This window comes from Agromyces sp. Soil535 (genome assembly GCF_001428255.1).
Classification (GTDB): Bacteria; Actinomycetota; Actinomycetes; order Actinomycetales; family Microbacteriaceae; genus Agromyces.
The window spans coordinates 281,672-709,912 of the sequence record NZ_LMRW01000001.1 but is presented as its reverse complement, the minus strand read 5'-3'; the positions used below and the strand labels follow the sequence as shown (position 1 = coordinate 709,912).

Here is a 428,241-nt window from a genome sequence, read left to right as displayed (position 1 = left end):
CCGAGGCKTCCCGTCCCAGCCGTCCGTGATGTCGAAGACGTGGCGGCCGGCGATGGTCACCCCGATCTGGTCCCAGTACGGCCGGATGTGGTCGTAGGACGCTTGCGACACGTTCAGTACGCCGCTGTCGTCCAACGGCACGTCACCGCTGACCAACCATTCGAACAGTGGACCGGGATCGTCGTTCTCAGCCGCAATGAAGCCATCCACCGACACCGACGCATTCATGACCACTTTCCCCATGGSTTCCTCCTCTGTTTRGAGTCCCAAGTCTTRTGTGTCGTGAGTGGTCGCTCTTGTAAGAAATCAATCGGCTGGCAGCGGCCAGCCMTCCAGCGCGTGGCCGGGATGTTCGCGTAGGAAGCGTTGCCGGACTTCGACATACCGGGTCGGCGTGAGCCCGGTGAACTCCCGGAACTCGTGGACGAAGTGGGCCTGGTCGAAGTAGCCTGCGCCAGCGGCAACRTCGCCCCAGTCGATWGGTGCGGCCACGTTGAKCGCCAACACGGTGGCGGTGAATCGGTAGCTGCGCGCCAGCCGCTTCGGCGTGACSCCGATGACCTCCTTGAACCGCTTCGCCARGTACGTGCTGCTGGCGCGGGCTGCCACGCCGAGGTCGCTGATCGGCACCGCTCCGCCGGTCTCCGCGATGGCGCTGCTCAKGTGGCGGACGATGTCCAGGCCGTCGATCGCGCGCAGCCGTCGCACCAGTTCCTCCTCGAGCAACATCAGCATTTCCTGCGGTGCGTCCGCCAACGTCAGTCGGTGTCGCAACTCAGCGATAGCGGGCTGGCCCCAGATCTGCTCCACCGTCGCCGGTCGGTCGCACAACTCCGCYGCGGGCATCGGAAGGAACGGTGCCAGCCCCCACGGCCTGAAGTGGACGCCCACGGACCGGGTCGGGGTTGGGTAGCCGAACTCCCACGCACGGGTGGGCGTGGTGACCGCGCAGCCGTCGGTGTATTCSACGGCTTCTACGTCGGTGCCTGCGCGGATGAGAAACGGCGCCCCRAGGTTGACGATGAGCAACGGCGCGGGCGCCGCCGGCAGCATCAACCGGGAGTACGGCGGGGCGCCCTCCAAGTAGTAGAGGTCGTCGATCAGCCCGTCGAGCGGCGGACCGGGCGCCCTGGACACGTACTCCACGCTGACATCATCGCCGACGGCCCATCTGGCATCACGCGCCGCCGCAAGCATCGAGCCGGCGCCGATCCCTGACGGGCGCCCCGGCGCATTTCGGGCCCGAACTACACCCCACTTTGGGTTGGGTAGCCGAACTCCCACGCACGGGTGGGCGTGGTGACCGCGCAGCCGTCGGTGTATTCSACGGCTTCTACGTCGGTGCCTGCGCGGATGAGAAACGGCGCCCCRAGGTTGACGATGAGCAACGGCGCGGGCGCCGCCGGCAGCATCAACCGGGAGTACGGCGGGGCGCCCTCCAAGTAGTAGAGGTCGTCGATCAGCCCGTCGAGCGGCGGACCGGGCGCCCTGGACACGTACTCCACGCTGACATCATCGCCGACGGCCCATCTGGCATCACGCGCCGCCGCAAGCATCGAGCCGGCGCCGATCCCTGACGGGCGCCCCGGCGCATTTCGGGCCCGAACTACACCCCACTTTGTGAAGAGCCCATTTACCGTGGATTCGTGGCCACAGAAGCCAAATCGACGCGGAACCTACACCGGACGCCCCGCGGGTTGAGGAGCGCGCTACTCGAGCAGGTCGGCCGTCAGGGCGGCGAGCTCGGCCTGCCGGTCGGCCTTCTCGCGCGGAGCGCCGGGCACGCCCGGGCGCTGCTGCCACGGGTGCGGGCCGGTGAGTGGGCGGTACGCGACGCCGATCGCGTCGTAGATCGCCAGTTGCGCGGGCAGCCTCGCGGCGAAGTCATCCCACTCCTTGCCCGGCACGCTCCACGCGACCTCGGCGAACGCCGCGAGCCGGGGGAACACGGCGTAGTCGAGGCGGGCGGCCGTGTCGAGGTGCTCGGTCCACGCGTTCGCCTGCACTCCGAGCACGTGCCGTCGCGGCGCCTCGTCGGCGTCGCCGGGAAGGGGCTCGAAGTCGTAGACGTCGCGGAGGGAGAGCACCGTGCCCACCGGGATCGGCTCCTCCGCGGCATCCGACTGCCGGTAGTCGAGGTAGGCGAAGTCGTCGGGGCAGAGCACCACGTCGTGGCCTCGCGCGACCGCCACCCGCGCGCCGCGCAGTCCCCGCCACGAAGCGATCGTCGCGCCCGGCGCGAGCGGGCCCTCGAGCACCTCGTCCCACCCGTAGAGGCGGCGGCCGGCGGCGGTGAGGTGGTCGTCGAGCTGACGGATGAACCAGGCCTGGAGCTCGTTCGGCGTCTCGATGCCGCGCTCCCGCATGAGCTCCTGGGTGCGGGCGTCCGCGGCCCACTGCGTCTTCCGCGCCTCGTCGCCGCCGACACCGATGTACGTCGAGGGGAAGACCTCCATGACCTCGTCGAAGACGTGGCGGAAGAACGCGATCGTGGATGCCTCAGCGTTCAGCACGTCGTCGGTGATGCCGTATCGCGTCCACACCTCGTACGGGCCGCCGGTCACCCCGAGCTCGGGGTACGCGGCGAGCGCGGCGCGCACATGTCCCGGCGTCTCGATCTCGGGCACGACCGTGATCATGCGCTCGGCGGCATACGCGACGATCTCGCGCAGGTCGTCCTGCGTGTAGAAGCCGCCGTGCGGGCGTCCGTCGACCGTCGACTGCGGGCCGTGCCCGAGCTGGGACTCGGGCCGCCACGCGCCGACCTCCGTGAGCCGTGGGGAGCGGCTGATCTCCATACGCCAACCCTGGTCGTCCGTGAGATGGAGGTGCAGCACGTTCAGGCGGTGCAGTGCGAGCAGGTCGATGAGGCGCAGCACCTCATGCTTCGGGCGGAAGCTGCGGGCCACGTCGAGCATGAACCCCCGCCAGCCGAAACGTGGTTCGTCCTCGATGACGGATGCCGCGGCTGCCCACTCGCGGCGGGGCAGCGGCGCCCGGCGGAACGCGCCCGGCCCGAGCAGCTGCCGGAACGCCTGTCCGCCGTAGAACAGGCCGGCGTCGCCCCCGCCGGTGATCCGCACGCCGCCCGGGGCCACCTCGAGACGGAAGCCCTCGCGCGGCATCCGCTCGTCGATGCCGAGCGCGATGCCTGCGGGTTGAGGTGGGCGCACAGTGGGAAGCGTGAACCCCGTCGCCGCGCGGAGGTCGGACTGCAGCCGCCGGGCGGCGTGCGCCGCGGCATCCGTCGCCGTCATCGTGGTGCCCCCGTCGAGCGCGAATACGCCCTCGCCGGACGCGAACGCGTGCGGCTTCGGGATCACTCGGTCACGCCCCGGCCGCCATCTCACGGGCGCGGGCGAGCGCGGCATCCGTGGCCCGGTCGAAGAGCTCCTTCAGGTGGGCCTCCTCGAACACGGCGATCGCGCGCTCGGTGGTGCCCTTGGGGCTCGTCACGCGTCGGCGCAGCTCGGCCGGGTCGTCGTCGGATGCCGAGAGCAGCTCACTGGCGCCCCGGAACGTGCCCTGCACCATCAGCGCGGCCTGCTCGGGCGTGAAGCCCTTGTCGATCGCCGTCGCCGTCAGCTGCTCGATGAGGTAGAAGACGTACGCCGGACCGGAGCCCGAGATGGTCGAGAGCGCGTCGATCTGCTCCTCGGGCACGACGATCACGTCGCCCACGGTCTCGAAGAGCGCCACGGCGAGTGCGAGGTCGTCGTCGCTCGACCGGGTGCCCGCGGCGATGCCCGTGACCGCGCGGCCGACGACGGCGGGCGTGTTCGGCATCGACCGGATCACGGCGACCGACTCGGGCAGCAGCGACTCGAACGTAGCGACCGTGACTCCGGCCGCGACCGACACCACGACCGTGCCCGGTTCGAGGTCGCCGGCGATCTCCCGCAGGAGCTCCGGCACCATCGCCGGCTTCACGGCGACGACCACGAGCTTCGCCCCGGCGACGGCCGCGAGGTTCGCCGCGGCATCCGTCTCGGTCGCGTACGCGGAGACCCCTTCGAGCCCGGCGAGCTCGGCCGCCTTCGCCGCGGTCCGGTTCGTGGTGCGGATGCCGCCGTCGATCTCGACGCCCGGCTGGAGGAGCCCGGCGATGATGGCGCGGGCCATCGATCCGGCTCCGAGGAAGGCGATCGCGGGCAGCCTCACGGGCGCATCGGCACTCATGCGACCATCCTAGGATTGGCGTATGAGCGCATCCGGCGGAACCAGGGCCATCATCGCCGCACTACTGGCCAACCTGGGCATCGCGATCACGAAGTTCATCGCGTGGGCAATCTCCGGGTCGTCTTCGATGCTCGCGGAGGGCGTGCACTCGCTCGCGGACTCCGGCAACCAGTTGCTGCTCATCTTCGGCGGACGCCAGGCGAGGAAGGAGGCCGACAAGGAGCATCCGTTCGGCTACGGCCGCGAGCGGTACGTATACGCCTTCGTCGTCTCGATCATCCTGTTCTCGGTCGGCGGCGTCTTCTCGATCTACGAGGGGATCGAGAAGCTCAACAACCCGCACGAACTCACGATGGCGTGGGTGCCACTCCTCGTGCTCGTCATCGCCATCGTGCTCGAGTCGTTCTCCCTGCGTACCGCGGTGAAGGAGTCGAACCACACCCGCGGGCGCCAGAGCTGGGTGCAGTTCGTGCGTCATGCCAAGGCGCCCGAGCTGCCCGTCGTGCTCCTCGAAGACCTCGCGGCCCTCATCGGCCTCGTGTTCGCGTTGTTCGGCGTCGGCCTGACCGTGATCACCGGCAACAGCCTGTTCGACGCAATCGGTACTCTGCTCATCGGCACGCTGCTCATCATTGTGGCGATCGTGCTCGGCATCGAGACGAAGAGCCTCCTCGTGGGCGAGGGGGCGACCGATGCCGACCACGCCAAGATCGAGAAGGCGATCCTCGCCGGCCCCGAGGTCCAGCGCATCATCCACATGAAGACCCTCTACCTCGGCCCCGACGAGCTGCTCGTCGCCGCGAAGGTCGGCTTCCATGCGGACGAACGGCTGCTCGAGGTCGCGACCGCGACGAACGTCATCGAGCAGCGCATCCGTCACACGGTCCCCGTCGCTCGAGTGATCTACATCGAGCCCGACGTCTACGTCGACCCGAACGAACCCGCGCCGCCCACCGACACCATCGTGATCAAGGGGCTCGAGTGACGGGGCGTACCGCCCTCGTCCTCCGGCACGACTCCGCGATCGGGCTCGGCAACCTCGGGCCGACCCTCGAGGCCCACGGCTACGACATCGTGACGGTCGACGCACCGCACGCGGATGTCTCGGCGCTCGACGCGCTCGCGCCCGACCTCGTGGTCGTGCTCGGCGGCGACGAGGCGGCGTACGAGACAGCCCGCTACCCGTACCTCGGCGACGAGATCGAGCTGCTGCGCGCACGCATCGACGCCGAGGCGCCGATCTTCGGCGTGTGCCTCGGCGCCCAGCTGCTCGCGAAGACGCTCGGCGCCGACGTGCGCAAGGGCCCGCGCAAGGAGGTCGGCTGGCTCACGGTCGAGCCGACCGAGGCTGGCTCGGAGTCGCCCGTACGGCACTTCGCGGGCGTGCCCGCCGTGCAATGGCACGGCGACACGTTCGACCTGCCCGAGGGCGTCGAGCGGCTCGCAACATCAGGACAGTACGAGAACCAGGCGTTTGCGAGGGGCGACTGGCTGCTCGCCGTGCAGTTCCACCCCGAGATCACCGACGAGATCCACGAGGACTGGCTGGCTGCGTGGGGCGACGAGCTGCCCGAGTACGGCCTCAGCCGCGAGCAGCTGCGCGAGGAGCGCGCATCGTACGGGCCGCACGCGCAGGCGGCATCCGCGGCCCTGCTGGGCGAGTACCTCGAGGGGCTCGACGCCCGCCGCCGCACGTCTGTCGCGTAGCGTCGGCGCGCTCCGCGAGGTCACCCGCGGAGTGCAGCTGCACCCGGCGGTCACGGACGCCTGAGGGGATCCTCGAAGAACTCGAGCAGCAGGCGAGCGGATGCCTCGGCCTCGACACCCGGGAACACCTCGACGCGGTGGTTGAGCCGTCGGTCGCGCACGACGTCGTAGATGGACCCCGCCGCACCGGCCTTCTCGTCCCAGGCGCCGAACACGAGCGTGCCCACCCGCGCGCTCACGATCGCGCCCGCGCACATCACGCACGGCTCGAGCGTCACCACCAGCGTGCAGTCGGTGAGACGCCAGTCGCCCGTCGCCGCCGCGGCGTCGCGCAGGGCGAGCACTTCCGCGTGCGCGGTCGGGTCGCCGGTGAGCTCCCGCTCGTTCCGGCGTGAGGCGATCACGACGCCGTCGCCGTTCACGACGACCGCCCCGACTGGCACGTCGCGCGTCGCGGGCGCCTGCTCGGCCTCGGCGAGCGCGAGGTGCATCCACGTGCGGTGCTGTTCGGGGTCACGCATGCGCGGCGCCCTCCAGGTACGGCAGCACCGTGGCGGCACCGCGCTCGGCCGAACCCGCGGGAACTGCGTCGCCGCCGTCAAACACGGTGAGGAACGCCTGGTGGAACGCGAAGCCGACGAGCACCGCGGCCGCCGCCTCGACGTCCGCCTCGGCGGCGATGCGTCCGTTCGCCTGTTCGCGGGCCAGCTGCGCCGCCACCAGCCGGATGGCGCCCTCGGGTCCGTATCCCTTCTCGCGCACCGACGTGCGGTGGTCGGCGAGCAGCTCGGGGCTCCCGAAGATCGACACCGCCATCGGGAACGAGGTGATGAAGAACGCCGTCATGCGCTCGAGGAGGGTGACGACGGCGGCCCGCAGCGTGGGGGCCGCGGCGCCGTCGGGGTTCCCGATCGACGGCATGCGCTCGGCGAGCACGGCGAGGAAGATGCCCTGCTTGTCGGCGAAGTACTTGTAGAGGAGCGCCTCGGAGCAGCCGGCGGCCCGTGCGATCGCGCGCGTGGTGGTCGCGGCGATACCGCGCTCGGTCATGACCTCGGCCGCGGCGTCGAGGATGCGATCGCGCGTCGACATGGGCCTCCTGTACACCGGACTGCCGGTATCGTACCATCGGGTGAGTAAACACTTACTCACCCCCTCGACCAGTACCGGAGGCATCCGTGGAACCCCTCGAGATCGTTCGTCTCGTCCTGCTCATCACCCACTTCGTCGGGCTCGCCGCGATCATCGGCGCCTGGATCCTCCAGATGCCCCGGCGAAGCGGTTTCGACTTCTCACCCGTGCTCGTCGGCTCGATCGTGCAGCTGGTTACGGGCATCGCGCTCATCGCGGTCAACGAGCTCGGCGGCAACGACATCGACACCGGGAAGGCCATCACCAAGCTCACCATCACCCTTGCGGTGCTCGGGCTCGGCATCGCAGGGATCGTGCGCGGCCGGCGCCTGCGTCGCCGCGGTGCATCGGATGCCGCGCTGCGGCCCCTGCTCTGGGCGGCCGGCATCGCCGCGGTCGCGAACGTGGTCGTGGCCGTGGTCTGGCGATGACCCCGGCCCGCGGGGGGCCACGCCCTAGACTCTGATCCATGCGAGTCCACGTTGCCGACCACCCGCTCATCACCCACAAGCTGACGGTACTCCGCGACGTGAACACGCCCTCCCCGATCTTCCGCGCGCTCGTCGAGGAGATCATGACCCTCCTCGCCTACGAGGGCACGCGAGGGGTGCGGGTCGAGCCGGTCGACATCGTCACGCCGGTGGCGCCCACGACGGGCGTTCGCATCGCCGACCCGAAGCCGCTGATCGTGCCCATCCTGCGGGCGGGTCTCGGCATGCTCGACGGCATGGTGAAGCTGCTGCCGAGCGCGGAAGTCGGCTTCCTCGGCATGGCCCGCAACGAGGAGACGCTCGAGCCGACGACCTACGCAGAGCGCCTGCCCGAGGACCTCAGCGATCGCCAGTGCTTCGTGCTCGACCCCATGCTCGCGACGGGCGGCTCGCTCACCGCGGCGATCGAGTTCCTGCTCGCGCGTGGGGCGACGGATGTCACGGCGATCTGCATCCTCGCCGCGCCCGAGGGCCTCAAGGCCGTCGAGGAGGCCCTGCACGGCCGTGAGGTCACGGTCGTGCTCGGCGCCGTCGACGAGCGGCTGAACGAGCGCGGCTACATCGTGCCCGGCCTCGGCGACGCGGGCGACCGCCTGTACGGAACCGTCTAGACTCCACGGACGACTCGACGCTCGCCGAAGGATCTTCGGTGGGTGCCGCGCCGACGTGGAGACCGACTGCGGAAGATTTTTCTGAGCGGCCTTCTTTCGCAGATTCTTGCGATGGCGACATCCGACCACCCGATCCTCCCGGATGCCGCGGCGCGGCGCGCACCGTCTGCGCCGTCACACCGCGTCATCCGGTCGTCATGAATTGACACACGCTCGGGTATCGGTTTGACTCTCCCCCATGACTGACACCGCACGCACCCTGATCGCCCCCGAGGCTCTCAGGACGACCGGCATGATGATGCCGGCGCGTGCGCCCATGTGTTGTCGAATGTGCCGCTGACCGCGACCCGACCGCCGAGTCCCGCAGCCGATCCGCATCCCGATCGGCTCCGACTCCACTGAACCCGCTCGTGGGTTCGCCCGGCCGAACGGCCTTTCGCATCGACCCCGCCACCTCGCAGGGGTCCGTCGCCGCACCTTCCTCACACAAGGATTCCCGTCATGTCTCTCGCTCCCGTCCGCACCGCCGCCGTCCGCACCGCCCCGTCGCTGCCCGACGTGCCGGCCCGCCCCGTCTCGATCGCGCCACGGCCGGCCGAGACGTCCGCCGCTCCGGCCACGCAGGCCGCCCCCGCCGCCCGCCAGGGCGCTCCCCGCGTTCGCGCCGTGCCCGAGGGCACCGAGGCGCGCGGCTTCGTGCTCTACGTCGGCATCGACGAGACGAAGGCCGCGGCCGACGGCACGACGCTGCACCGCATCGTCGAGGCGCTCCGCGCGCTGACCGCGGAGGTCGCCCCGTCCGCCGAGACCTACGCCGCCGTGGCGCTGGCACCCGAGGGCGCCGGCGGTCGCGACGTCGACGTGGTGCGCCTCGCCCTGCAGGACCCGGCCGCGCTCGCCAAGCAGCGCGAGGGCCAGGGTATCCGTGACGACGCCGACCGCCACCCCAACGGCGTGATCATCGACATCTCGCGCAAGCGCGTGCTCCTCGACGGCGAGGCCGCCGGCCTCACCTACAAGGAGTTCGAGCTGCTGCAGTTCCTCGTGCTCCGCGAGGGCCGCACGATCGACCGCCACGAGCTCATCGACAACCTGTGGGACGCCGACGACGAGGCCCCGAGCGAGCGCACGATCGACGTGCACGTGCGGCGCCTGCGCTCGAAGCTCGCCCACTACCAGGACATCGTGCGCACCGTTCGCGGCGTTGGCTACCGGTTCGACCGGCACGCCGACGTCTCGATCCGCCAGGCCTCGACGCCGTCGCCCGACCTCTACTGATCGCGCGACGGCGGGGCATCCCGCGAGCGGTGCGAGGGCCATCAGCGCGGTCATGAGCCCCATCGCGGTGCTTTGACGACGGCGCCGACTATCCTGCACTCGTGCAGAGAGTCTCGATGCTCATCTCAGGCGGCGGCATCGCGGGCTCTGCGCTGGCCGTGCTGGCGTCGAGTGCCGGTTTCGACGTCACCGTCGTCGAACGGGCCGCGGGCGAACGCTCGAGCGGCAGCCCGGTCGACGTGCACGGTCGTGCGTATGCGGTCGCCGAGTCGCTCGGCGTCATCGACCGCCTTCGGTCGGCGGCGACCGACGCCCGGGAGTTGACGATCGTCGATACCGGCGGCGATCCCGTCGCGCGCATGCGGATCAACGCCGCACGAGACCCGCGCCACATCGAACTCCCGCGCGCCGATCTCGCCGCGATCCTCGCGGGCGCGGGTGCCGGCGACTGCGAGCTGCTCCATTCCGACGAACTCACGGCGGTGGTGGACGGCGGCCACGGCGTCGACGTCGAGTTCGCCCATGCGACTCCCCGCCGCTTCGACCTCGTCGTCGGCGCCGACGGGCTCCACTCGGGGGTGCGGCGGCTCGCATTCGGTCCCGAGGGGGACTACGTCCGGTTCCTCGGCATGTACCTGGCGGGGATGCGGACCGACGAGGCGCCCGCGGATCCGACTCGGGTCCTGCTCTACAACGAGCCCGGCAGATCGACAACGGTGCATCCCGCCACGGGGCATCCGATGGCCGGATTCATCTTCCGCAGCACCGAGAGGGTGCACCACCGTGACCGGGACGCGCAGCTCGCCCTCCTGCGCGCCCGGTACGACGGGGCCGGCTGGCGCTCGCACGAACTCCTCGAGCGGTACGCCGAGAGCGACGACACCTACTTCGACGCTGTGAGCCAGGTACGGATGCCGACGTGGTCGACCGGTCGCATCGGCCTCGTCGGCGACGCCGCGTCGAGCCTCTCGCTGTTCGGCGACGGCTCGAGCTCCGCGATCGTCGGCGCCGCCACCCTCGCACAGGAGCTCGCCGCGGCGCGTGGAACCGGCGACTGGGCTGCGGCCTTCGCGCGGTACGAGCGACGCCATCGGCGCGTCGTCGCGCCCAACGTGCGCGGATTCGGGGTGGCATCGCGTTTCATCGTCCCCGCGACCGCCGGCGGCATCGCAGCGCGCAACCTGCTGATCCGCGTCGGAGCCGTGTTCAGCCGGCCGGGCGGGAGTGCGCCGGCCTGACCGCTGAGGATGACGCCGCCGCGCGAGCGCGGCGGCGCGACTCTGCCATCGAGCGCACGGATCAGGATCGACGCTGGGACCACGCCGGGAGTACCCTCCAAAGCGGGGGGCCGCACGTGTGCGGATTCGTGGCGTGCGGGACGACGATCCCCCGAGGGGGTGCGTCAGATGCGATTCAAGTCTCCGGCTGCCGGCGGCATCCGAGTCTTCGCGGTCACAGGCACGAACACGGTCTCGTTCGGCATCGACGCGAACGACGCTGCGAGGGTCGGACTGCTCGGCTTCGCCGTGGAGCGGATCGATCCCGTCGCAGACGAGCGCTATTTCATGCGCGGATTCAAGGTGTTCCCGAGCCCCGATGCGATGCCGGATGCGTCGACGATCGTGTCGACGTTCGAACATCCGATCCAGAGCCTCGTCTGGGACGACTTCACCGCCAATCCGGGGCAGCCGTACACCTATCGGTTCCATCCGCTCGCGGGCACTCCGAGGAACCTCGATCGCTCCCGGCCGGTGGTCGAGATCGATGTCGAGACCGAGCCGCTCTACGGCGGCACCCACGACGTCTTCTTCAACCGGGGCGTCGCGTCCAGCCAGGCCTACGCCCGCCGGTTCGGCAATCTCCCGCCCGACGAACAGCCGACCCCACAGCGACAGAGAGAAGCGTTGTCGTGGCTCAGCCGGGACCTCGACGATGCGATGCTCCGCTTCATCCGATCGGCCCGGCCGGGCAATGCGATCCGCGGATGCTTCTACGAGTTCACCTACGCGCCCGTGCTCGCCGAACTGAAGAAGGCCATCGATCAGGGCGTCGACGTGCAGCTCATCGTCGACCTCAAGGTGAACCAGCACACCTCCAACGAGCGGCAACCGGACGGCACCACGAAGCAGGTGTTCCACGCGAGCGACCCACGGCTTCGCAACCTCGACGCGATCGAGGACGCCGGAATCCCCGAGTCGGCGCTGGTCCGACGCGAGGCGAGGCGGTCGGACATCGCCCACAACAAGTTCATGGTGCTGCTGACCGGCGCCGGCAAGCAGCCCGCACAGGTGTGGACGGGGTCGACGAACATCACCGATGGCGGGGTGCACGGCCAGGCGAACGCCGGGCACTGGATCCGCGATCGCGCCGTCGCCCGGTCGTACCTCGACTACTGGAACCTGCTGGAACGCGATCCGGGCGGGAGGGCCGGTGACTCCAGGGCGACCGTCCGCGCCCGCAACGCCGAGTTCTTCGACGACGTCGCGGCGCTCACCCCCGTGCCGGCGCTCGTTGCGATCCCGGCCGGAACGACACCGGTGTTCAGCCCTCGCAAGGGGCGCGCGCCGCTCGACCTGTACGTCGAGCTTGCGGCGACGGCGTCATCGCTGGCATGCATGACGTTCGCCTTCACCGTGCCCCCGCCATTCAAGGCCGCACTGGCGCAGAACACCAGCGCCGGCCCGTTGTGCTTCCTGCTGCTCGAGAAGGAGGACCGCCCGAACTCGACGTCGACGAAACCGTTCGTCCGGCTGAACTCCCGGAACAACGTGTACCAGGCCTCGGGATCGGAGATCTCGACGCCGCTCGGCCGGTGGGTCGTCGAGACCGACAACCGCAAGCTCGGCCTCAACTCGCATGTCGTATTCATGCACTGCAAGTTCCTGCTCCACGATCCGCTCGGCGCCGACCCGATCGTCGTCACGGGCTCGGCGAACTTCAGTGAGGCGTCGACCAACGACAACGACGAGAACATGGTGATCGTGCGCGGCGACCGGCGCGTGGCCGACATCTACTTCACCGAGTTCAACCGGCTCTTCAACCACTACTACTTCCGGGCGGTCGTCGACCGGACGGGCCGAGGCGCTCCTGGCGCGGCATCCCCCACGACGGCCGGATCGCTTGTGCTGGAGACGGACGAAAAGTGGCTGGAGAAGTACGTGCCTGGCACTCTGCGAACCAAGCGCGTCGAACAGTTCGTGAAGATGGCCGTCGATTGACCCGCCTTCCCGTACGATCCGCCGCCGTCAGCCCGTGAGCGGCGCGAGCGCCATCAGGGCGGTCATGAGCCCCATGGCGGATGACTCGACGACCCCGACGATCGGAGCCCTCCGCCGGAGCGACCTGGCGACCAGCCAGGCGGTGAACGCGAGGTAGCCCACCGCGCCGGCGAGGGTGGCCGTGAGCAGCACCCCTCCGCCGTGCTCAGGATGCCCCGAAGGGGCGCCGACCGAGTGGCCCCCCGCCAACAGCAGCGCGGCCCCGAGCACGAGCCCGAGTGCACGGTGCAGTTGCATCCGGCGCGCGTGGACCGGCGTGGCGGCATCCGACCCACGACGCAGGCCTGCCGCCGCGAGGATACCGAGCGCCACGAGCAGCACCGCCCACACGAGCGGCGGCACCGCGGTGAAGCCGACCGCCATCGCGAGCATCGCGGCGAGCATCGCCGCGGCGGGCACGACCGAGCGGGCCCTGCCGGGGCGGTCGCCGACCGCGCAGCAGAGCCCGACCGTGGCGGGCAGCACCGCGGCGAGGTGGAGCACCTCGACCATCGGTGTCGCCCCTAGTGTCCGTGGTGCTCGTGCCCGGCGTGCGACGCGTGCTCGTGACCCGCGTGCCCGGCGTGGTCGTGACCCGCATGGCCCGCGTGGTCGTGACCGGAGTGCCCGCCGGGAGCGCAGTGCGCCGCGGCATCCGGTGCCGGTACGTTGAGCGCCGGGTTCTTGCCGAAGAACCCGTGCGGCTTGAGCGTGAACTTCGCGTAGTCCACGGGCATCACGGGCCAGTCCTCGGGCCGCGGGAAGTGCGTCGGCCCGAAGGTGTGCCACACCACGATGTCCTCGCCGTCGACCGGCCGGTCGCCCGCGGTGTACGCGGTGATGCCGTCGCCGCCCGGGTTCTGGTGCACGAAGTCGCCCGCCGCGTAGCGCTCGGCCGGGTCGTACTGCGTGACGAACAGGTGCTTCGTCGCGAACTCCGCCCGCTTGGCGATCGACGACGCGTCGGCGGCGAGCAGCACGGGCGCCTCCTGCGGGTACAGAACGTACGAGGTCGGGCGGCCCATGCGGTTCGTCTTCTCGGTGCTGGAGATGGACCACACGCGTGAGACCGAGGCATCCGCCACCCGGCCCGCGACCGACTCGCTCGCGAGGCGCGTGACCTGCTTCGTGAAGGCGTTGCCGTGCTCGTTGCCGGGGCCGATGGGCACCCGAGCGACGTCGATCTCGTCGACCGCATTCGCCACGCCGTCGACCATCATGTCGAGGCGCGCGCTGAAGAGGTGCTGGTGGTACGGTCCGCCGAGGCCCGGCGCGACCTCGCTCGCGTAGGGGTAGTCGTTCCCGTCGGCGTCGAGACCCGGATAGGCCGAGGTGAACAGGATGCCGGTGAGCTTCGCCTCGCACTCGATGGTGCCGTCGAGGTAGAGGTACCAGTAGAAGCCGTAGTCGTAGTTGCCGACCGTGGTGAAGAAGCTGATCACGAGGCGGCGCGACCGGCGCACCTCGTTCGAGCCGGTGAACATGTCGGAGTGCTTCCAGAGGGTGCCGAAGTCCTCCTCGTGCATGCAGATGCCGTTCTCGATCGTGAACGGGTTGCCGAGCTCGTCGGCCAGGACGGCGTCGAAGTAGCGGATCTCGCCGACGCAGTCGCAGCCCAGCGCGAGCGAGTTCGTGAACCGTCCGAAGAGGTACTCCCCCGTGTCGAAGTAGTTCTGCCAGAACCGCACGGGCGACGGGTCGCCGTAGGGCACGAGCATCTCGTTGATCGACGCGCGGTAGATGATCGGGCGTTCCTCGCCGGCATCCGTGAACGAGAGCTGGCGCAGCACGAGGCCCTCGCGCGTGTCGAAGCCGACCTGGAATCGCCAGTTCGCCCACGACACCCACTCGCCGTCGACCGTGAAGCTCGGGCCCTCGGGCTGGGTGATCACGATCGGCTTCAGGGTCGTGAGCGGCTCGCCCTGCACGGCCGGGTCGTCGAAGTTGCCGCTCTCCGCGGGGATGTCCATGACGCCCGCGTCGATGATGCGGGTGACCTCGCGGTTCGCCGCGTCGACGTAGGCGGAGAGCCCGTCCACGGGGTGCGCCCACGGGTGGTCGGCGGGGTGGTCCTGCCGGAAGGCGAGCACGCGCAGGATGCGGCGTCCCTCCTCCTCGGGATACCCGTAGTAGCCCGCCGACAGCGGCACGCACACCACGTTCTCGGGCGTGCACCCGCGCTGCGCGAGCGCCTCGACCCAGCGCGGGTCGGCGGCGACGATCTCGCCGATCGCCTCGAACTCCTCGAGCAGCACCGGGAGCTGCCCGCGGGAGCCGTCGAGCACCGCGGTGGAGAGGATCTCACCCGCCGTGAGCGACACGAGGTTGTCGGTCGACCGCCCGGTGGCCATGTCGAGAAGCAGCACACGCGCGCGCCGCTCGGGCAGCGGGCCCTCCCCGTCTTGCCAGGCGAGCACCTCGCGCTTGTGCGGTTCGTCGAGGCCGACGTAGGCGAAGCGCGTCGTCGGGGTGAAAGCGGGCGCTGCGGTGGCGATGTCGCGGATGCGGGTGAACTCCTCCGCCGTGAGGCTCGTGAGCGGGTGCGCGACGCTCGGGGCGGCGTCGGCCGGCGTGGTGACGGGATCGAGGATGGTCATCTGTGGTTCCTTCGTTCGAGGTGTCGGAAGTGGTCGTCGGCAGGGTGGGACGGGTGCGGCCGGGGCATCCGCCCTGCATCGGATGCCCCAGGCCGTGTCATCCGCCGATCGCCTCGGTGATGCGCTCGTACGCCTTCTGGTCGCGTGCCTTCAGCACCATCGCCTGCACGTAGCCGGCGACGGGCGTGAGCAGGATGACGGCGATCAGCGAAAGGCTCAGCGCGCCGAAGACCGGCACGCCCTCGGCGTCGACGTCGCCGACGAGCATCGGGAAGTAGGCCGTGATGATGACCGCCGAGCCTACGAGCCCGATGAGCCCGAGCGTCGGAGCGATCACCGTGTGCCAGAGGCTTGCCACGCCCCGCCGCTTGCGCGTGAAGTAGACGATGACCGCGACGCTCGTGATCGCCATGAGGATCGCGATCGCGAGGGTCGCGACGCCGGAGAACCACGTGAAGACGGCGAGCACCGGGTCGAGGCCGAGCACCGCGAAGGCAACGATGAACACGGCCGCGGTCGCCGTCTGCACGAGCGAGGAGGTGTGCGGCGAGAGGTGGCGGTGGTGCACGTCGCCGAGGCGGCGGGGCAGCACTCCCGCGGTCGACATCGAGTGCTGGTAGCGGGTGATGACGTTGTGGAACGACAGCACGCACGCGAACATGCTCGTGATGAGGAGCACGTTGATGATCACCTCGCCGATCGGGCCGAGGTAGTTGAGGGTCGTGATGATGACCATGGCACCGGGGTCGGCCGCAGCCGCCTCGACGACGCCGCTCGGGCCCCACGCCATCACGAGCGCCCACGAGGCGAGCGTGTAGAAGACGCCGATGCCGATGACGGCGACGTAGGTCGCGATCGGGATGGTGCGGCTCGGGTTCTTGGCCTCGTCGCGGAAGATCGCCGTCGCCTCGAAGCCGATGAACGCGGCGATCGCGAACATGAGGCCGACGCCGGGCGCGCCCGACACGATGTTCGCGGGCTCGAACGGCGCGAGCGAGAGGCCCTCGGCACCGCCGGATGCCACGACCGCTGCGACGAGCGCGAGCACGATGAGGATCTCGCCGACGAGCATCACTCCGAGCACCTTCGAGCTCAGCTCGATGTGCCGGTAGCCGAGGATGCCGACCAGGCCGATGACGGCGAGCGCGTAGAGGTACCACGGCAGGTCCGGCCCGCCGAGGCCGGTGACCGTGACCTCGAGGACGTAGCCCATGTAGCCGTACACCGCGACCTGGATGGTCGTGTACGTGAGGAGCGCGAGGTATGCCGTGGCGAGCCCCATCGGCCGGCCGAGGCCGTAGCCGACGAAGGTGAAGAAGGCGCCGGGCTTCGGCACGTGCTTCGCCATGGTCGCGAGGCCGACGGAGAAGAGCAGCAGCACGATGGCGGAGATGGCGAACATCGCCGGGTATCCGACGCCGTTGCCGAGGAGGATGCCGAGCGGCGCGGCACCGCCGACGACGGTGAGCGGTGCGGCAGCGGCGACGACCATGAAGACGATCGCGGTGACGCCGAGGGAGCCGGTGAGGGTGCGTCCGTGCTGCGGGCGCTCGGTGTCGGTCGAGGTTCCGGCCGACTGGTTGGTTGCGGTCATGGTGGACTCCAGCGGGGACGAGGGATGGGATGCCCAGCCTCGTTGCGGCGTGTTGCCTCGGTGTGCCCCGGTCGTGAAGTGTGCGGCATCCGGAGTGGGACGGATGCCGCTGCGCCGTCTCGTTTCGCGGTCACAAGCCCGAAACACGAACGCGAGACGGCCGAAACGCGCGGCGCTTAGCATCGGCTGCTCACCGCCCGTACGGGCGAAGAGGGAGAGCAACATGGACGCACTCGCCCGCGCGATCGCCCGGCCCGAGCCGGTCGAGGGACTCGCCGCCCGGTCCCCCCTCGCTGGGCTCGCCCGACGCAGCGTCGGGTTCGCCGACGTGCTGGCGCAGTCGGTGTCGGCCGTGGCGCCGGCCGGCGCCGCGTTCACGACCCCCTTTCTCGTGTCGGCGGTTGCAGGAGGCGTGAGCCTCCCGGCCATCGCCGCCGCTCTCGTGATCGCCCTGCTCACCGCGAGCACCATCAACGAGTTCACCCGGAGGATGGCGGCCACCGGCTCGCTCTACACGTTCGTGGCCCGCGGCCTCGGCACGGCGCCGGCGTTCGTCGCCGGCATCGGCCTGCTCATCGGCTACGCCTTCATCGCGATGTTCGCGCTGGCGGGCGCGGGTTACTACATGGTGTTCCTCGTGACGCGGCTCATGCCCGAGGCGAGCCTCGATCCCATGCTCCTCGGCGCTGCCGCCGTGGTCGTGCTCGGCGTCGTGTGCTTCCTGGTGCTCGCCCGCGGCATCCGGCTGTCCACCCGCGTCACGCTGCTCGTGGAGGCGACCTCGGTGGCCCTCATCGTCGGCCTGATCGTGGCCGTGCTCGCGTCCAACGCCGGTCGCGTTCCGGCGCTCGTGCTCGAGCCGCCGCCGTTCGACGTGCAGGCCTTCGCCGTCGCCGCGACCCTCGCCATCACCGCGTTCGTGGGCTTCGAGAGCTCCGCCGCACTCGGGGTGGAGGCGAAGCGGCCATTCGCGAACGTGCCGCGCGCCATCACCTGGACGGTGCTGCTCTCGGGCCTGCTCTACCTGGGCGCCACGTCGGCGCAGATCGTCGGATTCGACGTGACCGGGCTCGATCCGGCCACGAGCGCGTCGCCCGCGAACGACCTCGCAGCCGCGTTCGGCGTGCCGTGGGCGGGGTTCGTGCTCGACGTGAGCATCGCCACGTCGCTGTTCGCGTGCGCGGTGGCCTCGTCGACGGCGCTTGTGCGCGTGCTGTTCTCGATGGGCCGCGAGGGGCTGCTGCCGGCCTCCCTCGGCACGACGCATCCGCGGCACCGCACGCCGTTCGTCGCGAGCGTCGTCGCGCTGCCGGTGGTGACCGTGGTGCCGGTGCTCATGATCGTCGCGATCGGCGGCGTGTGGGCGGCCATGACCGTGCTCATCATCCTCGCGGCGGCGGGGTACATCCTCGCGTACGTGCTCGCCTGCGTGGCCGCCCCGGTCTTCCTCTACCGCATCGGGGAGCTCACGGCATGGCCGCTCGTGAAGGCGGCCGTGGCGGCCGTGGCGCTGACCGGGATGGCCGTGCTCTACCTCGTGGAGGAGAGCGGCGGCGACCGGGCCTTCGGCGTGTCGGGCTTCGTCGTGCTGCTCGCGGTGGGCATCGCATTCACCCGCGAGCGGATGCTGCGCCGGCCGTGGCTCCGCCACGCGATCGGGGTCTACGACCACGCGGTCGCGGGCGACGTGCTCGGCGGCATCCCGGCCGCGGAGTGGGTGGGCGAGGAGCCGGACCGGAGCCGCCGTGGCGATTGAGCGCGCGGCCGCCGAACCGGGGCTGCACGCACGGCAGCCCAGGGCGATCCACAGCGCGTTCACGGTGCTCGAGGAGGTCGCACTGTGCGGCCCCGGCGTCACCGCGCGGGAGATCTCGGCCAACCTCCGGATGCCGCGAGCCACCGCCTACCGGCTCCTCAACCTGCTCGTGCAGGAGGAGTACCTCGTGCGCCTCGGCGACCTGTCGGGGTTCGCGCTCGGGCGCAAGGTCGCGGAGCTCGCGCACCTCGTGACGCCGGCCAGGCCTTCGCAGGCCGTGCGCACCATCGTGTCGGCGGTGCGCGCACACGTGCGGGGCGGCGTGCATCTCGCGGGCTACGCCGGCTCGGTGCTGCGCATCCTCGACGAGGATCCCGACTTCGGGCTGTCGGATGCCGCACGGCTGACACGCGACCTCGAGGCCTCGGCGATGGGACGCCTGCTGCTCGCCGAGTCGCGGCGGGATGCGCTCGCGGCCAGCGAGGGCTTCGTCGCCGAGACGCTCGCCCGCGGGTTCGCCGTGCAGACGGGCGCCTTCGACCCGGCGCGCGGATGCCTCGCCTATCCGATCCGCGACGGCGACGGCAGGCTCGTCGCCGCGCTCAGCCTCTGCGCCCCCACCGAGTTGGTGGAGCATCCGGGGCGCCTGCTCGACGAGCTCCGCGACGGGGCGACGCGGCTCGGGCCGCTGCTCAGCTGATCCACGATGGCGCTCGCAGCATCCTGAGCTGCCGTGGATGGGGCTCGACCTGTCAGACTCGGCCAATGGATGCGGGAAGGGTCGTCAGCACGTCTGCAGGCCCGGTGGAGGTCGTCCACGTGCCGGGAGAGAGGCCCCCGGTGCTGTTCTTTCCCGGTGGCCACTGCTCGGCGCGCAGCGATTGCGGATGGGATCTCTACACGGACCTCGGCTACGCGTTGATCTCGTTCTCACGTCCCGGGTACGGCGCGACGCGGGTCGGCGCGCTCACCCCCGCGCAGTTCGTGCCGCTGGTTCGCGAAGTCTGTCGCGAACTCGACGTGGCTGAAGTCGCCGCGGTGGTCGGAGTCTCCGGCGGGGGCCTGCAAGCCCTCGAGGTCGCGGCCGATCCGCAGCTCGCGTCGCCAGGACTCGCCTTGCACAGCTGCGCTCCATCGACGCTTCCCTACCCCGATTCACGCGCAGAAGCGCTCGGCCGCCCGATCGTGTTCTCCCCGCTTCTCCAGGGTCTGACGTGGTCGATGATCCGAAGGATGGTGCGATCCGACACCGGGCTGCGTCGGATGATGGCCCCGTTGTCGAAGCTTCCCCTCGATCAGTGGTGGGGCGATCTGACCGTCTCGGACTTGGCGGACGCGCGGGCGCTGTTCCAGAGCATGGGATCCGGCAGCGGCTTTGCACACGACCTCCGGCAGGGGCGACGGAACGCTGCGCCGTCACGCCTCGCCGCGATCTCCCGGGTGGCCTGTCCAACCCTGGTCACCGCGTCCCGGAATGATGCGGCCGTATCGTTCGCGCACGCCGAGGACTTCGCCGCACGCATCCCGGGTGCGACCCTCAAGGAGCTCGACGCTCCCAGCCACCTGTTCTGGATCGGCCCGGGCAGAACGCAAGCCGCCTCCGCCGTCGCGGAGTTCCTCTCCGCGTGAGCCCTGTCACACCAGCATCGGCAAGGTCCCGCCCGAGGTCGGCGTCGACGTCGACCCCGGCTCGGCCTCGGCGCTCCTTGCCACCTCGTTCACCCGGCGGTAGAACTGGCTGGGGAGGGCTGCCCACCCATAGTGGGAACAGAAGATCTGATGGCTGCCGGAACGTATCACTACGTCATCGTGGGCGCCGGGTCGGCGGGCTGCGTACTGGCCAACCGGCTCTCGGCCGACCCCGCGTGCCAGGTTGCACTGCTTGAGGCCGGCGGGCCGGACCGCAAGCGGGAGATCCGCATACCGGCGGCGTTCACCAGACTCTTCCTGACCGAGTACGACTGGAACTACCGCACGACCAAGCAGCCGCAGCTGTCGGATCGAGCGCTGTACTGGCCGCGTGGCAAGACCCTCGGCGGTTCGTCATCGATCAACGGGCAGGCGTGGACACGTGGGCACCGCGCCGATTACGACGGCTGGGCGCAGAGCTGTCCCGGCTGGTCCTATGACGAGGTGGTGCCGTACTTCCAGCGGGCCGAGCGCCGTGTGGGGAGCAATATCGGCGGGGTGTATGGCACCTCGGGCCCCCAATTCATCTCCGAGCTGCGCGACCCCAACCCGACCACATCGGCGTTCCTGGCTGCATGCGCCGAGCTGGACCTGCGCCGTCTCGGCGAACTCAACGAACCGGACAACACCGGATATGCCCCGACGGCGGTGACCCAGCGCCGGGGGTTGCGGCACAGCGCCGCGGACGCCTACTTGCGCCCCGCGAGGAGGCGGCATAACCTCACCGTCCTCACCGGGGCTCACGCCCTGCGGATTCTGCTCGACGGGACCCGTGCCACCGGCGTGGAGTACCGGGATGCGGCCGGGGTGACCCAGCGAATGAGCGCCTCCCGCGAGGTGATCCTCAGCGCCGGCACCATCAACTCACCGCAGCTGCTCATGCTCTCCGGTATCGGCGATGCCGACCAGCTGCGGGCTGCCGGCGTGGAGCCGCGCCACGACCTGGTGGGGGTCGGTGCGAACCTCCAGGACCACCTGGCCGCCGGCGTCGTCGTTCACTGCCCGAAGCCGATCACGCTCGTCGCGGCCGACTCCCCGGTCCAACTGGTCCGGTTCCTGCTCACGCGCCGCGGGATGCTCACCTCCAGCGTGAACGAGGCAGTCGCCTTCGTCCGCAGCGACCCGGCTTTGGCCGCCCCCGATCTCGAGCTTGTCTGGCTTCCGGTACCGCTGTTGGGCGGGGGTCTGACACCGCCACCGGCCCACGGGCTGACCTTGGGGGTGGAGCTCCTGCAACCGGACAGCCACGGCGACATACGCCTTTCCAGTGGCGACCCGGCGGAGCCGCCGGTCATCGACCCGGGCTACCTCACTGCCGAGTCGGACCTGCGCGGTCTTGTTGCCGGCGCGCGCATCGCCGAGCGGCTGTGCGACACCGCGGCCCTGCGTCCCTACATCGGTGCCCCCATGGCGCCATACCCGGGCAAGGTCGATGACGCGACGGTGGCGACGCTCATTCGGGAACACGCCCAGACGGCATACCACCCTGTCGGCACCTGCCGCATGGGCAGCGACGATGCCGCGGTGGTGGACTGTGAGCTGCGTGTCCGCGGCCTGGACGGGCTGCGGGTGGTGGACGCGTCGGTGATGCCGCGGATCATCCGCGGACACACCCACGCGCCGACCGTCATGATCGCCGAACGCGCTGCCGACCTCATCCGAGCGAGCAAATCCCCACCTCGAGAAAAATCACGGAACGATAACTAGCGCCCGTTACCGATCCGTTATATATTCATTACGCACCGACTGTTTGCTGTGGCGGTCGGTGCGGAATGTGATTGCAGGACACTCTTGGTGCAAGGGAGAGGGCCGGTCGTCAGCCTCTACGACCGGCCCTCACCCGTTCCCGCCGCAGGTTCCCTATCCTTGGATCAGTCCGGTCGTCAGGTCGGGCGTCGAGTACGTCGAGGGGAGCCGAGGGTGGCGGAACGCGCGATCACGGTCGCTGCATGGGAATCGCTGTTCCGTGCCCAGGTCACGATCATGCGGGCGCTCGCGGCGGAGTTCCCCAGCGAGATCATCTCGCTCAACGAGTACGACGTGCTCTTCAACATCACCAGGGCCTCCGGGCGCCATCTGCGCCTGAAGGACCTCAACCGCTCGGTGCTCATCACGCAGCCGAGCGTGAGCCGGCTCGTCGACCGCCTCGCCGCCCGCGGGCTCGTCGCCAAGACGCACGACCCCGAGGACGGCCGAGGCACGATCGTCGCCATCACCGAGGAGGGCTTCGCGCTCTTCCGCCGGGTGGCCTTCGCGCATATGGACGCGATCGACCGCCACGTCGGTCACGCGCTCGACGAATCCGAGCTGCGCGATCTCACCGAACTCTGCGACCGGCTGCGACTCGGCGTCGACGAGCCCGCAACCGACCCGAATACGCCGGGGCATGACGCCGCGGCATGCGACGACTGACAATCAGGACTTCATTGTCGCCTCTTGCTCTCGGGTCTATGCTCGCGATTGCAGGGCCGTCGTCGGTGGTGGAATCGCGCTCGATCGCATCGGAGCGCATGTGATTCGGGGGGAACGATGTCGCAGGTGAGCCCCAAAGTTCGAGGCATGTTCGAGCGATGGTTCGAGATCGAAGTCGTCGAGCCGCTCGCGGACTTCCAGAATCCGAGGCAGGAGTGGCGACGCCTCGTCTCCGAGCTGGTCGGGACCTTCTTCCTGGTGCTCGTCGCCGCGGGCGGCGGCATGATGAGTCAGGCCTTCCCAGAGACGATCAGCCGCACCGCCGCCGTGGTCGCGCCGGGGTTGATGGTGTTGGCCATCATCCTGTTCATGGGCAAGGTCTCAGGCGCACACCTCAATCCCGCGGTGACGCTCGCGTTCTCGCTTCGTGGCGACTTCCCATGGCGCCGCGTGCCGGGTTACATCGTGGCGCAGCTCGCCGGGGCAGCGCTCGCGGCGTGGTTCCTCCAGTCCGTCGTCCACGTGTCCGCCACGTTCGGCTCCAATTACCCCGCCGAGGGATACTCCTCTTTCGACGCCTTCCTGATGGAGGCGGTGCTCACCCTGGGCCTCGTGAGCGTCATCCTCGGCACGGCATCGGGCGCTCAGAACGTCGGGGTGATCGGCGCTCTCGGGGTGGGCGCGTACATCGCCCTTGCGGGACTGTGGGGAAGCCCGATCTCGGGTGCATCCATGAATCCCGCACGCACGTTCGGCCCCGACCTGGTCGGGCTGGACTTCACGGACTACTGGGTCTACGTCGCGGGGCCGTTGACCGGCGCCGTGATCGCGGTCGGCTTGGCGTTCGTACTCCGCGGTTACGGTGGGGGCCAGAGGGGGGCGGAGGCGGCGCAGGGCGTCCTCGACACCGAGGTGCCCCGCCCCGAGCAGTCCTGAGTCGGCGAATGGATGCCGGTGCCCGAGTTCGATGTCAGATCAGTTCGCCCCGCCGGATGCTTGGGTTCGATTCGCATCCTGATTCCCATGATTGGCGGAACCCCCCACCTGCCGCATCGCCTCTGCAACCGGCTGCGCATCCGACTCTGCGGCGTGTGATGCCGCCCATGAGGCCAGAAGGCGAAGCCGCTCCTCCGACGGCGATCCGGGTTCTGCGGTGTAGATGGTCAAGGTGAGACCCGGTTCTGCGGCCATCTCGAGACCTTCGAATGCGAGGCTGAGGTCGCCCGCAACGGGGTGGTGGTAGTGCTTCACTCCGGTTCCGTGGTGGCGCACGTTGTGCGCGCCCCAGCGTCGGCGGAATTCTTCGCTGCGCGTGGAGAGCTCGCCGACCAAGTCATGAAGCCCTTTGTCGTGCGGGTCACGTCCGGCCTCGGTGCGGAGGATCGCCACGGTGATATCGGCTACCGAATCCCAGTCCACGTAGAACCGCAGTGAACGCTCGTCCAGAAAGGCGAATCGAGCGAGATTCGCGGGACGTTGCGGGTCGATGAGCGCCTCCGAATAGAACGCTTGGGCCAGGGGGTTCATCGCCAGCAGGTCCATGCGGCCGTTGCGAACGAACGCGGGTCCTGCGACCACGGCGTCCAGCGCCCATTGCAGGGTGGGGCGGACCACCCATGATTTCCCGGTTCGCCGGCGCGGTCGTGCGATGGCCGCCGAGCCGTCCGCCGCCCGGGCGAGATCGAAGAGGTGGGTTCGCTCTGCATCATCCAGCCGTAGTGCACGAGCGATTCCGTCCAGCACACCGGGCGACGCTCCCGCGAGGCTCCCGCGTTCCAGACGCGAGTAGTACTCGATGCTGACTCCGGCGAGTGCTGCGACCTCGGTGCGGCGCAGGCCCGGGACGCGGCGGTTGCCGCCAGGAGGCAGGCCGACCTCCACCGGGGTCACCTTGGCCCGCCGCGAGACGAGGAACTCGCGGACCTCGTTGCGATTGTCCATGAAGATGACGGTACGCGCCCACAGCGGCCGAAAGGACGCCCTGACAGTACGTCTCACAGCAGGGACTCCCCAGGCGGATTCGGATGCCGTTTCCTAGACATCGATGCGAACGACGAACCGCGACTCGGCAACCGACGCAACCACCGTCGGACGGTGTGCGGCGATCCATCATCGGCGTGAGCGTCGGCCTGACGGCCGTGACCGGATGCGCCGCTGACGCCACCACCGACCCCGCGGATCGTGGTGGTTCCTCGAACGCTCCGCCACCGATCGCGTCTTCAACGCGGCCGACTGCTCAGAACGCGGGAGATCCCATGCCGACAGAGACCAACGAAACCGTCCGCATCCGACTGCGCATCGGTGATGCTGAGGCCACCGCGACGCTCGATGATTCCTACGCGGCACGTGACTTCGCGTCCCTGCTGCCGGTCACGCTGCAGATGCACGACCTCTTCGGACGTGAGAAGCCGGGCGCGCTGCCGCGTGAACTGGAAATCCGCGGTGCCCCTCACGAGTACGACTACGAGATCGGCGAGGTGGCGTACTGGCCACCGAGTCACGACCTCGTCCTCTTCTATGCCCACGACGGTCAATCGATCCCCGCCCCCGGCCTGGTGCGGCTCGGAACGATCGACTCGGGACTCGAGGTCATCGCCTCAGCCGGTGACAGCTTCCCGCTCACCGTCGAAATCGTGCAGTAGATGCACACGAACACAAGGAGAAAACGCATGCGTGGTGTAGTCATCCACGGTCCCGGCGATATCCGGGTCGAAGAACGCGAGGCCCCGAGCCTCCTCGCCCCGACCGATGCCGTCATCCGGCTGTCCGCTGCATGCGTGTGCGGGTCGGACCTCTGGCCCTACCGCGGCATCGATGCGACGAACGAGCCCACCCCGATCGGGCACGAGTACGCCGGCATCGTCGAGGAGATCGGCAGCGAGGTGACGACGATCAAGCCCGGGCAGTTCGTCGTCGGATCGTTCTTCGCCTCGGACAACACCTGCGAGATCTGCCGAGCCGGCTATCAGACGTCGTGCGTACACCGCGAACTGGTCCACGGCGCCCAAGCCGAGCTGGTACGTGTCCCACTCGCCGATGGAACCCTCGTTGCCACTCCGGAACTACCGGATCCCGACCTGGTTCCGAGCCTGCTCGCCGCCTCGGACGTGCTCGGCACGGGCTGGTTCGGAGCCGTCGCGGCGCAGGCGGGGCCAGGCAAGACCGTCGTAGTGGTCGGCGACGGGGCCGTGGGACTGCTCGCCGTCCTCGCCGCCAAGCAACTCGGCGCCGACCGGATCATCGCGATGAGCCGTCATGAGTCCCGGCAGAGACTGGCGCGAGAGTTCGGCGCGACCGACATCGTCACCGAACGCGGGGACGAAGGGGCCGCGAAGATCAAGGAACTCACCAACGGGTTCGGTGCGCACTCGGTCGTCGAGGCCGTCGGCACCCAGGAGTCGATGATGCAGGCGATCCGGTCCACCCGTCCGGGCGGGCACGTCGGCTACGTCGGCGTGGCTCACGACGTCGAACTGCCCGGCGAGGAACTGTTCTTCTCGCACGTGCACCTGCACGGCGGACCCGCGCCCGTCCGGCAGTTCCTGCCGGAGCTCATCGATCTGATCATCAACCGGAAGATCGAGCCGGGCAAGGTCTTCGACCTCGAACTCCCACTCGACCAAGCCGCAGAGGGCTACAAGGCCATGGACGAACGTCGCGCCATCAAGGCACTGCTTCGCCCATGACGCCTGCGTCGCTCCGGTCGCCGCGAGGCGGCGACCGGCTGGACACCACCCTTCCCCTGACTCACCCGCCCCGTGAAAGGCACGCTGATGACCACTTGGTCGCACGAGGACCTCACCATGCTCGCCTCGAGCACTACGACAGTGCGGATCTCGCCGCTCGGAGGCGACGCATGACCGGCACGGACTCGTTGCCCAGGGTCGCCAACGACGAGCCACGCCCCGCGGGTCGAGGAGCCGGCCCGGCATTGTCGATCGTGCTCGGGCTGTTGACGGCCTTCGGGCCGATCTCCATGGACCTGTACCTGCCGGTGCTCCCGGCGCTCGCCGCCGAACTCGACGCTGCCACATGGGCCGCGCAGTTGACCGTCACCGCGTGCTTGTTCGGATTGGCGGTGGGACAACTGGTCGCCGGCCCGGTTTCGGACCGCTTCGGTCGGCGGCGACCACTCCTCATCGGCGTCATCCTGTACATCCTCACGTCCGTGCTCTGCGCCGTGAGTCCCTCGATCGAGGTCCTCGTCATCGTCCGGTTCCTGCAGGGCTTCGCCGGAGCCGTCGGCATCGTCATCGCGCAGGCCGCCGGGCGCGACCTCTATTCAGGCGGCAAGCTCGTGCGCTATTACGGACGACTGACCGTGCTCGCCGGGCTCGCGGCGATCATCGGACCCGTGATAGGCGGGCAACTCGCGACGGTCACCGACTGGCGCGGCCTCTTCCTCTTCCTCGCCGCCGTGGGCGGAGTCATCCTCGTTGCGACCGTCGGCGTCTTCCGTGAAACCCTGCCGCTCGAGCGGCGCTCCGGCGGTGGTCTGGCGCACACCCTGCGGGACTTCGTACGGCTGCTCTCCGACCGGGTGTTCCTCGGCGCCGTGCTCGTGACCGGCTTCGTCAATGCTGCATTGTTCGCGTACCTCAGCGGAGCGACGTTCGTGCTGCAGGGCATCTATGGTCTCTCACCGCAGGACTACGCCCTCGCCTTCGCGCTCAACTCGCTCGGTTTCATGCTGTTCGGTTTCATCGCCGGGCGGCTCGCCGAGCGATGGTCGGAGCGCGGCGTCCTCCTCATCGGACTCGCGATGTGCCTGATCGGCTCGGGCGGCCTGTTCGTAGCCGGCCTGCTTCATCTGCCCCTCGGTGTCGTCCTCGCCTCGCTCGTCACGATGGTCAGCGGCGTAGCCGTCACCACGCCGCCCTCGACGTCGCTTGCGCTCGCGGACTACCCGCGCATGGCCGGCACCGCATCGTCGCTGCTCGGTCTCGCCCGCTTCGCGTTCGGCGGAATCGCCGCCCCGCTCGTCGGAATCGGCGGCGCAGACACCGCCCTGCCACTCGGCATCGTGACACTCGTCGCAGTCGCGGCTGCCGCGGTTGTGTTCGCAGCAACGCTCTGGCGGCAACGTCTTCGACAAGCGGACGCTCCGCGAGCGGTGCACCATGCACGTGCGCGATCTGATCATCAGCGGAGCGATGAAGCCGGGCGACCATCTCATCGAGACCAAACTCGCCGATGAGCTCGACGTACGTCGTGGCACGCTCAGGGAAGCACTCCGCCCGCTCCAGAATGAGGGCCTGCTTGTGAACGATGGGCGGGGACACCTCCTCGTCCGAAAGCTCTCCGCCGACGAAATCCGAGAGGTCTTCCAGGTGCGCGCGGCGCTCGAGATCCTCGCTGCAACGATCCTCACCGAACGGGAAGATCGCGACGCCATCGCGGAGCTGCGGGTGGCAATCGAGCCCTTGCTGAAAGACGACCTCGAGTTCGGCAGGCAGATCCAAGTGGACCTCGGATTCCATGAGTTGCTGTGCCGTCTGACGGGCAACGGAACGCTCGTGAACATGTGGCGCCAACTGATCGGTCGGATCGAGATGATGATCATCGCTGCGGGGCCGGCCATGGGCTCGAGCCGGATGCGCAATCAGGATCACGTGGGGATCGCGAGTGCGATCGCGAGCGGCGATGCTGGTAGCGTGCGCGCCGAACTTTCTCGCCACATGAACGAGTTGGCGACGAAGTACCTGCGCGACTATGACGCCGCCAACGCCTCCGTGAGCTGACATCCGCTGGGCACAGACATTGCCTCCTGACTTGAGATTGAGTCTCGGAGACGGAGATGTCTGGGTCCGGGTGTCCTGCGTCGCACCGATTGGACGGTGGGGTGGGAACCCTACCTCCCACCCCACCGCGGCCTCCCAGGGAGGCCCGTCCCGCCGAGCGACCCGAACTGAGCTCGGCGAGCAGGACCCGAGGGATCGACCGAAGTCGGGCCCAAGGTCGTCAAGGCACGACGAGCCAGTCGGGTTCGGGCCGACTCGGGTTTGGTCGAATCGTAACCGCGGGATCGGATGCGCGCATCGCCCCGAATGAGGGTCAATTCGTGGTCGGCGCAGCTCGTCGGCCGCGCATCGCGACCCCTACGACGGCCAGTCGACGGATGCCTCGTAGCCGCCATGGTCGCGAAGGTACGCGGCGATGAACGGACACCTGGGCACGATCCGCTGGCCGCGCGCGACGGCGTCGTCGAGCACGAACTTCGCGAGCCGGCTGCCGAGGCCCTGCCCCTCGTGCTCGGGCAGCACGATCGTATGCGTGAAGATGATGCGGCCCGGGGTCGTGCGGAACTCCGCGTACCCCGCGATCGCGCCGTCGAGCGTGAGCTCGTACCGTCGCGTGGCCTCGTTGCGTTCGATCGTGATCGTGTCGGTCATGCATCCTCCAGCATCGTGGGGTGGAGCCAGGAGCTCTCGCCCTGATGAGGACAACGCATGTGGTGGTGGCCGGCATTCCAGACGCCGTTCCGGCCGGCACGACGATGATCCGGCCGATCGCCGTCAGCCGATGGGAACCGCGTCGGGCGGCTCGTCGGCGCCCTCGCCACCGCGTCGGAGCGCGCGGTGGACGTCGTGGAGCGTGGCGGTCCGCGCCGGCCCGCGCGGCGTGCGGCGCGGGATCCGCCCTCCGGGCGGGTGTCGTCGCGCTGCGGTGCGGGCGCGTGGACCCTCGGCCGCGACGGCGGCATGCGGCCCGGTCACGCGCGCGGGAACGATGTGGCGGCGGCTCGCGGCATCCGTCGGTTGCGGGCTCGCGTGCGTGATCGCCACGAGGGCGATGAGCCAGGCGAAGACGAGCGTGAAAGCGACGATCTCGAACACGGTGAGGTTGAACACGCCGATGCCGTCGTAGGCGACCATCGCGATCACCTCGATCACGATCGACGCGTACGACGCGACGACCAGCGAACGCGGGAGGCGCTTCGCCCACAGCTGAACGCCGAGGCAGAGCACCGCGAATGAAGCGGCCGCGCCGGACGCGGCGACGTTGTGCAGCCCGGTAGCGCCGTCGATGGGCACGAGGCCGACGCCCATGAGGCACACTCCGATCAGCACGATGAGCACGCGCATCGCGGTGATGGCGCCGCGGCGGGCGCCGAACCTCGGCTCGGCGACGGCGCGGGTGAGCGACACCGCCATCGCGGCCATGCCCGCGCCCGACACGACGATCGCGACGTTGAAACACGCGGCGGCGATGTCGTCGGATGTGCCGAGGGTGCTGAAGTTGTGCGTCCACCACGCTCCGGTCGGGGTGATGCTCATGCTCGCGAGGCTCCCTACGGCGAGGAGCATCGCGACGAGGTTGAACGTGCGGTAGGCCTCGTGTTCGATCGCGTGCCGGTGCAGCCGGAACGTGCCGATGCCGAGCACGCTGCCGAGGGTCACCGCGACGGCGTTGTGGCCCCCGGGGAACACGACGAACGCCTTCCCCGTGAAGTGCACGGCGAGTACGGCGACGGCGCCCCACGTCATCCCGTTCGCCCTGGCGCGCGCGTCGCGGCCGAGGCCGGGCAGGCCGAACCGTCTCAGCGCCGCGATGCCTCCGCGCGAGGCCGAGGCCACCATGAGGGCTGCGCCCACGGCCACACCGGCGGCGAGCGCGGGCAGCGTCCACACCAGGTCCTGCGCGTGCAGCTCGACCAAGGGGACGGCGCTGTGGCCGTCGTACATGTGAACCTGGGCGTGACCGCCGGCGAACTGCGAGGTGAGCTCCTGGAACGCTACGATCGCGGCGGCCAGGGCGATGAGCAGGGCGAACCCGCGACGCATCAGGCCGGCGCCGGGGAGCACGTCGAGGCGCCCGGTGCCACGCTGGCGCGGCGCGCCCGTGGGTGCACCGATCGGCCGACCGTGCAGCCCACGGTCGGCCCTGCCCGAGCGGACCACGCGTCGTTGCTGGCGATCCATCCGGTTCGACGGCACGGGGAGATCCCCGGCCCGCGCACCCCACATATCCGAACTCTCGATCACGGGAATCAGACGTGTGCCGAGCATAGCCGGACCGGATGACGCGGGTCACCGGCCACTTAAGGGGGACGCGCGGATCCTCGGCGGATTCCCAGCCGAGGATCTCGCTTGGATGAGATCCATACATTCAGGAAACCTCAACGAGCGCATCGGCTTCCTGTTCCTGCGATCGCAGCAGGCTCAGATCGCCTGACGGACGGCGTCAGGGAAAGGTGATGACCGGCTTGACGGTCACACCATGGTGCATGTCCTCGGCCGCGGCCTGGATGTCGTCCAACGTGTAGTGCCTCTCGAGCCGGTCGAGCGGGAGCTTGCCTTCGGCGTGGAGCTGCACAAGCCGGGGAATCTGCTCACGCGGATCGGTGTCGCCCATGGTGACTCCACGAAGCACCTTGCCAATCCGTTCCGATCAGTGCGGGTCGCCGCCTCCCAGCGCCTGGCGGCACGCGCGCAGCAGCGCTCGCAGCTGGAGCGCCTCGCGCTCCGTCAACCCCGAGAGCATCTTCTGCTCGATGCCGGCGACGGACTCGCGCAGGCTCGCCACCACCTCTTCACCCTTCGCCGTCAGGTACAGGAGGAACTGCCGACGGCTGCTCGGATCCCGATCGCGACGGATCAACCCCTCGCCTTCGAGGTACGTCGTCATCTGCGCCATGGTCTGCGCGCGGACGAACGAGTTCCGCGCGAGCTGCGCCGACGTCAGGCCGGGCCGTCGCTCCAGCACCGTGAGGGCCGTGTACTGCAGCGACGTGAGCCCGGCGGGACTGACCGCATCCTCGAGGTGGGACCGCGCGGCCAATTCGACCTGCTTGATGAGGTAGAGGAGGGTGACATCGGCGGAGTAAGGCATGCTGGGTGTTCCCATCATTGAAGGGCAGGTTCCCTGAGATTATGCCCGAACGCCGCCACCCGATCCCCTCGGGGTGCGTGTCTCTCGTGCCGGAGAACAAGAACGGCCCGCCGAAGCGAGCCGTTCTCTTACTGTCTCAACCAGTGTGCGCCCGAAGGGATTCGAACCCCCAACCTTCTGATCCGTAGTCAGATGCTCTATCCGTTGAGCTACGGGCGCATGGGATGTCGCCCTCACATCCGTGCGATCAGGCAACCACGTCACTCTATCCCACGCGCTTCGATCTCGCCAATCGAACGGCCACGCCTCAGGCGTCGGCGTGGTCGGGTCGCAGCGCGTCGAGCGCGGCGAGCTGGCGGCGGTTCGCGACCTGCCGGTACGAGGTCTCGATGAGCTCGGCGAGGAGGTCCCAGTCGGTGTCGGGTGCGTCGAGGTCGACCCCGACCCAGCGGTTCCGGTCGTAGTACGGCGCACCGTAGAAGCGACCGTCCTGCAGCAGCGCGAGGTGCTCCTCGGGGTCGGTCTTGACGATGATCGAGAGCGGGTTCTCCATGGTCACGGCGACGTGCACGAAGATCGGCTTCGCCGCGCGGAACGTGGGCCGGCCCCACGCCTCGACCTCGACGACCTCGGGCATCGCGAAGCAGATCCGGCGCACCCGTTCGACGAGCGGATGCCCCGGGTCGACCACGCGCGGATGCTCCACGGGCGCCAGCCTACGCCGACGCCCGCGGCATCCGTGATGATCGAGGCATCCGTGATCCTCGCGACATCCGGGACGCCCGCGGCATCCGTGGTCCTCGCGGCATCCGTGACGCCCGCGGCATCCGTCACCGGAACAGGAGGCCGCACCCGTCGACCCGGCGTGTCCTCCTGTTCTCGACGCCGGCGCGGCGTGTCCACCTGTTCTCGTGACAGGCGCATGTAACCGGCTTGAGCGGTGTGTCGAGACTCGCCGTCGGGCGACGACCGGCGTACCGTTCGAAGTACCGGATGCCCCGGTGCATCCGCATGCACCTGGAAGGAGCATCACCATGGAACGGTCGATCGGTCGGGCCACCGAACCGACGACGGAGGCGGGCGGCCCCGATGCCCGCGAGATCGGCGCACTCGAGTTCGACGCCCCCGAACTCCACACCCCGGAAGTCGACGCCGACGTACGCCGTCGCGTCCGAGACCTACCCCCGTCGATGATGCGGGAGGACACCGGGATCGAGGACACCGGGATCATCGACCTCGACGAGTTGCAACGCTCGATCGATCCGCTCGATGCTCGACGTCCGGGCAGGCCGACCGGCGACCCGCTGGACCCCGACGGCGGCATGAACTGAATCGCGGCGGCCCACCTGAGGCATCCGTGCGCAGGCCCCGGATCGTACGGCGTTACCGCGTCGAACGCCGACTAGAGTCGGGCCATGGGCAAGCTCATCTACAACTCCTCGGCTCGCGAGCTCGAGATCGACGACCGCACCCTCGCCCACCTTCGCGTCGCGATCCTGAACAAGCTCCGCCGCTCCGAGAGCTTCGCGATGACGTGGGAGCACGGCGTGGCGAACGGCAGCGGCCGCACCACGATCTGGCTGCACGAGTCCATCCCGCTGCAGTTCGTGTTCAGCGGCAACCGCCCCCCGAAGCTCAACCGGCTGTGGATCGAGCAGATGCTGCTCTCGGCCAACAGCACGGCCGGCCTGCAGTTCGTGCCCGAGCCCGCCGAGAACGCGCCCTTCGAGAGCGAATAGCTCACGCCCGACCGCAGGCCGGCAGGCCATCGGCGACCGAACGCCGATGCGCCGTGACCTGTCAGTCGACGGGCTCGATCTGCGTGACCACGTACCGCTGGTCGCCAGGCGTCAGCCGGTCGGGTGCGGTGCCGCCCGTGAGCGACTCGATCTCGGCCGCCGTCTCGGCGTCGATCGGGCCGTCGAGTTCGGCGAGCAGTCGGTGCTTCGCCTCGATCGACAGGTGCGGCCACCAGCGTTCGATCTCGACGCTGCCCGCCGCCGTGTTCTCCGTCGCGCCCATCGCTCCTCCTTCGGCCGCCCGCCGTCGTCGAGCACGCGCTCGCGGCTAGACGGGCTGGGTCTCGCTGTCGATCTCGATCTCCTGGACGTCGGCTCCCACGTGCACGGGCTGGTCGGGCTGCGTCGCGATGGCTTCGGTGTCGAGATGCTCTGGAACGAGCTGGATGCCGCCGGTGCTGTTCGCCGACCGCATCAGGTCCTCGATCCAATTCCGGCTGAGCTCGGGCGCCATGGGGTCGTCGAACACGAACCTGAGCGGGATCGACGGATGCAGCCACAGCGTGCTGCGGCCCCGGGGCTGGTCGTCGGTGTGCTGCCACGAGAGCGTGAAGCTCTCGCCGCGGCGCAGCTTCGTCGTGATCGCGACCTTGAGGTGCGCGAGTGCCCGGTCTTCGATCCCGATCGGCGTTCCGGAGTCCCCGTAGTACAGCGTTCCCACGCGATCAGCATACGGCTCCGGGTACGTCGCCGACGGGATTCCTCGGACGAACGGAGCGCAGGGTTCCGACGCTGACACAGCTGACACGGAAGGAGCGGGCGACCCGATGGCCGCCCGCTCCCGAACTTTGCGTCGCGCGAGGTCAGACCGTGCGGCTCCCGCTGAGGTAGCGCACGAGGAACACGATGGCCGCGATGACCAGCAACGCGATTCCGACCCAGAGCAGGAAGTTCAGCGTGGGTACGACGCCGCCCGTGATGAGCAGGACGATGGCGACGACGGCGATGATGGCGACGAGGATATTCATGATCTCGACGGTATTGACGAGCCACGCCGGGCGGCAGGGGTTGACCCCGGTTCGCGGGTCGTGCTACCCGCGAACCGGGCGGTGATCCGCGAGAGCGTGGGGCACGCGGCATCCGCCCGCCCTGTCAGCGGATGCCGCTGCGCGCCCGCGAGCGCCACTTGTCAACCCCGCGCGACCCCCGACGGGCCCGCGTAGCGTGGCGATCGAAGGGGGACCGATGCTCAACGAACAACTCATCGACCCGACGACGAAGCACACGACGGATCCGTTCCCGCGCCAGGAGCAGAGTCCGCCAGGGCTGACCGACCCCATGATTCCGCAACCCGATCACGGCGAGCAGAGCTACCGCGGCAACCACCGGCTCGAGGGTCGGCGCGCGCTCATCACGGGCGGGGACTCGGGCATCGGCCGCGCCGTGGCCATCGCCTTCGCCCGCGAGGGCGCACGGGTCGCCATCGCCTACCTGCCGAGCGAGCAGGCCGATGCCGAGGAGACGGGGAAGTGGATCACCGACGCCGGCAGCGACCCGCTGCTCCTACCGGGCGACCTGCGCAGCGAGCAGCACTGCAAGGACCTCGTGGCGCACACCGAGCAGGCGTTCGGCGGCCTCGACCTGCTCGTGCTCAACGCCGCCCGCCAGCGCAACCGCGGCGGGATCGACGAGATCCCGACGGACGACTTCGAGGCGGTCGTACGCGTGAACCTCTTCGCGCCCGTGTTCCTCGCGCGCGCAGCTGTGCCGCTCATGGACGCCGGATCGAGCATCATCACGACGACGTCGATCCAGGGCTTCGACCCGTCGACGGAACTCGTCGACGACGCGATGACGAAGGCGGCGCTCGTGGCGTTCACCAAGGCGCTCGCCGAGGAGCTCGGACCACGCGGCATCCGCGTGAACGCCGTCGCGCCCGGCCCGATCTGGACGCCGCTGATCCCGTCGACGGGATGGCCCGACCACGTTCCCGAGTTCGGGCGGAACACGCCGGTGGGCCGGGCGGGACAGCCTGCGGAGCTCGCGGGGGCGTACGTGTACCTCGCGTCGGACGACGCCTCGTACGTGTCGGGCGCCGTGCTGCCGGTGACGGGCGGCCGCGGGCTCTGACCCCGGATCACGACTCCCGCACGACCTCGTCGGGCCCCTTGTCGGGCCGCAGGCCCCGCCACCTCGGATGCCGCGCCACGCCCGTGCGGGTCCACTCGCCGAACTCGATCTCGCCCACGAGCTCGGGCCTCACCCACACCGCGTCCTTCGCGTCGGCGGCGGGCACGCTCACGAACGGCGGATCGGGCTGCTCGAGTCCGTCGAGCCGGACGATCAGGCGATCGAGCTCGACCTCGCGGAACCCGCTGCCGACCCGGCCCGCGTACTCGAGGCCGTGATCGCCCGGGATCCCCACGAGAAGCGAGCGGATGTGCCCCGTGCGCGTGCCGATGCCCTTGCGGTACCCGCCGATCACCACCTCCTGCGTGCGCGTGAGCTTGAGCTTCACCCAGTCCTCCGACCGCACTCCGGGGCGATACGGCGAGTCCGGCCGCTTCGCGACGATCCCCTCGAGCCCGAGCCGTCGGCTCTCCTCGAACGCCTCGGCGGGGACGCCCGTCGCCTGGGCAGGCAGCTCCACGGGCACGCCGGCGCGCTGGCGCACGAGCCGTTCGAGCCGTTCCCGCCGCTGCCGGTAGGGCTCCGACATCACCGATGAGCCGGCGATCTCGAGCACGTCGAAGAGCAGCAGCCGCACGGGCACGGATGCCGCGAGCCGCTCGATCTCGCGCACGCGGGTGAGGTTCATCCGCTGCTGCAGCACCTCGAAGCTCGGTCGGCCGCGCTCGTCGAGGGCCACGATCTCGCCGTCGACGAGGGCGTCGCCGCGCAGCACCCGCGGCAGCCCCGCGAGCTCGGGATACGTGGCCGTCACGTCATTGCCCCTGCGTGTCATCAGCCGGATGCCGCCGCCATCGGCGCGGGCGAGCACGCGGATGCCGTCCCACTTCCACTCGAGCGCCCACTCCCCGCCTGCCAGCATGCCGAGGGTGCCCGACGTGGCGAGCATCGGGCGCACGAGGATCGGCTCGACCCCGTGCTCGCCCTCTGCCGGTCGAGGAGCGTCCGCAAGAGGCGTCTCGAGAACGTCCGGGACAGGGGGCCTCGAGACGCGTCGCGCTTCGCGCGTCGCTCCTCGATCCGCATCGTCTGCGCGCGTCGCTCCTCGATCCGCATCGTCGTCGTCCGCGGCATCCGTGCCCGCGGCATCCGTCGCCTCGTCCGTCGCGTGCCGCGCCTTCGACGACGGGCTCCAGTGCCCAGGCCGCTGGTCCTTCATGCGGTGCAGCAGCCAGCTGCTCTTCTCGCCCGTCCCGTCGGTGCGGATGAGCGCAAGCCGCACCCGACCGCCGAGTGGGCCGCCGGAGCGCCCGTCGACGTCGATGATGATCTCGTCGTCGCGCCACTTCTCGGTCTCGTAGGTGCCGGCGTCCCAGATCGTCATCGACCCGGCACCGTACTCCCCCGCCGGGATCGTGCCCTCGAAGGTCGCGTACTCCATCGGGTGGTCCTCGGTCTGCACCGCCAGGTGGTTCACGCCCGAGGTCTCGGGCACGCCCTTCGGCACCGCCCAGCTCTTCAGCACGCCATCGCGTTCGAGCCGCAGGTCGTAGTGGAGGCGGCGCGCATGGTGCTCCTGGATCACGAAGCGGAGGTCCCCGGTGCTCGGCGCACCCCAGCTCGACGACGGCATGGGCTCGGGGGTCACGCCGCCCTTGCGCATCGAGAGGTACTCGGCGAGCGGTCCGTCGTGCGAGGCCGCCGTGATCACCGCGAGCGGGTCGTCGCCGGATGCCACACGCTCGAGCACCTCGGCCGCCTCGAGGTGGCGCAGGTCGGGGTCGTCGAGCTCCGCCCAGGTGCGAGGCGCCGCAACCGTGGGGCGGAAGCGACCGCGCAGCGAGTACGGCGCGATCGTGGTCTTCTTGCAGTTGTTCTGGCTCCAGTCGATGAGCACACGCCCCCCGCGGAGCGTCTTGCGCATGCTCGAGACGACCAGCTGGGGGTGGTCGGCCTCGAGGGCGCGGGCGAGCTCGTGCGCGACCTGCGACACCTGGTCGGACGTCTGGCGCCCGTCCAGCGCCGTGTAGAGGTGGATGCCCTTGCTCCCGCTCGTGACCGGCATCGCCCGGAGCCCCATGCCCGAGACGAGGTCGCGCACGAGCCGCGCGACCTCCGCGCAGTCGGCCAGCCCCATCCCCTCGCCCGGGTCGAGGTCGAAGACCATGCGGTCGGGATTCCCAGGTTCGTCGCGAGCATCGAATCGCCACTGCGGCACGTGGAGCTCGAGCGCGGCGAGCTGCGCGAGCCACACGAGAGTGGCGCGGTCCCCGGCGATCGGGTACGTCTTCGGCCCGTCGGAATGACGGATGACGGCGGTGCGCACCCAGTCGGGCGCATGCTCGAAGTTCTTCTCGAAGAAGGCCGACTGCGGGGCATCCGGGGTGCCCACGCCGTGCACCCAGCGCTTGCGCGTCACCGGGCGGCCGGCGACGAGCGGCACCATCACTGGAGCGACCTCCGCGTAGTAGGAGATCACCTCGCCCTTCGTCATGCCCGTCTCGGGATACATGACCTTGTCGAGATTCGTCAGCCGCATCCGTCGACCGTCGACCTCGACGAGCTGACGCGCGCCCTCGGCCATGCCCCCATCCTGTCGGGTGCGGATGCCGCAAGCCAGCGTTCGCGGCATCCGCACCTCTGCGTCACGCCCGGGTCCAGGCGGCCCGGAGGGTCAGGCCTGGTCGGTGGGCATGATCCACAACTCGCCGATCGAGGTGTGCCGGGGGCGGGTGACCATGTAGGCGACCCCGTCGGCGATGTCCTCAGGGGCGAGGACCTCGGTCTGCTCGTAGAACGGAGTGGTCATCTCGCTCTGGATCTCGGGCCGGTTGTGCGAGGCGAGTTCGGTCGCGACGCCGCTCGAGGACGCCCACGCGCACGTGCCGCTGGGTGACTTCCTGGCGCAGCGATTCGGTGAACCCGTTCACGCCGAACTTGGTGAGGTTGTAGACGCCGTAGCCGCCCCAGGCGAATCGGCCGGCGATCGAGCTGATGTTGACGATGTCGGCGACCCGGCGCGGCCCCTCCTCCGCGGCCTCGAGCAGGTGCGGCAGGGCGGCGCGAGTCGTGGAGAGCAGGCCGCGCACGTTGACGGCGATCATGCGCTCCCACTCCTCGACGTCGGCGCCGACGACCGGGCCGAGGAGCATCAGGCCGGCGTTGTTGACGAGGATGTCCAGCCGTCCGAATCGCTCGACCACCTTCTGCACCGCCGCCTCGGCCTGGGTGCGGTCGGTGATGTCCACTTCCACGACCAGCGCGGTGCCGCCGGCCTCCTCGATCTCGGTAGCAAGGTCCTCGAGACGGTCGCGGCGGCGGGCCACGAGGGCGACGGATGCGCCGTGCTCGGCGAGCCGGCGGGCGGTGGCCGCACCGATTCCGCTGCTCGCCCCGGTGACGAGGGCGACGGTGTTGCTCAGTGATGAATCCACGGAATGGGTCCTGTTCGTTCGAAGCGGGGCGTCGGTCAGACGGTGATGTCGTCATGAAGGAGCGAGCTGGAGAGCTCGCGGTGGGCGTCGGCCTGCTCGAGCAGGGTCCTGGCCTTCTGCTCGGCGGTCGCGATGGCGTCGGCGCCTGCGAGGAAGCGCAGCGGCGGCTGCCCGGAGTCGGAGAGGGTGACGAGGGCGGCCGCGAGCTTCGCCGGGTCGCCCGTCTGCTGGCCGTTCATGCCCGTCCATGCCTCGATGGTCGCCTTCGTGCGGTCGGCGTAATCCTCGATCGACAGTTCGGGCCAGATCGTCGACGAACCCTCGACGAGGAGCTCGGTGCGGAAGAATCCGGGCTCGACGATGGTCGTCGTGATTCCGAACGGCTCGATGTCGGAACGGAGCGACTCCATCCATCCTTCGAGGGCGAACTTCGACGCGGAGTAGGCGGAGCAGAAGTCCACGCCGACGAGACCGGCGGTGGAGCTGATGGTGATGACGTGGCCGCTGCGCTGCTTCCGCATCACGGGCAGGATCGCCCGGGTCACGTTGAGCGGGCCGAAGAAGTTCGTCTTCATCTGCCTGCGGTACTGCTCGGGGCTGATCTCCTCGAAGAAGCCGGCGTAGAAGTTGCCCGCGTTGTTGACGAGCACGTCGATGCGACCGAATCGCTCCACGGCCGCCTCGGCGGCGGCGTGGGCGGCATCCTGGTCGGTGATGTCGAGCGCGACGGTGAGGAGGTTGTCGTGCTCGCCGATGGCGTTACGGACGCGGTCTGCGTCGCGGCCGGTCGCGACGACCGCGTGTCCGGCGGCGAGTGCCGCCTTCGCGATGTCGATGCCCATGCCACGGCCGGCGCCGGTGACGAACCACACCTTGTTGTCAGTCATGTTCCTGTGTGCCTTTCGTTGAGGTGGTCCCAGTTGAACTCAGTGCCCGGGGGCGAGGCAGACCCGCTCTATACGGTTAATGGCAGGGACCCCCTCACCCTGCTCGCGCGGTCGTAGGGTCGAGGCATGGACACTCAGCGCGACATCCGTGAGTTCCTGACCACTCGGCGGGCCAGGCTCACGCCCGATCAGGCGGGGCTGCCGAACTTCGGCGGTCGTCGCCGCGTGCCCGGCCTGCGCCGCGAGGAGGTCGCGTTGCTCGCCGGCATGAGCGTCGAGTACTACGTCCGCTTCGAACGCGGCAATGCCATCGGGGTCTCCGAGGCGGTGCTCGAGGGCATCAGCCGCGCGCTCCAGCTCGACGACGCCGAGCGCACGCACCTCCACGACCTCGTCCGGGCGGCCAACGAGGGCATCCGGCCCCAGCAGCGTCGGAGGTCATCGCCGAAGAAGCAGCTTCGGCCCGGCGTGCAGCAATTGCTCGACGCGATGACCCATGTGCCCGCGATCGTGCAGAACGGGCGCCTCGACATCATCGCCTCGAACCGGCTCGGCATGGCGCTCTTCTCGGAGATGTACATCCAGCCGCAGCGGCCCGCGAACTTCGGCCGCTTCCTGTTCCTCGACCCCCGCGCGAAGGACTTCTACCTCGACTGGGAGGACGCAGCGCAGCAGACCGTGGCGCTGCTGCGCACCGAGGCGGGACGCGCTCCGTACGACCGCTCCCTCAGCGACCTCGTCGGCGAACTCTCCACCCGCAGCGACGCGTTCCGCAGGTTGTGGGCGTCGCACGACGTCCGCGAGCACCGCACCGGACTCAAGCGCATCCACCATCCCGTCGTCGGCGACCTCCAGTTGAACTACGAGGCCATGGAGCTGTCGTCGGAGCGCGGACTGCTCTTCCTCGCGTACACCGCCGAACCCGGGTCGGCCTCGCACGACGGGCTGCAACTGCTCGCCAACTGGGCCGCGACCGACGATCACGTCGCCCGCACGTCACCCGTTGCCACGGAGGCGACGGACGGGGTTTGAGCCGCACTGGTGGGGATGATCTAGAGCTGGCGACTGCGGAGTACTTCGATTGGTTCAACAGCCGGCGCCTGCACGGCGAGATCGGCATGATCCCACCCGCCGAGCACGAAGCCGCCTACCACGACTGCAACACCCAACCGGCCACCGCCCAGTCGGCAATCCGGAGCCTCTAAGAAGCCCAGGACGAACCACATTCCCGTCCCACTCGTTCAACGGTGCAACGGTGCAACAGCGTATTCTGAGGGTATGTGGGCGGTGATCGTCATCTTGCTGGTGATCTGGGCGGTGTTGTCGATCGTTGGGTTCGTCTTTGAAGGCCTTCTCTGGCTTGGTGTGATCGGGATCGTTCTCTTCATCGGCACTCTCGTTTTCGGAGTCGTTCGGCAGCGTGCCGTGGACGCCCGGCACTGAGGCGGCCGCCCCGTCCGGCCGCGTTGTGGAGAGAAGGTCATCATGACCGCAGGAGAGAGCATCAAGAAGGCCGCTCAGGGCACGAAGAACGTGACCGACCGAGTCGTCGATGCAGTAGAGGACAAGGTCGATGACGTCACCGATGCCGAGTGGGACTCCGAGGGTGGGGCGCTCGAGCGCGACGGGGACGACGCTGCAGCCGCCGAACGCGGTCAGCGGTGGAAAGATGCGAAGGCCTTGCACTGGCACAGGCCCAGCTATACCGATGAGACACGGGACCGCTCAGACGAGCACTGAACTCTGAGTGCAGAAGACCCGGAAGCTTGACGGTGGCGTGAACGGGACGGATGCCGCAAGGGGTACCGCTCGCGGCATCCGCGGGTGTGTACTGGTGTGATGCGAGCCGTCTGGAAGGGGGCGGTCACATTCGGCTTGGTCAATGTGCCCGTCAAGTTGTACAGCGCCACCGAGGATCACGACGTGTCCCTGCATCAGGTGCACGACGAGGACGGCGGGCGCATCCGATACCAACGCGTCTGCGAGATCGACGGCAAGGTCGTCGACTACAAGAACATCGACAAGGCCTACGACGACGGCGAGCGCACGGTGATCATCACCGACGAGGACCTGAAGTCGTTGCCCGCCGAGCGCAGCCGCGAGATCGAGGTGATCGAGTTCGTGCCGAACGAGCAGATCGACCCGATCATGTTCGACCGGAGCTACTACCTCGAGCCCGACTCCGCGTCGAACAAGGCGTACGTGCTGCTGCGGCGCACGCTGGAGTCGACCGACCGCACGGCGATCGTGCAGATGGCGCTGCGGCAGAAGACACGGCTGGCCGCGCTCCGCGTGCACGGCGACGTGCTCGTGGTCCAGACGCTGCTCTGGAGCGACGAGGTGCGCGCCGCCGAGTTCCCCTCGCTCGACGAGCCCGTGAAGATCTCCTCCAAGGAGCTCGACCTCTCGAAGCAGCTCGTCGAGAGCCTCGTGTCGGACTTCGAGCCCGAGCAGTTCGTCGACGAGTACCAGCAGGAGCTGCGCACCCTCATCAAGGCCAAGCTCGAGCAGGGCGACGCAATCGACACGGCCGCGACCTTCGGCGAGCAGCCCGAGGAGGAGGAGGGCGGTGAGGTCATCGACCTCATGGAGGCGCTGCGCCAGTCGATCGCGTCGAAGCGCGGCGGGGCGGATGCCGCGAAGGCGGGCACGAAGTCGGGCTCGGGCGCCGCGAAGGCCGGCCCGGGCTCGAGCGAGGGCGCGAAGACGAAGGCCCCCGCGAAGAAGACCGCCGCCTCATGACGACGGCGCGCGACATCCGCTGATCGGATGCCGCGCGCCGCTCAGGTGCTGTGGAGCCGGGGCTACTCTGCGGTGCAGGCCTCGCTGGCCGAGGTTGCGGCGTCCTGGATCGCCGTCTGGTGCTCGGCGACCGCGTCGGCGTCGACCTCGGCCTCGGGGTCGGTGGGCAGCGTCGCTGCGAACTCCGCCGCGTCGTCGAGCGCCCCTGCGAGCGCCTCGAGCTCGGTGCTCACCGCATCGTCGGTCGTCTCGCCGAGCTCGGAGACACGGGTGCTGTAGTCCTCGAGCGTCGACTGCACCTCAGCCGGGTCGCCTCCCGCTGCGAGCGCGTTCTGCGCGCCGTTCGAGATGTCGCGCACCTCGCTCTGCACCGCCTCGCACGGGTCGGCGCTCGGCGTGGCGGTTGCGCCTCCCGCCGCGCAGCCCGCGAGCAGCAGCGCGCCGGCGAAAACGAGGGCAGTGGACGTCATGATTCGTTGCATGGTCGGTTTCCCCTTGGTTTTGGTCGTGGATGCCCCCAGCCTAGCGACGACCCTCCGACACGCGCTCGCCGCGGCCCGGGCTACGAGTCGAACCCGAGCCCGAGGCCGTCGAGTGTCTTCAGCAGCAGGTTGCGCCGCCCCTGCCGGTGGTCGGCACGGTCGAGCGACCAGCGGGTCAGGTTGATGCCGATCGACGCCGCCGGCTCGGGCGGGAACGGCCAGGGCCGGTCCTCGACCATGGCGAGCAACGTGCGCTCGGTCTCCTGGCCGTCGAGCAGGTCGAGCATGACGTCGCCCGCGAAGCGCGCCGCGCCGACGCCGAGACCGGTGAAGCCCGACGCGTACGCCACCTTGCCGTCGCGAGCTCGGCCGTAGAAGGCGCAGAACCGCGTGCTCGCGTCGATCGCTCCCGCCCAGCGGTGCGTGAACCGCACCCCCTCGAGCTGCGGGAAGGTCGTGAGGAAGTGGCTCGCGAGCCGCTCGAACGTGGCCGGGCGCTCCTCGTACTCGGCGCGCACCCGGCGGCCGGCGTGGTACACGGCCTCGTAGCCGCCGAAGAGGATGCGGCCGTCGGCGCTCAGCCGGTAGTAGTGGAACTGGTTCGCCAGGTCGCTCACGCCCTGGCGGTTCCGCCACCCGAGCTCCGCCAGGCGCTCGTCGCCGAGCGGCTCGGTCATGAGCACGTAATCGTATACCGGCACGGTCATGAACCTGTTCCGCCGGAGCAGCGACCGGAACACGTTCGTCGCGAGCACGGCGCGGTCGGCGCGGACCACGCCGCGGTCGGTGACGACCTCGACACGCGACCCGGCGTCGTCGACGCGGCGCACCGCCGTGTGCTCGTGCACGACCACGCCGGCCTCCACGATGACGCGGGCGAGCTCGAGGGCCAGCTTCGCGGGATGCAGGATCGCGTTCGTGCGACGGTCCCACCGGCCCGCGAGGTAGGTGGGCGAGGCGATCTCGGAGCGCACGGCCGACTCGTCAAGGAAGACATCATGTCCGTCCTCGTCGTCGGGGCCTGCGATCCACGGGACTTGGTGCGGTTCGACCGCCACCGACAGGATGCCTGTTCGCTCGAAGTCGACGTCCATGCGGTACCGACGCACGGTCGCCTCGATGTCGTCGAGGTTCTGAAGCCCGAGCCGCGTGAGCGTGTCCATCTCGTCGGGCCAGCGCGAGCGGCCGTTCTCGTCGCCGTGCGTGAGGCTCGCCTCGCAGAACCCGCCGTTCCGACCTGATGCCGCCCAGCCCACGGTCTCCGCCTCGAGGAGTACCACCCGGATGCCCGGCTGGCGCTCGATGGCGCGAAGCGCAGTCCAGAGGCCGGTGTACCCGCCGCCCACGATCACGAGGTCGGCGTCGACATCACCTTGGAGCGGCGCGTGGTCGACGCGCCGGTCGCGCACGTCGTCGAGCCAGAACGGCGCCGCAGAGGTGCCGCCCAACGAATGGGCGATCGCGGCGGGGCTCGGCTGCGAACGCTCGAACACGGTGGTGCGCGCGGCTCGGCGCTCCGACGCGTCGATGGTGGTGGCGGTCATGCGGGGATTCCTTCGGTGCGATCGATGGCGGCGAGTGCGTCGAGGTCCCAGTCGGGCCTCGGCACGGAGTCGAGGAGCAGTCGGGTGTACGGATGCTGCGGCTGCTCGAGCAGCGCAGCGGTCGCGCCGCGCTCCACGATCTCGCCGTTGCGCATCACGACGGTCTGCTCGCACACCCGGCGCACCACGGCGAGGTCGTGGCTGATGAACAGCACGGTGAGTCCCCGCTCCCGGCGGATGCGCGCGACGAGGTCGAGCACCTGCGCCTGGACCGAGACGTCGAGCGCGCTCGTGGCCTCGTCCATCACGAGCACGTCGGGCTCGATGGCGAGCGCGCGGGCGATCGCCACGCGCTGCCGCTGCCCGCCCGAGAGGGTGCGCGGGCGGGCGGGCGCGTGCCGTTCGCCCAGCCCCACCTGCTCGAGCAGGTCGAGCACCCGCGTCCGTGCGTCGCGGGTGCTGAGGGTCGAGTGCAGCCGCAACGCGTCCTCGATGGCACGTCCCGCCGGGATGCGCGGGTCGAGCGAGAGGTACGGGTCCTGGAAGACCATCTGCACCGAGCGCGAGTGGGCGAGGCGCTCCGCCCGGCTGCGCGGCACGCCGGTGCGGGCGGCGCCGTCCACGAGGATGTCCCCCGCGTCGGCGGCCTCGAGCCCCACGATCATGCGCGCGAGCGTGGACTTGCCCGACCCCGACTCGCCGACCACGGCGAGCGCGCCGCCACGGGCGATCTCGATCGTCGCGTCCACCACCGCGTGCACCGGTGGCTTGCCGTGCATGCGGTAGGTCTTCGAGAGAGAGCGCACGTCGAGCATGAGGTCGACGGGCGGGGACAGGTCGACGTGCGGCGCCGTGTCGACGGGCGGATGCGGCGCCGGCGCGGCATCCGCGGCGACATCCGTCGTGGCATCCGCCGCCGTGCCCGCCGCCGCCGGCTGCGCGACCGCGATCGTCGGCGTGGCCGCCACGAGCCGCCTCGTGTACGGAGCCTGCGGGTCGCGGAACACCTGGCGCGCGTCGCCCTCCTCCTCGATGCGGCCGGCGTTCATCACGTAGACGCGGCCGCAGATCGACGCGGCGAGGTTGAGGTCGTGGGTGATGAAGAGCATGCCCATGCCCCGGGTCGCGCGCTGCTCTCCGAGCACCGCGATGATCTCGGCCTGGGTCGTGACGTCGAGCGCCGTGGTCGGCTCGTCGCAGATGAGGAGCCGTGGCGAGCTCGTGAGTGCGCCGGCGATCATCACCCGCTGCAGCATGCCGCCCGACAGCTCGTGCGGGTACTGCCGCAGGTGGTCCTCGGGGCGTGGCAGCCGCACGGCGCGCAACAGCTCGATCGCGCGTGCTTCGGCATCGGCCGCCGACCTGCGCTCGACGAGCCGCAGCGTCTCGGTGAGGTGGTCGCCGATGGTGCGCACGGGGTTGATGCCCGCCCTCGGGTCCTGGAAGACCATGCCGGCGCTCGAGCGCCGGAGCGTGAGCAGGTCGCCGACCGGGGCGCCGAGCACCTCGCGCCCGTCGAGCCGCACGGAGCCGGTGGTCGTGGCGCCACGGGGCTGGAGCCCGATCACCGACCGGGCGGTGAGCGACTTGCCGGAGCCCGACTCGCCGACCAGGCCGACGGTCTCGCCCGCGGCAACCGAGAGCGACACCCCGTCGAGGAGGCGCGTGCCGTCGGGCAGGTCGAGCGTGTAGCGGGAGATGTCGAGGAGCGTCATGCGGGGATCCCTCCTCCGATGCGGTCTGAGAGTTCTTCGCCGATCACGTTCACGGCGACGACGACGATCACGACCGCCATGGCGGGAACGATCGCGGGAAGGAAGTAGCCGCCCATGAGCCCCGCTTGGGCCTCGTTGATCATCGCGCCCCAGTCGGCGGTCGGCGCCTGCACGCCGAGGCCGAGGAACGAGAGAGCCGCGAGCTCGGCGAGGACGTAGCCGAAGTTCAGCGTCGACTGCGCGCCGACGATGGGCGTCACGTTCGGCAGGACCCGACGGAGCGCGATCCACCCGCCCGAGAATCCCTGCACCCGGTAGGCCGCGACGTAGGGCCGGCTCCGCTCGGAGGCGACGAGCGTGCGGGTGAGGCGTGCCACGAACGGCGCGTACGCGATGCTCATGGCGATGACCGGTGCCACGAGGCCCTTGCCGAAGAGCGCGACCGCCATGATCGCGATGAGGAGGGCCGGGAACGCGAAGATCACGTCGAAGATCCGGCCGAGCACCGAGTCGATCCACCCGCCCCGCCATCCGGCGAGGAGGCCGAGCAGGATGCCGACGATCGTCGATGAGACGACCACGAGCAACGGCCCGAGCAGCGCGGTACGAGCGCCGAAGATCATGCGGCTCAGGGTGTCGCGCCCCAGCGCGTCGGTGCCGAGCCAGTGCGCCGGAGTCGGCCCCGAGTAGATCGCCGCAAAATCCACCGCATCAGGATCGTACGGCGCGATGAGGGGGGCGAAGACCGCGGCGAGCGTCATCACGGCCAATACGGCGAGGCTGAGGTTGAACGAGATGTTCCCGCGGCGGACGCGGGGTGCGCGCAGGACCTTGACGGCCATCGTCGGGGTGGTCATCGGGCACCAGCTCCTGCAGCGGATCGCGGGTCGATCCAGGGTTCGAGGATGTCGATGATCGCGTTCACGACGACGAACGCGCTCACGATGAGCAGCACGATCGCCTGTACGACCGGGAAGTCGAGACGGTCGACCGACTGCACGAGGAGCGAGCCGATGCCGGCGAGCCCGAATGCGGCCTCGACGATCGAGCTCGCCACGAGGAGGCCGGCGACGAGCAGGCCGCTCACGGTGAGGATCGGCCCGATCGCATTGCGGAAGACGTGGCGGCGGATGATCGTGCCGCGGGTGAGCCCACGGCTGGTCGCCACTTCGACGTGCTCGCGGCCGAGCTGGTCGACCATGGACGACCTCGTCACCTTGCCGATGAGCACGACGAACACGATCGCGAGCGCGATCGAGGGAAGCACCAGGTGGTACACGGTGTCCCAGAACCCCTCACCCGAGCCGAACGACGGGAACCAGCCGAGCTGCACCGCGAACACCGCGATGAGCACGATCGAGCCGACGAACGAGGGGATCGCGCCGAGCACCGTGAGCCCGACGAGCACGGCCCGGTCGAGCACGCGTCCACGGTTCAGGGCGGCGATCGCACCGGCGATCAGGCCGACGACCGCGATCATCGTGCCCGCCATGATGACGAGCCCGAGCGTCACGGGCAGGCGCTCGCCGATGACGACCGAGACGTCCTGCCGGAACTGGAGCGAACGGCCGAAGTCCCCGTGCAGGATCCCCGCGAGCCAGTTGAGGTACTGCTGCCACGGCGGGAGGTCGAGCCCGTACTGGGCGGTGACCTGGGCGACCGCCTCGGGGCTGGGCTTGCGCCCGCGCAGCAGGAAGCTGATCGGGTCCCCCGGCACCAGGAAGCGCGAGAAGAAGACGAGGACTGATGCGAGGAACAGCGTGAGCAGGAGGGCGCCGAGCTTGCCCGCCACCCGGCGGAACGTGGTCACGATGCGACCGCCGTTCCGCCGAGGTGGTTCGAACGCCGCCTGTTGCCGCTAGCGTGCACCAATTGTGGCCGCCCAGGGGTAGTACAGGAAGGCGATCGACGGTGCGACGCCCGAGATGCGCTCACCGAGGAACACGGACATGGGTCCGGTCGAGAGCGGCAGCCACGGCAGTTCCTCGTTCGCGATGCGCTGGGCCTCGGCGGTCTTCTCGGAACGGGCTGCGGCGTCGTCGATCGCGATCGCCTCGTTCACGACCTGGTCGAACTCCGGGTTGCTCCAGCCGCCGTAGTTGCTGAACTCGCCAGTGCGCAGCACGCTGTACATCTCGAGCGGGTCGGGGCTCGACAGGTACCAGACCGTGTAGAACAGGTCGACGCCCTCGCGTGCGGTCGGGTCGGAGAACAGGGCCGTGTATGCGTTCGGCGTGACGGTCTGGATCGTCGCCTTCAGGCCGATCGCCTCGGCCGCCGCTGCGGTCGCCTGGGAGATGACCGCGAAGTCGCTGCTGATCGGCGCGGTCGCGAGCACGATCTCCTCGCCGGTCGCCCCGGCGTCCTCGATCAGCTTCTTGGCCGCTTCGATGTCGTACGGGTACTCCTCGAGGCCGTCGAACGCCTCGGAGAGTCCCTTCTCGCTGGCGCCGACCCAGACCGACTCGGTCGTGAGCGCGTTCGTGACCTCGCCGTAGCCCTTCGATGCCGCTTCGACGATGCCGTCGCGGTCGAGCGCCATGAGCAGGGCCTTCCGTACGCGCTCGTCACCGAGGGGGCCCTCGAGGTTCGACACGATGAGGCTCGAGACCGCGGTGTCCAGGCCGAAGTACACGTCGCCGGTGCCGGCCGACTTGAGCTGCGCGATTCCCTCGGACGGGAGCATCCACCCGCCGTCGACGTCGCCCGACTTCAGCGCGTTGACCCGCGCGTTCGGGTCGTTCATGAAGACGAACTCCACTTCGCCGGATTTGGCCTTCAGCTCGGGGTCCCAATAGTCGTCGTAGCGCTCGAGCGTGATGCTCTCGCCCGACTTCCACTCGCCGAAGCTGAACGGGCCGGTGCAGTTCACGCCGCCCGTGGAGTTGCCGTAGTCGGCACCCTTCTCGGCGAGCGTGGCCGCCGACTCGATGACGCCGGCCGAGCCGCCCATCGCGAGGTTGAACTGCGAGTCGGCGGACTTCTCGGTGACGGTGACCTCACGGTCGCCGGTCTGCTCGATCGACTCCACGTTCTGGTAGACGGAGTACCACGACGAGCCCACCTCGGGGTCGAGGTGACGGTTCATCGACGCGACGACATCGGCCGCCGTCAGCGCGGTGCCGTCGTGGAAGGTCACACCGTCGCGGATCGTGTAGACCCAGGCCTCGGGTGTCGGGTGGTCGAACGACTCCGCCAGGCCCGGCGAGAGGGTGTAGTCGGGGTTGAGCCGCAGCAGCGACTCGCAGACGTTCGCGAGCACCTGGTTGTCGGAGTAGTCGAACGCGTAGGCGTAGTCGAGCGAGTACGGCTCGGCGTAGCTCACCCACGAGAACGAGTCGATATCACCCGAGGGTGCATCGGTCTGCGCCGTGAGCTCGTAGTCGACCTGGGCCGCCTCGGGTGCGGGCGGGGTGCATCCGGACAGGGCGAGCGCGGCGCCGAGGCTTCCGGCGACGACGGCCGCGAAACGTCGCGCCGCACGAGGACGGTCGGTCCGGGTTCGGGGGTTGGACATGGTGGCTCCTCTGGTCAGTCGTTACGGGGGTGGACGAGCTCGCCCTCGACCCACGTGGAGACCACCGTCGAGCGGTGGATCTCCTCGGCGGGCACCGAGAACGGGTCGGGGTCGAGCACGACGAGGTTCGCGAGGTACCCCTCGCGCACGTGCCCGGTGTCGTGGTCGCGGTGGTTCACGTAGGCGGTGCCCGACGTGTAGGCCGCCATGGCGGTGACGAGGTCGATGCGCTGGTGCGCACCGCCCAGGGGATCCGCGTCGACGCCGGGCGCGACGCGGTTCACGGCGATGTGGATCGCATCCATGGGGTCGGCGCTCGAGACGGGCCAGTCGCTGCCGGCGGCGAGCCGGGCGCCGTGCCGCACGAGGTCGCCGAACGGGTATTGCCGTGCCTCCGCGCCGTCCTGCAGGAACGGCAGGGTCAGCTCGTCGATCTGGTCCTCGTGGCATGCCCAGAGAGCCTGGATGTTGGCGACGGCGCCGAGCCCGGCGAAGCGCGCCGTCTCGGCCTCCTCGACGACCTGCAGGTGGGCCAGGTGATGCCGACCGTCGGTCGCGCCGTTCGCTGCCCGGGCGACGTCGAGGGCGTCGAGTGCCTCGCGCACGGCCCGGTCGCCCAGGGCGTGGAAGTGCACCTGGAAGCCGGCGGCGTCGAGGGCGGTCACGTAGTCCCGCAGGAGCGTCGGGTCGACGAACGAGAGCCCGTGGTTGTGCGTGTCGTGGCCGTGGACGTCGCGGTACGGGGTGAGCATGGCGGCGGTCTGGTTCTCGGCGACGCCGTCGACCATGATCTTCGTCGTGCCGAGCGACAGCCGATCCTCGCGACCGAGCTCCGCGATCGTGTCGCGTCGTGCGGTCATCTCGTCGACCTGCTCGATGCCGCGGCCGCGTTCCCACCACTGGGCGCCGACCACGTGCACCACGAGCTCGCCCTCGTCGAGTGCCCGGCGGTACGCCTGCAGTGGGTCGGGGATCCCGGCGACCGCGCTGCCGACCATCGCGTCCTGCCAGCCCGTGATCCCGAGCGCGAGCAGCTCGCGCTGTGCGCGCAGCAGGCCCGCGTAGGCGAGGTCGGCGTCGACGGCCGGCCGCACGGCGCTGAACAGGTCGCTCGCACCCTCGTGGAACGTTCCGGCGGGGGTGCCGTCGGCCTCGCGCTCGATGCGCCCGTCGACGGGGTCGGGCGTCGACGCGTCGATCCCGGCGAGCCGGATCGCGGCGGTGTTCGCCCAGGCGCTGTGGTGGTCGCGGCTGAGCAGGAGCACCGGGCGATCCGGCACCGCCGCGTCGAGCAGTCCGCGCAGCGGCGCGCCGCCCGGGTAGTGGTCCATCGACCAGCCGCCGCCGAGGATCCAGGGCTCGTCGGGGTTCGCCTCGGCGTATGCGCGGACCCTGGCGACCGTGTCGGAGGCATCCGTGGCCTCCGTGAGGTTGCACTGGAGGAGCTCGACGCCGGCACCCACCGGGTGCACGTGCGCGTCCTGGAAGCCGGGGCTGAGCAGTGCGCCATAGAGCTGCACGACGCGGGTGCGCTCGTCGATATGCGCTGCCGCCTCGGCCTCGGGCACGACCGCCGTGATGCGTCCGCCGGTGACGGCGACGGCATGGCCGGAGAGCGGATGGCCGGAGCCGGTGAACACGGCGCCACCGGTGAAGAGCAGGTCTGCGGGCACGTCGCCCTCGCTTCCTCTTTGAACGGGTCGGACGAGGCGACTGTAGTTCGACTCAACAGCGATGTCAACAGTGTTGACAACACCGTTTCCCAATTCGTTATGCTGGGAGAGCGCCACGCCCGCGACAGGCGCATGCCAGAGGGGGTTGCGGGCGTGGCAGCATGGGCCCTGACACGATCGGAAGCGACACCGATGACGACTGCAACGCGATCCGCATCCGCCCGCCGCGGCGGCGCCAAGACGAGGCTCGACCACGACACGATCGTGGCCGCCGGGCTGAAGCTCGCCGCACAGCCGGGCGTCGCGTCCGTCTCGGTACGGGACCTCGGCGCCGAGCTCGGCGCCGACCCGACGGCGATCTACCGTCACTTCCGCGGCAAGGACGAGCTCATGCGCTCCCTGCTCGACGAGGTGATCGGCATGAGCCTGGACCGGGTCGACGCGTCGCCCGACGACTGGAAGGCCGGGCTCACCCAGCTGGCGGTCGCCACGCTCGACCTGTTCGAGACGTACCCCGCGATCGGCGTCGAGGCGGTCGTGCTCACCACGGGCGGGCCGCGTGAGCTCGACGTCATCGAGTTCATGCTCGACGCGTTCTCGCGCGCCGGACTCGAGGGCGACGACCTCGCGCACCACTACGCGCTCATGGCGTCCCACGTACTGGCGAACGCGGCGGCCATCGCGCACAGTCGCAACGAGCGCGGCACGGAGGCGTCGGGCGCCAGTCCGTGGATCGAGAGCCCGCTGCTGGTGGACCCGGCGCAGCATCCGCTCATCGCCGCACTCCGCCTCAGGCTGCGCGCCCTCGACGACCGGTACCTGTTCATGCTCGGCGTCGAATCGGTCATCGAGTCGGCGGAGCGCACCGCCTCGGCATCCCGCTGACGCCTGGGTGAGAGCGCGTCCACGAATTGCGGGACGTCTGGCACAGCCGACTTGACCGCGCCGAGAACCTGTCGTAAAAGTATCTATGACAACGTTGTCAGATCATCGGTAGGGGGACCGAGCAACACCGAGGAGAACCCCGCCCATGCACCACCGGCCACCGCGCCGCGCCTTTGGAAGGCACCGACGCGACGTCACTCCCAGCAGCGCCCAGATCAGAGAAGGGCGCTCCGCGTCATGATCTCGGACCATGACATCGCTGTCATCGCCAACGCCCAGAGGCACCTGCCCATACCTGAACGCACGATCGAGCATTTCCGCCGGCTCGGCCTTCAGCCGGCTGATGTGTACGGCGCGATCCAGCACCTTGCCACCGTGCTGGCCTGCCATCCACATCTCCGCGCACAGAAGGAGCTCTCCGCCGCCGACCGCGCACGAGTGCAGCAATCGCTGCTGAGGCGCCTGAACGCCACAGCTCCGATGATCGTGTCCGAGCTGCTCGTCAACCCTGGGCTGCTCGAACCCGACATACCGCACCAGTAAGCCGCGGAACTCGTACGGTGACTCAGGTCTTCAGCGCGCGACCGGAAAGAGGGAGCGGATGAGGGCCAGCCCGATCGCCGCACCCAGCACCTGGGCGGCGATGTATCCGAGGGAGGAACTCGGTGCGATCCCGGCGAACGTGTCGGTGAACATCCTGCCGATCGTGATGGCGGGGTTCGCGAAGCTCGTCGAGCTGGTGAAGAAGCAGGCGGCCCCGATGTACGCGCCGACGGCAGGCGCAGCGAGAGCCGATCGGTTCGTTCGGGCGAGGCTGAAGACGACGAGGATGAGGCCTGCCGTGGCGATGACCTCGGCGAGGAAGTGCGGTCCGCTCATCCGATCGGTGGTGCTCCACTCGACGGCCGGCGCGTCGAACATGACGTTGGCGAGCATCGCTCCGGCGATGCATCCGATCACCTGCGCTGGGAGGTAACGAGCGACCTCCGACCACGGCCGGTGGCCGAATGCCGCATCCACGACGGAGACGACCGGGTTGAAGTGAGCCCCGGAGACGGGAGCGAGGACCAGGATGAGCACGGTCAGCCCGAGTGCCGTGGCGAGCGCGTTCGCGAGGAGCTGCAGGCCGGTGTCGGTCGGTGAGAGCCGCTGTGCGGCAATGCCGGAGCCGACGACGACCGCCGAGGAGGGCGCTGCCGAGCAGCTCGCCGATCACGCGGTGTGCTGCGCTCGTGTGAAGCGTCGGGGCGGAATGGTTGGCGCGTGAGCAGCGACGATCAGGAGAAGGAGGCTCCGATCAGCGCGAGCACCGCGACACCCGCCATCACCAGCGCCATCGCGCCGTACCCGCCTGCAACGCCGGCGAGCACCGGGCCGAGTGCAGGACCGAGCGCGCCGACCACCGTGATGGGTGCGGCGAAGACGCCGTTGATCGAGCCGTAGTTCCGGGTGCCCCACCGGTCGGCCACGGCGGAGCCCTGCACCAGGGTCTGGGCTCCGCGCACGGCGCCGGCCCCCACGCCGACGAGGATCAGCAGCCATGGCGGGCCGGGCACGACGGCCATGAGGCCGAGCAGCAGCACTGCCAGGCTCGACGTGACGGCCAGCGGCTTCCACGGCGCTCCCCCGTGCGGGACGACGACGTACAGCAATCGGCCGATGACCTGTCCGGCGCCGAGGAGCCCGAGCGCCCAGGCGGCGAGTTCGTAGGTGAAGCCCTTCTCCATGTACAGGGGGATGACCGAGAGGGTGACGCTGAGCAGTGCCGCCGTCAGCGCGATCATCGAGCCCTCGAGCATCCAGAATCGGCGTGTGCGGATGACGGAGCTCACCGTGTGGACCTGCTCGTCGTGCGCCGGCGGCGGGCGCGGTGCCCAGCTGCGCTCGAGGAAGCACCAGTGCAGGGGCAGCGTCGCGGTGAGGAAGATGGCGGCGAGGGTGACGAACGCGGCCCGCCAGTCCATGACCTGGAGCAGGCCCGCGACGATCGGCGCGAACACCGTCGAAGCGAGCCCTCCGGCGAGGGTGAGGACGGTCATCGCGCTGCGGCGGCGTTCCCCGTGCCGCCGTGCGATGACGGTGAAGGCCGCCTGGTAGAGGACGGCGGACTGGGCCGCGCCGCAGATCACCCAGCCGAGGGCGAAGACGAGGAGGTTCGGCGCCACGCTGACGACGAGGAGTCCGAGCGTGCCGGTGAGCGCGCCGAGGGTCATGACGAGGCGTGGGCCGCGGTGGTCGAGCCAGCGGCCCACGAGGATGCCGCATGCGGCCGAGACGATCAGGCCGAGCGAGAAGGCGAGCGTGACCTCTGCGATCGACCACCCGGTCTCTGCGGAGATGGCCGGCGCGGCCACGATCAACGCGTAGTAGAGGATGCCCCAGCTGACGACTTGGCCGAGCGAGAGTGCGGCCAGACGGATGCCGAGACGGCCCTCGGCGCGCGTCAGCGGCGCAGTCACCGTGCCGCGGTGACGTCGAGCAGTTGCGACAGCTGGCCGAGCGCGCCCGGCACGAGCTTGTAGTACGCCCACGTGCCGCGCTTGCTGCGGCTGAGGAAGCCCGCCTCCATCAGGATGCGCAAGTGGTGCGACACCGTGGGCTGGCTGAGCCCGACGGGTTCGATCAGGTCGCACACGCACGCTTCCTCCCCCTCGGAGGCGGCGACGATCGATACGAGTCGAAGTCGCGTGGGATCCGCGAGCGCCTTGAGCTTTCGAGCCAGATCCACGGCGCGATCGGCGTCGATCGTCTCGCGGGTCAGCGGTGTGCAGCAGACGGCGTCGGTGGTGTCGGTGACGTCCGTGATCTGCAGCAGCGTCCTGCTCATGTGGCCATGCTAACCCAATATTGACAAACTTCGATATAGTCGCCACACTCAATATCGAAGTTCATCGATGCCTTGGAGGCGCACCCGTGACGCTGATCGATCTCACCGTGCCGAGCCTGCAGCGGCGCAGCCTCGACACCCTGCCCGTCGCGATCATCGGCGCCGGTCCGGTGGGACTTGCCGCGGCGGCGAACCTCGTCGAACGCGGAATCGACTTCGTGGTGTACGAGTCGGGTGACGAGGTCGCGAGCAGCATCCGCCAGTGGGGCCACACGCGGCTGTTCTCGCCGTGGAGGCACGTCGTCGACCCCGCCTCGCGGCGACTGCTCGAAGCGACCGGATGGCAGCTGCCGTCCCCTGAGCGACTCCCGACCGGAGCCGAGCTCGTCGAGCGGTACCTCGAGCCGCTGGCGCGGCTCGAGCAGATCGCATCACGGATCCGCACGGGCGTCGTGATCGACGCGGTCACCCGACAGGGCATGGACCGCACCCGCACGGCCCGCCGCTCGTCGACGCCGTTCCTGCTGCGCGCTCGCACCGACGATGGCGTCGAGGAGCTCACCGCCCGCGCGGTCATCGATGCCTCCGGAACCTACGATCGACCGAACAGCCTCGCGTCGAGCGGCCTGGAACCGCTCGGGCTCCCCGACGTCGCAGATCGCGTCAGCCACGCCCTCCCCGACGTCCTCGGCCGGGATCGCGCGACCTTCGCCGGAACGCACACGACGGTCGTCGGGGCCGGGCACTCCGCCGCGAACACGCTCCTCGCCCTCGCCGAGCTGGCCGAGCAGGAACCGGGTACCCGGATCACCTGGCTCATCCGGAACGCGAGCGCGGTCCGCGTCACCACGTCCGAGGACGATGAACTGGTCGCGCGCGCGACCATCGGCCGTAGGGTCGATGCGCTCGTCGCGTCGGGCCGCGTCGCCGTGGTCGACCGATTCGAGATCGTCCGCCTGGGCCGCACCGACAGCGGCGTGCGACTCTTCGGAGCTCGCAACGGCGAGCTCGTCGAACACGACACCGACCTCGTCGTCAACGCCACCGGCTTCCGCCCGAACCTCGACATGCTCCGCGAGATCCGCCTCGAACTCGACGAGATCGTCGAGGCCCCGAGACGTCTCGCGCCGCTGATCGATCCGAACGTGCACACCTGCGGCACCGTGGAACCGCACGGGTTCGCCGAGCTCCGGCACCCCGAGCCCGGATTCTTCCTCGCCGGCATGAAGAGCTACGGTCGCGCCCCCACGTTCCTGCTCGCGACCGGCTATGAGCAGGTGCGGTCGATCACGGCCTGGCTGGCCGGCGACCTCGCGGCCGCGACCCAGGTCGAACTCGTCCTCCCGGCCACCGGGGTGTGCTCGACGAGCCTTGCCGCCGATGGCTCCTGCGGCACGAGCGACACCGGCGCATCCGGTTGCTGCTGAACGGCGCTGGGCGACTCCAGGCCGCATAGACTTCGGTCTATGGATGTCGCAGGAGAGACTGCCCGGCTCCGGGTGCTCGCCGATCCGACTCGCGCCAGAATCCTGCAGCGGATGCTCGAGAGCCCCGACGGACGGATCCGGGTCGGGTGGATGGCCGCCGAGCTCGGACTGCGTCAGCCGACGGTGAGCCACCACATGAGGGCCCTGCTCGATGAGGGACTGGTGGAACGGACCCCCGAAGGACGCAAGGCCTGGTACTCGCTCGCACCCGAGTACGCGGACCGCGTCGGCGAGATGCTCGGCCGACAGGACCGCCCCGAATCGGACGACGCGGTCATCGAGCGGGTGGCTCGCGACCTGAGCGACCGCTATCGCGGCATCTTCAGCAAGGAGACGGTCGAGCGCTACGTCCACGAGAGCCACGACCTCCTCGCGGCACGACCCGGCGCCGAGCGCTACCTGCCATCCATGGCCGCGCGTTTCGCAGCCGACCGGCTCGACGCACTCGCCCACGACGCCGCCCACGCGGCATCCGCGGTTCCCGAGGTGTTGTTCGTCTGCGTGCAGAACGCCGGCCGATCGCAGATGGCGTCGGCGATCCTCCGGCACCTCGCCGGCAGTCGCGTCCACGTCCGCACCGCGGGGTCGGAGCCCGCCGGTCAGCTGCGCAGCTCGATCGTCACCGCCCTCGACGAGATCGGCGTCCCGGTCGCGGGCGAGTACCCGAAGCCCTTGACCGACGAGGTCGTGCGCGCCGCTGACGTGGTCATCACCATGGGTTGTGGCGACGCCTGCCCGGTCTACCCCGGTCGCAGGTACCTCGATTGGGAACTCGACGACCCGGTGGGCAAGCCCCTCAGCGAGGTCCGCCGCATCCGCGACGACATCGAGGCTCGCGTCCGCGACCTCCTCGAAGAGCTGCAATCCGACCGAACGCTCCGCGCGTAGCGCGCCTCGGCTCGCACGATCGGCCTCGACGATTGATAGATCATGGTCTATCATTTGAGTCATGGAGCAACTCATGACCGACAAGCCCACCGTGCTCTTCGTGTGCGTGCACAACGCCGGCCGGTCCCAGATGGCCGCCGGATACCTCAAGGCGCTCGGCGGTGACCGCGTGGAGGTGTTGTCTGCGGGCTCGGAGCCGAAGGACCAGATCAACCCGGTCGCGGTGCAGGCGATGGCCGAGGAGGGCATCGACATCGCCGGCAACACGCCGAAGCTGCTCACCGTGGACGCGGTCAAGGAGTCCGACGTCGTGATCACCATGGGCTGCGGTGACGCCTGCCCCATCTTCCCCGGCAAGCGGTACGAGGATTGGGAGCTCGCCGACCCGGCCGGTCAGGGTATCGAGGCCGTCCGACCCATCCGCGACGAGATCAAGCTGCGCATCGAGCAGTTGCTCGCAGAGATCCTTCATGAGGAGGTCGAGGCCACATCATGACCGACGTGTTCGATGGTCGACGGGCGCTGCCCGGCCTGGCCTTTCCCGAGGAGCACCTTCGCAGGCTCGCCGACGACCTCGCCGTTCGATTCGACGGGATATTCGCGGTCGAGACCGTCGAACGCTACGTCCTCGAGTCGTACACCGACCTGCTGCGCACCGCTCGCGTCCGGGCGCACCTCGAGCAGGCGACCATCCGGTTCGCGACGGATCGGCTGACCGCACTTGCGCAGGCGAAGGGCGAGCTGCCGCACGACGTGCCCGAAGTGCTCTTCGTCTGCGAACAGAACTCGGGGCGCTCCCAGATGGCCGCGGCCCTGACCGCCGTGATGGGCGGCTCACTCGTGCACGTCCGGTCCGCCGGGTCGTCGCCGGCATCCGAATTGAACTCGGCCGTCGTCCTCGCACTCCTGGAGATGGACGTCGACGTCACGCACGAGTTCCCCAAGCCACTGACGGACGACGTCGTGCAAGCGGCTGACGTCGTGATCACGATGGGCTGCGGTGACGCATGCCCGGTCTACCCGGGAAAGCGATACCTGGACTGGGCATTGGCGGATCCCGCGGATCAGTCCATTCACGAGGTCCGAGACATCCGCGACGAGATCATCGAGCACGTGCGCGACCTGCTCGCCGACCTCGGAATCGAGAGCAGGGAGCCGTGAGCGAGAACGGGCCGCCGCACACCGCGGCGCCCCGTCTTCGGTTCGGTGGCTCAGGCCACGGAGTCGACGGTCACGCTCCGGCCGGTGCGACTCGATTCGAGCGCTGCTCCGACCACGTTCATCATCTCGGTCGCCGTGGCGAAGTTCGTGTCCATCGTCGTGCCGGTGCCGACCGAGCGCAGGAACTCCTGGATCTCCGCGGTGAACGCCTCTGCGTAGCCGGTGCCGACGCCGGCGCCCGGCATGGCCGCCACGTCGGTGAAGTACGGGTGGGCGGGGCCCGTGAAGATCCTGCGGGGACCGTTGTACGCGGCATCCGCTGAAGCCGTCTGGAACAGGTGGAACTCGCCCGCGGAGATCGAGTCGAACGACGCGCTGCCCTCCGACCCGTAGACCTCGACGCCCAGCGAGTTCGGCGTGCCCGCGGCGATCCGGCTCAGCGAGATCTGTCCGACGGCGCCGGACTCGAGCACCACGGAGAGCAGGGCGACGTCGTCGTTCGTGACCGGGCCATGCTCCTCGGGCGCCGAAGCGCCGTGACCGATGGCGCCCCTGCCGGGCAGCGGTCGCTCGGTGATGAACGTCCGAAGTGTGGCGTTGGTGACTTCGGTGATGCGGCCGGCCACGAAGTGCACGGCGTCGATGGCGTGCGCGCCGATGTCCAGGAGCGCGCCGCCACCGGCCTGCTCCTGCGAGTAGCGCCATGACAGCGCGCCGGAGGGATCGACCGCGTAGTCCGCGTGGTACCAACCCCGGACCGTGTGGACCGTGCCGATCGCGCCGTCCGCCACGGCTGCCGCAAGCGCGGCGAGGCCGGGAAGCCTTCGGAACGAGAACCCCACGCCGGTGACGGCGGAGGAGCGCTCGGCGAGCGCCTGGAGTTGCCCGGCCTCAGCCGGAGTGCGCCCGATCGGCTTCTCCGCGAAGACGTGCTTGCCCGACGCGATGACCTTCGGGAGGACCTCGGCGTGCAGGAAGTTCGGGAGCGTCACGCTGATGACGTCGACGTCGCTCGCGATGAGCGCGTCGACATCGGCGATGGCCGAACTGAACCCGTAGCGGGCGGCGACGGATTCGGCGAGCAGGAGGTTCGGATCGGCGATCGTGTCGAGCTCGACCTCGAGTCTCGAACTCACGGCCATCATCGCGTTGCGGTACCCGAACGCGTGCGCCTGGCCGGCCATGCCGGCACCGATGATGCCGACCTTGATGGGCTTGGTCATGACTGCTCCTCGATGAGTTGGATGGCTTCAGTGGAAACGGGCTGGAGCGCCGCAGCCCTCGATGTACTCGCGGGTGCGCCGAGCGATCGGAAGCGGCCGGCTGAAATCCCCGACCGGGTACATGTCCTGCTCGATGATCGCGAAGATGCCGGGATTCGCTGCGGCGGCCTCGGTCAGCACCGGCCCGTACTCGGGAACGCCGAGCGGCGGCTCGACCATGACGCCCTGCTTGACTGCGTCGGCGAACGAGATCTCGTTCTTGAGCACGTCCGCGAGCAGGTCGGGCTCCACCTGCTTGAGGTGCAGGTATCCGATCCTGCTCGGGAACTCGCGGATGAGACGCACGCTGTCGCCCCAGTAGTACGCGAGGTGCCCCGTGTCGAGGCAGAGGTTGGTGTATCGGGCGTCGGTGCCCTCGAGGAGGCGAACCACCTCACGGTACGACCCGATCGGGCTCTCGGCATGCGAGTGGAACTGCTGGCGGAGCCCGAACTCCTCGACCAGTCGACGTCCGATCTCATCGTGTCCGGCGAGGAACGGCGTCCATTCCTCGGCGCTGAACGTGCGCTCGCCCTGGACGGCGCCGTCGTCACCCCGCTCCCACATGCCCGGGATGACGATGACGTGCTCCCCGCCGAGTTCGCGGACGACGTGCGCGACCTCCCGGACGTCGGCCCACGCGGTCTCCACTTCGGCGGGGCCACGGTGCAGATTCGTGAACACGGTGCCGCCGGACAGCGCGAGGTCGTGTCGGGCGAGGTCGTCTCGCAGCCGCATGGGGTCCGTGCCGAGGTAGCCGAATGGACCGAGCTCGGTCCAGTGGTAGCCCGCCTCCTGAACCTCGCGGAGGTACTGCGCCGGTGCGGGCTGCGCCTCATCGCTCGCGTTCCAGACACCCCAGGAATCCGGGGCGATCCCCACTCGAGGTGCGCTGTCGTTCTCGGTCTCGAGCACCGTTGCTCCTTCCGCCTTGAAAGATTGATAGAACAAACGGTAATCTAGAGCGCTCCAGTTTGTAAAGTCAAACACAAGGTCATCGGCTGGCGGGGAGCGACCGCAGGGGTACTGTCAGAGCGGGACGGGGAGGTCGGCCGGGTGGAGCGAGTGACGATGGAGGACGTGGCCCGGGAGGCGGGCGTGTCCCGCTCCCTGGTCTCCCTGGCGTATCGGGGTGCGCCTGGGGTCAGTGCCGCGACGCGACACCGGATCCTCGACGCCGGCCGGCGGCTGAACTACACACCGAACCAGATCGCCGCCCGGCTCGCAGGCAGGGGCGGCAACACGTTCGGCGTGTTCCTGCAGGACCTGCACAACGACCTCTTCGCCGATGTCTACGACGGCGTCCGCGAGATCGCCGAGGCGGACGGCAAGCACCTCGTGCTCGCAGTCGGAACCATCGACGGGCGCCGCGACGCGGTGTCGTTGCAGACCCTGGAGCAGAGTCGTGTGGACGTGATCATCGCCACGGGCGTCCAACTCAGCAACGCCGACGTGCGCGAGACGGCCGGGCGCGTGCCCCTGGTGAGCGTCGCGCGCCTCGTTCCGGGAGTCGACAGCGTCTGGTCGGACAATCACTTCGGCGCCCGTCTCGCGATCGAGCACCTGATCGGACTGGGGCATCGCCGGATCGTCTTCCTCGCGAACCCTCCGTCGGACGGCTACCTCGACCGCCGACGGGGCTACATCGATGCGATGCGCGATGCGGGACTGCTCGAGCGCGTCGTCACCACCACGTACGCCCGCGCGACGGCGGCACTGGACGCGGGCGTGGTGCTCGACAGCGCCGACGCCCCGACGGCCGTGTTCGCGCACAACGACCAGGCCGCGCTCGGAGTGCTCGACGCGCTCGCAGTCCGGGGCCTCAGTGCAGGGCGGGATGTCTCGGTCATCGGCTACGACAACAGCTCGGTCAGCCGGGCTCCTGGAACTGCACTCACGACGGTCGACATCCACAGCCAGAGCCTCGGCCGGAACGCGGCGATCACCGCCATGCGACGACTTGCCGAGCCCGCTGCCCAGCCGATCACGCACTCGTCGATGCCGTCGCTGGTGATTCGAGGGAGCACCGGCCCGGTCGGTCCGGCGCGGTGAAGACGACGGGCGAGCCGCCGACGCCCCTGGGGGACGACGCCGGCGGCTCGCTCGACGTCACCGGATGGAGGAGATCTCGTGAGCGAGCGTCTCCAGCTCCGCACCACCCGCCATCGCCTGGATGAGGTCCTCGAGCTCGACCTTGCCGCGCACGAACTCGGCGATCATGCGGCCGCGGTTGAGGATGTAGAACCGGTCACCGACGAGGAACGCATGGTGCGGGTTGTGCGTGATGAACACGACCGCGACACCGCGCTCCCGCGCCGCCAGGATGTACTTCAGCACGATCCCGGACTGGCGCACGCCGAGCGCGCTCGTCGGCTCGTCGAGGATGAGCACCTTCGCGCCGAAGTGCACGGCCCGGGCGATCGCAACGGCCTGGCGCTCACCGCCCGAGAGCGTGCCGATGGGCTGGTTCGTGTCCCGGAGGTCGATGCCCATCTCGAGCAGCGCCGCCTTGGTCGTGTGCTGTGCGCGCTTCGTCGCCATGAATCCGAATGCCTTCACCCCCTGCGTCGGCTCGTTGCCGAGGAAGAAGTTCCGCCAGATCGACATGAGCGGCACCGTGGCGAGATCCTGGTACACCGTCGCGATGCCTCGCGCCAGTGCGTCGCGCGGCGACGAGAAGTCGACCTCGTCGCCCTGGACCCGGAACTTGCCTGAGTTCGGCTTGTGCACGCCACTCAGGATCTTGATGAGCGTCGACTTGCCCGCACCGTTGTCGCCGAGTACGCAGGTCACCGTTCCCGGATCCACGTGCAGGTTGATGTTCCGGAGCGCGATGACGCTCCCGAACGTCTTGCCGACGTCATCGAGGCGCAACGCGGGGGTATCGGCGGCCGGCGGCGCGGGGTCGTGTCCGGCCGCCTCCTCGATGATCGGCGTGAGGTCGGGCGTGTTCTCCGTCATTTCGTTCGTCCTCCCTGTGCGCGGCGCGAGATCGTGATGTTGATGAGCACGGCAGAGAACAGGATGATGCCGAGGAAGGTCGACACCCAGTCCTGGTCCCACAGCGCGTACGGGATGCCGACGGCCGCGAAGCCCATGATCAGCGCACCGATCGACGCGCCGATCGCCGACCCGGCTCCGCCCGTCAGCAGGCAGCCGCCCACCGCGGCGGCGATGATGTAGTAGAACTCCTGCCCGACACCCTGACCCGCCTGCATTCCGCGCAGGCGGAGCAGGAACATGATGCCGACCAATGCGGCGGAGAGCGACGTGAGGACGAAGAGCGTGATCTTCGTCCGGTTCACGGGCACACCGGCGTTCCGGGCCGCATTCGAGTCGCCGCCGGACGCGAAGATCCAGTTGCCGAAGACCGTGCGGGTCAGCAGCACCGTCGCGATCGCCGTCAGCGCGATCCACCAGATGACCGAGATCTGGAACTCGACGCCCGCGATCTCGAAGGTGGTCGCGAAGAACGCACGTGCCGAATCGAAGCCGTCGGCCTGGTCGACCCCGGATACCCGGACCGTGCCGGTCAGTCCCTTCGTGATGGCGAGGTTCGCCCCCTTGAGCACGAAGAACGTGCCGAGCGTCACGATGAACGACGGCAGTGCAGTACGGATGACGAGCAAGCCGTTGATGTACCCGACGACCGCCGCCATGATGAGCGTCACGAAGATCGCCGGCCAGACGCCCCACCCGAGCTGCGTGATCAGGAGCCCGGCGAACAGGCCCGACGTGCCCACCATGACACCGGCGGAGAGGTCGAACTCGCCGCCGATCATGAGGAGCGCCACGAACACCGAGACGATGCCGACCGGGGCTGCGAAGTCCGTCCAGCCCGCTGCGCCTGCCAGCGTCGCGAACTGACCGGTGGTGTCCGCGATCGTGAACACGATGAAGATGACGATCGCACCGAGCAGAGCACCCAGCTCGGGCCTGCGAAGGACCTTTTGATACCAAGGGGTCCGGGCAACCCGCTCATCGACGGCGACGTTGCTCGTTTCAGTCAGGAAGGACATGCGCTGCTGCTTTCATGTTGGACGGGGGCGGCACGGCCCGAGACCGCGCCGCCCCGAGCGGATGTCAGCGGGTGCCCGCCTCGACGGACGCCTGCACCGCATCGACGTTGTCGGCGGTCACGAAGGCCGGCCCGGTGTACATCGGGAGACCACCGCCGAGCTTGAGGGCGTCCTTCACCGCGAGGTAGAGCAGCTCAACGGCGAGGTAGCCCTGCGCGTATTGCTGCTGGTCGATGGCGAAGGCGAGCGACCCGTCGGTGATCGCGGCGAGCGCGTCGCTCGACAGGTCCACCGTGCCGACGGTGATGTCGGCCCCGACCGCCTCCACCGCCGGGATGACGGCGCCGGTCGCGACGTCGGAGTTCAAGGCGAACACCCCATCGATCGACGGATCCGCCTGGAGCGCCGCGCGGATCTTCGACTCCGCCCCGGTGAGATCTGCGAGCGCCCCGTCGATGTTGAACTGCTCCACTTCGCCGTTGAACGTCTCAGCGGCGCCGTCGCATCGATCGGTGAGACCCGAGTTCGCCGCCTCCTGGATGGGGCACAGCAGCTTCGTGGCACCGAGCTCGTTGAACCGCAGTCCCGCTTCGCGGCCGGCCACGATCTCGTCCTGACCGACGTGAGTGAAGGCACCGAGGTCCTTGAAGACCGCGGACCCCGAGTTGATGGTGACGGTCGGGATCCCCGCGTCCGCCGCGGAGAGCATGGCGTCCTCGATGGCGCCGGGGTCGGGCGCCGATGCGGCGATGCCGTTGCAGCCGCCCGAGACGCCGGCCTCGATCGTCGACGCCTGCTTGGCGGAGTCGTTCGTCGAGCCCTGGTAGTCGAGTGTGACTCCGAGCGACTCTGCCGCGTCCTCGGCGCCCTTCTGCGCAACGGACCAGAAGGTTCCACCGTCGCCATGGGTGTAGACGCAGATCTTGATCGAAGCGTTGTCGCCGTCGGCGTTGCTGTCCGACGCGTCATCCGTGTTCGATGCAGTACAGCCGGTGATGCCGAGCACCAGGGCGGCCGCGACCGCAAACGGAGCGATCATCCTCTTGGACATTCTCAGTGCCTCTTCTCTTCGTTGAGTCGGGTTGAGGTCGCCTGTCGGCCCTGACCTCGCAAATGAAAGTATGTCCGATCATATTGATCAAGTCCAGCATGTTGAACAAATTGTCTACACATACTGTCAAATCAGCCTAGGCTGGTCGGAGCCCGCTTCCACTCCGGCCGAAGGAGCCCCTCGGATGACCACTCATCACGCCCGCATCGGAGTCGGCCTGGTCTCGGTCGGCTGGATGGGCCGGCTGCACTCCCGCGCCTACCTCGCCGCCGCCCACCACTACCCGGAGCTACCCGCCCGTGCCGAGCTCGTCATCGCCGCCGACCCCGACGAGCAGGGCCGCGCACACGCGTCGGACGTACTCGGCTACCGCGAGACGACGCCAGACTACGCGGCGGTGATGTCGCACGCCGAGATCGACGTCGTCTCCATCTGCGCCCCCAACTTCCTCCACCGCGAGGTCGCCCTCGCGGCGGTCGCGGCCGGCAAGCCGTTCTGGATCGAGAAGCCCATGGGCCGCGGCGCGGACGAGTCCCGTGAGATAGCCCAGGCGGCGGCCGCTCGCGGACTGGTCACCTCCGTCGGTTTCAACTACCGCCACGCCCCCGCCGTCGCACACGCGCGCCACCTCGTGCGCAGCGGCGCCATCGGCACCGTGACGAACGTGCGCGTCGCCATGCTCGCCGACTACTCGGCCGACCCGATGGGCGCTCTGACCTGGCGCTTCAACCGCGAGCGCTCGGGCTCGGGCGTGCTCGGCGATCTGCTCTCGCACGGCGCGGACCTCGCTCAGTACGTGACCGGGCGCATCGCATCGGTCAGCGCCCTCACCGAGACGTTCATCCGCGAGCGCCCCCTCCCCCGGACAGGAGCCGCGAGCCACTTCAGCCGCGGCGAATCGGGCGACCCGACCGGCCCCGTCGAGAACGAGGACTACGCCGCACTGCTCGTTCGGTTCGACTCCGGCGCCGTGGGCGTCCTCGACGCGAGCCGGGTGGCCGTCGGGCCACGTGCCGAGTACGTGATCGAGGTCTACGGCACCGGCGGATCGCTGCGGTGGGACTTCCAGCGCATGAACGAGCTGCAGGTCGCCGAGGGCGCGTCTGGGTACCGCACCGTGATGGTCGAGCCCGGATTCGGCGAGTTCTCGCGGTTCCAGCCAGGCGCAGGCACCGGCATGGGATTCGACGACCTCAAGACGATCGAAGCGGCCCTGTTCCTGCGTTCCGTGCAGGAGGGTCGCCAGCTCGCTCCGTCAGCGGCTGATGCGTGGTCTGCCGCGGAGATCGTCGAGGCGGCACTCCGAAGCGCGGCATCCGGCCAGTGGAGCGAGGTCCCCGTCGTCGCCGGCGAGACGACGTTCGGGCGGTGACGGGTCACTCGGCGAACGTCGCCTGGAACGCGTCGAGCGCGTCGTCGGAGTCGCCGCTCGCCCACCCCTCCAGCCCGACGACGCCGTCGTAGCCGAGGGCGCGCAACTCGTCGGCGACGGCCCGGTAGCGGACCTCGCCGGTTCCGGGCTCGCACCGGCCCGGGACGTCGGCGACCTGGATCTCCCCGACCCACGGCAGTGCACGGCGCACGAGGTCGATGAGGTTCCCCTCGCCGATCTGCGCATGATAGAGATCGAGGTTCATTCGCAACGCGGGGCTGTTCACGGCCTCGACCAGCGTGAGCACGTCGGCCGCGCGCGCGAACGGGGTGCCCGGATGATCGACGGCGGTGTTGAGGTTCTCGAGCGTGAAGACCCGACCTGCCGTTGCGCCGAGCTCGGCGAGACGGGCGAGGGTATCGGCCGCCACGATCCAATCGGCTTCCGTGACCCACTCCCGCGGCCGCACCGGCAGTCCTCGAGGATCGAGCCCGGTGCCATGCAGGTTGAGCCGCGGCACGTCGATGATCTCCGCCGCGGCGAGCGATTCGCGCGCGGTCGAGAGGAGTTCTGCGATGCCGTCCTCGGTGGTGAGGTCGCCGCGGAGGTAGCCGGTCATCGATGAGATCGTCGCGCCGGTGGCCGTGATCGCGTCGAGGTCCTTCCTGCTCCAGTCCCAGATCTCGACCTCGAAGCCGCGGTCGTGGATGCGGCGGACCCGCTCGACGAAGGGGAGGTCGCGGAACAGCATCTCGGCGGATGCCGCCAGTCGGAAGCCCATGCGCGCATCCCCCGTTAGGCAGCCGGCACGATGAGGTCGCGCACGAGTGCGTCCAGCTGCGCGTCCGCGTCGAGGAACTGACGAAGGGTGTTCCTCGCGGCGCCGAAGTGCTCGAACTCGTCCGGCGTCATGCCGTCGGGCTCGTACGCGCGTCGGAACTCAGCCAAGCTCATCAGCTCCCGGAGCATCTCGCCGGGGACCGGGACGTCGATCCGGTCGGCCTCCACCGCGATCGCGTTGTCGTTGATCCGCTTCTGCCACTCGAACGGCGGCGAGATCACGAGATCACCGCCCACGAGCTCCGAGAAGTGGAGGTGGCTCCGGAACGCCGCGGAGAGGATCCGGCTGCGGTACTCGCGCTCGACGAAGGTCGCGTGTGCTCGCTTGAGCGCCGCGACGCCAGCCCAGTCGAGCACGCCCGGCGTCGTCAGGATGCCTCGGTCGGCCGTCCACTTCTTCAGCCAGTCGTCGAGGCGGCCGCCCATGATCGTCACCACGTGGCCGAACTCCCGCTCTGGCAACCCCTCTGACGCGCGCCGGTCCAGCGCGCGTTCGAGTGCGGCGCCCACGGCGAGCGCCTGCGGCACGGTGAAGCTCAGCGTGGCGTTGATGCTCACGCCCCGGTATGCGGCCTCCTCCATCGCGGCGATGCCCGCCTCGGTCGCGGGGAGCTTCACGATGATGTTCTCGGCGAGGCGCGAGAACTCCACGGCCTGGTCGACGAGGGCCGCCGTGTCACGGTGGAGTCGTGGGTCGGTCTGGATGGAGAGGCGGCCGTCGCGCCCGCCGCTCTCTGCGAACGCCGGTTCGAGCAACCGGGCGGCCTCGATCGAGAGCTCCTTCACCGCGGCCCATCCGAGCTGGGATTCACCCCAGGTCGGATGCTCGACCGCCAACTCGCGCAACCGCGGTCCCCACACCTCGGGGTGCCGTTTGATGACGGTGTAGGCGATGACGGGATTGCACGTCGCTCCGACGGCGCCGAACTCGATCGAGCGGCGCAGTTCGCCCGGGTCGGCGGAGTCGTTCCAGATCGAGGTCGACGTCGCGGCGGCGCGGGCCAGCGAAGCGGCCTTCGGGTCGGTGAGGAGGGACATCGGCGTCCTTTCGTCGGATCGGGCGAGGTGACGGTTCGGGTCGGGTCGGGTGGAGACGGTCGGTCAGGCGAGATCGACCTGGACGACGATGTGCTCGGTCGCCGCCCGCTGCGCGGCATCCGCCAGGATGAGCGCCGCCCGGCCGTCGTCGAAGGTCGGGCTCGTCGAAGGCTCGCCGCGCACGAGCCTGATGAACTCGTGCAGCTCGGCCGCGTAGGCGCTGGCGTACCGCTCGAGGAAGAACTCCTCGTACGGCGGCTTCGCCTCCACGGCCCGCGCCGTCGAGAGGCTCACGAGGCTCGTTCCCGCGTTCGCGACCTGGAGCATGCCGTCGACGCCGAACGCCTCGATGCGCTGGTCGTACCCGACGGCACTGTGCCTCGAGTTGGTGATCGTCACGATGACCCCGGATGCCGCGCGCAGCACGGTCACCGCCGTGTCGAAGTCGCCGTGCTCGCGGGCGCCGGCGTCGAAGGTCGTGGTGCCGATCGCCGACACCTCCACGATGTCGGGGACGAAGAATCGCGCCATGTCGAAGTCGTGGATGGTCATGTCGCGGAAGATGCCGCCCGAGACGGCGATATAGGCCGCCGGCGGTGGCGCAGGATCGCGGCTGATGATCGCGAGCTGCTCGAGATCGCCGATCTCGCCGGCCGCGACGCGGGCCCTGGCGCTCGCGAAGGCGGGGTCGAACCGCCGGTTGAAGCCGAACGCGACGGGCACGCCCGACGCCGCGATCTTCGGACGGAGCGCCTCGACGCGTGCGATGTCGAGGTCGATCGGCTTCTCGCAGAGCACGGGGATGCCGCCGTCAACGGCCCGCTCGATGAGCTCCACGTGTGTGGGGGTCGGGGAGGCCACGAGCACGGCGTCCACCTCGCCCGACGCGAACAGCTCGTCCGCCCTGTCGGTCACGGTGCCGCCGTACCGCTCGGCCACGGCATGCGCTCCTTCGACGATCGGGTCGCAGACCCAGGCGAGCGTGGAGTCGGGGTCGGCTGCGATGCTCGCGGCGTGCACCCGGCCGATGCGTCCGGTGCCGATGAGCCCGAACCGCAGGGGGCGTTCCGTCATGTCTCGTTCGTTCCTTTCTGTTCCACTCAGATCTGACGACCCTGTTTCGCTCAGACCCAGCGACGGAGCGCGTCGCGGTTCCTGCGCTGGTCGGCCGCGCGTTCCGCCTCGAAGGCCGTGAGCGAGATGTCACTTCCGTTGAGCACGTCCTGCTCGACCACGACCCAACCGTCGAAGTCCAGGTCGTCGACGGCGGTCATGACCGCGTCGAGGTCGATGTCGCCGCGACCGAAGGCCACGAACGCGCCCGACGACCAGACCTCCGGCATCCCGCCGCCCGCCGCGAGCACCCGCCGCAGCTCGGCGAGGTCGACATCCTTCAGGTGGAGGTGGTTGATGCGTCGTCCCCATCGACGTACCGCGTCGAGGGGGTCGCCGCCGGCGATGAAGAGGTGTCCGGTATCGAGCGTCAGACCCATGTCGACCTCCGCGAGGAAGTGGTCGATCTCCTCCGGTGACTCGACGAACGTCCCCGCGTGGTGGTGGAAGGTGGGCTCGAACCCGGCGCCGCGGACGACCGCCACGGCGCGTTGCACGTTGGCGACCAACCGGTCCCAGCGGGCGGCGTCCAGCGGGTCCTCGACGGCGCCGCGCCCGGGCGCAGCACGCCGCGCGGCCGAGCCGTCGTCAGCGAGCGTGGGCAGGGGAAGCCGCGCAGGGCCCGACTCGGCGGCGGTCGAGAAGACGACCAGCGCGTCGTGGAGCGCGGGCAGCGACGCCTCGAACGCCTCATCGTCGGAGAAGGGAAGCTGCACCCAGCCGCCGGCGAGCTCGAGGTCGAATCGCTCGAGGCGACGACGGAGCTCTGCGTCACGACCGAGATAGCCGACGGGGCCCAGATCGACGCCGCCGTACCCCGCCTCGGCGAGGATCGCGAGCAGGTCGTCGGGCGCGACGGTCTCCGCTCCCTCGGGTGTCAGTTCGAAGACCCCGAAGCTCACGGGCGCTCCCGCCACCGACGCCCTCACCGGGCGTCCTCCGCGCCGAGAAGCGGCCGCTGCGCCTGACGGAGGCGCTCGTATTCGGCGCGGGCACGCTGCGTGGACTCGAGCGTCGACACCTCGGACACCGGCACATCCCACCATCCCTCTCCGTCGGGTCCGTAGACGAGCGGGTCGCTGTGGACGTGGATGAACGTGGCACGGTCGGAGGCCTTCGCGGCGGCGACCGCGGCCGCGAGGTCCGCGATCGCGTCCGAGCCCGGCGTAATCTCGATGACGTCGATGCCATAGCTCCGCGCGTTCATGGCGAGGTCGACCGGGAGCACCCGGTCGCCCTGGAAGTTGCGGGCCTCGGCGTCGTACACCCGGTACTTGGTGCCGAACCGCTCCGATCCGACCGTCTCGGAGAGGTGCCCGATCGAGGCGAAGCCATGGTTCTGGATGAGGATCACGATCAGCTTGATCCCCTCTGCGACGACCGTCGCGAGCTCCGAGCTCAGCATGAGGTACGAGCCGTCACCGACCATCACGATCACGTCGCGCTCGTCACCCGCCGCCGTCAGACCGCGCTTGACCCCGAGGCCGCCGGCGATCTCGTAGCCCATGCAGGAATAGGCGTACTCGACGTGGTACCCGAGCGGATCCCGCACCCGCCACAGCTGGTGCAGGTCGCCGGGCAGCGACCCCGCCGCCTGCACGATCACGTCCTCGGGGGCCGTTGCGGACTGGACGGCGCCGATGATCTCGGGCTGACCCGGCAGGGCGCGACCCGACGGCGCGAAGGCGACGTCGACCGCGGCATCCCATTCGGACTTCTCGTGCGCGATGCGCTCGGAGTACCCGGCCGCGACGCGGTGGCCGGCGAGCTCGGCGGCGAGTGCGACGAGCGTCTCCCGCGCGTCGGCGACCACCGGCAACTGCGTCCCGTGCTTGTACGCGTCGAACGCCGCGACGTTGATGTTGACGAAACGGACACTCGGGTCACGGAACGCCGTGCGAGAGGCGGTCGTGAAGTCGCTGTACCGAGTCCCGATGCCGATGACCACATCGGCCTCGGCGGCGAGTCGGTTGGCCGCAGTCGTGCCGGTCGCGCCGACCGCGCCGAGGTACTGCGGGTGGTCCCATGGCAGCGAGCCGCCGCCGGCCTGCGTCGTGCCGACCGGGATGCCGGTCGCCCCCACGAGTGCGCGCAGCTGGTCTTCGGCGCCCGAGTAGAGCACCCCGCCGCCGGCCACGATGAAGGGCCGTTCGGCGCCGCGGATCGTTGCAACGGCCCTCGCGAGCGCACCGTGTTCGGGGAGCGGGCGGCGCAGGTGCCACTCGCGGTCCTGCAGGAACTCGATGGGCACGTCGAGCGTCTCGGCCTGCACGTCCTCGGGCAGCGCGATCGTGACCGCGCCGGTCTCGACCGGGTCGGTGAGCACGCGCATCGCGCCGAGCGCGATCGAGTAGAGCTGCTCGGGCCGCTGCACTCGGTCGAAGAACTTCGACAGCGGCCGGAACGCGTCGTTCACCGTCAGGCCGATGTCCCATGGCTGCTCGAGCTGCTGCAGCACCGGATCTGCGACCCGTGTGGCGAACGTGTCGCTCGGCAGCAACAGGGCGGGGAGCCGGTTGGTGGTCGCCAGCGCGGCGCCGGTCAGCATGTTGGTCGCGCCCGGTCCGACGGATGCCGCGGACGCGAACGTGGCGCGACGGCGGTGCATGCGCGCGTATCCGACCGACTGGTGCACCATCGCCTGCTCGTTGCGGGCCTGGAAGTAGGGCATGAGCTCCGGCTGGTCCACGTTGAGCTGCTTGAGCGCCTGGCCGACGCCCGCGACGTTCCCGTGGCCGAATATGCCGAACACCCCGGGGATCGTGCGCTCCCGGATGTCGCCGTCCACGGTCCACTGGCGCGCCAGGAACTCGATGAGCGCCTGGCTGACCGTCATCCTTCTCGTCGCCGCCATCAGTGCCGCCCTTCCTTCCCGTTGTCGTAGGGCAGTCGCGGATCGACGTCCTGCCCGTTCCATGTGTCGCGCACCCACGCGTGGGCAGGGTCATCGCTGATGAGCCATTCCCGTTCGGCGTCGGGTCCGGCCATCACGTTGAGGTAGTAGAGGTCGTAGCCGGGCGCCGCGACCGCGGGCCCGTGGTAGCCGTAGGGCACGAGCGCGATGTCGCCGGTGCGCACCATGGCGTTGATGTCGATGTCGCCCGCGGGCGAGGAGTAGGTGCTGAAGAGCCCGAACGCCGCGTCGGCCGACGCGTCGGATCCCGCCACCGGCGCGGCCTCGAAGTAGTAGATCTCCTCGAGCCGCGACTCGGCGCCGGGATGGTGCTCGTCGTGCTTGTGCGGCGGGTACGACGACCAGTTGGCGGCGGGCGTGATGACCTCGCACACGATGAGGCGGGCGGCATCCAGTGCCTGCGGCGTGCCGAAGTTGTGCACCTGCCGACTCGACGCCCCGGCGCCGCGGAGTTCGACGGGCGTCTCGGAGGCGGCGATGTACCGGGTCGGCCGGACGTCGTCGGTGGGCGAGGACGCCACGGCGATGCGGCCCTCCCCCGTCAGGACCGCCGTCGACGCCGACGAGAGGTAGAGCACGTCGGTCGGACCGCTGAACACCGACGTCCGACCGTGCAGGCGGGTCGTCGTGACGCGTTCGTCGTCGCGGTGCGCGACGGTGAACGAGCCGGACAGCGGGACGACGATCCGTTCGACACCGGTCTCCGCGAGCTGCAGCTCCTCCCCTTTCGTGAGGTGCGTCACGCGGAGTCCGGTGTGCCGCCACCCGGGCGTCCCAGCGTCGACGACGCTCTCCCAGCCGTCGCGTGCGAGCAGGCCCCGGCGGTGGAACCAGCGCTGGTCGGTCGTCATGCTCTCGCCTTCGTGAGATCGGTGCGAACGGATGCCGCGAGCGCGGCGGGCACGGCGCCACGCGACATCCGTTCGGGGTCAGTGGTTCTGCGGGAAGCCGAGGTTGATGCCGCCGTGGGTCGCGGGGTCGAGCCACCGGCTCGTGATCGCCTTCTCGCGCGTGAAGAAGTCGAACCCGTGCACACCGTACGCCTTGGCGTCGCCGAACAGCGACGCCTTCCAGCCGCCGAACGAGTGATACGCCACCGGGACAGGAATCGGCACGTTGATGCCGATCATGCCCACCTGGACCTCGTTCTGGAAGCGGCGCGCCGCCCCGCCGTCGTTCGTGAAGATCGCGGTGCCGTTGCCGAATGCCCCCGAGTTGATGAGGTCGAGGCCCTCCTGGAACGTCTGCACCCGCACGACCTCGAGCACGGGTCCGAAGATCTCCTCGCGGTAGGCGCGCGACGTCGTGGGGATGTCGTCGATGAGCGTCGGGCCGAACCAGAAGCCGTCCTCGTGGCCGTGGACCGTGAAGCCGCGACCGTCGACGACGATCCTCCCGCCGTCCGCCTCGGCGATGTCGACGTACGACGAGACCTTGTCGCGGTGCACGTCGGTGATGAGCGGTCCCATGTCGGGCTCGCCATCCGAACCGCCGGCGCCGTTGCCGATCCGCAACCGCGTGATGCGCTCGGAGATCTTGTCGATGAGCTCGTCGGCGACGGGCTCGACGGCGAGCACGACCGAGATCGCCATGCAGCGCTCACCCGCCGCGCCGTATCCGGCGTTCACCGCCTGGTCGGCCACGAGGTCGAGGTCGGCATCGGGCAGCACGAGCATGTGATTCTTCGCGCCGCCGAGCGCCTGCACGCGCTTGCCGTGCCTGGCCGCCGTCTCGTAGATGTACTGGGCGATCGGCGTGGATCCCACGAACGAGATCGACTGCACGACCGGGCTCGTGAGCAGGCCGTCGACGGCGACCTTGTCGCCCTGGAGGACGGTGAACACGCCGTCGGGCAGGCCCGCCTCCTTCCAGAGCCGCGCGATCCACAGCGACGCCGAGGGGTCCTTCTCGCTCGGCTTCACGATGACCGCGTTGCCGGCCGCGATCGCGACCGGGAAGAACCACATGGGCACCATCGCCGGGAAGTTGAAGGGACTGATGACCCCGACGACGCCGAGCGGCTGGCGCAGGGAGTACACGTCGATCCCGGTCGACGCGTTCTCCGAGTAGGCCCCCTTGATCAGCTGCGGGAATCCGGTGGCGAGCTCCACCACTTCTTGACCACGGAGGATCTCGCCCATCGCGTCGGAACGCACCTTGCCGTGCTCCGACGTGATGATGTCGGCGAGCTCGCCCTTGCGCGCGTTCAGGAGTTCGCGGAAGGCGAAGAGCACCGTCTGGCGCTTCGCGATCGAATAGTCCTTCCACATCTCGTAGCCGCGCTGGGCCGAGGCGATGGCCTCGGCGATCTCGGTCTCATCGGCCAGGCCGACGTTCGCCGAGGGCGTGCCGGTGGCCGGGTTGTACACGGGCGAGGTTCGCCCGCTGGTCGAGGGGCGCTCGGCGCCGTCGATCCAGTGCGCGAGGACGGGAAGGTCAGCGGTCGCTGCTGCGGTTCCGGTCGCGGCGGTCTCAGTCGTCGTCATCGGGGTGTTCCTCCGGTCGGTGAAGTGGTCAGGGGAGTTCGGTGTGCACGAGCCGCGCGGCGGTGTCGACCGCTGCCGCGACGTCGCCGTCTGGTGGGTAGAGGAGGGTGCGGCCGACGGTGAGTCCGCGGACGCCGGGCAACGACAGCGCGTCGTCCCAGGCGGCGAAGGTCTCGTCGGGATCGACACCCGAGTCGCCGCCGAGCAGCAGCGTGGGCATCGTCGTCGCCGCCATGACGCGCTCCATGTCGGCGACGACGGGCAGCTTCATCCAGGTGTAGGCGCTGCTCGCGCCGAGTCCGGAGGCGATCGCGATCGAGTGGATGACGGCATCCGTCGAGAGGTCATTGACCACGCGGCCGTCGACTCGGCGGCTCATGAACGGTTCGAGCATGATGGGCAGCCGGGCGCCTGCCGCCTCGGTGACGGCACGCGCCGTGGCCTCGAGGGTTGCGACGGTCGACGCATCCTCCAGGTCGATTCGCACGAGTGCCTTGGCGAAATCGACCCCGGAGGCCGCCATCGTCGCGATGTCGTACCCGGTGTAGCGGTCGTCCATCTCGAAGGCAGCCCCGCGAAGTCCGCCACGGTTCATGGAGCCGACGACGATCTTGTCGTCCAGCATTCCGAGGGCGGCGAGATCGTCGATGATGTCGGGAGTGCCGAGTACACCGTCGACTCCTGGCCTGCTCAGCGCGACCGCGAGGCGATCGAGGAGGTCGGAGCGATCGGCCATGGCCATCGCGTCGGCGCCCACGGCGAGTGCCCCGCGGGCGGGGTGATCGGCGGCGACGATGAAGATCCGGCCGTCGCCGCGCAGCACCTCGCGCCGCACGCGTGACGCGAGCGCCGCCCCGATTCCGTGCGGGCGCTCGGCGCGGATCTCGCGCAGCTGCGCGAGATTCTCAGCGCGCAGGATTCGTGTGCCACCCATGTCGGGCCCCCTCTCCGAGCAGGCGCTCGACCTCGGACGACGTGGGCATCGCCGTCGAGCACTCGAGACGGGATGCCACGATGGCGCCGGCGACGTTGGCGAAGCGGAGCATGTGCTCGAGGCTCCAGCCTTCGAGGAGACCGTGGCACAACGCGCCGCCGAACGCGTCGCCGGCGCCGAGCCCGTTGACGACGTCGACGGGGAATGGCGGCACCACCACGGTCTCGTCTCGCGTCTTCGCGAGCACGCCCTTCGGACCCTGTTTGACGATCGCGAGTTCGACGCCGCGCTCGAGCAGGGCGTCGGCGGCACGGACGGGGTCGGTCTCGCCGACGGCGATTTCGCACTCCTCGCGGTTGCCCACGGCCACGGTCGCATGCTCGAGCGCCGCCGAGACCTGCATGGTCGCCTCGGCCGGACTGCTCCAGAACACGGGTCGGTAGTCGAGGTCGATCACGGTGTGCGGCGCGCGGCGGCGCAGCTCGAGTGCGCCGAGGTGCGCCGATCGGCTCGGCTCCTGGCTGAGGCCGGTCACGGTGAACCAGAGCACGCGCGACCCGCCCACGGCTTCGGGGTCGAACTGCTCGGCCGTGATGTTGAGATCGGGCGCCTTCGGCTCGCGATAGAAGTAGAGGGGGAAGTCGTCGGGCGGGAAGATCTCGCAGAAGGTGACGGGCGTCTTCAAGGCCGGGTCCACCGCGACTGCGGCGGCGTCGACGCCGAGGCGATCGAGTTCCGCCAGGAGGAACCGGCCGAAGGGGTCGTCGCCGACGCGGGAAACGAGCGCGGAATGACGGCCGTACCGGGCTGCGGCGACCGAGACGTTCGCCGCGCTTCCGCCGAGGTACTTCCCGAAGGTCTCCACGTGCTCCAAGCCGACACCGCTCTGCAGGGGGTAGACGTCGACGCCGAGGCGGCCGATCACCAGGACCTCGACGGGAGTTGGGATGCCGATCATGTGCGGATGAACACCCTTCTCGAGTCGACGGCGACGGGGAGCAACGGCCCACGCCGTCATGTCCTAACAATAGCACAAGTGCGCGCCGATGCCTGGTTGTCTCATTGCTGAGACGTAAGATTGACGGAACATAGTCGATGAAAGCGGGTGCTCCCATGGCGGGTCAGGAGACGGTGTGGCCCGACGAGCTGTTCGCGGACCTCGATCGCACCGGGCCCGTGCCGCTCTACTACCAGGTGTCGAGTCGCCTCGAGTCCGCCATCCGCTCGGGTGCCATCCCACCCGGGGCCCGGCTCGAGAACGAGATCGCGATCGGGCACCGTCTCGGGCTCTCGCGGCCCACAGTGCGGCGCGCGATTCAGGAGCTCGTCGACAAGGGTCTCCTCGTGCGGCGACGAGGCATCGGCACCCAGGTGGTGCAGGGCCAGGTCACGCGCCAGGTCGAATTGACGAGCCTCTACGAGGACCTCAAGCACTCGCACCACGAGCCGGGCACCGACGTCCTCCACCACGAGGTGATCCCCGCGAGCGACGTGGTTGCCGAGAACCTCGGTGTCGCGGTCGGCGACCAAGTGGTCTATATGCGCCGACGCCGCAGCACTGACGGAGTCCCCGTGGCGGTGCTCGAGAACTACCTGCCGCACGACTTCGCCGACATCACGACCGAGCAGCTGACGGACCGCGGCCTCTACGAGATCCTTCGCGGGCGCGGCGTGACGATCCGGATCGCCAAGCAGAAGATCGGCGCCCGTCGGGCGCACGGCGACGAGCACGAACTGCTCGAGATCGACCGGGGAGGCCCCGTGCTGACGATGGAGCGGGTGGCCTTCGACGCATCCGGGCGCGCGATCGAGTACGGCCATCACTGCTACCGACCGGACATGTACAGCTTCGAGACCACGCTGGTCGCGAAGTGAGCTCGCGAAACTTTCGCTCTACGCGTTGATCGCAACGATAGGGGAGTTGGTGTGCCCCAAGCCCCGTGTCACAACGGGTCGATCGGTCGCCGGAGACGTTCTGTCATCCCACTTGCATACAACGGGCGGGTCCGTACGTCGCCGTGCACGGAGCGCGCACGTGGTGAGGAGGCTGGGCCACAGAGCGTGGGAACGCTGAGGTTTTTGCGGCGCTGACTATTCCTGCTTGCCGTGTCCGACGAGTTGGCCGATCCAGTTCTGCCAGGTGATGAGGACGCGTGGCGGGTTCTGGTGGTGCCGACTTGGGTTCTGCAAGTGAGGGCTCTTGTTGTGCCGAGGGTTCACGTCGGTTCGATGGGGCCGGTGGGTGGCGGGCGTATCGCTGTGGGTGGGCGCTCCTGGCACGAGGTGGGTGGCGTCGTGCAGAGCGGATACGAGCTTGTTCATGGGATCTCCAGTGGGTGTTAGTCGGGGATGATGACGAGGCGGGTGCCTCGGAGGTCGGCGCGGATCCACGCCGTCGCGATCTGGCTGAGGGGCATGGTGGTGACGTCGATGGTGAGTTCGCCGCTGCGCACCCAGTCGACCACTTGCTGGTAGGCGTCGGCCATGCCGGTGGCCATATTTCGGGCGGCGCCGTAAATTTCCAGACCGGACGTGCGAAGGGCGTCGCCGGTGAGCTGGATCGTGGGGCCGGCGGATTCGCCGATCTGGACGAGGCGGGTGGGCTTGGGCATGGCGAAGCTGTCGGGGATCAGCGCGCGAGTCAGCAGTTCGGTGGGGCGACCCCAGAGATAGTCGACCACCACGTCGTACCCGTCACCGACGTGGTCTCGGAACGCCTGCACCAGGTCGGCGTCATCAACGGCGGTGTTAATCACAGTGTCTGCACCTAGGTTCTTCAGTTCCTGAAGGGCGTCGTCGTTGCGTCCCGTGGCCACGATGCGTCCGGCACCGAGGAGTCGTGCGATCTTGACGGCCAGGCGGCCGGCGACGCCGGTGGCGCCTTGGACCAGCACCGTCTCGCCGGCGCTGAGACCGGCCGCGGTGCGCATGCACATGCCGCTGATCGCTGAGGAGAGCACCGCTGCGATCGGCGGGTCGATGCCTTCGGGGATCGGTGCCGTGTGCGTGGCGGGCACGACCGCGTACTGCGCGAGCGTGCCGTACGGTGGGGTGATACCGCCGAATCCAACGAGGGTTCCGTCGGCCAGGCGGCCGATGCCGTCAAAGCACGGGATCGCCGGGAGCGCTGCCTGGAATTGTGTAGCCGTGTAGTGGGTGCCGGCGACGATCGCCCGGTCCACGTTCTCGACCGCGACCGCCTCGACGGTCACCAGCACTTGCCCTTCTCCGACCTCTGGGTCCGGGAAGTCCTGATAGCGCGGAATGCCTCCTGCACGGTCTACGACTGCTGCCTTCATGCCGGCCACCTCTCTCTTACGCTGTTAGAGCGATACACTACATCTAACACCGTAAGAGTGATTGTGCAAGGAGGACTTGTGGCGCTGGATCGGCAGCAGGTGATCGACGAGGCTCTGCAACTGCTCGATGACGAGGGCCTCGAGGCTCTCAGTCTCCGTACCCTCGCCGGACGCCTCGGCGTGCAGGCTCCCACCCTCTACTGGCACATCGGAAGCAAGGCCGAACTCCTCGACGCGCTCGCGGACACCATCATGGACGACGCCATCCGGGCGGTTCCCGCGCCCAGTCCCGACGACAATTGGGCAGAGTGGCTGCTGACCGCGCTGATTGAGCTGCGGAGGGCGATGCTCCATCGCCGCGACGGATCCCGGATCGTCTCCGGCGCCAGACTGTCGTTGCGACGCGGCGACTTCTCCGAGTCCGCCATGTCAACCTTGGTCGACCACGGAATCGAGCCGCAGCGGGCCCGACTCCTTGTCCTCGCGGGAGAACGCTTCACCGTCGGATACGTCCTCGAAGAGCAAGCGCCCGTGGATGCGACGCAGCAGCCCCCCGACGTCGAGGAGCTCCGACGTCGCTTCCCCGTCATGACCCAAGCCATCGGCCATTACTTCTCAGGCGGCCGCACGTCAGACGACCTCTACCGGGACACCGCGCGGCTCATCCTCGGCCTGCCACCGCAAACCTAGAACGCCACCCTCCGAACCAACGATCGACGCAGCCCATCGGGTCAGGGTCGCCCTGCTCAGTGAAAGCTCTCGTGGAAAGCCGAAACTAGCTGGGCGCATCTTGTCGCCGACTACTCCACCGTTTCGCGGTGCAAACAGGGTGGAGAACGGGGACGCACTCAGGACACTGTATGCACGCCACACACAGTCGAGAGAAGATCAGATAGCCGCCAAAACAAGCTTCTGATCAGGGATTTTCTTGCGGAGACGAGGGGATTTGAACCCCTGGTCCCCTTACGGGGACTCCACCTTAGCAGGGTGGTGCACTCGGCCGGACTATGCGACGTCTCCTCGCGGATGCTTGCGCACACGCGAGAGTCATCATAACCCGCGGATGCCGCGGATGACGATTCGGCCCTACCGGCCTACTGGTCGTCGAGCGTGCGACCCGCCGAGCAGCGGGTCTCGGCGGCGGTCTGGCCGCTGACGTCCGACGGGAGGGCCTCAGCAGTGGCCGCTGGCGCCTCGGTCGCCGGCGCCTCCTCGGCCGGGACCTCCTCTGCCGGAACCTCCGCGGGCGGGGCCGCCGCGTTCGGGTCACCGGCCGACGCGAAGGCCGACTCCTGCGCCGTGGGGTCGAACGTCACGGGCAGGTCGTTCTGCAGCGCGGTGCGCACGTACTCGGCGGAGTCGGTCGGCGCCACCGCTCCGCCGCCTTCGGCGTAGGCGGTCGGGTACTGGATGAACGCGATCTTGTTCAAGTCGGTGTCCTTGAGCGCCTTCGCGATCGAGATCATGCGCGTCGGGTCCATGAGGCTGTCGGACAGCTGCATGTTGGCCAGCGCCGCCTTGGCGATCGAGTAGAGCTTCACGGGGTCGCTCAGCGTGCCGTTGGACTGGAGCGTGCGCGCGAGCGAGGAGAGGAACACCTGCTGGTTCGAGATGCGCGCGAGGTCGCTGCCGTCGCCGACGCCGTGACGCGTCCGGAGGAACTGCAGCGCAGCGACGCCCGAGAGGGTGTGGGTGCCGGCCTCGAGGAACGTGCCGGTGTACTCGTCCTCGATGGGCTCTGCGACGCAGACCTCGACGCCGCCGACGGCCTCGGAGAGTCCCGCGACGCCCATGAACTGCACGATGCCCGCGAACGGGATGGTGATGCCGAGCTCGGTCTCGACGGTCTTCACGACGCATCCGAGCCCGCCGTAGGAGAGGACGGTGTTGATCTTCACGCCCGACTGCTCGTAGAGGGTGCTGCTCGGATCCTCGGGATCGGTGCACTCGGGCACGTCGACGAGCATGTCACGCGGGAAGCTCACGACGGAGGCGTTGGAGTGGTCCTCCGAGATGTGCATCAGCATCGTCACGTCGTTGAGGACGGCGGTCTCCTCATCGGGGTCGCCGAAGCCCTCGCCCTGGCCCTGGCGGCTGTCGCTGCCGACGATCAGCAGGTTCACGCCGCCCTCCATGGCGCCTACGTCTGGCACGCCCTCGAGCACCGCCTCGTTGCCGAGGGTGACCGTGGGCTTCACGGTGCTCGCGAGGTCCCAAGCCGCGTAGGCGGCCACCGCGGAACCCGACACGAGGGTCACCGCCACGATGGATGCCGCGATCCTGGCCACCGTCCTCCAGGTGCCGTGGGTCTTCAGGCGGCCGTGGCGCGCGCCGGAGGGGGTCTTCGCAGCGCGACGCGAGCTGTGACGCAGGTCGTGGTTCACCCGATGCCTCTCCTGTCGTGTTCCGTGGTCGTATGCGCGGAGGGCGTGGGATTCGAACCCACGAGGCATTGCTGCCCACTGGTTTTCAAGACCAGCTCCATCGGCCGCTCGGACAGCCCTCCTCACCGGCACGCCGACGCCCCGTGAGGGGCGACGTCGCACGGGTAGGCCCCGATTCTAGCCGAAGCACATTCCAACGAGCCTCGCAGCACACCCTGAGAGGGTCCTGAAGCGGCCCGCCATCAGCCTTCGTTGGCGCTCGAGCAGCGCACGTCGGCCGCGGTCTGGCCGGTGACGTCGCCGGGCAGCGCGGTTGCGGCGGTCTCAGGCGGGGCGGATGCCTCGGTCGCGGGCGTCTCACCGGCGGGTGGCGCCGCCGGGTCGGGCACCGTGCCGAATGAGGCATCCGTCGTCGCCGCCGGGTCGAGCACTACCGGCAGGTCGGCCTGCAGCGCCGCGTTCACCGCCTGCGCCGACTCGGTGGGGACGACCGCGGCGTAGCCCTCCGTGTAGCCGGTGGGGTACTGCACGAACGCGATCCTCGACAGGTCGATGGCGGCCAGGGCCCGCGCGATCGAGACGAGCTTGATCGGGTCCTGCAGCGCGGAGGTGAGCTGCATGTTCGAGGTGACCGCCTTCGCGATCGAGTAGAGCTTCACCGGGTCGCCGAGCACGCCGCCGGTCTGCATCGTGCGCATGAGGGAGGCGAGGAACGTCTGCTGGTTCGAGATGCGGCCGAGGTCGCTTCCGTCGCCGACGCCGTGGCGCGACCGCAGGAACGCGAGCGCCTCGTACCCCGAGATGCTGTGCGTGCCGGGGTCGAGGTGGAGGCCCGAGTAATCGTCGTCGACCCGCTCGGCAAGGCACACCTCGACCCCGCCGACCGCGGTCGAGAGCGCCGCGACGCCGTCGAACTGCACGATGCCGCCGACGAGGATCGTCACCCCGGTGAGCTGCTCGACGGTCGCCGCGACGCACCCGAAGCCGCCGTACGAGAGCACGGTGTTGATCTTCACCTCGGACATCGCGGAGAGCGGCCCACTTTCGGGGTCTTCCGGGTCGGGGCACTCCGGGACCTCGACGAGCATGTCGCGCGGGAAGCTCACCACCTCGACGTGCGAGTGATCCTGCGAGATGTGCAGGAGCATCGTGACGTCGTTGAGCTCCGCCGATTCCTCCTCGGGGTCGCCGAACGCCCCGCTCTCGGGCCGCTTGTCGCTGCCGACGAGGAGGAAGTTGAGTCCGCCCTCCATGGCTCCGATGTCGGGCACGCCCTCGAGGATCTCCTCGTTCCCCACCGTCAGCGACGGCTTCACCGAGGCGACGAGATCGACTGCGGCGTACGCGACGATCGCCGCGGCGCTCACGGCGAGCACGGCGATGACGGATGCCGCGATCTTCGCGTAGGTGACCCAGGCGCCGTGCCGCGGCATCCGGCCGTGGCGTGGCACCGCAGCGACGTCGGCCGCCGCCCGGTCGCGCCCCGTGTCACCCGTCACCGCACCCCTTCCGACCCGCTGATCCTATCCGGCGGGCCTCGGAACGGGCCGGATGCCGCGTCAGGGAAGCGAGTCGAGCACCGCGGCGAGCCCGGCGTGGCCGACGTCGGCGGCGGTCTCGGCCGCGGCGGCGCGCACCTCGGCGGGAGCCTGGCCCATCGCCACCGAACGCCCGGCGGCGCCGGCCCATGTGAACATCTCGATGTCGTTGCGCCCGTCGCCGACCGCGATCACGCGATGGAGCGGCACGTCGAGCCAGCCGCGCACGCGCTCGAGCGCGGTCGCCTTGCTCACGCCGTCGGGTGCGATGTCGAGCCACGCGGTCCAGCCGATCGCGTAGCTGACCTGGTGCAGGCCCATCCCCTCGACGATGTGCAGGAACTCCTCGAGCTCGTGATCGGGCGAGACCACGACCACGCGGGTGGCGCGCTGGTCGAGCAGCTGCTCGAATCGGACCTCGCGGGCGTTCTCGAGGTTCCAGTCGGTCATGCCCTCGGTGTACAGCCGGAAGCCGTCGGGCATCTCCACCATGAACCGGCCGCTCGGCAGGAACATGCGGATGCGCTCGAGCACGGCGGTGGGGTCGAAGGTCTCGACGTGCACTCGGGTGTAGCCGCCGGATGCCGTGTCGTCGCGCTGCATCGTGATCGCCCCGTTCGCGCATACCACGTACTCGGGGTTCAGGCCGAGGCGCTCCAGCACGGGCGCGGTCGTGGACCACGATCGCCCGGTCGCGAGCGTGACCTCGTGCCCACGCTCGCGGGCGGCGAGGATCGCGTCGGCGACGAGCTGGTCGATCGACTCGTCCTCGTGCAGGATCGTGCCGTCGACGTCGAGCGCGACGAACCACGGTGCGACCGCGGCCTCGGCTCGCGGCATCCGCTCGCTCATCGGCTGACGGGCTCGAGCACGTCGAGCCCGCCGAGGTAGCCGCGGAGCGCTTCGGGCACCACCACCGAGCCGTCGGGCTGCTGGTGCGTCTCGAGGATGGCGACGATCCAACGCGTGGTGGCGAGCGTGCCGTTGAGGGTCGCGACCGGCGCCGTCCTGCCGCTCTCGGTCCGTTGGCGGATGTCGAGGCGGCGCGCCTGGAACGTCGTGCAGTTCGAGGTCGACGTGAGCTCGCGGTAGGCCTGCTGGGTGGGCACCCAGGCCTCGATGTCGTACTTGCGCGCCGCGCTGGAGCCGAGGTCGCCGGCCGCGGTGTCGATGACCCGGTACGTGAGGCCGAGGGCCTGCAGCATCTCCTCCTGCCAGCCGAGCAGCCGCTCGTGCTCCGCCTCGGCGTCGGCCGGGTCGATGTAGCTGAACATCTCGAGCTTGTTGAACTGGTGCACCCGGATGATGCCGCGGGTGTCCTTGCCGTGGCTGCCCGCTTCGCGCCGGTAGCACGTCGACCAGCCCGCGTACCGGAGCGGCCCGTTCGACAGGTCGAGGATCTCGTCGGCGTGGTACCCGGCGAGCGCGACCTCGCTCGTGCCGGTGAGGTAGAGGTCGTCGTCGGGGAGGTGATAGACCTCCTCGGAGTGGGCACCGAGGAATCCGGTGCCCTGCATCACCTCGGGACGCACGAGCGTCGGCGTGATGAGCGGCGTGAATCCCGCCGCGAGCGCACGGTCGAGCCCCATCGTCATGATGGCGAGCTCGAGGCGAGCGCCGACGCCCCTCAGGTAATGGAAGCGGGCCCCCGAGACCTTCGCCCCGCGCGCCATGTCGATGGCACCGAGCAGCTCCCCGAGCTCGAGGTGATCGCGCGGCTCGAACTCGAAGGCCGGGATCTCGCCGATCTCGCGGAGCACGACGTAGTCGTCCTCGCCGCCGGCCGGCACGCCGTCGATGACGACGTTGCCGATGCGCAGCGTCGCAGCGGTGAACGCGGCCTCCGCGTCGTTGGCGCGCTGGCTCGCGTCCTTGACCCGCGCGGCGAGCTCCTGCGCCTGCGCCACCAGCGCGGCCTTCTCGTCCTTCGGGGCCCTGGCGACCTGCTTGCCGAACGCGTTCTGCTCGGCGCGCAGCGACTCGAACTCGGCGATGGCGGTGCGGCGCGCGGCATCCGCTGCGACCGCCTCGTCGACGAAGGCGGATGACTCTCCGCGCAGCTCCTGCGAACGCTTGATCAGCTCGGGGTTCTCGCGAAGCAGCACGGGGTCGATCACGCGAGCCAGTCTAGCCCGCGGCATCCGGGCGCCCGGTGGGTTGGAGCCTGCGCAGCGGGCGTCTCGAAACCCCGACGCGGGCAACGGGTTTCGAGACGCGCCTCTGGCGCTCCTCAACCCGCGCTACCGTTGGCAGCGTGAGGGAGGCGGCGGACCACGGGTCGGCGAATGCCGCGTCGACGCGCTCACGGGCGGCGGTGATCTTCAACCCGACGAAGAGCGTCGACGGGCTCCGCGCCGCGGTGGGCCGCGCAGAGGCACGGCAGGGGTTCGCACCCTCGATCTGGATCCCAACCGCCGAGGACGACCCGGGCAAGGGCATGGCGAGGCAGGCGCTCGACGCAGGCGCCGACCTCGTGATCGCTGCGGGCGGCGACGGTACGGTGCGCTCGGTCGCGGCGACCCTCCGCGGCAGCGGCGTGCCGCTCGGGCTCGTGCCGCTCGGCACGGGCAACATCTTCGCGCGCAACCTGGGCATCCCCGTGAACGACCAGGACGACGCCGTGGTGCTCGCCTTCGCCGGGCTCGACCGCGCCGTCGACGTGCTCGTCGCCGACGTCACGCGGGCCGACGGGTCCGCCGAGACGCACGCCTCGCTCGTGATGTCGGGCATCGGCATCGACGCGACGATGATCGCGAAGACGAACCCCGGCCTCAAGAAGCGGGTGGGCTGGCTGGCCTACGTCGACGCGGGCCTGCGGGCCATCCCCGTCTCCAAGCCGTTCCGCGTCGTGTACCGCATTGAAGCGGGTCGGCTGCAGCGCTCCCGGGTGTCGAGCATCCTGGTCGCCAACCTCGGCTACCTGCCCGGCAACATCGAGCTGATCCCCGATGCCGAGCTCGACGACGGCCTGCTCGACGTGATGGTGCTGCAGCCGCGAAACCTCATGGGCTGGGTCCTCGCGTGGCGCAAGGTCACCTGGGAGAACCGCGTGTTGCGCAAGAGCGCGCTCGGGCGCCAGTTCGTCGACCTCACGGGCGGCAGCCGTCGTCGCGAGATCGTCTACTCACGCGGACGCTCGGTCGACATCGAGATCGAGGCCGCACCCGAGGAGTTCGAGATCGACGGCGACGCGTTCGGCACCGTCGTGGCGGCACGGTTCCGCGTCGACCCTGCGGCGCTCATCGTGCGCGTGGCGCGCTGACGCGATCATCGGTGCGGATGCCTCGTGCCGACTTCAGCGCATGCCCCGAGACCGCGGCGATCACGAGGACGCTGATCAGCGAGAGCACCGCGACCGATGTTGCGGGCGCCGCGATCGCGTTCGCGAAGGTGAACACGCGGAATTCCACGAGTTGCTCCTCGGTCGGCGTTCCGATCCAACCCATGCCCTGATCCTCCGCCTGTATCCGGATGGCCCAGATCGTGACCACCATCGCGATCACCCCGAACAGGGCGAGCGCGACCGCGGAGGGGTTCCGAAACAGCCGGAGGGTCACGGCGACTCCTCTGTGACGACGAGCGTGGCGCACGCCTGTCCAAGCGAGCAACCCGACCACGGCGATCAGCCCGGCCTCGGCGAGCGCCGGCGCGATGCCCCACGCGATCGCCTCGAGCCACACGTCGGACTGCTGCGGCGGCCCGAGGTAGTCGCGGTTGAAGATCGCCATCCACCAGAGGCCGGAACCCACCACGACGGCGGCGACGGCGACGCCCCAGGCCGCAAGGAACCACGGATCGCGTGGTGACGGCCCGTCGTCCCGCTCAGGGACTGTGTCGGGGCCCGCCGCCAGGGCGTGCGGCGAAGCGTCTGCCGCGGGCCCCTCCGGGTCCGCCACCGGGGGAACGACCGTCGGAGCCGGCGACTCAGCTCGGGCGACGGGCTTTCCCTGGGACGATTGGACGCGTACGACGACGGGCGGCTCGTGCGAGATGTCGGGCTTCGCCGGCATATCTGACGACACCGGGGCCTCGGACTCAGCGGATGCATTCGGAACCGACCCCCAGCGGGCACCGTCGCCCGAGTGCACGTAGCCTCGCTGGAACCGCGGATCGAACCGTGGGTCGATGGTCGGTGCCGGATCCTCGTTCACGCCCACACCTCCGTTCGATGTGGCAGCGGCGGGCATCACCCGTCCTTCCAGAAGAGGACGCTGCGACGTGTGCGGCCCAGATCGCTCGACGTCGCGCCGACCAGCAGGATGCCGAGCACTGCGAACACGGCGGTGAGGGTCGCGGGAGCCGGGATCGCGTTCGCGATCGCGACGAGGCGCAGTTCCGCCAACTGCTCCTCCGTCGCGTCGGCTCCCGGCAGGAACTGCAGGCGTACCTCGATGCTCGCCCCGATCGCCCAGACCGTGGCGACGGACGCGACCACGGCAAGCGCGGCGAGCGTGAGCACGGCGGGGTTTCGCAGCAGCCGACCGATCCCTGCAACGCCCCGACGGCGGGCGTGACGAGCGCCGGTCCAGACGAGCAGCCCGACGATGCCGATCAGGCCGCCTCCGATGAGTACCGGCGCGACGTTCCATGCGGAGAACTGGAGCCACTCCTCTGGCTCGTTCTCCGGGCCGAAGACGTTGTCGCCCGATACCGAGCCCCACAGGATGAGCAAACCGCCCACGACTGCGAGCCCGGCGAATGCCCACGCGGCGATGAACCACGGATCGGTCGGGGACGGCTCCGCGGCGTCAGGCGTTTCCGCGGGCGAGGGAGCCGGCGGCGTCTCGTCGTGCGGCGCCGTCGCATCGCGTGAGGCTGCCGGCACGTCGTCGATCGGCGTCGGGACGGCGGCCGGCCGGCCCGCGGCATCCGGGATGTAGCCTCGCTGATACCGGGGATCGAACATCGGGTCGATCCCCCGCGAGGCTCGCTCGTCGCTCACGATCACCCCCTCGAGATCGCTCGGCGATTAACGGTACCGCGGACCTCCTCACCACGGTCTCACGCGTGAGCATCCCGGCGACGGCTCGCCTACTCCCGCTCGGTCGACATCGAGATCGGGGCGGAGGCCAAGGCGTCCGCGATCGACGACGATGAGTTCGGCACGGTCGTGGCGGCGCCGTTCCGGGCGGACCCCGCGGCGCTCATCGTGCGCGTGGAGCGCTGACGCGACCGCTCGGTGGCCGAGCCGACGACGAGGATCCCGAGCGCCGCGACGACGGCGAGCAGGGCCGCCGGGCCCGGAACCATGTTCGCGATCCTCGTGAGCCGCACCTCCCAGAGTTGAGCCTCGGTCGGAGCGCCGGACCACGAGAAGCCCTGGTCTTCGACCGACACACCGATCGCCCAGTTCGCCGCGACCACCCCCAGCAGCGCGAGCACGGCGAGGGCGACCACCGCGGGGTTGCGGATGAGGCGCGGGATCACGACGGCACCTCGGCGTCGGTCTCAGTGCGTCGCGCGTGGCGAAGGCCGGTCCAGACGATCATCACGACGATGCCGAGGAGGCCGCCCTGCATGAGCGACGGCGCGACGGTCCACCCGACGATCTGCAGCCACCGTTCGCTCTCGCCGGATGCGCCGTAGTAACTCTCGCTCATGATGCCTGCCACGACGAGGGTCGCTCCGAGCGCGAACGCCAGGGCCGAGACCGTCCAGGCACCGAGGAACCAGGGATCCGCCGATGGCGGATCGGACTCGGGCTCGTCGAGCCACGACGCGACCTCCGCGTCGGACTCCCCCCGCGGGTCGGCAGGGGCGGCGCGCTCGGCATCCGCGCCATCCGCCTCAGCGGGCGACGTCGCCGGCGTGGGCGCGCCCGGGTCGGGCGATGCATCCGATGCGTGCGGCCCCCCGGCCTCGGCGGCCACATACCCGCGCTGGAACTGTGGATCGAACCTCGGGTCGATCCTGGCTGCCGAACCCTCGCTCACTCGCACTCCCCCTTGTCCGCTGCGGCCCGCGGTCGCCTCAGTCGGGTTCGCCGCTGAGGAGGCCGCGCAGCCAGTCTCGCGCCTCGATGAAGATCTCGTCCTCGAACTTCGAGTGGTACTCGATCTCGCGCTTGTCGGCGCGCGGGTACGACCCGAGGAAGATCACGTTCGGGCTCGTGCGGCGCAGGCCGAGCAGGGCGTCGGCGACTCGCTCATCGGCGATGTGCCCGTCGAGATCGACGACGAAGCGGTAGCGGCCGAGTTCGTCACCGATGGGCCGCGACTCGAGCAGCGACAGGTTCACGCCGCGCGTCGAGAACTGCTCGAGCATGGCGAGCAACGATCCGGGCTCGTCGTCGGCCAGTTCCACGATGAGGCTCGTCTTGTCGGCGCCCGTCGGTTCGGCGAGCACGCGCGAGCGCGATACGAGCACGAACCGGGTCACCGCGTTGGGGTTGTCGCCGATGTCGCGGGCGAGCACCTCGAGGTCGAGGTGCTCGGTGATGCCTGGGGGCGCGACCGCGGCATCCGCCTGGCTGTCCTCGAAGAGGGATGCCGCGGCCTGCACGTTGCTGGTGGCCGGGATGTGCCCGTGGTCGGGGAGCTCGCGCTCGAGCCACCCCCGCGACTGCGCATAGGCCACCGGATGCGCGTTCACGATGTGCACGTCGCCGAGCCTCGTGCCCGGGCGCGCGACGAGCACGAAGTTGACGGGCACGAGGTACTCGCCGACGATGCGGAGGCCGGGCACCGTCGCGAGTGCGTCCTGCGTCGCGGAGACACCGCCCTCGACTGAGTTCTCGATCGCGATCATGGCGGCGATGGAGCGCCCGCTCGTGACATCCGCGAGCGCCTCGCCGACGTTGTTGACCGAACGCCAGTGCTTGCCTGCGGCCTCGGGCACCTGCTTCAGCGCCGCCTCGGTGAACGTGCCGGCCGGACCCAGGTAGGAGTAGGTCTCCTCGGGGGGCGTGGCGGCCGCATGCATCATGCAGGCCAGCCTAGTTCGCGGCCTGGTGGCCCGGCTGCGCGAACACCCGCACCGAGTTGCCCGGATGTGTGCAGAAATGGGCGACTCGGTGAACCGGCATGGCCTAGCGTCGAGGGCGACGGACTCAGGTGAGGGGGCCGCGCGATGACCACGGTCGATCAATTGCGCACCGTACGAACAACCCTGCCGACCGACGCGGAGCGGCTCGCAGCGCTGCGGCGCATGAAGCGGGTCGCTGCGGGCCTGCTCGTCGCGGCGGCCGTCGTGTTCGCCGTGTCGTTCGCGCTGCAGGACACCGTGCCGTGGCTCCGGTTCGTGCGGGCCGCCGCCGAGGGGGCGATGGTGGGTGCGATCGCGGACTGGTTCGCGGTGACCGCGCTGTTCAGGCATCCGCTCGGGCTGAGGATCCCGCACACCGCGATCATCCCGAAACGGAAGGACGAGATCGGCGCGACCCTCGGCGCCTTCGTGGAGAACGAGTTCCTCTCCGACGAGGTCGTGCTCGGCAAGCTCCGGTCGATGGGCATCGCGAAGCGGCTCGGCGGCTGGCTCGCGACTCCCGTCAACGCCGAGCGGCTGACGGCCGAGGCTGCGGTCGCGGCCCGCGGGATCCTGACCCTGCTCGGCGACGACGACGTGGAGGACGTCATCGAGAAGCTCGCCCGCCGCCACCTCTTCGAGCCCGAGTGGGGGCCCGCGATCGGCCGCGTCGGCGCGCGCCTCGTCGCCGCCGACCAGCAGCGCGCGGCCATCGACATGGTGCTCGAGAAGGCCGAGGGGTGGCTCGCCGCGCACCCCGAGGCGTTCGGCAGCATGGTCTCCGACCGGTTGCCGAAGTGGATGCCGGGTTTCGTCGACCGGTTCGTCGACGACCGCGCGTACCGTGAGGTGCTCGCCTTCGTGCGGGCGGTGCGCGAGGACCTGCGGCATCCGCTCCGCGAAGCGATCGACGGCTACCTCGCCGAGCTCACCGACGACCTGCAGCACGACCCGGCGGTGATCGCCCGCGTCGAGCGACTGAAGGCCGACCTGCTCGACAGCCCGCGGGTGCGCGAGTTCGCCGGCGAGGTGTGGGCGAGCGTGAAGGAGACGGTCGACGCGTCACTCGCCGACCCCGAGAGCGAACTCCGCGCCGGCCTCCGCTCGGCGGTGGTCGAGGTGGGGGCGCGGCTCGAAGCCGACGACGACCTCGCCGCGAAGGTCGACGCGTGGATGACGGATGCCGCGGCCTACGTGGTGCGCAATTACCGGCACGAGATCGCGGGCGTCATCACCGAGACCGTCGAGCGGTGGGACCCTCGCGAGACCACCGAGAAGCTCGAGCTCCAGGTGGGCCGCGACCTGCAGTTCATCCGCATCAACGGCACGGTCGTGGGGGCGCTCGCCGGGCTCGCGATCTTCACGATCGCGACGACGGTGCAGTCCGCGTTCTGAGCGGGCAGGGGTGTCGGATGCCACGCCGGCGCGGCAGACTGAGGGGATGCACGAGCGAGCAGGAACCCCGGCGACCGAATCCGACCTGATCGACGTGGAGGCCCTCGTCAGGGCGTACTACGAGAAGAAACCGGATGTCTCGATCCCCGGGCAACGCGTCGCGTTCGGCACCTCGGGCCACCGCGGTTCGGCGTTCACCACGAGCTTCAACGAGCACCACATCCTCGCGACCACCCAGGCGATCGTCGACTACCGGACGTCGCAGGGCATCACAGGCCCGCTCTTCATCGGCGCCGACACGCACGCCCTCAGCGCGCCGGCGCAGACCACGGCGCTCGACGTGCTCGTCGGCAACCGGGTGCGCGTGCTCGCCGACCAGTTCGACGACTACGTGCCGACGCCGGCGCTGTCGCACGCGATCCTGAAGTGGAACAACGACCCGGTCACGCGCGCCGAGGGCGAGGCCGACGGCATCGTCATCACGCCCTCGCACAACCCGCCGCAGGACGGCGGCTTCAAGTACAACCCGCCGCACGGCGGCCCGGCCGACTCGGATGCCACGAGCTGGATCGCGAATCGCGCGAACGAACTCATCGCCGGCGGCCTCACCGAGGTGAACCAGGCGGAGCCGAGCGGGGTGGAGACCTACGACTTCCGCGGCGGCTACGTCGACGACCTCGAGAACATCATCGACTTCGACGCGATCCGCCGTGCGAAGATCCGCATCGGCGCCGACCCGCTCGGCGGTGCATCCGTGCACTACTGGGCCGCGATCCGCGACCGCTACGGCCTCGACCTCACCGTCGTGAACGGACTCGTCGACCCGACCTGGTCGTTCATGACGCTCGACTGGGACGGGAAGATCCGCATGGACCCGTCGAGCCCGTCGGCCATGGCATCGGTGCTCGGGCACGGCGACTCGTTCGACATCCTCACCGGCAACGACGCCGACGCCGATCGGCACGGAATCGTCACTCCCGACGGCGGCCTCATGAACCCGAATCACTACCTCGCCGTCGCCATCGAATACCTCTTCTCGCACCGACCGAACTGGCGGTCGGATGCCGCGATCGGCAAGACCCTCGTGTCGAGCTCGATGATCGACCGCGTCGCCTCCTCGCTCGGACGGCGCCTCTGGGAGGTGCCGGTGGGCTTCAAGTGGTTCGTGCCGGGACTCGTCGACGGATCGGTCGGCTTCGGCGGCGAGGAGAGCGCAGGCGCGTCGTTCCTGCGCTTCGACGGCACGGTGTGGACCACCGACAAGGACGGCATCCTGCTGTGCCTGCTCGCCTCCGAGATCCGCGCGGTCACCGGCAAGTCGCCCTCTGAGCTCTACGCCGAGCTCGTCGATCGCTTCGGGGACCCGGCCTACGAGCGCACGGACGCCGCGGCCACTCCCGCGCAGAAGGCCGCCCTCGGCAGGCTCGACGGCGACGCCATCGCGGCGACCGAGCTCGCGGGCGAGCCCATCACGGCGAAGCTGTCGCACGCGCCGGGCAACGACGCGGCGATCGGCGGCGTCAAGGTGGAGACGGCGGACGCCTGGTTCGCCGCGCGGCCGAGCGGCACGGAGGACGTCTACAAGATCTACGCGGAGTCGTTCAAGGGACCCGACCACCTCGCGCGCGTGCAGGAGGAGGCGAAGCGCGTCGTGAGCGACGCGCTCGCCACTGGCTGACCGCGGGTTGAGGAGCCGACGAAGTCGGCGACTCGAAGCGCGTAACCAGACGAGGGGGTTTCGAGACGCGCCCTTCGGGCACTCCTCAACCCGCGCCTACCTGACTGAGCAGTCGCTGCGGGTTGCGGAGCCGACGAAGTCGGCGTCTCGAAACTCTCGCCGCGATGCCTCCGGCACTGATGCCAACTCGGCATCAGTGCCGGAGTCTGTACAGGGTTCGCATCAGTGCCTGTGTCTGTACAGGGTTGCGGCATCAGCGCCTGTGTCATCGCGATGCGGGATTCGAGACGCGCCCTTCGGGCGCTCCTCAACCCGCGCCTACCGGATCGAGAAGTAGCTCACCGAGCCGCCGCCGGTGGCGAGCGCCGCGTCGACGTCCCAGTAGTCGGCATCCTTGGTGTGCCCGCCGACCCAGACCCTGGTGCCCGCGGCGGTGTGCTCCACGCGGGTGACGACAGCGGTGTGGTCGCGGTCGCCCGAGTCGTCCCAGTCGAACTGGGCGATGTCGCCGACCTTCACGCTCGAGCGCTGCGAGTCGTCGAGGTACGCCGCCCGGTCGGTGCGGGTGAGCAGGTAGTCGCGCAGCGCGGTCGAGCTCGCCCAGCTCGGCGACATCGCGCCGGTGCCGCGGTCGAGGTACCAGCCGCCGTCCATGGCCCAGCCGCGGGCGATCAGCGCCTGACTCGCGAAGTTCGCGCAGTCGTAACCGTCGAGGACGGGGTACTCGGCTGAGTTGTAACTGCTCCAGTAGGTGAGCACGTATCCGAGCTGGGCGTCGATGCCCGGGTCACTCGTGTAGGTGAGCGTGAGGGTGCGCGGCGCCATGGGCACCTCGACCTCGGGTGCGCCGGTGAGCTCCCCCTCGAGGGGCTGCACCACTGACGTGCCGGCGGCGACCACGGCGGTCGGCGTCTCTACGTCGACGGGCTGGCCCGCGGCATCCGCGAAGGCCACCTCGGCTGCCGTTCCGAGCGCGGTGTCGGCGACCGCCGGCACCGCGAACGTGACCTGCGCCTCGTCGGCCGCGACGATGGTCGCCGGCGCCCCACCCACGGTCACGGATGCCACCTGATCGAGCTCCTCGCCCCTGACGGTGACCTGCGTGCCGCCGGTGAACGGCGCCGCCGCCACCGACAGGGCGCTCGTGACGGTCGGGCCGTCGTCGGCCTGCGCGGCGGGCGCGTCGATCGTGTCCGAGTCGCCGGTTGCCCCGCTCGCGGCATCCGCTGTCCCCGCGGCGACCGTGGTCGCGGTCGAGGGGTCGGCGATTGATGCCGCGACGGCGCCGAGCGCGGTCGCGCCCATGATCGCCGAGGCGCAGCCGAGGGCGACGGTACGACGGAACGCAGCGCCCGGCGCGCGGCGATTCCGCACCGGTTCGGCGCGGTGGCGCGGGCCGGTCGCCTTCTTGCGGACCGGGGCTTCGGGCTCGCTCGCCTCCGGCTTCACCGTGCGCTCGGGCTCGCTCGGCTTCGCCTCCGAGGTGCGCTCGGCCTCGCTCGACTCCGGCTCCCCGGTGCGCCTGGGCACTTCGAGGGAGGCGGTCACCGGGAGGGCATCGGGCCTGGGTTCGGGCTGGGGTTCGGGCTGGGGGTCGGGTGCGCGGAAGGTCGAGCGGAAGGAGAGGGGCAGTTCGGTGTCTGGCACAGTGGGGGGATTCCGTGTCGGCATTTGGGGGGACACGGAAGCCCATCACGGTAGTTTGTGAGGTTCCCTCTCGAACACTGGGAAAGCCGTGAGAGCGATATCACGGACGACGCCCGGTTTCCGGTGCCCGTGTTCCCCGCGGCCTCGGACTCAGGGGTCTCAGGCCGGCGCGCCGCGGCCGATGAACCGCAGGCGGAGCCCGGCGATCGCGAGCGGCACGAGCACGAAGATCGCCACGACGTTGACGCCGGCGAACCCTCCGAGCCCGAGCACCACGCCCGAGAGCGCAGCGGCCATCGCGGCGGCCACGTTCATCGCGGCATCCGTCGCGCCCTGCAGCGGCACGCGCAGGGGTTCGTCGACCGACGTGGTGAGCAGCGTCGAGCCGCCGATCAGTCCGGCCGACCAACCCAGGCCGAGCAGGCCGAGCGCGAGCGGCACGAGCAGCACGTTGTCGGCGGGCGCGAGGATGCCGATGATCGTCGCCGTCACGAGGATCCCGGCGCCCATCGCGATGACGCGCTCGGAGCCGATACGGTCGGCCAGCCAGCCCATGAGCGGGCTCGCGCCGTACATGCCGAGGATGTGGATCGAGATCACCACGCCCACGAGCGAGATCGAGAGGCCGTGCTCGACCAAGTGCACGGGCGTCATGACCATCACCGCGATCATGACGGTCTGCGAGCAGACGATCGCGAGGACGGCGACCAGCGCGCGCGGATTCCGGACCGCGGTGCGCAGCGCCTGCCATGAGCCGACGCGTTGCGGCGCGGCGCCCGTCACGACCGGCACGGCACCCGTCACGGCCGGCGTCGGGTCGGGCACGGCCGTCGTGCCATCGGTCACCACCGGCGTGGGATCGGCGGCGGACCGGGCGCCATCGGCCGCGGCCGGTGAGGGCGCGGCGTCGGGGGAGCCCACGGCAACGGAGGGGTGTTCGGCTTCGACCGCCAGGTAGCCGGCCTTCGGCGTGCGCAGCAGCGTGGCGACGAGGAGCGTGGACACCGCGAACGCCACGGCCGAGAACACGAACGGGCCGACGAGCGGCGGCAGGCCCAGGGAGCGGCCGAAGGCATCGCCCGTCTGGGAGAGCAACGGCCCGGCCACCGAGCCGATGGTCGTCGCCCAGAGCACGAGCGACATCGCTCGGGCCTCGAATCCTGGTGCGGCCACCTCGGTGGCGGCGAACCTCGCCTGGAGTCCCGCCGCGGCGCCTGCCCCGAACGCCGCGAGACCGAGGAACACGAACACCGGCCATCCGCTCGCCGCCGCGGCCACGACGAGCACGGCGCCGAGGCACGCGAGTGCGTAGCCCGTGGCGAGCGCGACGTGGCGACCCGACCGCACGGCGAGTCGCGCGAGCGGCACGGCGACGAGCGCCGCACCCAGCACGCTCGACGACTGGGCGAGGCCGCCCATCGCGACGACGCCCGTGAGGTCGGCGGTGAGGATCGCGGCGAGCACCATGCCGGTGGCCACGCCCACGCCGGCGAGCAGCTGGTTGACGATGAGCACGGCGAGCGAGAGTCCGCGCCGCGGCACCCGGTCGGCTCGTCGTGACATCCGCTCAGCCGTACTCTGGCGCGGGCGGGAGGCCGAAGAACTCCTCGAGCGTCGTCACGCCCGTGTCGTGCATCTCGGTGGCGAGCTCGGTGCCCACGTAGCGGAAGTGCCAGGGCTCGAACGAGTATCCGGTGATCGGGGTCTTGTCGGCCGGGTACCGCAGGATGAAGCCGAACCGCCAGGCGTTGTCGCGCAGCCAGATGCCCTCGGGCATGTCGGCCAGGCAGGGGTCGAGCGAGCACTCCCCCGACAGCGGCCCGATGTCGATGGCGAGCCCCGTCTGGTGCTCGCTGAAGCCGGGGCGGGCGGTGGTGGCGTCGTCGCCGTCGTACACGTTCTCCTGCGCGGAGTACGAGCGGTAGGCGCTGTTCGACGCGAGCTCGAGACCGGCCTCGGCGAACGCCGCGTCGAACATCGCGACCACGGCGGCGGATGCCTCCTGCCGGAGCTCCGGCTCGTTCGTGTACTCCACCGGCACCTCGACGAGGTCGGCGGGCTCGAACTCCTGGGGGTTCACGGGGCGCAGCTTGTTCACGACCACCCAGATGCTCATCGGGTCGTCGATGGAACGGGCGCCGCGGTCGAACGTGTCGACGCTCGCGGGCGCCGGAAGCGAGTTCGGCGCGGGACGCGGCGTCGGGGTGACCTCGTCGTCCGCCGCGGACGAGCTGCCGTCGGCCGGCTCGATGCCCGTGACGTATCCGACCACGAGCACCGCGACCGCAATGAGCACGAGGCTCAGCGACCCCGCGATGACCAGCCGACGGCGCTGGCGCACCCGGTCGGAGGGCAGTCGAGGGTCGCGGGGAGACACCGTTCGAGTCTACCGATGGCCGGCCGCCGGTCACGGCTCGGTAACGAAACCGGCGCGTGAGAGCGCTCTCTTGACATTCATGATCGCGCTCTCATAGCATCAGGCCTTGCATCGTGAGAGCGCTCTCACCAAGGAATGGAGCGCATTCTCACGTGACCATTCCGCAACCCCACCACGCACACAAGGGAGTGACCGTGAAGCTTTCACGACGCACCAGGGCGACGGCCGCCGTCGCAGGCGCCGCATCCATCGCCATCATCGCCGCAGGTTGTTCGCCGGCGGCCTCGGGCTCCGAGGACGGCGAGGTCGAACTGACCGTCGCGACGTTCAACGACTTCGGGTACACCGACGAGCTCCTTCAGGAGTACATGGACGAGAACCCGAACGTCACGGTCGTGCAGAACACGGCGGCGACGTCGAACGACGCTCGCGCGAACTACTTCCAGAAGCTCGGCAAGAAGGGCCTCGCCGACGTCGAGGCGATCGAGGTCGACTGGCTGCCCGAGGTCATGCAGTACTCCGACCTGCTCGCCGAGGTGCCCTCAGACGTCAGCGACCGCTGGCTCGACTGGAAGGTCGACGCCGCCACCGACGCCGACGGCCGCCTCATCGGCTACGGCACCGACGTCGGCCCCGAGGGCGTCTGCTACCGCTCCGACCTGCTCGCCGCCGCCGGCCTGCCGACGGATCGCGAGGAGGTCGCGGCGCTGCTCGAGGGCGACTGGGCCAAGTACTTCGAGGTGGGCACGCAGTACACCGCCGCCACGGGCAAGGCCTGGTTCGACTCCGCCGGCAGCACATACCAGGGCATGATCAACCAGGTCGAGGCCGCCTATGAGGACCCCGACTCGGGTGAACTCATCGCGACCGACAACGCCGAGGTCGAGGACGTCTACAACACGGTGCTCGACGCCAGCGCGACGCAGTCCGCCCACCTCGGCCAGTGGAGCGACGACTGGTTCGCCGGCGTCGCGAATGGCGCCTACGCGACCATGCTCTGCCCGGGCTGGATGCTCGGCGTCATCTCGGGCAACGCCGAGGGCGTCACCGGTTGGGATGTCGCGAACGTCTTCCCCAACGGCGGCGGCAATTGGGGCGGCTCGTACCTGACCGTGCCCGCCAACGGCGCCAACGTCGAGGAGGCCCAGAAGCTCGCCGACTGGCTCACCGCCCCCGAGCAGCAGATCAAGGCATTCGTCAACGCGGGAACCTTCCCGAGCCAGAACGAGGCCTACACCGACGAGGCCCTCACCGGCTTCGTGAACGAGTACTTCAACGACGCACCCGTCGGCGAGATCTTCACGGATCGCGCGAAGGCGGTCACAGTGGCGCCGTTCAAGGGCGAGTTCTACTTCCAGGTCAACGACGCGATGCAGAAGGCCCTGACGCGCGTCGAGGACGGCACGCAGGACAAGCAGGCGTCGTGGGACCAGTGGGTCTCCGAGGTCGACGCGATCGGCTAGTCATGTGAGTCCCCGCGGTGGCCGGTCCACCCGGCCACCGCGGGATCACGCCTCATTCGAACCCGGAAGCAGAGGAACGACGACCCGTGACATCCACCGCCACCGCGCCCCCGTCATCCGTCGAACGGTCGAAGGACCCGGCCGGCGCGCCGGTCCGACGCCCACCCCGCCGCATCGCCTTCGGGCACCGGCTCAGCCGGTGGGACCTGAAGCTCTCGCCGTACCTCTACATCTCGCCGTTCTTCATCCTCTTCCTCGTCGTCGGGCTGTTCCCGATCGCGTACACCGCGGTCATCTCGTTCATGGACTGGGACCTGGTGCGCAATTCGGGCACCTTCATCGGCTTCGACCAGTACGTGTACGTGCTGACGCAGCCGAAGTTCTGGATCGCCCTGCGCAACACCTTCAGCATCTTCCTGCTGTCGAGCATCCCCCAGCTCATCCTCGCGATCTTCATCGCAGCCATGCTCGACCAGAACATCCGCGCCAAGACCTTCTGGCGCATGGGCGTGCTCCTGCCCTACGTGATGGCACCCGTGGCGGTCGCCCTGATCTTCAGCAACATGTTCGGCGACAAGTACGGGCTCGTGAACACGACCCTGGCCGACCTCGGCATCCCCCCCATCCCGTGGCACAGCGACGCCTTCGCGAGCCACATCGCCATCGCGACCATGGTGAACTTCCGCTGGACCGGCTACAACACCCTCATCCTCCTCGCGGCGATGCAGGCGATCCCCCGCGACTACTACGAGGCCGCCGCGATCGACGGCGCCTCGAAGTTCCGCCAGTTCCGCGCCATCACGGTGCCGAGCCTGCGTCCGACGCTCATCTTCGTCATCATCACCTCGACGATCGGCGGCCTGCAGATCTTCGACGAGCCGCGCATGTACGACCAGTTCGGCACAGGCGGCGCCGACTCGCAGTGGCTCACGATCACGCTCTACCTCTACGACATCGGCTGGGGCCAGTGGAACTTCGGCCGCGCGGCGGCGCTCGCGTGGATCCTCTTCCTCATCATCCTCGCGATCGGCATCGTCAACCTGCTCGTCACGCAGAAGGTCGTGCGCGACGAGGGGCGTCGCGACGCCGGATCGCGCCGCGAGCGGCGCGCTGCCGCGGCATCCGCTCGCCGTCGGCGGCACGACCACGGCGAGCCCACCCTCGACACCCAGGAGGCGGCGCGATGACCGTCATGAACCCCGTTCCGCTCGCCATCCCCGAGGAGAACATCCCGAACGCCGGCAAACGCTCGAAGGCGCGCGTCGTGCGCGGCTCGCGACCGGGATGGTTCGTCTACACGAGCCTCGCGATCGTGCTCGGTTCGGCGATCTTCCCGTTCTACTGGTCGTTCCTGATCGGATCCGGGGATGCCTCGACGATCCGCGACCCCGACATGTCGTGGTGGCCGGGCGGCAACTTCCTCGACAACGCGGCATCCGTCATCAACGACCCGGCCGTGAACTTCTGGCGGGCCCTCTGGAACTCCATATACAGCTCGGCGCTCATCGCGCTCTCGGTGGTGTTCTTCTCGACGCTCGCCGGCTGGGCGTTCGCGAAGCTCCGGTTCCGGGGCGGCAGGTGGCTGCTCGTGTTCGTGGTCGCGACGATGGCCGTGCCGACGCAGCTCGGCGTGGTGCCGCTCTACATCCTGTTCTCCGACCTGGGCTGGACGGGCAACATCGGCGCCATCATCATCCCGGCCCTCACGAGCGCGTTCGGGGTGTTCTGGATGACCCAGTACCTGCAGCAGGCCGTGCCCGACGAGCTCATCGAGGCGGCGCGCGTCGACGGGGCGAGCTCGTTCCGCACGTTCCTCACGGTCGGCCTCCCGGCCGCCCGGCCCGCCGCCGCCATGCTCGGCCTGTTCACGTTCGTCTCCGCCTGGAACAACTTCTTCTGGCCGTTCATCGTGCTCGACCGAAGCGACCCGACCCTGCCCGTGGCGCTCTCGCTCCTGCAGTCGAACTACTTCGTCGACTACTCGATCGTGCTCGCCGGCGTGCTGCTGTCGACCATCCCCCTCCTCATCCTCTTCGTCTTCGCGGGCAAGCAGCTCGTGAGCGGCATCATGGCGGGAGCCGTGAAGGGATGACCATCGAACTCAGAGAGGACGCCATCGTCATGCCCGTCGGCCCTACCCGACCCTTCCCCTCCGACTTCCTGTTCGGCGCCGCGACAGCGGCGTTCCAGATCGAGGGCGCCGCCTTCGAGGACGGCCGCACCGCCTCGATCTGGGACGCCTTCTGCCGCGTGCACGGTGCGGTCGTCAACGCCGACCATGGCGACGTCGCCTGCGACCACTACCACCGGATGCCGCAGGACGTCGCCCTCATGCAGCGCCTCGGCCTGCAGACCTACCGGTTCTCCACGTCGTGGTCGCGCATCCGGCCTGATGGCGGGCCGGTCAACCCGAAGGGGATCGACTTCTACTCGCGGCTCGTGGACGAACTGCTCGCGGCGGGCATCAAGCCGTGGCTCACGCTCTACCACTGGGACCTCCCCCAGGCGCTCGAGGAGCGCGGCGGCTGGGCGAATCGCGACACCGCGCACCTGTTCCGCGATTACGCGCTCGACGTGCACGACGCCCTCGGCGACCGCGTCGACGTGTGGACGACCCTCAACGAGCCGTGGTGCTCGTCGTTCCTGAGCTACACGGGCGGCGCGCACGCTCCTGGGCGTCAGGATGTCGCGGCCGGGCTCGCGGCGGGCCACCACCTGCTGCTCGCCCACGGGCTCGCCGTGCAGGCCCTGCGCGAGCGCGACCCCGAGCTGGATCTCGGCATCACGCTCAACCTCACGGTCGCCAAGCCCGTCGACCCGACGCACCCGGGTGACGTCGACGCCGCTCGGCGCATCGACGGTCAGTTCAACCGGTTCTTCCTCGACCCGATCTTCCGCGGGCACTACGCCGGAGACCTGCTCGCGGATGTCGGGCACCTCGGTCTCCGCGACGTCGTGCAGTCGGGCGACCTCGAAGTCATCTCGACTCCGATCGACACGCTCGGCGTGAACTACTACCACGGCGAGTACGTGAGCGACCGGCCCGCCGAGCACCCCCTGCTCGCGCAGGCACCGACCGACCGCCCGACGCGGTCGCCGTTCCCGGCCGCAGACGGGGTGTTCAACCATCCGCAGGGCCTGCCGCTCACCGCGATGGAGTGGGAGGTGCAGCCCGACGGCCTCCGCGAACTGCTGGTGCGCGTGCACGAGGACTACGCGGCATCCGCCGGCGTGCGCCTCTGCGTCACCGAGAACGGCGCGGCCTACGACGACGTGATGGCCGCCGACGGCGCCGTGCACGACGTCGAGCGCACGGAGTTCCTCTCGTCGCACCTCGGCGCGATCCTCGACGCGATCGACGCGGGTGTGCCGGTGCTCGGCTACTTCTACTGGTCGCTGATGGACAACTTCGAATGGGCGTGGGGCTACGACAAGCGGTTCGGCCTCGTGCGCGTCGACTACGACACGCAGGAGCGCATGGTGAAGGACAGCGGGCTCGGGTACGCGTCGATCATCCGCGACCGCGCGCTGCCCGCGAGCTGAGCGACCTTCGACCCACCGATCTCGACGGCGCGGAAATAGACTGATCTCATGGAACGGGGTGGTGGTATCCGGACACGGCCCACCGCGCCGACGCTGGAGGAGGTCGCGCGCGAAGCGAACGTCTCGCGTGCCACGGTCAGTCGCGTCGTGAACGGCTCCCCCAAGGTGAGCCCCGACGTCGTGACGGCCGTGAACGCGGCGATCGTGAAGCTCAACTACGTGCCCAACCGGGCGGCGCGCTCCCTGGCCAGCCGCACGTCGGGCGCGATCGCGCTGATCGTGCCCGAGGACACGACCCGGTTCTTCGGCGACCCGTACTTCGCGGCGATCGTGCAGGGCATCACGCGGCGGCTCGACGAGAGCGAGTACCTGCTCAACCTGCTCGTGGCGTCGACCGACCCCAGCCACAAGACGGTGCGCTACCTGCGCTCGGGCGTCGTCGACGGCGCGCTCGTGGTCTCGCACCACGAGGGCGACGACCTGCAGCGCGAGGCCGACATGGTGCTCCCGCTCGTGTTCGGCGGTCGCCCGTCGTTCGAGTCCGGCAACCACATCTTCGTCGACGTCGACAACGTCGAGGGCGGGGCCATCGGCACCGAGCACCTCATCGGCGTCGGGCGCAAGCGCATCGGCACCATCGCCGGCCCGCTCGACATGCCCGCCGGCGTCGACCGGCTCGAGGGATTCCGCCGCGCGATGGAGGCGGCCGGCCTGCCCGCCGACGCCGTCGAGACCGCCGACTTCACGGTCGCCGGCGCCGTCGCGGCGACCCGGCGCCTGCTCGACCGGGTGCCCGACCTCGACGGGCTCTTCGTCGCGAGCGACCTGATGGCCACGGGCGCCCTCGCCGTGCTCCGCGAGCGCGGGCGCGCGGTGCCGGGCGAGATCGCGGTGGTCGGGTTCGACGACAGCCCCGCCGCGACCTCGTCGGCGATCCCGCTGACCACCGTGCACCAGCCGTCGGAGCAGATGGGCTTCGAGATGGCCGACCTGCTGCTGCGCCACCTCGCCGGCGACCCCGACGTGCCGCGCCGCAACATCATGCCCACGCACCTCGTGCGGCGGGCGTCGGCGTAGCCGGGCGGCTCCTCACCCCGCAGGCGCTGCGCGCCGCACGCCCTCCTGGAACTCGACGCCCGCGATGCCCGTGAACCGCGCGCGCATGACCTCGATCGCCTCGGCGTTCTCGTCGACGAGCACGAAGCGCCGACCGAGCGTCGCCGCCACCGCGCCCGTCGTGCCCGACCCGGCGAAGAAGTCGAGCACCCAGTCGCCCTCGCGCGTGGACGCCTGCACGATGCGTCGAAGGATGCCCTCGGGCTTCTGCGTCGGATAGCCCGTCTTCTCGCGGCCCGTCGGCGAGACGATGGTGTGCCACCACACGTCGGTGGGCAGCTTGCCGAGCTCCGCCTTCTCGGGGGTCACGAGGCCGGGCGCCATGTACGGCTCGCGATCGACGGCCGCCGAGTCGAACCAGTAGCGGTCGGGGTGCTTCACGTATACGAGGATCGTGTCGTGCTTGGTGGGCCACTTGCGCTTCGCTTTCGCGCCGTAGTCGTAGGCCCATACGATCTCGTTGAGGAAGCACTCGCGCCCGAACAGCGCGTCGAGCAGCACCTTCGCGTAGTGCGCCTCGCGGTAGTCGAGATGCAGGTAGAGGGTGCCGTCATCGGCGAGCACGCGCCACGCCTCGACGAGGCGCGGCTCGAGGAAGCCCCAGTAGTCCTCGAACCGGTCGTCGTAGCGGAGCAGGTCGCCGCGCACGCGCAGGTACTGCTTGCCCGCGAACCCGGTGATGGTGCCGGATGCCGCGGGCGCAGCGGCATCCGTCGCGGTCACCCGCACATGGCGGGTCGACTGCCGCGCCTGGGCGCGACCGGTGTTGAACGGCGGGTCGAGGTAGACGAGGGTGAACCGACCAGCGGGCAGCGTTGGCAGCACGGAGAGGTTGTCCGCGTGGATGATGCGGTCGGGCTCGTCGGCTGGCACGGGAACAGTCTGCCGCAGGGCGCGCGTCGGCCGCTGGGGAATGTCGCCTGGGCGCGCGTGCGCGTCCGCGCTCTGCCAGCGGTCGAAGGTCCCGGGCACTGGGATGCGCTCGGCGTAGCCTGACGGCCGAACGGAACGGACGACGAAGGAGCTGACCATGCGAGCACTGGTGGTGTACGAGACGATGTGGGGGAACACCGGCGAGATCGCCAAGTCGATCGCCGAAGGGATCCGCACGCAACAGGGGGTCGACGACGTCCAGTTGGTCGCAGCGGCGACCGCGGCGGAGGAGCTCCCCGCCAAGGTCGACCTCCTCGTGGTCGGGGGTCCGACGCACGCGTTCTCCATGTCGAAGGCCTCGACTCGGGATTCGGCACGGCAACAGGGCGCGCCGACGGTCCCCGAGCGCGGCATCCGCGAGTGGATCGACGGGCTGACGACGCCGCCGTCGCCCATCATGGTCGCGACGTTCGACACGCGCACGGTGAACCCGCGGCTGCCGGGCTCCGCGGCGAAGAAGGCGATGAAGAGGCTCGTGGGGCTCGGATTCCGCCCCGCGATGAAGCCCGAGTCGTTCGGCGTGCACGGATATTCGGGGCCGATCGCGCGCGGCGAGGTCGAGCGTGCACGGGAATGGGGTGCCGCGCTCACCGCGACCTGATCGGCGCAGGATGCCCCCGGGTGGGCGTCAGCGGTCGATGTCGAGGCGGATGCGCCCGCGGAACCGGTCGGGGTGGTCGTCGTCGGCGTGCTCCGCAGCGAACGCGATGCCCTTGTCGCCGTCACCCGGCAGGGGCGCCGGCGCCGGCAGGCGGCTCTGGCGGTCGAGCTCGACCTGCGCCTCGTGCTTGCGCGGGGCGAACACCTCGTCGCCGATCATCATGACGCCGCCACCGCCGCCGCGCCGGGTCTTGTCGGAGAGGTCGATCCAGCCGCGCCGCACGGCGAGCCACCCGAAGGCCACGACGAACACGGCGACGCCGACCCAGATCCACCAATCCACCCCGAGAGTCTAACCGGGATCGATGAGCCTCCCTCGCGGGCTGTGGATGGGGCATCCGAGCGCCTCCTCCGCTCCTGCAAGCGGATATACGATCCGCCGCGCCGCGGACTGGGGCTCCGGAGCGGCGCGCCCGATCGTATATCCGCCGATTGGAACGCGCGGCGAGGCGAGGGCGTCGCGGCGTCGCGGCATCCGCCGATCAGGGCACCCGGTAGAGCCACTCCCGCGTCGCGAACTTCGACTCCACGAGCTCCTCGGCCTCGGCGAGCTCGTCCGGGGTCACCGCGCCGGGCGTCGCGCCGTAGAGGTCCGTGAACGTCTGCTTCAGGCTCTCGATGACCGCCGAGCGGCTCAGCCCGGTCTGCGACCGCAGCGGGTTGACCCGCTTGGCGGCCGACGCGATGCCCTTGTCGCTGAGCTTCTCGCGGCCGATGCGCAGCACCTCGAGCATCTTCTCGTTGTCGAGGTCGTACGCCATGGTCACATGGTGCAGCACACCGCCCGAGCCGAGGCGCTTCTGCGCGGCACCGCCGATCTTGCCGAGCGGGCTCGCGATGTCGTTGAGCGGCTGGTAGGTGGCCTCGATGCCGATGCCGCGCAGTCCCTGCAGCACCCAGTCGTCGAGGAACGCGTAGGAGTCGGCGAAGCTCATGCCCTGCACGAGCTCCGACGGCACGTACAGCGAGTAGGTCACGACGTTGCCGCGCTCCATCATCATCGCGCCACCGCCCGAGATGCGACGCACGACGTCGAAGCCGTACCGCTCGGCGCCATCGGGATCCACCTCGTTCTTCACCGACTGGAAGCTGCCGATGACGACGGCCGACTCGTCCCACTCCCAGAACCGCAGGGTGGGCTTGCGGCGCCGCTCGCCGACCCGGGTGGCGAGCACCTCGTCGAGCGCGAGGTGCAGGCGCGGCGGCACGGCGGGGTCGTGCACGACCTCCCACTCGTAGTTCGACCACGTCGTGGCATCCGTCAGCGCCCGCCGCACCGCCACGGCGACGGCCTCGGCCGAGAACCCCAGCATCACCGCGCCCGGGCGGAGGTTCGCCGTGACGGCCGCCGCGATCTGCTTGGCGTCGGATGCCGCGGACAGCCCCTCGAGGGCCGAGTCGATGTCGGCGAGCGCCTCGTCGGGCTCGAGGAAGAAGTCGCCCGCGACGCGGGGGTTTCGGATGACGCCGTCGACCACGTCGAAGTCGACGACCACGAGCTTGCCGCCGGGAACCTTGTACTCACCGTGCATGGGGTCCAGCCTACGGTCGCGGCGCGTGGCACCGGCTGGTTTCGAGACGGTCGCTGCGCGACCTCCTCAACCCGCAGAAGCCGCTCCTCAACCTGCGTGGTCAGTCGACGGCGAACCGCTCGTCGAGCCAGCGGATGAGGTCGGCACGCACCTCCTCGCGGTTCGTCTCGTTGAACACCTCGTGGCGGGCGCCCTCGTAGACGATGAGCTCGACATCGAGGAGCCCCGACCGCCGGGCGTACGCGTTCGCGAGCTTCACGGCGCTGAGCTCCCCGCCGAGGGAGTCATCGGAGCCGACCATGATGAGCACAGGCAGCTCGGGCGGGAGGTCGGGCATGGGCCGGCCGAGCAGGCGCACCGAGTCCCGGAGGCCGAAGAGCTTCCGCAGTGGAACCTCGGTCGTGTATGGGTCGGCCATGAACGCGGGCGGCACGTCGGGGTCGCGGCTCAGCCACTCGACCGGTGTCGGCCCCAGGTGGCGATGGCGGCGGTTGAGGTCGCCGCCGTTCATATCGAAGAGGGTGCGGTACGCAGTGCCGGTGAGCACGACGCCGTCGTAGTCGGCCGCGTGGCTGTTGACGATCATCTGCGCCATCAGCGAGCCCCACGCGTGCCCGAGCAGGATCAGCGGCAGCCCGCCCTCTGCCTCGCGGATGACGCGCGTGAACTGCCGCACGGCCTCGATCGTGGCAGGCAGGCCGCCCGGGCCGAGCCGTCCGATGCGGGTGAGGTCGCCGCCGTGCTGCTCGAAGCCCGTCTGCCCGTGGCCGCGATGATCGTCGGCCCAGACCGAGTAGGCCGCCGCGTTCAGGGCGTCTACGAGCTCGCCGTAGCGTCCGATGTGCTCGCCCACGCCGTGCACGAGCTGCACCACCGCCGTCGCATCGGGCACGCGCCACGCCTGGTAGTGGATGTGGACCCCGTGTGCGTCGGTGAACGTGGGCATGCCTCATTGTGGCAGTCGGGGCATCCGCTCGCCCGCCCCACTCCGGCGGATGCCGCGGAGCGGGTCGGGCGCCTTCCTCATCCTGCGACGACGCGATCAGTCGACGGCGAACCGCTCGTCGAGCCAGCGGATGAGGTCGGCGCGCACCTCCTCCTGGTTGATCTCGTTGAAGACCTCGTGGCGCGCACCCTCGTAGACGATCAACTGCGCGTCGACGAGGCCGCAGCGGCGCACGTAGTCGCGGAGCAACGCGAGGGCGCCGCGCTCGCCGGCCACCGCATCGTCGGAGCCCACCAGGAGCAGCAGCGGCAGCTCGCTCGGGATGCGCTTCGACGGCCGGTTGATGAGCGACAACGACTGCGGCCAGCCGTAGAGCTGCTGCAGCGAGCGGCTCGTGGTGTAGGGGTCGGCCTCGAACGCCGCGGGGACCGCCGGGTCCCGGCTGATCCACTCCATGGCCGTGCCCCCGGGCCGGGCGAAGCGCTTGTTGAGGTCGCCGGTGTTGGTCCATCCCAGCTGCGCCCACGCGGTGGCGCTCAGCACGACGGCGTCGTAGCGATCGGGATGCCGGTTCACGAGGTGCTGCGTGATGAACGAGCCCCAAGAGTGCCCGAGGATCACGAGCGGCATGTCGGCGCCCTCGGCTTCGCGAATCACCTCGCTGAACTGCCCGACCGCCGCGATCGACGCGCCCATGCCGCCTGGGCCCGGCTTGCCCATGCGGTCGAGGTCGCCGCCGTGCTGCTCGAAGCCGGTCTGCCCGTGGCCGCGATGGTCGTCGGCCCACACGGAGTAGCCGGCGGCGTTCAGCGCCGCGATCAGCGCACCGTAGCGCCCGCGGTGCTCGCCGATGCCGTGCACGAGCTGCACCACCGCGAGCGCGTCGGGCACGCGCCACGACTCGTAGTGGATGCGGACCCCGTATGCGTCGGTGAACGTGGGCATGCCTCATTGTGGCAGTCGCGGCATCCGCCGACATGTGCAGAATTCAGGAGCCGCGGCGGAGCGCCACTGGTCGCTGGCTGCTTCCGCGGCATCCGTGCCGGAAACAGCACATCAGTTCCTGAATTCTGACGGCTGGTGGTCACCCGGCGTAGTTCAGCTGGCGTCGACCTTCGTTCGCCGGCGGCGCGAGCGGAGCATGGCGACGACCTTGGGCAACACGACCGCGGCGACCGCGAGCGCGAACACCGTGAGGGCGATGGGGCTGCGGAAGACCACCGTCAGGTCGCCCTGTCCGATGGCGCTGGTCTGCACGAGCGACTTCTCGAACAACGGCCCGAGCACGAGACCGAGCACGAACGGCGCCGACGGCAGGTCGAACTCCTTGAGGAGGTAGCCGAGCAGGCCGAACACGAACACGAGCCAGACGCTGAACATGTTGTTGCTCACCGAGTACGCGCCGACGAGCGACGTCAGCATGATGATCGGGTACAGGTATCCGTAGGGGATGCGGAGCATCTGCGCGAAGACGGGCGCCAGCGGCAGGTTCAGTACGAGCAGCAGCACGTTGCCGATGAAGAACGACACGAGCAGGCCCCAGACGAGATCGGGCTGGGTCTCGAACAGCAGGGGCCCGGGCTGCAGTCCGAAGATCGTGAACGCGCCGAGCAGCACCGCAGTCGTCGCGCCGCCTGGGATGCCGAGCGCGAGGGTGGGCACGAAGTTGGCGTTGGCGGCGGCGTTGTTCGCGCTCTCGGGACTCGCAACGCCCTCGATCGCGCCCTTGCCGAACTGGGCCCGATTTCGGCTCACGCGACGCTCGATGCCGTACGCCATGAAGGAGGCGAGCGTCGAACCGGCACCCGGCAGGATGCCGAGTCCGAAGCCGATCCCGGAACCGCGGAGGATCGCCGGCATCGACGAGGTGACGTCCTTCCGGGTGATGACCATGTCCTTGAAGCGCGCCCGGATGGGCTTCGCCGCGCCCATCCGGATCTGGTAGAGCACCTCTCCGAGGGCGAACAGGCCGATCATGACCTCGACGAACGGGATGCCCGAGAGGAGGTTGATGTTGCCGAACGTGAAGCGCTCCTCGCTCGTGCCGGGCGAGATTCCGACGGTCGCGACGAGCAGTCCTGCGACCGCCATCATGGCGCCGCGCACGAACGCGCCTCCCTGGAACGTGACCACGATGACCAGGCCGAGGATCATGATGGCGAACATCTCGACCGGGCCGAACTGGAGCGCGACGTCGGCAAGCGGCGGTGCGAGAGCGATGAGCAGCGCGAGGGAGATGATCGCAGCGATGAACGAGCCGATCGCGCTGATGGCGAGGGCCGCACCCGCGCGACCGCGCGTCGCCATCTGGTAGCCGTCGAGCGTCGTGACGACGCTCGCGGCCTCACCGGGCGTCGAGATGAGCACCGACGTGATCGTGCCGCCGTACTGGGCGCCGTAGTAGATGCCGGCGAGCATGATGAGCGCCGTGACGGGCTCGAGGGTGAACGTGATGGGCAGCAGTACCGCGACGCCGGTGGTCGAGCCGAGACCGGGCAGCAAGCCGATCACCGTGCCGAGCAGCACGCCGACGAAGCACCACAGCACGTTCTCGAGCGTGAGGGCGGTCTGGAAGCCGAGGATGAGGTTGTCGATCATCAGATGAATCCGATCAGTCCGGTCGGCATCGGCACTCCGAGCAGTACCGCGAAGACGAGGTGGATGATGCCGACCGCGATCACGCTGACGAGGAGCGAGGGCAGGATGCGCCGGCGCTCGACGATCGTGGAGATCGCAACGATGAGCGCGCCGAGCGAGAGCAGGAGGCCGAGGACCGGCACAAGCAGGAGGGCGACGAACAGCATGCCGATCACCATCACGAACATGCGATTGCGCTGCCGCTGCGTCCGGCCGAGCGCATCGGTGTCGGGCGCCTCCGCGACGGTGTCGATCGCCGCGGCTTCCGCCTCGGCCTCGACGCCCGTCAGCTCCTCGGCCGGGTCGACCGGCTCGCGCCCGGTCAACGTCTGGACGACGTCGACGATGGCGAGAGCGGCCAGCGCGACACCGAGCACCATCGGCAGGAACCCCGCGCCGATCTGGCCGTTCTCCTGCAGGGCCCCGTATGCCCAGCCGCCGATCGCCGCGGCGACGCCCACGACCGCCAAGGCCGCGCTGAACGCGGCCTTGGCAGCCACAGGCGAGAGCTTCACTTGCCGACGACCGCTTCGAGGTCGGCCGAGTTCTGCTCGAGGTAGTCGACGAACTCGTCGGCGTAGACGGCGTTCGCCTGCATGAGGTTCTCCTCGATGTAGGTCGTGTACGCGTCCGACTCCGCGAACTCCTTCGCGGCGGCGATCCAGTACTCTCGGGCCTCATCGGTGATGCCGCCCGGGGCGATGAAGCCTCGGAACTGGGCGAACGACACGTCGATCCCCTGCTCGATCGCCGTCGGGATGTCGGCGAGCTCCTCGTACTGGTAACGCTCGTCGGACAGCGCGCACAGCGCCCGCAGATCTCCTGACTCGAGCTGGCCGAGCACCTCGCTGGGGTTCAGCGAGCCGACCTCGACCTGTCCGCCGAGCAGGCCCGCGATGACCTCGCTGCCGCCCTCGAACGGAACCCGGTCGAACTCGACGTCCTGGTCCTGCTCGATGAGCGTGAACACCACCTCGTCGAGGCTCACCGCGCCCGAGACGGCGGCCACGACGCCGTCGGAGCGGGCGGCGTCGACGACGTCGGTGCACGTCTCGAACTCGCTGTCCGCGGGCACGACCATGAGCGTGTAGTCGTCGCCGAGCTTCATGATCGGCGTGAAGGTGGTGTAGTCGAAGTCGACCTCGGTGGTGAGGGGCAGGGCCAGTAGCGCCGTCTCAGACGCGAGCAGGTAGTTGCCGTTGCCCTCCTGGGAGAGGAAGTACGAGTAGCCGACCGCGCCGGAGCCGCCCTCGCGGTTCTCGACGGTGATGGTGGCGCCCGTCGTGTCCTCGAGCGCGCTCGCGATGGCGCGACCCGAGGTGTCTGAGCCGCCGCCGGCAGCGAACGGCACGACTATGCGCACGTCGCTCGGCTGGAAGCCGCCGTCGGGCGACGTGGGTTGTCCTGCTGCGCTCGAACACGAGGCGAGTGCCGCGACGGAGACCACGGCGATGGCCGCGGCGGTGATGCGTGACTTCATTGTCTCTCCTTGGTGGGGGTGGGGTTCTTGGAGGTCTGGTCGATTGGATGCGGGTCAGCCGGGTTGCCGGGTGGCGCGCGCCTGGGCGCCGACGCCGACAGCGACGCGGAATGCGTGCTCGTAGGCGCCCGTGTTCGCAATGCGCTTGCCCACGACGTCGAACGCCGTGCCGTGCGCCGGAGTGCAGACGGGCACGCTGAGCCCGCCGGCCATGGTCACCCCGCGGTCGAATCCGAGCAGCTTCACCGCGATCTGGCCCTGGTCGTGGTACATGGTGAGCACGCCGTGGAAGTGCCCGTCGCGGGCCTTGATGAAGATCGTGTCACTCGGGAAGGGGCCCGTCGCGTCGACGCCGCGACGCTGGAGCTCCTCGACCGCCGGCGCGATGACGTCGATCTCGTGGCGTCCGAACTTCCCGGATTCGCCCGCGTGCGGGTTGAGCGCGCAGACGCCGATCCGCGGCCGCTCGATGCCGCGCGACCGCAGCACCCGCTCGAGCAGCTCGCCGCGCTCGATGATGAGGTCGAACGTGATGAGGTCGGCCACCTCGGCGATCGAGCAGTGCGAGGTGACCCGGCCGGTCACGAGCTCCGGCAGGATGTTCAGCTCCGTGGCGGTCGTCCCGTCGTCGAGGACGGTCTCGAACCACGCCATCTCGTCGTTCTCCTCCATCCCGGCGAGGTGCAGGGAGGACTTGTTGAGCGGCGCGAAGACGATGGCGTCGACGTCTCCGTCCTTCGACAGCTCGAGCGCGGTGCGCAGGCTCGCCATCGCCCAGAGGCCGCCCGATCGGGACGGCTCGCCTCGGACGAAGCCGCCTTCCGGCCGCGTGCCGCCGTTGTCGACGAGCGTGGGCACGCCGGTACCGCGTTCGCGGGTCCAGTCGAACTCGACTCCGGCGTCGTCCATGGCGTCGCGCAGCTCCTGCTCGTCGCCGATGAGGAGGATGTCGGCGGCCGCCGCTGCGGCCGGGTCGGCCAGCAGTCGCGCGACGAGCTCGGGCCCGACGCCCGCCGGATCACCGAACGTGAGGGCGATCCGCGGCCGCGATGTCTCCAACGTGCTCATCTCAGTTCCTCTCCGCGCCGGTCGGCGCGAGTCGTGTGTCGACGTGGGCGGCGCGGGGCAGGATTCGGCGCAGGTACTCCTGCGCCCGGCCGCACACGGCGAGGCTGTCGCCGCCGTAGTGCTCGCAGGTGAGCACACCCCGGTAACCGAGCGCAACCGCCTCCCGGACGGCCCAGCGGTAGTCGATGACGCCGGCGTCGAGCGTCGTCGGCAACGCGGTCTGCCATGATCCGTCCGCGGCTTCGTCGCGCGCATAGTTCTTCAGGTGCCAGTAGTTCGCGTATGGAAGGGTCATCGCGTACACCTCACGCCAGTCCTCGACCGGACGGTGCAGTCGCACCAGGTTGCCGACATCGGGGTTGAGACCCACGTTCTCCATGCCGACCTCCTCGACGAAGCGCACCGCACTCGCTGCCGTGCCGAGGTAGGTGTCCTCGTACAGTTCCAGGGAGACGATGAGGCCGACGCTCGCGGCGTGCGCACCGAGCTCGCGGATGGATCGGACCGCGCGATCCCGCAGCTCGGCATCGTCGGGGTCCACCGGTCCCTGTGCGGTCCAGAACCAGAGCGCGCGTCGCTGCGCCTCGGTGAACGGCCGGTGCAGGCCCGTGGAGTAGACGGTCGCCCCCATCTCGGCAGCAGCATCGATGCTGCGGTGCGCGTAGGCGAGGTTCTCCTCCTCGCGGCCGGGCATGACGACGCTCGACCGCTGGACGTGGACCGCGGGGATGCCGACGCCGTGGTCCCCCGCGACCTCGACGAGCTCCTGCAGTCGCGACGGCTCGAGGTCGGCCGGGCGGATGAGTCCGTCGGTGAGCTCGGCGAGCCGGAATCCCTCCGCGGCGACGTCCTCGAAGATCGCATCCCACGTCTCCGCCGGCGCGTCCTGGACGGCGATGCCGTCGCGCCCGATCGGCGGTACGCCGAGGAGGCACGTGGCGATCGGCCACTCCTCGGCAACGTATGCCTGCATGCTCACTCCGTCGTGTCGTGGTTGCCGGACTCGCAACCTGTTCAAAGATCCTATAGGAAATATCCACTACCGCAAGCCCGGAACATCCGGATGCCGCGGAGGGGCGTCACGGCGGGTCCGCACGCCGCTCGAATCCGACTCGGGGCGTCGGCATCGGAGCGCTCCAGGGCGACCCGCGACGGCGCCTGGGCTCACTCGGCGTCGACGTCCTCCACGGCACGATCGCGGACGTTCTCGATGTGACTGCGCATCGCCCGCTCAGGCGCGCTGGGATCGCCGGAGGCGAACGCCTCGACGATGGCGCGGTGCTCGGCGGCGGCCTCATGGACGTCGCGCGGGCCGCGGATGACCGCCTGGCGCATCCGATGCGTGAGGGCGCCGAGCGAGTCGTACATCTCCTGGACGTAGCGGTTGCCGCTCGCTCGGAAGATCGTACGGTGGAACTCGAGATCGCTGTCGAAGTAGGCCCGAGTGAGCGACAGCGGCACGGCGCCCCGCCCAAGTCTCTCGACCACGCGCTCACTCTCCCGCGCGTGATGGGCCAACGCCTCCCGCAACGGAGGGAGCAGCTCGTCGGCACGTCGCGTCGCAAGCCTGGTGGCCTCGACCTCGAGCATCAGCCTCGCCTCGAACAGCTCGGCAAGTTGCTCCTCCCCCAGCGGCGGTGCGACCCGGTATCCGCGCAGCGCCTCCCGTGTGACGAGCCCCGTGCGCTCGAGCTGCACCATCGCCTCGCGCACCGGGGTCGGCGAGACGTCGAGGTCCTTGGCGAGCGTGTCGATCGACAGTCGTGTCCCCGGCTCAACGTCGCCTTCCAGCAGCATCTCGAGGATCAGGTCGTACACGCGGTCGCGCAGGCCGCGGCGCTCGAACTCACCGACACCGCGGATCGGCAGGCTGGTCATCTCGTTGCCTCCAGGTCGACTACTTCATCCAGGATCCGTCCGAACGCCGCCGGGTCGTGCGCGAATCGACCGAGGAACATCCCGTCGACCGAATCGGCGATGCGCGGCAGCAGGCCCGGACCGGCGCTTCCACCGTAGATCACGCGCGCGCCCGTGAACGCGAGGTCGTCCGCGAGGTGTGTCCGGAGCGCGCGGCCGACCGCGCGGATGTGGTCGTCATCGGCCGGTTCGGGCGCGCCGATCGCCCAGACCGGCTCGTACGCGACGACGAGTCGACCTCCCAGGTTCTCTTCGCGTGCGAGCGCCAGCGACGACTCCAACTGCTCGATGCAAGTCTCGGCGGCCGCATCCCCGTCGCTCCGCTCCGACTCGCCGATGCACAGCAGCGGCGAGATGCCGTGCCGGAGGGTCGCGACCACCTTTCGCGCCACCGTCTCGTCGGTCTCGCCGAACAGCGCACGCCGCTCCGCATGGCCGATCTCCGCGAGCGCCACACCGTGCTCGGCGAGCTCCGCAGCGGAGACTTCGCCCGTGAACGCGCCGGCGTCCTCCCAGTGCACGTCCTGCGCACCCACGAGCATCCCGGCATCACGCGCGATGGGCACGACGTCGGGAATCGAGGGGAACGTCGGGATCACGAACGGCTCGACGAGTCCGTCGCGCACCGCGGGGTGATCGCGGCACGACGCGGCGACGCGGCGGGTCCACTCGAGCGTGCGGACACGCCCGAAGTACATCTTCAGGCTCGAGCCGATGAGCAGCCGCGTCACTCGCTCAGCCCTCGTAGGCGCAGATATCGTCGACCTTCGCCCTCGATGCGCTCGTCGGGTCGAATTCGTAGGTCAACCACTCCGTTGCGAGCCGGCGCGCGAGCTCGACGCCCACGACGCGCTGCCCCATGCAGAGGACCTGGGCGTCGTTCGACAGGATCGAGCGCTCGACGGAGAAGGAGTCATGGGCCGTCACGGCGCGGATGCCGCGCACCTTGTTCGCGGCGATCGCGACGCCGAGTCCGGTGCCGCAGATGAGGATGGCGCGGTCTGCCTCCCCGTTGGCGATCCGCTCGGCAGCCTCGATGGCGACTTTCGGATACGGCGCCCGGGCATCCCTCACCACCCCGACATCGACGACCGAGTCGACTCGGCCGCTCGCCTCGAGATCCGCCTTGATGATCTCCTTGTAGTCGTAACCGGCCTCGTCGCTGCCGACGATCAATCGGTATCCCATGTTCACTGCTCCCTGTCGGTATCGAGGACGTCGTACACGGTGGCGCACACCAGCGCGAACGACACGGCGCCCGGGTCGGGCGTGCCGATCGACCGGTCGCCGTGCGAACGGGCGCGGCCGAGCGTCGCCGCGAGCGTGGCCGTCGCCTGCGCGGCATCCTCGGCCGCGGTCGCTGCGCGGCGCCAGGCGTCGGCGAGGCGCAGGCCGTCGTCGACTCGCGCCACGAGCTCGTCGGCGAAGGGGACGATCGCGTCGACCATCGTCTTGTCGCCGACCTTCGCCTTGCCGAAGACCATCACCGCGTCCTTCGCGGAGGCGACGGCCCGCGCGACGATCTCGGGAGTCACTGCGTGGTCGTCGCCGACGTCGGCACCGAGCGTGCGCAGGAACTCCCCCCAGATCGCGCCCGAGGTTCCGCCTGCACGGTCGCTCCACGCGTCGGCGGCCCACTCGAGCGTCGTGCGCGCGCCGGCTCCGGCCTCGACCGCAGTGCGCGCTGCGTCGCGAGCGGCGCGTGCGCCTCGCTGCATGCCGATCCCGTGGTCTCCATCACCCGCGATCCGGTCGATGCGGCCGAGTTCGTCAGCGGCACCGTCGATCGCGACGGACACCGCGTCCAGCGCGGCGGCGATCGTCGCGGCCGCGTCGCGCGAATCCGACGTCGACGCGGGCACGTCATCGGTGCCGTCGGCGGGGTCGCCGACCCCGGCGGCATCCGTCGATCCGATGCTCAGGTGCGCTGCGGCCGAGCCCTTGCGGTACGCGGGCGTGTCGGCCGGCGCACGCCAGAGCTCCTCGAGCTCGTCGTCGAGCCACAGCAGCGTGAGCGAGCAGCCCGCCATGTCGAAGCTCGTGCAGAGCTCGCCCACCTCGGGCTCGACGACGGTGACGCCGCGTTCCTCGAGCAGCCGGTGGATGCGCCGGTACACGACGAACAGCTCCTCGTACTTCACGCTGCCGAGGCCGTTCAGCAGCGGCACGACGCGGGCGCCGTCGATCGCGATGCCGTCGGGCACCTCCTCGAGCAGCTTCGACACGAAGAGCAGGGCGAGCTCGTCGGCAGTGGGGATGTCGACCTCGTCGATGCCCGGCTCCCCGTGGATGCCGAGCCCGACGGCCATCCGGCCCCCCGGCACCTCGAACAGCGGCGCATCGGCGCCCGGAAGCGTGCAGCCCGAGAAAGCGACGCCGAACGAGCGGGTACGGCGGTTCGCGAGCCGCGCCACGCGCTCGACCCCCTCGAGGTCGTAGCCCGCCTCCGCGGCGGCTCCGGCGGCCTTGAAGACGGCGAGGTCGCCGGCGATCCCCCGGCGTTGCCCGATGCGATCGCGCGGGGCGCTCCAGATGTCGTCGGTCACCACGACGGTGCGCACGTCGTGCCCCTCGGCACGCAGGCGGGCCTGCGCCTCGTCGAAGTGCAGACGTCTCCCGCGTAGTTGCCGTAGCTGAGCAGCACGCCCTTGCCCTGGTCGACCGCCTTGGCGATCGAGTGCACCTGCCGCGCCGACGGAGAGGCGAACAGGTTCCCCATGGCCGCCCCGTGCGCGATGCCCGGTCCCACGAGTCCGCCGAACGCGGGGTAGTGCCCGCTCCCGCCGCCGATGACCACGGTCACCGTCGGCTCGGCAGCCCTCGTCGAGCGGATGACGCCACCCGGCGCCGCCCGCACCCAGCGCGACGACGCGGCGGCGAACCCCTCGATCATCTCCTCCGCGAACTGGGACGGATCGTTGAACAGTCGCGTCATCGCGCCCTCCTCGGCTCGGCGCCCGCGAAGGGCTCAGATATCGAAGATCCTATAGGAAATAAGAGCGCTTGTCACTCGGCCGGCTCCGCAGCACCGGTCAGGCGACGCGGGTGACCTCGACCGTGACGAACAGCTCCGACGAGCCTGGCCCCGCGTAGACGCCCCGCAGCGGCGTCACGTCGCTGTAGTCGCGCCCGCGCCCCACGAGCACGTGCAGGTCGCCCACCTCGGCGAGGTTCGTGGGGTCGTACCCGCGCCAGTCGCCCGCGAACCACTCGACCCACGCGTGCGACTCGCCGATGACCGTCTCGCCGATCGCGGCGCCCGGGTCGGGATGCAGGTAGCCCGAGACGTAGCGCGCCGGGATGCCGACCGAGCGCAGGGCGCCGAGGGCGACGTGCGCGATGTCCTGGCACACGCCCTTGCGCTCGCCCCACGCCTCTGCAGCCGTGGAGTGCACGCCGGTCACGCCCCGCACGTACTCCATTGACGACCCGACGGCGCGGCAGATCTCGAGCGCCGTCTCGCCGACGGGCGCACCCTCGGCGACGATCTCGGCTGCGAGCTCCGCCACCTCGGGCGGCGGCTCCGTGGCGTCCGACAGTGTGGAGGCCTCGACGAGCTGCACGGTCGTCTCCGCGGCCGCGGCGAGCTCGTCCCAGCCGAGCTCCCACCTCGGCACCGGTGCGGGCCGCACCTCCACGAGACTCGTGGCCGTCACCGAAAGCTCGAGGTGCGGCGTCAGCACCTCGAACGTCGATACGCGGGTGCCCCAGTAGTCGAGGTACGAGTGCTGGGTCGCGCCCGGGCGGATGTCGAGCCCCGCCTGCAGCACGAATTGCTCGCCGCCCGAGTGCGGCAGCATTCGCGCCTCGTTGTACGACGCGGTGGCCGGCTGCTCGTAGTTGAAGCCCGTGCGGTGCACGATGCGGATGCGGCTCACGAGACCTCCCCGATCCAGACCGGCGCGACACTCGCCGGGAAGTAACGCTGCCGGATGGCCTCGCTCGCCGACGACGTGACCGCCTGCACGTGCTCCATGTGCCCCGACAGGTCGGTGAGGATCTCGGTGATCGGGCGATACTCGAGCTCCGAGCGGATCTGGCCGAGCAGCCGCCTGGCCTGGTCGGTGACGCCGACGCGGCCGGCGCGCGGGTCGATCTCGCGTAGGGATTCCTCGGCCCGGATGACGCTCGAGATGATCGACCGCGGGAACAGCCTGTCGAGCAGCAGGAACTCCGCCGCCGACTGCGCCGACGGCACGCCGCGGTAGCTGCGCAGGTACGCCTCGTAGCCGCCGCAGCTGCGGAGGATGGTCGTCCAGCTCGGTCCGCTCGCCTCGGTGAGCGATCGGGTCGCGAGCAGGCGCGCGGTCATGTCGGCTCGCTCGATGGCTCGGCCGAGCGAGAAGAAGTGCCACGCCTCGTCGCGGCTCGTGGCCGAGTCCACGACGCCGATCGCGAGCGCTGCGCGATCGCGCACCCAGCGGAAGAACTCGTGGGTCTTGTCGGAGGCGACGCGTCGCGGCATCCGCGCGTTCGTCTGGTTCAGCGCCTCCCACAGCTCGGTCGAGACGATCTCGCGCGCACGGCGGGCGTTCTCGCGGGCGGCGGCGATCGAGTGCGCGATCGAGGCGGGGTTCGTGCGATCCACGGCGAGGAGCGCGATGACGTCGTCGCGGCCGAGCGCGACGTCGTCGTTCGCCTCGCTGCCCATCAGCGAGAGGAGGGACCGGCAGGCGGTGTCCTCGTCGATCCAGGGATCCTCGAGCAGCAGCTGCAGGTGCACGTCGAGGATGCGCGCGGTGCCGTCGCTGCGCTCGATGTAGCGGCCGATCCAGAAGAGCGACTCGGCGATGCGGCTCAGCATGGGAGAGCCTCCTCTCCGCGGGTTGAGGAGGAGCGTGACGACGTCTCGAAACCCGCTCGGGATCGGGTTTCGAGACGGTCGCTTCGCGACCTCCTCAACCCGCGAGACTGCTGTTGTTGCTGTTGTTGCTGTTGTTGCTGTTGTTGCTGTTGTTGCTGTTGCTGCTGCTGGCGCATCGGGGCGTCCTCGTCCTGCGGCGAGGCCGTGGGCGGATGCAGCGAGTGCCCGTTCGCCGGCATGGGCGCCACGACCGGCACCGAGGCCGTCGCCGGCGCGGCCTGGTCGGCCACGAGCGCGCCGACCCCGCGCGCCGTCGGCGCGGGACGCGGTGCGCCGAGCGGCTCCGTCTGCGGGGCGCCGTCGAGCACCCACGTGTCCTTCGATCCGCCGCCCTGGCTCGAGTTCACGACGAGCTGGCCCTCGGGGAGGGCGACGCGGGTGAGGCCGCCGGGCAGCACCCACACGTCGTTCCCGTCGTTCACCGCGAACGGGCGCAGGTCGGCGTGCCGCGGGCGCATGCCGTCCTCCACGAGCGTGGGGATCGTGGAGAGCTGCACGACGGGCTGCGCGATCCACCCGCGCGGGTCGGCGAGCAGGCGGGTGCGGAGCTCGGCGAGCTCGGCGCGCGAGGCATCCGGACCGACCACGAGCCCCTTGCCGCCCGAGCCGTCGACGGGCTTCACGACGAGCTGGTCGAGGCGGTCGAGCACCTCGGCGAGCGCGTCGGGCTCCTCGAGCCGCCAGGTGTCGACGTTGGGGAGGATGGGCTCCTCTCCGAGGAAGTAGCGGATGAGCTCGGGCACGTAGGTGTAGACGAGCTTGTCGTCGGCCACGCCGTTCCCCACGGCGTTCGAGATGGTGACGTGCCCGAGCCGGGCGGCGAGCATGAGCCCGGGTGCGCCGAGCACCGAGTCGGGACGGAACTGCTGCGGGTCGAGGAACTCGTCGTCGACCCGGCGGTAGATCACGTCGACGCGGGTGGGCCCTGCGGTGGTGCGCATCCAGACGCGTCCGCCCGAGCAGAACAGGTCGCGGCCCTCCACGAGCTCGACGCCCATGAGCCGGGCGAGCAGGGTGTGCTCGTAGTACGCGGAGTTGTAGACGCCGGGGGTCAGCACGACCACCGTCGGGTCGTCGACGCCCTCGGGAGCGCTCGCGCGCAACGCCTGCAGCAGCCGGTTCGGGTAGTCGCCCACGGGCCGCACGCGCATCGACGTGAACAGTTCGGGGAGGGTCTGCGCCATGACCCGGCGGTTCGAGATGACATAGCTCACGCCGCTCGGCACGCGCACGTTGTCCTCGAGCACGCGCCAGGCGCCACGCTCGTCGCGGATGACGTCGATGCCGGCCACGTGGATGCGCACGCCGTTCGCACTGACGATTCCGGCCGCCTGCCGGTGGTAGTGGGTCGACGAGCTGATGAGCGCCGCGGGGATCACCCCGTCGCGCACCGCGTCCTGCGGGCCGTACACGTCGGCGAGGAACCGCTCGAGCGCTCGCACCCGTTGTGCGACGCCGGCCTCGACCATGCTCCAGTCGGATGCCGCGATGACGCGCGGCACGGCGTCGAGCGGGAACGGTCGCTCCTCCCCCGCGAAGTCGAACGTGACGCCCTGTGCGAGGTAGGAGCTCGCGAGCGCGTCGGTGCGGCCTCGGAGCTCGTCCTGCGACATCCGGGCGAGGGCCGGGTAGAGCTCGCGGTACGGCTCGCGCACGGTGCCGGCGTCGGCGGGGAACATCTCGTCCCACGGGCGGGCGGCGCGCTTGCGCTTGCGCCCCGACCGCGTCGTGGCGTACCCGTCGAAGAGCGTTCCCATGCCGGAAGGCTCCCAGTAGTCGGTTACCGGGATGTTTCCGACACGCGACGGACGCGGCATCCGTCGCAGGTCGCCATTTTACTTAGCAAGACTAATGAGCTATGCTAAGGATCTGTGGCCACGATCGCGGAGCAGAGCGCAGACCTGCGCATGGCGACCTTCCGCCTCGCCCGGCGCCTTCGCGCGCAGAAGGCCGACCACGCCCTGTCCGACGCCCAGTTCGCCGTGCTCGGCGTGCTCTACCGCGGCGGCCCGCGCACGCTCACCGAGCTCGCGGAAGCCGAGCGCGTGTCGGCGCCCTCGATGAACCGCACCGTCAACTGCCTCGAGGAGTTGGGCTACCTCGTGCGCGTGGCCGACGACGCCGACCGCCGCAAGGCCAACATCGGCCTCACCGACGCCGGCCGCGACGTCGTGAAGCAGACCATCTCCAAGCGCGACGCGTGGCTCACCACCCGCCTGCGGGAGCTCTCGAAGGAGGACCGCGTCGTGCTCGCCCGGGCCGCCGAACTGATGGGAGGGCTCGCCACCCAGTGAGTGCCATGTTCCGCTCCCTCGCCAGCCGCGACTACCGCATCTGGTTCGTCGGCGCCCTCGTCTCCAACATCGGAGCCTGGATGCAGGCCACCGCCCAGAACTGGGTGGTGCTCACCGAACTCACCGACACCGACGCCCTCGCCGTCGGCATCACCATGGCACTCCAGTTCGCTCCCCAACTGCTGCTCGTGCCCGTCACGGGACTCATCGCCGACCGGTTCGACCGCCGCAAGATCCTCATGGTGACGCAGAGCTCCCTCATGGTGCTCGGACTTGCACTCGGCCTCCTGCTCGTGTTCGGCCAGGCCGAGCTCTGGCACCTCTACGGCTTCGCACTGCTGCTCGGCCTCGTCAACGCCGTCGACATGCCCGCTCGGCAGACGTTCGTCGCCGACCTCGTCTCCAGCTCGCACATGTCGAACGCCGTGGCCCTCAACTCCGCCTCGTTCAACGCGGCGCGCCTGATCGGCCCCGCCATGGCGGGCCTCCTCATCGTGCTCGTCGGGTCGGGCTGGGTGTTCGTCATCAACGCCGCGACGTTCCTCGGGGTGCTCGTCGCGCTCGTGATGCTGCGCAACATGAAGGTGCAGCGGATGCCGCGGCCCGCACGCTCGGGCGGCCAGTTCGTCGCGGGCTTCCGCTACGTCGCGGGCCGCCCAGACCTCGTGATCGTGTTCGTGATCGTGTTCCTCATCGGCGCGTTCGGCATGAACTTCCCGATCTTCTCCTCGACCATGGCGGTCGAGTTCGGACGCGGCGCGGGCGAGTACGGCGTGCTCAGCTCCATCCTCGCGATCGGGTCGCTGACGGGTGCCCTCCTCGCCGCGCGACGGGAGCGGGCGCGCATGCGCATCATCATCCTCGCTTCCGCCTTCTTCGGCGCATCCGTGCTCGTCGCCGCGCTCATGCCGACGTACTGGACCTTCGCGGCGTCCACGATCCTCATCGGCTTCGGCGCGGTCTCGATCCTCACCACCGCCAACGGCTATGTGCAGACCACCACGGATCCCGAGCTCCGCGGCCGCGTGATGGCGCTGTACATGGCGATCCTCGTGGGCGGCACCCCCATCGGCGCGCCCATCGTCGGCGCGGTCGCCGACACGTGGGGTCCGCGCTGGGCGCTCGGCCTGGCGGCGGTCGCCGCCGGCGCGGCCGCGCTCATCGGCGTGGGCTGGCTCGTCTTCGCCCGCGGCATGCACCTGGCACGGCATCCGCGCGCCGCCTGGCGGCCGGTCGTGCGATTCGCGGATGCCCCGACGGCTGCGATCGCCGTCGTGCCCACGCGACCCCTGCGAGTCGTACGTGACCGGGCGGCGGAGCTCGCCGACCGCGACCGCGACCGCGAGGGTGAGCTCGTGCCGCCGGTGCCGAACGACCGGCTCGTGCCGGCGGACTTCTCGGAGCAGGTCGCGCTCACCTCGCCGATCCCGCTGCCGAAGGCCCATCACGAGCCGCCGCCCGACACGGGGTCCCACTACATCGGCGTGCGGAAGTCCCGCTCGCGGCCGGGCATCAACACGGACGCCTCGACCACCCGCGCCCGGTAGAGCCGGAACTCGGATGGGGCCGAGATCATCTCCGCGGTCCACGGCTCGAGCCCGTCGGCGACGGAGGCGTCGGAGTACGCCGCGACGGCTCCCTCCACGACGTCGGGCGGCACCTCCTCGGCGAGACAGCTGGCGAAGAACGCCGCCGTCTGCCCTGGCGGGACGCTCGAATCGAACACGACGACGGCGACCTCGGGGCGTGCGGCGATGTTGCGCGAGTGCGCAGATCCCGGGCGCGACAGCCAGAGGAACCGGTCGGCCCCCTCGACCGCGAACCAGACCGGGGTCGCCCACGGTCGGCCATCGCGGTCAGACGTGGACAGCACCAGGTACCGATTCCCCGCGAGGATGGCTCCGGCCGCTCCCGCAACATCCGATGCGGGGTGCGTTGCGGAGTCGTTTTCGGGCATGTCGGCAGCCTACGCCCGGGGTCAGCGCTCGATCACCGGGATCGAGCCGGGCTCCTTCGCCCACGCGATCCTGATCGGGTCGGAGATGGCGCCGATGAACTCCCCGTCCCGGGTGCCGTTCTCGAACGCGAGCATCACCCACGTGCCGCTCCGGTCTTGGACGAGGCGGCCGCTGTAGAGCGCTTCGGACGCGAGCAGCCTGGCATTCGCCACGTCGTAGGGTCCCGCCGGCGCGGGAACCTCGACAGCCCAGATGCCGCCTGACTCGCCTGTCGCTCGGCGGCCCGCCAAGGCGGCGCTGTCGCAGGAGAACAGCAGCAGGTGGCGTCCGTCGATGGTCGCCACCTGTGGAACCTCGAGGTGTGCGAACCCCGCGCCGGGCTCAGTCAACGGGGGGTGGACCTGCCAGTCCTGGAGCTCGTCGGAGGTTGCGTGGCCGATAACGCCTCGGTCGGCCTCGTCGCCGCGGTTGCTTCGAGCGGTGATGAGCATGTGCCAACCGTGTCCGGACGCGTCGGGGAAGACCCACGGGTCGCGCCATGCCTCTTCCGGCCAGCTCGAGGATCCGAGGGTCTCGTACCAGCGCGGGTCGGCTGCAGCGATCGGGCCCGGTGCCTTGGTCCAGTGGTGGAGGTCGGCGGATGTCGCCGAGCCGATCGTCTCGACGTTGGCGTTCGAGTCGGCGGAGAGGAAACGCGAACCGGTGTAGAACATGCGCCAGACTCCGTCATCGCCCTTGACGACGCAGCCCGTCCAGGTCGCCGTCTCGTCGAAGTCGCCTGGCGACCCGGGCCCCAGCACCACGCCGAGGTCGACCCAATCGTGGAGATCGAGCGACGTGGCATGGCCGACACGAGCGTTGCGGTGACGAAGCTGCGGGTCGCCGAGTTCCTTGGGGGCGTGCAGGTAGAAGAGGTGGAACATCACGCCGTCGTCCGCGATCCAGAAGTCCCACACCCATTGGTTGTCGAGCGTGAAGGTCACAGCGCACCTACCCCTTCATCGCCGACGACGCGACGCTCTGGATGAACCAGCGCTGGAAGAGCAGGAATACGATCACCACCGGGATGACGAGGAGCACGCCGAACGCGAAGATCTGGCCCCAGTCGGTGGGAGGCTGCGCCTTGAACACGGCGATCTCGAGTGGCAGCGGGCGGTACTGCGGCTGATCGATCATCATGACGGGGAACAGGAACGATGACCACGCGGCCAGGAAGCTCAGGATGGTCACCGATGCGAACACCGGCTTCGACATCGGAACGACGATCTGCCAGAAGACACGCCACGGCCCGGCACCGTCGAGCCGCGCAGACTCCTGGATCTCGGCCGGGAGGCCGATGAAGAACGTGTAGAAGAGGAAGATCGAGAACGCGCTCGCGACGAAGGGGATGAACTGCACGAAGTAGGTGTTCCGGTAGTCGTTCATGAGGTAGTAGAGCGGAACGGCGATCGCCTCGAACGGCAGAATGACGAGGATGATGACCAGCATCAGCACCGAGTTCCGACCTCTCCAGCGGAGCCGCGCCAACGCATAGGCGGCCATCGAGTTGACGACGAGGCCGCCTCCGACGACGACGACTGCGACGATCGCGGAGGTGAGGTAGAAATTCGCGAAGTACCCGGTGGCAGGACTGTCGAACCTCGTGATGACGCCGAGGTAGTTGTCGAACGACAGGTCGACCGGAAGGAACCCGCCGAGCCCGTCGAGCACTTCGTCGGAGGGCTTGAAGGATCCGATGAGCATGTAGGCGATCGGAGCGAAGAACAGTGCCGTGACGGTCACGAGAACGGCGTACTTCGCGCCGGTCGTCAGTGCCCGCCTGGGCTTCCTGCGGGAGTGACCGTCGGCACTGGCTGTCGATGCGGGCAGGCTTCCGGTGAGGGTGGGTTCGCGAAGTGAGGTGCTCATGAGATCTGTGTGTCCTGTCGGAGGATCCGGCGCTGGATCAACGTGATGGCGATGATGATCAGGACGAAGATGACGGTCATGGCAGAGCCGCGACCGACGTTGTTCTCGACGAACGCCGACGTCACCGCCTGGTACATCACGGTCGTCGTCGAGTCGTCGGGACCGCCGCTCGTCATGATGTAGACCTGATCGAAGAGTCGGAGCGAGAAGATCGTGGTGATCATGATCACGAAGACGAGCGTGTTGCGGAGACCTGGAAGCGTCACGTGCAGGAACTGCTGCCATTTGGACGCCTTGTCGATGGATGCGGCTTCATAGAGCTCGGGCGGGATCTCCTGCAGGCCCGCCAGGACGATGACCATCTGGAAGCCGACGCCCGCCCAGATGGACATGATCGCGATGGAGATGAGTGCGAGCGCCGGATTGCCGAGCCAGTCCTGCGGCGGGATCGCCCCGAATGAGATCCAGCTGAGGAATCCGTTGAGCAGGCCGAGGCTGTCGCGGGAGAAGATGAGCGTCCACACGACCGCGACGAGGGCCATGGGGAACACCACGGGGAGGAAGAAGAAGGTCCGGAAGAACGCGATGCCGCGGAGCTTCTGGTTGAGCAGCACGGCGAGGGCCACCGCCAGCGCCGTCTGCACTGGCACCACGATGAGCGCGAAGGTCAGGTTGTTCAGCAGGCTTCGCCAGAAGATCGGGCTGAAGTCGGGATCGAACAGGATCCTTCGGTATTGCTCGAGGCCGACCCAGATGGGAGGGCGAGCAGCATCGAGTCGCACGATCTGCATCGACAACACGAACGCCATGATGAACGGCACGACGACGAAGCCGATCAGGAGCAGGACCGCCGGGAGGCTGAAGAGCACCCCGGCCGCGTTGTCATAGCCGAAGCGAACGGCCGGGCGGCGCCGCTGATTCGTCGGAGCGGATAACACCATTGTCTTCTCCATTAGGGACGTGTGTGGGTCGATGGGGCGGGAGGAGCCAGCGCATGGCCGGCTCGGTCTCCCGCCCCGACTGACGGGTGGACGCTCGAGGACTACTCGTATCCGGCGTTGTCCTCGTAGTCCTGGTCGATGGTCTTCACCGCCTTGTCGAGCTCCTCCTGGGCATCGGCGCCTCCGTAGATCGCCCAGAACGCCTCGCTGAACGCGCTGTTGATGACCGGCCAGGCGGGGCTGATCGTGCGCGGAACGGTGACGCAATCCGGCGTCGGGTCGTCGGCACCGCAGGTCAGCGCAAGCTGATCCGTGTACAGGGCGAGAGGACCGCCGGGCGCGTAGAGCTCACTGGCTGCGATCGCGGTCTGCGTGGCGGGAACCGCGCCGTTCGCCGCCGTGATGTCGCCGATCGAATCATCGGACATGATGAACTCGAGGAACTTCGCGGCCGATGCCGAACGCTCCGACTTGGAGCCGATGCCCCAGCTGTGGGATCCCTGACCACTCTTCGTGCCGTTCCCGAAGTCAGGCAGGGGGATGACCACGAGGTCGTCACCGAGGGCCGCGGCATAGTCGTTGTACGTCCAGTGACCCACCCAGGACAGACCGACCCTGCCACCGGTGAACGCCTTGTCGTCGGCGTTCGGGTCGACGTACTCCCGCCAGGTGGCGAAGCGGGAGAGTGCATCGACGACCGCCGGGTCGTTCAGTGCGCCGTCGGCGCTGCCGTCCTTCACGAGTGGCTGGCCCGCCGACGCGACCACTGGAGTGAACGCGTAGCCGGGCCACGTGCCCTGGTACTGCTCCTTGATGTCGAGCCCCTTGCCCTCCGGGCTCTTGGCGCCGAGTGCGACGACCGCATCCTCGAACTCGTCGACCGTCCACGCGTCGTCGACGGTGGTCGGGGTGTCGGTGATCCCAGCCGCTTCGAGCATGCTCCGGTTGCCGTAGAGCGCGAGCCCGGAGTCGTACTGGGAGACGGAGTACAGGCTTCCATCGACGTACGTTCCCTCCGCCACGATCGACGGCAGCTGGTTGTCGACGACGGCCTCGTCCACGAGCCCATCGAGTGGCATGAGCTTGTTCGCGTACACGAGCGAGCCGAGCGTCTCTCCGTCGAACTCGAACACGTCGGGAAGAGCGTCCGCCTTGGTGGAGGCGAGGGTCTGCCCGTAGCTGGCCTGCGGGATCAAGGTCAGCTCGGCGACGACATCGCTCTGCGAGTCGTTGAAGGCCGCCACCTCGTCCTTGGCGGCCTGGACCTCGCCGGCTTGACCCTCCTGCGCCCACACCGTGATGGTTCCGGTTCCGTCACCGGAAGCGCCGCCTGAAGAACCGGCCGCGCAGCCAGACAGCGTCACGGCGACGGCCGTGACCGCTGCTGCGGCTCCCCAGAAGTTCATGCGACGACCCTCGCGATAGGGCCCTGTTGCTCCGTTGCTCACGCTCATTCTCCTAGCGACTATGGCTTCGCGCCAAGCGAAGCCAGCTTCCTCACCATCACCTGCGATGGGAGGTGGCGAATCGGGTTCCCGTTGCGCCGTTCATCTTCGTGCCCAACACGGCTTCGCGTTGACGCGCGTCAATGAGTTCCTGTAATGATAGCCTGATGGCATTGACGCGCGTCAACTCGGAATGGTCACGGAACGATAACGGACGCCACTCGACCTCATCCCGAGCATGCGCGCGTCCCGGATACGCGGAAGGACAACCATGGCCACACGAGCAGACGTCGCCCGCCTCGCAGGGGTGTCGGAGGCGGCGGTCTCGTACGCCATCAGCGGCAAGCGTCCGATCTCGGCTGAGACGAGGGAACGGGTGTTCGCCGCGATGCGCGAGCTGGACTATCGGCCGAATGCGATGGCGCGCGGGCTGGCGGGAGGAAAGAGCACCATCATCGCGCTGCTCTTCCCCACGCATGAGCGTGGCGTCTCGAACGCCGATCTCGAGTACGTCCTGGGTGCGGCGAGCGCAGCGCGGCCGCTCGGCTACCACGTGCTGATGTTCCCCACGGAGGACCACGACCTCAACGAGGTACGCACCATGCACCAGTCCGGCCTCATCGACGGCGTGCTCCTCATGGAGGTGCGTCTCGAGGATGAGCGCATCGGATTCCTGGATGCAGCCGGCATCCCGGTCGGTCTCATCGGAAGAGCCGCTCAGGACACGCCGCCGCTGGCCTACTCCGACCGGAACTTCGACGAGGCCGTCGACATCGCGGTCGAGCACCTCACCGAGCTCGGGCACCGACACCTCGGCTTGCTCAACGGGTCGCCGCATGTCCATGAGAGCAGGTTCGGCGCGACGATCAGGGCCGAACGGGCATTCGTGACGGCGACGAACGCCCGTGGTCTCGATGCCCGGGTCTTCTACTGCGAATCGACGGTGGAGGCTGGGCGCAGACTCATGATGGAGGAGCTCGTGCGTGAGCCGACCATCTCCGGACTCGTGACGATGAACATCGAGGCCACCCTCGGGGTCCTGGCGGCGGCGGGGGAAGGCGGTCGTCGGATCCCCGACGAACTGTCCGTCGTGTCGATCGACACGTCGAACAGCTTCGCCGCTGCAACCTCGCCCGCCCTCACCACCGTCAGCCCGCCTGCCGAGCAGATCGGCGCGACGGCCGCGCGCCAACTGATCAACAGGATCGGCGAACTCGGCCTCCCGGAGGAAGACCCGCTGTGGGCCGGGACGCTCGTGCTCCGGGGAAGCACGGCCCGACTCCCATCACGCTCGGAAGAGGTCGCCGAAGGATGAGGCCCGATCGGATCGGCGGGGATTCATGGTGGCGACAGGCCGTCGTCTACCAGGTCTATCCACGATCGTTCGCCGACGCGAACGGCGACGGAATCGGCGATCTCGCCGGAATCACCTCCCGCACGCCCTACCTGGCGTCACTCGGCGTCGACGCGGTCTGGCTCAGTCCGTTCTACCCGTCGCAGCTCGCCGATGGCGGATACGACGTCGACGACCACCGCGATGTCGACCCGCTGCTCGGTTCGCTCGACGACTTCGACGAGCTCGTCACTGCGCTCCACCGCGAGGACATCAAGCTCTTCGTCGACATCGTGCCCAACCACTCCTCAACCAGAAGCGCATGGTTCCGAGAAGCGATGGAGGCCGAACCCGGCTCCCCCGCTCGAGACCGTTTCATCTTCCGGGACGGCCGCGGCCAGTCCGGAGCGCTCCCTCCATCGGACTGGCCATCGCACTTCGGTCCGTCGGCATGGACACGCACTCGAAACGCCGATGGCACACCCGGCCAGTGGTACCTCCACCTCTTCGCACCGGAGCAGCCCGACTACAACTGGGACAACGAAGACGTGCGTGAGTACTTCAGGGGCACGCTCCGATTCTGGGCGGACCGCGGCGTAGACGGCTTCCGGATCGATGTGGCGCACGCGCTCGTCAAAGATCTGAGCGAGCCGCTTCGGAGCAAGCCCGTCTTCGTGGACTTCGACAATCCGCCCACCGGCGACGACGTGCTGTTCGACCGGAACGAGGTCCACGACGTCTACCGCGATTGGCGTCGCATCTTCGATGAGTACGATCCGCCGCGCGTGGCTGTCGCGGAGGCGGTCGTCTCCGCACCTCGCCGCGTGCTCTACACCCGATCGGACGAACTCCACCAGGCGTTCAACTTCGACCTGCTGAATAGTTACTGGAGCCGTGACGAGTACCACGCAGCAATCGAGAGCAGTCTGACCCATGCCCGTGAAGCGGGTACCTCGTCGACGTGGGTGCTGTCGAATCACGACAACGTCCGCCATGCCACTCGGTACGGACTTGCCGAGGGCGTCGAACCGACCACCTGGTTGGCCCGCGGCGCGGATCCCACACTGCTCGATCCTGACCTGGGGAGCCGTCGGGCACGGGCGGCCACGCTGCTCATGCTCGCCCTTCCGGGTTCCGCATATCTGTATCAGGGGGAAGAGCTCGGGCTTCCCGAGGTGGCCGACATCCCGATCGATCGCCTCCAGGACCCCATCTGGGTGCGAAGCAGCGGCGAACTGAAGGGGCGAGACGGATGCCGCGTCCCACTGCCCTGGACCGCTGACGGCGCAGCCTTCGGATTCGGGCCGGGTGCGTCTCACCTTCCACAGCCCCGGTGGTTCGCCGACTACGCCGTGGACGTCGAAGACGATGATCCGCACTCCACGCTCTCGATGTACCGGGCGGCGATCAGTCTGCGCGGACGCCTTGCGGTCAACGAGGACCTCACCTTCCTGCCTTCTGAGCACGGCGTGCTGCACTTCGCACGAACCGCGTCGTGGGAGTCCGTGACCAACTTCAACCTCACGGCCGTGACGCTGCCCCCGGGCACCGTCATGCTTTCGAGCGAACCCTTGAACGGCGATCTGCTCCCAGCGGGAGCGACAGCCTGGATCGCACCGGACGAGTCTCCCGCCCCGATATGACGGTCAGCGCTCGATCCTGTCGAGGTGCAGCATGCGGGCGAGGTTCTTGTCGAGCTCGTCGTCGCGGAAGACCTTCTTCCAGTCGTCCTTGATGATCGACTCCTTGCCGTAGTCCATCGCGATGAGGCACGCGTCGCTGAACGGGTTGTCGCCTCGCAGGCCGTTCGCCAGGGCGACCTGGGTGTGGCCGAGCAGGATCGACCGGGCGGCGGCCTCGGGCACGCCCATGGTGTTCACGGCCTCGTCGAGCGCCTCCTTCAGGAGCGCGCCGACCATGCACGCGATCGTCTCGACGAGAGTGGGCTCGAGCTGGGCGAGCTGCTTGATCGTGACCCAGTGCACGTCGATGACGGGGGCGTAGATCGCCCGTACGGTCGCCTCGACGATGGCCTGCTTGGCCGGGTCGTCGGACTCGATCGCGGCGATCGCGTCCTGCGGGGCGGCGATGCCGCCGAACGTGTCCGCGTACTCCTCGGGGGTGGTGCGCTGCAGGAAGATCGACGGATGGCACGGGTGCGCGACCGCCTGGATCACGTCGTCGCGCGTCGTGAGCAGGCCGGCGTACGCGGCCGCCGGGTCGAGCGTGAGCACGATCGCGCCGGGCTTCAGCTGCGGCACGATGTCGGCCGTCACCGGTCCGAGCGCGAGGTCGGGCACCGCGAGCACGACGATGTCGGCGTCGCGCACGGCATCCGGCGTCTCGGTGAGCTCGCGGCCGGCGGCGCGCACGCGCTCCTGGCCCGCTGGCGAGTTCTCGCTGTAGAAGACCGCGTGGTCGGTCTTCACGAGGTTGTCGGAGACGCGCATGCCCATCTTGCCGCTCGCGCCGATGACGGCGATGCCATAGGTCTCCAGGCGTGCAACGGTATCGGTCGGGGTGGTGGTGTCGGTGGTGCTCATCGGATGCTCCTCAGGTACTCCAGTGCGGTCGATGTCCAGGCGATCTCCGCCCGGACGGTGGTCTCGGGGTCGCCCTGCCAGGGCAACCAGTGTTCGACGATCTCGTTGACGCTGCGCGCCTCGGGCTGCACGGTGGCGAGCAGGTGGGGGTAGTCGTGCAGGCCCGCCCCCATGGGGGCGCCGCCGTAGGTGAAGCCGACCCAGCCGTCCTGTCGCGCGAATGCGAAGTCCTTGGCGTGGATGTTGCGGGTGAGCGCGGCGCACCGCTCGACGGCGTCCTTGGGCAGCTCGAGGCCGGCCACGACGTTCGCCGGGTCGAGGCAGATGCCGAGCCGGTCGCTGCCCACCCGCTCGATGAGCCCGACGAGCTCGCCGGTGGGCACCTGCTCGTAGGTCTCGAGCGCGAGGGTGACGCCCTCGGTCTCGTAGGCGGGCATCGCCGCGCGAAGCATCGACTCCGCCTCGGCGAGGGTCGGGTGGAATCCCGGCGCATACACCATGCTGCGCACCAGGCGGGCGTCGAAGACCTCGGCGAGCCGGAGGAATGTCGCGAGGTGCTCGGGCGCGACGCCCTTGGTGCCGAGCTCGATCGAGATGCCGAGCTCACGGGCCGCGCCGGCGGCCTCGGCGAGTTCGGCGGCCGACATCGTCGGCAATGGCGCATAATCGCAGACCTGGAAGAGGTCGACGTCGAGCTCGCGGGTCCGTTCGAGCGCACCGATCAGGCTGAGCGGCTCTTCGACGCGATCGGAGTGCTGCCAGAAGAAGGCGTAGGTGCCGAGCCCGATCACGCTCGCACCTCCTGGCGTAGGGCCGCGAGTGCGCCGGCCTCGTCGAGCACCGTGGCGAGGGCGGCGGGGTCGTGGGCGAAGCGGCCGAGGAACAACCCGTCGACCGCGCCGTCGAGCGCCGCGAGCAGGCCCGGTCCGGCCGAGCCGCCGTAGATCACGGTGCTGCCGTCGCCGCCAGGGAGCGCGTCGACGGCCGCGCGGAGTGCGCGGGCGACCGCGGCGATGTGCTCGACCGGCGCGGGCTCTTGTGCCCCGATGGCCCACACCGGCTCGTAGGCCACCATGACGCGTCCCCCGGGGGCGCCGTCGAGCGCGGTGTGCAGCTGGCGCACGACCTCGGCCGCGGCATCCGTCGCCTCGACCCGCTCGATCTCGCCCAGGCAGAGCACCGGCGTGAGGCCGTTGCGCAGGGCTGCGGCGGTCTTCTTCGCCACGACCGCCTCGGTCTCGCCGAAGAGCCGGCGCCGCTCGGCGTGGCCGACCTCGGCGAGGCGGACTCCGACCTCGGCGAGCTCCCTCGCCGACACCTCGCCCGTGAACGGGCCGGAGTCCTCGGTCGCGACATCCTGCGCCCCGACCACGACCGGGGTGTCCACGAACGCCTCGACGGCGGGGAGCACCTGCAGGTAGGTGGGGATGACGAAGCACTCGACCGCGCCACTCGCGACGGCGGGATGCCCCGCCGCGAGCTCGGCGACGCGAGCGAACCAGCGGCGCGCCTCGGCGTGCCCGAAGTACATCTTCAGGCTCACGCCGACGGACACGCGCGCGGACATCAGCAGGATCCGGTCGATTCGTACTGGCCGATGTCCGCGACCTTCTCGGCCGACGCGGAGGTCGGGTCGAAGCGGTAGGTGAGCCACTCGCGCACGAGGCGGCGGGCGAGCTCGATGCCGACGACGCGCTGGCCCATCGTGAGCACCTGCGCGTCGTTCGACAGCACGCTGCGCTCCACCGAGAAGCTGTCGTGCGCGGTCGCGGCGCGGATGCCGGGCACCTTGTTCGCCGCGATCGCGACGCCGAGCCCGGTGCCGCAGATGAGCAGGGCGCGGTCGGCCTCACCGGCCGCGACGAGCTCGGCGGCGGCGACCGCGACCTTGGGGTACGGCGTGTGGCCCTCGGCGTCGACCCCGACGTCGACGACGGATGCCACGCCGTCGGCGAGCTCGAGGTCGCGCTTCAGGATCTCCTTGTAGTCGAATCCGGCGTCGTCACTGCCGACGACGATGCGGAGCGGTTCAGGCATGCTGGTCTTCCTTTCGGGTGCCGGCGTCGCCGGCGAGCACCGACCCCACCGCCTGCACGATGAGGGCGAACGAGTGGGCGCCCGGGTCGGGCGTGCCGAGGCTCTTCTCGGCGTGGGGGCGGGCCCGGCCCATGCGGGGCAGGAGGTCGGCAGTGGCCGCCGCGGCCTCGGATGCCACATCTGCTGCGGCCGCCCACGCGTCGGCGAGGCGAGCCCCACCGTCGACCCCCCGGCGAAGGGCGGCGGAGAACGGCAGCAGCGCGTCGACCATGGTCTTGTCGCCCGGCTGCGCCTTGCCGTAGGCCATGATGCCGTCGGCGGCCGAGGCGACGCCCGCGACGACGGCCTGGCGGGTCGGCGCCGCGTGGTCGCCGAGCGCCGAGCCCACCGAACGCAGCGCCACGCCCCACAGCGCGCCCGAGGTGCCGCCGGCCCGATCCGACCAGGCGTGGGCGGCGCGGTCGAGCAGCGTGGCGGCGCCCGCGCCGGCCTGCGCGGCCTCGCGGGCCGCGGCGAGCGCGGCGTGCGCGCCGCGCTGCATGCCGATGCCGTGGTCGCCGTCGCCCGCGATCGCGTCGAGTCGTCCGAGTTCGTCGACGTGCGCGTCGATGACCTCCACGGTCGCCTCGATCGCGCCGAGGGCGGTCGCCGCCGCCTGCTGCGAGGCCGGGGAGCCGACGGGGATCGCGGTGCTCGCGGCATCCGTCACCTCGTCGGCGTGGCGTCGCTCGGCGGCGGTCACCGCGCCGTGGCGGTACGCGGGCGTGTCGACCGGGGCGTTCCACAGTCGCTCGAGCTCGTCGTCGAGCCAGAAGAGGGTCAGCGAGCCGCCCGCCATGTCGAAGCTCGTGCAGTACTCCCCGACGTGCGGGTCGACGATCTCGACGCCCGCCTGCTCGAGGAGCTCGGCGACCCTGCGGTAGACGACGAAGAGCTCCTCGTACTTCAGGGCGCCCAGGCCGTTGAGGATCGGCACGATGCGCGCCCCGCGCGCGCCGTCGACGCCGTCGGGCACCTCCGCGAGCAGGCTCGACACGAGCAGCTCGGCGAGCCCGTCGGCGGTGGGCACGTCGGTCTCGTCGATGCCCGGCTCGCCGTGGATGCCGAGGCCCACGGCCATGCGCCCCTCGGGCACCGTGAAGAGCGGGGCATCCGATCCCGGCAGCGTGCAGCCGGTGAACGCGACGCCGAAGGAGCGCGTGCGCTCGTTCGCGAGCCGCGCGACCCGCACGACCTCGGCGAGCCCGTACCCGGCCTCGGCGGCCGCCGCAGCGGACTTGAAGACCGTGAGGTCGCCGGCGATGCCGCGGCGCTTGTGCTTCTCGGCGGCCGGGGCGCTCGAGATGTCGTCGGTGACGGTCACCGTCTCGCTCGGGATGCCGGCGGCGCGCAGTTGCTCCTGCGCTGCGTCGAAGTTCAGCACGTCGCCGGCGTAGTTGCCGTAGCTGAACAACACCCCGCCGCCGTGTTCGGCCGCCGTGGCGACCGACCGCACCTGTTGCGTCGAGGGCGATGCGAAGAGGTTGCCCATGGCCGCACCGTGCGCGAGGCCCTGGCCGACCAGGCCGCCGAACGCCGGGTAGTGGCCCGAGCCGCCGCCGATGACGACCGCCACCTGGCCGGCCGGCGACGTCGTCGAGCGGACCACGCCGCCGGGAACCGCCCGCACGTGGCGCCCGTTCGCCGCGACGAACCCCGCGATCATCTCGTCGGCGAAGTCCGCGGGCGCGTTGTAGAGCCTGGTCATCGCGGCACCTCGACCGAGTCGCGGTCGCCCGGCTCGACCAGCTCGGTGGATGCGTCGGACTCGACGGATGCCACGTCGACGCCGTGCGCGTCACCGTGGGCGACCTGTACACGGCCCCGGCGGGCGAGCACGATCATGAGCACCGCCGAGAGGAGCATGAACCCGCCGACGAGGAACATCGGCACCTCGTAGCCGCCGGTCCAGTCGTGCACGGCACCGGTCAGGAACGGGGCGCTGAAGCCCGCGATGTTGCCGATCGTGTTGATGAGGGCGACGCCTGCGGCCGCCGCGGCGCCGGTGAGGAACTGCGTCGGCAGGGTCCAGAAGTTCGGCAGCGCCGCGAAGATCGCCATGGCCGTGATCGAGATGATCGCGATCGTGAGCACCGGCGAGCCGGCGAAGAGGGCGACAGGGATGCTGACGGCGCCGGCGATCGCCGGACCCGCGATGTGCCAGGTGCGCAGACCCCGTCGGCTGGCGTCGCGCGACCACAGCCACAGGGCGATCGCGGCGGGGATGTACGGGATGGCCGTGATGAGTCCCTTCTGGAACACGTCGAACTCGACACCGGACTGCGTCTGGAAGCCGTCGATGATCGTCGGGAGGAAGAAGGCGAGGGCGTAGAGGCCGTAGATGAAGCCGAAGTAGATGAACGACAGCGCCCAGACCCGGCCACTCCCGAACGCCTGGCGGACGGAGGCGGTGTGCTGCTTCGCCTCGGTGGCGGCCTTCTCGGTCGCGAGCGCATCGGTCAGCCAGACCTGCTCGGTGGGGGTGAGCCACTTCGCGTCGCTTGGGCGGTCCTTCAGGGTGAACCACGCGATGATGCCGACCACGATGGCCGGGATCGCCACGCCGAGGAACATGAACCGCCAGCCCTCGAGGCCGAGGAACGCGCCGTCCTGCTGGATCAGGAGGCCCGCGAGCGGTGCGCCGATGACGGTCGTCAGGGGCTGCGCCAGGTAGAAGAGGGCGAGGATCTTGCCGCGGTACGCCGCCGGCACCCAGAGGCTGAGGAAGAGGATCGCGCCGGGGAAGAAGCCGGCCTCGGCGACGCCGAGCATGAAGCGGAGGAACGCGAGCTGCTCGAAGTTCTGCACCCACGTGAACAGCGCCGCGACGATGCCCCAGCTCACCATGATGCGCGCGAGCCACTTACGCGCGCCGAACCGGTGCAGCGCGAGGTTCGACGGCACCTCCAACAGGATATAGCCGATGAAGAAGACGCCCGAGGCGAAGCCGAACTGCGCGGCCGAGAGCCCGAGGTCCTCGTTCATGCCGTTGGGTGCGGCGAAGCCGATCGCGGTGCGGTCGAGGTAGTTGATGAAGAACATCAGCGCCACGAAGGGCACGAGGCGCACGGCGACCTTCTTGATGGCGGATGTCGCGACGGCCGCGTCGGCGGCGGTTCGGGTGGTGGTGTCCACGCTGACTCCTGGTTCTCTCCTGCTCGGCGGGCCCGCGTCGGCCCGATGACAACGGATGCGTTCGGACCATATTGTCAAACCGGTTGACCAATTGCAAGCCCAGGCCCCGCCCTGATCGCCTCACCGGTTGATAGGTTGTGTCCATGCCCGTGTTCCGCAACGACAGCTCGGCCGAGATCACCGCGGCCCTCGGCGCGCTGCCGTCGGGCTCGGCCGTCTCGGTCGTCGCGACGCGCCTGCTCGATCTCTTCACGAGCGGCTCGATCGCGCCCGGCACGCGGCTTCCGCCCGAGCGCCAGCTCGCGGCCACCCTCGAGGTGGGCCGGTCCGCCGTGCGCGAGGCCCTCGCCGCGCTCGAGATCCTCGGGATCGTCGACGTGCGCCCGGGCTCAGGCACCTACCTGCGCGGCACGGTGAGCGAGCTGCTCCCCCAGAGCCTCAGCTGGGGCGTGCTGATCGGCGAGCGCAGCACGGCCGAGCTCCTCGAACTGCGAAGCGGGCTCGAGATCTACGTCGCACGCCTCGCGGCCGACCGGCTCACTGACGAGCAGCTCGCCTCCCTGTGGCGCCACCTCGACCGCATGCGCACCTCGGTCGGCGACCTGAAGACGTTCGTCAAGGCCGACCTGGCCTTCCACCACGAGCTCGCGTCGAGCGCCGACAACTCGGTGCTGCTCGACCTGCTGCAGATCGTGCGGTCGCTCCTGCGCATCTGGGTGGACCGCGCCGTGCAAGACGAAGGGCACGCACGCACCGCTCTCGAAGAGCACGAGGCGGTGTTCCGCGCCCTCTCGTCGCATGACGCCGACGGGGCCGCCTCGGCGATGGCCACGCACATGGCGACAGCGTCGGCGCGCCTGGCGTCGGTCCAGGCCGGCGACGCGACCGGCGCGGCCTGAGCGACGGGGCCCCGCCTGCCGCGCTGACGTCACGCCGGCCGCGACGGAGACCTTCTTGAGGACGCCCGCTACGTCAGCAACGCGGCGCACCCGACCACAGCGGTGGTCCATGTCAGCACCCACATGATCAGCGGGGCGGCAGGTGACTCTCCACGTCTGACGTGCACCACGGCCGCACCGCCCATGACCACGGAGAGTCCCACCGCTGCGGTGGGACTGAGCCATGGTGCGATTCCGGTGAGCAACGGAAGCACCAGGCCGAGAGCACCGAGCACCTCCACTGCGCCGATCGACTTGAACGTCGCATCGCTGACGTGCGCGGCCCAACCCATGTAGGACCGTGCCATGACCTCACGAGGACGGACGAGCTTGGACCCGCCGAAACCCAGGAAGGCGACCGCCAGCAGCCCCGCGACGATGCCGTACACGACAACCCACATCTTCACTCCTTCGTCTGGCGAACCAGAGCCGCGCAAAAGTTACTTGCAATTCGTAGTCAAGTCTGATGAGATTATCACTATTCAAGGGCTTCGCCGCAAATGCCGAGGCCTGCCCGACAAAGGAGTCGCGCGTGACACATTCATACGACCGAGGAGCACGGGCGGAGACCGGCGCTACGCGCCTCGCTGCCGACGTGGCGATCATCGGCGGAGGTCCTGTGGGTGTCTGCTCGGCGATCCTTCTTGCTCAGCACGGCTTGACGTCGATCGTCGTGGAGCGTCACCCCAGCCCCTACCCGCTTCCGCGCGCAGTGCACATCGATGACGAGGTGCTGCGAATACTGCACACTGCCGGCGTTGCGGAACCGTTCCGAATCGTAAGCCGACCCGGTCGGGGGCTCCGGCTGGTGGATCGCCGACTGCGGGAGATCGTTCGCTTCGATCGAGCGGAAAGTGAGATCAGCGGATTCCCTCAGGCGAACATGTTCCAACAGCCAGACCTCGAGGCCATCCTGCGTCGACACGTGGACGGCGTGCCCGAGGTGGATCTCGCGTGCGGTGTGGAGTTCATCGGTCTGCGCCATGAGACCGACGGCGTTTCGGTGACAGCCCGGGACTTCAGTACGGGGAGGGACGTGCACATCAGCTCGCGATACCTCCTCGGCTGCGATGGAGCACGAAGCGATGTGCGTGCGGCCATCGGGTCTCGGATGGTCGATATGGGCTTCGAGCAGCGCTGGCTGGTTCTCGATGTCGACCTGGGCGAAGAGGTCACGTCGTGGGGCGGCGTAGACCAGGTCTTCGATCGCGACCGCCCGGGCACGTACATGCAGATCACTGATACCCGGCATCGTTGGGAGTTCCGGCTCGCAGATGGGGAACAAGCCACCGACTTTGCGACCAGCGAATCCGTTGAGCCGCTCATTCGTCCGTGGGTGGGTGCGACGTCGGTCGAGGACATCGAAATCGTCCGTGCAGCCGAGTACACCTTCCGTGCGCAGGTATGCGATCGGTGGCGCTCCGGGAACGTCTTCCTACTGGGCGATGCCGCGCACCTGACCCCGCCGTTCATCGGACAAGGACTTGGAGCGGGTCTGCGGGACGCGGCGAACCTCGCCTGGAAGATCGCGGCGCATCGCCGAAGTGGCGACGACGGCCTCCTCGAGAGCTACGAGCAGGAACGTAAGCCGCATGCCAAGGCCTTGATCAATAAGGCCGTGTTCATCGGTGCCCTGATGAGCAGTCCGAGCATCCTCGCGAACGCTGCGCGAAGCGTCGTCTTGCCGTACGCGAACGTCGTGCCCAGCATCGGTGCACTCATCATGAGCAGCGTCACACCTCGACTCCGCACGAGCGAGATCACCACCAGCCGCGACGTGACCAATGGGCGCCTCTGCCCGATCCCGCTCGGCGCCACGCGCGCGCATGGGATTCTCCTGGCGTATGCCGCACCGACGGCGACGCTCTCCGACGCGTGCCATGCCAAGGGGCTCGCGGTGCATTCGCAGCGAGATGCCGGCACCCCCGACCGTTGGCGCCGCGGCCGGAAGTTCGTCTTGATCCGCCCCGATGGCGTCGTCGTCGCGTCGTCGAACAGTGCAGCGCGGATGCTCCGTTCGGTGCAGGACTACGCGAAGATGTTCGCGCTGGATGCCGAGCTCACTCCAACGGCACGGCGTGGATCTTCAACGCGGGCTCGGCGGGCAACGGCAGCGATGCCACACGATGCGCCTCCGCACCTTCCATCCCCAGTGCCCGTAGCAGGTGCTCGGTGAGGATCGCTCCCGCCCGATCGTGATCGGCAGCCGGATCCGCCAGCCCCCGTCGCAGCACGGACAGCACCCCACCAACCACCAGCCCCATCGCGATCTCGGTGTCCGGAAAGTCGAACCTTCCGCTCGACCGGCTCTCCTCCAGGTCCGTGCGGGAGCGAATGCCGATGCCCGTCTGGATTTCGAGCGCTCGGAAACCGCTCTCGACGATCACCCGCGCCATCTCGGCGTCCGATTCGACCAACATGCTCGTAAAGCGGAGCCCGAAAGCGAAGCGAACCGCAGGGTCGTCGATTCCGCGCGTATAACGCTCGAAGAGTTCCGACCACCGATCCAGCACTTCCTTCGCGGCCACGGCGAAGAGCTCGGCCTTCGTGTCGAAGTGGTTGTAGAACGAGCCGAAGCCGACGTCCGCGCGATCGGTGATCTCTTGGATGCTGGCGTCCGACGCCCGTCCTTCGGCGATGAGCGCACGAGCCGCCCCCAGAAGTGCGTCACGCGTCTGCTGACGTCGACGCGTATACCGCGAGGTGCGCTCGGACTCCATGCGCTCCACGCTACCCACCGGAGCGTGACTCAGAGTGCGCACACGCGCAATGTAGACGCGCTGACGCAAGTTTGATACAATCATCAAATTCGATCCCATATGACAAGGGAGTCATGATGCCCACCTCACTGGAGCTCGCAGCCACCGATCATGAGACGCCTATCGCCGACGTGCACAGCGGGTTGCACAGCGCGGCGGGCGGGCTTCGAGCCGAACACCGCGGCCGCTCCACCGATCCCGTGATCAAGGTCCAGGACCTTGCTTGGCTCGAGTTCGTCAAGCCGGACCTCGTACGCGCCGAAGCCTTCGCACGCGATTTCGGGTTCGCGGTGGCTGACCGCACGCCTGACGCGCTGTACCTGCGCGGAACATGGTCACGGACACCTTGCCTTGTGATCAGACGCGGCGCGCAGAGCAGATTCAACGGAATCACCTTCCAGGCGTCTGAGGGAACGGACCTGGACCGGCTTGCGCGTGCCCTTGGCACTGAGGTGCGCCCGTTCCTGGATGGGCGCATTGTCCAGACCACGGACCCGAGCGGGGTTCCGGTTCGCGTCGTACACGGGCTCACAGTCCTGCCGGCCCTTCCCGAACAGGCACCTCTGCCGCTGAACTTCGGCGAGGAATACACCCGTTTCAATCGGGGTCAGCGCCCGGCGAAGGAGCCCGCGCGTGTGCAACGACTCGGACACGTCGTACTCGAGACCCCGATTTTCCAGAAGGCGCTGAACTGGTACGTCGAAGTCCTCGGAATGATCGTCAGCGACTTCCTGTTCCTTGACGACCTCCGCGACCGCGGGCCGACGATGGCCTTCATCCGATGCGACCGGGGAAGCGTGCCGGCCGATCACCACACACTCGCGATGCACCTTGGTCCGGGAGTCGGATACGTTCATTCCGCGTATCAGGTCTCCGACCTCGATTCCGTCGCGATGGGCGGAGAGTACCTCAAGGCGCAAGGCTACAATCGGGTCTGGGGAATCGGCAGGCACATCCAGGGCAGTCAGATCTTCGACTACTGGCGTGACCCCGACAAGCTCATGTTCGAGCACTTCGCGGACGGAGACATGTTCGACTGCGACGTCGAACCCGGGTGGGCGCCGATGAGCGCCAGCGGCCTCGCCCAATGGGGTCCGCCGGCCACGAAGGACTTCCTCGGCAGCAACCTGTCCCCACATCTCGTACGAAAGGTGATCGGCGGGCTCCGCGGCGAGAACGAGATCGACCCGGCAGTCCTTCGAAGCCTGATGAAGGCGATGAGCTCGTGAGCATCAGCATCCTTCGCACCGTGGACGGCTGGTGGATCGAGACCCCCGCGGGAGCGTCTCAGATCCCGACGGACGCGACCACAACGAGAGAACTGCTCGCTGAGGCCGATGCGATCCGCCTGCTCGCCCGCCAGCGCCCTGTCGATCTCGTCCCATTGCATGACCTCGACCTCCTTTCGCCGGTCACGACTCCGTGCCGTGTCGTCGCGCAGATGGTGAACTACGCCTCTCATGCCCGCGACTCCGGTTTCGACCCGCGTAGCGTGCCGACCACCTTCTTCCGGAAGGCTTCAGGATCGATCTCCGGGGCGTTCGACGATGTGGTCACGCCTGCGCACGTTCGGTTCCTCGACTATGAAGTCGAACTGGGTCTGGTCTTCGGCGACACGATGCGGGTCGGCGACACCATCACCGAAGCCGATCTGCCGAGGCTGATCGCGGGAGTGGTAGTCGCGAACGATGTCAGCGCCCGCGAAGTGCAACTGACGAAGTCCCAGTTCTACGAGAGCAAGTCCTACCCCACGTTCACCCCGATCGGCCCACGCCTCGTCCTGCTGGATGCGAGCGACTTCGCGTACCTGCGTCAGGATCTTCGCCTCACGCTCTCCGTCAACGGGGTGGTGCGACAAGACGGCACGGTAGCCGACATGATCTCCCAGCCGCTCGAGTCGTTGCGGGTGCTCTCTCGATTCCAGCAGATGGATCCAGGCGACATCCTGCTCACTGGAACACCGGGCGGCACTGCACTGAAAGCTCCTCCCAAGGCGATCGAGAAGGTTGCGGCGCTGCTTTCCCCTTCGGCCAAGTGGAGCGCATTCTTCCGGTCACAGGCGAAGAACCCGAAGTACCTGACGGCGGGAGACGTGATCGAGGCGACCATCCGCAGCTCGGACGGAGCTGTGGACCTCGGATCCCAGCGCACCACCGTCGTCGACGAGGAGGTCAACACGTGACGACGGCACGCATCCCGCTCCGTCTCCCCGTCGGCGAGACGCTCAGCGAGATCGAAGCAGTTCCTCTCGTCGAGCGAGGCCTTGCCAGCTCCACATACGCACTGCTACGAGAGCAGTCGCACTCCCGGCCGCTCGAGCCGGCACTGCGTCTCCTCCCCGGCGGGGACGGATGGGCACAGTCGACCGACATCACCTACAGCCAGCTCACCGAGAGGGTGACCCGAGTCGCCAACGCCCTTCGGAGCCTGGGAGTCGACCGCGACAAGGCCGTCACCCTCGTCAGCCCGAACTGCGGTTGGATGGTCGCCGCGCTGTTGGGCGCCGAGACTGCCGGGATCGCTGCGCCCGTCAATCCCGCCCTCGCCCCTGAACAGATCGTCGCCCTCGTGCAGGCAAGCGGGTCCGACGTGATCATCGCGGCGGGTCCCGAGTTCGGCGCCGGCATCTGGGATCGTGCAGTCGACCTCGGCCGCGCTGTGGGAGCACGCCATGTGCTCGCCCTCCGTCCGGACGGCGTGACCGGCCCGGCACCGCGTCTGGGCACGAGCTCAGGCGGCCTGACGCTCGAGTATCTCTCGGTGCTCGCCGACCGAGCCGATTCCGAGCTCTCGTTCGCAGAGCCGCGCAGCGAGGACATCGCGGCGTACTTCCATACGGGCGGCACCACTGCAAGCCCCAAGCTCGCAGCCCACAGCCACGCGAATGAGGTGACCACCTCGTGGTCGATCGCCACGGCGGCTGGGATCACCGAAGGCGCGACGATGCTCGCGGGACTTCCCCTCTTCCATGTGAACGCACTTCTCGTCACGGTCCTCGCGCCGCTTCACCTCGGCGCCTCGACCCTCTGGATCGGACCCCTCGGGTACCGCGACCCGCTGTTCTTCGCGAACGCCTGGCGGATGATCGAGAAGTACCGCGTCGAGGCCATGTCGGCCGTTCCCACCGTGTACGCACGACTCGCGCTGGTACCCGTGAACGCCGATGTGTCGTCGCTCGAGGTGGCCGCAGTCGGAGCGTCACCGTTGCCGGACCCGGTCCGCGTCGCCTTCCGCAAGGCAACCGGCGTCGAACTGACCGAGGGCTACGGGCTCACCGAAGCGACGTGCGCCAGCACGGTCACGCGTCCGAGCAGACGTCGTCCTGGCACGGTCGGGGAACGTCTCCCCTATCAGCGGATCGCGGCCTTCCGCCGCGATGACCACGCAAACTGGATACGGCTCCCCGACGGTGAGCAGGGGATCATCCGGATCAAGGGCCCGGCCGTCTTTCCCGGGTACGTCATCGCAGACGGCATCGGCCGCCATCTTGAACGCTCTCCTTGGGTCGAGAACGGCTGGCTCGACACCGGCGACCTCGGATCCGTGGAGGACGGCTTTCTCAGCCTGAGTGGACGAGCCAAGGACGTCATCATCAGGGGCGGTCACAATATCGATCCGGCCGTCATCGAGCAGGCCTTGCTGCAGCACCCGGCGGTGACGGGCGCAGCGACGGTGGGACGCCCCGACGCGGCATCCGGAGAAGTCCCGGTCGCCTACATCACCGGCACCGCGGATCCAGCAGAGGTGAGAACGTGGCTGGCAACGCAACCCCTCGAGCCCGCCGCTCAGCCCAAGGCGATCTATGCGATCGAAGCCATACCGGTCACCCAGGTCGGCAAGCCGTTCAAACCCCCGTTGCGCGAGGATGCCGCAGCGCGCGCGGTCTCGGATGCACTCCAGGGCCGCGACGTGGAGCGCGGCCTACCGCCGCACAAGGACGTGCGCGTCCGTCACGTCGCCGGAGTCCTCACCGTCGACACGAGCGTCGCACGTGAGGCATACGCCGCGAAGATCGCCGCGATCGGACGTCATCTGGGGCTCGCGGTCTCATAGACGGCGACCCCCTGGGTGTACTGATCCAGAGAGAACTGTTCGAAGGAGAGCAGGAATGAGCAATGCACACGACATCGACGTACCGGTGCTGATCGTGGGAGCCGGCGGAGCAGGACTGACCGCCTCGATGCTCCTCTCCGACCTGGGCGTGGAGACCCTCACGATCTCCTCAGCCCTCACCACGTCTGCGCTTCCAAAGGCCCACGTGATCCAGCAGCGCGCGATGGAGGTCTTCCGCCACGCGGGCGTGGCCGACGACATCTACGCACGCAGCGCGCCGCCCCAGAACCTCGCGGCGACCGCCTGGTACGCCGGGCTCGCCGGCGACGACCCCGACGCCGGCAGGCGCATCGCGAAGCAGGAGTCCTGGGGTGCCGGCGGTGCAGACCCGGAGTGGCTCATCGCGAGCCCGTGCCTGCAGGCCAATCTGCCGCAGATCCGGCTCGAGCCGGTGCTGCGCGCCCACGCCGAGAGCAAGTCGCCCGGATCGATCCGCTTCGGGCAGGAGCTCGTCGAACTGACGCAAGACGACTCCGGCGTGACCGCTCGGATCCAGGACAAGTCGTCCGGCGAGACCTACACAGTGCGGGCACAGTACCTCCTCGGCTGCGACGGCGGGCGCACGGTCGGCCGACAGGTGGGAGTCGAGCTCGAAGGGATGCGCGACATCCTCTACACCGCCTCCGTGCACTTCACCGCCGACCTCTCGCGGTGGGCGACCGACCCGGACGTCCTGATCCGCTGGATGTGGCCGCCCCACGTCGGTCTCATGTCGGTGCTCGTCCCGATGGGACCCGAGCGGTGGGGGCCGGACTCCGAGGAGTGGGTGTACCACCACAGCTATCCGGGTGAGGACACCCGCCTCTGGGACGACGAGAAGATCATCGCAGGAATGCGGGACGCGCTCGGCATCCCCGACTTCGCCCCCGAGATCCATATGATCACGCGCTGGAGCTTCGAGGCGCTCGTCGCGCCGCAGATGCGGGTGGGGCGCGTCTTCCTGGTCGGGGACGCCGCGCACCGGCACGGTCCGACCGGCGGGCTCGGGCTGACGACGGCGATCCAGGATTCGCGCAACATCGCGTGGAAGCTCGCGGCCGTCCTGGCGGGCCGCGCGGGAGACGAGCTCTTGGACACCTATGAGCAGGAGCGACTCCCCGTCGCGCGGCGCAATGTCGCGCGCTCGACCGAGAACGCGATGCACCACCTCGCGATCGGCGGCGCCATGGGGCTGGATCCTGCTGCGACTCCGGAGGCGAACTGGGCGAACCTGCGTCGCGTGTGGAGCGCCGCTCCCGGGGATGCGGAGTTCCGGCGGCGCATCCGCGACATGATCGCGGTGCAGTCACAGGAGTTCGACGAGCACAACGTGGAGTACGGCTATCGCTACGAGTCGGATGCCGTCGTCGGGGACGGCACTCCCGCACCGCGCAACGTCGACGAGGTGCGTGTATACGTGCCCGACACGCGTCCGGGCTCGCCCGTGCCCCACGCGTGGCTCACGGCGGACGACGACAGCCGGCTCGCGATCGTGGACCTGATCCGCCCGGGAGAATTCATTCTCATCGCCGACGGCGCCGACGACCGATGGAACGCCGCGGCGGCCGACGTGCAGGCGGCGTTGGGCGTCGTCATACGCGCCGTCCGGATCGGACACGCGAACGGGGACTACCTAGACCACCGGCTGTCCTGGTTGCGGCGGCGCGGAGTGTCGGCGGACGGCGCCGTGCTTGTGCGGCCCGACGGCGTCGTCGCGTGGCGGACGGATGGCGCGGACGACCCTGAGCAGTCGCTGCGCGATGCCGTCTCCGCCGTGCTGTCGCTCCGGGTGCCCGTCGCCTCGTAGTACTTGGCCAGGGGTCGGTCCAGCGAGGGTGTTGCGCGTCACCCGGCCGAGTCGAGCGCAGCGAGCTCGTAGGGCGCCACCGTACGTTCGAGCTCGCGCTCGCCGTGGCGGACGACGAGGGACACGGGGTGATCGGCGAGGCTCGCGACGAGCACGCGCCACGAACCGTCGGGTCGCACGCCGCCGACGAGCCACACGCCCTCGGGCGGCTCCCCGGCCGGCGTGATCAGGCGAAGGCGGGCGAGCGAGGCGATCGCCTCGATGGCGTGGGCGACAGGGTACGGGCCGGAGCGGTCACGGATGCCGCGGGGACCCGTGGTCTCGAAGTAGGCGACGTCGGCGACCTGGCTCCCGCCGGCGACCGCCCCGGCGCAGATCGCCGCGAAGCTCGCCACCGTCCACGCCTCCATCGCCACGGACGACTGCCGCGCATCCGTCGCGCCGTCGACGAGCTCGGCGCCGTACCCGGCGGCGAGAGACGCATCGGTCTCGACGCGTGGCCCGCTCGTCGCCACCGCGTTGAACCGCGACCGCAGCGTGATCGGGCCGACGCGCAGCGGGCGCCCGTCGGCGATGCGCGCGGCGTCGCGCACGACGGCCCCTTGCACCGCGATCGACTCCACGAGCTGAGCGCGTTCGTTGGCGTGCATCTGCGGCGTCATCGCGAACGTGATGCCCGGCAGGTCGGCGGGCAGGCGGTGGTGCTCGCGGTTCAGCTCCGTGAAATGCGATCGGGCGCCGCCGACGAGTTCCGCGGCGGGAAGGCGGCGGGCCGCGGCATCCGTCAGTGCGGCCCACAGGTCGGGTTCAGTGACGTGACCTCGCCCGGCGAAGACGCCGAGCCGGGCGACCGGTCCGACATGGGCAGCGGCCTCGACGGCCTCGCGCACGGCTGCGACGTCGTCGGCGATGATGCGCACGTCGAGGGGCAGCCCGCCGGCCTCCTGCACGGCACGGCCGAGTGCCGAGCGCCACGACGGGGTGCGGGTGTCGAGCTCCACGAGGAGGCCGGCGACACCCTCGGGCAACGCGCCGAGCACGAATTCGGCGTCGGGCACCGTCGACGCGCCGAGCGTGAGCGTGGGCACCGGGAGGCCGGTGTCGCTGAGGTCAAGGACGCTGGGAGGCGCGGCATCCATTCCGGCCGGCAGGTGCGACGACGGGCCGACCCGCGACGCCTCGAAGGTGATCGACTGCTCGATCACCGCGCCCGCAGCGACCGTGACGGGGAACGGCAGGGCGAGCGGCCTGCTGTACGTCTTGTACGAGGCGTCGGTCCAGTTGCGCTGGTCCTCCATCTCGAACACGTCGCCCTCGAAGGTCGCGGTCGTCGCGACCCCGTCGTGCGTCCATGCCAGCGAGCGGATGTCCATCGCCGGCTGGTGCGGCGAGACCGTCACGGGGAACGTCGTGCGGCGGATGCCGCCGTCGGGCGTGCCGACGACCAGGTCGGCACCGGCGACCGACGGCGGGTGGAGCACCACGAGCCCCACCCGATTGCTCCGGAACTCGGTGCGCGACGTGGCGACGAGCCGCACCGAGAGCCTGCCTGCGTCGGCGCGCACGACCAGGGTGGCATCGAGGTCGGCGCCGAGGCCGCGCATCGAGAGCCCGAGGTCGCATCCGTCGGGTCGGACCTCGACCGTCTCGACGGTCGTGGGCACCGTGTTCCAGTCGCCGTCGCGAGCCACCGCCCGAACGCTGCGCACGACGGGCGAGCCGTCGAAGGAGAGGTCGGCCAGCTCGTCGCCGCGCAGCTGGAACCGCCACGGGCCGACCGACACGTCGACGGGTGCGGGTTCGTGGTCGCCCCAGGCCGCTTCGCCCAGGGCCCAGCGCTCACGGGTCACAGTGTCGACATCCCCCCGTCGACCGCGAAGGCGGCGCCGGTGGCGAACGAGCTCTCGTCGCTCGCAAGGTACACCATGATCCCCTCGACGTCGGCGGCCGTGCCGGAACGTCCCATCGGGATACGGCCCACGATCGACGAACGCGCCTCCGCATCGTCGGTGAGCGTCGACACGAGCGGGGTCTCGGTGTAGGCGGGAATGACGGTGTTCACGCGGATGCCGTCGCGGGCATATGCCGAGGCGACGGTGCGTCCGAGGCCGTGCACACCGGCCTTCGACGCGCTGTAGGCCGTGAACACGTCACCCTCGCCGCGCACGCCGGTGGGGCTGCCGGTGAGGATGATCGAGCCGCCGCCGCGCGGGAGCATCGCCCGCACCGCGTGCTTCAGCGTGAGGAAGGTGCCGGTGAGGTTGATGTCGATCGTGCGGCGCCACGCCTCGAGGTCGAGGTCGCCCGCCTTGGCGTCCTGGCCGAACAGCTGGACGCCGGCATTTGCCACTACGACGTCGGGACTCCAGCCTTCGGCGACGAGGGCCGACATCGCGGCCTCGACGGATGCCTCGTCGGAGATGTCCATCACCACGGCACGCGCCGCGGGCCCGAGCCCCTCGACGGCGGCGGCCGCCCCGGTCGCGTCGCGATCGGCGAACGCCACGCGCGCCCCCTCGCGCAGGAACCGCAGCGCGACCTGCCTCCCGATTCCGGACGCGGCACCGGTCACGAGCGCGGTCTTCCCGGTGAGCCGTTCGGTCATGTGCAACCCTTCCTCCGGCGGATCTTCGTCGATAACCGGTTCACCGGTTTACCGGTAGGGTACCCGCTCGGTGATCATCCCGCACGCCGTCAGGCTCGTGTGGAGTTCCGCACGACGAGCTCGGGCTGGAACACGACCTGCTCCCGCTCGAACCCCTCGCCGGGCGAGGCCTCCTTCATGAGCAGGTCGACGGCGGTGTAGCCGATGAGCGACGCCGGCTGCCGGATCGACGACAGCGGCACGACGGCGGCCGAGGCGAAGTCGATGTCGTCGTAGCCGATGAGCGCGATCTCATCCGGCACTCGAACGCTCCCCTGCATCACCAGTGCCTGCAGGACACCCATCGCGAGCAGGTCGTTCGCGGCGAAGACCGCGTCTGGACGCTCCTCGCCAGGGCGCTCCCGGATGGCCTCGCCCGCCGCACGGCCCTGCAGCACCGTGAGCGAATCGGTCTCGACGACCTCCAGCGACATCCCAGGCGTCGCCGCGACGGCACGACGAGCTCCCGCGAGCCGGTCGGCGACCTGGCGGATGCTCGTGGGTCCGCCGACGAACGCCACGCGGCGCCGCCCGATCTCCGCGAGGTGGCGCACGGCCAGCTCACCGCCGACGACGTCGTCGACGGCGACCGACGAGAAGCTCCGGTCGGCCGCCTCCCGATCGACGAGGACGACCGGCGTGCCTCGCTCGCGAAGTCGCGCGAGCCGAGGCAGGTCGTCGGTGAGCGGTGAGATGAGCACCCCGTGCACGCGCTGCTCCTCGAACAGGTCGAGGTACGCCCCCTCGCGGTCGGTGTTCTCGTCGCTGTTGCCGAGCAGGATCGTCATGCCGTCTTCTGCGGCCCGATCCTCCGCGCCGCGGGCGACATCCGTGAAGAAGGGGTTGCGCACGTCGAGCACGATCAGGCCGATCGAGCGACTGCGACCGGCGCGCAGCTGACGCGCCGCATCGTTGCGCACGAAGCCGAGCTCGGCGATGGCCGCGAGCACGCGCTCGACGGTGGCCGGCGAGACCTTCTCGGGCCGGTTCAGTACGTTCGAGACTGTGCCCACCGACACGGATGCCGCGGCCGCGACATCGCGCACGCTCACTGCCATCTGCTGCCTCCCCTGGCGACCCCGCCCGAACGGGTCCCGCCCAAGCCATGATCGCAGGCCGCGCGCCGGTTGTGGGTGGTCCGGAATGAATCGTTCGAATCATGCACCGGATGCCGCGACGCCGGCCGCTCCCCCGCCGAACACGGCGGAAGGCGGCCGCCCCCACTCGACGGTCGAGGGCCCGGGGACGACGTGCCCGTCGCGCACCAGCACGGCGCCGCTCGGCACGTGCACCGTGACGGTCGACGAGTCGGCGACCACGACGATGTCGCCGCCCGGAGCCGGCACCACCGCCGCCGCCCATTCGAGGTCGCCGAGCTCGGGCTGCACCTCGAACCGCGCCCATCCGTCGTCGAGGGGTCGCAGGCCCAGCACGGCCTCGGGGATGATCGCTGCGGGACCGGATGACCAGGAGTGGCACAGGCTGCGGCCGAACGGCCGGCCGTACATCGCGAGCGGATCGTCGTCGAGCGACGCCTCCTCCCAGAAGGTGCCGGGTCCGCGGGCGAGCATGGGACCCCACGTGGCCCGCACCTGATCGAGCACGGCGGGCGCGTCCCCGGCTGCGAGCAGCGCCCGGAGCCGGAAGGCGGTCATGAAGGGGGTGCCTGCCGCACCGACGCGCACCGCCTCGACCACATCAGGCGGAACCTCGCCGGTGTCGTGCATGCCGGAGAGCACCGCGAGGAAGTTCGCGTACCGCGCGGGCCGCCTCGACTCGCGCGCGTCGAGGTAGTCGGCCCATCGCCCGTGCAGGTCGAGCCACGCCCGCTCCCGGAGCGTCGCCTCCAGTGTGCCGGCGAGGTCGCCCCAACGTTCGGCGCCCGCGTGGCCGGCGCGGCCGAGCACCCGCTCGGCGCTGCGCAGGGCCCAGTACCAGAGCATCTGCAGCGCCACCGGGTCGCGCCCGTTCTCGAGCGCGAGACCCCAATCGAGGAACACGGACCCCGGCCCGGAATCGACGAATCCGCCGCGCTGCGCGACCGGGCGGAAGACGCCATCGTGCCCGGCGTGCTGCGCGAGGCCGGCGACGAAACGGTCGAGCCGGTCCGCCTCGGCTTGCGCGAACGCCTCGTCGCCGAAGCAGCGCAGGCGCAGGTCTGCATTCACCACCCACCAGAGCGAGTAGTCGGCGATGCCGTTCACGTACCCGTGGCCGGGGCGGCCGAGCGCCACGAGTCCGTCGGCCACGATGCCGCCCTGCCCGAGCGCGTAGGCGTTGGCGAGCGTGCTGAGCGCCTGGTCGCCGGCCCACGGCATGCGGTCGCGCTTGATCCCGTCGATCATGAGTCCCTGCATGCAGAGCCGCAGCGTGTACTGAGCCGCCGCCCAGATGCGGGTGAGCTCCTCGTCCGAGCAGGCGAAGGCCCCCGGCCGATCGACCACGGGCACCGGGGCGCGCACGTCCACCGACTCGAGCGGGGCATCCGACCGCACGACGAGGTAGCGGAAGCCCAGCGGATGCCGCGTGGTCCAGCCCCCGTCGGGCAACTCGACCAGATCATGGCGCGTCTCGTGCCCCTCGGGGTCGGCCAGCGCCTCCTCGATGCTCTCGCCGCTGGACACGACGGGACGCGGGCCGGGCGGCAGGATCGGGCGACCGAGCACCGGCGCACCGACATCGAACAGCGAGTCGCGGACGCGGCGTGCGACGACATCGACCGTGCCCACCGGGTCGATGTGCGGTGGCACGTCTCCGCCCGGCCTCGTGCGCACGCCCTCCCACCGGCCGCCGTCGACCCTCGCCCGCCAGTCGTGGAGCGGAGCATCCGCGTCGACGGCGATCGCGGGCACCTGCCCGTTCGCCGCTGCGACCTCGAGTCGCACCTCGGCTCCGGCATGCGGCAGTGTGAGCAGCACCCGGCCTTCACCGGGCCGATCGTCGACCGGGGCCCCGTCGACCGTCGCCGCGACGAGCGATCCCGATGCCCTGATGCGCAGCACCGCGGCATCCGTCGCCACCGCCGCGAACCCCGCCGCCTCGGCGATGCGCCCGTGGTTGCGCGGGTAGTGCACGTGCCGGTTCGCGGCGAAACCGTCGTCGACGAGCCGTGCGAGCAGGGCGAGCTCGTACTGGCCCGGCCCGTAGACCCATGCCGATCCGTCCGGCGGCGGCACGACCTGGTCGTCATCGAACGGCTGCGGCGAGCGCCTCCGCACCCACCGCCGCACGGCCTCGGCCGTGCGCGGAGGCTCCGCCTCGGAGTTCACCCCTTCACGGCGCCCGAGGTCATGCCGGCGACGATCTGCCGCTGGAAGACGATGTACATGATGAGCGGCGGAATCGTGATGAGCAGCACGTCCGCGAACAGCAGGTTGAAGGCGCTCACCGACTGCGCTCGGTAGTTGAACGTCGTCAGCTGCACCGTGGCGTTCTCGTCGCCCGGCAGGAAGTAGAGCGCGAAGGCGAAGTCGTTGAAAACCGTCACGGCCTGCACCACGATCACCGTGACGATCACCGACTTCAGCAGCGGGAAGATCACGCGGAAGAACAGCTTGACCGGGCCGGCGCCGTCGATGATCGCCGCCTCGTCGAGTTCGCGCGGGATGGTCGCCACGAACGCGCGGAACAGCAGGATGCAGAACGAGAGCCCGAACGCCACGTGCACCGCGATGAGACCGACGAGGGTCTTGAAGAGCCCGAGGCCCTGCAGCACCCAGATGGTGGGGACGACGGCGGGCGGGATGATGAGCCCCGCGAGCACGAGCCCGTTGACGAGCGGGTTCCACCGCGACTTGCGGCGTTGCAGGACGTAGCCCACCATCGCTCCGAGGACGACCATGATCGAGACCGCAGCAACCGTGAGGATCGTGCTGTTGACGAACGCGCGGATCAACAGGAAGTCGCGGTTCTCGAGCACGGTGACGATGTTGTCGAAGAACACCCATTCGGTCGGCCAGGTGAACTCCAGGAACGACGCCTCCGCCTGAGTCTTGCCGGCCGTGAACACGATGAACGCGAACGGCACGATGAACACGATGATCGCGACGAGGATGGCGACACTGCCGCCGCCCCACCGCCAGGCGACGTTTCTCATTGCTCGTCCCCCTTCCGGTTGAGCCACCACGAGAGCGGGAAGATGATCGCGGCGACGACGACGAACAGCACGACGTTGCCAGCGGTGGAGAGGCCGAAGAAGCCCGCCTGGTACTGCTTGTAGACCACGGAGGCCAGCACGTCGCTCGTGAAGCCGGGGCCGCCGCCCGTCATCGTCCAGATGAGGTCGAAGGAGCGGAGGCCGCCGATGAGCGAGAGCAGCACGACGGTCACCGTCGCGGGCCGGAGCAGCGGGAGGGTGATGTGCCGGAAGTTGTTCCAGGCGCCGGCGCCGTCGACCTTGGCCGCCTCGAAGTACTCGTGCGGGATCGCCACCATGCCGGCGATGTAGATGAGGGTCGCGAGGCCGACGCCCTTCCACACGTCGACCAGCGCGACCGAGACGAGCGCCAGCGATGGGTCCGTGAGCCAGCCGGGTCCTGGGATCCCGACCGTGGCGAGCACCTCGTTGATCGGCCCGCCGAACGGATCCATCAACACCTGGAACAGGATGCCGACGCCGATCGTGCTCACGAGCACCGGGAAGAACACCGTGGCCCGTAGGAACCCGCGGCCGATGATCTGCGAGCTGAGGAACACGCCGAGCAGCAGCCCGAGCACGACCTTGAGGCCCGACGTCAGGAAGGCGTAGATGAACGTGTTGACGAAGCCCTGCACCAGCTGCGGCTCCTGGAAGAACCGCACGAAGTTGTCGAAGCCGATGAACTCGACGTCGAACAGCGTCCAGCGGGTGAGCGAGAAGTAGAACGACGCGATGGTCGGGATGAGGAAGAGGACGACGTAGAACACGCCGGCCGGGATGAAGAACCACGTCGGGTACGAGCTCTTCATTCGCCGGCGCTTGACCGGCTCGGATGGGACGATCGTCCCCGGCGAGGTCGAGGTGCGGCCTGTGGCCGTCGCGGTGGTCATGGTGTGTCTCCAGGATGTGACTGCGGGGCCGAACCGTGGCCGGCTCGGCCCCGCAGATCAGTGGGTCGGTCTACCAGCCCTCGAGACCGAGCTGCTGGGCCTGCTTCTTGACATCCTCGTCGTACTGCGCGGCACCGTCGGCGGCCCGGGTGATGCCCGACCCCACGGCGACCGTGATCTGCTCCAGCGCCGGGCCCTTGATGGGCGAGAGGAACTCGAGCGCGAGGTTGGTCTTGCCCTCGTCGAAGTACGGCTGCAGGTCGGAGACGATGGCCGGCACGTCGTCGGGCAGTTCGCAGCCGTCGATGACGAACGGACCCTGGGGAGCGGTCGTCTCCGACTGGATGTCGCAGCTTTCGGGCGTGGCGAGGAAGGCGACGAACGTCTTGGCCGCCTCGAGCTTGTCGCCCTCGGTCGACTTAGGGATGTATACGCCGTTGGGCATCCACACCGTGAGGCCGTTCGCCGAGGCGTCGGGGCCGGGGAGCGGGAAGGTGCCGACCGTGTCGGCCGCCTCGGGGTTGGTGGTCATGAGCTGCGACGCGGCGAAGGTGAGGATCGGATACTGCGCACCCTCACCGGTGGCGACCATCGCAACGCCGTCGGCGTACTTCGCCGACGCGAAGTCCTCGTTGAACAGCCCGGCGTCGAACGCCTCCTGCTGGTGCTCGAATCCGGCGAGCGCCGGCTCGTCGACGTACTTCGCCTCGTTGCTCGTGTACTTCTCGGCCCAATCGGGGTCCTCGGCGAGGACGTTGTTGAAGTCGCCGAGCACGAAGAGCTGCGAGGTCCAGGTGTCGCCGTAGGTCTGCACGATCGGGGCGGCCGTTCCGGCCGCCTTGATCGCCTCGCTGTTGGCGATGAACTCTTCCCACGTGGTGGGGATCTCGAGGCCGAGGTCCGCGTAGATGTCCTTGTTGTAGATCACGGCGCCGGCCATCGACTGCCCCATGGGCACGCCGTAGATCGCCTTCTCAGTGGAGACGGTCCTGACGAAGTTCTCGTCGAGCGTGTCGACCCATTCCTGGTCGGAGAGGTCGACAAGGGTCGAGTCGGGGCTGAGCGCCTGGAAGAGCGACCCCGAGTTGTAGGCGAACACGTCGCTCATCTCACCGGTTGCGAGGCGTGTCTTGATCAGGTTGTCGCCGTCGGCGCCCTGCGGTCGCGATTCGACCTCGACTTTGATGTCGGGGTTCTCCGCCATGAACGCGTCGGCGAGCGCCTCGGCGGTCTCGACGGTCGCCTCCTGGTTGTCGACGAGATAACTGAGGGTGACGGCGCCGCCGTCGGAGTCGGACCCTCCGGCGGTGCAGCCGGCGAGGGCGAGCGACAGGACGAGACCGCCTGCGCCGATGGCGACGATCGAACGTCGCGGGGAACGGGGGACCATGCTCTTTACCTCCATGTAAAGCAACTGCGCTGTTGAGTGCTCCGAATGGTCTCGGTGCTGTGGCCTGGCCCACGTTACGAGCATCGGAGAAAGTTTGTCAACCGATCTACACAATTTGTTTGAAACGATTTATGATCGATGCGACGCCGTCATGTAGATCGGTCTATGCCATGTGGCACGGCGGTGTATGGTGACAGCGAGTCGACGCATCCGACCATCGAAGGCGAAAGGGGGAGATCGTGGCCCAAGCCCGAGCAGCGACCATCGAGGACGTGGCGCGCGAGGCCGGCGTCTCGCGTGCGGCGGTCTCCAAGGTGATCCGCAACGCCTACGGCGTGAGCCCCGCGATGCGCGAGCGCGTCAACGCCGCGATCGAGGTCCTCGACTATCGTCCCCGGATCGCCGCCCGCACCATGCGCGGCTCGAGCTTCACGCTCGGCATCGAGCTGCCGCACATCGGCAACCCGTTCTTCGCGAAGATCATCGCGGGAGCGACGGCCGCACTGCAGGGCACGGACTACCAGCTCATCATCGCCCCCGCCGACACCGACGGGGAGGAGGGCGTGCGGGCAATCGGCGCGCTCGCCGACCGCCAGGTCGACGGCATCGTCGCGATCTCTCCCCTCGTCTCGCCCGAGTGGCTCGAGCGGCTCGCGACGCGGGTGCCGGTGGTGATGCTCGGCCGCCACGACCACGCGCACTCGTACGACACGGTGACCGGCGACGACGTCGAGGGCACGCGCCTCGTGATGGAGCACCTCTTCGAGCTCGGCCACCGTCGCATCGTGCACCTGACTCGCAGCGAGGAGGTCACGAGAGCGAGCTCCGGCAACCCGCACGCGATCCGACTTGCGCGATACCGCGCCCACATGCAGGAGGCCGGGTTCGCCCGGCACATCCGGGTCGTCCGCACCGGGATGACCGAGGAGTCGGCGAGGCTCGACACGCTCGCCCTGCTCGACCAGGAGCTGCCGACCGCGATCTTCGTCGGCAACGACGAGCTCGCGCTCGGCACGCTTCGCGCTGTCGCCGAACACGGGCTGTCCCCTGCTGAAGTCTCGGTGGTCGGCTACGACGACATCGACATCGCGAGCCACCCGGCCATCTCGCTCACCAGCGTGAACCAGGCCGGCGAGGCCATGGGCGAACGGGCGATCCGCCTGCTCCTCGAGCGCATCCAGGGCCGCACCGAGCCCACGAACTTCTCCGTCGAACCCTCGCTCAAGGTACGCGGGTCGACCCGGCCCGCTCCGACGGAACCGACTCCCTGACCCGTTCGCCCACGACCCCAGCCGGCCGGGCACCGACCGGCCAACGACCCCACCCCGGCCACGCCGGACACCATACGGAAGGACGCGGATGTCCACGCATCTCCCTGCTCCCACTATCGCCGACCCCGCCGCGCGCGTCGTCGCGCTGCGCTCGCAGTACCCCGACGGCCTGCTCGGGGTACCGGGCACCGGCCTGCGCCTGACCTGGCGCGCCGCCGCGGCATCCGCACAGCTCGGCTACCAGGTGCGCTGGAGCGGCGCCGACTCCGGTGTCGCCGAGCCGGTCGCCTCCGACGACACGATCGGCATCGAGGCGCCCGGCTCGGCGCCCCAACCTGGTGAGGAGCGTCGCTACGCCGTGCGGATCGCGACCGCCGCCGGCTGGTCGCTGTGGAGTGAGGAGCTCGTGGTCGAGGCATCCGTCGACCCGGCCGAGCTCGAGGCCCGCCCGATCGGCGGATCCGAGCCCGTCGAGGGCCCGGCGATGCTGCTCCGCACGGGCTTCACGCTCCCCGCCGCCCCTGTGCGCGCCCGCCTCCGCGCCACGTTCTGGGGCGTCGGCGAGCTGCGGATCAACGGCCGGCGCGCGACCGACGAGCACCTCGCCCCTGGCTGGACGGCCTACCAGGAGCGGATCCTGCTCGGCACGTGGGACGTCACCGACCTCCTCCAGGCCGGCGAGAACGCGCTCGGCGCCCTGCTCGGCGACGGCTGGTATCGCGGCCGGCTCGGCTGGAAGGACGGCACCGAGCAGTTCGGCACCGAGCTCGCCGCGCTCGTGCAGCTCGACGTCGAGTGCGCCGACGGCTCCTCCGCACGGGTCGCGACGTCGCCCGAGTGGACGACCTCGACCGGCGGCATCCGCTCAGCGAGCCTCTACGACGGCGTGGAGATCGATCTCCGCGCCGAGCCCGACGGATGGGATGCCCCGGGCTTCGACGACTCAGCGTGGACGCCCGCCCGCGAGATCACGGTCGACACGTCCGTCGTCGAGCCGCGCATCACCGGCGGCGTCCGCACCATCGGTGAGTGGAACGCGACCGTCGAGCCGCGCGATGGGCACACCTTCATCGACGCCGGCCAGAACATCGCGGGGTGGCTCCGTCTCGTCGTGCGCGGCTCGGCCGGCGACCGCGTGGAGGTGCGCCACGCGGAGGTGCTCGAGCCCGACGGATCCATCCACACGAAGTCGCTCCGCACCGCGCGGGCGACCGACGGCTACGTGCTCGCGCACGACGGCGAGACGACGCTCGAGCCCACGTTCACCTTCCACGGGTTCCAGTACGCCGAGGTGACGGGCGCGGAGGTCGTGTCGGCGACGGCCGTCGCCGTGTCGAGCGCCGACCGCCCGCGCTCTGAGTTCGGGTGCGCCGACCCGCGTCTCGAGCGCCTGCACTCGAACGTCGCCTGGTCGCAGCGCGACAACTTCGTCTCGCTCCCGACCGACTGCCCGCAGCGCGACGAGCGACTCGGGTGGACGGGCGATGCGCAGGCGTTCGCGCCGACCGCGAGCACCCTCTTCGACGTCGAGTCGTTCTGGATGTCGTGGCTGCGCGACGTCGAGCTCGACCAGGACGCCGACGGTGCGGTCGCGGCGGTGGTGCCGAACATCCTGAAGGATCCCGACGTCGCGGCCGAGGGCCAATGGCAGACCATGGGCAGGGCCGGCTGGGCTGACGCCGCGACCATCGTGCCGTGGGCCGTCTACGAGTCCTACGGCAGCGACGAGGTGCTCGTGCGCCAGCTCGACAGCATGCGCCGCTGGGTCGCGAGCCTCGAGCGACGCGCGGGCGACGGCCTGCTGCCGACGGAGTTCCAGTTCGGCGACTGGCTGGACCCGGATGCCCCGGGCGACCAGCCGTGGAAGGCGAAGGTGTCGTCCGACTACGTCGCGAACGCGTTCTTCGCGCACAGCGCGCGCCTCCTCGCCGACGCCGAGCGGCTGGTGGGCGACCCCGAACGGGCCGACCGGGCACAGCGCCTCGCCGAGCGGGTGGCGCGCGACACGTGGGAGCGCTGGGGCGCCGACGCGGTCGAGACGCAGACCGGCGCTGCGATCGCCCTCGAGTTCGCCATCGCGCCTGAGCCGGAACGCGAGCGCATCGGCGACGGCCTCGCACGCAACGTGCGCGACGAGCGCGGACGCATCGCGACCGGCTTCCTCGGCACGCCGCTCGTGCTGCACGCGCTCGTGCACGCGGGACACGTCGACGAGGCGTACCTCATGCTCCTCCGCCTCGAGCCGCCGTCGTGGCTGTACCAGGTGGAGATGGGCGCGACGACGGTCTGGGAGCGCTGGGATGCGCTCGCTCCCGACGGCAGCATCCACTCCGGCGAGATGGCCACGGGCGACAGCGCTGGCATGCTCTCGTTCAACCACTACGCGTACGGTGCCGTCGTCGACTGGATCTACCGCTACGTGGCGGGCATCGCCCCCACGGTCGAGCGGCCCGGATACCGCCGGATCGTCGTCGCCCCCCGGCCGTCGATCGCGATCCCCTGGGCGCGGGCGACGATCGAAACGCACCTCGGCGCGGCATCCGTCGACTGGCGACTGGACGGCACCGACTTGGAGCTCGACCTGCTCGTGCCCTACGGCGCCGAGGCGGTGCTCGACCTCCCGATCACCGAGGGATCGACGGTCGAGCTCGACGGGCGGCCGTTCGCCGGCGACCCGGTCGGTCCCGGCGAGCACCGGGTCGTCGTCTCGGCGGCGCGCGTCGCCGATCCCGCCGCCCTGGTCGCTCCGGCGCACTGAGGGGCGGCGGGCTCGGCCGCTCATGTGGCGTCCAGCGGGTGCCTCGACGGACTCGCCGAGACCGGGCAGCCGTGCTTCGACGTGTGGCCCGAGACATCCGCTGGATGCGACGCGTTTGTCGCGGCAGCGACGTTGGAAAACGCATTCCCACTTGCACTCCGCGCGAGGAACACTTACGCTTGAAACGATTCACCACGCGAGCGTCGTCAGACGACTCGCGCCGACGATGAGGACGAGACGGAGAGCTCGACGATGAGCACGACACCCCGACCGGGGGAGCGGGTCTGCTTCCAGTTGCAGGTCGACCCCGCTCGGCTGGACGAGTACCGCGAACGCCACGCGGCCGTCTGGCCCGACATGCTCCGCGCGATCGAGGCGTCGGGCCGCCGCAACTACTCGCTCTTTCTCCGCGAGGACGGCCAGCTCATCGGCTACTACGAGACCGACGACGATGCGGCATCCCAGGCTGCGCTCGAGCAGGACCCGCGCACCGCCGCCTGGGAGGCCGAGATGGCCGACTTCTTCATCGCGCTCGACGGCCGCCCCGACCAGCGCGCGCCCCGCCTCGCCGAGGTGTTCCACCTCGAAGACCAGCTCGCCGCGCTCGACGCCGACGCGGCATCCGACCCCGCCCTTACCGGCACCAGCACACGCACCGGCACCAGCACACGCACCGGCACCGGCACCGGCACCAGCACAGAAAGCAGCGACTCGTGAGCACCATTCCCAGCACCGTCCTCGACCAGCTCGAGCTGCAGTCGATCGAGCTGCCCTCATGGGCGTTCGGCAACTCGGGCACCCGCTTCAAGGTCTTCGCCACGCCGGGCACGCCCCGCGACCCCTACGAGAAGATCGCGGATGCCGCACAGGTGCACGCGTACACCGCGCTCGCGCCGACGGTGGCGCTGCACATCCCGTGGGACAAGGTCGACTCCTACGACGACCTGCGCCGACACGCCGAAGACCACGGCGTCGCGCTCGGCACGATCAACTCCAACACGTTCCAGGACGACGACTACAAGTTCGGCGCCCTCACGCACGAAGACGCCGCCGTGCGCCAGAAGGCCATCGACCACCACTTCGAGTGCATCGACGTCATGCACGCGACCGGGAGCCGCGACCTGAAGATCTGGCTCGCCGAGGGCTCGAACTACCCTGGCCAGGCCGACATGCGGGGCCGGCAAGACCGCCTGCACGAGTCGCTCGCCACGATCTACGAGCGCCTCGGCGACGAGCAGCGCCTCGTGCTCGAGTACAAGTTCTTCGAGCCGGCGTTCTACCACACGGACGTCCCCGACTGGGGCACGAGCTACGCGCAGGTCGCGTCGCTCGGCGACAAGGCGAAGGTCTGCCTCGACACGGGCCACCACGCCCCCGGCACGAACATCGAGTTCATCGTCATGCAGCTGCTGCGCCTCGGCAAGCTCGGCTCGTTCGACTTCAACTCGCGCTTCTACGCGGACGACGACCTCATCGTCGGCGCCGCGGACCCGTTCCAGTTGTTCCGCATCATCTTCGAGGTGATCCGCGGCGGCGGCTTCAACCACCCCGACGTCGCGTTCATGCTCGACCAGTGCCACAACATCGAGGACAAGATCCCCGGCCAGATCCGCAGCGTGCTCAATGTGCAGGAGATGACCGCCCGGGCGCTCCTCGTCGACACCGACGCGCTGCGTGAGGCGCAGGTATCGGGTGACGTGCTCGAGGCCAACCGCATCTTCATGGACGCGTTCTACACCGACGTGCGTCCGGCGCTCGCCGAATGGCGCGAGTCGCGGGGCCTCCCCGCCGACCCGATGCAGGCGTTCGCGGCATCCGGGTACCTCGCGAAGATCGCGGCCCACCGCGTCGGCGGCGTGCAGGCCGGCTGGGGGGCCTGAGCACCACGTCGAGAGGTCGCGGATACCGGGTGCGACCCGTCATCTGCGACTTCTCGATAACACGACACCACCCCCAAGACCGCGACGAGAGGACAGGGTATGAGCGAACGGTACGGCGCGGCCGACGGGCTCGTGCGGGTGTACCCGGCGAGCACGGCGACGGATGCCGCGGCGAGCGGCCCGACGCCCGCGCTCGTGTGGGCGCACGGCGGCGGGTTCGTCGCGGGCGACCTCGACATGCCCGAGGCCGACTGGGTCGCCCGCTCTCTCGCCGAACGCGGCCTGACCGTCGTGTCGGTCGACTACCGGCTCGCGGGTGACGGATGCCGCTATCCCGCGCCGTCCGATGACGTGCTCGCCGCCTGGCGCTGGACCCTCGCGCACGCGGATGAGCTCGGCGTGGACCCTGCGCGCACCGCGGTGGGCGGCGCGAGCGCGGGCGCCAACCTCGTGGCGGGCGCTGTGCTGCGCCTCCTCGAGGTTGAGGAGCGACCGACGCAGGAGGACGCGTCTCGAAACCAGAAGGCGCCCAGGTGGCGGTTTCGAGACGGCGCTGGCGCGCCTCCTCAACCCGCAGACACGCTCCCGGCGGGCGTGTTCCTCGCCTACCCGACGCTGCTCGCCGTGCAGCCGGCACCGGATGCGGCGCTGCGGGCGCTCCTCGACGCGAACCCCGCGGCCGACCGCTTCGACCCCGCGAGCGTGCGGGCGATGTACGAGGGGTACCTCGGCGGGCCTGTCGACGACGCGCCGCTTCCGGTCGTGCCAGGCCGCGCCGCGGCATCCGACCTCGCCGGCTTCCCGCCCGTGCTCATGATCAACGGCGAGGCCGACGAGCTGCGCGTCTCGGGCGAGCTGTTCGCCGCGACGCTGGCCGAGGCCGGCGTGGCGCTCGAACTCCACGTCGAGCCCGGCACCGAGCACGGGCACCTGAACCGACCCGGCGAGCCGGCGGCATCCGACTCGATCGAGCGCGTCGTGCGCTGGATCGGGGGTCTCGAGACGCCGACTGCGTCGGCTCCTCGACCCGCAGACGGCCGCCAGACCACCCAGACCACCCTCCGCATCACCGAAGGAATCACCCCATGACGAACCAGGCAGCTGCCGACCTCATCGCGCGGTCGAACCGCCTCGGCGCCGACCCGAAGAACACGAACTACGCCGGCGGCAACACGTCGGCGAAGGGCACGGAGACCGACCCGGTCACCGGCGAGCCCGTCGAGCTGCTCTGGGTGAAGGGCTCGGGCGGCGACCTCGGCACCCTCACCGAGACCGGGCTCGCCGTGCTGCGCCTCGACCGGCTCCGCGCGCTCGTCGACGTCTACCCGGGCGTCGACCGCGAGGATGAGATGGTCGCCGCGTTCGACTACGCGCTGCACGGCAAGGGCGGCGCGGCGCCGTCGATCGACACCGCCATGCACGGGCTCGTCGACGCCGCGCACGTCGACCACTTGCACCCCGACTCGGGCATCGCCATCGCGACCGCCGCCGACGGCGAGGAGCTCACCCGCAAGATCTTCGGCGACAAGGTCGTGTGGGTGCCGTGGCGCCGACCCGGCTTCCAGCTCGGTCTCGACATCGCGAAGATCAAGGCGCACAACCCGCAGGCCGTCGGCTGCATCCTCGGCGGACACGGCATCACCGCGTGGGGCGACACCTCGGAGGAGTCCGAACGCAACTCGCTCTGGATCATCGACACCGCCGCGGCCTACATCGCGGAGCATGGCAAGGCCGACCCGTTCGGTTCTGTCTCAGCCGGTTACGAGGCACTGCCCGAGGCCGAGCGACGCGCCAAGGCCGCCGCACTCGCGCCGACGATCCGTGGCCTCGCCTCTCACGACCGCCCGATGGTCGGCCACTTCACGGATGCCCCCGAGGTGCTCGACTTCCTCGCCCGCACTGAGCATCCGCGTCTCGCGGCGCTCGGCACGAGCTGCCCCGACCACTTCCTGCGTACCAAGGTCAAGCCGATGGTGCTCGACCTTCCGGCCGACGCCGGAATCGAGGAGAGCATCGCGCGCCTGAAGGAGCTGCATGAGGCCTACCGGGCCGACTACCAGGCGTACTACGACGCGCACGCGGTTTCGACGGGCTCAACCAGCAGCTGGCCCGCGATCCGCGGCGCCGACCCGCTCATCGTGCTCGTGCCCGGCGTCGGGATGTTCTCGTTCGGCGCCAACAAGCAGACGGCTCGCGTGGCCGGCGAGTTCTACGTCAACGCGATCAACGTGATGCGCGGCGCCGAGGCGCTCTCGACCTACTCCCCCATCTCCGACGCCGAGAAGTTCCGCATCGAGTACTGGGCGCTCGAAGAGGCGAAGCTCCAGCGCATGCCGGAGCCCAAGCAGCACGCCACGCGCATCGCGCTCGTGACCGGCGCGGCATCCGGCATCGGCAAGGCCATCGCCACCCGGCTCGCGGCCGAGGGCGCGTGCGTCGTGGTCGCCGACCTCGACCTCGAGAAGGCGCAGGCCGCGGCGGCCGAGATCGGCAATGCCGACGTCGCGATCGGCGTGCAGGCGAACGTGACGGATGCCGCGGCGGTGCAGCGCGCGATCGACGACGCGGTGCTCGCCTTCGGCGGCCTCGACCTCGTGGTGAACAACGCCGGCCTGTCGCTGTCGAAGCCGCTGCTCGAGACCACCGAGGCGGACTGGGACCTGCAGCACGACGTCATGGCCAAGGGCTCGTTCCTGGTGTCGAAGGCCGCCGCGAAGGTGCTCATCGATCAGGGCCTCGGCGGCGACATCGTGTACATCGCCTCGAAGAACTCGCTCTTCGCCGGCCCGAACAACATCGCCTACTCGGCGACGAAGGCCGACCAGGCCCACCAGGTGCGCCTGCTCGCGGTCGAGCTCGGCGAGTACGGCATCAAGGTCAACGGCATCAACCCCGACGGCGTCGTGCGCGGCTCGGGCATCTTCGCGAGCGGGTGGGGCGCGAACCGCGCGAAGACGTACGGGATCCCGGAAGAGGACCTCGGCAAGTTCTACGCCCAGCGCACGCTCCTGAAGCGAGAGGTGCTCCCCGAGAACGTCGCCAACGCGGTGATCGTGCTGACCGGGCCTGAGCTCAGCCACACGACGGGCCTGCACATCCCGGTCGACGCGGGCGTCGCGGCGGCGTTCCTCCGATGAGCGAAGGTTCGTGGGTTGAGGAGCGCCGTGCGCAGCACGACGCGTCTCGAAACCCGGATGCCGCACAGGGTTTCGAGACGCCGCTGCGCGGCTCCTCAACCCACGGGGTGGTGGCGGCCGTCGACCTCGGAGCGACGAGCGGGCGGGTCATCCTGGGCCGCGTCGACGCTCGGGGCGCGGGCGCCCTCGAGATCCGCCAGGTCGCCCGGTTCGCGAACGACCCCGTGCGCCTCGCGTCGGGCCTGCACTGGGACCTCACGGGCCTGTACCGCAGCATCACCACCGGACTCGCGCAGGCGCTCCGCGAGGAGCCCGGCACGGCGTCGATCGGCGTCGACTCCTGGGCGGTCGACTACGCGCTCCTGCGCGGCGACCGCATGCTCGGCGAGCCGTTCCACTACCGCGACGAGCGCACCGCCGCAGGCGTCGAGGCGGTCCACGCGGTCGCCCCGTTCGAGGAGCTCTACCGCCGCAACGGCCTCCAGTTCCTGCCCTTCAACACGCTCTACCAGCTCGCCGCCGAGCAGGACGGGCAGAGCGGATGCCTCGACATCGCAGACTCCCTCCTGCTCGTGCCCGACCTCATCGGGTTCCAGCTCACCGGCGAGCGCGTCGCCGAGCGCACGAACGCGTCGACCACTGGACTGCTCCGCGTCGACACGCGTGAATGGGACGACGAGCTGATCGAACGCCTCGGCTTCCCCGCGGCGGTGTTCCCGCGCATCGTCGACCCCGGCGAGGTCGTCGGCGCACTGCGGCCCGAGGTCGCCGCCGAGCTCGGCGTCGCGGCGCGGCATCCGCTCGACGTGGTCGCGGTGGGCTCGCACGACACGGCGTCCGCGGTCGTGGCGGTGCCCATGCACCCCGAGTCGGCGGCCTACATCTCGTGCGGCACGTGGGGGCTCGTCGGCGTCGAGCTCGAGCATCCGGTGACCACGGATGCCGCGCGCGCCGCGAACTTCACCAACGAGGGCGGCGTCGATGGGCGCGTGCGGTTCCTGCACAACGTCATGGGCCTGTGGCTGCTCAGCGAGTCGGTGCGGCAATGGGAACGCGACGGCGAGGCCGTCGACCTGCCCGAGCTGCTCGCTGCCGCGGCATCCGTCACCGCACCGGTCGCGGTGTTCGACGCCAACGACCCGCGGTTCCTGGCCCCCGGCGACCTGCCCGCGCGCATCACCGAGTGGTGCCGCGAGCACGATGCGCCGGTGCCGGCGTCGCAGGCCGAGTTCGCCCGGTCGATCGTCGAGTCGCTCGCGCAGACGTTCGCCGACGCGGTGACGGATGCCGCGGCCCTCTCGGGCACGCACGTCGAGACGATCCACATGGTGGGCGGCGGCGCGCTCAACGAGCTGCTCTGCCGGCGCACCGCCGACCGGTCGGGACTTCCCGTGTTCGCCGGCCCGGTGGAGGCGACCGCCATCGGCAACGTGCTCGTGCAGGCGCGGGCGCAGGGCTTCGCCGGCCGCGACCTCGAGACGCTCCGAGCCCTCGTCGCGGCGGCGTTCCCGCCGCGACACTTCGAGCCCCAGGCCCGCTGAGCGGTCAGTGCGCGTGGGCGAGCTGCTGGAGGCCGATGACGGCCACGCCGAGTCCCATGAGGATGCCGAGCGCGATCAGCTGCTTCCACCATTCGACGTTCGTGCGTCGCACCGCGACGTACCCGATCAGACCGAGCGTGAGGATGTAGAGGATGCTCGATGCGCGCAGCGCGTCCTCGAGCTCGAAGACGCCGACCCATGCGAGCACGAGCAGGACCAATGGGACCGACGCCGACGCGAGCGCCTCCCCCGCGACGCGCAGCATGGTGATGAGCTGCGCGCGACTCGGGAATCCGGCATGGACGGCGAGGTGGGCGACGACGTCGGCGACGAAGCCCGCAGCCGTGATGCCGGTGATGCCGACGAGCAGGGCCAGGGTGGCCTGGGACGCAGCCAGGTGCTCGACGTTGCCCAACTGCACCAGCACGATCGCCAGGCCGGTGAAGGTCGCGTAGACCCGCTCCTTCAGTGCCTGCGCCCGCTCTTCGACGGGCCGGCCGGCCCATCGGTCGCGCCGCCCGCGGCTCGTCGGCGAGACCGAATCCATCGATCCGTCTCGGGGTGCCGCCGCGTCATCCGGTCGCGGCGCATCGTGCGGGGAGTCCTCATGCTCCATGAGCCGAAAGCTACCAGCCCGGGCGCGCCGCATCCCGTCTGGAAGGATTGACGCATGACCGACCCCCTACTCGTGTCCCTGCCCGGCCGCACGCTCCGCGACGCGATCGGCACGCTCCCCGACGGCGTCGAGGTCGTGCGCTGGGACATGGACTCGCCCGCGCCGGCCGACCACCTCGACCTCGTGGTGCCGCCCTACATGGGCACGGCCGACCGGCTCCGCAGGCTCGCCGGCGTCACCACCCGGCTCGTGCAGTCGCAGTCGATCGGCTACGACCACGTGGCCGACGCGCTGCCGCCCGGCCAGGTCTTCGCGAACGCTGCGAGCGTGCACGAGACGTCCACCGCCGAGCTCGCGCTCGCGCTCGTGCTCGCGGCACAGCGCGGCATCCCCGACTTCGTGCGCGCCGCGAACGAAGGCCGCTGGGCGCCCGCGCGGCACGAGAGCCTCGCCGACCGACGCGTCCTGCTGCTCGGCTACGGCGGCGTCGGCCGCGCCATCGAGGCGCGCCTCGCCCCGTTCGAGGTCTCGCTCACCCGCGTCGCGAGCCGCGCCCGCGACGACGCGGCCGGGCACATCCACGGCATCGACGAGCTGCCTACGCTGCTTCCCGAGGCCGACATCGTGATCGTCGGCGTGCCGCTCACCGACGGCACCACCGGCCTCGTCGACGATGCGTTCCTGTCGGCGCTGCCAGATGGCGCCCTCGTCGTGAACATCGCCAGGGGCAAGGTCACCGTCGCCGACGCGATCCTCGACCACGCCACCCGCGGACGCCTGCGGTTCGCGCTCGACGTCACCGACCCCGAGCCGCTGCCCGAGGGGCATCCGCTCTTCGCGCTGCCGAACGTGCTCATCACGCCGCACGTGGGCGGCGCCTCGACGGCGATGATGCCCCGCATGGCACGGCTCGTACGCGAGCAGATCGAGCGGATGCTGCGCGGCGACGAACCCCTCAACGTCGTACTGCGCACCTGACGCATCCGCACCCCGCGCCGCGATCCCTCGCCGGTCGCCGTGCCCGACCCGACCCAGCACGCTGCCCACCCAGCCCCCGAGAGGATCCCGGATGCCACGCTTCGACCACGCCTTCGACTGGGCCCGTCGCCAGGTCGACGACGGACCGCTTCCCTCTGCCGTGCTCGGCGTCGCCACCGCCGAGGGCATCGTCGCGCTCGACGCGTTCGGCGTGGAGCGCGGGCGCGCGGCATCCGTCGACGACCATTACCCGCTGTTCTCGGTGACGAAGCCCATCGTGGGACTCGCGGCGATGCGGCTCATCGAGCAGGGACGGCTCACGCCCGAGACGCCGTTGGCGCAGGCAGTGCCCGAGTTCGGAGCCGGCCGCGACGACGTGGTGCGGCTGCGACACCTGGTGAGCCACACGTCGGGCATCGTCGAGCCGCCGATGGATGCGCCGGAAGGCCTGCGCCCATCGCTGCTCGTGCCGGGCCGCGACTTCGCGGCGGGCACGGTGTCGCGGTACTCCACGATCGCGTTCGAGGGCATCGCCGCGCTCATCGAACAGGCGGGTGGAGCTCCGTGGGAGCGCGCGGTTGCCGACGTCGGCGAGCGCGCCGGTGCCACGGGCTTCACGTTCGACGCGGACGCGAGCCAGCACGAGGTCGTCGACGCCGCCGAGCAGGGGCTCGACTACGCGCGCTTCGCCGCGCTGCGGCATCCGGGGGCCGGGCTCCTCGGCCGCGCGGCCGACCTGCTCGCGGTGGGCAGTGCGCTGCTCGCGGGCGGCGGCGCGCTCGTCTCAGCCGTCGGGTACGAGGCGATGCTGCGACCACTCACCGCGGGCCTGCCGAAGCTCGAGCCGTATGTCGAGAGCCGGGGGCAGGATTGGGGGTTCGCGTGGAACCTCCGCCACTCCGCGCCAGGGCTGCTCGCGCGCGACACGTACGGCCACGGGGGCTGGGCGGGCTGCGAGTTCTGGATCACGCCGTCGCGCGGCGTCTGCTTCGCGCTGCTCACGAACCTCGGTGGCGGCTTCGGTCGGTACGGCGTCGACGGTGACCAGCTGCACAACGCGATCGCCGCCGGCGCGTGAGCGGGCCCAGCGCAACCTGACGGGGGCCGGCGCGATCTCCTCGGCGCAATCCGAACTCGAGGAGAATTCAGGGTAACCCCTATTGCGGGTGCCAGCGCGGCGGGACAATGTTCGCACATGGACAGCGTGATGGAGTTGGAGATCGGGCCCGGCCCCGAAGCGGGCTCCTACGTGGTTCGCGTGCTGCGGTCGGTCGGCGGCGGAGAACCGACCGAGACCATCACGCTCGACCTCGACGACCTCGTGAACCGGCGGCCCCACCTCGAAGCCAGCGTGCTGTCGTCGTCGGTGTCGGCACGTCGCGTGATGTCGGACACGGAAGCCGCGATCCAGGATGTCGGCAGGCGGCTCTTCGAGTCCGCATTCACGGGCAGCATCGCCAGCGCCTACCGCACGAGCATGGCCGTCGCATCCGAGCGCGGCAGGAGCGTGCAGATCGCTCTGCGGCTGACCGCTCCGGGCCTCGCCGCCCTCCCGTGGGAGGCGCTGTACGACCCGGAGACGCAGATCTACCTCTGCCGCAAGGAGCCGCTGGTGCGGAACGTGCCCGCACCCTACTCCCCGTCGGTGCTCGAGGTCGCTCCCCCACTGCGCGTGCTCGGCATGATCTCGTCGCCCCGCGGACTGCCTTCGCTCGACATCGACGACGAGCGCGAGCGCCTCGAGCAAGCCCTCAAGCCGCACCTCGACTCCGGACGCGTCGAGCTGCACTGGCTCGAGGACGTGTCATGGGACGGCGTGCACGCCAAGCTGCTCGAGCAGGAGTGGCACGTGCTGCACTTCATCGGCCACGGGGCGTACGACACCGACACCGACGAGGGCGTGCTGGCGTTCGTCGGACGAGACGGTCGCGCCGACTACGTCGCAGCGTCGAGCCTGGCCGACCTCCTCGACGAGGCTGACCCCACCCCGCGGCTCGTCGTGCTGAACTCGTGCCAGTCGGGTGCGGCCGGCACCTCCGACCTGTTCTCCGGCACCGCCGCCGCCCTCGCGCACAGCGGCATCCGCGCGGTCGCGGCGATGCAGTTCTCCATCAGCGACCTCGCCGCCATCGCGTTCGCGCGGGGCTTCTACACGGCGCTGGCGTACGGCCGCGGCATCGACGAGGCGGTGCGGAGCGGCCGCATCGGCATCCTCGGCATCGGGCGGGGCACGCTGGAGTGGGTCACACCCGTGCTCTACCTCCGCGGCGACGACGCGCGCCTGTTCGACGTGGCGCCCATGCCGGCGGCGCCCCCGCCGCGTCCGTCGACCGAGCCGGCCACGGTCGCGGGGCCGGTCCCCATCATCACGGGTGCAACGGATGCGGTGATGCCACCGCGGGTCGCGACCGCGCCGGTCGCGCACGCCGCTCCGACGGAGACGACGGATTCGGCGGATGCATCCCATGCAACGGCTGCGGCACCTGCGAGTGGTCAGTCCGGTCCGCCGACTGCAGGTGGTCCGTCCGCGCCCCCGCCTCCCGGGCCTATGAGGGTGCCCACGGTCGTGTCCCGCCCGCCGAGCCCGCCCGACGGCGGCGACGGCCCGCCGCCAGGCCTCACGCCCGCGGCATCCGGACCGCACCCTCCGGCCAAGCGCCCGGCGCGCTGGAAGCCGTGGCTCGTCGTGGGCATCATCGCCGCTGTCGCGGTGGGCGGCGCGATCTCTGCGCTCGTGATGCTGCAACCGGGTGGCGCCGGGGGCGGTTCTGACGACGGCGGCTCGTCGAACACCGCACAGGTCGTCGTCCCCATGTACGAGGACTGGACGGGGGCGAACTCCTGGTGCAACCAGGGTGACACGTTCGAGATCTCGGTGGAGGGGAGGGCCTGGCACGACGGGACCCCGGAATCGGAGGTCGGCCCCGACGGCCTGACGAACGGTGAGTTCCCCGAGGGGCGAGTCCTCGCGGACGCGAACACCGCATCGGTCATCGGCGGACTCGACAGCATCCCCGAGATGTTCTACGTGGGAACCGGCACGACGTACGAATGCCCGGCGGCCGGCAATCTGTACCTCGGCATCAACGACACCAATCTCGAGGGCAACAGCGGCGAGTTCGATGCGACCGTCACCCGCCACGATCGCCAATAGGACACGTCGACGGAGGGCGCCATGCAGCGGATCGCGATCTTCACGACGGAGGACGGCGGCGAGGTCGCCATCCAGGTGGCTGATGACGGTGTCGTACCGGGCGTGACGGTCAGCGGCGCATCGGGCGCGCAGCCCGAGGGACCCACCGTCCGCGGCATCCCCGACGGCCAACTCTCGACGCGCGGCATCCCGAGCGGGCGCCTCGTCGAGCGCACCCAGCAGAGCCTCGACGAGGTGCTCTCTCGCGCCCGACCCGCGGTGACGGCACTCCTCCGGCAGGTGCGCGAGCAGGAGGACGCCCCCGACGAGCTCGAGGTGGAGTTCGGGATCCAGATCAGCCTCGAGGTCGGCGCCTACATCGCCGCAGCGAGCTCGACGGCGAACTTCCGCGTCACGATGCGGTGGCTCTCCCAACCGAGGTGAGGAGTCGATGGACACGGCGATGGAGCTGGAGATCGGACCGGGGCCCGAAGCGGGAACATACGTCGTGCGCGTCCTGCGTTCCGTCGGCGGTGGCGAACACTCGACGTCGATGAGCTGGTCGGCCGGAGGCCGCTCGTCGAGGCCAGCATACTCTCGTCGTCCGTGTCCACGCGCCGCGTCGTGTCGGACACCGAGGCCGCCGTGCTGGACGTGGGAGTCCGGATGTTCGAAGCGACGTTCTCGGGCGACGTCCGCACCGCCTACAGAACTCCGGCACGGCCGCGGCCCTCGTGCACAGCGGGATCCACGCGGTGGCGGCGATGCAGTTCTCCATCAGCGACACCGCGGCGATCGAGTTCGCCCGCGGCTTCTACGCCGCCCTCGCACACGGGCGGGGCATCGACGAGGCGGTCCGGAGCGGCCGCATCGGGATCCTCGGCATCGCGCGGGGGCACGCTGGAGTGGGTCACCCCGGTGCTGTTCCTGCGCGGCGAGGACACGCGGCTCTTCGAAGTCGCGCCTGTTCCGTCGCAGGAGCAGGATGAGCAGCAGAACGATATGCCGTCGCAGGAGTACGACCGCGAGCCAACGGACGACGTGCCCCCGCGGGAGCACGACGAGGAGGAGCCGGGTGCCGCGCCGGCACCGCAACGCGAAGATGAACGGGCGGGGGATGTCCCGGTCCCGGTGACCCCCTCCCGCGCACCAGTGGAACCTTGGTGGACCACCTCGTCGAAGGTGACCCGGCCAGTGCGACCACCGCGGCCGCTGCCGGTGAGCGGCCCGCCGGGCGGGCGGCCGTTCCCAGTGTCCTCGGGTCGGCCGCGGTGCTCCGGACCCCCGACCAAGACCCGGGGCGATCAGGCCCCGACAGCCGGCGGACAGCCCCGTCGACCCACCCGGCGATGGCTGCCTTGGCTGGTCGTGAGCCTGATCGCCAGCGTTGCGATCGCATCAGCCGTCACCACGGTGTTCATGCTTCGTCCGGTCGACGACACCGGTGTCGCGGGCTCCTCTGAGACATCCGGCCTGCTCGAGCCGATCCCGTCGGATGAGCCGATCCCGTCGGATGAGCCGATCCCGTCGGATGGGCCGCAGACCGATGTTCCGGTTCCCGGGGTACTCGTGGATGAGGTCACGGTGCACCTGGACGACGCCGACTGGACGCCGACAGCGGTGCACTGCGTCGCCCAGGAGCGGTTCTACATCTCGGCGAGCGGCGAGGGGCGCCACGACGGCGTATCCGTGGGGCCCGCCGGACTCACGGATCCGGATGCCGTATCACACGCATACTACGAAGGCATCCCGACCGCCGCGGTCATAGCCACCCTCAACGACGCCAACGTCGTGGAGCCGATCGGCTCGGGCGCGTACTACGAGTGCGCGACGGAGGGCGACATCCGGGTGAGCATCAACGACTACCTGAACCTCGAAGCGAACGATGGCGAGTTCACGGTGCGGATCCACGAGGTCTCTGCCGAGTAAGGCGCCGATCCGGTTCGCACTCCGGCCACCCGACTGGCATCGGGAATGCTCACCTCGCGAGCCGCGCCGACACCTGCCACGCGCCGCGCCGCACGACGCGCTCGAGCTCCCTCGCCCGCGACGACAGGTCCTTCGCCGAGACCGAGAGCGAGACGGCGCCGACCGTGCGTCCGCTCGCGCTCCGGACCGGCGCGGCGATGCACGCGAGCTTCGGCAGGTACTCCTCGACCTCGACGGCGAGCTGCTGCGCGCGCACCTCGTCGAGCTGATCGCGCAGCGCCGCGGCATCCGTGATGCTCGACGCCGTGAGCCGCGCCGGCGTGTGTCGCTCGAGGAAGCGTGCGACGCCGGCGTCATCGCGGGAGGCGAGCATGAGCTTGCCGAAGGCCGTCGCGTGCGAGGCCTCGGAGAAGCCGACGTGCAGCTGCGCGATGCGGGGGTGTGCCGGTGAATCCGCGATGTGCGCGACCGCGATGTCGTCGCCGCGGAACACCGTGAGGTAGGCGGGAGCGTGCACCGTCTCGTGCATCTCCCGCAGCACCGCCCGCACCGGTTCCGTCGCCACGAGCTGGTACTGCAACGCCCTCCCGAGCTGGTCGACCGCGCGACCGAGGATGTACCGGTGCTCGCCGGGCTGGTGGGCGAGGTAGTCCTGCCGCTGCAACGTCGCGAGCAGGCGATACGTCGTCGACTGGCCGAGCCCGAGCGCGGCGGCGACCTCGGCCGCGGTGAGGCCCGAGGGTTCCGCGCCCACGAGCTCGAGGATGCGCAGCACGCGCTCGGCCGACTGGATGCCCACGCCGCCGTGGCGCTCCCGTGCGCTCATGGCGATGATGCTACGCCGCGGTGGCGCTGGTGCTCTACGTGGCGGTGGTGCCCATCCGCCAACTTGACGTAGACAGACCTGTCTGCCAAGATGCACTCCTAAGTAGACCGACCTGTCTGATCAGGAGGTGTGGAATGCGTATCGCAGTGCGCGGAACGGGTCCCGCCCCTACCGAGCCGTCGTGCGCGCTCATGCCCTCGAACTGGCCGGTGCGGTCGTGTTGATGCCATCGTCCGGGCAACGAGACGACACCTCAGACCGGTCATGACTCGGGTGACACCGCCATGAGTTCGGCCCCGGACCTCGACCGCTTCGCCGTCATCGTCCTGACCACTGTGGGTCGAGTGACGGGACGCCCCCACAGCATCGAGATCTGGTTCGCCCAGCGCAACGACACGATCTACCTGCTCTCCGGTGGTGGTGACCGCTCAGACTGGGTCCGAAACCTGGTCCAGACACCGACGGTGACGATCCGGGCCGGTTCTACCGTCCACACCGGGACTGCCCGGATCGTGGCCGAACCCGATGAAGAACGTCTCGCTCGAGACGCCGTGTACGCCAAGTACGCCTCACGGTACGGCGGTGACCTCACCCGATGGCGCGAATCGGCTCTCCCCGTGGCCGTCGACCTCCACGGCGACGCACCACCTCCCGCATGACCGAGCGCACGGGAATCGAACCAGAAGGGAAGACCATGGAACATACGGCGACGCTGGGTCGCAGCGATCTGAGGGTTCCGCGACTTGGGGTCGGAGCGATGACATGGGGTGAGGCACGGGGGCTTGCTCGCCTGCACCCGGCCAAGACGGCCTACGGAGGCGCCCACGGACGCGAAGAGGAGAAGCGCGCGCTCGAGGCGAGCCTGGAGGCGGGTGTGAACCTGTTCGACACCGCCGCCATGTACAGCGGTGGCGCTTCCGAGCGGCGTGTCGGCGAGCTGGCACAGGGCAGAGATGTCTTGGTCGCAACCAAGTTCCCGTCTGGTTTCCGTTTTCGAGCCGAAGGATTCCCCGAAGAGCTGGAAGCAACTCTCGCCAGGCTGGGACGCTCCACCGTCGATCTCTACCAGCATCACTTCCCGACTAGACGGGTGTCGATCCCCGACCTGATGGAACAGCTGGCGGACGCGGTCGAGGCGGGGAAGGTGAGAGCGGTCGGCGTCAGCAACTACTCGGCGGTACAGATGCGCCAAGCCCATGCCGCTCTCGCCCGACGTGGCATCCCCCTCGCATCCAACCAGGTTGAGTATTCACTCCTGCACCGACAACCCGAGACCGATGGAGTTCTCGACGCGTGCCGTGAGCTCGGAGTCACACTCATCGCATACACACCCATGGCGGGCGGTCGGTTGACGGGGAAGTACTCGGCCCAGAACCGGCCCAGCGGCTTATTCAGACGGGTTCTACCGATATACCGCCGCAAGGCGCTGGAGGCCATACAACCCGTGACCGGACTGCTCACCGAGATCGGCGATCGGTACTCGAAGACTCCAAGTCAGGTCGCGTTACGGTGGCTGATCGAGAACCCGGTCGTGCTGCCGATCCCGGGCGCCAAGGACGGCAACCAGGCCAGAACCAACGCAGGCGCCCTGGCCTTCTCACTGACGCCGGAAGAGGTCGACGCACTGAGCCAGGCAACCCTGGCGTGGACGGCATAGTCGGGGTAGGCCCGCTCGGCATGGCGTAGGGCGAAGCCCGGAACCGCGCGGAACGGCTCGGGGCGCCGATCCGGAGGTCGTTTCGCACATAGTGCGAAGCCCAGGTGACGGCGACGGATGCCGCGCGCAGAGTGGGCGTACCAGACCGCACAGAGAGGTGCATCCATGTCCAAGATCCTCATCCTCACCGGCGACGCCGCCGAGACGCTCGAGGTGTTCTACCCCTACCACCGCCTGCAGGAGGCGGGCTTCGAGGTGCACCTCGGCGCCCCCGAGGCGCGCAAGCTGCAGTTCGTCGTGCACGACTTCGTCGACGGCTTCGACACCTACACCGAGAAGCTCGGCCACACCTGGCCCGCGGATGTCGCGTTCGCCGACGTCGACCCCGCCGACTACGCGGCGATCGTGGTTCCCGGCGGCCGTGCCCCCGAATACATCCGCAACAACGAGGACGCGAAGCGCATCGTGCGCCACTTCTTCGAGACCGACCAACCCGTCGCCGCTACCTGCCACGGACCGCTGCTGCTTGCAGCGGCGGGCGTGCTGCAGGGCCGCACCTCGTCGGCCTACCCCGAGCTCGCGATCGACGTCGAGACGGCCGGCGGCGTGTTCGAGAACGGCGGCGGCGTGGTGGACGGACGGCTCGTCACGGCTCGCGCCTGGCCCGACAACGGCACCTGGATGAAGGCGTTCCTCGAGGTGCTCGAAGCGGCCGGCGTGCGCGCGGACGGCGAGCTCGCAGCGGTTTCCGCGAGCTGACCGCCGCGGGTTGAGGAGCCCGCGCAGCGGGCGTCTCGACACCCGCGTCACTGGACAGCCGGGTTTCGAGACGCGCCTTCGGCGCTCCTCAACCCGCGATGCTCAGCCGCCGGGCCTACCATCGAGGTGATGCCCCTCGACGGAAGGTCGACATGCCTACCTCGGCAGAACCCCGCGTGGCCCTGTACTTCGATTTCGACAACATCGTCATCTCGCGCTACGACCAGCTGCACGGCGACGGCGCCTATCGCAAGGACACGTCACGCGGCAAGGCCCCAACCGCCGGCACGCAGACCGCCGCCCGGCTCCTCGCCGCGACGGTCGACGTCGACGCCGTGCTCGACTTCGCGGCGACGTTCGGCACGATCGCGATCGCCCGCGCCTACGCCGACTGGTCGACGCCGATCAACGCGAGTTACCGTGGGCAGCTCATCGACCGGGCGGTCGACCTGGTGCAGCTCTTCCCCTTGTCGGCGACGAAGAACGGCGCCGACATCCGCCTCTCGGTCGACGCCGTCGAGGACATGTTCCGCATCGACGACCTCTCCCACATCGTCATCGTCGCGGGCGACTCCGACTATGTCGCCCTCGCGCAGAAGTGCAAGCGCCTCGGCCGCTACGTCGTCGGAATCGGCGTTGCCGGCGGCACGAGCCGTGCGCTCACGGCATCGTGCGACGAGTACGCCGACTACGACGCCCTGTTGACGACGGATGCCGCGGTCGAGCAGGACGAGGCCGCCGCAGGCGAGCCGCCGGCGGCATCCGCTCCCGAGGCGCCCAAGACCCGACGGGCCACTCGCGGTGCGGGGAAGGCCAAGGCGACGGATGCCGCAGCACCGGCGCCCGCAGCCGGCGCCGCCGCCGAGGCGCCCGCCGCAGCGCAGGCCTCGGGACGATCGGGGGCGACCGCGCCCGCCGTGCACTTCGCCGACGGCACGGACGCAGCTCCGACCTCGGGAACCCGGAATCCCGGGCGCCTCATCCTCAAGGCCCTCGAGCTGCTTCGCGCGAAGAACGACGAGGAGTGGCAGCCCTCGGGTGCGGTCAAGAACCAGATGCTCCGCATGGACCCGTCGTTCCAGGAGCGGAAGCTGGGATTCGGCTCGTTCAGCGATTTCGTGAAGTCGCGGGGCGGGGTCGTCGAGCTCGACGAGGCCGGCAACCGCATCCGCATCCGCCCGAAGAAGGGCTGACCCCCGGCTTCCGCATCAGCGGCGAGATCGGCGGTCGTTGGCGCCCGGGCCGTAGATGATGATGCCCGCGATCGGGATGATCAGGAACCACAGCCACGCCCAGATGAACCCGCTCAGAAAGCCGGTGAGGAAGAAGAGCCCGATCGCCAGGAACGGCGTGAGAGCCATGATCGTGTCGCCGATCCGGCCGCCGAGCGCTCCCGACGTGCGGGCCCCGTTCGGCGGGCGGCCCGGTACGTAGATGATGATGGCCGCGACCGGGATCACCAGGAACCACAGCCACGACCAGACGAAGCTTCCCTGGAAGCCGAACAGGAGGAAGAGCCCGAGGGCGATGAACGGCGTGAGCGCCATGATGGTGTCGCCGACCCAGCCGCCCAGTGCCCGCGAGCCGCCGGATGACGGCGCAGGTGCCCGATACCAGAAGTCGGGAACGACGGTTGGGTCCGCTCCCATCTGCGGTGCCGTACCGCCCGTCCGTTGCTGCGTCTCCGGGAGATCCGCGAACAGCGGCACGAGGTCGCCGCGTGTCACGGCGGTGCGCGCCGCGGCGGCGCGATCCGTGTATTCGGCCGGTGTGAGCCGGCCCTCGGCCTGCGCGGCGGCGAGATTCGCGACTGCGTCATCGCGCTCTGCGTTGCTCAGGCGCTCTGCCGGACGATCGGGATTCGCGTAGCTGCTGGTCACCACCCCAGCGTCCCACAGCCGATGCGCAACGCGACAGGGCCGAACGACCCGCCGCCTCGTGTGGTCTGACCACATCTGCTACTGTGGTCAGACCACACAGTGCAGCGAGAGGAACGGACGGCATGGCAGCTGACACGTCCGCCGAGCCGCGCGCCTGGGAGATCGTGCTCGAGCACATCGAACGACAGCTCCTCTCGGGCGAACTCGCCCCCGGCGATCGGCTCCCCGGCGAGCGCGCCCTCGCCGCCGAACTCGGCGTCGGCAGATCGAGCGTGCGCGAAGCGCTGCGAGTGCTGGAGGTGCTCGGGCTCATCCGCACGCACACGGGCTCCGGGCCGAGCGCCGGCGCCATCATCATCTCCACGCCCGGCGGCGGCATGAGCGCGCTCATGCGACTGCAGGTCGCGGCGAGCGGATTCCCGGTCGCCGACATCGTCGCGACCCGCCTCGTGCTCGAGGCATCCGTCGCGGGCGATCTCGCCGCGGCATCCGCCACCGATCACCGGCCCGACCTGGCCGGTGCCGAACGCCTGCTCGACGCCATGGACGATCCCGGCCTCACCGCCCCCGAGTTCCTCGCGCTCGACGCGGCGTTCCACCTCGCCCTCGCCGAGGCATCCGGCAATCAGGTGATCACCGCCACAATGGCGGGCCTGCGCAGCGGCATCGAGGGCTACGCGCTCGCGGGGCTTGCCCGCATCGAAGACTGGCACGCGACTTCCGCCCGCCTGCGCAGCGAGCACCGAGCGGTCGTCGCCGCGATTCGAGCAGCGGATGCCGCGGCCGCGCGCACCCGCATGCACGACCACATCTCGGGGTACTACGCCGAGACGTCTCCCGACCCCGCACGCATCCCCGCCTGAGAGAGAGCACCCATGGTCCAGCGCCAACTCCCCAACGTGAGAGAGCTCACCGAGCTCATGAAGTTCAAGAAGCCGACGCTCAACGCCACCGACCGGCGGCTCGAGAAGGCCCTGACGATCGCCGACCTCCGCGCCATCGCGAAGCGCCGCACGCCGAAGGCGCCGTTCGACTACACCGAGGGCGCGGCGGAGGGCGAGCTGTCGCTTGCGCGGGCCCGGCAGGCGTTCCAGGACATCGAGTTCCACCCGTCGATCCTGCGCAACGTGCCGGTCGTCGACACGACCCGCGAGGTGCTCGGCGGCCCGAGCGCGCTGCCCTTCGGCATCGCACCGACGGGATTCACCCGCCTCATGCAGACCGAGGGCGAGGGCGCCGGCGCGGGCGCCGCCGGCGCGGCCGGGATCCCGTTCACCCTCTCGACGCTCGGCACGACCTCCATCGAGGACGTGAAGGCGGCGAACCCCGACGGCCGCAACTGGTTCCAGCTGTACGTGATGCGCGACCGCGAGATCTCGTACGGGCTCGTTCGGCGCGCGGCATCCGCCGGCTTCGACACCCTCTTCTTCACGGTCGACACCCCCGTCGCCGGCGCACGCCTGCGCGACAAGCGCAACGGCTTCTCGATCCCGCCGCAGCTCACCCCTGGCACCGTGATCAACGCGATCCCCCGCCCAGCCTGGTGGATCAACTTCCTCACGACCCCCAAGCTCGAGTTCGCATCGCTGTCGTCGACGGGCGGCACCGTCGGCGAGCTGCTCGACTCGGCAATGGACCCGACGATCTCGCTCGAGGACCTCGACGTCATCCGCGAGATGTGGCCCGGCAGGATCATGATCAAGGGCGTGCAGACCGTCGAAGACGCGAAGATCCTCGCCGGCAAGGGCGTCGACGGCATCGTGCTCTCGAACCACGGCGGCCGGCAGCTCGACCGCGCACCGATCCCGTTCCACCTGCTCCCGCACGTCGTGCGCGAGGTCGGCGCCGACATGGAGGTGCACCTCGACACGGGCATCATGTCGGGCGCCGACATCGTCGCGTCGATCGCGCTCGGCGCACGCTTCACGCTCATCGGCCGTGCGTACCTCTACGGGCTCATGGCCGGCGGACGACGTGGCGTCGACAGGACGATCGAGATCCTCCGCACCGAGATCGTGCGCACCATGAAGCTGCTCGAGGTCGCCACGCTCGACGAGCTCGGCCCGCAGCATGTCACCCAGCTGGCGCGGCTCACGCCCATTGCGAAGCCGGTGGCGGATGCCGCGGAGGCGGCGGCCTCGTCGAAGCCGCGCACCGTGCGCACTCCGCGGTCGACCGCAGCGACGAAGCAGGCCGCGTCGAAGCCGGCGTCTGCGAAGCCGTCGTCCCGGAGCGTCACGAAGTAGCCAGCGGCATCCGGTCAACCGGGCGGAGTTCGATCCGGAGGGGTGAACTCAAGCGGGTGCGACGGCGAGGTTCCCGGCGACGACTCGACCGCGGGACACGACCGCGACGATGCCGCCGGGGTCGAGATCGGCGAGATCGAGCCAGGGTCGCCCCCGCATCACGACGAAGTCTGCAAGCATCCCGGGTTGCACCCGGCCCAGTGAGGAGCCCCGCCCGATCGCCGCCGCCGCGCGGGAGGTCGCGGCCTGCAAGGCACGCTCGGCGCTCCAGCCGAACACCTCCGCCATGCGCCGCACCTCGTGCATCTGTTCGCCGAACTCGACGTGCGACCCGTTCGCGTCGGTGCCGAGCACGAAGTCGACGCCAGCGTCGGCCGCGGCCCGCAGCAGCGCGTCGCGACGCTCGACGAGCTCGGCGGCCTTCTCCTGCTGCTCGGGCGAGACGCCGCGACCGGCCGCGATCCGGTCGTTGATGAGCAGGGTCGGCGCGACCGTCACACCGGCCGTCGTGAGCCGAGCCGCCTGCGGAGCGCCGAGGAGCGTACCGTGCTCGATCGAGTCGACCCCGGCCGCGAGCGCGATCTCGATGCCCTTCTCGGTGTGCGCGTGCGCCGCGACCCGCATGCCGAGCGCGTGCGCCTCGTCGACGATGGCGTCGATCTCGGCGCGAGTGTGGTTGCGCCAGCTCGCCTTGTCTCCCACGGACAGGACGCCGCCGGTCGTGGCGATCTTGATGCCGTCGGCGCCGTCGCGGGCGAACCGCCGCACGAGCGCCCGGCAGGCATCCGGTCCGTCGGCGACAGGCTTGCGCTGAGTGACGGCCGGCGGGGTGAACAGGTCGCCGTGCCCGCCGGTCATCCCCACCATGCCGTGCGCTTGCACCCGCGGGCCGTCGATGAGCCCGGCGTCAAGCGCCCGGCGAAGCGAGAACTGGATGTCGTCGGCCGCGAGATCGCGCAGGGTCGTGACGCCTGAGCGCAGCGCGCGCTGCGCGTGCGCGAGCCCGTGCAGGGTCTGCTCCTCGGGGCGCGTGGTGAGCGGCCAGCTGAGGAAATCGGCGTGCCCGTCACCCGCGTAACCGATCAGGTGCACGTGCGTATCGATGAGGCCGGGGATCACGCTGAGGCCGCACGCCTCATCCGCCGCGGCGGGGGTCGCCGCAACCACGTGACCGTCGTGTCCCGTGGTGCCCCAGTGCAGGTCGACGAGGCCGACGGCGCGATCTCCGTCCCACAGCTCGACCCCGTTCAGACGCTCGGTCATCGGCACTCCTCGGGGTTGCGATCACTGGTTTCATGGAAGCGTCCGCGACGATCGGTCGCGGCCCGACGACGCAAGAGGAGCCCGCCACCGTGCTCGACGCCTATCGCACGCCCTGGACGGATGTCGCCGCGCACCTGTCGCGCCCCGCATCCGTCGCGATCCTGCCGTTCGGAGCCCTCGAGCAGCACGGCCCGCACCTGCCGCTCGGCACCGACACCGCCACCGCGGCGGAGGTCGCGCACCGCCTCGCCGAGAGACTCGACGCCGTACTGCTGCCGCCCGTCCACTACGGCGACACGTGGAACAATGCCGGGTACCCGGGCACCGTCTCGCTCTCGACGGCGACCGTCGTCGCGATCGCCACGGACCTCGGCCGGTCGGCGGCCGCGGCGGGCGCCACGCGATTCATCGTCGTGAACGGCGATTGGGGGAACCGCCTTCCGCTCGCCCAGGCCATGCGGGCACTCGAAGCGGAGGGGGTCGTGCGCGCGATCGCCCTCGACTATCCGGGCATGGATGCCGCGATCGAGGCTGTGCGCGAGAGCCGACCGGCCGCGCCGGGACTGAATCACGCCGAGGAAGCCGAGACCTCGATCATGCTGGCGATCGACCCGACGGTCGTGCGCCTCGACCGTGCCGCGCCGGAGTACCCGAGCTTCCCGAGCGACTTCGGCACGCGGCCGATGCAGCTGCATCGCTTCTCGGCGAGCGGGGTGTTCGGCGACCCCGCGCCGGCCACCGCGGCGAAGGGCGAGCACATCATCGCCGCGACCGTCGAGTCCTCGCTCGCAGTGCTCGCCGACTTCATGGCGGAGTGACCCGGGCCTCTCCCGGCGGATGTGCTCACGCATCGTAGCTCTGGATGCTCGTGCCGTGACTGCGGTCGGTGAGGCGAGCCAGCCGAGAGGCGAGGTCGTCGATGATCGCGCCGACGTCGACGGTCAGCACCCGCTTGTCGCGCATGAGCACCCTGCCGGCGACGATCGTGGTGTCGATATCGTCGGAGCGACCGCTGTAGACGAGCGTGTTCGCGAGGTCGTGGATCGGCTGAAGGCGCGGCGCCCGGAGGTCGACCAGCACGAGGTCGGCTTGGTGACCGGGGGCGAGCCGCCCGATCGTACCGGTGAGGCCGAGCGCCGCCGCGCTCTCCGTGGTGGCGTGGCGGAGCGCGGTCCGCGCCGGCATGAACGTGGGGTCGCGTTCGACGGCCTTCGTGACGAGCGTGAGATACGTCATGGACTCCCAGACGTCGAGCGTGTTGTTGGACGCGGCGCCGTCGGTGGCAAGGCCGACGGGCACGCCGGCTGCCGCGAGCAGTCGAATCGGCGTGGTGTCCTGACCGTGCTTGAGATAGCCCTTCGGGGCGCTGCCGACTCCGACCCGATCGGCCGCGCTCAGGGCCGGAAGGTCCTCCGGGACGATGCCGACCCCGTGCGCGATGAGCGTCTGCGTGTCGAGCAGGCCGGCGCGGCGGAGCGCCTCGATCGGCGTGTACCCGAGCCGTTCGAGGCTGTGCCGGGTCTGCGTTCGACTCTCCGACGCGTGCACGTGCACGAGCAGGCCGTACTCGTGCGCTGCGGCGGCGGTCGCCGCCAGGTCCTCGTCGCTCACGGTGTAGGTGGCGTGCGGGGCGAGCGCCGTCGTGATGCGACCGCCCGCGGCGCCCCGGTGGTCGAGTGCGCGCTCCAGCGACTGCTGGATCCCCGCGGCGCCATCCGTCGAGAAGTACGTCGAGCCGAGCACCGCACGGAGCCCCGAGGCATCCACGACCCTCGCGATGGCGTCGATGTCGAAGTAGTGGTCGGCGAACGTCGTCACCCCGCTGCGGATCATCTCGGCCACGGCGAGCCAGGTGGCGACCTCGACATCCTCCTCCGTGAGGTTGACCTCCATCGGCCAGATGAACTCATTGAACCAGCGGTCATCGGGCACGTCCTCGGCCACACCGCGGAACATGACCATCGGCGAGTGCGTGTGGCAGTTGATGAAGCCCGGCATCGCGAGCTTGCCGCGCGCGTCGATCACCTCGACCGCGGCGGGCGTGGAGCCGTCGGATGCCTCGATCGCCGTGATGGTGTCGCCGTGGACGACGATGCGCTGGTCGTCGGCGAACCGGATCTCGCCGGCGGCGTCGTGCAGGAGCACCGTCGCACCGGTGATGAGCAGGTCGGCGGGGCCGCGTTCGTCGTTGCGCCCGTCAGGCATGGCTACCTCGATTCCTTGCGTTCGGTCGGCGACGCACTGGCCCGGGGCGGCGCCGTCGAGTCTCGCACGATCAGCTCGACGGGCAGGACCGTCACGTCGTCGCCCATCGGCAGGTCATCGGTGAGCGCCTGGAGGAGGAGCTCCGCCGAGCGTCGGCCCATCTCCTGGCCCGGCTGCCGTATGGTCGTGAGCGCCGGCCGCATGCCACCGGCGAGCTCCACGTCGTCGAAGCCGACCACGGAGACGTCTTCAGGCACACGCAGCCCCGACTCCTCGAGCCGACGCACCGCGCCGATCGCGATGTCGTCGTTGCCGGCGAGCACCCCGGTGAACGCGACGCCGTTGCCGAGCAGGCTGTCGACGAGGCGCGCCGCCGAGTCCCGGTCGAACGAACCGTGCAGCACGAGGGCATTCGGGAAGAACTCGGCGAATCCGCGGACGCGCTCGGTCGTCGAGTGCAGTGGCACCGGTCCAGCGAGGACGACGACCTTGCGGTGGCCGAGTTCGTGGAGATGGCGTGCGGCGAGACGGCCGCCATCGAAGTTGTCGCATGCCACCGTCGGCACGGAGGGGACGTCGGGGAGTTCCTCGTCGGCGAACACGAGCGGAAAGCGTCCGGCAAGGCCTCGAAGCTCGTCGCGGTCGACCGCCACGTCACTGCCGACATAGACGAGGCCGTCGATCGTCTGGTCCCTGAGGAGGCCGAGATACCGCCGGCCGGTCGCGACATCGGACTGGCTGCTGCTGCAGAAGATCACGCCGTAGTCGTACGCCCGCGCCGTCTCCTCGACGCCCTTGGCGATCCTCGCGAAGAACGAGTGCGTGATGTCGGGGACGACGAGGCCGATGAGCAGGCTCCGCCCGGACTGGAGTGAACGCGCCGCGGAGGCCGGCACGTACCCGGCTCGCTCGATGATGGCGCGCACTCGTTCGGCCGTCGCCGGGTTCACCGGGCGCTTGCCCGAGAGCACGTGCGACACCGTGGTCGAGCTCACGCCGGCGAGCCTGGCGATCTCGCCCATCGTGAGCGGGCGCTCGAAACCGGCGGTCATCACCCTCCAACGGATGCTCCTTGCAAAGCGCTTTGCAACGCACGGCCGCGCGCTGTCGCGAGCCATTCTGCACGATTCCGTCGCGGTCCGCACCCAACCTCACCTCCCGACGGTGCGGTGTTTCGCTGATGTTTCAGGCGAGCAACGAACGGATTGAGATTGGAGCAACTGCGTCGTGCGGGTGCAAACGCGTTTGTATGCTCAGTGCTCATCGCCTCCCCACGAGTGCGAATCCGACATCGGTACAAAGCGCTTTGCACGCTTGGTGCCGGCCACGCAGGAGGCATCCGTGAAGGACTTCGACGTCGCCCGACTCGTGCAGCGCGTAGCCGTCCCGGTGCTCGCGGTGATCTTCGCGCTCATCGTCGGCGGCTTCCTCGTCGCCGCCTCGGGCTACCCGCCCGCAGACGCCTCCTTCACCGTCATGCAGTCGGCGTTCAGCTGCTCCCCCGCGTACTGCAACTTCGCGACGGTGCTCACGACGGCGGCGCCGCTCATCCTCACGACACTCGGCGCCATCCTCGTGCTGAGCGCGGGGCTCTTCAGCATCGGCCAGGAGGGCCAGTACGGGCTCGGGGGACTCGCGGCCGTTGTCGTCGGCTACGCCATCCCGCTGCCCGAGGGCCTGCACGCGGCCGCAGCTCTGCTGGCCGGCGCCATCGCAGGCGCCGCGGTCGGTGTCATCCCGGCGGTCTTCCGCATCTTCCTCGGTGCCAACGAGCTGATCGTCAGCATCATCCTGAACTCGATCGTCATGCTCGTGCTGAGCTATCTCGTGAACTACCCGCTCAGGCAGTCCGGAGGCAGCGCCTCGTACACCGAGGTCGTCGACGAGACCGCGCGGCTGGCGGTCTTCGACCCCGCGACGAAGCTCGGCATGAACATCGTCATCGCGCTCGCCTTCGTCGTCATCGTCTGGGTCTACTTGAGGCGGAGCACCTGGGGCTACGAGCAGCGGATGGCCGGAGCCGCGAGCGCGTTCGCCCGGTACTCGGGCATGCGCACGAGGGTGGCGGTGATCCGCGCCGCGGCGCTCGGCGGCGCGCTCGCCGGCATCGGCGGAGGCATCCAGGTCATCGGCATGAACTATCGCGTCATCGACGGCTTCATGGACGGCACCGGGTTCAACGGCCTGACGGCAGCGATCCTCGGCGGAATGACGGTATTCGGCGGCGCACTCGCCGCGCTGTTGTTCTCGGCGATCACAGTCGGCGCGGTCAACGGGCTCCAGATCATGATGGGCATTCCCCGCGAGATCGGCGCGACCGTGCTCGCCCTCATGATCGTGTTCGTCTCGGTGCAGGCGCCGCTCGTCGAGCGCCTCGAGCTGTGGCTGAGCAAGAAGCGCGGTGCGGCCGAGATCGCACGGCGGGCTGCCGAATCGCCGGATGCCTCGCCGCCGACAGCGGCGCCGCCGCCCGATCGAACGGATGCCGCGTCATCCCTCTTAGCGTCGACGGCAGCCGGGGCGCCCGCGCCCGGCCTCGAGGAGGCCTGAGCGTGGACGCCATCCTGAACTTCTTCTCGTCCGAGATGCTCCACAGCGGCATACGGCTCACGACCCCCATCCTCCTCGGCGCGATCGCCTCGGCGCTCAGCTCGCGGGCGGGCGTGCTCAACCTCGCGATCGAGGCGAAGATGCTCGTCGGAGCGTTCGTCGGGCTCCTGGCCCTCGACGCCGGCGGCTCGACCTTCACGGCGATCCTCGCGGCGTTCCTCGCGGGGGCCATCACCGGAGGGCTCATGGCCGGGGCGCACCGGCTCGGCGTCGACCTGATCGTCTTCGCCATCGGCCTGAACATGCTCGCCCTGGAGCTGTCGGTCTACCTCATGCGAGTGCTGTTCGGCGGCACCGGCGTGTGGACTCCCGAGGTCGACACGCTCGACGACATCCACATTCCGTTCATCGAGTCGATCCCGTTCCTCGGCGACCTCCTCAGCGGGTACAACGTGCTGGTCTACCTCGCCTTCGCCGCGGCGATCGCGTTCACGCTCTTCTTCCGATACCGGCCCGGTCGCCACCTGCTCGCCATCGGCGAGGCGCCGGGCGCGGCGGCGGCCGCGGGAATCGCCGTGCCGCGCTACCAGGCGACCAGCCTCATCGTGGCGGGCGGCGTCGCGGCCGTCGGCGGCGCGTTCCTGACGGTCGGCGAGCTCGGGCTCTTCACCCGCGGCATGACCGATGGCGCCGGATGGATCGCGGTGACCGCGGCCCTGCTCGCGATGAACCGCCCCGGCTTCCTGATCCCGGCGTCGCTGCTGTTCGGATTCTCCGACGCCTTCGCGATCCGGCTCCAGAGCACCACCGATCTGCCGCAGGTCGTCGTCCAGCTGCTCCCGTTCCTCGCCACGCTCGTGGTGCTCGGCATCGTCGGCTACCGCGCCACGCGCGCCGCCGCACTGCTCGGCATGCCGAAGCGGCCGCGAGGCGCCGCCAAACGCCCCCAGCCTGCCACGAGCACGGCCGGGTCGTGAGCCGCGGCGAGCGACCCTCGCCCGGTTCCGAACACCGCACCCCGCGCGACCTGCAATCTCCACGAAAGGAATCCCCTGATGCACACCAAGACCCCGCGGCTCATCGCCGCCGCCGCGCTCGGCGCCGGCGCGCTCATCCTGAGCGGCTGCAGCGGACCCTCCGCTGCCGACTCCGGATCCGACGACACGTTCTCGGCGACCCTCGTCGGAGGCGTCGCCGGTGACCTCTCGTACACCGACACCACACTCGCGGGCCTCGAGCAGGCCGCCGAGGAGCTCGGCGTGACGACCAAGCACATCGAGACGCCCGACGCTGCGCAGGGCGAGACCCTGCTGCGCTCGGCGATCCCGACGTCGCCCGACCTGCTGCTGTCGATCACCCTCCCCCTCGACACCGTCATCTCGATCGCGGAGCAGTATCCCGACCAGCTCATCGCGCTCCCCGACCAGGGCGACGAGGGCACGGAACTTCCAGACAACGTCGCGGCATACACGATCAACGTCCACGAGGGCAGCTTCCTCGCGGGCGTGGTCGCGGGTGCGATGACCGAGAGTCACGTCGTCGGCGCCGTCATCGGCGGGCAGGCCCCCGGCCTCGACCAGTTCGCGCTGGCCTACAAGCAGGGCGTGCTCGCCGCCTGCCCCGACTGCGAGGTCAAGCTCAGCTACCTGAACTTCCAGTTCTCCGATCCTGCGCTCGGCAAGTCGACGGCACTCGACCTGCACAGTGACGGCGCCGACGTCATCTTCCAGGTCGCCGGCGGAACCGGCACGGGCGTTATCGAGGCCGCCGAGGAGAACGGCTTCTTCGCGATCGGCGTCGACAGCGACCAGGACTCCGTCGCCCCCGGCACCGTGATCACCTCGATGCTGAAGCGTGTCGACGCTAACGTGTTCTCGCTCATCGAGGCCGCGCAGAACGGCGACTTCGCGTCGGGCTACACGCAGGTCGGACTCGCCGACGGAGCAACCGGTCTCTCCTGGGACACCGGCTCCACGGTCTTCGAGGAGAACGCTCCGGCCGAGGCCGCCGCGAAGATCCCCGCGATCAAGGAGCTCGTGGAGGACTACCGCAGCCAGATCCTCGACGGATCGCTCGCGGTCTGCGACGCGCTGAACGAGCCCGACTCCGAGGCCTGCGCCGCACTCGGCTGATCCCGAGCGGCCGCCCCGCGGGGCGGCCGCTCCCCCCGAACCACGACCACGGATGGAGGCAGGCGCATGGCGGAACTGCTCAAGCTCCAGGGGCTTCGCAAGTACTTCGCGTCGTCGGGGGTGCTCGCCGTCGCTGATGTCTCGCTCGAGATCGAGGCGGGCGAGGTGCTGGCACTCGTCGGCGAGAACGGCACCGGCAAGACGACCCTCATGAACCTGCTGTTCGGCGCGTTCCCGCTCGACGCAGGCCGCATCCTCATCGACGGCAATGAGGTGACGATCCGCAGCGCGCAGGACGCGATCGACCACGGCATCGGCATGGTGCAGCAGCATTTCGCCCTCGTGCCGTCGTTCACCGTCGCCCAGAACGTCATGCTCGGACGAGAACCGCTGCGCGCCGGGGCCGTCGACGATCGCGAGGCCGAGCGGCTCGTCTCGGAGCTCGCCGAGCGCACCGGGTTTCCGATCGACCCCGGCCAGCTCGTCGCGTCGCTGCCCGTCGGCCTGCAGCAGCGCGTCGAGATCCTGAAGGCACTCGCCGGCGACACGCGCCTGCTGATCCTCGATGAGCCGACGGCAGTGCTCACGCCGGCCGAAGCCGACGACCTCATCGGGGCGGTCCGCCAGCTCGCCGCGCAGGGCACCGCCGTCGTCTTCATCAGCCACAAGCTCCCCGAGGTACTGGCCGTGGCCGACCGCATCGTCGTCATGCGGCGCGGTCACGTCGTGGGCACGCTCGGCGTGGGCGAGGCATCCCCCGCGACCATCGCCCACATGATGGTCGGTCGCGACGTGCTCCTCCAGGCCGACATCGAGCACGTCCAGCCCGGAGCCCCGGCGCTCGAGCTCGATCACGTGTCGGCGCCGCAACTCTCGGCGGGCGACTCAGGACTCCGAGACGTGTCGCTCACGATCCGCGAGGGAGAGATCATCGGGGTCGCGGGCGTCAGTGGCAACGGGCAGGGCGACCTCGTCGACGCGATCGCCGCGCTCCGCAAGGTCGAGCACGGACGCATCCGCATCGCGGGAACGGAGGTCGCGAACACGAACGCGCGATACGCCCGCGACGCGGGGCTCGCGCACATCGCCGAGGACCGCATGCACGTCGGCCTCAACCGCGAGGCGACCCTCGAGGAGAACGCGATCGCGACTGCATATCGCACGAGACGGTTCAACCTCGCGGGGATCCTCCGCACCCGGGCCGTCCAGGCCTTCGCCCGCAAGCTCATCGCGGATTACGTCGTGCGCGGCGCCTCGCCTCGGCGGACCATCGGCAACCTCTCCGGCGGCAACCTGCAGAAGATCGTGATCGGACGCGAGCTCGAGGGCGAGCCGGCCGTCATCATCGCGAACCAGCCGACCCGTGGGCTCGACGTCGGCAGCATCGAGTTCGTGCACCGCGCGCTGCTCGACGCGCGGGCGCGTGGCGCGGCGATCCTGCTCGTCTCGGCGGAGCTCGAGGAGATCGTCACCCTCTCCGACCGCGTCGTCGTGATGTACGACGGCACGCTGGCCGGGCCGTTCGAGCGGGGGGAGTTCGGCACCGCCGAGATCGGCGCCCTCATGGCCGGCCACGACGCCGCGGCCGTGAACGCGTGAGCGCCTCCATGCGGATCGTCGCCGATCACGTCTATGTCAACGACGATTCCGGAACGGTGCTCTCGGCCGGCGTCGTGGAGGTGGGCGCCGGGTTGATCACGGCCGTCGAGCCCATCCGCGGGGCACGCCCGCGTGGGGAGGGCGTCATCGACCTCGGCGAGTCGATACTCATGCCCGGTCTCGTCAACGCGCACGCGCACACCCCCATGTCCCTGATGCGCGGCGTCTCCGAGGGGCATTCGCTGCTCACCCTCGAGGGCTGGCTCGGCGCCATCCGGTCGCTCGAGGCGCACCTCACCCCCGAGCTCGTACCCGCGTCGGTCGCGGTCAGCTGCGCGGAGATGATCGCGAGCGGCACGACCACCTTCGCCGACCAGTACTTCTTCGCCGAGCGGTATCTTCCGGTCATCAAGGACTCGGGGCTGCGTGCCGCGGTCGCGTACGGCATCGTCGAGCTCGGCGACGATGGCGCCCGCGCGGCCGGTCTGGCGGCGGCTGGAGCGTTCCTCGAGGGCGCGGGCGACGATCCACTCGTGCGCGGCTGGATCGGCCCCCATGCCTTCTTCGTCGACAACCAGCTCGAGGCGATCGACGCCGAGATCGCCATGGCGAGGCACCACGACGTGGGGCTGCACACCCACTTCGGCACCTCGGCCGAAGAGGAGGAGGCATGCCGACGCGACTACGGTCGCAGCGCACTCTCGATGATGCAAGAGATCGGGCTGTTCGACGTGCCCCTCCTGCTCGCCCACTGCAACGCGATCGCACGCGACGAACTCGGGCTGCTCGCCGGCACCCGGGCGACGATCGTTCCCGCTGCTTCCGTCGCCATGATCAGCGGCGCCGCGGCGCCGCCGGTTCGCCAGGCCCTCGACGCGGACGTCAACGTCGCGCTCGGCACCGACAACTGGTGCGGCAACAACAACGCCGACCTGTTCGAGGAGATGCGTACACTCGGCAAGCTCGCGGCGTTCACGGCCCGGGCGCCGAACCCCATCCTGCCGCGCGAGCTCATCGGGCTCGCAACGTGGCGCGGCCACCGAGCGCTCGGCGCGTCCGACGACGACGGCCGACTCGTCGACGGGGCGGTCGCCGACCTGCTCGCGCTGCCGGTCGCCGCCCTGCACCGTGGCCCGGTCGGCGCGCAGGACATCGCGTCGGCGCTCGTGTACGGGGCATCCGGATTCGCCTCGACCGAGGTGATGACGGCCGGCCGATGGCTGAAGCGCGGCGGCGTGCTGACCACCGTCGACCTCGCCGCGGCCCGCGCACAGCAGCAGCTCGACTACGACGAACTCATGGCGCGCGTCCACGCCGCCTGAACGGAAGGAACCGAACGACATGCCCGCTCCATACACCGAGGACTCATGGACCCGTGTGACCAGCAAGCGCGGTTACGCGGCCGACGAGCTGATCTCGGCGCTGCAGAAGACCATCCGTCGTGGCGATGTGCGCCTGGCCGTGCTCATCGGACGGGAGCTCTACGAGTCGAGCGCCGACCTCGAAGCCGTGATGTGGTCGAGGCTCTCCGTGATCTCAGCGGAGGACGCCGGCGACGGCTCCTGGCAGGAGCCCGTCGTCGTCAACAGCCTCTTCGAGATGCACGAGCGACTCGACCGCAGTGCCGGGGACCGCTGGCTGTTCGCCGTCCACGCGATCCGCTTCCTCGCCGAGCGCACGAAGGACCGTACGTCAGACGAGTGGGCGAACCTCGCGATGCACCTCGTGAATGCCTCCGACCGACCATTCGAGATCCCCGAGTACGCGCTCGACGTGCACACCCGCCGCGGCCAACTCAAGGGGCGTACGGTGGACGACTTCTGGACCGACGGGTCGGTGGTGGCCGGCGAGCGCGATGGCCGCGATCGGAGCGTGCTCCAGGAGATCCTCCACCTGCGCGCCGAGGGGGTCTGGCGTGCCTGAACCCCGACGCCGTCTTCGGCCGGAAGGAGCCATCGGATGCCTCGCACGCATCGCGTCGTCTACGACACGGACATCGGCAGCGACGTCGACGACGCCCTCGCACTCGCACTGCTCCTCGGCACGCCGTCGGTGCGGGTGGAGGGCGTGACGACGGTCTACGGCGACACCCTGCTGCGTGCCCGGCTCGCGCAGCGTTACGCGTCGCTGGCCGGTCGGCGCCTCATCGTCTTCGCGGGCGAGACCGCCACGCGGTCCGGACGCGAGGTGTGGTGGGCCGGCCACGAGGGCTCCCTGCACGACGCGCTCGAGGTGGAGCCCGTCGAGGCGGAGCCCGGTGTGGACTTCCTCGTGCGAGCAGTGGGCGAGGCGCCCGGCGCGATCGACGTGATCGCCGTCGGCCCGCTCACCAACCTCGCCGCCGCGATCGACCGCGCCCCGACATTCGCTCGTGGACTGCGGCACCTCTGGCTCATGGGCGGCTGCTTCGACGGGAGCGACGAGGCCGAGCACAACATACGCAGCGACGTCGACGCCGCCGCGATCGTCTTCGATTCGGGCGCTTCCATCACGATCGCGGGACTCGAGATCACCCGCCGGGTCTCGATGGTCGCTGCCCACCTCGAGCGGATCGCGGCAGCGGGCCCGCTCGGACGAGCCCTCGATGCCGACATCCGCCAGTGGTGGTCGTTCTGGAACGAGACCTGGAACGTGCCGCACGATCCGCTCACCGTGCTCGCGCTCGTGCGCCCCGACCTGTTCGCGTACTCCGCCGAGGGCACGGTGTCGCTCGACGCCGACGGCCGGACGAGCTTCACGCCCGCCGGCGGAGGCCGGACGCGGGTCGTCACCGACGTCGACGCGGAGGCCGTCGCCGAGGCGATCGTCGACGGCGTCGTCGCGGCAGCCGGGGGCTATCCCGCGAGCAACTCCAGGTAGCCGTCGGCGACCTCCTGGGAGAGAAGCCTCCGCACGTACTCGAAGAAGCGCGGCGAGTCGATGCGCTCGATCGCGGTCACGTTCGGCTCGTCGCTGCGCCAGTCGAACACGGTCGCGCCGCGGGTCAGCTCGCCGCGGGTCTCGACGGCCATGCGGTATGGGCGCTCCTCGAGGGCAAGCGAGCGGTCGATCGCGAGGAGTACCGACAGCGAGTCCGGATGCGTCGAGCCGCTGATGCCCACACGCACGTCGAAGTCGAACGTGGCCTGGTTGGCCCGCACGAAGAAGCGGGACAGGCTCGTGTCGAGCTCTTGGATTTGCTCGACGTGTGCAGCCGTGAAGACGGCGTCGCGCAAGGTGAGCGGATCCCAGCTCACGATCGTCACGCGCGGGAATCCGGCGCGAAGCACGATGTCCGCAGCCTCGGGGTCGACGTAGATGTTGTACTCGGCGGCCGGCGTGATGTTGCCGCGGCCATTGATCGAGCCGCCCATGACCACGAGCTCCTTCACGAGCGACGCGAAGCCGGGCTCCTTGCGCACGGCGAGCGCGAGGTTCGTGAGGGGGCCGATCGCCACGATGGTGAGCTCGCCGGCCTGCTCCTCGGCCAGCCGGATGAGCGCGTCGACGGCATGCTCGGCGGACGGTTCGTGCTCGTCGGACGGGCGCCGGAGCCCGCCGACGCCGTCGCCATGGACCTCGCTCGCGCTGCGCCACTCGCGCAGGAGCGGAGTGCGTGCGCCGAGGTGCACCGGCACGTCGCCGAGCCGGCCCGCGAGACCGAGCGTCAAGAAGGCGTTGTGCACCTGCTGCTCGAAGCCGACATTGCCGGCGACCATCGTGATCGCGCGAAGGTCGGCACGCGGATCGAGGAGCCCGACGAGCAGGGCGAAGCAGTCGTCGGCAGCGGTGTCGGTGTCGATGACGAGGGGGATCACACGGGTCCTTTCGAGGCGGGGAACCGCGAGCGTATCAGCCGTCGTCCCGGAGCGTCACGAAGTAGCCCGCGGCATCCGCCAACCCGGCCACCCCACGTAGCGCGGGACGCGCTCGCGGTACCGGTCGAACTCGTCGCCGAACGCGCGAGCGAGCCCGCGCTCCTCGCCGAGCACGCCGCCGTGCTCGGCGAGCGTCGCAACCGGGAACGTCACCGCGACCCAGCCGGATCCGCGGAGCACGCCGACGCCGAGGTGCACGAGCCACACGCCCACGTACATCGGATGCCGGCTGAAGGCGTATGGACCCGTGGTCACGAGCGACTCCGGACGTTCGAGGTCGAACGCCCCGGCAGTGTGCCGCCGCCGCTCGGCGAACGCCCAGGAGATCAGCCCGACGCCGCCGGCGAGCATTGCGGTGCCGGCAATGCGGTGCAGCGCACGCGGGCCCGGCATGGGTAGCGGGCGAACGCGGTCGAGCAGCACGCCTACGACGATGCCGATGGCCTGGCCCGGTGGTACGGGGGCGTTGCGCCAAAGCCAGGCCGCCCCGGCGACCAGCGGATGCACCTGCCCCGCCCTCACGGCACGGCCTCAAGCTCCGCGGCCTCGGCGCGGTCGGGGCTTGCGACGCGCGGATGCCGCCACGCCGACCGGTATCGCAGGAACCATCCGAGCATGAGCCCCGAGGCGACGAGGTAGAAGGTGTGCAGGAACCAGATCGGACCGGCCGGCAGGCTGAACACGTAGAGGGAGTGCACGAGGTTGCCGAGGTTGGTGATCGCGAGGTTGCCGAGGCTGTACGACGAGAGATCCTTGGTGCGCGCGGCCTTCACCAGCATGGGCAGGTAGCTCATGGCGAAGAGGCCGGTCGAGAGGACTCCGGCGAGCACGGCGAGGTCCATGCTCCGACGCTACGAACGCGGGCGGCCGGCGGCATCCGGAGAATCACCCATTTCGCAGGCACCATGCGGAGTGCGGGACTACGCCATCTCGCCGTGGGAACCCCGGGCCGGGATCAGGGCGTGCTCGTAGGCATATGCGGTCGCCGCCGCGCGCGACGAGATGCCGAGCTTCGCGAAGACGTTGCTGAGGTGGCGGTCCACGGTCCTCTCGCTGAGGTAGAGCTCGCCGGCGATGGCCCGGTTCGTCTTGCCCTCGGCCACCAACCGCACGACCTCGACCTCGCGAGTCGTGAGCGGCATCGCCGCGCCGGCAGGCACCGGCTGCGCGAGCTCGTCGACCTTCAGCACGTCGGGCACCGCACCGAGCTCGACGAACACGGCGCGCGCCGCCTCCAGGTCCATGGATGCCGCATCATCGTCGCCGAGCGCACGCCGGGCCCGTGCCGCGAGCACGCGGCACCGGGCCGCCTCGTACGGCATGTCGAGCTCCTGCCAGGTCCGCCACGCCGCGCGCGCCCTGGCGAGCGCATCGGCCGCGTCGCCCTCCTCGAGGCGCACCGCGGCTTCGCATTCCGCGGCGAGCGCCTGCATCATCGGCGCCTCCCCGGCGCCGGATGCCGCGAGCTCGTCGACCGCTCGACGCGCCGCCGCGAGATCGCCGGCCGCGAGCTCGATCTCGACGACGGCGACCAGCAGCTGTCGCCGCGTCGACGGATCGGCGTGCTCGACCGCCTCGTGGATGAGCGAACGGGCCGACGGCACCCGTCGCTCTGCCAGTCGCAGCAACGCCAGACCGGGCTGCGGCGGGTAGCCGGACTCGCCCGCTTGGTGGAACGCCTGCTCGGCCGCGTCGAACTCACCACGAAGGCGATGCACCTCGCCCTCCTGGTACCACGCCCCGAATGATCCCGACCAGTCTCCGATCCGCGCCCGCTCCTGGGCCACGCGGGCCGCCGCCATCGCGTCGGTCCACGCTCCGTGCAGGCAGTACAACGCGGCCCGGTGCGCCTGGCATTGGCCGGTGAACATCACCATGTCGGGCCGCTCACCGCACCAGTGATCGAGCGCGATGGTCCACTGCTGGGCGCGGCGCACGTCGAAGGCGAGGTGACACGTGCCGATCACGGAGCAGTACACGATGCCGGATGCCACGGGCGAGACCTCGCCCGCGGTCACCGACACCATCGCCTCGTCGAGCAGCGCGAGACCTGCGCCCGCGCTTCCGAGCATGAGGAGCGCCTGTCCCTGCCCGAGCTGGGCCAGCGTCATCGCGTCGCGGTCATGCACACGTTCGGCTGCGGCGAAGGCGTCGGCGAAGGTGCGCTCCGCCGCTTCGGGGTCGCCGGAGTACAGCTGATCGAGCGCAGCGGCGACGAGCAGGAGCCCCGTTGCGGTCGCCGTCGCGGCATCCGACCGGGCGGCGACGCGCTGCGCCCGTGAGAGCCAGCCGTCGGCCAGGGCGTCGTCGCCCCTTCCGCCGAGGTACAGCCCGATCCACGTCGCGCACCGTGCGGCGCCCGCGGCATCCTCGATACCGAGGTAGGCCTCGTGCGCCTGCGTCGCGAGGTCGATGCCCGCGTCCTCGCGCCCGAGCAGGAGCGTGGCCGTGGAGAGCCGCTCGAGGTCGGCAGCCTCCAGGGCGTCGTCGTCGCCAGCCTCGGTCAGCGCCTCGAATGCGGCACCCCACCGGTGCTCGTGGAAGGCCGCGCGACCACGGTCGAGGAGTGCGGAACGAGTCATGGCACCGTCCAGCGGCGAGCCCCGCGGTATGCCCGGGCGGCGCGGCGGCGCCCGCCGGATACGGGCACGGTACCGCCGCCGATTGCGGCGCGCAAGGGCTCCCGGCCGTCGCTCGAGGGCGACGCCGTCAGGCGCGGGTCAACCGTGCGGTGCCCTCCCCCATCCGGCGGAAGCGCTTCAGGTCGGACTCAGCCCGCGCCCGGTCGGTGGGAACGGTGACGGATGCCACGACGGTGTGGAGGACGATGTACTCCGCCATCTTGAGAACCTGCTCCTCGTGCGCGCGCCGACGTCTGATCGTCTTCGCCCGCCGCTTCGCTTCGCGTTCGGCGACCGCTCGCCGCGCGGCATCGACGGACGCGATCGCCCGAACCGACGCCCGGTCGAGCTTCGTCGAGGCCACTCGTGCCAGGCGACTGGCGCGCCGGGGATGTTCGCGCACGTCGCGCTGTGCCGCCCGGCTGAGCTTGCGCGCGACTCCGATGATCACCTCGAGTCGGGTGCGGTTCCTGCCCTCCAGCGACGTCGCGAGCTTCTCCGACTCCTTGGCCCCACGCCGTGCTTCGGCGACCGCCCGCGCCGCCTCCCGTCGCTCGTGGCGCTGCGCATCGATGTCCCGTGGCATGAGACCCTCCAAAGGTTTTCACCGCCAGTGTTCCACCGACATGGGGAAGTGCCCAGCGATTCACCGGGATGGCTCGGGCGACTACTGGGCGGAGGGCGTTGGGTGGGCTCGCACGACGGTCACACCTCGATGGCGCCGCCGCGCTCCTGCAGGTGTCGTCGCAGGGTGAGCTCGGGGTCGGCGGCCTGCCGTGCCCGGTACCCGGTGAAGTCGAGCTGCTCGCGCAGGCTGGTGCCCGCGCGCATCCGCTCGGCCTGCGCGGTCTCGGTGCGCTGGATCTCGCGTGCCAGCTCGACGACCTCGTCGACCCGGTCGGATGCCACGACGAGCACACCGTCGTCGTCGGCGAACACGTGGTCGTCCTCGCCGACCCCCACGCCGTCGAGGAACGCCGAGCGCATGCGACGCCCGGCGGGCGGCACCCTGCGCGGCCCGAACGGGCACGTGCCGAGGCTGAACACGGGCAGGCCGATCTCGCGGAGCTGTGCAGTGTCACGGTGCAGGCCCCACACGACCATCGCAGCGAGCCCCGCGCGCTCCGCCTCGAGCACCATGAGGTCGCCGACGCAGGCCTCGTCGAGGCGTCCGCCGTTGTCGATCACGAGCACGTCACCCGGCGACGCCTCGTCGATCGTCTCGAGCAGCACGTCGACGCTGCCGAGGTGCGTGACGGGGCGTGCTCGCCCGACGAGCGGCGCGACGGGTAGGACTGGCCGGAGTGCAACGGGCACGAGACGGGCGTCGACGCCGAGGCGGAGGGCCGCATCGGCGACGGCCGCGGTCGGTGGTGCGGTGGGCGTGCCATCGTGCATGATCGACCTCCGACGTGAGCTCAGGGTTCGAGTCTGCCACGCCGCAGATAAAGCCTCCCGCCGGCGATGGATGTTGCAGTGGAATGCAACGTAAGGAGGTGATCTGCTTGTCGACGCTGATCGCGGACGCGCGCCGGGCCGTCGGATGGAGCATGCGGGACCTCGCCGAACATCTCGACGTGAACGTCTCGAGTGTCTCCCGTATGGAAGCCTCCGAATGCGACGGCACCATCGGCGTAGGCACCCTCAACCGCGCGCTCGAAGTGATGGAGTTCAACCTCCGCCTGGCCAGCCGCGCGCCGTGAGGACCGTGTCGCGCTCGAGCTGCACCGCTCCGTGGCCGAGAAGCTCCGGATCGATCCGGATGCAGTCCTCAGCCATGTTGCCGGCAACCTCGCCAGACTCCGCGAGGTCACCCAAGGCGATCTCGTCCAAGGGTGGCTCGACCAGTGGGAGCAGCTCACCACCGCGAGTATCGACACCCTCATCGACGGGATGCTCGAACAGAGCAGCCTCGGCCGTGAACTCCGGCAGAACTCGCCGTTCGCAGGGGCGCTCACCCGAGACGAACGGCTCGCAGCGATCAAGCGAGCGAAGCAGTCGCGAAACGCGACGAACTTCACGAGCTCATCCGTCAGGCGGCGAGGCTCACAGGTGACAACACCGTGCTCCTCGTCGGGAGCCAGGGCGTGGCCGATCACAGTCATGTCGCAAGCGTTGTCAAGAAACCAGACACTCAGTGTTTCGACTGCGTGCCCGTGATCAAGAGTTCTCCACGTCCACGACGCCGACGACCCCACCGAGAACTACACCACCCCGAGGGACGCCACCCGCTGCAGGGATCGCGCGCTCGATGGTGACCACGTGAAGCCCCTATGAAATTGATCTCTAGTCAAGACCTGCTTACCAGGGGCTTCACGCGGTTCGACGGCAGGACTCGAACATCGGGGCCAGCGACGTCAGACCCCCGCGCCACTACACACGGTCACTGCCGGTTACGGGGAAGGGTTCACTGCCCGGGCGCCAGCACCGGGCTGTTGTGATAGGCGGCGATCAGCCACTGCCCGTCGCGCTTCTCAAGAACCCAGGTCGCGTTCACCTTGCCCGTGTCCGGAACCTCGGTCTGGCCGGGGAACAGGATGCCGGATTCGCTGACGACGATCGCGACGTCCCTGCCGACGAAGCGGAGGCTGAGCTGCTTGTTGTAGGTCGAGCTGCCCTTGAGTGGCCCCTCGAAGGCCAGGGTCATGTTCTCGCGGACCGCGTCACGGCTGTCGCGGAGCGAGGCGGTCATGATGGCGGTCGCGTCGGCGGTGTAGTTGGCGACCATGCCGTCGGCGTCGCCAGCCTCCCACGCTTCATACGACTCGACCAATACGGACTGGATCGCGGCCTCGTCTTCTGCACGACTGTCTGACATCGGATTCTCCTTGTGATCGGTTCGCCCCGGGGTATTCCGGCGAACTCGTCAATACATACCGGCGGTGGGGTCGGAACTCATCGCGCCCGCATTAAAAGGATGTTGAGGCGTGCCCGACAGAGAGGTTGCCCTGGCAGTCAAGACGCGACGTTGACAAGTCCCAGGGCGTCGAGTCCGGCCGCCAGACCGAAAGAAGCGAAGACCTCGGAGTCCTGGAACACCGAATTCCGGCTGATGCCCTCGGCGGTGACGGTGAAGATCTGGAGCGTGTGCAGCTCGTATCCGTCACCGACGCGCCGATAGGCGGCGAAACCGGGCTGGCCGTTGGCCGCGACCGCCTTCAGATTCCAGTCCGTTCCGGCCTTCTCGAAGACCCACTCCATGAACAGGCCGTAGTTGCCGGGGCCGACGAACCAGTTGAGCATCGGCGGCATCTCCATGAGCACGTCCTTAGTGAGCAGTCGCTTGAGACCCTCGACATCGGCGTTCTCGAATGCCTTCATGTAGCGATCGACCCAGGCGCGCTGCTCGGGTGCGGACGGCTCGCTGAGACGTTCCTGGCGGACCCCGACTTCCTTCACTCGGGTACGCGCCCGCTGCAGGGAACTGTTCACCGATACGACGGTAGTGCCGAGGATTTCCGCAGCCTCGGACGCGGAGAAGCTGAGCACGTCACGTAGGATCAGCGCACCACGCTGACGCGCCGACAGGTGCTGCAGGGCGGCGACGAACGCCAAGCGCAGGCTGCTGCGGTCGATCACGGTCCTGGCCGGATCGCCCGCGTCCAGCAAGGAGTCCGGCAGGGGCTGGAGCCAGGCCGCGTTCTCTCCCGGCACGAGCGGCCCGAGCGGATCCGACGCGGCCACCAGACCCGACGGCAGTGGTCGGCGGCCGCGGACCTCCAAGGCGGTCAGGCACGCGTTCGATGCGATCCGGTAGAGCCAAGTGCGCAGTGAACTGCGAGTCTCGTCGTACTGCTCCCGCGCCCGCCACGCCCTCAGGTACGTTTCCTGGACCAAGTCCTCGGCGTCGTGAGACGAGCCGAGCATCCGATAGCAGTACGCCAGCAACTCCGAACGGAACGGTTCCAGCAAGCGAGCGAAGCCTTCTCCCTTCGTCGCCACGCCGACGCCCCTTCTCTGCTTCGATCTAGAGCAACATATCCGAGGGGAGCGACATTGCGCACCCGGGCCCTTGCGCGCTGGCTCGGCACTACAACACTGGACGACGCCACCAGCCCTCGGAGGCCAACCCCCGATCAGCCGACTGTCACCAACGTGAGTGCCAGGTACATCTAGCAGGTGAACCGAGTGTGACCCGCGGCCGCACCGCGGCATCCGCTCAGTCGGCCGGGCCGACCCGCCGCAGCCGCACGGCCATGTACTGGCGCGCCGGGAGCTCGACCCGCACGGTGCCGCGATGCACACCGGGCACCGGATCCACCGTGCGGTTCCACGTGTCGATGACGTCGATCTCGAAGTCGCCGTCGGGCAGCACGACGTTGCGGAAGCTCGGCCGATTGAAGCCGAAGTAGCCGATCACGTACTCGCCGGCGACGCCGCCCCACGGCACGTCCCAGTCCGACGGCAATGGGTCGAGCACGCCGCCCGGTGCCTCGGCGACGATGCGATCAAGAAATGCCATCCGCGACGGGCTCGACCCGATGAGCACGCCGCCCTTCGACCACCACAGTTCCTCGCGGTCGTTGAGGTAGGTCTCGCCGTGGCCCACGTAGCCGCCGCGCGCCGCGCCCTCCCAGCATCGGCGCACGAGCTCCTCGCCGGTGAGGTTGCCCCAGCCCTGGTCGATGTCGCCCTCGTAGCCGATCTCGTCGATGACGACCGGCTTTGCGAACTCCGTCCGCCAGGCGTCGGTGTTCTCGGCGGTGCGGTACACGTCGATGCGCTGCGCGCTCACGTGGGTGATCCACGGCCGGGAGTGATCGTAGAACCCGTGGCAGTTGTGGATCGACCGCAGGTGACCGTGCGGGTCCTCCTCCTCGATGATCTGGGCGATGCGCTCCCAGTCGGCGGTCGTCTTGGCCCACACGAGGTCGTACTCGTTCGCGAGCGCCCACCAGACGTTGGCGGATGCCGCGAGCCGGCGCACCGTGTAGCGCACGACCCGCTCGTCGACGGCCGGCCCGAGGTCGGCGAAGCCCCACCGGTCGTAGGCGTGGAAGAGGATCAGGTCCGCCTCGATGCCGAGCGCGCCCAGGTCGGCGATGCGCCGCTCGAGCCCTCGGAAGGACTCGGGGTCGAATCGCTCGAGGTCGAACCCGTCGGCGAGCGAACCCGGGAACGGGAACCGCTCCGGCTCGTTCGTGTTGTAGAGGTACGACTTGGGGAAGAGGCACATCCGCATCTTGGTGAACGGCCCGTCGGCGAGCGTCGCGAGCGTGCGATCCTGCAGCTCCTCGGGCTGGTGCGTCCATGCGTATGCGGTCGTGCCCACCGGGCGATGGCGGGTGCCGTCCGCGTAGGCGAAGTGCAGACCGTCGACCCGCACGGGGCCGTGGGCACCGGATGCCGCTGGGCCGACCCGCACGGTGCCCGTGATGCCGTCGAGCGAGCGAGCCGTCGACGCGGTCTCGAACGCCCACTCCCCCTCCGACTCGGCGAGGAAGCGGATCAGGTACACGCCGTCGCCGTCGTAGAACCCGCCGATCTCGAACCGCCGCTCGCCGCTCGTCACGACCGCGAACAGCTCGACGTCGACGAACGGGTTGCCGTGCGAGGGCCCGTCGAAGCGCAACTCGACCGCGCCCCAGCGGGGCACCGCATCGACGGGCACGGTGAGACGCGCCGACCCGCGCGGGATGTCATCGCCCTCGTAGGCCGGATCGGGGGCGATCGCCGGCGAGTACTCGCGAGGCGGCGCACCCGCGTCGTCGGGCACCTCGGCGAGCGCTGCCCAGAACCGCTCCTGCTCCGCGGCGTCCTCGCGCAGCGCCGGGGTCAGCCCGACCAACTGCCCCAGGCGGGCGTCGCGGAACTGGCCCGCCATCGGCGAGGCGGCGATGCCGGGCAGGAAGGTCTCGAGCACGGCACGGGCGCCGGTGTCGTCGAGTGCGGCGCCGAACGTGGAGGAGCGGTCGAACATCGGATGCCTTTCAGGAGAGCGCCGCGAGGGCCCGCTCGACATCGGCGAGCACCTCCGGCGGGGTGAACATGAGCGCCTGCCGCAGTGGACGGCCCTCGGCCCAGACCGTGTCGACGCGTACCGCCTCGGCGCGTGCGGGGTCGTGGGCGGCGAGGGTGTCGAGGAACACGCGGTACGCCTCGGGGTCGTCGATGATCGCGGCGCTCGGCGAGTCGAGGCCGAGCGGGCGCCGGCTCGCGGCATCCGCTCGATCGATGAACCGCCACTCGTGGCGCCCCGAGCCGACGACCGTCGGCTCAGTGCCCGGCAGGTCGACGACCGCCTCGGTGTTCGACGGCACCTCCGCCGTGACCACGACCGCATCGCCATCGCGGCGCCAGACGACGGACGCCGGGCCGTAGGGCGTGCGGTGCTCGGCGCGCGCACGCGTCAGGGCGCCGAGCGGACGCGGCGCGATGCGGATGCGGCGGTAGCCGGGGGCATCCGGTGCGAGACCCGCGACGGTGCGGTGCAGCCAGTCGGCGACCGCGCCGAGCGCGTAGTGGTTGAACGAGGTCATCTCGCCGGGGTTCACCGAGCCGTCGGGCAGCAGGCTGTCCCAGCGCTCCCACACCGTGGTCGCGCCCATGGTCACCGGGTACAGCCACGAGGGGCACTCGGTCTGCAGCAGCAGGCGCTCGGCGGCGTACCGGTGTCCGGCGTCGGCGAGGGCGTCGGCCACGAGCGGCGTGCCGACGAAGCCCGTGGCGATGCGATAGCCGCGCTCGCGAACGAGCTCGGCGAGCCGGGCCGCGAGACGCGTGCGCTGCGCGGCATCCGTCACCAGGTCGAAGCGCAGGGCGAGCGCGTATGCGGTGGGCGCGTCGCTCATCATGCGGCCGGCCGGCGTCACGTATTCCGCGACGAACGCGGCACGCGTGCGCTCCGCGAGCGCAGCGTAGCGCTCGCGGTCGTCGATCTCGCGCAGGACCTCGGCCGCATCGGCGACGATGCGCAGCGACCGGGCGAGGTACGCGGATGCCACGAGGTCGCCGTCGACCTTCGCCTTGCCGGGCTGGTCGGGCGGCGCGTCGGGGTCGAGCCAGTCGCCGAGCTGCATCGCGCCGCTCCAGAGGCCGGCGTCGTCGGCGACCGCGAGCAGCGCGTCGACCCAGTCCCGCATGCTCGGGTAGGCGTCGCGCAGCACGCCCTCGTCGCCGAAGCGCTCGTAGAGCACCCACGGCACGATGGTCGCGGCATCCCCCCAGGCCGCGGTCGGACCGCCGATGCCGAACGAGGGCAGGGCGGCGGGCACGACGAGGGGCACCACGCCGTGCCCGCGGCGCTGCTCGTGGGCGAGGTCGCGGAGCCAGGACGTGAGGAACGCGTCGGAGTCGGCCAGGAACGACGCCGTGGGCGCGAAGACCTGGATGTCGCCCGTCCACCCGAGGCGCTCGTCGCGCTGCGGGCAGTCGGTGGGGATCGAGAGGAAGTTGCCGCGCATGCCCCAGACGACGTTCTCGTGCAGGCGGTCGAGCAGCTCGTGCGACGACTCGAACCAGCCCGTGCGGGGCAGGTCGCTCGCGAGCACGACGGCGGTGACGTGGGCGGGGTCGATGTCGCCGGGCCAGCCCTCGATCGCGGCGTAGCGGAAGCCGTGGAAGGTGAAGCGCGGCTCCCAGGTGACCTCGCCGTCACCGGCGAGCTCGAGCACGTCGGTCGATGCGGCGTTGCGCAGCGGGCGGAGCGAGAGCTCGCCGTCCTCGAGCACCTCGGCGTGCCGCAGGGTGAGGCGGGCGCCGGCCGGGCCGTCGACCCGGATCCGCAGCCGGCCGACGAGGTTCTGGCCGAAGTCGAGGATCGTGGCGCCCGACGGCGAGATGAGCACCTCGGCCACGGGCAGCTCGTCGACTCGGCGCACGGGGGGCGCGATGCGCCCCTCGGGCACCGGCACATGCTCGTAGCCGGGGCGAGCGGATGCCCCGCGGCGGGCCTCGGGCCACGCGGAGGCGTCGAACTCCGCGGTCGACCAGCCGGCCACTGCCTGCGCGCGACGCAGGTCGGCGTGCTCGCCCGCGTAGATGCCGCTGTCGACGACCGGCCCGTCGCCGAGGGCTCGCCAGCCGTCGCCCGTGGCGACGACCTGCGCGCGACCGTCGGCGTACTCCACTTGGAGCTGCGCGAGAAGGCTCGGCTGGTCGCCGTAGACCCGTTCGGCGAACCGGAAGAACCCGTACTGCTCGGTGTACCAGGCGCCCGCGATCGTGGCGCCGAGCACGTTCTCGCCCTCGCGCAGCAACGCGGTGACGTCGACGGTCTCGTGCACGAGCCGGTCGCGGTAGCTCGTCCAGCCCGGGGCGAGCACGTCGTCGTCGACGGCCGTGCCGTTGAGCTCGGGCTCGGCGACGCCGAGTGCCGTGTAGAAGAGGGTCGCTCGACGCACGGGTGCGTCGACGGCGAACGTCGTGCGCACGAGGGCGGGCTGCGCGGGCCGCTCCGCGTCCGCGAGGCCGATCGGCTCGGCCACCCACTCGCCCTCGGCGAGGAACCCGGCGGCCACGGTCAGCGCGTCGCTCCACTCCGACCGGGTTCCGGATGCCGCGACCGCGCGCACGTTCACCTCACGGGACTCCCCCGGAGCGAGCGGCGCGAACGGCCACGCGACGAGCGCGGACTCGTCGGTGTCGAGCCGCACGAGCTCCGCGCCCGCGCGGATCTCGGCCGACGCCTGGCGCCATCCCTGCTCGTCGGTCTCGACCGTCCAGCTCAGGCGGGGGGTGGGCGTCGCGAGGAACACCGCGTCATCGCGCAGTTCGGCGCGCAGCGACGCGATCCGCGTGTGCGCCCGCTGTGCCGCGGCATCCGTCATTCGTCATCGCCCTCGTAGTCAAACCGGTTGACCAGTACTGTAGCGCGGGTCGCGAAGACTCCGATCACGCGACCGGTGAACGACTCGGTGACCTCCGACGAGAGGAAGCGGCCGTCGATCTCGGCGAGCACGCGCTCCTCGCCGTCGACGACGGCGCCGAGCTCGATCACGTCCGAAGTGCGCGGGAACCCGGGCTCGGCGTCAGGGCGGCGGGTGCGCAGCACGAGCTCCACCTCGGAGCCGTCGAACGGCTCCGACCACTCCTGCTCGAGGCCGCTGATCGCGGCGTGGGCGCGCAGCACCCCGTCGCCCGCCTCGATGCCCACGTGGAATCGCTCGTCGTAGCGCACGGCGAGGCCGCCGACCCCCGCCGACACGTCGACGAGCGCCCGCGAGGTGGAGCGCAGGTGCTCCTGGCGCCGGCCGACGAACACGGGTCGCGGGTCGTCGAGCGTCGAGCCGTCGGCGTGCAGCGTGAGGGAGCCGGGGTGCTCGGTGAGGGAGCCGACCTCCTGCGGCAGGCGGCGTACGGCGATCCAGTCCGACGCGAACTCGGGGCCGTCGAAGTCGTCGACCACGGATGCCCCGGGGCGCGGGTTCAGCTCGACCGGGTCGATCTCGGGCCAGCCGTCTGCGCCCCACCGCACCGAGGTGACGAACGTCTCGCGCCCGAGGGCCGAGAACGCGCGCGTCATGCTGCGGGGACGCACGCCGAGGAGCACGACCAGCCACTCGCCGTCGGGGCCGACGACGAGGTCGCCGTGCCCGGTGTTCTGGATCGGTCGGCTCGTCGACCGTGCCGACACGAGCGGGTTCGACGGCGCGGGCTCGAACGGGCCGGCCGGCGACTCGCCCCGGGCGATGCTGATGCCGTGGCCGCGCTCGGTGCCGCCCTCGGCGATCACCAGGTACCAGCCGCCGTCGTGGCGGTAGAGGTGGGGTGCCTCGGGGAACTGCAGCCCCGTGCCCGACCAGAGTGACCGCGGCTCCTCGAGGGCGCGGTGGGCGTCGAGGTCGACCCTCACCTGCTGGATGCCGAGGTGCTGGCCGAGCTGCGGTCCGCCGAGGATGAGACCCGAGTACGTGATGTACGCCATGCCGTCCTCGTCCCAGGCGAGGTCGGGGTCGATGCCGTCGACGCTGGCTGAGCCGTCCTGCTTGAGGATGAGGTCGCCGTCGCTCCAGGGGCCCGCGGCATCCGTCGCGGTGAAGTGCAGCATGCCGCGACCCATGGCGTCGGTGATCACGAGGTGGAACACGCCGTCGCGGTGCCGGATGGTCGGCGCCCATGCGCCGCCCGCGGTCGGCACCTCGTCGACTCCGAGCTGTCCGGGACGCGTGGCGACGTGGCCGATGCGCTCCCAGGTGGCGAAGTCGCGCGACCGGTAGATCGGGATGCCGGGCAGGTACTCGAAGGTCGACGTGGCGAGGAACCACTCGTCGCCCACCCGCACGACGCTCGGGTCGGGGTTGAATCCCGAGATCAGGGGGTTGGGGAAGCCGTGGCTCATCGCGCCAGCACCCCGGACGTCGCGTAGGTCGCGGTGAGCGACAGGTCGGTGACCGAGCTGCCGGCGAGCAGGGTGTACTCGCCCGGCTCGACCTGCCAGCCGTCGCTCCAATGCGCGAGGCGCCGCGCGGTCACCGGCACCTCGGCCACCACGGTCTCACCCGCTTCGGCGCGCACCACGGCGAACCCGACGAGCCAGCGCACGGGCCGTTCCACGTCGGAGTCGGGGCGCTCGGCGTACACCTGCACGACGTGCTTGCCGGCGCGGTCGCCCATGTTCGTCACGGTCACGCGCGCCACGGCGTCGCGGGCGGATGCCTCGGCGCCGGCGCTAGGGGCATCCGCGCCGTTCTGAGGCTCTCGAAGGGCCACCTCGATCGCATCGAACGACCACGTCGTGTACCCGAGGCCGTACCCGAACGGGTACGCAGGCGTGCGGTCGGCCCTGAGCCAGGCACGGTAGCCGACGTGGATGCCCTCGGTGTACTCGAGGCGCCCGTCGGTCGGGGTCACGTCGAGCACGGGCACGTCGTCGAGGGTCACGGGCCATGAGGTCGGCAGGCGTCCGCCGGGCTCGGCGGCGCCGAAGAGGATGTCGGCGATCGCGTCGCCGAACTCCTGGCCGCCGAACCAGCCGAGCAGCACCGCGGCGACGTCGCCTCGCCATGGCATGAGCACCGGGGAGCCCGCGTTCACGATCACCACCGTGCGCGGGTTCACTGCGGCGACGGCGCGGACGAGCTCGTCCTGCCGGCCGGGCAGGTCGAGGTTCACCCGGTCGTAGCCCTCGGACTCGACCTTCGAGTTCGTGCCGACCACCACCACGGCCACGTCTGCCGCGCGGGCGGACGCGACGGCGCTCGCGATGAGCCCGTCGGGGTCGTGGTCGTCGGGGGCGATGCCGAACGTCACGCTCAGCGCGCCGTCGAGGGGGCTGCCCGCCGACGCGAGCTCGAACTCGGCCCGCACGTCGACCGGCACGCCTGCTTCGACCCGCACGGTCGCGGTGACCGACGGTGGCGCGAGGAACGCGGCGCCGAGGTCGGTGCCCTCGATCACCGGCTGGTCGTCGAGCACGAGCGCGCCGTCGACGTACACGCGCCCGTGCTTGGCGGTGGCGAACCCGAGCCGGATCTCGCCCGACTCGTCGGGCGTGAAGGTCGTGTGCAGCTCCACGATGTCGGATGCCGCGATCGGCGCGTCGCCGCCGAACCACACGAGCGCGGTCGAGCGGCGGTCCTCGGCGAACAGCTCGACGCCGTCGGCGTCGCGGAACCTCACCACGAGACCCGGTTCGCCGGTGCGCGGGTTGGTGAGCCGCTCGAGCGGGATCTCGGCGACGCCCTCCTGCACCACCGCGCCGAGCTCGTAGGTCACCTCGGCGCCGGGCAACGCCGCGCGGATGCCCTGGATCGGCGTGACGATCTCGTCGGGCAGCACGGTGGCGCTGCCGCCGCCCTGGGTGCGAGCGTCGCGGGCGTTGTGCCCGATCACGGCGACCTTCGTGAGCGACGCCGGGTTCCACGGCAGCTCGCCCTCGTTCCGCACGAGCACCGCGCCCTCGACGGCGGCTTCGCGGGCGAACGCGTGCCCGTCGAGCGGGGCGGGCTCGACGGCGGTCGAGCCCTCGAGCGCGCCGACGCGTTCGGCGAGCAGCAGGATGCGGAGCACTTTGCGATCGAGGTCGGCCTCGTCGAGCCGGCCGTCGCGGATCGCGTCGGCCAGCCCCGCCCACGCCGGCGCCGGGCCCGGCATCGCGAGATCCTGTGCCGCGGGCACCGAGTCGAGGCTGCGCACCGCGGTCCAGTCGGAGATGACGACGCCGTCGAAGCCCCACTCGGAGTTGAGCGGGGTCTCGAGCAGGTCGTTCTCGGTCATCGTGACCGCGTCGACCGAGTTGTACGCGCTCATGATCGCCCATGCGCCCGCCTCGACGGTGCGCTCGAACGGCAGCAGGTACAGCTCGCGCAGCGCGCGCTCGTCGACGCGCGCGTCGAGGGTGAACCGGTCGGTCTCGGAGTCGTTCGCCACGTAGTGCTTCGGCGTGGCGGCGACGCCGTTCTGCTGCAGGCCCTCCACGTAGGCCGCACCGAGCTCGCCCGAGAGCCAGGGGTCCTCGCTGAAGCACTCGAAGTGCCGGCCGCCGAGCGGCGAGCGGTGCAGGTTGATCGTCGGCCCGAGCACCACGTCCACGCCCTTTCGGCGTGCCTCGGATGCCGCGGCCGCGCCGTAGCGGCGGGCGACGTCGACGTCCCACGACGCGGCGAGCGCCGTGCCCGACGGGAGGTTCAGCGACGGATCGCGCTCGTCCCATACGGGACCACGCACACCCGCCGGACCATCGGAGAGGGTCATGGCTCGCAGGCCGATCTGCGGCAGCGGCACGGTGGTCCAGAAGTCCGCGCCCTGCACGAGCGCGACCTTGTCCTCGAGCGAGAGCCGCTCGAGCAGGGGTCGCAGGTGGTCGGTGGAGGCGGTCATGCGTGGATTCCTTCGGTCGGTGCGGGTGCGTAAGCCGCCACTGCGGACACAGGCGGGCGGTCGGTGGCCGCGGCATCCGCCGGGCTCGCGCCCTGGGCCGCGATGAAGTCGCGATACCAGTAGGCGCTGTCCTTGGGGATGCGGGCCAGGGTCGGGTAGTCGACGTAGACGATGCCGAACCGCATCGAGTAGCCCCAGGACCACTCGAAGTTGTCGAGGAACGACCACGCGAAGTAGCCGCGCACGTCGGCGCCGGCGGCGACCGCGTCGGCGACGCCGCGGGTGTAGCCCGCGAGGTAGTGCACCCGCTCGGGATCGTGCACCTTGCCGTCATGGGTCGGGTAGTCCGCGAAGGTCGCGCCGTTCTCGGTCACGTACAGCGGCAGCGGTGTGAACTCTCGCGAGACGCGGAGCAGCACGTCGCGCAGCGCGTCGGGCGTGTCCGACCAGTCGAACGTCGTCGGGGTCGGCTCGACCTGCGTCATGCGCGTGCCGTTGGGAGCCTCGGGGTCGGCCGAGATCAGCGTGTTCGTGTAGTGGTTGACGCCGGCGAAGTCCGTCGGCGCCGAGATGAGGGTGAGGTCGCCGCGGCGCACGAGGCCGTCGTCGGTCTCCTCGACGGTGATGCCGTGCATCCCGAACACCCGGGCGACGTCCTCGCCGTACGAGCCGTGGTAGACGGGCTCGAGGAAGATGCGGTTGAAGCGGATGTCGACGACGCGCGTCGCCGCGACATCCGCCTCACTGTCGGTGGCCGGGTTCAGGTTGCTGATGAGGTTCGTGATGCCGAGCTTCGCCTGTGGCCGACGCTCGCGGAACGCGGCGAGCGCGAGGCCATGCGCGAGCAGCAGGTGATGCGCGGCCCGCGTGGCCTCGGTGTCGTCGGAGTGGCCCGGCGCCTGCATGCCCCACGAGTAGCTGAGGAACGACGCGCACACCGGTTCGTTGATCGTGATCCAGTGCTCGGCGAGGTCGCCGAGGGCGTCGGCCACGAGCGCCGAGTACTCGCCGAAGCGGAACGCGGTCTCGCGGGCCGGCCAGCCGCCCTCGTCCTGGAGCGCCTGGGGCAGGTCCCAGTGGTAGAGCGTGACGTAGGGCTCGATGCCGCGGGCGCGGCAGCCCTCGAGCAGCTCGCGGTAGAACGCGACACCCTCGGGGTTCAGCGCGCCGCGGCCGGTCGGCTGCAGGCGTGCCCACGAGAGGGAGAGCCGGTAGGCCGGGATGCCGAGCTCGGCCATCAGGTTGAGGTCCTCGGCCCAGCGGTGGTAGTGGTCGACCGCCACGTCGCCGTCCTCGCCGTGGAAGATCGCGCCCGGCTGCCTGACGAACGTGTCCCAGATGCTCGGGCCGCGGCCGCCCTCGGCGACGGCGCCCTCGATCTGGTAGGCGGCGGTGGCGACGCCCCATGCGAAGTCGGCGGGGAGGTCGAGTCGGGCAGGGGTGTTGGTCTCGGTCATCGTCGTCCTCGTGTGTGGTGGGTGCCGGTCAGGCGGCGTCGGCCTCGGTGCCCGCGGCGGCGGCGGCGCGCTGCTCGTCGATCAGGCGGCGTCGCTCGACGCGCCGGATCTCCTGGCGGTCGGGGTCGGGCACGGGCGCGGCCATGAAGAGCCGCTGGGTGTACGGATGCTGCGGCCGGGCGGTCACCTGGTCGCCGGCACCCGTCTCCACGATCTCGCCGCGGTACATGACCGCGACCCGGTGACTGATGTGGCGGACCACGGCCAGGTCGTGCGAGATGAACAGGTAGGCGACGCCCGTGCGCTCCTGGATCTCGATGAAGAGGTCGAGGACCCGCGCCTGGGTCGACAGGTCGAGTGCCGAGACCGGCTCGTCGCACACGATGAGGTTCGGGTCGAGCGCCAGGGCTCGCGCGATGGCGATGCGCTGGCGCTGACCGCCGGAGAACTCGCGCGGGAGCCTGCTCCGGGCGTCGCCCGGCAGTCGCACGTAGTCGAGGAGGTCGCCGACGCGCTTCTTCGACTCCGCACTGGAGACGCCCCGAGCCGTGAGCGGCTCGATGAGGATCTGCTCGATCGTGAGCGACGGGTTGAGCGAGGAGTACGGGTCCTGGAAGACCACCTGGATCTCGCTCGACAGGTCGCGGCGCTCGGATCGGTGGAGGTGCGAGATGTCCCGGTCGCGGTAGCGGACCTTGCCGCCGGTGACCGGTGCGAGACCGAGCACGGCCCGGCCGAGCGTGGTCTTGCCCGAGCCGGACTCGCCGACCAGGCCGACGGTCTCGCCGGGCTTGATGTCGATCGAGACGCCCTTCAGGGCCTGGAACGGCTTCGCACGGAAGCCCTTGCCTGGGTACTCGACTTCGAGGTCGTCGACGTCGAGGAGGAGGTCGGTCATCGGAGTGCTCCTTCCGTGGAGAGGCCGAGCGGCGGCCGGGCCGGACCCTCGTCGAGGATCGCGGCGAGCAGCGACTCGGTGTACGGGTGCTCGGCGTGGTGGAAGATCGAGCGGACGGGGCCGGTCTCGACGATGCGGCCCGCCTGCATGACGGACACGCGGTCGCACAGGTCGGCGACGACGCCGAAGTTGTGCGTCACGAGGAGCATCGCCATGTGGCGCTCCTCCTGGAGGCCGCGCAGCACGTCGAGCACCTCGGCCTGCACCGTGACGTCGAGCGCCGTGGTGGGCTCGTCGGCGATGATCAGGTCGGGGTCGGTCGAGACCGCGCCCGCGATGAGCACGCGCTGCGCCATCCCGCCGGAGATCTCGTGCGGATACGCGGCGAACGTGCGCTTCGGGTCGGGGATGCCGACGCGGTCGAGCAGCGCGAGCGCCTTCTCGGTCGCGGCCTTCTTGCTGAGGCCGAGGCCGACGCGCAGCGGCTCGACCAGCTGGCTGCCGATCGTGAACGACGGGTCGAGGTTCGACATCGGCTCCTGGGGGATGTACCCGATCCGCCGTCCCCGGATCGCGGTGAACTCGCGCTCCGAGGCGTGGTCGAGGCGCACGCCCTCGTACTCGACGCTGCCGGTCGTGATGCGGCCGCCGCGGGGAAGGAGGCCGAGCACCGCGAACGCGGTCTGCGTCTTGCCGGAGCCCGACTCGCCGATCAGACCATGCACCTCGCCGCGGCGGATGTCGAGCGAGACCCCGTGCACGACCTCGGTCGAGCCCTTGTCGGTCTCGTAGCCGACGCGGAGGTCGGTGACGCTGAGCACGACCTCGCCGGTGCGGGCTGCGGCCCGGTCGTCGTCGCGGTGCTCGATGGGCTTCACTGCCGCGAGCTCGTCGTCGAGCGCCGCCTCGGTGGAGCCGGTCACTGCGCCGATGGAGGTGGTGACCGCGGCAACCGAGCCGGTGGCGGTGGCGACCGCACGGCGCCGCCTGCGGCGCACGACGACGGTGCGCTCGAGCACGTCGCGCATGGCGTTGGCGAGCAGCACGAGCGCGATCGACGTGAGCGCGATGGCGAGGGACGGCCACAGCATGAGCAGCGGCGCCTTGTAGATGTTGGCGAAGCCGTCGTTCAGCATGCCACCCCAGGTGGGGAGGGACGTGTCGCCGAGGCCCAGGAAGTCCAGCCCGGCCTGGATCGCGATGGCGATGCTCGCGATGATCGCGGACTGGATGATGATGGGCGCTCGGACGACGTACAGGATGTGCCGCGAGATGATGCGGCCGTCGCTCAGGCCCGAGACCCGGGCGGCGTCGACGTAGAGCTCGTTCCGCACGGCCGTGACGGCGACGTAGGTGAGGCGGTAGAACGCGGGCGAGAGGATCACGCCGAAGATGATCATGGAGATCCAGACCGACGGCCCGACCACCGCACGCGCGGCGAGCAGCACCACGAGGCCCGGCAGCGACATGACGAGCGCCGTGAACCAGGCGCTCACGCTGTCGAACCATCCGCGGTAGTAGCCGGCGATGAGGCCGGCGATCACGCCGATCATGAGGGCGACCACGAGGGCCAGCAGGGCGGCGGCCACGCTGACCTGCGTGGCCGCGAGCAGGCGTGAGAACACGTCGCGGCCTGCGCTGTCGCCACCGAGGAGGTGCTCGGCGCTCGGCGGGGCGAGCACCAGCTGCAGGGAGGCCTTGTTCGGATCGTACGGGGCGAGCATCGGCCCGAAGATCGCGACGAGCCCGACGAATACGATGAACGCGAACGAGATCGCGCCGAGCGGCCGCTTCACCAGCCGGCGCAGCAGCGAGGCATGCGCCTGGGGCGTGGGGATGTCGGGGGTCGGGGTGATCGCGGTCATGACAGTCTCACCTTCGGGTTGAGCGCGGCTTGGGCGATGTCGATGAGGAGGTTGACGACGACGACGATGATCGCGGTCACGATCACGATCCCCATGACGATCGGGATGTCGCCCGCCGAGGTCGCCTCGACGGTGAGTTGGCCGAGGCCCGGGAGGGCGAACACCCGCTCGATGATGATGGCGCCGCCGAGGAGGCCGATGAACTGCAGCGCCAGGATGGCGAGCGCCGGTCCGCCGGCGTTCCGCAGCACGTGCTTGTAGACGACGCGGTTCATGCTCAGGCCGCGGCTGCGCAGCGTGCGCACGTAGTCGCGGGAGAGGGCGTCCAGGACCGACCCACGCACCTGCTGCGCGACCGCGGCGATCGCGGCGAACGAGAGCGCGATGATCGGGAGGGTCACCGAGGCGACCCAGCCGGATGGCGAGGTCGTGAACGGGATGTACCCGGTGGCCTTGAACCAGTGCAGGTTGATGGCGAAGATCAGCACGAGGTACAGGGCGATGAGGAAGCCCGGGATCGCGAAGCCGATCACGGTGACGAACTGCACAACGCTGTCGATCCAACCACCCCGGCGTGCCGCGAGCACGCCGAGGACGACGGCGACGATCGCCGACACGAGCGTTGCCCCGATCACGATCGAGAGCGTGACCGCGAGACGGCCCGAGACGCCGGTGGCGACGAGCTGCCCGGTAAACCAGGACCGACCGAGGTCGCCCTGCAGTGCGGAGGTCAGCCAGTCCCAGAACTGCGCGAAGAGGGGCTGGTCGAGGCCGAGCTCTGCGGCCTTCTGGTCGACCGTCTCTTGGGTGGCTGACTGGCCGAGGATGCGGCGGGCGATATCACCGCCGCCGAGGTACAGGAGCGTGTACGCGATCACCGAGATCACGAACACGAGCACGACACCGGATGCCAGGCGTCGCAACACGAATGGAAGCATGAGGGTCTCCGTTGACGTCGGAAGATTGGGCCCGTGGCCCTGGTGTGGGACCCGGCCCGCCCCGGTGGTCCGGGACGGGCCGGGAGTCGACTCAGCCCTTCGGCTGGAAGTCGTAGATTGCCGGGTACGCGTTGGTGGGGAGCATCTCGACGGTCGTGTTGGCGTCCGTCCCGTAGCTGCCCTGCACGCGGTAGAACGGGGCGAACCAGGCCTGCTCCACGATGTACGTGTTGAGCTCCTTGGCGACCGAGGCCTGGGTGGCCTCATCGCCGAACTGGATCTGCTGGATGTACTCGTTGACCTTCGGGTCCTCGTAGTGGAACGGGTTGAACACGGCCGTCGGAGCGATCATGAACTGGATCAGCTGCCAGTCGGGGTTCTGCTCCAGGGCCATGAACGACGCGGGGAACTTCGGTGCGAGCAGGTCGGCGATGAAGTTGTTGCCCGGGTCGGTGTACTCCGCCGTGATGCCCACGTCGGCGAGCTGCTGCGAGATCAGCGTGTAGGTCGCCTCGCCGAGCAGGGTGGAGCTCGGCATCGAGACGGTGAGCCCGTCGCCGTAGCCCGCCTCGGCGAGGAGTTCCTTCGCCTTGTCGGGGTCGTACGTGTAGTAGTCGTCGAGGGCGGGGTCGTAGGCGTCGGACGTCTCGGGGAAGACCTGGGTGGTCACGGTGCCGTGGTCGGTCTGCAGCGCAGTGAGCAACGCCTCTCGGTCGAAGGCGTAGTTGAACGCCTGGCGCACGCGAACGTCGTTGAGGGCCGGGTTCATGGTGCCCGCACGGTCGAGCAGCAGCATCCCCTGGAAGTCGAGCTCGTTCGCGTTCACCGTCCAGCCGGCGCCCTCGACCTCGGCGAGGTTGTCGTTGCTGATGAGCTTGACCCCGTTCGCCTCGCCCGCCTTGATGGCGTTCAGGGCGGCGGTGGCGTCGCCGAGCACGTTGATCGTCAGCCCGTCGTAGTGCTGCACGTCGGGGTTCCAGTAGTCGGGGTTCTTCGTGTAGACGTAGCTGGTGCCGGTGACGGTCGCGTCGGTGTCGAGGATGTACGGCCCCGAGCCGACGGGGTTGGTTGCGAGGTCCTCGCTCTCGAACGACTCGGCGCTGCCGATGAGACCGGGGTCGCGCGTGAGGTAGTTGAGCATCGCCGGGTCGGGCGCCGAGAGCGTGATGACGACCGTCGTCTCGTCGGGCGCCTCGATCGAGGCGATCCCCGAGAAGTAGCCGGCGTCAGGCGAGGTTCCCGCCTTGAAGCGCTCGAGGTTCTGCTTCACCACGTCGCCTGTGAGCTTCGAGCCGTCGCTGAACGTCACGTCGTCGCGCAGGGTCAGGGTGAGCACGGTGTTGTCCTCGTTGTACGACCATTCGGTCGCGAGCCACGGCTCGATCGTCCCCTCGGGCGTCGCGAGCAGGAGCGTGTCGAACACGGCCTGGTAGTAGGGGGCACGGTTGCCCCATTCCGAGCCGGCCGGGTCGAGCGTGGTCGGCGCGAGAATCGCACCGAGCGTCAGGTTGCCTCCGCCGTCAGTGGATCCTCCCCCGTCAGCGGCGCAACTCGTCAATGCGAGTGCGCCGGTGATGGCGACGGCTGCTGCGGCTGTTCTCCATCGGAGCATCTTCGGTCCTCTTGATTGGGGGCGATACCACTGCGGATCGCCTCGTGAAACGGAAGTTAGCACGAAACCCGAGTGTCCGCTAGGTTTTCACGAAAGAATTTCTAGTGATCGCTAGGTTTTTATTTCTTCAGGTGGCAGCATGTGCTGAGGGGGCGGATGCCGCATGGCTCCCTCAGACGAATAGGCTCGTCTGCGAAGACGCAGGAGGTGCACGATGAGCGAGACAACGGCTGGCGAAAAGGCTGATGAGACGACAGATCAGCCCGCCGCAACCGGTCGGCGCAAGCCTCGTGGCTCGTATGCCAAGACCGGCATGAAGCGCGCCGCGATCCTGGAGGCCGCGCTCGCGGTGTTCGCGAAGGGCGGGTACCGTGCGGGCTCGCTGCGCGAAGTCGCCGCCGAGGTCGGCATGAGCGAGGCCGGGCTGTTGCATCACTTCCCCAACAAGAGCGCGCTCCTGGCCGAGGTGCTCGACCTGCGCGACCAGAAGTCGATCACGATGGTGCCGCTCGACGCCGAGGACCCCGGCGAGACCCTGCGCGGCCTCGTCGAGCTCGCCCGCTACAACGCGTCCGTGCCGGGCGTCGTCGACCTGTATTGCACGCTCTCGGCCGAAGCGACCTCGCCCGACCACCCGGCGCACGGCTACTTCGTGAGACGCTACACGGACACCATCGGGAGGCTCACGCGCTCCTTCACCCGGTGCGCTGAACGCGGCACGCTTCGGCCCGGCATCCGCCCGGAAAGCGCCGCCCGCGCCACCGTGGCCCTCATGGACGGCCTGCAGGTGCAGTGGCTCCTCGATCGCGACAGCGTCGACATGGCCGAGGAGCTCGACGCGTACCTGCGGAGCATCGTCGACCTCGACGCGACCTGACCGAGTCACGTCACCTCGGAACGGCCACTCCCCGAGCACCTGCTGCTGACGATGCCGGCGGTTGCCGCAGCGGCCCCTTGACGCGCTCGCATCGTGCGTTGGTGGGCTTCGCCGCGGTCGTCCTCTCCTTCGCGGCGATGACGTTCTCGGGCTTCCTCTGGTGGGGCGCGGCGCTCCCACCGTACTTGCTCGGCGTCCTCTCGCTCGCGCTCTGGCGAGGTCTGCGACGAGCAGCCACCGACGGCAACAGCGCAGGACGACTCCGGCACTGATGCCAGAACAGCATCAGTGCCGGAGTCGCGCGGAGTGGGAAGCGATGACCCCTTCGGACGGTGCCGCTAGCCTTGCGCGTTCGCCGCCGCCAGCAGCTGCTCCACCTGCTCGCGCCCGAACGGCCCGCCGGGGAACCCCGCGAGGCGCCCGACCGGGAACGACTCCATCATCTTGAACAGCGACGGGTCGGCGATCAGCGCGCTCGTGGCGCTGTCGCCGCCGGCCGCGAACGCCTGCATGATGAGCTGCGACGCCACGGGATGCGCGAACACCTCGCCCATCGACGAGTCCATCGTGAGCGGCACGCGCACGGCGTCGCCCTCGACCTCGACCGAGGCGGTCGCACGGATGTCGCGGCTCGACGCCCCGACCTCCACCGCGTAGGCGCCGCCTTCGACGACCCAGCGGTCGACACGGGTGTCCCAGTAGGCGAGGTCCTCGCGGCGCACGTGCACCACGATCTCGCGGGACACGCCGGCCGCGAGCGCGACCTTCGCGAAGCCCTTGAGCTCTCGCGGGGCGCGCACCACCCGCGAGCCGGGCAGCGACGTGTACACCTGCACGACCTCGGCCCCGTTGCGGTCGCCCGTGTTCGTCACGGTGACGCGCACGGTGAGGCCCGAATCATCGGCCGACACCGAGGCATCCGAGTATGCGAACGCCGTGTACGAGAGTCCGTGTCCGAACGGGTACGACACTTCGAGCTCGCGCGCGTCATACCAGCGGTAGCCCACGAAGAGGCCCTCGCCGTAGCGCACGTGCGAGTGCTCGCCCGGGAAGTCGAGGTACGCCGGGCTGTCGGCGAGGCGCACCGGGATCGTCTCCGCGAGGCGACCCGACGGGTTCACCACGCCGTAGAGCACGTCGGCGATCGCGCCGCCGCCGGCCTGGCCGAGGAGCCACCCCTCGACGATCGCAGGCACGCGGTCGGCGAGCCCCGACAGGCGCACGACGCCGCCGTTCGCGAGCACCACGACCGTGCGCGGGTTCGCCGCGATCACGGCGTCGGCGAGCGCGAGCTGCGCAGCGGGCAGCTCGATGTCGTCGCGGTCGAAGCCCTCGGACTCGAGCGCCGCCGGCACGCCGAGGAACAGCAGCACGGTGTCGGCTGCGGATGCCGCGGCGACCGCCTCTGCGGTGAGCTCCTCGGAGATCGCCCCGTCGTCGGCATAGCCCGCCGCGAACGGCACCTCGGCACCGGCACCGGCGTGCGCACGGATCTCGTCGAGCGCGTTGTCGAGCCTGGTCGGATTGATCTGCGACGAGCCGGCGCCCTGATAGCGCGGCGTGCGCGCGAGCTCGCCGATCACGGCGACGGCAGTGCCCTCCCCTGTGGCTCCGGCGGCGAGCGGCAGCACGGCGTCGTCGTTCTTCAGCAGCACGATCGATGCGGCGGCGACCTCGCGGGCGAGCGCGTGGTGGGCGTCGGCGTCGTAGGTTTCGACACGCTCAACCTGCGATGATCGCGCGCCGCGCACCGCCTTCTGCACGAGCTCGACGTTGCGGCGCGCGGCCGTGTCGAGCAGGCGCTCGTCGAGCACGCCCGAGCGCACCGCTGCGACGAGCTCGGCATCGGTCCGACCCTCGCTCGAGGGCATCTCGAGGTCGAGGCCGGCCGCCAGGCCGGTGACGCGCTCGTTCACGGCGCCCCAGTCCGAGACGACGAGGCCGTCGAAGCCCCACTCATCGCGGAGCACCTTCGTGAGGAGCCAGGGGTCCTCCGAGGTGTAGACGCCGTTGAGGCGGTTGTACGAGCACATGACGGTCCACGGCTGCTCGTCCTCGACGACGCGCTGGAAGCCGCGCAGGTAGATCTCGCGGAGGGGGCGCTCGTCGATGTCGGCCGAGACGCGCATGCGGTCGGCCTCCTGGTTGTTCGCCGCGAAGTGCTTGAGCGACGCGCCGACGCCCTGCGACTGCAGGCCGCGCACGAGCGCCGAGCCGAGCACGCCCGACACGAGCGGGTCCTCGGAGAGGTACTCGAAGTTGCGGCCGCACAGCGGCGAGCGCTTGATATTGATGCCCGGGCCGAGGAGCACCCCGACGCGCTCGGCCTGCGACTCCTCGCCGAGGGCCGCGCCGACGCGCTCGAGCAGCTCGGGGTCGAATGACGAGCCGAGCGCGACCGCCGGCGGGAAGCACGTCGCGGGCACGCTGTCGCCGATCCCGAGGTGGTCGCTGCCCTCGCGCTGCTTGCGCACGCCGTGCGGGCCGTCGGTGAGCATGATCGCCGGCAGGCCCACCCGCTCGACGGGCTTGGTCGTCCAGAAGCTCGCGCCGCTGGTCAGCGACGCCTTCTCCTCGAGCGTGAGGTCGGCGACGACCTCGGCGGCGGTGCGATCGATGGCGGATGCCGCGGCGGCATTCGTCGCAGGGTTCAGGGTGTCGGTCATGGTCGGTTCCTTCCGGTTGAGGCCCTGGTGGCGGTTGAGCTCTGCGCGGCGGCATCCGTCATCACTTGACCGCCTTGATCGGCCAGACGGCGACGGCGCCGAGGAGCGAGAGCACGATGCCGACCGGGAACAGCGCAGCGTAGCCGCCGAAGGCCAGCACGATCGCGCCGCCCACGGCGGGTGCGAGGGTCTGCGGCAGGGTCGCGGCGATGTTGACGACGCCGAGGTCCTTCGCGTACGAGTCCTTCGATGGGAGCACCTCGCTCATGAGGGCCTGGTCGACCGACTGGAACATTCCGAAGCCGAGGCCGGCGACGAGCGTGAAGATGAGCCAGCCCGTGAACGTGGGCATGACGAGGGGTACGACCAGAGCCGCCGCGACCGTGACGGACGACCCGAACACGAACACCTTGCGGCGGCTGAGCCGGTCGGAGAGCGGACCCCCGACCAGCATCGCCGCGATCATGCCCACCAGGCCGACGAGGCCGAACAGCGGGATGGACTCGACGGCCGCGTCGCCGAGGCCGATGTAGTCCGACAGGATGAAGAGCTGGTAGCCGGTCACGGCGAAGTAGCCGGTGTAGAGCAGCAGGCGGCCGGTGAAGGCCCAGAAGAAGTCGGGGTGCCTGACCGGGTTGACCCAGAACGTGCTGAGGAATGCGCGCAGGGAGAAGCGCTCGTTGACCTGGTCGCGGCTGGAGTGGTCGGGGTTGAAGACGACGAAGAGCGTGATGACCACGAGCGCGAGGCCCGCGAGCAGCATGTAGGCCGCGGGGATGTCCGAGCGCAGCGCCGAGCCGGCGATCTGGCCGCCGAGCGCACCGAACATGGCGCCGGCGCCGGCGAGCGCGGCGAACGTGCCGCGGGCGGCGTGGGGCACCCGGTCGGGGAGGATGGCGCTGAGCGGGCCCTGGGCGAAGTTGTAGGCGATCTGCACGATCGTCCACGCGATGGCGATCTGGGCGAGGCCGTTCGCGAGCGCCATGCCGACGAGGGCGAGTCCCCCGATGAGCACGCCCGCGACCATCCAGGGTGCGCGGCGTCCGAACCGCGAGCGCGTGCGGTCGGAGATCATGCCGGCGACGGGCTGCGCGATCATCGCTGCGAACGCGCCGACCGTCGTGATGAGGGCGAGGTTGGCGACCTTGTTCGCCTCGTCGATGCCGGCGACCTGCAGCGGCAGGAGTACGCCGGGGATCGCGCCCCAGAGGATGAAGATCGAGAGGTTCGCCGGGATGATCCAGCCGAGCAACCGCTTGAGGCTGCCCCTCACGAGGGGTCGCGGTTCGTCGGTGCCGTGGGGTTCGAGCGTTGGGGTGGGGGCTGACGCCGTCGTCATGGTGGGGTCCTCTCGGGGTCTCGACACTGAGTGAGCAAAACCATATAACGTTCGGTTTTCGTTTGCAACGAGGAGTCCGTACCATGCAGGTATGGCACGCAGGGGTTCGTACGCGAAGGGCGTCGCGAAGCGCGAGGAGATCCTCACCGCGGCGCTCGACGTGATCGCGCGCAACGGCTATCGCCGCACGAGCGTGCGCGAGCTCGCCGATGCCGTCGGCCTCAGCCAGGCCGGGCTCCTGCACTACTTCGCATCGAAGGAGGAGCTCTTCCAGGAGATCCTCCGCAAGCGCGACGAGGTCGACGCGGCCGCCTTCGACGGGGAGCTCGAGCATCCCATCGAGGGGTTCTTCGCCGTCATCCGCCACAACTCGGAGGTGCCTGGGCTGGTGCAGCTCTACGCCCAGGTCTCCACAGAGGCCGGCGACCCCGAGCATCCGGCCCACGAGTTCTTCGTCGAGCGCTACGAGCAGTTCCGCGCGCTGTTCGGCCAGCTGGTGCGCGACGAGCAGCGGGCCGGCAACATCGACCCCGACCTCGACCCCGACCGCATCTCGAACCTCTTCCTGGCCGCGGCCGACGGCCTGCAGACCCAGTGGATGCTCGACCCCTCGATCGACATGGCCGACCACGTCGCCTACCTCTGGCACCTCGTCACGCGCAAGGCCTGAGCGGATACTGGGCGTTTCGTCCAGCGGTTGAATTCTGGGGCGGCGGCGCTGCATACTCATTGCCTAGCGCCATTCGGTTTTGGTGCTAGCCCCTGCCGACTGTTCGTGTTCGGTATCGTCGCGGTGATCGCCGCGGCGCTCGTGCTCATCCCCATCAAGAGCGTCCGATAGGAGCATCACCGTGACCCAGACCAGCACCGGAACCCTCGTCGAGGCCGACACCACCGCCGGGCGCGTGCGCGGCGCGTGGCGCGGCGAACCCGGCACGGCCGGGGCATCCGCCGCCTTCCTCGGCATCCCGTTCGCCGAGGCGCCCGTGGGCGAGCTGCGCTTCGCGGCGCCCGTGCCGCACCGGCCGTGGGAGGGCGCGCGCGATGCGCTCGACTTCGGGGCGACGGCGCAGCGCGGCGACCCCGGCGTGACGCTCATCCCCGAGCCGTCGGTGCCCGGTGAGTCGACGCTGAACGTGAACGTCTTCACCCCGGCCCCGGCACCCACCGCAGTCGGCGAGGGCCTTCCGGTGCTGGTCTACGTCCACGGCGGCGGCTACTTCGCCGGCTCGCCCGCGAGCCCGTGGTACGACGGCGCGGCGTTCAACCGCGACGGCGTCGTCACGGTGTCGGTGTCGTACCGGCTCGGATTCGACGGCTTCGGCTGGATCGCGGACGCCCCGCTGAACCGCGGCGTGCTCGACTGGCTGCTCGCCCTCGAGTGGGTGCGCGACAACGTCGCGGCGTTCGGCGGCGACCCGGCACGCGTCACGATCGCGGGCCAGTCGGCGGGCGGCGGCGCGGTGCTCGCGCTGCTCGGCATGCCGAAGGCGCAGCCGCTCATCGCCGCCGTGTACAGCATCTCGGGGGCGGCGGCGGATGTCTCGCTCGCCGACGCCGAGGCGTTCGGACGCAGGCTCGCCGAGGCGGGCGGGGTCGAGCCGACCCGGGCGGGCCTCTCCAGGCTCAGCGAGGAGCGGGTGCTGGAGCTGCAGCAGAAGCTGACGGCATCCGTCGAAGGCGGGAACCCGCTCGACGGGTTGCGCAGCTTCATCGACGGCGGCCTGAGCCTCGGCCCGGTGATCGACGGCGACCTCGTGCCGATGGCGACGGTCGAGGCGATCCGCGCGGGCATCGGCGCCGACAAGCCGCTCGTGCTCGGCGCGACCGACGACGAGTTCTCGATGATCCTCGACGGGGCGAAGGACAAGTTGCGGTGGGTCCCGGCGCGCTATCTCCTCGGCAAGGTCGGGCTGAAGGGCGGCGCCCGTTCGGCGTACCTCGCCGCGAACCGCGAGGTCACCAGGCGCGGAACGGCTGCCATCGTGGGCCGCTACCTCACCGACCGGATGTTCCGCACCCTCGCCCTGCGCATCGCCCGCGCCCGCGGCGCCGCGCCCACCTGGCTCTACCGCTTCTCGTGGAGGTCGCCGAACTTCGGCAGCGCCGTGCACTGCGTCGACGTGCCGTTCTTCTTCGACTGCCTCGGCGCCGAGCGCGTCGGCGCGATCGCCGGGGAGCACCCGCCGCAGGCCCTCGCCGACGACGTGCACGGCGGCGCGGTCGCGTTCGTGCAGCACGGCGACCCAGGCTGGTCGCGGTTCACGGATGCCGCGGGCACTGCGCGCGTCTACGACACCCCGTCGCGCACCGCCGCCGACGGCTACGCAGGAGTACGCCCGCTCGTCGCACCCTGATCGGGTCGGGGTTGTGGCGAGGCGCCCGGCCTGTGCCCCCGAACGGGGTACGTGACCAGCGGCGACACGCCCAGCATGCTTGCGACATGACGCATGTCGGCGAGACATCGGTTCCGACCACGACCGGCCCGCTGGCCGCGCACCTCGAACACTCCAGCATCGTCCTCGAACACCTCGTGACGCACGGGCCGGCGACCCGCAGCGAACTCGCGACCGCCACGGGCCTCGGCCGCGGCGCGATCGCCGGGCTCACCTCGCGCCTCATCGAGGCGGGCATCCTCCGCGCCGCCGAACACGACCCCACGGGCGACGGGCGCGCGACGCCGCTCTCCCTGTCGGCCGCCGATCACGTGCTCGTCACCACGCTGATCCGGCCCGACGAGGCGGTGGCCACGATCGCGAGCCTCTCCGGCGTGGAGCTCTCGCGGTTCGCCGTCCCCGTGGCCGGTGAGGATGCCGACAGCGCGCCGGAGGGCGACGGTGCACCGTCGGTCCCCGCCTCTGTCCGTGTCCTCGACGCCGTCAGCATCGCGCTCGGCAGGGCGCTGGCGCAGGCCGAGCGGTCGGGGCATCCGATCGCCGACGTCACCGTGCTCGTCGACGGCGCGGTCGCCGGCACGCCCCCTGTGGTGGTCACCGACGCCCGCCTCGGCGCGGAACCGGTCGACGTGCTCGGCGAGTTGCGCGCTCGCATGCCCGCGCTCACCGAGGTCGAGCCCGCGCTGCTGCTGCCCCTCGCGCTGCAGCCCGCAGCACTCGCCGCGGCCGTCGCGGAGCGCGGGCTGCTGCCCGGTGTCGATGACGTGCTCTACATCGCGGGCGACACGGGCGTCGCCGCGGCGGCGATCGTGGGCGGCGTGCCGTTGCACGGCGCCCACGGCCTGGCGGCGACCTTCGGGCATCTTCCGGTGATGCAGGGCGGCGTGCGCTGCGAGTGCGGGCAGCACGGATGCCTCGCCACGGTCGCCGCGCCCGAGGTCGTGCTCGAACGAGCCGGCCTCGACGCGTTCGCGGACGTGCACGGGCACGGCGCAGCGCTCGAGGAGCTCGTCGCCCGGGTCGCCGCGGCGGAAGACCGCGCGCGCTGGTCGTGGCTCGACGCCGCCCTGTGGATCGGCCGGGCCCTGCAGGTCGTGGTGCCGGCCATCGACCCCGCGGTGGTAGTCGTCGGCGGCTACTGGTCGCAGCTCATCAGCGACATCGACACCGCCTACCGATCGAACCGGCCGACCATCGGCGGGGGCGTGCTGGCGTCGATCCCACCGATCGCGGCGGGACGCGTCGGCACCGACGCCGCCCTCGTGGGCGCGCGACGCCGGGCGCGGGAGCGCCTCGTCGCGGAGCCGCTGCTGCTCGCGGGCTGAGCCCCGGCCGAGCTCGTCGGCGCCGTCCTCGCGCTCCGTGCGCACGGCGGCGGGGAATGATCCACCGCCCGTCACGCTTGAAGCTCACATGAGCGCGATCGAAGCCGGCGCCGGCCCCGCCGCGATCGTCGATGCCGAGGGCAGCATCGACGCGGTACTCGAGCGCCTGCACTGGAGCGTGCTCGAGTTCGGCCATCGCGAGCTGCGGGCGGGGCCGCCGCGACACGACGACGGGCGCGGCATCCGCTTCCACTACGTGGCGACGGGAGACGTGCAGCTGCGCCGTGACGACGCCGAGCCGCTCGACATGCAGGCCGGCGACTTCGTGCTGTTGCCGCACGGCGGGCCGGCCGAACTTCGCACGGCGCACGAGGCCCGGCTGCTGAGCGGCTCGCTCGCCCTCAACGGCAGCGACGCGATCGCGACGCGGGTCATGCCGTCCGTGCTGTACACGTGCGGCTTCCGCGTGCACGAGCCGATCTTCGCCTCGCTCCTCGAGACGATGCACCGCGAGGCATCGAGCGATCGCGCCGGCAGCGGCTCGGTCATCGGCCGGCTGGCCGACGTCGTGGCATCCGCGGCCGTGCGCATCTGGCTCGAACGCGGCTGCGGCAACGCCCGCGAGTGGCTCGCCTCGGAGCGTGACCCGCACCTCGGCCGCGCGCTCGAGGCGATCCACGACGACCCGGGCTCGCCGTGGACGGTCGAGTCGCTGGCACGACTCGCCCGCGCCTCGCGCTCGCAGTTCGCCGAGCAGTTCCGGGACGCCGTCGGCGACACCCCCGCCCGCTACCTGACGCGCGTGCGGATGGAACGAGCCGAGCGGATGCTCCGCGCCGGCGCCGCGGTCGGCGACATCGCCTACGAACTCGGCTACGAGAGCGACGCCGGATTCAGCCGCGCGTTCCGGCGGCATGCGGGCGTATCGCCGAGCCACTGGCGCCGCTCCGCCGTGCGCACCGTCGCCTGACGCGGCTCAGCGGGTTCGCGCCGAGCTGAGCACGCCCGCGCCCAGCACCGCGGCGATGCCGCCGCCGATTAAGGCCGCCTGCACGCCGACGGTGTCGACGAGGAGGCCGCCGACGGCAGCGCCGATCGTGATCGCGATCTGGAAGGCGGCGACCACGAGGCCGCCGGCGCTCTCGAGCCGGTCGGGCGCCACGCGCGCGATCCACGTCTGCACCATGGTCGGCACGGCCCCGAACCCGAGGCCCCAGACGAACACCGTCACGAATGCGAGCGCGAGGCTCGAGCCGAGCAGCGCGAACACCACGGTGCCCGCACCGATGGCGACGGGCGAGGCGATCAACAGCACGGCCAGGCGCCGGTCGGCGATCGGCCCGGCGACCGCGTTGCCCACGAAGCTGGCGACGCCGTAGACGAGGAGCAGGACCGCGAGCAGCTCGGGCGTGAGCCCGTCGATGCCCTCGAAGGCCGGGCGCAGGTAGGTGAAGCCCATGAAGTGGCCGCCCGCGATGAGCACGATGGCGAGGATGCCGATGGCCACGACCGGGGTCCGCGCGGTCCGGAGCAGCGCACGGAACCCGGGCGCGCCACTCGGCGAAACGGAGGGCAGCGTCGCGAGCTGCGCGGCGAGCGTGACCAAGCCCGCGCCGGCGGCGAGGAGGAAGACCGCACGCCAGCCGAGCAGCTCGCCGAAGTACGCGCCGGCCGGCACTGCGGCGATCGTCGCGAGCGAGACGCCCGCGTTCACGATGGTCATCGCCCGGCCCAGCCGTTCGGCAGGCACGAGCTGCGCCGTCACGGCGAGCGACATCGCCCAGAATCCCGAGAGGGCGATGCCGAGGAGCAGTCGCGACGCGAGCATGAGCCCGAACGCGGGCGCGATGGCCACGAGCACGTTCGACGCGATCGCGAGCGTGGTGAGGCCGGTCATCACCCAACGCCGGTCGATCCGCGGGAGGGCGGAGACGATCAGCGGGCCGCCGATGATGCCGCTGATACTCGTGGCGGTGACGAGCTGGCCGGCCGTGCCCTCGGTGATGCCGAGCTCGGCCGCGATGGGCGGCAGGAGGCTCGCCGGCAGGAATTCGCTGGTGACGAGGGTGAAGACGCCGAGGCCGAGCGAGACGACCGCGAACCAGGCGGCCGGGCGGACGACCGACGCCGAGGTCCCCGGCGCGGCGCCTATGGACGACGTCGAGGTCGACAGCGTGTTCGATGACATGGTGCTCCTTCAGGCCAGGGCACCAGCCTCGCGGACGGCGAGCGTTCGCACCCGACCGATCGTCGCCGCGACCCGACCGTTCCCCCGGAACCGGGTTCGCAGCCGGTCGGGACTTCCGAGGATGCGCGTCAGGCGCGGGAGCGACCCGCCGCCGACCCGCTGCCGCCGTTCGCCGACTGCGTCGCCGCACGGCGGCCGAACCGCGATCGCAGCCCCCATCCCGTCACGCGCACCATGGCCTCCAGCACGATCGCCGGGTTCATCTTCGAGCGCCCGCGCGCCCGCTCCACGAACGTGACCGGCACCTCGACGACCGTGAGGCCGGCCTCGCGCGCGTGCCAGAGCATGTCGACCTGGAACCCGTAGCCGCGCGTGTTCACGTCCTCCAGGCGGATGCGCCGCAGCGCCGCCGCACGGAATGCGCGGTACCCCGCGGTCGCGTCGCGGGTGTCGAGCCCGAGCGCCACGCGGGCGTACGCGCTCCCCCAGCGCGAGAGGAGCTCGCGCCGCCGCGGCCAGTTCTCGATCGAGCCGCCGGGCACCCACCGCGACCCGATCACCAGATCGGCGGGGCTGGCAGTGGCATCCGTCGCCTCGAGCCGGTCGAGCAGGCGCGGCAGCTGCTCGGGAAGGTGCGAGCCGTCGGCGTCGAGCTGCACGATCGGATCGTATCCGCGTTCGAGCGCCCAGCGGAACGCCTCGAGGTAGGCCGCGCCGAGGCCGTCCTTCGTCGTGCGGTGAAGCACCTGCACGGCGGAGTCGGCCGCCGCGAGCTCGTCGGCGAGCTCGCCGGTGCCGTCGGGCGAGCTGTCGTCGACCACGAGCACGGATGCCGCGGGCACCGCGGCGCGCACACGGGCCACCGTGTCGGCGAGGTTCTCGCGTTCGTTGTAGGTCGGGATCACGACGAGTGTGCCGGCCATTCGCTCCCTCACCTCGGGCGGGCGTATCCGCGCTATCGTAACCGCCCGTGGTGGCCGTCTGCTGCGAAGGGTCCCTCGACGGCCGGCCGGAGGCCGCGAGCGCGACGAGTCTGCTTGCAGCCCCATCGCCCGGGTGATGGACTGGCGAGCGGCGGCCGACGATTCGCCGCGACATCCGTCAGGGACATCGAGGAACGAACATGAGCGCTGGGGCGGCGATCGACGGAGGCGTCCGGCTCGCCTGGGCCGATCCCGCCGAGTTCGACCGCGCGCGGGCCCTGCACCTCCTCGACGGGCCCGAGCGTGCGCGCGCCGCCGACACGGCGGATCCCGCCGCACGCGATCGCTTCCTGCTCGGCCGGATGCTCCTGCGCGACCTCGCGGCGAGGCTCGGCGCCGTGCGACCGGAGGAGGTGGTCGTGGTGGCCAGGTGCGAGCGCTGCGGCGGCGACCATGGCCGACCTCGGGTGCACTGGCCGGATGCCTCGGGCTCGCCGCCGTCGGTGAGCCTCGCATCGTGCTCCGCACTCGTGATCGCGGCACTCGCGCCCTCGGGCATCGCGGTCGGCGTCGACGTGGAGCGGCCCCGCGCCGCGCGATCGCGCGAGGCCGAGACCGACCGGCGCGCGGCCGTCGTGCAGCTCCTCGGCGGCTCGCGCCGCACGGCGATCCGTCGCTGGGTCCGTGCGGAGGCGGTGCTGAAGGCCGACGGCCGCGGCCTCCGCGTCGAACCCGCCTCGGTGGTCTTCGGCCGCGATCGCGCGCACGTCCCCGACCGACCTGCGCGGTACCGGCTCACGGACCTCCGGATCGACGGATGCCTCGTCAGCGTCGCCCTCGCGAGGCCCCCGGTGCGCCTCTGATCTCTCCCGGCGCAGGGACCGGGGCGGGAAGAGGGGGCAGTGCCGGATGGTACAGCCACGACTCGAAGAACTCCCCCAGGTCGCGGTGGGTGCGGGCGTCGGCGAGATCGATGAATTCCGCGGTCGTCGCGCTTCCGTGGCGCTTCGTGGCCGTCCACTCTCGCAGCAGGTCGAAGAACGCGACGTCGCCGAGCTCGTGCCGCAGCGCATGCAGGGTCAGCGCGCCACGCTTGTAAAGCCGGTCGTCGAACATGTACGAGGGTCCGGGATCGCCGATGAGGAGGTCGGCGGGCAGCTGGGCGAGCACGGCGTGGTGGTGGCGAGCGAGCTCGTCGGCGGAGGCTTGGCCCGCGGCATCCGACCACAGCCATTCGGCGTAGCAGCAGAACCCCTCGTTCAGCCAGATGTCCTGCCACCTTGCGACACCCACGCTGTTGCCGAACCACTGGTGCGCGAGCTCGTGCGCGATGAGCCGCTCCTCGCCGCCCTCGCCGTCGACGTGGTTCGAGCCGAAGACCGCCAGGCCCTGGGCCTCGAGCGGGATCTCCAACTCGTCGTCAGTGACCACGACGGCGTACCGCTCGAACGGGTACGGGCCGAAGCGCTCCTCGAACACCTCGAGCATCCGCGGCAGGTCGGCGAAATCGGCGCGCACCTCGCGCTCCAGCGCCCGTGGGAAGAACACCGCGCACTCCGCGCCGTCGAACGCGAGCGATCGCCTCGTGTACCGCCCGACCTGCAGCATGAGCAGGTAGCTCGAGGTCGGCTCCCGCTGCTCGTACGTCCAGATGCCCTGCCCGCCGACGATGCGGTGCTCGACGAGCTCGCCGTTCGCGACCACGGTGTAGGCGGCATCCGTCTCGAAGCGCAGGCGGTAGCTCGCCTTGTCGGCCGGGTGGTCGTTGCACGGAAACCAGGTCGGCGCGCCAGAGGGCTGCGACGCGACGAGCACGCCGTCGTCGAGCTCCTCCCAGCCGATCGTTCCCCATCTGGTGCGCCGGGGTCGGGGGGCGCCCCCGTACTCGACGATCACCCCGACGGTGGAACCCGGCTCGATCGGCCGCACCGGGGTGATGCGGAGCTTGCCCTGGCTCTGCCGGAACTCGGCCTTGCGACCGTCGACCCGCACCCGCGAGGCCGTGAGGCCGACGAGGTCGAGGCTGAACTGGGCCAGTCGCCGACTCGCGCGGAGGCGCAGTTCGGCGACGCCGTCGAGGCGGTTTCGTGCGATGCGGTACTTCAGGGTCAGCGCGTTCGAGACGGTGAGGTACCCGCCGTTGCCGCTGTGCGGCAGGTAGGCGTCGCCGGCGGTGTCGGCGCCGATCTCGGCCGGATCCATCAGCGCACCTGCACGTGGTAGTCGGCGAAGCGGACGACGCGCCACGGGCCGATCGGGTTGCCGCTCCATCGGCTGCCGACCGGCACCACCTCGCCGCGCATCACGAGCGAGGCCGGCCCGACGGTGGCGTGCGCGCCGATGCGAGCGGCGGGCAGGATCACGCTGTGCGGGCCGAGCGTCGCGCCGGGCTCGAGGGTGACCTGGTCCATGCTCATGATTCGATCATGGAACAGGTGCGTCTGCACGACGCAGCCGCGGTTCACGGTGGATCCGTCGCCGAGCGTCACGAGATCCGCCTCGGGCAGCCAGTAGCTGTCGCACCAGACGCCACGGCCGATGCGGGCGCCGAGGGTGCGCAGCCACACGGCGAGGGCCGGGGTTCCGGCCGCGGCCTGCGCGAACCACGGCGCGGCGACCATCTCGACGAACGTGTCCGACACCTCGGTGCGCCAGACGAAGCTCGACCAGAGCGGATGCTCCCCCGCCCGGATGCGGCCGACGAACACCCACTTCGCGATCGTCGAGGCGATGGCGGCCACCGCCCCGGCCGCGAGCATCACGACCCCGCTGACGAGGAGCGCCACCACGGCGCCGAACGCGGAGGTGAGCGCCGCGAGCGTGAACAGCACGCCGAGCCCGATCGCGCAGGTGACGAACACCGGCACGATGCGGCAGAGCTCCCAGAGCGTGCGCGCGATGCGCAACCGGGAGGAAGGGCGGTAGGTGCGGCTCTCGTCGACCTCGAGGGCCGAGCGGCGCAGGCGCATCGGCGGTGAGCCGAGCCAGGACGTGCCGGGCTTCGACTTCGCGGGCGCCACCGAGAGCACGGCCACGAGCGTGTCCCGCGCGAGCCGGTGGCCGGCCGCGGCGATGCCCGAGTTGCCGAGGAACGCCCGCTTGCCGATGCGGGCGCCCTCGAGCCGCATCCACCCGCCCTGCAGCTCGTAGGAGGCGACCATGGTGTCGTCCGCGAGGAAGGCATGGTCGTCGATCGTCGTCATCGAGGGGATGAGCAGCACGGTGGATGCCTCGACGTCGCGTCCGACCTCCGCCCCGAGCAGGCGCAGCCACACCGGGGTGAAGAGGCTCGAGTAGAGCGGGAACAGGATCGTGCGCGAGGCATCCATCAATCGCTCGGTGGTCCACGCCTGCCATCCGACGCGGCTGCGCACCGGATGCCGCCCCTCACCCAGGCCGATCGCGAGAAGCCGCACGGCGATCACGACGAGGCCCGCGAAGGCGACGCCGGCCACGAGCGTCGCCGGCACGAGCCACGCCAGCGCACGGAGCGCGGCCTCCCCGAGCGTGGCCGATCCGGCCATCCCCGCGGCGATCACCGCGCCTCCGGCCGCGAACGCCGCGATCGGCAGGAGCGAGAGGAGGAGCGAGGAGAGCCCGTACGCGAAGAGCCAGCGTCTGGGCCGCGGCGGCTCGTCCGTCGTGATGTGGGCGGGGCCGACCCGCTCCGCCGGCGACCCCGCCCAGCGCTGACCCGACGGCACTCGACCGAAGACGGCCGAGCCCGGGGCGATCTCGGCCCGCTTGCCGATGCGCGCGCCCGGCAGCAGCGTGCTGCGCGCGCCGATCGTCGAACCCGCCCCGATGCGCACACGGCCGATGCGCACGACATCGCCGTCGATCCACGTGCCCGCGAGGTCGACCTCGGGCTCCACCGCGGCGCGGTCGCCGATCGTGAGCATCCCGGTGACCGGCGGAAGGGTGTGCAGGTCGACGTCCTGCCCGATCCTGGCGCCGAGCGCCCGCGCGTAGTTCGTCACCCACGGCGCCCCCGACAACCCGACCGCATCGACCTGGTGGGCGATCTGGTCGGCTAGCCACATGCGCAGGTGCACGGCGCCGCCGCGCGGGTAGTCACCCGGCTCGAGCCCCGCGAGCAGTACCCGTGCACCGACCACGGCGATCGCCATGCGGCCGAAGGGCGTCGCGAAGAGCGCGAGCCCCACGATGAGCACCCAGATCGGGACGGTCGGCAGGAATGCGAAGTCGGCGGAGACCGCGGTGAGGATCGTGGTCGCGGTGAGCAGGTAGAGCAGCCATCGGGCCCCGCTCAGGATGAACAGCGGCACCCCGGCGAGCGTCTGCACCCACTGCGTGCCGCGTGGCGTCGGCACGGGCTGCCGGAACGTCGCGGCGTCCGATCCGGCGGTGTCGGACACCCGCGCCTCGACCTCGTCGGCCATGGCGCCGAGGCGAGGGCGGTCGTAGATGTCGGCGACGGTGAACTCAGGGTCGCGCGCCCGGATGCGGCTCACGAGCTGTGCGGCGGCGAGCGATCCGCCGCCCAGGTCGAAGAAGCTCGCGTCGGGCTCCGAGACCGGCACGCCCAGCACCGCCTGCCACAGCTCGGCCAGCCAGGCCGCGGATGCCCCGAGCCCTGCGGCATCCGGAACCACCCCCGGCAGCGGCCAGGGCAGGGCGTCGCGGTCGACCTTGCCCGAGGTGCGGGTCGGCAGCTCGTCGACCACGGCGAGCAGCGGGACGAGCGCGGCGGGGAGCTCCTCGGCGAGACGGGCGCGGGCCGCGACTCGATCGAATTCGCCGTCGGCGGCGAGGTAGCCGACGAGCACCTGGTTGCCCGCCTCGGTGCGGCGCACCGCCGCCGCCGCTCCCGTGACACCGGGGAGCGCCTGCAGCGCCGCCTCGATCTCGCCGAGCTCGATCCGCCGGCCGCCGACCTTCACCTGGTCGTCGACACGGCCCTGGAAGAGAAGGCCATCCGGGTCGAACACGACCAGGTCGCCCGACCGGTAGGCGCGTTCCCAGGCGAGCGTCGGCATCGGCGAGTACTTGGCGGCGTCCTTCTCGGCGTCGAGGTAGCGGGCGAGTCCGGCCCCGGCGATGATGAGCTCCCCCACCTCGCCCTCGCCGACGGGCCGTCCGTCGGGATCGACGACGGCGAGCGCCCAGCCGTCGAGCGGCACCCCGATGCGCACCGGGCCGACGCCGTCCAGCAGCGCGGCGCAGGCGACGACGGTGGCCTCGGTCGGGCCGTAGGTGTTCCACACCTCGCGCTCGGGGGAGACGAGCCGTGCGGCGAGCTCGGGTGGAACCGCCTCGCCGCCGAAGATCAGCAGCCGCACGTTCTCGATCGCCTCCGCGGGCCACAGCGCGGCAAGCGTCGGCACCGTCGAGACGACGGTGATCCCGTGCGTGACCATCCACGGCCCGAGATCCATGCCACTGCGCACCAGGCTCCGCGGCGCGGGCACGAGGCAGGCGCCGTGCCGCCACGCGAGCCACATCTCCTCGCACGAGGCGTCGAACGCCACAGAGAGCCCCGCGAGCACGCGATCCCCCGGCCCGAGCGGCGCGTCCTGCAGGAAGAGCTTCGCCTCGGCGTCGACGAACGCGGCTGCTGAGCGGTGGCGCACCGCCACGCCCTTGGGCGTGCCGGTCGATCCCGAGGTGAAGATGATCCACGCGTCGTCGTCGAGCTCCGGCGGCGTCGGGACGGGGATCACGTGCGTGCTCGGGTGCGGCGGGGTTCCGTCGAAGAGGCCGGCCGGCGGGGCATCCGACTCGGTCCCGCCGTTCGGCTCGAACACGCCGCCCCCTGAGACCACCCCGCGCACGTCGGCCTCGCCGAAGACGAGCCGGGCGCGCTCATCGGGGTCGTCGGCGTCGACGGGCACGTACGCCGCGCCCGCGGCCATCACGCCGAGGATGGCGACGTAGAGCTCCCGAGAGCCGGAGGGCATGCGGATGCCGACGCGATCCCCGCGACGAACCCCCTCATGGTGCAGGCGCACTGCGGTTCGCACCACGCGCGCCATGAGCTCGCGGTAGCTGAGCGCGCCCGCGGCATCCTCGAGCGCGGAGGCGTCGGGGTGGGCGTGCGTGGTCTCGCGCAACACGTCGACGAGCGTGCGGGGCGCCGCCGCGAGCGCGGAGCGGTCGAGGATGCCGGGGACGTCAGCGGTCACGGGACCTCCTGCTCGGAACGGATGTCGGGCGCCGCCGCACTCGGCACGGAAGGCGACCCGACGCCCTCGAGCTTCAGCCGCGGAGGGAAACGACCAGTTGCGCCTTCGTGAACCGCGAGTATCCCCGCAGTCCTCGCCTTCTCGCGAGCTGGCGAAGTTGCGCGACGGTCTGCGTCTCGAGCCCGTCCGACGACCCGGTCGCCGATGCCGCCTTGGATGCGTTCGCTGACGGGGCCTTCACCGAGGCGGTCTGCGGCTTGGTCGCGGACTTCGCGGGCTTCGCCGAGGCGGTCTTCGGCTTGGTCGCGGACTTCGCGGGCTTCGCCGGCGGTTTCGACTTCACGGGCTTCGCCGGCGGTTTCGACTTCGCCGGCTTCCGCGCCGCCTTGGACCTCGCCTTCGTCGCCCGCGCGTCCTCGAGGACCGAGCCGAGCTTCGCCTCGACCTTCGCCGCCTTCCTGCGGGCGCTCTTGTCGACCTTCTCCGCCAGCCGCTTCGCTTCGGCAACCGCATCCTTGGCAGCTTCGAGTGCCTTGGAGGCGGCCTTCTCCTTCTTGCTCAGTGCCATCGTCCACCCCTGACCGAGCCGCCTGTCGGGCCTTCGGCGGCCTGGCGTCATCGTACCGCGGTGGCGCCGCCGACCATGGTGGCAGCCACGCGTGCGCGGTAGTGTCGGCGTTGACGACCGGGTGCCGCGAACGCCTGCCGTGTGCCGCCGGGTCGGCAAGGGGGAAGACCATGAACAGGTTCATGCGCGCCTCGGTCGCGGCGGCGGCGACGGTGATGGTCGTCGGCACCTTCGGCGGGTGCGCCCTGCTCGCGCCGCCGCATCGGTTCAGCGACGAGACCACCGTGAGCGGCGAGATCCGCGCGATCGAGCTCGTCGACCCCTCGGGAAGCGTGACCGTGCGCGGCGTCGAGGGTGCGACCGAGACGACCGTCGAGCGCACCGTGTCGTACCGGGGCGAACGCAGCTTCGGCGAGACCCATGAACTGGACGGCGACACCCTCGAGCTCCACGGCTGCGGCCGCCGATGCTCGGTCGACTACACCATCGACGTGCCCGCGGGCGTCGACGTGAGCGGCTCGACGTCGAACGGGGCGATCAAGCTTCGCGCGGTCGGCGAAGTCGACGTGGAGACGAACAACGGCCGGATCGAGCTCGAGGACGTGGCGGGCGGGGTGCAGGCTGAGACGTCGAACGGTCGCATCGATGGGCGCGACCTCTCCGGCGACGGGGTGCGCGTCTCGACGTCGAACGGGGCGATCGAGCTCAGTCTCGGCGAGCCGCAGGACGTGGAGGCGAGCACGTCGAACGGGGCGATCGAGGTCACCGTGCCGCCGGACTCGTACCGGGTCCTGACCGACACCTCGAACGGCAGCACCGAGATCGGCGTGCCCAACGATCCCGACGGAGCGTTCACCCTCGACCTGCGGACATCGAACGGCTCGATCACCGTGACCGAGGACTGAGCCGTCGGCGGCTATCCCCGCAGCTCGGCGAGGACGGCCTCGAGCTGGTCGACCGCCCAGTCGAGGTCGGCCTGCTCAACCACGATCGGCGGCGCGAGCCGGATCGTCGGGCCGTGCGTGTCCTTCGCGAGCACGCCGCGGCGCATGAGCGCCTCGCACGCCTCGCGTCCGGTCGCGATCGCCGGGTCGATGTCGACGCCCGCCCAGAGGCCCGCGCCGCGCACCGCGACGAGCCCGCTGCCGACGAGCGACACGAGCCGGTCCTGCAGGTGCGCGCCGAGCGCGCGGGCGCGCTCCTGGGGCTCGCCGGTCGCGAGCATGCGTACGACCTCGAGCCCGACCGCCGCGCCGAGCGGGTTGCCGCCGAAGGTCGAGCCGTGCTGGCCGGGCTGGAGCACGCCGAGCACGTCCCGGTCGCCGACGACGGCGGAGACCGGCACGATGCCGCCACCGAGCGCCTTGCCGAGCAGGTACAGGTCGGGCACGACGCCCACGAGCTCGCACGCGAACGTGGCACCCACGCGGCCGAGGCCCGACTGGATCTCGTCGGCGATCAGCAGCACGTTCCGCTCCCGGGTGAGCGCGCGCAACTCGGGAAGGAATTCGACGGGCGGCACCACGATGCCCGCCTCGCCCTGGATCGGCTCGACGAGCACCGCGACGGTGTTCTCGTCGATCGCGGCATCGACCGCCGCGGCGTCGCCGTAGGGCACCATGCGGAAGCCGGGCGTGTACGGCCCGAAGTCGTCGTGGGCATCGGGGTCGTCGCTGAACGAGATGATCGTGGTGGTGCGCCCGTGGAAGTTGCCGGTCATCACGATGATGTTCGCGGCATCCGGTGCCACGCCCTTCACCCGGTAGCCCCAGGCACGGGCGACCTTGATGCCCGACTCCACGGCCTCGGCGCCCGTGTTCATCGGCAGCACCATGTCCTTGCCGCAGAGCGCGGCGAGCTCCGTGACGAACGGCCCCAGCCGGTCGTTGTGGAACGCGCGGCTCGTGAGCGTGATGCGGTCGAGCTGCTCGCGCGCCGCCGCGATGAGCCGCGGGTTGCCGTGACCGAAGTTCACGGCCGAGTAGGCGGCGAGGCAGTCCAGGTAGCGGCGGCCCTCGACGTCGGTCACCCAGGCGCCTTCGCCGGATGCCACGACCACGGGCAGCGGGTGGTAGTTGTGGGCGGTGTGCTCGTCCTCGAGCGCGATCGCGTCGGTGGTGCGGTCTGTCGTGGTCTTCATCGGCGCAGCTCCAGGGTGCAGCACTTGACGCCGCCGCCGCCGAGCAGCAGCTCGGAGAGGTCGACGCCGATCGGGTGGTAGCCGTGCGCGCGCAGCTGCCGCTCGAAGTCGGTCGCCCGCGACGCGATGATCACGTTGTACCCGTCGCTGAACGAGTTGAGGCCGAGCACCGCGGCATCCGTCTCGTTCACGATGATCGCGTCGGGGAACCGCGCCTGCAGCACCGCGACGGATGCCGCGTCGAACGCGCTCGGCAGGTAGGCGATGTGCTCCTGGCCAGGCGTGGTGTCGAGCACGGCGACGCCCGTGTCGAGGTGATAGAAGTTCGGGTCGATGAGCCGCAGTGTCACGACGTCGCGTTCGTAGATGCGTCCGAGTTCCTGGTGCGAGACCGAGTCGCTGCGGAACCCCGTGCCGGCGAGGATCGTCTCCCCCACGAGCAGGAAGTCGCCCTCGCCCTCGTTGACCTCCTCGGGCTCTCGCACGTCGAATCCCGCCGCGCGGAACCAGTCCATGTACGCCGGGCCCTCGGGCTGGCGCTCGGCGTGGGTGAACTTCGCGCCGTACGCGATGTTGTCGATCACGAATCCGCCGTTGGCGGCGTAGACCATGTCGGGCAGGCCCTCGATCGGGTCGATGAGGTGCACCTCGTAGCCGAGCGCGACGTAGGTGTCGTGGAGCGCCTGCCACTGCTGGAGCGCGAGGCTCGTGTCGGTCGGCTCGGCGGGATTCATCCACGGGTTGATCCGGTAGACCACGGTGAAGTGCTCGGGGCGGCACATGAGGACGCTGCGCCCGGTGGCCCGGCGCTCGGGCCGAGTGCCTGACTGCTCGTCGGTTTCGATCACGGTCGACATCTCACTCCTCGATGGGTCGGCGGATGCCGCGGCGCTCCGTGCGCAACATCCCCTGTTGGCAATGTCGGCGGACCAGGTCGCTCTTGCGAGCCCCGACGGCGGCGCTTCGGGTCGCGCCGCCGTCGAGACGCCAATCTCAGTGTGACCCCAATTTCGCTCGAAGTTCCGGGCGTCGTGCGCAATCTTCCTGCTCGTTCGCGGCTGATTCGCCGTATTCGTGCGCGGTGCGGGGCCCCGATGCGGCGGTGCGCGCGTGAGAGCGGTTGCTCACGGGCACCGGAGTGGTGCATCCTGATGCACGACCCGGCTCCCCCGCCGGGCCGGACCGACGGAGGCCGCATGGACGATCCCGCCCACGAGCGGATGCGGCGATTGCAGCGACTCGCGTACGGCGCCGTCGCGAGCGACGCCGAACGGACCGCGGCCCTCGCCGAACTCGAGACGCTGCGGAATGAGCGGGCCGAGGCCGAGGCGGTCAGCGAGCGGGCGGAGGCGCCGCCCCTCGATCCCGGGAACGCGCCCCACCCGCCCGCCTCGACCGGTGCACTCGCCACGGCGACCGAATCCGGGGCATCCCGCGGCGGCGCGGCGAAGCCCCTGAAGTGGGCGATCGCCGTCGGCGTGGTCGCACTGCTCGTCGGCGTCGCGGTCGGCTGGCAGGCGGGCGGGCGAATGTCGACCTCCGAGCCGTCGGCGGCGGCCGTCTCCACGGCACCCGAGCTCGACGGCTTCATGATCCCGATCGACCAGACGGCGGTGCTGAAGCTGTTCGAGTCCACGCCGGGCCCAGCGGACGTGCCGCAGTCGGCGACGCCCGACCCGCGGATCGCGCCGACCGACTACCGCCTGCTCGTGACACGCGCCGACGGCGTGGCGCTGTATGTCAGCCGGCTCGATGGCGGCGCTGACGTCTGCGCCGTCCTCGCGATCCCCGGGGTCTTCACGACGGGCTCATGCACCCGTGACGGTCAGTTCTCCGAAGGCGGCCTGACGGTCGAAGCCTTCGTGCAGGGAGACGTGGGACTCATCCGCGGCATCATCCACCCCAACGGCACCGTCGAGCTCACGCCGAGCCACTACGTGCCCGGTCCCATTCAGGTCGCCGAGGGCTGACGCCCCGTTCTTCGGTTCGCGCCGTGCGGCGCGAATGCCGCGGTGTGCGCGCGCAGGCCCCTTGCCGCGGCGCGCCGTCGGGGGCATCCTGATGATGACCGGCTCCCCACCGGTCGGACCGAGGGCACATGGACCAGGCCCCCAACGACGAACGGATGCGCCGACTGCAGCTGCTGGCGTACGGCGTCGGCGCGAGCGACGCCGAGCGGGCCGCGGCCATCGCCGAGCTCGAGCTGATCCGGCGCGAGCGTGCGGCGGGTGAGGCGGAGCGTGAGCGAACGGATGCCGCGGGTGCGCCGACCACTCCCGCCATGCGACCCGACGGCGAGGCATCCGACACGGCTGCGGCGAAGCCCCTGAAGTGGGCGATCGCCGCCGGCACGGCCGCCCTGCTCATCGGGGTCGCCGTGGGGTGGCAGGTCGGCGCGCGAACGGCTGTTCCCGAGCCGTCGACCGTGGCGGTCTCCGCGGCCCCCGAGCTCGATGCGTCCGTGATCCCGATCGCCGACACGGCCGTGTCGCGCCTCTACGAGGCCGAGCCCACCCCGGCAGATGTGCCGACGGCGGCCTATCCCCGCGACAGCATCGCACCGACGGAGTACCGGCTGCTCCTCACCCGCCCCGACGGCGTGTCCCTGCGCATCGCACGCCTCCATGGCGGCGCGGAGGTCTGCGCCGTCGTGACGCTGCCGAGCGAGTTCACCGCGTCCAGTTGCACGCACAACGGCATGTTCCCCGAAGGCGGCCTGTGGGTCGAGGTGTCCCTCCCGGGCGACGAGGGCCTCGTCCGCGGCACCATCCTCCCCGACGGCACGGCCGAGCTGACGCCCCGGCAGTACGCAGGCGACGTCCTCCCGATCGCCGGGAACTGACTACCCGTTCTTCGCGTCGCGCCACGCGAGCCACTCGGGCACGAGGGAGAGGTCGTAGTCGGGTCCGCCGATGCCGAGCGTGAACAGCCGCACGCCGGCGTCGTAGAGGGCATCCGCGTACTCGAGGTCCACCCGGCGACGGGTGAGCTCGTTCGACACCGTGATCTCCGACACGTCTCGCCCCACCTTCTCGCCCCAGCGCGCGAGCACGTCGAGCTTGTGCGGCAGGTCGGCGGGCGAGACGAACGAGTGCCAGATGTCGGCGTGCTTCGCCACGATCCGGAGCGTCTTCTGCTCGCCCTTGCCGCCGATCATGACCGGGATCTTGCGCGTGGGCGGCGGGTCCAGCTTGGCCCAGCGCGCCTCGATGCGCGGCATCGCATCGGCGAGCGCGTTCAGGCGGGTTCCGGGGGTTCCGAACTCGTAGCCGTACTCGTCGTAGTCGCGCTGGAACCACCCGGAGCCGGTGCCGAAGATGAACCGTCCTGGCCCGCCGCCCTTCGCGCTGATGTGGTCGAGGGTGCGGGCCATGTCCGCCTGCAGGTCGGCGTTGCGGTACGAGTTGCAGCTCACGAGCGTGCCGAACTCGACGCGCTCGGTCTGCTCGGCCCACGCGCCGAGCATCGTCCACGCCTCGAAGTGCATCCCCTCGTGGCCCCGTGAGAGCGGGAAGAAGTGGTCCCAATTGAAGACGATGTCGACGCCCAGGTCCTCGAGGCGGAGCACGGCGTCACGGATGGCGGGATAGCGGGCATGCTGCGGCTGCACCTGGATGCCGAGGCGCACAGGGGAATCGAGGGTCATGCTTCGAGCCTAGGACCGCCCCTGACGACGGATGCCGTGCGGTCGGCATCCGCCTTCGAGCTCGGCCTTCGCGCGCTCATCTCCGGATTTCGCGCCGAGGGCGACGCCGCCTTCGCGGTCTCGCGCAGGATTCTCGCGTCAAGTCCTGTTCTGACGCAAGGATTCGACGTACACTCCGAGCATGGACAACCTCGACCGCGCCATCCTCGACCTGCTCCGCCAGAACGCGCGGGCCGGCTACGGCGATATCGGGTCGTCCGTGGGCTTGTCGGCGTCGGCCGTGAAGCGCCGCGTCGACCGCCTCGTGGCCGACGGGGTCATCCGCTCGTTCACCATCCAGGTCGACCCCGCCGTCGACGGCATGAGCACCGAGGCCTACGTCGAGCTGTTCTGCCGGGGCACGGTGGCCCCCGACGAGCTGCAGCGCATCCTCCAGGGCGTTCCCGAGGTGGTGTACGCCGGCACCGTCACGGGCAGCGCCGACGCGATCGTGCACATGCGCGCCCGCGACATCACGTCGCTCGAGGACGCGCTCGAACGCGTGCGCATCGCCCCGAACGTCGACCACACGCGCAGCGCGATCGTGCTCTCACGGCTCGTGAACCGCAACCGGGACTGACCATGACGGATGCCGCGGGCGGGCCGATCGAGTTCACCTCGAGCGAGGCCGCACCGAGCGAGTCCGCCCCGAACGCGCTCGACGACGACGGCCGCAAGCACGGCCACTGGCAGGAGCACTTCGCGAACGGCAAGGTGTCGGCCGAGGGCGAGTACGTGCACGGCGCGCAGCAGGGGCTCTGGCGTGTCTGGTACCGCAACGGGCGACTGAAGGCGATCGGGGGGCGCGTCGACGACGCCCTCGACGGGCCGTGGCGCTGGTGGCGCGAGGGCGGGGGCCCGCTGCAGGCGGGCGCCTTCGTGCGGAACGTGCAGGTGGGTCCGTGGCGGCGGTGGCACGCCTCCGGCGAGCTCATCGACGAGGGCGAGTACGTCGACGGCCGGAAGGTCGGGGTCTGGCGCAGCTACCACCCCGACGGCTCCCTCAGGTACGAGCGGAACTTCGGCCCGGCGACGGATGCCGCGGGCGGAGCGGGCGACGCATGAGGCTGTCGATCGACCACGCAGCATCCGCACCGCCGTTCGAGCAGCTGCGGCGCCAGGTGGTCGAGGCCGTGGCCGACGGCACCCTCGCTCCGGGCACGCGCATGCCGACCGTGCGTGCGCTCGCCGCCGAGCTCGACCTCGCCGTGAACACCGTGGCCAAGGCCTATCGCGCGCTCGAGGCCGACCACGTGATCGAGACCCGCGGCCGGGCCGGCAGCTTCGTCTCGGCGACCGGCGACCCGACCACGCGCGAGGCGCAGCTCGCGGCGATCGCGTACGCCGATCGGGTGCACCACCTCGGCGTCGACCGCACGACGGCGCTGGCGCTCGTCGAGTCGGCGCTCGACGCGGAGCGCTGACGAGCCCGTGGGTCGAGGAGCGCCCGGCGCAGCCGGACGCGTCTCGAAACCCGGCTGCCCGAACGTCGGGTTTTCGAGACGGCCGCTGCGCGGCCTCTCAACCCGCAGCCCGCGCAGCACGAACACAGACGACACGCCGCAGCGGCATCCGGAACAGGAACGAGCGACAGCTGGAAGTCGCGTCCTCATGCTTTCGATCCCGAAACGGAGCGTCACGTCTCGGGGATCGGCTCCTTCGGGAGCTTGCGCACCTTCGCCCGGCGCCGGCGCCGCTCGGGGATCATCGAGCGCATCTCCTCGAGCCGGCCGAAGCAGAGCAGGCGGTCCTCCCCCTCCAGCACGACGCGGCTGCGCGGGTTGGGGATCACGTTCGTGCCGCGGTGCAACGTGAGCACCGTGATGTCGCGCTCCCCCAGGCCGGACTCGCCGATGGTCTTGCCGACGAGGTCCGCGCCGCCGTGCACGAGGAGCTCGGCGACGCCGTACCCGGTCGAGACGGTCAGGCGCTGGCGCACGTCGATCTCGGGGAACGCGACCTGGTTCGCGATGTAGTCGATGATCGCGCCGGCCACATCGAGCCTCGTCGCGGTCTCGATGCCCTGCAGGCCGGGCGACGAGTTCACCTCCATCACGAGCGGGCCCTCTGCACCCTCGAGCATGTCGACGCCCGCGACCTTCAGGCCCATGATCTGCGCCGAGCGCACGGCTGCCTGCTCGTACTCGGGGGTCACCTCGACGCGCTCGACCGTGCCGCCGCGATGCACGTTCGAACGGAACTCGTCGCCGCTCGCCACTCGCCGCATGGCGGCCACCACGCGGTCGCCGACGACCAGGGCACGGATGTCGCGACCGCGGCTCTCCTTGATGAACCGCTGGATCAGCACGTTCTGCTTCGTCGAGTGCAGCGTCTCGATGATCGCCTCGGCGACCTTGACCTCGGGCGCGAGGATGACGCCGATGCCCTGCGTGCCCTCGAGGAGCTTGATCACGACCGGCGCGCCGCCGACGCGCGCGATCGCCGGCCGCACGTCGGCGCGATTGCGCACGAACGCGGTCGCCGGCATGCCGATGTTGTGGCGCGAGAGGATCTGGTTCGCCCGGAGCTTGTCGCGTGCGTTCGTGATGCCGTTGGCGGTGTTCGGAGTGTAGACGTCCATCTGCTCGAACTGGCGCACCACGGCGGTGCCGAAGTACGTGATCGAGTTGCCGATGCGCGGCAGGATCGCGTCGTAGTCGGACAGCGGCCGGCCCCGGTACTGCAGGTCGGGCTCGGCGCCCGAGAGATCGATCGCGAAGCGCAGCGTGTTCAGCACCCGCACCTGGTGGCCGCGCTGCAGAGCCGCCGCCCGGAGTCGCTGCGTGGAGTACGCCTGCGGGGCGCGAGAGAGGATCGCAAGTTTCATCATTCGGGCCCTGAGAGGATGGTGGGGTGACGGGGCCCCCCTATTCAAGCATCATCGCCGGATGGCGCGAATGGGTGAGCCTGCCCGGAATCGGGGTGCGCTGGATCAAGGCGAAGCTCGACACCGGCGCGCGCACGTCGTCGTTGCACGCCTTCGATCTCGAGGAGATCGTGCTGCCCGACGGTCGTGACGGCGTGCGGTTCGGGGTGCACCCGTGGCAGGACAGCGAGGAGGACGCCGTGGTCGTCGAGTGGCCCGTGCACGACCGCCGTACGGTGCGCAGCTCGTCGGGGCACAGCGAGGAGCGCATCGTCGTGCTCATGGACGTCAGGCTGATCGGCCGCACCATGGCCACCGAGATCTCGCTCACCAATCGCGACGAGATGGGCTTCCGCATGCTCATCGGCCGCGAGGCGCTGAAGAACGGCTTCCTCGTGGCCGCAGGCGAGTCCTTCCTCGGCGGACGCGCCCCGCGCCCGGTGCGGCGACTGAACCGCGGGCGCTGACCGCGCGTTGAGGAGCGCCGTCCGCAGGCCGACGCGTCTCGAAATCCCACCGCCCGAACGTCGGGTTTCGAGACGGCCGCTGCGCGGCCTCCTCAACCCGCACCCGTCGAACGTCACACCGCCCGGAGCGCCTCCGTCGGCGCGAGCCGGGCCGCGCGCAGCGCCGGATAGAGTCCGGCGATCACCCCGACGACGAGTGCCGCAATGGGCCCGCCCACGAGCACCTCGACCGGCAGCACGACGACGCTCTGTTTCGAGGCGGCGTAGCCGACGACGACGAGCGCGCCGATGACCACGCCGGCGATTCCGCCGAACAGTGCGAGGATGGCCGCCTCAGTCAGGAACTGGCTTGCGATCTGGCCGCTCCGGGCGCCGAGGGCACGGCGCAGTCCGATCTCGCCGCGTCGCTCGAGCGCGGCGACCACCATCGTGTTCGCGATGCCGATGCCGCCGACGAGCAGCGCGATCGCCGCGAGACCGACCGCGAGCGACGACAGGGTCGCGTCGGCGGTCGCCCGCGCATCGACGAGATCTGAAAGCTTCGAGACGGCGAGGTAGGGCGAGTACGGGTTCGCCGTGCGGGCGAGCATCGGGCGCACCGATTCGACCGCGCCGGGCAGGCTGCGCACGAAGACGGCGTCGATGCGCGAGGCCTGCTCGGTGTCGATGAGCTCAGCGGGGTCGACCGCATCGGCCGGCCAGCGGGTGTCCGCCCACTCCTTGCCGATGAACGCCATCGAGTCGAGATCGGATGCCAGTCCGAGCGGTTCGAGCACTCCGATGACGGCGTGCCACTCGCCGCCGATCCAGACCCGCTGGCCGATCTCGGCGACACCGAGTCGTGCGGCCGCCGTCGAGCCGAGCACGGTCGTCGGCAGCGACGCGCCGGCCTCGTCGAACCATTCGCCGTCGGCGAGAGCGCCGTCGAGCGCGTCGAGCAGTCCGAGGTTCGCGACGCGCACGCCCAGCCCGCCGGTCTGCGAAGCGGGCACGATCGAGGTGCGATACACCGAAGCGGCGTCGGCGACCTTCTCGATGACGCCGACCCCGTCGACCCCGTCGACCCGTTCGAGCATCCCGGGGGCCGTCGACGGAATGCTGACCGGGTCGCCGGCCGGGTCGGTGCCCGGCTGGATCACGAGCAGGTTCGCGCCCTGCCGGTCGAGTTCGGCGAGCAGTTGTGCCCGGTCGGATGCCGCGATGCCGGTGATCGCCGTGAGGGAGGCGATGCCGATCGCGATGCCGAGTGCCGACAGCACAGTGCGCAGCGGCCGCGAGCGCGGCCCCGCGACGGCCGTTCGGAGCAGCTCGGGCAGGCTGAGGCGGCGGTGCTTCGTGCGCTCGGGTCGCGGGGAGCGCGTCATGACGGCACCGCCTGCGTGGTGACGATGCGCCCGTCGTGCAGCCCGACCTGGTGGTCGAGCGACCCCGCGATGTGCTCGTCGTGGGTGATCACGACCACCGCCGCACCGTCGTCGGCGGCCTCACGGAGCAGCTCGACGATGCCAGCGCCGGTGGTGGAGTCGAGCGCACCGGTCGGCTCGTCGGCGAAAAGCACGTCGGGGCGGCCGACGAGCGCCCGGGCGATCGCGACGCGCTGCTGCTCACCGCCCGAGAGCTCGCCGGGCCGGTGATGGAGGCGGTGACCGAGTCCCACCCGCTCGAGAGCGTGCTGTGCCAGCCGACGACGCTCGGCGATGCCGACGCCGGCGTAGAGCAGGCCCGTCGCCACGTTGTCGAGTGCGTTGAAGGCGGGCAGCAGGAAGAATTGCTGGAACACGAATCCGAACCGTTCGGCGCGAAGCGCGGAACGCCGCGCCTCATCGAGTCGGCCGGCCTCGACGCCGGCGACGACGACCTCCCCCGAGCTCGGAGTGTCGAGGGTGCCCATGATCGAGAGCATCGTGGTCTTGCCCGACCCCGATGCGCCGACCACGGCCGTGAGCTCGCCCGCGTGCACCTGCAAAGACACCTCGTGCAGCGCCTCGACGGGCTGATGGCCCGCATACGTCTTGCTCACCGAGTGCAGTTCGAGCACGGGTCCGCTCATGATCCGACCACCACCTCTTCGCCGGCTTCGAGCGGGTCGAGCCCGTCCCCGCCGCTTGACACGATCTGCACGCGCGCGTCGGCGATGAGCCCGATCTCGACGGGGATGCGCACGGCCTCGCCGCCACGCATCACGTCGAGCGCGTAGCCGTCGTCTCCCGCGGCGACGAGCGCCGTCACGGGCACGACCAGCGCGTCGTCGACCGTCTCCTCACCGAGCTTCATGCGCACCGTCGACGGCCCCACCGCGGCGACGGGCTCCTGCGCCTCCACATCGACCACGGCCTGGGCGGGGGTGTCCTCCGACGTCTCGTCGGCGGCGGGAAGGGACGGCTCGATCGACGAGATGGATCCGGCGACCTCCGTGCCGTCCTTGAGGGTGAGCGTCACCGGGGTTCCGGTGGCGATCTCGCGTTCCTGCGCCTCGGTGAGGTCGGCGTAGCCGCGCAGCGTGGTCTCCGTGTACTCGAGCACCGCCCCGCCGTCGGGTTCGCCGAGCAGTCTCGTGAGCGAGTCCACGCGGATCGACGGAGCGTCGACGGCGACGACGGCGCCGACCGCGACCGAGCCGGTCTTCTCGACGCCGAGCGAGGCCTGCCAGGCCTTGACGGCGGCGGCGGTGTTGCCGGTGAACGTGTCGTCGATGTCGAGGTCGATGCCGGCGGTGAAGCCGAGGTCGGCGAGGTTCTGCTCGAGCTGGCGCACATCCGGGCCATCCGTCATGCCCACCTCGAGCGGCCGCCAGAACGGTCTCTCACCGCGGAACAGCACGATCGGTGCGCCGCTCGATTCGTAGACGCGCTGGCCGATGCCGATGATGTCGCCCGCCGCCGGCAATGCCGAGACGATGCCGGATCCGCCGCCCTGCAACTGCAGGGGGTCGCCGTAGCTCAGCGTGCCCGACAGCAGCAGGCCGCTCGTCAGCGTCACCCGCTCGGCCGCTCTCGTGACGGGCTCGCCGGATGTCTCCGCGGAATCGCCGGGGCGGTTCGTCGACCACACCCAGCCGACGACGCCTGCTCCGGCGAGCGCCAGCACCACGGCGCTCGCGACGATCGTGCCCGCACGTCTCCGCGTCGACCCGGTCATCGTTCGCCCGCCCCCGCCGAGACCATGAGGCCCTTGTCGGTGAGCTCGGGGAAGTCCTCGAAGACCCGGCCGAGGTCCTCGCCGCCGCCTTGGCCGGGGCTGCCCTGCAGTCGCACCGAGAGCGGCGCTTCGCTGTCGGCGAGGTCGTCGCCGCAGGCGGTGAGGATGCTCCTGAGGGTCGCCTCGTCGATCGATTCGGGCAGGACCATCGACGCGTCCTCGGGATCGGGGAAGTCCGCGACTCCGTTCTCGCGGGCGCACTCGGCGAATGCGAGCAGCAGTTCGGTCTGGGCGGCATCCAATTCGGGGTCGAGCCCCTCGCCGTCCGGCCCGCCGAAGTCGGCGGAGGGCTGCTCGAACTCGGGCACCTCGGCCTCGCAGTCCGCGTAGATCGGCGCGATGCCCCACTCCTCGAGGAAGCTGTCGGCGTCGTCGACGCCCTGGTACGCGGAACCGTCGATGATCTCCAGCGAGACGTTGCCACCGCCGCCCGCCTTCGGCGGCGGGCCCATCTCGATGCCGCCCTCCGAGTCGACCTCGATGGGCACCTTCACGAGCACGCGTCCGTTCTGGCCCGTGCGCGCATCGAGTCCGCCGGCTTGCAGGCACGCGATGAACTTCTCGGTCGCGGCGTCGTCGGTGGCCTGCGGGCTCGGTTCCGGGGATGCCCCGGAGCAGGCCGCGAGCAGGAAGCTCGCGCAGACCGCGGCGGCCGCGAGGCCGGCGAACGCTCGTGGGTGTGTGGATCGGAACATTGCTGTCTCCTCGTGGTCGGATACAGCCCAGTTCTAGGCTCGGGGGCGTTGGCTCGATGTCGCACTTGGGCAAACGTTCCGCAAACGCGGTGCGGGGCACAATCGAGGTGGAGGAACGATGCGCGTGCTGGTCGTGGAAGACGAGGTCGAACTCGCGGAGACGCTGTCCGAGGGCCTGCGCCTCGACGGCTTCGGCGTCGGTGTCGTGCACGACGGAGCCGCGGCGCTGCAGCGCCTGGCCGAGAGCGACTTCGACGTCGTGCTCCTCGACCGCGACCTCCCGGTGCTGTCCGGCGACGCCGTGTGTCGCACCCTCGTGGCGCAGGGGCATCCGGCTCGCATCCTGATGCTCACCGCGGCCGGCGCCGTCGGCGACCGGGTTCGCGGCCTCGACCTCGGAGCCGACGACTACCTCGCGAAGCCGTTCGCGTACGTCGAGTTGCTGGCCCGCATCCGTGCGCTCGGCCGGCGGCGAGGGGATGCCGCGGCCGACGCGGTGCTCGAACGCGGCGGGGTTCGCCTCGACCCGGTCCGTCGGCTCGCCGAACGCGACGGGCGCCCGGTGCGCCTCACGCGACGTGAGCTCGCCGTGCTCGAAGCGCTGCTCGCCGCCGACGGCGGCTACCTCTCGCCTCGACGCCTGCTCGACCTCGCCTGGGACGAACCGGGCGAGCACAGCGCGGCGACCGTGCGCCTCGCGGTGCACACACTTCGCAAGAAGCTCGGGCACCCGTGGTTGATCGACAACACGCCGGGCCTCGGCTACCGGATCGAGTGAACATGACCTCTGACACGCAGCCCGACACCTCGCAGCGCCGGTGGAGCTTCCGCACCCGGCTGACGATCACGATCGCGGTGATATTCGTCGCCGCGGGCATCGGCCTGCTCGCCGTGCAATACCTGCTCGTGCAGACCTTCTTCCTGTCCGCCTCGGGCGCCACGGTCTGCACCTCGGTGCAGACCGCGAAATCCTCGGGCGCCGCGCCGTCCACCAGCTGCATCGCGGTGCAGGATGACATCCCGTTCGGCGCCGAGGCGGGTCCGTCGGGGAGCATCGAGCACATCACACCCGAGGGCCTCGAGGCGACGCTCGACGAGTACTCGGGGGCGCTCTCGGAGGAGGTGCTCGGCAGCCTGCTGGTGGCATCCGTCGCCGTCATCGCGGTCTTCGCGATCGTCGCCGTGCTGCTGGCCGGCTGGCTCGCACGCCGCTCGCTGAGCCGCATCGCCGAGGTCACCGCGCTCACCCGTCGCATCACGACCGACGAGCTCGACCGCCGTCTCGAGCTCGCGGGCCCCGATGACGAGATCAAGGAGCTCGGCGACACGATCGACGGCATGCTCGACCGCCTGCACACCGGCTTCGAGGCGCAGGACCGGTTCATCCAGAACGCGTCGCACGAGCTGCGCACGCCGCTCACGGTGACGCGTGCGGCGTTGGAGATCCCGCTCGAACAGGGCAGGGTGCCCGCCGAGCTCGAACCGGCGGTGCGCCGGGCGCTCTCGGCGAACGCGCACAGCGAGCGCCTCATCGGCGCGCTGCTGGTGCTCGCGCGGGGGCGCATCCGCACGGCCGACCGGGTGCGGGTCGACCTCGGCGCAATCCTCGCCGCAGCGGTGACCGAGGTCGAAGCCGACGCGGCAGAGCGGGGGGTGGACATCGCGCTCGAGGCATCCGCCACCGCCACCCCCACCGTCGTCGACGGCGACGAGGAGCTGCTCCGCCTCGCCGTGCGCAACCTGCTCGACAATGCCATGCGCTACAACGACGACCGCGGCGTCGTCATCGTGCGGGTCGACCCGCCACGGCCCGGGTTCACCGTGGAGAACACCGGCCGCGAACTGAGCGACGCCGAGGTCGCGGCGCTCGGCGAACCCTTCCATCGCGGTGAGGCGTCACGCCGGGCCGATCGCGAGGGGTTCGGACTCGGGCTGTCGATCGTGCGGGCCGTCGCAGCAGCCCATGGCGGTGAGCTCGAACTCCACCCGCGGCCGGGCGGCGGCCTGGTGGCCGAGTTCAGCCTCAGAAACTCCGAGACCCGCGGGCGAGCCTGAGCCGCGGGTTGAGGAGCGCCGGCAGTAGGCCGACACGTCTCGAAACCCTGACGCCCGAACGCCGGGTTTCGAGACGGCCGCTGCGCGGCCTCCTCAACCCGTACCCGGCCTAGATGTGCTGCCCAGGGACGTTGGTTGAGTTGTGACGTGTCGATAGACGGGTGAGGACCTCCCGGTCGAGAGTGGAGCTGTCTAGTTCCCTCACTCGAGACCAGGGAGGTCCTCGTGTCCCACGCTAATGCTGCTTTGACACCCCGCCAACGGCTCCGGCTCGCGCAGAAAGTCGTCGAAGACGCGTGGACGATCGCCGCAGCCGCGAGCTACTTCCGGGTGTCGTGGCGGACCGCGGAACGCTGGGCGCGTCGCTACGTCGAGATGGGCGAGGCAGGCATGCAGGACCGCTCCTCACGTCCGCATTCGAGCCCGAACAAGACTTCGCGGATCCTAGTCCGCAAGGTCGTGCATCTGCGGTGGAAGAAGCGGCTAGGCCCAGTCGCGATCGGCGCGGAGCTGGGCATGCCGGCATCGACGGTGCATGCGGTCCTGACTCGTTGCCGGGTGAACCGGCTCAGCCACGTCGACGTGCGCACCGGCGAGCCGGCCCGTCGCTACGAACACGCGACGCCGGGTGCGTTGATCCACGTCGATGTGAAGAAGCTCGGCAACATCCCCGACGGCGGAGGCTGGCGATACGTCGGTCGTTCCTCCGGGATGCGGAACAGAGCGGTCACAGCGAAACGAACCGGCAGACGAGGCATCGCCGGAGACATGGTCACCGGGACCGCATTCATCCATACCGTCATCGACGACCACTCTCGTGTCGCCTATGCCGAGATCCACGACGATGAGACCGCGGCCACCGCGGTCGCCGTGCTCCACCGCGCGGTGGGCTGGTTCGCCGACCGAGGCGTGACGGTCGAACGGGTCCTGTCCGACAACGGCTCGGCTTACCGTTCCTTCGCCTGGCGCGATGCCTGCACAGAGCTGCGTATCCGTCCGAAGCGCACCCGCCCCTACCGACCACAGACCAACGGGAAGATCGAACGCTTCCACCGCACCCTCGCCGACGGCTGGGCATACTCCCGGCACTACAACTCCGAATCAGCCCGCCGCAACGCACTCCCCGCCTGGCTGCACGCCTACAATCACCATCGGCCCCACACCGCGATCGGCGGCCACCCACCCATCAGCAGATTGACCAACCTGCCTGGGCAGCACACCTAGATCACGCCGTCCGTGAGGGTCGTGGGGTTGCCGAAGCGGTGGTTCGTGATCGAGATCGCCTGCTCGTGCAGGAACGGCAGCAGCTCGACGCGGCCCGACGGCGTGACGGGGTGCGACCACACCGCGACATCCGGAGTGCCGCCCAGGGCCTCGGCGAGTGCCGATGCGCCGCCGCCGACGAGGCGCACGCGCGAGGTGGTGATGCCGCCCTTCGCGGCGCGGTCCAGCCACGCGGCGTCGCCCTCTCGGATGACGCGCACGTCGCGTGCGGCGAGGATGGTGCGCACGGCCTTCGGCAGCTCGATCGCCGTCGACACGGTGAGCGGGGCCTTCGCGAGCAGGCCGGCCGCGATGATGCGCAGGCCCTCGGCGAGCGTCGACGCCTCGCCGATGCGGATGGTGACGGGCAGCGGCCGGTAGCGGAACAGGTTGCGCTCGACGCCGACGCCCGACACGTCCTTCACGACGCCGTACTCCTCGGCCCAGGCGACCTCGTCGGAGAGGGCCGAGCGGCGCAGCACGTCGAACGACTCGTAGTCGAGGGCCGGCTGCGACGCCTCGATGAGCTCGGTGACGCGCTTCTCGAGGCCGCGCAGGTGGAGGGTGCTCGAGGAGGTGCCGTGCTGCGGCATCCACTCGCCGAGGCCGAACAGGTAGTTCGGGCCGCCGGCCTTCGCGCCCGCGCCGACCGCCGAGCGCTTCCAGCCGCCGAACGGCTGGCGCTGCACGATGGCGCCGGTGGTGCCGCGGTTCACGTAGAGGTTGCCCGCCTGGACGCGGTCGATCCAGGTCGCCACCTCGTCGGGGTCGAGCGAGTGCAGCCCGGCCGTGAGGCCGTAGTCCACTGCGTTCTGCATGCGGATGGCCTCGTCGAGGTCCCTGGCGTGCATCACGCCGAGCACGGGCCCGAAGAACTCGGTGAGGTGGAAGTACGAGCCGGCCTTCACGCCGGTGCGGATGCCGGGCGACCAGAGGCGGCCGGTGCCGTCGAGCTGCCTGGGCTCGACGAGCCACTCCTCGTCGATGCCGAGCTGGGTGAGGGCGTGCAGCAGCTTGCCGTTCGCGGGCTCGATGATCGGGCCCATCTGGCTCAGCGCCTGCTCGGGGTAGCCGACGCGCAGCGACGCGGCGGCGTCGACGACCTGGCGGTGGAACCGCTCGGACCTCGCGACCGAGCCCACGAGGATCACGAGCGACGCGGCCGAGCACTTCTGGCCGGCGTGGCCGAAGGCGCTCTTCACGACGTCGGATGCCGCGAGGTCCAGGTCGGCCGACGGCGTCACGATGATCGCGTTCTTGCCGCTCGTCTCCGCGAGCAGCGGCAGGTCGTTGCGGAACGAGCGGAACAGCTGCGCGGTCTCGTACGCGCCCGTGAGGATGACCCGGTCGACCGCGGGATGCGAGACGAGCTGGGTGCCGAGCTCGCGCGCGCCGAGGTCGACGAGGGTGAGGAGCTCGCGGGGCACGCCCGCCTCCCAGAGCGCCTCGACCATGACGGCGCCCGAACGCTGGGCGAGCTTCGCCGGCTTGATGATGACGCCCGAGCCAGCGGCGAGCGCGGCGAGCACGCCGCCCGCGGGGATCGCGACGGGGAAGTTCCACGGCGGCGTCACGACGGTGAGCTTCGGCGGCACGAAGACGGCGCCCTGCACGTGGTCGAGCTCGCGCGCGCGCTCGGCGTAGTAGTGCGCGAAGTCGATCGCCTCGCTGACCTCGGGGTCCGCCTCGGCGATGGTCTTGCCGGTCTCGGCCGCCATCACCTCGATGAGACGGTCGCGGTTGGCCGCGAGCGCGAGGCCGGCGCGGTGCAGCACCGCTGCGCGCTCGGACCCGGGCAGCTGGCCCCAGGCGCGGCCGTTCGCGGCCACGGTCCGGATCACGGACTCGAGCGTCGCGGCATCGACGATGCGCGCCCGCGCGATCGTGTCCAGACCGAGCGGCGACCCGGGCACCCGCGCGAGGATGCGGCGTCCCCACTCGCGGTTCGCGGCGAGTGCGGGGTCCGTGTCGGGTTCGTTGCGGAAGCCGGGGGTGGCGCCGGGGCCGGTCGGAGCGGCCAGGGCACCGGATGCCGCGGCATCCGCTGCATCGACGTCGAGGCCCCCGGAGCCGCGCACGATCTCGAGCACGGTGCTCGTGAGCGACGCGTCGTCCTCGTGCTCGGTGCCGGGTGCGGGAGCGTCGGCCACGGCCATCGCCGCGGCGAGCGAGGCATCCGTCCACTCGGCGCGTCGGTTCTGGGTGCGGTTCGGGGCGGGCACGCGCGCGGCAGTTCCACTGAGCAGCGTCGAAGTGTCCGCCTCGAGTGCTGCGAGCGACCGCTCGTACCGGGTGCGCTCGCGCTCGAACAGTCGCTGGTCGCGGTCGAGCTCGAACACGGCCGACATGAAGTTGTCCTGGCTCGCGTTCTCCTCGAGCCGGCGGATGAGGTAGGCGATCGCCACGTCGAACTCGGTCGGGTTCACGACGGGCGTGTACAGGAGGAGGTTGCCGACGTCTCGGCGCACCGCCTCGGCCTGGCCGATCGCCATGCCGAGGAGCATCTCGAACTCGACGCTGGACGCGACGCCGCGCTGAAGGGCGGTGAGCCACGCGTGGGCGACGTCGAAGAGGTTGTGGCCGGCGACGCCGAGCTTCACGGCGTCGGTGTGCTCGGGCGTCATCGACCAGTGCAGCACCCGCTTGTAGTTGGTGTCGGAGTCCTGCTTGGTGTCGTAGGTGGCGAGCGGCCAGCCGTGGATGGCGGCGTCGACGTGCTCCATGGCGAGGTTGGCGCCCTTCACGACGCGCACCTTGATCGGTGCGCCGCCGGCCTGCCGGCGGGCGGTCGCCCACGCCGTGAGCTCCTGCATGGCGCCCAGGGCGTCGGGAAGGTAGGTCTGCAGCACGATGCCCGCCTCGAGGCCGCGGAGCTGCGGCTGGTCGAGCAGGGTCGTGAACACCGCGATCGTGAGGTCGAGGTCGCGGTACTCCTCCATGTCGAGGTTGATGAACTTGCCCCTGTTGGTTGAGCCCGTCGAAACCGAGCCCGTCGAAGCGGCGGCGAGCTCGTAGAGCGGGGTGAGCTTCGCGACCACCTTGGCGACCGCCTCGTCGAACGACCACATCGAGAGCTGGCTCACGACGCTGGACACCTTGATCGACACGTAGTCGACGTCGTCGCGGGCGAGGAACTCGTAGGTGCCGCGCAGGCGCCGATCGGCCTCGTCCTCGCCGAGCACCGCCTCGCCGAGGAGGTTCAGGTTCAGGCGGTTGCCCGATTCGCGAAGCGTGGCGATGGCGGGCCCGAGCTTCTCGGGGGTCGCGTCGAGCACGAGGTGGCCGACCATCTGGCGCAGCACGCGCCGGGCGATCGGGATGACCACCCATGGGAACACCGGGGCGACGAACCCGCCGAGGCGGATCGCGGCGCGCAGGTACCACGGCAGGAACTTCGGCGTGAGCCTCGCGACCTGCTCGAGGTTGCGGCCGGCGACGCCCAGGTCTTCGGGCCGCATGACGCCGTCGACGAAGCCCACGGTGAACGCGAGCCCGTTCGGGTCCTTCAGCACCCCTGCGAGGCGCTCGGCGGCCGGGTCTGCGGGGTGTTCGGCGCTCTCGGCGAGCCAGCGGCGCACGAGGGCGACGACGTGGTCGGTGCTCGGCGCGAGATCCGTGGCGGCATTCGACATGGTCACGAGGGTAGTGTCCTTCACTTCGGGCACGCTGAGGTGTGCCGTGCAGCTTCCAGTGTGCGCCGTGACATCCGTTCGGTACAGCGAATGAATCCGACGGATACCGTTCGGTAGAATCGAATGATCAATCGCCATCCCGAGTGGCCCGTTTCCGTACGGATTCGGGCGACTCGGCAAGGGGAGGACCTCATGCTCGACGTGCGACGCCTGCGGCTGCTCGTGGAGCTCAGCCAGCGCGGTACGCTCGCCGCCGTCGCCGAGGCGCTCTCGTACAGTCCGTCTTCGGTGTCGCAGCAGCTCAGCCAGCTCGAGAAGGAGGCCGGGGTTCCCCTGCTCGTGCAGGTCGGGCGACGGGTGCAGCTCACCCCGCAGGCGGAGCTGCTCGTCAGTCACGCCCGCGCCGTGCTCGACCGGCTCGAGGAGGCCGAGTCGGATGTCGCGCGCTCGCTCACCGCGGTCGGCGGCACCGTGCGCATCGCGGTGTTCCAGTCCGCGGCCCACGCCATGGTGCCGCAGGCCCTCACCCTGCTCCGCAGCGAGCACCCCGACCTGCGCGTGGAGGTCACCGAGCGCGAGCCCGACGTGGGCCTCTTCGAGGTCGCGGCGCGCGACTTCGACCTCGTGATCGCAGAGCAGTATCCCGGGCACACGCGCGCTCACCGCGACGACCTCGACCGCGTGCACCTCGCCGCCGACGCGATCCGGCTCGCGCTGCCGCCGCACACGGCGCGGCCCGTCGTCGACGGCCTCGCCGCGGCATCCGGAATGCCGTGGGTGCTCGAGCCGCAGGGCACCGCCTCGCGCGAGTGGGCGGAGCAGCTCTGCCGCGCCGCAGGGTTCGAGCCCGACGTGCGCTTCGAGACCGCCGACCTCATGGCGCACATCCGGCTCATCCGCTCGGGCAACGCCGTGGGCCTGCTGCCCGACCTCGTCTGGGCGGGCGAGGCGCCGAGCGTCACGCTCGTCGACCTGCCGGGCCATCCGCAGCGCGAGGTCTTCAGCTCCACCCGCTTGGCGGCGGCCGCCCGCCCGGCCGTCGTCGCCTGCCGGGACGCGCTCGCGAGGGCGGCACGCGCGACGGCGGTCCCAGCCGGTCGCTGAGGGTCGGAGTACGCTGGCGCCCATGGCACGGATGCTGCGGTCCATGACACGCACCGGCACGATCCTCGTGGCTGCGGCCCTCGCACTTGCGGGGTGCGCCACGGGCGGTGGGGGAACGGGCTACGGCGGCGGCTCCGAGAGTGCGGCCGGCACCTGGGGCGACACCGGCGAGACCACCGAGCCCTCGCTCGTGCTCGAGGACGACGGCACACTCACCGGCACCGACGGCTGCAACCAGATGAACGGCGAGTGGACCGAGGAGGGCGACACCGTCACGTTCGAGAACGTCGCCACGACGCTCATGGCCTGCGAAGACATCGACACGTGGCTCTCCGGGCTCGCCACGGCCACCGTCGACGGGTCGACCATGACCGTCTTCGACGAATCGGGCGACGAGATCGGCACGTTGCCGCGAACCGGGTGAGCACGCGGGAGCGCGTGCGGCTCACAAGGACAGATGGAACCTGATGGCCTCATCGATCGCATCGAGCACCCGAGCAGGGCATCGACCGATGGTGCTTCGCACACGTTCGACCGACACCGCGCGAAGTTGCGCGGCCTGCGCCTTCAACGGCGCCCGGAGGCCCATCGTCGCGAGCTCACCGCGATCGGACACGAGAGCCTCGAAGCCGCTGAACACACGCGCGACGTTCGACGTGAGCGGGACGACCGTCACCACACCCCGGCCGAGCCGCGTCGCCACCGAGTTCGCGCCGTCGTTGCTCACGAGCACACAGGGGCGGCTCTTGGATGCCTCTGCGGACAGGACGGGATCGAGGGAGACGACGACGACGTCGCCACGTCTCACTCCGAGAGCCCGTCAGCGGTGACGGACTCCCAGGCATCTCGCATCGCCGGACGATTCCCACTCGTCGAACGCGGCAGCGTAGTCATCCGCGGCCGCGAGCTCGCGCCCCAGGCGAACGAGGTCGTGCATCGCCGCCGAGCGATTGCCGTCGAACTGCACGGCGATCGAGTCGATGAAGGCCACATCGGCCGGAGGCAGACTCACGCTCAGCTTGGTCATGCCCCGGTCCTACCCGAGGATTACCGGCTGTCGCCCCGAAGTCCGACCGCTGCGGTGAACCGCTCGGCCTGTGCCGCCAGGAACTCGAGCACCTCGGGGGGCCCGTCGACGCGGTAGCCGATGCCCCGCGGCACCCACATGAGCGCCACCACGAGGTTCTCGACGGTGTCGGCCTCGAGCGGCCACACGCAGCGGGCCGGCCCGTCGGCCACGACGTCCCGGCCGTACCACCCGAGGTGGTCGACGAGCTCGGCCCGCGGCAGGTCCACCACGACCCGCGCGCGCACGCTGCGGTCGCGCCAGCGCAGCGCGGTCTCCACTCGTGCGCGTGCGGCCTCGTCGGTCATCGGCCGCGGCTCGAAGTGCACCCGTGTCTCGAACAGGTCGCTGATGCGGTCGAGCCGGAACGTGCGCCAGTCCTCGCGCTGCCGGTCCCAGGCGAGCAGGTACCAGCGGCGCGCCACGGGCACGAGCCGGTAGGGCTCGACGACCCGCGAGGTGGACTCGCCCGCGGCATCCGTATAGGTGAACCGCAGTCGCTCGGAGTCGCGGCATCCGAGCGCGAGGAGGCCGAGCAGCTCGGTGTCGACCTCGGGCGTGGGGCGGGCGGATGCCTCGCGCCCACCGGCGCCGATGGTCGCGTGCGACGCCAGCGCGTCGATGCGGCGGCGCAGCGCGGGCGGCAGCACCTGCTCGATCTTGGCGAGCGCGCTGAGGGTCGTGTGCTCGGCGCCACGGAGTCCGGCCGTGGCCTGGGAGCGCAGGCCGACCGCGATCGCGACCCCCTCGTCGTCGCTGAGCAGCAGCGGTGGCAGCCCGGTACCCGCCTCGAGTCGGTAACCACCGGCGCTCCCCCGCATCGACTCGATGCGGTAGCCGAGCTCGCGCAGGCGCTCGATGTCGCGGCGCAGCGTGCGCTCGCTCACGCCGAGGCGGTCGACGAGCTCGCGCGCCGACCAGTGCCGGTGGCTCTGCAGCAGGGAGAGGAGTTCCAGGGTTCTCGAGGTGGTCGCGGCCATGGTCCAAGTATTTCCCGAATCAGGACAGGAAGTGACCGGATACCTCGGAAGACTGGGCGCATGAACAGCGCGAATCGAACCAACCGGATGATCACCGCCCGAGGCCTCACGAAGACGTTCCGCTCCAAGCGGCAGGTCGTCGAGGCCGTCCGAGCCGTCGACCTCGATGTGGCCGATGGCGAGCTCGTCGCCTTCCTCGGCCCGAACGGCGCCGGGAAGTCCACGACCCTCCGCATGCTCACGACCCTGCTCCCGCCCACCGCGGGTGAGGCCACGGTCGCGGGCTTCGACGTCCGCCACGACCCCGCCGGGGTGCGCCGCCGCATCGGGTACGTCGGCCAGGGCACCTCTGGTGGCCACACCCAGCGGGTGCGCGACGAGCTGCACGCGCAGGGCGCGTTCTACGGCATGGGCCGCCGCGAGACCCGGGCGCGGGCCGCCGAGCTCATCGAGTCGCTCGAGCTCGGACAGGTCGCGAACCGGCAGGTGCAGTCGCTGTCCGGCGGCCAGAAGCGCCGGCTCGACATCGCGCTCGGACTCATCCACCGCCCCGAGCTGCTGTTCCTCGACGAGCCCTCCACCGGACTCGACCCGCACAGCCGCGCGAACCTGTGGGACCACATCGTCGACCTCCGCCGCGCCACGGGCACCACGATCTTCCTCACCACGCACTACCTCGACGAGGCCGACCAGCTCGCCGAACGCGTGATGGTGATGGACCACGGCGCGGTCATCGCCGACGACACGGCGTGGGCGCTCAAGTCCTCGCTCGCCGGCGACCGGGTGACGCTCACCTTCGGCACGGCGACGGATGCCGCGTCCGCCGCGTCCCGCATCGGCGGCGAGGCCGACGACACCGTCGTCACCGTCACGGCGCACGGCGGCGACCGAGCCCTCCCCCGTTACATCCGCGAGCTCGGCGACGCCGGCCTGGAGGTCGTCGCGGCAACCCACCGCCAGCCGACCCTCGACGACGTGTTCCTCGCGCTCACGGGTCGGAGCCTCCGCGAGGAGGCTGCCGCGGCGGCTCCCGGGGGCGAGCTCGTCTCCGCGGGCTGAGCAGAGGGGCGGCCCTCGTCCCGAAGGCAGGAAGACACACCGCGCCGGTCCCGGATTCAGGAACCACGCGCACCATCCCAACGCAATCACCTGTTCTCACGACACAGAAGGAGCATCACCGTGAACACGATCAGCCCCGCCGCACCGACCGCCGCCGCACCCGAGCGGCCCGCGGCATCCGCCCGCCCCACCGGCTTCGTGCACGACACGGCCACCGTCTTCGCGCGCGAGTCCCGCCCGCTCGTGCGCGACCCGTTCAGCGTCATCTTCTCGCTCGTGCAGCCGCTCGTCTTCCTCGGCCTGTTCGGGCCGTTGCTCGTCGGCGCGTCGGGCGGCGACGTCTCGGGCACCCTGCAGTGGTTCGTGCCGGGCATCCTCGTGATGGTCGCCCTGTTCGGCACCGCGTCGACGGGCGCGAACCTGCTCTTCGAGATGCAGACGGGGTCGCACGAGCGCACCCTCGTCGCCCCGCTGTCGCGGAGCGCCCTGCTCGTGGGGCGCGCGCTCAAGGAGGTCGTGCCGCTCGTCATCCAGGGCACGATCGTGGTGCTCGTGGCGGTGCCGTTCGGGTTCCGGCTCGACGTGCCGGGTCTCATCGCCGGCCTCGCCGTGCTCGCGGTGTTCGGCATCGGCTTCGGCGCGCTGAGCTATCGCCTGGCGCTCGCCTGCCGCAACCGCGACTGGATGTTCTGGATGGTGCACCAGACGCTGCTGTTCCCGCTGATGATCCTCTCGGGCATGCTGCTCCCGCTCGAGGACGGACCCGAGTGGATGCAGGTCGCCGCGGCGGTCAACCCGCTGAGCTACCTCGTGGCCGCCGAGCGGGCGCTGCTCGCGGGCGACTTCGGCGACCCGTCGGTGATCGGCGGCGTGATCGCGGCGGCCGTGACCTGCGCGATCGGCATCGTGCTCGGCGTGCAGGCGATGCGCCGGGCGCGCTGAGCGCACCTGCGCATGACCCCAGCAGCGTAGACGAGCGCGTCGAATGCCGCGGACGCTCGTCTACGCTCGTGGGATGCCCCACGACGTCGTGATCATCGGCGGCGGACACAACGGCCTGACGGCCGCCGCCTACCTCGCCCGTGCCGGACGCTCCGTGCTCGTCCTCGAGCGTGACGACCACCTCGGCGGCGCCGCCGTCTCGGCGCAGGCGTTCGACGGCGTCGACGCGCGCCTCTCCCGCTACTCGTACCTCGTGAGCCTCCTTCCGCAGCGCATCATCGACGACCTCGGGCTCGACGTGCGCCTCGTGCGGCGGCGCTTCTCGTCGTACACACCCGACCCGGCCGACCCCGAGCGAGGGCTGCTCGTCGACCACGAGGCCGGCCCGGAGGTGGTCGCAGCCTTCGAGCGCGTGGGCGCCGAGGCGGATGCCGCCGCGTGGAACGACTTCTACGCCGATACCGGCCGGCTCGCCGAGCGGCTCTTCCCCACCCTCACCGAGCCGCTGCTCACCCGGTCGGAGGCCCGCGAGCTCGTTGGAGACGACCGCGCGTGGAGCGACCTCATCGAGCAGCCGCTCGGCCGCGTCCTCGACGAGCGGTTCACAAGCGACCTCGTGCGCGGCGTCGTCGCGACCGACGGCCTCATCGGCACGTTCACCGACCTCGACGACCCCGGCCTCGACGCGAACCGCTGCTTCCTCTACCACGTGATCGGTGGCGGAACCGGCGACTGGAACGTGCCCATCGGCGGCATGGGAGCCGTCAGCGGCGAGCTCGCGCGCGCAGCCCGTGACGCCGGCGCCGAGCTCGTCACGGGGGCCGAGGTGCTCGCCGTCGATCCCGAGGGGCGCGTGCGCTACTCGCACGGCGGCGCCGAGCACACGGTGACGGTCGGCACCGTGCTCGCCAATGTCGCGCCCGTCGTGCTCGATCGGCTTCTTGCGGCCGGAGCGACGGACGCCGTGATCGACGTGCCGCCCGTGGTGCGCGAGCGCCTGCGCCGCCTGGCCGAGCCCGAGGGCGCCCAGGTGAAGGTGAACCTGGTGCTCACCCGCCTCCCGCGGCTCCGTGACACGGAGGTGGCCCCCGAGGCGGCGTTCGCCGGCACGTTCCACATCAACGAGCTCGCGTCGCAGCTCGACGCGGCGTTCACGACGGCCGCACGCGGTGGCATCCCGTCACCGCTCCCGTGCGAGATCTACTGCCACACCCTGAGCGACCCGTCGATCCTCTCGCCCGAGCTCGCGGCATCCGGCACCCACACACTCACCGTCTTCGGGCTGCACGTGCCGCACCGGCTCCTCGAGCGGTTCGGCAACGACGAGCTCCGCGACCGGCTGCAGGCCGCCGTGCTCGCATCGCTCGACTCGGTGCTCGCCGAGCCCATCGAGGACGTCATCGCCACGGATGCCGCCGGCCGCCCGTGCATCGAGACGAAGACGACGCTCGACCTCGAGGAGGCCCTCCGCATGCCCGGCGGCAACATCTTCCACGGACCGCTGTCGTGGCCGTGGGCGGAGGACGGCGCGCCGCTCGCGACGCCGGCCGAGCGCTGGGGGGTCGGGACGCGGCATCCGCGGATCCTGCTCTGCGGCTCCGGCGCCGTGCGCGGCGGCGCGGTGAGCGGCATCGGCGGCCACAATGCGGCGATGGCCGTGCTGGACGCGGAGACCGCCTGAGCTGACGCGCCCCACCGTACCCTCAGGTACGGTGTCTGCATGCGGATCACACGCGCGCGCTGGCTCGACGAGGGACTCGCCGTGCTCGCGAGCGAGGGCGTCGACGGCCTCCGCATCGACGGGCTGGCGGCGCGGCTCGGCGTGACGAAGGGCTCGTTCCACCACCATTTCGACGGCGCGGCCGACTTCCGCCGCGCGTTGCTCGCGCACTACGAGGAGCAGGCGCGCACTTCGCTCGCCGCGGCGATCGAGTCCCGCGGGGGCGAGGGCACGCGGGCGACGCTCGCCTGGCTGACGACCCTCGTCTCGCGCGACGACGGACTTCGTCGCCCCGAGCTCGACGCCGCGGTGCGTGCGTGGGCGTACGCCGATCCCGAGGCGCGCGCGACGCAGGCGCGCATCGACGCCGCCGCGATCGAGGCGTTGCAGGCGGCATGGCGTCCGGCGGCCGAGACGGATGCCGCGGCGCGCACCGCGGCCCTCGTGCCGTACCTCGTGTCACTCGGGGCCGCCGCCATCGTGCCCCCCGTCGATGCCGAGGAGCTGCGCTCGATCTACGAATTGCTGCTCGAGGCGGTGCCCGCCGAAGACGACGCCTGAGTGCGGGCTCAGAGCAGGAAGCACCACAGCGTCGTCGCGACGCAGATCACGAGCATGCCCGTGGCGTTCACGAACAGGTTGCGCCCGAAGTCGCGAGCCGCGACGTGCATGCCGATCGCGACGAGGAAGTAGGCGACGAGCGCGACGCAGGTGACGAGGCCGAGGTACGGGATCCAGATGCCGGCGACCAGCCCGGCCGCCGCGGCGAACTTGATCGGCGTGAGGACCCACCACCACTTCCGAGGGAAGTGCACGTCGTCGAAGCACTTCGCGACGAAGGGCACGGGCTTCCAGCTGATCACGCCGTCGAAGAGCTGGATCGCAGCGAGTACCACGACCGGCCAGATCGGGTCGGGCAATGCGGTCACCGGGCGCCTCGTTGACGTAAAGTCATGTTCCATACCATACCGCATGGTATGGAACGAGGGAATCAGCCGAGCAGCACCCACCCGATGCCCACGGCAAGCGCGACGACGCCGAGCACCACGCTCGGCACGAACGACTCCCGCCGCCTCACGTGCAGCCCCGTGGCGACGCCCATGGTGAGCGCGAGTGCGAAGGCGGCGACGGGCGTGAGCCAGGGCAGGATGCCCGTGGCCGCCGGCAGCACGAGGCCGAGCGCGCCGAGGAACTCGAGCACGCCCACGACGCGGGCCTGCCCGTCGGACAGGTCCTCCATGTAGGCCATCCTCGGCAGGAGCTTCTCGCGCGGCGTCGTGGACTTCATGAAGCCGGACGCGAGGAAGACGAGGGCGAGCAGCGCGGTGACGATCCACAGGGCGATGATCATGGGACTCTCCAGACCGGTCGGTTACCATCAGTGCGTGACGCACGATCGGTGACTTTAGCCGACAGGTCCCCCGCACTTCATCGTGCGTCACGCACCTCGAGGTGCGTATCGGAAGGAACGAGGGGAGAGCACCAGATGACCACCACGGATGCCGCGGCGTCTGCGCCGTTCGCAGGCCGCACCCTCGCCGACCACCCCAACGTCCCGTCGTCGACGTGCAGCGTCGACCACCCGTCGAGCCGCGTCATCCGCGACGTGCTCTCCCGTGTGGGAGACAAGTGGAGCCTGCTCGTGATCGGACTCCTCGACGAGCGACCGCTCCGCTTCACGGAACTCCAGCGCCGCATCGACGGCATCTCGCACCGCATGCTCACGCAGACGCTCCGGAACCTCCAGCGCGACGGGCTCGTCTCCCGCACGAGCTACGCCGAGATCCCACCGCGGGTGGAGTACGCCTCCACCGACCTCGGTCGCTCGCTCGCCGAGCCCGTGCTCGGCCTGGTCGGCTGGGCCGCCGCCAACCACGAGGAGATCACCGCGGCGCGCGACGTGTTCGATGCGGCATCCGATCGCGGCTGACGCCCCGAGGTGACGTGCACCGGAACCCCACGGGGCCGGCTGGGATCAGCGCTTGGCGCCGCCCTTGGGCGGCTTCGGCGCCTTCGGCGGAAGCGCCGCGACCTCGTCGAAGGCCCGCGCCACCCACTCGCCCAGGCGGTCGGGCTCACTCGCCCACGTCTCGGGCGCGGCCACATAGCCGCCCATCGGGCGCTCCTCCGGCCCGAACGGCCCGGCACCCGGAGTCGCAGCGAGCTCGGCACGCGCGGCTTCGTCGAGGACGCGCACTCCGATGCGGTCGCCGAACAGGCCTGCGAACATGTTGCCGTTGACGAACGCGCCGAGGTTGCCGAACATCGGCTTCACGACGACGCGTGGATCATCGGGCACCACCGAGGTGAACAGCGCCTTGGCATCGTCCGACGCCTTCGCGAGCTGCATGGCTCCCCCGATCGATCAGAAGACGAACATCTGCCCCAGCACGAGGATCGCGATCACGAAGAGCGCGATGATTGCACCCACGATCACGAGCGAACGGCCGGACAACCTCGCGATGGCATAGCCGACGAGGAACGGCAGCGCCAGGAGGAAGATCGTGACGATCCACCAGAAGGCGACGTACCCGCCCTGCGAGATCTCATCGAGGCGACCCGCGAAGAGCTGCTGCGTGTTCGGATGCGTCGCGAACGAGAACGCCGCCGAGAGCGGCACGGCGATGAGCGCGAAGGTGAAGAGGCCCGCGAGGGCGCCCCACAGCCCCGATCTGCCCTCGGTGACGTTCATCGTCTCCTCGTGCGACTGCCCGCTGGACGGATGATTCGGCTTGCGCTGCGCGCCCCCCTTGGAACCCATGGCGCCAACTCTAGTGGTTTGACACGCCACGGGTTTAGCCTGAAATCCACGACGAGCGGGGGGCCAAGATGACCGCGAAACCGACCGGCCACTACATGGTGAAGCCAGACGGCCTCTACCTGCAGTTCGACCGCCTGTTCAAGGCGCCGATCGAGGACGTGTGGTTCAGCCTCACGAATCCCACGGCGATGCAGGCCTGGATCGGCACCTACACCGGACGGCCCGAGACGGGTGGCGTGCGCTTCCGCATGACCTTCGAGGAGGGCGGCGAGTGGGAGAACGTGAGCATCCTCGAGTGCGACCCGCCCCACCGCTTCCTCGCCGACTCCGGACCGGCACCCGGCGGCATCCGCGTGTTCTGCCATCTGCTCGAGGCCGGCGGCATGACGACGCTCACCTTCGCCCAGCGGCTGCACGACCCTGCCGATGCCAAGACGATGGGCCCCGGATGGGACTACTACCTCGACCGCCTCGTCGCGGCCCGGGCCGGTCGGGAGCTCCCCGAGTGGGAGCAGTACTACCCGGTTCTCTCCGAGCACTACGAGGAGTTGCACGTGCCGGCGGCAGCGCGCAGCTGACGTGACGCGTTCGGCCGTCGTCGACCGGATGCCGCGGCGCTGCGCGTCGCAGTCCGGCCGTGCGCTTCGGCGGTGCGCTTCGCCGGTGCGAGGCATCCTCACCCCTAGACTGACGCCGTGAAGAGCATCGTGCGACATGCCCGCGAGGCCGACGAGCGGTCGAGCCTGCGGGAGCGGCACGCGAACCTGATGGCGAACCGGCCGTTCGTCTGGGCGTTCATCGCGACGCTGGGCCTACTCCTCGCGGTCGGCCTCGCGCTCACGCTGCTCCAGATGTCGGGCGTGTTGTTCTCGGTCTTCGCCGCGACCTTCATCACGCTCGGCCTCGACCCGCTCGTGCGCTGGTTCCAGCGCCGCGGCATGAAGCGCGGCGTCGCGATCGTGACGGTGATCCTGCTGTTCGTGCTCGTGATCGCCGGCCTCCTCTGGCTCGTGCTGCCGCTCGTGATCACCCAGGCGGTCACGTTCGTCGAGCAGTTGCCGCAGATGTACAAGGACCTGCAGTCGCAGCAGTGGTTCCAGGACGCGCAGTCGGGCACCGGCGGCATCATCGGGACGATCTACAACTGGGTCGTCGGCCTCATCAGCGATCCCAACACCTGGGCGACGATCGGCGGCGGTGCCCTCAACGTGGGGCTCGCGATCGTGGGCGGCATCTCGACGGGATTCTTCATCTTCATCCTGACGATCTACTTCATCGCCACGCTGGACTCGTCGAAGGCGGCGATCTACACGCTCATCTCGGCGTCGCACCGCGACCGGGTTGTCGACTATGCCGAGCGCATCATGCAGAACGTCGGCCGCTACCTCAGCGGCATGGTGATCCTCGCGTTCTTCAACGCGGTGTTCAGCCTGCTCGTGCTCACGGTCGCGCAGGTGCCGTACGCCCTCGTGATCGCGGTCGCCGCGTTCTTCATCACGCTCATCCCGCTCATCGGCACGGTGCTGACCACCATCGCGATGACCGTCCTGGCGCTCTTCGTCTCGCCGCTGTCCGCGATCATCGTGCTGGCCGCGATGCTCGTCTACATGCAGGTGGAGGCCTACATCCTCACGCCGAGGGTGATGAGCAAGGCCGTGCAGGTTCCCGGCTCGATCGTGCTCATCGCCGCCCTCGCGGGCGGCACGCTCGCCGGTCTCCCCGGTGCGCTCGTCGCGATCCCCATCGCGGCCGGCATCCTGCTCATCATCAAGGAGGTCGTCGTGCCGATGAAGGCGCGCTCCTAGCGGGGTCCGGAAGGGCCGAGCGGATGCCGCGGCATCCGTCGCCCGCGGATCAGTGCCAGACCGAGGGTGCCTCGGCCCGGGTGGCCGGCAGCGCGACATCCGCGCCCCAGCGCTCGATCCACTCGGGGATGCCCTCACCCTCGAGGGCGCCGAACTCCTCGATGAGCTCCGCGGTCGGCACCGTGCCGCCCGACTTGCGGAGGAAGCGCGCCCGGATGAAGCCCTGGGCGTACACCTCGGGCCTGCCGTCAGGGCCAGGGCGCACGAAGCGCTGCTCCATGTACACGGCCTTGTCGTCGTAGCCGACGAGCTTCGACTCGATCGTGAAGCGTTCCCAGAGGCTCAGCGACTTGCGGAAGGTGATCGTCTCGCTTGCAACGACCGGGTACCAGCCCTTCTCGCGGAACGACCGCCAGACGCCGTTGCGCACGAGCATGTCGAACCGGGCGACATCCATGATCGAGAAGTACACGCCGTTGTTCATGTGCCGGTTGATGTCGAGGTCGGTCGGCAGCGTGATGAAGTTCGTGCGGGCGACGTCGTAGTGCCCGAGGTCGGGCTTGCGCCGCGACAGGAACAGGATGTGGAGCAGCGTGCGGAACAGCATGTGCATAGTCCACGACTGTATGACGGATCCGTGGTCGATCATCGATCATTGGCGGGTCGCCACAGTCGGTTCAGTCGGTCGGCGCCACGTGATTGTGCGGTTCTGCGAACCGAGCGGATGCCGCGGCACGATGGCCGGGCGACAGTTCAGTCGCCGCGCACCACGCGATAGCGCAGGTGTGTGGCGCGGGCGCCCTGCTCGACGCCGAGCGGCTCGAGCTCCACGCGCTCGGTCCGCTCCTCGGGGAACAGCCGGCTGCCCTCGCCGAGCAGCACCGGCACGAGATGCAGCCTCACTTCGGCGACCAGCTCGGCGGCGAGCGCCTGGCGCGCGACATCCGCGCCGCCGAGGATGCACACGGATGCCGCGTGCGCGGCCTCGCTCGCGCGGGCCACGGCCTCGGCGACCCCGCCGGTGACGAACTCGAAGTGCGATCCGCCCCGCACGAACGGCTCCCGCGGCCGGTTCGTCACCACGAAGCACGGGCGACCCTCGAACGTCGACTCGTCGCCCCACGGGCCCTCGCCGACGTCGAACGTGCGCCGGCCCATCACGAATGCGCCGGTCGTGTCGAACATGCGGGCGGCTACGCTGCGGTCGATCTCGTCTGGCGCGGCATCCGCTGCCCCATCAGTGCCGTAGCCGGGGTTGAACATCGCCCGTTCGCGGGGCTGGTCGCCGGTGCCGGTGCCGAACAGCCACTCGTGCACGCGCTCACCTTCTATGCCGAGGGGATGCTCGATGCTCACGCCCGGCGCGGCCGTGAAGCCGTCCACCGTCATCGTCATCTCGAGGAAGACGTGCGACATGGCTCAGCCCTTCACGGGGACGTGCCGCTCCTCGGGGCCGTTGTAGACCGACAGCGGCCGGATCAGGGCGTTCGACGCTGCCTGCTCCATGATGTGGGCCGTCCACCCCGTGACCCGGCTCGCCACGAACAGCGGCGTGAACATCGCAGTGTCGAAGCCCATCAGGTGGTAGGTCGGCCCGGTCGGGTAATCGAGGTTGGGCAGGATGCCCTTGCGCTGCTCCATTCCGGTCTCGAGCGCCACGTAGAGCTCGAGCAGGTCGGGCCGGTCGTAGAACTCGACCATGCGCTCGAGGGCGTCACGCATGGTGGGCACACGCGAGTCGCCGTGCTTGTAGACCCGGTGCCCGAAGCCCATGATCTTGCGCTTGTGCGCGAGTGCGTCGTCGAGCCAGGCGACGGCGCGCTCGGCACTGCCCTCGCCCAGGCCGATCTCCTCGAAGGCATGCATGACCGCCTCATTGGCGCCCCCGTGGAGGGCGCCCTTGAGGGCGCCGATCGCGCCGACGACGGCCGAGTACAGGTCGGAGAGCGTCGACGTGATCACGCGTGCGGTGAACGTGGACGCGTTGAACGAGTGCTCCGCGTAGAGGATCATCGACACGTCGAACGCGTTCACGACCGCGAGCTCGGGCGCCTCGCCGAACGCCTGCCAGAGGAAGTTGGCCGAGTAGCCGAGGTCGGCGCGGGGTTCGACGAACTCGAGTTCGTGTCGGCGCCGCTGGTCGTACGTGACGATCGACGGGAGCTTCGCGAACAGGCGGAACGCCTTGTCGAGATTGGCCTCGCGGGAGTCATCGGGCGTCTTCGGGTCGCTCGCACCGATGACGCTCACCGCCGTGCGCACGACGTCCATCGGATGCGCGGTGAGCGGCAGCTCGTCGATGATGCGCTTGACCTCGTGGTCGAGGCCGCGGTGGCCCCGCTCGCGCTCCTCGAACTCGGCGAGCTGCGTGTCATCCGGCAGCTCGCCGTTCCAGAGCAGGTAGGCGACCTCCTCGAAGGTGACGGATGCCGCGAGCTCCTGCACCGGGTAACCGCGATACAGCAGCGAGTTCGTGTCGGAGTTCACCTTCGAGATGGCCGTATAGTCGACCGGCACGCCGGCCAGCCCCTTGTAGATGACCGGGCCCTGCTCGACCGGTGCAGCTCCCTGCTGATCGCTCATCGTGCTCCTCGCGTGACGACGCGGCCGCTGCGGCGCGACCGCTCACCCAGCCTAGACGTTAGCGGGTTGAGGAGCGCGGGTTGAGGAGCGCGGCGAAGCCGCGCGTCTCGAAACCCGCGCGTCTCGAAACCAGCCCGACTCGAAACCCATGTGCGTCGGCGGGCGTACATGTGCGTCGGCGGGCTTCGAGACGCCGTTGCGCAGCTCCTCGACCCGCGAGCGCCTCAGCGGGCCACGCGGAAATTGAAGATCGACGTGTCGAAGTGGTTGTAGCCCTCGTAGTCGATGAGCTCGTAGAGGTCGGCGCGGTGCTGCATCTCGCCGAGCAGCCCGTTGAGGGTTCCGGATGCCTCGAGCTCGTCGAGTCCCCGGGCGGCGGCGCCCATGGCGAGGCGCAGCAGCGACACCGGCCAGATCACGATGTTCATGCCGACATCCGCCAGCTGCTCCACCGTGAAGAGCTCGCTCTTGCCGAACTCGGTCATGTTGGCGAGCAGCGGCACGTCGACGGCGGCGCGGATGGCGGCGAACTCGTCGAGCGAGGCCATCGCCTCGGGGAAGATCGCGTCGGCACCCGCGTCGACGAGCTTCCTGGCGCGGTCGACCGCGGAGGGCAGGCCCTCCACCGCACGGATGTCGGTGCGGGCCATGATGAGGAAGTCGGGATCGCGGCGGGCATCGACGGCGGCGCGGATACGCTGGAGGGCGGTGTGCTCGTCGACGACCTGCTTGCCGTCGAGGTGCCCGCAGCGCTTGGGGTTCACCTGGTCCTCGATGTGGAGGCCGGCGAGGCCGGCGTCCTCCATCTCCTGCACGGTGCGGGCCACGTTCATCGGCTCGCCGAAGCCGGTGTCGGCATCGATGATCGCCGGCAGCTCGGTCATGCGGGCGATCTGCCTGCCCCGGCCGGCGACCTCGGTGAGCGTCGTGAGCCCGATGTCGGGCAGGCCGAGGTCGGCCGAGAGCACCGCACCCGAGATGTAGACGCCGTCGAAGCCCTTCTGCTCGATGAGCCGGGCCGACAGCGGGTTGAACGCCCCCGGGAAGCGGAGGAGTTCGCCGCTCGCGAGCCGTTCGCGGAAGAGCCGGCGCTTCTCGGCGGGCGGGGTCTGGGCGTAGAGCATGGTGGGCCTCCTCCGATCCAGCCTAATCGCGGCGGAAGGGGCGACCGCTGCCGGGCTCAGGAGCGAACGGCCGCGGGCCGGCTGACGTGCTGCCGGGCTCAGTTCATGCCGTACGCGCGCAGGATCACCCAGTCGAACGCGCGGTCGGTGAGGATCCGGCGCAGGAAGAGGATCCCCTTCGCGCCGAACGGCACGGCGTAGCGGGTGCGAGGTCGGCGCGCGGTCGCCGCCTTCGCGATCACCGCGGCGACCACCCGGGGCGAGGCGCCGACACCCGGCCGATCGGCGACGTCGTACACCTCTGCGAGGCGCTTCGCCTGCCGTCCGTAGGCGGTGCCTCCCGACATGGCGAGCGCGCTCTCGGCGGCGATCGCGCCCCACTCGGTGCGAATGGCGCCCGGCTCGATGACCACGACGTGCACGCCGTGCGGCTGCAGCTCGAGCCGGAGCGAATCGCTCAACCCCTCCACCGCGAACTTCGTGGCGTGATACCAGGCGCCGAGCGGCTCGTAGAACTTTCCGCCGATCGACGAGACGTTGACGATCCTGCCGCTCCGCTGCGCGCGCATGTGCGGGAGGACGAGCTGGGTGAGCCGCGCCAACCCGAAGACATTCACCTCGAACTGCCTGCGGGCCTCCTCGATCGGCACGTCCTCGAGGGCGCCGTACGACCCGTACCCCGCGTTGTTGACGAGCACGTCGATGCGGCCCTGCTCGCGCAGGATCCGCTCGACGCCCGACGTGATGGACGCGTCATCCGTCACGTCCATCTCGAACGTGTGTACTCCGTGGGCCGCGAGTCCCGCCATGCGGTCGAGGCGGCGCGCGACGCCGTAGACGATGAAGCCGCGGCCGACGAGTTCGAGGGCGGTCGCCTCGCCGATGCCCGACGACGCTCCCGTGACGAGGACGACCCCGCCGTCCATTGCTAGAACAGACCCGTCGGGATCTCCACCGCGACGAGCGCGCCGGGCGCGGCGGTGATCGTGAGGCCGCCGAGCTCGTCGGGCCCGAGCTCGGGCAGTCGCTGCGCCAGGTCGAGGAACCGCTCGATCTCGGCCTCCTCGAGCACCCACTCCGACAGGGTGCGGAACTTCTGCACGTACTGCTCGCGCGCGAAGGGGCGGGCGCCAAGCGGATGCGCGTCGGCCACGGCGATCTCGTCGACGATCTCGCCGCCGTCGGCGAGCTTGATCACGACGCGGCCACCGAACGCCTTCTCCTCGATGTCGTTGGAGTGGTACCGGCGCGTCCACTCGGGATCCTCGACGGTCGACACCTTCCTCCACAGCGCCATCGTGTCCTCGCGGTGCGCCCGCTCGGGCGTGTACGAGTCAGCGTGGTGCCACGTGCCGTCCTGCAGGGCGACGGTGAAGATGTACGGGATGGAGTGGTCGAGCGTCTCACGCGAGGCATCCGGGTCGTACTTCTGCGGGTCGTTCGCGCCCGAGCCGATCACGTAATGCGTGTGATGCGAGGTGTGCAGCGTGATCGACTCGACGAGGTCGGGGTCATCGAGGATCAGCGGGTACTCGTCGTGCAGCTTGCGGGCGAGGTCGATCCACGCCTGCGCCTGGTACTCAGCGGAGTGCTCCTTCGTGTACGAGTCGAGGATGGCGCGCTTGGCCTCGCCCTCGTCGGGCAGCGACACCTCGTACGTGGCCTCGGGGCCGCCGAGGAGCCACGCGATCACGCCGTCCTCGCCCTCGTAGATCGGTACCGGGCTGGTCTCGCCGCGCATCGCGCGGTCGACCGCCTCGACGGCCATCTTGCCGGCGAACGCGGGGGCGTGCGCCTTCCACGTGGAGATCTCGCCCTTGCGGGACTGGCGTGTGGCGGTGGTGGTGTGCAGCGCCTGGCCGATCGCTTGGAAGATCGTCTCCTGGTCGAGGCCGAGCAGCGTGCCGATGCCGGCGGCGGCCGACGGGCCGAGGTGCGCGACGTGGTCGATCTTGTGCTCGTGCAGGCTGATCGCCTTCGCGAGGTCGATCTGGATCTCGTAGCCGGTGGCGATGCCGCGCACGACGTCGCGCCCGGTGAGGCCGCGACCCGCGGCGAGGTGCTGGGCGACCGCCACGATCGGCGGGATGTTGTCGCCCGGGTGCGAGTACTCGGCGGCGAGGAACGTGTCGTGGAAGTCGAGCTCGCGCACGGCCACGCCGTTCGCCCATGCGGCCCACTCGGGCGACGTGCGACGTGCGGCATCCGCTCCGAAGACGGTGGCGCCGTCGCCGCCGATCGAGACGGGGTGGGCGAGCGCCTGGCTGCGGGCCGAGACCACGGGCTTGCGGGCGAGCGAGGCCGCGGCGACGGCCGCGTTGTCGATCACCCGGTTCACGACCATGTCGACCACGTCGTCGTCGAGCTCGACGGGGTCGGTCGCGACCCCCGCCAGCTGCCAGGCGAGCTGGCCCTCGCGAGCGAGGTTCTCGTCACTCCGGTGCGTGCGCAGGTGGTGGGTCTTCACGCCCCCACGCTATCGAATGCGGCACAGCCGTGGGTTGAGGAGCCGCGAAGCGGCGTCTCGAAACCCGCCCGTGCAGGCGGTTTCGAGAGGCAGGGTTTCGAGACGCAGGGTTTCGAGACGCAGGGTTTCGAGACGCGCCTTCGGCGCTCCTCAACCCGGTCCTCAACCCGCAGATGCGGCGCGGTCGGGCCAGACCGGATCGTGCACCTGCGTGTCGATCACGTGCGCGGCGAGTCCGGGGTCGACGCCATCGAGTGTGGCGGGGCTCCACTTGGGCGCGCGGTCCTTGTCGATGACCTGCGCGCGGATGCCCTCGCGCAGGTCGTGCTGCTCGATGAACCACGAGACCAGTCGGAACTCCTGCTCCAGTGCGTCCTCGAGGCTCGGGAGCGTGCGGGCGCGCCGCACCGACTCGAGGGTGACGGTGAGGGCCGTCGGCGAGAGGGTCTCGAGCTCGTCGGCGGCAGCTGCGGCGTACGCGGATGCGGCGGGGTCGAGCGGATGCAGCGGGAACGAACTCGACGCGCCACCTGCAGTCGGCGCCGTCGCTCGACCCTCGGCGAACGCGCGCAGCCGCGTGATGATCCCGGCAACCGTCGGGGCCGAATAGCAGGCGTCGACCCAGTCGCGTGCGAGCGCGAGCGCGGAGGGGCCGGGCGTCTCGTCGAAAAGCATCACGATCTCGGCCGGGCTGCCGGGGTCGGCGCGCTCGGCGAGCGCCTGCACGAGGTGCGGCAACTGCTCGGACGGCACGAACGCATCCGCGAACCCGGCATGCAGCGCGTCGGCGGCATCCATCGTGCGGGAGTTCAGGGCGAGGTGCACGCCGAGCTCGCCCGGAGCGCGCGAGAGCAGCCACGAGCCGCCCACGTCGGGCGTGAATCCGATGCGTGTCTCGGGCATCGCGACCCGCGACCGCTCGGTGACCACCCGGATCGCCGCGTGCCCGGCGAGGCCGATGCCGCCGCCCATGGTGATGCCGTCCATGATCGCGACGACCGGCTTCGGGTAGCGCGCGATCATGGCGTCGAGCCGATACTCCGCGCGGAAGAACTCGCGAGCCTCGGCGGCGTTGCCGTCCGCCGCGTAGTCGTAGAGCTCGCGGATGTCGCCGCCTGCCGAGAAGCCCCGCTCCCCCGCGCCGTCCAGCACCACGACCCCGACTTCGGAGTCGTCCCTCCACGCCTCGAAGACGTCGGTGAGCTCGCGGATCATCTCGTAGCTCAGGGCGTTGAGCGCCTGAGGGCGGTCGAGCGTGACGTGGCCGAGTCCATCGGCGACGCTCGCGGAGATCTGGTCGCTCACGAGGCCACCGTAGCGGCATCCCGGGCCCGCGGCGTAGCCTCCCGTGCGAGGAGGAGCCAGTCGTCCGCAGCTTCGGGTGCCGCGTTCGAGCGGATGCCGGGGTCAGCTCGCGACGAGCGCGAGCACCTCGACGGGCGTACGCAGCACGAATCCGAGCCGCTCGTAGAGCGCGACGGCCGCGCGGTTCGACGTGTACGCGTGCAGGAACGGCGTCTCGCCGCGCGCGAGGATCCGGTCGGCGACGGCCGCGGAGAGCATCGCCGCGTACCCGTGCCCGCGGTGAGCGGGGTGCGTGCACACCCCGCTCACCTCCGTATAGCCCTCGGGCCGCATGCGCTCGCCCGCCATGGCGACGAGCCGGCCGTCGTCGTCGCGCACGCCGAGGAACCCGCCGAGCTCGGGCGTGCGCGCCGCGAACGGCCCGGGCTCGGTGAGCTTCGCGAGCGCCACCATCTCGGCGGCGTCGGCGGGACCGAGCGGCACCATCTCGGCGGTCGCGGGCACGGCGGGGAGTCGGTCGAGCACGAGCTGCACGCCCGAGGCGCTGAGCCGTGCCGTGGTGCCCGCAGGCACAGGGATCGCGTCGCGCTGGAGCAGCACGACGGGCCCGTGCGCGGCGATGAGCGCAGCCAGCCGCGCGAGGTGCGCGGGGTCGTCGTGGGCGACGGCCGCGAACGGCCCGATCTCGGGGTCGAACCGCCGGGCGAGGTCGTCACCGAGCGCGAGGTCGCGCTGCCGGGTCGTGAGGGCGCTCCAGACGGGACGGTCGAGCGGATGCCGCATCATCGTGCCGCCTCCGCTGCAGCTCGGTGCGCGGTCGCCTTGTGCGCGGTCGCCTCGTGCCTGCCGACTCGGTGCCCGGCCGCGTCGCGTGCCGCGCGCCGGTCGAGCGGCTCGCGATCGAGCCGCGCCTCCAGCTCCGCGAGCTGCCCGAGCAACGCGCCATCGAGTCCGTCGCACGCCTCGACCACCGCCGCCTCGACGTGCGGCCACACGTCGGCTCGCGCCCTCGCCACCACGTCGTCCCCCGCCGTGGTGAGCCGCACGGAGCGCCGCCGCCGGTCGGCCGATTCGTGCGTCACCGTGATCAGCCCGAGTTCGGCGAGCCGGGCGACGCTGCGCGTCACGCCGGGCTGGCTCACGCCCACGGCCTCGGCGAGCTCGCCTACCGTCAGTCCGCCAGGGCGGTCGAGCGCGGCGAGGAGCGGGAACTGGCTCGCCGGCACGGGCAGGCCGCTCGCCTCGATGAACCGCGTGGTCTCGGCCTGCAGTCGTTCGCCGATGCGCTTGAGCCGCGTACCCAGGGCGAGGTGTCCGAGCTGCTCCACGACGTTGTCGACCATCGGTCCTCCTTGTTCGCATCCCATAACAGGTTATATAACGCCTTATGGAAACGCAAGCGGCGGGGAGTACCATGCACGGATGGTCCCCGTCGAGAACCTGTGGGCATTCGTCGTCGCCTCGATCGTGCTCATCGTCATCCCCGGCCCGAGCGTGCTGTTCGTGATCGGGCGCTCACTCGCGCTCGGGCGCCTCGGCGGCCTGTTGAGCGTGATCGGCAACGCCATCGGCATGATCCCGCTCGTGACCGCCGTCGCGCTCGGGGTCGGCGCGATCGTCGCGCAGTCGGTCGTGATCTTCACGATCATCAAGTTCGCCGGCGCGCTCTACCTCGTCTACCTCGGCGTGCAGACGATCCGTCATCGAGCGGATGCCGCGGCGGCCGTGAACGGCGACGTCGCCCCGCGCTCGCACTGGCGCCAGCTCAGCGAGGGCTTCATCGTCGGGGTCACGAACCCCAAGACGATCGCGTTCTTCGTCGCCGTGCTGCCGCAGTTCGTCGACTTCCACGCCGGGTCCATCCCACTGCAGCTCTTCGAGCTCGGCGTGGTGTTCATCGCGCTGGCGCTCGCATGCGACTCGATTTGGGCGCTCGCGGCGAGCGCCGCACGCAACTGGTTCGCCCGCTCGCCGAAGCGTGCTTCGCACCTCGCCGCGACCGGCGGGGTCATGATGATCGGCCTCGGCGGGGTGCTCGCGCTCAGCGGCAACAAGCACTGAAGGTCGGGCTCACCGCCCGTCGCGCGCCGCGGCCGATGTCTCCGCTCGCTCGCGTCCATGCGTCGACCGCCTACTCGACGCCATGCTCGAAGGCTGGGGCACCCGGCAACGATCCCGCTTCGTGAAGGGTGAAACCCTCGGTCAGCCTGCGGCTTTTCCTCGAGTACGCGACTGATCCCCGCTATGGCTGGCAAGCGACCTGCGTGGAGCGGTTCGGTCGAGCGCCACAACAGCTGCTCGACGAGTGGAACATTGCGCTCGGACGCGACGGGCTCGTCTCCGTCTCGCCGCCTGCCCGTCGTCGGCGGGATCGTGCAGCCTCAGCCTCCCCCGAGCACGAACTCGCCGTGCGGCATGACGGGTGTGATCCACATCTCGACCACGCGTCGCTCGCCGACGAACCGGAGGCCGTCCCCTTCGGCACGGATGCGGCGGAGATCGGGCTGATAGCTGACCTCGACCAGGCGGTCGGCCTCGTCGGTGGTGAGCGCGAAGCACCCGACCGGTCCCTCGAGTTCGGAGGGTTCGAATGCCGGAGCGAAGGAGACCGCCGTGTACTGCCGTTCGCGGTCGCGCAGGAGCGTTCGAGCCTCGGGCGGAAGCTCAGCGAAGACGCTCGACGCATCCGCCCATCGGTAGGGGGGCGTCGTCGTCCAGTCCGCGTGGCAGACGGCGTATTCGGCCGGTACGTACGGTCGCCACTCTGCCTCCGCCCAGACGTCGTCCTGCACAATCTTGGCCCACATGAGCTGGCTCACCACGAGGGCTCCCGACCGCACGAGCTCGAGGCCCGCCGGCGTGAGGCGGCGCTCGACGATCGCTGCGTACCGGCTCCTGTCGACGACGGCCATGCCCGCCCCGGCGTAGTCAGGGTACCGGATGACCCGTCCGTCGCCGTAGACCAGGACCCACCCCGCGTGGAATTGACCCCAGGACGCGACGAGCGTGGCATCCGCGTCCGGCGGGTCGGCGACCGGAGCACCGGCACCTGCCGGGGAATCGAGGACGGGCCGGTCGACCGACGATGGGCCGGAACCCATGACGGCCACGGTGGCGGCGATCGCGGCGACGGCGGCGATCGACACGAGGATGCCGACTCCCCGGTAGCGCCTGCGCCGTGCCCGGGCACGCTGCCGAGCCTCCTCGATGAGGGCCTCACCGGGATCCGGCTGGAACGACGAGTCGGAATCGGTGGAGTCGGCCTGATACGGCGCTTCGGTGACGGCCATGGTTCCTGCTCCTCTGCCGATAAGAGCTAGCGGATGACCTTCGCGACAGCCTCGTCGAACACGGACGGGGCGGAAGCTGGCTTACGAAGCGGAGTCGTGACGATCATCGGTACACCTTCGACGTTGGTGCTATTATCACTAGCATCATGATTCCTGTCAAGGTCGATCGAGCCGAACCGACCGACCTCTACGAGCAAGTCGCCGCGGAGATCCGTCGAGCGATCGCCGAGGGCGAGGCCGAGCCGGGTGAGCGGCTCCCACCGGCGAAGGACCTCGCGGCCGTGCTCGGGGTCAACACGAACACCGTGCTGCGGGCGCTGCGGCTGCTGCGAGAAGAGGGCCTGCTCGAGTTCCGCCGTGGCCGCGGCATCTCGGTTGCCGGCACACCGGCGCAGGGCGCCGTCGTCCAGAAGGCGCGGGAACTCGTCGCATTCGCGCGTCGTCACGGGTACCGCGTCGACGAGTTGGTCGAACTCATCAACAAGCTCGCTTGACCTGGGAACCCTCCAGTAGCGGCGCACCGCCGAGCGGCCGGCCGCGGCATCCGTGCGGCGATCAGCAAGGGTCGACGCCGTGGAGGACGAGCCGGCACAGTCGAGCGGGGCAGTTTCGAGCGCATTCGCACCGGCGGTATCAAGGCCTAGGCTGGCGATCGTGAGCGAGCTCGACCATCTTGTCGTAGCGGCCGCCGACCTCGCCGAGTGCGCCCGGTGGGTCGAGGAGCGCCTCGGCGTGGCGATGGACGCCGGTGGGAGGCACGAGGTCTTCGGCACGCACAACTGCGTCCTCTCCCTCGGCCCGGACTGCTACCTCGAGGTCATCGCCGTCGACCCCCAGGCACCCGCGCCGGGCCGGGCGCGATGGTTCGAGCTCGACACCGCGGCCATGCGCGCGCGGCTCGCCGGGGGTCCCGCGTTGGTGCACTGGGTGGTGCGCGTCCCATCGTTCGCCGGGGAGCGGCACGTGATGGAGTTGAGTCGGGGGAGCAACCGGTGGGCGCTCACGGTCGCGCCAGATGGTCGTATGCCGCTGGGCGGGATCGCGCCGTCACGCATCCTCTGGCGCACTCCGCCGCCGGCAACGTTCCTGCTCGACAAGGGGATTCGTCTGGACACGCTGAGCATCTCCACTCCCGACGTGGCGGCGCTTCGCCTGCTCGTGGCCGACGTGGTGGGCCCCGTCTCCGTCAGGCCAGGCGACTCGGGTCTCGCCGCGACATTCTCAACCCCGTCGGGTCCGGCAGCGATCGGCGGCCCTACCGGCGTGGGGTAGCGACCCCGGGCTCAGTCGGAGCTCGCTCACCCGTGGCCCTAGACCTACTGGCCCGTATCCCATACAGGACGCCAACCAGGGTCAGTGAACTGGGGACCTACCACTTCACCAGGTGCGCGGCCCGAGCTCGACCTCTGCGATGTCACCTCGTCATTCAGTCGCGCGATGCCGTGCCCAAGAGGATGCCACGCGCGATGCCGTGGAAGAAGCAGCGCGAGCCGAGTGCAGCCGGCGAGGCATCCGCGTCGATTTCCAAACCCGGCACGTCGAGCGCGTGCACGACGAAGAGGTACCGGTGCACGCCGGTGCCTCGTGGTGGGGCGGCGCCGATGAAGCCGCGTCCGCCGTCCTCGTTGCGGAGCACGAGCGCACCCCGCGGAAGCGGCGGACCTCCGGGGCCGCCCGCCCCCGCCTCGAGGCTCGTCACCGAGAGGGGGATGTTGGCCACCGACCAGTGCCACCAGCCCGACCCGGATGGCGCGTCGGGGTCGAGGCAGGTGAGGGCGAAACTCCGCGTCGCCGCCGGGTATCCCGACCAGGACAACTGGGGCGAGCGGTCCACGCCGCCGGCGGCGAAGCTCCACTGGGGCCGGGCGAGCGGGGCGCCGTCCTGCACGTCGGTGCTCGTCACCGTGAACGTGCCGACGGGCCGCAACCGCTGCAGCGCCTCGTAGGGGTCGACGTCGAGCATCGCGATCCTCCTCAGGGGTGGTCGTCTGCGTTCGCCGCCAGCCTACGACGGGACAGGGCGCGCCGGACCCCCTTGACGCGCGGGTCGCGCTGCGCGCACGATCGGCGCGGGGCGTCGGCCACGACGGGCGGGAGCGGCGCTACGCTCGAGGTACGGTACATGAGTCACGGAGTGGCTGTGGACGAACGAGATCACGGCGATCGGTTCGGGCGTGAGCGGTATGACGAACTCTCGGCTCGAGATGTCACGCGCCTCGATCCTGACGACCTCGAACAGCTCGCCGACGCTGCGTTCTGGATGGGGCTTCCTCGAGAGGCCATCGCAGCTCGTCAGCGCGCGTATGCCGCGTATCGCGACGCACGCGACGACGAGCGTGCTGCGCGCGTCAGCTGGAAGCTCTTCCACGCCCATTTCGAACTCGATGAGACTGCGGCTGCGAGTGGGTGGTTGAGCTGCGCACGCCGGCACATCCTCGAGGTGCCGGACTCCGTCGAGCGAGGATATGTCGCCATCGCGGCTGCGCTCTGGGCGAGACACTCCTCACGGATCGACGACGCCATCACCGAGGCCACGGTCGCCTATGATCTCGGGCGCGCCCACGGCGACCGTGATCTGACGGCGTGGGGGCTCGCCGTCTTGGGAGGGATGCATGTTGCCGCAGGCGACATCGCCGGGGGCATGGCTCAGCTCGATGAGGCGATGGTCGAGACCGTCGGCGGCGATCTCTCGCGTTTCGTCACAGGATGGATCTACTGCTTCCTGCTCAAGAACTGCCACGACACGGGCGACGTGAGTCGCGCGCGCGAATGGACCGAGATGGCGGTGCACTGGTGCGAACAGCAGGGCGAGGCAAGTTGGTACCCGGGCGTGTGCCGGCTCCACCGCTGCGAGGTCGCCTCGCTGCGTGGAGAGTGGCGCTCCGCCGAGGACGACGCCATTCGCGCCACCGAGGAGCTCGCCCCCTTCGGCGACTACCTCATCGCCGAGGGACTCTACATCGCGGGCGAGATCCGCCGCCGACGGGGCGACTATGCGGGTGCGGAAGCGGCATTCCGTCGCGCCCACGGGATCGGCCACGATCCGCAGCCCGGCCTGGCCCTCATCCGCCTCGCCCGGCACGACGCCCAAGGAGCCGCGAGCCAACTGCGGCTGGCGCTCAAGGGTGGGTCGCACACTCCCATCGACAGGGCACGGCTGCTCGCGGCCGACGTGCAGGCCGAGCTCGAGCTGGGAGATCCCGACAACGCCGCGCACTCGGTGAGCGAGCTCGCCGAGCTGGCTCTTGCGAGTGGCAGTCGGATGATCTGGGCTCTGCTCGCGATCTCGCACGGCTCCCTGCTGCTGGCAAGGGGCGACCTCGACGGTGCAGTGCCACTCCTGCGCGAGGCCGCGGCGACCTGCCAGCAGTTGAACCTGCCGTACGAGGCCGCGCAGACCCACGTGCTCTCGGGCAATGCCGCCCGACTGGCCGGCGACGAGGAGACCGCCCGGCTCGAGTTCAACGCCGCCCTGGCGGTCTTCGATCGCCTCGGCGCTCGCCCAGACGCCGAGCGCACGGCCGCACTCATGCACCCGGCTGCACCGAGTCCGGGCGGACTCAGCGACCGGGAGATCGAGGTGCTCCGACTGATAGGCGGTGGCCTGTCGAATCGCGACATCGCCTCGACATTGGTCATCAGCGAGCACACCGTGCGACGGCACCTGAGCAACATCTACCGGAAGATCGGCGTGACGTCCCGCTCCGCGGCGACGGCCTTCGCGTTCGAGCACGACCTCGCATGACCGCGGCTGCACAGCAGTGGTCCGTTCGGACCACTGCTCGAGGTGCACATTTGGCGCAGATGTTCGACGCGGACGGTCGGGCCGCATTCGTACGGTTGTTCCCAAGAAGCCTTCGAGGCGAAGCGGAAAGGGAACTCCCATGATCACGACGGATCTGAAGACCTACGGCATCGGCGACCGCGTAGAGGACTTCGAGCTGCCCGACGTGGACGGCAACCCGGTCCGACTCAGCGACGTGACCGGCCCATGGACACTGCTCTACTTCATCACCACGTGGTGCCCGTACTGCACCGCCGAGGCGCCCTTCCTGGAGTCCGACCTGGTGGCGCGGTTCACCGACCGCGGGCTCAGGCTCGTCGTCATCGACGTGAAGGAGCCGGCCGGTGTGGCCCGCGCACTTCCCGAGCGTTTCGGTTGGACCTCACCGTTCCTCGTCGACGAGAGCGGCGTCGTGTCCGAGCGCTTCGCCCCGCATAAGGAGGGCCTCGCGCCTGAGGTGGCGATCATCAACGCCCACCTGTTGCTCGATCAGGACAACGTGCTCCGCTTCGCCGAATACCTCAACATGGAACGCTTCGACATCCACGCCTCCAGCGTGGGGGCCGCAATCGAGGTGCTGATCGGCGGTGGAACTGATGACTGAACGCGACGCACTGGTCGTGAGAACCGATGCAAGGCGCTCAGGTGACCGGGTCCGGGTCACCCTCACCCTGGAGCTGCCGGCCGGCGCGCACATCGAGCCGAACCAACCCGCCGAACCCAACCTCATTCCCACCGTGATGGACGTGGAGGGGCTGCGCGATCCCCAGGTCGAGTATCCGGTTCCGATCGTCAAAGACCTGGGGTGGAACGGCCTCACCCTGACCGTCCTCGAGGGGAAGATCAGGTTCGGCGTGTCTGGCCGGGTCGATGGGGAGTTGAGGACCGTCGAGGGCGCCCTCCGGTTCCAGCCGTGCGTGGGTGGCGCCTGCCTCCCACCCCGGACGATCCGGTGGACTGCGCCCGTGACGGGCAGGAGTGCATACTCGGTGCTGCACGCGCTGGCGCCTCAGTTCCCATCGCCTCAGCCTCAGTCGCCTCAGCTCGAGAGCCTCAGCTTCAGCCCCTCGGCAATCGCTTGGGGCTCAGCCGCCTCGACGCCTGATCGCTCGCCGTCGCGGCCTGCGAGCATAGGCGCGAGCCGATCGGCTCGACAGCGCGAGCATCACGAGGATGTCGAGTGAGAGCGTCAGGAGCGTGGTCTGCAGGGTGATCTCCTGGTCGCCGACCCACCACGCCGCGAACGATCCGCTGATGCTGAGCGTCGACAGCACCATCACCAGGATGCGCGGCCAGTTGAGGCCCAGGTAGATGAGCACCGCCAGCACGAGTTCCACGAGGAGGATCACGCCGCCGACGACGAGCACGATCGTGAGGCCCGCATCGGCGACCGCGTCGAGTTCGTCGCCCGAGAGCTGCACGTCGGTGACGTCGTCGAACTCCTCGGAGATGACGCCGCGCCATTGCACGGCGAGGCTGATCAGCCACATCACGCCTGCCAGGACGCGGAGCACCACGAGCGCCGCGCCAGCGGTGGTCGCCGCGGGCCGTCGCATGTCCGAAGGCGGGGTCACCGGCCGTGCGAGCTCGCCCGGCGGCTCGAACGCGGCGCGCTTCTCGCCCGCTGTCACCTCGCATCACCCCGTGGCACGACGCCCCGCACGTCGACGACCGGCAGGTCGCCGTCGGTGGCGATCGTGTCGCCGCCCCCGTTGCGCGAGTGGTAACCCGTGGAGAAGTCGCGGATGAGCTCGACCCGCACCGCCGGGTCGGCCGCACGCAGCGTGGCCACGATGTGATCGCGTTCGATGTCGGTGTCGGCGTCGATCTTGTGCGTGACCTGGAGCGTGAACAGCGAGAACCCGACGGCGCGGTCGAACGTCCCGGCCGCGAGCCAGTCCACGCGGTAGCCGCCCGGGAGCAGCCATCCGTCGGGACAGCGCCAGAAGCGCACGTGATGCCGCTTCGCGGGGTTGCCTGCGACCTCCTGCTGGTAGGCGGCATCCTGCTGCCGACCGAACAGGAAGAGCGGGCTCACCGGCGCCTCGTCGTAGCTGCGGCGCGAGAGGGTCGAGGTGATGATGCGCCGGCTCGAGGCGAGCGTGATCTCGTCGGCGCGGGTCCAGCCCGCTGCGATCATCGCAGCGTCCAGCTGCCGCTCGTCGCCGAGCGCGGCCAGATTCACCGGATCGCCGAGCAGGCCGTCGCTCGTGCGTGCGCGACCGATGAAGTAGTCGGGCACGTAGATGGTCGTGAGGATGCGGTGCAGTCGCGGCAGCACGAGGTAGGCCAGCAGAGCCCAGAACAGGATGAAGCCGAGGATGCCCCACCAGCCGAGCGTGAAGGACTCGGTGAACAGCAGCCAGGCCAGCCAGATCGCGGCGAGCCCGGCGAATACGAAGAAGAACCCGTCGAGCACAGCGTTGAAGGAGATGCGACGCCGCGGCGGCACGTCGACTGCTGTGCCGGATGCCGCCGTTCCGGATGTCTCGGCGCCCGCCCCGCCCATGCCTGCATGCTATCGCGGGGTCAGTCCTCGACGATCTCGAGCAGTTCCGTGGCGGGACCCCACGGCCACGTGTCGTGCACGTTCGAGAGCAGGATCGCAGCCTCGTCGTCGCGCCGGTCGACGAGCAATGCACAGGAGAACCCGGGCGACCAGCCCACGACGTAGGCGAGCTCGCCCTCGGGGCGGTCCTCGATCTCCCAGAAATACCCGATGCGGGTCTCGGGCCATATGGTGTCGCTGATGGGCTCGAGGGCCTTGCTCTCGGAGACCGGTCCGGCGATCACGGCTTTGGCGAGCGCGATCATGTCATCCATGGTGACGGCGACCCCCGTCGCCGGTGCATACGGCCCATGGCCGCGGGACGGCATCTGCACGCCAAGTCGATCATGGCCCTGCGCCAAGGCGGCGGGGAGCAGGTCGGTCGCCTCCATGACGACGGCGTCCTCCATGGCGGCGGGCTCGAGTACCCGTTCCTCGAGCAGGTCGGCGTAGCCGACGCCAGCGGCGGTCGCGAGGACCTGCCCGACCAGTGCCGCGTCCAGATCGCCGCCGAGGTGGTAACCCGGGCTCTGCTGCGGGATGACGCCCGCAGCGATCTCCAGCATCCCCTCGACGCCGAGCATGTCGGGATCACGGAACTCCGGATCCATAGGGTGTTCGGGCAGCCCGGAATGATGGGTCGCCAATTGTCGCAAGGTGATGGATGCCACGGGCGAATCCCCGAGGGCCAGGTGCGCCCCGATCGGATCGTCGAGGCTCACCTCGCCGAGCTCGATACCCCGCGCGAGGAGCTCGCCGGTCAGAACGCGCGACGCGATGCCGAGCTCGAACATCGTCGACGAGTCCGCCGTGACGAACCCCGTCCGGACGTCGTCGCCGTCGATCACCGCCACCGCGACGCGGTGCCACGCTTCGGTGTAATGCTGCCGGGCGAACTCGAGCAACTCCTCGTCGCCCGTCACCGCCCGGTCGACCGGGCCCGAGAAGTAACAGCCCGCCATCGCGAGCGCGACCGCGGTGGCGATCGTGGCAGCGGTGCTGAGGATGCGCGGGCATGCCACGCGAGGCGTGGCCATGGCCGAATGATACTCCGATGGGACTGGCGCCGGCGGTCCCAGAAGCCGATGTTCGCCCGCCTCGACTTGCATCCACCGGCATCGTGGCCTAGGAGAGAAGCATGGCCTACGACGTCGCACGCATCCGTTCGCTGTTCCCCTCGCTCGAGAGCGGCTGGGCGCATTTCGACGGGCCGGGCGGCACCCAGACCCCGCGGGCCGTCGGCGACGCCGTGGCATCCGTGCTCACCGGGCCCTTGTCGAACCGCGGCACGATCGGGGAGTCGGAGGAGCGCGCCGAGGCGGCCGTGCACGGGTTCCGCCTGGCGATGGCCGACCTGCTCGACGCGCACCCCCGCGGCATCGTGCACGGCCGCAGCGCCACGCAGCTCGTGTACGACTTCTCGCGGCACCTCTCGCGCGAGTGGGGCGAGGGCGACGAGGTCGTCGTGACCCGACTCGACCACGACGCGAACGTGCGGCCGTGGCTGCAGGCGGCCGAGCGCTCAGGCGCGACCGTGCGCTGGGCCGAATTCGACCCCGCGACCGGCGAACTGCCGACGGATGCAGTGACCTCCGTGCTCTCGGAACGCACGCGCCTCGTCGCGGTGACCGGCGCGTCGAACCTGATCGGCACGATTCCGGACGTGCCCACGATCGCGGCCATCGCGCACGACGCGGGCGCCATGGTGTTCGTGGACGGCGTGCACCTGACCGCCCACGAGCTGCCCGACGTCGAGGTGCTCGGCTCCGACTTCTTCGTGTGCTCGCCGTACAAGTTCCTCGGCCCGCACTGCGGGGTGCTCGCCGCTCGGCCCGGCCTGCTCGAGACGATCATGCCCGACAAGCTGCTGCCCGCCACGAACGCGGTGCCCGAGCGGTTCGAGTTCGGCACGCTGCCGTACGAGGTGCTCGCCGGCGTCCACGCGGCGGTCGACGTGCTCTCGGGACTCGACCCCGATGCCGCCGAAGCGGCGGAGTCACGGCGCGAGCGCCTCGCCGCGTCGTACGCCGCGCTGCACGAGCACGATGAGGGCCTCCGTGCGCGGCTCGAGGAGGGGCTGGCCGCGCTGCCGGGGGTGTCGATCCGGTCGCGCGCCGCCCGGCGCACGCCGACGCTCCTTGCGACATTCGAGGGGCACGGGGCATCCGATCTCACCAGGTCGCTCGCGGAGGGCAGGGTGCTCGCACCCTCGGGAAACTTCTACGCGATCGAGGCATCCCGCCATCTCGGCCTCGGCGACGCGGGGGGCCTCCGCATGGGGTTCGCGCCGTACACCGACGAGTCCGACGTCGACCGCCTGCTCGAGGGGCTCAGGGCGGCCCTCGCGGGTTGAGGAGCGCCGGGCGCAGCCGGGCGCGTCTCGAAACCCCTCCCGCACCGCGGCATCCGATCGTGCATGTCCGAGTCGCGCCGAACGCAGGAACAGTCCGCAGATCGTCGGCGTGTCACGCTGGGTTGCGGGTACCTCTCGGCGTTTCTTCCTGCAGTATGGCCCGTTGAACCGCGCTGGGCATATGCATTCATGACTGGTGTCGCCTGCCCGCCATAAGCTGAGCGGATGACCCTCGCCGATACCGCCGCCGAACTCCGCCGCCTGCACAACGCACCCGAGCTGCTGCAGGTGGTGAACGTGTGGGACGTGGCCAGCGCCAAGGCCGTGGCGGCCCTGCCCGAGACGCGCGCCATCGCCACCGCGAGCCATTCGATCGCCGCGACCTTCGGCTACCCCGACGGCGAGCAGATCCCGGTCGACCTCATGCTCGACATGGCCGGGCGCATCGCCCGCGCTGTCGACGTGCCGGTCACCGCCGACCTCGAGGCCGGCTACGGGAACCCCGGTGAGACGATCCGCCGCGCCATCGGCGCGGGCATCGTCGGCGCCAACCTCGAAGACCAGCTGAAGCCGCTCGCCGACTCCGTCGCCGCCGTCGAGGCTGCGGTCGCCGCAGCCGACGCCGAGGGCGTGCCGTTCGCGCTCAACGCGCGCACGGACGCGTTCGTGCGCGGCAGGGATCGCCCACGCGACGTCTGGGTCGCCGACGCGATCGAGCGCGGGCGTGCGTTCCTCGAGGCCGGCGCGACGTGCGTCTTCGTGCCCGGCAACTTCGGCGAGGATGTCGTCGCCGAGCTCGTGGCGGGCATCGGCGAGCGGCGCGTGAGCCTCATCGGCCTGCCCGAGGTGCCCGTACCGGCACGCCTCCAAGAGCTCGGCGTCGCCCGTCTCTCCTACGGGCCCTATGCCCAGCGCGTCGCGCTCGGTGCACTGCAGGACCTCGCGAGCGACCTGTACGGCGGCGGCGTGCCGCCCCGCGGCATCCGCCCCCTGAACTGACCTGCCTATCGTCGGAATTCAGGATCCCGGTTGCACATGGGCCACGTTCGGCGGGGCGTTTCGCGCAGGCGCGGCCACTCAGACACCATCAGTTCCTGAATTGTGCAGCTCCACCCGACGAACGGATGCCCCGGACACCGCTAGCTCGATAGGGTGAGCCGTAGTGCGGCTCCTGCCGCCGGGCCGGGCGGGGGCGCGGCCACCGCGGCTCTGCTCGCCCCCGACGTGAGGAGAGCGCATGAAGAGCGGCATCCCCATCGAGATCGAGGGGCTCAGCAAGCACTTCGGCCCCGTGACGGCGGTCGACGACCTCAGCTTCACGGTCGAGCCCGGCCGCGTCACCGGATTCCTCGGCCCGAACGGCGCCGGCAAGACCACGACGCTGCGGGTGCTGCTGGGCCTCGAGCACGCCAGCGCCGGCACGGCGACGTTCGGCGGCAAGGCCTATCGAGACCTGTCGAGGCCGCTCGAGACGGTCGGCGCCGCGCTCGAGGCGGACTTCCACCCCGGACGCACCGCGCGCAACCACCTGAAGGTGTACACGACGGCCGCCGGACTGCCGTCGACGCGCGTGCCCGCCGTGCTCGAGCAGGTCGGGCTCACCGAGTTCGCCGACCGCCGGGTCGGCGGCTACTCGCTCGGCATGCGCCAGCGCCTGTCTCTGGCGTTCACCCTGCTCGGCGACCCGGGGGTGTTCGTGCTCGACGAGCCGGTCAACGGACTCGACCCCGAGGGCATCAAGTGGATCCGCGGCTTCCTGCGAAGCCTCGCCCACGAGGGCCGGACCGTGCTCGTGAGTTCGCACCTCTTGAGCGAGGTGCAGCAGAGCGTCGACGACATCGTCATCATCTCGCGGGGTCGCCTCGTGAAGAGCGGCACCCTCACGAGCCTCGAACTCGACGCGGCACCGCGCACGATCGTGGACTCCCCCGACCGGCTGAGGCTCGCGGCCGCACTCGACCAGGCCGGCCTCGACTACACCGAGGGCAACGGCGGCTTCATCGTCGCCGAACCCGATCCCGGGAGCGTCGGACATGCGGCCTTCATCGGCGAGGTCGAGCTCAGCGCCCTGCATCGACTGACATCCGGGCTCGAGGAATCGTTCCTCGCGCTCGTGAATGGAGGTGAGGAGTGATGTCGATGCCCCGCGCGATCGCCTCCGAGTTCCAGAAGGTCTTCACCACGCGCATGTGGTGGCTCCTCGCCATCCTCCTCGCCGTGTACGTCGCCTTCCTCGCCGGCGGCCTGGGCGCCTTCCTCGGTTGGGCGATCGAGAACCCGGAGGCCGCGGCGGCGGCCGGCGGCAACACCACCCTTCCCCCGGGGCTCGACCTGGCGCCGCTCCTCTACAGCTTCGCCTCCTCGATCGGCTACGTGTTCCCGGTGCTCCTCGGCGCCCTCGCAGTGACCGGCGAGTTCCGCCACCGCACGCTGACCGCCACCTTCCTCGCCGAGCCGCACCGATCGACCGTGCTGTCGGCGAAGTTCCTCTCGCAACTCGTGGTCGGCGCGGGGCTCGGAGTCGTCGCCTTCGCCGTGTCGGTCGGGTCGGGAGCTGCAGCCCTCGCCGGCTTCGGCCTCGAGACGAACCTCGACACGAGCGACACCTGGGCGCTCGTGGGCCGCGGCATCCTCGCCATGGCCCTGTGGGGCGCGATCGGCGTGGGCCTGGGCGTGCTCGTGGTCAATCAGGTCGCCGCGATCGTGATCGTGATCGCGTTCACGCAGTTCCTCGAGCCGATCCTCCGATTCGTCGCCTCGATCAACGACATCACCGCGAGCATCGGCCAGTTCCTGCCGGGTTCCGCGAGCGACGCCCTCGTCGGGGCATCCTTCTACAACATCGCCTCGCTCGGAGCGAGCGAGGCCCTCGAGTGGTGGCAGGGCGGACTCGTGCTGCTCGGCATCGCGGTGCTCGCCACGCTCATCGGCGGAGCCACGACCTGGCGGAGGGACGTGTCCTAGCCGTGGACCTCGCCGAACTGCGCCGCCTCCGGCTCCGCGTGCAGGGCCTGCGTGGGCCATTCGATGCGTCCGCACCCGCGGTGGTGCGGCGCTTCGTCGCAGTGCAGTCGCAGGAGTTCCTGCCGGCGCAGTGGGGGCTCGCCACGCGCATGCCGGCGGAGCGACGACCGGATGCCGCATCCGTCGCCGCTGCGCTCGATGCCGGCGAGATCCTGCGCACCCACGTGCTGCGCCCCACCTGGCACTTCCTGCACCCGGATGACGCGCGGTGGGTGCTCGAGGTCTCGGCCGAGCGGGTGTACGGGGCGAGCCGCACGTACCTGCGCCGGCTCGGACTCGAGGGCGAGACCGGCACCCGCGCCGTCGAGCTCGTGGCCGGCTCGCTCGAGGGCGGACACCGCACGCGCGCCGAGCTCCGCGCCGCACTCGATGCCGGCGGCCTGCCGATCACCGGGCTCGCATACAACTACGTGCTCATCCTCGCCGAGCTCGAGCGCGTCGCGATCAGCGGCGCGAACGCCGGCAAGCAGCGCACCTACGCGGCGTTCGACGAGCGGGTCCCGCCGTCCGCGCCCAGGCCGCGCGAGGAGGCCCTCGCCGAGCTCGCCGCCCGGTACATCGCATCGCGCGGACCCGTCACGGAGCGCGACTTCGCGGCCTGGTCGGGGTTCACGCTCGGCGATGCGCGGCGGGCGTTCGCCGACGCCGCCGATCCCGCAGGCGCGAACGATGGGCGCATCGAGTGGGTCGACGTCGAGGGCACGCCGCACGCGTTCGACGCGGCATCCGTCGACGCGCTCGATGGCGGACCGGATGCCTCGGCCGGCCGTGACGTCGTCGACCTGCTGCAGGCGTACGACGAGTACATCATGGGGTACGCACCGCCCCGGTCGTACCTGCTGCCGGCCGGGCGCTCCGACCCGGTGCGCCCCGAGTTCCCACTGCATGCGATCGCGGTCGACGGGGTCATGTGCGGGCGCTGGGCACCGGTCGTCGGTGCGAGCCAGGCGCGGCTGAGGATCGTGCCGTGGCGGGAGTTCTCGCGCGCCGAGGAGCGCGCGCTCGCGGCATCCGTCGCCGAGATCGAGCGGTTCCTGGGCATGCCGGTCGAGGTCGAGCACGAGGGGATCCGCGAGGGGTGAGGAGGCGCGCAGCGCCGTCTTGAAGCCCGCGCGCCCGGGCCGCGACCGGTACGATCGCGCCATGGCCGTCATCGGAACCGTGTTCGTCGCCCTCGCCGCGCTCCTTCACGGCTTCATCTTCCTGATGGAGAGCGTGTGGTGGACGCGCCCGTCGACGTGGAAGCGCTTCGGCGTCGCCGACCAGGCGACCGCGGACACCACGCGGCCGATGGCCTACAACCAGGGCTTCTACAACCTGTTCCTCGGCATCGGCGCAGCGCTCGGGCTCGTGCTCTTCTGGGCTGGCGCGATTCCCGTCGGCAAGACGCTCGTGCTGTTCACCACGGCGTGCATGGTGCTCGCCGCCCTCGTGCTCACGACGACCGGGCGCGGCTACGTGCGCCCGGCGCTCGTGCAGGGCACGCTGCCGCTCATCGGGTTCGTGCTGTTCGCCCTGTCCTGAGGCGGATTCGGCCCGGTGCCGTCAGTCGGTGGAAGCCTGCGCGTCGGCCTCCGTCGGCGGCTCGCTGAGCTTCAGCCGGTCGATGAGGGCCGCCGAGTGGTTGGTGCTCAGGATGATGCGCGTGAACTCCCCAGCGGCGAGCTCGAGCACGACGGCCTGCCGCTTGCCCTTCACGATCACGAAGTCGGTGCCGCCGTGGTACTTCCACACCCCCACCGCGACGACGAGCGGGATCTCGCTGCCACGTCGCCGGATGCCGCGGATCCACACCCAGGGGTCGTCGGTGACGGTCGCCGAGCGGATGTCGTCGCGCTGCACCACGAGGTCGTCGGAGCGCAGCGCAAGCGTCTTCTCGGCCGGGGTGAGGTGAACCTCGATCCGGTCGTTGTGCACGCGAACCTGGGCCATGGTTCCATCCTGCCCGAGCCGACCGTCGCTCGCCGTGTCGCCACCCCACAATGGCGTAACGGTTTCGTGCAGGTATCGGCCACTACCCGACCGGCGGGCGAGCGGATGCCGCGGCGCGCGCCGCTGCCGGAACCGCTTCGATGATCCGGCCGATCGCGGCCTCGTCGTGCGCCGCGGTGACGAACCACGCCTCGAACACCGACGGCGGCAGCGAGACGCCCGCGTCGAGCATCGCATGGAAGAACGGCGGGTACCGCCAGCTCTCCTGCCGCTGCACACCCGCGTAGTCGTGCACGCCGGATGCCACGTCCTCGCCGAACACGAAGCTGAACAGGTTGCCCGCCCGCTGCACGGCGTGGGCGACACCCTCGGCCGCGAGCGCGCCGGAGACGGCGTCACTGATCGTCGCAGCGGCGGCGTCGAGGTGCGCGTATACCGCGGCATCCGCTGCCCTGAGCGTCGCGACGCCCGCCGCGACCGCGACCGGGTTCCCCGAGAGGGTGCCCGCCTGGTAGACGGGGCCGAGCGGTGCGAGCAGCTGCATGATGTCGGCGCGACCGCCGAGGGCCGCGACCGGCATGCCGCCGCCGATGACCTTGCCGAAGGTGAGCAGGTCGGGCGTGTACGCGCCGTCGGTGCCCTGCTCCAGGCCCCACCAGCCGGCGGCGGACACCCGGAAACCGGTGAGCACTTCGTCGGAGATGACGAGGGCGCCGTGCTCGTGCGCGAGCTCGACGAGCGTGCGGTTGAATCCCGGCAACGGCGCCACCACGCCCATGTTGGCGGCGGCGGCCTCGACGATGACAGCGGCGATGCGGTCGCCGTGCTCGGCGAACGCGGCGCGCACTGCGTCGACGTCGTTGTAGGGCAGCACGAGGGTGAGCGCCGCGATCCCGGCGGGCACGCCGGCAGAGCCGGGGAGGGCGAACGTCGCGAGCCCCGATCCGGCCTCGGCGAGCAGCCCGTCGGAGTGGCCGTGGTAGTGACCGGCGAACTTCACGAGCAGGTCGCGGCCGGTGAACCCACGGGCGAGGCGGATGGCGCTCATCGTCGCCTCCGTGCCGGTGGACACGAGGCGGAGCTTCTCGACGGGCCCTACGCGCTGCTCGACGAGCTCGGCGAGCTCGGTCTCGGCGGGCGTGGACGCGCCGAACGAGAGACCGCGGCTCGCGGCATCCGTCACCGCCTCGATGACCCGCGGGTCGGCGTGGCCGAGGATCGCCGGACCCCACCCGGCGACGAGGTCGACGTACTCCCGGTCCTCGGCATCGGTGACGTACGGGCCCTTCGCGGACACGAGGAAGCGCGGGGTGCCGCCAACCGAGCGGAATGCGCGAACGGGCGAGTTCACGCCGCCGGGGATCGCGGCCTGCGCGCGGGCGAAGAGCTCGGCGTTCGTGGCGCTCACGCGAGGTCTCCGTTCCGGATCCAGCCGGCGAGCTCGACGGCCCAGTATGTGAGCACGGCGTCGGCGCCAGCGCGGCGGATGCCGCGGACCGATTCGATCACCGCGCGCTTGCGGTCGATCCAGCCGTGCGCTGCGGCGGCCTCGACCATCGCGTACTCCCCCGACACCTGATAGGCCCAGACCGGGATCTCGGATGCCGCTGCGACGTCGGCGAGCACGTCGAGGTAGCTGCCCGCGGGCTTCACCATGACGACGTCGGCGCCCTCCTCGATGTCGATGAGCGCCTCGCGCAACCCCTCACGGCGGTTCCCGGGGTCGAGCTGATACGAGCGGCGGTCGCCCTCGAGGGTCGACTCGACGGCGTCGCGGAACGGGCCGTAGAAGGCACTCGCGTACTTCGCCGAGTAGGCGAGGATCGCGACATCCGTTCGGCCCTGGTCGTCGAGCGCGTCGCGCACCGCGGCGACCTGGCCGTCCATCATGCCCGAGAGGCCGAGGAGCTCCGAGCCCGCGCGGGCCTGCTCGAGGGCCATGGCCCGGTACCTCTCGAGCGTCGCGTCATTGTCGACGCGACCGCGGTCGTCGAGCACGCCGCAGTGGCCATGATCGGTGAACTCGTCGAGGCAGAGGTCGGTCTGCACGACGAGCCGGCCCGCGGACGCCTCGACGGCGACGCGCGTGGCGACGTTGAGGATCCCGTCGGGGTCTGTGGCGCCCGAGCCGCGCGCGTCGCGCACCTCGGGCACGCCGAACAGCATCACTCCGCCGACGCCCGCGGCCGCGGCATCCGCCACCGCCTGCGGCAAACTCTCGAGGGAGTGCTGCACGACGCCCGGCATGGACGCGATCGGCACCGGGGCGGCGACGCCCTCGCGTACGAAGAGCGGCAATACGAGCTCGGCCGGGTCGAGGCGGGTCTCGGACACGAGCCGTCGCATCGCGGCGGTCTCGCGGAGGCGGCGTGGGCGGACGCGGGGCAGGGGCGTGGAACTCACCCGACCAGCCTACGTCGCGGCGGCGGGCGGCCGCCGCGTCCGCGGACCGTCGATAGGGTGTGCGGGTGACCGACGATGCCGTACTTCGAGCGGGCGATGTGGGCCGACGCGACCGCCGATCTCGCGTCACGCGCGCTCTTCCGGCCCGTGCCCGAGGCGATCGACGCGGAAGCCGCGTTCCGCGCCGCCTATCGCGCGACTGCCGGGGCCGAGCCGCTGCCGGATGCCGCTGCGCGCACGCGCGCACGACTCTGGGCTGCCTACCTCGCGCTCATCATGGCGGTCGAGGCGGTGCCGCGCAGCTATTCAGGCGACTGGTTCGCCGAGCACGACGCGAAGGTGCGGCGCTGGCTCGTCGAGACGGTCGCGGCGCTCGGCTGATCGACCGGCGTCACGCGTGCGCGGTGGCCGCCTCGACGACGGCGTCGATGAGCGACTCGGCGGTGCGTTCGCGCGCGATCACGTCGACGCGGAGGCCGACCTGCGCGGCATCCGTCTTGGTCTGCGGGCCGATGGCCGCCACGAGCGTGGTCTCGGGGATGGGGCCGAGCTGCTGCTGCACCTGCTCGGCGACGCTTCCCGAGGTCACGAGCACGGCGTTCACCCGCCCGGAGCGCACGTCGTCGGCGACCTTCTCCGCGACCGGGACACCCACCGTGCGGTAGGCGACGACCGCCTCGACATGGTGCCCCGCCTGCGCGAGCCCGATCGAGAGCACCTGCTTGGCGATGGCGGAACGCAGGGCGAGCACGCGCAGGCCCCGCTGCCCGTCGGTGGCCGCCTCCCACTCCTCGAGGAGACCACGAGCGGAGTTGTCCTCCGGCGGCACGATGTCGGCGTGGTACCCGGCGGCGACGAGCGCGGCAGCGGTGGTCTCGCCGACCGCTGCGACCTTCGTCGTCTCGGGGATCACGGCGCCGTACGACGACAGCACGTCGACGGTCGTGGCGCTCGTGACCGTGAGCCAGTCGAACCCGCCGGCGGCGAGCTTCGCGAGCGCCGCCTCGAGTGCGGGCTGGTCGTCGGTGGGCGCGAAGTTGATCATCGGCGCGACGATCGGGGTAGCGCCGCGCGCGCGGAGCGCGGCGGCGACGCCGTCGCCCCACGGGCCGCCGCGGGGCACGAGCACGCGCCATCCGGCGAGAGGCTTGCCGTGGTGGAATGGCAGGCCGATGGCACCGGTAAACGGTTCGAATTCGCTCACGGCGACTCCTCACGAGGTGCAAGATCGGCGGCGCCGTTGCCGAGGAGTTCCGCGACGACCCGATCGGCGACGTCGCGAGCCGCATCCGCCAGATCGGCGGCCGAGCGGCTGTCGGGGGTGGCGGCGTGCGAGCTCGTCAGGCGCCGCGTCCCATCGGCACTGTACACACTTGCGCTGAGGAACAGAAGTTCGTCGTCGATGAAGGCCGTCACGCCCACCGGGGCGGAGCAGCCGGCCTCGAGGCCGGCGAGCACCAGACGCTCTGCGAGCACCGTGGCGCGGGTCGTCCGGTGATCGATCGCCTCGAGCGCGCGCTCCAGCGCACGGTCGCCGCGTTCGCGGCGCACCTCGATCGCGAGGGCGCCCTGGCCGGGCGCGGTGGGCCATTCTTCGAGCGGGAAGAGCTCGGTCACGGCATCCGATCGCCCGAGGCGGCCGAGGCCGGCGGCGGCGAGCAGCACCGCGTCGAGCTGGCCCGACGCGACCTTGCCGAGCCGGGTGTCGACGTTGCCGCGGATGTCGACGGCGACCACGTCGGGCCGGGCGGCACGCAGCTGCGCGATGCGTCGGGGCGAGCCCGTGCCGATGCGGGCGCCCTCGGGCAGCTGCGCGAGGGTGAGGCCGTCGCGGGCGCACAGCGCGTCGCGGGCGTCGGCGCGCTTCGGCACGGCGCCGAGGCGCAGGCCCTCGTGCTCGGCGGTCGGCAGGTCCTTCAGCGAGTGCACCACCACGTCGCACTCACCGCGCAGCAACGCCTCGCGAAGGGCCGTGGCGAAGACGCCGGTGCCGCCGAGCGAGGCGAGCGAGGCACGCGACGTGTCCCCCTCGGTGGTCACGGGAACGAGCTCGATGTCGGCCTTCGCAACCTTGGCGAGACGCTCGGCGATCTGCGTCGTCTGCGCCATCGCGAGCGCGCTCGCCCGGGTGCCGACGCGGATGATGCTGCCGGTGCTCATGGCGCGATCCCGGCGAGGGCGGGGCGGAAGCCCAGGCGCACGTTCTCGCAGCATCCGGGGCGGCACACGTCGTACCACGGACCGAGCTCGGTGACGGCGGGGCGCTCGGCAACTGGCGTGCCGTTGACGCGCTCGAGCACGAGGTCGACGAGACCCGCGATGTAGGCGGGGTGGGTGCCGGGCGTCGGCACGCGCACGGCCGCGAGGCCGCGCTGCTCGGCGGTCTCGAGCGCCTCGTTGTCGAGGTCCCAGAGCACCTCCATGTGGTCGCTCACGAACCCGAGCGGCACGATCACGACGGCCTTGCGGCCGGCCGCGGGCAACTGCTCGATGGCGTCGTTGACGTCGGGCTCGAGCCACGGCATCGAGGGGGGCCCGCTGCGCGACTGGTACACGAGCTGCCACGGCACGTCGGACGCCCCGGCCTCGCGCATCACGACCTCGGCGACCGCGCGGTGCTGGGCCGCGTAGGCGCCGCCCTCGCCGAACCCGCGCTCGGCCGGGCCCGACCTCGCGGCATCCGTCGACGGGATGGAGTGGGTGGCGAACAGCACCTCGACCTCGTTGGTGCGGTCGAGCCCCGCGGAGGCCTCGAGGCCCGCGATCCCGGCGCGCACGCCCTCGACGAACGGCTGCACGAAGCCCGGGTGGTCGAAGAACTGGCGCACCTTGTCGATCTGGATCTCGTCGCCGAGGCCCGTGTCGGCGAGCGCGTCGGCGAAGTCCTCGCGGTACTGGCGGCAGCTCGAGTACGAGCTGTAGGCGCTCGTGGCGATCGCGATGAGCTTCGAGTACCCCGCCGTCTTCGCCTCGGCGAGCGCGTCGTTGAGGTAGGGGTCCCAGTTGCGATTGCCCCAGATGACGGGCAGGTCGATGCCGCGGCTCGCGAGCTCGGCCTCGAGCGCGGCCTTCAGCACGCGGTTCTGCTCGTTGATGGGGCTCACGCCGCCGAAGTGCCGGTAGTGGTGCGCCACCTCCTCGAGCCGCTCGTCGGGGATGCCGCGGCCGCTCGTGACGTTGCGGAGGAACGGGATCACGTCGTCCTGGCCCTCTGGACCGCCGAAGCCGGCGAGCAGGATCGCGTCGTAGGCCACGGGCTCGGTCACGTGCTCGGGTCCCGGCTGGGCCGCGGGCGTCGCACCGGGCACGATCGCGCCGGGGGCGCAGGGTGCGGATGCCGCGGGAGCGGGTTTGTGTCCGCGGTGCGAGGTGCCCGCGGCATCCGCGCCAATGGTGCTCGTCGAGCCGAGGTTCACCGCGGCCACTACTGCACCACCTCGACCAGCTCGGCCGTGGAGATGCGGCGGCCGGTGTAGAACGGCACCTCCTCGCGCACGTGGCGGCGCGCGTCGGTGGCGCGCAGGTCGCGCATCAGGTCGACCAGGTCGGTGAGCTCGTCGGCCTCGAGCGGCAGCAGCCACTCGTAGTCGCCGAGCGAGAACGACGCGACGGTGTTGGCGATGACGCCCCGGAACGCGGCGCCCTTGCGGCCGTGCTCGGCGAGCATGCGCCCGCGCTCCTCGGGCGGCAGCAGGTACCACTCGTAGCTGCGCACGAAGGGGTAGACCGTGAGCCACGACTTGGGCTCGACCCCGCGCAGGAACCCGGGTACGTGCTGCTTGTTGAACTCGGCGTCGCGGTGCACGCCCATCGCGTTCCACGTGGGCAGGAGGGCACGGAACAGGCGGGCGCGGCGCAGCTCGCGGAGTGCCCACTGCAGGCCTTCCGCGGTCGGGCCGTGCAGCCACAGCATCACGTCGGCGTCGGCGCGGAGGCCCGACACGTCGTAGATGCCGCGCAGCGTGACGCCCTCGTTCTCGACGAGGACGATGATGTCGTCGAGCTCGCGCACGAAGTGCGGAACATCGTGCCCGTCGAGGTCGTCGGGGCGTGCCGGATCCTTGCGGAGCACGGCGAATACCGTGTAGCCCTCGGGAGACTGCTCGGCGTCGGGTTCGGTCTGGAGCGCGTCGGCTGCCGCTTCGGCAGCGGGGGAAGACATGCCTCCAGTCTCCCCCTTCCGGCGTCTTCGGCCAAAAGGACGACGCCACGGATGCCGCGAGAGCGCGATCACGAACGTGTCGCGTGACCCGGAGGAAGGCTTGCGGCCCGCTCACTCCCCCACGAGCAGACGGGTCGAGTGCTCGAGGTGCTCCCGGATCGCAGCCGGACCCCGTGACTGCACGTCGTCGAGCAGGGCCCGGTGCTCATCCACGAGGGACTCGAGCGTGTAGTGCGGGCGCACGTGCAGCAGGAACAGCAGCAGTTCGCTGCCGAGCGCCGCGTGCGCCTCGATGATGCGCGGGCTCGCGGATGCCGCGACGAGCGCCCGGTGGAAGTCCGCGTGCTGCCGCTCGGCCTCGAGCCAGTCGCCGGACGCCGCGAGCCGGTCGAGCGCGTCGCGTGCGGGCGCGAGCTCGGCATCGGGCCACGCGCGACCGAACCGCTCACCGGCGATGCGCACCGCCTCGACCTCGAGCGCGGCGCGGAGCTGCTGCAGCGCGATGATCGTCTCGCGGTCGAAGCTCGCCACGCGCACGCCGCGGTACGCCTCGGCGACGACGAGCCGCTCGGCGACCAGGCGTTGGAACGCCGCACGCACCGTGTGCCGCGAGGCGCCGTAGCGGGCGGCGGCGGCCTCCTCCCGCAGCGGTGCGTCCGCCCCGAGCTCGCCGCTCAGGATCTCTGCGCGAACGGATGCCGCGACCCGGTCGACCGCGGTCGAGGTATCCGACGTTCGTGGTGACGCGGGCATCGTGGCATCCGCTCGCCGAAGGCGGCCGCGCCCGCGACTACCGCTCGATGTTCGCGCGCACGACCAGCCAGACGCCGACGCCGACCGCGGCGACGACGCCGACCGCGACCACCATGGCGGCCGCGGGCTGCTCGTCGGCGAACTTGCGAAGCCTCACCTTGGCGCGGTCGACCCGGATGCCGACCTGCTTCGGCACGTTCAGCTTGTCTTCGAGCGCGTTGAGGCTCGCCGCGAAGTCGGCGCGGGCCCGCTCGGAGGCGAGGCGCGCCTGCACCCGCGTGAGGTTGCGCTCGCGCTCCTTGGCGTTGCGACCAGAGGGGCGGGCGGTGTCAGTCGCGGCGGTCATAGTCACCCGTTCCCTTCAGCGCGTCGAGGTCGGCCTTCAGGCTCTCGATCGACTCGAGCGGCTCGGCGCCGCGCTTGAAGTTCACGTACGCGATCCACACGAGGACCACGATGATGAGCAGCAGGGCACCCGAGACCGTGAGGGCGGCGGCCCACGCCGGCATCACGAGCGCGAGCGCGAAGATGGCGGCGACGATCAGCGTGAAGAGCAGGAAGATGCCGACGACCGCGGCGCCGGCGACGAGACCCGAGCCGATGCCGAAGTGCTTCGCCTTGTAGGAGATCTCGGCCTTGATCTGGTCGATCTCGGCCCGGATGAGCGCGGAGACGGTATCGGGGAGCTCCCCGATCAGCGTGAAGAGGGAGCGGTCATCATCTGCGGGTGCGGCCACGCGAGGTCACCTCCGGTGGTCAGGATTCGGATGCCGCGGGCGTGTCGCCTCGCGAACTGGTGGTGCTGCGCTTCGGGGCCGGCTTCGATTCGGACGTGGCGGACTCGGACGCGTCGGACTCTGAAGTGTCGTCGATGGCGTCCTCGAGTTTCGAGGCGACGTCGTCGACGGCCGACTTCGCCGCGCTGGCGGCCTTCGAGATCTTCCGCTTCGCCGAGCGTGCGGCGCGGTCGATGTCCTGCTTGGTTGCGCCGGAGCCCTTGGTGGCGTTGCCGATGAACGACTTCAGGCCGTCGAGCACGGTGTCGCTGACGTCGCCGACGCGGGTCATCGCGAAGTCCTTGACGGTGCCGACGCCCTGCTGCACCGCCGGCGTGTTCCACACGCTCTCGGCCGCGCGTTTCATCTGTTCGTAGCGCTCACGGCCGGCACGCGTGCCGAGCACGTATCCGACGCCGAGACCGACGACGAAGAGGATCTTGCCCTTCATGTGCACCCCATCTCTCCGTGTGGACGACCACGGCGACCTTTCCAGCGTAGACCCCGCGTGGGGTCGCGCAAGAGGGTTGCGTGAAAAGTATTCCGTTCCGGCTATGCGACGTCGTCGGGCCTGACCGCGAGGTGCCGGATGCGGCGTGCGGCCTCGAGCGCGTGCGGGATCACCGAGGCCAGGCCCGTGCCCGCGACCCACGAGCCCGTCGCCTCGATGCCCGGCTCGGCCGCGAGCACGTCCTCGAGCTCACGCACCCGATCGCGCTGCCCGATGGTGGCCTGCGAGAGCGCGTCGCGCCAGGCGCTACGGCCGGCTGCGAGGAGCATCGAGGCGTCGAGCGGCGTGCCCAGCAGGGTGCTCGCGTCGGCGAGCGCGAGGGCGGCGACCTCGTCGTCGGAGCGGCCGTCGAGCGGATTCGGCTCGCCCGCGCGCCCGTAGGAGAGGCGCACGACCTGGCGTCCGCCTGCGAGCTCCGCGAGCCATGCCCACTTGGCGCTCGAGTGGGTGAGCGCCTTCGCGGTCACGCCCGGGGTGCCGGCGGCCACGAGCACGCCGGTGCCGCGGGGTGCGGCGTCGAGTGCCGGCGCCTCGAGCACGAGCGTGACGAGCTCGACGGATGCCGGCGACGGCCAGTTCGAGGCATCCGACCAGCCGAGCGACGCCTCCTCGAGCAGCCGACGCGAGGCGTCTGCGGGCGCCGCGAGCACCACGTATCGGGCATCGAGGAGCAGGACGGTCGGCTCCTCGGCCGGGGCGGTCGCATCGGCGGATCCGGGAGTGACGACGTCTTTCGTGTCGTCGGCGCCGCCGTCGGCATCGGCATCCGCGTGGAGCACGGCGTCGACACGCCATCCAGGGGCTGCCGTGGCATCCGCGCCCTCGTCGACGGAACGTCGCGCGAGCCCTGTGACCTCGGCCCCCGTGACCACCTCGACGCCGAAGCGGTCGAGCTGCGCGGCGAGCGCGTCGACGAGCCGGTGCATGCCGCCGCGGAGGCCGAGCACGGCGCTGCCGGCCTTCCGCTCCTCGAGGAGCTGGCCGACGCCGCCCGACAGCGAGCCCATGCGCGTCATCGCCTCGTTGAGGCCGGGGGCGACGACGTCGAGGTCGAGGTCGTCGGGGTTCGTGGAGTAGACGCCCGCGGAGATCGGGGTGACAAGACGATCGAGCACCGCGTCGCCCATGCGCGAGCGCACGAGCCGGCCGAGGCTGTGGGCGCGCCCGATGCGGAGGATCGGCATGAGCCGGTCGGAATACGCGCGCATCGCGCCGCGCCAGCCGATGATGCGGCGCACGTCGTCGCCGAGCGGGTTCGCGGGGATCCCGAGCACCCCGGTGCGGGGCAGCGGCGCGGCGTCGGGCACGCCCCCCGGGCCCGGCATCACGAGCCACGCCCCGGCGGGGTTCGGCTGCTCGATGTCGTCGGCGAGCCCGAGCCGCTCGAGGAGCCCAGCGACCGCACCGCCCCGGGTCGCGAACGACTCGGCGCCGCTGTCGAGCGTGAGGCCGTCGAGCTCGATGCGCCCGACGCATCCGCCGATCGCGTCGCGCCGCTCGAGCAGCGTCACCCGCAGGCCGACCTTCGCGCACTCGAGTGCGGCGACGAGCCCGGCGACGCCGCCGCCGACCACGACGACGTCGGTGGTGCGGTGCTCGAGCCGGAGCCCCGTCGACCGCTCGAGGTCGGGTCTCGATGCGCGTCCGGCTTCGCCGGGCTCGCGTCCACCGGCGGATGACTCGCTCATGCCCCCGCCTCGTGCACGAGCTCGACTACGCGGGTGAGCACGGTCGGGTCGGTCTCGGGCGGCACGCCGTGCCCGAGGTTGAACACGTGTGCCGGCGCGGCCTTCCCGCGGGCGAGCACGTCGCGCACTGCGGCCTCGAGCACCGGCCACGGGGCGGCGAGCAGCGCCGGGTCGAGGTTGCCCTGCAGCGGCACGTCGGCGCCGACCCGGTGCGCCGCGACGTCGAGCGGAACGCGGTAGTCGACGCCGACGGTGTCGACGCCGATGCCGTGCATCGCGCCGAGCAGCTCGCCCGTGCCGACGCCGAAGTGCACGACGGGGACCGGACGGGTCTCGGTCGTGCCCGAGGCATCCGCGACCTCATAGGAGAGGTCGTGCACGTGCGCGAGCGCCTTCGCCGACGCCGGCGCCACGTGCGTCTCGTAGTCGGCGAGCGAGAGCGCGCCCGCCCAGGAATCGAAGAGCTGCGCGGCGGATGCCCCGGCCAGCACCTGCGTGCGCAGGAAGCGCCCGGTGAGCTCGGCGGTCCACTCCATGAGCGCGCTCCAGGCGCCGGGGTCGGCGTGCATGAGCGTGCGCGCCGCGAGGTGGTCCTTCGAGGGGCCGCCCTCGGCGAGGTACGCGGCGAGCGTGAACGGGGCGCCCGCGAACCCGATCAATGGCGTGCTGCGGGTTGAGGCAGCGCTTCCGCTGGTTGAGCCTGTCGCGCTGCTGGTTGAGCCTGTCGAAATCCCGCTCGGCGCCGTCACGTTCAGCTCGGCGACAGTGCGCTGCACGGCCTCCGTGATGGGTCCGGATGCCGCGTCGAGACGCGCGGGGTCGATCGACGTGAGCTCGGCCACGCCCGCGGCATCCGCATAGCCCTTGCTGAAGACGGGCCCGCGGCCGGGCTGGATCTCGACGTCGACGCCCACGAGCTTCAGCGGCACGACGATGTCGCTGAAGAAGATGCCCGCGTCGACCTTGTGGCGGCGCACCGGCTGCAGCGTGATCTCCGACGCCATCCCCGGGTCGAGGCAGGCGTCGAGCATGCGCGTGCCGACGCGCAGGTCGCGATACTCGGGCAGCGATCGCCCCGCCTGCCGCATGAACCACACGGGCGTCGTGTCACTGCGCTCCCCACGGTAGGCCCGCACCAGGCGCGAGTCGCCCGTGAGGCCGGCGGACAGGGGATGCTGCGGGGAGAGGATCACGCGTGACATTGTCGCCTATCGGGCTGGGCGGAGCCGATTCCGCTGCCCGCTCAAGCGGGGCTCAGAGTTCCCAGAGCGCCGCAACCGGCACCGGCACCGGCACCGGCACCGGCACCGACACCGACACCGACACCGACACCGACCAGAGTCTCTCTGCGAACTGCCGGGACTCGACTGCAGTGTTCAGCACGCTTTCTTCGTAGAAACGCGACTCATTCGTCGTGGATCTGCGAAGCCTTCGTCGTAGATTCGCGATCGTCTCGCACTGTGGCGGTCACGTCCGCTGTGCGTCGAGCGACGCGTCGGGTAACCGATGTGACCTCCAAGCGGCTACCTTGCAGACGTAGCACTTGACCTACCTTCGGATTGTTGGCTATGCCAGGGAGTCGAGCATGGATGGCCCTCCCTGAGCGTGTTCGCTCGATTTCGTTCACTCGCCGATTCTGCGCTCGATGCGGAGCGCTCCGATTCCACTGACAGCCGGACCAACGTCGTGCGTCCGATACACCTCCACGGCCGCGAAGTCGTATCCGAGCTCGGCCTCGACTTGTGCGAGCGCCGCACGAGCCGACACGGTGGGTGGGTCGTCCCGACAGCTGCAGAGCACAATCACCTCGTGGAGGCTGCTGTCGACTCTCGCCAAGCCGTGCACCGAGTACCACTGCCGCTCCTCGAGTTGGGCCCGCGTCCAGTACTCATCGAAGAACGTGCCAGGCGGCGGTTCGGCTCGCAACCTGTCGAGGATCTCCTGCAGGCGGGCCGGGTCCAGCGGTGGCCGTCGGAACCACGACTGATCGTGAAACGCCTCACTCTTGGGCGAGCCGAGCCGGACGACGCCGGAAGCCCTGTTGCGCTTGAACTTCTCGACCGATGTCGTGTACGACGACTCACTCGGACGGTCGTACAGCACGGCCGGACCGAGCTTGGGCTGATCCTCGAAATGCTCGACACGCACGAAGCCATCGAACGCCGGATTCACGTCCTGCCCCGGAGTCCACAAGAACTCAAGGTTCTCTTGACTCCGCTGCACCCAACGGAACACCTGCAGCTCACCGCTCACGGACAGCGAATCGGGTACAACAACGCTCATCGGCAGACAGCTTTCCCTTGGTGCCACTCGCGACACACCCCGTGGTCATTCTGACAGGCGGTCAACATCATCGATTCATGCAACGTCGCCAAGTAGTAACCCTGCAGATTGCGTCTCACGATGCTCGCCGAACAGCAGCGGGATCGACCCGGCATGCTCGGTGAGCTTCCGGTGCGTGCCGAGCCACCCCAGTCCTCATTGCCGGGGAGCGCGTCCGGGCCTGCGTCGTCCGCGGTCCCGGTGCTGGTCTGCCCGGTGGTCGGGTCGATCGGTTGCCCGAACGGGGTCGTACCGGAACACGCCCGGACTCCGGGTGCCTGCGGCATCCGCCGTGACCGTGATATCGCCGTGGATGTTCGGGTACGACCACGACTGCGTGGTGCTCGTCTTCGTCACGGTGACCCCGCCGGCCAGGCCGATCACCTGCTCGAGGAGGGTGTTCTGCCCGTCCAGGATAAGATCCGGAGAGTCCCCACCACCGGTGAACCCGTACCGCACCCGGGTGGTCTCCGGGTTCTGCCCCGCCCGTGGTCACGGTGCGTTGCACGACCCGGCCGGTGACATCCCGCAGGTACTCGACTTGGGTGCCCGCGCCGGGCCCGGAGGTGATCTGGGTGGACACGTGCTGGTCGGACGCGTGGTACTCGAGCGCCTACGGTCGCGCGGCGGGCCACTCGCCGGCCGGCTCCCGACGGAGTCGCAGGACGGGGTCGTCGAGTGACGAAAACGGATGTTCCGGCCCGCTCCGAGCATCGAGATCGTCGCCGAATGCCGCAACGACGCGCCGATTGCGCCGTCTCCTCTGTCGCTTGAGAGCGCTCGCACGCTACAGTCGGTTGCGTCGTGTTCCCCGGCACGACGACGTGCCGACGACGGCGCGCCTCCGCCCCCACGGAGAAGAAGACGACGTGTCCCCGATCGTGTCGAACGCCCTGTCCATGCCGGTTCGTCGAGCCCGAATGCCGCGAGCGGGAGTCGCCCGATGAACGCCGCAACGCCGCACCGCGCCAGCCTCACCGTGCTCGTCGCCCTCGCCGCCGCGGCCGTGGTCGCCGGACTCATCGCCGGTGCGCCCATGATCGAACGGTTCATGCCGCGGATGCCGGCCATGCCCACCTCCAGCATCGCAATCGGATTCGCGGCCGTCGGCCTCTTCGTCTTCATCGTGTGGAGCATCGTGCAGCTCGGCCGTGCGGCACGTACCCGTGCGCGTCGGATCGCGCTCTCGGCGACGGCCCGGGGAGAGCTCAGCTGCGGCATCCGGAGCCGGCTGCTCGTGAAGCGCCTCAACGAGCTCATGCACGACGACGCGGACCGCGTGCGGCTCGGTGCGCGCTACTCGATCGTCGTCGACGAACTGGGCGTGGCGTTCTGGAACGGCGGCCACAGGCCCCGTCGCGCTGCCCACTTCCCATGGCCCGAGGTGCGCGGGATCCGCGCCGACTCGATGGTCGTCGGGGGATCGGTGGTGCAGATCGTCGAGCTGCGCGTGCGGCACGGTGGATCGAGCATCGAGCTGCCGATCATCCTGTCGTCCGGACGTCCCGTGCGGTTCGCCATGGCCGACGCGCCGTTCTTCGCCGTGGTGCGCAGCTGGAAGGCGAAGCACCGTGCCGCCCTCGCCGCCGAGGGCCTCGAGCTTCCGCCGCTCACCGCACCGATCCCGATCATCACCCCGAGTATGGCCGCAGCGGCTCGTCGCGGTCGCTGAGCCGGCCGTCGCGGGCCCCACGCCGCACGCGCACGCCGCACGCCGTTCAGCGTCACCCCGATCGAACCCCATTCGACGCCGGTAGAATCTGCGTGTGCTCATCCGCCTCACCGCGAGTCACAGGAACGCCGCGTTCGACCTGCTGGAGCGACGCTCGGTGAACGCGGAACAGACGGCGCCGCCGACTGACATGACTGGCACGTCGTGACCGATGACATCGACCGCGCTGCGGCGGTCGCAGCCGACGGGGCGCCCGCGCTGCGGTCGGTCGATCAGGTCATCATGCTCGGGACATTCTCGGTCGTGCTGGACGGACGTGTGGTGGATCGTTCGCAATGGGGGCGGCGTTCGGCGGCGAACCTGGTCAAGGCCCTGGCCCTCGCGCCCGATCGGCGGCTGCACCGCGAGCAGGTGATCGAAATGCTGTGGCCGGATCTGCCGCTCATCGACGCGGCGCCACGCCTCCACAAGGCGGTCCACTTCGCTCGTCGCGCGCTCGGCGCAGACGCAGTCGCCTGGATGGGTGACACGCTCTGTCTCCTCCCGTCGCGCGAGGTGGAGGTGGACGTCGTCCGTTTCGAATCGGCAGCCAGGGCTGCTCTGCACACCGGTGTCGGCATCGACGACGCCCTTGGGATCTTCACCGGAGAGCTCCTGCCCGAGGACCGCTACGAGTCGTGGACGGATGCCCGCCGCAACAGTGTCGCGCACCTCCATCGGCAGCTGATGCGCGTCGGCGGCCGATGGTTGCAGCTCGTCGCCGCAGATCCGACCGACGAGCAGGCGCACGTTGCGCTGATGCGCGCCCATGTCGAGCGAGGTGATCGAGCGGCCGCGCTCTCCCAGTACGAGCAGCTGGCGGCCGTACTCGCCGAGGAGCTCGGCGTCGAGCCCGGTGACGACGCGGTCGCGGTGCGTCAAGCAGCGCTCGCCCTCCCGCCGCATCGGGTCAGAGACGGCGCGACGCCGGCGGTGCTGCCCACCCAAGATGTGCGGTTCTGCCATGCCTCGGACTCCGTCCGGCTCGCCTACGCCGTCGAAGGTTCGGGTCCGCCCCTCGTCAAGGCGGCGAACTGGCTGTCGCATCTCGAGTACGACTGGGAGAGCATGCTGTGGCGACACTGGCTGCTCGCCCTGACCAGCCGCTACCGCGTGCTGCGCTACGACGAACGCGGCTGCGGTTTGTCGGACTGGGACACGACCTCGTTCACGATCGAGGCGTGGATCGACGATCTGGCCACCGTCGTCGACGCTGCCGGCTACGAACGCTTCGCACTGCTGGGCGTGTCACAGGGCGCCGCGGTGGCCGTCGAGTACGCCGCCCGGCACCCCGAGCGGGTCAGCGCCCTGGTCCTGTACGGCGGCTACGTCCACGGACACGTCATCAGGGCGCGCAACGACGAGGAGCTCCGCATCGCTCGGCTCATGCCCGAACTCGCGGAGCTGGGCTGGGGAAGCGACGAGCCGACGTTCCGTCAGGTGTTCACCGCCCGCTTCATGCCCGAAGGCACCCGTGAGCAGTGGGACGAGTTCAACGACTTGCAACGGCTCACCACCTCGCCGACCAACGCTGCCCGCTTCATTCGCGGCTTCGGCGTCATCGACGTCGCGGATGCGGCGCAACGGGTGGCCTGCCCGACCCTCGTCGTCCACGTCCGAGGCGACCTCGCGCCGCCCCTCGCCGAGGGGCGCTTGCTCGCGTCGATGATCCCCGGCAGCCGATTCGTCTCGCTGGAGGGCCACAACCACCTGATGCTCGCCACCGAACCGGCATGGCCTCGGTTCGTCGACGAAATGGACCGGTTCCTGGCCGAAGTCGGCTGAGGCGGCAGTCGGCACGCACGGAGCGGCATCCGGATGTCTCGTTCCGTCACCCCGACCGAAGCCGTGATCGACGGCAGGTAGAATCTCCTCGTGCTCATCTGCCTCACCGCGAGTCACAAGAACGCCGGGTTCGACATGCTCGAGCGTCTTTCGGCGAACGCGGAACAGGCTGCACCGCGCATCCTCGACGGTCACGACGCCCTGCGGGGCGCGGTCGTCGTCGCCACGTGCAATCGGTTCGAGGCGTACCTCGACCTCGACGCTCCCGAGGGCGCGTCGCCGGTTCCCGCGGTGCACGAGGCGATCCGCGCGGTCGGCACGGTCGCGGGCCTCGAACCCGAGGAGCTGCGCACCACGTTCGGCTTCGTGCACGGAAACGCCGTGGCAGGACACCTGTTCGCCGTGGCATCCGGCCTCGAGTCCGTCGTCGTCGGCGAGGGCGAGATCGCCGGCCAGGTGCGCCGCTCGCTCGAGAAGGCGCGCACCGAGGGCACCACGACTCCCGAACTCGAGCGCCTGTTCCAGCGCGCCTCGCAGACCTCCCGCCGCGTGAAGAACGAGACCGGCATCGGCGGCGAGGGCCGCTCGCTCGTGCGCCTCGCGCTCGACCTCGCCGAGAGCCGCGTCACCGACTGGGCTCAGACGCGGGTGCTGCTCGTGGGCACCGGCCGTTTCGCCGGAGCCTCGCTCGCCGCCCTCCGCGACCGCGGCGTCACCGACGTGCGCGTCTACTCGCCGTCGGGCCGCGGCACCGGGTTCGCCCACAGCCACGGTATCGGGGCCGTCGCGCGCGGCGAGTACGCCGCCGTCGCAGCGAGCGTGGACCTCATCGTCACGTGCACCACCGCCGAGCACCACGTGGTCGACCGGGCGCTCATCGCCGTCGGGCGCGAGGAGCTCGCGGCATCCGTCGCCATGCTGCCCGGGGCCACGGCGCCCGAGCCGGCCCAGGCCCGCCAGCTCGTCATCGACCTCGGACTGCCCCGCAACGTGGCACCCGATGTCGTCGGGCTGCCCGGCGTCGAACTGCTCGACCTCGAGACGATCAAGATCCACGCGCCGCTCGAGGAGCTCGGCTCCACGGATGCCGCACGCGCGATCGTCACCCGCGACGCCCGCGCGTTCGGCGACACCGTCGAGGAGCGCGACCTCGCCCCGGCGGTCGTCGCACTGCGCCGGCACGTCTTCGACATCCTCGACGCCGAGATCTCGCGGGCGCAGGCCCGAGGCGACGACGATGGACGCACCGAGGCCGCGCTGCGCCACATGGCGGGCGTGCTCCTGCACACGCCGATGGTGCGCTCGCGTGAGCTCGCCCGCGCCGGTGAGCAGGCCGCTTGGATCGACGGGCTCGAGGCGCTGTTCGGCGTGAAGCCCGACGCGGCCGCTCAGGCCGTGCGGGATGCGCGGACGGCGGATGCCGCGGAGGTGACCGGGCCCGCGGAGGCTGCGGATGCGGCCGGGCGCGCCCCGCGGGCGTCGCAGGCCGACGCCTCGTGACCGACGCGCCCTCCCCCGCTGCGATGGCCGCTGCCTCGAGCGGGCCCGATCGCGCCGCCGGTTCCTCGACCGAGCCCGATCGTGCCGCCGCTGCCGCGGCCGACGGACCGCCGGCGCTCCCTTTTCCGTATGACGCGTCGGTCCTCACCGATGCGCCGCTGCGCACCGAGCGCCTCGTGCTGCGCCCCCTCGAGGCATCCGACGCCGCCGACGTCTTCGAGTACCAGCGCCTGCCCGAGGTGATCCGCTACCTGCCCTGGCCCGAGCGCGACCGCACCCAGGGCTACGAGCACACGGCCACGCGGGCCGCCGGCCGCATCCTCGCCACCGACGGCGACTTCGTCTTCTTCGCCGCGATCCTCCCCGGCACGCCGTCGAGCGATGACCCCCGCCGCGATCGGGTCATCGGCGACTTCATGGTGCGGGTCTCGAGCGTGAAGCACGCGCAGCTCGAGCTCGGCTGGGTGCTGCATCCCGACTTCCAGGGCCGGGGGTACGCCCGCGAGGCGGCGGGCGCAGTGCTCGACTTCGTGTTCGAGACACTCGCCCCGCACCGGGTGCAGGCCTTCCTCGACGCGCGGAACGCGGCATCCGCTGCACTCTGCGAACGCCTCGGGATGCGTCGCGAGGCGACGATCCTCGAGGAGGAGTACAACGACGGCGAGTGGCAGGACACCGCGATCTATGGCGTGCTGCGCCGCGAGTGGGCGGCGGCCCGCGCCTAGGCGTCGCCTGCCGATGCGGACGTCGACGTTCGTCGCCGAGTCGCTCAGGAACCGCGTGAAGGGCTCACCCCATTCGCCGTTTCACCAAGACGCTTGTCGCCTTCAGCACGACTTCGCTGGCGACGTTCCCTTGGATCCGCTGTGGAGGAGAATCCGCGGGGGCCGAGGTGGGAATGGTCACGGGACCGAGACTCACCCCGCTTCTGGGGTGCGGAGATCGCAGTGCTTTCGAGCAGCCAGCGACTTCTCCTCCCCCGCTCGCCCTCTCCACATCCTTTCCACAATCCGTGGAACGGCGTTCGAAATCATGGCTCGTGGCGGGACGATGAGACATGCCCGAATCAACGCCCGATTACGCCGACCTCGCCAGGCGGCTCATCGGGCGTGCGGTGTCGAGCGCGACGTACGACTCGCTCGAAGACAGGGGGCTCCTCGAGGTGATCCAGTCGTTGACCGTTCTCCGCCACGAGGTCGAGCGCTGCCAGGCCATCGCGGCTGCCGAGGTGGCGCGCCGGTCGCGCGTCGGCTTCGGTGTCCGCGGGCTCGCGCAGCGCGCCGGCCATGCGAGCACTGGCCAGCTGCTTCAGTCGATCACGCGGTCGTCGAAGCGCGAGACCGCGGCGTTGATCGAGGTCGGGCACATGATCGCCGAGACGGATGCCGCGTCGCACCTTTCTGAGGCGCTGCGGGCCGATCCGGCAGTCGCCGACCCCGTGCCCGAGCCTGCGCGACCGTGGTTCGCAGAACTCGGCACCGCAGTCACCTCCGGAGTGGTGACGGTCGCGGTGGCCGATGCCATCCGCGCCGGGATCGGGGAGCCCGGCGGAGCTGCCGATGAGGAGGTCCTCGCGCGAGAGCTCTGGACCGTGATCGAGGAGTGTCGACCGTTGCATGCCGACGCCGCGCGGCGTGTGGCTCGTCAAGCACGTGATCGCATCGACACCGCTGGAGTCGTCGCACGCGCCGACCGCCAACGGCGCGACCAGTTCTGGCGCCTCTGGGTGAAGCCCGACGGAATGGTCCGCGGCGAGTTCGAGCTCGAACCCAAGGGCGGCATGCTCGTGAAGGCTGTCTTCGACCAGCTCACCCACCCCCGCCGCGGCGACGTGAAGACACGCCGCAGCTTCGGCCACCCGCAGCTCGGAGACGCGAACTACGCCGACGCCCGCGCCATGCGTGAACGGGATTCCGCAGAGGGCCTCGTCCAACTGATGCGCGCCGGGGCGAGCGTCGACCCGAGCAGGCTCCTCAAGGAACGCAAGCCGACCGTGCGAGTCGTCGTGAATGCACACTCGCTGGAGACCGGCCGAGGCTCGGGTCTGATCGAGGGCCATCCCGACCGCATCCCGCTCGCCGACGTGCACGCCGAGTTGTGCGGCGGCTTCCTCCCGATGGTCTTCGGCGCTCACGGCGACTGCCTCGACCTGGGTCGTGAGAAGCGGCTGTTCACCGATCGCCAGAAGGCTGTCCTGGCGGTGCGCGACGGGGGCTGCATGGACCCCGACTGCACGAGACCGCCGTCGTGGACCGAGGCGCACCACATCGACCACTGGCAACGTGACGAGGGTCAGACCAACATCGCCGACGGCATCCTGCTCTGTCGACGAGATCATCTCCGGTACCACAACGAGGGCTGGGAGGTACGACGAGAAGGCACCACCTACTGGCTCATCCCGCCACCGACGGTCGACCCCGAGCGCACGCCGAGGCTGATGCGATCGAAGACTCCCGCCGACATCCTCAACCCGATCGATCCTGAGCGACTGCCGATCCAGCGGCAATCGGGACCGCCGCGCGATCGAGAACCGGTCCTGCTCGCGGGGTAGGGGTCTGCCTGATGATCGGCCCTGGCTTCGCAGTGCGCGAGTGAGCGCCCGGATCCCGGATCGCTGACCGCTACGCGCCGATGAGACGGCCGGCCAGGTACCCCTCGAGCTCCGCGATCGGAACGCGCTCCTGCGCCATCGAGTCGCGGTCGCGCACGGTCACGGCGTCGTCGTCGAGCGAGTCGAAGTCGACGGTGACGCAGTACGGGGTGCCGATCTCGTCCTGGCGACGGTAGCGGCGGCCGATGGCGCCGGCGTCGTCGAAGTCGACGTTCCAGTGCGCGCGAAGGGATGCCGCGACCTCGCGGGCGAGGGGCGAGAGGCGTTCGTTCCGGCTGAGCGGAAGCACGGCGGCCTTGATCGGCGCGAGACGCGGATCGAGCCGGAGCACCGTGCGCAAGTCGACGCCGCCCTTCGCGTTCGGTACCTCCTCGACGTCGTACGCGTCGACGAGGAAGGCCATGAGCGCGCGGGTGAGGCCGGCCGCGGGCTCGATGACGTAGGGGACCCACCGATCGTTCTTCGACTGGTCGAAGTACGAGAGGTCCTTGCCGGAGTGCTCGGAGTGCGTGGTGAGGTCGAAGTCCGTGCGGTTCGCGATGCCCTCGAGCTCGCCCCACTCGCCGCCGATGAACCCGAAGCGGTACTCGATGTCGATCGTGCGCTTCGAGTAGTGCGAGAGCTTGTCCTTGGGGTGCTCGAACAGGCGGAGGTTCTCGGGGTTCACGCCGAGGTCGATGTACCAGTTCCACCGGTAGTCGACCCAGTACTGGAACCATTCGTCGTCGGTGCCGGGCTCGACGAAGAACTCGAGTTCCATCTGCTCGAACTCGCGGGTGCGGAAGATGAAGTTGCCGGGGGTGATCTCGTTGCGGAACGACTTGCCGATCTGGCCGATGCCGAACGGCGGCTTCATGCGTGCGGCCTGCAGCACGTTCCCGAAGTTCGTGAAGATGCCCTGCGCCGTCTCGGGTCGAAGGTAGTGCAGGCCGGCGTCGTCCTCGACGGGGCCGAGGAAGGTCCGCAGCATCATGTTGAAGTCGCGCGGCGGCGTCCACTGGCCGCGCGTGCCGCAGTTGGGGCACACGATGTCGGCCATGCCGTTCTCGGGGGCGCGGCCCTTCTTCTCCTCGAACGCCTCGAGCAGGTGGTCTTCGCGGAACCGCTTGTGGCAGTGCAGGCACTCGACGAGCGGGTCGGTGAAGACGCCGACGTGGCCGGATGCCACCCACACCTGCTTCGGCAGGATGACGCTCGAGTCCAGGCCGACGACGTCGTCGCGACGCGTCACCATGTAGCGCCACCACTGGCGCTTGATGTTCTCCTTGAGCTCAACCCCCAGGGGCCCGTAGTCCCACGCCGAACGCGAACCACCGTAGATCTCGCCGGCCTGGAAGACGAACCCCCGATGCTGTGCGAGGGCGATGACGGAATCGAGACGGCTGGGTGCGGCCACGGTGGCTCCAATGGTCGTGAATCGGGCGAGCGCCCGGGAACGAAGAAGTACGCCCCCATCCTACGGTCGGTGTCGCGCACGGCCGTGCCGCCCACCGCAGCGGGGCTCCCGCATGGCGGGCGGTCCTGCCGGTACGCTGTGCGCATCCGACCTGGCCGAGGGGGCGACGGTGTGGGATCTCGTGCTTCGCATCAACGTGGTCGAGGGGGCGACGGTGTGGGAACTCGTGCTTCGCATCAACGTGGTCGAGGGGCCGTTCCTGATCACGGTGTACGCGCTGGCTGCGGCCGTCTTCATCTACCTCCTCGGTCGCGGGCCTGGGTGGTCGTGGGTGCTCACCGTCATCGTGGTGCTCATCGTGGGGGCGATCGTCGGCGCCGGCGTCCTATGGGTCGCGGTCAACGTGCTCGATGCCTTCGGCGGACCGGTGAACGAGGCCACCTGGTGGTGGGTGCCTGCCGCGTTCGCCGGATTCGCCCTCGCGCTCTGGAACCTCTGGTACTCGCGCTGGTGGCGCAAGCTCATCGCCGGGCTCGCGTTCCCGATCTTCGCCGTCGCCGCACTCCTCGGCATCAACGCGTCGTACGGGCTCAACCCGACGCTCGGTTCGCTCTTCGGCATCTCGACCGTGGGCGTCATCGACCTCGACGACCCCGACGCGACCCCGAGTCCGGATCCCACCGAGCCGCTCTACCAGACCTGGAAGCCGCCGGCCGACATGCCCGCGGCCGGCACCATCGGCACCCCGAGCGGGGGCGTGCCGAACACCAACTCCGGATTCCCGGCTCGTCCGGCTCAGCTCTACCTGCCACCGGCGGCACTCGTGCAGGATGCACCGCGGCTCCCGCTCGTGATCATGATGATGGGCCAGCCGGGCGACCCCGACGCGAGCTTCATCGGCCAGGTGCTCGACGACTACGCCGCGAAGCACCAGGGCCTGGCGCCGATCGCCCTCGTCGTCGACCAGCTGGGCGACCCCACGACGGACCCGCTCTGCCTCGACACCGACCTGGGCAAGGTGGAGACGTACGTCATGGAGGACGTGGTGCCGTGGGCGAAGCAGCACCTCGACGTGCTTCAGGGCCGCCAGTACACGACGGTCGCCGGCTACTCCAACGGCGGCCAGTGCGCGGCGTACTTCGGATCGAAGTATCCCGAGGTGTTCGGCAACATCCTCGCCGTCTCGCCCGTCGAATACGCCGGCGCCCCGCGCAACGACGAGGTGCTCGGCTCGGTCTTCCGCGGAGACCAGGCGGCGTATGACGCGGTGAAGCCCGCGAACATCATGGCGTCGAAGGCGCCGTACCCCGACACCACCGCCATCTTCACGGTCGGCGCGAACGACGCCACGTTCGGTCCCGGGGCGCAGCGCCTGGCGGATGCCGCGCAGGCCGCCGGCATGGCGACGACGTTCTTCCTCGTGCCCGACGCCGACCACGGCGTCAGCGGCCTCCTCGGCGGGCTCGACAAGGGCTTCGAGGTGCTGTATCCACGACTGAAATTGGCGGCGCCATGACCGACATCGAACCGGACGTCACCGACGTCGAGCCGAAGGGCCGGCTCAGGTCCACCGGCGAGGCGTTCGCCGCGTTCGTGCGTCGGGTGCCGTTCAGCATCGCGCTCGCCGTCGTGCTCGTCGTCACGGCGATCGTCACGGGCACCGCCGTCGGCACCGCATCGGATGCCACGACGCACCTGTGGGCGACGGGCGTCACCACGACGTTCGTCGCCCCGTGGACCGTCGTCACGGCGCTGTTCATCCCGTTCGACCCGTTCCAGCTGGCGTTCGGCATCGTCGGCGCGGTCCTCCTGCTCGGCGTGGCCGAGCGGCGCATGGGCACCTGGCGCGCCATCCTCGCGTTCGTCGTCACCGGCGTGCTCGGCGTCGCGCTCGGCACCCTGCTGCAATGGGTGGGATCGCTCGCCGGCGAGTGGTGGGCTGCGGGCACTGCCGCCGACCTCACGCTCGACCCGCTCACCGGCATCGTCGGCGCGCTCATCACGTCGACCGCGTTCATGGGGGTGCTGTGGCGCCGCCGCATCCGGGTGGTGACCTTCGCGGCGATCCTGGTGTTCGTGCTGTACGACGGCGACTCGTCGAACGTCTACCGCCTGATCGCTGCGATCACCGGGTACTTCCTCGGCGCGATCCTCACGGGCGATGCCTCGACGCTGCGGGCGCGGCGCAGCTCGCACGCCGAGACGCGCACGCTCGTCGCGGCCGTCGTCGCCGTCACGGCCATCGGGCCGATCGTCGCCCTCGTCAACCGCACCGAACTCACCCCGTTCAGCTTCGGCTCGTACATGTTCGATGACGATCCGGTCGACCTCGACGTCCTGATCTCGCAGTGCAAGGCGACGGCGGCCGCCCTCGGCGAGGACTGCCTGAAGCAGCTCGCGATCCTGAGCTCACAGGGCTTCGGGATGTTCCTCCTGTCGTTCGTGCCGGTGCTGCTCCTCCTCCTCGCCGCGTGGGGCCTGCGCATCGGACGCCGTTTCGCACGCTGGCTCGCCATCGCGGTGAACGTCGCGATCATTGTGTTCGCGCGCACTGCGCTCGACGTCACGATCACCACGGCCGACGTGGAGAACGGCACGTGGACGGTGTTCGACATCGGCGAGCTGATCGTCTGGGGGCTGGCGGTGCTCGCCCTGCCGATCGGCATCATCGTGATGCTCGTCGTGACGCGACGGCACTTCCAGATCAGGGCGCCACGGCCGGCCTTCGTGCGCTTCGTCGTCACGGTCGTCGGCTCATTCCTCGTGCTCGCGACCGTCTACTACGCGGTCGGCCTGGCCACGATCGGCGAGTACTGGCCCGCCGCCTCCCAGGCCGACCTGCTCGTCGACACCCTGAAGCGGTTCGTGCCACCGCACTTCCTCGCGGTGGTCGACCCGATCGTGCTGCCCGGCCACGACCTCACGAGCGTCATGTACCAGGTCGTCGGCCCGCTGTTCTGGGCGATCTTCATCGTCGCCGCGGTCGTGCTCATGCGCCAGACGAGGTCGGAGATGGGTTTCGCCGATCGGCTGCGCGCCCGCGCCCTCATCCGCCGTCACGGCGGGGGCACGCTGGGGTTCATGGCGACCTGGCCGGACAACGTCTACTGGTTCAGCGAGGACCGCGACGCGGTGGTCGCCTACCGGGTGATCAACGGCATCGCGATCACGATGTCCGACCCGATCTGCCCGCCGGATGCCGCGGGCCGCGTCATCCGCGAGTTCGCCGCGTTCTGCGACGCGAACAGCTGGGTGCCGGTCTTCTACAGCGTGCACCCGGAGGTCCTCCCGGTGTTCGAGGAGCTCGGCTGGCAGTACATGTCGGTGGGCGAGGAGACGCTCGTGCGCACGACCGGCCTCGAGCTCACCGGCAAGCCCTGGCAGAAGGTGCGGCAGGCGCTGAACCGCGGCATCAAGGAGGGCATGACCACGGTCTGGACGACCTGGGACGAGCTCCCGCTCGCCACCGTCGCCGAGATCAACGCGATCTCCGAGGAGTGGGTCGCCGAGAAGGAGCTGCCCGAGATGGGCTTCACGCTCGGCGGCATGGCGGAGCTGAAGGATCGCGACGTGCGACTCATGCTCGCGGTCGGCCCCGACGGTCGCATGCAGGCCGTCACGAGCTGGCTGCCGGTGTACCGCGACGGCGAGGTGGTGGGCTGGACGATCGACTTCATGCGCCGGGCCGACGGCAGCATGAACGGCATCATGGAGTTCCTCATCGCCTCGGCTGCGCTGCACATGAAGGAGGAGGGCGCTGAGGTGCTGAGCCTCTCGGGGGCGCCCCTGGCCACGAAGCCGCTGGCCACCGGGGAGGAGGCCCCGCAGCCGACGGCGATGACCCGGCTCCTCGACTTCCTCGCGAAGACCCTCGAGCCCGCATACGGGTTCTCGTCGCTGTTCCGGTTCAAGGCCAAGTTCAACCCCGAATACGAGACCATCTCGATGGCCTACCCCGATCCGCTCGCCCTGCCCACGATCGGCCTCGCCATCGGCAAGGCGTACCTGCCCGAGGTGTCGCCGAAGGAGGCGGTGGCGCTCGTGCGGACCCTCACGAGGTAGGCGAGGGCCTCGAGCAGCGGATGCCGCAGCCGGCCGCCGCGCGCTCAGGCGGCGCGGAGCGAGTCCGGGCCGATCTCGGCGATCGATCGGTGCCCTGCGAGCGCAATCGTGAGGTCGAGCTCCGCGATGTGGTTGCGCACCACCTCGCGCACGCCCGTCTCCCCCGCGACGGCGAGGCCGTAGGCGTAGGGCCGGCCGATGCCGACCGCGGTCGCGCCGAGGGCGAGGGCGATGAACGCGTCGGCGCCGCCGCGGATGCCGCTGTCGAGCACGACCGGCACGCGTCCGCCGACGCGCTCGACGATCGAGGGCAGGGCGTCGAGCGTCGCGACCGACCGGTCGACCTGGCGGCCGCCGTGGTTGGAGACCACGATGCCGTCGACACCGGCGTCGAGGGCTCGGCTCGCGTCATCCGGGTGCACGATGCCCTTGAGGAGCACAGGCAGGGCTGTCCACTCGCGCAGGCGCGCGAGATCGTCCCAGGTGAGGCTCGGGTCGGAGAACACGTCGAGGAACGTCTCGACCGCGGCGCGCGGCAGCGGTGAGCGCAGGGCGTCCCGCACGCCGCCGTCGACAAGGCGGGTGCCGGCCGCGCTCCGCGCGATCGAGAGCGCCGAGGCGAGCAGCATCGGCGTGACCCTGGGCCTCGCTCCGCCCCCACCACCGCGCGCGACCCGCTCGCGCACGAGCTCCGCGAACACCGGGTCGCTCGTGTACTGGGCGATGCCCTGGCCGCGAGTGAACGGCAGGAACGCGGCGTCGAGGTCGCGCGTGCGCCAACCGAGCAGGTGCGTGTCGAGGGTCACCACGACCGCCTCGCAGCCCACCGCCTCGGCGCGCCGCAGGAACGACGCGTTGAGCTCGCCGGATGCGCTCCAGTACAGCTGGAACCACCGCGAGGCGGCGCCCATCGCGCGGGCCACCTCCTCCATCGGCCGGGACGCCTTGGTTCGAGAGCACGTACGGCACGTCGAGCGCCGCCGCCGCGCGTCCGACCGCGACATCCGCGTCGGCGTGGGCGAGCTCCGCGACGCCGATGGGCGACAGCACGAACGGGGTCGCCCGACGCCGTCCGAGCAGCTCGATCGAGAGATCGCGCTCCGCCACGTCGCGGAGCACGCGCGGCCACACCTGCCACCGATCGAACGCCGCCCGGTTCGCCGCCATCGTCGCCTCGGCGCCAGCTTCGCCCGCGAAGTACGCGAACGCCTCGGCCGAGGTCGCCTTGCGCGCGGCACGCTCGAGGGCCGCGTAGTCGACGGGAACGGCCGGCTTCGCGCCGCTCACGCCCGCCCGGTACACCTCGGACTGCACGGCTCGCGCGTAGCCGCGGTGCGCATCGGTCATCGGGTCGCTCCTTCGCGATCGGGACTGCGATGAGCGTACGCGCCCGCGAGGTCCCCGGCCTAGGGTGGAGGGGATGCCGCACCTGCCCGACCTCCTCGTCGCCGCCATCGCGCTCGTGCGCGACCGGCGCGTGCTCATGGTCACCGCGCGCGACCGCGACGTGCACTACATGCCCGGCGGCAAGATCGATCCCGGTGAGAGCGCCGCCCAGGCCGCCGCGCGCGAGGCCCTGGAGGAGGTGGCGCTGGACCTCGACCCCGACGCGCTCGAGGAGCTCTTCGAGGTCGTCGTGCAGGCCCACGGCGAGCCCGACGGCCGGCTGGTGCGCATGCGGGTGTTCCGTGCCGAGACGGATGCCGCGCCCGCCGCGTCCGCGGAGGTCGGCGCGCTGCACTGGGTGACCACGGCCGACGCCCACCGCTGCCCGCCGGCGGGGGCGGAGGTGCTGCGGCGGCTCGCGGCATCCGGCGTCATCGACTGAGCCGCGCATAGACTGCGGGCATGGCGAGCACCCGCGGGTCACGCAGCGGCGAGCGCGCGGTCGAGCAACCCGGCGCGCCGCTTGAGGTCGAGCGGGTCGGCGAGCCGCTGACGTCCGAGCAGATGGGCGTACTGAGCGCCCTCGGCTGGTGGGCGCGCGATTACGCCTACGCGGCCTGGCGTCAGCTGGCCTTCCTCGGCGCGTATCGGTCGCCCGCCGCATGGCGAACGGGAGACCCCGCCAAGCCCGAGGTGGTACTACTGCCCGGTGTGTACGAGCACTGGTCGTTCCTGCGTCCGCTCGGCGACGCGGTGAACGACGCGGGTCACCGCGTCGCGGTCGTGCATGGACTCGGCCCGAACCGTCGGCCGATCGTCGAGACCTCGGAGCGACTCGCGCGGGCGCTCGGGCGGGTGCGGGTGCCCGAGGCGGGCCGCGTGATCGTCGCCCACAGCAAGGGCGGGCTCATCGGCAAGCACCTCCTGCTCGACGGGCGTGGAGATGCCCTCGGCGTCCTCGGCGTCGTCGCGATCTGCACGCCCTTCTCCGGGGCGCGCAGGGCGCGGCTGTTCACCGACCCGAGCATCCGGGCGCTCCTGCCGGGCGACGAGACGATCGTGATGCTCGGGACCGCGGCATCCGTCAACTCGCGCGTCGTGTCGATCTTCGGCAACTTCGACCCGCACATACCCGACGGCAGCGCGCTCGACGGCGCTACGAACATGCGCGTGCCGGTCGCCGGTCACTTCCGCGTGCTCGGCGCCCGTGAGACGCTGCTTGCGGTGCTCGACGGGGTGGCGCTCCTCACCTCGCGCTGACCCGCGCTTGCGCTGACCCGCGACGGTCCGCTACTCGGGCTGCCCAAGCTGCACGGGACCGATGCGGTAGGGCCGCATCATCTCGTTGTCCTCGTGTTCGACGATGTGGCAGTGCCAGACGAACTGCCCCGGATTGACGAAGCTGAGCCGCAGGCGCGTGACCTCGCCAGGATACGAGATCACCGAGTCCTTCACCCCGGTCTCCCACGGCTCCGGGGGCCGGGCCGACCCGTCGGGCGTCACGGGCACGGCGACCTCGCCGTCGTCGTCGAGGACGAGACCTTCGCGCCCGACCACCTCGAACGCGACCTCGTGCACGTGCATCGGGTGCGCGTCGGCGGTGGTGTTCACGAACTCCCACACCTCGGTGTCGCCGACCTGCGGGTTGTCGGTGACCGCCTCGTCCCAGTCGAGCGCGATCGGCACGCCGGCGTCGACGACGCCGAGCATCGCCTCGGTCGGGCCCTCGAGGGGCTGACCGTCCGCGTCGAACCCGATCGCGGCCTTCTCGATGAGGGCGAGCTGCCTGGTGAACGTCTCCGCCGGCAGCGGCGTCCGCGTCGGGAGGACGAGGTATTGCGGCGGGGTGGTCGGATCCGGCGCGACCGCGGGGACGACCTGGAACTGCATGACCTGTCCCGTCGAGGCGGCATCCGAGGGCTCGAAGTCCACGCCGGGAACCCCGCCGCCGAACGGCTCGTCCGGGCCGACGTTGCCGAGGGTGTACGACCCGACCGGGACGCCCGTGAAGTCGACGATCAGGTCGGCGCGCTCCGAGAGTCCCATGAGCAGCCGGCCGCCGTGGTCGGCGGTCAGGTTCACCGGCGCGTCGAGGTACCCGCCCTCGTTGCCGATCTGCCAGACCGCGGCACCGGGGATCGCCGAGAAGTCGAGGATCAGGAACCTCGACTGGCATCCGTTCAGGAACCGCAGCCGGTAGCGGCGTTGCTCGACGACCTGGAACGGCCACGTGTTGCCGTTGGCCATGATCATGTTGCCGAAGAACTCGGGCTGCCAGATCGGCGAGAACTCGCCTGCGGGGATGTAGTCGCCGACGATGCCGTCGAAGAACACCCGCGTGTCGGGGTAGAACAACGAGCCGTCGTCGTTGAACGAGCGGTCCTGCACTGCGATCGGGATCTCGTAGTACGTCTTGTTCGAGGGGAACTTGTCGTGCTGTTTCGGTGCAGGCCCCGGCAGCACCGCGACAGTGTCGGAGCGGCTGTCGAGCACGGCCTTCTCGCCATCGGGGCCACCGCGCACGATGAAGAACCCTGCCGGGCCTGCGTACACGTTGAGCCGGGTCATCCCCAGCGTGTGGTCGTGGAACCAGAGGGTCGACTCGCGCTGATCGTTCGGGTAGTTGAAGACTGCGTAGCCGGGCCCCCATTCCGCCCCGTGCTCGGTGTTGGCCTTGCCGGCGAAGAACTCGTACCACGTGCCCTTCGTCGCGAAGCCGGCCGGGATGTCGTCAGCGGCCGGCAGGTACCACGCCTCGGCGTACCCGTCGCTCTCGTCGCCGACGCCGACCGCACCGTGCAGGTGCGTGACGATCGGCACAGGGCCGTCGTAGGCACCCGGCGTCGTGTCGAATGTCGGCCTGTTGTCGCGCCCTGCTGTGCCGCCCGGCGGGTTCGCCCAGTGCAGCGTCGGGTCGACCGGCAGCAGGTGCGGCAGGAAGTGCCCCTCGCCGTCGACGAGCTCGTTGATCCACGTCACCCGGACCGGCCGGTTCCACTTGGACTCGATCGTGAGCGACGGGGCATTGTGGATCAGCGGGTCGTCAGGGCGCTCCGCCGCGACCGGCCCATAGCCCCACACCGTCGTCGCCGGGAGCCCGACCGGCAGGATCTGCTGGACGAACTGCCGTACCGAGATCTCGTAGAGGTCGATCGGCTTCCCGCCGCGCGCCTTGGCCGTGCCCGCCCGCGGCATCACGGGCGGTATCAGCAGCGGCGTCTGGAACTTCGGCACCTCGCCGGGCGACAGCGTGCCGCCGGGGATGTCGGCCAGGGCCACCATCGTTCCGCCGGGGAGCACGGCGTAGAGCACGAAGCCCGCGCCGGCCGCACCGGCGGCCTTGATGAACGTACGGCGGCTCAGGAGCCTCCGTCGTGTGCTGACTGGATCGGGCATCTCGATCACCTGCGTCCCACCCCGACGCCGCCGCTTCGGGTGCGACGTACCTACGCGAGTTTCGCTCAGTTTGTCGCGCACTGGCATGGCGCCGCAAGGGTGGCAGATGCCCCGTTCGGGTGACATGGTGAACGGATGCCTCGGCCGCGGTCGCGGCATTCGCTCAGTGCACGTACTCCAGCAGGTCGAGCCCCACCTGGTGCATGCCGTCGAGGACCGCGAGGCGCGACGTGAGCATCGTGTCGGCGAAGTACATCGACACCGCGTAGGCGACGCTCGCGCGCGGGCCGCGCAGCACGCCGACCTCGCTGCGCACACCGCCGTCGGTGCCGGTCTTGTTCATGAGCAGCACGCTGTGGTCGGGCATCCGGTGCGCGAGCGGGTCGAGCCCGAACGCCGACGCGACCATCGACAGGTCGGAGTTCAGCGACAGCCAGCCGGCCACCCGCTGCGACACCTCGGGGCTCACGACCTCGCCGCGAGCGAGCGACGCGAACAGCCAGGTCAGCTCCTTCGCCGACCCGATCGACAGCTGCGGCGCGTCGTCGGGCCCGCGATGGTCGCGCACGAGGTCGAGCAGCGCCGTGCGGGTGAGGCCGAGCGCCTCGGTGCGGGCGCGCACCGCCTCGAGGCCGACGTAGCGGATGAGCACGTTGGTGGCGAGGTTGTCGCTCGTGGCCCCGATGAGCGCGGCCAGGTCTGCGATCGGCAACGAGGGCGACTGCAGGTGCTGCCAGATGCCGGAGTCGCCCACCGCATCCCGCGGGGCGCGGTCGAGCACCGTGAACGACTCGGCGCTCGTACCGGTGAGGCGCGAGGCGACCTCGACGAGCAGGAGCACCTTGCCGATCGACGCGGTGGGCATCACGACGTGGTCGTCGACCGAGAAGAGCACCTTGCCGGTGGCGAGATCCGTGGCCCGCGCCGACACCTGCACGCCCGCGAGCGCGAGCTCGCCGAGGGCGTTGAAGCCACGCGCGAAGTTCTCGTTGGGCTCCTCGGTGCGGTGTCGTCCCCTCCGGATGCTGGCATGGCGCGCTCGCCGCTCGGATTCCTGCGACGACGTCACCACGGTGCTTGCACATCTTCCTCTGGCGCTCGGCGCTCCCCCACCGCGGTCTGCGGCGCGCTCGAGAATGGTGGACTGGACGGTTCTGTTCGGTGCGCTACCAGATCGTCACCCGCTCGCCCGGATCGAGCCAGAGGGCGTCGTCGTCAGTCACACCGAAGCCAGTGTAGAACTCGTCGATGTTCCGGACGATCTGGTTGCAGCGGAACTCGTTGGGCGAGTGCGGGTCGATCGCGAGGAGGCGGATGACCTCCTCGTCGCGGCCCTTCATCTGCCACGCCTGCGCCCACGAGAGGAAGAACCGCTGGGCCCCCGTGAGGCCGTCGATCACCGGCGGTTCCGCCCCGTCGAGCGAGAGCACGTAGGCCTTCCACGCGATCGTGAGGCCGCCGAGGTCGCCGATGTTCTCGCCGATCGTGAGGCCGCCGTTGACGTGATGCTCGGGCACCTGCGCGGGCGCCAGCGTGTCGTACTGGGCGATGAGCGCCTTCGTCCGGTCCTCGAACGCGGTGCGGTCCGCCTCGGTCCACCAGTCGGTGAGGCGCCCGTCGCCGTCGTACTTCGAGCCCTGGTCGTCGAATCCATGGCCGATCTCGTGCCCGATCACTGCGCCGATCGCACCGTAGTTCGCCGCGGCATCCCGTTCTGACGTGAAGAACGGGTGCTGCAGGATCGCGGCCGGGAACACGATCTCGTTGAATCCGGGGTTGTAGTACGCGTTGATGGTCTGCGGCGTCATGAACCACTCGTCGCGGTCGATCGGCTTGCCGATCTTGCCGAGCTCGCGGTTGAACTCGAACTCCGCCGTCGCGCGCACGTTTCCGACGAGGTCGTCGGCGTCGACCTCGAGCGTGGAGTAGTCGCGCCACTTCACCGGGTAGCCGATCTTGGGCGTGAACTTCGCGAGCTTGCCGAGCGCGCGGGAACGGGTCTGCTTGCCCATCCAGTCGAGGGCGGTGATCGACTGGCGGTACGCCTCGACGAGGTTCGCGACGAGGTCGTCCATCGCCTCCTTCGCCGCGGGCGGGAAGTGCCGCTCCACGTAGATGCGCCCGACGGCCTCCCCCATGCCGCCCTCCACGAGCGAGACCCCGCGCTTCCAGCGCTCGCGCAGCTGCGGCGTGCCGGTGAGGGTGCGGCCGTAGAAGTCGAAGTTCGCCTCGACGAAGTCGTTGGAGAGGTACGCCGCGTTCGAGCGGATCACCTGCCAGGCCAGCCAGTCCTTCCACGCGGGCAGGCGCTCCTCGGTGAGGATCGCACCGAGGCCCTCGACGAAGCTCGGCTCGCGGAGCACGAGCTCGTCGAACGCGCCCTCGGGCACGCCCATGCCGTCGCGCCACACCTGCAGGTCCACGGATGCCGCGGCGGCGGCATCCGCCCACTGGTACAGGTTGTACGTCTTCTCGCTGTCGCGGGTGTCGACGTTGCTCCAGTGCACCTTCGCCAGGTCGGCCTCGAGGTCGAAGACGCGCACGGCCCGTTCGGCCGGGTCGTCGAGCTGGGCGAGGGCGAACATGCGCTCGAGGTGGGCGTTGTAGGCGGTGCGCACGCCCGCGAACCGCTCCTCCCGGAAGTAGCTCTCGTCGGGCAGGCCGATGCCTCCCTGCTCCACGAACACGAGGTAGCGCTCGGGGTCGCCGGGGTCGTTGTCGACGTACAGCTGCATGAAGCCCGACACGCCCTGGCGCTCCAGCCTGCCGAGCGTCTCGAGGAACGTGTCGACCGATCCGACGAGCGACACCTCCATGAGCTGACCCGCGATGGGCGTGGCGCCGAGCAGGTCGGCCCGCTGCTCGTTCATGAAGCTGGCGTAGAGGTCGCCCACCTTGCGCGCCTCGGTGTGGGGCTCCTCCTGCTGCGCCTCCTCGACGATCTCGCGCACCGCATGCTCGGCCTCCTCGTGCAGCACGAGGAAGGAGCCGTAGCGGGCCTTGTCGGCGGGGATCTCGGTGCGCTCGATCCACTTGCCGTTGACGTGCCGGAACAGGTCGTCCTGCGGACGCACGTCGGCGTCGAGTTCGTCCTTCGCGATGCCTGAGGGGAGCGTGACGTCGGTCATCCCCACAGCCTACGTCGGGGTGCCCAGGGAGGGGATGCCGCAACGGCGCGTCTCACGGTGCACTCGCAGTGTCGCGGCATCCGCCCGGGTCAGCGCAGCTGCGCGAAGCCCTCGGCCTTGCGGGTCGGACCCACGATGAGGATGGTGTCGTCGGCTTCGAGCACGGTGTCCGCGTCGGCGTTCGTCCACTCGGCGCCCGGCTTCTTGTATGCGGCGATGGTGACGCCGAACTCCTTCCGCAGGCCGGTCTTGCCGAGCGGGGTGCCCCACAGCCGCTCCGGCGGTGACGACTTCACGACCGCATAGCCGCGCTCGATCTCGACGTAGTCGAGTGCGGCGCCGCGCACGAGGTGAGCCACCTTGCGGCCCATTTCGCTCTCGGGCTGCACGACGTGATGCACCCCGAGTTGCTCGAGGATGAGGGCGTGCTCCTCGGTGTCGGCCTTCGCCCAGATCGCGGGCAGGCCCAACGCGAGCAGCGCCGATGACGTGAGGATCGACGCGGCGAGGTTGCCGCCGATCGCGACGACGACGCGGTCGAACTGGTCGATCGAGAGCTGTCTCAGCACTTCGGGATTGGTGGGATCCGCGCGCACCACCTGGGTCAGCCTGTTGTTGAGGCTCTGCACGTTCTCTTCCACGATGTCGATGCCGAGCACCTCGGTGCCGCCGGCCATGAGCTCGAGGGCGAGCGAGCGGCCGAACCGACCGAGGCCGATGACCGCGACCGAGTCGGCCTCGGCGATACGGCGCGTGTAGTTCTGGTCGCCGAACAGCGAACGTCTAGCCAACGACGGGCCTCTCTCTCGGGAACTCGTACAGGATGCGGCGCTCGCGCAACACGAGGGCGCCGCCGAGCGTGAGCGGGCCGACGCGGCCCACGAGCATGACCACGGCGAGCACGATCTTGGCGGAGTCGGGCAGGTCGGGAGTGATGCCGGTCGAGAGCCCGGTGGTGCTGAAGGCCGAGATCACCTCGAAGAGGACACGTCCCAGCGGGAACTCGGTGAGCTGCAACAGCAGCAGCGTGGGTGCGACGACCACGGCCACGCTGATGAGCACGATGGTGATCGCCTGCCGGTGCACGGCGCGGGAGAGCCGCTTGCCGAAGATGTTCACGTTCCCTTCGCCGCGCAGCTCCGCGAGCATGATGAAGAAGAGCACCAGGAATGTCGTCACGCGGATGCCGCCGCCGACGCTGGCCGGGCCGGCGCCGATGAACATGAGCACGTCGGAGGCGAACCAGCTCTCGTCGCGCATCGCCGCGAGGTCGACCGAGTTGAATCCGCCCGTGCGGGTCATCGTCGACGCGAAGAATCCTGCAAGCACGCGGGCAGGCGGGTCGAGCCGTCCGAACGTGTCGGGGTTGTCCCACTCCACGAACGTGAGGTAGGCCGACCCGAGCACGAGCAGCCCGATCGTGCCGGTCACCATGAGGTTCGTGTTCATGCTCCAGCGCAGCGGATGCGCCCAGTCGCGCCAGAGTTGCACGATGACGGGGAACCCGAGTCCGCCGAGGATCACCCCTGCGCAGAGCGGCAGGCACACGAACGGGTCGCTGACGAAGCCCATCATGTTGTCGGTCTGCAGAGCGAACCCGAGGTTCGCGAAGGCGGAGATCGAGTCGAACACGGCATTCCACGCCGCCCGGCCCACGTCCCAGCCGTAGTGGATCAGGAAGCGCAGGAAGAGCAGCAGGGCGACGATCGCCTCGATGAGCAGCGTGAGGCCGACGACGGCGCGCACCAGCTTGCGCAGGTCGGTGAAGCCCTCTGCCTGGAATTCGCTCGCGGCGTTGAGACGAGTGCGCAGCGAGAGCCGGCGCGCCAGCAGCACGCCCACCAGCGCGGCGGAGATGAGGATCCCGAGCCCTCCGACCTGCGTCATGACGATGATCGCGAGCTGCCCGAGGAACGTCCAGTGCGTCGCCGTGTCGACCGAGGCGAGGCCCGTCGTCGTCACAGCGGATGTCGCGGTGAAGAGTGCGTCGACGAAGGTCGTCGAGCGGCCGGGCGCGGTCATGCCCGGCAACAGCAGCAGAATGGTGCCGATCGCGATCGCGCCCACGAACCCCACGACGACGACCTGCGCGGGATGCAGGCGGAATCGCCGACGCAGTCCCTCCGCCGGGCTCTCCTGAACCGGCTCGCGCGTGCTCACTCCGCCACACTAATCCCGCGGCGCCCAGTCCGCGCGTCGCCGATGGAAGTCGTGGCCGGTGGCGAATCCGTGCCAGCGGCAGCTGCCGCTCCGGCCGCGGCACGTGTCGTCGGCGACGCCTAGGCTCGTGAGCACATGAGCGCCACCGCCTTCCGTCGCGCCGTCGACCGCGACATCCTCCGGCTCGCCGTGCCCGCGCTCGGCGCACTCGTCGCCGAGCCGCTGTTCCTGCTCGCCGACACGGCGATGGTCGGCCACCTCGGGGCCACGCCGCTGGCCGGGCTCGGGCTGGCGAGCGCGGTGCTGCAGACGATCATCGGGCTCATGGTGTTCCTCGCCTACGCGACGACGCCGTCGGTGGCGCGCCGGCTCGGGGCGGGCGACGAGCGGGCCGCCGTGGCGTCCGGGGTCGACGGGCTGTGGCTCGCGCTGGGTCTCGGCGTCGTGCTCGCCCTGGCCGGATGGCAGGCGACGCCATGGCTGGTCGGCCTGTTCGGGGCGTCCGCGGCGGTCACGGCCGAGGCATCGGTCTACCTCTCGATCTCGATGGCCGGCCTGCCTGCCATGCTGGTCGTCTTCGCGGCCACCGGGCTGCTGCGCGGCCTGCAGGACACACGTACCCCGCTCTGGGTCGCCGGCATCGGGTTCGCCGTGAACATCGGCCTCAACGCCCTCTTCATCTACGGGCTCGGCTGGGGCATCGCGGGTTCGGCGGTGGGCACCGTGATCGCGCAGTGGGGCATGGTCGTGGTGTATCTCGTGGTGATCGCGGGGCACACGCGCCGCGTGGGGGCGAGCCCGTGGCCGCACCACGCCGGCGTGCTGCGGGGCGCGGTCTCAGGCGGGTGGCTGTTCCTCCGCACGGCGAGCCTGCGAGCGGCGCTGCTCCTCGCCACGTGGGCGGCGACCTCGCTCGGACGCGACGAGCTCGCGGCGTACCAGGTGGCCATCACGATCTACTTCACCCTCGGCTTCGCGCTCGACGCGCTGGCGATCGCCGCGCAGGCCCTCATCGGCAAGGGACTCGGCTCGGGCGACGTCGACCATGTGCGGGCGGTGCTGCGCCGCTGCGTGCAGTGGGGGGTGGGCTCGGGCGTCCTGCTCGGTGCGCTCGTCATCGCCACGGCGTGGGTGCTGCCCGCGGTCTTCACGTCATCGCCCGAGGTCGCCGCGTTGCTGCCACCCTCGCTGGTGGTCCTCGGGCTGTCGGCGCCGCTCGGCGGGCTCGTGTTCGTGCTCGACGGCGTGCTCATCGGGGCCGGCGACGCCCGCTACCTCGCGTGGACGGGCCTCGTGAACCTCGCCATGTTCGTGCCGCTCGCGCTCGGCACGGTGTGGTGGGCGGATGCCGCGGGCCTCCCCGGCGCGGCGTCACTCGCGTGGTTGACGGCGTCGTTCGCGATCGGCTACCTCGCCGCCCGCGCCGCGACGCTGTCGATCCGGGCGCATGGCTCCGCGTGGATCGTCACCGGTGCGTCGACCTGATCGCCGAGCTCCTGCGCGGTGAGCGCCCCCGACTCCGCCGCCGTGAGCGCCATGAGCACGCGCGCCGGCATCCGCCAGCCGTCACGCGCTCAACGCCAGGTCGCGGCGCCGGACGATGACGGCGGCGACCGCCGCCACTCCGACCGCGATGCCGAACATCGCCCAGGCCGCCGCCCAGTCGACCGTCTCAGCCGTCACGACAGGCGTGTGACTGAACGGCGACAGGTCGCGCAACCAGTCCGGGAGGCCCAGCATGCCGCCGAACTGGCCGAGCAGGATCGCCAGGACCAGCACGGCCCAGCCGAGTGCGATCGACAGGCGCGGAAGCACCGCGAACGCCAGTGCCGCGACGGCGACCACGACGAGGCAGCCGGGCAGCTGGGCGAGACCGGCCTCAGCGATGGTCGACATGCGCTCACCGGCATCCGGAGCTCCGGTCAGTCCGACCATCGCGCCGAGCACCCCGAACGCGAGCACGCCGAGCACCGACACCGCGCCGATCAGGAGGTACGCCGAGAACCAGTGGAATCGTGACACAGGTGCCGCGAGGACGACCTCGGCGGAGCCTCCGGCCTCGTCCTGGCGGGCGCGCATGACGGCCTGGACGCCGCCGACCGCGGCGAGGATGCCGACCAGGCTGAAGATGCCCGTCGTGAACAAGTCGATCAGCGTGCCCTCGGCATCGGGCCCGGCGAACGACGCCAGCATCTGGCCGATCGTCTCGGAGACCGCCGCGCCCTCGGGCTGCTGGATGAGCTCGACGACGCTCTGGCCGATGGCGCCGATGAACAACCCGAACAACGCGCCCCCGATCACCCAGCCGATGACGGGGTTGCGGAGCACGCGCCAGACCAGCCCGAGCGGGCCCGCGAGCGCTCGGGGGGCGTGCAACCGGCCGGCTCGCTCCGGGATGATGCTCGAGTCGAGGTCGCGGTTGGATTGCAGCAGCGCTGACACGGCGAACAGCACGACCCCGACGCCGAGGCAGAGGAGCAACGGCCACGCGTTCTGGTGCGTGTAGGGTGCCACGGCCTGGCCCCAGCCGATGGGGCTCAGCCAGCTCCACCACCCGGCCTCCATGCTGAGCCCGTCGGGCTGCACGGTGCCGGTGGCGTCGCCAATGGCCCGGAACGCGTAGCCGAGTACGACGATCGCCGACGCCAGGCCGTTCGCCCCGCGCGAGGTGCGCATGAGTTGAGCGCACGCGAGGCCGACACCGAGGTACGCGATCCCGACGGCGGCCATGGCGCTGCCGAAGAGGAGGGCCCCGATCGGCTCGGCCCCGTAGAGCAGCGCGATGCCGCCCACGAGCAGCCCGACCGCGGCACTCAGGATGAAGCCCTCGAGCGCCGTGGCGAGGAGCGGCGCGATCCGGCCGGCCTGTGTCGCGCCGATGAGCTCGGCGCGGCCCGCCTCCTCGTCGCCCCGGGTATGCCGCACGGCGAGGAAGGTGTTCATCAGGCCGATCATGATCCCGAGGAATCCGAACAGCAGGAAGAACTGGAAGGCGTCGGGCTGCGTTCCCTGCGGGGTGCCGCGGAGCATCAGGATCGCCGGGGTCACGATGACGAGCCTGATGACGCCCGCTCGCTCGGCGTCGTTGCCGTAGGTCTCCGTGACGCCGGTGTGCGCGACGACCTCGAGCAGCGCGAACAGGAGCAGCCATACGAGGATCTGCCACCGGTCGCGGCGGAACCGCAACCACAGCAGCGTGGGGAGGGTCTTCATCTCGTCGCGCCCTTCAGGGACGAGCTCGCCGAATCGTCGATCTCGTCGTGGTAGTGCCGCATGAACAGCTCCTCGAGCGAGGGCGGGTTCACGGTGACGCCCGTCGCACGGATCACAGCGAGCGAGGCGAGCACCTCGGGCATCGAGTGGGAGTCGGCGGTGAAGCGCACCCGGGCGCCGTCGACGGCGAGGTCGTGCGCACCCGGGATAGAGGCGAGCTCGGCAGGGCCGATCCCCTCGCTCGCGAACGAGAACTCGGTGCGGGTGAGGTGCCGGAGCTCGGCGAGCGTGCCGGACTCCACGGTACGGCCCGCACGGATGATGCTGACCCGGTCGCAGAGGTGCTCCACCTCCGACAGGATGTGGCTGGAGAGCAGCACCGTCGCGCCGTCACCGAGCAGCGTCGCGATCTCGCGACGGAACACGGCCTCCATGAGGGGGTCGAGGCCCGAGGTGGGCTCGTCGAGGATGAAGAGATCGGCGGGCGTCGCGAGCGCCGCGATGAGCGCGACCTTCTGGCGGTTGCCCTTCGAGTAGGTGCGGCACTTCTTCGACGGATCGAACTGGAACACGTCGATCAGGTGCTCGCGACGGGCAGCGTACGCGTGCTTGTCGATTGCGACGCGGCGGAGGCGCGCGATGAGGTCGATCGCCTCGCCGCCAGACAGGTTCGCCCACAGGCTGACATCGCCGGGCACGTACGCGATGCGCTTGTGCAACTCGACCGCGTCGCTCCACGGGTCTCGGTCGAAGACCGTCGCGCGCCCACCGCTCGACCGGATGAGGCCCAGCAGCACGCGGAGGGTCGTGGACTTCCCCGCGCCGTTCGGGCCGAGGAATCCGTGCACCTCGCCCGCTGCGACCTCCAGGTCGAGCCCGTCGAGTGCACGTACGCGGCCGAATCGCTTCTCGAGACCGCGTGTCTGGATGACGGTGTTCATAAGGCCGACGATACGTCCGATTCACAACCTTGTGAATTCTCCTTAACGGAACCCTAACGAGCGCGTCGTGCCGCCCCCGGCCGTGACCCTGTCGGGCAGACTCGAGGGATGAATCCCACCCTCGTCACGGGCGGCACCGGCCGACTCGGCGTCCCCTCCGTCGCGCGGCTTCGGGCGGCGGGCCACGACGTCCGCGTGCTGAGCCGTCGCGAGGGCACGGGGCGCGTCGTCGGCGACCTGCGATCGGGCGAGGGGATCCGCGAAGCGGTCGCCGGCAACGACACGGTCGTGCACCTCGCCACGAGGAACGGCGTCGGTGCGGGCGAGGCGGGGCTGATGCGAACGCTCATCGACGCGTCACTCGACGCCCGCGTCGGCCATCTCGTCTACGTCTCCATCGTGGGCGTCGACCGGATCCCGCTCGGGTACTACCGGCAGAAGCTCGAGGCCGAGCGATTGCTCGAAGCCTCCGGCGTGCCGTACACGATCCTGCGGGCGACGCAGTTCCACGAGCTCGTCGACCGCCTCTTCACGGCGCAGCGGTTCCTGCCGGTCGTGCTCGCCCCGCGGATCTCGTTCCAGCCGATCGCCGTCGACGACGTGGCGGTCCGGCTCGCCGAGCTCGCCGCCGGTGATCCGGCGGGCCGCGTTCCCGACATCGGCGGGCCGGAGCAGCTGGCAGCGCGGGAGCTCGCACGGCGATGGGCGGATGCGGCATCCGTGCATCGCAGGATCGTGCCCGTGTCGTCGCCGGGCCGCACCTTCGCCGCCCTGGCCGCGGGCCGCAACCTCGTGCCCGGGTCGCCGTACGGCACGACGAGCTTCTCCGAGTTCCTGGCCACCCGGTACGGGGTGCGGGCATGACGCTCGCGCTGCGTGTCGGCCTCTCCGTGCTCGCCCTCATCGAACTCGTGCTCGGCGTCTGGACGCTGTGCTTCCCTGAGAGCTTCTACCGCGACGTGCCGACGGTGAGCCTCACTCCGCCGTACAGCGAGCACCTGTTCCGGGACTTCGGCGGCGCGACGCTCGGCGTCGCCATCGTGCTCGCCGCCGCCGCCGTGTGGCCCGAGACGCGACTCGTGATCATCGCGCTGCTCGCCTACCTCGCGTTCTCGGTCCCGCACCTCGTGTTCCACCTCGGCCACCTGCAGGCGGCGACGGCGGCCGAGGCGGCGCTGCTCACGACCGGGCTCGTCGGGCTCGTCGTCCTGCCGCTCGCGCTGATCGTCGTCGCCGTCGTGCGGGCCCGCCGAACGAGCTCGTCCGCGGAGGCGGCCGAGCACCGCTGACGCGCCTGACCCTTCGGGCGCGTCGCCGCCGCCGTCAGCGGTCAGCGCGCGGGCGGCGCCGTCGTGTCCCCGATGTGCAGCGTGCTCGTGAACTGCACGGATGCCGGAGGCTCGCCCGCGAGCAGGCGCACCACGGCCTCCCCCGCCGCCCGGCCCTTGGCGACGCTCGGCTGCACGAGCGTCGTGAGATCGTGCTGCAGCCCGTCGACGCGGATGCCGTCGAACCCGAGCACGCTGAGCTCGGCGGGTACGGCCACACCGAGCTCGTCCGCCGCCTGGAGCACGCCGGCGGCGAGCAGGTCGCTCTGCGCGATGATCGCGGTCGGCCGCGTCGCCGGGTCGGCGAGCAGGGCGCGTCCGGCCTCGAGGCCCTCCTCGATGGAGCTCGTCGCAGCGACACGGCCCGTGGCGTGCGGGAACACCTCGCGAGCGCCGAGCAGGCGCTCGCTCGCGGTATCGACGGTGCTCCCCCGCTCGAGCTCGGGCGTCAACGGGCCGCGCGTTCGCGCGGCGTCGAACGGCAGCGTGACGAGCGCGACCTCCGTGTGCCCGAGCCCCCGGAGGTACTCGGCGCCGCGTCGGGTCGCGTCGCGGTTGTCGATCGAGATCTGGAGGATGTCCTCGCCGGCCGAGCCCTCGATGGCGACGGCGGGGATGCCGCGCCGCCGCAGCGCCTCGACCGAATGCGCGAGCCGGGGGCTGCACCCGATGAGCACGACCGCGTCGACCGGCGCGCTCTCGATGCCGACGGCGTTGCCGCCCTCCTCGCCCGTGTCGGTGAACAGCAGGAGGCCGGCGCCGAGCGGGGCGATGCCCTCGGTGATGCCGTCGAGCGTCTGGATCTTCACCGGGTCGAGGAAGGCCGCGCGCACGCGCTCCTCGAGCACCACGCCGACGATCCCCGACCGGCCGCGGCGCAGCGAGCGACCGCGCGGGTCGGGACCCGCGTAGCCGAGCTCGGATGCCGCGGCGAGCACGCGCGCCTTCGTGGCATCCGACACCGGGCCTGAGCCGCTGAAGGCGAGGGATGCCGTCGACGCGGACACTCCGGCCCTCGCTGCGACGTCGGCGAGCGTCGGGCGGGTGATCGGCTCGGTCCGCGGAGCGGAATCCGTCTGCATGAGCCCGATTCTAGGCCGCATCGATTCGAGTGGCGCCGATCTGCGGGTTGAGGAGCGAGCGCAGCGAGCGTCTCGAAGCCCGGTGGCCGGGCGAGGGGGTTTCGAGACGGCGCTGGCGCGCCTCCTCAACCCGCAGAGTCCCCGGCGGTCTCGCTCAGGTCGGGAACGCCAGGCGCCGAAGCAGATCGACGAGCAGGTGCCGGTCGCTGCCAGAGACGTCGGCGTGCAGGTGCTGCTCCGCCGCCGTCGCCGCGGCGCGCGCCGCCTCGCAGACCTCCCGGCCGAGCGGGGTCGCGACCACGACCTTCGTGCGGCGGTCGGCCGGGTCGGACTCCCTCGCGACGAGGCCCTGGCCCTGCAGCTCGTCGACGAGGGCGACGACCTGGCTGGGGTCGAGCCGAAGGAACTCGGCGAGCTCCCGTTGCGTCGGGCGAGCCTGCCCGGCGGCGAGCTCGAGTACCGAGTACGAGCGTGCTCGCAGCGTGAGGGGCGCAAGCGCCGCGTTGCCTGCTGCCAATGACAGGGCATTCGCGCGCGCCAGCAGGAAGCTGATGTCGTCGGTGAGCGCAGAATCCCGCAGGCGTGCGCCGGTCGGCTTGGCGATCCCGTCCATAGCCCGATGGTAGCAAGCCATACCACTCTTCAATGATTGACATTCTCAACGGTCTTGTGCGGTAATGGTCAGGACACGAAGGAGCACCCATGTCTTTGGACGGCAAAGTCGCCATCGTCACCGGATCGGGACGCGGCCTCGGCCTCGCGTACGCGCAGGAGCTCGCCCGGCAGGGCGCGGCGGTCGTGGTCAACGACGTCGACGCCGAGACGGCAGCGGAGGCCGTGGCATCCATCGAGGCGACCGGGGGCAGGGCCGTCGCGGTCGCCGCGCCGGTCGGCCCCACGCAGACCGCGACGGACCTCGTGGCTGCGGCGGTGGACACCTTCGGACGCCTCGACGCCCTCGTCACGAATGCGGGGGTCCTCCGTGACACCGTGCTGTGGAAGATGAGCGACGACGACTTCGACACCGTCATCAACGTGCACCTGCGCGGCACGTTCACGACCGTGCGGGAGGCCGTCAAGCGATTCCGCGAACAGGGCGAGGCCGGCCGCATCATCTGCATCGGCTCGCCGACCGGCCAACGCGGCAACTTCGGCCAGACCAACTACTCCGCGGCCAAGGCCGGCATCGTCGGGATGGTGCGCACCTGGGCGCTCGAACTGAAGCGCGCGGGCATCACGGCGAACGCCGTCATCCCGGTGGCGGCCACCGCGATGACGGCGACCGTGCCGTACTTCGCCGCCGCGGTCGAGGCCGATGAGCAGGGCGAGCCGATGCCCTCGTTCTTCCGCCACGGGCTCGGCTTCGGCACGGCGGCCGACGTGGCGGGCCTCATCGCCTTCCTGGCCTCGGATGCGGCGGCCGGCGTCACAGGGCAGGCCATCGGGATCGGCGGCGACCGACTGCAGCTCTGGTCGCATCCCGAGCCGGTCGTCACGGCGTATCGCGACGGCGGGTGGACGTACGACGCGCTCGTGGCATCCTTCAAAGACGAATTCGGCGCTTCGCTGCAGTCCGTGGGAGAGAGCTTCCCGCCGCTGCCCGACGAACTGCAGCGCGCCACCGCCTGAGCGTCATGACCCGCTACGAACCGGCCATCGACGTCGACGGCATCACCGCGATCGATATGCACGTGCATGTCGAGGTCGACGAGCACGGCCACTCCTCGCTGCCGCCGCAGCTCGCCGAGGCGGCGAGCGCCTACTTCAGCACCGGCGCGGTCAGGCCGGATCTCGACGGCATCGCGGCGTACTACCGCGAACGGCGGATGGCGGCGGTCGTGTTCACCGTGGACGCCACGACCCGCCTCGGGCACCCGGCGATATCGAGCGCCGAGATCGCGGCCGGCGCCGCGAGACACCACGACGTGCTCATCCCATTCGGCTCCCTGGACCCGCTCGGCGGGGCGCCCATCGACGACGCACGCCGGCTGGTCGAGGACAGCGGAGTGCGGGGGTTCAAGTTCCACCCGACCGTGCAGGGATTCGACCCGAGCGACGAACGGCACTACCCGCTGTACGCCGCCCTCGAGGAGCTCGGTGTCGTCGCCCTGTTCCACACGGGCCAGACCGGCATCGGTGCCGGGCTGCCCGGCGGGTACGGGCTACGGCTCGGCCTGTCGAACCCCATCCTCCTCGACCCGGTCGCCGCCGACTTCCCCGACCTGCAGATCGTGATGGCGCATCCGTCGGTCCCGTGGCAGGACGAGGCGCTGTCGGTTGCGACGCACAAGCGCAACACCTGGATCGACCTGTCGGGCTGGAGTCCCAAGTACTTCCCCGCCGAGCTCGTCCGCTACGCCAACTCGGTCCTGAAGCACCGGGTGCTCTTCGGTTCGGACTTCCCGATGCTCACCCCCGACCGGTGGATCGCGGATGCCGAGCAGACCGCGCTGAAGGCCGAGGTGATGCCCGGGATCATGCGCGACAACGCCGCGCGTCTGCTCGGGCTCACGACGTAGGGGCCCTGCATGGACGACACTTTCGACCGTTACGGCCTCGCTGAGCACGTCAGCCCGGCCGCGTACGGCGTGCTGCATCGGCTCGAGCAGACGCTCGTGCGCGACATCCGTCCACTGCTCGCAGATGCCTGGGAACGCGCAGAGCTGCCCGACGCCTTCTCCGCGACGCTCGTGCCACTGCGGCTGATGGATCCGCCCGAGCTTGCAGGAACCGGCGAGGCCGACACGACGTTGTTCGCCGGTGTGCGCAACTTCGTGCTCGCCAGGACGGATGCGTCGCTCGCCACCTGGTACAACGCCCAGTCGGGCCTGTTCCGCACGGCCGTCACCGTCGGCGGCTCCCCCGAGCAAGCCGCCCGTCTCGACCCCATGATCCGCTCCTTCGACGTCACCGGCGTCTTCGCCCTGACCGAGCCGCTGCACGGCAGCGACATCGCCGGGGGTCTCGCGACGCGTGCGCGCCGGGACGGCGACGAGTGGGTGCTCGACGGGGCGAAGCGCTGGATCGGCGGCGCATCCACCGCCGACCTGCTCGCGGTCTTCGCTCGCGACGACGGTGACGGCCAGGTCAAGGCGTTCCTCGTGCCCCGCGATGCTCCGGGCGTGCGGCTGCAGAGGATCGAGCGCAAGACGGCGTTGCGCATCATGCAGAACGCCGACATCACCCTCGACGGCGTGAGAGTCGGCGAAGACGCCCGGCTGCAGGGCGTGTCGTCGTTCCGGGACGTCAGCGGGATGCTTCGGCGCATGCGATCGGATGTCGCGTGGATCGCCACCGGCGTGCAGGCCGGCGCGTTCGAGGCGGCGCTCCGCTACGTGACGCACCGGGAGCAGTTCGGCCGGCCCCTCGGCGGGTTCCAGCTCGTGCAGGAGAAACTCGCCCGCATGCTCGGCAACGTCACCGCCTCGCTTGCGATGGTCGCGCAGCTCTCCCGACGGCAGGACGCCGGGCACTTCGCCGACGAGGACTCCTCGCTGGCCAAGATGTGGACGGCGCTGCGCGCACGGGAGACCGTCGCGCTGGCCCGCGAGGTGGTCGGCGGCAACGGTATCGTGCTCGACGAGGAGGTCGCACGGTTCTTCGCGGACGCCGAGGCCGTGTACTCCTACGAGGGCACCCACGAGATCAACGCGCTCATCGTCGGCCGCGCGCTCACCGGGCGCTCGGCGTTCGTCTGACCCCCTTCCCCTGACTTGACCCCTTCCCCGATTGAAAGGCACACCATGACCACTGTTGAAAGGCACACCATGACCACCACCGTCGCCTACGCGGATGTCGCCGGCCTCGCCGGCACCGACCTCGGTTCCACGGACTGGCTCGAGATCACCCAGGATCGCGTCGACCGGTTCGCCGATGCCACCGACGACCACCAGTGGATCCACGTCGATCCCGTGCGCGCGAAGGACGGCCCCTTCGGCGCCGCGATCGCGCACGGGTTCCTGACCCTGTCGCTCGCAGTCAAGTTCTGGACCGAGCTGCTGGACGTCACCGGCGTGACGACCAAGGTCAACTATGGCCTGGACAAGGTGCGCTTCGTCTCGCCGGTCAAGGTCGGCGCCCGCGTGCGCATGTCCGCGCTCGTGGCGGAGGTCGCCGAGGTACCCGGCGGGTACCAGCTCACCGTCGACCAGACCATCGAGCTCGAGGGCGCCCCGAAGCCAGCCGTCATCGCGCGCGGGCTCTATCGTTTCTACGCATAGCCGCGGCGCCGCGGCCGCGCCGCACCGTCACCGCTGACCCCGAGGCGCCGAACGGCGCCTTCCCTCGACGGAGAGGACAGGATGCACACCCACGGACTCGGCGCCTGGATGGCCAAGCGCCGGCTGAAGACGCCGGACAAGACCGCACTGATCTACGGGGTCGACGACACGCGGATCACCTATAGTGAGCTCGCCGATCGGGCCGATCGAGTCTCGGCGATGCTGTGGCGACGCGGGGTGCGCAAGGGCGACAGCGTCGCGTACCTGGGCGAGAACAGCCCCGAGTTCATCGGGGTGCTCTTCGGTGCCGTGCAGTTGGGCGCGGTCTTCGTGCCCGTGAACACGCGGCTCGCTCCCCCGGAGATCAGCCACGTGCTCACGGATTGCACCGCCCGCGTGCTCATCCACGACCCCGAGTTCGCCGAACGCGTCGCCCCGGGCGTCGCCGCCGCGGGCACGGCGCACGTGATCGCGACGGGGGAGGGCGATGAGGCGACGCCAGGACTGGGGCGCCTGATCCGCACGCCCCGCGCCGGTCACACGGAAGCGGAGGTCGCGCTCACCGACCCTGCGGTGATCCTGTACACCTCCGGCACGACGGGCATGGCGAAGGGCGCCGTGCTCACCCATGAGAACCTGACCTGGGTGGCGCTGAACTGCCTCGTGGACTACGACGTCGTCTCGACGGATGTCGCGCTCATGATCTCGCCGCTCTTCCACGCCGCCTCGCTGGGGATGGGCATGCTGCCCGTGCTGCTGAAGGGCGGCACGATCGTGCTCGAGCGGGGATTCGATCCCGGCCGCGCGCTCGCGCTGATCGAGCGGCACCGCGTCACGATGCTGAGCGGCGTCCCCACCACCTTCCAGCTGATGGCCGACCATGCGGCGTGGGCGAGCACCGACCTCTCGAGCCTCGGCAAGCTCACCTGCGGCGGTTCGGCCGTGCCCAGCCGCATCCTGAACGCCTACGAGGAGCGCGGGCTGTCGTTCTCGCAGGGCTACGGCATGACCGAGGCGTCACCGGGCGTGACTTCCCTGCCGCCCGAGATGACGCGGGCCAAGCAGGGCAGCGTCGGGCTGCCGCACTTCTTCACCGACATCCGCATCGCCGACGAGTCCGGTGCGATGGTGCCGCGTGGCACGGTCGGCGAGATCGAGCTCATCGGGCCCAACGTCTTCCCCGGGTATCACGGACTCCCCGAGGCGACCACAGCGGCGTTCACCTCGGACGGGTGGTTCAGGTCGGGCGACATGGGCTACCTCGACCCCGATGGATACCTGTACATCTCCGATCGGCTCAAGGACATGATCATCTCCGGCGGGGAGAACATCTACCCCGCCGAGATCGAGAACGCCATCACCGACCTCGACGACGTCACGGGGGTCGCCGTGATCGGCGTGCCCGACGAGCGCTGGGGCGAGGTGCCGTGGGCGATCCTCACCGTTCGGCCCGGAGCATCCGTCACCACCGACGACGTTCGCGCACATCTGGACGGGCGCCTCGCCCGCTACAAGCTGCCCAAGCACGTCGTGGTCGTCGACGAGTTGCCGAGGACCGCGTCCGGCAAGGTTCGCAAGGCCGACCTGCGCGCGCGCTTCAGTCGCTGACCAGCACCGAGAACGCCGCCGCGGATGCCCCGCTGAGTTCCGCGTAACGTGCCCGATAGGCCGCCACCGACCGATCGGCCGGCCATGCGTCGTCGAGGAAGTCACGCGGCAACCGCGGGTCCGCACGGAGCAACGCGAGCCAGTCCGCCACCAGCATCGTGTGCACGGACAACGACGACGGCCCGCCGTCGACGGCCGCGGACGCCGACCACCTTCCGACGAACGCCTCGTGCTCGGCACGGATCGCGTCCACGTCCCAGGCGGCCGCCACCGAGCCCGGGAACCCCGCCACCTCGGTCGCGCGGAACGCAGTGACCGCACGGGGAGGGAGGTCGGCGCTGAGCGGGCCCAGCGCCCTCGCGAGGTCCACCTCTCCGGGAGCGATCCACAGGCCGTCCCGGAGCGGGGCGAAGCCCGCCCACGTCAGCGCGGACCGCAACCGATGGCGGACGGTGCGCTGCTGCTCGGGCAGGGAGAAGGTCACGAGCGTCCAGCCGTGCCCCGTCGGGTCGAACGGTCGCAGCGCGTGCACGCGCGCCGTCGCCTCGCGCAGGACGCCCGTCGCCACGTCCGTCAGTCCGAAGGCGATCTCACGTCCCAGTCGCACCCGCTCCAGCAGGCCGCGCCGCGCCATCCGATCGAGCGTCGCCCGTGTCGCCGGGGGCGCCACGCCCGCCCCCTCGAGCACGTCGATGAGCACGGCCGCACGCACCGGCCACAGACTGAAGTGCACGATGTGCTCGCCGAGGAAGGCGAGCAGGAGCTGCTTGGGCTGGCGACTGCGCGCGGTGCCGCCGGGACCCTGCACCTTGGCGAGCCGGGTCACGCCGCCGCCCGGATGGCCTCCCCGCGCTTGGCACGCTGGATCTGCTCGTAGACATGCGTGCGCAGCTCGGTGAACCGGGGAAGGGCGCGCGTCGTGATCTGGTCCCGCTCGGGAGCGAGGTCGATCGCGAGGTCCTCCTGCACCCACGTCGGCGACTTGGAGAGCACGATGACGCGCTCACCGAGGTAGACGGACTCGTCGATGTCGTGCGTGACGAAGAGAATCGACATCCCGCGGTCCCGATGGAGACCACGCACCAGGTCCTCGAGGTCGGCGCGGGTCTGCGCATCGACGGCGGCGAACGGCTCGTCCATGATGAGCACCTCGGGCTGGTAGGCGACCGCGCGGGCGATCGCGACACGCTGCTGCATCCCGCCCGACAGCTGCCACGGATAGCTCTTGGCCGCGTGGTCGAGCCCGACCGCTTCGAGGGCATCGACGATGAGCCGCTCCCGTTCGGCGCGCGCGAGGCGCTTGTGCTTCAGCGGCAGCTCGACGTTCCCGTGCACGGTGAGCCACGGGTAGAGGCTCCGACCGTACTCCTGGAAGACCAGCGCCATGCTCGCGGGCGGGGCGGTGACCTTCCTCCCGTCCAGCTCGACGCTGCCGGCAGTGGGGTTCAGCAGCCCGGCGATGCACTTGAGCAGCGTCGTCTTGCCGCATCCGGATGGCCCCACGATGCAGACGAGCTCCCCCGACCGCATGGAGAAACTGATGTCGCCGATGGCCTCGACGCTCCCGGTCGACGACTCGTAGATCTTCTTCAGGTGCTCGACCTGCAGCAGCGTGTCAGGCACGCTCCACCTCCTTGATTCCGTGGTACCAGCTCAGCACTCGTCGTTCGACGATGCCGAAGATCGTGGCCAGCAGCACGCCGATCAGCCCGAGGAGCAGGATGCCGCTCCACATCTCGGCGATCAGGTAATTGCGCTGGAAGTAGGTGATCCGGTAGCCCAGCCCAGACGAAGAGCTGAACATCTCGGAGATGACCATGAGGATCAGCGCGACCGAGAGCCCCTGACGCACGCCGGCCATGATCTGAGGGCTCGCGGCGGGAAGCACGAGATATCGCAATCGCTGCCAGCGGGTGATGCCGAACGATCGGGCGGTCTCGGTCATGACGGCGTCGGTGGCGCGCACGCCCTCGATCGTGTTCAGCAGGATCGGCCAGATCGCGCCTGAGACGATGACGATGACCTTCGTGGCGTCGGTGATGCCGAGCAGCAGCACGACGACCGGGATGAGGACGGGCGGCGGGATCGCGCGGAAGAACTCGAGCGTCGGTTCCAGCAGCTCGCGCAGCCAGCGGATCGAGCCGATGACCGTGCCCGCGGTGATGCCGATGGCGATCGAGAGCACGATTCCGAGCCCGAGGCGCGCCAGGCTCGGCACGACGTCGACGAAGAACTGCGGGCCGATCCACGTGTCGACGAAGGCCTGGATGATCTCGATGGGGCCCGGGAAGAACTTCTGCGGGGAGATCGTCGACCACACGCCCCACACCACGAGGAGCAGGAACGGCAGCCCGAGCGCGTACAGCGCGTTCTCCCCGATCGATCGCCACACCCGCGACTTCGGTCGCACCGTGACCACGGTGCCTGTGTAGAGCGTCACAGGACCTCCTCTCCACGAACGGACTGATGCCAGGCCAGGGAGCGACGCTCGATCACCCGGAACAGGAGGTTGATCGTCAGCCCGAGCAGGCCCGTCACGATGACGAGGGCGTACAGCCCGACCCAGTCGGCCGCGGAACCGGAGAGGGCGATGAGCCGGCCGACACCTGGGTTGCCGATGACCATCTCGGCCGTGATCGCGAGGATCAACGCCACGGCCGCGGCCAGGCGCAGGCCCGTCATCAGGTAGGGCAGCGCGGTGGGCAGCACCAGGTTGACCACGCGCGAGGATCGGCTGAGCCCGAAGCTGCGGGCGGTGTCCCGCGCGACGGCATCGACGTCGGCGACCCCGTAGAGCACCTGCACGAAGACCTGCCAGAAGCTCGCGAACACGATGATCACCAGCGCCGCCTGCATCTGGATGCCGTAGACGAGCACGGCGAGGGGAATGAGGGCGACCGACGGGATCGGCCGGAGGAACTCCACCGTGGTGTGCGTCGCACGCCGCAGGAACGGGATGAGCCCGATGACGGTGCCGAGCGCGATCGCCGCAACGGACGCGATGGTCAGGCCGATCGCCCAACTGGTCATCGTCTGGCCGACCGCCCGCCAGAACGCGAGGTCGCGCAGGTCGTCGGCCAGCCGTGCAAGGGTCTCGGTGGCGTAGGGAAGGTACTCGGGGCTGATGATCCCGAGCGTCGGGATCAGCTGCCACGTGAGCAGGAATCCGAGCAGGCCGGCGACGCCGAGCACGGCCTTCCGCAGCGAGCGAAGGGAACGGGGGGATCGTCGGGCCATGGGTTCGGATGTCCTGTGATCGTGGGTTCGAGGAGCCGGTCGGGGGCCGGCGCGGAGGGGAGGTGCCGCCCCAGCCCCCGGCCAGGTCATTGCTGCTGGATCAGCCGGTCGAAGTCGGGCGTGGACGGGAGGACCCCGTAGTCGACGGCGAGTTCGGCGAGCTCCTCCAGGCTGTCGCGGTCGAGATCGAAGCTGTAGACGGGGAACGGCACCGAATCGGCGACCGCCTCGGGCAACTCCAGGTTGTCCTTGATGGCCTGCCGCACCTCGTCCTCGTTGGCCGGGTCGTTCGCCCAGTCGAGCGTCTCGCGCATCGCCGTGGAGAAGGCCTCGACGAGTTCGGGGTCGTCCTCCATGAGCTGGCTGGTGGTCATCACGGTGAGCGTGGCCAAGCCCGGCAGCACGTCCTGATAGGGATACACGACCAACGTGTCGCCGCCATCGACCAGCTGGGTGACGAACGGCTCGGGCACCCAGGCGGCGTCGATGTTGCCCGCCGCCAGCTGACCGGGCGCGTCGGGGAAGGCGACCTCGACGAACTCGATCGTCGAGGGGTCGCCGCCGTCGGCCTCGACCGCCGCCATGATCGTCACGTCGCCCGCCGCGCCGAGGCTGTTTACCGAGACGCGCTTCCCGGCGAGGTCCGCCGGGCGCGTGATGCCGGAGGCGGCGGATGCGACGACGGCGTTCACGTCGGGGCCCTCTTCGTGGCTCGACGCGAAGTTGCCGATGATGGCCACCCCGAGGTCCTGCAGGTCGGCGCGGAACGGCCCGAACGGCTGGCCGATCGCGAACTGGACGTCGCCGCTGAGCATGGCGGGGATGGCCTGCGCGCCGCCCTGGGCGGGGAGCACCTCGACATCCAGGCCCTGCTCCTCGAAGAAGCCGGCCTCGATTCCCGCCCAGATGGCGGAGGTCTCGGTGATGGGGAGCGCCGCGACCTTCACGGCTTGCAGTTCGCCCGAGCCGGGCGATTCGCTTCCGCCTGCGTCAGCATCGGAATCGGTGCACCCGCTGAGGGCGAGTGCGGCGATCGCCGCAGCGGCGACCGCGATCAGACTTCTCTTCATTGATGGAGCCTCTCGTTGACGACAGTGGCGTCAGCGCGGCGGTCGCGCGGTGCGGTGCATCCGTCTCGCTGCTTTTGCTTCATTGCTTCGCACCCGTCGGCACGCCGTCGTGTGACAATGCCCATCGTTGAGCTCCTCAACGATTTTGTCAAGCAATTTGTGACGGTCGTCACGACAATGGTGAATGACCGACGAAGCCAGGCCTACCGAAGAGGTCGTCGGGATCCCGGGCGCGCCGCTCAGCCGGCGAGGCGCCGCCTGGTCACGAGGCCGCTCAGCCCGTCGCTGATCTCCGCGATGTGCGCCCGCATGCGCTCCTCGGCCGCCGGCCCCAGCGCGTCGTACCGCTCCACGAACAGTCGGCGTGTGGACCGCTGGGGCCACTCCTCGGGGAGGAGCTCGGCCGGCAGTCCGACATCGATGGTTCGGAACTCCTGCCAGGCCAGCATCAGACGCGACCGCGCCGACAGGGCAGCGGCGCCGCTGCTGCCGGGTGCGGGGGCGGCGGCCGCGAACTCGCGGTACTCATCGCCGATGGCCGCGAGGTCCCACGCGCTCTGCGGTCCGCCGGGGAGCGACGTGTCGAGGCGCGCGCGCATCGACGTCACGCGGTCGACGCCGATCTCCTGGAGCTGGGCCATCGCCCGCTCGGCGGAGTCGAGCGGCGAGATCCACACGCCGTCGTACAGCGGCGCGTAGCCCAGCCAACGCAGGCGCGAACGACTGAGATGCCGGGTGGCTCGCTGCGACTCGGGGATCGAGAAGGCGAGGACGCTCCAGAGGCCATCCCACTCGTACTGGATGCGCCCGAACGATTCCAACCAGGCCGACTCCTCGTCGACGATCTCCTGCGCGCGCGCGGTCAGCTGATGGGTGGTGCGGCGGCCTGCGCGTTCGACAGCGAGCAGGCCGATGCGGGCCATCCGGGCGAGGGCGGCGCGGGCGGCGCCCTCCTTCATGTCCAGGTCGGTCAACGCGCGGACGAGTGCCCCCGACGGCATCGGCTCGTCGACGTGCGACCAGTAGTCGCCGAAGATGGTCAGCACCTGCCTCGTCGACGATGCGCGGCGCCCTGGCGGACTCGCCTGACTCGGGATCGAACGGGGCACCCGCCCATCATTCCATGCGTGCCACCTCGAAGGGCCTGAGGTCGGACTCCACGGATCGGGCGGTGGCGAGGAGCGCCGGCACGAAGTGCGTGCGCATCCGGCTCAATGTGGTTCGAGAGGCGCTGGTGGAGACGTTGACAGCCGCGACGGCCCGACCGTGGCGGCCTCGGACGGGCGCGGCGACCGCGCGGATGCCCGCTTCGAGTTCCTGGTCGACGAGGGCCCAGCCGCGCGCGCGCACTTCGTCGAGTTCGGCGCGGAGTGCTGCGGGTTCCGGAGCGGGCGCGTCTCGCGCCGCGGCATCCAGCAGCGTCTCCACCGCGGCGTCCGGCAGGTCGGAGAGGAGCACGCGTCCCATCGACGTCGACCACGCCGGGAATCGCGTGCCGATCGTGATCCCGACCGACATGATGCGACGTGTCGCGACCCGGGCGACGTAGACGATCTCGCCGCCGTCGAGCACCGCGGCCGACACCGACTCGTCGAACTCGCGCGAGAGCCGCTCCAGGTGCGGCTGCGCGACCTCGGGGAGCGAGAGCGCCGAGAGGTAGGAGAAGCCGAGCTCGAGCACGCGAGGGGTGAGCGAGAAGCCGCGCCCGTCCGAACTGACGTAGCCGAGCCGCTCGAGGGTGAGGAGGAAGCGCCGCGCCGCCGCCCGGGTGAGGTCCGCCCGTCGGGCGACCTCGCTGAGCGTGAGCTCGGGATGCTGCGCGTCGAACGCGCGGATCACCCCGAGCCCACGGGCGAAGGACTGCACGAAGTCGCCAGCGGGCTCTGGTGCATGGTCGGCGGCGGGAGGCATCTCCGTCAGGCTAGCGCTCGAGCACCACGGCGAGCCCCTGGCCGACGCCGATGCAGATCGCGGCGACGGCGACTCCCCCGCCACGGCGCGCGAGCTCGTGGGCGGCGTGGCCGATGATGCGGCCCCCGGATGCGCCGAGCGGGTGGCCGATCGCGATCGCGCCGCCGTGGATGTTCACCTTCTCGGGGTCGAGGTCGGGCCAGAGTCGGAGGCACGCGAGGCTCTGCGCGGCGAAGGCCTCGTTCAGCTCGACGAGGTCGACGTCGGCCCACGTGCGTCCGGCGCGGGCGAGCGCACGGTTCGCGGCCTCGACGGGAGCGATTCCGAACACGTCGGGATCGTTGCCGTGCGCGGCCCGGCCCGTGATCCGTGCCAGCGGCTGGGCGCCGCCGAGGAGGTCGGACGCCGCCTCCGACCCGACGAACAGGGCCGACGCGCCGTCGGTCAGCGGCGACGCGTTGCCGGCCGTGACCGTTCCGCGGGGGCGGAACGAGGGCTGGAGCGGTGCGACGGATTCGGGAGAGGCATCCGGTCGGATGTTCTCGTCGCGGGTCAGGGCGACGCCGGGCACCGGCACGACCTCGCCGTCGTAGACTCCTGCGTCCCACGCGACGGCCGCGAGGCGGTGGCTGCGCACGGCGAACGCGTCCTGCTCCTCGCGGGTGATGCCGTAGCGGTCGGCGAGGATCTCGGCGGACTCGCCGAGGGGGATCGTCCATTGCTTCGGCATCCGCTTGTTGACGAGACGCCACCCCAACGTCGTCGAGTGCAGCGTCTCGTTGCCGGCGGGGTACTGGCGCTCGGGCTTGGGGAGCACCCACGGCGCCCGGCTCATCGACTCGACGCCGCCGGCGACGACGAGGTCGGCATCTCCCGTCTCGACGGCTCGGCTCGCCTGGATCACCGCCTCGACGCTCGACCCGCAGAGCCGGTTCACGGTCGCCCCGGGCACGCTGGTGGGCCACCCGGCGAGCAGCGCCGCCATGCGCGCGACGTTGCGGTTGTCCTCGCCGGCCTGGTTCGCCGCCCCGAGGAGGATCTCGTCCACCCGCCCCGGGTCGAATCCGTCATGCCGCGCCGCGAGCGCCTCGAGCGCCTGGGACGCGAGGTCGTCGGGCCGCACGCCCGCGAGGGACTTGCCGAAGCGGCCGAACGGGGTCCGGATCGCGTCGTAGACGTAGCTCGCGCTCATGCGAGGCTCCCTCCGAGGTGAAGGCCGGTGAGCCGCTCGAGCTCCTCGACCGTGTTGTCGCCGAACGCCTCCCGCACACGGAACCCGTCGGGAGTGACGTCGAAGACGGCGTGATCGGTGTACACGCGGGTCACGCAGCCGACGCCGGTGAGCGGGTACGTGCACGCCTCCACGAGCTTGGAGTCGCCCTGCTTGGTGAGGAGGTCCGTCATGACGTAGACGTCCTTCGCGCCGATCGCGAGGTCCATCGCGCCGCCGACGGCGGGGATCGCACCGGGCCGGCCGGTCGACCAGTTGGCGAGGTCGCCGGTCTGCGACACCTGGAACGCACCCAGCACGCACACGTCGAGGTGTCCGCCGCGCATCATCCCGAAGGAGTCCGCGTGGTGGAAGAACGCGGCACCGGGGAGCTCGGTGACCGGCTCCTTGCCGGCGTTGATGAGGTCGGGGTCGAGGTTCGCCTGGTCGGGCTTCGGCCCCATGCCGAGCAGCCCGTTCTCGGTGTGCAGGATGATCTCGAGGTCGTCGGGCAGGAAGTCCGCGACGAGCGTGGGCGCGCCGATGCCGAGGTTCACGTACGAACCCTCGGGGATGTCGGCCGCGATGCGGCGGGCGAGCTCGTCGCGCGTGATGCGGGTGGTCATGGGATCTCCTCCCCCGCGTCTGCGTCTGGCCTGCCCTCGAGGTCGACACCGCCGACGAAGGCGCCGTCGCGCAGCCATGGGCGCTCTCCGACGGCGACGACGCGATCGACGAAGATGCCCGGCGTGATGACCGACTCGGGGTCGAGGGCGCCCAGCGGCACGAGCTGGTCGACCTGCACGATCGTCGACCTGGCGGCGGACGCCATCACGGGTCCGAAGTTGCGCGCCGTCTTGCGGTAGACGACGTTGCCCCACCGATCGGCACGGTGACCGCTGATCAGCGCGTAGTCCGCCTGCAGGGGAAACTCCAGCACGTACTGCCGACCGTCGATCGTGCGCGTCTCCTTGCCCTCGGCGAGCGGCGTGCCCACGCCCGTCGGGCAGAAGAACGCCCCGATGCCGGCGCCGGCGGCCCGGATGCGCTCGGCGAGGTTCCCCTGCGGAACGAGCTCGAGCTCGATCCTCCCCTCGCGGTAGAGGCGGTCGAACACCCACGAGTCGGACTGTCGCGGAAACGAGCACACGATCTTGCGCACGCCACCGGTCGCGAGCAGCGCTGCGAGTCCGGTGTCGCCGTTGCCCGCGTTGTTGTTGATGATCGTGAGGTCGCGGGCGCCGTGCGCGATGAGGGCGTCGATGAGCTCCACGGGCTGCCCTGCCCGGCCGAACCCCCCGATCATGACCGTCGCGCCGTCGGGGATGTCGGCGACGGCCGAAGCGGCATCCGGCACGGTCTTGTCGATCATCGGCCGCTCCTCTCGATCCGAGGCGTCCGCGCCTCGCTCCTCAGTCGTGCAGTGGTGTTCGCTGTGCGAACATGTGTTCGTTCTACAAACAGAGTACCGAAGGCGCGCGGGAACCACCAGCCCCCCGGTGCGAGGTGGAGCGTCTGAGGCTCAGTCGCCGTCGGAGGCGAAGACCTCGCTCGCGACGTGGAAGGCGGCGTTCGCGGCCGGCACGCCCGAGTAGATCGCGCTCTGCAGGATCACCTCGGTGATCTCCTCGATGGTCAGGCCGTTGCGGCGGGCAGCGCGCAGGTGCATCGCGAGCTCATCGTGGTGTCCGTGCGCGATCAGTGAGGTGAGCACGGCGATCGACCGCGACCGACGGTCGAGGCCGGGACGCGACCAGATGTCCCCCCAGGCGACGCGCGTGATGAAGTCCTGGAAGTCGGCGGTCAACGCCGACGTCCTGGCGATCGCGCCGTCGACGTGGGCGTCCGACAGTACTTCCCGTCGCACGACCATGCCCTGGTCGTACCGCTCCTCGTCGGAGAGTCCTCCACCGGCCGGTCTCATCGTTCCTCCCGAAAGAACCTCAGAAGCACCTCGGCGCTCGCCGACGGCTGTTCCGCGGGGGGCAGGTGTGCGGCGTCCTTCACCTCGGCGATGCTCCCGTGGGCGACGCCCTCCGCGATCTCGATCGCCTTCGCCTCGGGCGCGACCGCGTCGTACTCGCCCCATGCTGCGAGCACCGGCGTCGTGATGGCGCCGAGCTCCGCGCGAACGTCGTAGTCGGCGAGCGCCTCGCAGCACAGCGCATAGCTCTCGTCGTCGGCATCCTGCAGCGCGTGCAGCAGCCGCCCCGACAGCCCCGGGCGCCGCTCGATCGAGCCGGGCGCGAACCACCGCTGCGCCGAGCCGATGATGACGCTCGAGGTCGACTGCCCCCGTACCTGCGCCGCGCGCTCGTGCCAGCCGCTCGGCTCCCCCAGCTGCGCCCCCGATGCGACGATCGCCGCGCGGACGAGGAGCTCCGGATGCCGGAGCGCAAGCGTGAGGCCGACGGCTCCACCGAGCGACACCCCTGCGTAGCGCACTCGATCGGCGTCGAGACGTCGGATCGCGTCGGCCACGGCGTCGGCGAGGTCGGCGACCGAGAAGGCCTCGACCGCGGCGCTCGACGCCCCATGCCCGGGCAGGTCCCACGCCGCGACCCGGTACTCGGCGGCGAGCACGGGCACGACGTCCTCCCACAGGATGGTGGAGGTCCCGAGGGACGGGCCGAGCACCACGAGCGGTGCGCCGTCGCGCCCGACCGGGTCGGTCATGGCGATGCCCGGCAGGGTCATGGCCGGATCCCCTCCTGTCGTGCGTCCCGTATGGCATCGTCGGTGAGCCTTCCGGCCAGGCCGAGGTACGCTGCGGGGTCGACCAGCGCGTCGACGTCGATGTCGGATGCCTCGGGCTGGGCTCGGACGAGCGCCGCGAGGTCTGCCCCGCCCGCGGCATCCGAGATGAGCGCGTCGAAGCGGCGCCTGCCGACGAGCGGCACGAGGACGATCGACAGGCGCTCGCTCACGATCAGGCCCCCGGTCAGGGAGAGGTTCGCACGCGCGCGCTCGGGATCGAGGGTGAGGCCCTCGGCGACCACGACGGCTCGGTCCGACGCACCGAGCGCCAGGCGCATCAACTCCTGGAGCGCGGGCCACTCGGCGTGCCAGGCGCCGTCGGGCCGTTCGTCGACGGCGAGGCCGGCGGCGAGCTGAAGTTGCGCGGCGAGCCCGGGGGCGCGCATGGCGGCGGATCGGATCAGCACGGCGCCGACGGGGTTCTGCTTCTGGGGCATGGCGCTCGAGCCCCCGCCGGCGGAGACCGAGGCTTCGCCGACCTCGGTACGTGCGAGTGTCGCGACGTCGGACGCGAAGGTGCCGAGTGCCGCGACGACGGCGGCGAGCGCGTCGCCGTACTCGGTCACCGGCCAGCGGTCGGTGTGCCACGGGGCGTCGGGCGCCTGCAGGCCGAGTTCGACCGCGAACCGCGCGGGGAGCGCCGCGGCCTGATCGGGCCCGAACGCCTCGACGAACGACGCGAGCGTGCCGCCCGCACCGCCGAGCTGCGCCGGCAGCCGATCGGCGACCTCGGCGAGTCGATGTCGCGCCCGCACGATCGCGCGCAGCCAGTTCGCCGCCTTCAGGCCCAGGGTGGTCGGCACCGCGTGCTGGGTGAGGGTCCGTGCGGCGGCGGGGTCGTCGCGATGTCGCGCTGCGAGCACCAGGAGCGCTGCTGCCGCGCGACCGAGCCGGTCGGTGATCGTCGCCGCCGCGTCGCGCGCGAGGGTCATGAGCGCGGAGTCCATGATGTCCTGGCTCGTCGCCCCGCGATGCGCCCACGCCGCGGCATCCGGATCGGCCTGCGCGATGCGGGCCCGCAGGAGCGGGATCAACGGGATCACCGGGTTGCCGCCGGCGACGGAGTCCCGCGCGAGCGCCCGCAGATCGAGGTCGTCCCAGGTGCGCGAACGCACCGACTCGACCGCGGCACCGACCGACGCCGGGGCGAGGCCCTGGTCCACGAGCGCCCGCATGAGGGCGAGCTCCGCACCGACGAGATGGCCGACGAACGCCCGATCGGATGCCTCGTCCGCCGCCGGCACCGACACCGGCGACAGCAACCCGACATCGAGCGGGTGCGACCGCCCGGCGATGGATCCGTCGTCAGAATGCAAGGAACACGGTCTCCTTCGCGCCCTGCAGACGGATGTCATGGTGCAGGTGGCCATCGGGCGTGCGCGTTGCGACGAGCGTAGCGCGCTCCTCAGGCGGGAGGGAGGACAGCAGCGGATCGGCCGCCAGCAGCTCCTCGTCGTCGGGAAGGTAGATGCGCGTGTGGAGCTTGTCGGGCAGGCCGCGCGCGTAGACGATCGCCGCGAAGAACGGCGCCCTGCCGTCGACGGCGCCCGGGTTGACGGTCCAGAACTCGTACCAACCCTCGTCGGTCGTCGCCGACCGGCCGAAGCCCGTGAAGGTGTGGCCGTCGCGGCGCAATGCCCCGCGGTGGCGCGACACGACGCCGTGGGCGTCGGCGCTCCAGATCTCGACGAGGGCGTCGGGAATCGGATGACCCGCGCCGTCGTAGACCGTGCCGCCCAGCACGATCGCACCGGGGCTGTGCGGGAAGACGACCTCGTGCATCCGGGGGTACTCGACGCCGAACGCGAAGAACGGGCCGACCGTCTGGCCGGGCGTGGGCTCCAGGATCCGCTCGGGCATCAGTGCTCCTCCTCCCGCTCGAACCGCGTGGCATCCGGCCCGTCGACCACGATGTCCCACCGGTAGCCCATCGAGAACTCGGGCACGGTCAGGTCGTGGTCGTAGACGCCGATCAGCCGATCCCGGTCCCGCTGCCGCCGGATCGTGTTGTAGATCGGGTCCAGCGCGAACAGCGGGTCGCCGGGGAAGTACATCTGCGTGACGAGACGCTGGGTGAACGCGCTGCCGAAGACCGAGAAGTGGATGTGCGCGGGTCGCCACGCATTCACATGGTTCTTCCACGGGTACGGCCCCGGCTTGATCGTCGTGAAGCGGTACTCGCCGTGCTCGTCGGTGATCGCGCGGCCCGCGCCCGTGAAGTTCGGGTCGAGGGGGGCGGGATGCTGGTCGCGCTGGTGGATGTAGCGCCCGGCCGAGTTGGCCTGCCAGATCTCGATGAGCTGGTTCGCGAGGGGGCGACCCCACGAGTCGAGCAGGCGCCCCTGCACCGTCATCCGCTCGCCCTGCGGCTCGCCGGAGTGCTGCAGGGTGAGGTCGGACTCGATGGCCGCGACATCCCGCTGCCCGTATGCGGGCGACCACAGCTCGATGGTCTCGGGGTCGACCAGCCGCGGGTTCTTCGTGGGGTGACGCAGGATGCTCGATCGGTACGGCGGGAAGTCGACCAGCGTCATCGGCACGCGCCGGCCGCCCGCCTCGAGGGCATCGGCCTGCTCGTGCGTGGCGCGGATCTCCGCGGTGATCTCCGCCTGCGACGCCTGGTCGGGCGCCGCCAGCAGCGACTCGGGCGCCGCTGCGGTCTCTGTGGTGCTCATGGATGTCCCCTTCGACACGTGTATTCATGGTGACCGATGACCCCACGAGCCGTCCCGCCGATTCCCATCCAATGGGAATGCTCATGCAGATCTGTGTCAGTCTGAAGTCATGGCGAACTCCCGCTCGGGCGACTCCGTCACCGAACGACTGGTGCGCGTGCTCGAGACCTTCACGGCGACGCGCACGGTGCAGACGGCCGCCGAGATCGGTCGGCGATCCGGGCTGCCCATCTCCACCGCGCATCGCGTCGTGAACGACCTCGTCGTCGCCGGCCTGCTCGAACGCGACGACGACCGCCGAGTGCGGATCGGCATGCGGCTGTGGGAGCTGAGCACCCGCAGCTCGCATGCGCTGCGACTCCGCCAGGCCGCGCTGCCCTACATGGAGCGCGTGCAGCTGCGCGTGCGCGAGCACACCCAGCTCGCCGTGCTGGAGAAGGACGAGGCGCTGTTCATCGAGCGGCTCTCGGGCGCGGAGTCGGGATCCAACATCACGCGCGTCGCTGGCCGACTCCCGCTGCACGCGTCATCCTCAGGCCTCGTGCTCCTCGCCTACGGCACGCCGGAGCTGCAGGAGCGCATCCTGCAGGCGCCGCTCGTGCCGCTCAGCCGCGAGACCATCACCGACGCCGGCGTGCTCCGACGCAAGCTCGCCGAGGTGCGCACCCTCGGCCACGCGATCGCGCCCGGCTACATCGAGGCGGTCTCGACGGGCGTCGCGGTGCCGATCCGCGACGAGACCGGGGCGGTCGCGGCGGCGCTGTCGGTCGTGCTCCCCCGCGATGCGGCACCGGATGCCGCGCTCAGGGAACTCCGCCGGGCCGCAGCCGACACCGCCGCGGCGCTGGGCTACCGACGCTGACGACCTCCGACGTCCGACGGATTCCCATTCATCGGGAAGCTCGAATCCACCGAGGCCCCGCCCCCGGACAATGGCTGGGCACCCGAGATCCGTCGAAGGAGACGCCATGACCGAGACCCGCACCCGCGTGGGCATCATCGGAGCCGGCCCGGCCGGCCTGCTGCTGTCGCACCTGCTCGCACAGGCGGGCATCGAGTCGATCGTGATCGACTCGCGAACGCGAGACGAGATCGAGCACACCATCCGCGCCGGGATCCTCGAGCACGGCACGGTACGGGTGCTGTCGGAGTCCGGCGCGTCCACCCGCGTGCTGACCGACGGGCACCGGCACGACGGGATCGAGCTCCGATTCGCGGGCGAAGGGCACCGCATCGACTTCCGCGGACTCACCGGCCGGAGCGTGTGGCTCTACCCGCAGCACGAGGCGCTCAAGGACCTCATCGCGACGCGCCTGGAGCACGGCCAGGACCTGCGCTTCGGGGTGACGGCGTCGCACATCGACGACTCGGATCCCGCGCGACCCGTGATCGTCGCCGCGGACGCCGACGGGCAGCGGCTCGAGATCGCTGCGGAGTTCGTCGTCGGTGCGGACGGATCGCACAGCGTCGCGCGAGCGGCCGTCACCGGCTCGCAGACGGGCGGCTACTTCCGCGAGTACCCGTTCGCGTGGTTCGGGATCCTGTGCGAGGCTCCGCCGAGCGCGCCCGAGCTCATCTACAGCAACTCCCCCAACGGCTTCGCGCTCATCAGCCAGCGCAGCGCCACCGTGCAGCGCATGTACCTGCAGTGCGATCCCGAGCTGGACCCGAGCTCGATGAGCGACCGGCAGATCTGGGACGACCTCCAGTCCCGCGTCGACGGCCACACCCTGATCGAGGGGCCGATCTTCCAACGGGACGTGCTGCGGTTCCGCAGCTTCGTGGCGCACGAGCTGCGGAAGGGTCGCGTCGCGCTCGTGGGCGATGCGGCGCACACGGTGCCCCCCACCGGGGCGAAGGGCATGAACCTCGCGATCGCGGACGTGCTGCTCCTCAACGAGGCGCTGCTGGCGCTCCTCCTCGAAGGTGACGAACGAGCGCTCGACCAGTACGCGGATGCCGCACTGCGTCGCATCTGGAAGGCGCAGCACTTCTCGTGGTGGATGACGAGCATGCTGCATGTCGCGCCCGATGCGACGGATTTCGACCGCCGTCGCCAGCTCGGCGAGCTGAACATGGTCGTCGAATCGGAGGCCGGACGGCGCTACCTCGCCGAGGCGTACACCGGCTGGCCCACCGACAAGGCATGAGCGCGTAGCTCCCTCGCTCAGCCCGCAGGGGTCGCCGCCGCCACCTCATCGCGCGCGGCGGTGAACGCCGCCACGCACCGACGGATCTCCTCCTCCGAGTGCGCCGCCGACAGCTGCACCCGGATGCGGGCCGCACCTCGCGGCACCACCGGGAAGCTGAACGCCGTCACGTAGACCCCGTGTCGCTGCAGCGCGTCGGCGATGCGCGCGGTGAGGGCAGCGTCGCCGAACATGACGGGCACGATGGGATGCCCGCCGGGCAGCAGGTCGAACCCGGCATCCGTCATCAGCTGGCGGAACAGCGCGGCGTTCCGCTGCAGCGTCACGCGCAGCTCGCCCGACTGCTCGAGCAGCTCGAGCGCCTGCAGCGTGCCCGCGACGATCGCGGGCGCGAGCGTGTTCGAGAACAGGTAGGGCCGCGCCCGTTGGCGGAGCAGAGCCACGATCTCGGCACGCGCCGCCACGTAGCCGCCGGATGCCCCGCCGAGCGCCTTGCCGAACGTGCCGGTCGTGATGTCGACCCGGCCCTCGACGCCGCAGAACTCGGGGGTCCCGCGCCCATGCGAACCCACGAAGCCCACGGCGTGCGAGTCGTCGACGAACACGAGTGCGTCGTAGCGGTCGGCGAGGTCGCAGATCTCTGCCAGCGGCGCGATGTAGCCGTCCATCGAGAACACGCCATCGGTCACGATGACGCGGCGACGAGCGTCGGATGCCGCGACGAGCTGCGCCTCGAGGTCGGCCATGTCGCGGTTCTTGTACCGGTAGCGCCGCGCCTTCGAGAGGCGGATGCCGTCGATGATCGACGCGTGGTTGAGCTCGTCGGAGACGATCGCGTCATCCGGCCCGAACAGCACCTCGAACACGCCGCCGTTCGCGTCGAAGCACGACGAGAACAGGATCGTGTCGTCGTAGCCGAGGAAGTCCGACACGCGGCGCTCGAGCCCCAGATGCTGCTCCTGCGTGCCGCAGATGAACCGCACGCTCGCGAGGCCGTAGCCCCACTCGTCGAGGCCGCGATGGGCCGCCGCGACGATGCGCGGGTCGTTCGCGAGGCCGAGGTAGTTGTTCGCGCAGAAGTTGAGCACCTCGCGCCCGCCGACCTCGATCTCCGAGGACTGGGGGCCGTGGATGCCGCGCTCGCGCTTGGTGAGCCCTGCCGCCTCGATCTCGTCGAGCTCGGCTCGCAGCTGCCCCTTCACCGATCCGTACATGCTCAGACCTCCGTCCAGTCGAGGATGACCTTGCCGACGCCGCCCGAGCCCGCCGCGTCGAACGCGGCGCGCCACTCCCGGGCCGGGTACCGGTCGCTGATGATCGAGGCAACGCGCGCTCTGAGCATTTCGCTGGTCTGCAGCATCGCGCTCATCGAGTTCCACGTCTCGAACATCTCGCGGCCGTAGATGCCCTTGAGCGTGAGCATGTGGGTGACGACCTTGCCCCAGTCGATCGCGTACGGCTCGCTCGGCAGCCCGAGCAGCGCGATGCGGCCGCCGTGATTCATGTTCTCGATCATCTGCGGGAGGGCGGATGCCGCGCCGCTCATCTCGAATCCCACGTCGAAGCCTTCGCGCATGCCGAGCTTCGACTGCACGTCGTGGATGCGCTCGCGCGACACGTCGACCGCGGCATCCGCCCCCATCTTCAGGGCGAGCTCGAGGCGTGCGGGGCTCACGTCGCTCGCGACGATGAAGCGGGCGCCCACGTGGCGGGCGACGGCGATCGACATGAGGCCGATCGGGCCGCACCCCGTGACGAGCACGTCCTCGCCGACGACCGAGAACGCGAGCGCGGTGTGCACGGCGTTGCCGAACGGGTCGAAGATCGCGCCGACCTCGGGCTCGACGGACGCGTGGTGCACCCACACGTTCTCGCCGGGGATGACGACGTACTCCGCGAACGCGCCGTCGCGGTGCAGGCCGACGCCCTTGGTGCGGATGCACATCTGGCGGCGCCCGGCCCGGCAGTTGCGACACATGCCGCACACGATGTGCCCCTCGCCCGACACGTGGTCGCCCACGGCGACGTCGTGCACGAGCTCGCCCACCTCGACGACCTCGCCGTAGAACTCGTGGCCCGGGATGAGCGGCGCCTGGATCTCGGCGGCGGCCCAGTCGTCCCACCGCTCGATGTGCAGGTCGGTGCCGCAGATGCCGGTGCGCAGCACCCGGATCTTCACGTCGGCGGGCCCGGTCTCGGGCTCCGGCCGGTCGACGTACTCCAGGCCGGCGCCGGGCGCAGGTTTGAAGAGGGCCTTCATCAGCGTGTCCGTTTCGTACGGGCGCCGCGGGGTCTGCGGTGCCGAACTCGTGCACCGAGGGTCACGGCGCGCGTCGAGGTGACCCGTTCATCGTAGTCACGGAGCCGAGCGGATGACGCCCCCGGCTGCCGTCGGCGAGCGGATGCCCCTGCCCACCACGTCGAGTCACGCCGATTGGTCGCTCGTTCGAGGCCCAGGCGGCCATTCGGCGTGACTCGGAGTCATCTGTGGCAGGTGTCGGTGGCGAGCAATCGCAGGTTGACCTGCGGCCGCGCGCCGCGAGAGCTTCACAATCCCGAGCAACATTCGGTATTGCAAATCGAATCGATTCGACTACACTGGAGACGACTTTCCACACGTTTCCCGGCCGACCGGCCATCCTTCGACGACGAGGCAGTGATGTCGCAGCACCGAGACGACGAACCCGTTCTTGCCGAACGCGACGAGGCAGGGCGCGACGACACTCGCGCCACCCGGGGCTCCGGCGCACGCAGCGCGGATCGCCGTTCGCGGCGCGAGCTCGTCGCCTGGCGCAATGCGATCTTCACGATCTTCTTCCTGTCGGGCCTGAGCCTCGCCAGCTGGGTCGCACGGCTCCCGGCGATCCGAAGCGATGTCGACCTCAGCACGCAGGGCGTCGGCCTCGTCATCCTCTCGGGCTCGATCGCCTCGATCCTCGGCCTCATCGCCGCACCCTGGCTCATGGCCCGCTTCGGCACACGACTCGGCATGACGGGCGTGCTCGTGACGGTCGCGGTCGGTCTCGTGCTTGTCGGGATCGGCGGTTCCATTGCGCCGTCGGTGCCGCTCATCGTGATCGGCCTCGCCATGTTCGGCTTCGGCAACGGGGCGGTCGACGTGATGATGAACGTGGAGGGCGCCGAGGCCGAACGGGAGCTCGGCAAGACCGTGATGCCGCTCATGCACGCGTTCTTCAGCTTCGGCACGGTGGCCGGCGCGGGGCTCGCGGTGGCGGCATCCGCCATCGAGCTCTCGGTGTCGGTGCACCTCGTGATCATCGCCGCACTGATCGCCGTGACCGTGATCGTCGCGGTCCGGTTCGTGCCCGTGCGGGAGGAGCTCGGCGACGACCCGCACACCGACGCACCACGCGATCCCTGGACCGTGCGGCTCAAGCGAAGCCTCCGGGTCTGGGCCGACGTGCGGCTGCTCCTCATCGGCGTCGTGATGCTCGGCATGTCGTTCGCCGAGGGCAGCGCCAACGACTGGCTGGCCATCGCCGTGGTCGACGGGCACGACTTCGACGAGACCGCCGGCGCCGCGATGTTCACGGTGTTCACGATCGCGATCACCGGCGCCCGCGTGGTCGGCGGTCCGTTCATCGACCGGTTCGGACGCGTGGCGATGCTGCAGGCCATGTCGATCATCGGCGTGGCCGGCCTCGCGCTGTTCATCTTCTCGAGCGAGCCGTGGATGCTCATCGTCGGCACGCTCATGTGGGGCATCGGCTGCTCGCTCGCGTTCCCGGTCGGCATGTCCGCCGCTGCGGATGTCCCCGATCGAGCGGATGCCGCGGCGCGCGTCAGTGCCGTCGCCATGATCGGGTACTGCGCATTCCTCGTCGGCCCGCCCCTCATCGGATTCCTCGGCGAGCAGTTCGGCATCCTCAACGGACTCATCCTGCTGCTCGGGCTCATGGCGGTGGCGGGGCTCGCCGCGCCGGCGGCCCGGGAGCAGTCGGGTCCACGGGCGCGCTCCACCCGCGCCCGGTGAATCGCATCGGGAGCGACCTCGTGGATCCGCCATGGGCGCGAGGTGTGCGCGGTGTTCGGAACTCTCGTCCCGGTCATTCGTGGACCTCCGGAGCTGTGCGCGCGGGTCGCATCGGAGCTGCGGCGCCCCATACGGCGGGCGAGACGGGCGCGGGTGGCAGGCCGAGCACGCCACGGACCGCTCGCTCCGCGAGGTCGACGTCGTATGGCGCCTTGCCGGCCACCTGGATCCCGACGGCCTCGAGCACGGACAGATAGGCGAAGGCCATCTCCCGGGGCGGCGGCCCCGGAGGAATCGCCCCGCTCTCGCGCCCGGCCGCGATCAGCACGGCACAGTCGTCGGCGAGCCGGTGGATGCTCTCCGTGACCGCCCGGCCGACCGGATGGTCCTGCCCGGTGAACTCGACGCGCAGGTTCATGAGGACGTCGGCCACGTCACGACGGCAGTAGACGACGTGGCCCCTCGCGAGCGCGATGAGCGCGTCCACGGGATCGGCCTCAGCGGTGACAAGCGGGCGCACCTCGGCGTTCCAGCTCTCCTCGACCCAGTTCACCACGGCCAAGGCCAGGTCTTCCTTATTGGCGAACAGGTGGTACAGGGCGCCGCGCGTATAGCCGGCCTCGCCGGCCACGCGTTCCAATGCCAGGTTGGCGTACCCGTACTTCGACAGTCCCCGCGCCGCAGCCTCGAGGAGAGCGCTCCGTGTCTGGGCGCGCCGATCGGCCTGCGTACGACGCGCGGGCGGGGCGCCCGTCGTCATCGTCGCTCACATACATACATGTCTGTATGTTACCATCGGGTCCGCAGGCCGGCGCGGCGTGAATGAGCTGAAGTGGAGCCGAACCCATGGACATCGAAGCGCGATCAGATCGTGGGCCGGCACGCCCGGAGTACACGGGCGAGGGCGATTCCGAACCGACGGTGCGGCAACAGCAGCCGATTCCCGAGGAGATCCGCTCACTCAGCACGATGGCCGAGCCCGACTACGTCGACCTCTTCACGATGACCGCCGGGATTCCGGGCAGGTCACCCGAGCAGTGGGCCCGTACGGTAATGGGGGACATCCTCGGACGCAAGGCGCAGGTCCTCTGGCGGGGACTCCTCGGCCTGCGGCTCTCCGCATCACCCGACCGGGTGGCCGGATGGAAGATCGCCGATCGCGGCGAGGACTGGATCAGGCTCGAGGCCGCCTCCTGGTTCCTGACCGCCCACCTCGTGTTCGAGGCCGATGACGAACACGTGTCGCTGGCGTCGTTCGTCCACTACGACCGGGCGATCGCCTCCCGCGTCTGGCCCCCCGTCTCCACGCGGCACCGCGCCGTGGTGCCCATCGTGCTGTGCAAGGCGCGCGCGCTTCTTCAGCCCGCGGCATCCGCTCCTCAGTAGACTCACGGGGTGCGCCTCGTCATCGCCCGCTGCTCCGTCGACTACGCGGGGCGGCTCTCCGCCCACCTGCCGCTCGCGACGCGACTGCTCATGGTGAAGGGCGACGGCAGCCTGCTGGTGCATGCCGACGGCGGCAGCTACAAGCCGCTCAACTGGATGAGCCCGCCGTGCACGCTCGAGACGCTCGAGCCCGATGGCGACCAGGCGGCCGCGGGCGTCGTCGAGCTGTGGAAGGTCACCCACAGGAAGACGGCCGACCAGCTCGTCGTCTCGATCCACGAAGTGCTGCACGACTCCGCGCACGAGCTCGGCATCGACCCCGGCCTCCAGAAGGACGGCGTGGAGGCGCACCTGCAGCAGCTGCTCGCCGAGCAGATCGAGATCCTGGGCGAGGGGCACCGGCTCGTGCGTCGTGAGTACATGACCGCGATCGGCCCTGTCGACATCCTGGCCACGGATGCCTCCGGCGCCTCGGTCGCCGTCGAGCTCAAGCGCCGCGGCGACATCGACGGCGTCGAGCAGCTCACGCGCTACCTCGAGCTCATGAACCGCGACCCGCGCCTCGCGCCGGTGACGGGCATCTTCGCCGCGCAGGAGATCAAGCCGCAGGCCCGCACGCTCGCGGAGGACCGCGGCATCCGCTGCGTCGTGCTCGACTACGACGCGATGCGCGGGGTGGAGGGTGGGCACGCGCGGTTGTTCTGACGCAACCTCTTGCGGAGTCATCCGCGCCATGAGAACGTTCTCATCCTGAGAAACACTCAGGCTTTGTAGCCGTAGGATGTCACGATGACTTCCACGATGCCCACCCAGACCATCGCGCCCGCGCGCACCTGGTCGGCCGTGCTGTTCGATCTCGACGGCACGATCGTCGACTCGGCTGCCGACATCACGGCGTCGCTCGCGCACATGTTCACGAAGCTCGGACTCGACGTGCCGTCCGACGACGTGCTGCGCTCATACGTCGGTCCGCCGCTGCTCGACAGCCTCCGCCTGACCGCCGGCTTCGACGACGCGGAGGCCTGGGAGGCGCTCAACGTCTACCGCGACCACTACGCGGACCACGTGCTCCGCTCGCCCGTCTTCCCCGGCGTCGCCGGCGTGCTCGAGCGTCTGCACGCTGCCGGCATCCCCGTCGCGCTCGCGACCTCGAAACCCGAATCGATGGCCCGCGAGGTGCTCGACCACGCCGGGCTCACCAAGTACTTCACCGTGATCACGGGCGCGAGCGAGGACGAGGAGCTCAGCACGAAAGCCGACATCGTCGCCGAGGCGCTCCGCCGCCTGGAGGCGGACGGTGTCGACATCTCCAACCCCGTGATGGTCGGCGACCGCGGCTACGACATTCTCGGTGCCGGTGCACATGGCGTGCCGACGATCCTCGTCGAGTGGGGCTATGGCTCCCCCGCCGAGGCCGGCGACGCCATGGCTGTTGTGCACTCGGCCGACCAGTTGCGCAACCGACTGCTCGGCACCGGCGGTCAGTAACCGGTCGGCGCCTCCGGCACGACCTCGACCGTGAACGTCACGGTATCGCCGGTCTCGCCGTTCTCGAGCGTCACCTCGGTCTCTCCGACCGACTCCGCCGTGAGGCCCGGGTTGAACTGGGCGCTCCCGTCGTCGCTGCCGGGCACGAACTCGACGACCTCCGGGTCGGCGATGTCCGCCGTCCACTCGGTGAAGGTCTCGTCGTCGCCGGTCAGGTCGATGGAACCGCCCTCCGTCACCTCCACCGTCGTGCCGTCGACGTCGTCGAGGTCGACGATCACGGGCGGCAGCGCCGACGAGCCCGGCGACCGTCCCGACGCGCATCCGCCGAGGCCGAGCGATCCGGCTGCGAACGCGAGCGCAACGGCGACGGATGCCGCCGCTCGCCATCTCGATCCTCGAGTCACCTGCATCGCGAGCCACCCCCGCGACCGATCGTACGCCCGCCCGGCGGCGCGGGGCGGACGGCTGCTACTGGATGAACCGCTGCTACTGGATGAACCGCTGCACGAAGGCGAGCGCCTCGTCGGCGACGACGCGCCAGCCCGAGTCGATCGTGAGGGAGTGCCCGCGGTTCGGGATGGTGATCTCGGTGGTCGTACCGGGGTTCCTCGACTGGATCTTGTAGCTCGCGTGGGTGATCGCGGGCGGCACCGTGTGGTCCTTCTCGCCGCCGATGATGAGCATCGGGCCGCGCTCGGGGTTCTTCGACTCCACGAACGTCTCTCCGCCGAACGGATTGAAGTTGGCGAACGCCGCCTGGAAGAGCGGTGCTCCGGCGGCGGGCACGTGATAGGTCTCGTAGAGGTGCCTGGCCTCCGCCTCCTCGAGCGCGTTGGCCCAGCCGTACACGAACTGCTCGTAGGTGAGCGAGACCCCGCGCCCCGCGTTCGCGGGGTTGGCGAGCACGGGAGCCGAGGACTTCAGCGACGACGCAGGCAGCGGCAGGACGCCCTTGAACGGGGCGTTGTCGATCGACACCGTGGCAGCGGCTGCGCCCTCGCCGGCGATCTTCTGGGCGATCAGTCCGCCGAAGGAATGGCCGATGACGACGGGCGCCTGGTCGAGCAGGGCGATCGCCGCGAGGTAGTGGTCGGTGACCTCCTGCACCATCTTCCTGGCGAACGCCTCGGGGTGCTCGCGCGCCTCGGCGACCGTGTCGGGATCGTCGGGCCAGCCGGGCGCCAGCGTGATGAACCCGCTGTCCTCGAAGAGGTCGCGCCACGGCTGCCAGCTGCTCGAGAGCAGCCAGAGGCCGTGCACGAACACGATCGGCGTGAGCTCGGACGCGTTCGCGCGATCGATCTCCGCGCGCTCCCATTCGGTCAGGGTCGAACCGGTGGTCTCGCTCATCAGTGGATCCTCCTGCCCGGACCGCATCCTGCGGCCCCGGCTCAGGCTAAGCCTGTCGGTTCGGCCTGGGCCATACCCCCGCCGGTGTCTGTAACGCGCTGTTCATATCCGCGGCACTCATCTTCGTTCGATGGACGACCGGATGATCCGTGCGCCGCGTCGTGGCCCGAGGCGTCGCTCAGCTGGCGTCGATGAGCCCGTCGAGCAGGCGGTCGACGCCCCACACGAACTGCGCGGTCGAGTTGTGCTCGGCCGCCACGGCAGCGGTCCGCTCGCTGAGCGGGAAGGTCGCGAGGTCGGTCCACAGGGCCGTGCCCGAGGCATCCGTCACCACCAGCGGCGCAGCGGATGCCGCGGCACCCGGTTCGGCCTCGAGATCCGCCGATTCGAGGGCGATCGAGCCGAGCGTGTAGACCTGCAGCGCATAGGCGGCGCGCGCCGCGTCGTCGAGGTCGAGGCCTGCAGAGGCGAACGATTCGAGGAGCGTCTCATTCAGTCGCATCGCGTTGGGCCCGTCGAGCGGCCCGCTCATGATGAGTCCCAGGGCGCCTGCGTGTCCGGCGAGGAGTTCGCGCAGGCGCAGCGCCAGGGCGACGAGGCGGCCACGCACGACGCCGACGCCGGCTGCGGCCGTGCCGGAGGCATCCGCCTCGCTCACAGCGCCGATGTCGAGTCGCGCGAGCAGGTGCTCGACCATTCCCCGCAGCAGCGCGTTCTTGCTCGGGTAGTAGGTGTAGAGCGCGGTCGGCGTGACGCCGAGCGCGCCGGCCAGGCGGCGCACCGAGACGGCGGCGAAGCCCTTCGTCTCGAGGAGGTCGAAGGCGGCGTCGAGGATCTCGGCGTGGGTGAGGCTGCGTCGTGGTCCGGGTCTCATGGGCGTGCACTCTTGCGATTCATCTCAACACACCGTACAGTGTTGTAACACCGAACGGTGTTCAGAGTTATCTGGACGAGGCGATCATCCGTCGAGGCACAGGAGTCCCCATGCAGCAACCCCGTCAGCGGCCGACGCCATCGGCCCGAGCCGCGCTGCCCCGCGATGTCGAGCGGATGCCGCGGCCCGCCCACCCGATCCTCCGCGGGCCCGGCTGGGGGGCGACCTTCCTCGCCTTCCCGGTGGCCGGGGTCGCCGCCATGTGGGCCGTCGGAGCGATCGACGACCCCGCGTCGGCCGCGGTCGGCGGGGCGATCGCCGGCGCCCTCGTCGGCGCCGCGCAGGCGTTCGGCAGCAGGGCGCTCGACCCACGGCGCCGCCTCGCTCCGGGAACGTGGATCCCCGCGACGGCGGTCGGCATGGGGCTCGGCCTGCTCGCCGCATCCGCCGCCGTCGGCTACGCCACCGACCTCGGCTCGCTCGCGCTCATGGGCGCGATCACCGGTGTGCCCCTCGGCCTGGCCCAGGCGCTCGCGCTCCCCCGCACGCTGGCCCCGCGGCCCGCACACCGCCTCGCCTGGGCGGCGGCGGTGCCGATCGTGCTCGCGGTCGGGTGGACGGTCACGACACTCGTCGGCGTCGACGTCGAGCAGCGGTATGCCACCTTCGGCGCGTCGGGGGCGCTCGTCGCGACGGCGCTCACCGGCGGCCTCCTCGCCGTGCTCGCGCGCCGGGCTCGGGCGAGCGCCGGTGCCGGCCGCACGAACCCCACTGCGAGTGGAGGCGTCGCGTGACCGACGTGCACGTCGTCTTCGGCTCGGGGCCGGTCGGGCGCGCGACGGCGCTCGCGCTCCTCCGCCGCGGGGTTGCCGTGCGCATCGTGAACCGCCGCGGCCGGGCTGCGTTCGGCCGCGACGCCGAGGCGCTGCGCGAGGTGGAGGTCGTCACCGGAGATGCCACGGATGCCGCGTTCACGACGGGAGCGGCGGCCGGCGCGGCATCCGTCTACCAGACCCTGAACCCCGAGTACCACCGTTGGGCCGAGGACTTCCCGCCGCTCCAGGGCGGCGTGCTCGCCGCGGCGGAGGCCACCGGCGCCCGCTTCGTGAACATGGACAACGTGTACTCGTACGGTCGCCCCGGCGGACGGCCTCTCAACGAGCAGAGCCCGCAGCATCCGCACACGCGCAAGGGGCGAGTGCGTCTCGACATGGCGGACGAACTCTGGGCTGCCCATCGCGCAGGGCGGGTCGAGGTCGTGAGCGGCCGGGCGTCCGACTACTACGGGCCCGGCGCAGGGATCGCCTCGCCGCTCGGCGCCCGTGTGCTCGCGGCGGTCGTCGCGGGCAAGCGCGCCTCGCTCTTCGGCGACCCCGACCTCGTGCACAGCTACACCTACATCCCCGACATCGGCGAGGGCCTCGCGGTGCTCGGCACGCACGCCGGCGTCACCGGGTCGGCGTGGCACCTGCCGAACGACCCCGAACCATGGACGAGCCGCGCCATGACGGAGGCGCTCTTCCGGATCGCCGGCACCGAGCCGCGCATCGGCCGCCTGCCGACGCTCGTAGTGCGGGCCGTCGGGCTCGTGAACCCGACCGTGCGCGAGCTCGCCGAGATGGCGTACGAGTTCGAGGAGCCCTTCGTCGTCGACTCGAGCCGCATCGCGTCCCTCGGGGTGCGGGCGACGCCGATTGCCGAGGCGCTCGAGCGCACGCTCGAGGCGTACCGGGAGGAGCAGGAGTGAGGAGACGACGACGGCGCCCGCGTCGATGCGCAGGGTGCCGCCGCCGGGCTCAGCCGAGCCGTGCGAGGAACGTCAGGACCGAGCCGTCCTCGACGATCAGGGGCCCGAGTGCGGCGTTGAACTCCGCCCCGTAGTCGGCGGCCAGGTGCGCGGCGAAGGCCGCCTCGTCGCGGTACGCCTCGACCACGGCGAAGCCGGTACCGATGGGCTCGGGTCCGGCCGCCGTGCCCGAGCCCGACGGAGCCGCCGCCACGCGATGCGGCTCGAAGGCGAGGCATCCGGGCTCCTGGCGCACCTTCGCCGTGAGGGCGAGGAGGAGGTGCTCGACCTCCCCCTCGCGCCCGGGCAGCGCGGTGAACCGCGCGACGAGCTCGACCCGATCCTCCTCGCTCGTCCAACTCATTCGCGAGCCGCGCCGGTCATGATCGCGACCGCGTCGGTCATCGAGTGCGACTCGGGCGTGATCGTCGCCGCGCGCTTGCCGAGCCGCTGGATGTGGATGCGGTCTGCCACGTCGAACACCTGCGGCATGTTGTGCGAGATCAGGATCACCGGGATGCCCTTGTCGCGCAGGTTCTTGATGAGCTCGAGCACCTGGTTCGACTCGCGCACGCCGAGGGCGGCGGTCGGCTCGTCGAGCACGACGACCTTCGAGCCGAATGCCGCGGCGCGGGCCACCGCGACCGCCTGGCGCTGGCCGCCTGAGAGGTTCTCGACGGCCACGGTCACGTCCTGCAGGGTCGAGATGCCGAGCGCCTTCAGCTCGTCCTTCGCCTTCTGTCGCATGCCCTTCTGGTCGACGACGCGGAAGACCGAGCCGAGGAGGCCCTTCTTGCGCTCCTCGCGACCGAGGAAGAGGTTCGCGGCCACGTCGAGCGCCGGCGAGACGGCCAGGTCCTGGTAGACCGTCTCGATGCCGGCGCCACGGGCGTCCTGCGGACGCTTGAAGTGCACCTGCTTGCCGTCGAGGAAGATCTCGCCCTCGTCGGGGATCTCGGCGCCGGTGAGGCACTTGATGAGCGTGGACTTGCCCGCGCCGTTGTCGCCGATCACGGCGAGCACCTCGCCCGGGTAGAGCTCGAGGCTCACCCCGTCGAGGCCGACGACGCGGCCGAACGTCTTGACGAGTCGACGGGCGCGGAGGATCGGCGTACGCGTGTCCTCTGGCGTCGGCGGCGGGGCCGCGGCATCCGTGAACGCGCCGATGGCCTGGTCGACGTGTGCGTCGACGGGTGCGTCGCCGGCCGCTTCGGCCGGTTCGTTGGCGGTCATTTCCGTACCTTTCGGATCCACTGGTCGACCGAGACGGCGACGATGATGAGCACGCCGACGGCGAAGGTCTGCCAGAGCACATCGAGCCCTGCGAGCGAGAGGCCGTTGCGGAAGACACCCACGATGAGGGCGCCGAGGAGGGTGCCCCACACGGTGCCGCGACCGCCGAAGAGGCTCGTGCCGCCGATGACGACAGCGGTGATCGAGTCGAGGTTGAGGTCGACGCCTGCGTTCGGCGATGCCGCGTTGGTGCGCCCGATCTGGATCCACGCCCCGAGCGCGAGGATCGCTCCGGCGGCGAGGTAGACGCTCATGAGCACCCGACTCACCCGGATGCCGGCCAGCCGCGCCGACTCGGGGTTGTCGCCGACGGCGTACACGTGTCGGCCCCAAGCGGTCTTCGACAGGATGAGCGCGACCACGACGTAGAGGACGAGCATCATCAGCACGCCGACCGTGATGTTGACGCCACCGAGGCTGAACGTCTCGCCGGTCCAGGTGAGCAGGTCGGGCATCTCCGCGCCGCGTATCGTGGCGCCGCCCGAGTAGAGCAGCGTGAGCGCGACGAAGATGTTGAGCGTGCCGAGCGTCACGATGAACGGCGGCAGCTTCAGGCGGGTGACCAGGAAGCCGTTGAGGGCGCCCGCGCCGAGCGCGACGACGAGGCCCAGGAAAAGGCCGAGCACCGCGGGCAGTCCCTGGTTCACGGTCGTCTGGGCGATCACCATCGAGCTCAGCACCATGACCGCGCCGACCGAGAGGTCGATGCCGGCGGTCAGGATGACGAGCGTCTGGGCGACCCCGAGCGTGCCGACCACGGCGACCTGCTGCGTGATGAGCGACAGGTTCGCGGGGTTCAGGAAGCGATCGTTGAGCAGGCCGAACACGATCACGGACACCACCAGCACGATGGCTGGACTGATGGCCGGGTAGCGGTGCAGCGTGTTGCGGATGCGGCTGAGCGGGGTGGTGCGGTCGAGGAACTCCTCGGCCAGGTCGAGCGCCGACGTCGGCGGCTCGGGCGTGTGCTGACTCACGTTTGTCTCTCCGATGTTCAAGGGTGAGGGGGTGCGGATCGAGCGGGGGGCAGCGGATGCCGCGGCACGGGGATGCTCACGCGACATCCGCCCCGATCCGCACCGCCTCACGGTGCGGTGCCGGGGATCAGCCCCAGCAGATCTCGCTGCCCTCGGTCGTGTCGATGGAGTCGACGCCGTCCTGCGGGTCGTCGGTCACGAGCTCGACGCCGGTGTTGAAGAACTCGAGGCCCTCGGTGACGTCGGGCACCTCGCCCGTCTCGACCAGGTCGAAGATCGCCTGCACGCCGAGCTGGGCCATCTTCACCGGGTACTGCTGGCTCGTCGCGCCGATGATGCCGTCCGTGACCGCGTCGATGCCGGCGCAGCCTCCGTCGACCGAGACCACGATGAGCCCGTCGGTGGAGCCCGCAGCCTTGAACGCCTCGTACGCGCCGTAGGCGGCCGGCTCATTGATCGTGTAGACCACGTTGATGTCGGGGTTCTTCGAGAGCAGCGTCTCGGCGGCGGTGCGGCCGCCGTCCTCGGCGCCCTGCGACACCTCGTTGCCGACGATCTCGTACTCGCCGCCGCTGTATGTGCCCGTGGCCGCCTCGTCGCCGTTCGCCGTCTCGTCGGCGAGGTCGATGCCCATGCCGTCGAGGAAGCCCTGGTCGCGGGCGACGTCCACCGAGACGACCTTGTCGTCGAAGAGGTCGATCATCGCGATGGTGGCCTTCTCGCCTGCGAGCTTCGCCGCGGTCCACTCGCCGATCTTCTGGCCTGCGAGGTAGTTGTCGGTCGCGAAGGTGATGTCGACCGACTCGGGGTCGGCGGGCGGCGTGTCGAGCGCGATCACGTAGAGGCCCGCATCACGCGCCTTGATGAGGGCATCCTCGACGGCAGGGCCGTTCGGGGTGATCAGGATGCCGGCGTCGCCCCTTGAGATGGCGTTCTCGACGGCCTGGATCTGGGTGTCCTCGTCGCCGTCCTCCTTGCCCGCGGCCATCGTCAGCTCAATGCCGAGATCCTCGGCGGCCGCCTCGGCGCCCTCCTGCATGGCGACGAAGAACGGGTTCGTGGTGAGCTTCACGATGAGCGAGACGCCGATGGTTTCGTCGCTCCCGCCATCGGTTGAGCCGGATCCGCCGGAGGCGCATCCGGTGAAGGCGAGCACGGCGGCCGCAGCCACCGAGCCCGTGGCGATGAGGCGACGACGGAGCGCGCCGGGTGCTGTGTGATTCATCGATGAATCTCCTCTTGTGTGGGGGACCGTTGTCTCCCTGACAACGATGTCAAGTTAGGTCTAGACCATCCAGATGTGTATAGTCAAGTCGAACTTGCACATTGGAGAGCAGATCGTGACATCGTTGTCAGATGCAACGTCGTCGTCCGGGGGCGCACGCTCCCGCCCGACGATGCGGCACGTCGCCGCCCTCGCCGGCGTCGGCGTCAAGACCGTCTCGCGCGTGATCAACGGCGAGCCGAACGTCTCGGCGGCGACGATCGCGAAGGTGACCGCCGCCGCGCGCACACTCGACTACCAGCCCGACCTGCACGCCGGGAACCTCAGGCGCGCCGACGGGCGCACCCGCACGCTCGGGCTCCTCGTCGGCAGCGTCGACAACCCGTTCGCCGGGGCCGTGCACCGCGCGGTGGAGGACGCCGCCCTCGAGCACGGCGTCGCCGTCTTCGCCTCGAGCCTCGACGACGATCCCGACCGCGAGCAGGAGGCGGTGTCGGCGTTCCTGAGCCGGCGCGTCGACGGGCTCATCCTCACGACCGTCTCCGAGAGCCAGTCCTACCTCGCCCCCGAGCTGCGCCGGGGCACCCCCGTCGTCTTCGTCGACCGCGAGCCCGCCGGCATCACCTCCGACGCCGTCGTGAGCGACAACGCCGACGGCGCCGCGCTCGCCACCCGCCACCTCCTCGAGCGCGGCCACCGCCGCCTCGCGTACCTCGGCGACCGGCACACGATCCAGACCGCGCGCGAACGACGCCGCGGCTTCCTCGAAGAGCTCGGCCGCGCCGGCGTGGCCACGCGCGGCGTGCCCGTGATCGAGGACCTGCACGACGAGGAGTCCGCTCGCGCTGCGCTCGTCGCGCTGTTCGACTCCCCCACCCCGCCGACGGCCGTCTTCAGCGCCCAGAACCTCGTCACGATCGGGGTCATCCGCGGCCTCCGCGAACTCGGCCGGCACCGCGACACCGCCCTCGTCGGGTTCGACGACGTGCCGCTCGGCGACCTCCTCGACCCTGGCGTCACCGTCGTCGCGCAGAACCCGCAGGAGATCGGGCGCATTGCGGCCGAGCGGGTGTTCGCACGGCTCGGCGGCGACCACAGCCCCCCGGCACGCACGATCGTGCCGACCCGACTGATCGAGCGCGGCTCGGGCGAGATCCCGTCGCGCGAGGAAGGCTGAGCGGATGACCGACGCGACCCCTTCGGCGAGGCGGATCACCGTCGTCGGCGATGCCCTGATCGACGAGCTGCGCGACCCGCACGGCTCCCGCGAGTTCGTCGGCGGTGCCGCGCTGAACGTGGCAGTGGGCCTCTCGCTCCTCGGCGAGGACGTCACGCTCGTCGCGATGCTCGGCGACGACGAACCCGCCGAGCGGATCCGCTCCTACCTGCGCGACTACGGGGTGCGGCTCGTCGAGAGCCCCTCGGCGCACGGCACGTCACGAGCGGTCTCCGATCGCACCGACGGCGAGCCGCGGTACGAGTTCAACGAGGCCGCGAAGCAGCGCGGCATCCGCTTCGATGCGGGGACGCGAGCCGCGCTCGACGAGGCCGACCTCGTAGTCGTCAGCTGCTTTCCGTTCGACTTCGCCGAGCAGTACGGCGAGCTCGTCGCGGCGATCGAGCGGCCCGAGGAGCGGGTCGTCGTCGACGGCAACCCGCGTGCCGGCATGCTCGCCGATCGCGACGAGTTCCTGGCGAACTTCGAGGACTTCGCCTCGCGCGCCCTGCTCGCCAAGGTCGGCGACGAGGACGCCGAGCTGCTCCTCGGCGATTCGCTCGACGCGTTCGTCGACCGGCTCGGCAGTGCCCCGGGCCCGCACGGGGCGATCCTCGCGACGGCCGGCCGCGACGGAGCCACCGTGTATCACGACGGCTCCGCCGTGCACGCCGACATCGTCGCGCTTCCGGGCCCGATCGTGGACACGATGGGCGCCGGCGATGCGACCCTCTCCGCGGTCGTGCACCACATCGCTCGGCACGGTCTTCCGCAGTCGGCGGATGCCTGGGAGCCGGCGCTGCTCGACGCCATGACGATCGCCGCGGCGACGGTGCGGCACGAGGGGGCGCTGCTGCGCGTGCCGCAGGCCGAGACGGTCTACCCGAGCTGAGCAACCCGGCGCATCCGCTCAGCGCACCGCTCAGCGCCGCTTGAGCCAGGCCATGAGCCGGCGGGGCGGCGCGACCGAGCGGCGCTCGACGAGGTCGCCCGCGAGCAGGAACGGCTCGGTGGCATCCACCGCGCGGCCCTCGATGCGCTCGAGCAGCGAGGTCATACCCCACCGGCCCATCTCGCGGTGCGGCAGCGCCATCGTCGTGAGGCCGGGGTCGAGCGCAGCGGCCACGATCTCGAGATCGTCGACGCCGACCACCGAGCAGTCGCGAGGCACCTCGAGCCCGAGTGCCTCGGCGGCCTGGTAGACACCCATCGCCATCTGGTCGTTGAAGCAGAAGATCGCCGTGGGGCGCTCACCGGAGGCGTGGTCGAGGAGGCGACGCCCCATGCGCCGGCCGCCGGCCGCATCGGGATTGGCGCGTTCGACGACGGCGTGCATGTCATAGAGTCCCGCCCACTCGACCGCGGACCGGAATCCCGCATACCGACCGCGGGTGGCGGGTGTGTCCCCCGCGGCGTTGATGAACGCGACGTATTGATGACCCGCTGCGAGCAGGTGCGCGACGGCGGTCGCCGCAATGCCGCGTTCGTCGGGTGCGACCGCCGGCACGGCCCAACCGTGCGCGGGCACCGCGTCGATGAGGACGACCGGGATGTCGCCGATGCCGTCCGGACGCTCGATCTCCTGGTGGGAGCTGCGGGCGAGCAGGATCCCGTCGACCCGGCGGTCGGCGAGCGCCCGCAAGTGGCCCTCCTCGAGTTCCAGGTCGCCCGCGGAATCGACCACCATGAGCAGGGTGCCGCGCTCGCGCGCCGCCTCCTGCGCCCCCTGGATGATGCGGCCGGCGAACGGCGTCGTCGCGATGCAGTCGATGACGAGTCCGACGACCGCCGTACGACGCTTCCCCCGCCCGCGCGCGGCGCGGTTGTGCGTGTACCCGAGTCGCTCGGCCGCCCGGACGACGCGCTCCTGCGTCTCCGCACGCACGGCACGGGTTCCGTTCAGGGCGTGGGACACGGTGGATGGCGACACCCCAGCCTCAGCGGCGACCTCCGCGAGGCCTGCTCGCCCGGCGGAGGTGCTCGGCTCGCGTCGATTCCCGGGCTCGTTCCCCATGTGCATGGAGCCTACGTTGCATGGGCTGGGTAGGGCACGGCACGGAGGGACCGGGATGACAGGCGGATGCCGCGGCATCCGCACGTCGCGTCGCGGCATCCGTCAGCGCACGAAGCGCACCTCGGTGACTTCCCAGCGGTCGTCGAACTGCTCGCCGCCGTCGAGCTCGAAGCCATTGCGGCGGTAGAACGCGTGGGCCCGGGGGTTGTCGTCGAGCGCCCAGAGATAGGCCGGCTCCTCCCCGAGTGCGGCCTCGAGGAGGCCCTGCCCCACGCCGGTGCCGTGGTGTCCGTCGAGCACGTAGAGCGTCTCCAGCTGGAGCTCGCGTGGGGCATCGGGTTCGTTGCCCCGGCTCGTGCTGGCGAAGCCGACGACCTCGCCGTCGACCTCGGCGACCCAGATCGCCATGCGATGGAAGCCCTCGGGCGCGGCGTAGACCTCGTTCGCGATGGCGAGGTTCGCCGTCCAGAACGAGATGCGGATGACCATCGTCCACGCCTCGACGCGCTCGCGCGCCACTCGGCCCGTCTCCACGTACGTGGTCCGGTTGCTGTCCCAGTGCACCCGGCCGATGCCCGGGGCGTCCGCGATCACGGCGGGACGGATGACGGTGGCCATGCGTCGAGGCTACGACGGAGGGGCCCGCCGCGGCATCCGGGATTGCCGCACTCCGCCGCATCCTGACCCCCTTGCAATGTCGACCGGACACTGCGTAGCATCGCCGCCGTTGGATTGACAACGATGTCACCATGATCTCGTGAGACGCGCAATGAAGGGCGAATCAGACGATGACAGCGAAATCACGATGGCGCGATGGCGTTGCCGCGGTCGCGGTCGGCGCGCTCGCGGCGGGCCTGCTCGGGGGCCTCCCCGCGTACGCCGAGGAGGCCGACGCACCGGCCCCCGCCGATGAGCAGTACCGGCCGTACCTGCACTTCTCGCCGGAGCGGAACTGGATGAACGACCCGAACGGCATGGTGTACGAGAACGGCACCTGGCACCTGTTCTTCCAGCACAACCCGTACGGCACACGCTGGGGCAACATGAGTTGGGGCCACGCGACCTCGACCGACCTCGTGCACTGGGAGCAGCAGCCGCTCGCGATCCCGCAGACGTTCGACGAGAACGGCACGCCGATCGAGGACGTCTTCTCGGGCTCGGTGGTGCTCGACGAGCAGAACACGAGCGGCTTCGGCACCGCCGAGAACCCCCCGATGGTGGCGATCTACACGAGTGCCTACACGCCGGCGCACCCGACCCACGCGGGCATCCAGGCGCAGTCCCTCGCCTACAGCACCGACCACGGGCAGACATGGACGAAGTACGCCGGCAACCCCGTGCTCGACCGCGACTCCGCGAACTTCCGCGACCCGAAGGTCTTCCGCTACAACGACCCCGACACGGGCGAGTCCTACTGGGTCATGGTCGCCGTCGAGGCACTGCAGTACAAGGTGGTGCTCTCCCGCAGCGATGACCTGAAGACCTGGACCCATCTCAGCGACTTCGGCCCGGCCAATGCCACGGGCGGTATCTGGGAGTGCCCCGACCTGTTCCCGCTCGCCGTCGACGGCGACCCGGCGAACACCAAGTGGGTCCTCGTCGTGAACCTCAACCCCGGCTCGGTGGCCGGCGGCTCGGGCGGTCAGTACTTCGTGGGCGAGTTCGACGGCACGACCTTCGCGTCCGAGAGCACGGTGTCGGATGACGCACTGCCAACGGGCGAGGTCTTCGCCGGCTTCAACGGCGGCACGTACGAGGGCTGGGCCGTGACCAACGAGCCCGGCAACTGGGCGAACGGGCCGTGGACGGATGCCCCGGCCACCGGCACCCTCCCCGGCCAGAATCCCGTGTCGGGCTTCATCGGCGCGGGGCTCGTGAACGGCTTCGCCGACCACGACTGGCCGATCGGCTCGATGGAGTCGCCCGCGTTCACGATCGACGCGGACTCCGTGAACCTGCTCGTGGGCGGCGGCAACCACCCGCACGTCGACGGCACGCAGCTCGGCAACGAGCCGCCCGCCGGGCGCCTGCTGTTCGACGGCTTCGAGTTCGCCGACGGCACGACCCTCGCCGACACGGGCTGGGACGTCACGGGCGACTTCGCGACCGAGCCGTGGCGCAACCCGTCGACCGCGGGCGGCGATTACTACCTCGGCGCGAAGCGCCTGAACACCTGGGAGGGCGGACCGAAGGGCGACGACAACCTCGGCGACCTCACCTCGCCCCCGTTCACGATCGCCGACGGCGAGGACCACCTCTCGTTCCTCCTCGGCGGCGGCAAGCGGTTCAACGGCACGCTCGAGGTGCGGCTGCTCGTCGACGGCGAGGTGGTGCGCACGGCCACCGGACCCGAGGCCGGCCAGCTGAACTGGCAGTCGTGGGATGTCTCGGAGTTCGCCGGCCGTGATGCGCAATTCCAGGTGCACGACGACGCGACGGGTGGCTGGGGCCACCTCACGGTCGACCACCTCGTGCTGGGCGGCGAGCCGGCGCAGGCGCGGAGCGAGGAGACCTCGGTCAGCCTCGTGGTCGACGGCGAGGTCGTGCGCACCGCCACCGGCCGCAACAGCGAGAACCTCGACTGGGTGAGCTGGGACGTGTCGGAGTTCGCCGGCCACGAGGCATCCGTGCGCGTCGTCGACAACAACCGGTTCGGCTGGGGCCACATCCTGGTCGACGAGGTGATGTTCTCGGATGCCGCGGCGTCGCCGCGCATCGAGGGCTACGACTGGCTCGACTGGGGCCGCGACTACTACGCGACCGTGTCGTTCAGCGGCGCCCCCGACGGGCGACGCGTGATGCTCGGCTGGATGAACGACTGGGACTACGCCAACGACATCCCGACGGGGACGTGGCGAAGCGCGATGGCGCTGCCGCGCGACGTCGAGCTCGTCTCCACGCCGAAGGGCCCGCGGCTCGCGCAGCAGGTGGTGCCGGAGTTCGCCCAGCTCGACCAGACGGACCTCGCGTACACGGATGCCTCGCGGCCGATCGCCGACGGCGCCGAGACGCTTCCCGTGGCGGGCGACGTCGTTCGCATCGACGCGGTGCTGCGGCCGGGCGACGCAGAGGCGGTGGGGCTCAGCGTGCTCGGCGATGGCGAGTCGGCGACGCGCATCGCGTACTCCGCGGCATCCGGTCGCTTGTTCGTGGACCGGCGCGACTCGGGGAGCACCGCGTTCCACCCGGCGTTCGCGTCGATCGAGGATGCGCCCGTGGTGATCCGCGATGACGGCACCGTCGCCTTCACCGTGTACGTCGACCGTTCCTCCGTCGAGGTGTTCACGGCCGACGGGCGCACGACCATCACCGACCAGGTGTTCCCTAACGCTGGCGCCGACGCGATCGGCCTGTGGGCCGACGGCGAGGGTGCCTCGCTCGAGTCGCTCACGGTGACGCCGCTGCACGGCGCGATGTGGAAGGAGGCCGGCGTCGACGCCGCCGCCGCCGCGCCGCCCGCTGCCGAGGTCTCGGCGCTCACTGGCCCGAGGCGGGGCCCCGACGCCGACGGCGACTACGTCGTGAAGGTGAAGGTGGGCCAGGGCGAGCCCACCACGGTGGTACGGCTCATCGAGCACGGCTCGGTGATCGCCCGCGCCTATCGCTCGGCCGCCAGCGAGCGGGTGGTGGAGTTCCCGATCACGGATGCCGCTCACGGCGAGCACCACTACACGGTCGAGCTCGAGAACTCGGCCGGCATCACCGACGGGAGCGGCCTCGTCGTGCGGGTCGCCGGCTGAGCCGCGCGGGTGGGGTGCGGCGTTGCTGACCGCCGCATTCCACCCGCTGCCGGATCGCACTCACCCGGTGCCCACGCTGACGAAGCGTCCACCGTTCCCTTGCCATCTCCGTGGACTGTGTGTAGCATCGCGCCATTGACTGACAACGATGTCAGTAGCGGATCCCCCAACCGCACTCCAAAGGACAACCCCACCATGATGATGAAGTCTCGCTGGCGAATCGCCGGTGCGGCCGCTGCCGTCGCAGCACTCGCCGCACTCGGCGTGCTCGCCGTGGGCATCATGGGCGCAATGCCCGCGCTCGCCCTGTAGCCGACCGATAGCCGACCCCTGCATCCCACCCGCTGTACGCGCGCGACCTGACGCGCCTGCCCCCAACGACACGTTCCAGCATCCTGTGCACGGGCCTCGCACGGGCGTACGATCCAGCCATGATCGCACCTGCCACGGCGGGCGTCACCGCCGCTCCCCTGCCCCGGCGCCGCGTCGCCGTGGAGTCCGAAGCCCTGCTCGCCGGCGCCGTGACCGCGGCGCTGACGGGCGTCATCGCCGCGTTCATATTCGCCGGTGCAGTGTGGCCCCTCTGGGGCGGATTCTCGGTCGGCATCGTCGCGGCGATCGCCGTGCTCGTCATGGGCCTCACCGCCGGTGCGACCGGCTACTGGCGCTCCCGCAACCTGCCCGGGCAGGAGTGGCGCCACGGGTTGAAGCCCTGGAAGTTCACCGTTGACGTCATCGCCGTCTCGGCGGTGCACGCGATCATCGCCTTCATCCTCACGATGACGACGTTCGTGCTGCTGCAGCGGAGCTTCGAGGGACTCGTCGTCGACGTGTGGACCTCGATCGGCGCGATCGCCGTGGCCACGGGGCTCGCGTCCTACTGGATCTACCTGTCGGTGTCGGCCATCTCGACACCCAAGCTGGCGATGCTGCTCATCGTGTTCATGTCGACGGCCACGCTCGCGAGCATGGCGACAGCGCAGGACCCGCAGTGGTGGGAGTACCACTTCAGCCAGCTCGGCGCGGCCGACGACTTCTCGAGCTCGCTGTTCAACCTCGCCCTCGTCGTCGGGGGCGCGTTCGTCACGACGTTCGCCCTCTACGTCGACCGCGACCTCACGACACTCGTGCGCCAGGAGGTGCTCGAACACGAGTGGGCGCCCCGGTTCGTGTCGGTCGTGTTCATCGTGATGGGCATCCTGCTCGCAGGTGTCGGGCTGTTCCCGGTGAACGTCAATGTGGCCGTGCACAACTCGTGTGCGATCGGCATGTCCCTCACGTTCCTCACGCTCCTCATCGGCTCGCCCCGGATCCTGCGCGGGATGCCGCGGCGGTTCTTCGTGTTCTGCACCGGTGGGATCGTGCTGCTGCTGGGCTCCGCGCTGCTCTTCGAGCCGATCGCCTACTACAACCTCACGGCGTTCGAGCTCGCCGCGTTCTCGATCATCTTCGGCTGGATCTCAGTGTTCATCCGATTCGTCAGCGCGCTCACGGTGAACGGGCCATCGGCGCGAGACACGGAGATCAGCGGCGCGTAAGTCACGAACGAGAACAGGAGATCACGTGCGACGGATGTCGCATCCTCCTGTTCTCTCGACGGAATCGCTCGCCGCTCCTGTTCCCGGGACACGCCGCGGCGCCGACCTGTGCGGCGGCGCGCGTCAGCGCAGCGCGCCCGCCCGGTACGCCGCCTCGGTACGGGTCGCCGCGCCGAGCTTGCGCAGGATCGCCGACACGTGCACGCTCGCGGTCTTGCCGCTGATGAAGAGCCGCTCGCCGATCTGCCGGTTGCTGAGGCCCTCGGCGATGAGCTCGAGCACCTGGCGTTCCCGCGCGGTGAGCTCGGCGGTCGCGGCCGCGTCGGCGTCGGATGCCGCGGAGCCTGCCACGCCGCCATGGGGCGCGACCAGCCCGGCGCCGCCACCCACGCCGTCGAGGGACACCCCGGCGGCCGACGCGACGCGCACGACACGGTCGCGCACCGCGAACACCCCACCGGACTCCGCGACGTCGAGGGCAGCCTGCAGGGACGCACGCGCTGCGGGGCGGTCGGCGCCCGCCAGCTCCGCCTCCGCCTGGCGCAGCAGCGCGTAGGCCGCGAGGAAGCCCGGCGCCGTCGGGGCGGCCGATGCCTCGACCGCCGAGCGCCACACGCCCACGTCGGTGCCCGGCACGCCTGCACCGGCGCCGTCGGATGCCTCGGCGAGCTCGGCCTCGAAGAGGGCCGCCCACATCGGCTGGGTGGGCCAGAACGCGAGCTGGTCGAGGAGCGCGCGGAACTCCGGTTCGGCGGCTTCCACCGCGGTTGCCACCGACTCGGTGACGGCGTGCGGCCGGGCGCGCACGGCGGCGACGACCCGAGCTGTGACCCAGAGGAACGGCAGTGCATAGCCCGCCAGTGGCAGGTGCTCCTCCTGCAGCAGCACGCGGGCCTCGCGCCACGCGCCGGGCAGGTCGTCGTTCGCGAGTGCGAGCTCCGCGGCGACGCGGCCGACGCCGAGTCGGGTCTGCATCTCGACCTCCATGACGGGGGCCATGGACGAGCGCGCGATGCGGTACAGCTCGGTGGCGCTCGCGGTGTCGCCGCGCCAGAGCATCGCCCAGATGCGTGCGCGCTGCAGGTACACCGTGAACGGCGCGGGCGCGTCGAGCGCGAGCGCGCGATCGATGAGCACCTCGGCGCGCTCCCACTCGCCGAGTGCGAAGAGCGGATCGACCGCGTTCGACGCGAGGATGACGCCGGAGGTGCGCTCGAGGCCCTGCGCGCGAGCCGCCGCGAGACCCTCCTCCGCGAGCCGCACGGCCTCGTGGTGGTCGCCGATGAGGTAGTACAGGTCGGATGCGTTCACCCAGTAGCGCAGCAGGGCGGCGCCGTCGCCTTCGGCGAGCTCGCAGGCGCGCTCGAGGAGCGCCAGCGCCCGTTCGACCTCGCCACGCTCGGCGCGGCTCACGCCGGAGAGGTTCGTGGCGATCGACGAGTACCGAGGCGACCCGATCTCGACCGCCACCGCGAGTGCGCGTTCGGCGGTGTCGACGGCGTCATCGAGCCGGCCGTCGATCATGAGCCGACCGGCGAGCGCCGTGAGCACGGTGGCGCGCAGGTCGCTCGGCCCGGATTCGCCGAGAGCCTCGAGCGCCTCCTCGAGCAACGGGATCGAGCCCGGCTTGCCGACGTTGCCGAGGTAGAGCGCCTTGTCGCGCAGGAGTCGCGGGTAATTGGGGTCATCGCGCGGGCACTCGGCGAGCGCCGCCTTCACGAGCGCGAGGCTGCGCTCGTCTTCCCCAGCGTTGCGGAGGTGGGAGGCGGTGCGACCCATGAGCTCGAGCTTGCCCATGCCGGCCACTGCCGCGGGGTCGGGCACGACGTCCCAGAGGCCGAGCGCCCGCTCGCCGAGCTGCGCGGCCGTGGCGTACGCGGTGGCGGCGCGCGCCTCACGCATCGCCTGCATCGTGGCGGGGAACGCGCGGACGGCATCGTGCGCGCCGAGCCAGTGATAGGAGATCTCGGCGGCGAGCCGGCGAGTGCCCGCGGCCGCCGCGGCTTCGTAGGCCTCGGCATAGCGAGCATGGAACCGCGCACGCTCGCCCGGCAGCAGGTCGGAGAGGATCGCCTCGCGTACCAGTGCGTGCCGGAACGCGTAGTCGTCTCCCTCGATCGTGAGCACCCCGAAGAGCACGCTCTCGCGCGCCGCGGCGTCGAGTTGGTCGGCCGTGCCGGCGTAGACCTCGGACAGCAACGCGTGCGAGATGCGCACGCCGCCCGTGGAGATGAGGCGCAGGAGCTCTTGCGCCGGCTCGGACAGCCGCTCGTAGCGGGCGAGGAGGAGTTCGCGGAGGGTGTCGGGCACGATGCCCTCTTCGCGGCATCCGTCGATGCCGACGAGCTCCTCGACGAAGAACGGCACGCCGTCACTGCGGCGGAACACCGTGTCGAACACGTTCTCGCTCGGCGTCTCGTCGACGATGAGCGACTTCGCGAGCTTGCGCACCTGGGCGCGCGAGAGCCGACCGAGATCGCGGCGCTCGACCCAGCGGTCGCGCTCGGCCTCGGACAGGAACGCGCGCACCGGATGCCCCCGCGTGACGTCTTCGGTGCGATAGCTCAGCACCGTGAGCACGCGGCTCGAGCCGAGCGCGCGCATGAGGAAGCGCAGCAGCGCGAGGCTCGCCGCGTCGATCCAGTGGAGGTCTTCGATGACGAAGACGATGGGCCGCTCGCGTGAGAAGGTCTCGAGGAGCACCGCGATGGCCTCGTGCAACTGCCCCGTGACGGCGCCGGCGGCAGGAGGGGTCGTCGGCGCCGCGGTCTCGGCGTCGGATGCCGCGAGTTCGGGCAGCAGCGCGACGAGGGCGGCCCGCCCGGGGCCGACGGCCTCGAGCACGCGCTCAGCCCCCTCCTGGGCGACGAGCGTGCGCAGCGCCGTCTTCACCGGAGCGTACGGCGCCGCGACGCTGCCGAGGTCGACGCACTGCCCGGCGAGCAGCCGCACGTCGGCGGGGAGCCCGGCCTCGAACTCGCGGATGAGCCGCGTCTTGCCGATGCCGGCCTCGCCGCCGACGATGACGGTGAAGGGCGCCCCCGCACGCACCTCGTCGAGGCGTTCGTCGAGCCTCGCGAGATCGGCGTCGCGGCCGATCATCGCCGGCGCTGACATGGTCACCATCTCATGGTGCCACGCCCCACCGACATCGCGGGAGGCGGTCGTGCTCACCGCAGGGCGAGCTGCGGCGTGCGGCGGTGCGCGCGGTGGCGGCGGTGCATGGACGGCTCAGGCGACGCCCCGGTGTCATCCGAGCCGCGCTCCTCGGCACTCATGCGACGACCGATCTCGCGCTCGGCGCGCAACACGTCGGCCTGGTGCATCCCGAGTGCGACGAAGTCCGCAGAGAACTGCATGATTCCTCCTGATGAACGGTCCGACGGGTTCCATCGGATGCCTTCAGCGTGCTCGCTAAGGCACCTCCGCCCCATCGGGCGATCGCCCTATTTCCGGGCAGGGGTGTGCTCACGGCACCTCAGGTGCCTGAGCCGTCCGGGCCGGAAGGGGGCCCGGACGTGCCGATCGACGGTGGGCGTCGAGCGGGGGCGCGTTCGTTCGTCGGGTCGTATCGACTCAGTGCAGCATGGTCGGCGTACGGCGGTAGCCGTCACGTCGGAACTGCACGAGCGCGGTCGTGATCGCCGTAGCGGCGAACAGTCCGAGCACGAGCATGGTCGCGAACATCGCGCACCTCCTTTCCATCAGGGAAGTCTGTGCTCCGCGAGGGAGCCCGTCGTCAGTGCGACCACCGAATCCGGGGTCGGGGTATGCGCTGGGGTCGATCGGGACGGGACGGGCGCACCCCAGGTGCGCACGAGCGGCACGACGCCGGCCCAGACCGAGTGGTCCTCGCCGTCGTCGAGGTCCTCGGATGCCCCGGCGGCACGTGCCTTCATGACGACGTCATCGAGGGCGAGGCGCAGCACGCGGGTCGCCGCGGCCTCCTTGCGGGTGATGGCGCGCACCTCGGCGGCCCGACCCGGCATGAGCCGGTCGGAGAGCGCGAGGAGCGCGGCCTCCGACTGCTCGTCGTCGACCGGTTCGAGCACGCCGTAGACGACGGCGCTGCGGTAGTTCATCGAGCTGTCGAAGAGCGAGCGGGCGAACACGAGGCCGTCTAGCGCCGTCACCGAGAAGGCGACGGTAGCTCGCTCGGCCGCCGCCCGAAGGGCGAATCCGCCGCCGGTCGAGCCGTGAACGAGCACATGGTCGCCGTCCCGTGCATAGCCCATCGGCACGATGACGGGCTGGCCGTCGACGACGGCCGCGAGATGGCCGACGAGCTCCCCGTCGAGCAGCGCGAAGAGCGCGTCGCGGTCGGTGGTCTGCCGCTCGGCGAGTCGGCGGATGCGGCGGGGGGCGGTGGTGTTCGTCAGGGTCACGCTGCTAGTCTCGCGAGCACACTGGTTCGCCGCGCAGTCCAGTTCTCGCAGCATCCGGCAGTCCAGTCGAGCAGGTTGGAGGACGAAGTGGACGGACCGATCCTCGTCATCGACCGCGGCGGCGGACGCCGCGTCGGCGAGCAGCTCGTCGATGGACTTCGGCGCGGCATCCTCGACGGTGCGCTCCGGCAGGGCGACCCCGTGCCCTCGACGCGCGCGCTCGCGGCCGAGCTCGGCGTCTCGCGCAGCGCCGTCGTGGCCGCCTACGAGCAGCTCGCCGGCGAGGGCTACCTCGAGATGCGCCAGGGCGCGCCGACCCGCGTCGCCGAGCTCGACCACGCTCACGCGCACGGGCACGAGAGATCCGGGCACCACCGTGGCGCCGCACGAGCGCACGCCCCGGCGGTCGGGGTCCCGCCCGAGTCCGTCGCGCCGCGCATCGACCTGCTGCCCGGCCGGCCGTCGACCGCGCGCATCGACACGCGTGCCTGGCGGGCGGCGTGGCGACAGGCCGCAGCCCTCGACATCCCGTCGAACTCGCCGCCCCCCTTCGGCGTGCGACACCTGCGCGAGGAGATCGCCGACCACCTGCGCCATGCCCGCGGGGTCGCGTGCGATGCCGACGACGTGGTCGTCACGGCGGGCACCAGCGAGGCGGTCGGGCTCGCGGCATCCGCTCTCACTTCCATCGTCGGTCGCGCTCCCGTGATCGCGGTGGAGCACCCCGGCTATCCGTCGGCGCGGCGCACGCTGGAGCGTCGCGGCGCGCGCACCGCGCCCGTCGCGGTCGACGCCGACGGGCTCGTCGTCGACGCCCTGCGACGGATGCCGCAGGTGCCCGATGCGGTCATGGTGACCCCGAGCCACCAGTACCCCCTCGGCGGCCGGCTGCCGGTCGCGGCCAGGCTCGAGCTGCTCGAGTGGGCCGGCAGCGCCGGCGCGGTCGTCATCGAGGACGACTACGACAGCGAGTTCCGCCACCTCGGGCCTCCCCTGCCCGCCCTCGCTTCGCTCGACGACGGCGGCGGCGTCGTGCTGGTCGGGAGCTTCTCGAAGGTGCTCACCCCGTGGCTGCGGCTCGGCTACCTCGTGCTTCCGCAGAGCCAGGCGTTGCGCGAGGCGATCGACGACATCCGGGCCGACGAGCCGTGCCCAGTGCCTGGGGTCGTGCAGGATGCCGCGGCCGCCCTGCTCGCGAGCGGCGCCGTGCGACGGCACATCGCCGTGACCCGCCGCGACTACGCGCACCGCCGACGGCTGGTGCTCGACGCGCTCGACGGGATCCCCGGAGCGCCGCTCTCGGGGCTCGACGGCGGGCTGCACGCCGTGGTGCGACTGCCCGGCCACGCGGCATCCGCTGCGGTGGTGGCGGGACTCGCCGCCGAGGGCATCGCGGTCGCGAGCCTCGGCGACTACTCGGCCGTGCCGGGCGACGAGGAGCCGGGCATCGTGTTCGGCTACGCGGGGCCCGGCGACACGCAGCTCGCGGAAGGGCTTGCGCGGATCCGAGCGGCGATCCTCGCGGTGGTGTGATCCACGGGGCGTGCGCGCCCTTGTCGCCCCCCGCCGTGAGGAGGAGCATGTGGACGGACCATTCCGGACGACGAGGGCGGGGTCCCGATGCTCGCGGAGGCGATCGGCGAGGTGGTGGTGATCGAGCCGTGGAGCCCGTGGCCGCTGATCTTCCCCGGAATCCTGGCCGTCGTCGGTATCGCCGCGTCGGTGGTCGGCACGAGGTACGGGTCGAAGCCGATGCGGGAATCGGGCTACGTCATGTTCCTCGTCGCGGCGCTCGCCATCGTGGCGATGACCTGGTCGCTCTCGGGGATCTGGGACTCCCGGCAACGCGCCGACGCCCTCATCTCGCTCGGCTACGAGACGCCGACCTTCAGCGGCAGCATGCAGCTCGCCGGGAACACCCTGGCGCCGCTCGCGTGGCAGGCCGTGCGCGACGGGGAGCGGGTTCGGGGCGTGCTTCGCCCGCTCGGCGACGACCGGTGGGAGGTCGCGGAGATCGAGGAGGAGTGAGCTGCTCGTCGCCCTCCGAGATCGGGGCGAGTGCGCAGCGTCACGGCGAGGCGGCGGCATGGGTGCGGATCACCGCAGCGCGAGCCGCGTGGTGCGCTGCTGGCGCCGGCGACGTAGGCCGGATGCGGCCGACGCGGGCTCCGGCTCGAGCGCGCGCCGCTCTGCGGCGGCGCGGCGGAACTCGATCTCCCGCTCGGCGCGGGCGACGTCGGCCTGGTATCCGAGCAGTGACGTGAAGTCGGCCGAGTGCTGCATGGGATCCTCCTGGGGTCCGGTTGATGCTCCCAGCGTGCGCGCTGAGGCATCCGGCACTCATCGGGCGATCGCCCTAATTTCGCCGCGCCCGGCCGCGACTGGCGGCCTGAGTACCTCAGGCGAACAGCACCCGCCCGTCCTCGATCCCGTGGGAGACATGGCTATTCAGCGGATGGACAACGTCGCCATCGTCGTCGACGACCTGGATGCCGCTGTCGCGTTCTTCACCGAACTCGGCATGGAGCTGGAAGGCAAGGGGCCGATCGAAGGTCTTTGGGCGGACCGCACCGTCGGGCTCGACGGCGTCCGGAGCGACATCGCGATGATGCGGACCCCGGAGGGCCACGGCAAGGTGGAGCTGACCAAGTACCACACCCCCGCGGCGTCCGGCACCGAGCCGGAGAATCCGCCGCCCAACACGTTGGGTCTGCATCGGGTGATGTTCGCCGTCGACGACATCGACGGCACCATCGCTCGCCTGCGCCCCCACGGCGCCGAGCTCCTCGGCGAGGTGGCGCAGTGCGAGACCATCTTCCGGCTCTGCTACCTCCGCGGCCCCGCGGGCATCATCGTCGCCCTGGCCGAACAGATCGGCTGACGCGAGCTTGCCGCGCGGGGAATGGCAGCGCCGATCCCGATCCCGATCCCGAGGACGGAACCAGGAGTCAGCGACCCGCATGGTCAGGCGAAGAGCGCCCGCCCCATGAACTCGCCCTCGCGCACACCGCCCGGCAAGGCGAAGATCGCCGACCCGACGTGCTTCAGGTACTCGTTGAGCCCGTCGGCCGCGAGGCTCCGCTGCACCGTGATGAACTGCTCGGGCGAGCGCTGGAACGACAGGAAGAACAGCCCCGCGTCGAGCCGCCCGAGCTCGTCGTTGCCGTCGACGAAGTTGTATCCCCGCCGGAGCATACGTGCGCCGCTGTTCGAGGAGTGGTGCGCGAGGCGCACGTGCGCGTTCGTGTCGATGAGCGACTTGTCGGCTGCGCCGGTCGCCGTGAAGTCGGGCTCGGTGAACTCGGTGCCGCCCGAGAGCGGGGCGCCCTCGCCCTTCGACCGGCCGACGAGCATCTCCTGCTCCCCGAGCTGCACGCGATCCCAGTTCTCTATGATCATGCGGATGCGGCGGGCCACGAGGTAGGAGCCGCCTGCGAGCCACGCGGGCTCGTCGCCCGCCTGCACCCACACCTGCTCGTCGAGCACGGCGCCGTCCTCGGCCTTCAGGTTCGCCGTGCCGTCCTTGAAGCCGAAGAGGTTGCGTGGCGTCGTCTGCGAGGTGGACGTCGACGACGTGCGGCCGAAGCCGAGCTGCGACCAGCGGAGGGTCGCGCGCCCGAACGCGATGCGGCTGAGGTTGCGGATCGCGTGCACCGCGACCTGCGGGTCGTCCGCACAGGCCTGGATGCAGAGGTCGCCGCCGCTCCGTTCAGCCTGCAGCGCATCGCCCTGGAAGCGCGGCAACGCCTCGAGCTGCGCGGGCCGGCGGGAGGCGAGCCCGAAACGGTCGGCGCCGGAGGCATCCGTGAACAGGCCGGGGCCGAAGCCGAACGTGATCGTGAGCCCGGCCGCGGGCAGGCCCAGCGCCTCGCCCGTGTCGACGGGCGGCGTGTAATCGGAGCCGCCCACGGCACCGCCCTCGACGACCTCGAGGCCCTGGGTCAGGCGCGCCGCGGCATCCGTCCACTCGGTGAGCAGGCCGATGAGCCCGTCTCGGTCGAGCGTCTCCGACACGTCGAATGCGGCGAAGTGCAGGCGGTCCTGGGCGGGCGTGACGATGCCCGCCTGGTGCATGCCGAAGAAGGGATACGCGGATGCTGCGGCGCCCGAAGCTGCAGTGGCGCCCGCGGCGACCGCGGCGGTGACGGATGCCCCGGCAGCGGCACCCACGGCGGCGCCGGCCGCGCCCGCACCGAACAGCCCGAGCAGTTGGCGGCGGCTGACGCCCGAGGACACCGGGTTTCGAGACGGGCGCTGCGCGCCCTCCTCAACCCGCAGCTGCGCGCCCTCCTCAACCCGCAGGTACGCATCCTCCTCAACCCGCAGGTACGCATCCTCATTTCGCGTCTGCTCGGCCATCAGACGCCCAGCACCGTGGCGGTGAGCTGCGAGAGCGGCTCGGCGAGCGCGTTGACCTTGTCGGACAGCGCCTTCTTGTCGGCGTCCGTCAGGGTGGCGTAGTCGACGAAGCCGGCGTCGAGCGAGCCGTAGGCGGCGAGGGCCACCTCGAGCGAGGCGAACTGCGCGTCGATCTCCGTCGTGAGCTCCTCACCCTCGGAGCCCTTCGACTCGGCGAGCGCTCGGACCGCGCCGAACGCGACGCCCGCACCCTGCACGTTGGCGGCGAAGTCGGAGAGGTCGGTGCCCGACCACCAGTCCTCCTCGCCGGTGATCTTGCCGCTCGCGACCTCGTCGAGCAGGGCGATCGCGCCGTTGGAGATATCGGCGAGCGACACCTGGAAGTCGTCGGCGGTCACGAGCTCGCGCAGCTCGGTGACGTCGGCCACGATGCCGTCGGCGAACGCCTGCCGCTCCGCGGGGGTCGACGGCGCCCAGCCGGCGAGCGCATCCTGCCCGTCGGAGTTCAGGTCGCCCGCCGCCGGCGGCCAGAGGTCCTTCTCGATGCGGTGGAATCCGGTCCAGTCGAGGCCGCCGGCGACCGCGTCGACTTCACGGAAGTCGATCTTCGGGTCGAGGTCGCCGAACGCCTCGGCGGTCGGCTCGATGCGCTCGTAAGGCACGCGCGTTGCGGCGAAGAGCGAGCGCGCGGTCTCGTCGTCGCCGGCGGCGTACGCGGCGGCGAAGGTCTCGACCTCGGGCAGCAGCTCGGCGGCCTGCGAGCGCACGTAGGCGACGTACTCGGTGACGGCCTGCTCGGCCAGCGCCTGCTCGTCGGCCGAGACTGCCGACGCCTCGCCGGTGACGGTGAACTCGGAGAGCCCGACCGGCGCCCCGACCTGCTGGAACTTGCACGCGGTGTAGTACGTGCCCGGCGCGAGCTGCGCCACGAACTCGACCTGCTGGCCGGGGGTGACGTTCTCCTTCTCGCCCACGATGCGGAGCTGGTCGTCGGCGAGGATCTCGAACTCGTTCGCCTCCGTGCCGTGGTTCGTGAGCGAGAACGTCACGGCGCCGGCGTTCGCGGTCGACGTCGCGACGACGCATCCGTCGTCCGTGATGTCGACGCCGATCGCCTCGGCGAGGTCGCTCTTCGCCACGCACCCGGTGAGGGCGAGGGCCAGTGCGGTCACGGCAGCGGATGCCGCGAGGGCACGACGGTTCATGGAGTGCTCCTGATCGGGGTGGGGGGCGTGGGGTCAGTTCGCCGTGGAGCTGGCGGGGGCAGGGGCGGGTCTCGATACGCTCGCTGCGCTCGCTCCTCGACCAGCAGGAGATCGGCGCCGGTGCAGGAGCCGCAGGTAGAGCGTGACGGTCACGGCGACGTACGCGAGCCACCCGATCACCTGCGCCCACGTCGGCTCTGGCGTGAAGTTGAAGATGCCGCCGAGCACGGTGTCGATCCAGCTCCCGGGGGGCACGACGCCCGCGAGGGTATAGGCGTGCGTGCCCCAGCCCGGGATGACGGATGCCTCCTGCAGGTCGCCGATGCCGTAGGCGAGCACGCCCGCTGCCACGAGGATGAGGAACAGGCCCGTCCAGGTGAAGAACACCGAGAGGTTGAACCGCACGAGCCCGCGCGAGATGCCCCACGAGATCACGAAGGCGGTGAGGATGCCGAGCAGGGCGCCGGTGGTGCCGACCACTGGGTCGCTGCCGCCCGACACGTTCGCCCACACGAACAGCGCGGTCTCGATGCCCTCGCGGCCGACCGAGAGGGCGCCGAGCACGACGATCGCGATCCACGAACGGTCGATCGCGGCGTCGACCTGCCCGCGCAGCTCCCTCGAGAGGCCCGCGCCGTGGGTGCCCATCCAGAAGATCATCCAGGTGACCATCGCGACGGCCACGAGCGAGAGCGCGCCGCCGAGGATCTCCTGCGCCTGGAACGTGAGCGCATACGGTCCCCACGTGAGCGCGGCGCCGACGCCGAGCGAGATCGCGATGGCGATGCCGATGCCGATCCAGAGCCGGCCGAGCAGGTCGCGGCGGCCGAGCTTGCCGAGATAGGCGACGAGGATGCCGACGATGAGTCCTGCTTCGAGGCCTTCGCGCAGGCCGATCAGGTAGTTGGCGAGCACTGGCGTCTCCCGGGACCGGATGGGTGAATTGAGCTAAGGCTAACCTAAGTCTTCTGCCGTGACGAATCCCCCGTGGCATCCGCCGTGCTCCGCCATGCTGCGCCGTGCTCCGTCGTGCGACGTCATCGCCACGGCTACTCTCGGCTTGTCCGGTTAGGATAGCCTTTCCTGCCCCGTAGCCGAGAGAGCCACATGCGCCGCCGCCGAATCCTGACTTCCATCGTGCCCGTCGCGCTCGCAGCGATCGCCCTCTCCGGGTGCACTGCGGGAGCGCCCGGTGGCGGCGAGTCGGCCGACGTCTCCGACGACGCGCTCGTCGTCTACAACGCCCAGCACGAGCAGCTCACCGAGGAATGGGTGGCCGCTTTCACCGAGGAGACGGGCATCGAGGTCGTGCTGCGCAACGGCGGTGACAGCGAGCTCGGCAACCAGCTCGTCACGGAGGGCAGCGCGTCACGCGCCGACGTGTTCCTCACCGAGAACTCCCCCGCGATGACCCTCGTCGAGAACGCGGGGCTGCTCGCGCCCGTCGACCAGTCGACCCTCGACCTCGTGCCCGAGCAGTACCGCCCGTCGAGCGGGCTGTGGACGGGCATCGCCGCACGCTCCACGGTGTTCGTCTACAACCCCGAGCTCCTCGACGAGGCCGAGCTGCCCCCGACCCTGCTCGACCTGCAGGGTGACGCGTGGAAGGGCCGCTGGGGCGCCGCGCCCGGCGGAGCGGACTTCCAGGCGATCGTGTCGGCGATGCTCGAGCTCACCGGGTCCGACGCCACGGCCGAGTGGCTCGACGGCATGAAGCAGAACGCCACCGTCTACCAGAACAACATCGCCACGATGAAGGCCGTCAACGCCGGCGAGGTGGCCGGCGGCGTGATCTACCACTACTACTGGTTCCGCGACCAGGACGGCACTGGTGAGAACAGCGCGAACACGAAGCTCCACTACTTCGGCAACCAGGACCCGGGCGCCTTCGTCAGCGTCTCGGGCGGCGGCGTGCTGAAGGCGAGCGCGCACCAGGACGAGGCCCAGCAGTTCCTCGCGTTCCTCGCCGGCGCCGCAGGCCAGCAGATCCTCGGCGAGGGCTACAGCTTCGAGTACCCGGTCGCGAGCGGCGTCCCCGCGAAGAACCCGCTCCCTCCGCTCGACACCCTCGACGCCCCGGTGGTCGACCTGTCGACGCTCAACGGACCCGAGGTCATCGACCTCATGACGAACGCGGGCCTGCTCTGACCCCGACGGCGATCACGAACCCGACCCGCGCAGCGGGCCGGACGATTGCTGCGACCGGCCGGCGACCGTCGGTCGCGCTCGTCGCCATCGTGGCCGTGCTCGCCGTCTTCATGCTCATCCCGGTCGGCTACGTCGTCGCCACCGTGTTCGAGATCGGCTGGGACGCCCTGCAGCCGCTGATCTTCCGGCCGCGCGTCGGCGAGCTGCTGCTCAACACCGTGCTCCTCCTCGTGCTCGGCGTGCCGGCGACGATCGTGCTCGGCGTCGGCGGCGCATGGCTCGTCGAGCGCACCGACCTGCCCGGCCGCCGGTTCTTCGCCGTGCTGCTCGTGACGCCGCTCGCGATCCCGGCGTTCGTGTCGAGCTACGGGTGGGCCAGTGCGATCCCGTCGATCCACGGGCTCGGCGGGGGGCTGCTCGTGGCGACACTCGCGTACTTCCCGCTCGTGTACCTCCCGGCGCTCGCCACGATCCGCGGGCTCGACCCGGCGCTCGAGGAGTCCGCGCGTGCGCTCGGCCTCGGCTCCTGGTCGGTCTTCGCTCGGGTCGTCCTCCCGCAGCTCCGACTCGCCGTGCTCGGCGGCGGACTCGTGGTCGCCCTGCACCTGCTCGCCGAGTACGGCGCGTTCGCATTCATCCGGTTCGACACGTTCACCACGGCGATCGTGGTCGCCTACCAGTCCACGTTCGCCGGCTCGTCGGCTGCCGCGCTCGGGGTGGTCCTCGCGTCGCTGTGCCTCGTGCTCCTCGTGATCGAGGCGGCCGCGCGCGGCCGGGGCCGCTACGCCCGCGTCGGCAGCGGCAGCCCGCATCCGCCGGTGCCGATCGCACTCGGTCGGGCCAAGCCGCTCGCGCTCGCCGCGCTCGCTGCGCTCGGCATCGCCGCCACGGTCGTGCCCCTGGCCAGCGTCCTGCGCTGGCTCGCCGGCTCGGATGCCGCGGCGTTCGCCGAGATGCCGTCCGCGATCGTGCAGACCGTGCTGCTCGCGATCGGCGGCGCCATCGGCGCCCTCCTCGTCGCCTTCCCCGTCGCGTGGCTCTCCGGGCGCTATCCCGGCCGCACCAGCCGCGCGCTCGAGGCGCCGTACTACGTCGCGAGCAGCCTTCCCGCGATCATCGTGGCGCTCGCGCTCGTCACGGTGACGCTTCGCCTCGTGCCGCCGCTCTACCAGACGGTCGTCACCGTGATGGCGGCGTACGTGGTGATCTTCCTCCCACGGGCCCTCGTGTCGCTACGGGCGGGCATCGCGCAGGTGCCCGAGTCGCTCGAGGAGGCGGCCCGTTCGCTCGGCTCCTCTCCGGTCGCCGCCCGCCTGCGCGTCACCGCGCCGCTGCTCGCCCCGGCCATCGCCGCGGGCGGCGCCCTCGTCGCCCTCGGCGCCGCGAACGAGCTCACCGCGACGCTGCTGCTCGCACCGACCGGCACGCGCACGCTCGCCACGCAATTCTGGTCGGCCGCGTCGTCGATCGACTACACGGGCGCGGCGCCCTACGCCCTGCTGCTCATCCTGCTCTCGATCCCCGCGGTCGTCCTCATGTTCACCCAGACCCTGGGAGGTCGAACCCGATGAAGCTCACCGTCTCGGGCGTCTCGAAGGCGTTCGGCTCCACCCCGGTGCTCGACGACATCTCACTCGAGGTGCCACAGGGCTCGCGCACCGCCATCGTCGGGGCATCCGGCAGCGGCAAGAGCACGTTGCTGCGCCTCATCGCCGGGTTCGAGCAGCCGGATGACGGGAGCATCCTGCTCGGCGACCGGGTGCTCTCGACCCGGGGCTCGTCGGTGCCGGCGCACCGACGCGGCATCGGATACGTCGCGCAGGACGGCGCGCTGTTCCCGCACCTCACGACCGCGGCCAACATCGCCTTCGGCCTGCCGCGCCGGGGCGACCGGGCCGCGCGAGTGCGCGAGGTGATGGAGCTCGCGTCCCTGGACCCCGTGCTGGCGGCACGCTTCCCCCACCAGCTGTCGGGCGGCCAGCAGCAGCGGGTGGCGCTCGCCCGGGCGCTGGCACCACGTCCCGGCATCATCCTGCTCGACGAGCCCTTCAGCGCCCTCGACACCGGCCTCCGCGAACAGACCCGGCGTGCGGTGATCGATGCACTCGAGCGCAGCGGCACCACCGCGGTGCTCGTCACGCACGATCAGGACGAGGCACTGACGTTCGGCCACGCGATCGGCGTGATGGTCGACGGACGCCTCGCCCAGGCCGGGGTGCCGTCCGCCGTCTTCGACAACCCCGAGACTCCCGACATCGCGGCGTTCCTCGGCGCGGCCGTGCTGCTGCCCGCCTCTCGGGGCGAGGGCTGCGCCGAATGCGCCCTCGGCCGGATCCCGGTTCGCCATGACCGCAGTGGCGAGTCTGCGAGCGCGCTCGCGATGGTGCGCCCCGCCCAGCTCGAGGTCGGCGCGGACGCCGTGGAGCCGAATGCCGTTGTGGAGACGCTCCGCCCGATGGGCGCGGCGGTCGAGGTGGTGCTCCTCGCCGGCGTCGAGGCCCGGAGGATCGAGCTCCGGCTGCCCCATCACGAGATCGCCGGACTTCGGCCCGGGTCCCACGTGACCGTGCGCGTCGACGGCGGCGCGGTGCTCTATCCGGCGGACGCGCCGAGCGCGCCGATCACGTCTGCACCCTCGCTGACGCCCGGCGCCTGATCGCGCGCCCCGCGCGGGCGACCACGAACGTGTACGCCTTCCACACCGCGACGCCGACCGCGAGCGAGAGCAGGGTGGCGAGCCACGGCACGTGGTCCTCGAGCGGCGGGTAGACCTGCCAGTGGGTCAGGTAGATGAACATCGACGCGCCCGCGAGCACGCCGACGACGGGCACCAGCGGTCGCAACACGGGCAGCGTCGGGAACCAGAGCAGCACGAGGATGCCGACGAGCACGATCGCCTCGCGCGACGGGGTTCCGAAGAAGCCTGGCACCGCGACGCACGCGACGGCCGAGGTCACCAGGCGCTGGCGCAGCGTGCCCGAGCGGGCGACGAGCCAGCCGAGCGCGATGCACCACACGACCATGAGCGTCGTGTAGCGCTCGGTCGCATGGGCCTCGACGCCCCCGAGGAACGCCACCCGGGCAGTGAGCGCCGCACCGAGCACGCCGAAGGCGAAGCCGAACGGATACCGGCGCTCGAGCCGGTCGACGTGCGGGATCGCGAACACTGCGGCGAGCACGAGCATCGTCCACGTCACGGCTTCGATGAACCAGAATTGCCAGTGCACGCTCCACGCAGCGTCGCCGCCGAAGTTGTTGACCAGCAGCACCGTCGCGGGTCGGTATCCCCCGGTCACGAGGGCCACCGCGCCGATCCAGATCACCGCAGGGACGACGACCTGGGCGGTGCTCTTCAGGATGCCGAGCGATCGGTGGCGGCCCGCGACATCCGCCAGCTGGAAGCGGGCCAGGTTGTACCCGGCGACCGCCAGCAGCAGGTGGGCGCCGCCCTTGAGGTCGAAGAGGTTGGCGTGCGTGCCGACGATGAGCACGATCGCCAGGGCTCGCAGGACCGCGGGAGTCTCGACGCGGGGCATCCACCTGCGCGAGCGGACGGCCGGCGCGACGGTCGGCGCGGCCTCGTCGGATGCCGCCTCGGAGGCATCGACGGCCGGCCGCTCGGATGCCGCGGGCGTAGCGGGTGCGCCCAGCTCGGCGAGCTCGCGCACCGACATCGACGGCCACTCGCGGGGCAGCGCTCCGAGCAGCTCCTCGAGCCGCAGCGACACCTCGACGTAGCTGAGCGAATCGCCGCCGAGACCCGCGAACGAGTCGTCGGCCTCGGTGTCGGGCCGACCGAGCAGCTCGGCGTAGAGGGCCCGGATCGTCTCGGGCGTGACGCCGTCGCCGCGCGAAACGCCGGCCTGCGCGGCCTCGAGCTCGGCGGCGTATCGCACGAGCGCCGCCGTGTCGGGCTTGCCGCTGGCCGTGCGCGGGAACTCGGCGACGGCGTGCACCCGTATGACGTGGGCGGGCAGGCGGGTGATCTCCATCGCGCGTTCGCGGGCGCGATCGACGAGCCGGTCGGCCGTGACGAACAGCAGCAGGCGCTCGTCGGCGCTCGCTGCGCGCACCGGCACGTCGTGCTCATCGAACAGGCGCTCGACGCGGTCGAGGTCGATGCGAAGCCCGAACACCTTCACGAACCGGTTCGCACGGCCGACGATCTCGAAGAGCCCGTCGGGGCGCCGACGGGCGAGGTCCCCGGTGCGGAGCTCGTCGACGATGCGACCGGATGCGAAGTCGGCAGGCTCGGTCGCATAGCCCATCATGACGTTCGGCCCGTCGTACACGAGTTCGCCGACGCCCTCGGCTGACGGCCCGTCGATGCGGAACCGGCCGCCCGGGATCGGGATGCCGATCGCCCCCGCCGCGGTCTCGGCGAGCCGTGGCGGCAGGTAGGCCATGCGTGCCGTCGCCTCGGTCTGCCCGTACATGACGGTGAACTCGAAGCCCCGCTCCCGCCCGAGCGCGGCGAAGCGACGCACGCGATCGGGGTGGAGGCGGCCACCGGCCTGGGTGACGTATCGCAGGCTCGGAATCGCCCGGCGCTCGAAGCCGCTCGCCTCGAGGAGGTCGAAGGTGTACGGGACCCCGGCGAACGACGTCGCTCCGGCCGTCCCGAACTCCTCCCAGAACGGCTCCTCCACGACGGAGCGAGAGGTCAGCAGCAGGCTGCCGCCGGCGACGAGGTGGCTGTTCACGACCGAGAGTCCGTAGCAGTAGTGCAGCGGCAGCGTCGTCGCAGCGCGATCGCCCTCACCGAGGTTGAGGTAGTCGCCGATCGCGACGGCGTTGCTCTGCAGGTTGTCGCGGCTCAGCCGCACGAGCTTCGGCGATCCCGTCGACCCCGACGTGCTCGCGAGCAGCGCGAGATCGGGGTGCAGCTCGTGCCGGGTACCGGCGCGGCGCTCGACGAGCTCCCACTCCCCGTCGTCGGCTGCGACGACGTCGGGGTCGAACCGCTCGACGAGGCCGTCGCGGTGCTCGGCGCCCCCGGCGCGGGTGCGGTCGCCGTCGACGAAGAGCACCGGATGTCCGCCCTCGAGCGCGGCGAGGTACGTCACGATCGGCTCGACCTCGTTCGCGCCGGCGATCATCACCAGCCGGCGGGTGGGCCCGAGTTCGCTCCTGCGGGCGTCGATGCGGTCCCGCAGGTCGCCGTAGTCGAGCGCCGCGTCACCGGTGAGCAGCGCCGTCTCGGAGGCGCCGCCGCGCGCCAGCCGCAGCGCGGTCGTCTCGAGCGAGCGGGTGATGGGCACGCTTCGCCTCCGGGATGTCGGGGGGGGTTCGTCGACGCAGGCGTCGTCGGGGAAGTGAGAGAAGGCTAACCTAACTGCACTTCGCACGCGAACCGGATGCCCGGCTCCGCTTCATCCGCGTAACCGGCCAGTGGCGTCACGCACGCCTGCGTCGGCGAGCGCCCGAGGGCGTACCGTGGAGACCGTGCTCACTCCCCCCACGACCGAGAAGCGACCGATCGAACGCGTGCACCACGGCGACGTCTATGTCGACGACTACGAGTGGCTCCGCGCGAAGGACGATCCCGCGGTGATCGCACACCTGCACGAGGAGAACGCCTACACGAAGGCGAAGACCGAGCACCTCTCGATCCTGCAGGAGCAGCTGTTCGAGGAGATCCGGGCCCGCACCAAGGAGACCGACCTCAGCGTTCCGAGCCGCGAAGGCGACTGGTGGTACTACACGCGCACGGTCGAGGGCCAGCAGTACGGCATCCACTGCCGAGCCCCGATCGCGGGCCCCGACGACTGGGAGCCGCCCGTGCTGCCCGAGGCATCCGAGGTGACGGATGCCGCGCCCGCGGCGATCCCGGGCGAGCAGGTGCTGCTCGACGACAACCTCGAGGCCGAGGGCCGCGAGTACTACGCGCTCGGCAGCTTCGACGTGACCTCCGACGGATCGACGATGCTCTACGCCACCGACGTCGAGGGCGACGAGCGATACACGATCCGCCTGCGCGCGATCGACGGGTCGGGACGCGAGTTCGACGACGTCATCGAGGGCACGGCCGCGGGCGCGGTGTTCGATCCGAGCGGGCGCTACCTCTTCTATGCGACGGTCGACGAGTCGTGGCGCCCCGACACGGTCTGGCGGCACGAGGTAGGCACCTCGGCATCCGACGACGTCTCGGTGTTCCACGAACCCGACGAGCGGTTCTGGCTCGGCGTCGGCGTCACTCGCAGCCGGAAGTTCCTCATGATCGAGGCGGGCTCGAACGTCACGAGCGAGACGTGGCTCCTCGACGGCGAGGCGCCTGCCGACGAGTTCACGGTGGTGTGGCCGCGCAAGGAGGGCGTCGAGTACGACGTCGAGCACGTGGTCGCCGGCGGCAGGGACCGGCTGCTCGTCGTGCACAACGACGGCGCGATGAACTTCGAGCTCGTGAGCGTCGCGGCATCCGACCCGCAGGGGCCGCGACGGATGCTGCTGCCGCACGACCCCGCAACGCGCATCGAGAGCGTCGACGCGTTCCGCGACTTCGTGGCCGTCGAGTACCGCAGGGAGGGCCTGCCCCGCGTGGCGATCGCGAAGGTGCCGCCGTCAGGCCTGCCCGCGACAGCGCCCACGGAAGCTGGCACGCCCGACGACACCCTGCACGAGCTCGCGTTCGACGAGGCGCTGTTCTCGGTGGGCGTCGGCGGCAATCCCGCATGGGACCAGCCGATGCTGCGCATCGGGTACTCGAGCTTCGTGACGCCGTCCACCGTGTACGACGTCGTCGTCGCGACAGGCGAGCGCAAGCTGCGCAAGCGCCAGGTGGTGCTCGGCGACTACGACGCCACCCGATATGCGCAGCGCCGCGAGTGGGCGATCGCCGACGACGGCACGCGCATCCCGATCTCGCTCGTGTACCGGCACGACCTCGTCGACCTCGGCACGCCCGCGCCGACCCTGCTCTACGGCTACGGCTCCTACGAGCACGCGATCGACCCCGCGTTCGGCATCCCGCGCCTCTCGCTGCTGGATCGCGGCATGATCTTCGCCGTGGCCCACGTGCGCGGCGGCGGCGAGATGGGCCGGCTCTGGTACGAGCACGGCAAGCGGCTCGAGAAGCGCAACACGTTCACGGACTTCGTGGCCGTGGCCCGGCACCTCATCGACGAGGATGTCACCGCCCCCGACCGGCTGGTCGCGCAGGGCGGCAGCGCCGGCGGGCTGCTCGTCGGCGCGGTCGCCAACCTCGCGCCGCGGTACTTCTCCGGGTTCCTCGCCGAGGTGCCGTTCGTCGACCCGCTGACCTCGATCCTCGACCCGTCGCTGCCGCTCACCGTGATCGAGTGGGACGAGTGGGGCAACCCGCTCGACGACGCGGAGGTGTACGCCTACATGAAGTCGTACTCGCCCTACGAGAATGTGCACGAGAACCACTACCCGCCGATCCTCGCCGTGACCTCGCTGAACGACACCCGCGTGCTCTACGTCGAGCCCGCGAAGTGGGTTGCCCGCCTGCGGGATGCGGGCGCCGACCCGCTGCTGAAGACCGAGATGGCCGCCGGGCACGGCGGGGTGTCGGGGCGCTACTCGGCGTGGCGGGAGCGCGCGTTCGCGTACGCGTGGGTGATCGACCGGGCGAAGGCGCACCCCACGGGCGAGTAGCAGCGAGCGGATGCCGCCACTCGGCGGATCGTGGACCCCTTCTCCATCCTCGGATACGGGCGCCGTTATTCTCACTTGGTCAGCTAAGCTTGAATAACGAGGGAAGGTGTTCAAGGTTGCTGGAGTCGCACCCGAGAAGTACCGCAGTCGCGTACGAGACGCTCCCCTGGACGCCCAGGTTCTCGCGTGATCAGGTCGGTGCCACCGTGTGGGCCCGCATCGACGCGCCGTACGAGGCGTCGATCCCGGCCGAGATCGCAGGCCTCGACCTGCGCCTCGATGGAGATCTCTCGGAAGCCTTGGCATTCGCCGAGGGGCAGATCATCCGCTTCGACAGTGATGTCGGACACATCACGACGCCGTTCGCCGCCATTCTGCTGCGAAGCGAGTCCGCCTTGAGCTCGCAGATCGAGAACCTCACCAGCTCCGCTCGGGCGATCGCCGAGGCCGAGCTCGGCGAACGCGAGGAGGGGAACGCACCGCTGATCGTCAGCAACGCGCGAGCGATGGAGGCCGCCATCGCAGCCGCGGACTCGCTCGACCACGCGACGATCATCGCGATGCACCGCGAGCTCCTGCACCGATTCGAACCCGCCATCACAGGCCGATACCGCGAACAGCAGGTGTGGATCGGCGGATCGAACTACAGCCCGCACGGCGCCGCGTTCGTGCCTCCCCACCACGAGCGCGTGCCGGCAGCGATCGACGATTTCATCGCGTACTCGCTGCAGCCGTCGGGTTCCGCGCTCGCAAGCATCGCCGTCGCGCACGCGCAGTTCGAGACGATCCACCCATTCCCAGACGGCAACGGCCGCACCGGCCGGGCTCTGGTGCAAGCCGCGATGAGGCGAAGCGGCCTCACTCGCGCCGTGACCGTTCCCATCTCGGCAGGCATCCTCGCTCAGCGTGCTCGGTACTTCGACGCACTCGGCGAATACCGCCGCGGGAATGCCATTCCGATCATCGAGGTCTTCGCCGACGGCGTCATCCTCGCCGTCAAGAACGGCCGCCGCCTGGTCGGGGACATCGAGTCGATCCGAGAGGAATGGGCGGAAAGACTGCACGGGGTCCGCGCCGACTCGGCGGCCCATGCGATCGCGAGGGTTGCGCTCCAACATCCTGTCCTCAACTCGAAGCTGCTGCGCAAGCAGGTCGGTGCTTCGTCTCAGGCCATCTACAACGGGATCGATCGGCTCGTCGAGCGTGGGGTCCTGCGGGCGGCTACCTCGAAGCGGCGCAACCGCCTCTGGCTGACACCCGAGGTGCTGCAGGCGCTCGACGCGTTCGCCGAGCGGAGTGCCCGGACGAACTCGTGGTGAAGCCTCGGAGGCCGGTAGCCGCTCGACGGTCTCGAGAGACGTATGCGAATGCAGCGATTCAGCGCTGAGCGAGCACCGTTCCCCTTGTCGGAGGCCGCTGCAAGACTGGCGCAATGTCGATCCTCTCTGATCTGAGCGAACGAGTTCCCGGCCGGGCCCACGGGCCCGGCGCCAACGAATACGACGCCGGCCGCACGGTCTTCGCCGGCGTCGGCGAACCCGATGTCGTCGTGCGACCGCACACGGTGCAAGAGGTCGCGGCGGCCGTCGGCCTCGCCGCGGCATCCGGCCTCCCCATCGCCGTCCGCAGCGGCGGACACGGGCTCATGCCCGTGGAAAACGGCCTGGTCGTCGACCTGGCCGAGTTCACGTCGATCGAGGTCGGCGCCGACGGCCTCGTGTCTGTGGGGGCCGCAGCCCACTGGGGCGACATCGCCGCGGCGCTGGCGCCGCACGGGCTCGCCATCAGCTCGGGCGACACCCGCGACGTCGGCGTGGGCGGCCTCGCCCTCGGCGGCGGCATCGGCTGGCTGGTGCGCCAGCAGGGCCTCACGGTCGACGCGCTCCGCGAGGTGGAGCTCGTCACGGCGGCGGGCGAGGTGCTCACCGTCAACGCCGACGAGCACCCCGACGTGTTCTGGGCGCTGCGCGGCGGCGGCGGCAACTTCGGCGTCGTGACCCGGTTCGTGTTCCAGGCGGTGCCGGGCGACGGCGTCGTCGGCGGGCACTTGCTGTTCGACACCTCCGACGTGCCGGCCGTGCTGCGCGCCTGGCGCGACGTGATGCGCGCCGGGCCCGACGAGCTCAACTCGACGCTCATAGTCATGCCGCCGTTCGCGCCCGGGATGCCGGTGGGCCCGCAGCTCGCCGTCGCCCTGCAGGGCGGCGAGGAGCGCCTGCGCGAGCTGCTCGAGCCGCTGCTGTCGCTGCCCTCGGTGACCGAGGCCACCCTCGGCCCGGTCGCCTATGGCGACCTGCTCGAGGACGCCCCGCCTGGTCGCCCGCCGCTTCTCTTCATCGGGGGCAACGGGTTCGTACCCGACCTCTCCGACGAGGCGCTCGATGCGATCGCACGGGTGTACGACCGCCAGGTGCCCACGATGGTCCTGCTCCGCGCCCTCGGCGGCGCGTTCTCGCGCGTCGCCCCCGACGCCACGGCGATCGCCCACCGCGACGCCGAGGCGCTGCTCATCGTGAACGGCGTGCTTCTGCTCGACACGCCTCCCGAGCAGGTGGCGGCGGCGAAGGCAGGGAGCGACGCGGCGCTCGCATTCACGACCGGCACGTACGGCAACTTCTCGGTGGAGCACGGCGAGGAGGTCATCGCGGCGATGTACCCGCCGGCCACGCTCGAACGGCTGCGGCGCATCAAGGCGGAGCTCGACCCGGGCAACGTGTTCCGGCAGAACCACAACATCACGCCCGCCGGCTGAGCCCGGCAGCGCTCGAGCGGATGCCGCGGCTTCGGTCGTGGCATCCGCTCGGGCCGCCGCATCCGCTCGCGGCCGCGGCGGCGCGTCAGTCGATCGGAGGGTCCTCGTGCAGGTCTGCGTCGGCGGGCGAGAGCACCCAACGGGTGAAGCGCACCTCGAGGTCGGCGCGCATCGGTGCGCACACCAACGGCCCCGCGGACGCCTTGCCCGCGGTGAACGGGGCGACGCGCAGCGTGCGCCATCCGCTCGTCTCGGTGCGCGCGCGCAGCACCACCGCATCGCCGGCAACGCCCGCCCGGCTCGCCCGGATCGTCACGACTTCCCCGCCCCACTCGGGTACGGGCGCGAGCGACCAGTCCGAGACGCCGTTCGTCACCACCGCGCCGAGGTGCAGCACACCGTCGGAGACCTCGAGCCCGGCCTTGATCCACTGCTCAGGCCCGACGTGGAGCAGGAGCCCGGCCTGGTCGTAGAGCCCGGTGAGACTCGATGCATCGAAGGTCGCTTCGACGGCGGCATCCGTCGGCCAGTCGACGAGCAGGCCGTGGCCGTCGTCGTGGATGAAGCCGTAGTGCGTGGTGCGCCAGTAGTCGCTGCCCTCGGATGCCACGACCACGAGGTCGTCGCCCTCGACCCGCACGGCGGCGGGCTCCCTCGTCCATCGACCGGCCGTCCACTCCACGCGCGTTCGCTCCATGCGCTCCACGCTATCGGCAGCAGATCGGGGCCGGCTGCGCGGCTCGCCTCGTGCCCGCGGGCGAGCGCCCCCCGCTTCGCAATAGGCTCTCGTCCATGAGTGCGAACGGCGCGGCACGCGGCATCCGTCTGCTCACCGACCCGACGCGGCTGCGCATCCTCGGCCTCATCCAGGAGAGCCCCGAAGGACGAGCGCTCGTCGGGCGCCTCGCCACAGAGCTCGAGCTCACGCAGCCCACCGTGAGCCACCACGTGAAGGCGCTGCACGCCGCCGGAGTGCTCGACCGCTCCCCCGAGGGGCGGCTCGTCTGGTACTCGATCGCACCCGCGGCCGCCGACCGCGTGCACGACGTGCTGCAGACGGATGTCGCCACGCACGCTTCGGCCGAGGTGCTCGCGCGCGTGGCCTCCGACCTCGCCGACCGGTTCGCGGGCGTGTTCTCGCCCGAGACCGTCGGGCGCTACGTGCGGGAGAGCCACGACCTGCTCGTGGAGCGATCGGGACTCACCCGCTACGTACCGTCGCGCACGGCGGCGTTCGCGACCGAGCGGCTCGAGGCCCTCGGCACGCAGCAGTCGCCGCCCCGCGACGGCCGGCCCGAGGTGCTCTTCGTGTGCGTGGAGAACGCGGGCCGCTCCCAGCTCGCGGCGGCACTGCTGCGGCAGCTCGCGGGCGACCGGGTGCGGGTGCACACCGCCGGGTCCGAGCCGGCGGTCGAGGTGCGGTCCGCGATCGTTGCCGCGCTCGACGAGGTCGGCGTGCCGATCGGCGGGGAGTTCCCGAAGCCGCTCACCGACGAGGTGGTGCGCGCGGCCGACGTCGTGGTGACGATGGGGTGCGGCGACTCGTGCCCGGTCTACCCGGGCCGCCGCTACCTCGACTGGGAGCTCGAGGACCCGGCGGGGCTCCCCCTCGCGCGGGTGCGCGAGATCCGCGACGACATCGAGTGGCGGGTGCGCGCGCTGCTCGACGAACTCGCGCTGGACGCCGCGTGACTCGACCGGCGCTCGCGCGAGGCCCGTACCGGAGCATCCGTCAGCGGGCCGATGAGCCGCGGCTCAGCCCGACCAGGACCCGAACGAGTCGTCGAGCTCGTCGCGGTCCTCGCGCCGGCGCCTCGCGTCGGCGACCTCGCGCTCGAGGTCGCGGGTGAGATCGCGCATCCGCTCCTCGCGCTCCAGCTCGTAGGTCTCGTCGACCTCGATCACAGGCCACTCACGGGCGAGCCGCGCATCGATGACCTCGGCGATCTCGGCCCATGCCTCCTCCCGTGCCCGCTCGGCGAACTCCGCGAGGAAGGCGTCGTCGCCGCGAAGCTCGGTGAGCCGGGCGGCGACCGCGGCGTTGACGCGTTCGCGCAGTCGCAGGTTCCAGGCATCCGCCCGGTGGTAATCGTGCTGGTGCGCCGACCTGCCCTCGCGTTGGCTGGCGGACTCGCGCTCGGTCGCCGACCACTCGGCGACCTCGTCCATCTCGCGTACGAGCTCGTACAGCACCTCGCGGGCGGCCCCGGCGGCTCGGGTGGCGTCGAACGGCTCTTCGCCGCGCAGGGCCACGACGATGATGCGGTTCTTCAGCGCCATCCGCCCCGCCGCCTCGGCCACCAGCATCCCCTCGGCGAACGACTCCTCGAACGTGAGCGGCTCCACCTCGGGCAGCGCGGCGCGGTCGAACGGCGCGAACCGCTTCCGCTTCCGTCTCCGCCAGATGCGCATCGTCGTGCTCGCCTCTCGCCTCCGAACGTCCGTGTCCGCCACCGTCCGGCGGTCGGAGAACGAGCCTAGCGCGGGGTGGTGAACACTCGGGGTTGTCGGCGGTCGTGCGTATCCTGCATGCATGAGCGCAGCGGATGCCGCAGGCCGGCGCCGTGCGGTCGCTCGTGCCGGCGACTCCGCGTCCTCGAGCGAGGCCATCGTGGGCGACCGCGCGGAACTCGCCCAACGCTGCAGCATCGTCAGCGCCGACGGACTCGTGTGCGGCCGACCGGTCGACGCCGGAACCCCGCTCGCCCTCTGCCGGCAGCACCTCCTCGAGGCCCACGACTGGGTCGATCGTGAGGTCGGCGCGACCGACCTGCTCCCGTCCCCCTGCCTCGCATGCGGGTCCCGCGTCGGCGTGCGCTACCCGTCGGGTTGGATGTGCGCCGAGTGCGAGTGGGTGGTCGGCGAGGTTCCCGACGACGAGCTCGACCGGCCGCGCGTCGAGGTGGTGTACTACATCCGCTACCGCGACCAGATCAAGATCGGCACGTCGGTGAATCCGCGGCTGCGGCTCGCGAGCCTGCCACATGACGAGGTGCTCGCCTTCGAACGCGGCGGGCGCGCGCTGGAACAGCGACGGCATGCGCAGTTCGCCGATCACCGATTCCCGGGCACCGAGTGGTTCGCCGTGCACGACGCGCTGCTCGAGCACGTCGCGGAGCTCGCCGCCGGGATCGAGGACCCTTGGGCGGAGTACGAGCGCTGGGTGCTGCGGCGCATCGCGCTGCGCGGTGCATAGTTTCGGCGCTCGTGCTCCGGCACTCCGCCACTCCGCCACTCCGGCACTCCGGCACTCCGGCACTCCGCCACTTCGGCACTCCGGCACTCCGGCACTCCGCCACTCCGCCACTCCGGTACTCCGCCACTCCGGCACTCCGGCACTCCGCCACTCCGGCACTCCGGCACCGCCATACTCCAGCACGAACACGTCCCACGGGCTGCCCCCAGACCGCACAACGGTCAGGGACAGTACAGCTGGGTGCGCTCCCCCGAGCGGTCGATGTCGTGCTCCGACATCGGTGCGCCGCACAGCGGACATGCGGCCGGACGGGTGGCCGCGGGCTCCTCATCGTAAGGACCGAGGGGCGGCGGCCCGATGTAGGGAAGCAGACGGGCATTCAGCCGCTCGATGAAGCCGGCGTAGCCGCGAGTGCCTGCCCGCTCTCCGCGGGTACGTCGTGTCATAATCATTAGTGTACTAACTATTCGCCCACACCGCATAATGGAGCCATGGACGATCGAGCTGTCACCCGCACCGCGGCATCCATCGAGCCGGCCGAGGTGCCCGCAGCGCCGACGGCCGCGGAGCCGACGGCCGCACAGCCGACGGCCGCGGCATCCGACGACCTGCTCGCCCTCGAGAACCAGGTGTGCTTCGCGCTGGCGGTCGCCGCTCGCGGCGTGATCGGCCTGTACCGGCCGATCCTCGAACCGCTCGGCCTCACCCATCCGCAGTACCTCGTGATGCTCGCGCTGTGGGGCCGCAGTCCCCGCACCGTCCGCGACCTCGGCGAGGCACTACAGCTCGAGCCCGCCACGCTGTCGCCGCTGCTGAAGCGACTCGAGGCGCAGGGCTACGTCACCCGCGAGCGCAGTGCGCGCGACGAGCGCGCCCTCGACGTTGCATTGACGGATGCCGGGTGGGCCCTGCGCGAGCGGGCGCTCGCCATTCCGCCGCAGGTCGTCGACCGCCTCGGCATGAGCCTCGACGAGCTCGGCGCGCTGCGCGACCGGCTCACCGAGGTCATCGCCGCGGTGCAACGCGCTGACGGATGACGCGGCTGCCGACGCAGCGCGCGGCACGCGGCGCGGGCCGGACTCGCCGGCGGCTCAGCTCGCCGTCAGCGCCGCCGCCCCGAACGACACGCTGAACTGCACGCACCACAGGTCGACGCTGGATATGCGGCGAGGTCGACATCGGCCGGGATGTCGTAGACCTGGTTGCCCTGGTTCCCCTTGATCATGCCGAGGTCGACGTAGGGGTGACCACCAGCGGTGAACCAGCCGTCGAAGCCCTCGACGACGGGTCCGGCGCTGAGCCACACGTGCACGTCGGGGCCGTTGGTGGTGACGAGGTTCTCGATCGCGAGTTGCCGGCTGCCATCGGGGAATTGGATGACCCGCACGGTACCCGCGGTCTCGTGCTCGTGCCACCGGGCCGGCGGGCGCCGGCGGCGTGGTCGGCGTCGGCTCGCCGGCGGCCGGAGTCGCCGGAGCCGCGGGCGATGGCGGGGCGGCACCCGTCGCCGCTGCCGGGATCTCGTCATCGACGCGCACGTCGATAACAGCAGCCACGGCTGGAACACGAGGGCGACGGCCACCGCCAGCGCCACCAGCACACCACCGCCGACCCACCACCACACGCGGCCCCGGTGCGGCGTGGGCTCAGGCGAGGGCTCGGGCGAGGGCTCTGGCGTGGACCCAGGCGTGGGCTCAGGCGCATCCGTCATGGGTCCTCTCCGTCACGCGTCGGGGTCGAACCCCTCGATCCGTCCGTCTGCCGAGGCGTACTTCACGATGAGGCTGCAGTCCTTGCCGCCGTAGCCCTCGTCGATGAGCCGCTTGAACTGGTCGAGTGCGATCCGCCCGGCAGGCAGGTGGAGCCCGGCCTGCTCCCCCGCGGCGAGCGCGAGCGACAGGTCCTTCTCGGCGAGCACGGTGGTGAACGTGGCGTCGAAGTTGCGGTTCGCGGGGCTCGTCGCCACCACGCCCGGCACCGGATACCAGGTGCGCAGCGGCCAGGAGTCGCCCGACGAGACCGACGCCACCCTGAAGAACGTCTCGGCGTCGAGTCCGAGCTGCGCCGCCAGCTGCGACCCCTCGGCGAGGCCGAGGAGCGACCCGAAGAGCATGAGGTTGTTCGCGAGCTTGGCTGCGATGCCCATGGTCGGGCCGCCGACCTGGAACACGTGCCCGGCCATCGGCTCCACGAGCGCCGCCGCCTCGGCGACCGTCGCCTCCTCGCCGCCGAGCATGAACGTGAGCGTGCCCGCCGTCGCGCCGGCGATGCCGCCCGAAACCGGCGAATCCACGAAGCGGAAGCCGCGTTCGGCGGATGCCTCGTGGCAGAGCCGCGAGGTCTCCACGTCGACCGTCGACGTGTCGAGGAGCAGCGCGGTGGTCGGCGCGCTCGCCCACACGCCGCCCTCGCCACCGAGCACCTCGCGTACATGCTCGCCGCGCGGCAGTGACGTGAACACCGCGTCGGCGCCCACGACGGCCTCCGCGATCGTGTCCACGACGCGCACGCCGCGGGCCGCGGCAGCAGACTGGCACGCGGGGTCGGGATCGACGCCCCGCACCTCGTGCCCAGCGGCGACGAGGTTGCCTGACATCGGGCCGCCCATGTGCCCCAGACCGATCCAGGCGATGGTCGCCATGGCCCCTCCCGACTTCATCGACGCGGAGTGCGCTCAAGCGGCGCACGGGCTGGTGCCCTCGAGGTCCACGATACGTTCGCGTCATCCGGCAGGCAACGGATGCCGCAGGCGGGCGAGTGCCGCAGGGGGGTGGGTGCCGCGGCGGAAGGTGCCGCGGTCATGGAGTCCTCCGCGTGGTGCGGCGGGGATGCCGGATATGGGCGGGGACGGACGCACGGATGCCGCGGCACGACCGGCTCTCGTGGAGCCCGCCGCCCGCGGCATCCGCCCGGTTGGTTACGCCTCGACCTTCTCGGCGAGCCTCTCGCGATCGGCCTCGTCGATCGAGCGGAGCGAGATGCCCACGGTCTCGCGGAGGGCGATGACCGCGACGAGCGTCACGGCCGCGGCGAGGGCGAGGTAGATCGCCACGGGCACCCAGCTGCCGTACGTCGAGAGCAGCATGGTCGCGATGATCGGTGCGAGCGAGCCCGCCACGATCGACGTCACCTGGTAGCCGAGCGAGACGCCCGAGTACCGCATGCGGGTCGGGAACATCTCGGCCATGATCGCCGGCTGCCCGGCGTACATGAGCGCGTGGATGATGAGGCCGAGGATGAGGACGCCCGCGACCAGCCAGTCGTTCTGCGTGTCGAAGAGCGGGAACGCCACGAAGCCCCACACGGCGGCGAGCACGGCGCCGGTCGCGTAGACGGGCTTGCGTCCGAGCCGGTCGCTGAACCGCCCGACCACCGGGATCACCGCGAAGTGCACGATGTGCGCGAACAGAACTAGCGTGAGGATCGTCGACGTGTCCATGCCGAGGTGCGCCGACATGTAGGTGATCGAGAAGGTCACGACGAGGTAGTACATGATGTTCTCGCCGAATCGCAGTCCCATGGCGGTGAAGACGCCGCGGGGGTAGCGCTTCAGCACCTCGATGGCGCCGTACCGCGACGACTTCTGCGCCTCGGCCTCCTCGCGCGCCTCGATGAAGATGGGCGCGTCGGTGACCTTGGTGCGGATGTAGTACCCGACGGCCACGATCACGACCGAGAGCCAGAAGCCGACGCGCCATCCCCAGCTGAGGAACTGCTCCTCCGTGAGGGTGCGCGAGAGTGTGAGCAGCACGATCGTGGCGAGCAGGTTGCCGGCGGGCACCGCGGCCTGCGGCCAGCTCGCCCAGAAGCCGCGCTGCCTGTCGGGCGAGTGCTCGGCGACGAGGAGCACCGCCCCACCCCACTCGCCACCGACGGCGAAGCCCTGGAAGAAGCGCAGCACGATGAGGAGGATGGGGGCGGCGTAGCCGATCTGGTCGAACGTCGGCAGGCAGCCCATGAGGAATGTCGTGACGCCGACGAGGATGATCGCGAGCTGCAGCAGCCGCTTGCGCCCGTACTTGTCGCCGAAGTGCCCGAACACGATGCCACCCAGTGGACGCGCAACGAAGCCCACGGCGTAGGTGAGGAACGCCTTGATGATGTTGTCGAGCGGGTTGTCGCTCGGCGGGAAGAAGATGACGTTGAAGACCAGGGTCGCGGCGGTGGCGTAGAGGAAGAACTCGTACCACTCGACGATGGTGCCCGCCATCGAGGCGGCGACGACCTTCCGGAGCCCGCTGCGGGCGGGGGGATCCTGCGGGCCCGCGGATGTGCTGGACGTGCCCTGGGTCGAACTGTCGACTGCCATTGGCGACTACCTCCTTGTAGTTGGCGACGCGATGGGGGGAGATCGCGATGCTGGCGATTCTGACGGTGTGCGCGGGTGCGCGGCAATCGCGTATCCCGCACAGCGGGTGTGCATCCGTGCACATTCGGCCCCGATGAACCTGACGGCTGAGTCAGGTGTCGGGCGGATGCTTCGCCCGCTGGGCCCCTGCCTGCGGGAGGTTCTCCACAGGAGGGCGCTACGCGAACCCCTCCGCCGTCTGCTCCAGGTCGGACTTGGGCCGCTCGCGCTGCGTGGCGATCGCCGTGCCCGCCGCGCCGCACACGACCGCGATCGCGACCACCTCCAGCACGGTGAAGGTCTCCGAGAGCACCAGCCAGCCGAAGATCGCCGCGATCACCGGACCGAAGCTCGTGATGATCGCATAGAGCCGCGGCGTGATGCGCCGCAGGATGAACGTGTCGAGGCTGTACGGAAGGGCCGACGAGAGCACGCCCACGCCCAGCAGCAGCCCGACGACCCGCCAGTCGATCACCGCGGGATCGAACGTCGCGACCGCGAACGGCAGGAGCAGCGCGAGGCTCACGATGCTCGCGACCGTGAGGCCCTCGAGCCCCGGAAGCCCCACCGCCACACGACGGGTCAGCACGATGTAGCCCGCCCAGCTCGCGGCGGCCGTCAGCGCGAGCACGACGCCCCACGGGTCGATCGACGCGGCATCCGACGACCCCGGCCCGATGAGCAGCACCACGCCCGCGCCCGCGGCGAGCGCGCACCCCACGTCGAGCAGGCGACGCGACGTCGCGAGCGCGAGCGCCAGCGGACCGAGGAACTCGATGGTCGCCGCGATGCCGAGCCCGAGCAGGTGCACGGACTCGTAGAAGGCGAGGTTCATGGCCGCGAGCACCACGCCGAGCGCGAGCGCAGGCCAGAGCCGCCGCCAGGTGAGCTCGGCGCGCTTCGGCCGGTAGAACGGCAGCACCGCCGCGACCATCACGATCTGGCGTGCGGCGACGACGACGAACGATCCGACGATCGGGATGACGAGACCCGCGAGGGAGGAGCCGAAGTTGATGGACACCTCGGTGCCGAGCTGCGTCGCGGCGCCCGTGAACCGGCGGCGGCGGAGCGCGGCATCCGGGTCATGGGTCTGGCGCTGCACCGTTCGACGATACCGGCCGGTCGCGGATGCCGCGGAGGGCCCGGGAGCGGACCCTTCGAGTGGCCTCAGGGGAACTGCCGCGGCGCGACAGCTCCTCACTCGCCGGCGAGCCGGCGCCGTGCCGCATCGAGCAGGGCCCCCGTACCGGGTGAGACCACCTCGGCGACGACGAACCCGTCGCGGCGCACGAGGTACACGCGGTCGACGCGGAGCCGCCGATGCGGGTCCCTCGGGAACACGTGCGCCTCCACGCCGAGCTCCGCTCCGATGCGTCGCACCGCCCGCTCGGGCACGCCGTAGCCGTGCACCTGCCACTGCATCGAGCGCAGCACGTCGTAGTTGCCGCCCGTCCAGGGCAGCCGAACGCCCACGACGACGTCGCGAGGCGTACCCGTGACATCCTGCACCCGATAGCGGATGCGGGTCTGCGAGAGGTAGCCGAACACGCGTCGGCCGCCGACCAGGCGGGGAAGCAGGCGGAAGGCGAGCGGGCCCAGGCGCGGAACGACTCGTCCGCGGATGAAGCGGGCGGCCCGCGAGTCCGAGGTGACGGCGGCGAACGCGCGATCGGTCGTGGCGACGAGGATCTTTCCGACGGGCCGACGCTCGGCCTCGTACCGGTCGAGGCGGGCGTCGGGCATGCCGCCGACGAGCACGTCGGCGAGCGCGCACGCGAGGTTGTGCGCCTCCTGCAGCCCCGTGTTCATGCCCTGCGCGCCGACGGGCGAATGGATGTGTGCGGCGTCGCCGACGAGGAAGCACGGCCCCTCGCGGAAGCGCGCGGCGAGCCGGTGGTGCAGTCGATAGGTCGTGAACCAGGCGGAGTCGCGGTACTCGACGCCGAACTCCCGTCGCACGAGCGCACGCACGATCGACTCGGGCAACTCCCCGTGCTCGTCGCGGTCGCGGTCGCGCACCACACCGAGCAGCCGCATCCTGCCAGGCCCCATCGGGAACGCGAGCAGGAAGTGCTCCTCGGTGATCCGCACGTTGACGGCGCCGTCGACGAGTCCCTCGACGCCCGACGCGTCGGCCACGTAGAAGGTGTGCTCGTTCGTGACGCCCTCGAACGGGATCCCGAGGGCCTCGCGCACGGGCGAGTGCGCGCCGTCGGCGCCCACGCAGTAGCGGGCTCGCACGGTCACCTCGCCGTCGGGCCCGGCGAGCGTCGCGATGACGGATGCCGCGGCATCCGCCGCACCCGCCGGCGAGCGCCGCACGATCTCGAGCCGCTCGAGCCGGTGCCGCCAGAGCACCTCTCGCCCGAGCTCGCCGAGGGCATCGACGAGGAGACGCTCGTTGCGGCTCTGCTCGAACACCGTGACCTCGCGGTACGGAGTGGTGCCCTCGGCGAGCCCGCGCAACTCGAGACGGCCGAACGTGTGCTCCCGGGTGCCCGGCACAAGCATCGTCGCAGGCGACCGCTCCGCGAGCACCCGGTCGACCAACCCGAGCTGGTCGTAGAGCTCCATCGAGCGGGCCTGCACGGCGAGCGCGCGGGACTCGCGCGTCGGACCGTCCTTGCCGTCGACGATCACGGCGTCGACGCCGAGTTTCGCAAGGCAGACCGCGAGCATGAGTCCGCTCGGGCCCGCGCCCACGATGAGGACGTCGGTGCGGAGCTCCTCGCCCTCGGCCATAGGTCCACTCTCGCATCGCAGCGGCACCGTGGCCAGAGCGGTGCGTCGATGCCCGACCGCGCGCGCGACGGGCGTCACGCGAAATAGGTGATGACCGGCGAGGCCTCCCCTCGCTATGGTGGGCACGAGCGCGGGTCTGGGCGGCTCGCGGATCGGAGTCCCTCATGTGGTGGACCAGGAAGCGATCGAAGTCGCACGAGGCCGCTGACGCGGAGGCGGCAGCGGAGGCAGCGGCCGAGGCGCAGGCCGAGGCCGAATCGCTCTCATCGATCTCGAAGCATCGGAACGCGTTCATCCTCATGGGGATCGGGGGCGCCGCCCTCGCGTCGTTCGGCATCGCCGCGATCGCGGGCATCTTCGGCCCGGTGTTCTTCGCACTCGTGCTCACGATCTGCGTGCACCCGCTGCGGGTCTGGCTCGAGAAGAGCGGCGTGCCGCGCGGTCTCGCCACCGGGTCGGTGATCACCGCCGTGACGCTGCTGCTGCTCGGGTTCGGGTACCTCGTCCTCATCGCGGCCGGGCAGTTCGCCGAGTTGCTGCCGCAGTTCAAGGACCAGATCGCCGCGTTCGGGCAGGACGTGGCCGCCTGGCTCACCTCGATCGGCATCAACGCCGACAGTATCCAGGACGTCGCCAAGGGGTTCGACCCGGCGACGCTGCTCGGGTTCCTCGGTGGATTGCTCGGCGGCCTCACGGGCTGGGTCACGCTCCTCGTGATCCTCTTCACCATGCTGCTGCTCATGGCCATGGATGCTGGGTTCGTCCCGACCGTGCTGCGGGAGCTGTACCCGGTGCGGCCGCTGGTCGCGGTCTCGCTCGTGAGCTACGGCAACAACGTGCGCCGGTACATGGTGGTGACCACGGTGCTCGGGATCGCGCAGGGCATCATCAACTGGATCGCGTTGCTCATCCTCGGCGTGCCAGGCGCGTTCATCTGGGGACTGCTCGCGTTCGTCTGCTCCTTCATCCCGAACATCGGCTACTTCATCGCGATCATCCCGCCGATCATCTTCGGCGGGCTCGTGGGGGGCTGGCCCACCGTGATCGCCGTCATCGTCGTGTACGGCGTGATCAACGCCGTCATCCAGTCGGTGATCCAGCCTCGTGTCGTCGGCAAGGCCGTGAGCCTGAGCCAGACCATCACGTTCTTCTCGGTGCTGTTCTGGGCCGTCGTGATCGGCCCCATCGGGGCGATCCTCGCCATCCCGCTGACTCTGCTCGTGCGCCTGCTCCTCGTGGACACCAACCCGGCGATGAGCTGGATCCGGCCGATGCTCGGCGAGCTGGACGAGACGAGGGCGATCATGGCCCAGTTCGATGCCGAGGCGAAGGCGGCGCGCAAGGAGCGCAAGGCCGCGGCGAAGGCCGGCGGAGTGCCTGCTCCGGCACCGGACGCCGCGGCGGGCGGGGCCGCCTAGAGCAGGATCTCGTCGGGCGACTCGACCAGCCGCCAGCCGATCTCGGCGATGGTGGCCGGCATGCGATCGGCCGCAACGAGTTCGGGCATCGCGAGGCCCGTGAGCGCCGCGATGTCGGCGATCGGCACTTGGAACGTGCGGAACGGCCCGAGCGGCGGAGCCTCACCGGGCACCGGCTCGCGTACCCCGGTCGTGTCGACGAGCGGCGCCTGGTCGACGACGAAGCCGATGGCGGCGAGCTCGGAGGCACCCGTGTTCCACGCCGCGATCTTCCAGAACCGCAGGGGCACCCGGATGCCGCGATACGGCGGGTCGCCCGCGCCGAGCACCGGTGCCGTGTACACGCTGAGCCGCTGGCGGTGCACCCGCGCGTGCTCGAGCACGTGGTCTTCGAGGCCGAGCCACAGCTCCTTCGACTGGTTGAACCCCGACGCCTGCGGAGCCGCGTTCGGGTAGCGGAACGTGTCGCCGTTCGCGCGGGCGGCGACCTCGGGTACCCCCCATACCGGGTCGCGCCGGCGCACCAGGTGGCCGCGGTCGAGGTCGTTGTCGGCGTAGACCAGCGGTCCGGCCTGCCAGTCGGCCGGGATGCGCTCGTCGAGCTGCCAGCGGTCGCCGCGCTCGATCTCGACGAGTTCGGCGCCGTCGACGTTGACGCCCGTGACCCGCGCGAAACGCCGTGCGGTGTCGAGCGCCACGGTGAAGTGCACGTAGTCGAGGTCGACGGATGCCGCGGCAGTTCCCCTGAGGCCGCTCGAAGGGCCGGCTTCATCGACTCGCGGCATGGGTGCCGCCACCCCCAGGAACAGTGCGTCGAAGCCCATGCCCCCACTCGACCACGACCCGCCGACACCGCACAACCGGGCGCACACCGCTGTGGACGCGGACCGGCCCCGAGAGCAGAATGGGCCGCGTCGGGCCGCGGGCGCCCGCGACTGGGGGAAGCAAACGATGTCCGAATCGCCTTCGAGCAGCAACGACCACACGCCGGCAGCCGACGCGGGATTCCCGTACGACGATCGCCGCGACTTCGACGACGCGAGCCGCGGTCTCATCGCCACGCTCGACCCGGGAGTGATCCGCAACGCCGCGGGCGAGGTCGTGTGGGACAACGACGCGTACGCCTTCCTCAGCGGCGAGGGGGCGCCCACGGTGCATCCGAGCCTCTGGAGGCAGTCGTCGCTCGTCGCGATGCAGGGGCTCTTCGAGGTGGTCGAGGGCATCTACCAGGTGCGCGGCTTCGACCTGTCGAACATCACGTTCGTCGAGGGCGACACGGGCATCATCGTGATCGACCCGCTGATCTCCATGGAGACGGCAGCGGCGGCGCTGGCGCTGTACCGGCAGCACCGCGGGGAGCGACCCGTGGTCGCCGTCATCTACACGCACTCGCACATCGACCACTTCGGCGGCGTCAAGGGCGTCACCACGCAGGAGGAGGTGGACTCGGGCGCCGTACCGGTCATCGCGCCAGAAGAGTTCCTCGAGCACGCGATCTCGGAGAACGTCTACGCCGGCACGGCGATGGGCCGACGCGCCGCCTACATGTACGGGGCGGCGCTGCCGAGGAATCCGCGGGGCAGCGTCGGCGCCGGGCTGGGGCAGTCGACCTCGATCGGCACCGTGACGCTCATCGCACCGACCGTCGACATCACGCACACCGGCCAGGAGCTCACGATCGACGGGGTGCGCATCGTGTTCCAGATGGCGCCGGGAACCGAGGCCCCCGCCGAGATGCACTTCTACATCCCCGCCCGCAGGGCGCTGTGCATGGCCGAGAATGCCACCCACACCCTGCACAACCTGCTCACCCTCCGCGGCGCGGTGGTGCGCGATCCGCACGGATGGGCGCGCTACCTCACCGAGGCCATCGAGTCCTACGGCGGGGAGGCCGAGGTGGCCTTCGCCTCGCACCACTGGCCCACGTGGGGCGCCGACCGCATCGTCGAGTTCCTCTCGATGCAGCGTGACCTCTACGCCTACCTGCACGACCAGACGCTCCGGCTGCTGAACCAGGGCCACACGGGCATCGAGATCGCGGAGATGCTCGAGCTGCCGCCGGCGATGACCGCCGCCTGGCACACGCACGGCTACTACGGCTCGGTCAGCCACAACGTGAAGGCGATCTCCCAGCGCTACATGGGCTGGTACGACGGCAACCCGGCACGACTCTGGCAGCACACGCCGGTCGAGGCCGGCAAGCGCTACGTCGAGTTCATGGGCGGCGCCGACGCCGTGATCGAGAAGGCGAGAGCCTCGCTCGACGTGGGCGACCTCCGCTGGGCGGCGCAGGTGCTCGATCACGTCGTGTTCGCCGAACCCGACCACGCCGAGGCGAAGGCGCTGCTGGCCGACGTGCTCGAGCAGCTCGGCTTCGGCAGCGAGAACGGCACGTGGCGCAGCGCGTTCCTCTCGGGTGCGATGGAGCTGCGCGGCGCCGCATTCGGCACGCCCGCCAACCCGGCATCCGGCGACATCATCGGCCAGCTCAGCCCCGAGCTGTTCTTCGACGCGGTGGCCATCCAGGTGAACGGCCCCAAGGCGTGGGACCTCGACATCGCGACGCGGTGGGCGTTCCCCGACGCGGAAGACGCGACCTACCGCGTGACGCTGAAGCACGGCGTGCTCACCCACGTGCGCGAGGGTCGCGGGGACGTCGCGCTCACCATCACCGTGCCGAAGGCGGCGCTCGGACCGCTCGCGATGGGCAACGTCGAGGCGGCGATGGGCGCGGGACTCACGCTCGACGGGGATGCGAGCGCGCTGACCGCCGTGCTCGGCGTGCTCGAACCCGGAGACCCGGGCTTCGCGATCGTGACGCCCTGAGCCCGCGCGACCTGCCGCGGGAGTCCTTCCGCTCCCGTGCGCGCTGCGCCAATATGGAGCCGCTGGCGCCGCAGTCGCCGCGCCGACCACCGAAACGAGGAGCATCATGACCACTGCAGTCCCTGCCGACCAGGTTCCGCTCTCCGCACCGCTGCCAGGAGCAACCATCGGCCAAGCCGTCACCCGCTTCTTCAGGAAGTACGCGACCTTCACGGGCCGCGCCAGCCGCAGCGAGTACTGGTGGTGGGTGCTCGTGAACTTCATCGTCACGGGCGTGCTCACCGGCCTGGCGTACACCGGCACCTCCTTCACCGAGACCGGCATGGTGACGGGTCCGCTCTACTGGGTCTTCATCGTGCTCGCCAGCGCGTGGGGCCTGGCCGTGATCATCCCGACCTTGGCCCTCATCTGGCGACGCCTGCACGACACGAATCGTCCGGGCGCGTGGTTCTTCCTGGTGTTCATCCCGCTCGTCGGCGGCATCATCCTGCTCGTCTTCGTGCTGCTGCCCTCCGACCCGGCGGGCGCGCGCTTCGACGGCTGACAGGGCACGAACCCGACGACGCTCGGCATCGATCATCGGATCCTCGCGTTCTGGCTGATCTGGAGCGTCGCATGATGCCGTTGCGCAAGATTCGTGCGTCTCCCGGCGGAGGCAGCGCGCGATTTTGCGGAGGTGCCACCGGGTGTGCGAGCCTGCTCTGGGCTGTCGCCGAGGCGGCGCATCGAAGGGAGCACGACATGGAGCAGCGCGACGGGATCGCGGCGACGCCGAACGCCGCGGCATCCGCACCCGAGCCGGGCGATGCGACGCGCATGCACGCCGTCTCCGATGAGAACACTCGACTCGTCGACCTCGTGCTCGACTACTCGCGCCGGCGCATCCTCGCGAGCGACACCCCGCTCGACAAGCCGATCCCCGAACTCGAGCTCGGCCGTCTCGCCGGAACCTCCGTCCACGAGTACGGCATCGGCGCGGCTCGCGCCCTCTCGCTCTTCGAGCACGTGCTCGCGCCGGCGTGCATCACCACCGACCACCCGCAGTACCTCTCGTTCATCCCGACCGCGCCGACGAAGGCCGCCATCGCGTTCGACCTCGTCGTCTCGGCGAGCGCCGTCTACGGGGGCTCGTGGCTCGAGGGCGCCGGCGCGGTGCACGCCGAGAACGAGGTGCTCGCCTGGCTCGCGAACGAGTTCGGGCTCCCGACCACCGCGGGCGGCGTCTTCGTGCAGGGCGGCACGCTCGGCAACCTCTCGGCGCTCGTCGCCGCCCGCGAGCACGCGCGCCACGTGCAGCACGCATCCGGCACGGATGCCCCGGCGCGCTGGAAGGTCGTGTGCAGCGCCGAGGCGCACTCCTCCATCGCTTCGGCCGCGCGGGTCATGGACGTCGAGGTCGTGCCGGTGGCCCCCGGCGCCGACGGGATGCTGCGCGGCGACGCCGTTCGGGCGGCACTCGACGAGCACGGGGCATCCGTGTTCGCCGTGGTCGCCACCGCCGGCTCGACGAATTTCGGCATCGTCGACGACCTCGCCTCGATCGCGGCGCTCAAGCAGGAGTTCGACTTCTGGCTGCACGTCGACGGGGCCTACGGGCTCGCGGCGATGCTCTCACCGCTCGCGCGCGCTCGCTTCGCAGGCGTGGAGCACGCCGACTCGGTGATCGTCGACCCGCACAAGTGGCTGTTCGCTCCGTTCGACGCATGCGCGCTCATCTATCGCGACCCCGAGACCGGACGTCGCGCCCACACGCAGCATGCCGAGTACCTCGACACCCTCACCGAGACGAGCGAGTGGAGCCCGTCGGACTACGCAGCGCACCTCACGCGTCGCGCCCGCGGCCTGCCGCTGTGGTTCTCGCTGGCGACGTACGGTGGCGCGGCCTATCGCGACGCGATCTCCAGCTCCATCCAGCTCGCGGCCGACATCGCACACGAGATCGAGTCGCGCGACGGACTCCGGCTCGTGCGCGATCCGCAACTGTCGGTCGTCGTGTTCGAGCGCGACGGCTGGTCGAAGGCGGAGTACGACGCGTGGTCGGCGCGCCTGCTCGATGAGCAGCGGGCGTTCGTCACGCCGAGCTCGCACGCGGGCCGGCCCAACACGCGCTTCGCCATCGTGAACCCGACGACGACGTTCGACCAACTCGTGGGGATCCTCGACACGATGTAGGCGCCCGGCCCGGGACACCCGGGTCGGCCTCCTTGCGGTCGGTCGCGAGGTGTGAGACGTTCAGGGGGATGTTGACGTCAACATCACGATACGAACGACTGACGACGGCGCATCGGCGCGCCGCGAATGATTGGAGTCGAATGAGATACGCACTCGGGATCGCCCTCGGGGCGGCCGTCCTGCTGGCAGGGGCCGCTCCGGTCCCTGCCCTCGCCGCTCCCTCGACCGGCCCCGCCGGCACGAGCGAGTTCCGCGGGGTCAACTGGGCCGACCCTCGCGACAACTACGCCGACGACGAGGTCGTGCCCTCGGGGCTGAGCACCGCCGACGACTACCGCACCACGTACGCCAAGGCGTCGGACGTCATCCCGGAGTTCCGCGACGAGGTGGGCGCCAACACCGTCCGGCTCCCGATCAACCCCTCGAGCGTCGGGACGGAGTGGTGGGAGTCCTACCAGGGCGCCATCGACGCCGCGGTCCACCACGGCTTCAAGGTCATCCTCAGCTATTGGGAGGGCGACAACGCCAAGGACGGCCGCGTCGACGACCAGGCCGCCTTCGACGCCATGTGGGACACCGTGGTCGCGGAGTACGGCAAGAACCCTCGCGTCTACTTCGAGCCGATGAACGAGCCGTTCGGCTACACGCTCGACGAGTGGGTCTCGCTGACCTCCGGCTGGCTCGAAGACCACAGCGACGTCCCGCGCAAGCGCGTGATCATCTCGGGGACGGGCTACAACGACAACGTCACCGGCGTCGGCGCGGCCGAGGATCTCGAGGGCACCCTGCTGTCGCTGCACTTCTACGGGTTCTGGGCGAACCACACCACCGAGGATGAGTGGAAGCAGAACCTGCTGCCGCGGATCGGCGAGTACGGCTGGCGAACGGTCGTCACCGAGGCCGGCTCCCCGATGACGACGGGCCTCAACTACGGCAATCACGAGGGCGACGTGTACACCTCCTACCTCGGCGCCCTCACCGAGGTTGCCCGGGATCAGGGCATCGGCCTCGTCTACTGGCCGGGACTGCGGACGAACGACGCCTACACCCTCACGTCCATGGTCGGCGACGGGGACCTCGAGGTGACGAACGAGTCGGGTCTGGCACAGGTCCAGTGGGGCTGGGGCCTTCTCGATGAGGAGCAGCTCAACGACCTGCCGCCCGCCCCTCCCGGCGAGCCGCTGGTGAGCGTGAAGCACGGGGTGTGCCTGGACGTTCCGGGCTTCTCGACGACGCCCGGCACCACGCTCGGGCTGTGGTACTGCAACGGGGGTGGCAATCAGTCCTTCAACTGGACCGCGGAGAAGGAGCTCACCGTCTACGGCGACATGTGCGTGACGGTGAGCGGTGACGTCGTCGCGGGCAGCCCCGTGATGATCGCCGACTGCATCGGGGCACCCGACCAGCAGTGGGAGCTCAACGACGACCTCACCATCAGCAGCGCCGCGGATCCCGGGCTCTGCCTGGCGACCCCGGAGGACGAGTGGGGCGTATCGCTCGCGCCGTGCGACGCCACGGCGACGACCCAGCATTGGACCCGCGGGTAGCGAGCCGGCTGGGTCAACGCGCGCCTGCCTCCTCGCGAGGGGAGGCAGGCGCGCTGTCGTTCGGCGTGTTGGGAGCGGATGCCGCGGCGCGGCCGCAGGGCCGGGCGGGCACGTCCGAAGACAGTTCCGCTGCAGGACCAGTCAACTTGTCGACTTGCAGTCGTCGCTGGCAGGTCAGCGAGGAGTTGGTCGGCATCTCCTGACAGTCCGGTGAGCACCCCGGGCGGAGGGCGTGTCTGTCGAGCGCTCGACGCCGCGCAGTCGCCGTGGGAGGATCGCCGGAATGGGACGTCACAAGGTCATCGCCGTGCGCGGGCTCACGAAGCGCTATCGAGATGTCGTCGCCGTCGACGACATCTCGTTCGACGTCGAATCCGGGAGCGTGTTCGCGTTCGTCGGGACCAACGGCGCCGGCAAGTCGACGACGATCGGATGTGTCACGACGGTCTTGCCGTTCGATGCGGGTGAGATCTCGGTGGCCGGTCACGACGTGCGCCGCGACGGGGAACCGGTGCGACGCACGATCGGCGTCGTGTTCCAGGAGTCGGTGCTCGACGGGGCGCTCACGGCGCGAGAGAACCTCGCCGTGCGGGCGCGCTTCTACGATGCGGATCGACGCGCGATCCGCCGGCGCATCGCCGAGCTCTCGGAGCTCATCGACCTCGGTGCCTTCCTCGACCGCCCCTATGGCAAGCTCTCCGGCGGGCAGCGACGGCGCGTCGACATCGCGCGGGCACTGTTGCACTCCCCGTCGATCCTCTTCCTCGACGAGCCGACGGCCGGCCTCGACCCGGCGGGTCGCGCCATCGTCTGGGCGACCATCCATGACCTGCGCGATCGCGGCGGGTTGACCGTCTTCCTCACCACGCATTACATGGAGGAGACCGAGGAAGCCGATCTCGTGTGCATCATCGACCAGGGCCGGATCATCGCCAACGGCACACCGTCGGAGTTGCGCAGCCGGCACAGCCGCAGCGTGCTCACCGTCACGACCCGTGATCGCACGGCGCTCTCCACGATCGCGGCCACATCCGGGCTCGCCCTCGCCGGGAACGGGGACACCGTCGAGATCGCGGTCGAGGGCGCCGACGTCGCCCGTCGCCTGCTCGCCGAGCACGGCGCCGATGTCATCGACTTCGAGTTCCGCCACGGTCGGATGGACGACGTCTTCCTCGCCCTCACGGGGCGCGACCGAGTTCTCGCGGAGGAGTGAGATGGGCGTCGTCGTCGACATCATGGCGCGCAATCTGCGGCTGTTCTTCCGCGACCGCCTCAATGTCTTCTTCTCGCTCCTGGCGGCGATGATCGTCTTCCTGCTCTACACGCTCTTCCTCGGCAACCTGCAGACGACCTCGATCAGCGCGGCGTTCCCGCGGGCATCCGAGGCGGATGTGCGGGCATTCGTCGACAGCTGGATGTTCGCCGGCATCGTCGCATTGACGGCCATGACGACCTCGCTCGGCGCACTCGGCGTCTTCGTCGAGGACGCCGCGTCAGGGCGATTCCGGGACTTCCTCGTCTCTCCACTCCGGCGCTGGCAGCTCGTGCTCGGCTACTTGCTCTCGACCGTCGTGATCGCAATCATCATGACCGCACTCGTCCTCGTCGTGAGCCTCGGCTACCTGTTCTTCGTCGACGGCGTCGTGATCGGCATCCTGGAGCTCGGCAGGACGCTCGGCTGGATCACGCTGGCCTGCGTCGCCTTCGCGGCGTTGTGGGCCCTCATCGCCTCCTTCATACGAACGACCGGCGCGTTCGCCGCACTCTCGACGATCGTCGGAACGGTCATCGGATTCCTCGCGGGCGCGTTCATCGCCGTCGGCTTGTTTCCGGAGGCGGTCCGCAACGTCGTCAACGCCCTCCCGTTCGCGCAATCGGCCATGCTGCTGCGGCGCGAGTTCACGGCCGAGACGCTGTCGACGCTCGTAGGTGGACGCCAGGAGGCGATCGACGCGCTCCGCACGTATTACGGCGTGACCGCCTTCATCGGCGACTGGGAGGTGAACGTGCCGTTCGTGCTTGCGGCGCTCGTCGTCCTGGCGATCGCATTCACGACGCTTGCGGCCTGGCGGATCCGGGCGCGTATCGCGTAGACGCTCTCGGCTCGTCGGCCTGTTCGACGCGCTGACGAACGCGTGCCGACGCCCGGGGCACCGGGGGTGCGCATTCATCAACTCCGCAGCCGAGAGCGATCCTGGCTCGCGCGTGCACCAGCGGACCGTCGCCCACAAGGCCTCCGTCCTCGCCTGGGTGACCTCCCTCGCCGCCGACGCCGGCGCACCCGACTCCGCCGTGCTCGCCCGCTCTCTGACGCTCCTGCTCGACGGCGGCCTCGCGAGCGGGGCACTCGATTGACGTCCGGATGCGGCGGCAGCCGCGAAGCCGGCGGCAGCGAGCCTGGTGAGCAGCACGCTTCAGTCCGGATGATTGACAGATATTGATTTTTGTCATTCCTTCATGCACACTGGAGACATGACCATCTCCACACGCACCCTCGGCACGACCGGTCCCGTCACCTCCGCCCTCGGACTCGGCCTCATGGGCATGTCCGACCTCTACGGACGCAGCGATGACATCGAGAGCATCGTGACGATCCGGGCCGCACTCGATGCCGGGGTGACCCTGCTCGACTCCGGCGACTTCTACGGCGTCGGCCACAACGAACTCCTGCTCCGCGAGGCCCTCGCCGGGCGCGACCGTGAATCGGTCGTCGTGAGCGTGAAGTTCGGCATCCTCCGTGGCCCGGACGGCGGCTGGAACGGTGTCGACACGAGGCCGGCCGCCATCAAGAACGCGCTCGCCTACACCTTGCGGCGGATCGGCACCGACTACGTCGACATCTACCGTCCCGCGCGTCTCGATCCGAACGTGCCGATCGAGGACACCGTCGGTGCGCTCGCCGAGCTCGTCGACGCCGGGTACATCCGTCACATCGGCCTCTCGGAGGTCGGCGCCGACACCCTGCGCCGCGCACATGCGGTGCACCCGATCTCCGACCTCCAGATCGAGTACTCCCTGATCTCCCGCGGGATCGAGGCGAGCATCCTCCCGGCCGCCCGCGAGCTCGGCATCGGCGTCACCGCCTACGGCGTCCTGTCACGCGGACTCATCTCGGGCCATTGGTCGCCGGACCGCTCAGGCGACTTCCGCTCCAGCCTGCCTCGGTTCGGCGGGGAGCACCTCGAGCGCAACCTCGCGCTCGTCGAGAGCCTGCGCGAGATCGCCGAGGCACGCGGAGCATCCGTCGCACAGGCCGCGATCGCCTGGGTGCTGGCGCAGGGCGACGACATCGTGCCGCTCGTCGGCGCGCGGACGCGTGAACGGCTCGCCGAGTCGCTTGGTGCACTCGACCTCACCCTCGACGCGGCAGACCTCGCCGCGATCGAGCGGGCAGTGCCGACCGACGCGGCATCCGGCGATCGCTATGATGCGAGGCAGATGTCGATCCTCGACAGCGAGAGGTGACCGCACATGGCAGAGGCCCTCACGCGCGAGGCCATCCTCGCGAGCGCTGAGGACGTGCTTCGCCGCTACGGTCCCGCGAAGACCTCGGTCGTCGACATCGCGCGCGCGCTCGGCGTCAGTCACGGCACCGTCTACCGCCACTTCGAGAGCAAGGCGGCGATCCGCGATGCGGTGACGGAACGCTGGCTCGACCGCGTCTCAGCGCCTCTCGAAGACGTCATCCGTGCACCTCGGCCCGCCATCGACCGTCTTCACGAGTGGCTGGTGGTACTCACCGAGACCAAGCAGCAGATGGCCGTGACCGACCCTGAGATGTTCGAGACGCTCCTGGCCCTGACGATGACCTCACGGGAGGTCGTCGCCGCACATGTCGACCATCTGGCCGAGCAGCTCTCGCGCATCATCGCCGACGGCATCGCCGACGGCGAGTTCGCCCCGGGCGATCCCGCGGTGCTCGGGCGCGCCGTGCTGCAGGCGACGGCCAGGTTCCATCATCCGTTGCACGCCGCCGAGTGGGACGACCCCGGGCTCGCCGCCGACTTCGACGCCGTGTACGCGTTGGTGCTTCGCGGGCTCATCGCGTAGCGCGTCGGATGGACAGCCCGATGCACGACACCAACGCCCTGCGCCGCACCGTGCTGCTGGTCGCGATCCTCAACCTCGCGTACTTCGGCGTCGAGTTCGTCGTGGCCCAGGTCATCGGTTCGGTGTCGCTCTTCGCGGACAGCGTCGACTTCCTCGAGGACGCGAGCATCAACCTCCTCATCTTCTTCGCGGCCGTCTGGTCGGCCCGGCGGAGGTCGTACGTGGGCAGCGTGCTCGCGATCGTGATCCTGATCCCGGCGCTGGCCACGCTCTGGACCGCAGTGATGAAGATCGTCGACCCCGTCCCGCCGGAACCGCTGCCCCTCTCCCTCACCGCGATGGGTGCGCTCCTCGTGAACCTCGCGTGCGCGCTCCTGCTGATGCGGCACCGCGACCACCCGGGGAGCCTGGCGAAAGCGGCGTGGCTGTCCGCACGGAACGACGTGCTCGCCGACGCCGCGATCATCGTCGTCGCGGTGCTCACGGTCTGGTTCCCCACCGCGTGGATCGACGTCGTGGCAGGTCTCGGCATCGGCGTGCTGAACGCCGACGCCGCGCGCACCGTCTGGATGGGAGCCAGAGACGAGCGACGACGGCTCGAGCCCGAAGCGTAGGTCTCGACCGTGGACCGACGCCGGGCGGGAACGGGCGTCTGTGCAGCGCCCCCCACGCACCTCACGAACCGAACGCACGAGACTGTTCCTCCGCAGGATCGGTCAACTTGTCGATTTGTCGACTCATCGACTTGTCGACCGATTCTGCGGGGAGACAATGCTTCCCCGGTGCGAAGTTCCGCAGGCAGATGAGAGTCGTGAGAAATATTGAACTTTTCGGTTCAGTGTTCTACACTGAACAACATGGTTCAGCAACTGGCACTCGATCGGGCGTTCGCCGCCCTCGCCGACGAGACGCGACGCGGCATCCTGACCCGCCTCGGTGACGGCCCGGCGACGATCACCCAGCTCGCGGAGCCCACGGGAATGACGCTCACCGGCATCCGCAAGCACGTCGACGTGCTCGAGGTCGCGGGCCTCGTCACCACCGAGAAGGTCGGCCGGGTGCGGCAGTGCCGCCTCGGCACCGAGCGTTTGGACGACGCGATGGCATGGATCACCTTCTACCAGCGGCTCTGGGAGCGTCGACTCGACGGTCTCGAGGCCTACTTCACCCTCGCGAAAGGAACGGAATCATGAGCGACACCCAGACGAACGAGACCATCGGCCTCCGAGCGAGCCGACTGATGCCGGCGACGCCGGAGGAGGTCTTCGACGCCTACACCGACGCCGAGAAGCAGAAGACCTGGTTCTCGATCCTCGATGGCGGCGGCGTGGTGGAGATCGAGATCGACCTGCGCGTCGGCGGCACCTGGAAGGCGGTGTGGGGGCCCGACCGCGACACCCTCTTCACCGAGATCCAGACGATCCTCGAGATGGACCGCCCGCACCGCCTCGTCACCGAGTCGACGGGCAGCGACCCGAGCGGCGACTCGATCACGACGCGCATCGAGGTGACGTTCGAGGCGCAGGAGGGCGGCACCCTCATGAGCGTCGCGCAGACGGGCTTCCCGACTCCCGAGGTTCGCGACTTCTTCCAGGCCACCGCCTGGGAGGGCGCGTTCGACCGCATCGAGGCGTACCTGCGTCGCTCGGCCTGACGTCCCGGCGCGCGACGACCTCAGGCGAGCGGGAGGGCCTCGGAGCGGATGCCTCGGGGCTCTCCCCGTCGGCGCGGTCGCCCGCCCGCCGAGACTGTCGCGGGCTCAGCCGCCCGCGGACGAGATGTGCGTCGCGAGGGCGCTCGAGGGAGCCACGCTGCCGAGCGCCGCGGCGCCGTCGAGAGGATGCGCCTCCCCGAGCCGGATATCGGCTCCGGGCACCTGCTCCAGCACCGACGCCGTGAACGCGCGCGCCAGCGCCGCGCCGCCGAACACCCCGCCGACGCCGCGCACACGGGGCGCCGCGGCATCCGCCTCACCGACGCGTCGCAGACCGGCGATCACGGATGCCGCGAGCTCGCGACCGGCCGCAGACACGATCGCGCCGGCGACAGCATCGCCGGCCGCCGCCGCGTCGGCGACGTGCCGCGCGTAGGCGGCGATGCGCCCGACGCGTGCCGGATCCACCTGCAGCTCGATGTACGCCCGCTCGAGGTCTGGGAACTCCTCGCGCACGACGGCGGTGAGCGCGGTGGGGTCGCCCCGTCCGTCGTGCGCGCGCATCACGGCGTCGAGCGCGGCGCGACCGAGCCAGTACCCGCTGCCTGCATCGCCGATGAGGTAGCCCCAACCGTCGACCCGCGCCACGTCGGTCCGACCCACGGCGAGGGTGACCACGCCGGTGCCCGAGGCGACCACGGCGCCGCGGTCGTCGCCGAGCGCGCCGAGGTACGCGGTGATCGAGTCGTGCGCGAGGTGCACGGCGCGCACCCCGTACTGCACCGCCGCGGCGAGCAGGTACCCAGCGTCGGACTCGTCCGACGTGAGCCCCGACACGCCCAGTCCGACGGCGTCGAACGCGTACCCCGCGTCGACGGCCTGCGCCATGACCCGGGCGAGCTGCGGCAGCAGCGGCAGGTCGGTGCGGATGCCGGGACCGGCCCACTCGCTCGCGCCCGCGGCATCCGCGTGGCGTACCTTGATGCCCGACTGACCCGCGTCGATCGCCAGCGACCCGCCGCGCCTCATGCCATGCTCCGTACGAGACGCTCCGCGAGCCACGCCGACTGCCGCTGCCAGTGCGCCGCGGCGCCGCCCTCGTGCTCGTTGAAGGCGTACTCGACGATGTCGGCCGAGGCGCCGGCGCCCCAGTGGTTGCGCGCGGCATACACGGTCGACGGCGGGCACACCGGGTCCATGAGCCCGACCGAGAACAGCGCAGGCGCCGTCGCGCGCTTCGCCAGGTTGACCCCGTCGAAGTAGGCGAGGGTCTCGAACGCGCGCGGTGCGGCATCCCGGTGCACCGAGAGATACTGCACGATCTCCTGGTACGGGAACCTGTCGGTGAGGCCGACGGCCCGCTCGAAGTGGCAGAGGAACGGCACCTCGGGCATCGCGCCGACGAGCCCTGAGGAGAGACCTGCCGCGGCGATCGCGATGCCGCCGCCCTGGCTGCCTCCGCACGCCGCGACGCGGTCGGCGTCGACCCGGTCGAACGATCGCACAGCGTCGATCGCGAGCACCGCGTCGGTGAAGACGCGGCGGTAGTAGTACGTGGCCGGGTCCTCGATACCGCGCGTCATGAAGCCCGGCGCCGACGGCCCGGTGCCGTGCGGGTCGGCCGTCTCGCCGCCGGTCCCCCAGACGCTGCCCTGGCCGCGCGTGTCCATGAGGAAGTACGCGTAGCCGGATGCCGCCCACGCGAGCCGCTCGTGCGGCAGGCCGCGCCCCCCGCCGTAGCCGTTGTACTCGACGATCGCCGGGAGCGGCTGGTCGGCTCCGGCGGGCACGATGAACCAACCGCCGACGGGATCTCCGCCGAATCCGCTGAACGACACGTCGTAGACCTCGAACGCGGTGAGTGGCGAGGCGACGCGGGTGAGACGCGGCGGCTCGGCGAGTGCGCGGGACTCGGCGAGCGTCGACGTCCAGAACGCGTCGAAGTCTCCTGGCTCGGCGACATCGGGGCGGTATGCGCGGAGTGCGTCGACCGGCAGATCGAAACGGGGCACGGCTCTTCCTTCGGATCACTGCGCGCGGCGGCATCCGCGCAGTCGATGGGCGGACGCCCAGCGTATCGAACCGCAGACGACCCGCCGCTCGTATGCTGGACCCGAACGCCGAGGGCGGCGCCGGGAGGGGGCGACATGACCGAAGACACCGTACGGCCGCGCCCGCCGAAGCGGGTGATCGCCGTCGTCGTGCTCACGTACATCTCGGGCATCCTCGACATCATCGCCGGCATCCTGCTGATCCTCCTGCGCTACGACGACGCAGTGCGGGCCGCGGGCGACGCGTTCGCCGTCAGCCTCTGGGGCGCGGGGATCATCCTCATCGGCCTCCTCACGATCGCCATGGCCTCGGGGCTCACGCGTGGGCGCAACTCGGCGCGCATCTTCGTGACCGTGCTGGTGTCGCTCTCGGCCCTCGTGTGGGTGATCGGTGTGATCGCGACGCCCACCGACGGATCGTCGTGGTGGTCGCTCGCGATCGGCGGCGGCATCTCCGCGCTCATCATCCTCGCGCTGTGGGCGGGGCGCCCTGCGGAGTTCTTCAGTCGGTCGATGGCGGCACGCCGGGAGCCGTCCGCCTGACCGTGGCGACGAGCGCCGCGGGCACGGCGGGCACCATCCGCCGCACGGCTCGTCGATGCACGAATCTCACCACTTCGATTCCCGCGATCGAGATGACGGATGCCGCGATCACGAGCAGCGCCGTCGGCAGCGTCAGCTCGACGAACTGCAGGAAGTCGGCCACGACCGGGATGGCGAAGACGAGCACGAGGCCGATCATCATCGCGCCGATGATGACGATCTTCCAGCCGTCGATCGGACGCGACAGCACGGTGAGCACCCAGAGGCCGACGATGCCGAGGATCATCGTCGATCCGGTACGCAGCTCGTCCTCGGGGATGCCGGCATCCGTGGCCATGCGACTGTAGAGGGCCAGGACGAGCGCGATGATGATGCCCGCCGGGATCGCGAAGGTCAGCGAGCGTGGGAGGAACCCGGGTAGGTAACGGCGCGCGTTCGGCATGAGCGCGAGGAAGAACGCGGGGATGCCGATGGTGAGGCCGTCGGTCACCGACAGCTGGCGCGGCAGGAACGGGAACGGCAGCAGCATCACCCCGAACAGCACCGCGAGCGCCGTGGAGTACGCGGTCTTCGTGAGGAAGAGCATCGAAACCCGCTCGATGTTCGCGATGACCTGCCGCCCCTCGGCCACAACCCCCGGCAGCTGGGAGAACCGGCCGTCGAGCAGAATGATGCGCGCCACCGCCTTGGTGGCCGCCGAGCCCGAGTTCATCGCGATGCCGATGTCGGCTTCCTTGATGGCGAGCGCGTCGTTCACGCCGTCGCCCGTCATCGCGACGGTGTGCCCGCGGCGCTGCAGTGCGGTGACGATGTCCTTCTTCTGCGACGGCGTGACCCGGCCGAACACGACATGCGACTCGAGCGCCTCGCCGAGCTCATCGAGGTCGGTCGGCAGCTCGCGCGCGTCATACCCGCGGGGCGCGTCCACGCCGACCTCGCGGGCGATCGCCGCCACCGTCTGCGGGCTGTCGCCCGAGATGATGCGCACGGCGACGCCCTGCGCGGCAAAGTACTCGAGGGTGTCGCGGGCATCCGGGCGCACGCTCTCGCGGAACGTCAGCAGCGCCACCGCGGTGAGCGAGCCCGGCAGGCGCTCGGCCTCGGCGCGCTCGGCGGTGAGCTCCTCTGGGCTGTGCGCGAGCACGAGCGTTCGGCGGCCGGTGGCGGCGAGGTGGGCGGCCTGGGCGCGCAGGTCGCCGCGCGCCGAGGCATCCGTCGCGGCGGCGATGCCTGCAACCCTGTCGCCGGATGCCGCGAACACCATTTCGGGCCCGCCGAGCACCCACGTGCCCGACCCCGGGAATCCGACCGCACTCCACTTGCGCGCCGACGAGAACGCGATGCGCGCCTCGGGCTCGAGCACGCGCTGCACGGGATACGGCTCGACGAGGCACCGCGCGGTGGCGTTCGCCTCGGGCTCTGCGCCATACCAGGCGAGCACGTCCGTCCATCCGTCGGGCGCGTGCGAGGCCAGCGGATGCGCCGCGTCGAACACGATGTCGCCCTCGGTGAGGGTGCCGGTCTTGTCGAGGCAGATGAGGTCCACTCGGGCGAGGCCCTCGACCGCCGGCAGCTCCTGCACCAGCACGTTCCGGTTGGCGAGCCTCACGGCGCCGACCGCGAACGCGATGCTCGTCATGAGCACGAGGCCGAGCGGGATCATCGCGACGATCGCCGCGATGGACGCGACCGCCGCATCCTGCCACTCGCCGCTCTCGATCGCCTCGACCCAGCCGCCCTTCGTCACCATCTGCGCGTTGAGCACGAGCAGGCTGATCGGCCCGATGATCCACGCGATCCAGCCGAGCAGGCGGTTGATCGAGGAGCGCAGCTCGGATGCCACGAGCGAGAACTGCTTGGCCTCGCTCGAGAGCTTGTTCGCGAACGAGTCCGCGCCGACCTTGTCGACCACCGCGGCACCGCCACCGCCGATCACGATCGAGCCTGACAGCACCGCGTCATCCGTCGCCTTGTCGACCGGGTCGGACTCGCCCGTGAGCATGGACTCGTCGAGTTGCAGGCGCTCGGAGGTCAGGACGTGCGCATCGGCGGCGACCTGGTCGCCCGCCCGCAGCACGAGGAGGTCGCCGAGCACCACGTCAGCGAGCGCGACCTCTCGCTCTTCGCCGTCGCGGATGACCCTGGCGTGGGGTGCGTGCATGAGGGCGAGCTTGTCGAGCGAGCGCTTGGCGCGGAACTCCTGCACCGAGCCGATGATCGTGTTGGCGATGGCGCTGAAGCCGAAGAGCGCGTCCTGCCAACGGCCGATGAGCAGCAGCACGAGGAAGCACCCGCCGATGATGGCGTTGAAGATCGTGAAGACGTTGGCGCGGACGATGCTCCACGCGCTGCGGCTCGTGGGGCTCTCGAACGCGTTCGTCTCGCCGCGGGCGACGCGCTCCGCGACCTCCGCAGAGCTCAGCCCCGTTGCGTTCGCGACGATCGCCCCCACCCCGTCATCCCACCACATCAGGCGGTGCCAGCGACAGGGGGGAGGTGGCGGCATCCCCGGGCTCGCGTTATCGTGGCCGCGCGTTCGGCTCGACGACGAGGAGGAGCACATGGTTCTCATGTACCAGCGCGCGGATGCCGCGACCGACGACCTGCACTGGAACGACGAGATCGAGGGCGCGACGATCGGCTCGCAGGTCTCCCTGATCTTCGTGTACTCCTCGCGCGACGGCGCGGGGCCCCGGCTGCATCAGCACCCGTACACCGAGACCTTCGTGGTGCGGCACGGCCGCGCGCTGTTCACGGTCGGCGACGAGCGGCTCGAGGCGGTCGGCGGGCAGGTGCTCGTGGTGCCCGCGTTCACGCCGCACAAGTTCGCGGTCGTCGGGGGCGAGCCGTTCGTGTCGACGAACATCCACGCGAACCCGACGTTCGTGACGGAGTGGCTCGAATAGGGGCGGGCGGACACCACGCGCTTTGCGGAGGCGCGACCGTCGCAGGAGTACCCTGTGCCCCAGTTCCCCCTGATTACGGAGACGGGAGACGGGAGGGATCATGGCCGGGAAATCGCTGCGGTGCCGGTTGGGCATGCACAGTGGGTGGTGCACCGCGACATCGAGGCTGGAGCTTGGCATCAGTGCGCTCGCTGCGGAAAGGAGCGAACTCCCGACGTGAATCCGCCGGCCGTCGGCG

General features: G+C 70.5%; 404 protein-coding genes, 3 tRNA genes and 4 pseudogenes. 177 read left to right on the top strand and 234 right to left on the bottom strand.

The annotated features are described in order from the left end of the window. From ASG80_RS03355 to proC, 5 genes and pseudogenes are all read right to left on the bottom strand, one after another. Positions 1 to 243 (bottom strand): annotated as a pseudogene (locus tag ASG80_RS03355) (dihydrofolate reductase); the annotation flags it as partial. 63 nt (positions 244 to 306) lie between these two features. Further along, the gene (locus tag ASG80_RS03350; protein WP_056728534.1) at positions 307 to 1,146 is read right to left on the bottom strand and encodes a helix-turn-helix domain-containing protein; all 840 of its coding nucleotides are present in this window, start codon (positions 1,144 to 1,146) and stop codon (positions 307 to 309) included. Positions 1,147 to 1,247: 101 nt separating this feature from the next. Beyond that, positions 1,248 to 1,505, bottom strand: coding sequence for a hypothetical protein (locus tag ASG80_RS03345; RefSeq protein WP_200952476.1), 258 nt, complete (start codon positions 1,503 to 1,505; stop codon positions 1,248 to 1,250). Between the two features lie 204 nt (positions 1,506 to 1,709). Then, positions 1,710 to 3,323 (bottom strand): beta-N-acetylhexosaminidase, encoded by a 1,614-nt coding sequence (locus ASG80_RS03340; protein ID WP_235508082.1) that lies wholly within the window; start codon positions 3,321 to 3,323, stop codon positions 1,710 to 1,712. Between the two features lie 4 nt (positions 3,324 to 3,327). Continuing rightward, positions 3,328 to 4,179, bottom strand: coding sequence for a pyrroline-5-carboxylate reductase (proC, locus tag ASG80_RS03335; protein WP_056728367.1), 852 nt, complete (start codon positions 4,177 to 4,179; stop codon positions 3,328 to 3,330). 22 nt (positions 4,180 to 4,201) lie between these two features. Here proC and ASG80_RS03330 point away from each other — a divergent pair, with 22 nt between their 5' ends. Both ASG80_RS03330 and ASG80_RS03325 read left to right on the top strand, forming a co-directional pair. Continuing rightward, positions 4,202 to 5,164, top strand: a complete 963-nt coding sequence (locus ASG80_RS03330) for a cation diffusion facilitator family transporter (protein ID WP_056728365.1) — start codon at positions 4,202 to 4,204, stop codon at positions 5,162 to 5,164. Beyond that, positions 5,161 to 5,886 carry a gamma-glutamyl-gamma-aminobutyrate hydrolase family protein gene (locus ASG80_RS03325; protein WP_056728363.1) on the top strand — a complete coding sequence of 242 codons (726 nt, stop codon included), beginning with the start codon at positions 5,161 to 5,163 and terminating at the stop codon, positions 5,884 to 5,886. Before ASG80_RS03330 ends, ASG80_RS03325 begins: the two co-directional genes overlap by 4 nt. Before the next feature lie 50 nt (positions 5,887 to 5,936). Here the strand turns inward: ASG80_RS03325 and tadA are convergent, their stop codons facing one another. Both tadA and ASG80_RS03315 read right to left on the bottom strand, forming a co-directional pair. Beyond that, on the bottom strand, positions 5,937 to 6,407 hold the full coding sequence (gene tadA, locus ASG80_RS03320; RefSeq protein WP_056728362.1) for a tRNA adenosine(34) deaminase TadA: 471 nt from the start codon (positions 6,405 to 6,407) through the stop codon (positions 5,937 to 5,939). Then, the gene (locus ASG80_RS03315; RefSeq protein ID WP_056728358.1) at positions 6,400 to 6,978 is read right to left on the bottom strand and encodes a TetR/AcrR family transcriptional regulator; all 579 of its coding nucleotides are present in this window, start codon (positions 6,976 to 6,978) and stop codon (positions 6,400 to 6,402) included. The genes tadA and ASG80_RS03315 overlap by 8 nt, the downstream gene beginning before the upstream one ends. 86 nt (positions 6,979 to 7,064) lie before the next feature. Here ASG80_RS03315 and ASG80_RS03310 point away from each other — a divergent pair, with 86 nt between their 5' ends. The 5 genes from ASG80_RS03310 (at position 7,065) to ASG80_RS03290 (ending at position 12,615) form a co-directional block, all read left to right on the top strand. Beyond that, positions 7,065 to 7,448, top strand: coding sequence for a hypothetical protein (locus ASG80_RS03310; RefSeq protein WP_056728356.1), 384 nt, complete (start codon positions 7,065 to 7,067; stop codon positions 7,446 to 7,448). Between the two features lie 38 nt (positions 7,449 to 7,486). Continuing rightward, a complete protein-coding gene (gene upp / locus ASG80_RS03305; protein ID WP_056728353.1) occupies positions 7,487 to 8,119 on the top strand; it encodes a uracil phosphoribosyltransferase in 633 nt (210 codons plus the stop codon). A gap of 501 nt (positions 8,120 to 8,620) precedes the next feature. After that, positions 8,621 to 9,397, top strand: coding sequence for a winged helix-turn-helix domain-containing protein (locus tag ASG80_RS03300; protein ID WP_056728348.1), 777 nt, complete (start codon positions 8,621 to 8,623; stop codon positions 9,395 to 9,397). A 101-nt stretch (positions 9,398 to 9,498) separates the two neighbouring features. Next, positions 9,499 to 10,635, top strand: coding sequence for an FAD-dependent monooxygenase (locus tag ASG80_RS03295; protein ID WP_200952475.1), 1,137 nt, complete (start codon positions 9,499 to 9,501; stop codon positions 10,633 to 10,635). A 168-nt stretch (positions 10,636 to 10,803) separates the two neighbouring features. Beyond that, positions 10,804 to 12,615, top strand: a complete 1,812-nt coding sequence (locus ASG80_RS03290) for a phospholipase D-like domain-containing protein (RefSeq protein WP_056728344.1) — start codon at positions 10,804 to 10,806, stop codon at positions 12,613 to 12,615. Between the two features lie 27 nt (positions 12,616 to 12,642). Here ASG80_RS03290 and ASG80_RS03285 read toward each other — a convergent pair whose 3' ends face one another. The 3 genes from ASG80_RS03285 to ASG80_RS03275 all read right to left on the bottom strand — a co-directional run bounded on the left by ASG80_RS03285 (position 12,643) and on the right by ASG80_RS03275 (position 16,845). Beyond that, a complete protein-coding gene (locus ASG80_RS03285) occupies positions 12,643 to 13,167 on the bottom strand; it encodes a hypothetical protein (RefSeq protein WP_056728343.1) in 525 nt (174 codons plus the stop codon). Between the two features lie 11 nt (positions 13,168 to 13,178). Then, a complete protein-coding gene (locus ASG80_RS03280) occupies positions 13,179 to 15,251 on the bottom strand; it encodes a primary-amine oxidase (RefSeq protein ID WP_056728342.1) in 2,073 nt (690 codons plus the stop codon). Positions 15,252 to 15,348: 97 nt separating this feature from the next. Then, on the bottom strand, positions 15,349 to 16,845 hold the full coding sequence (locus tag ASG80_RS03275) for an APC family permease (protein WP_056728340.1): 1,497 nt from the start codon (positions 16,843 to 16,845) through the stop codon (positions 15,349 to 15,351). A 223-nt stretch (positions 16,846 to 17,068) separates the two neighbouring features. Between ASG80_RS03275 and ASG80_RS03270 the strand changes: the two genes are divergently transcribed. The 6 genes from ASG80_RS03270 to ASG80_RS03245 all read left to right on the top strand — a co-directional run bounded on the left by ASG80_RS03270 (position 17,069) and on the right by ASG80_RS03245 (position 23,638). Then, complete coding sequence (locus ASG80_RS03270) at positions 17,069 to 18,601, top strand: APC family permease (RefSeq protein WP_056728338.1); 1,533 nt, start codon at positions 17,069 to 17,071, stop codon at positions 18,599 to 18,601. Next, complete coding sequence (locus tag ASG80_RS03265) at positions 18,591 to 19,301, top strand: helix-turn-helix domain-containing protein (RefSeq protein ID WP_235508080.1); 711 nt, start codon at positions 18,591 to 18,593, stop codon at positions 19,299 to 19,301. Before ASG80_RS03270 ends, ASG80_RS03265 begins: the two co-directional genes overlap by 11 nt. A gap of 65 nt (positions 19,302 to 19,366) precedes the next feature. After that, entirely contained in the window at positions 19,367 to 20,230 is an 864-nt protein-coding gene (locus ASG80_RS23330; RefSeq protein ID WP_156401617.1) for an alpha/beta fold hydrolase, read from the top strand. 150 nt (positions 20,231 to 20,380) lie between these two features. Next, positions 20,381 to 21,997, top strand: coding sequence for a GMC family oxidoreductase (locus ASG80_RS03255; RefSeq protein ID WP_056728333.1), 1,617 nt, complete (start codon positions 20,381 to 20,383; stop codon positions 21,995 to 21,997). A gap of 213 nt (positions 21,998 to 22,210) precedes the next feature. Beyond that, the gene (locus ASG80_RS03250) at positions 22,211 to 22,702 is read left to right on the top strand and encodes a MarR family winged helix-turn-helix transcriptional regulator (protein ID WP_056728332.1); all 492 of its coding nucleotides are present in this window, start codon (positions 22,211 to 22,213) and stop codon (positions 22,700 to 22,702) included. A 147-nt stretch (positions 22,703 to 22,849) separates the two neighbouring features. Beyond that, positions 22,850 to 23,638: an MIP/aquaporin family protein gene (locus ASG80_RS03245; RefSeq protein ID WP_235508054.1), complete on the top strand. Its 789-nt coding sequence runs from the start codon at positions 22,850 to 22,852 to the stop codon at positions 23,636 to 23,638. Between the two features lie 39 nt (positions 23,639 to 23,677). On the opposite strand, the gene ASG80_RS03240 is transcribed toward ASG80_RS03245, so the two are convergent. After that, positions 23,678 to 24,643 (bottom strand): helix-turn-helix transcriptional regulator, encoded by a 966-nt coding sequence (locus ASG80_RS03240; RefSeq protein ID WP_082589693.1) that lies wholly within the window; start codon positions 24,641 to 24,643, stop codon positions 23,678 to 23,680. Between the two features lie 314 nt (positions 24,644 to 24,957). On the opposite strand from ASG80_RS03240, the gene ASG80_RS23870 reads away from it, so the two are divergent. The 4 genes from ASG80_RS23870 (at position 24,958) to ASG80_RS03220 (ending at position 28,443) form a co-directional block, all read left to right on the top strand. Then, on the top strand, positions 24,958 to 25,344 hold the full coding sequence (locus ASG80_RS23870; RefSeq protein WP_056728329.1) for a cyclophilin-like fold protein: 387 nt from the start codon (positions 24,958 to 24,960) through the stop codon (positions 25,342 to 25,344). 27 nt (positions 25,345 to 25,371) lie between these two features. Further along, positions 25,372 to 26,388, top strand: coding sequence for a zinc-dependent alcohol dehydrogenase family protein (locus ASG80_RS03230; RefSeq protein ID WP_056728328.1), 1,017 nt, complete (start codon positions 25,372 to 25,374; stop codon positions 26,386 to 26,388). A gap of 170 nt (positions 26,389 to 26,558) precedes the next feature. Then, positions 26,559 to 27,899: a multidrug effflux MFS transporter gene (locus ASG80_RS03225; protein WP_082589691.1), complete on the top strand. Its 1,341-nt coding sequence runs from the start codon at positions 26,559 to 26,561 to the stop codon at positions 27,897 to 27,899. Beyond that, positions 27,823 to 28,443: a GntR family transcriptional regulator gene (locus ASG80_RS03220; protein ID WP_056728327.1), complete on the top strand. Its 621-nt coding sequence runs from the start codon at positions 27,823 to 27,825 to the stop codon at positions 28,441 to 28,443. The genes ASG80_RS03225 and ASG80_RS03220 overlap by 77 nt, the downstream gene beginning before the upstream one ends. 357 nt (positions 28,444 to 28,800) lie before the next feature. On the opposite strand, the gene ASG80_RS03215 is transcribed toward ASG80_RS03220, so the two are convergent. The 6 genes from ASG80_RS03215 to ASG80_RS23865 form a co-directional block, all read right to left on the bottom strand. Further along, positions 28,801 to 29,094 (bottom strand): GNAT family N-acetyltransferase, encoded by a 294-nt coding sequence (locus ASG80_RS03215; RefSeq protein ID WP_056728326.1) that lies wholly within the window; start codon positions 29,092 to 29,094, stop codon positions 28,801 to 28,803. A gap of 123 nt (positions 29,095 to 29,217) precedes the next feature. Beyond that, complete coding sequence (locus ASG80_RS03210) at positions 29,218 to 30,639, bottom strand: DUF998 domain-containing protein (protein ID WP_162256590.1); 1,422 nt, start codon at positions 30,637 to 30,639, stop codon at positions 29,218 to 29,220. 247 nt (positions 30,640 to 30,886) lie between these two features. After that, the gene (locus ASG80_RS23325; protein ID WP_200952474.1) at positions 30,887 to 31,057 is read right to left on the bottom strand and encodes a hypothetical protein; all 171 of its coding nucleotides are present in this window, start codon (positions 31,055 to 31,057) and stop codon (positions 30,887 to 30,889) included. Positions 31,058 to 31,093: 36 nt separating this feature from the next. Continuing rightward, complete coding sequence (locus ASG80_RS03205; RefSeq protein ID WP_200952473.1) at positions 31,094 to 31,534, bottom strand: MarR family winged helix-turn-helix transcriptional regulator; 441 nt, start codon at positions 31,532 to 31,534, stop codon at positions 31,094 to 31,096. A 146-nt stretch (positions 31,535 to 31,680) separates the two neighbouring features. Continuing rightward, positions 31,681 to 31,753 (bottom strand) — tRNA-Arg (locus ASG80_RS03200). Between the two features lie 88 nt (positions 31,754 to 31,841). Further along, a complete protein-coding gene (locus ASG80_RS23865; RefSeq protein WP_056728323.1) occupies positions 31,842 to 32,240 on the bottom strand; it encodes an MmcQ/YjbR family DNA-binding protein in 399 nt (132 codons plus the stop codon). On the opposite strand from ASG80_RS23865, the gene ASG80_RS23860 reads away from it, so the two are divergent. The 3 genes from ASG80_RS23860 to ASG80_RS03185 all read left to right on the top strand — a co-directional run bounded on the left by ASG80_RS23860 (position 32,232) and on the right by ASG80_RS03185 (position 33,273). After that, entirely contained in the window at positions 32,232 to 32,462 is a 231-nt protein-coding gene (locus tag ASG80_RS23860) for a hypothetical protein (RefSeq protein ID WP_162256589.1), read from the top strand. The genes ASG80_RS23865 and ASG80_RS23860 overlap by 9 nt on opposite strands. 106 nt (positions 32,463 to 32,568) lie before the next feature. Next, positions 32,569 to 32,865: a hypothetical protein gene (locus tag ASG80_RS23855; protein ID WP_056728319.1), complete on the top strand. Its 297-nt coding sequence runs from the start codon at positions 32,569 to 32,571 to the stop codon at positions 32,863 to 32,865. A gap of 84 nt (positions 32,866 to 32,949) precedes the next feature. Then, positions 32,950 to 33,273 carry a hypothetical protein gene (locus ASG80_RS03185; protein ID WP_056728318.1) on the top strand — a complete coding sequence of 108 codons (324 nt, stop codon included), beginning with the start codon at positions 32,950 to 32,952 and terminating at the stop codon, positions 33,271 to 33,273. Positions 33,274 to 33,334: 61 nt separating this feature from the next. On the opposite strand, the gene ASG80_RS03180 is transcribed toward ASG80_RS03185, so the two are convergent. From ASG80_RS03180 to ASG80_RS23990, 3 genes are all read right to left on the bottom strand, one after another. Continuing rightward, positions 33,335 to 33,556 (bottom strand): hypothetical protein, encoded by a 222-nt coding sequence (locus ASG80_RS03180; RefSeq protein ID WP_056728317.1) that lies wholly within the window; start codon positions 33,554 to 33,556, stop codon positions 33,335 to 33,337. Between the two features lie 45 nt (positions 33,557 to 33,601). After that, positions 33,602 to 33,994: a hypothetical protein gene (locus tag ASG80_RS03175; RefSeq protein ID WP_235508041.1), complete on the bottom strand. Its 393-nt coding sequence runs from the start codon at positions 33,992 to 33,994 to the stop codon at positions 33,602 to 33,604. 142 nt (positions 33,995 to 34,136) lie between these two features. Continuing rightward, a complete protein-coding gene (locus tag ASG80_RS23990; protein ID WP_164470555.1) occupies positions 34,137 to 34,301 on the bottom strand; it encodes a hypothetical protein in 165 nt (54 codons plus the stop codon). A 217-nt stretch (positions 34,302 to 34,518) separates the two neighbouring features. Between ASG80_RS23990 and ASG80_RS03170 the strand changes: the two genes are divergently transcribed. Beyond that, the gene (locus ASG80_RS03170) at positions 34,519 to 35,403 is read left to right on the top strand and encodes an SDR family oxidoreductase (RefSeq protein WP_056728316.1); all 885 of its coding nucleotides are present in this window, start codon (positions 34,519 to 34,521) and stop codon (positions 35,401 to 35,403) included. Positions 35,404 to 35,410: 7 nt separating this feature from the next. Here ASG80_RS03170 and ASG80_RS03165 read toward each other — a convergent pair whose 3' ends face one another. From ASG80_RS03165 to ASG80_RS03155, 4 genes are all read right to left on the bottom strand, one after another. Next, a complete protein-coding gene (locus tag ASG80_RS03165; protein WP_082589688.1) occupies positions 35,411 to 37,987 on the bottom strand; it encodes an ATP-dependent DNA ligase in 2,577 nt (858 codons plus the stop codon). Positions 37,988 to 38,077: 90 nt separating this feature from the next. Next, positions 38,078 to 38,212 carry a hypothetical protein gene (locus tag ASG80_RS24690; protein WP_255355571.1) on the bottom strand — a complete coding sequence of 45 codons (135 nt, stop codon included), beginning with the start codon at positions 38,210 to 38,212 and terminating at the stop codon, positions 38,078 to 38,080. After that, a complete protein-coding gene (locus ASG80_RS03160) occupies positions 38,169 to 38,837 on the bottom strand; it encodes an SDR family NAD(P)-dependent oxidoreductase (RefSeq protein WP_235508039.1) in 669 nt (222 codons plus the stop codon). The genes ASG80_RS24690 and ASG80_RS03160 overlap by 44 nt, the downstream gene beginning before the upstream one ends. A 35-nt stretch (positions 38,838 to 38,872) precedes the next feature. After that, positions 38,873 to 39,724, bottom strand: coding sequence for an SDR family oxidoreductase (locus tag ASG80_RS03155; protein WP_056728315.1), 852 nt, complete (start codon positions 39,722 to 39,724; stop codon positions 38,873 to 38,875). Positions 39,725 to 39,850: 126 nt separating this feature from the next. Here ASG80_RS03155 and ASG80_RS03150 point away from each other — a divergent pair, with 126 nt between their 5' ends. The 4 genes from ASG80_RS03150 (at position 39,851) to ASG80_RS03140 (ending at position 42,466) form a co-directional block, all read left to right on the top strand. Further along, a complete protein-coding gene (locus ASG80_RS03150; protein ID WP_056728313.1) occupies positions 39,851 to 40,756 on the top strand; it encodes a helix-turn-helix transcriptional regulator in 906 nt (301 codons plus the stop codon). Between the two features lie 246 nt (positions 40,757 to 41,002). After that, positions 41,003 to 41,167, top strand: a complete 165-nt coding sequence (locus ASG80_RS23985; RefSeq protein WP_164470554.1) for a hypothetical protein — start codon at positions 41,003 to 41,005, stop codon at positions 41,165 to 41,167. A 42-nt stretch (positions 41,168 to 41,209) separates the two neighbouring features. Next, entirely contained in the window at positions 41,210 to 41,464 is a 255-nt protein-coding gene (locus ASG80_RS03145; protein ID WP_056728311.1) for a hypothetical protein, read from the top strand. A 99-nt stretch (positions 41,465 to 41,563) separates the two neighbouring features. Beyond that, positions 41,564 to 42,466 carry a Ku protein gene (locus tag ASG80_RS03140; RefSeq protein ID WP_056728310.1) on the top strand — a complete coding sequence of 301 codons (903 nt, stop codon included), beginning with the start codon at positions 41,564 to 41,566 and terminating at the stop codon, positions 42,464 to 42,466. Positions 42,467 to 42,528: 62 nt separating this feature from the next. Here ASG80_RS03140 and ASG80_RS03135 read toward each other — a convergent pair whose 3' ends face one another. From ASG80_RS03135 to ASG80_RS03105, 7 genes are all read right to left on the bottom strand, one after another. After that, positions 42,529 to 42,936: a hypothetical protein gene (locus tag ASG80_RS03135; RefSeq protein ID WP_056728309.1), complete on the bottom strand. Its 408-nt coding sequence runs from the start codon at positions 42,934 to 42,936 to the stop codon at positions 42,529 to 42,531. A 92-nt stretch (positions 42,937 to 43,028) separates the two neighbouring features. Then, positions 43,029 to 44,492, bottom strand: a complete 1,464-nt coding sequence (locus tag ASG80_RS03130; protein ID WP_056728308.1) for an FAD-binding oxidoreductase — start codon at positions 44,490 to 44,492, stop codon at positions 43,029 to 43,031. Continuing rightward, positions 44,489 to 46,207, bottom strand: a complete 1,719-nt coding sequence (locus ASG80_RS03125) for an ABC transporter ATP-binding protein (RefSeq protein ID WP_056728307.1) — start codon at positions 46,205 to 46,207, stop codon at positions 44,489 to 44,491. Before ASG80_RS03125 ends, ASG80_RS03130 begins: the two co-directional genes overlap by 4 nt. Further along, complete coding sequence (locus ASG80_RS03120; protein WP_056728305.1) at positions 46,204 to 47,064, bottom strand: ABC transporter permease; 861 nt, start codon at positions 47,062 to 47,064, stop codon at positions 46,204 to 46,206. Before ASG80_RS03120 ends, ASG80_RS03125 begins: the two co-directional genes overlap by 4 nt. Beyond that, positions 47,061 to 48,017 (bottom strand): ABC transporter permease, encoded by a 957-nt coding sequence (locus tag ASG80_RS03115; RefSeq protein ID WP_056728303.1) that lies wholly within the window; start codon positions 48,015 to 48,017, stop codon positions 47,061 to 47,063. The genes ASG80_RS03120 and ASG80_RS03115 overlap by 4 nt, the downstream gene beginning before the upstream one ends. A gap of 48 nt (positions 48,018 to 48,065) precedes the next feature. Further along, entirely contained in the window at positions 48,066 to 49,724 is a 1,659-nt protein-coding gene (locus ASG80_RS03110) for an ABC transporter substrate-binding protein (RefSeq protein ID WP_056728301.1), read from the bottom strand. Between the two features lie 14 nt (positions 49,725 to 49,738). Beyond that, complete coding sequence (locus ASG80_RS03105; protein ID WP_056728296.1) at positions 49,739 to 51,397, bottom strand: amidohydrolase; 1,659 nt, start codon at positions 51,395 to 51,397, stop codon at positions 49,739 to 49,741. A gap of 192 nt (positions 51,398 to 51,589) precedes the next feature. Here ASG80_RS03105 and ASG80_RS03100 point away from each other — a divergent pair, with 192 nt between their 5' ends. Both ASG80_RS03100 and ASG80_RS03095 read left to right on the top strand, forming a co-directional pair. Then, positions 51,590 to 52,282 carry a TetR/AcrR family transcriptional regulator gene (locus ASG80_RS03100; RefSeq protein WP_056728295.1) on the top strand — a complete coding sequence of 231 codons (693 nt, stop codon included), beginning with the start codon at positions 51,590 to 51,592 and terminating at the stop codon, positions 52,280 to 52,282. Positions 52,283 to 52,519: 237 nt separating this feature from the next. Further along, a complete protein-coding gene (locus tag ASG80_RS03095; protein ID WP_056728292.1) occupies positions 52,520 to 52,825 on the top strand; it encodes a hypothetical protein in 306 nt (101 codons plus the stop codon). A 30-nt stretch (positions 52,826 to 52,855) separates the two neighbouring features. Here ASG80_RS03095 and ASG80_RS03090 read toward each other — a convergent pair whose 3' ends face one another. The 3 genes from ASG80_RS03090 to ASG80_RS03080 form a co-directional block, all read right to left on the bottom strand. Beyond that, on the bottom strand, positions 52,856 to 53,407 hold the full coding sequence (locus ASG80_RS03090; RefSeq protein ID WP_369816206.1) for an aquaporin: 552 nt from the start codon (positions 53,405 to 53,407) through the stop codon (positions 52,856 to 52,858). 152 nt (positions 53,408 to 53,559) lie between these two features. Continuing rightward, entirely contained in the window at positions 53,560 to 54,741 is a 1,182-nt protein-coding gene (locus ASG80_RS03085) for an MFS transporter (protein WP_056728290.1), read from the bottom strand. Continuing rightward, entirely contained in the window at positions 54,738 to 55,109 is a 372-nt protein-coding gene (locus tag ASG80_RS03080; protein ID WP_156401616.1) for a metalloregulator ArsR/SmtB family transcription factor, read from the bottom strand. Before ASG80_RS03080 ends, ASG80_RS03085 begins: the two co-directional genes overlap by 4 nt. A gap of 86 nt (positions 55,110 to 55,195) precedes the next feature. Between ASG80_RS03080 and ASG80_RS03075 the strand changes: the two genes are divergently transcribed. From ASG80_RS03075 to ASG80_RS03060, 4 genes are all read left to right on the top strand, one after another. Next, positions 55,196 to 56,536, top strand: a complete 1,341-nt coding sequence (locus ASG80_RS03075) for an FAD-dependent oxidoreductase (protein WP_056728289.1) — start codon at positions 55,196 to 55,198, stop codon at positions 56,534 to 56,536. A 39-nt stretch (positions 56,537 to 56,575) separates the two neighbouring features. Continuing rightward, positions 56,576 to 57,484, top strand: coding sequence for a metalloregulator ArsR/SmtB family transcription factor (locus ASG80_RS03070; protein WP_082589685.1), 909 nt, complete (start codon positions 56,576 to 56,578; stop codon positions 57,482 to 57,484). A gap of 73 nt (positions 57,485 to 57,557) precedes the next feature. Next, the gene (locus ASG80_RS03065; protein WP_056728523.1) at positions 57,558 to 57,980 is read left to right on the top strand and encodes an arsenate reductase ArsC; all 423 of its coding nucleotides are present in this window, start codon (positions 57,558 to 57,560) and stop codon (positions 57,978 to 57,980) included. Further along, positions 57,977 to 58,645 carry an arsenate reductase ArsC gene (locus ASG80_RS03060; protein WP_056728288.1) on the top strand — a complete coding sequence of 223 codons (669 nt, stop codon included), beginning with the start codon at positions 57,977 to 57,979 and terminating at the stop codon, positions 58,643 to 58,645. The genes ASG80_RS03065 and ASG80_RS03060 overlap by 4 nt, the downstream gene beginning before the upstream one ends. A 50-nt stretch (positions 58,646 to 58,695) precedes the next feature. Here ASG80_RS03060 and ASG80_RS03055 read toward each other — a convergent pair whose 3' ends face one another. Next, positions 58,696 to 59,868 carry a Gfo/Idh/MocA family protein gene (locus tag ASG80_RS03055; RefSeq protein WP_056728286.1) on the bottom strand — a complete coding sequence of 391 codons (1,173 nt, stop codon included), beginning with the start codon at positions 59,866 to 59,868 and terminating at the stop codon, positions 58,696 to 58,698. A 27-nt stretch (positions 59,869 to 59,895) separates the two neighbouring features. After that, the gene (locus ASG80_RS03050; RefSeq protein WP_056728284.1) at positions 59,896 to 60,822 is read right to left on the bottom strand and encodes a sugar phosphate isomerase/epimerase; all 927 of its coding nucleotides are present in this window, start codon (positions 60,820 to 60,822) and stop codon (positions 59,896 to 59,898) included. 141 nt (positions 60,823 to 60,963) lie between these two features. On the opposite strand from ASG80_RS03050, the gene ASG80_RS03045 reads away from it, so the two are divergent. Beyond that, positions 60,964 to 61,959 (top strand): LacI family DNA-binding transcriptional regulator, encoded by a 996-nt coding sequence (locus ASG80_RS03045; protein WP_235508022.1) that lies wholly within the window; start codon positions 60,964 to 60,966, stop codon positions 61,957 to 61,959. Positions 61,960 to 62,016: 57 nt separating this feature from the next. Here the strand turns inward: ASG80_RS03045 and ASG80_RS03040 are convergent, their stop codons facing one another. The 3 genes from ASG80_RS03040 to ASG80_RS03030 form a co-directional block, all read right to left on the bottom strand. Next, entirely contained in the window at positions 62,017 to 62,868 is an 852-nt protein-coding gene (locus tag ASG80_RS03040; protein WP_082589684.1) for an ATP-binding cassette domain-containing protein, read from the bottom strand. After that, entirely contained in the window at positions 62,865 to 63,926 is a 1,062-nt protein-coding gene (locus tag ASG80_RS03035; RefSeq protein WP_056728280.1) for an ABC transporter permease, read from the bottom strand. Before ASG80_RS03035 ends, ASG80_RS03040 begins: the two co-directional genes overlap by 4 nt. Before the next feature lie 64 nt (positions 63,927 to 63,990). Beyond that, complete coding sequence (locus ASG80_RS03030) at positions 63,991 to 64,965, bottom strand: substrate-binding domain-containing protein (protein ID WP_056728279.1); 975 nt, start codon at positions 64,963 to 64,965, stop codon at positions 63,991 to 63,993. Between the two features lie 196 nt (positions 64,966 to 65,161). Here ASG80_RS03030 and ASG80_RS03025 point away from each other — a divergent pair, with 196 nt between their 5' ends. Next, positions 65,162 to 66,349, top strand: coding sequence for a Gfo/Idh/MocA family protein (locus ASG80_RS03025; protein ID WP_056728277.1), 1,188 nt, complete (start codon positions 65,162 to 65,164; stop codon positions 66,347 to 66,349). 4 nt (positions 66,350 to 66,353) lie between these two features. Here ASG80_RS03025 and ASG80_RS03020 read toward each other — a convergent pair whose 3' ends face one another. From ASG80_RS03020 to iolC, 9 genes are all read right to left on the bottom strand, one after another. Further along, complete coding sequence (locus tag ASG80_RS03020) at positions 66,354 to 67,130, bottom strand: TIM barrel protein (protein ID WP_056728276.1); 777 nt, start codon at positions 67,128 to 67,130, stop codon at positions 66,354 to 66,356. A 14-nt stretch (positions 67,131 to 67,144) separates the two neighbouring features. After that, a complete protein-coding gene (locus ASG80_RS03015) occupies positions 67,145 to 68,227 on the bottom strand; it encodes a transaldolase family protein (protein WP_056728275.1) in 1,083 nt (360 codons plus the stop codon). Between the two features lie 63 nt (positions 68,228 to 68,290). After that, on the bottom strand, positions 68,291 to 69,301 hold the full coding sequence (iolG, locus tag ASG80_RS03010; RefSeq protein ID WP_056728274.1) for an inositol 2-dehydrogenase: 1,011 nt from the start codon (positions 69,299 to 69,301) through the stop codon (positions 68,291 to 68,293). 50 nt (positions 69,302 to 69,351) lie between these two features. After that, positions 69,352 to 70,269 (bottom strand): sugar phosphate isomerase/epimerase, encoded by a 918-nt coding sequence (locus ASG80_RS03005; protein ID WP_056728272.1) that lies wholly within the window; start codon positions 70,267 to 70,269, stop codon positions 69,352 to 69,354. Then, entirely contained in the window at positions 70,266 to 72,176 is a 1,911-nt protein-coding gene (iolD, locus tag ASG80_RS03000; RefSeq protein ID WP_235508021.1) for a 3D-(3,5/4)-trihydroxycyclohexane-1,2-dione acylhydrolase (decyclizing), read from the bottom strand. Before iolD ends, ASG80_RS03005 begins: the two co-directional genes overlap by 4 nt. Before the next feature lie 17 nt (positions 72,177 to 72,193). Further along, complete coding sequence (iolB, locus tag ASG80_RS02995) at positions 72,194 to 73,105, bottom strand: 5-deoxy-glucuronate isomerase (protein WP_056728265.1); 912 nt, start codon at positions 73,103 to 73,105, stop codon at positions 72,194 to 72,196. 78 nt (positions 73,106 to 73,183) lie between these two features. Beyond that, complete coding sequence (locus ASG80_RS02990; RefSeq protein ID WP_056728259.1) at positions 73,184 to 74,740, bottom strand: CoA-acylating methylmalonate-semialdehyde dehydrogenase; 1,557 nt, start codon at positions 74,738 to 74,740, stop codon at positions 73,184 to 73,186. Positions 74,741 to 74,768: 28 nt separating this feature from the next. Further along, on the bottom strand, positions 74,769 to 75,674 hold the full coding sequence (locus tag ASG80_RS02985) for a class I fructose-bisphosphate aldolase (protein WP_056728256.1): 906 nt from the start codon (positions 75,672 to 75,674) through the stop codon (positions 74,769 to 74,771). Continuing rightward, on the bottom strand, positions 75,646 to 76,632 hold the full coding sequence (iolC, locus tag ASG80_RS02980; protein WP_056728255.1) for a 5-dehydro-2-deoxygluconokinase: 987 nt from the start codon (positions 76,630 to 76,632) through the stop codon (positions 75,646 to 75,648). Before iolC ends, ASG80_RS02985 begins: the two co-directional genes overlap by 29 nt. A 155-nt stretch (positions 76,633 to 76,787) precedes the next feature. On the opposite strand from iolC, the gene ASG80_RS02975 reads away from it, so the two are divergent. Continuing rightward, positions 76,788 to 77,549, top strand: a complete 762-nt coding sequence (locus ASG80_RS02975; protein WP_056728253.1) for a GntR family transcriptional regulator — start codon at positions 76,788 to 76,790, stop codon at positions 77,547 to 77,549. Between the two features lie 464 nt (positions 77,550 to 78,013). On the opposite strand, the gene ASG80_RS02970 is transcribed toward ASG80_RS02975, so the two are convergent. After that, positions 78,014 to 78,973: a zinc-binding dehydrogenase gene (locus tag ASG80_RS02970; RefSeq protein WP_056728519.1), complete on the bottom strand. Its 960-nt coding sequence runs from the start codon at positions 78,971 to 78,973 to the stop codon at positions 78,014 to 78,016. A 78-nt stretch (positions 78,974 to 79,051) separates the two neighbouring features. On the opposite strand from ASG80_RS02970, the gene ASG80_RS02965 reads away from it, so the two are divergent. Further along, the gene (locus ASG80_RS02965; RefSeq protein ID WP_056728250.1) at positions 79,052 to 79,663 is read left to right on the top strand and encodes a TetR/AcrR family transcriptional regulator C-terminal domain-containing protein; all 612 of its coding nucleotides are present in this window, start codon (positions 79,052 to 79,054) and stop codon (positions 79,661 to 79,663) included. A 241-nt stretch (positions 79,664 to 79,904) separates the two neighbouring features. Here ASG80_RS02965 and ASG80_RS02960 read toward each other — a convergent pair. The 6 genes from ASG80_RS02960 to serS all read right to left on the bottom strand — a co-directional run bounded on the left by ASG80_RS02960 (position 79,905) and on the right by serS (position 85,012). Continuing rightward, positions 79,905 to 79,993, bottom strand: a tRNA-Ser gene (locus tag ASG80_RS02960). Positions 79,994 to 80,067: 74 nt separating this feature from the next. Continuing rightward, entirely contained in the window at positions 80,068 to 81,357 is a 1,290-nt protein-coding gene (locus ASG80_RS02955) for an LCP family protein (RefSeq protein ID WP_056728517.1), read from the bottom strand. Between the two features lie 37 nt (positions 81,358 to 81,394). Then, positions 81,395 to 81,479 (bottom strand) — tRNA-Ser (locus tag ASG80_RS02950). 120 nt (positions 81,480 to 81,599) lie between these two features. After that, entirely contained in the window at positions 81,600 to 82,856 is a 1,257-nt protein-coding gene (locus ASG80_RS02945; protein ID WP_056728248.1) for an LCP family protein, read from the bottom strand. A gap of 60 nt (positions 82,857 to 82,916) precedes the next feature. Continuing rightward, a complete protein-coding gene (locus ASG80_RS02940; RefSeq protein ID WP_235508007.1) occupies positions 82,917 to 83,735 on the bottom strand; it encodes an HAD family hydrolase in 819 nt (272 codons plus the stop codon). A gap of 8 nt (positions 83,736 to 83,743) precedes the next feature. Beyond that, positions 83,744 to 85,012, bottom strand: coding sequence for a serine--tRNA ligase (serS, locus tag ASG80_RS02935; RefSeq protein WP_056728244.1), 1,269 nt, complete (start codon positions 85,010 to 85,012; stop codon positions 83,744 to 83,746). Between the two features lie 137 nt (positions 85,013 to 85,149). Here serS and ASG80_RS02930 point away from each other — a divergent pair, with 137 nt between their 5' ends. Further along, a complete protein-coding gene (locus ASG80_RS02930; RefSeq protein ID WP_056728242.1) occupies positions 85,150 to 86,157 on the top strand; it encodes a diacylglycerol kinase family protein in 1,008 nt (335 codons plus the stop codon). Here ASG80_RS02930 and ASG80_RS02925 read toward each other — a convergent pair. The 5 genes from ASG80_RS02925 to pheA form a co-directional block, all read right to left on the bottom strand. Continuing rightward, a complete protein-coding gene (locus tag ASG80_RS02925) occupies positions 86,135 to 87,046 on the bottom strand; it encodes a hypothetical protein (protein WP_156401615.1) in 912 nt (303 codons plus the stop codon). The genes ASG80_RS02930 and ASG80_RS02925 overlap by 23 nt on opposite strands. Before the next feature lie 35 nt (positions 87,047 to 87,081). Continuing rightward, a complete protein-coding gene (locus tag ASG80_RS02920) occupies positions 87,082 to 87,837 on the bottom strand; it encodes a hypothetical protein (protein ID WP_156401614.1) in 756 nt (251 codons plus the stop codon). An 89-nt stretch (positions 87,838 to 87,926) separates the two neighbouring features. Beyond that, a complete protein-coding gene (locus tag ASG80_RS02915) occupies positions 87,927 to 88,322 on the bottom strand; it encodes a hypothetical protein (RefSeq protein WP_056728236.1) in 396 nt (131 codons plus the stop codon). Beyond that, the gene (locus tag ASG80_RS02910) at positions 88,319 to 88,828 is read right to left on the bottom strand and encodes a hypothetical protein (protein ID WP_156401613.1); all 510 of its coding nucleotides are present in this window, start codon (positions 88,826 to 88,828) and stop codon (positions 88,319 to 88,321) included. The genes ASG80_RS02915 and ASG80_RS02910 overlap by 4 nt, the downstream gene beginning before the upstream one ends. Before the next feature lie 37 nt (positions 88,829 to 88,865). Then, a complete protein-coding gene (gene pheA / locus ASG80_RS02905) occupies positions 88,866 to 89,816 on the bottom strand; it encodes a prephenate dehydratase (RefSeq protein WP_082589718.1) in 951 nt (316 codons plus the stop codon). Positions 89,817 to 89,963: 147 nt separating this feature from the next. Between pheA and ASG80_RS02900 the strand changes: the two genes are divergently transcribed. Then, positions 89,964 to 91,253 (top strand): DUF445 domain-containing protein, encoded by a 1,290-nt coding sequence (locus ASG80_RS02900; RefSeq protein ID WP_056728231.1) that lies wholly within the window; start codon positions 89,964 to 89,966, stop codon positions 91,251 to 91,253. A gap of 46 nt (positions 91,254 to 91,299) precedes the next feature. Continuing rightward, a complete protein-coding gene (gene pgm, locus ASG80_RS02895; protein WP_056728229.1) occupies positions 91,300 to 92,931 on the top strand; it encodes a phosphoglucomutase (alpha-D-glucose-1,6-bisphosphate-dependent) in 1,632 nt (543 codons plus the stop codon). Between the two features lie 318 nt (positions 92,932 to 93,249). On the opposite strand, the gene ASG80_RS02890 is transcribed toward pgm, so the two are convergent. The 3 genes from ASG80_RS02890 to ASG80_RS02880 all read right to left on the bottom strand — a co-directional run bounded on the left by ASG80_RS02890 (position 93,250) and on the right by ASG80_RS02880 (position 96,955). Beyond that, the gene (locus tag ASG80_RS02890; protein ID WP_056728227.1) at positions 93,250 to 94,578 is read right to left on the bottom strand and encodes an amidase domain-containing protein; all 1,329 of its coding nucleotides are present in this window, start codon (positions 94,576 to 94,578) and stop codon (positions 93,250 to 93,252) included. A gap of 159 nt (positions 94,579 to 94,737) precedes the next feature. Then, complete coding sequence (locus ASG80_RS02885) at positions 94,738 to 96,141, bottom strand: MFS transporter (protein WP_082589679.1); 1,404 nt, start codon at positions 96,139 to 96,141, stop codon at positions 94,738 to 94,740. A 4-nt stretch (positions 96,142 to 96,145) separates the two neighbouring features. Further along, on the bottom strand, positions 96,146 to 96,955 hold the full coding sequence (locus tag ASG80_RS02880; RefSeq protein ID WP_235508005.1) for a M15 family metallopeptidase: 810 nt from the start codon (positions 96,953 to 96,955) through the stop codon (positions 96,146 to 96,148). A gap of 194 nt (positions 96,956 to 97,149) precedes the next feature. Between ASG80_RS02880 and ASG80_RS02875 the strand changes: the two genes are divergently transcribed. The 5 genes from ASG80_RS02875 (at position 97,150) to ASG80_RS02855 (ending at position 103,038) form a co-directional block, all read left to right on the top strand. Next, complete coding sequence (locus ASG80_RS02875; protein WP_056728516.1) at positions 97,150 to 98,418, top strand: ABC transporter substrate-binding protein; 1,269 nt, start codon at positions 97,150 to 97,152, stop codon at positions 98,416 to 98,418. A gap of 86 nt (positions 98,419 to 98,504) precedes the next feature. Further along, positions 98,505 to 99,605 carry a carbohydrate ABC transporter permease gene (locus tag ASG80_RS02870; protein WP_056728220.1) on the top strand — a complete coding sequence of 367 codons (1,101 nt, stop codon included), beginning with the start codon at positions 98,505 to 98,507 and terminating at the stop codon, positions 99,603 to 99,605. Then, on the top strand, positions 99,602 to 100,510 hold the full coding sequence (locus ASG80_RS02865; RefSeq protein ID WP_056728217.1) for a carbohydrate ABC transporter permease: 909 nt from the start codon (positions 99,602 to 99,604) through the stop codon (positions 100,508 to 100,510). The genes ASG80_RS02870 and ASG80_RS02865 overlap by 4 nt, the downstream gene beginning before the upstream one ends. Continuing rightward, complete coding sequence (locus tag ASG80_RS02860) at positions 100,507 to 101,961, top strand: GH1 family beta-glucosidase (RefSeq protein ID WP_056728216.1); 1,455 nt, start codon at positions 100,507 to 100,509, stop codon at positions 101,959 to 101,961. Before ASG80_RS02865 ends, ASG80_RS02860 begins: the two co-directional genes overlap by 4 nt. Before the next feature lie 48 nt (positions 101,962 to 102,009). Beyond that, positions 102,010 to 103,038 carry a LacI family DNA-binding transcriptional regulator gene (locus ASG80_RS02855; protein ID WP_056728215.1) on the top strand — a complete coding sequence of 343 codons (1,029 nt, stop codon included), beginning with the start codon at positions 102,010 to 102,012 and terminating at the stop codon, positions 103,036 to 103,038. A gap of 12 nt (positions 103,039 to 103,050) precedes the next feature. Here ASG80_RS02855 and ASG80_RS02850 read toward each other — a convergent pair whose 3' ends face one another. Further along, positions 103,051 to 103,968 carry a site-specific DNA-methyltransferase gene (locus ASG80_RS02850; protein WP_056728514.1) on the bottom strand — a complete coding sequence of 306 codons (918 nt, stop codon included), beginning with the start codon at positions 103,966 to 103,968 and terminating at the stop codon, positions 103,051 to 103,053. Between the two features lie 139 nt (positions 103,969 to 104,107). On the opposite strand from ASG80_RS02850, the gene ASG80_RS02845 reads away from it, so the two are divergent. Continuing rightward, positions 104,108 to 104,611: a flavodoxin domain-containing protein gene (locus tag ASG80_RS02845; protein ID WP_056728214.1), complete on the top strand. Its 504-nt coding sequence runs from the start codon at positions 104,108 to 104,110 to the stop codon at positions 104,609 to 104,611. Positions 104,612 to 104,638: 27 nt separating this feature from the next. On the opposite strand, the gene ASG80_RS02840 is transcribed toward ASG80_RS02845, so the two are convergent. The 16 genes and pseudogenes from ASG80_RS02840 to ASG80_RS02765 all read right to left on the bottom strand — a co-directional run bounded on the left by ASG80_RS02840 (position 104,639) and on the right by ASG80_RS02765 (position 120,871). Further along, on the bottom strand, positions 104,639 to 104,953 hold the full coding sequence (locus ASG80_RS02840; protein ID WP_056728212.1) for a hypothetical protein: 315 nt from the start codon (positions 104,951 to 104,953) through the stop codon (positions 104,639 to 104,641). A 199-nt stretch (positions 104,954 to 105,152) separates the two neighbouring features. Next, a complete protein-coding gene (locus ASG80_RS02835) occupies positions 105,153 to 106,202 on the bottom strand; it encodes a biotin/lipoate A/B protein ligase family protein (RefSeq protein ID WP_056728210.1) in 1,050 nt (349 codons plus the stop codon). Between the two features lie 100 nt (positions 106,203 to 106,302). Then, positions 106,303 to 107,148, bottom strand: a complete 846-nt coding sequence (locus ASG80_RS02830) for an alpha/beta hydrolase (protein ID WP_056728209.1) — start codon at positions 107,146 to 107,148, stop codon at positions 106,303 to 106,305. A 96-nt stretch (positions 107,149 to 107,244) separates the two neighbouring features. After that, complete coding sequence (locus tag ASG80_RS02825) at positions 107,245 to 108,093, bottom strand: alpha/beta fold hydrolase (RefSeq protein WP_056728207.1); 849 nt, start codon at positions 108,091 to 108,093, stop codon at positions 107,245 to 107,247. A gap of 153 nt (positions 108,094 to 108,246) precedes the next feature. After that, positions 108,247 to 109,746: a tripartite tricarboxylate transporter permease gene (locus ASG80_RS02820; RefSeq protein ID WP_056728205.1), complete on the bottom strand. Its 1,500-nt coding sequence runs from the start codon at positions 109,744 to 109,746 to the stop codon at positions 108,247 to 108,249. Then, entirely contained in the window at positions 109,746 to 110,285 is a 540-nt protein-coding gene (locus tag ASG80_RS02815) for a tripartite tricarboxylate transporter TctB family protein (RefSeq protein ID WP_162256588.1), read from the bottom strand. The genes ASG80_RS02820 and ASG80_RS02815 overlap by 1 nt, the downstream gene beginning before the upstream one ends. A gap of 11 nt (positions 110,286 to 110,296) precedes the next feature. Beyond that, entirely contained in the window at positions 110,297 to 111,265 is a 969-nt protein-coding gene (locus ASG80_RS02810; protein ID WP_056728202.1) for a tripartite tricarboxylate transporter substrate binding protein, read from the bottom strand. A 54-nt stretch (positions 111,266 to 111,319) separates the two neighbouring features. Further along, positions 111,320 to 112,333: a 4-hydroxythreonine-4-phosphate dehydrogenase PdxA gene (locus ASG80_RS02805; RefSeq protein WP_056728200.1), complete on the bottom strand. Its 1,014-nt coding sequence runs from the start codon at positions 112,331 to 112,333 to the stop codon at positions 111,320 to 111,322. Between the two features lies 1 nt (position 112,334). Further along, complete coding sequence (locus ASG80_RS02800; protein WP_056728198.1) at positions 112,335 to 113,306, bottom strand: sugar phosphate isomerase/epimerase; 972 nt, start codon at positions 113,304 to 113,306, stop codon at positions 112,335 to 112,337. Between the two features lie 191 nt (positions 113,307 to 113,497). Then, positions 113,498 to 114,211: a GntR family transcriptional regulator gene (locus ASG80_RS02795; RefSeq protein WP_056728195.1), complete on the bottom strand. Its 714-nt coding sequence runs from the start codon at positions 114,209 to 114,211 to the stop codon at positions 113,498 to 113,500. Then, positions 114,208 to 114,981 carry a triose-phosphate isomerase gene (locus tag ASG80_RS02790; RefSeq protein WP_369816199.1) on the bottom strand — a complete coding sequence of 258 codons (774 nt, stop codon included), beginning with the start codon at positions 114,979 to 114,981 and terminating at the stop codon, positions 114,208 to 114,210. The genes ASG80_RS02795 and ASG80_RS02790 overlap by 4 nt, the downstream gene beginning before the upstream one ends. A gap of 4 nt (positions 114,982 to 114,985) precedes the next feature. Further along, the gene (locus ASG80_RS02785) at positions 114,986 to 115,438 is read right to left on the bottom strand and encodes a ribose-5-phosphate isomerase (RefSeq protein ID WP_056728192.1); all 453 of its coding nucleotides are present in this window, start codon (positions 115,436 to 115,438) and stop codon (positions 114,986 to 114,988) included. Between the two features lie 2 nt (positions 115,439 to 115,440). Then, positions 115,441 to 117,185 (bottom strand): annotated as a pseudogene (locus ASG80_RS02780) (dihydroxyacetone kinase family protein). 97 nt (positions 117,186 to 117,282) lie between these two features. Then, positions 117,283 to 118,128, bottom strand: coding sequence for a transglutaminase family protein (locus tag ASG80_RS02775; RefSeq protein WP_056728189.1), 846 nt, complete (start codon positions 118,126 to 118,128; stop codon positions 117,283 to 117,285). Continuing rightward, positions 118,125 to 119,054, bottom strand: a complete 930-nt coding sequence (locus ASG80_RS02770) for an alpha-E domain-containing protein (protein ID WP_056728187.1) — start codon at positions 119,052 to 119,054, stop codon at positions 118,125 to 118,127. Before ASG80_RS02770 ends, ASG80_RS02775 begins: the two co-directional genes overlap by 4 nt. Beyond that, positions 119,048 to 120,871: a circularly permuted type 2 ATP-grasp protein gene (locus ASG80_RS02765; RefSeq protein ID WP_082589677.1), complete on the bottom strand. Its 1,824-nt coding sequence runs from the start codon at positions 120,869 to 120,871 to the stop codon at positions 119,048 to 119,050. Before ASG80_RS02765 ends, ASG80_RS02770 begins: the two co-directional genes overlap by 7 nt. A 114-nt stretch (positions 120,872 to 120,985) precedes the next feature. On the opposite strand from ASG80_RS02765, the gene ASG80_RS02760 reads away from it, so the two are divergent. Both ASG80_RS02760 and ASG80_RS02755 read left to right on the top strand, forming a co-directional pair. Continuing rightward, on the top strand, positions 120,986 to 121,408 hold the full coding sequence (locus tag ASG80_RS02760; protein ID WP_056728185.1) for a MarR family winged helix-turn-helix transcriptional regulator: 423 nt from the start codon (positions 120,986 to 120,988) through the stop codon (positions 121,406 to 121,408). 5 nt (positions 121,409 to 121,413) lie between these two features. Continuing rightward, a complete protein-coding gene (locus ASG80_RS02755; RefSeq protein WP_056728183.1) occupies positions 121,414 to 122,955 on the top strand; it encodes an MFS transporter in 1,542 nt (513 codons plus the stop codon). Here ASG80_RS02755 and ASG80_RS02750 read toward each other — a convergent pair. The 5 genes from ASG80_RS02750 to ASG80_RS02730 form a co-directional block, all read right to left on the bottom strand. Further along, entirely contained in the window at positions 122,883 to 123,365 is a 483-nt protein-coding gene (locus tag ASG80_RS02750) for a pyridoxamine 5'-phosphate oxidase family protein (protein WP_056728182.1), read from the bottom strand. The genes ASG80_RS02755 and ASG80_RS02750 overlap by 73 nt on opposite strands. A gap of 21 nt (positions 123,366 to 123,386) precedes the next feature. Continuing rightward, positions 123,387 to 124,349, bottom strand: coding sequence for a glycosyl hydrolase family 32 (locus ASG80_RS02745; protein ID WP_056728179.1), 963 nt, complete (start codon positions 124,347 to 124,349; stop codon positions 123,387 to 123,389). A 7-nt stretch (positions 124,350 to 124,356) separates the two neighbouring features. Beyond that, positions 124,357 to 125,274: a carbohydrate ABC transporter permease gene (locus ASG80_RS02740; protein ID WP_056728178.1), complete on the bottom strand. Its 918-nt coding sequence runs from the start codon at positions 125,272 to 125,274 to the stop codon at positions 124,357 to 124,359. Next, complete coding sequence (locus ASG80_RS02735) at positions 125,271 to 126,215, bottom strand: carbohydrate ABC transporter permease (RefSeq protein WP_156401611.1); 945 nt, start codon at positions 126,213 to 126,215, stop codon at positions 125,271 to 125,273. Before ASG80_RS02735 ends, ASG80_RS02740 begins: the two co-directional genes overlap by 4 nt. A gap of 101 nt (positions 126,216 to 126,316) precedes the next feature. Further along, the gene (locus ASG80_RS02730) at positions 126,317 to 127,663 is read right to left on the bottom strand and encodes an extracellular solute-binding protein (protein ID WP_200952471.1); all 1,347 of its coding nucleotides are present in this window, start codon (positions 127,661 to 127,663) and stop codon (positions 126,317 to 126,319) included. Between the two features lie 268 nt (positions 127,664 to 127,931). Between ASG80_RS02730 and ASG80_RS02725 the strand changes: the two genes are divergently transcribed. After that, on the top strand, positions 127,932 to 128,975 hold the full coding sequence (locus tag ASG80_RS02725) for a LacI family DNA-binding transcriptional regulator (RefSeq protein ID WP_056728175.1): 1,044 nt from the start codon (positions 127,932 to 127,934) through the stop codon (positions 128,973 to 128,975). Continuing rightward, positions 128,972 to 130,636, top strand: coding sequence for a glycoside hydrolase family 13 protein (locus ASG80_RS02720; protein ID WP_056728173.1), 1,665 nt, complete (start codon positions 128,972 to 128,974; stop codon positions 130,634 to 130,636). Before ASG80_RS02725 ends, ASG80_RS02720 begins: the two co-directional genes overlap by 4 nt. A 3-nt stretch (positions 130,637 to 130,639) precedes the next feature. Here the strand turns inward: ASG80_RS02720 and ASG80_RS02715 are convergent, their stop codons facing one another. Genes ASG80_RS02715 through ASG80_RS02690 form a run of 6 tightly spaced genes read right to left on the bottom strand, consistent with a single transcriptional unit; the run spans position 130,640 to position 136,747 of the window. Then, positions 130,640 to 131,536, bottom strand: coding sequence for a phosphogluconate dehydrogenase C-terminal domain-containing protein (locus ASG80_RS02715; RefSeq protein WP_056728171.1), 897 nt, complete (start codon positions 131,534 to 131,536; stop codon positions 130,640 to 130,642). Next, the gene (locus tag ASG80_RS02710) at positions 131,533 to 132,327 is read right to left on the bottom strand and encodes a sugar phosphate isomerase/epimerase (RefSeq protein WP_056728169.1); all 795 of its coding nucleotides are present in this window, start codon (positions 132,325 to 132,327) and stop codon (positions 131,533 to 131,535) included. Before ASG80_RS02710 ends, ASG80_RS02715 begins: the two co-directional genes overlap by 4 nt. Then, on the bottom strand, positions 132,324 to 133,103 hold the full coding sequence (locus ASG80_RS02705; RefSeq protein WP_056728168.1) for a triose-phosphate isomerase family protein: 780 nt from the start codon (positions 133,101 to 133,103) through the stop codon (positions 132,324 to 132,326). Before ASG80_RS02705 ends, ASG80_RS02710 begins: the two co-directional genes overlap by 4 nt. Then, positions 133,103 to 133,573, bottom strand: a complete 471-nt coding sequence (locus tag ASG80_RS02700; protein WP_056728166.1) for a ribose-5-phosphate isomerase — start codon at positions 133,571 to 133,573, stop codon at positions 133,103 to 133,105. The genes ASG80_RS02705 and ASG80_RS02700 overlap by 1 nt, the downstream gene beginning before the upstream one ends. Continuing rightward, complete coding sequence (locus ASG80_RS02695) at positions 133,566 to 135,320, bottom strand: dihydroxyacetone kinase family protein (protein ID WP_056728164.1); 1,755 nt, start codon at positions 135,318 to 135,320, stop codon at positions 133,566 to 133,568. The genes ASG80_RS02700 and ASG80_RS02695 overlap by 8 nt, the downstream gene beginning before the upstream one ends. Beyond that, positions 135,317 to 136,747: an MFS transporter gene (locus ASG80_RS02690; RefSeq protein WP_056728162.1), complete on the bottom strand. Its 1,431-nt coding sequence runs from the start codon at positions 136,745 to 136,747 to the stop codon at positions 135,317 to 135,319. The genes ASG80_RS02695 and ASG80_RS02690 overlap by 4 nt, the downstream gene beginning before the upstream one ends. Before the next feature lie 143 nt (positions 136,748 to 136,890). Between ASG80_RS02690 and ASG80_RS02685 the strand changes: the two genes are divergently transcribed. After that, positions 136,891 to 137,646, top strand: a complete 756-nt coding sequence (locus ASG80_RS02685) for a FadR/GntR family transcriptional regulator (RefSeq protein ID WP_056728159.1) — start codon at positions 136,891 to 136,893, stop codon at positions 137,644 to 137,646. A gap of 68 nt (positions 137,647 to 137,714) precedes the next feature. On the opposite strand, the gene ASG80_RS02680 is transcribed toward ASG80_RS02685, so the two are convergent. Beyond that, positions 137,715 to 138,086 (bottom strand): DoxX family protein, encoded by a 372-nt coding sequence (locus tag ASG80_RS02680; RefSeq protein ID WP_056728157.1) that lies wholly within the window; start codon positions 138,084 to 138,086, stop codon positions 137,715 to 137,717. Between the two features lie 65 nt (positions 138,087 to 138,151). Here ASG80_RS02680 and ASG80_RS22725 point away from each other — a divergent pair, with 65 nt between their 5' ends. Continuing rightward, the gene (locus ASG80_RS22725; protein ID WP_082589674.1) at positions 138,152 to 139,861 is read left to right on the top strand and encodes a bifunctional 3-(3-hydroxy-phenyl)propionate/3-hydroxycinnamic acid hydroxylase; all 1,710 of its coding nucleotides are present in this window, start codon (positions 138,152 to 138,154) and stop codon (positions 139,859 to 139,861) included. Here the strand turns inward: ASG80_RS22725 and ASG80_RS02665 are convergent. Continuing rightward, positions 139,746 to 140,405 (bottom strand): TetR/AcrR family transcriptional regulator, encoded by a 660-nt coding sequence (locus ASG80_RS02665; protein ID WP_056728150.1) that lies wholly within the window; start codon positions 140,403 to 140,405, stop codon positions 139,746 to 139,748. The genes ASG80_RS22725 and ASG80_RS02665 overlap by 116 nt on opposite strands. Before the next feature lie 116 nt (positions 140,406 to 140,521). Between ASG80_RS02665 and ASG80_RS02660 the strand changes: the two genes are divergently transcribed. Genes ASG80_RS02660 through ASG80_RS02645 form a run of 4 tightly spaced genes read left to right on the top strand, consistent with a single transcriptional unit; the run spans position 140,522 to position 146,343 of the window. Further along, positions 140,522 to 141,673 carry a VOC family protein gene (locus ASG80_RS02660; RefSeq protein WP_056728507.1) on the top strand — a complete coding sequence of 384 codons (1,152 nt, stop codon included), beginning with the start codon at positions 140,522 to 140,524 and terminating at the stop codon, positions 141,671 to 141,673. A 20-nt stretch (positions 141,674 to 141,693) separates the two neighbouring features. Continuing rightward, a complete protein-coding gene (locus tag ASG80_RS02655; RefSeq protein WP_235508003.1) occupies positions 141,694 to 142,626 on the top strand; it encodes a fumarylacetoacetate hydrolase family protein in 933 nt (310 codons plus the stop codon). Beyond that, complete coding sequence (locus ASG80_RS02650; protein WP_056728146.1) at positions 142,623 to 144,497, top strand: AMP-binding protein; 1,875 nt, start codon at positions 142,623 to 142,625, stop codon at positions 144,495 to 144,497. The genes ASG80_RS02655 and ASG80_RS02650 overlap by 4 nt, the downstream gene beginning before the upstream one ends. Positions 144,498 to 144,552: 55 nt before the next feature. After that, positions 144,553 to 146,343: an FAD-dependent monooxygenase gene (locus ASG80_RS02645; RefSeq protein ID WP_056728144.1), complete on the top strand. Its 1,791-nt coding sequence runs from the start codon at positions 144,553 to 144,555 to the stop codon at positions 146,341 to 146,343. A 38-nt stretch (positions 146,344 to 146,381) separates the two neighbouring features. Here ASG80_RS02645 and ASG80_RS02640 read toward each other — a convergent pair whose 3' ends face one another. From ASG80_RS02640 to ASG80_RS02610, 7 genes are all read right to left on the bottom strand, one after another. Then, positions 146,382 to 148,193: a hypothetical protein gene (locus ASG80_RS02640; RefSeq protein ID WP_056728141.1), complete on the bottom strand. Its 1,812-nt coding sequence runs from the start codon at positions 148,191 to 148,193 to the stop codon at positions 146,382 to 146,384. After that, on the bottom strand, positions 148,190 to 148,948 hold the full coding sequence (locus ASG80_RS02635; RefSeq protein WP_056728139.1) for an SDR family NAD(P)-dependent oxidoreductase: 759 nt from the start codon (positions 148,946 to 148,948) through the stop codon (positions 148,190 to 148,192). The genes ASG80_RS02640 and ASG80_RS02635 overlap by 4 nt, the downstream gene beginning before the upstream one ends. Positions 148,949 to 149,037: 89 nt before the next feature. Then, entirely contained in the window at positions 149,038 to 150,045 is a 1,008-nt protein-coding gene (locus ASG80_RS02630; protein ID WP_056728137.1) for a LacI family DNA-binding transcriptional regulator, read from the bottom strand. Between the two features lie 99 nt (positions 150,046 to 150,144). Further along, on the bottom strand, positions 150,145 to 152,256 hold the full coding sequence (locus ASG80_RS02625) for a family 78 glycoside hydrolase catalytic domain (protein ID WP_056728135.1): 2,112 nt from the start codon (positions 152,254 to 152,256) through the stop codon (positions 150,145 to 150,147). Continuing rightward, positions 152,253 to 153,083: a carbohydrate ABC transporter permease gene (locus ASG80_RS02620; protein WP_056728134.1), complete on the bottom strand. Its 831-nt coding sequence runs from the start codon at positions 153,081 to 153,083 to the stop codon at positions 152,253 to 152,255. Before ASG80_RS02620 ends, ASG80_RS02625 begins: the two co-directional genes overlap by 4 nt. Next, positions 153,080 to 154,015: a carbohydrate ABC transporter permease gene (locus ASG80_RS02615; protein WP_056728132.1), complete on the bottom strand. Its 936-nt coding sequence runs from the start codon at positions 154,013 to 154,015 to the stop codon at positions 153,080 to 153,082. Before ASG80_RS02615 ends, ASG80_RS02620 begins: the two co-directional genes overlap by 4 nt. A gap of 70 nt (positions 154,016 to 154,085) precedes the next feature. Next, the gene (locus ASG80_RS02610) at positions 154,086 to 155,405 is read right to left on the bottom strand and encodes an ABC transporter substrate-binding protein (protein ID WP_056728129.1); all 1,320 of its coding nucleotides are present in this window, start codon (positions 155,403 to 155,405) and stop codon (positions 154,086 to 154,088) included. A gap of 239 nt (positions 155,406 to 155,644) precedes the next feature. Between ASG80_RS02610 and ASG80_RS02605 the strand changes: the two genes are divergently transcribed. From ASG80_RS02605 to ASG80_RS02575, 7 genes are all read left to right on the top strand, one after another. Beyond that, positions 155,645 to 156,676: a LacI family DNA-binding transcriptional regulator gene (locus tag ASG80_RS02605; protein ID WP_056728127.1), complete on the top strand. Its 1,032-nt coding sequence runs from the start codon at positions 155,645 to 155,647 to the stop codon at positions 156,674 to 156,676. Positions 156,677 to 156,764: 88 nt separating this feature from the next. Next, a complete protein-coding gene (locus ASG80_RS02600) occupies positions 156,765 to 159,434 on the top strand; it encodes an alpha-L-rhamnosidase (RefSeq protein ID WP_056728125.1) in 2,670 nt (889 codons plus the stop codon). A gap of 252 nt (positions 159,435 to 159,686) precedes the next feature. After that, on the top strand, positions 159,687 to 160,151 hold the full coding sequence (locus tag ASG80_RS02595) for an L-rhamnose mutarotase (protein ID WP_082589672.1): 465 nt from the start codon (positions 159,687 to 159,689) through the stop codon (positions 160,149 to 160,151). Then, a complete protein-coding gene (gene rhaI / locus ASG80_RS02590; RefSeq protein WP_056728123.1) occupies positions 160,148 to 161,314 on the top strand; it encodes an L-rhamnose isomerase in 1,167 nt (388 codons plus the stop codon). The genes ASG80_RS02595 and rhaI overlap by 4 nt, the downstream gene beginning before the upstream one ends. Before the next feature lie 99 nt (positions 161,315 to 161,413). Next, on the top strand, positions 161,414 to 162,403 hold the full coding sequence (locus ASG80_RS02585) for an alpha/beta hydrolase (protein WP_082589671.1): 990 nt from the start codon (positions 161,414 to 161,416) through the stop codon (positions 162,401 to 162,403). After that, entirely contained in the window at positions 162,400 to 164,451 is a 2,052-nt protein-coding gene (locus ASG80_RS02580; RefSeq protein ID WP_056728121.1) for a bifunctional rhamnulose-1-phosphate aldolase/short-chain dehydrogenase, read from the top strand. Before ASG80_RS02585 ends, ASG80_RS02580 begins: the two co-directional genes overlap by 4 nt. Next, positions 164,448 to 165,992 carry a rhamnulokinase family protein gene (locus ASG80_RS02575; RefSeq protein WP_082589670.1) on the top strand — a complete coding sequence of 515 codons (1,545 nt, stop codon included), beginning with the start codon at positions 164,448 to 164,450 and terminating at the stop codon, positions 165,990 to 165,992. Before ASG80_RS02580 ends, ASG80_RS02575 begins: the two co-directional genes overlap by 4 nt. Before the next feature lie 4 nt (positions 165,993 to 165,996). Here the strand turns inward: ASG80_RS02575 and ASG80_RS02570 are convergent, their stop codons facing one another. Continuing rightward, positions 165,997 to 166,539, bottom strand: a complete 543-nt coding sequence (locus ASG80_RS02570) for a hypothetical protein (RefSeq protein WP_056728119.1) — start codon at positions 166,537 to 166,539, stop codon at positions 165,997 to 165,999. Positions 166,540 to 166,662: 123 nt separating this feature from the next. Between ASG80_RS02570 and ASG80_RS02565 the strand changes: the two genes are divergently transcribed. The 6 genes and pseudogenes from ASG80_RS02565 (at position 166,663) to ASG80_RS02540 (ending at position 172,648) form a co-directional block, all read left to right on the top strand. After that, complete coding sequence (locus ASG80_RS02565) at positions 166,663 to 167,586, top strand: 2-hydroxyacid dehydrogenase (RefSeq protein ID WP_056728118.1); 924 nt, start codon at positions 166,663 to 166,665, stop codon at positions 167,584 to 167,586. Between the two features lie 91 nt (positions 167,587 to 167,677). Continuing rightward, positions 167,678 to 168,664 carry a serine hydrolase gene (locus ASG80_RS02560; protein ID WP_056728116.1) on the top strand — a complete coding sequence of 329 codons (987 nt, stop codon included), beginning with the start codon at positions 167,678 to 167,680 and terminating at the stop codon, positions 168,662 to 168,664. Between the two features lie 117 nt (positions 168,665 to 168,781). Beyond that, entirely contained in the window at positions 168,782 to 170,740 is a 1,959-nt protein-coding gene (locus ASG80_RS02555; RefSeq protein ID WP_082589668.1) for a CHAT domain-containing protein, read from the top strand. A 21-nt stretch (positions 170,741 to 170,761) separates the two neighbouring features. Further along, entirely contained in the window at positions 170,762 to 171,163 is a 402-nt protein-coding gene (locus ASG80_RS02550; RefSeq protein ID WP_056728114.1) for a CU044_2847 family protein, read from the top strand. A gap of 275 nt (positions 171,164 to 171,438) precedes the next feature. Further along, positions 171,439 to 171,708, top strand: a pseudogene (locus tag ASG80_RS24835) (CHAT domain-containing protein); the annotation flags it as partial. Between the two features lie 379 nt (positions 171,709 to 172,087). Beyond that, on the top strand, positions 172,088 to 172,648 hold the full coding sequence (locus ASG80_RS02540) for a hypothetical protein (RefSeq protein ID WP_056728109.1): 561 nt from the start codon (positions 172,088 to 172,090) through the stop codon (positions 172,646 to 172,648). A gap of 49 nt (positions 172,649 to 172,697) precedes the next feature. Here the strand turns inward: ASG80_RS02540 and ASG80_RS02535 are convergent, their stop codons facing one another. After that, entirely contained in the window at positions 172,698 to 173,474 is a 777-nt protein-coding gene (locus tag ASG80_RS02535) for an IclR family transcriptional regulator (RefSeq protein ID WP_056728108.1), read from the bottom strand. A 284-nt stretch (positions 173,475 to 173,758) separates the two neighbouring features. Here ASG80_RS02535 and ASG80_RS02530 point away from each other — a divergent pair, with 284 nt between their 5' ends. From ASG80_RS02530 to ASG80_RS02515, 4 genes are all read left to right on the top strand, one after another. Beyond that, a complete protein-coding gene (locus ASG80_RS02530) occupies positions 173,759 to 174,133 on the top strand; it encodes a nitroreductase family deazaflavin-dependent oxidoreductase (RefSeq protein WP_056728106.1) in 375 nt (124 codons plus the stop codon). Further along, entirely contained in the window at positions 174,130 to 175,131 is a 1,002-nt protein-coding gene (locus ASG80_RS02525; protein WP_200952470.1) for an aldo/keto reductase, read from the top strand. The genes ASG80_RS02530 and ASG80_RS02525 overlap by 4 nt, the downstream gene beginning before the upstream one ends. 165 nt (positions 175,132 to 175,296) lie before the next feature. After that, positions 175,297 to 175,890 carry a DJ-1/PfpI family protein gene (locus tag ASG80_RS02520; protein WP_056728102.1) on the top strand — a complete coding sequence of 198 codons (594 nt, stop codon included), beginning with the start codon at positions 175,297 to 175,299 and terminating at the stop codon, positions 175,888 to 175,890. A gap of 152 nt (positions 175,891 to 176,042) precedes the next feature. Beyond that, entirely contained in the window at positions 176,043 to 177,083 is a 1,041-nt protein-coding gene (locus ASG80_RS02515) for an NYN domain-containing protein (RefSeq protein WP_056728100.1), read from the top strand. A gap of 15 nt (positions 177,084 to 177,098) precedes the next feature. Here ASG80_RS02515 and ASG80_RS02510 read toward each other — a convergent pair whose 3' ends face one another. Continuing rightward, on the bottom strand, positions 177,099 to 177,770 hold the full coding sequence (locus ASG80_RS02510) for a DUF1707 domain-containing protein (protein ID WP_200952469.1): 672 nt from the start codon (positions 177,768 to 177,770) through the stop codon (positions 177,099 to 177,101). A 122-nt stretch (positions 177,771 to 177,892) separates the two neighbouring features. Between ASG80_RS02510 and ASG80_RS02505 the strand changes: the two genes are divergently transcribed. Further along, entirely contained in the window at positions 177,893 to 178,633 is a 741-nt protein-coding gene (locus ASG80_RS02505; protein ID WP_056728095.1) for a FadR/GntR family transcriptional regulator, read from the top strand. Between the two features lie 12 nt (positions 178,634 to 178,645). Further along, a complete protein-coding gene (locus tag ASG80_RS02500) occupies positions 178,646 to 180,016 on the top strand; it encodes an alpha-hydroxy acid oxidase (RefSeq protein WP_056728093.1) in 1,371 nt (456 codons plus the stop codon). Positions 180,017 to 180,064: 48 nt separating this feature from the next. On the opposite strand, the gene ASG80_RS02495 is transcribed toward ASG80_RS02500, so the two are convergent. After that, a complete protein-coding gene (locus ASG80_RS02495; protein WP_056728091.1) occupies positions 180,065 to 181,279 on the bottom strand; it encodes an amidohydrolase family protein in 1,215 nt (404 codons plus the stop codon). Positions 181,280 to 181,311: 32 nt separating this feature from the next. On the opposite strand from ASG80_RS02495, the gene ASG80_RS02490 reads away from it, so the two are divergent. Then, the gene (locus ASG80_RS02490) at positions 181,312 to 182,097 is read left to right on the top strand and encodes a creatininase family protein (RefSeq protein ID WP_056728089.1); all 786 of its coding nucleotides are present in this window, start codon (positions 181,312 to 181,314) and stop codon (positions 182,095 to 182,097) included. Positions 182,098 to 182,122: 25 nt separating this feature from the next. On the opposite strand, the gene ASG80_RS02485 is transcribed toward ASG80_RS02490, so the two are convergent. Further along, complete coding sequence (locus ASG80_RS02485; RefSeq protein WP_056728087.1) at positions 182,123 to 183,484, bottom strand: amidohydrolase; 1,362 nt, start codon at positions 183,482 to 183,484, stop codon at positions 182,123 to 182,125. Positions 183,485 to 183,486: 2 nt separating this feature from the next. After that, positions 183,487 to 184,536 carry a LacI family DNA-binding transcriptional regulator gene (locus ASG80_RS02480; protein WP_056728085.1) on the bottom strand — a complete coding sequence of 350 codons (1,050 nt, stop codon included), beginning with the start codon at positions 184,534 to 184,536 and terminating at the stop codon, positions 183,487 to 183,489. A 265-nt stretch (positions 184,537 to 184,801) separates the two neighbouring features. Between ASG80_RS02480 and ASG80_RS02475 the strand changes: the two genes are divergently transcribed. From ASG80_RS02475 to ASG80_RS02445, 7 genes are all read left to right on the top strand, one after another. Continuing rightward, entirely contained in the window at positions 184,802 to 186,034 is a 1,233-nt protein-coding gene (locus ASG80_RS02475; RefSeq protein ID WP_056728083.1) for an ABC transporter permease, read from the top strand. A 2-nt stretch (positions 186,035 to 186,036) separates the two neighbouring features. Next, positions 186,037 to 187,011 (top strand): ABC transporter permease, encoded by a 975-nt coding sequence (locus ASG80_RS02470; RefSeq protein WP_056728081.1) that lies wholly within the window; start codon positions 186,037 to 186,039, stop codon positions 187,009 to 187,011. 78 nt (positions 187,012 to 187,089) lie between these two features. Beyond that, complete coding sequence (locus tag ASG80_RS02465; protein WP_056728080.1) at positions 187,090 to 188,166, top strand: BMP family ABC transporter substrate-binding protein; 1,077 nt, start codon at positions 187,090 to 187,092, stop codon at positions 188,164 to 188,166. 66 nt (positions 188,167 to 188,232) lie between these two features. Beyond that, positions 188,233 to 189,765 (top strand): ABC transporter ATP-binding protein, encoded by a 1,533-nt coding sequence (locus ASG80_RS02460; protein ID WP_056728078.1) that lies wholly within the window; start codon positions 188,233 to 188,235, stop codon positions 189,763 to 189,765. Beyond that, positions 189,762 to 191,087 carry an amidohydrolase family protein gene (locus tag ASG80_RS02455; protein ID WP_156401610.1) on the top strand — a complete coding sequence of 442 codons (1,326 nt, stop codon included), beginning with the start codon at positions 189,762 to 189,764 and terminating at the stop codon, positions 191,085 to 191,087. Before ASG80_RS02460 ends, ASG80_RS02455 begins: the two co-directional genes overlap by 4 nt. Positions 191,088 to 191,106: 19 nt before the next feature. Then, positions 191,107 to 191,688 (top strand): hypothetical protein, encoded by a 582-nt coding sequence (locus ASG80_RS02450; RefSeq protein WP_056728073.1) that lies wholly within the window; start codon positions 191,107 to 191,109, stop codon positions 191,686 to 191,688. A gap of 36 nt (positions 191,689 to 191,724) precedes the next feature. Beyond that, positions 191,725 to 192,624, top strand: coding sequence for a nucleoside hydrolase (locus tag ASG80_RS02445; RefSeq protein ID WP_056728071.1), 900 nt, complete (start codon positions 191,725 to 191,727; stop codon positions 192,622 to 192,624). Here ASG80_RS02445 and ASG80_RS02440 read toward each other — a convergent pair. From ASG80_RS02440 to ASG80_RS02415, 6 genes are all read right to left on the bottom strand, one after another. Then, complete coding sequence (locus ASG80_RS02440) at positions 192,600 to 193,562, bottom strand: nucleoside hydrolase (RefSeq protein ID WP_056728069.1); 963 nt, start codon at positions 193,560 to 193,562, stop codon at positions 192,600 to 192,602. The genes ASG80_RS02445 and ASG80_RS02440 overlap by 25 nt on opposite strands. A gap of 54 nt (positions 193,563 to 193,616) precedes the next feature. Continuing rightward, a complete protein-coding gene (locus ASG80_RS02435; RefSeq protein WP_056728068.1) occupies positions 193,617 to 194,144 on the bottom strand; it encodes an isoprenylcysteine carboxylmethyltransferase family protein in 528 nt (175 codons plus the stop codon). Then, positions 194,141 to 194,464 (bottom strand): hypothetical protein, encoded by a 324-nt coding sequence (locus ASG80_RS02430; protein ID WP_056728066.1) that lies wholly within the window; start codon positions 194,462 to 194,464, stop codon positions 194,141 to 194,143. The genes ASG80_RS02435 and ASG80_RS02430 overlap by 4 nt, the downstream gene beginning before the upstream one ends. Before the next feature lie 78 nt (positions 194,465 to 194,542). Further along, positions 194,543 to 196,204, bottom strand: a complete 1,662-nt coding sequence (locus ASG80_RS02425; RefSeq protein ID WP_056728064.1) for a helix-turn-helix transcriptional regulator — start codon at positions 196,202 to 196,204, stop codon at positions 194,543 to 194,545. Positions 196,205 to 196,331: 127 nt separating this feature from the next. Next, positions 196,332 to 196,829, bottom strand: coding sequence for a hypothetical protein (locus ASG80_RS02420; protein WP_056728062.1), 498 nt, complete (start codon positions 196,827 to 196,829; stop codon positions 196,332 to 196,334). A gap of 119 nt (positions 196,830 to 196,948) precedes the next feature. After that, the gene (locus tag ASG80_RS02415) at positions 196,949 to 197,641 is read right to left on the bottom strand and encodes an RraA family protein (RefSeq protein WP_056728061.1); all 693 of its coding nucleotides are present in this window, start codon (positions 197,639 to 197,641) and stop codon (positions 196,949 to 196,951) included. 107 nt (positions 197,642 to 197,748) lie between these two features. On the opposite strand from ASG80_RS02415, the gene ASG80_RS02410 reads away from it, so the two are divergent. Next, the gene (locus ASG80_RS02410; protein WP_162256586.1) at positions 197,749 to 197,946 is read left to right on the top strand and encodes a helix-turn-helix domain-containing protein; all 198 of its coding nucleotides are present in this window, start codon (positions 197,749 to 197,751) and stop codon (positions 197,944 to 197,946) included. A gap of 704 nt (positions 197,947 to 198,650) precedes the next feature. Here the strand turns inward: ASG80_RS02410 and ASG80_RS02400 are convergent. The 11 genes from ASG80_RS02400 to ASG80_RS02350 form a co-directional block, all read right to left on the bottom strand. Then, entirely contained in the window at positions 198,651 to 199,061 is a 411-nt protein-coding gene (locus ASG80_RS02400; RefSeq protein ID WP_056728056.1) for an SgcJ/EcaC family oxidoreductase, read from the bottom strand. A 137-nt stretch (positions 199,062 to 199,198) separates the two neighbouring features. Further along, positions 199,199 to 200,185, bottom strand: coding sequence for a sigma-70 family RNA polymerase sigma factor (locus ASG80_RS02395; protein WP_056728054.1), 987 nt, complete (start codon positions 200,183 to 200,185; stop codon positions 199,199 to 199,201). A gap of 217 nt (positions 200,186 to 200,402) precedes the next feature. After that, positions 200,403 to 202,163: a DUF5605 domain-containing protein gene (locus tag ASG80_RS02390; protein ID WP_056728053.1), complete on the bottom strand. Its 1,761-nt coding sequence runs from the start codon at positions 202,161 to 202,163 to the stop codon at positions 200,403 to 200,405. A gap of 10 nt (positions 202,164 to 202,173) precedes the next feature. Continuing rightward, a complete protein-coding gene (locus ASG80_RS02385) occupies positions 202,174 to 205,011 on the bottom strand; it encodes a family 78 glycoside hydrolase catalytic domain (protein WP_056728051.1) in 2,838 nt (945 codons plus the stop codon). Next, a complete protein-coding gene (locus ASG80_RS02380) occupies positions 205,008 to 206,522 on the bottom strand; it encodes a glycoside hydrolase family 43 protein (RefSeq protein ID WP_056728049.1) in 1,515 nt (504 codons plus the stop codon). Before ASG80_RS02380 ends, ASG80_RS02385 begins: the two co-directional genes overlap by 4 nt. Then, complete coding sequence (locus tag ASG80_RS02375; protein WP_056728047.1) at positions 206,519 to 209,002, bottom strand: glycoside hydrolase family 3 protein; 2,484 nt, start codon at positions 209,000 to 209,002, stop codon at positions 206,519 to 206,521. Before ASG80_RS02375 ends, ASG80_RS02380 begins: the two co-directional genes overlap by 4 nt. Beyond that, positions 208,999 to 210,459 carry a GH1 family beta-glucosidase gene (locus ASG80_RS02370; RefSeq protein ID WP_082589664.1) on the bottom strand — a complete coding sequence of 487 codons (1,461 nt, stop codon included), beginning with the start codon at positions 210,457 to 210,459 and terminating at the stop codon, positions 208,999 to 209,001. The genes ASG80_RS02375 and ASG80_RS02370 overlap by 4 nt, the downstream gene beginning before the upstream one ends. A 28-nt stretch (positions 210,460 to 210,487) precedes the next feature. Further along, the gene (locus tag ASG80_RS02365) at positions 210,488 to 211,357 is read right to left on the bottom strand and encodes an ATP-binding cassette domain-containing protein (RefSeq protein ID WP_056728046.1); all 870 of its coding nucleotides are present in this window, start codon (positions 211,355 to 211,357) and stop codon (positions 210,488 to 210,490) included. Then, positions 211,354 to 213,222 carry a dipeptide/oligopeptide/nickel ABC transporter permease/ATP-binding protein gene (locus ASG80_RS02360; RefSeq protein ID WP_056728044.1) on the bottom strand — a complete coding sequence of 623 codons (1,869 nt, stop codon included), beginning with the start codon at positions 213,220 to 213,222 and terminating at the stop codon, positions 211,354 to 211,356. The genes ASG80_RS02365 and ASG80_RS02360 overlap by 4 nt, the downstream gene beginning before the upstream one ends. Further along, positions 213,219 to 214,160: an ABC transporter permease gene (locus ASG80_RS02355; protein ID WP_056728042.1), complete on the bottom strand. Its 942-nt coding sequence runs from the start codon at positions 214,158 to 214,160 to the stop codon at positions 213,219 to 213,221. Before ASG80_RS02355 ends, ASG80_RS02360 begins: the two co-directional genes overlap by 4 nt. 91 nt (positions 214,161 to 214,251) lie before the next feature. Beyond that, positions 214,252 to 215,772: an ABC transporter substrate-binding protein gene (locus ASG80_RS02350; protein ID WP_056728040.1), complete on the bottom strand. Its 1,521-nt coding sequence runs from the start codon at positions 215,770 to 215,772 to the stop codon at positions 214,252 to 214,254. Between the two features lie 214 nt (positions 215,773 to 215,986). Here ASG80_RS02350 and ASG80_RS02345 point away from each other — a divergent pair, with 214 nt between their 5' ends. Both ASG80_RS02345 and ASG80_RS02340 read left to right on the top strand, forming a co-directional pair. Further along, on the top strand, positions 215,987 to 216,649 hold the full coding sequence (locus tag ASG80_RS02345) for a TetR/AcrR family transcriptional regulator (protein ID WP_056728038.1): 663 nt from the start codon (positions 215,987 to 215,989) through the stop codon (positions 216,647 to 216,649). Positions 216,650 to 216,750: 101 nt separating this feature from the next. Further along, entirely contained in the window at positions 216,751 to 216,921 is a 171-nt protein-coding gene (locus ASG80_RS02340; RefSeq protein ID WP_156401609.1) for a hypothetical protein, read from the top strand. A gap of 66 nt (positions 216,922 to 216,987) precedes the next feature. Here the strand turns inward: ASG80_RS02340 and ASG80_RS02335 are convergent, their stop codons facing one another. Together ASG80_RS02335 and ASG80_RS02330 are read right to left on the bottom strand one after the other, a co-directional pair. Then, a complete protein-coding gene (locus ASG80_RS02335) occupies positions 216,988 to 219,315 on the bottom strand; it encodes a glycoside hydrolase family 3 C-terminal domain-containing protein (RefSeq protein ID WP_056728034.1) in 2,328 nt (775 codons plus the stop codon). A 61-nt stretch (positions 219,316 to 219,376) separates the two neighbouring features. Then, positions 219,377 to 220,654 carry an MFS transporter gene (locus tag ASG80_RS02330; protein WP_056728031.1) on the bottom strand — a complete coding sequence of 426 codons (1,278 nt, stop codon included), beginning with the start codon at positions 220,652 to 220,654 and terminating at the stop codon, positions 219,377 to 219,379. Positions 220,655 to 220,745: 91 nt separating this feature from the next. Here ASG80_RS02330 and ASG80_RS02325 point away from each other — a divergent pair, with 91 nt between their 5' ends. The 4 genes from ASG80_RS02325 (at position 220,746) to ASG80_RS24325 (ending at position 225,345) form a co-directional block, all read left to right on the top strand. Next, positions 220,746 to 221,324: a TetR/AcrR family transcriptional regulator gene (locus ASG80_RS02325; RefSeq protein WP_056728030.1), complete on the top strand. Its 579-nt coding sequence runs from the start codon at positions 220,746 to 220,748 to the stop codon at positions 221,322 to 221,324. A 181-nt stretch (positions 221,325 to 221,505) separates the two neighbouring features. Then, the gene (locus ASG80_RS02320; RefSeq protein ID WP_056728027.1) at positions 221,506 to 223,011 is read left to right on the top strand and encodes a carboxylesterase/lipase family protein; all 1,506 of its coding nucleotides are present in this window, start codon (positions 221,506 to 221,508) and stop codon (positions 223,009 to 223,011) included. An 86-nt stretch (positions 223,012 to 223,097) separates the two neighbouring features. Next, positions 223,098 to 224,375 (top strand): ROK family transcriptional regulator, encoded by a 1,278-nt coding sequence (locus ASG80_RS02315; RefSeq protein ID WP_056728026.1) that lies wholly within the window; start codon positions 223,098 to 223,100, stop codon positions 224,373 to 224,375. Positions 224,376 to 224,463: 88 nt separating this feature from the next. Beyond that, a complete protein-coding gene (locus ASG80_RS24325; RefSeq protein WP_056728023.1) occupies positions 224,464 to 225,345 on the top strand; it encodes an AraC family transcriptional regulator in 882 nt (293 codons plus the stop codon). A gap of 6 nt (positions 225,346 to 225,351) precedes the next feature. On the opposite strand, the gene ASG80_RS02305 is transcribed toward ASG80_RS24325, so the two are convergent. Then, entirely contained in the window at positions 225,352 to 226,563 is a 1,212-nt protein-coding gene (locus ASG80_RS02305) for an MFS transporter (protein ID WP_082589663.1), read from the bottom strand. A 128-nt stretch (positions 226,564 to 226,691) separates the two neighbouring features. Further along, positions 226,692 to 227,486, bottom strand: a complete 795-nt coding sequence (locus ASG80_RS02300) for a polyprenol monophosphomannose synthase (RefSeq protein WP_056728021.1) — start codon at positions 227,484 to 227,486, stop codon at positions 226,692 to 226,694. Positions 227,487 to 227,686: 200 nt separating this feature from the next. On the opposite strand from ASG80_RS02300, the gene ASG80_RS02295 reads away from it, so the two are divergent. Further along, a complete protein-coding gene (locus ASG80_RS02295; RefSeq protein WP_056728019.1) occupies positions 227,687 to 228,349 on the top strand; it encodes a 4'-phosphopantetheinyl transferase superfamily protein in 663 nt (220 codons plus the stop codon). On the opposite strand, the gene ASG80_RS02290 is transcribed toward ASG80_RS02295, so the two are convergent. From ASG80_RS02290 to ASG80_RS02280, 3 genes are all read right to left on the bottom strand, one after another. Next, on the bottom strand, positions 228,312 to 229,688 hold the full coding sequence (locus ASG80_RS02290; RefSeq protein ID WP_056728016.1) for a M1 family metallopeptidase: 1,377 nt from the start codon (positions 229,686 to 229,688) through the stop codon (positions 228,312 to 228,314). The two genes, ASG80_RS02295 and ASG80_RS02290, sit on opposite strands and share 38 nt — an antisense overlap. Continuing rightward, positions 229,688 to 233,632 carry a Pls/PosA family non-ribosomal peptide synthetase gene (locus ASG80_RS02285; RefSeq protein ID WP_056728014.1) on the bottom strand — a complete coding sequence of 1,315 codons (3,945 nt, stop codon included), beginning with the start codon at positions 233,630 to 233,632 and terminating at the stop codon, positions 229,688 to 229,690. The genes ASG80_RS02290 and ASG80_RS02285 overlap by 1 nt, the downstream gene beginning before the upstream one ends. Before the next feature lie 73 nt (positions 233,633 to 233,705). Beyond that, positions 233,706 to 234,200, bottom strand: a complete 495-nt coding sequence (locus ASG80_RS02280) for a Rho termination factor N-terminal domain-containing protein (RefSeq protein ID WP_056728005.1) — start codon at positions 234,198 to 234,200, stop codon at positions 233,706 to 233,708. Between the two features lie 170 nt (positions 234,201 to 234,370). On the opposite strand from ASG80_RS02280, the gene ASG80_RS23850 reads away from it, so the two are divergent. Continuing rightward, complete coding sequence (locus ASG80_RS23850; RefSeq protein WP_056728003.1) at positions 234,371 to 235,105, top strand: DUF4097 family beta strand repeat-containing protein; 735 nt, start codon at positions 234,371 to 234,373, stop codon at positions 235,103 to 235,105. Between the two features lie 11 nt (positions 235,106 to 235,116). On the opposite strand, the gene rocD is transcribed toward ASG80_RS23850, so the two are convergent. Both rocD and ddaH read right to left on the bottom strand, forming a co-directional pair. After that, positions 235,117 to 236,340 (bottom strand): ornithine--oxo-acid transaminase, encoded by a 1,224-nt coding sequence (rocD, locus tag ASG80_RS02270; protein WP_056728001.1) that lies wholly within the window; start codon positions 236,338 to 236,340, stop codon positions 235,117 to 235,119. After that, on the bottom strand, positions 236,337 to 237,197 hold the full coding sequence (gene ddaH / locus ASG80_RS02265; RefSeq protein ID WP_056727999.1) for a dimethylargininase: 861 nt from the start codon (positions 237,195 to 237,197) through the stop codon (positions 236,337 to 236,339). The genes rocD and ddaH overlap by 4 nt, the downstream gene beginning before the upstream one ends. A 339-nt stretch (positions 237,198 to 237,536) precedes the next feature. Here ddaH and ASG80_RS02260 point away from each other — a divergent pair, with 339 nt between their 5' ends. Continuing rightward, the gene (locus tag ASG80_RS02260; RefSeq protein WP_056727998.1) at positions 237,537 to 238,310 is read left to right on the top strand and encodes a hypothetical protein; all 774 of its coding nucleotides are present in this window, start codon (positions 237,537 to 237,539) and stop codon (positions 238,308 to 238,310) included. Between the two features lie 128 nt (positions 238,311 to 238,438). Further along, positions 238,439 to 239,182 (top strand): hypothetical protein, encoded by a 744-nt coding sequence (locus ASG80_RS02255; RefSeq protein ID WP_056727995.1) that lies wholly within the window; start codon positions 238,439 to 238,441, stop codon positions 239,180 to 239,182. Here the strand turns inward: ASG80_RS02255 and ASG80_RS02250 are convergent, their stop codons facing one another. Next, positions 239,183 to 239,986, bottom strand: coding sequence for an LLM class F420-dependent oxidoreductase (locus tag ASG80_RS02250; protein WP_056727992.1), 804 nt, complete (start codon positions 239,984 to 239,986; stop codon positions 239,183 to 239,185). It abuts the gene before it with no gap. Positions 239,987 to 240,167: 181 nt separating this feature from the next. On the opposite strand from ASG80_RS02250, the gene ASG80_RS02245 reads away from it, so the two are divergent. From ASG80_RS02245 to ASG80_RS02235, 3 genes are read left to right on the top strand one after another with little or no spacing between them, the layout of a single operon-like run. Continuing rightward, positions 240,168 to 240,605: an Lrp/AsnC family transcriptional regulator gene (locus ASG80_RS02245; protein WP_056727990.1), complete on the top strand. Its 438-nt coding sequence runs from the start codon at positions 240,168 to 240,170 to the stop codon at positions 240,603 to 240,605. Positions 240,606 to 240,607: 2 nt separating this feature from the next. Further along, positions 240,608 to 241,090, top strand: coding sequence for a toxin-antitoxin system YwqK family antitoxin (locus ASG80_RS02240; protein ID WP_056727988.1), 483 nt, complete (start codon positions 240,608 to 240,610; stop codon positions 241,088 to 241,090). Next, the gene (locus tag ASG80_RS02235; RefSeq protein WP_056727986.1) at positions 241,087 to 241,449 is read left to right on the top strand and encodes a GntR family transcriptional regulator; all 363 of its coding nucleotides are present in this window, start codon (positions 241,087 to 241,089) and stop codon (positions 241,447 to 241,449) included. Before ASG80_RS02240 ends, ASG80_RS02235 begins: the two co-directional genes overlap by 4 nt. 212 nt (positions 241,450 to 241,661) lie before the next feature. Here the strand turns inward: ASG80_RS02235 and ASG80_RS02230 are convergent, their stop codons facing one another. Then, on the bottom strand, positions 241,662 to 242,852 hold the full coding sequence (locus ASG80_RS02230) for a RimK family alpha-L-glutamate ligase (RefSeq protein WP_056727984.1): 1,191 nt from the start codon (positions 242,850 to 242,852) through the stop codon (positions 241,662 to 241,664). Positions 242,853 to 242,878: 26 nt separating this feature from the next. On the opposite strand from ASG80_RS02230, the gene ASG80_RS02225 reads away from it, so the two are divergent. Continuing rightward, on the top strand, positions 242,879 to 243,358 hold the full coding sequence (locus ASG80_RS02225; protein ID WP_056727981.1) for a RimK/LysX family protein: 480 nt from the start codon (positions 242,879 to 242,881) through the stop codon (positions 243,356 to 243,358). A 113-nt stretch (positions 243,359 to 243,471) separates the two neighbouring features. Here ASG80_RS02225 and ASG80_RS02220 read toward each other — a convergent pair whose 3' ends face one another. The 4 genes from ASG80_RS02220 to ASG80_RS02205 are packed head-to-tail and all read right to left on the bottom strand — an operon-like array spanning position 243,472 to position 247,251. Next, positions 243,472 to 244,722, bottom strand: a complete 1,251-nt coding sequence (locus tag ASG80_RS02220; RefSeq protein WP_056727979.1) for an ABC transporter permease — start codon at positions 244,720 to 244,722, stop codon at positions 243,472 to 243,474. After that, entirely contained in the window at positions 244,719 to 245,408 is a 690-nt protein-coding gene (locus ASG80_RS02215) for an ABC transporter ATP-binding protein (protein ID WP_056727977.1), read from the bottom strand. Before ASG80_RS02215 ends, ASG80_RS02220 begins: the two co-directional genes overlap by 4 nt. Next, on the bottom strand, positions 245,405 to 246,496 hold the full coding sequence (locus ASG80_RS02210; RefSeq protein ID WP_056727975.1) for a peptidoglycan-binding domain-containing protein: 1,092 nt from the start codon (positions 246,494 to 246,496) through the stop codon (positions 245,405 to 245,407). Before ASG80_RS02210 ends, ASG80_RS02215 begins: the two co-directional genes overlap by 4 nt. Next, positions 246,493 to 247,251, bottom strand: coding sequence for a hypothetical protein (locus ASG80_RS02205; protein ID WP_056727973.1), 759 nt, complete (start codon positions 247,249 to 247,251; stop codon positions 246,493 to 246,495). The genes ASG80_RS02210 and ASG80_RS02205 overlap by 4 nt, the downstream gene beginning before the upstream one ends. Before the next feature lie 118 nt (positions 247,252 to 247,369). On the opposite strand from ASG80_RS02205, the gene ASG80_RS02200 reads away from it, so the two are divergent. The 3 genes from ASG80_RS02200 to ASG80_RS02190 all read left to right on the top strand — a co-directional run bounded on the left by ASG80_RS02200 (position 247,370) and on the right by ASG80_RS02190 (position 250,530). Then, positions 247,370 to 248,029, top strand: a complete 660-nt coding sequence (locus ASG80_RS02200) for a response regulator transcription factor (RefSeq protein ID WP_056727971.1) — start codon at positions 247,370 to 247,372, stop codon at positions 248,027 to 248,029. A gap of 2 nt (positions 248,030 to 248,031) precedes the next feature. Beyond that, positions 248,032 to 249,306, top strand: coding sequence for a HAMP domain-containing sensor histidine kinase (locus ASG80_RS02195; protein WP_056727969.1), 1,275 nt, complete (start codon positions 248,032 to 248,034; stop codon positions 249,304 to 249,306). 225 nt (positions 249,307 to 249,531) lie between these two features. Further along, positions 249,532 to 250,530 (top strand): IS481 family transposase, encoded by a 999-nt coding sequence (locus tag ASG80_RS02190; RefSeq protein ID WP_056727967.1) that lies wholly within the window; start codon positions 249,532 to 249,534, stop codon positions 250,528 to 250,530. On the opposite strand, the gene ASG80_RS02185 is transcribed toward ASG80_RS02190, so the two are convergent. Next, positions 250,527 to 254,201 carry a bifunctional proline dehydrogenase/L-glutamate gamma-semialdehyde dehydrogenase gene (locus tag ASG80_RS02185; RefSeq protein WP_056728501.1) on the bottom strand — a complete coding sequence of 1,225 codons (3,675 nt, stop codon included), beginning with the start codon at positions 254,199 to 254,201 and terminating at the stop codon, positions 250,527 to 250,529. The genes ASG80_RS02190 and ASG80_RS02185 overlap by 4 nt on opposite strands. Positions 254,202 to 254,393: 192 nt before the next feature. Between ASG80_RS02185 and ASG80_RS02180 the strand changes: the two genes are divergently transcribed. Both ASG80_RS02180 and ASG80_RS02175 read left to right on the top strand, forming a co-directional pair. Further along, positions 254,394 to 255,305, top strand: coding sequence for a LysR family transcriptional regulator (locus ASG80_RS02180; protein WP_056727965.1), 912 nt, complete (start codon positions 254,394 to 254,396; stop codon positions 255,303 to 255,305). Between the two features lie 43 nt (positions 255,306 to 255,348). Next, the gene (locus tag ASG80_RS02175; RefSeq protein WP_056727963.1) at positions 255,349 to 255,729 is read left to right on the top strand and encodes an META domain-containing protein; all 381 of its coding nucleotides are present in this window, start codon (positions 255,349 to 255,351) and stop codon (positions 255,727 to 255,729) included. A gap of 21 nt (positions 255,730 to 255,750) precedes the next feature. On the opposite strand, the gene ASG80_RS02170 is transcribed toward ASG80_RS02175, so the two are convergent. Genes ASG80_RS02170 through ASG80_RS02160 form a run of 3 tightly spaced genes read right to left on the bottom strand, consistent with a single transcriptional unit; the run spans position 255,751 to position 257,351 of the window. Beyond that, a complete protein-coding gene (locus ASG80_RS02170; RefSeq protein WP_056727962.1) occupies positions 255,751 to 256,113 on the bottom strand; it encodes a type II toxin-antitoxin system PemK/MazF family toxin in 363 nt (120 codons plus the stop codon). 12 nt (positions 256,114 to 256,125) lie between these two features. Then, a complete protein-coding gene (locus ASG80_RS02165) occupies positions 256,126 to 256,332 on the bottom strand; it encodes an antitoxin (RefSeq protein ID WP_200952467.1) in 207 nt (68 codons plus the stop codon). 20 nt (positions 256,333 to 256,352) lie between these two features. After that, positions 256,353 to 257,351: a YafY family protein gene (locus ASG80_RS02160; protein ID WP_082589662.1), complete on the bottom strand. Its 999-nt coding sequence runs from the start codon at positions 257,349 to 257,351 to the stop codon at positions 256,353 to 256,355. A gap of 60 nt (positions 257,352 to 257,411) precedes the next feature. Here ASG80_RS02160 and ASG80_RS02155 point away from each other — a divergent pair, with 60 nt between their 5' ends. The 4 genes from ASG80_RS02155 to ASG80_RS02140 all read left to right on the top strand — a co-directional run bounded on the left by ASG80_RS02155 (position 257,412) and on the right by ASG80_RS02140 (position 261,633). Then, complete coding sequence (locus ASG80_RS02155; RefSeq protein ID WP_235508001.1) at positions 257,412 to 258,410, top strand: ATP-binding cassette domain-containing protein; 999 nt, start codon at positions 257,412 to 257,414, stop codon at positions 258,408 to 258,410. Positions 258,411 to 258,530: 120 nt separating this feature from the next. After that, positions 258,531 to 259,352, top strand: coding sequence for an ABC transporter permease (locus tag ASG80_RS02150; RefSeq protein WP_235507993.1), 822 nt, complete (start codon positions 258,531 to 258,533; stop codon positions 259,350 to 259,352). Positions 259,353 to 259,425: 73 nt separating this feature from the next. Further along, positions 259,426 to 261,033 (top strand): NAD(P)/FAD-dependent oxidoreductase, encoded by a 1,608-nt coding sequence (locus ASG80_RS02145; protein ID WP_200952466.1) that lies wholly within the window; start codon positions 259,426 to 259,428, stop codon positions 261,031 to 261,033. A gap of 39 nt (positions 261,034 to 261,072) precedes the next feature. Then, positions 261,073 to 261,633: a TetR/AcrR family transcriptional regulator gene (locus ASG80_RS02140; protein WP_056727955.1), complete on the top strand. Its 561-nt coding sequence runs from the start codon at positions 261,073 to 261,075 to the stop codon at positions 261,631 to 261,633. A gap of 8 nt (positions 261,634 to 261,641) precedes the next feature. On the opposite strand, the gene ASG80_RS02135 is transcribed toward ASG80_RS02140, so the two are convergent. Together ASG80_RS02135 and ASG80_RS02130 are read right to left on the bottom strand one after the other, a co-directional pair. After that, positions 261,642 to 262,001 (bottom strand): DoxX family protein, encoded by a 360-nt coding sequence (locus tag ASG80_RS02135; RefSeq protein ID WP_200952465.1) that lies wholly within the window; start codon positions 261,999 to 262,001, stop codon positions 261,642 to 261,644. A 62-nt stretch (positions 262,002 to 262,063) separates the two neighbouring features. Then, positions 262,064 to 262,423, bottom strand: coding sequence for a DoxX family protein (locus tag ASG80_RS02130; RefSeq protein WP_056727951.1), 360 nt, complete (start codon positions 262,421 to 262,423; stop codon positions 262,064 to 262,066). 135 nt (positions 262,424 to 262,558) lie between these two features. Between ASG80_RS02130 and ASG80_RS02125 the strand changes: the two genes are divergently transcribed. Further along, positions 262,559 to 263,002 carry a helix-turn-helix domain-containing protein gene (locus ASG80_RS02125; protein ID WP_082589660.1) on the top strand — a complete coding sequence of 148 codons (444 nt, stop codon included), beginning with the start codon at positions 262,559 to 262,561 and terminating at the stop codon, positions 263,000 to 263,002. A gap of 45 nt (positions 263,003 to 263,047) precedes the next feature. Here ASG80_RS02125 and ASG80_RS02120 read toward each other — a convergent pair whose 3' ends face one another. Then, entirely contained in the window at positions 263,048 to 263,422 is a 375-nt protein-coding gene (locus ASG80_RS02120; protein ID WP_056727949.1) for a TfoX/Sxy family protein, read from the bottom strand. 15 nt (positions 263,423 to 263,437) lie between these two features. Beyond that, positions 263,438 to 263,833 (bottom strand): hypothetical protein, encoded by a 396-nt coding sequence (locus ASG80_RS02115; RefSeq protein ID WP_056727947.1) that lies wholly within the window; start codon positions 263,831 to 263,833, stop codon positions 263,438 to 263,440. A gap of 68 nt (positions 263,834 to 263,901) precedes the next feature. Between ASG80_RS02115 and ASG80_RS02110 the strand changes: the two genes are divergently transcribed. After that, positions 263,902 to 264,411, top strand: a complete 510-nt coding sequence (locus tag ASG80_RS02110) for an SRPBCC domain-containing protein (protein ID WP_056727945.1) — start codon at positions 263,902 to 263,904, stop codon at positions 264,409 to 264,411. 117 nt (positions 264,412 to 264,528) lie between these two features. After that, positions 264,529 to 265,638, top strand: coding sequence for an AI-2E family transporter (locus ASG80_RS02105; protein WP_056727943.1), 1,110 nt, complete (start codon positions 264,529 to 264,531; stop codon positions 265,636 to 265,638). Between the two features lie 49 nt (positions 265,639 to 265,687). Here the strand turns inward: ASG80_RS02105 and ASG80_RS02100 are convergent, their stop codons facing one another. The 9 genes from ASG80_RS02100 to ASG80_RS02060 form a co-directional block, all read right to left on the bottom strand. Beyond that, entirely contained in the window at positions 265,688 to 266,251 is a 564-nt protein-coding gene (locus tag ASG80_RS02100) for a thioesterase family protein (protein ID WP_056727940.1), read from the bottom strand. A gap of 140 nt (positions 266,252 to 266,391) precedes the next feature. Then, a complete protein-coding gene (locus tag ASG80_RS02095; protein WP_056727938.1) occupies positions 266,392 to 267,054 on the bottom strand; it encodes a dihydrofolate reductase family protein in 663 nt (220 codons plus the stop codon). Positions 267,055 to 267,057: 3 nt separating this feature from the next. Next, on the bottom strand, positions 267,058 to 268,221 hold the full coding sequence (locus ASG80_RS02090; RefSeq protein WP_056727936.1) for a bifunctional 2-methylcitrate synthase/citrate synthase: 1,164 nt from the start codon (positions 268,219 to 268,221) through the stop codon (positions 267,058 to 267,060). A 224-nt stretch (positions 268,222 to 268,445) separates the two neighbouring features. After that, on the bottom strand, positions 268,446 to 269,345 hold the full coding sequence (gene prpB, locus ASG80_RS02085) for a methylisocitrate lyase (RefSeq protein WP_056727934.1): 900 nt from the start codon (positions 269,343 to 269,345) through the stop codon (positions 268,446 to 268,448). A gap of 98 nt (positions 269,346 to 269,443) precedes the next feature. Then, positions 269,444 to 270,271, bottom strand: coding sequence for an oxidoreductase (locus tag ASG80_RS02080; RefSeq protein ID WP_056727932.1), 828 nt, complete (start codon positions 270,269 to 270,271; stop codon positions 269,444 to 269,446). A 2-nt stretch (positions 270,272 to 270,273) separates the two neighbouring features. Beyond that, positions 270,274 to 271,812, bottom strand: coding sequence for an MmgE/PrpD family protein (locus ASG80_RS02075; RefSeq protein WP_056727930.1), 1,539 nt, complete (start codon positions 271,810 to 271,812; stop codon positions 270,274 to 270,276). A gap of 162 nt (positions 271,813 to 271,974) precedes the next feature. Beyond that, positions 271,975 to 273,117 carry an enoyl-CoA hydratase/isomerase family protein gene (locus ASG80_RS02070; protein WP_056727928.1) on the bottom strand — a complete coding sequence of 381 codons (1,143 nt, stop codon included), beginning with the start codon at positions 273,115 to 273,117 and terminating at the stop codon, positions 271,975 to 271,977. Between the two features lie 102 nt (positions 273,118 to 273,219). Then, positions 273,220 to 273,903 carry a GNAT family N-acetyltransferase gene (locus tag ASG80_RS02065; protein ID WP_200952464.1) on the bottom strand — a complete coding sequence of 228 codons (684 nt, stop codon included), beginning with the start codon at positions 273,901 to 273,903 and terminating at the stop codon, positions 273,220 to 273,222. Next, a complete protein-coding gene (locus tag ASG80_RS02060; RefSeq protein WP_082589659.1) occupies positions 273,900 to 274,460 on the bottom strand; it encodes a MarR family winged helix-turn-helix transcriptional regulator in 561 nt (186 codons plus the stop codon). The genes ASG80_RS02065 and ASG80_RS02060 overlap by 4 nt, the downstream gene beginning before the upstream one ends. A 79-nt stretch (positions 274,461 to 274,539) precedes the next feature. On the opposite strand from ASG80_RS02060, the gene ASG80_RS02055 reads away from it, so the two are divergent. Continuing rightward, on the top strand, positions 274,540 to 275,178 hold the full coding sequence (locus ASG80_RS02055) for a LysE family translocator (RefSeq protein ID WP_056727924.1): 639 nt from the start codon (positions 274,540 to 274,542) through the stop codon (positions 275,176 to 275,178). 320 nt (positions 275,179 to 275,498) lie between these two features. Here ASG80_RS02055 and ASG80_RS02050 read toward each other — a convergent pair whose 3' ends face one another. After that, positions 275,499 to 276,407, bottom strand: a complete 909-nt coding sequence (locus ASG80_RS02050; protein ID WP_056727921.1) for a hypothetical protein — start codon at positions 276,405 to 276,407, stop codon at positions 275,499 to 275,501. A gap of 146 nt (positions 276,408 to 276,553) precedes the next feature. Here ASG80_RS02050 and ASG80_RS02045 point away from each other — a divergent pair, with 146 nt between their 5' ends. Both ASG80_RS02045 and ASG80_RS02040 read left to right on the top strand, forming a co-directional pair. Beyond that, the gene (locus ASG80_RS02045) at positions 276,554 to 276,901 is read left to right on the top strand and encodes a GntR family transcriptional regulator (protein WP_200952463.1); all 348 of its coding nucleotides are present in this window, start codon (positions 276,554 to 276,556) and stop codon (positions 276,899 to 276,901) included. 160 nt (positions 276,902 to 277,061) lie between these two features. After that, on the top strand, positions 277,062 to 277,679 hold the full coding sequence (locus ASG80_RS02040; RefSeq protein WP_056727919.1) for a VOC family protein: 618 nt from the start codon (positions 277,062 to 277,064) through the stop codon (positions 277,677 to 277,679). Between the two features lie 154 nt (positions 277,680 to 277,833). Here the strand turns inward: ASG80_RS02040 and ASG80_RS02035 are convergent, their stop codons facing one another. Continuing rightward, positions 277,834 to 278,370: a YbhB/YbcL family Raf kinase inhibitor-like protein gene (locus tag ASG80_RS02035; RefSeq protein WP_056727917.1), complete on the bottom strand. Its 537-nt coding sequence runs from the start codon at positions 278,368 to 278,370 to the stop codon at positions 277,834 to 277,836. Between the two features lie 177 nt (positions 278,371 to 278,547). On the opposite strand from ASG80_RS02035, the gene ASG80_RS02030 reads away from it, so the two are divergent. Together ASG80_RS02030 and ASG80_RS02025 are read left to right on the top strand one after the other, a co-directional pair. Next, positions 278,548 to 280,152, top strand: a complete 1,605-nt coding sequence (locus ASG80_RS02030; RefSeq protein WP_056727915.1) for a LuxR C-terminal-related transcriptional regulator — start codon at positions 278,548 to 278,550, stop codon at positions 280,150 to 280,152. A gap of 139 nt (positions 280,153 to 280,291) precedes the next feature. Further along, a complete protein-coding gene (locus tag ASG80_RS02025; RefSeq protein ID WP_056727913.1) occupies positions 280,292 to 280,795 on the top strand; it encodes a peroxiredoxin in 504 nt (167 codons plus the stop codon). 481 nt (positions 280,796 to 281,276) lie between these two features. On the opposite strand, the gene ASG80_RS02020 is transcribed toward ASG80_RS02025, so the two are convergent. From ASG80_RS02020 to ASG80_RS02010, 3 genes are read right to left on the bottom strand one after another with little or no spacing between them, the layout of a single operon-like run. Next, positions 281,277 to 281,822, bottom strand: coding sequence for a hypothetical protein (locus ASG80_RS02020; RefSeq protein WP_056727911.1), 546 nt, complete (start codon positions 281,820 to 281,822; stop codon positions 281,277 to 281,279). Beyond that, entirely contained in the window at positions 281,819 to 282,700 is an 882-nt protein-coding gene (locus tag ASG80_RS02015) for an LssY C-terminal domain-containing protein (RefSeq protein ID WP_082589657.1), read from the bottom strand. Before ASG80_RS02015 ends, ASG80_RS02020 begins: the two co-directional genes overlap by 4 nt. 20 nt (positions 282,701 to 282,720) lie before the next feature. Further along, on the bottom strand, positions 282,721 to 283,776 hold the full coding sequence (locus ASG80_RS02010; RefSeq protein ID WP_056727909.1) for a serine hydrolase: 1,056 nt from the start codon (positions 283,774 to 283,776) through the stop codon (positions 282,721 to 282,723). A gap of 101 nt (positions 283,777 to 283,877) precedes the next feature. Here ASG80_RS02010 and ASG80_RS02005 point away from each other — a divergent pair, with 101 nt between their 5' ends. The 6 genes from ASG80_RS02005 to ASG80_RS01980 all read left to right on the top strand — a co-directional run bounded on the left by ASG80_RS02005 (position 283,878) and on the right by ASG80_RS01980 (position 289,640). Further along, positions 283,878 to 285,092 carry a cysteine desulfurase-like protein gene (locus ASG80_RS02005; protein WP_056727907.1) on the top strand — a complete coding sequence of 405 codons (1,215 nt, stop codon included), beginning with the start codon at positions 283,878 to 283,880 and terminating at the stop codon, positions 285,090 to 285,092. Between the two features lie 225 nt (positions 285,093 to 285,317). Further along, entirely contained in the window at positions 285,318 to 286,091 is a 774-nt protein-coding gene (locus ASG80_RS02000) for an isocitrate lyase/phosphoenolpyruvate mutase family protein (protein ID WP_056727905.1), read from the top strand. Positions 286,092 to 286,329: 238 nt separating this feature from the next. Beyond that, entirely contained in the window at positions 286,330 to 287,226 is an 897-nt protein-coding gene (locus tag ASG80_RS01995; RefSeq protein ID WP_056727903.1) for an ATP-binding cassette domain-containing protein, read from the top strand. 5 nt (positions 287,227 to 287,231) lie between these two features. Continuing rightward, on the top strand, positions 287,232 to 288,056 hold the full coding sequence (locus ASG80_RS01990) for an ABC transporter permease (RefSeq protein ID WP_235507986.1): 825 nt from the start codon (positions 287,232 to 287,234) through the stop codon (positions 288,054 to 288,056). 2 nt (positions 288,057 to 288,058) lie between these two features. Beyond that, positions 288,059 to 289,198 (top strand): winged helix DNA-binding domain-containing protein, encoded by a 1,140-nt coding sequence (locus tag ASG80_RS01985; RefSeq protein WP_056727898.1) that lies wholly within the window; start codon positions 288,059 to 288,061, stop codon positions 289,196 to 289,198. A gap of 61 nt (positions 289,199 to 289,259) precedes the next feature. Next, a complete protein-coding gene (locus ASG80_RS01980) occupies positions 289,260 to 289,640 on the top strand; it encodes a DUF1304 domain-containing protein (protein ID WP_056727895.1) in 381 nt (126 codons plus the stop codon). 21 nt (positions 289,641 to 289,661) lie between these two features. Here ASG80_RS01980 and ASG80_RS01975 read toward each other — a convergent pair whose 3' ends face one another. The 3 genes from ASG80_RS01975 to hemB form a co-directional block, all read right to left on the bottom strand. Then, positions 289,662 to 290,048, bottom strand: a complete 387-nt coding sequence (locus tag ASG80_RS01975; protein WP_056727893.1) for a hypothetical protein — start codon at positions 290,046 to 290,048, stop codon at positions 289,662 to 289,664. An 82-nt stretch (positions 290,049 to 290,130) separates the two neighbouring features. Beyond that, positions 290,131 to 291,456, bottom strand: coding sequence for a glutamate-1-semialdehyde 2,1-aminomutase (gene hemL, locus ASG80_RS01970; protein ID WP_056727891.1), 1,326 nt, complete (start codon positions 291,454 to 291,456; stop codon positions 290,131 to 290,133). After that, positions 291,453 to 292,451 carry a porphobilinogen synthase gene (hemB, locus tag ASG80_RS01965; RefSeq protein ID WP_255355570.1) on the bottom strand — a complete coding sequence of 333 codons (999 nt, stop codon included), beginning with the start codon at positions 292,449 to 292,451 and terminating at the stop codon, positions 291,453 to 291,455. The genes hemL and hemB overlap by 4 nt, the downstream gene beginning before the upstream one ends. A gap of 75 nt (positions 292,452 to 292,526) precedes the next feature. Here hemB and ASG80_RS01960 point away from each other — a divergent pair, with 75 nt between their 5' ends. Next, the gene (locus tag ASG80_RS01960) at positions 292,527 to 292,832 is read left to right on the top strand and encodes a hypothetical protein (protein ID WP_056727886.1); all 306 of its coding nucleotides are present in this window, start codon (positions 292,527 to 292,529) and stop codon (positions 292,830 to 292,832) included. Positions 292,833 to 292,842: 10 nt separating this feature from the next. Here the strand turns inward: ASG80_RS01960 and ASG80_RS01955 are convergent, their stop codons facing one another. From ASG80_RS01955 to ASG80_RS01905, 12 genes are all read right to left on the bottom strand, one after another. Beyond that, positions 292,843 to 293,655 (bottom strand): uroporphyrinogen-III synthase, encoded by an 813-nt coding sequence (locus ASG80_RS01955; protein WP_235507984.1) that lies wholly within the window; start codon positions 293,653 to 293,655, stop codon positions 292,843 to 292,845. Further along, the gene (gene hemC, locus ASG80_RS01950; RefSeq protein ID WP_056727883.1) at positions 293,652 to 294,611 is read right to left on the bottom strand and encodes a hydroxymethylbilane synthase; all 960 of its coding nucleotides are present in this window, start codon (positions 294,609 to 294,611) and stop codon (positions 293,652 to 293,654) included. The genes ASG80_RS01955 and hemC overlap by 4 nt, the downstream gene beginning before the upstream one ends. Continuing rightward, positions 294,608 to 295,759 (bottom strand): ferrochelatase, encoded by a 1,152-nt coding sequence (locus ASG80_RS01945; RefSeq protein WP_156401621.1) that lies wholly within the window; start codon positions 295,757 to 295,759, stop codon positions 294,608 to 294,610. Before ASG80_RS01945 ends, hemC begins: the two co-directional genes overlap by 4 nt. Positions 295,760 to 295,875: 116 nt before the next feature. Continuing rightward, positions 295,876 to 296,613, bottom strand: a complete 738-nt coding sequence (gene hemQ, locus ASG80_RS01940; protein WP_056727880.1) for a hydrogen peroxide-dependent heme synthase — start codon at positions 296,611 to 296,613, stop codon at positions 295,876 to 295,878. A gap of 111 nt (positions 296,614 to 296,724) precedes the next feature. Then, a complete protein-coding gene (locus ASG80_RS01935) occupies positions 296,725 to 297,366 on the bottom strand; it encodes a GntR family transcriptional regulator (RefSeq protein ID WP_056727877.1) in 642 nt (213 codons plus the stop codon). A 37-nt stretch (positions 297,367 to 297,403) separates the two neighbouring features. Beyond that, entirely contained in the window at positions 297,404 to 297,712 is a 309-nt protein-coding gene (locus ASG80_RS01930; protein WP_235507982.1) for a hypothetical protein, read from the bottom strand. Beyond that, entirely contained in the window at positions 297,696 to 298,103 is a 408-nt protein-coding gene (locus ASG80_RS01925) for a phage holin family protein (protein WP_056727875.1), read from the bottom strand. The genes ASG80_RS01930 and ASG80_RS01925 overlap by 17 nt, the downstream gene beginning before the upstream one ends. Before the next feature lie 19 nt (positions 298,104 to 298,122). Next, positions 298,123 to 298,593, bottom strand: coding sequence for a hypothetical protein (locus ASG80_RS24075; RefSeq protein ID WP_056727873.1), 471 nt, complete (start codon positions 298,591 to 298,593; stop codon positions 298,123 to 298,125). Positions 298,594 to 298,694: 101 nt separating this feature from the next. Continuing rightward, on the bottom strand, positions 298,695 to 300,341 hold the full coding sequence (locus tag ASG80_RS01915) for an NAD(P)/FAD-dependent oxidoreductase (RefSeq protein WP_056727871.1): 1,647 nt from the start codon (positions 300,339 to 300,341) through the stop codon (positions 298,695 to 298,697). Continuing rightward, the gene (locus ASG80_RS01910; RefSeq protein WP_056727870.1) at positions 300,338 to 301,543 is read right to left on the bottom strand and encodes a uroporphyrinogen decarboxylase; all 1,206 of its coding nucleotides are present in this window, start codon (positions 301,541 to 301,543) and stop codon (positions 300,338 to 300,340) included. The genes ASG80_RS01915 and ASG80_RS01910 overlap by 4 nt, the downstream gene beginning before the upstream one ends. Before the next feature lie 52 nt (positions 301,544 to 301,595). Then, positions 301,596 to 301,724: a hypothetical protein gene (locus ASG80_RS24685; protein WP_255355569.1), complete on the bottom strand. Its 129-nt coding sequence runs from the start codon at positions 301,722 to 301,724 to the stop codon at positions 301,596 to 301,598. Positions 301,725 to 301,964: 240 nt separating this feature from the next. After that, positions 301,965 to 302,594 carry a hypothetical protein gene (locus tag ASG80_RS01905; RefSeq protein ID WP_056727867.1) on the bottom strand — a complete coding sequence of 210 codons (630 nt, stop codon included), beginning with the start codon at positions 302,592 to 302,594 and terminating at the stop codon, positions 301,965 to 301,967. Between the two features lie 361 nt (positions 302,595 to 302,955). Between ASG80_RS01905 and ASG80_RS23305 the strand changes: the two genes are divergently transcribed. The 6 genes from ASG80_RS23305 to ASG80_RS01875 all read left to right on the top strand — a co-directional run bounded on the left by ASG80_RS23305 (position 302,956) and on the right by ASG80_RS01875 (position 310,210). Beyond that, positions 302,956 to 303,345 (top strand): hypothetical protein, encoded by a 390-nt coding sequence (locus tag ASG80_RS23305; protein WP_156401604.1) that lies wholly within the window; start codon positions 302,956 to 302,958, stop codon positions 303,343 to 303,345. A 261-nt stretch (positions 303,346 to 303,606) separates the two neighbouring features. Then, positions 303,607 to 304,335, top strand: coding sequence for a hypothetical protein (locus tag ASG80_RS01895; RefSeq protein WP_056727864.1), 729 nt, complete (start codon positions 303,607 to 303,609; stop codon positions 304,333 to 304,335). 204 nt (positions 304,336 to 304,539) lie between these two features. Next, the gene (locus ASG80_RS22715; protein ID WP_082589654.1) at positions 304,540 to 306,159 is read left to right on the top strand and encodes an alpha/beta fold hydrolase; all 1,620 of its coding nucleotides are present in this window, start codon (positions 304,540 to 304,542) and stop codon (positions 306,157 to 306,159) included. 90 nt (positions 306,160 to 306,249) lie between these two features. Then, complete coding sequence (locus ASG80_RS01885) at positions 306,250 to 307,659, top strand: glutamyl-tRNA reductase (RefSeq protein WP_082589653.1); 1,410 nt, start codon at positions 306,250 to 306,252, stop codon at positions 307,657 to 307,659. After that, complete coding sequence (locus ASG80_RS01880) at positions 307,656 to 308,384, top strand: GNAT family N-acetyltransferase (RefSeq protein WP_156401603.1); 729 nt, start codon at positions 307,656 to 307,658, stop codon at positions 308,382 to 308,384. The genes ASG80_RS01885 and ASG80_RS01880 overlap by 4 nt, the downstream gene beginning before the upstream one ends. A gap of 332 nt (positions 308,385 to 308,716) precedes the next feature. Then, positions 308,717 to 310,210 carry an HNH endonuclease signature motif containing protein gene (locus ASG80_RS01875; protein ID WP_056727860.1) on the top strand — a complete coding sequence of 498 codons (1,494 nt, stop codon included), beginning with the start codon at positions 308,717 to 308,719 and terminating at the stop codon, positions 310,208 to 310,210. A 70-nt stretch (positions 310,211 to 310,280) separates the two neighbouring features. On the opposite strand, the gene ASG80_RS01870 is transcribed toward ASG80_RS01875, so the two are convergent. Further along, on the bottom strand, positions 310,281 to 311,666 hold the full coding sequence (locus ASG80_RS01870) for a glycine--tRNA ligase (RefSeq protein ID WP_056727857.1): 1,386 nt from the start codon (positions 311,664 to 311,666) through the stop codon (positions 310,281 to 310,283). A gap of 112 nt (positions 311,667 to 311,778) precedes the next feature. Here ASG80_RS01870 and ASG80_RS01865 point away from each other — a divergent pair, with 112 nt between their 5' ends. Both ASG80_RS01865 and ASG80_RS01860 read left to right on the top strand, forming a co-directional pair. Beyond that, positions 311,779 to 313,182: an esterase family protein gene (locus ASG80_RS01865; protein WP_162256585.1), complete on the top strand. Its 1,404-nt coding sequence runs from the start codon at positions 311,779 to 311,781 to the stop codon at positions 313,180 to 313,182. Further along, positions 313,179 to 315,728: a phosphatidylglycerol lysyltransferase domain-containing protein gene (locus ASG80_RS01860; RefSeq protein ID WP_056727856.1), complete on the top strand. Its 2,550-nt coding sequence runs from the start codon at positions 313,179 to 313,181 to the stop codon at positions 315,726 to 315,728. The genes ASG80_RS01865 and ASG80_RS01860 overlap by 4 nt, the downstream gene beginning before the upstream one ends. Before the next feature lie 44 nt (positions 315,729 to 315,772). On the opposite strand, the gene ASG80_RS01855 is transcribed toward ASG80_RS01860, so the two are convergent. Beyond that, positions 315,773 to 316,660 (bottom strand): alpha-hydroxy-acid oxidizing protein, encoded by an 888-nt coding sequence (locus tag ASG80_RS01855; RefSeq protein ID WP_369816196.1) that lies wholly within the window; start codon positions 316,658 to 316,660, stop codon positions 315,773 to 315,775. An 88-nt stretch (positions 316,661 to 316,748) separates the two neighbouring features. After that, positions 316,749 to 317,075: pseudogene (locus tag ASG80_RS24830) on the bottom strand (alpha-hydroxy-acid oxidizing protein); the annotation flags it as partial. 73 nt (positions 317,076 to 317,148) lie between these two features. Here ASG80_RS24830 and ASG80_RS01850 point away from each other — a divergent pair. Next, positions 317,149 to 317,556: an NUDIX domain-containing protein gene (locus tag ASG80_RS01850; protein WP_056727854.1), complete on the top strand. Its 408-nt coding sequence runs from the start codon at positions 317,149 to 317,151 to the stop codon at positions 317,554 to 317,556. A gap of 20 nt (positions 317,557 to 317,576) precedes the next feature. Next, the gene (locus ASG80_RS01845; protein WP_235507973.1) at positions 317,577 to 318,374 is read left to right on the top strand and encodes a triacylglycerol lipase; all 798 of its coding nucleotides are present in this window, start codon (positions 317,577 to 317,579) and stop codon (positions 318,372 to 318,374) included. A gap of 30 nt (positions 318,375 to 318,404) precedes the next feature. On the opposite strand, the gene ASG80_RS01840 is transcribed toward ASG80_RS01845, so the two are convergent. The 5 genes from ASG80_RS01840 to ASG80_RS01820 form a co-directional block, all read right to left on the bottom strand. Further along, positions 318,405 to 320,510, bottom strand: coding sequence for a multicopper oxidase family protein (locus ASG80_RS01840; protein WP_156401602.1), 2,106 nt, complete (start codon positions 320,508 to 320,510; stop codon positions 318,405 to 318,407). A gap of 163 nt (positions 320,511 to 320,673) precedes the next feature. Then, positions 320,674 to 321,582 carry a serine hydrolase gene (locus ASG80_RS01835; RefSeq protein ID WP_056727852.1) on the bottom strand — a complete coding sequence of 303 codons (909 nt, stop codon included), beginning with the start codon at positions 321,580 to 321,582 and terminating at the stop codon, positions 320,674 to 320,676. A 94-nt stretch (positions 321,583 to 321,676) separates the two neighbouring features. Further along, entirely contained in the window at positions 321,677 to 323,638 is a 1,962-nt protein-coding gene (locus ASG80_RS01830; RefSeq protein WP_056727850.1) for a M13 family metallopeptidase, read from the bottom strand. 89 nt (positions 323,639 to 323,727) lie between these two features. Continuing rightward, positions 323,728 to 324,429 carry a TrkA family potassium uptake protein gene (locus ASG80_RS01825; protein WP_056727848.1) on the bottom strand — a complete coding sequence of 234 codons (702 nt, stop codon included), beginning with the start codon at positions 324,427 to 324,429 and terminating at the stop codon, positions 323,728 to 323,730. Next, entirely contained in the window at positions 324,422 to 325,798 is a 1,377-nt protein-coding gene (locus ASG80_RS01820; RefSeq protein WP_235507961.1) for a TrkH family potassium uptake protein, read from the bottom strand. The genes ASG80_RS01825 and ASG80_RS01820 overlap by 8 nt, the downstream gene beginning before the upstream one ends. Positions 325,799 to 325,933: 135 nt before the next feature. Here ASG80_RS01820 and ASG80_RS01815 point away from each other — a divergent pair, with 135 nt between their 5' ends. Further along, positions 325,934 to 327,283 carry an MATE family efflux transporter gene (locus tag ASG80_RS01815; RefSeq protein ID WP_056727845.1) on the top strand — a complete coding sequence of 450 codons (1,350 nt, stop codon included), beginning with the start codon at positions 325,934 to 325,936 and terminating at the stop codon, positions 327,281 to 327,283. 81 nt (positions 327,284 to 327,364) lie between these two features. Here ASG80_RS01815 and ASG80_RS01810 read toward each other — a convergent pair whose 3' ends face one another. Both ASG80_RS01810 and ASG80_RS01805 read right to left on the bottom strand, forming a co-directional pair. Then, a complete protein-coding gene (locus tag ASG80_RS01810; protein ID WP_056727842.1) occupies positions 327,365 to 329,011 on the bottom strand; it encodes an ABC transporter permease in 1,647 nt (548 codons plus the stop codon). Next, positions 329,008 to 329,952 carry an ABC transporter ATP-binding protein gene (locus tag ASG80_RS01805; RefSeq protein ID WP_056727840.1) on the bottom strand — a complete coding sequence of 315 codons (945 nt, stop codon included), beginning with the start codon at positions 329,950 to 329,952 and terminating at the stop codon, positions 329,008 to 329,010. The genes ASG80_RS01810 and ASG80_RS01805 overlap by 4 nt, the downstream gene beginning before the upstream one ends. A 108-nt stretch (positions 329,953 to 330,060) precedes the next feature. Here ASG80_RS01805 and ASG80_RS01800 point away from each other — a divergent pair, with 108 nt between their 5' ends. Both ASG80_RS01800 and ASG80_RS01795 read left to right on the top strand, forming a co-directional pair. Further along, positions 330,061 to 330,816 carry an SDR family oxidoreductase gene (locus tag ASG80_RS01800; protein WP_056727837.1) on the top strand — a complete coding sequence of 252 codons (756 nt, stop codon included), beginning with the start codon at positions 330,061 to 330,063 and terminating at the stop codon, positions 330,814 to 330,816. Further along, on the top strand, positions 330,813 to 331,241 hold the full coding sequence (locus ASG80_RS01795; RefSeq protein ID WP_056727834.1) for a hypothetical protein: 429 nt from the start codon (positions 330,813 to 330,815) through the stop codon (positions 331,239 to 331,241). The genes ASG80_RS01800 and ASG80_RS01795 overlap by 4 nt, the downstream gene beginning before the upstream one ends. Before the next feature lie 41 nt (positions 331,242 to 331,282). On the opposite strand, the gene ASG80_RS01790 is transcribed toward ASG80_RS01795, so the two are convergent. Both ASG80_RS01790 and ASG80_RS01785 read right to left on the bottom strand, forming a co-directional pair. After that, positions 331,283 to 332,362, bottom strand: coding sequence for a substrate-binding domain-containing protein (locus ASG80_RS01790; RefSeq protein WP_056727831.1), 1,080 nt, complete (start codon positions 332,360 to 332,362; stop codon positions 331,283 to 331,285). Positions 332,363 to 332,516: 154 nt separating this feature from the next. Next, complete coding sequence (locus ASG80_RS01785; RefSeq protein WP_056727829.1) at positions 332,517 to 332,975, bottom strand: MarR family winged helix-turn-helix transcriptional regulator; 459 nt, start codon at positions 332,973 to 332,975, stop codon at positions 332,517 to 332,519. A gap of 89 nt (positions 332,976 to 333,064) precedes the next feature. On the opposite strand from ASG80_RS01785, the gene ASG80_RS01780 reads away from it, so the two are divergent. The 5 genes from ASG80_RS01780 to ASG80_RS01760 all read left to right on the top strand — a co-directional run bounded on the left by ASG80_RS01780 (position 333,065) and on the right by ASG80_RS01760 (position 338,190). Continuing rightward, the gene (locus ASG80_RS01780) at positions 333,065 to 333,991 is read left to right on the top strand and encodes an SDR family NAD(P)-dependent oxidoreductase (RefSeq protein ID WP_056727827.1); all 927 of its coding nucleotides are present in this window, start codon (positions 333,065 to 333,067) and stop codon (positions 333,989 to 333,991) included. Positions 333,992 to 333,996: 5 nt separating this feature from the next. Next, entirely contained in the window at positions 333,997 to 334,881 is an 885-nt protein-coding gene (locus tag ASG80_RS01775) for an amidohydrolase family protein (protein ID WP_056727824.1), read from the top strand. Positions 334,882 to 334,890: 9 nt separating this feature from the next. Then, a complete protein-coding gene (locus ASG80_RS01770) occupies positions 334,891 to 336,060 on the top strand; it encodes an acyl-CoA dehydrogenase family protein (protein ID WP_056727822.1) in 1,170 nt (389 codons plus the stop codon). 69 nt (positions 336,061 to 336,129) lie between these two features. Then, a complete protein-coding gene (locus ASG80_RS01765; protein ID WP_056727820.1) occupies positions 336,130 to 336,582 on the top strand; it encodes a MaoC family dehydratase in 453 nt (150 codons plus the stop codon). Positions 336,583 to 336,663: 81 nt separating this feature from the next. After that, on the top strand, positions 336,664 to 338,190 hold the full coding sequence (locus tag ASG80_RS01760; RefSeq protein WP_056727819.1) for a long-chain fatty acid--CoA ligase: 1,527 nt from the start codon (positions 336,664 to 336,666) through the stop codon (positions 338,188 to 338,190). On the opposite strand, the gene ASG80_RS01755 is transcribed toward ASG80_RS01760, so the two are convergent. The 15 genes from ASG80_RS01755 to pcaH all read right to left on the bottom strand — a co-directional run bounded on the left by ASG80_RS01755 (position 338,180) and on the right by pcaH (position 351,050). Next, on the bottom strand, positions 338,180 to 339,016 hold the full coding sequence (locus ASG80_RS01755; protein ID WP_156401601.1) for a PaaX family transcriptional regulator C-terminal domain-containing protein: 837 nt from the start codon (positions 339,014 to 339,016) through the stop codon (positions 338,180 to 338,182). The genes ASG80_RS01760 and ASG80_RS01755 overlap by 11 nt on opposite strands. Beyond that, the gene (locus tag ASG80_RS01750; RefSeq protein WP_056727817.1) at positions 339,013 to 339,813 is read right to left on the bottom strand and encodes an ABC transporter ATP-binding protein; all 801 of its coding nucleotides are present in this window, start codon (positions 339,811 to 339,813) and stop codon (positions 339,013 to 339,015) included. Before ASG80_RS01750 ends, ASG80_RS01755 begins: the two co-directional genes overlap by 4 nt. Then, positions 339,806 to 340,630: an ABC transporter permease gene (locus ASG80_RS01745; RefSeq protein WP_056727815.1), complete on the bottom strand. Its 825-nt coding sequence runs from the start codon at positions 340,628 to 340,630 to the stop codon at positions 339,806 to 339,808. The genes ASG80_RS01750 and ASG80_RS01745 overlap by 8 nt, the downstream gene beginning before the upstream one ends. Continuing rightward, positions 340,627 to 341,427 carry an ABC transporter permease gene (locus ASG80_RS01740; RefSeq protein ID WP_056727812.1) on the bottom strand — a complete coding sequence of 267 codons (801 nt, stop codon included), beginning with the start codon at positions 341,425 to 341,427 and terminating at the stop codon, positions 340,627 to 340,629. The genes ASG80_RS01745 and ASG80_RS01740 overlap by 4 nt, the downstream gene beginning before the upstream one ends. Positions 341,428 to 341,513: 86 nt before the next feature. After that, complete coding sequence (locus ASG80_RS01735) at positions 341,514 to 342,497, bottom strand: ABC transporter substrate-binding protein (protein ID WP_056727810.1); 984 nt, start codon at positions 342,495 to 342,497, stop codon at positions 341,514 to 341,516. Positions 342,498 to 342,736: 239 nt separating this feature from the next. Then, positions 342,737 to 343,543 (bottom strand): PaaX family transcriptional regulator C-terminal domain-containing protein, encoded by an 807-nt coding sequence (locus ASG80_RS01730; protein ID WP_056727809.1) that lies wholly within the window; start codon positions 343,541 to 343,543, stop codon positions 342,737 to 342,739. Between the two features lie 70 nt (positions 343,544 to 343,613). Continuing rightward, positions 343,614 to 344,408, bottom strand: coding sequence for an IclR family transcriptional regulator C-terminal domain-containing protein (locus ASG80_RS01725; RefSeq protein ID WP_056727807.1), 795 nt, complete (start codon positions 344,406 to 344,408; stop codon positions 343,614 to 343,616). 10 nt (positions 344,409 to 344,418) lie between these two features. Beyond that, the gene (locus ASG80_RS01720; RefSeq protein ID WP_056727805.1) at positions 344,419 to 345,600 is read right to left on the bottom strand and encodes a thiolase family protein; all 1,182 of its coding nucleotides are present in this window, start codon (positions 345,598 to 345,600) and stop codon (positions 344,419 to 344,421) included. Next, positions 345,597 to 346,244 carry a 3-oxoacid CoA-transferase subunit B gene (locus ASG80_RS01715; protein WP_056727802.1) on the bottom strand — a complete coding sequence of 216 codons (648 nt, stop codon included), beginning with the start codon at positions 346,242 to 346,244 and terminating at the stop codon, positions 345,597 to 345,599. The genes ASG80_RS01720 and ASG80_RS01715 overlap by 4 nt, the downstream gene beginning before the upstream one ends. Continuing rightward, positions 346,241 to 346,990, bottom strand: a complete 750-nt coding sequence (locus tag ASG80_RS01710; protein WP_056727800.1) for a 3-oxoacid CoA-transferase subunit A — start codon at positions 346,988 to 346,990, stop codon at positions 346,241 to 346,243. The genes ASG80_RS01715 and ASG80_RS01710 overlap by 4 nt, the downstream gene beginning before the upstream one ends. A 150-nt stretch (positions 346,991 to 347,140) precedes the next feature. Further along, a complete protein-coding gene (gene pcaC / locus ASG80_RS01705) occupies positions 347,141 to 347,542 on the bottom strand; it encodes a 4-carboxymuconolactone decarboxylase (RefSeq protein ID WP_056727797.1) in 402 nt (133 codons plus the stop codon). Beyond that, positions 347,539 to 348,315, bottom strand: coding sequence for an alpha/beta fold hydrolase (locus tag ASG80_RS01700; RefSeq protein WP_056727795.1), 777 nt, complete (start codon positions 348,313 to 348,315; stop codon positions 347,539 to 347,541). Before ASG80_RS01700 ends, pcaC begins: the two co-directional genes overlap by 4 nt. Further along, positions 348,312 to 349,691, bottom strand: coding sequence for a lyase family protein (locus ASG80_RS01695; RefSeq protein ID WP_235507959.1), 1,380 nt, complete (start codon positions 349,689 to 349,691; stop codon positions 348,312 to 348,314). The genes ASG80_RS01700 and ASG80_RS01695 overlap by 4 nt, the downstream gene beginning before the upstream one ends. After that, positions 349,681 to 350,235, bottom strand: coding sequence for a protocatechuate 3,4-dioxygenase subunit alpha (gene pcaG / locus ASG80_RS01690; RefSeq protein ID WP_056727793.1), 555 nt, complete (start codon positions 350,233 to 350,235; stop codon positions 349,681 to 349,683). The genes ASG80_RS01695 and pcaG overlap by 11 nt, the downstream gene beginning before the upstream one ends. Further along, positions 350,235 to 351,050 (bottom strand): protocatechuate 3,4-dioxygenase subunit beta, encoded by an 816-nt coding sequence (gene pcaH, locus ASG80_RS01685; RefSeq protein WP_056727791.1) that lies wholly within the window; start codon positions 351,048 to 351,050, stop codon positions 350,235 to 350,237. Before pcaH ends, pcaG begins: the two co-directional genes overlap by 1 nt. 109 nt (positions 351,051 to 351,159) lie before the next feature. Between pcaH and ASG80_RS01680 the strand changes: the two genes are divergently transcribed. Next, entirely contained in the window at positions 351,160 to 351,912 is a 753-nt protein-coding gene (locus tag ASG80_RS01680; RefSeq protein WP_056727789.1) for an IclR family transcriptional regulator, read from the top strand. A gap of 106 nt (positions 351,913 to 352,018) precedes the next feature. Beyond that, positions 352,019 to 353,200, top strand: coding sequence for a 4-hydroxybenzoate 3-monooxygenase (locus ASG80_RS01675; RefSeq protein ID WP_056727786.1), 1,182 nt, complete (start codon positions 352,019 to 352,021; stop codon positions 353,198 to 353,200). Between the two features lie 17 nt (positions 353,201 to 353,217). On the opposite strand, the gene ASG80_RS01670 is transcribed toward ASG80_RS01675, so the two are convergent. Continuing rightward, the gene (locus ASG80_RS01670) at positions 353,218 to 354,414 is read right to left on the bottom strand and encodes a glycine C-acetyltransferase (protein ID WP_056727784.1); all 1,197 of its coding nucleotides are present in this window, start codon (positions 354,412 to 354,414) and stop codon (positions 353,218 to 353,220) included. A 2-nt stretch (positions 354,415 to 354,416) separates the two neighbouring features. Further along, positions 354,417 to 355,460 (bottom strand): L-threonine 3-dehydrogenase, encoded by a 1,044-nt coding sequence (gene tdh, locus ASG80_RS01665; protein WP_056727782.1) that lies wholly within the window; start codon positions 355,458 to 355,460, stop codon positions 354,417 to 354,419. Positions 355,461 to 355,859: 399 nt separating this feature from the next. Between tdh and ASG80_RS01660 the strand changes: the two genes are divergently transcribed. Further along, on the top strand, positions 355,860 to 357,194 hold the full coding sequence (locus ASG80_RS01660) for an MFS transporter (RefSeq protein WP_082589649.1): 1,335 nt from the start codon (positions 355,860 to 355,862) through the stop codon (positions 357,192 to 357,194). Between the two features lie 73 nt (positions 357,195 to 357,267). On the opposite strand, the gene ASG80_RS01655 is transcribed toward ASG80_RS01660, so the two are convergent. Beyond that, positions 357,268 to 357,954 carry a TetR/AcrR family transcriptional regulator gene (locus tag ASG80_RS01655; protein ID WP_056727780.1) on the bottom strand — a complete coding sequence of 229 codons (687 nt, stop codon included), beginning with the start codon at positions 357,952 to 357,954 and terminating at the stop codon, positions 357,268 to 357,270. Between the two features lie 86 nt (positions 357,955 to 358,040). Here ASG80_RS01655 and ASG80_RS01650 point away from each other — a divergent pair, with 86 nt between their 5' ends. The 3 genes from ASG80_RS01650 to ASG80_RS01640 all read left to right on the top strand — a co-directional run bounded on the left by ASG80_RS01650 (position 358,041) and on the right by ASG80_RS01640 (position 360,068). Further along, positions 358,041 to 358,580, top strand: coding sequence for a hypothetical protein (locus ASG80_RS01650; RefSeq protein WP_200952462.1), 540 nt, complete (start codon positions 358,041 to 358,043; stop codon positions 358,578 to 358,580). A 9-nt stretch (positions 358,581 to 358,589) separates the two neighbouring features. After that, complete coding sequence (gene nucS / locus ASG80_RS01645; protein WP_056727779.1) at positions 358,590 to 359,285, top strand: endonuclease NucS; 696 nt, start codon at positions 358,590 to 358,592, stop codon at positions 359,283 to 359,285. 84 nt (positions 359,286 to 359,369) lie between these two features. Next, positions 359,370 to 360,068 (top strand): HAD hydrolase-like protein, encoded by a 699-nt coding sequence (locus ASG80_RS01640; protein ID WP_056727777.1) that lies wholly within the window; start codon positions 359,370 to 359,372, stop codon positions 360,066 to 360,068. Here ASG80_RS01640 and ASG80_RS01635 read toward each other — a convergent pair. The 3 genes from ASG80_RS01635 to ASG80_RS01625 form a co-directional block, all read right to left on the bottom strand. Then, positions 360,062 to 360,481: a hypothetical protein gene (locus tag ASG80_RS01635; RefSeq protein ID WP_056727776.1), complete on the bottom strand. Its 420-nt coding sequence runs from the start codon at positions 360,479 to 360,481 to the stop codon at positions 360,062 to 360,064. The genes ASG80_RS01640 and ASG80_RS01635 overlap by 7 nt on opposite strands. Positions 360,482 to 360,557: 76 nt before the next feature. Next, positions 360,558 to 361,421, bottom strand: coding sequence for a carboxylesterase (locus ASG80_RS01630; protein ID WP_056727774.1), 864 nt, complete (start codon positions 361,419 to 361,421; stop codon positions 360,558 to 360,560). 178 nt (positions 361,422 to 361,599) lie between these two features. Continuing rightward, entirely contained in the window at positions 361,600 to 362,295 is a 696-nt protein-coding gene (locus tag ASG80_RS01625; protein WP_082589648.1) for a TetR/AcrR family transcriptional regulator, read from the bottom strand. Positions 362,296 to 362,405: 110 nt separating this feature from the next. Between ASG80_RS01625 and ASG80_RS23845 the strand changes: the two genes are divergently transcribed. Next, the gene (locus ASG80_RS23845) at positions 362,406 to 363,089 is read left to right on the top strand and encodes a hypothetical protein (protein ID WP_162256584.1); all 684 of its coding nucleotides are present in this window, start codon (positions 362,406 to 362,408) and stop codon (positions 363,087 to 363,089) included. Continuing rightward, complete coding sequence (locus ASG80_RS23840) at positions 363,086 to 364,042, top strand: NAD-dependent epimerase/dehydratase family protein (protein ID WP_056727771.1); 957 nt, start codon at positions 363,086 to 363,088, stop codon at positions 364,040 to 364,042. The genes ASG80_RS23845 and ASG80_RS23840 overlap by 4 nt, the downstream gene beginning before the upstream one ends. 49 nt (positions 364,043 to 364,091) lie before the next feature. Here the strand turns inward: ASG80_RS23840 and ASG80_RS01610 are convergent, their stop codons facing one another. From ASG80_RS01610 to ASG80_RS01595, 4 genes are all read right to left on the bottom strand, one after another. Further along, on the bottom strand, positions 364,092 to 364,445 hold the full coding sequence (locus ASG80_RS01610) for a putative quinol monooxygenase (protein WP_056727769.1): 354 nt from the start codon (positions 364,443 to 364,445) through the stop codon (positions 364,092 to 364,094). Next, positions 364,442 to 365,314, bottom strand: a complete 873-nt coding sequence (locus ASG80_RS01605; RefSeq protein WP_082589646.1) for an ATP-binding cassette domain-containing protein — start codon at positions 365,312 to 365,314, stop codon at positions 364,442 to 364,444. The genes ASG80_RS01610 and ASG80_RS01605 overlap by 4 nt, the downstream gene beginning before the upstream one ends. Next, on the bottom strand, positions 365,311 to 366,351 hold the full coding sequence (locus ASG80_RS01600) for an ABC transporter permease (RefSeq protein WP_056728463.1): 1,041 nt from the start codon (positions 366,349 to 366,351) through the stop codon (positions 365,311 to 365,313). Before ASG80_RS01600 ends, ASG80_RS01605 begins: the two co-directional genes overlap by 4 nt. Positions 366,352 to 366,478: 127 nt before the next feature. Then, the gene (locus tag ASG80_RS01595) at positions 366,479 to 367,576 is read right to left on the bottom strand and encodes a substrate-binding domain-containing protein (RefSeq protein ID WP_056727768.1); all 1,098 of its coding nucleotides are present in this window, start codon (positions 367,574 to 367,576) and stop codon (positions 366,479 to 366,481) included. 172 nt (positions 367,577 to 367,748) lie between these two features. Between ASG80_RS01595 and ASG80_RS01590 the strand changes: the two genes are divergently transcribed. Beyond that, a complete protein-coding gene (locus ASG80_RS01590) occupies positions 367,749 to 368,753 on the top strand; it encodes a LacI family DNA-binding transcriptional regulator (protein ID WP_056727767.1) in 1,005 nt (334 codons plus the stop codon). A 4-nt stretch (positions 368,754 to 368,757) separates the two neighbouring features. Continuing rightward, positions 368,758 to 369,684, top strand: a complete 927-nt coding sequence (locus ASG80_RS01585; protein WP_056727765.1) for a carbohydrate kinase family protein — start codon at positions 368,758 to 368,760, stop codon at positions 369,682 to 369,684. A gap of 30 nt (positions 369,685 to 369,714) precedes the next feature. On the opposite strand, the gene ASG80_RS01580 is transcribed toward ASG80_RS01585, so the two are convergent. Then, positions 369,715 to 370,806 carry a LacI family DNA-binding transcriptional regulator gene (locus ASG80_RS01580; RefSeq protein WP_056727763.1) on the bottom strand — a complete coding sequence of 364 codons (1,092 nt, stop codon included), beginning with the start codon at positions 370,804 to 370,806 and terminating at the stop codon, positions 369,715 to 369,717. A gap of 102 nt (positions 370,807 to 370,908) precedes the next feature. Continuing rightward, positions 370,909 to 371,424: a GNAT family N-acetyltransferase gene (locus ASG80_RS01575; protein ID WP_056727761.1), complete on the bottom strand. Its 516-nt coding sequence runs from the start codon at positions 371,422 to 371,424 to the stop codon at positions 370,909 to 370,911. A 170-nt stretch (positions 371,425 to 371,594) separates the two neighbouring features. Between ASG80_RS01575 and ASG80_RS01570 the strand changes: the two genes are divergently transcribed. Further along, positions 371,595 to 374,546: a glycoside hydrolase family 32 protein gene (locus ASG80_RS01570; protein WP_082589644.1), complete on the top strand. Its 2,952-nt coding sequence runs from the start codon at positions 371,595 to 371,597 to the stop codon at positions 374,544 to 374,546. Positions 374,547 to 374,977: 431 nt separating this feature from the next. Next, a complete protein-coding gene (locus ASG80_RS01565; RefSeq protein WP_056727759.1) occupies positions 374,978 to 376,084 on the top strand; it encodes a DUF998 domain-containing protein in 1,107 nt (368 codons plus the stop codon). A 123-nt stretch (positions 376,085 to 376,207) separates the two neighbouring features. On the opposite strand, the gene ASG80_RS01560 is transcribed toward ASG80_RS01565, so the two are convergent. The 3 genes from ASG80_RS01560 to ASG80_RS01550 form a co-directional block, all read right to left on the bottom strand. Next, a complete protein-coding gene (locus tag ASG80_RS01560; RefSeq protein WP_235508131.1) occupies positions 376,208 to 379,201 on the bottom strand; it encodes an AAA family ATPase in 2,994 nt (997 codons plus the stop codon). Positions 379,202 to 379,254: 53 nt separating this feature from the next. After that, positions 379,255 to 379,443, bottom strand: coding sequence for a hypothetical protein (locus tag ASG80_RS01555; protein ID WP_056727755.1), 189 nt, complete (start codon positions 379,441 to 379,443; stop codon positions 379,255 to 379,257). Between the two features lie 345 nt (positions 379,444 to 379,788). Further along, on the bottom strand, positions 379,789 to 380,469 hold the full coding sequence (locus ASG80_RS01550) for a pyridoxamine 5'-phosphate oxidase family protein (RefSeq protein WP_200952485.1): 681 nt from the start codon (positions 380,467 to 380,469) through the stop codon (positions 379,789 to 379,791). 87 nt (positions 380,470 to 380,556) lie between these two features. On the opposite strand from ASG80_RS01550, the gene ASG80_RS01545 reads away from it, so the two are divergent. Together ASG80_RS01545 and ASG80_RS01540 are read left to right on the top strand one after the other, a co-directional pair. Beyond that, positions 380,557 to 382,002, top strand: a complete 1,446-nt coding sequence (locus ASG80_RS01545) for a PLP-dependent aminotransferase family protein (protein WP_056727753.1) — start codon at positions 380,557 to 380,559, stop codon at positions 382,000 to 382,002. A gap of 87 nt (positions 382,003 to 382,089) precedes the next feature. Then, complete coding sequence (locus ASG80_RS01540) at positions 382,090 to 382,497, top strand: hypothetical protein (RefSeq protein ID WP_056727752.1); 408 nt, start codon at positions 382,090 to 382,092, stop codon at positions 382,495 to 382,497. 69 nt (positions 382,498 to 382,566) lie between these two features. Here the strand turns inward: ASG80_RS01540 and ASG80_RS01535 are convergent, their stop codons facing one another. Beyond that, positions 382,567 to 382,752, bottom strand: a complete 186-nt coding sequence (locus tag ASG80_RS01535) for a hypothetical protein (RefSeq protein ID WP_056727750.1) — start codon at positions 382,750 to 382,752, stop codon at positions 382,567 to 382,569. Positions 382,753 to 382,924: 172 nt separating this feature from the next. On the opposite strand from ASG80_RS01535, the gene ASG80_RS01530 reads away from it, so the two are divergent. Beyond that, the gene (locus ASG80_RS01530; RefSeq protein ID WP_056727748.1) at positions 382,925 to 383,350 is read left to right on the top strand and encodes a VOC family protein; all 426 of its coding nucleotides are present in this window, start codon (positions 382,925 to 382,927) and stop codon (positions 383,348 to 383,350) included. An 83-nt stretch (positions 383,351 to 383,433) separates the two neighbouring features. Here the strand turns inward: ASG80_RS01530 and efeB are convergent, their stop codons facing one another. Genes efeB through efeU form a run of 3 tightly spaced genes read right to left on the bottom strand, consistent with a single transcriptional unit; the run spans position 383,434 to position 386,948 of the window. Beyond that, on the bottom strand, positions 383,434 to 384,828 hold the full coding sequence (gene efeB, locus ASG80_RS01525; RefSeq protein ID WP_082589642.1) for an iron uptake transporter deferrochelatase/peroxidase subunit: 1,395 nt from the start codon (positions 384,826 to 384,828) through the stop codon (positions 383,434 to 383,436). Further along, a complete protein-coding gene (efeO, locus tag ASG80_RS01520; RefSeq protein WP_056727746.1) occupies positions 384,828 to 386,033 on the bottom strand; it encodes an iron uptake system protein EfeO in 1,206 nt (401 codons plus the stop codon). Before efeO ends, efeB begins: the two co-directional genes overlap by 1 nt. A 33-nt stretch (positions 386,034 to 386,066) precedes the next feature. After that, positions 386,067 to 386,948, bottom strand: a complete 882-nt coding sequence (efeU, locus tag ASG80_RS01515) for an iron uptake transporter permease EfeU (RefSeq protein WP_056727744.1) — start codon at positions 386,946 to 386,948, stop codon at positions 386,067 to 386,069. 192 nt (positions 386,949 to 387,140) lie between these two features. On the opposite strand from efeU, the gene ASG80_RS01510 reads away from it, so the two are divergent. The 3 genes from ASG80_RS01510 (at position 387,141) to ASG80_RS01500 (ending at position 390,837) form a co-directional block, all read left to right on the top strand. Continuing rightward, positions 387,141 to 388,181 carry an iron ABC transporter substrate-binding protein gene (locus tag ASG80_RS01510; RefSeq protein WP_056727742.1) on the top strand — a complete coding sequence of 347 codons (1,041 nt, stop codon included), beginning with the start codon at positions 387,141 to 387,143 and terminating at the stop codon, positions 388,179 to 388,181. 110 nt (positions 388,182 to 388,291) lie between these two features. Further along, on the top strand, positions 388,292 to 389,752 hold the full coding sequence (locus tag ASG80_RS01505) for an iron ABC transporter permease (protein WP_056728456.1): 1,461 nt from the start codon (positions 388,292 to 388,294) through the stop codon (positions 389,750 to 389,752). Further along, entirely contained in the window at positions 389,749 to 390,837 is a 1,089-nt protein-coding gene (locus tag ASG80_RS01500; protein ID WP_056727740.1) for an ABC transporter ATP-binding protein, read from the top strand. Before ASG80_RS01505 ends, ASG80_RS01500 begins: the two co-directional genes overlap by 4 nt. Here ASG80_RS01500 and ASG80_RS01495 read toward each other — a convergent pair. After that, positions 390,803 to 393,442 (bottom strand): AMP-binding protein, encoded by a 2,640-nt coding sequence (locus ASG80_RS01495; RefSeq protein WP_056727737.1) that lies wholly within the window; start codon positions 393,440 to 393,442, stop codon positions 390,803 to 390,805. The genes ASG80_RS01500 and ASG80_RS01495 overlap by 35 nt on opposite strands. Positions 393,443 to 393,626: 184 nt before the next feature. Between ASG80_RS01495 and ASG80_RS01490 the strand changes: the two genes are divergently transcribed. The 3 genes from ASG80_RS01490 (at position 393,627) to ASG80_RS01480 (ending at position 398,550) form a co-directional block, all read left to right on the top strand. Next, positions 393,627 to 395,798, top strand: coding sequence for a S9 family peptidase (locus ASG80_RS01490; protein WP_056728453.1), 2,172 nt, complete (start codon positions 393,627 to 393,629; stop codon positions 395,796 to 395,798). Between the two features lie 116 nt (positions 395,799 to 395,914). Beyond that, on the top strand, positions 395,915 to 397,117 hold the full coding sequence (locus ASG80_RS01485) for a Fic family protein (RefSeq protein ID WP_056727735.1): 1,203 nt from the start codon (positions 395,915 to 395,917) through the stop codon (positions 397,115 to 397,117). A 113-nt stretch (positions 397,118 to 397,230) separates the two neighbouring features. Next, on the top strand, positions 397,231 to 398,550 hold the full coding sequence (locus tag ASG80_RS01480) for an FAD-binding oxidoreductase (RefSeq protein WP_056727734.1): 1,320 nt from the start codon (positions 397,231 to 397,233) through the stop codon (positions 398,548 to 398,550). Positions 398,551 to 398,635: 85 nt separating this feature from the next. Here the strand turns inward: ASG80_RS01480 and ASG80_RS01475 are convergent, their stop codons facing one another. Beyond that, the gene (locus ASG80_RS01475) at positions 398,636 to 399,247 is read right to left on the bottom strand and encodes a DUF1349 domain-containing protein (protein WP_056727732.1); all 612 of its coding nucleotides are present in this window, start codon (positions 399,245 to 399,247) and stop codon (positions 398,636 to 398,638) included. 95 nt (positions 399,248 to 399,342) lie between these two features. Between ASG80_RS01475 and ASG80_RS01470 the strand changes: the two genes are divergently transcribed. Next, a complete protein-coding gene (locus tag ASG80_RS01470; protein WP_082589641.1) occupies positions 399,343 to 400,242 on the top strand; it encodes a metalloregulator ArsR/SmtB family transcription factor in 900 nt (299 codons plus the stop codon). A 63-nt stretch (positions 400,243 to 400,305) separates the two neighbouring features. On the opposite strand, the gene ASG80_RS01465 is transcribed toward ASG80_RS01470, so the two are convergent. Next, positions 400,306 to 400,962, bottom strand: a complete 657-nt coding sequence (locus ASG80_RS01465) for a hypothetical protein (protein WP_056727730.1) — start codon at positions 400,960 to 400,962, stop codon at positions 400,306 to 400,308. Positions 400,963 to 401,083: 121 nt separating this feature from the next. Between ASG80_RS01465 and ASG80_RS01460 the strand changes: the two genes are divergently transcribed. Further along, positions 401,084 to 401,746: a GIY-YIG nuclease family protein gene (locus ASG80_RS01460; RefSeq protein WP_156401600.1), complete on the top strand. Its 663-nt coding sequence runs from the start codon at positions 401,084 to 401,086 to the stop codon at positions 401,744 to 401,746. A 221-nt stretch (positions 401,747 to 401,967) separates the two neighbouring features. On the opposite strand, the gene ASG80_RS22705 is transcribed toward ASG80_RS01460, so the two are convergent. After that, entirely contained in the window at positions 401,968 to 402,192 is a 225-nt protein-coding gene (locus ASG80_RS22705; protein ID WP_082589640.1) for a hypothetical protein, read from the bottom strand. Between the two features lie 45 nt (positions 402,193 to 402,237). On the opposite strand from ASG80_RS22705, the gene ASG80_RS01455 reads away from it, so the two are divergent. Continuing rightward, positions 402,238 to 402,783 (top strand): MarR family winged helix-turn-helix transcriptional regulator, encoded by a 546-nt coding sequence (locus ASG80_RS01455; RefSeq protein ID WP_082589639.1) that lies wholly within the window; start codon positions 402,238 to 402,240, stop codon positions 402,781 to 402,783. A 65-nt stretch (positions 402,784 to 402,848) separates the two neighbouring features. On the opposite strand, the gene ASG80_RS01450 is transcribed toward ASG80_RS01455, so the two are convergent. The 5 genes from ASG80_RS01450 to ASG80_RS01430 all read right to left on the bottom strand — a co-directional run bounded on the left by ASG80_RS01450 (position 402,849) and on the right by ASG80_RS01430 (position 408,836). Next, entirely contained in the window at positions 402,849 to 403,457 is a 609-nt protein-coding gene (locus ASG80_RS01450; RefSeq protein ID WP_235507936.1) for a DM13 domain-containing protein, read from the bottom strand. A 12-nt stretch (positions 403,458 to 403,469) separates the two neighbouring features. Then, positions 403,470 to 404,387, bottom strand: a complete 918-nt coding sequence (locus tag ASG80_RS01445) for an NAD(P)-dependent oxidoreductase (RefSeq protein ID WP_056727728.1) — start codon at positions 404,385 to 404,387, stop codon at positions 403,470 to 403,472. Positions 404,388 to 404,663: 276 nt separating this feature from the next. After that, positions 404,664 to 406,055, bottom strand: a complete 1,392-nt coding sequence (locus ASG80_RS01440) for an MFS transporter (protein ID WP_056727726.1) — start codon at positions 406,053 to 406,055, stop codon at positions 404,664 to 404,666. Positions 406,056 to 406,272: 217 nt separating this feature from the next. Next, a complete protein-coding gene (locus ASG80_RS01435) occupies positions 406,273 to 407,196 on the bottom strand; it encodes a DMT family transporter (protein ID WP_056727725.1) in 924 nt (307 codons plus the stop codon). Positions 407,197 to 407,291: 95 nt separating this feature from the next. Beyond that, complete coding sequence (locus ASG80_RS01430) at positions 407,292 to 408,836, bottom strand: FAD-dependent monooxygenase (protein ID WP_082589638.1); 1,545 nt, start codon at positions 408,834 to 408,836, stop codon at positions 407,292 to 407,294. Positions 408,837 to 409,000: 164 nt separating this feature from the next. Here ASG80_RS01430 and ASG80_RS01425 point away from each other — a divergent pair, with 164 nt between their 5' ends. Continuing rightward, positions 409,001 to 410,254, top strand: a complete 1,254-nt coding sequence (locus ASG80_RS01425) for an AI-2E family transporter (RefSeq protein ID WP_082589637.1) — start codon at positions 409,001 to 409,003, stop codon at positions 410,252 to 410,254. Here the strand turns inward: ASG80_RS01425 and ASG80_RS01420 are convergent. Beyond that, positions 410,251 to 411,078, bottom strand: a complete 828-nt coding sequence (locus tag ASG80_RS01420) for a DNA/RNA non-specific endonuclease (RefSeq protein ID WP_082589636.1) — start codon at positions 411,076 to 411,078, stop codon at positions 410,251 to 410,253. The genes ASG80_RS01425 and ASG80_RS01420 overlap by 4 nt on opposite strands. Positions 411,079 to 411,205: 127 nt before the next feature. Here ASG80_RS01420 and ASG80_RS01415 point away from each other — a divergent pair, with 127 nt between their 5' ends. From ASG80_RS01415 to ASG80_RS01365, 12 genes are all read left to right on the top strand, one after another. Further along, positions 411,206 to 413,080 (top strand): alkyl/aryl-sulfatase, encoded by a 1,875-nt coding sequence (locus tag ASG80_RS01415; protein WP_056727722.1) that lies wholly within the window; start codon positions 411,206 to 411,208, stop codon positions 413,078 to 413,080. 106 nt (positions 413,081 to 413,186) lie between these two features. Further along, positions 413,187 to 413,624, top strand: coding sequence for a DUF805 domain-containing protein (locus tag ASG80_RS01410; RefSeq protein ID WP_056727720.1), 438 nt, complete (start codon positions 413,187 to 413,189; stop codon positions 413,622 to 413,624). A gap of 272 nt (positions 413,625 to 413,896) precedes the next feature. Then, on the top strand, positions 413,897 to 415,252 hold the full coding sequence (locus ASG80_RS01405) for a pyridoxal-dependent decarboxylase (protein WP_056728442.1): 1,356 nt from the start codon (positions 413,897 to 413,899) through the stop codon (positions 415,250 to 415,252). 140 nt (positions 415,253 to 415,392) lie between these two features. Then, positions 415,393 to 416,799 (top strand): ricin-type beta-trefoil lectin domain protein, encoded by a 1,407-nt coding sequence (locus ASG80_RS01400; protein WP_056727717.1) that lies wholly within the window; start codon positions 415,393 to 415,395, stop codon positions 416,797 to 416,799. Between the two features lie 283 nt (positions 416,800 to 417,082). Further along, positions 417,083 to 418,012, top strand: a complete 930-nt coding sequence (locus tag ASG80_RS01395) for an ABC transporter ATP-binding protein (RefSeq protein WP_056727715.1) — start codon at positions 417,083 to 417,085, stop codon at positions 418,010 to 418,012. Between the two features lies 1 nt (position 418,013). Beyond that, positions 418,014 to 418,892, top strand: a complete 879-nt coding sequence (locus tag ASG80_RS01390; RefSeq protein ID WP_056727713.1) for an ABC transporter permease — start codon at positions 418,014 to 418,016, stop codon at positions 418,890 to 418,892. Between the two features lie 112 nt (positions 418,893 to 419,004). Beyond that, a complete protein-coding gene (locus ASG80_RS24070; RefSeq protein ID WP_200952461.1) occupies positions 419,005 to 419,154 on the top strand; it encodes a hypothetical protein in 150 nt (49 codons plus the stop codon). Positions 419,155 to 419,271: 117 nt separating this feature from the next. Continuing rightward, positions 419,272 to 420,264: an aldo/keto reductase gene (locus ASG80_RS01385; RefSeq protein WP_056727711.1), complete on the top strand. Its 993-nt coding sequence runs from the start codon at positions 419,272 to 419,274 to the stop codon at positions 420,262 to 420,264. Positions 420,265 to 420,270: 6 nt separating this feature from the next. Continuing rightward, entirely contained in the window at positions 420,271 to 420,849 is a 579-nt protein-coding gene (locus ASG80_RS01380) for a TetR family transcriptional regulator (RefSeq protein WP_056727709.1), read from the top strand. Between the two features lie 20 nt (positions 420,850 to 420,869). After that, positions 420,870 to 421,463 carry a cation transporter gene (locus ASG80_RS01375; RefSeq protein WP_082589634.1) on the top strand — a complete coding sequence of 198 codons (594 nt, stop codon included), beginning with the start codon at positions 420,870 to 420,872 and terminating at the stop codon, positions 421,461 to 421,463. A 243-nt stretch (positions 421,464 to 421,706) separates the two neighbouring features. Continuing rightward, positions 421,707 to 422,042 carry a metalloregulator ArsR/SmtB family transcription factor gene (locus ASG80_RS01370; protein ID WP_056727705.1) on the top strand — a complete coding sequence of 112 codons (336 nt, stop codon included), beginning with the start codon at positions 421,707 to 421,709 and terminating at the stop codon, positions 422,040 to 422,042. Continuing rightward, complete coding sequence (locus tag ASG80_RS01365; protein ID WP_056727704.1) at positions 422,039 to 422,503, top strand: SRPBCC domain-containing protein; 465 nt, start codon at positions 422,039 to 422,041, stop codon at positions 422,501 to 422,503. Before ASG80_RS01370 ends, ASG80_RS01365 begins: the two co-directional genes overlap by 4 nt. Positions 422,504 to 422,608: 105 nt before the next feature. On the opposite strand, the gene ASG80_RS01360 is transcribed toward ASG80_RS01365, so the two are convergent. After that, positions 422,609 to 423,532 carry a BadF/BadG/BcrA/BcrD ATPase family protein gene (locus ASG80_RS01360; RefSeq protein ID WP_056727702.1) on the bottom strand — a complete coding sequence of 308 codons (924 nt, stop codon included), beginning with the start codon at positions 423,530 to 423,532 and terminating at the stop codon, positions 422,609 to 422,611. Next, entirely contained in the window at positions 423,529 to 424,515 is a 987-nt protein-coding gene (locus tag ASG80_RS01355; RefSeq protein WP_056727700.1) for an acetylxylan esterase, read from the bottom strand. The genes ASG80_RS01360 and ASG80_RS01355 overlap by 4 nt, the downstream gene beginning before the upstream one ends. A 135-nt stretch (positions 424,516 to 424,650) precedes the next feature. On the opposite strand from ASG80_RS01355, the gene ASG80_RS01350 reads away from it, so the two are divergent. Then, positions 424,651 to 425,097 carry a hypothetical protein gene (locus ASG80_RS01350; protein ID WP_056727698.1) on the top strand — a complete coding sequence of 149 codons (447 nt, stop codon included), beginning with the start codon at positions 424,651 to 424,653 and terminating at the stop codon, positions 425,095 to 425,097. Here the strand turns inward: ASG80_RS01350 and ASG80_RS01345 are convergent. Next, a complete protein-coding gene (locus ASG80_RS01345; protein WP_056727696.1) occupies positions 425,057 to 427,567 on the bottom strand; it encodes an HAD-IC family P-type ATPase in 2,511 nt (836 codons plus the stop codon). The two genes, ASG80_RS01350 and ASG80_RS01345, sit on opposite strands and share 41 nt — an antisense overlap. Before the next feature lie 91 nt (positions 427,568 to 427,658). Between ASG80_RS01345 and ASG80_RS01340 the strand changes: the two genes are divergently transcribed. Beyond that, entirely contained in the window at positions 427,659 to 428,003 is a 345-nt protein-coding gene (locus tag ASG80_RS01340; protein WP_056727693.1) for a cupin domain-containing protein, read from the top strand. Positions 428,004 to 428,241: the final 238 nt, after the last annotated feature.

Excerpts from the sequence above, each read along its gene's own strand:
- proC (WP_056728367.1), bottom strand. The coding sequence starts at position 4,179 with ATGAGTGCCGATGCGCCCGTGAGGCTGCCCGCGATCGCCTTCCTCGGA.
- ASG80_RS03330 (WP_056728365.1), top strand. The coding sequence starts at position 4,202 with ATGAGCGCATCCGGCGGAACCAGGGCCATCATCGCCGCACTACTGGCC.
- tadA (WP_056728362.1), bottom strand. The coding sequence starts at position 6,407 with ATGCGTGACCCCGAACAGCACCGCACGTGGATGCACCTCGCGCTCGCC.
- ASG80_RS03315 (WP_056728358.1), bottom strand. The coding sequence starts at position 6,978 with ATGTCGACGCGCGATCGCATCCTCGACGCCGCGGCCGAGGTCATGACC.
- upp (WP_056728353.1), top strand. The coding sequence starts at position 7,487 with ATGCGAGTCCACGTTGCCGACCACCCGCTCATCACCCACAAGCTGACG.
- ASG80_RS03300 (WP_056728348.1), top strand. The coding sequence starts at position 8,621 with ATGTCTCTCGCTCCCGTCCGCACCGCCGCCGTCCGCACCGCCCCGTCG.
- ASG80_RS03290 (WP_056728344.1), top strand. The coding sequence starts at position 10,804 with ATGCGATTCAAGTCTCCGGCTGCCGGCGGCATCCGAGTCTTCGCGGTC.
- ASG80_RS03285 (WP_056728343.1), bottom strand. The coding sequence starts at position 13,167 with ATGGTCGAGGTGCTCCACCTCGCCGCGGTGCTGCCCGCCACGGTCGGG.
- ASG80_RS03280 (WP_056728342.1), bottom strand. The coding sequence starts at position 15,251 with ATGACCATCCTCGATCCCGTCACCACGCCGGCCGACGCCGCCCCGAGC.
- ASG80_RS03275 (WP_056728340.1), bottom strand. The coding sequence starts at position 16,845 with ATGACCGCAACCAACCAGTCGGCCGGAACCTCGACCGACACCGAGCGC.
- ASG80_RS03270 (WP_056728338.1), top strand. The coding sequence starts at position 17,069 with ATGGACGCACTCGCCCGCGCGATCGCCCGGCCCGAGCCGGTCGAGGGA.
- ASG80_RS23330 (WP_156401617.1), top strand. The coding sequence starts at position 19,367 with ATGGATGCGGGAAGGGTCGTCAGCACGTCTGCAGGCCCGGTGGAGGTC.
- ASG80_RS03255 (WP_056728333.1), top strand. The coding sequence starts at position 20,381 with ATGGCTGCCGGAACGTATCACTACGTCATCGTGGGCGCCGGGTCGGCG.
- ASG80_RS03245 (WP_235508054.1), top strand. The coding sequence starts at position 22,850 with ATGTTCGAGCGATGGTTCGAGATCGAAGTCGTCGAGCCGCTCGCGGAC.
- ASG80_RS03240 (WP_082589693.1), bottom strand. The coding sequence starts at position 24,643 with ATGGACAATCGCAACGAGGTCCGCGAGTTCCTCGTCTCGCGGCGGGCC.
- ASG80_RS23870 (WP_056728329.1), top strand. The coding sequence starts at position 24,958 with ATGCCGACAGAGACCAACGAAACCGTCCGCATCCGACTGCGCATCGGT.
- ASG80_RS03230 (WP_056728328.1), top strand. The coding sequence starts at position 25,372 with ATGCGTGGTGTAGTCATCCACGGTCCCGGCGATATCCGGGTCGAAGAA.
- ASG80_RS03225 (WP_082589691.1), top strand. The coding sequence starts at position 26,559 with ATGACCGGCACGGACTCGTTGCCCAGGGTCGCCAACGACGAGCCACGC.
- ASG80_RS03220 (WP_056728327.1), top strand. The coding sequence starts at position 27,823 with ATGCACGTGCGCGATCTGATCATCAGCGGAGCGATGAAGCCGGGCGAC.
- ASG80_RS03215 (WP_056728326.1), bottom strand. The coding sequence starts at position 29,094 with ATGACCGACACGATCACGATCGAACGCAACGAGGCCACGCGACGGTAC.
- ASG80_RS23325 (WP_200952474.1), bottom strand. The coding sequence starts at position 31,057 with ATGGGCGACACCGATCCGCGTGAGCAGATTCCCCGGCTTGTGCAGCTC.
- ASG80_RS03205 (WP_200952473.1), bottom strand. The coding sequence starts at position 31,534 with ATGCCTTACTCCGCCGATGTCACCCTCCTCTACCTCATCAAGCAGGTC.
- ASG80_RS23860 (WP_162256589.1), top strand. The coding sequence starts at position 32,232 with ATGCTCCACGGGCGCCAGCCTACGCCGACGCCCGCGGCATCCGTGATG.
- ASG80_RS23855 (WP_056728319.1), top strand. The coding sequence starts at position 32,569 with ATGGAACGGTCGATCGGTCGGGCCACCGAACCGACGACGGAGGCGGGC.
- ASG80_RS03185 (WP_056728318.1), top strand. The coding sequence starts at position 32,950 with ATGGGCAAGCTCATCTACAACTCCTCGGCTCGCGAGCTCGAGATCGAC.
- ASG80_RS03180 (WP_056728317.1), bottom strand. The coding sequence starts at position 33,556 with ATGGGCGCGACGGAGAACACGGCGGCGGGCAGCGTCGAGATCGAACGC.
- ASG80_RS23990 (WP_164470555.1), bottom strand. The coding sequence starts at position 34,301 with ATGAATATCCTCGTCGCCATCATCGCCGTCGTCGCCATCGTCCTGCTC.
- ASG80_RS03170 (WP_056728316.1), top strand. The coding sequence starts at position 34,519 with ATGCTCAACGAACAACTCATCGACCCGACGACGAAGCACACGACGGAT.
- ASG80_RS03165 (WP_082589688.1), bottom strand. The coding sequence starts at position 37,987 with ATGGCCGAGGGCGCGCGTCAGCTCGTCGAGGTCGACGGTCGACGGATG.
- ASG80_RS24690 (WP_255355571.1), bottom strand. The coding sequence starts at position 38,212 with ATGACCACTCCGTTCTACGAGCAGACCGAGGTCCTCGCCCCTGAGGAC.
- ASG80_RS03155 (WP_056728315.1), bottom strand. The coding sequence starts at position 39,724 with ATGACTGACAACAAGGTGTGGTTCGTCACCGGCGCCGGCCGTGGCATG.
- ASG80_RS03150 (WP_056728313.1), top strand. The coding sequence starts at position 39,851 with ATGGACACTCAGCGCGACATCCGTGAGTTCCTGACCACTCGGCGGGCC.
- ASG80_RS23985 (WP_164470554.1), top strand. The coding sequence starts at position 41,003 with ATGTGGGCGGTGATCGTCATCTTGCTGGTGATCTGGGCGGTGTTGTCG.
- ASG80_RS03145 (WP_056728311.1), top strand. The coding sequence starts at position 41,210 with ATGACCGCAGGAGAGAGCATCAAGAAGGCCGCTCAGGGCACGAAGAAC.
- ASG80_RS03140 (WP_056728310.1), top strand. The coding sequence starts at position 41,564 with ATGCGAGCCGTCTGGAAGGGGGCGGTCACATTCGGCTTGGTCAATGTG.
- ASG80_RS03135 (WP_056728309.1), bottom strand. The coding sequence starts at position 42,936 with ATGACGTCCACTGCCCTCGTTTTCGCCGGCGCGCTGCTGCTCGCGGGC.
- ASG80_RS03130 (WP_056728308.1), bottom strand. The coding sequence starts at position 44,492 with ATGACCGCCACCACCATCGACGCGTCGGAGCGCCGAGCCGCGCGCACC.
- ASG80_RS03125 (WP_056728307.1), bottom strand. The coding sequence starts at position 46,207 with ATGACGCTCCTCGACATCTCCCGCTACACGCTCGACCTGCCCGACGGC.
- ASG80_RS03120 (WP_056728305.1), bottom strand. The coding sequence starts at position 47,064 with ATGACCACCCCGACGATGGCCGTCAAGGTCCTGCGCGCACCCCGCGTC.
- ASG80_RS03110 (WP_056728301.1), bottom strand. The coding sequence starts at position 49,724 with ATGTCCAACCCCCGAACCCGGACCGACCGTCCTCGTGCGGCGCGACGT.
- ASG80_RS03100 (WP_056728295.1), top strand. The coding sequence starts at position 51,590 with ATGACGACTGCAACGCGATCCGCATCCGCCCGCCGCGGCGGCGCCAAG.
- ASG80_RS03095 (WP_056728292.1), top strand. The coding sequence starts at position 52,520 with ATGATCTCGGACCATGACATCGCTGTCATCGCCAACGCCCAGAGGCAC.
- ASG80_RS03080 (WP_156401616.1), bottom strand. The coding sequence starts at position 55,109 with ATGAGCAGGACGCTGCTGCAGATCACGGACGTCACCGACACCACCGAC.
- ASG80_RS03070 (WP_082589685.1), top strand. The coding sequence starts at position 56,576 with ATGGATGTCGCAGGAGAGACTGCCCGGCTCCGGGTGCTCGCCGATCCG.
- ASG80_RS03065 (WP_056728523.1), top strand. The coding sequence starts at position 57,558 with ATGACCGACAAGCCCACCGTGCTCTTCGTGTGCGTGCACAACGCCGGC.
- ASG80_RS03060 (WP_056728288.1), top strand. The coding sequence starts at position 57,977 with ATGACCGACGTGTTCGATGGTCGACGGGCGCTGCCCGGCCTGGCCTTT.
- ASG80_RS03055 (WP_056728286.1), bottom strand. The coding sequence starts at position 59,868 with ATGACCAAGCCCATCAAGGTCGGCATCATCGGTGCCGGCATGGCCGGC.
- ASG80_RS03040 (WP_082589684.1), bottom strand. The coding sequence starts at position 62,868 with ATGACGGAGAACACGCCCGACCTCACGCCGATCATCGAGGAGGCGGCC.
- ASG80_RS03035 (WP_056728280.1), bottom strand. The coding sequence starts at position 63,926 with ATGTCCTTCCTGACTGAAACGAGCAACGTCGCCGTCGATGAGCGGGTT.
- ASG80_RS03030 (WP_056728279.1), bottom strand. The coding sequence starts at position 64,965 with ATGATCGCTCCGTTTGCGGTCGCGGCCGCCCTGGTGCTCGGCATCACC.
- ASG80_RS03025 (WP_056728277.1), top strand. The coding sequence starts at position 65,162 with ATGACCACTCATCACGCCCGCATCGGAGTCGGCCTGGTCTCGGTCGGC.
- ASG80_RS03020 (WP_056728276.1), bottom strand. The coding sequence starts at position 67,130 with ATGGGCTTCCGACTGGCGGCATCCGCCGAGATGCTGTTCCGCGACCTC.
- ASG80_RS03015 (WP_056728275.1), bottom strand. The coding sequence starts at position 68,227 with ATGTCCCTCCTCACCGACCCGAAGGCCGCTTCGCTGGCCCGCGCCGCC.
- iolG (WP_056728274.1), bottom strand. The coding sequence starts at position 69,301 with ATGACGGAACGCCCCCTGCGGTTCGGGCTCATCGGCACCGGACGCATC.
- iolD (WP_235508021.1), bottom strand. The coding sequence starts at position 72,176 with ATGACGGTCAGCCAGGCGCTCATCGAGTTCCTGGCGCGCCAGTGGACC.
- iolB (WP_056728265.1), bottom strand. The coding sequence starts at position 73,105 with ATGACGACCGACCAGCGCTGGTTCCACCGCCGGGGCCTGCTCGCACGC.
- ASG80_RS02990 (WP_056728259.1), bottom strand. The coding sequence starts at position 74,740 with ATGACGACGACTGAGACCGCCGCGACCGGAACCGCAGCAGCGACCGCT.
- ASG80_RS02985 (WP_056728256.1), bottom strand. The coding sequence starts at position 75,674 with ATGGGTGGCACACGAATCCTGCGCGCTGAGAATCTCGCGCAGCTGCGC.
- iolC (WP_056728255.1), bottom strand. The coding sequence starts at position 76,632 with ATGATCGGCATCCCAACTCCCGTCGAGGTCCTGGTGATCGGCCGCCTC.
- ASG80_RS02975 (WP_056728253.1), top strand. The coding sequence starts at position 76,788 with ATGGCGGGTCAGGAGACGGTGTGGCCCGACGAGCTGTTCGCGGACCTC.
- ASG80_RS02970 (WP_056728519.1), bottom strand. The coding sequence starts at position 78,973 with ATGAAGGCAGCAGTCGTAGACCGTGCAGGAGGCATTCCGCGCTATCAG.
- ASG80_RS02940 (WP_235508007.1), bottom strand. The coding sequence starts at position 83,735 with ATGCCGCGAGCCGAGGCCGCGGTCGCACCGTGGTTCGTCGCGCTCGAC.
- pheA (WP_082589718.1), bottom strand. The coding sequence starts at position 89,816 with ATGCATGCGGCCGCCACGCCCCCCGAGGAGACCTACTCCTACCTGGGT.
- ASG80_RS02900 (WP_056728231.1), top strand. The coding sequence starts at position 89,964 with ATGACCACGGTCGATCAATTGCGCACCGTACGAACAACCCTGCCGACC.
- pgm (WP_056728229.1), top strand. The coding sequence starts at position 91,300 with ATGCACGAGCGAGCAGGAACCCCGGCGACCGAATCCGACCTGATCGAC.
- ASG80_RS02885 (WP_082589679.1), bottom strand. The coding sequence starts at position 96,141 with ATGTCACGACGAGCCGACCGGGTGCCGCGGCGCGGACTCTCGCTCGCC.
- ASG80_RS02865 (WP_056728217.1), top strand. The coding sequence starts at position 99,602 with ATGACCGTCATGAACCCCGTTCCGCTCGCCATCCCCGAGGAGAACATC.
- ASG80_RS02860 (WP_056728216.1), top strand. The coding sequence starts at position 100,507 with ATGACCATCGAACTCAGAGAGGACGCCATCGTCATGCCCGTCGGCCCT.
- ASG80_RS02855 (WP_056728215.1), top strand. The coding sequence starts at position 102,010 with ATGGAACGGGGTGGTGGTATCCGGACACGGCCCACCGCGCCGACGCTG.
- ASG80_RS02845 (WP_056728214.1), top strand. The coding sequence starts at position 104,108 with ATGCGAGCACTGGTGGTGTACGAGACGATGTGGGGGAACACCGGCGAG.
- ASG80_RS02835 (WP_056728210.1), bottom strand. The coding sequence starts at position 106,202 with ATGCACGGTGAGTACAAGGTTCCCGGCGGCAAGCTCGTGGTCGTCGAC.
- ASG80_RS02830 (WP_056728209.1), bottom strand. The coding sequence starts at position 107,148 with ATGCCCACGTTCACCGACGCACACGGGGTCCACATCCACTACCAGGCG.
- ASG80_RS02825 (WP_056728207.1), bottom strand. The coding sequence starts at position 108,093 with ATGCCCACGTTCACCGACGCATACGGGGTCCGCATCCACTACGAGTCG.
- ASG80_RS02820 (WP_056728205.1), bottom strand. The coding sequence starts at position 109,746 with ATGATCGACAACCTCATCCTCGGCTTCCAGACCGCCCTCACGCTCGAG.
- ASG80_RS02810 (WP_056728202.1), bottom strand. The coding sequence starts at position 111,265 with ATGAAGTCACGCATCACCGCCGCGGCCATCGCCGTGGTCTCCGTCGCG.
- ASG80_RS02805 (WP_056728200.1), bottom strand. The coding sequence starts at position 112,333 with ATGAGCACGTTGGAGACATCGCGGCCGCGGATCGCCCTCACGTTCGGT.
- ASG80_RS02800 (WP_056728198.1), bottom strand. The coding sequence starts at position 113,306 with ATGCAGGCATACGTTGCCGAGGAGTGGCCGATCGCCACGTGCCTCCTC.
- ASG80_RS02795 (WP_056728195.1), bottom strand. The coding sequence starts at position 114,211 with ATGACCAGCCTGCCGATCCGCGGTGTCGGTGAGTTCGAGCGCCGCGGC.
- ASG80_RS02785 (WP_056728192.1), bottom strand. The coding sequence starts at position 115,438 with ATGGGATACCGATTGATCGTCGGCAGCGACGAGGCCGGTTACGACTAC.
- ASG80_RS02770 (WP_056728187.1), bottom strand. The coding sequence starts at position 119,054 with ATGCTGAGCCGCATCGCCGAGTCGCTCTTCTGGATCGGCCGCTACATC.
- ASG80_RS02765 (WP_082589677.1), bottom strand. The coding sequence starts at position 120,871 with ATGGGAACGCTCTTCGACGGGTACGCCACGACGCGGTCGGGGCGCAAG.
- ASG80_RS02755 (WP_056728183.1), top strand. The coding sequence starts at position 121,414 with ATGTTCCGCTCCCTCGCCAGCCGCGACTACCGCATCTGGTTCGTCGGC.
- ASG80_RS02750 (WP_056728182.1), bottom strand. The coding sequence starts at position 123,365 with ATGCCCGAAAACGACTCCGCAACGCACCCCGCATCGGATGTTGCGGGA.
- ASG80_RS02740 (WP_056728178.1), bottom strand. The coding sequence starts at position 125,274 with ATGAGCACCTCACTTCGCGAACCCACCCTCACCGGAAGCCTGCCCGCA.
- ASG80_RS02735 (WP_156401611.1), bottom strand. The coding sequence starts at position 126,215 with ATGGTGTTATCCGCTCCGACGAATCAGCGGCGCCGCCCGGCCGTTCGC.
- ASG80_RS02725 (WP_056728175.1), top strand. The coding sequence starts at position 127,932 with ATGGCCACACGAGCAGACGTCGCCCGCCTCGCAGGGGTGTCGGAGGCG.
- ASG80_RS02720 (WP_056728173.1), top strand. The coding sequence starts at position 128,972 with ATGAGGCCCGATCGGATCGGCGGGGATTCATGGTGGCGACAGGCCGTC.
- ASG80_RS02715 (WP_056728171.1), bottom strand. The coding sequence starts at position 131,536 with ATGAGCACCACCGACACCACCACCCCGACCGATACCGTTGCACGCCTG.
- ASG80_RS02705 (WP_056728168.1), bottom strand. The coding sequence starts at position 133,103 with ATGTCCGCGCGCGTGTCCGTCGGCGTGAGCCTGAAGATGTACTTCGGG.
- ASG80_RS02700 (WP_056728166.1), bottom strand. The coding sequence starts at position 133,573 with ATGCCTGAACCGCTCCGCATCGTCGTCGGCAGTGACGACGCCGGATTC.
- ASG80_RS02695 (WP_056728164.1), bottom strand. The coding sequence starts at position 135,320 with ATGACCAGGCTCTACAACGCGCCCGCGGACTTCGCCGACGAGATGATC.
- ASG80_RS02685 (WP_056728159.1), top strand. The coding sequence starts at position 136,891 with ATGCCCGTGTTCCGCAACGACAGCTCGGCCGAGATCACCGCGGCCCTC.
- ASG80_RS02680 (WP_056728157.1), bottom strand. The coding sequence starts at position 138,086 with ATGTGGGTTGTCGTGTACGGCATCGTCGCGGGGCTGCTGGCGGTCGCC.
- ASG80_RS22725 (WP_082589674.1), top strand. The coding sequence starts at position 138,152 with ATGAGATTATCACTATTCAAGGGCTTCGCCGCAAATGCCGAGGCCTGC.
- ASG80_RS02665 (WP_056728150.1), bottom strand. The coding sequence starts at position 140,405 with ATGGAGTCCGAGCGCACCTCGCGGTATACGCGTCGACGTCAGCAGACG.
- ASG80_RS02660 (WP_056728507.1), top strand. The coding sequence starts at position 140,522 with ATGCCCACCTCACTGGAGCTCGCAGCCACCGATCATGAGACGCCTATC.
- ASG80_RS02645 (WP_056728144.1), top strand. The coding sequence starts at position 144,553 with ATGAGCAATGCACACGACATCGACGTACCGGTGCTGATCGTGGGAGCC.
- ASG80_RS02635 (WP_056728139.1), bottom strand. The coding sequence starts at position 148,948 with ATGACCGAACGGCTCACCGGGAAGACCGCGCTCGTGACCGGTGCCGCG.
- ASG80_RS02630 (WP_056728137.1), bottom strand. The coding sequence starts at position 150,045 with ATGGCAGTGAGCGTGCGCGATGTCGCGGCCGCGGCATCCGTGTCGGTG.
- ASG80_RS02620 (WP_056728134.1), bottom strand. The coding sequence starts at position 153,083 with ATGAGAAACGTCGCCTGGCGGTGGGGCGGCGGCAGTGTCGCCATCCTC.
- ASG80_RS02615 (WP_056728132.1), bottom strand. The coding sequence starts at position 154,015 with ATGACCACCGCGACGGCCACAGGCCGCACCTCGACCTCGCCGGGGACG.
- ASG80_RS02610 (WP_056728129.1), bottom strand. The coding sequence starts at position 155,405 with ATGGTCCCCCGTTCCCCGCGACGTTCGATCGTCGCCATCGGCGCAGGC.
- ASG80_RS02600 (WP_056728125.1), top strand. The coding sequence starts at position 156,765 with ATGTCCACGCATCTCCCTGCTCCCACTATCGCCGACCCCGCCGCGCGC.
- ASG80_RS02595 (WP_082589672.1), top strand. The coding sequence starts at position 159,687 with ATGAGCACGACACCCCGACCGGGGGAGCGGGTCTGCTTCCAGTTGCAG.
- ASG80_RS02585 (WP_082589671.1), top strand. The coding sequence starts at position 161,414 with ATGAGCGAACGGTACGGCGCGGCCGACGGGCTCGTGCGGGTGTACCCG.
- ASG80_RS02580 (WP_056728121.1), top strand. The coding sequence starts at position 162,400 with ATGACGAACCAGGCAGCTGCCGACCTCATCGCGCGGTCGAACCGCCTC.
- ASG80_RS02575 (WP_082589670.1), top strand. The coding sequence starts at position 164,448 with ATGAGCGAAGGTTCGTGGGTTGAGGAGCGCCGTGCGCAGCACGACGCG.
- ASG80_RS02570 (WP_056728119.1), bottom strand. The coding sequence starts at position 166,539 with ATGGATTCGGTCTCGCCGACGAGCCGCGGGCGGCGCGACCGATGGGCC.
- ASG80_RS02565 (WP_056728118.1), top strand. The coding sequence starts at position 166,663 with ATGACCGACCCCCTACTCGTGTCCCTGCCCGGCCGCACGCTCCGCGAC.
- ASG80_RS02560 (WP_056728116.1), top strand. The coding sequence starts at position 167,678 with ATGCCACGCTTCGACCACGCCTTCGACTGGGCCCGTCGCCAGGTCGAC.
- ASG80_RS02555 (WP_082589668.1), top strand. The coding sequence starts at position 168,782 with ATGGACAGCGTGATGGAGTTGGAGATCGGGCCCGGCCCCGAAGCGGGC.
- ASG80_RS02550 (WP_056728114.1), top strand. The coding sequence starts at position 170,762 with ATGCAGCGGATCGCGATCTTCACGACGGAGGACGGCGGCGAGGTCGCC.
- ASG80_RS02535 (WP_056728108.1), bottom strand. The coding sequence starts at position 173,474 with ATGAGCGCACGGGAGCGCCACGGCGGCGTGGGCATCCAGTCGGCCGAG.
- ASG80_RS02530 (WP_056728106.1), top strand. The coding sequence starts at position 173,759 with ATGAGTTCGGCCCCGGACCTCGACCGCTTCGCCGTCATCGTCCTGACC.
- ASG80_RS02525 (WP_200952470.1), top strand. The coding sequence starts at position 174,130 with ATGACCGAGCGCACGGGAATCGAACCAGAAGGGAAGACCATGGAACAT.
- ASG80_RS02520 (WP_056728102.1), top strand. The coding sequence starts at position 175,297 with ATGTCCAAGATCCTCATCCTCACCGGCGACGCCGCCGAGACGCTCGAG.
- ASG80_RS02515 (WP_056728100.1), top strand. The coding sequence starts at position 176,043 with ATGCCTACCTCGGCAGAACCCCGCGTGGCCCTGTACTTCGATTTCGAC.
- ASG80_RS02505 (WP_056728095.1), top strand. The coding sequence starts at position 177,893 with ATGGCAGCTGACACGTCCGCCGAGCCGCGCGCCTGGGAGATCGTGCTC.
- ASG80_RS02500 (WP_056728093.1), top strand. The coding sequence starts at position 178,646 with ATGGTCCAGCGCCAACTCCCCAACGTGAGAGAGCTCACCGAGCTCATG.
- ASG80_RS02495 (WP_056728091.1), bottom strand. The coding sequence starts at position 181,279 with ATGACCGAGCGTCTGAACGGGGTCGAGCTGTGGGACGGAGATCGCGCC.
- ASG80_RS02490 (WP_056728089.1), top strand. The coding sequence starts at position 181,312 with ATGGAAGCGTCCGCGACGATCGGTCGCGGCCCGACGACGCAAGAGGAG.
- ASG80_RS02485 (WP_056728087.1), bottom strand. The coding sequence starts at position 183,484 with ATGCCTGACGGGCGCAACGACGAACGCGGCCCCGCCGACCTGCTCATC.
- ASG80_RS02480 (WP_056728085.1), bottom strand. The coding sequence starts at position 184,536 with ATGACCGCCGGTTTCGAGCGCCCGCTCACGATGGGCGAGATCGCCAGG.
- ASG80_RS02465 (WP_056728080.1), top strand. The coding sequence starts at position 187,090 with ATGCACACCAAGACCCCGCGGCTCATCGCCGCCGCCGCGCTCGGCGCC.
- ASG80_RS02460 (WP_056728078.1), top strand. The coding sequence starts at position 188,233 with ATGGCGGAACTGCTCAAGCTCCAGGGGCTTCGCAAGTACTTCGCGTCG.
- ASG80_RS02450 (WP_056728073.1), top strand. The coding sequence starts at position 191,107 with ATGCCCGCTCCATACACCGAGGACTCATGGACCCGTGTGACCAGCAAG.
- ASG80_RS02445 (WP_056728071.1), top strand. The coding sequence starts at position 191,725 with ATGCCTCGCACGCATCGCGTCGTCTACGACACGGACATCGGCAGCGAC.
- ASG80_RS02430 (WP_056728066.1), bottom strand. The coding sequence starts at position 194,464 with ATGGACCTCGCCGTGCTCGCCGGAGTCCTCTCGACCGGCCTCTTCGCC.
- ASG80_RS02425 (WP_056728064.1), bottom strand. The coding sequence starts at position 196,204 with ATGACTCGTTCCGCACTCCTCGACCGTGGTCGCGCGGCCTTCCACGAG.
- ASG80_RS02420 (WP_056728062.1), bottom strand. The coding sequence starts at position 196,829 with ATGCCACGGGACATCGATGCGCAGCGCCACGAGCGACGGGAGGCGGCG.
- ASG80_RS02415 (WP_056728061.1), bottom strand. The coding sequence starts at position 197,641 with ATGCACGATGGCACGCCCACCGCACCACCGACCGCGGCCGTCGCCGAT.
- ASG80_RS02400 (WP_056728056.1), bottom strand. The coding sequence starts at position 199,061 with ATGTCAGACAGTCGTGCAGAAGACGAGGCCGCGATCCAGTCCGTATTG.
- ASG80_RS02390 (WP_056728053.1), bottom strand. The coding sequence starts at position 202,163 with ATGTTCGACCGCTCCTCCACGTTCGGCGCCGCACTCGACGACACCGGC.
- ASG80_RS02385 (WP_056728051.1), bottom strand. The coding sequence starts at position 205,011 with ATGACGGATGCCGCGGCACAGCGGGCGCACACGCGGATCGCGTCGCTG.
- ASG80_RS02380 (WP_056728049.1), bottom strand. The coding sequence starts at position 206,522 with ATGAGCCACGGCTTCCCCAACCCCCTGATCTCGGGATTCAACCCCGAC.
- ASG80_RS02375 (WP_056728047.1), bottom strand. The coding sequence starts at position 209,002 with ATGACCGCCTCCACCGACCACCTGCGACCCCTGCTCGAGCGGCTCTCG.
- ASG80_RS02370 (WP_082589664.1), bottom strand. The coding sequence starts at position 210,459 with ATGACCGAGACCAACACCCCTGCCCGACTCGACCTCCCCGCCGACTTC.
- ASG80_RS02365 (WP_056728046.1), bottom strand. The coding sequence starts at position 211,357 with ATGACCGACCTCCTCCTCGACGTCGACGACCTCGAAGTCGAGTACCCA.
- ASG80_RS02360 (WP_056728044.1), bottom strand. The coding sequence starts at position 213,222 with ATGACCGCGATCACCCCGACCCCCGACATCCCCACGCCCCAGGCGCAT.
- ASG80_RS02355 (WP_056728042.1), bottom strand. The coding sequence starts at position 214,160 with ATGCTTCCATTCGTGTTGCGACGCCTGGCATCCGGTGTCGTGCTCGTG.
- ASG80_RS02350 (WP_056728040.1), bottom strand. The coding sequence starts at position 215,772 with ATGCTCCGATGGAGAACAGCCGCAGCAGCCGTCGCCATCACCGGCGCA.
- ASG80_RS02345 (WP_056728038.1), top strand. The coding sequence starts at position 215,987 with ATGAGCGAGACAACGGCTGGCGAAAAGGCTGATGAGACGACAGATCAG.
- ASG80_RS02335 (WP_056728034.1), bottom strand. The coding sequence starts at position 219,315 with ATGACCGACACCCTGAACCCTGCGACGAATGCCGCCGCGGCATCCGCC.
- ASG80_RS02330 (WP_056728031.1), bottom strand. The coding sequence starts at position 220,654 with ATGACGACGGCGTCAGCCCCCACCCCAACGCTCGAACCCCACGGCACC.
- ASG80_RS02325 (WP_056728030.1), top strand. The coding sequence starts at position 220,746 with ATGGCACGCAGGGGTTCGTACGCGAAGGGCGTCGCGAAGCGCGAGGAG.
- ASG80_RS02315 (WP_056728026.1), top strand. The coding sequence starts at position 223,098 with ATGACGCATGTCGGCGAGACATCGGTTCCGACCACGACCGGCCCGCTG.
- ASG80_RS24325 (WP_056728023.1), top strand. The coding sequence starts at position 224,464 with ATGAGCGCGATCGAAGCCGGCGCCGGCCCCGCCGCGATCGTCGATGCC.
- ASG80_RS02305 (WP_082589663.1), bottom strand. The coding sequence starts at position 226,563 with ATGTCATCGAACACGCTGTCGACCTCGACGTCGTCCATAGGCGCCGCG.
- ASG80_RS02300 (WP_056728021.1), bottom strand. The coding sequence starts at position 227,486 with ATGGCCGGCACACTCGTCGTGATCCCGACCTACAACGAACGCGAGAAC.
- ASG80_RS02295 (WP_056728019.1), top strand. The coding sequence starts at position 227,687 with ATGAGCGCTGGGGCGGCGATCGACGGAGGCGTCCGGCTCGCCTGGGCC.
- ASG80_RS02290 (WP_056728016.1), bottom strand. The coding sequence starts at position 229,688 with ATGGATCCGGCCGAGATCGGCGCCGACACCGCCGGCGACGCCTACCTG.
- ASG80_RS02280 (WP_056728005.1), bottom strand. The coding sequence starts at position 234,200 with ATGGCACTGAGCAAGAAGGAGAAGGCCGCCTCCAAGGCACTCGAAGCT.
- ASG80_RS23850 (WP_056728003.1), top strand. The coding sequence starts at position 234,371 with ATGAACAGGTTCATGCGCGCCTCGGTCGCGGCGGCGGCGACGGTGATG.
- rocD (WP_056728001.1), bottom strand. The coding sequence starts at position 236,340 with ATGAAGACCACGACAGACCGCACCACCGACGCGATCGCGCTCGAGGAC.
- ddaH (WP_056727999.1), bottom strand. The coding sequence starts at position 237,197 with ATGTCGACCGTGATCGAAACCGACGAGCAGTCAGGCACTCGGCCCGAG.
- ASG80_RS02260 (WP_056727998.1), top strand. The coding sequence starts at position 237,537 with ATGGACGATCCCGCCCACGAGCGGATGCGGCGATTGCAGCGACTCGCG.
- ASG80_RS02255 (WP_056727995.1), top strand. The coding sequence starts at position 238,439 with ATGGACCAGGCCCCCAACGACGAACGGATGCGCCGACTGCAGCTGCTG.
- ASG80_RS02250 (WP_056727992.1), bottom strand. The coding sequence starts at position 239,986 with ATGACCCTCGATTCCCCTGTGCGCCTCGGCATCCAGGTGCAGCCGCAG.
- ASG80_RS02245 (WP_056727990.1), top strand. The coding sequence starts at position 240,168 with ATGGACAACCTCGACCGCGCCATCCTCGACCTGCTCCGCCAGAACGCG.
- ASG80_RS02240 (WP_056727988.1), top strand. The coding sequence starts at position 240,608 with ATGACGGATGCCGCGGGCGGGCCGATCGAGTTCACCTCGAGCGAGGCC.
- ASG80_RS02235 (WP_056727986.1), top strand. The coding sequence starts at position 241,087 with ATGAGGCTGTCGATCGACCACGCAGCATCCGCACCGCCGTTCGAGCAG.
- ASG80_RS02230 (WP_056727984.1), bottom strand. The coding sequence starts at position 242,852 with ATGAAACTTGCGATCCTCTCTCGCGCCCCGCAGGCGTACTCCACGCAG.
- ASG80_RS02220 (WP_056727979.1), bottom strand. The coding sequence starts at position 244,722 with ATGACGCGCTCCCCGCGACCCGAGCGCACGAAGCACCGCCGCCTCAGC.
- ASG80_RS02215 (WP_056727977.1), bottom strand. The coding sequence starts at position 245,408 with ATGAGCGGACCCGTGCTCGAACTGCACTCGGTGAGCAAGACGTATGCG.
- ASG80_RS02210 (WP_056727975.1), bottom strand. The coding sequence starts at position 246,496 with ATGACCGGGTCGACGCGGAGACGTGCGGGCACGATCGTCGCGAGCGCC.
- ASG80_RS02205 (WP_056727973.1), bottom strand. The coding sequence starts at position 247,251 with ATGTTCCGATCCACACACCCACGAGCGTTCGCCGGCCTCGCGGCCGCC.
- ASG80_RS02200 (WP_056727971.1), top strand. The coding sequence starts at position 247,370 with ATGCGCGTGCTGGTCGTGGAAGACGAGGTCGAACTCGCGGAGACGCTG.
- ASG80_RS02195 (WP_056727969.1), top strand. The coding sequence starts at position 248,032 with ATGACCTCTGACACGCAGCCCGACACCTCGCAGCGCCGGTGGAGCTTC.
- ASG80_RS02185 (WP_056728501.1), bottom strand. The coding sequence starts at position 254,201 with ATGTCGAATGCCGCCACGGATCTCGCGCCGAGCACCGACCACGTCGTC.
- ASG80_RS02180 (WP_056727965.1), top strand. The coding sequence starts at position 254,394 with ATGCTCGACGTGCGACGCCTGCGGCTGCTCGTGGAGCTCAGCCAGCGC.
- ASG80_RS02175 (WP_056727963.1), top strand. The coding sequence starts at position 255,349 with ATGACACGCACCGGCACGATCCTCGTGGCTGCGGCCCTCGCACTTGCG.
- ASG80_RS02165 (WP_200952467.1), bottom strand. The coding sequence starts at position 256,332 with ATGACCAAGCTGAGCGTGAGTCTGCCTCCGGCCGATGTGGCCTTCATC.
- ASG80_RS02160 (WP_082589662.1), bottom strand. The coding sequence starts at position 257,351 with ATGGCCGCGACCACCTCGAGAACCCTGGAACTCCTCTCCCTGCTGCAG.
- ASG80_RS02155 (WP_235508001.1), top strand. The coding sequence starts at position 257,412 with ATGAACAGCGCGAATCGAACCAACCGGATGATCACCGCCCGAGGCCTC.
- ASG80_RS02145 (WP_200952466.1), top strand. The coding sequence starts at position 259,426 with ATGCCCCACGACGTCGTGATCATCGGCGGCGGACACAACGGCCTGACG.
- ASG80_RS02140 (WP_056727955.1), top strand. The coding sequence starts at position 261,073 with ATGCGGATCACACGCGCGCGCTGGCTCGACGAGGGACTCGCCGTGCTC.
- ASG80_RS02130 (WP_056727951.1), bottom strand. The coding sequence starts at position 262,423 with ATGATCATCGCCCTGTGGATCGTCACCGCGCTGCTCGCCCTCGTCTTC.
- ASG80_RS02125 (WP_082589660.1), top strand. The coding sequence starts at position 262,559 with ATGACCACCACGGATGCCGCGGCGTCTGCGCCGTTCGCAGGCCGCACC.
- ASG80_RS02120 (WP_056727949.1), bottom strand. The coding sequence starts at position 263,422 with ATGCAGCTCGCGAAGGCGTCGGACGATGCCAAGGCGCTGTTCACCTCG.
- ASG80_RS02115 (WP_056727947.1), bottom strand. The coding sequence starts at position 263,833 with ATGGGTTCCAAGGGGGGCGCGCAGCGCAAGCCGAATCATCCGTCCAGC.
- ASG80_RS02110 (WP_056727945.1), top strand. The coding sequence starts at position 263,902 with ATGACCGCGAAACCGACCGGCCACTACATGGTGAAGCCAGACGGCCTC.
- ASG80_RS02100 (WP_056727940.1), bottom strand. The coding sequence starts at position 266,251 with ATGCACATGCTGTTCCGCACGCTGCTCCACATCCTGTTCCTGTCGCGG.
- ASG80_RS02095 (WP_056727938.1), bottom strand. The coding sequence starts at position 267,054 with ATGTCGCACGTCTTCCTCGAGATGACGATGACGGTGGACGGCTTCACG.
- ASG80_RS02090 (WP_056727936.1), bottom strand. The coding sequence starts at position 268,221 with ATGAGCGATCAGCAGGGAGCTGCACCGGTCGAGCAGGGCCCGGTCATC.
- prpB (WP_056727934.1), bottom strand. The coding sequence starts at position 269,345 with ATGCTCTACGCCCAGACCCCGCCCGCCGAGAAGCGCCGGCTCTTCCGC.
- ASG80_RS02080 (WP_056727932.1), bottom strand. The coding sequence starts at position 270,271 with ATGGACGGCGGGGTCGTCCTCGTCACGGGAGCGTCGTCGGGCATCGGC.
- ASG80_RS02065 (WP_200952464.1), bottom strand. The coding sequence starts at position 273,903 with ATGATGCGGCATCCGCTCGACCGTCCCGTCTGGAGCGCCCTCACGACC.
- ASG80_RS02060 (WP_082589659.1), bottom strand. The coding sequence starts at position 274,460 with ATGGTCGACAACGTCGTGGAGCAGCTCGGACACCTCGCCCTGGGTACG.
- ASG80_RS02055 (WP_056727924.1), top strand. The coding sequence starts at position 274,540 with ATGGTCCCCGTCGAGAACCTGTGGGCATTCGTCGTCGCCTCGATCGTG.
- ASG80_RS02050 (WP_056727921.1), bottom strand. The coding sequence starts at position 276,407 with ATGGCCGTCACCGAAGCGCCGTATCAGGCCGACTCCACCGATTCCGAC.
- ASG80_RS02045 (WP_200952463.1), top strand. The coding sequence starts at position 276,554 with ATGATTCCTGTCAAGGTCGATCGAGCCGAACCGACCGACCTCTACGAG.
- ASG80_RS02035 (WP_056727917.1), bottom strand. The coding sequence starts at position 278,370 with ATGCTCGACGTCGACCCCTACGAGGCGCTGCAGCGGTTGCGGCCCGTC.
- ASG80_RS02025 (WP_056727913.1), top strand. The coding sequence starts at position 280,292 with ATGATCACGACGGATCTGAAGACCTACGGCATCGGCGACCGCGTAGAG.
- ASG80_RS02015 (WP_082589657.1), bottom strand. The coding sequence starts at position 282,700 with ATGGGCGGGGCGGGCGCCGAGACATCCGGAACGGCGGCATCCGGCACA.
- ASG80_RS02010 (WP_056727909.1), bottom strand. The coding sequence starts at position 283,776 with ATGGCCACGCCTCGCGTGGCATGCCCGCGCATCCTCAGCACCGCTGCC.
- ASG80_RS02005 (WP_056727907.1), top strand. The coding sequence starts at position 283,878 with ATGGCCTACGACGTCGCACGCATCCGTTCGCTGTTCCCCTCGCTCGAG.
- ASG80_RS02000 (WP_056727905.1), top strand. The coding sequence starts at position 285,318 with ATGACCCTCGCCGATACCGCCGCCGAACTCCGCCGCCTGCACAACGCA.
- ASG80_RS01995 (WP_056727903.1), top strand. The coding sequence starts at position 286,330 with ATGAAGAGCGGCATCCCCATCGAGATCGAGGGGCTCAGCAAGCACTTC.
- ASG80_RS01990 (WP_235507986.1), top strand. The coding sequence starts at position 287,232 with ATGCCCCGCGCGATCGCCTCCGAGTTCCAGAAGGTCTTCACCACGCGC.
- ASG80_RS01980 (WP_056727895.1), top strand. The coding sequence starts at position 289,260 with ATGGCCGTCATCGGAACCGTGTTCGTCGCCCTCGCCGCGCTCCTTCAC.
- ASG80_RS01975 (WP_056727893.1), bottom strand. The coding sequence starts at position 290,048 with ATGGCCCAGGTTCGCGTGCACAACGACCGGATCGAGGTTCACCTCACC.
- ASG80_RS01960 (WP_056727886.1), top strand. The coding sequence starts at position 292,527 with ATGCCGTACTTCGAGCGGGCGATGTGGGCCGACGCGACCGCCGATCTC.
- hemC (WP_056727883.1), bottom strand. The coding sequence starts at position 294,611 with ATGAGCACCGGCAGCATCATCCGCGTCGGCACCCGGGCGAGCGCGCTC.
- hemQ (WP_056727880.1), bottom strand. The coding sequence starts at position 296,613 with ATGTCTTCCCCCGCTGCCGAAGCGGCAGCCGACGCGCTCCAGACCGAA.
- ASG80_RS01935 (WP_056727877.1), bottom strand. The coding sequence starts at position 297,366 with ATGCCCGCGTCACCACGAACGTCGGATACCTCGACCGCGGTCGACCGG.
- ASG80_RS01930 (WP_235507982.1), bottom strand. The coding sequence starts at position 297,712 with ATGACCGCCGCGACTGACACCGCCCGCCCCTCTGGTCGCAACGCCAAG.
- ASG80_RS24075 (WP_056727873.1), bottom strand. The coding sequence starts at position 298,593 with ATGAAGGGCAAGATCCTCTTCGTCGTCGGTCTCGGCGTCGGATACGTG.
- ASG80_RS01915 (WP_056727871.1), bottom strand. The coding sequence starts at position 300,341 with ATGAGCGAGTCATCCGCCGGTGGACGCGAGCCCGGCGAAGCCGGACGC.
- ASG80_RS01910 (WP_056727870.1), bottom strand. The coding sequence starts at position 301,543 with ATGTCACGCGTGATCCTCTCCCCGCAGCATCCCCTGTCCGCCGGCCTC.
- ASG80_RS01895 (WP_056727864.1), top strand. The coding sequence starts at position 303,607 with ATGAACGCCGCAACGCCGCACCGCGCCAGCCTCACCGTGCTCGTCGCC.
- ASG80_RS01875 (WP_056727860.1), top strand. The coding sequence starts at position 308,717 with ATGCCCGAATCAACGCCCGATTACGCCGACCTCGCCAGGCGGCTCATC.
- ASG80_RS01865 (WP_162256585.1), top strand. The coding sequence starts at position 311,779 with ATGGCGGGCGGTCCTGCCGGTACGCTGTGCGCATCCGACCTGGCCGAG.
- ASG80_RS01860 (WP_056727856.1), top strand. The coding sequence starts at position 313,179 with ATGACCGACATCGAACCGGACGTCACCGACGTCGAGCCGAAGGGCCGG.
- ASG80_RS01855 (WP_369816196.1), bottom strand. The coding sequence starts at position 316,660 with ATGGAGGAGGTGGCCCGCGCGATGGGCGCCGCCTCGCGGTGGTTCCAG.
- ASG80_RS01850 (WP_056727854.1), top strand. The coding sequence starts at position 317,149 with ATGCCGCACCTGCCCGACCTCCTCGTCGCCGCCATCGCGCTCGTGCGC.
- ASG80_RS01845 (WP_235507973.1), top strand. The coding sequence starts at position 317,577 with ATGGCGAGCACCCGCGGGTCACGCAGCGGCGAGCGCGCGGTCGAGCAA.
- ASG80_RS01840 (WP_156401602.1), bottom strand. The coding sequence starts at position 320,510 with ATGCCCGATCCAGTCAGCACACGACGGAGGCTCCTGAGCCGCCGTACG.
- ASG80_RS01830 (WP_056727850.1), bottom strand. The coding sequence starts at position 323,638 with ATGACCGACGTCACGCTCCCCTCAGGCATCGCGAAGGACGAACTCGAC.
- ASG80_RS01815 (WP_056727845.1), top strand. The coding sequence starts at position 325,934 with ATGAGCGCCACCGCCTTCCGTCGCGCCGTCGACCGCGACATCCTCCGG.
- ASG80_RS01810 (WP_056727842.1), bottom strand. The coding sequence starts at position 329,011 with ATGAAGACCCTCCCCACGCTGCTGTGGTTGCGGTTCCGCCGCGACCGG.
- ASG80_RS01805 (WP_056727840.1), bottom strand. The coding sequence starts at position 329,952 with ATGAACACCGTCATCCAGACACGCGGTCTCGAGAAGCGATTCGGCCGC.
- ASG80_RS01800 (WP_056727837.1), top strand. The coding sequence starts at position 330,061 with ATGAATCCCACCCTCGTCACGGGCGGCACCGGCCGACTCGGCGTCCCC.
- ASG80_RS01795 (WP_056727834.1), top strand. The coding sequence starts at position 330,813 with ATGACGCTCGCGCTGCGTGTCGGCCTCTCCGTGCTCGCCCTCATCGAA.
- ASG80_RS01790 (WP_056727831.1), bottom strand. The coding sequence starts at position 332,362 with ATGCAGACGGATTCCGCTCCGCGGACCGAGCCGATCACCCGCCCGACG.
- ASG80_RS01785 (WP_056727829.1), bottom strand. The coding sequence starts at position 332,975 with ATGGACGGGATCGCCAAGCCGACCGGCGCACGCCTGCGGGATTCTGCG.
- ASG80_RS01780 (WP_056727827.1), top strand. The coding sequence starts at position 333,065 with ATGTCTTTGGACGGCAAAGTCGCCATCGTCACCGGATCGGGACGCGGC.
- ASG80_RS01775 (WP_056727824.1), top strand. The coding sequence starts at position 333,997 with ATGACCCGCTACGAACCGGCCATCGACGTCGACGGCATCACCGCGATC.
- ASG80_RS01770 (WP_056727822.1), top strand. The coding sequence starts at position 334,891 with ATGGACGACACTTTCGACCGTTACGGCCTCGCTGAGCACGTCAGCCCG.
- ASG80_RS01765 (WP_056727820.1), top strand. The coding sequence starts at position 336,130 with ATGACCACCACCGTCGCCTACGCGGATGTCGCCGGCCTCGCCGGCACC.
- ASG80_RS01760 (WP_056727819.1), top strand. The coding sequence starts at position 336,664 with ATGCACACCCACGGACTCGGCGCCTGGATGGCCAAGCGCCGGCTGAAG.
- ASG80_RS01740 (WP_056727812.1), bottom strand. The coding sequence starts at position 341,427 with ATGGCCCGACGATCCCCCCGTTCCCTTCGCTCGCTGCGGAAGGCCGTG.
- ASG80_RS01735 (WP_056727810.1), bottom strand. The coding sequence starts at position 342,497 with ATGAAGAGAAGTCTGATCGCGGTCGCCGCTGCGGCGATCGCCGCACTC.
- ASG80_RS01725 (WP_056727807.1), bottom strand. The coding sequence starts at position 344,408 with ATGCCTCCCGCCGCCGACCATGCACCAGAGCCCGCTGGCGACTTCGTG.
- ASG80_RS01720 (WP_056727805.1), bottom strand. The coding sequence starts at position 345,600 with ATGAGCGCGAGCTACGTCTACGACGCGATCCGGACCCCGTTCGGCCGC.
- ASG80_RS01715 (WP_056727802.1), bottom strand. The coding sequence starts at position 346,244 with ATGACCACCCGCATCACGCGCGACGAGCTCGCCCGCCGCATCGCGGCC.
- ASG80_RS01710 (WP_056727800.1), bottom strand. The coding sequence starts at position 346,990 with ATGATCGACAAGACCGTGCCGGATGCCGCTTCGGCCGTCGCCGACATC.
- pcaC (WP_056727797.1), bottom strand. The coding sequence starts at position 347,542 with ATGAGACCGGCCGGTGGAGGACTCTCCGACGAGGAGCGGTACGACCAG.
- ASG80_RS01700 (WP_056727795.1), bottom strand. The coding sequence starts at position 348,315 with ATGACCCTGCCGGGCATCGCCATGACCGACCCGGTCGGGCGCGACGGC.
- pcaG (WP_056727793.1), bottom strand. The coding sequence starts at position 350,235 with ATGCCCGAGCGGATCCTGGAGCCCACGCCCGGCCAGACGGTCGGCCCG.
- pcaH (WP_056727791.1), bottom strand. The coding sequence starts at position 351,050 with ATGAGCACCACAGAGACCGCAGCGGCGCCCGAGTCGCTGCTGGCGGCG.
- ASG80_RS01680 (WP_056727789.1), top strand. The coding sequence starts at position 351,160 with ATGGCGAACTCCCGCTCGGGCGACTCCGTCACCGAACGACTGGTGCGC.
- ASG80_RS01675 (WP_056727786.1), top strand. The coding sequence starts at position 352,019 with ATGACCGAGACCCGCACCCGCGTGGGCATCATCGGAGCCGGCCCGGCC.
- ASG80_RS01670 (WP_056727784.1), bottom strand. The coding sequence starts at position 354,414 with ATGTACGGATCGGTGAAGGGGCAGCTGCGAGCCGAGCTCGACGAGATC.
- tdh (WP_056727782.1), bottom strand. The coding sequence starts at position 355,460 with ATGAAGGCCCTCTTCAAACCTGCGCCCGGCGCCGGCCTGGAGTACGTC.
- ASG80_RS01660 (WP_082589649.1), top strand. The coding sequence starts at position 355,860 with ATGTCGCAGCACCGAGACGACGAACCCGTTCTTGCCGAACGCGACGAG.
- ASG80_RS01655 (WP_056727780.1), bottom strand. The coding sequence starts at position 357,954 with ATGACGACGGGCGCCCCGCCCGCGCGTCGTACGCAGGCCGATCGGCGC.
- ASG80_RS01650 (WP_200952462.1), top strand. The coding sequence starts at position 358,041 with ATGGACATCGAAGCGCGATCAGATCGTGGGCCGGCACGCCCGGAGTAC.
- ASG80_RS01640 (WP_056727777.1), top strand. The coding sequence starts at position 359,370 with ATGACTTCCACGATGCCCACCCAGACCATCGCGCCCGCGCGCACCTGG.
- ASG80_RS01635 (WP_056727776.1), bottom strand. The coding sequence starts at position 360,481 with ATGCAGGTGACTCGAGGATCGAGATGGCGAGCGGCGGCATCCGTCGCC.
- ASG80_RS01630 (WP_056727774.1), bottom strand. The coding sequence starts at position 361,421 with ATGAGCGAGACCACCGGTTCGACCCTGACCGAATGGGAGCGCGCGGAG.
- ASG80_RS01625 (WP_082589648.1), bottom strand. The coding sequence starts at position 362,295 with ATGAGACCCGGACCACGACGCAGCCTCACCCACGCCGAGATCCTCGAC.
- ASG80_RS23845 (WP_162256584.1), top strand. The coding sequence starts at position 362,406 with ATGCAGCAACCCCGTCAGCGGCCGACGCCATCGGCCCGAGCCGCGCTG.
- ASG80_RS01610 (WP_056727769.1), bottom strand. The coding sequence starts at position 364,445 with ATGAGTTGGACGAGCGAGGAGGATCGGGTCGAGCTCGTCGCGCGGTTC.
- ASG80_RS01605 (WP_082589646.1), bottom strand. The coding sequence starts at position 365,314 with ATGACCGCCAACGAACCGGCCGAAGCGGCCGGCGACGCACCCGTCGAC.
- ASG80_RS01595 (WP_056727768.1), bottom strand. The coding sequence starts at position 367,576 with ATGAATCACACAGCACCCGGCGCGCTCCGTCGTCGCCTCATCGCCACG.
- ASG80_RS01590 (WP_056727767.1), top strand. The coding sequence starts at position 367,749 with ATGCGGCACGTCGCCGCCCTCGCCGGCGTCGGCGTCAAGACCGTCTCG.
- ASG80_RS01585 (WP_056727765.1), top strand. The coding sequence starts at position 368,758 with ATGACCGACGCGACCCCTTCGGCGAGGCGGATCACCGTCGTCGGCGAT.
- ASG80_RS01580 (WP_056727763.1), bottom strand. The coding sequence starts at position 370,806 with ATGGGGAACGAGCCCGGGAATCGACGCGAGCCGAGCACCTCCGCCGGG.
- ASG80_RS01575 (WP_056727761.1), bottom strand. The coding sequence starts at position 371,424 with ATGGCCACCGTCATCCGTCCCGCCGTGATCGCGGACGCCCCGGGCATC.
- ASG80_RS01570 (WP_082589644.1), top strand. The coding sequence starts at position 371,595 with ATGACAGCGAAATCACGATGGCGCGATGGCGTTGCCGCGGTCGCGGTC.
- ASG80_RS01565 (WP_056727759.1), top strand. The coding sequence starts at position 374,978 with ATGATCGCACCTGCCACGGCGGGCGTCACCGCCGCTCCCCTGCCCCGG.
- ASG80_RS01560 (WP_235508131.1), bottom strand. The coding sequence starts at position 379,201 with ATGTCAGCGCCGGCGATGATCGGCCGCGACGCCGATCTCGCGAGGCTC.
- ASG80_RS01555 (WP_056727755.1), bottom strand. The coding sequence starts at position 379,443 with ATGCAGTTCTCTGCGGACTTCGTCGCACTCGGGATGCACCAGGCCGAC.
- ASG80_RS01540 (WP_056727752.1), top strand. The coding sequence starts at position 382,090 with ATGCTCGCGGAGGCGATCGGCGAGGTGGTGGTGATCGAGCCGTGGAGC.
- ASG80_RS01535 (WP_056727750.1), bottom strand. The coding sequence starts at position 382,752 with ATGCAGCACTCGGCCGACTTCACGTCACTGCTCGGATACCAGGCCGAC.
- ASG80_RS01530 (WP_056727748.1), top strand. The coding sequence starts at position 382,925 with ATGGACAACGTCGCCATCGTCGTCGACGACCTGGATGCCGCTGTCGCG.
- efeB (WP_082589642.1), bottom strand. The coding sequence starts at position 384,828 with ATGGCCGAGCAGACGCGAAATGAGGATGCGTACCTGCGGGTTGAGGAG.
- efeO (WP_056727746.1), bottom strand. The coding sequence starts at position 386,033 with ATGAACCGTCGTGCCCTCGCGGCATCCGCTGCCGTGACCGCACTGGCC.
- ASG80_RS01510 (WP_056727742.1), top strand. The coding sequence starts at position 387,141 with ATGCGCCGCCGCCGAATCCTGACTTCCATCGTGCCCGTCGCGCTCGCA.
- ASG80_RS01505 (WP_056728456.1), top strand. The coding sequence starts at position 388,292 with ATGCTCATCCCGGTCGGCTACGTCGTCGCCACCGTGTTCGAGATCGGC.
- ASG80_RS01500 (WP_056727740.1), top strand. The coding sequence starts at position 389,749 with ATGAAGCTCACCGTCTCGGGCGTCTCGAAGGCGTTCGGCTCCACCCCG.
- ASG80_RS01480 (WP_056727734.1), top strand. The coding sequence starts at position 397,231 with ATGTCGATCCTCTCTGATCTGAGCGAACGAGTTCCCGGCCGGGCCCAC.
- ASG80_RS01475 (WP_056727732.1), bottom strand. The coding sequence starts at position 399,247 with ATGGAGCGAACGCGCGTGGAGTGGACGGCCGGTCGATGGACGAGGGAG.
- ASG80_RS01470 (WP_082589641.1), top strand. The coding sequence starts at position 399,343 with ATGAGTGCGAACGGCGCGGCACGCGGCATCCGTCTGCTCACCGACCCG.
- ASG80_RS01465 (WP_056727730.1), bottom strand. The coding sequence starts at position 400,962 with ATGCGCATCTGGCGGAGACGGAAGCGGAAGCGGTTCGCGCCGTTCGAC.
- ASG80_RS01460 (WP_156401600.1), top strand. The coding sequence starts at position 401,084 with ATGAGCGCAGCGGATGCCGCAGGCCGGCGCCGTGCGGTCGCTCGTGCC.
- ASG80_RS22705 (WP_082589640.1), bottom strand. The coding sequence starts at position 402,192 with ATGACACGACGTACCCGCGGAGAGCGGGCAGGCACTCGCGGCTACGCC.
- ASG80_RS01455 (WP_082589639.1), top strand. The coding sequence starts at position 402,238 with ATGGACGATCGAGCTGTCACCCGCACCGCGGCATCCATCGAGCCGGCC.
- ASG80_RS01450 (WP_235507936.1), bottom strand. The coding sequence starts at position 403,457 with ATGACGGATGCGCCTGAGCCCACGCCTGGGTCCACGCCAGAGCCCTCG.
- ASG80_RS01445 (WP_056727728.1), bottom strand. The coding sequence starts at position 404,387 with ATGGCGACCATCGCCTGGATCGGTCTGGGGCACATGGGCGGCCCGATG.
- ASG80_RS01440 (WP_056727726.1), bottom strand. The coding sequence starts at position 406,055 with ATGGCAGTCGACAGTTCGACCCAGGGCACGTCCAGCACATCCGCGGGC.
- ASG80_RS01430 (WP_082589638.1), bottom strand. The coding sequence starts at position 408,836 with ATGGCCGAGGGCGAGGAGCTCCGCACCGACGTCCTCATCGTGGGCGCG.
- ASG80_RS01425 (WP_082589637.1), top strand. The coding sequence starts at position 409,001 with ATGTGGTGGACCAGGAAGCGATCGAAGTCGCACGAGGCCGCTGACGCG.
- ASG80_RS01420 (WP_082589636.1), bottom strand. The coding sequence starts at position 411,078 with ATGGGCTTCGACGCACTGTTCCTGGGGGTGGCGGCACCCATGCCGCGA.
- ASG80_RS01415 (WP_056727722.1), top strand. The coding sequence starts at position 411,206 with ATGTCCGAATCGCCTTCGAGCAGCAACGACCACACGCCGGCAGCCGAC.
- ASG80_RS01410 (WP_056727720.1), top strand. The coding sequence starts at position 413,187 with ATGACCACTGCAGTCCCTGCCGACCAGGTTCCGCTCTCCGCACCGCTG.
- ASG80_RS01405 (WP_056728442.1), top strand. The coding sequence starts at position 413,897 with ATGCACGCCGTCTCCGATGAGAACACTCGACTCGTCGACCTCGTGCTC.
- ASG80_RS01400 (WP_056727717.1), top strand. The coding sequence starts at position 415,393 with ATGAGATACGCACTCGGGATCGCCCTCGGGGCGGCCGTCCTGCTGGCA.
- ASG80_RS01395 (WP_056727715.1), top strand. The coding sequence starts at position 417,083 with ATGGGACGTCACAAGGTCATCGCCGTGCGCGGGCTCACGAAGCGCTAT.
- ASG80_RS01390 (WP_056727713.1), top strand. The coding sequence starts at position 418,014 with ATGGGCGTCGTCGTCGACATCATGGCGCGCAATCTGCGGCTGTTCTTC.
- ASG80_RS01385 (WP_056727711.1), top strand. The coding sequence starts at position 419,272 with ATGACCATCTCCACACGCACCCTCGGCACGACCGGTCCCGTCACCTCC.
- ASG80_RS01380 (WP_056727709.1), top strand. The coding sequence starts at position 420,271 with ATGGCAGAGGCCCTCACGCGCGAGGCCATCCTCGCGAGCGCTGAGGAC.
- ASG80_RS01375 (WP_082589634.1), top strand. The coding sequence starts at position 420,870 with ATGCACGACACCAACGCCCTGCGCCGCACCGTGCTGCTGGTCGCGATC.
- ASG80_RS01370 (WP_056727705.1), top strand. The coding sequence starts at position 421,707 with ATGGTTCAGCAACTGGCACTCGATCGGGCGTTCGCCGCCCTCGCCGAC.
- ASG80_RS01365 (WP_056727704.1), top strand. The coding sequence starts at position 422,039 with ATGAGCGACACCCAGACGAACGAGACCATCGGCCTCCGAGCGAGCCGA.
- ASG80_RS01360 (WP_056727702.1), bottom strand. The coding sequence starts at position 423,532 with ATGAGGCGCGGCGGGTCGCTGGCGATCGACGCGGGTCAGTCGGGCATC.
- ASG80_RS01350 (WP_056727698.1), top strand. The coding sequence starts at position 424,651 with ATGACCGAAGACACCGTACGGCCGCGCCCGCCGAAGCGGGTGATCGCC.
- ASG80_RS01345 (WP_056727696.1), bottom strand. The coding sequence starts at position 427,567 with ATGTGGTGGGATGACGGGGTGGGGGCGATCGTCGCGAACGCAACGGGG.
- ASG80_RS01340 (WP_056727693.1), top strand. The coding sequence starts at position 427,659 with ATGGTTCTCATGTACCAGCGCGCGGATGCCGCGACCGACGACCTGCAC.